The 461,373-nt window shown below is 54.6% G+C and carries 441 protein-coding genes, 6 tRNA genes and 1 other RNA gene (2 of these 448 running past the window's edge); 257 read left to right on the forward strand and 191 right to left on the reverse strand.

Annotation, left to right across the window (positions count from 1 at the left end; translation table 11 throughout):
- The 3 genes in view from LF95_RS02680 to LF95_RS02690 are tightly spaced (at most 4 nt apart) and all read right to left on the reverse strand, a layout consistent with a single transcriptional unit that may run on beyond the window.
- Nucleotides 1-175, reverse strand: the beginning of a protein-coding gene (locus LF95_RS02680; protein WP_073953565.1) for a hypothetical protein. The gene continues 287 nt to the left of window position 1, outside the view; 175 of the gene's 462 nt are visible here — the first part of the coding sequence; the start codon lies at nt 173-175; the stop codon falls past the left edge of the window.
- Between the two features lie 4 nt (nt 176-179).
- Nucleotides 180-527 carry a rod-binding protein gene (locus LF95_RS02685; RefSeq protein WP_073953566.1) on the reverse strand — a complete coding sequence of 116 codons (348 nt, stop codon included), beginning with the start codon at nt 525-527 and terminating at the stop codon, nt 180-182.
- Entirely contained in the window at nt 527-1,669 is a 1,143-nt protein-coding gene (locus tag LF95_RS02690; RefSeq protein WP_073953567.1) for a flagellar basal body P-ring protein FlgI, read from the reverse strand. Before LF95_RS02690 ends, LF95_RS02685 begins: the two co-directional genes overlap by 1 nt.
- A gap of 362 nt (nt 1,670-2,031) precedes the next feature.
- Here LF95_RS02690 and LF95_RS02695 point away from each other — a divergent pair, with 362 nt between their 5' ends.
- Nucleotides 2,032-2,478 carry a flagellar assembly protein FliX gene (locus LF95_RS02695; protein WP_073953568.1) on the forward strand — a complete coding sequence of 149 codons (447 nt, stop codon included), beginning with the start codon at nt 2,032-2,034 and terminating at the stop codon, nt 2,476-2,478.
- A gap of 148 nt (nt 2,479-2,626) precedes the next feature.
- Entirely contained in the window at nt 2,627-3,043 is a 417-nt protein-coding gene (gene dksA, locus LF95_RS02700) for an RNA polymerase-binding protein DksA (protein WP_073953569.1), read from the forward strand.
- Nucleotides 3,044-3,494: 451 nt separating this feature from the next.
- Here the strand turns inward: dksA and flgH are convergent, their stop codons facing one another.
- The 4 genes from flgH to flgF form a co-directional block, all read right to left on the reverse strand.
- Nucleotides 3,495-4,292, reverse strand: coding sequence for a flagellar basal body L-ring protein FlgH (gene flgH, locus LF95_RS02705; RefSeq protein ID WP_083607473.1), 798 nt, complete (start codon nt 4,290-4,292; stop codon nt 3,495-3,497).
- Between the two features lie 150 nt (nt 4,293-4,442).
- The gene (flgA, locus tag LF95_RS02710; protein WP_252509635.1) at nt 4,443-5,399 is read right to left on the reverse strand and encodes a flagellar basal body P-ring formation chaperone FlgA; all 957 of its coding nucleotides are present in this window, start codon (nt 5,397-5,399) and stop codon (nt 4,443-4,445) included.
- A gap of 109 nt (nt 5,400-5,508) precedes the next feature.
- On the reverse strand, nt 5,509-6,294 hold the full coding sequence (flgG, locus tag LF95_RS02715) for a flagellar basal-body rod protein FlgG (protein ID WP_073953570.1): 786 nt from the start codon (nt 6,292-6,294) through the stop codon (nt 5,509-5,511).
- 79 nt (nt 6,295-6,373) lie between these two features.
- Nucleotides 6,374-7,114, reverse strand: a complete 741-nt coding sequence (gene flgF, locus LF95_RS02720; RefSeq protein ID WP_073953571.1) for a flagellar basal-body rod protein FlgF — start codon at nt 7,112-7,114, stop codon at nt 6,374-6,376.
- A gap of 570 nt (nt 7,115-7,684) precedes the next feature.
- Between flgF and LF95_RS02725 the strand changes: the two genes are divergently transcribed.
- The 10 genes from LF95_RS02725 (at nt 7,685) to LF95_RS02770 (ending at nt 19,289) form a co-directional block, all read left to right on the forward strand.
- Nucleotides 7,685-8,224, forward strand: coding sequence for a flagellar basal body-associated FliL family protein (locus LF95_RS02725; protein WP_073953572.1), 540 nt, complete (start codon nt 7,685-7,687; stop codon nt 8,222-8,224).
- 46 nt (nt 8,225-8,270) lie between these two features.
- Nucleotides 8,271-9,395 (forward strand): flagellar motor switch protein FliM, encoded by a 1,125-nt coding sequence (gene fliM, locus LF95_RS02730; RefSeq protein ID WP_073953573.1) that lies wholly within the window; start codon nt 8,271-8,273, stop codon nt 9,393-9,395.
- Nucleotides 9,395-10,057: a DUF6468 domain-containing protein gene (locus LF95_RS02735; protein WP_073953574.1), complete on the forward strand. Its 663-nt coding sequence runs from the start codon at nt 9,395-9,397 to the stop codon at nt 10,055-10,057. Before fliM ends, LF95_RS02735 begins: the two co-directional genes overlap by 1 nt.
- Nucleotides 10,058-10,322: 265 nt before the next feature.
- Nucleotides 10,323-11,054: a MotE family protein gene (locus tag LF95_RS02740; protein ID WP_073953575.1), complete on the forward strand. Its 732-nt coding sequence runs from the start codon at nt 10,323-10,325 to the stop codon at nt 11,052-11,054.
- 244 nt (nt 11,055-11,298) lie between these two features.
- Complete coding sequence (locus LF95_RS02745) at nt 11,299-11,685, forward strand: response regulator (RefSeq protein ID WP_073953576.1); 387 nt, start codon at nt 11,299-11,301, stop codon at nt 11,683-11,685.
- A gap of 24 nt (nt 11,686-11,709) precedes the next feature.
- Nucleotides 11,710-12,372 (forward strand): protein phosphatase CheZ, encoded by a 663-nt coding sequence (locus LF95_RS02750; RefSeq protein WP_073953577.1) that lies wholly within the window; start codon nt 11,710-11,712, stop codon nt 12,370-12,372.
- Between the two features lie 26 nt (nt 12,373-12,398).
- Complete coding sequence (locus LF95_RS02755; protein WP_073953578.1) at nt 12,399-13,256, forward strand: hypothetical protein; 858 nt, start codon at nt 12,399-12,401, stop codon at nt 13,254-13,256.
- On the forward strand, nt 13,253-13,975 hold the full coding sequence (locus LF95_RS02760; protein ID WP_252509636.1) for an OmpA/MotB family protein: 723 nt from the start codon (nt 13,253-13,255) through the stop codon (nt 13,973-13,975). The genes LF95_RS02755 and LF95_RS02760 overlap by 4 nt, the downstream gene beginning before the upstream one ends.
- Nucleotides 13,976-13,977: 2 nt before the next feature.
- On the forward strand, nt 13,978-17,679 hold the full coding sequence (locus LF95_RS02765) for a tetratricopeptide repeat protein (RefSeq protein WP_073953579.1): 3,702 nt from the start codon (nt 13,978-13,980) through the stop codon (nt 17,677-17,679).
- A 323-nt stretch (nt 17,680-18,002) separates the two neighbouring features.
- The gene (locus LF95_RS02770) at nt 18,003-19,289 is read left to right on the forward strand and encodes a tetratricopeptide repeat protein (protein ID WP_073953580.1); all 1,287 of its coding nucleotides are present in this window, start codon (nt 18,003-18,005) and stop codon (nt 19,287-19,289) included.
- Here the strand turns inward: LF95_RS02770 and LF95_RS22715 are convergent.
- The 6 genes from LF95_RS22715 to csrA form a co-directional block, all read right to left on the reverse strand.
- Complete coding sequence (locus tag LF95_RS22715; protein ID WP_143181918.1) at nt 19,272-19,700, reverse strand: hypothetical protein; 429 nt, start codon at nt 19,698-19,700, stop codon at nt 19,272-19,274. The genes LF95_RS02770 and LF95_RS22715 overlap by 18 nt on opposite strands.
- A gap of 390 nt (nt 19,701-20,090) precedes the next feature.
- Nucleotides 20,091-20,843, reverse strand: coding sequence for a flagellar type III secretion system pore protein FliP (fliP, locus tag LF95_RS02775; RefSeq protein WP_073954789.1), 753 nt, complete (start codon nt 20,841-20,843; stop codon nt 20,091-20,093).
- 116 nt (nt 20,844-20,959) lie between these two features.
- On the reverse strand, nt 20,960-21,352 hold the full coding sequence (locus LF95_RS02780) for a FliO/MopB family protein (protein ID WP_252509637.1): 393 nt from the start codon (nt 21,350-21,352) through the stop codon (nt 20,960-20,962).
- A 234-nt stretch (nt 21,353-21,586) separates the two neighbouring features.
- Nucleotides 21,587-21,907, reverse strand: coding sequence for a hypothetical protein (locus LF95_RS02785; RefSeq protein WP_073953582.1), 321 nt, complete (start codon nt 21,905-21,907; stop codon nt 21,587-21,589).
- Nucleotides 21,897-22,322 carry an EscU/YscU/HrcU family type III secretion system export apparatus switch protein gene (locus LF95_RS02790; protein ID WP_073954790.1) on the reverse strand — a complete coding sequence of 142 codons (426 nt, stop codon included), beginning with the start codon at nt 22,320-22,322 and terminating at the stop codon, nt 21,897-21,899. Before LF95_RS02790 ends, LF95_RS02785 begins: the two co-directional genes overlap by 11 nt.
- A 364-nt stretch (nt 22,323-22,686) precedes the next feature.
- The gene (gene csrA, locus LF95_RS02795; RefSeq protein ID WP_073953583.1) at nt 22,687-22,929 is read right to left on the reverse strand and encodes a carbon storage regulator CsrA; all 243 of its coding nucleotides are present in this window, start codon (nt 22,927-22,929) and stop codon (nt 22,687-22,689) included.
- 271 nt (nt 22,930-23,200) lie between these two features.
- On the opposite strand from csrA, the gene flgB reads away from it, so the two are divergent.
- From flgB to LF95_RS02835, 8 genes are all read left to right on the forward strand, one after another.
- Nucleotides 23,201-23,602: a flagellar basal body rod protein FlgB gene (flgB, locus tag LF95_RS02800; RefSeq protein WP_073953584.1), complete on the forward strand. Its 402-nt coding sequence runs from the start codon at nt 23,201-23,203 to the stop codon at nt 23,600-23,602.
- Between the two features lie 29 nt (nt 23,603-23,631).
- Nucleotides 23,632-24,039, forward strand: coding sequence for a flagellar basal body rod protein FlgC (gene flgC / locus LF95_RS02805; RefSeq protein WP_073953585.1), 408 nt, complete (start codon nt 23,632-23,634; stop codon nt 24,037-24,039).
- A gap of 31 nt (nt 24,040-24,070) precedes the next feature.
- Nucleotides 24,071-24,397, forward strand: a complete 327-nt coding sequence (fliE, locus tag LF95_RS02810; protein WP_073953586.1) for a flagellar hook-basal body complex protein FliE — start codon at nt 24,071-24,073, stop codon at nt 24,395-24,397.
- Nucleotides 24,398-24,640: 243 nt separating this feature from the next.
- On the forward strand, nt 24,641-24,910 hold the full coding sequence (gene fliQ / locus LF95_RS02815; protein WP_073953587.1) for a flagellar biosynthesis protein FliQ: 270 nt from the start codon (nt 24,641-24,643) through the stop codon (nt 24,908-24,910).
- A 97-nt stretch (nt 24,911-25,007) separates the two neighbouring features.
- Nucleotides 25,008-25,775 (forward strand): flagellar biosynthetic protein FliR, encoded by a 768-nt coding sequence (gene fliR, locus LF95_RS02820; protein WP_073953588.1) that lies wholly within the window; start codon nt 25,008-25,010, stop codon nt 25,773-25,775.
- Between the two features lie 73 nt (nt 25,776-25,848).
- Nucleotides 25,849-26,922 carry a flagellar biosynthesis protein FlhB gene (gene flhB, locus LF95_RS02825; protein ID WP_073953589.1) on the forward strand — a complete coding sequence of 358 codons (1,074 nt, stop codon included), beginning with the start codon at nt 25,849-25,851 and terminating at the stop codon, nt 26,920-26,922.
- A gap of 230 nt (nt 26,923-27,152) precedes the next feature.
- Nucleotides 27,153-29,879 (forward strand): hybrid sensor histidine kinase/response regulator, encoded by a 2,727-nt coding sequence (locus LF95_RS02830; protein WP_073953590.1) that lies wholly within the window; start codon nt 27,153-27,155, stop codon nt 29,877-29,879.
- Between the two features lie 2 nt (nt 29,880-29,881).
- The gene (locus LF95_RS02835; protein WP_073953591.1) at nt 29,882-30,388 is read left to right on the forward strand and encodes a 2-thiouracil desulfurase family protein; all 507 of its coding nucleotides are present in this window, start codon (nt 29,882-29,884) and stop codon (nt 30,386-30,388) included.
- Here LF95_RS02835 and LF95_RS02840 read toward each other — a convergent pair.
- Entirely contained in the window at nt 30,385-31,155 is a 771-nt protein-coding gene (locus LF95_RS02840; protein WP_073953592.1) for a PH domain-containing protein, read from the reverse strand. The two genes, LF95_RS02835 and LF95_RS02840, sit on opposite strands and share 4 nt — an antisense overlap.
- Before the next feature lie 96 nt (nt 31,156-31,251).
- Nucleotides 31,252-32,064: a class D beta-lactamase gene (gene blaOXA / locus LF95_RS02845; RefSeq protein WP_073953593.1), complete on the reverse strand. Its 813-nt coding sequence runs from the start codon at nt 32,062-32,064 to the stop codon at nt 31,252-31,254.
- Between the two features lie 464 nt (nt 32,065-32,528).
- Between blaOXA and LF95_RS02850 the strand changes: the two genes are divergently transcribed.
- The gene (locus tag LF95_RS02850) at nt 32,529-32,972 is read left to right on the forward strand and encodes a hypothetical protein (protein ID WP_073953594.1); all 444 of its coding nucleotides are present in this window, start codon (nt 32,529-32,531) and stop codon (nt 32,970-32,972) included.
- 60 nt (nt 32,973-33,032) lie between these two features.
- Nucleotides 33,033-33,383 carry a hypothetical protein gene (locus LF95_RS02855; RefSeq protein WP_073953595.1) on the forward strand — a complete coding sequence of 117 codons (351 nt, stop codon included), beginning with the start codon at nt 33,033-33,035 and terminating at the stop codon, nt 33,381-33,383.
- A gap of 66 nt (nt 33,384-33,449) precedes the next feature.
- Here LF95_RS02855 and goxB read toward each other — a convergent pair whose 3' ends face one another.
- Both goxB and goxA read right to left on the reverse strand, forming a co-directional pair.
- Nucleotides 33,450-34,571: a glycine oxidase maturase GoxB gene (goxB, locus tag LF95_RS02860; protein WP_073953596.1), complete on the reverse strand. Its 1,122-nt coding sequence runs from the start codon at nt 34,569-34,571 to the stop codon at nt 33,450-33,452.
- Nucleotides 34,568-36,673 (reverse strand): CTQ-dependent glycine oxidase GoxA, encoded by a 2,106-nt coding sequence (gene goxA / locus LF95_RS02865; RefSeq protein WP_168173646.1) that lies wholly within the window; start codon nt 36,671-36,673, stop codon nt 34,568-34,570. The genes goxB and goxA overlap by 4 nt, the downstream gene beginning before the upstream one ends.
- A 319-nt stretch (nt 36,674-36,992) precedes the next feature.
- Here goxA and LF95_RS02870 point away from each other — a divergent pair, with 319 nt between their 5' ends.
- The 3 genes from LF95_RS02870 to recA all read left to right on the forward strand — a co-directional run bounded on the left by LF95_RS02870 (nt 36,993) and on the right by recA (nt 40,211).
- Nucleotides 36,993-37,892, forward strand: a complete 900-nt coding sequence (locus LF95_RS02870; RefSeq protein ID WP_073953597.1) for a DMT family transporter — start codon at nt 36,993-36,995, stop codon at nt 37,890-37,892.
- A gap of 375 nt (nt 37,893-38,267) precedes the next feature.
- The gene (nikR, locus tag LF95_RS02875) at nt 38,268-38,744 is read left to right on the forward strand and encodes a nickel-responsive transcriptional regulator NikR (RefSeq protein ID WP_073953598.1); all 477 of its coding nucleotides are present in this window, start codon (nt 38,268-38,270) and stop codon (nt 38,742-38,744) included.
- A 393-nt stretch (nt 38,745-39,137) separates the two neighbouring features.
- On the forward strand, nt 39,138-40,211 hold the full coding sequence (gene recA, locus LF95_RS02880; protein ID WP_073953599.1) for a recombinase RecA: 1,074 nt from the start codon (nt 39,138-39,140) through the stop codon (nt 40,209-40,211).
- Nucleotides 40,212-40,361: 150 nt separating this feature from the next.
- On the opposite strand, the gene LF95_RS02885 is transcribed toward recA, so the two are convergent.
- The gene (locus tag LF95_RS02885; RefSeq protein ID WP_073953600.1) at nt 40,362-40,880 is read right to left on the reverse strand and encodes a superoxide dismutase family protein; all 519 of its coding nucleotides are present in this window, start codon (nt 40,878-40,880) and stop codon (nt 40,362-40,364) included.
- A 441-nt stretch (nt 40,881-41,321) separates the two neighbouring features.
- Nucleotides 41,322-42,008: a DUF5610 domain-containing protein gene (locus tag LF95_RS02895; RefSeq protein WP_073953602.1), complete on the reverse strand. Its 687-nt coding sequence runs from the start codon at nt 42,006-42,008 to the stop codon at nt 41,322-41,324.
- Between the two features lie 310 nt (nt 42,009-42,318).
- Here LF95_RS02895 and leuS point away from each other — a divergent pair, with 310 nt between their 5' ends.
- The 3 genes from leuS (at nt 42,319) to LF95_RS02910 (ending at nt 48,455) form a co-directional block, all read left to right on the forward strand.
- Nucleotides 42,319-45,336 (forward strand): leucine--tRNA ligase, encoded by a 3,018-nt coding sequence (gene leuS, locus LF95_RS02900; RefSeq protein ID WP_252509638.1) that lies wholly within the window; start codon nt 42,319-42,321, stop codon nt 45,334-45,336.
- Nucleotides 45,337-45,607: 271 nt separating this feature from the next.
- Nucleotides 45,608-47,068 carry a TrkH family potassium uptake protein gene (locus tag LF95_RS02905; protein WP_073953603.1) on the forward strand — a complete coding sequence of 487 codons (1,461 nt, stop codon included), beginning with the start codon at nt 45,608-45,610 and terminating at the stop codon, nt 47,066-47,068.
- Between the two features lie 97 nt (nt 47,069-47,165).
- A complete protein-coding gene (locus tag LF95_RS02910; RefSeq protein ID WP_073953604.1) occupies nt 47,166-48,455 on the forward strand; it encodes a nucleotide sugar dehydrogenase in 1,290 nt (429 codons plus the stop codon).
- On the opposite strand, the gene LF95_RS02915 is transcribed toward LF95_RS02910, so the two are convergent.
- The 6 genes from LF95_RS02915 to LF95_RS02940 all read right to left on the reverse strand — a co-directional run bounded on the left by LF95_RS02915 (nt 48,433) and on the right by LF95_RS02940 (nt 56,274).
- Entirely contained in the window at nt 48,433-50,382 is a 1,950-nt protein-coding gene (locus tag LF95_RS02915; protein ID WP_073953605.1) for a glycosyltransferase, read from the reverse strand. The two genes, LF95_RS02910 and LF95_RS02915, sit on opposite strands and share 23 nt — an antisense overlap.
- A complete protein-coding gene (locus LF95_RS02920) occupies nt 50,379-51,938 on the reverse strand; it encodes a hypothetical protein (protein WP_073953606.1) in 1,560 nt (519 codons plus the stop codon). The genes LF95_RS02915 and LF95_RS02920 overlap by 4 nt, the downstream gene beginning before the upstream one ends.
- A complete protein-coding gene (locus LF95_RS02925) occupies nt 51,923-52,666 on the reverse strand; it encodes a hypothetical protein (RefSeq protein WP_073953607.1) in 744 nt (247 codons plus the stop codon). Before LF95_RS02925 ends, LF95_RS02920 begins: the two co-directional genes overlap by 16 nt.
- Nucleotides 52,654-53,817 carry a hypothetical protein gene (locus LF95_RS02930; RefSeq protein ID WP_073953608.1) on the reverse strand — a complete coding sequence of 388 codons (1,164 nt, stop codon included), beginning with the start codon at nt 53,815-53,817 and terminating at the stop codon, nt 52,654-52,656. Before LF95_RS02930 ends, LF95_RS02925 begins: the two co-directional genes overlap by 13 nt.
- Nucleotides 53,810-55,003 carry a glycosyltransferase family 4 protein gene (locus LF95_RS02935; RefSeq protein ID WP_073953609.1) on the reverse strand — a complete coding sequence of 398 codons (1,194 nt, stop codon included), beginning with the start codon at nt 55,001-55,003 and terminating at the stop codon, nt 53,810-53,812. The genes LF95_RS02930 and LF95_RS02935 overlap by 8 nt, the downstream gene beginning before the upstream one ends.
- A 143-nt stretch (nt 55,004-55,146) precedes the next feature.
- On the reverse strand, nt 55,147-56,274 hold the full coding sequence (locus LF95_RS02940) for a glycosyltransferase family 4 protein (protein ID WP_073953610.1): 1,128 nt from the start codon (nt 56,272-56,274) through the stop codon (nt 55,147-55,149).
- Nucleotides 56,275-56,362: 88 nt separating this feature from the next.
- Here LF95_RS02940 and LF95_RS02945 point away from each other — a divergent pair, with 88 nt between their 5' ends.
- From LF95_RS02945 to LF95_RS02955, 3 genes are all read left to right on the forward strand, one after another.
- Nucleotides 56,363-58,003, forward strand: coding sequence for a WecB/TagA/CpsF family glycosyltransferase (locus tag LF95_RS02945; RefSeq protein WP_168173647.1), 1,641 nt, complete (start codon nt 56,363-56,365; stop codon nt 58,001-58,003).
- Between the two features lie 113 nt (nt 58,004-58,116).
- Complete coding sequence (locus LF95_RS02950) at nt 58,117-60,375, forward strand: GumC family protein (RefSeq protein WP_083607475.1); 2,259 nt, start codon at nt 58,117-58,119, stop codon at nt 60,373-60,375.
- A complete protein-coding gene (locus tag LF95_RS02955; RefSeq protein WP_073953613.1) occupies nt 60,372-60,836 on the forward strand; it encodes a hypothetical protein in 465 nt (154 codons plus the stop codon). Before LF95_RS02950 ends, LF95_RS02955 begins: the two co-directional genes overlap by 4 nt.
- Here the strand turns inward: LF95_RS02955 and LF95_RS02960 are convergent.
- Nucleotides 60,814-62,148 (reverse strand): O-antigen ligase family protein, encoded by a 1,335-nt coding sequence (locus LF95_RS02960; protein WP_073953614.1) that lies wholly within the window; start codon nt 62,146-62,148, stop codon nt 60,814-60,816. The genes LF95_RS02955 and LF95_RS02960 overlap by 23 nt on opposite strands.
- A 91-nt stretch (nt 62,149-62,239) precedes the next feature.
- Between LF95_RS02960 and LF95_RS02965 the strand changes: the two genes are divergently transcribed.
- From LF95_RS02965 to LF95_RS02985, 5 genes are all read left to right on the forward strand, one after another.
- The gene (locus LF95_RS02965) at nt 62,240-63,409 is read left to right on the forward strand and encodes an O-antigen ligase family protein (protein ID WP_083607476.1); all 1,170 of its coding nucleotides are present in this window, start codon (nt 62,240-62,242) and stop codon (nt 63,407-63,409) included.
- Nucleotides 63,402-64,586 carry a prenyltransferase/squalene oxidase repeat-containing protein gene (locus LF95_RS02970; protein ID WP_073953615.1) on the forward strand — a complete coding sequence of 395 codons (1,185 nt, stop codon included), beginning with the start codon at nt 63,402-63,404 and terminating at the stop codon, nt 64,584-64,586. Before LF95_RS02965 ends, LF95_RS02970 begins: the two co-directional genes overlap by 8 nt.
- A complete protein-coding gene (locus tag LF95_RS23510) occupies nt 64,586-64,819 on the forward strand; it encodes a hypothetical protein (RefSeq protein WP_252509639.1) in 234 nt (77 codons plus the stop codon). The genes LF95_RS02970 and LF95_RS23510 overlap by 1 nt, the downstream gene beginning before the upstream one ends.
- Nucleotides 64,820-64,908: 89 nt before the next feature.
- Nucleotides 64,909-67,422, forward strand: a complete 2,514-nt coding sequence (gene hrpB, locus LF95_RS02980; RefSeq protein ID WP_073953617.1) for an ATP-dependent helicase HrpB — start codon at nt 64,909-64,911, stop codon at nt 67,420-67,422.
- Nucleotides 67,423-67,529: 107 nt separating this feature from the next.
- A complete protein-coding gene (locus LF95_RS02985) occupies nt 67,530-68,228 on the forward strand; it encodes a VIT1/CCC1 transporter family protein (RefSeq protein ID WP_073953618.1) in 699 nt (232 codons plus the stop codon).
- Nucleotides 68,229-68,238: 10 nt separating this feature from the next.
- Here the strand turns inward: LF95_RS02985 and LF95_RS02990 are convergent, their stop codons facing one another.
- Both LF95_RS02990 and LF95_RS02995 read right to left on the reverse strand, forming a co-directional pair.
- Nucleotides 68,239-68,838, reverse strand: coding sequence for a hypothetical protein (locus tag LF95_RS02990; protein WP_073953619.1), 600 nt, complete (start codon nt 68,836-68,838; stop codon nt 68,239-68,241).
- Nucleotides 68,838-69,017 (reverse strand): hypothetical protein, encoded by a 180-nt coding sequence (locus tag LF95_RS02995; protein ID WP_073953620.1) that lies wholly within the window; start codon nt 69,015-69,017, stop codon nt 68,838-68,840. Before LF95_RS02995 ends, LF95_RS02990 begins: the two co-directional genes overlap by 1 nt.
- Nucleotides 69,018-69,172: 155 nt before the next feature.
- On the opposite strand from LF95_RS02995, the gene LF95_RS03000 reads away from it, so the two are divergent.
- Nucleotides 69,173-69,610, forward strand: a complete 438-nt coding sequence (locus tag LF95_RS03000; protein WP_143181919.1) for a VOC family protein — start codon at nt 69,173-69,175, stop codon at nt 69,608-69,610.
- Between the two features lie 34 nt (nt 69,611-69,644).
- Here LF95_RS03000 and greB read toward each other — a convergent pair whose 3' ends face one another.
- The 8 genes from greB to LF95_RS03040 form a co-directional block, all read right to left on the reverse strand.
- Nucleotides 69,645-70,121 carry a transcription elongation factor GreB gene (gene greB, locus LF95_RS03005; protein ID WP_073953622.1) on the reverse strand — a complete coding sequence of 159 codons (477 nt, stop codon included), beginning with the start codon at nt 70,119-70,121 and terminating at the stop codon, nt 69,645-69,647.
- Nucleotides 70,122-70,221: 100 nt separating this feature from the next.
- Nucleotides 70,222-71,670, reverse strand: a complete 1,449-nt coding sequence (locus tag LF95_RS03010) for a PI-PLC domain-containing protein (RefSeq protein ID WP_073953623.1) — start codon at nt 71,668-71,670, stop codon at nt 70,222-70,224.
- Between the two features lie 297 nt (nt 71,671-71,967).
- Nucleotides 71,968-73,212: an MFS transporter gene (locus tag LF95_RS03015; protein ID WP_073953624.1), complete on the reverse strand. Its 1,245-nt coding sequence runs from the start codon at nt 73,210-73,212 to the stop codon at nt 71,968-71,970.
- Nucleotides 73,213-73,292: 80 nt separating this feature from the next.
- Nucleotides 73,293-74,231, reverse strand: coding sequence for a LysR family transcriptional regulator (locus tag LF95_RS03020; RefSeq protein WP_073953625.1), 939 nt, complete (start codon nt 74,229-74,231; stop codon nt 73,293-73,295).
- Nucleotides 74,232-74,332: 101 nt separating this feature from the next.
- Complete coding sequence (locus tag LF95_RS03025) at nt 74,333-75,502, reverse strand: DUF3095 domain-containing protein (protein WP_073953626.1); 1,170 nt, start codon at nt 75,500-75,502, stop codon at nt 74,333-74,335.
- A 52-nt stretch (nt 75,503-75,554) separates the two neighbouring features.
- Entirely contained in the window at nt 75,555-75,773 is a 219-nt protein-coding gene (locus LF95_RS03030) for a SlyX family protein (RefSeq protein WP_073953627.1), read from the reverse strand.
- A 137-nt stretch (nt 75,774-75,910) separates the two neighbouring features.
- Entirely contained in the window at nt 75,911-76,831 is a 921-nt protein-coding gene (locus LF95_RS03035; RefSeq protein ID WP_371440804.1) for an NAD(P)-dependent oxidoreductase, read from the reverse strand.
- Nucleotides 76,832-77,004: 173 nt separating this feature from the next.
- A complete protein-coding gene (locus tag LF95_RS03040; RefSeq protein ID WP_073953629.1) occupies nt 77,005-77,418 on the reverse strand; it encodes a tellurite resistance TerB family protein in 414 nt (137 codons plus the stop codon).
- 375 nt (nt 77,419-77,793) lie between these two features.
- Between LF95_RS03040 and LF95_RS03045 the strand changes: the two genes are divergently transcribed.
- Nucleotides 77,794-80,901: a sensor domain-containing protein gene (locus tag LF95_RS03045; protein WP_073953630.1), complete on the forward strand. Its 3,108-nt coding sequence runs from the start codon at nt 77,794-77,796 to the stop codon at nt 80,899-80,901.
- A gap of 27 nt (nt 80,902-80,928) precedes the next feature.
- Here LF95_RS03045 and LF95_RS03050 read toward each other — a convergent pair whose 3' ends face one another.
- Nucleotides 80,929-81,678, reverse strand: coding sequence for a response regulator transcription factor (locus LF95_RS03050; RefSeq protein ID WP_073953631.1), 750 nt, complete (start codon nt 81,676-81,678; stop codon nt 80,929-80,931).
- Nucleotides 81,659-82,864: a GAF domain-containing sensor histidine kinase gene (locus tag LF95_RS03055; RefSeq protein ID WP_073953632.1), complete on the reverse strand. Its 1,206-nt coding sequence runs from the start codon at nt 82,862-82,864 to the stop codon at nt 81,659-81,661. Before LF95_RS03055 ends, LF95_RS03050 begins: the two co-directional genes overlap by 20 nt.
- Before the next feature lie 240 nt (nt 82,865-83,104).
- Between LF95_RS03055 and LF95_RS03060 the strand changes: the two genes are divergently transcribed.
- Genes LF95_RS03060 through LF95_RS03080 form a run of 5 tightly spaced genes read left to right on the forward strand, consistent with a single transcriptional unit; the run spans nt 83,105 to nt 88,432 of the window.
- Nucleotides 83,105-84,118: an ABC transporter substrate-binding protein gene (locus LF95_RS03060; protein WP_083607477.1), complete on the forward strand. Its 1,014-nt coding sequence runs from the start codon at nt 83,105-83,107 to the stop codon at nt 84,116-84,118.
- A gap of 12 nt (nt 84,119-84,130) precedes the next feature.
- A complete protein-coding gene (locus tag LF95_RS03065; RefSeq protein ID WP_215905642.1) occupies nt 84,131-85,618 on the forward strand; it encodes a sugar ABC transporter ATP-binding protein in 1,488 nt (495 codons plus the stop codon).
- Nucleotides 85,615-86,541: an ABC transporter permease gene (locus LF95_RS03070; RefSeq protein WP_073953633.1), complete on the forward strand. Its 927-nt coding sequence runs from the start codon at nt 85,615-85,617 to the stop codon at nt 86,539-86,541. Before LF95_RS03065 ends, LF95_RS03070 begins: the two co-directional genes overlap by 4 nt.
- Entirely contained in the window at nt 86,538-87,536 is a 999-nt protein-coding gene (locus LF95_RS03075; protein ID WP_143181920.1) for an ABC transporter permease, read from the forward strand. Before LF95_RS03070 ends, LF95_RS03075 begins: the two co-directional genes overlap by 4 nt.
- Nucleotides 87,533-88,432 (forward strand): SMP-30/gluconolactonase/LRE family protein, encoded by a 900-nt coding sequence (locus LF95_RS03080; protein WP_073953634.1) that lies wholly within the window; start codon nt 87,533-87,535, stop codon nt 88,430-88,432. Before LF95_RS03075 ends, LF95_RS03080 begins: the two co-directional genes overlap by 4 nt.
- Nucleotides 88,433-88,524: 92 nt before the next feature.
- Here the strand turns inward: LF95_RS03080 and LF95_RS03085 are convergent, their stop codons facing one another.
- From LF95_RS03085 to LF95_RS03105, 5 genes are all read right to left on the reverse strand, one after another.
- Entirely contained in the window at nt 88,525-89,193 is a 669-nt protein-coding gene (locus tag LF95_RS03085; RefSeq protein WP_073953635.1) for a Crp/Fnr family transcriptional regulator, read from the reverse strand.
- Between the two features lie 70 nt (nt 89,194-89,263).
- Nucleotides 89,264-90,646 (reverse strand): PepSY-associated TM helix domain-containing protein, encoded by a 1,383-nt coding sequence (locus LF95_RS03090; RefSeq protein WP_073953636.1) that lies wholly within the window; start codon nt 90,644-90,646, stop codon nt 89,264-89,266.
- 403 nt (nt 90,647-91,049) lie between these two features.
- Complete coding sequence (locus LF95_RS03095) at nt 91,050-91,493, reverse strand: DUF2946 family protein (RefSeq protein ID WP_073953637.1); 444 nt, start codon at nt 91,491-91,493, stop codon at nt 91,050-91,052.
- Nucleotides 91,494-91,737: 244 nt separating this feature from the next.
- Nucleotides 91,738-92,976 carry a hypothetical protein gene (locus LF95_RS03100; RefSeq protein ID WP_073953638.1) on the reverse strand — a complete coding sequence of 413 codons (1,239 nt, stop codon included), beginning with the start codon at nt 92,974-92,976 and terminating at the stop codon, nt 91,738-91,740.
- Nucleotides 92,977-93,113: 137 nt separating this feature from the next.
- Nucleotides 93,114-95,918, reverse strand: coding sequence for an ATP-dependent DNA helicase (locus tag LF95_RS03105; protein ID WP_073953639.1), 2,805 nt, complete (start codon nt 95,916-95,918; stop codon nt 93,114-93,116).
- 408 nt (nt 95,919-96,326) lie between these two features.
- On the opposite strand from LF95_RS03105, the gene LF95_RS03115 reads away from it, so the two are divergent.
- Both LF95_RS03115 and LF95_RS03120 read left to right on the forward strand, forming a co-directional pair.
- Nucleotides 96,327-97,703, forward strand: coding sequence for an MATE family efflux transporter (locus LF95_RS03115; protein WP_073953641.1), 1,377 nt, complete (start codon nt 96,327-96,329; stop codon nt 97,701-97,703).
- A gap of 192 nt (nt 97,704-97,895) precedes the next feature.
- Nucleotides 97,896-98,786: an AraC family transcriptional regulator gene (locus LF95_RS03120; protein WP_252509640.1), complete on the forward strand. Its 891-nt coding sequence runs from the start codon at nt 97,896-97,898 to the stop codon at nt 98,784-98,786.
- Between the two features lie 64 nt (nt 98,787-98,850).
- Here LF95_RS03120 and LF95_RS03125 read toward each other — a convergent pair whose 3' ends face one another.
- The 5 genes from LF95_RS03125 to LF95_RS03145 form a co-directional block, all read right to left on the reverse strand.
- Nucleotides 98,851-99,450 (reverse strand): LysE family translocator, encoded by a 600-nt coding sequence (locus LF95_RS03125; protein ID WP_215905643.1) that lies wholly within the window; start codon nt 99,448-99,450, stop codon nt 98,851-98,853.
- A gap of 330 nt (nt 99,451-99,780) precedes the next feature.
- Nucleotides 99,781-100,146 (reverse strand): hypothetical protein, encoded by a 366-nt coding sequence (locus LF95_RS03130; protein WP_083607478.1) that lies wholly within the window; start codon nt 100,144-100,146, stop codon nt 99,781-99,783.
- Between the two features lie 184 nt (nt 100,147-100,330).
- Nucleotides 100,331-100,783, reverse strand: coding sequence for a YqaA family protein (locus LF95_RS03135; protein ID WP_371440805.1), 453 nt, complete (start codon nt 100,781-100,783; stop codon nt 100,331-100,333).
- Nucleotides 100,784-100,848: 65 nt separating this feature from the next.
- Entirely contained in the window at nt 100,849-101,598 is a 750-nt protein-coding gene (locus tag LF95_RS03140; protein ID WP_073953643.1) for a Fic family protein, read from the reverse strand.
- Between the two features lie 204 nt (nt 101,599-101,802).
- Nucleotides 101,803-102,228, reverse strand: coding sequence for an organic hydroperoxide resistance protein (locus tag LF95_RS03145; RefSeq protein WP_073953644.1), 426 nt, complete (start codon nt 102,226-102,228; stop codon nt 101,803-101,805).
- Between the two features lie 338 nt (nt 102,229-102,566).
- On the opposite strand from LF95_RS03145, the gene LF95_RS03150 reads away from it, so the two are divergent.
- A complete protein-coding gene (locus LF95_RS03150) occupies nt 102,567-103,010 on the forward strand; it encodes a MarR family winged helix-turn-helix transcriptional regulator (protein ID WP_073953645.1) in 444 nt (147 codons plus the stop codon).
- Between the two features lie 83 nt (nt 103,011-103,093).
- Here LF95_RS03150 and LF95_RS03155 read toward each other — a convergent pair whose 3' ends face one another.
- The 4 genes from LF95_RS03155 to LF95_RS03170 all read right to left on the reverse strand — a co-directional run bounded on the left by LF95_RS03155 (nt 103,094) and on the right by LF95_RS03170 (nt 109,419).
- Nucleotides 103,094-103,480, reverse strand: coding sequence for an MAPEG family protein (locus LF95_RS03155; protein WP_073953646.1), 387 nt, complete (start codon nt 103,478-103,480; stop codon nt 103,094-103,096).
- A 150-nt stretch (nt 103,481-103,630) separates the two neighbouring features.
- The gene (locus tag LF95_RS03160) at nt 103,631-105,706 is read right to left on the reverse strand and encodes a methyl-accepting chemotaxis protein (RefSeq protein ID WP_073953647.1); all 2,076 of its coding nucleotides are present in this window, start codon (nt 105,704-105,706) and stop codon (nt 103,631-103,633) included.
- Between the two features lie 189 nt (nt 105,707-105,895).
- A complete protein-coding gene (locus LF95_RS03165) occupies nt 105,896-108,355 on the reverse strand; it encodes a two-component system response regulator (RefSeq protein ID WP_083607479.1) in 2,460 nt (819 codons plus the stop codon).
- On the reverse strand, nt 108,352-109,419 hold the full coding sequence (locus LF95_RS03170) for a sensor histidine kinase (RefSeq protein WP_073953648.1): 1,068 nt from the start codon (nt 109,417-109,419) through the stop codon (nt 108,352-108,354). Before LF95_RS03170 ends, LF95_RS03165 begins: the two co-directional genes overlap by 4 nt.
- Before the next feature lie 493 nt (nt 109,420-109,912).
- Here LF95_RS03170 and LF95_RS03175 point away from each other — a divergent pair, with 493 nt between their 5' ends.
- The 4 genes from LF95_RS03175 to LF95_RS03190 all read left to right on the forward strand — a co-directional run bounded on the left by LF95_RS03175 (nt 109,913) and on the right by LF95_RS03190 (nt 117,431).
- A complete protein-coding gene (locus LF95_RS03175) occupies nt 109,913-112,504 on the forward strand; it encodes a methyl-accepting chemotaxis protein (RefSeq protein WP_073953649.1) in 2,592 nt (863 codons plus the stop codon).
- 177 nt (nt 112,505-112,681) lie between these two features.
- On the forward strand, nt 112,682-114,277 hold the full coding sequence (locus LF95_RS03180) for a lysine--tRNA ligase (RefSeq protein WP_073953650.1): 1,596 nt from the start codon (nt 112,682-112,684) through the stop codon (nt 114,275-114,277).
- Nucleotides 114,278-114,454: 177 nt separating this feature from the next.
- Complete coding sequence (locus LF95_RS03185) at nt 114,455-115,060, forward strand: DUF4136 domain-containing protein (RefSeq protein ID WP_073954801.1); 606 nt, start codon at nt 114,455-114,457, stop codon at nt 115,058-115,060.
- A gap of 196 nt (nt 115,061-115,256) precedes the next feature.
- On the forward strand, nt 115,257-117,431 hold the full coding sequence (locus LF95_RS03190; protein ID WP_073953651.1) for a WG repeat-containing protein: 2,175 nt from the start codon (nt 115,257-115,259) through the stop codon (nt 117,429-117,431).
- Nucleotides 117,432-117,442: 11 nt separating this feature from the next.
- On the opposite strand, the gene LF95_RS03195 is transcribed toward LF95_RS03190, so the two are convergent.
- Both LF95_RS03195 and LF95_RS03200 read right to left on the reverse strand, forming a co-directional pair.
- Nucleotides 117,443-118,021 carry a YgjV family protein gene (locus LF95_RS03195; RefSeq protein WP_215905644.1) on the reverse strand — a complete coding sequence of 193 codons (579 nt, stop codon included), beginning with the start codon at nt 118,019-118,021 and terminating at the stop codon, nt 117,443-117,445.
- 78 nt (nt 118,022-118,099) lie between these two features.
- On the reverse strand, nt 118,100-118,960 hold the full coding sequence (locus LF95_RS03200; protein WP_073953653.1) for a branched-chain amino acid aminotransferase: 861 nt from the start codon (nt 118,958-118,960) through the stop codon (nt 118,100-118,102).
- 295 nt (nt 118,961-119,255) lie between these two features.
- Here LF95_RS03200 and LF95_RS03205 point away from each other — a divergent pair, with 295 nt between their 5' ends.
- The 5 genes from LF95_RS03205 to LF95_RS03225 all read left to right on the forward strand — a co-directional run bounded on the left by LF95_RS03205 (nt 119,256) and on the right by LF95_RS03225 (nt 126,013).
- The gene (locus LF95_RS03205; protein ID WP_083607481.1) at nt 119,256-120,305 is read left to right on the forward strand and encodes a LacI family DNA-binding transcriptional regulator; all 1,050 of its coding nucleotides are present in this window, start codon (nt 119,256-119,258) and stop codon (nt 120,303-120,305) included.
- A gap of 402 nt (nt 120,306-120,707) precedes the next feature.
- Complete coding sequence (locus LF95_RS03210; protein ID WP_143181923.1) at nt 120,708-121,739, forward strand: ABC transporter substrate-binding protein; 1,032 nt, start codon at nt 120,708-120,710, stop codon at nt 121,737-121,739.
- Nucleotides 121,740-121,842: 103 nt separating this feature from the next.
- A complete protein-coding gene (locus LF95_RS03215; protein ID WP_073953654.1) occupies nt 121,843-124,080 on the forward strand; it encodes an ABC transporter permease in 2,238 nt (745 codons plus the stop codon).
- A complete protein-coding gene (locus LF95_RS03220) occupies nt 124,077-125,159 on the forward strand; it encodes an ABC transporter ATP-binding protein (protein ID WP_073953655.1) in 1,083 nt (360 codons plus the stop codon). Before LF95_RS03215 ends, LF95_RS03220 begins: the two co-directional genes overlap by 4 nt.
- Before the next feature lie 26 nt (nt 125,160-125,185).
- Nucleotides 125,186-126,013, forward strand: coding sequence for an inositol monophosphatase family protein (locus LF95_RS03225; RefSeq protein WP_073953656.1), 828 nt, complete (start codon nt 125,186-125,188; stop codon nt 126,011-126,013).
- A 271-nt stretch (nt 126,014-126,284) separates the two neighbouring features.
- Here the strand turns inward: LF95_RS03225 and LF95_RS03230 are convergent, their stop codons facing one another.
- Nucleotides 126,285-126,905, reverse strand: coding sequence for a S24 family peptidase (locus tag LF95_RS03230; protein ID WP_073953657.1), 621 nt, complete (start codon nt 126,903-126,905; stop codon nt 126,285-126,287).
- A 423-nt stretch (nt 126,906-127,328) separates the two neighbouring features.
- Between LF95_RS03230 and LF95_RS03235 the strand changes: the two genes are divergently transcribed.
- The 5 genes from LF95_RS03235 (at nt 127,329) to LF95_RS03255 (ending at nt 131,463) form a co-directional block, all read left to right on the forward strand.
- The gene (locus LF95_RS03235) at nt 127,329-127,781 is read left to right on the forward strand and encodes a hypothetical protein (protein WP_073953658.1); all 453 of its coding nucleotides are present in this window, start codon (nt 127,329-127,331) and stop codon (nt 127,779-127,781) included.
- Nucleotides 127,769-128,386, forward strand: coding sequence for a hypothetical protein (locus LF95_RS03240; RefSeq protein WP_143181924.1), 618 nt, complete (start codon nt 127,769-127,771; stop codon nt 128,384-128,386). The genes LF95_RS03235 and LF95_RS03240 overlap by 13 nt, the downstream gene beginning before the upstream one ends.
- A 175-nt stretch (nt 128,387-128,561) precedes the next feature.
- Entirely contained in the window at nt 128,562-130,238 is a 1,677-nt protein-coding gene (locus tag LF95_RS03245; protein ID WP_073953660.1) for a portal protein, read from the forward strand.
- 27 nt (nt 130,239-130,265) lie between these two features.
- Nucleotides 130,266-130,685, forward strand: coding sequence for a Bbp19 family protein (locus LF95_RS03250; protein ID WP_073953661.1), 420 nt, complete (start codon nt 130,266-130,268; stop codon nt 130,683-130,685).
- Between the two features lie 43 nt (nt 130,686-130,728).
- Nucleotides 130,729-131,463 (forward strand): capsid assembly protein, encoded by a 735-nt coding sequence (locus LF95_RS03255; protein WP_073953662.1) that lies wholly within the window; start codon nt 130,729-130,731, stop codon nt 131,461-131,463.
- Nucleotides 131,464-131,587: 124 nt separating this feature from the next.
- Here LF95_RS03255 and LF95_RS03260 read toward each other — a convergent pair whose 3' ends face one another.
- Entirely contained in the window at nt 131,588-132,349 is a 762-nt protein-coding gene (locus LF95_RS03260) for a hypothetical protein (RefSeq protein WP_073953663.1), read from the reverse strand.
- 216 nt (nt 132,350-132,565) lie between these two features.
- Between LF95_RS03260 and LF95_RS03265 the strand changes: the two genes are divergently transcribed.
- The 14 genes from LF95_RS03265 (at nt 132,566) to LF95_RS03325 (ending at nt 143,937) form a co-directional block, all read left to right on the forward strand.
- Nucleotides 132,566-133,381 carry a phage capsid protein gene (locus LF95_RS03265; protein WP_073953664.1) on the forward strand — a complete coding sequence of 272 codons (816 nt, stop codon included), beginning with the start codon at nt 132,566-132,568 and terminating at the stop codon, nt 133,379-133,381.
- Between the two features lie 127 nt (nt 133,382-133,508).
- A complete protein-coding gene (locus LF95_RS03270) occupies nt 133,509-133,784 on the forward strand; it encodes a hypothetical protein (protein WP_073953665.1) in 276 nt (91 codons plus the stop codon).
- Between the two features lie 91 nt (nt 133,785-133,875).
- Nucleotides 133,876-134,457: a phage connector family protein gene (locus LF95_RS03275; RefSeq protein WP_073953666.1), complete on the forward strand. Its 582-nt coding sequence runs from the start codon at nt 133,876-133,878 to the stop codon at nt 134,455-134,457.
- The gene (locus tag LF95_RS03280) at nt 134,457-136,361 is read left to right on the forward strand and encodes a phage tail protein (RefSeq protein WP_073953667.1); all 1,905 of its coding nucleotides are present in this window, start codon (nt 134,457-134,459) and stop codon (nt 136,359-136,361) included. The genes LF95_RS03275 and LF95_RS03280 overlap by 1 nt, the downstream gene beginning before the upstream one ends.
- A complete protein-coding gene (locus LF95_RS03285) occupies nt 136,361-136,810 on the forward strand; it encodes a hypothetical protein (protein WP_073953668.1) in 450 nt (149 codons plus the stop codon). The genes LF95_RS03280 and LF95_RS03285 overlap by 1 nt, the downstream gene beginning before the upstream one ends.
- Nucleotides 136,811-136,812: 2 nt before the next feature.
- Entirely contained in the window at nt 136,813-138,264 is a 1,452-nt protein-coding gene (locus tag LF95_RS03290; protein WP_073953669.1) for a hypothetical protein, read from the forward strand.
- A gap of 91 nt (nt 138,265-138,355) precedes the next feature.
- Nucleotides 138,356-139,465, forward strand: a complete 1,110-nt coding sequence (locus LF95_RS03295; protein WP_073953670.1) for a phage head spike fiber domain-containing protein — start codon at nt 138,356-138,358, stop codon at nt 139,463-139,465.
- Nucleotides 139,466-139,477: 12 nt separating this feature from the next.
- Nucleotides 139,478-139,885: a hypothetical protein gene (locus LF95_RS03300; RefSeq protein WP_073953671.1), complete on the forward strand. Its 408-nt coding sequence runs from the start codon at nt 139,478-139,480 to the stop codon at nt 139,883-139,885.
- A gap of 24 nt (nt 139,886-139,909) precedes the next feature.
- The gene (gene terL / locus LF95_RS03305; RefSeq protein WP_073953672.1) at nt 139,910-141,397 is read left to right on the forward strand and encodes a phage terminase large subunit; all 1,488 of its coding nucleotides are present in this window, start codon (nt 139,910-139,912) and stop codon (nt 141,395-141,397) included.
- Nucleotides 141,398-141,541: 144 nt separating this feature from the next.
- Nucleotides 141,542-141,709 (forward strand): hypothetical protein, encoded by a 168-nt coding sequence (locus LF95_RS22900; protein WP_168173648.1) that lies wholly within the window; start codon nt 141,542-141,544, stop codon nt 141,707-141,709.
- A gap of 156 nt (nt 141,710-141,865) precedes the next feature.
- Nucleotides 141,866-142,159 carry a hypothetical protein gene (locus LF95_RS03310; protein ID WP_073954804.1) on the forward strand — a complete coding sequence of 98 codons (294 nt, stop codon included), beginning with the start codon at nt 141,866-141,868 and terminating at the stop codon, nt 142,157-142,159.
- 27 nt (nt 142,160-142,186) lie between these two features.
- Nucleotides 142,187-142,648: a cell wall hydrolase gene (locus tag LF95_RS03315; protein WP_073953673.1), complete on the forward strand. Its 462-nt coding sequence runs from the start codon at nt 142,187-142,189 to the stop codon at nt 142,646-142,648.
- 78 nt (nt 142,649-142,726) lie between these two features.
- Nucleotides 142,727-143,218, forward strand: coding sequence for a 3TM-type holin (locus tag LF95_RS03320; RefSeq protein WP_073953674.1), 492 nt, complete (start codon nt 142,727-142,729; stop codon nt 143,216-143,218).
- A 95-nt stretch (nt 143,219-143,313) separates the two neighbouring features.
- A complete protein-coding gene (locus tag LF95_RS03325; protein WP_168173649.1) occupies nt 143,314-143,937 on the forward strand; it encodes an exopolysaccharide biosynthesis protein in 624 nt (207 codons plus the stop codon).
- Between the two features lie 62 nt (nt 143,938-143,999).
- Here the strand turns inward: LF95_RS03325 and LF95_RS03330 are convergent, their stop codons facing one another.
- Complete coding sequence (locus LF95_RS03330; protein ID WP_073953676.1) at nt 144,000-144,701, reverse strand: glutathione binding-like protein; 702 nt, start codon at nt 144,699-144,701, stop codon at nt 144,000-144,002.
- 180 nt (nt 144,702-144,881) lie between these two features.
- Between LF95_RS03330 and LF95_RS03335 the strand changes: the two genes are divergently transcribed.
- The 3 genes from LF95_RS03335 (at nt 144,882) to LF95_RS03345 (ending at nt 146,436) form a co-directional block, all read left to right on the forward strand.
- A complete protein-coding gene (locus LF95_RS03335; protein ID WP_073953677.1) occupies nt 144,882-145,580 on the forward strand; it encodes a glutathione S-transferase family protein in 699 nt (232 codons plus the stop codon).
- A gap of 153 nt (nt 145,581-145,733) precedes the next feature.
- Nucleotides 145,734-146,036, forward strand: coding sequence for a type II toxin-antitoxin system HigB family toxin (locus LF95_RS03340; protein ID WP_073953678.1), 303 nt, complete (start codon nt 145,734-145,736; stop codon nt 146,034-146,036).
- 28 nt (nt 146,037-146,064) lie between these two features.
- The gene (locus LF95_RS03345; protein ID WP_073953679.1) at nt 146,065-146,436 is read left to right on the forward strand and encodes a helix-turn-helix domain-containing protein; all 372 of its coding nucleotides are present in this window, start codon (nt 146,065-146,067) and stop codon (nt 146,434-146,436) included.
- A gap of 63 nt (nt 146,437-146,499) precedes the next feature.
- Here LF95_RS03345 and LF95_RS03350 read toward each other — a convergent pair whose 3' ends face one another.
- Nucleotides 146,500-146,832, reverse strand: coding sequence for a hypothetical protein (locus LF95_RS03350; protein WP_073953680.1), 333 nt, complete (start codon nt 146,830-146,832; stop codon nt 146,500-146,502).
- 245 nt (nt 146,833-147,077) lie between these two features.
- Here LF95_RS03350 and LF95_RS03355 point away from each other — a divergent pair, with 245 nt between their 5' ends.
- Nucleotides 147,078-147,428 carry a DUF952 domain-containing protein gene (locus LF95_RS03355; RefSeq protein ID WP_073953681.1) on the forward strand — a complete coding sequence of 117 codons (351 nt, stop codon included), beginning with the start codon at nt 147,078-147,080 and terminating at the stop codon, nt 147,426-147,428.
- A gap of 20 nt (nt 147,429-147,448) precedes the next feature.
- Here the strand turns inward: LF95_RS03355 and LF95_RS03360 are convergent, their stop codons facing one another.
- Nucleotides 147,449-147,682: a DUF1413 domain-containing protein gene (locus LF95_RS03360; RefSeq protein WP_073953682.1), complete on the reverse strand. Its 234-nt coding sequence runs from the start codon at nt 147,680-147,682 to the stop codon at nt 147,449-147,451.
- A 109-nt stretch (nt 147,683-147,791) separates the two neighbouring features.
- Entirely contained in the window at nt 147,792-148,904 is a 1,113-nt protein-coding gene (locus LF95_RS03365) for an NADH:flavin oxidoreductase (RefSeq protein ID WP_073953683.1), read from the reverse strand.
- 312 nt (nt 148,905-149,216) lie between these two features.
- On the opposite strand from LF95_RS03365, the gene LF95_RS03370 reads away from it, so the two are divergent.
- Entirely contained in the window at nt 149,217-150,395 is a 1,179-nt protein-coding gene (locus LF95_RS03370; RefSeq protein ID WP_073953684.1) for a quinone-dependent dihydroorotate dehydrogenase, read from the forward strand.
- 73 nt (nt 150,396-150,468) lie between these two features.
- Nucleotides 150,469-151,350: a TIGR01459 family HAD-type hydrolase gene (locus LF95_RS03375; RefSeq protein ID WP_073953685.1), complete on the forward strand. Its 882-nt coding sequence runs from the start codon at nt 150,469-150,471 to the stop codon at nt 151,348-151,350.
- 78 nt (nt 151,351-151,428) lie between these two features.
- Here the strand turns inward: LF95_RS03375 and LF95_RS03380 are convergent, their stop codons facing one another.
- The 10 genes from LF95_RS03380 to LF95_RS03430 all read right to left on the reverse strand — a co-directional run bounded on the left by LF95_RS03380 (nt 151,429) and on the right by LF95_RS03430 (nt 162,485).
- Nucleotides 151,429-152,286: a D-amino-acid transaminase gene (locus tag LF95_RS03380; RefSeq protein WP_073953686.1), complete on the reverse strand. Its 858-nt coding sequence runs from the start codon at nt 152,284-152,286 to the stop codon at nt 151,429-151,431.
- Between the two features lie 277 nt (nt 152,287-152,563).
- The gene (locus LF95_RS03385; protein ID WP_252509641.1) at nt 152,564-153,331 is read right to left on the reverse strand and encodes a substrate-binding periplasmic protein; all 768 of its coding nucleotides are present in this window, start codon (nt 153,329-153,331) and stop codon (nt 152,564-152,566) included.
- Nucleotides 153,332-153,554: 223 nt separating this feature from the next.
- On the reverse strand, nt 153,555-154,667 hold the full coding sequence (locus LF95_RS03390; RefSeq protein ID WP_073953687.1) for an ABC transporter ATP-binding protein: 1,113 nt from the start codon (nt 154,665-154,667) through the stop codon (nt 153,555-153,557).
- 11 nt (nt 154,668-154,678) lie between these two features.
- On the reverse strand, nt 154,679-155,530 hold the full coding sequence (locus LF95_RS03395; RefSeq protein ID WP_073953688.1) for a carbohydrate ABC transporter permease: 852 nt from the start codon (nt 155,528-155,530) through the stop codon (nt 154,679-154,681).
- Nucleotides 155,531-155,548: 18 nt separating this feature from the next.
- Entirely contained in the window at nt 155,549-156,481 is a 933-nt protein-coding gene (locus LF95_RS03400; RefSeq protein ID WP_073954806.1) for a carbohydrate ABC transporter permease, read from the reverse strand.
- A gap of 5 nt (nt 156,482-156,486) precedes the next feature.
- Nucleotides 156,487-157,755 carry an ABC transporter substrate-binding protein gene (locus LF95_RS03405; RefSeq protein WP_073953689.1) on the reverse strand — a complete coding sequence of 423 codons (1,269 nt, stop codon included), beginning with the start codon at nt 157,753-157,755 and terminating at the stop codon, nt 156,487-156,489.
- Between the two features lie 32 nt (nt 157,756-157,787).
- On the reverse strand, nt 157,788-158,960 hold the full coding sequence (locus LF95_RS03410) for a PLP-dependent transferase (RefSeq protein ID WP_073953690.1): 1,173 nt from the start codon (nt 158,958-158,960) through the stop codon (nt 157,788-157,790).
- Nucleotides 158,947-159,666, reverse strand: coding sequence for a FadR/GntR family transcriptional regulator (locus tag LF95_RS03415; RefSeq protein ID WP_073954807.1), 720 nt, complete (start codon nt 159,664-159,666; stop codon nt 158,947-158,949). The genes LF95_RS03410 and LF95_RS03415 overlap by 14 nt, the downstream gene beginning before the upstream one ends.
- A 483-nt stretch (nt 159,667-160,149) precedes the next feature.
- Complete coding sequence (locus LF95_RS03420) at nt 160,150-161,340, reverse strand: hypothetical protein (RefSeq protein ID WP_073953691.1); 1,191 nt, start codon at nt 161,338-161,340, stop codon at nt 160,150-160,152.
- 500 nt (nt 161,341-161,840) lie between these two features.
- Nucleotides 161,841-162,485, reverse strand: a complete 645-nt coding sequence (locus LF95_RS03430; protein WP_073953693.1) for a TetR/AcrR family transcriptional regulator — start codon at nt 162,483-162,485, stop codon at nt 161,841-161,843.
- 135 nt (nt 162,486-162,620) lie between these two features.
- Here LF95_RS03430 and LF95_RS03435 point away from each other — a divergent pair, with 135 nt between their 5' ends.
- From LF95_RS03435 to LF95_RS03450, 4 genes are all read left to right on the forward strand, one after another.
- Nucleotides 162,621-163,808 (forward strand): efflux RND transporter periplasmic adaptor subunit, encoded by a 1,188-nt coding sequence (locus LF95_RS03435; protein ID WP_252509642.1) that lies wholly within the window; start codon nt 162,621-162,623, stop codon nt 163,806-163,808.
- Nucleotides 163,809-163,820: 12 nt separating this feature from the next.
- Nucleotides 163,821-166,967, forward strand: coding sequence for an efflux RND transporter permease subunit (locus LF95_RS03440; RefSeq protein ID WP_073953695.1), 3,147 nt, complete (start codon nt 163,821-163,823; stop codon nt 166,965-166,967).
- Nucleotides 166,968-167,486: 519 nt separating this feature from the next.
- The gene (locus tag LF95_RS03445) at nt 167,487-169,217 is read left to right on the forward strand and encodes a thiamine pyrophosphate-dependent enzyme (protein ID WP_073953696.1); all 1,731 of its coding nucleotides are present in this window, start codon (nt 167,487-167,489) and stop codon (nt 169,215-169,217) included.
- Nucleotides 169,218-169,372: 155 nt separating this feature from the next.
- Nucleotides 169,373-171,049 (forward strand): FMN-binding glutamate synthase family protein, encoded by a 1,677-nt coding sequence (locus LF95_RS03450; protein WP_073953697.1) that lies wholly within the window; start codon nt 169,373-169,375, stop codon nt 171,047-171,049.
- Between the two features lie 22 nt (nt 171,050-171,071).
- Here the strand turns inward: LF95_RS03450 and LF95_RS03455 are convergent, their stop codons facing one another.
- From LF95_RS03455 to LF95_RS03465, 3 genes are all read right to left on the reverse strand, one after another.
- Nucleotides 171,072-172,403, reverse strand: coding sequence for a KAP family P-loop NTPase fold protein (locus LF95_RS03455; RefSeq protein ID WP_073953698.1), 1,332 nt, complete (start codon nt 172,401-172,403; stop codon nt 171,072-171,074).
- A 116-nt stretch (nt 172,404-172,519) separates the two neighbouring features.
- Nucleotides 172,520-173,689, reverse strand: a complete 1,170-nt coding sequence (gene argE / locus LF95_RS03460) for an acetylornithine deacetylase (RefSeq protein ID WP_073953699.1) — start codon at nt 173,687-173,689, stop codon at nt 172,520-172,522.
- Nucleotides 173,686-174,453 carry an NAD kinase gene (locus LF95_RS03465; RefSeq protein ID WP_073953700.1) on the reverse strand — a complete coding sequence of 256 codons (768 nt, stop codon included), beginning with the start codon at nt 174,451-174,453 and terminating at the stop codon, nt 173,686-173,688. Before LF95_RS03465 ends, argE begins: the two co-directional genes overlap by 4 nt.
- A gap of 260 nt (nt 174,454-174,713) precedes the next feature.
- Here LF95_RS03465 and LF95_RS03470 point away from each other — a divergent pair, with 260 nt between their 5' ends.
- The 7 genes from LF95_RS03470 (at nt 174,714) to LF95_RS03500 (ending at nt 181,837) form a co-directional block, all read left to right on the forward strand.
- Nucleotides 174,714-175,421, forward strand: a complete 708-nt coding sequence (locus tag LF95_RS03470; RefSeq protein WP_073953701.1) for a TetR/AcrR family transcriptional regulator — start codon at nt 174,714-174,716, stop codon at nt 175,419-175,421.
- A gap of 206 nt (nt 175,422-175,627) precedes the next feature.
- Nucleotides 175,628-176,551 (forward strand): sulfurtransferase, encoded by a 924-nt coding sequence (locus LF95_RS03475; RefSeq protein ID WP_073953702.1) that lies wholly within the window; start codon nt 175,628-175,630, stop codon nt 176,549-176,551.
- A 264-nt stretch (nt 176,552-176,815) separates the two neighbouring features.
- Nucleotides 176,816-178,042: a YeeE/YedE family protein gene (locus LF95_RS03480; protein ID WP_073953703.1), complete on the forward strand. Its 1,227-nt coding sequence runs from the start codon at nt 176,816-176,818 to the stop codon at nt 178,040-178,042.
- Nucleotides 178,039-178,560: a hypothetical protein gene (locus tag LF95_RS23040; protein WP_174560991.1), complete on the forward strand. Its 522-nt coding sequence runs from the start codon at nt 178,039-178,041 to the stop codon at nt 178,558-178,560. The genes LF95_RS03480 and LF95_RS23040 overlap by 4 nt, the downstream gene beginning before the upstream one ends.
- A gap of 88 nt (nt 178,561-178,648) precedes the next feature.
- Nucleotides 178,649-179,455 carry an HNH endonuclease gene (locus LF95_RS03490; RefSeq protein ID WP_073953704.1) on the forward strand — a complete coding sequence of 269 codons (807 nt, stop codon included), beginning with the start codon at nt 178,649-178,651 and terminating at the stop codon, nt 179,453-179,455.
- A gap of 385 nt (nt 179,456-179,840) precedes the next feature.
- On the forward strand, nt 179,841-181,544 hold the full coding sequence (locus LF95_RS03495) for a DEAD/DEAH box helicase (RefSeq protein ID WP_252509643.1): 1,704 nt from the start codon (nt 179,841-179,843) through the stop codon (nt 181,542-181,544).
- Nucleotides 181,545-181,627: 83 nt separating this feature from the next.
- Nucleotides 181,628-181,837, forward strand: coding sequence for a cold-shock protein (locus LF95_RS03500; protein WP_073953706.1), 210 nt, complete (start codon nt 181,628-181,630; stop codon nt 181,835-181,837).
- 116 nt (nt 181,838-181,953) lie between these two features.
- On the opposite strand, the gene LF95_RS03505 is transcribed toward LF95_RS03500, so the two are convergent.
- Nucleotides 181,954-182,634 carry a FadR/GntR family transcriptional regulator gene (locus LF95_RS03505; RefSeq protein ID WP_073953707.1) on the reverse strand — a complete coding sequence of 227 codons (681 nt, stop codon included), beginning with the start codon at nt 182,632-182,634 and terminating at the stop codon, nt 181,954-181,956.
- A gap of 195 nt (nt 182,635-182,829) precedes the next feature.
- On the opposite strand from LF95_RS03505, the gene LF95_RS03510 reads away from it, so the two are divergent.
- The 6 genes from LF95_RS03510 (at nt 182,830) to LF95_RS03535 (ending at nt 187,589) form a co-directional block, all read left to right on the forward strand.
- Nucleotides 182,830-183,615, forward strand: a complete 786-nt coding sequence (locus tag LF95_RS03510) for a transporter substrate-binding domain-containing protein (RefSeq protein ID WP_073953708.1) — start codon at nt 182,830-182,832, stop codon at nt 183,613-183,615.
- Nucleotides 183,616-183,662: 47 nt separating this feature from the next.
- The gene (locus tag LF95_RS03515) at nt 183,663-184,334 is read left to right on the forward strand and encodes an amino acid ABC transporter permease (protein WP_073953709.1); all 672 of its coding nucleotides are present in this window, start codon (nt 183,663-183,665) and stop codon (nt 184,332-184,334) included.
- Nucleotides 184,327-184,980: an amino acid ABC transporter permease gene (locus tag LF95_RS03520; protein WP_073953710.1), complete on the forward strand. Its 654-nt coding sequence runs from the start codon at nt 184,327-184,329 to the stop codon at nt 184,978-184,980. Before LF95_RS03515 ends, LF95_RS03520 begins: the two co-directional genes overlap by 8 nt.
- Nucleotides 184,967-185,698 carry an amino acid ABC transporter ATP-binding protein gene (locus LF95_RS03525; protein WP_073953711.1) on the forward strand — a complete coding sequence of 244 codons (732 nt, stop codon included), beginning with the start codon at nt 184,967-184,969 and terminating at the stop codon, nt 185,696-185,698. Before LF95_RS03520 ends, LF95_RS03525 begins: the two co-directional genes overlap by 14 nt.
- Before the next feature lie 130 nt (nt 185,699-185,828).
- Nucleotides 185,829-187,076 carry an MFS transporter gene (locus tag LF95_RS03530; protein ID WP_073953712.1) on the forward strand — a complete coding sequence of 416 codons (1,248 nt, stop codon included), beginning with the start codon at nt 185,829-185,831 and terminating at the stop codon, nt 187,074-187,076.
- Nucleotides 187,077-187,106: 30 nt separating this feature from the next.
- The gene (locus LF95_RS03535) at nt 187,107-187,589 is read left to right on the forward strand and encodes a YaiI/YqxD family protein (protein WP_073953713.1); all 483 of its coding nucleotides are present in this window, start codon (nt 187,107-187,109) and stop codon (nt 187,587-187,589) included.
- An 88-nt stretch (nt 187,590-187,677) separates the two neighbouring features.
- On the opposite strand, the gene LF95_RS03540 is transcribed toward LF95_RS03535, so the two are convergent.
- Nucleotides 187,678-189,132, reverse strand: coding sequence for an aldehyde dehydrogenase (locus LF95_RS03540; RefSeq protein ID WP_073953714.1), 1,455 nt, complete (start codon nt 189,130-189,132; stop codon nt 187,678-187,680).
- 228 nt (nt 189,133-189,360) lie between these two features.
- Between LF95_RS03540 and LF95_RS03545 the strand changes: the two genes are divergently transcribed.
- Nucleotides 189,361-190,323: a helix-turn-helix domain-containing protein gene (locus LF95_RS03545; RefSeq protein WP_073953715.1), complete on the forward strand. Its 963-nt coding sequence runs from the start codon at nt 189,361-189,363 to the stop codon at nt 190,321-190,323.
- A 162-nt stretch (nt 190,324-190,485) separates the two neighbouring features.
- Complete coding sequence (locus LF95_RS03550) at nt 190,486-191,268, forward strand: DUF3750 domain-containing protein (protein ID WP_252509644.1); 783 nt, start codon at nt 190,486-190,488, stop codon at nt 191,266-191,268.
- Between the two features lie 89 nt (nt 191,269-191,357).
- Here the strand turns inward: LF95_RS03550 and LF95_RS03555 are convergent, their stop codons facing one another.
- The 4 genes from LF95_RS03555 to zigA all read right to left on the reverse strand — a co-directional run bounded on the left by LF95_RS03555 (nt 191,358) and on the right by zigA (nt 195,055).
- Nucleotides 191,358-192,398 (reverse strand): NADP-dependent oxidoreductase, encoded by a 1,041-nt coding sequence (locus LF95_RS03555; RefSeq protein ID WP_073953717.1) that lies wholly within the window; start codon nt 192,396-192,398, stop codon nt 191,358-191,360.
- A gap of 130 nt (nt 192,399-192,528) precedes the next feature.
- Nucleotides 192,529-193,038, reverse strand: coding sequence for a TspO/MBR family protein (locus tag LF95_RS03560; RefSeq protein WP_073954809.1), 510 nt, complete (start codon nt 193,036-193,038; stop codon nt 192,529-192,531).
- Between the two features lie 174 nt (nt 193,039-193,212).
- Nucleotides 193,213-193,641 carry a nuclear transport factor 2 family protein gene (locus tag LF95_RS03565; RefSeq protein WP_073953718.1) on the reverse strand — a complete coding sequence of 143 codons (429 nt, stop codon included), beginning with the start codon at nt 193,639-193,641 and terminating at the stop codon, nt 193,213-193,215.
- 163 nt (nt 193,642-193,804) lie between these two features.
- Entirely contained in the window at nt 193,805-195,055 is a 1,251-nt protein-coding gene (gene zigA / locus LF95_RS03570) for a zinc metallochaperone GTPase ZigA (protein ID WP_073953719.1), read from the reverse strand.
- 423 nt (nt 195,056-195,478) lie between these two features.
- Here zigA and LF95_RS23610 point away from each other — a divergent pair, with 423 nt between their 5' ends.
- Nucleotides 195,479-195,607: a hypothetical protein gene (locus tag LF95_RS23610; RefSeq protein WP_256359935.1), complete on the forward strand. Its 129-nt coding sequence runs from the start codon at nt 195,479-195,481 to the stop codon at nt 195,605-195,607.
- A gap of 112 nt (nt 195,608-195,719) precedes the next feature.
- Nucleotides 195,720-196,025: a hypothetical protein gene (locus LF95_RS03575; protein ID WP_073953720.1), complete on the forward strand. Its 306-nt coding sequence runs from the start codon at nt 195,720-195,722 to the stop codon at nt 196,023-196,025.
- 96 nt (nt 196,026-196,121) lie between these two features.
- Here LF95_RS03575 and LF95_RS03580 read toward each other — a convergent pair whose 3' ends face one another.
- From LF95_RS03580 to LF95_RS03590, 3 genes are all read right to left on the reverse strand, one after another.
- Nucleotides 196,122-196,703, reverse strand: coding sequence for a TetR/AcrR family transcriptional regulator (locus LF95_RS03580; protein WP_073953721.1), 582 nt, complete (start codon nt 196,701-196,703; stop codon nt 196,122-196,124).
- Nucleotides 196,704-196,801: 98 nt separating this feature from the next.
- A complete protein-coding gene (locus LF95_RS03585) occupies nt 196,802-197,326 on the reverse strand; it encodes a dihydrofolate reductase (RefSeq protein WP_073953722.1) in 525 nt (174 codons plus the stop codon).
- Nucleotides 197,326-198,120, reverse strand: coding sequence for a thymidylate synthase (locus LF95_RS03590; protein ID WP_073953723.1), 795 nt, complete (start codon nt 198,118-198,120; stop codon nt 197,326-197,328). The genes LF95_RS03585 and LF95_RS03590 overlap by 1 nt, the downstream gene beginning before the upstream one ends.
- A 143-nt stretch (nt 198,121-198,263) precedes the next feature.
- Here LF95_RS03590 and ssrA point away from each other — a divergent pair.
- Together ssrA and LF95_RS03600 are read left to right on the forward strand one after the other, a co-directional pair.
- Nucleotides 198,264-198,630, forward strand: a transfer-messenger RNA (tmRNA) gene (ssrA, locus tag LF95_RS03595).
- A 157-nt stretch (nt 198,631-198,787) separates the two neighbouring features.
- Entirely contained in the window at nt 198,788-199,288 is a 501-nt protein-coding gene (locus LF95_RS03600; RefSeq protein WP_073953724.1) for an SspB family protein, read from the forward strand.
- A 64-nt stretch (nt 199,289-199,352) separates the two neighbouring features.
- Here the strand turns inward: LF95_RS03600 and LF95_RS23655 are convergent, their stop codons facing one another.
- Nucleotides 199,353-200,402 carry a methyl-accepting chemotaxis protein gene (locus LF95_RS23655; protein WP_305790978.1) on the reverse strand — a complete coding sequence of 350 codons (1,050 nt, stop codon included), beginning with the start codon at nt 200,400-200,402 and terminating at the stop codon, nt 199,353-199,355.
- A 547-nt stretch (nt 200,403-200,949) separates the two neighbouring features.
- Between LF95_RS23655 and LF95_RS03610 the strand changes: the two genes are divergently transcribed.
- Both LF95_RS03610 and LF95_RS03615 read left to right on the forward strand, forming a co-directional pair.
- Nucleotides 200,950-202,566, forward strand: a complete 1,617-nt coding sequence (locus LF95_RS03610; protein WP_073953726.1) for a fumarate hydratase — start codon at nt 200,950-200,952, stop codon at nt 202,564-202,566.
- Nucleotides 202,567-202,748: 182 nt separating this feature from the next.
- The gene (locus tag LF95_RS03615) at nt 202,749-203,675 is read left to right on the forward strand and encodes a DMT family transporter (protein WP_073953727.1); all 927 of its coding nucleotides are present in this window, start codon (nt 202,749-202,751) and stop codon (nt 203,673-203,675) included.
- A gap of 74 nt (nt 203,676-203,749) precedes the next feature.
- Here LF95_RS03615 and LF95_RS03620 read toward each other — a convergent pair whose 3' ends face one another.
- Both LF95_RS03620 and LF95_RS03625 read right to left on the reverse strand, forming a co-directional pair.
- Nucleotides 203,750-204,940, reverse strand: coding sequence for an AbrB family transcriptional regulator (locus LF95_RS03620; protein ID WP_252509645.1), 1,191 nt, complete (start codon nt 204,938-204,940; stop codon nt 203,750-203,752).
- A 311-nt stretch (nt 204,941-205,251) separates the two neighbouring features.
- The gene (locus tag LF95_RS03625) at nt 205,252-205,650 is read right to left on the reverse strand and encodes a VOC family protein (protein ID WP_073953728.1); all 399 of its coding nucleotides are present in this window, start codon (nt 205,648-205,650) and stop codon (nt 205,252-205,254) included.
- A gap of 116 nt (nt 205,651-205,766) precedes the next feature.
- Here LF95_RS03625 and LF95_RS03630 point away from each other — a divergent pair, with 116 nt between their 5' ends.
- The 4 genes from LF95_RS03630 (at nt 205,767) to LF95_RS03645 (ending at nt 210,162) form a co-directional block, all read left to right on the forward strand.
- Nucleotides 205,767-206,471, forward strand: a complete 705-nt coding sequence (locus tag LF95_RS03630) for a helix-turn-helix transcriptional regulator (RefSeq protein ID WP_073953729.1) — start codon at nt 205,767-205,769, stop codon at nt 206,469-206,471.
- Entirely contained in the window at nt 206,455-206,847 is a 393-nt protein-coding gene (locus LF95_RS03635) for a TfoX/Sxy family protein (protein WP_073953730.1), read from the forward strand. The genes LF95_RS03630 and LF95_RS03635 overlap by 17 nt, the downstream gene beginning before the upstream one ends.
- A 341-nt stretch (nt 206,848-207,188) precedes the next feature.
- Nucleotides 207,189-209,186, forward strand: coding sequence for a putative bifunctional diguanylate cyclase/phosphodiesterase (locus LF95_RS03640; RefSeq protein ID WP_073953731.1), 1,998 nt, complete (start codon nt 207,189-207,191; stop codon nt 209,184-209,186).
- Nucleotides 209,187-209,475: 289 nt separating this feature from the next.
- The gene (locus tag LF95_RS03645) at nt 209,476-210,162 is read left to right on the forward strand and encodes a tetratricopeptide repeat protein (protein ID WP_073953732.1); all 687 of its coding nucleotides are present in this window, start codon (nt 209,476-209,478) and stop codon (nt 210,160-210,162) included.
- 48 nt (nt 210,163-210,210) lie between these two features.
- Here the strand turns inward: LF95_RS03645 and LF95_RS22580 are convergent, their stop codons facing one another.
- Both LF95_RS22580 and LF95_RS03660 read right to left on the reverse strand, forming a co-directional pair.
- Nucleotides 210,211-212,403, reverse strand: coding sequence for a SpoIIE family protein phosphatase (locus tag LF95_RS22580; RefSeq protein ID WP_252509646.1), 2,193 nt, complete (start codon nt 212,401-212,403; stop codon nt 210,211-210,213).
- A gap of 2 nt (nt 212,404-212,405) precedes the next feature.
- Nucleotides 212,406-212,711 (reverse strand): STAS domain-containing protein, encoded by a 306-nt coding sequence (locus LF95_RS03660; RefSeq protein WP_073954811.1) that lies wholly within the window; start codon nt 212,709-212,711, stop codon nt 212,406-212,408.
- Between the two features lie 267 nt (nt 212,712-212,978).
- On the opposite strand from LF95_RS03660, the gene LF95_RS03665 reads away from it, so the two are divergent.
- Nucleotides 212,979-214,583 (forward strand): sigma-54-dependent transcriptional regulator, encoded by a 1,605-nt coding sequence (locus LF95_RS03665; protein WP_073953733.1) that lies wholly within the window; start codon nt 212,979-212,981, stop codon nt 214,581-214,583.
- A 40-nt stretch (nt 214,584-214,623) separates the two neighbouring features.
- Here LF95_RS03665 and cobD read toward each other — a convergent pair whose 3' ends face one another.
- Complete coding sequence (gene cobD / locus LF95_RS03670; protein WP_073953734.1) at nt 214,624-215,775, reverse strand: threonine-phosphate decarboxylase CobD; 1,152 nt, start codon at nt 215,773-215,775, stop codon at nt 214,624-214,626.
- Between the two features lie 243 nt (nt 215,776-216,018).
- On the opposite strand from cobD, the gene LF95_RS03675 reads away from it, so the two are divergent.
- Both LF95_RS03675 and LF95_RS03680 read left to right on the forward strand, forming a co-directional pair.
- On the forward strand, nt 216,019-216,945 hold the full coding sequence (locus tag LF95_RS03675; protein ID WP_083607486.1) for a phytanoyl-CoA dioxygenase family protein: 927 nt from the start codon (nt 216,019-216,021) through the stop codon (nt 216,943-216,945).
- A 127-nt stretch (nt 216,946-217,072) separates the two neighbouring features.
- Nucleotides 217,073-219,802 (forward strand): hybrid sensor histidine kinase/response regulator, encoded by a 2,730-nt coding sequence (locus LF95_RS03680; RefSeq protein WP_073953735.1) that lies wholly within the window; start codon nt 217,073-217,075, stop codon nt 219,800-219,802.
- 196 nt (nt 219,803-219,998) lie between these two features.
- Here the strand turns inward: LF95_RS03680 and LF95_RS03685 are convergent, their stop codons facing one another.
- Complete coding sequence (locus LF95_RS03685; protein ID WP_073953736.1) at nt 219,999-221,150, reverse strand: M24 family metallopeptidase; 1,152 nt, start codon at nt 221,148-221,150, stop codon at nt 219,999-220,001.
- Between the two features lie 197 nt (nt 221,151-221,347).
- Between LF95_RS03685 and LF95_RS03690 the strand changes: the two genes are divergently transcribed.
- The 5 genes from LF95_RS03690 to LF95_RS03710 all read left to right on the forward strand — a co-directional run bounded on the left by LF95_RS03690 (nt 221,348) and on the right by LF95_RS03710 (nt 226,723).
- The gene (locus LF95_RS03690; RefSeq protein ID WP_215905645.1) at nt 221,348-221,611 is read left to right on the forward strand and encodes a DUF7218 family protein; all 264 of its coding nucleotides are present in this window, start codon (nt 221,348-221,350) and stop codon (nt 221,609-221,611) included.
- Between the two features lie 225 nt (nt 221,612-221,836).
- A complete protein-coding gene (locus LF95_RS03695; protein WP_073953737.1) occupies nt 221,837-222,019 on the forward strand; it encodes a hypothetical protein in 183 nt (60 codons plus the stop codon).
- A 507-nt stretch (nt 222,020-222,526) separates the two neighbouring features.
- Nucleotides 222,527-223,627 carry an ABC transporter substrate-binding protein gene (locus LF95_RS03700; RefSeq protein ID WP_256359947.1) on the forward strand — a complete coding sequence of 367 codons (1,101 nt, stop codon included), beginning with the start codon at nt 222,527-222,529 and terminating at the stop codon, nt 223,625-223,627.
- A gap of 23 nt (nt 223,628-223,650) precedes the next feature.
- Nucleotides 223,651-225,105 (forward strand): GGDEF domain-containing protein, encoded by a 1,455-nt coding sequence (locus LF95_RS03705; protein ID WP_073953739.1) that lies wholly within the window; start codon nt 223,651-223,653, stop codon nt 225,103-225,105.
- Between the two features lie 202 nt (nt 225,106-225,307).
- Nucleotides 225,308-226,723: a nicotinate phosphoribosyltransferase gene (locus LF95_RS03710; RefSeq protein ID WP_143181925.1), complete on the forward strand. Its 1,416-nt coding sequence runs from the start codon at nt 225,308-225,310 to the stop codon at nt 226,721-226,723.
- Between the two features lie 295 nt (nt 226,724-227,018).
- Here the strand turns inward: LF95_RS03710 and LF95_RS03715 are convergent, their stop codons facing one another.
- On the reverse strand, nt 227,019-227,378 hold the full coding sequence (locus LF95_RS03715) for a hypothetical protein (protein ID WP_143181926.1): 360 nt from the start codon (nt 227,376-227,378) through the stop codon (nt 227,019-227,021).
- A 318-nt stretch (nt 227,379-227,696) separates the two neighbouring features.
- On the opposite strand from LF95_RS03715, the gene LF95_RS03720 reads away from it, so the two are divergent.
- Nucleotides 227,697-228,566, forward strand: coding sequence for an SDH family Clp fold serine proteinase (locus tag LF95_RS03720; protein ID WP_073953741.1), 870 nt, complete (start codon nt 227,697-227,699; stop codon nt 228,564-228,566).
- 301 nt (nt 228,567-228,867) lie between these two features.
- Here the strand turns inward: LF95_RS03720 and LF95_RS03725 are convergent, their stop codons facing one another.
- From LF95_RS03725 to LF95_RS03790, 14 genes are all read right to left on the reverse strand, one after another.
- Entirely contained in the window at nt 228,868-229,332 is a 465-nt protein-coding gene (locus LF95_RS03725) for a holin family protein (RefSeq protein WP_073953742.1), read from the reverse strand.
- A gap of 1 nt (nt 229,333) precedes the next feature.
- Nucleotides 229,334-229,717 (reverse strand): D-Ala-D-Ala carboxypeptidase family metallohydrolase, encoded by a 384-nt coding sequence (locus tag LF95_RS03730; RefSeq protein ID WP_083607488.1) that lies wholly within the window; start codon nt 229,715-229,717, stop codon nt 229,334-229,336.
- Nucleotides 229,714-229,992, reverse strand: a complete 279-nt coding sequence (locus tag LF95_RS03735) for a hypothetical protein (protein ID WP_073953743.1) — start codon at nt 229,990-229,992, stop codon at nt 229,714-229,716. Before LF95_RS03735 ends, LF95_RS03730 begins: the two co-directional genes overlap by 4 nt.
- A gap of 90 nt (nt 229,993-230,082) precedes the next feature.
- Entirely contained in the window at nt 230,083-232,413 is a 2,331-nt protein-coding gene (locus LF95_RS03740) for a host specificity factor TipJ family phage tail protein (protein ID WP_083607489.1), read from the reverse strand.
- Between the two features lie 4 nt (nt 232,414-232,417).
- Nucleotides 232,418-232,828 carry an NlpC/P60 family protein gene (locus tag LF95_RS03745; protein WP_073953744.1) on the reverse strand — a complete coding sequence of 137 codons (411 nt, stop codon included), beginning with the start codon at nt 232,826-232,828 and terminating at the stop codon, nt 232,418-232,420.
- Complete coding sequence (locus tag LF95_RS03750) at nt 232,825-233,433, reverse strand: DUF1833 family protein (protein ID WP_073953745.1); 609 nt, start codon at nt 233,431-233,433, stop codon at nt 232,825-232,827. Before LF95_RS03750 ends, LF95_RS03745 begins: the two co-directional genes overlap by 4 nt.
- Before the next feature lie 18 nt (nt 233,434-233,451).
- A complete protein-coding gene (pgp3, locus tag LF95_RS03755; protein WP_073953746.1) occupies nt 233,452-234,537 on the reverse strand; it encodes a virulence factor Pgp3 in 1,086 nt (361 codons plus the stop codon).
- Between the two features lie 6 nt (nt 234,538-234,543).
- The gene (locus LF95_RS03760; protein WP_073953747.1) at nt 234,544-235,077 is read right to left on the reverse strand and encodes a hypothetical protein; all 534 of its coding nucleotides are present in this window, start codon (nt 235,075-235,077) and stop codon (nt 234,544-234,546) included.
- A gap of 4 nt (nt 235,078-235,081) precedes the next feature.
- Nucleotides 235,082-237,484: a phage tail tape measure C-terminal domain-containing protein gene (locus tag LF95_RS03765; protein ID WP_073953748.1), complete on the reverse strand. Its 2,403-nt coding sequence runs from the start codon at nt 237,482-237,484 to the stop codon at nt 235,082-235,084.
- On the reverse strand, nt 237,474-237,620 hold the full coding sequence (locus LF95_RS22905; protein WP_168173650.1) for a DUF7697 family protein: 147 nt from the start codon (nt 237,618-237,620) through the stop codon (nt 237,474-237,476). The genes LF95_RS03765 and LF95_RS22905 overlap by 11 nt, the downstream gene beginning before the upstream one ends.
- A gap of 125 nt (nt 237,621-237,745) precedes the next feature.
- Nucleotides 237,746-238,255, reverse strand: coding sequence for a hypothetical protein (locus LF95_RS03775; RefSeq protein WP_073953750.1), 510 nt, complete (start codon nt 238,253-238,255; stop codon nt 237,746-237,748).
- Nucleotides 238,256-238,398: 143 nt separating this feature from the next.
- Entirely contained in the window at nt 238,399-239,367 is a 969-nt protein-coding gene (locus LF95_RS03780) for a phage tail tube protein (protein ID WP_073953751.1), read from the reverse strand.
- 17 nt (nt 239,368-239,384) lie between these two features.
- Nucleotides 239,385-239,819, reverse strand: coding sequence for a hypothetical protein (locus tag LF95_RS03785; RefSeq protein ID WP_073953752.1), 435 nt, complete (start codon nt 239,817-239,819; stop codon nt 239,385-239,387).
- Nucleotides 239,809-240,501 carry a DUF6441 family protein gene (locus LF95_RS03790; protein ID WP_073953753.1) on the reverse strand — a complete coding sequence of 231 codons (693 nt, stop codon included), beginning with the start codon at nt 240,499-240,501 and terminating at the stop codon, nt 239,809-239,811. Before LF95_RS03790 ends, LF95_RS03785 begins: the two co-directional genes overlap by 11 nt.
- A gap of 94 nt (nt 240,502-240,595) precedes the next feature.
- On the opposite strand from LF95_RS03790, the gene LF95_RS03795 reads away from it, so the two are divergent.
- The gene (locus tag LF95_RS03795; protein WP_073953754.1) at nt 240,596-241,237 is read left to right on the forward strand and encodes a helix-turn-helix domain-containing protein; all 642 of its coding nucleotides are present in this window, start codon (nt 240,596-240,598) and stop codon (nt 241,235-241,237) included.
- On the opposite strand, the gene LF95_RS22725 is transcribed toward LF95_RS03795, so the two are convergent.
- The 14 genes from LF95_RS22725 to LF95_RS03865 form a co-directional block, all read right to left on the reverse strand.
- On the reverse strand, nt 241,173-241,484 hold the full coding sequence (locus LF95_RS22725) for a head-tail joining protein (RefSeq protein WP_143181927.1): 312 nt from the start codon (nt 241,482-241,484) through the stop codon (nt 241,173-241,175). The two genes, LF95_RS03795 and LF95_RS22725, sit on opposite strands and share 65 nt — an antisense overlap.
- Before the next feature lie 2 nt (nt 241,485-241,486).
- A complete protein-coding gene (locus tag LF95_RS03800) occupies nt 241,487-241,678 on the reverse strand; it encodes a hypothetical protein (protein WP_073953755.1) in 192 nt (63 codons plus the stop codon).
- Nucleotides 241,679-241,765: 87 nt separating this feature from the next.
- Nucleotides 241,766-243,661: a phage major capsid protein gene (locus LF95_RS03805; protein ID WP_073953756.1), complete on the reverse strand. Its 1,896-nt coding sequence runs from the start codon at nt 243,659-243,661 to the stop codon at nt 241,766-241,768.
- A complete protein-coding gene (locus tag LF95_RS03810) occupies nt 243,645-245,156 on the reverse strand; it encodes a phage portal protein (protein WP_083607490.1) in 1,512 nt (503 codons plus the stop codon). Before LF95_RS03810 ends, LF95_RS03805 begins: the two co-directional genes overlap by 17 nt.
- Nucleotide 245,157: 1 nt before the next feature.
- Nucleotides 245,158-245,703, reverse strand: coding sequence for a hypothetical protein (locus LF95_RS03815; protein ID WP_073953757.1), 546 nt, complete (start codon nt 245,701-245,703; stop codon nt 245,158-245,160).
- A gap of 1 nt (nt 245,704) precedes the next feature.
- Nucleotides 245,705-247,717: a phage terminase large subunit family protein gene (locus LF95_RS03820; RefSeq protein WP_073953758.1), complete on the reverse strand. Its 2,013-nt coding sequence runs from the start codon at nt 247,715-247,717 to the stop codon at nt 245,705-245,707.
- Complete coding sequence (locus LF95_RS03825; protein WP_073953759.1) at nt 247,698-248,273, reverse strand: hypothetical protein; 576 nt, start codon at nt 248,271-248,273, stop codon at nt 247,698-247,700. Before LF95_RS03825 ends, LF95_RS03820 begins: the two co-directional genes overlap by 20 nt.
- A gap of 270 nt (nt 248,274-248,543) precedes the next feature.
- Nucleotides 248,544-249,194, reverse strand: a complete 651-nt coding sequence (locus tag LF95_RS03830) for a hypothetical protein (protein WP_143181928.1) — start codon at nt 249,192-249,194, stop codon at nt 248,544-248,546.
- Between the two features lie 177 nt (nt 249,195-249,371).
- Complete coding sequence (locus LF95_RS03835; RefSeq protein WP_073953761.1) at nt 249,372-250,919, reverse strand: DNA primase family protein; 1,548 nt, start codon at nt 250,917-250,919, stop codon at nt 249,372-249,374.
- 17 nt (nt 250,920-250,936) lie between these two features.
- The gene (locus tag LF95_RS22730) at nt 250,937-251,350 is read right to left on the reverse strand and encodes a hypothetical protein (RefSeq protein WP_143181929.1); all 414 of its coding nucleotides are present in this window, start codon (nt 251,348-251,350) and stop codon (nt 250,937-250,939) included.
- Nucleotides 251,351-251,989: a hypothetical protein gene (locus LF95_RS22735; RefSeq protein ID WP_143181930.1), complete on the reverse strand. Its 639-nt coding sequence runs from the start codon at nt 251,987-251,989 to the stop codon at nt 251,351-251,353.
- Complete coding sequence (locus LF95_RS03850) at nt 251,989-252,972, reverse strand: CHC2 zinc finger domain-containing protein (RefSeq protein ID WP_073953764.1); 984 nt, start codon at nt 252,970-252,972, stop codon at nt 251,989-251,991. Before LF95_RS03850 ends, LF95_RS22735 begins: the two co-directional genes overlap by 1 nt.
- Nucleotides 252,969-253,469 (reverse strand): hypothetical protein, encoded by a 501-nt coding sequence (locus LF95_RS03855; protein WP_073953765.1) that lies wholly within the window; start codon nt 253,467-253,469, stop codon nt 252,969-252,971. The genes LF95_RS03850 and LF95_RS03855 overlap by 4 nt, the downstream gene beginning before the upstream one ends.
- 224 nt (nt 253,470-253,693) lie before the next feature.
- Nucleotides 253,694-253,879, reverse strand: a complete 186-nt coding sequence (locus tag LF95_RS03865; protein WP_073953767.1) for a helix-turn-helix domain-containing protein — start codon at nt 253,877-253,879, stop codon at nt 253,694-253,696.
- A gap of 45 nt (nt 253,880-253,924) precedes the next feature.
- On the opposite strand from LF95_RS03865, the gene LF95_RS03870 reads away from it, so the two are divergent.
- Nucleotides 253,925-254,725 (forward strand): LexA family protein, encoded by an 801-nt coding sequence (locus tag LF95_RS03870; RefSeq protein WP_073953768.1) that lies wholly within the window; start codon nt 253,925-253,927, stop codon nt 254,723-254,725.
- A gap of 31 nt (nt 254,726-254,756) precedes the next feature.
- The gene (locus tag LF95_RS03875) at nt 254,757-255,356 is read left to right on the forward strand and encodes a hypothetical protein (protein WP_073953769.1); all 600 of its coding nucleotides are present in this window, start codon (nt 254,757-254,759) and stop codon (nt 255,354-255,356) included.
- Between the two features lie 27 nt (nt 255,357-255,383).
- Here LF95_RS03875 and LF95_RS03880 read toward each other — a convergent pair whose 3' ends face one another.
- Complete coding sequence (locus LF95_RS03880; protein ID WP_073953770.1) at nt 255,384-256,004, reverse strand: type VI secretion system-associated protein TagO; 621 nt, start codon at nt 256,002-256,004, stop codon at nt 255,384-255,386.
- 166 nt (nt 256,005-256,170) lie between these two features.
- Between LF95_RS03880 and LF95_RS03885 the strand changes: the two genes are divergently transcribed.
- The 13 genes from LF95_RS03885 (at nt 256,171) to LF95_RS03940 (ending at nt 262,582) form a co-directional block, all read left to right on the forward strand.
- The gene (locus LF95_RS03885; protein ID WP_073953771.1) at nt 256,171-256,377 is read left to right on the forward strand and encodes a hypothetical protein; all 207 of its coding nucleotides are present in this window, start codon (nt 256,171-256,173) and stop codon (nt 256,375-256,377) included.
- A gap of 128 nt (nt 256,378-256,505) precedes the next feature.
- A complete protein-coding gene (locus LF95_RS03890; RefSeq protein WP_143181931.1) occupies nt 256,506-256,898 on the forward strand; it encodes a hypothetical protein in 393 nt (130 codons plus the stop codon).
- Between the two features lie 33 nt (nt 256,899-256,931).
- Nucleotides 256,932-257,903, forward strand: a complete 972-nt coding sequence (locus LF95_RS03895) for a DUF2303 family protein (RefSeq protein WP_073953773.1) — start codon at nt 256,932-256,934, stop codon at nt 257,901-257,903.
- 5 nt (nt 257,904-257,908) lie between these two features.
- Nucleotides 257,909-258,085, forward strand: a complete 177-nt coding sequence (locus LF95_RS22910; protein WP_168173651.1) for a hypothetical protein — start codon at nt 257,909-257,911, stop codon at nt 258,083-258,085.
- Nucleotides 258,086-258,191: 106 nt separating this feature from the next.
- Nucleotides 258,192-258,800: a hypothetical protein gene (locus LF95_RS03900; protein ID WP_143181932.1), complete on the forward strand. Its 609-nt coding sequence runs from the start codon at nt 258,192-258,194 to the stop codon at nt 258,798-258,800.
- A complete protein-coding gene (gene ssb / locus LF95_RS03905; RefSeq protein WP_073953775.1) occupies nt 258,784-259,242 on the forward strand; it encodes a single-stranded DNA-binding protein in 459 nt (152 codons plus the stop codon). The genes LF95_RS03900 and ssb overlap by 17 nt, the downstream gene beginning before the upstream one ends.
- 18 nt (nt 259,243-259,260) lie before the next feature.
- Complete coding sequence (locus LF95_RS03910) at nt 259,261-259,953, forward strand: hypothetical protein (RefSeq protein WP_073953776.1); 693 nt, start codon at nt 259,261-259,263, stop codon at nt 259,951-259,953.
- A 151-nt stretch (nt 259,954-260,104) separates the two neighbouring features.
- Nucleotides 260,105-260,434 carry a hypothetical protein gene (locus LF95_RS03915; protein ID WP_073953777.1) on the forward strand — a complete coding sequence of 110 codons (330 nt, stop codon included), beginning with the start codon at nt 260,105-260,107 and terminating at the stop codon, nt 260,432-260,434.
- Nucleotides 260,434-260,757: a hypothetical protein gene (locus LF95_RS03920; protein ID WP_073953778.1), complete on the forward strand. Its 324-nt coding sequence runs from the start codon at nt 260,434-260,436 to the stop codon at nt 260,755-260,757. The genes LF95_RS03915 and LF95_RS03920 overlap by 1 nt, the downstream gene beginning before the upstream one ends.
- Complete coding sequence (locus tag LF95_RS03925) at nt 260,741-260,986, forward strand: hypothetical protein (RefSeq protein WP_073953779.1); 246 nt, start codon at nt 260,741-260,743, stop codon at nt 260,984-260,986. The genes LF95_RS03920 and LF95_RS03925 overlap by 17 nt, the downstream gene beginning before the upstream one ends.
- The gene (locus LF95_RS03930) at nt 260,983-261,237 is read left to right on the forward strand and encodes a hypothetical protein (protein WP_073953780.1); all 255 of its coding nucleotides are present in this window, start codon (nt 260,983-260,985) and stop codon (nt 261,235-261,237) included. The genes LF95_RS03925 and LF95_RS03930 overlap by 4 nt, the downstream gene beginning before the upstream one ends.
- Before the next feature lie 48 nt (nt 261,238-261,285).
- Nucleotides 261,286-261,555 (forward strand): helix-turn-helix transcriptional regulator, encoded by a 270-nt coding sequence (locus LF95_RS03935; protein WP_143181933.1) that lies wholly within the window; start codon nt 261,286-261,288, stop codon nt 261,553-261,555.
- Between the two features lie 286 nt (nt 261,556-261,841).
- Complete coding sequence (locus LF95_RS03940) at nt 261,842-262,582, forward strand: tyrosine-type recombinase/integrase (protein WP_143181934.1); 741 nt, start codon at nt 261,842-261,844, stop codon at nt 262,580-262,582.
- A gap of 107 nt (nt 262,583-262,689) precedes the next feature.
- Here LF95_RS03940 and LF95_RS03945 read toward each other — a convergent pair.
- From LF95_RS03945 to LF95_RS03980, 7 genes are all read right to left on the reverse strand, one after another.
- Nucleotides 262,690-262,765: transfer RNA gene (locus LF95_RS03945), tRNA-Lys, on the reverse strand.
- A 121-nt stretch (nt 262,766-262,886) separates the two neighbouring features.
- On the reverse strand, nt 262,887-264,047 hold the full coding sequence (gene rodA, locus LF95_RS03950) for a rod shape-determining protein RodA (RefSeq protein WP_073953783.1): 1,161 nt from the start codon (nt 264,045-264,047) through the stop codon (nt 262,887-262,889).
- Nucleotides 264,048-265,925, reverse strand: a complete 1,878-nt coding sequence (gene mrdA / locus LF95_RS03955; protein WP_143181935.1) for a penicillin-binding protein 2 — start codon at nt 265,923-265,925, stop codon at nt 264,048-264,050.
- Nucleotides 265,926-266,199: 274 nt separating this feature from the next.
- Entirely contained in the window at nt 266,200-266,715 is a 516-nt protein-coding gene (mreD, locus tag LF95_RS03960) for a rod shape-determining protein MreD (RefSeq protein ID WP_073953785.1), read from the reverse strand.
- Nucleotides 266,712-267,725: a rod shape-determining protein MreC gene (mreC, locus tag LF95_RS03965; RefSeq protein WP_083607493.1), complete on the reverse strand. Its 1,014-nt coding sequence runs from the start codon at nt 267,723-267,725 to the stop codon at nt 266,712-266,714. The genes mreD and mreC overlap by 4 nt, the downstream gene beginning before the upstream one ends.
- Nucleotides 267,726-267,845: 120 nt before the next feature.
- On the reverse strand, nt 267,846-268,886 hold the full coding sequence (locus tag LF95_RS03970) for a rod shape-determining protein (protein WP_073953786.1): 1,041 nt from the start codon (nt 268,884-268,886) through the stop codon (nt 267,846-267,848).
- 1,019 nt (nt 268,887-269,905) lie between these two features.
- A complete protein-coding gene (locus LF95_RS03980; protein ID WP_073953788.1) occupies nt 269,906-271,459 on the reverse strand; it encodes a 2-isopropylmalate synthase in 1,554 nt (517 codons plus the stop codon).
- Between the two features lie 623 nt (nt 271,460-272,082).
- Between LF95_RS03980 and LF95_RS03985 the strand changes: the two genes are divergently transcribed.
- Together LF95_RS03985 and LF95_RS03990 are read left to right on the forward strand one after the other, a co-directional pair.
- The gene (locus tag LF95_RS03985; RefSeq protein ID WP_073953789.1) at nt 272,083-272,715 is read left to right on the forward strand and encodes a LysE family translocator; all 633 of its coding nucleotides are present in this window, start codon (nt 272,083-272,085) and stop codon (nt 272,713-272,715) included.
- A 297-nt stretch (nt 272,716-273,012) separates the two neighbouring features.
- Entirely contained in the window at nt 273,013-273,369 is a 357-nt protein-coding gene (locus LF95_RS03990; RefSeq protein WP_252509647.1) for a hypothetical protein, read from the forward strand.
- Between the two features lie 118 nt (nt 273,370-273,487).
- Here LF95_RS03990 and LF95_RS03995 read toward each other — a convergent pair whose 3' ends face one another.
- From LF95_RS03995 to LF95_RS04005, 3 genes are all read right to left on the reverse strand, one after another.
- On the reverse strand, nt 273,488-274,522 hold the full coding sequence (locus LF95_RS03995; protein ID WP_073953790.1) for a hypothetical protein: 1,035 nt from the start codon (nt 274,520-274,522) through the stop codon (nt 273,488-273,490).
- Between the two features lie 17 nt (nt 274,523-274,539).
- Entirely contained in the window at nt 274,540-274,734 is a 195-nt protein-coding gene (locus LF95_RS04000; protein ID WP_073953791.1) for a hypothetical protein, read from the reverse strand.
- Nucleotides 274,735-274,894: 160 nt separating this feature from the next.
- Nucleotides 274,895-275,923 (reverse strand): GGDEF domain-containing protein, encoded by a 1,029-nt coding sequence (locus LF95_RS04005; protein WP_073953792.1) that lies wholly within the window; start codon nt 275,921-275,923, stop codon nt 274,895-274,897.
- 540 nt (nt 275,924-276,463) lie between these two features.
- Between LF95_RS04005 and LF95_RS04015 the strand changes: the two genes are divergently transcribed.
- On the forward strand, nt 276,464-276,670 hold the full coding sequence (locus tag LF95_RS04015; RefSeq protein WP_073953794.1) for a cold-shock protein: 207 nt from the start codon (nt 276,464-276,466) through the stop codon (nt 276,668-276,670).
- A gap of 130 nt (nt 276,671-276,800) precedes the next feature.
- Nucleotides 276,801-277,520 carry a 5-formyltetrahydrofolate cyclo-ligase gene (locus LF95_RS04020; protein ID WP_252509648.1) on the forward strand — a complete coding sequence of 240 codons (720 nt, stop codon included), beginning with the start codon at nt 276,801-276,803 and terminating at the stop codon, nt 277,518-277,520.
- 109 nt (nt 277,521-277,629) lie between these two features.
- Here the strand turns inward: LF95_RS04020 and thpD are convergent, their stop codons facing one another.
- Entirely contained in the window at nt 277,630-278,553 is a 924-nt protein-coding gene (gene thpD, locus LF95_RS04025) for an ectoine hydroxylase (RefSeq protein ID WP_073953795.1), read from the reverse strand.
- A 252-nt stretch (nt 278,554-278,805) separates the two neighbouring features.
- A tRNA-Gln gene (locus LF95_RS04030) sits at nt 278,806-278,879 on the reverse strand.
- Nucleotides 278,880-279,108: 229 nt separating this feature from the next.
- Between LF95_RS04030 and LF95_RS04035 the strand changes: the two genes are divergently transcribed.
- Together LF95_RS04035 and LF95_RS04040 are read left to right on the forward strand one after the other, a co-directional pair.
- The gene (locus LF95_RS04035) at nt 279,109-279,789 is read left to right on the forward strand and encodes a metallophosphoesterase family protein (RefSeq protein ID WP_073953796.1); all 681 of its coding nucleotides are present in this window, start codon (nt 279,109-279,111) and stop codon (nt 279,787-279,789) included.
- Between the two features lie 33 nt (nt 279,790-279,822).
- The gene (locus tag LF95_RS04040; protein ID WP_073953797.1) at nt 279,823-280,725 is read left to right on the forward strand and encodes a DMT family transporter; all 903 of its coding nucleotides are present in this window, start codon (nt 279,823-279,825) and stop codon (nt 280,723-280,725) included.
- Between the two features lie 83 nt (nt 280,726-280,808).
- Here LF95_RS04040 and LF95_RS04045 read toward each other — a convergent pair.
- Nucleotides 280,809-280,882: transfer RNA gene (locus LF95_RS04045), tRNA-Gln, on the reverse strand.
- Between the two features lie 382 nt (nt 280,883-281,264).
- On the opposite strand from LF95_RS04045, the gene LF95_RS04050 reads away from it, so the two are divergent.
- From LF95_RS04050 to LF95_RS04070, 5 genes are all read left to right on the forward strand, one after another.
- The gene (locus LF95_RS04050) at nt 281,265-282,422 is read left to right on the forward strand and encodes a Ppx/GppA phosphatase family protein (protein ID WP_252509649.1); all 1,158 of its coding nucleotides are present in this window, start codon (nt 281,265-281,267) and stop codon (nt 282,420-282,422) included.
- Between the two features lie 73 nt (nt 282,423-282,495).
- Nucleotides 282,496-283,299 (forward strand): RlmE family RNA methyltransferase, encoded by an 804-nt coding sequence (locus LF95_RS04055; RefSeq protein ID WP_073953798.1) that lies wholly within the window; start codon nt 282,496-282,498, stop codon nt 283,297-283,299.
- A gap of 342 nt (nt 283,300-283,641) precedes the next feature.
- A complete protein-coding gene (locus tag LF95_RS04060; RefSeq protein ID WP_073954820.1) occupies nt 283,642-284,166 on the forward strand; it encodes a PAS domain-containing protein in 525 nt (174 codons plus the stop codon).
- Nucleotides 284,167-284,432: 266 nt separating this feature from the next.
- Nucleotides 284,433-285,899, forward strand: coding sequence for an IMP dehydrogenase (gene guaB / locus LF95_RS04065; RefSeq protein ID WP_073953799.1), 1,467 nt, complete (start codon nt 284,433-284,435; stop codon nt 285,897-285,899).
- Nucleotides 285,900-286,130: 231 nt separating this feature from the next.
- Nucleotides 286,131-287,468, forward strand: coding sequence for an RsmB/NOP family class I SAM-dependent RNA methyltransferase (locus tag LF95_RS04070; protein WP_073954821.1), 1,338 nt, complete (start codon nt 286,131-286,133; stop codon nt 287,466-287,468).
- 206 nt (nt 287,469-287,674) lie between these two features.
- On the opposite strand, the gene LF95_RS04075 is transcribed toward LF95_RS04070, so the two are convergent.
- Nucleotides 287,675-288,043 (reverse strand): hypothetical protein, encoded by a 369-nt coding sequence (locus LF95_RS04075; protein WP_073953800.1) that lies wholly within the window; start codon nt 288,041-288,043, stop codon nt 287,675-287,677.
- 344 nt (nt 288,044-288,387) lie between these two features.
- On the opposite strand from LF95_RS04075, the gene guaA reads away from it, so the two are divergent.
- The gene (gene guaA, locus LF95_RS04085) at nt 288,388-289,941 is read left to right on the forward strand and encodes a glutamine-hydrolyzing GMP synthase (protein ID WP_073953802.1); all 1,554 of its coding nucleotides are present in this window, start codon (nt 288,388-288,390) and stop codon (nt 289,939-289,941) included.
- 261 nt (nt 289,942-290,202) lie between these two features.
- On the forward strand, nt 290,203-292,512 hold the full coding sequence (locus LF95_RS04090) for an nSTAND3 domain-containing NTPase (RefSeq protein ID WP_073953803.1): 2,310 nt from the start codon (nt 290,203-290,205) through the stop codon (nt 292,510-292,512).
- A gap of 398 nt (nt 292,513-292,910) precedes the next feature.
- On the opposite strand, the gene LF95_RS04095 is transcribed toward LF95_RS04090, so the two are convergent.
- Nucleotides 292,911-293,309 carry a VOC family protein gene (locus LF95_RS04095; RefSeq protein ID WP_073953804.1) on the reverse strand — a complete coding sequence of 133 codons (399 nt, stop codon included), beginning with the start codon at nt 293,307-293,309 and terminating at the stop codon, nt 292,911-292,913.
- Between the two features lie 199 nt (nt 293,310-293,508).
- Nucleotides 293,509-293,988, reverse strand: a complete 480-nt coding sequence (locus tag LF95_RS04100) for a GNAT family N-acetyltransferase (protein WP_073953805.1) — start codon at nt 293,986-293,988, stop codon at nt 293,509-293,511.
- A 252-nt stretch (nt 293,989-294,240) separates the two neighbouring features.
- Between LF95_RS04100 and LF95_RS22915 the strand changes: the two genes are divergently transcribed.
- Complete coding sequence (locus LF95_RS22915) at nt 294,241-294,399, forward strand: hypothetical protein (protein ID WP_168173652.1); 159 nt, start codon at nt 294,241-294,243, stop codon at nt 294,397-294,399.
- A gap of 152 nt (nt 294,400-294,551) precedes the next feature.
- Nucleotides 294,552-297,950 (forward strand): acyl-[ACP]--phospholipid O-acyltransferase, encoded by a 3,399-nt coding sequence (locus LF95_RS04105; protein ID WP_073953806.1) that lies wholly within the window; start codon nt 294,552-294,554, stop codon nt 297,948-297,950.
- 103 nt (nt 297,951-298,053) lie between these two features.
- Here the strand turns inward: LF95_RS04105 and msrB are convergent, their stop codons facing one another.
- From msrB to LF95_RS04120, 3 genes are all read right to left on the reverse strand, one after another.
- Nucleotides 298,054-298,503: a peptide-methionine (R)-S-oxide reductase MsrB gene (gene msrB / locus LF95_RS04110; protein ID WP_073953807.1), complete on the reverse strand. Its 450-nt coding sequence runs from the start codon at nt 298,501-298,503 to the stop codon at nt 298,054-298,056.
- A gap of 107 nt (nt 298,504-298,610) precedes the next feature.
- On the reverse strand, nt 298,611-299,015 hold the full coding sequence (locus tag LF95_RS04115; RefSeq protein WP_073953808.1) for an MAPEG family protein: 405 nt from the start codon (nt 299,013-299,015) through the stop codon (nt 298,611-298,613).
- Between the two features lie 215 nt (nt 299,016-299,230).
- Entirely contained in the window at nt 299,231-299,500 is a 270-nt protein-coding gene (locus LF95_RS04120) for a hypothetical protein (protein ID WP_143181936.1), read from the reverse strand.
- A gap of 393 nt (nt 299,501-299,893) precedes the next feature.
- Here LF95_RS04120 and LF95_RS04125 point away from each other — a divergent pair, with 393 nt between their 5' ends.
- The 3 genes from LF95_RS04125 (at nt 299,894) to LF95_RS04140 (ending at nt 304,658) form a co-directional block, all read left to right on the forward strand.
- On the forward strand, nt 299,894-301,156 hold the full coding sequence (locus LF95_RS04125) for an MFS transporter (RefSeq protein ID WP_252509650.1): 1,263 nt from the start codon (nt 299,894-299,896) through the stop codon (nt 301,154-301,156).
- 359 nt (nt 301,157-301,515) lie between these two features.
- Nucleotides 301,516-302,016, forward strand: coding sequence for an ArsR/SmtB family transcription factor (locus LF95_RS04135; RefSeq protein WP_252509651.1), 501 nt, complete (start codon nt 301,516-301,518; stop codon nt 302,014-302,016).
- Nucleotides 302,017-302,177: 161 nt separating this feature from the next.
- Complete coding sequence (locus LF95_RS04140; protein WP_083607495.1) at nt 302,178-304,658, forward strand: heavy metal translocating P-type ATPase; 2,481 nt, start codon at nt 302,178-302,180, stop codon at nt 304,656-304,658.
- 80 nt (nt 304,659-304,738) lie between these two features.
- Here LF95_RS04140 and LF95_RS04145 read toward each other — a convergent pair whose 3' ends face one another.
- The 3 genes from LF95_RS04145 to LF95_RS04155 form a co-directional block, all read right to left on the reverse strand.
- Nucleotides 304,739-305,662, reverse strand: a complete 924-nt coding sequence (locus LF95_RS04145) for an ABC transporter permease (RefSeq protein ID WP_073953811.1) — start codon at nt 305,660-305,662, stop codon at nt 304,739-304,741.
- Nucleotides 305,655-306,668: an ABC transporter permease gene (locus LF95_RS04150; protein ID WP_073953812.1), complete on the reverse strand. Its 1,014-nt coding sequence runs from the start codon at nt 306,666-306,668 to the stop codon at nt 305,655-305,657. Before LF95_RS04150 ends, LF95_RS04145 begins: the two co-directional genes overlap by 8 nt.
- A gap of 74 nt (nt 306,669-306,742) precedes the next feature.
- The gene (locus LF95_RS04155; RefSeq protein WP_073953813.1) at nt 306,743-308,452 is read right to left on the reverse strand and encodes a peptide ABC transporter substrate-binding protein; all 1,710 of its coding nucleotides are present in this window, start codon (nt 308,450-308,452) and stop codon (nt 306,743-306,745) included.
- A gap of 321 nt (nt 308,453-308,773) precedes the next feature.
- Between LF95_RS04155 and LF95_RS04160 the strand changes: the two genes are divergently transcribed.
- Entirely contained in the window at nt 308,774-309,937 is a 1,164-nt protein-coding gene (locus tag LF95_RS04160; protein WP_073953814.1) for a M20 aminoacylase family protein, read from the forward strand.
- 100 nt (nt 309,938-310,037) lie between these two features.
- Nucleotides 310,038-311,882, forward strand: coding sequence for an ABC transporter ATP-binding protein (locus LF95_RS04165; protein WP_073953815.1), 1,845 nt, complete (start codon nt 310,038-310,040; stop codon nt 311,880-311,882).
- A gap of 469 nt (nt 311,883-312,351) precedes the next feature.
- On the opposite strand, the gene LF95_RS04170 is transcribed toward LF95_RS04165, so the two are convergent.
- The 4 genes from LF95_RS04170 to LF95_RS04185 form a co-directional block, all read right to left on the reverse strand.
- Nucleotides 312,352-313,518, reverse strand: a complete 1,167-nt coding sequence (locus LF95_RS04170; protein ID WP_073953816.1) for a DUF1513 domain-containing protein — start codon at nt 313,516-313,518, stop codon at nt 312,352-312,354.
- Nucleotides 313,499-314,635 carry an imelysin family protein gene (locus LF95_RS04175; RefSeq protein ID WP_073953817.1) on the reverse strand — a complete coding sequence of 379 codons (1,137 nt, stop codon included), beginning with the start codon at nt 314,633-314,635 and terminating at the stop codon, nt 313,499-313,501. Before LF95_RS04175 ends, LF95_RS04170 begins: the two co-directional genes overlap by 20 nt.
- A gap of 8 nt (nt 314,636-314,643) precedes the next feature.
- Entirely contained in the window at nt 314,644-316,146 is a 1,503-nt protein-coding gene (locus LF95_RS04180) for a di-heme oxidoreductase family protein (protein ID WP_252509652.1), read from the reverse strand.
- 170 nt (nt 316,147-316,316) lie between these two features.
- Nucleotides 316,317-317,588 carry an imelysin family protein gene (locus LF95_RS04185; protein WP_073953818.1) on the reverse strand — a complete coding sequence of 424 codons (1,272 nt, stop codon included), beginning with the start codon at nt 317,586-317,588 and terminating at the stop codon, nt 316,317-316,319.
- A gap of 289 nt (nt 317,589-317,877) precedes the next feature.
- Between LF95_RS04185 and LF95_RS04190 the strand changes: the two genes are divergently transcribed.
- Complete coding sequence (locus LF95_RS04190) at nt 317,878-318,582, forward strand: cytochrome b/b6 domain-containing protein (protein ID WP_073953819.1); 705 nt, start codon at nt 317,878-317,880, stop codon at nt 318,580-318,582.
- Between the two features lie 158 nt (nt 318,583-318,740).
- Here LF95_RS04190 and LF95_RS04195 read toward each other — a convergent pair whose 3' ends face one another.
- Nucleotides 318,741-319,202 carry a c-type cytochrome gene (locus tag LF95_RS04195; RefSeq protein WP_073953820.1) on the reverse strand — a complete coding sequence of 154 codons (462 nt, stop codon included), beginning with the start codon at nt 319,200-319,202 and terminating at the stop codon, nt 318,741-318,743.
- A 167-nt stretch (nt 319,203-319,369) separates the two neighbouring features.
- Here LF95_RS04195 and LF95_RS04200 point away from each other — a divergent pair, with 167 nt between their 5' ends.
- The 4 genes from LF95_RS04200 to LF95_RS04210 all read left to right on the forward strand — a co-directional run bounded on the left by LF95_RS04200 (nt 319,370) and on the right by LF95_RS04210 (nt 323,099).
- Nucleotides 319,370-320,887, forward strand: a complete 1,518-nt coding sequence (locus LF95_RS04200; RefSeq protein ID WP_083607496.1) for an NAD-dependent succinate-semialdehyde dehydrogenase — start codon at nt 319,370-319,372, stop codon at nt 320,885-320,887.
- 447 nt (nt 320,888-321,334) lie between these two features.
- Nucleotides 321,335-321,496, forward strand: a complete 162-nt coding sequence (locus LF95_RS22920) for an RSP_7527 family protein (protein ID WP_168173653.1) — start codon at nt 321,335-321,337, stop codon at nt 321,494-321,496.
- A 165-nt stretch (nt 321,497-321,661) separates the two neighbouring features.
- Nucleotides 321,662-322,447: an alpha/beta fold hydrolase gene (locus LF95_RS04205; RefSeq protein WP_073954827.1), complete on the forward strand. Its 786-nt coding sequence runs from the start codon at nt 321,662-321,664 to the stop codon at nt 322,445-322,447.
- A 25-nt stretch (nt 322,448-322,472) separates the two neighbouring features.
- Nucleotides 322,473-323,099 (forward strand): NUDIX domain-containing protein, encoded by a 627-nt coding sequence (locus LF95_RS04210; RefSeq protein WP_073953821.1) that lies wholly within the window; start codon nt 322,473-322,475, stop codon nt 323,097-323,099.
- Between the two features lie 12 nt (nt 323,100-323,111).
- On the opposite strand, the gene LF95_RS04215 is transcribed toward LF95_RS04210, so the two are convergent.
- Nucleotides 323,112-323,870, reverse strand: a complete 759-nt coding sequence (locus LF95_RS04215; RefSeq protein ID WP_083607497.1) for an SDR family NAD(P)-dependent oxidoreductase — start codon at nt 323,868-323,870, stop codon at nt 323,112-323,114.
- Nucleotides 323,871-324,026: 156 nt separating this feature from the next.
- On the opposite strand from LF95_RS04215, the gene LF95_RS04220 reads away from it, so the two are divergent.
- Nucleotides 324,027-324,416: a hypothetical protein gene (locus tag LF95_RS04220; RefSeq protein ID WP_073953822.1), complete on the forward strand. Its 390-nt coding sequence runs from the start codon at nt 324,027-324,029 to the stop codon at nt 324,414-324,416.
- 65 nt (nt 324,417-324,481) lie between these two features.
- Here LF95_RS04220 and LF95_RS04225 read toward each other — a convergent pair whose 3' ends face one another.
- The 3 genes from LF95_RS04225 to LF95_RS04230 form a co-directional block, all read right to left on the reverse strand.
- On the reverse strand, nt 324,482-325,771 hold the full coding sequence (locus tag LF95_RS04225; RefSeq protein ID WP_073953823.1) for a polyhydroxyalkanoate depolymerase: 1,290 nt from the start codon (nt 325,769-325,771) through the stop codon (nt 324,482-324,484).
- Nucleotides 325,772-326,357: 586 nt separating this feature from the next.
- Nucleotides 326,358-326,489: a hypothetical protein gene (locus LF95_RS23615; RefSeq protein WP_256359936.1), complete on the reverse strand. Its 132-nt coding sequence runs from the start codon at nt 326,487-326,489 to the stop codon at nt 326,358-326,360.
- A 292-nt stretch (nt 326,490-326,781) separates the two neighbouring features.
- Complete coding sequence (locus LF95_RS04230) at nt 326,782-328,038, reverse strand: TCR/Tet family MFS transporter (protein WP_083607498.1); 1,257 nt, start codon at nt 328,036-328,038, stop codon at nt 326,782-326,784.
- A gap of 252 nt (nt 328,039-328,290) precedes the next feature.
- Between LF95_RS04230 and LF95_RS04235 the strand changes: the two genes are divergently transcribed.
- Complete coding sequence (locus LF95_RS04235) at nt 328,291-328,962, forward strand: TetR/AcrR family transcriptional regulator (RefSeq protein ID WP_073953824.1); 672 nt, start codon at nt 328,291-328,293, stop codon at nt 328,960-328,962.
- A 40-nt stretch (nt 328,963-329,002) separates the two neighbouring features.
- Here the strand turns inward: LF95_RS04235 and LF95_RS04240 are convergent, their stop codons facing one another.
- The gene (locus tag LF95_RS04240; RefSeq protein ID WP_215905646.1) at nt 329,003-329,446 is read right to left on the reverse strand and encodes a GNAT family N-acetyltransferase; all 444 of its coding nucleotides are present in this window, start codon (nt 329,444-329,446) and stop codon (nt 329,003-329,005) included.
- A 52-nt stretch (nt 329,447-329,498) separates the two neighbouring features.
- A complete protein-coding gene (locus tag LF95_RS04245) occupies nt 329,499-330,491 on the reverse strand; it encodes a helix-turn-helix transcriptional regulator (protein ID WP_073953825.1) in 993 nt (330 codons plus the stop codon).
- Nucleotides 330,492-330,734: 243 nt separating this feature from the next.
- Here LF95_RS04245 and LF95_RS04250 point away from each other — a divergent pair, with 243 nt between their 5' ends.
- The 10 genes from LF95_RS04250 to LF95_RS04295 all read left to right on the forward strand — a co-directional run bounded on the left by LF95_RS04250 (nt 330,735) and on the right by LF95_RS04295 (nt 342,729).
- Nucleotides 330,735-332,009: an ABC transporter substrate-binding protein gene (locus LF95_RS04250; protein ID WP_215905647.1), complete on the forward strand. Its 1,275-nt coding sequence runs from the start codon at nt 330,735-330,737 to the stop codon at nt 332,007-332,009.
- 166 nt (nt 332,010-332,175) lie between these two features.
- Nucleotides 332,176-333,099, forward strand: coding sequence for a carbohydrate ABC transporter permease (locus tag LF95_RS04255; RefSeq protein ID WP_073953826.1), 924 nt, complete (start codon nt 332,176-332,178; stop codon nt 333,097-333,099).
- Nucleotide 333,100: 1 nt separating this feature from the next.
- On the forward strand, nt 333,101-333,940 hold the full coding sequence (locus LF95_RS04260) for a carbohydrate ABC transporter permease (protein WP_073953827.1): 840 nt from the start codon (nt 333,101-333,103) through the stop codon (nt 333,938-333,940).
- Nucleotides 333,941-334,061: 121 nt separating this feature from the next.
- Nucleotides 334,062-335,693: an alpha-glucosidase gene (locus tag LF95_RS04265; RefSeq protein ID WP_073953828.1), complete on the forward strand. Its 1,632-nt coding sequence runs from the start codon at nt 334,062-334,064 to the stop codon at nt 335,691-335,693.
- 32 nt (nt 335,694-335,725) lie between these two features.
- Entirely contained in the window at nt 335,726-336,856 is a 1,131-nt protein-coding gene (locus tag LF95_RS04270; RefSeq protein ID WP_073953829.1) for an ABC transporter ATP-binding protein, read from the forward strand.
- Between the two features lie 138 nt (nt 336,857-336,994).
- Complete coding sequence (gene zwf / locus LF95_RS04275; protein WP_073953830.1) at nt 336,995-338,485, forward strand: glucose-6-phosphate dehydrogenase; 1,491 nt, start codon at nt 336,995-336,997, stop codon at nt 338,483-338,485.
- A 74-nt stretch (nt 338,486-338,559) separates the two neighbouring features.
- Entirely contained in the window at nt 338,560-339,279 is a 720-nt protein-coding gene (gene pgl / locus LF95_RS04280; protein WP_073954832.1) for a 6-phosphogluconolactonase, read from the forward strand.
- Nucleotides 339,280-339,284: 5 nt separating this feature from the next.
- Nucleotides 339,285-341,111 carry a phosphogluconate dehydratase gene (gene edd, locus LF95_RS04285; RefSeq protein ID WP_073953831.1) on the forward strand — a complete coding sequence of 609 codons (1,827 nt, stop codon included), beginning with the start codon at nt 339,285-339,287 and terminating at the stop codon, nt 341,109-341,111.
- Nucleotides 341,111-342,049, forward strand: coding sequence for a glucokinase (gene glk, locus LF95_RS04290; protein WP_073953832.1), 939 nt, complete (start codon nt 341,111-341,113; stop codon nt 342,047-342,049). Before edd ends, glk begins: the two co-directional genes overlap by 1 nt.
- A 23-nt stretch (nt 342,050-342,072) precedes the next feature.
- Nucleotides 342,073-342,729 (forward strand): bifunctional 4-hydroxy-2-oxoglutarate aldolase/2-dehydro-3-deoxy-phosphogluconate aldolase, encoded by a 657-nt coding sequence (locus tag LF95_RS04295; RefSeq protein WP_073953833.1) that lies wholly within the window; start codon nt 342,073-342,075, stop codon nt 342,727-342,729.
- Between the two features lie 104 nt (nt 342,730-342,833).
- On the opposite strand, the gene LF95_RS04300 is transcribed toward LF95_RS04295, so the two are convergent.
- Complete coding sequence (locus LF95_RS04300; protein ID WP_143181937.1) at nt 342,834-343,091, reverse strand: DUF4246 domain-containing protein; 258 nt, start codon at nt 343,089-343,091, stop codon at nt 342,834-342,836.
- A 353-nt stretch (nt 343,092-343,444) separates the two neighbouring features.
- On the opposite strand from LF95_RS04300, the gene LF95_RS04305 reads away from it, so the two are divergent.
- Nucleotides 343,445-343,987, forward strand: coding sequence for a P-loop nucleotide/nucleoside kinase family protein (locus LF95_RS04305; protein ID WP_083607499.1), 543 nt, complete (start codon nt 343,445-343,447; stop codon nt 343,985-343,987).
- Between the two features lie 125 nt (nt 343,988-344,112).
- Here LF95_RS04305 and LF95_RS04310 read toward each other — a convergent pair whose 3' ends face one another.
- Nucleotides 344,113-344,385, reverse strand: a complete 273-nt coding sequence (locus tag LF95_RS04310; RefSeq protein WP_073953835.1) for a hypothetical protein — start codon at nt 344,383-344,385, stop codon at nt 344,113-344,115.
- Between the two features lie 144 nt (nt 344,386-344,529).
- Here LF95_RS04310 and LF95_RS04315 point away from each other — a divergent pair, with 144 nt between their 5' ends.
- The 8 genes from LF95_RS04315 (at nt 344,530) to pstB (ending at nt 352,642) form a co-directional block, all read left to right on the forward strand.
- The gene (locus LF95_RS04315) at nt 344,530-345,399 is read left to right on the forward strand and encodes a LysR family transcriptional regulator (protein ID WP_083607500.1); all 870 of its coding nucleotides are present in this window, start codon (nt 344,530-344,532) and stop codon (nt 345,397-345,399) included.
- Nucleotides 345,400-345,533: 134 nt separating this feature from the next.
- Nucleotides 345,534-346,421 (forward strand): ubiquinone anaerobic biosynthesis accessory factor UbiT, encoded by an 888-nt coding sequence (locus LF95_RS04320; RefSeq protein ID WP_073953837.1) that lies wholly within the window; start codon nt 345,534-345,536, stop codon nt 346,419-346,421.
- On the forward strand, nt 346,421-347,398 hold the full coding sequence (locus tag LF95_RS04325; RefSeq protein WP_073953838.1) for a ubiquinone anaerobic biosynthesis protein UbiU: 978 nt from the start codon (nt 346,421-346,423) through the stop codon (nt 347,396-347,398). Before LF95_RS04320 ends, LF95_RS04325 begins: the two co-directional genes overlap by 1 nt.
- Nucleotides 347,395-348,360, forward strand: coding sequence for a ubiquinone anaerobic biosynthesis protein UbiV (locus LF95_RS04330; RefSeq protein WP_252509653.1), 966 nt, complete (start codon nt 347,395-347,397; stop codon nt 348,358-348,360). The genes LF95_RS04325 and LF95_RS04330 overlap by 4 nt, the downstream gene beginning before the upstream one ends.
- 444 nt (nt 348,361-348,804) lie before the next feature.
- A complete protein-coding gene (gene pstS, locus LF95_RS04335; protein WP_143181938.1) occupies nt 348,805-349,854 on the forward strand; it encodes a phosphate ABC transporter substrate-binding protein PstS in 1,050 nt (349 codons plus the stop codon).
- 107 nt (nt 349,855-349,961) lie between these two features.
- Nucleotides 349,962-350,900, forward strand: coding sequence for a phosphate ABC transporter permease subunit PstC (gene pstC, locus LF95_RS04340; protein ID WP_256359938.1), 939 nt, complete (start codon nt 349,962-349,964; stop codon nt 350,898-350,900).
- An 84-nt stretch (nt 350,901-350,984) separates the two neighbouring features.
- Nucleotides 350,985-351,824: a phosphate ABC transporter permease PstA gene (gene pstA, locus LF95_RS04345; RefSeq protein WP_073954836.1), complete on the forward strand. Its 840-nt coding sequence runs from the start codon at nt 350,985-350,987 to the stop codon at nt 351,822-351,824.
- Nucleotides 351,825-351,832: 8 nt separating this feature from the next.
- Nucleotides 351,833-352,642: a phosphate ABC transporter ATP-binding protein PstB gene (gene pstB / locus LF95_RS04350; RefSeq protein WP_073954837.1), complete on the forward strand. Its 810-nt coding sequence runs from the start codon at nt 351,833-351,835 to the stop codon at nt 352,640-352,642.
- Nucleotides 352,643-352,724: 82 nt separating this feature from the next.
- Here pstB and LF95_RS04355 read toward each other — a convergent pair whose 3' ends face one another.
- Nucleotides 352,725-354,233 (reverse strand): carnitine 3-dehydrogenase, encoded by a 1,509-nt coding sequence (locus LF95_RS04355; RefSeq protein WP_073953840.1) that lies wholly within the window; start codon nt 354,231-354,233, stop codon nt 352,725-352,727.
- Nucleotides 354,233-355,144 (reverse strand): 3-dehydrocarnitine:acetyl-CoA trimethylamine transferase BcoG, encoded by a 912-nt coding sequence (locus LF95_RS04360; protein WP_073953841.1) that lies wholly within the window; start codon nt 355,142-355,144, stop codon nt 354,233-354,235. The genes LF95_RS04355 and LF95_RS04360 overlap by 1 nt, the downstream gene beginning before the upstream one ends.
- 102 nt (nt 355,145-355,246) lie before the next feature.
- On the opposite strand from LF95_RS04360, the gene LF95_RS04365 reads away from it, so the two are divergent.
- Nucleotides 355,247-356,203 carry a GlxA family transcriptional regulator gene (locus LF95_RS04365; protein ID WP_168173655.1) on the forward strand — a complete coding sequence of 319 codons (957 nt, stop codon included), beginning with the start codon at nt 355,247-355,249 and terminating at the stop codon, nt 356,201-356,203.
- 39 nt (nt 356,204-356,242) lie between these two features.
- Here LF95_RS04365 and LF95_RS04370 read toward each other — a convergent pair whose 3' ends face one another.
- The 6 genes from LF95_RS04370 to LF95_RS04395 all read right to left on the reverse strand — a co-directional run bounded on the left by LF95_RS04370 (nt 356,243) and on the right by LF95_RS04395 (nt 364,466).
- Complete coding sequence (locus LF95_RS04370) at nt 356,243-357,325, reverse strand: nickel/cobalt transporter (protein WP_252509654.1); 1,083 nt, start codon at nt 357,323-357,325, stop codon at nt 356,243-356,245.
- Nucleotides 357,282-357,890: a DUF1007 family protein gene (locus LF95_RS04375; protein WP_073953843.1), complete on the reverse strand. Its 609-nt coding sequence runs from the start codon at nt 357,888-357,890 to the stop codon at nt 357,282-357,284. Before LF95_RS04375 ends, LF95_RS04370 begins: the two co-directional genes overlap by 44 nt.
- Nucleotides 357,891-357,945: 55 nt before the next feature.
- On the reverse strand, nt 357,946-359,013 hold the full coding sequence (locus tag LF95_RS04380; protein ID WP_073953844.1) for a zinc ABC transporter substrate-binding protein: 1,068 nt from the start codon (nt 359,011-359,013) through the stop codon (nt 357,946-357,948).
- Nucleotides 359,014-359,509: 496 nt separating this feature from the next.
- Nucleotides 359,510-361,078 (reverse strand): SpoVR family protein, encoded by a 1,569-nt coding sequence (locus tag LF95_RS04385; RefSeq protein ID WP_073953845.1) that lies wholly within the window; start codon nt 361,076-361,078, stop codon nt 359,510-359,512.
- The gene (locus LF95_RS04390) at nt 361,075-362,415 is read right to left on the reverse strand and encodes a YeaH/YhbH family protein (RefSeq protein WP_073953846.1); all 1,341 of its coding nucleotides are present in this window, start codon (nt 362,413-362,415) and stop codon (nt 361,075-361,077) included. Before LF95_RS04390 ends, LF95_RS04385 begins: the two co-directional genes overlap by 4 nt.
- A gap of 104 nt (nt 362,416-362,519) precedes the next feature.
- Nucleotides 362,520-364,466: a PrkA family serine protein kinase gene (locus LF95_RS04395; protein WP_073953847.1), complete on the reverse strand. Its 1,947-nt coding sequence runs from the start codon at nt 364,464-364,466 to the stop codon at nt 362,520-362,522.
- A gap of 144 nt (nt 364,467-364,610) precedes the next feature.
- Between LF95_RS04395 and LF95_RS22745 the strand changes: the two genes are divergently transcribed.
- Entirely contained in the window at nt 364,611-364,796 is a 186-nt protein-coding gene (locus LF95_RS22745) for a hypothetical protein (RefSeq protein ID WP_143181939.1), read from the forward strand.
- 244 nt (nt 364,797-365,040) lie between these two features.
- Nucleotides 365,041-365,373, forward strand: coding sequence for a rhodanese-like domain-containing protein (locus tag LF95_RS04400; RefSeq protein WP_073953848.1), 333 nt, complete (start codon nt 365,041-365,043; stop codon nt 365,371-365,373).
- Between the two features lie 84 nt (nt 365,374-365,457).
- Here the strand turns inward: LF95_RS04400 and LF95_RS04405 are convergent.
- Both LF95_RS04405 and rlmB read right to left on the reverse strand, forming a co-directional pair.
- Nucleotides 365,458-365,534, reverse strand: a tRNA-Thr gene (locus tag LF95_RS04405).
- A gap of 127 nt (nt 365,535-365,661) precedes the next feature.
- Nucleotides 365,662-366,480 (reverse strand): 23S rRNA (guanosine(2251)-2'-O)-methyltransferase RlmB, encoded by an 819-nt coding sequence (gene rlmB / locus LF95_RS04410; RefSeq protein ID WP_252509655.1) that lies wholly within the window; start codon nt 366,478-366,480, stop codon nt 365,662-365,664.
- A gap of 253 nt (nt 366,481-366,733) precedes the next feature.
- Between rlmB and LF95_RS04415 the strand changes: the two genes are divergently transcribed.
- From LF95_RS04415 to LF95_RS04590, 36 genes are all read left to right on the forward strand, one after another.
- Nucleotides 366,734-366,818: transfer RNA gene (locus tag LF95_RS04415), tRNA-Tyr, on the forward strand.
- Between the two features lie 36 nt (nt 366,819-366,854).
- Nucleotides 366,855-366,928: transfer RNA gene (locus LF95_RS04420), tRNA-Gly, on the forward strand.
- A 74-nt stretch (nt 366,929-367,002) separates the two neighbouring features.
- On the forward strand, nt 367,003-368,193 hold the full coding sequence (gene tuf, locus LF95_RS04425) for an elongation factor Tu (protein ID WP_073953849.1): 1,191 nt from the start codon (nt 367,003-367,005) through the stop codon (nt 368,191-368,193).
- A gap of 120 nt (nt 368,194-368,313) precedes the next feature.
- Nucleotides 368,314-368,622 (forward strand): 30S ribosomal protein S10, encoded by a 309-nt coding sequence (gene rpsJ / locus LF95_RS04430; RefSeq protein ID WP_007091508.1) that lies wholly within the window; start codon nt 368,314-368,316, stop codon nt 368,620-368,622.
- Nucleotides 368,623-368,638: 16 nt separating this feature from the next.
- Nucleotides 368,639-369,352, forward strand: coding sequence for a 50S ribosomal protein L3 (rplC, locus tag LF95_RS04435; RefSeq protein WP_073953850.1), 714 nt, complete (start codon nt 368,639-368,641; stop codon nt 369,350-369,352).
- Nucleotides 369,353-369,357: 5 nt separating this feature from the next.
- Nucleotides 369,358-369,978, forward strand: coding sequence for a 50S ribosomal protein L4 (rplD, locus tag LF95_RS04440; protein WP_073953851.1), 621 nt, complete (start codon nt 369,358-369,360; stop codon nt 369,976-369,978).
- Entirely contained in the window at nt 369,975-370,277 is a 303-nt protein-coding gene (locus LF95_RS04445) for a 50S ribosomal protein L23 (protein ID WP_073953852.1), read from the forward strand. Before rplD ends, LF95_RS04445 begins: the two co-directional genes overlap by 4 nt.
- A gap of 4 nt (nt 370,278-370,281) precedes the next feature.
- The gene (gene rplB / locus LF95_RS04450; RefSeq protein WP_073953853.1) at nt 370,282-371,109 is read left to right on the forward strand and encodes a 50S ribosomal protein L2; all 828 of its coding nucleotides are present in this window, start codon (nt 370,282-370,284) and stop codon (nt 371,107-371,109) included.
- Nucleotides 371,110-371,125: 16 nt separating this feature from the next.
- Complete coding sequence (gene rpsS / locus LF95_RS04455; RefSeq protein ID WP_008892178.1) at nt 371,126-371,404, forward strand: 30S ribosomal protein S19; 279 nt, start codon at nt 371,126-371,128, stop codon at nt 371,402-371,404.
- Nucleotides 371,405-371,406: 2 nt separating this feature from the next.
- On the forward strand, nt 371,407-371,787 hold the full coding sequence (rplV, locus tag LF95_RS04460; RefSeq protein ID WP_073953854.1) for a 50S ribosomal protein L22: 381 nt from the start codon (nt 371,407-371,409) through the stop codon (nt 371,785-371,787).
- A complete protein-coding gene (gene rpsC / locus LF95_RS04465; RefSeq protein ID WP_073953855.1) occupies nt 371,787-372,473 on the forward strand; it encodes a 30S ribosomal protein S3 in 687 nt (228 codons plus the stop codon). The genes rplV and rpsC overlap by 1 nt, the downstream gene beginning before the upstream one ends.
- Nucleotides 372,474-372,485: 12 nt before the next feature.
- A complete protein-coding gene (gene rplP, locus LF95_RS04470; protein WP_073953856.1) occupies nt 372,486-372,905 on the forward strand; it encodes a 50S ribosomal protein L16 in 420 nt (139 codons plus the stop codon).
- A gap of 6 nt (nt 372,906-372,911) precedes the next feature.
- On the forward strand, nt 372,912-373,112 hold the full coding sequence (gene rpmC, locus LF95_RS04475; protein ID WP_073953857.1) for a 50S ribosomal protein L29: 201 nt from the start codon (nt 372,912-372,914) through the stop codon (nt 373,110-373,112).
- A 26-nt stretch (nt 373,113-373,138) separates the two neighbouring features.
- Nucleotides 373,139-373,372 (forward strand): 30S ribosomal protein S17, encoded by a 234-nt coding sequence (rpsQ, locus tag LF95_RS04480; RefSeq protein ID WP_007091498.1) that lies wholly within the window; start codon nt 373,139-373,141, stop codon nt 373,370-373,372.
- A 34-nt stretch (nt 373,373-373,406) separates the two neighbouring features.
- Nucleotides 373,407-373,775, forward strand: a complete 369-nt coding sequence (rplN, locus tag LF95_RS04485; protein ID WP_073953858.1) for a 50S ribosomal protein L14 — start codon at nt 373,407-373,409, stop codon at nt 373,773-373,775.
- Nucleotides 373,775-374,092: a 50S ribosomal protein L24 gene (gene rplX / locus LF95_RS04490; RefSeq protein WP_073953859.1), complete on the forward strand. Its 318-nt coding sequence runs from the start codon at nt 373,775-373,777 to the stop codon at nt 374,090-374,092. Before rplN ends, rplX begins: the two co-directional genes overlap by 1 nt.
- 11 nt (nt 374,093-374,103) lie before the next feature.
- Nucleotides 374,104-374,643: a 50S ribosomal protein L5 gene (gene rplE, locus LF95_RS04495; RefSeq protein WP_073953860.1), complete on the forward strand. Its 540-nt coding sequence runs from the start codon at nt 374,104-374,106 to the stop codon at nt 374,641-374,643.
- 13 nt (nt 374,644-374,656) lie between these two features.
- On the forward strand, nt 374,657-374,962 hold the full coding sequence (rpsN, locus tag LF95_RS04500) for a 30S ribosomal protein S14 (RefSeq protein WP_073953861.1): 306 nt from the start codon (nt 374,657-374,659) through the stop codon (nt 374,960-374,962).
- 12 nt (nt 374,963-374,974) lie between these two features.
- On the forward strand, nt 374,975-375,373 hold the full coding sequence (rpsH, locus tag LF95_RS04505) for a 30S ribosomal protein S8 (protein WP_073953862.1): 399 nt from the start codon (nt 374,975-374,977) through the stop codon (nt 375,371-375,373).
- 14 nt (nt 375,374-375,387) lie between these two features.
- On the forward strand, nt 375,388-375,921 hold the full coding sequence (gene rplF / locus LF95_RS04510) for a 50S ribosomal protein L6 (RefSeq protein ID WP_073953863.1): 534 nt from the start codon (nt 375,388-375,390) through the stop codon (nt 375,919-375,921).
- A gap of 11 nt (nt 375,922-375,932) precedes the next feature.
- Nucleotides 375,933-376,280, forward strand: coding sequence for a 50S ribosomal protein L18 (gene rplR, locus LF95_RS04515; protein ID WP_073953864.1), 348 nt, complete (start codon nt 375,933-375,935; stop codon nt 376,278-376,280).
- Nucleotides 376,281-376,291: 11 nt separating this feature from the next.
- The gene (rpsE, locus tag LF95_RS04520; protein WP_073953865.1) at nt 376,292-376,879 is read left to right on the forward strand and encodes a 30S ribosomal protein S5; all 588 of its coding nucleotides are present in this window, start codon (nt 376,292-376,294) and stop codon (nt 376,877-376,879) included.
- A 6-nt stretch (nt 376,880-376,885) separates the two neighbouring features.
- Nucleotides 376,886-377,080 (forward strand): 50S ribosomal protein L30, encoded by a 195-nt coding sequence (rpmD, locus tag LF95_RS04525; protein ID WP_073953866.1) that lies wholly within the window; start codon nt 376,886-376,888, stop codon nt 377,078-377,080.
- Nucleotides 377,081-377,108: 28 nt separating this feature from the next.
- Nucleotides 377,109-377,597 (forward strand): 50S ribosomal protein L15, encoded by a 489-nt coding sequence (rplO, locus tag LF95_RS04530; protein WP_073953867.1) that lies wholly within the window; start codon nt 377,109-377,111, stop codon nt 377,595-377,597.
- 81 nt (nt 377,598-377,678) lie between these two features.
- A complete protein-coding gene (secY, locus tag LF95_RS04535; protein ID WP_073953868.1) occupies nt 377,679-379,025 on the forward strand; it encodes a preprotein translocase subunit SecY in 1,347 nt (448 codons plus the stop codon).
- 32 nt (nt 379,026-379,057) lie between these two features.
- Nucleotides 379,058-379,702: an adenylate kinase gene (locus tag LF95_RS04540; protein ID WP_073953869.1), complete on the forward strand. Its 645-nt coding sequence runs from the start codon at nt 379,058-379,060 to the stop codon at nt 379,700-379,702.
- Between the two features lie 120 nt (nt 379,703-379,822).
- Complete coding sequence (gene rpsM, locus LF95_RS04545) at nt 379,823-380,191, forward strand: 30S ribosomal protein S13 (RefSeq protein ID WP_073953870.1); 369 nt, start codon at nt 379,823-379,825, stop codon at nt 380,189-380,191.
- Between the two features lie 15 nt (nt 380,192-380,206).
- Nucleotides 380,207-380,599, forward strand: coding sequence for a 30S ribosomal protein S11 (gene rpsK / locus LF95_RS04550; RefSeq protein ID WP_073953871.1), 393 nt, complete (start codon nt 380,207-380,209; stop codon nt 380,597-380,599).
- A 118-nt stretch (nt 380,600-380,717) separates the two neighbouring features.
- On the forward strand, nt 380,718-381,734 hold the full coding sequence (locus LF95_RS04555; protein ID WP_073953872.1) for a DNA-directed RNA polymerase subunit alpha: 1,017 nt from the start codon (nt 380,718-380,720) through the stop codon (nt 381,732-381,734).
- A 173-nt stretch (nt 381,735-381,907) separates the two neighbouring features.
- Nucleotides 381,908-382,336 (forward strand): 50S ribosomal protein L17, encoded by a 429-nt coding sequence (rplQ, locus tag LF95_RS04560; protein ID WP_073953873.1) that lies wholly within the window; start codon nt 381,908-381,910, stop codon nt 382,334-382,336.
- A 391-nt stretch (nt 382,337-382,727) separates the two neighbouring features.
- Entirely contained in the window at nt 382,728-384,170 is a 1,443-nt protein-coding gene (locus tag LF95_RS04565; RefSeq protein ID WP_252509656.1) for a DegQ family serine endoprotease, read from the forward strand.
- Between the two features lie 96 nt (nt 384,171-384,266).
- Nucleotides 384,267-385,577, forward strand: a complete 1,311-nt coding sequence (locus LF95_RS04570; protein WP_073953875.1) for a replication-associated recombination protein A — start codon at nt 384,267-384,269, stop codon at nt 385,575-385,577.
- A gap of 106 nt (nt 385,578-385,683) precedes the next feature.
- The gene (locus tag LF95_RS04575) at nt 385,684-386,289 is read left to right on the forward strand and encodes an FMN-dependent NADH-azoreductase (protein WP_073953876.1); all 606 of its coding nucleotides are present in this window, start codon (nt 385,684-385,686) and stop codon (nt 386,287-386,289) included.
- Nucleotides 386,290-386,477: 188 nt separating this feature from the next.
- Nucleotides 386,478-387,002, forward strand: coding sequence for a DUF1499 domain-containing protein (locus LF95_RS04580; RefSeq protein ID WP_168173656.1), 525 nt, complete (start codon nt 386,478-386,480; stop codon nt 387,000-387,002).
- 318 nt (nt 387,003-387,320) lie between these two features.
- A complete protein-coding gene (crcB, locus tag LF95_RS04585; protein WP_073953878.1) occupies nt 387,321-387,713 on the forward strand; it encodes a fluoride efflux transporter CrcB in 393 nt (130 codons plus the stop codon).
- On the forward strand, nt 387,710-388,780 hold the full coding sequence (locus LF95_RS04590) for an RluA family pseudouridine synthase (RefSeq protein WP_073953879.1): 1,071 nt from the start codon (nt 387,710-387,712) through the stop codon (nt 388,778-388,780). Before crcB ends, LF95_RS04590 begins: the two co-directional genes overlap by 4 nt.
- A gap of 85 nt (nt 388,781-388,865) precedes the next feature.
- On the opposite strand, the gene LF95_RS04595 is transcribed toward LF95_RS04590, so the two are convergent.
- Nucleotides 388,866-389,123 (reverse strand): hypothetical protein, encoded by a 258-nt coding sequence (locus tag LF95_RS04595; RefSeq protein ID WP_073953880.1) that lies wholly within the window; start codon nt 389,121-389,123, stop codon nt 388,866-388,868.
- 258 nt (nt 389,124-389,381) lie between these two features.
- Here LF95_RS04595 and LF95_RS04600 point away from each other — a divergent pair, with 258 nt between their 5' ends.
- Both LF95_RS04600 and LF95_RS04605 read left to right on the forward strand, forming a co-directional pair.
- The gene (locus LF95_RS04600; RefSeq protein WP_073953881.1) at nt 389,382-390,080 is read left to right on the forward strand and encodes an HAD-IA family hydrolase; all 699 of its coding nucleotides are present in this window, start codon (nt 389,382-389,384) and stop codon (nt 390,078-390,080) included.
- A gap of 11 nt (nt 390,081-390,091) precedes the next feature.
- Nucleotides 390,092-390,592 carry an SRPBCC family protein gene (locus LF95_RS04605; RefSeq protein WP_073953882.1) on the forward strand — a complete coding sequence of 167 codons (501 nt, stop codon included), beginning with the start codon at nt 390,092-390,094 and terminating at the stop codon, nt 390,590-390,592.
- Between the two features lie 98 nt (nt 390,593-390,690).
- Here LF95_RS04605 and LF95_RS04610 read toward each other — a convergent pair whose 3' ends face one another.
- A complete protein-coding gene (locus LF95_RS04610; protein ID WP_083607504.1) occupies nt 390,691-391,305 on the reverse strand; it encodes an HAD family hydrolase in 615 nt (204 codons plus the stop codon).
- A gap of 345 nt (nt 391,306-391,650) precedes the next feature.
- On the opposite strand from LF95_RS04610, the gene LF95_RS04615 reads away from it, so the two are divergent.
- A complete protein-coding gene (locus LF95_RS04615) occupies nt 391,651-392,475 on the forward strand; it encodes a dienelactone hydrolase family protein (RefSeq protein ID WP_073953883.1) in 825 nt (274 codons plus the stop codon).
- A 68-nt stretch (nt 392,476-392,543) separates the two neighbouring features.
- Here the strand turns inward: LF95_RS04615 and LF95_RS04620 are convergent, their stop codons facing one another.
- Genes LF95_RS04620 through LF95_RS04630 form a run of 3 tightly spaced genes read right to left on the reverse strand, consistent with a single transcriptional unit; the run spans nt 392,544 to nt 395,181 of the window.
- Entirely contained in the window at nt 392,544-393,314 is a 771-nt protein-coding gene (locus LF95_RS04620) for an ABC transporter permease (RefSeq protein WP_073953884.1), read from the reverse strand.
- 17 nt (nt 393,315-393,331) lie between these two features.
- Nucleotides 393,332-394,117 carry an ABC transporter ATP-binding protein gene (locus LF95_RS04625; protein WP_073953885.1) on the reverse strand — a complete coding sequence of 262 codons (786 nt, stop codon included), beginning with the start codon at nt 394,115-394,117 and terminating at the stop codon, nt 393,332-393,334.
- A 41-nt stretch (nt 394,118-394,158) separates the two neighbouring features.
- Nucleotides 394,159-395,181, reverse strand: a complete 1,023-nt coding sequence (locus LF95_RS04630; RefSeq protein WP_073953886.1) for an ABC transporter substrate-binding protein — start codon at nt 395,179-395,181, stop codon at nt 394,159-394,161.
- 177 nt (nt 395,182-395,358) lie between these two features.
- Between LF95_RS04630 and LF95_RS04635 the strand changes: the two genes are divergently transcribed.
- From LF95_RS04635 to LF95_RS04655, 5 genes are all read left to right on the forward strand, one after another.
- Complete coding sequence (locus tag LF95_RS04635) at nt 395,359-396,180, forward strand: ATP12 family chaperone protein (RefSeq protein ID WP_215905648.1); 822 nt, start codon at nt 395,359-395,361, stop codon at nt 396,178-396,180.
- Nucleotides 396,181-396,529: 349 nt separating this feature from the next.
- Nucleotides 396,530-398,692, forward strand: a complete 2,163-nt coding sequence (locus tag LF95_RS04640) for a diguanylate cyclase domain-containing protein (protein ID WP_073953887.1) — start codon at nt 396,530-396,532, stop codon at nt 398,690-398,692.
- A gap of 265 nt (nt 398,693-398,957) precedes the next feature.
- Entirely contained in the window at nt 398,958-400,490 is a 1,533-nt protein-coding gene (locus tag LF95_RS04645; protein WP_073953888.1) for an acyl-CoA carboxylase subunit beta, read from the forward strand.
- A 17-nt stretch (nt 400,491-400,507) separates the two neighbouring features.
- Nucleotides 400,508-402,508 carry an acetyl-CoA carboxylase biotin carboxylase subunit gene (gene accC / locus LF95_RS04650; RefSeq protein WP_073953889.1) on the forward strand — a complete coding sequence of 667 codons (2,001 nt, stop codon included), beginning with the start codon at nt 400,508-400,510 and terminating at the stop codon, nt 402,506-402,508.
- A gap of 505 nt (nt 402,509-403,013) precedes the next feature.
- Complete coding sequence (locus tag LF95_RS04655; RefSeq protein ID WP_143181940.1) at nt 403,014-405,134, forward strand: methyl-accepting chemotaxis protein; 2,121 nt, start codon at nt 403,014-403,016, stop codon at nt 405,132-405,134.
- A gap of 166 nt (nt 405,135-405,300) precedes the next feature.
- Here LF95_RS04655 and LF95_RS04660 read toward each other — a convergent pair whose 3' ends face one another.
- On the reverse strand, nt 405,301-406,035 hold the full coding sequence (locus tag LF95_RS04660) for an SDR family oxidoreductase (protein ID WP_073953891.1): 735 nt from the start codon (nt 406,033-406,035) through the stop codon (nt 405,301-405,303).
- A 331-nt stretch (nt 406,036-406,366) separates the two neighbouring features.
- On the opposite strand from LF95_RS04660, the gene LF95_RS04665 reads away from it, so the two are divergent.
- The 4 genes from LF95_RS04665 (at nt 406,367) to LF95_RS04680 (ending at nt 408,903) form a co-directional block, all read left to right on the forward strand.
- Nucleotides 406,367-407,101 carry an HAD family hydrolase gene (locus tag LF95_RS04665; RefSeq protein ID WP_073953892.1) on the forward strand — a complete coding sequence of 245 codons (735 nt, stop codon included), beginning with the start codon at nt 406,367-406,369 and terminating at the stop codon, nt 407,099-407,101.
- 58 nt (nt 407,102-407,159) lie between these two features.
- Nucleotides 407,160-407,477: a DUF1244 domain-containing protein gene (locus LF95_RS04670; RefSeq protein ID WP_371440814.1), complete on the forward strand. Its 318-nt coding sequence runs from the start codon at nt 407,160-407,162 to the stop codon at nt 407,475-407,477.
- Nucleotides 407,478-407,523: 46 nt separating this feature from the next.
- Nucleotides 407,524-407,841: an acylphosphatase gene (locus tag LF95_RS04675; protein ID WP_073953894.1), complete on the forward strand. Its 318-nt coding sequence runs from the start codon at nt 407,524-407,526 to the stop codon at nt 407,839-407,841.
- 219 nt (nt 407,842-408,060) lie between these two features.
- Nucleotides 408,061-408,903, forward strand: coding sequence for a 5'-nucleotidase, lipoprotein e(P4) family (locus LF95_RS04680; RefSeq protein WP_073953895.1), 843 nt, complete (start codon nt 408,061-408,063; stop codon nt 408,901-408,903).
- Nucleotides 408,904-408,995: 92 nt separating this feature from the next.
- Here LF95_RS04680 and LF95_RS04685 read toward each other — a convergent pair whose 3' ends face one another.
- The 3 genes from LF95_RS04685 to LF95_RS04695 form a co-directional block, all read right to left on the reverse strand.
- Nucleotides 408,996-409,739, reverse strand: coding sequence for a DUF4336 domain-containing protein (locus LF95_RS04685; RefSeq protein WP_073953896.1), 744 nt, complete (start codon nt 409,737-409,739; stop codon nt 408,996-408,998).
- A 33-nt stretch (nt 409,740-409,772) separates the two neighbouring features.
- Nucleotides 409,773-411,230 carry an FAD-binding oxidoreductase gene (locus tag LF95_RS04690; RefSeq protein WP_073953897.1) on the reverse strand — a complete coding sequence of 486 codons (1,458 nt, stop codon included), beginning with the start codon at nt 411,228-411,230 and terminating at the stop codon, nt 409,773-409,775.
- Nucleotides 411,231-411,309: 79 nt separating this feature from the next.
- Nucleotides 411,310-412,302, reverse strand: coding sequence for an L-threonylcarbamoyladenylate synthase (locus LF95_RS04695; protein WP_073953898.1), 993 nt, complete (start codon nt 412,300-412,302; stop codon nt 411,310-411,312).
- A 492-nt stretch (nt 412,303-412,794) separates the two neighbouring features.
- Between LF95_RS04695 and LF95_RS04700 the strand changes: the two genes are divergently transcribed.
- Nucleotides 412,795-413,985 (forward strand): MFS transporter, encoded by a 1,191-nt coding sequence (locus LF95_RS04700; protein ID WP_073953899.1) that lies wholly within the window; start codon nt 412,795-412,797, stop codon nt 413,983-413,985.
- Between the two features lie 341 nt (nt 413,986-414,326).
- Here the strand turns inward: LF95_RS04700 and LF95_RS04705 are convergent, their stop codons facing one another.
- Nucleotides 414,327-414,833, reverse strand: coding sequence for a DMT family transporter (locus LF95_RS04705; RefSeq protein WP_073953900.1), 507 nt, complete (start codon nt 414,831-414,833; stop codon nt 414,327-414,329).
- A gap of 97 nt (nt 414,834-414,930) precedes the next feature.
- Here LF95_RS04705 and LF95_RS04710 point away from each other — a divergent pair, with 97 nt between their 5' ends.
- Nucleotides 414,931-415,839, forward strand: a complete 909-nt coding sequence (locus LF95_RS04710; protein WP_073953901.1) for a LysR substrate-binding domain-containing protein — start codon at nt 414,931-414,933, stop codon at nt 415,837-415,839.
- A gap of 77 nt (nt 415,840-415,916) precedes the next feature.
- On the opposite strand, the gene cysQ is transcribed toward LF95_RS04710, so the two are convergent.
- Nucleotides 415,917-416,732, reverse strand: coding sequence for a 3'(2'),5'-bisphosphate nucleotidase CysQ (cysQ, locus tag LF95_RS04715; protein WP_073953902.1), 816 nt, complete (start codon nt 416,730-416,732; stop codon nt 415,917-415,919).
- Nucleotides 416,733-416,822: 90 nt separating this feature from the next.
- The gene (amrB, locus tag LF95_RS04720) at nt 416,823-418,307 is read right to left on the reverse strand and encodes an AmmeMemoRadiSam system protein B (RefSeq protein ID WP_073953903.1); all 1,485 of its coding nucleotides are present in this window, start codon (nt 418,305-418,307) and stop codon (nt 416,823-416,825) included.
- 128 nt (nt 418,308-418,435) lie between these two features.
- Between amrB and amrS the strand changes: the two genes are divergently transcribed.
- Both amrS and LF95_RS04730 read left to right on the forward strand, forming a co-directional pair.
- On the forward strand, nt 418,436-419,548 hold the full coding sequence (gene amrS, locus LF95_RS04725; RefSeq protein ID WP_073954842.1) for an AmmeMemoRadiSam system radical SAM enzyme: 1,113 nt from the start codon (nt 418,436-418,438) through the stop codon (nt 419,546-419,548).
- Between the two features lie 107 nt (nt 419,549-419,655).
- Nucleotides 419,656-420,144 (forward strand): GNAT family N-acetyltransferase, encoded by a 489-nt coding sequence (locus tag LF95_RS04730; protein ID WP_168173657.1) that lies wholly within the window; start codon nt 419,656-419,658, stop codon nt 420,142-420,144.
- Between the two features lie 31 nt (nt 420,145-420,175).
- Here the strand turns inward: LF95_RS04730 and LF95_RS04735 are convergent, their stop codons facing one another.
- A complete protein-coding gene (locus LF95_RS04735) occupies nt 420,176-421,411 on the reverse strand; it encodes an NnrS family protein (protein ID WP_073953904.1) in 1,236 nt (411 codons plus the stop codon).
- A gap of 298 nt (nt 421,412-421,709) precedes the next feature.
- On the opposite strand from LF95_RS04735, the gene LF95_RS04740 reads away from it, so the two are divergent.
- The 6 genes from LF95_RS04740 (at nt 421,710) to LF95_RS04765 (ending at nt 428,392) form a co-directional block, all read left to right on the forward strand.
- Nucleotides 421,710-423,179 carry a leucyl aminopeptidase gene (locus LF95_RS04740; RefSeq protein ID WP_073954844.1) on the forward strand — a complete coding sequence of 490 codons (1,470 nt, stop codon included), beginning with the start codon at nt 421,710-421,712 and terminating at the stop codon, nt 423,177-423,179.
- Nucleotides 423,180-423,263: 84 nt separating this feature from the next.
- The gene (locus LF95_RS04745) at nt 423,264-423,719 is read left to right on the forward strand and encodes a DNA polymerase III subunit chi (protein WP_073953905.1); all 456 of its coding nucleotides are present in this window, start codon (nt 423,264-423,266) and stop codon (nt 423,717-423,719) included.
- A gap of 282 nt (nt 423,720-424,001) precedes the next feature.
- Nucleotides 424,002-425,693, forward strand: coding sequence for a methyl-accepting chemotaxis protein (locus LF95_RS04750; RefSeq protein ID WP_073953906.1), 1,692 nt, complete (start codon nt 424,002-424,004; stop codon nt 425,691-425,693).
- A 335-nt stretch (nt 425,694-426,028) separates the two neighbouring features.
- Nucleotides 426,029-426,886, forward strand: a complete 858-nt coding sequence (locus LF95_RS04755) for a methionine ABC transporter ATP-binding protein (protein WP_371440806.1) — start codon at nt 426,029-426,031, stop codon at nt 426,884-426,886.
- 3 nt (nt 426,887-426,889) lie between these two features.
- A complete protein-coding gene (locus tag LF95_RS04760; RefSeq protein WP_073953908.1) occupies nt 426,890-427,549 on the forward strand; it encodes a methionine ABC transporter permease in 660 nt (219 codons plus the stop codon).
- Between the two features lie 54 nt (nt 427,550-427,603).
- The gene (locus tag LF95_RS04765; RefSeq protein ID WP_073953909.1) at nt 427,604-428,392 is read left to right on the forward strand and encodes a MetQ/NlpA family ABC transporter substrate-binding protein; all 789 of its coding nucleotides are present in this window, start codon (nt 427,604-427,606) and stop codon (nt 428,390-428,392) included.
- 81 nt (nt 428,393-428,473) lie between these two features.
- Here the strand turns inward: LF95_RS04765 and LF95_RS04770 are convergent, their stop codons facing one another.
- Nucleotides 428,474-429,484: a carbon-nitrogen hydrolase family protein gene (locus LF95_RS04770; RefSeq protein WP_083607507.1), complete on the reverse strand. Its 1,011-nt coding sequence runs from the start codon at nt 429,482-429,484 to the stop codon at nt 428,474-428,476.
- Here LF95_RS04770 and LF95_RS04775 point away from each other — a divergent pair.
- The gene (locus LF95_RS04775) at nt 429,451-430,506 is read left to right on the forward strand and encodes a LysR family transcriptional regulator (protein ID WP_252509657.1); all 1,056 of its coding nucleotides are present in this window, start codon (nt 429,451-429,453) and stop codon (nt 430,504-430,506) included. The genes LF95_RS04770 and LF95_RS04775 overlap by 34 nt on opposite strands.
- A 5-nt stretch (nt 430,507-430,511) precedes the next feature.
- Here LF95_RS04775 and LF95_RS04780 read toward each other — a convergent pair whose 3' ends face one another.
- Together LF95_RS04780 and LF95_RS04785 are read right to left on the reverse strand one after the other, a co-directional pair.
- The gene (locus LF95_RS04780; protein WP_073953910.1) at nt 430,512-431,129 is read right to left on the reverse strand and encodes a GNAT family N-acetyltransferase; all 618 of its coding nucleotides are present in this window, start codon (nt 431,127-431,129) and stop codon (nt 430,512-430,514) included.
- An 88-nt stretch (nt 431,130-431,217) separates the two neighbouring features.
- Nucleotides 431,218-433,107: an ABC-F family ATP-binding cassette domain-containing protein gene (locus tag LF95_RS04785; protein WP_073953911.1), complete on the reverse strand. Its 1,890-nt coding sequence runs from the start codon at nt 433,105-433,107 to the stop codon at nt 431,218-431,220.
- A gap of 306 nt (nt 433,108-433,413) precedes the next feature.
- Between LF95_RS04785 and ndk the strand changes: the two genes are divergently transcribed.
- Entirely contained in the window at nt 433,414-433,836 is a 423-nt protein-coding gene (gene ndk, locus LF95_RS04790; RefSeq protein ID WP_073953912.1) for a nucleoside-diphosphate kinase, read from the forward strand.
- A 102-nt stretch (nt 433,837-433,938) separates the two neighbouring features.
- Here the strand turns inward: ndk and LF95_RS04795 are convergent, their stop codons facing one another.
- The 4 genes from LF95_RS04795 to purM all read right to left on the reverse strand — a co-directional run bounded on the left by LF95_RS04795 (nt 433,939) and on the right by purM (nt 438,411).
- The gene (locus LF95_RS04795) at nt 433,939-435,645 is read right to left on the reverse strand and encodes a methyl-accepting chemotaxis protein (protein ID WP_073953913.1); all 1,707 of its coding nucleotides are present in this window, start codon (nt 435,643-435,645) and stop codon (nt 433,939-433,941) included.
- A 623-nt stretch (nt 435,646-436,268) separates the two neighbouring features.
- Complete coding sequence (locus tag LF95_RS22585; protein WP_168173658.1) at nt 436,269-436,397, reverse strand: aa3-type cytochrome c oxidase subunit IV; 129 nt, start codon at nt 436,395-436,397, stop codon at nt 436,269-436,271.
- A gap of 278 nt (nt 436,398-436,675) precedes the next feature.
- Nucleotides 436,676-437,350, reverse strand: a complete 675-nt coding sequence (purN, locus tag LF95_RS04805; RefSeq protein ID WP_073953914.1) for a phosphoribosylglycinamide formyltransferase — start codon at nt 437,348-437,350, stop codon at nt 436,676-436,678.
- Complete coding sequence (purM, locus tag LF95_RS04810) at nt 437,338-438,411, reverse strand: phosphoribosylformylglycinamidine cyclo-ligase (RefSeq protein WP_073953915.1); 1,074 nt, start codon at nt 438,409-438,411, stop codon at nt 437,338-437,340. Before purM ends, purN begins: the two co-directional genes overlap by 13 nt.
- Nucleotides 438,412-438,705: 294 nt before the next feature.
- On the opposite strand from purM, the gene LF95_RS04815 reads away from it, so the two are divergent.
- The 7 genes from LF95_RS04815 (at nt 438,706) to rnd (ending at nt 446,041) form a co-directional block, all read left to right on the forward strand.
- Entirely contained in the window at nt 438,706-439,830 is a 1,125-nt protein-coding gene (locus LF95_RS04815; RefSeq protein ID WP_252509658.1) for a DUF2066 domain-containing protein, read from the forward strand.
- Nucleotides 439,831-440,044: 214 nt separating this feature from the next.
- On the forward strand, nt 440,045-441,220 hold the full coding sequence (locus LF95_RS04820) for an AI-2E family transporter (RefSeq protein WP_083607509.1): 1,176 nt from the start codon (nt 440,045-440,047) through the stop codon (nt 441,218-441,220).
- A gap of 19 nt (nt 441,221-441,239) precedes the next feature.
- Complete coding sequence (locus LF95_RS04825) at nt 441,240-441,932, forward strand: HdaA/DnaA family protein (protein WP_073954848.1); 693 nt, start codon at nt 441,240-441,242, stop codon at nt 441,930-441,932.
- 278 nt (nt 441,933-442,210) lie between these two features.
- Nucleotides 442,211-442,738 carry an ATP-dependent zinc protease family protein gene (locus LF95_RS04830; RefSeq protein WP_252509659.1) on the forward strand — a complete coding sequence of 176 codons (528 nt, stop codon included), beginning with the start codon at nt 442,211-442,213 and terminating at the stop codon, nt 442,736-442,738.
- Nucleotides 442,739-442,810: 72 nt separating this feature from the next.
- Nucleotides 442,811-443,716: a 30S ribosomal protein S6--L-glutamate ligase gene (rimK, locus tag LF95_RS04835; protein ID WP_073953916.1), complete on the forward strand. Its 906-nt coding sequence runs from the start codon at nt 442,811-442,813 to the stop codon at nt 443,714-443,716.
- A 4-nt stretch (nt 443,717-443,720) separates the two neighbouring features.
- Nucleotides 443,721-444,797 carry a succinylglutamate desuccinylase/aspartoacylase family protein gene (locus tag LF95_RS04840; protein ID WP_215905650.1) on the forward strand — a complete coding sequence of 359 codons (1,077 nt, stop codon included), beginning with the start codon at nt 443,721-443,723 and terminating at the stop codon, nt 444,795-444,797.
- 74 nt (nt 444,798-444,871) lie between these two features.
- Nucleotides 444,872-446,041: a ribonuclease D gene (gene rnd / locus LF95_RS04845; RefSeq protein ID WP_073953917.1), complete on the forward strand. Its 1,170-nt coding sequence runs from the start codon at nt 444,872-444,874 to the stop codon at nt 446,039-446,041.
- Nucleotides 446,042-446,119: 78 nt separating this feature from the next.
- Here rnd and LF95_RS04850 read toward each other — a convergent pair whose 3' ends face one another.
- Entirely contained in the window at nt 446,120-446,926 is an 807-nt protein-coding gene (locus LF95_RS04850) for an SDR family oxidoreductase (protein ID WP_073953918.1), read from the reverse strand.
- Nucleotides 446,923-447,288 (reverse strand): nuclear transport factor 2-like protein, encoded by a 366-nt coding sequence (locus LF95_RS04855; RefSeq protein ID WP_073953919.1) that lies wholly within the window; start codon nt 447,286-447,288, stop codon nt 446,923-446,925. The genes LF95_RS04850 and LF95_RS04855 overlap by 4 nt, the downstream gene beginning before the upstream one ends.
- A 117-nt stretch (nt 447,289-447,405) precedes the next feature.
- Between LF95_RS04855 and LF95_RS04860 the strand changes: the two genes are divergently transcribed.
- Nucleotides 447,406-447,759 (forward strand): winged helix-turn-helix transcriptional regulator, encoded by a 354-nt coding sequence (locus LF95_RS04860; protein ID WP_073953920.1) that lies wholly within the window; start codon nt 447,406-447,408, stop codon nt 447,757-447,759.
- A gap of 130 nt (nt 447,760-447,889) precedes the next feature.
- Here LF95_RS04860 and LF95_RS04865 read toward each other — a convergent pair whose 3' ends face one another.
- Nucleotides 447,890-448,759, reverse strand: coding sequence for an SDR family oxidoreductase (locus tag LF95_RS04865; RefSeq protein WP_073953921.1), 870 nt, complete (start codon nt 448,757-448,759; stop codon nt 447,890-447,892).
- A gap of 99 nt (nt 448,760-448,858) precedes the next feature.
- Between LF95_RS04865 and LF95_RS04870 the strand changes: the two genes are divergently transcribed.
- Complete coding sequence (locus LF95_RS04870; protein WP_073953922.1) at nt 448,859-449,809, forward strand: LysR family transcriptional regulator; 951 nt, start codon at nt 448,859-448,861, stop codon at nt 449,807-449,809.
- 20 nt (nt 449,810-449,829) lie between these two features.
- Here LF95_RS04870 and LF95_RS04875 read toward each other — a convergent pair whose 3' ends face one another.
- From LF95_RS04875 to LF95_RS04885, 3 genes are all read right to left on the reverse strand, one after another.
- The gene (locus LF95_RS04875; RefSeq protein WP_073953923.1) at nt 449,830-451,119 is read right to left on the reverse strand and encodes a DUF1835 domain-containing protein; all 1,290 of its coding nucleotides are present in this window, start codon (nt 451,117-451,119) and stop codon (nt 449,830-449,832) included.
- A gap of 105 nt (nt 451,120-451,224) precedes the next feature.
- On the reverse strand, nt 451,225-452,712 hold the full coding sequence (locus LF95_RS04880) for a Ppx/GppA family phosphatase (protein WP_073953924.1): 1,488 nt from the start codon (nt 452,710-452,712) through the stop codon (nt 451,225-451,227).
- A 22-nt stretch (nt 452,713-452,734) separates the two neighbouring features.
- Entirely contained in the window at nt 452,735-454,885 is a 2,151-nt protein-coding gene (locus LF95_RS04885; protein WP_073953925.1) for an RNA degradosome polyphosphate kinase, read from the reverse strand.
- A gap of 278 nt (nt 454,886-455,163) precedes the next feature.
- On the opposite strand from LF95_RS04885, the gene LF95_RS04890 reads away from it, so the two are divergent.
- The 4 genes from LF95_RS04890 (at nt 455,164) to LF95_RS04905 (ending at nt 459,840) form a co-directional block, all read left to right on the forward strand.
- Nucleotides 455,164-455,742, forward strand: coding sequence for a SixA phosphatase family protein (locus LF95_RS04890; protein WP_073953926.1), 579 nt, complete (start codon nt 455,164-455,166; stop codon nt 455,740-455,742).
- Between the two features lie 207 nt (nt 455,743-455,949).
- On the forward strand, nt 455,950-457,737 hold the full coding sequence (gene aspS, locus LF95_RS04895) for an aspartate--tRNA ligase (RefSeq protein WP_073953927.1): 1,788 nt from the start codon (nt 455,950-455,952) through the stop codon (nt 457,735-457,737).
- A gap of 154 nt (nt 457,738-457,891) precedes the next feature.
- Nucleotides 457,892-458,992, forward strand: a complete 1,101-nt coding sequence (locus LF95_RS04900) for an SPOR domain-containing protein (protein WP_073953928.1) — start codon at nt 457,892-457,894, stop codon at nt 458,990-458,992.
- 2 nt (nt 458,993-458,994) lie between these two features.
- Complete coding sequence (locus LF95_RS04905; RefSeq protein WP_073953929.1) at nt 458,995-459,840, forward strand: EipB family protein; 846 nt, start codon at nt 458,995-458,997, stop codon at nt 459,838-459,840.
- A 228-nt stretch (nt 459,841-460,068) separates the two neighbouring features.
- Here the strand turns inward: LF95_RS04905 and LF95_RS04910 are convergent, their stop codons facing one another.
- Nucleotides 460,069-460,386, reverse strand: a complete 318-nt coding sequence (locus LF95_RS04910) for an ArsR/SmtB family transcription factor (RefSeq protein WP_073954851.1) — start codon at nt 460,384-460,386, stop codon at nt 460,069-460,071.
- 474 nt (nt 460,387-460,860) lie between these two features.
- On the opposite strand from LF95_RS04910, the gene LF95_RS04915 reads away from it, so the two are divergent.
- Nucleotides 460,861-461,373: the 5' portion of a histone deacetylase family protein gene (locus LF95_RS04915; RefSeq protein WP_073953930.1), read on the forward strand. Its footprint extends 417 nt past the window's final position; 513 of the gene's 930 nt are visible here — the first part of the coding sequence; it begins with the start codon at nt 460,861-460,863; the stop codon falls past the right edge of the window.

Genomic DNA, 461,373 nt, shown 5'->3' on the forward strand with positions numbered 1-461,373 from the left:
AGCGCAGTTGTTGGGTCAGCTGTTCATACTGCATCGACAGGGCAGATTTTTCCGATACGAACCGGTCATATTCGGCCGTGTCCAGGGTGCGCATGCCGTCGGTTTCACGCTCCAGCAGCGAAATCAGGTCATAAGTGACGCTTTTTAGCTCAATGACCATTTCTTCGGTTGTCATGATATCAGGCTCCCTGCGTCTTGAGGATTTCGCGTGTCACAGCATCTGCAATTCCCAGGCCACCGGCATTGGTCATTTTCTCGGCGTATTGATCCACCATCATGGAGCGGAACATTGTTTCACCATGACCGCCGCCAAAATTGGGATCAGTTTGAATCCCGGCAAACATGTGGCCCAGCATCTGCGAGAGAAACATGCTTTCAAATTTTTTGCCGGCTTCGCGTGCGGCTTCGACACTTTTGGTTTTGCCCGCGCCGAGCGCACTGACTTCCGAAGCGATAGAAGATGCCTTGCCCGACTGGGCACTGATCTGAGCCTGCGCCATCAGGGCGCTTGAACCATCAATCATCATTACATCACCTCGATTTCGGCCTGAAGGGCACCGGATGCCTTGATGGCCTGCAAAATTGTAATCATGTCGCGCGGGCCAACGCCCAGGCTGTTGAGGCCGCTGACCAGTTCCTGAAGCGTCACACCGGTATCGAGAATGCCCAGTTTTTTGTCGGCACCCTCATCGACCTGCACGTCAGTACGCGGAACGGTGGTGGTGGTCCCCCCCTGCGAGAAGGGCGAGGGTTGCGAGACTTGCGGGGTTTCCGTAACCCGGATTGTCAGATTGCCCTGGGCAATGGCAACGCGGTTGATGCGCACATTCTCGCCCATCACGATGGTGCCGGTGGATTCATCAATCACCACCTTGGCAATCTGGTCGGGTTCAACGCGCAGCTGTTCAATATCGGTCAGCAGGGCAACGACATTTTTCTGGTAGCGATCCGGCACGCTCAGGCGCACGGTGCCCGGGTCGCTGGGGCGGGCGGCGACTTCGCCCAAATAGGCGTTGACCGCGTTGGAAATGCGGCGGGCCGTGGTGAAATCCGGGTTGCGCAGAACAATCGTCATATTGTTCATCGCATTCAGATTAAAGTCGATTTCGCGTTCAATAATCGCCCCATTGGCGATGCGCGCGGCGGTCGGTACGCCCTTGACCACGGTTTGGGCGTTGCCCTGCGCGCTAAAGCCGCCGACAGCAACCGGGCCCTGGGCCACGGCATAAACCTCGCCATCGGCACCGACCAGGGGGGTCACCAAAAGGGTTCCGCCTTGCAGACTGTCGGCAGTGCCAATGGCACTGATATTAACGTCAATCTTGGAACCCTGGCGGGAAAAGGGCGGCAGGGTGCTTGTCACCATCACTGCGGCAATGTTGTCTGATTTGATATTTTCAATCTGATCGCGAACGTTGATGCCCAGCCGTTCGAGCATGGCAACCATGCTCTGGCGGGTAAACTCCGCGTCCTTCATATCGTCGCCCGTCCCATTCAGGCCCACAACCAAACCATAACCGACCAGCATGTTGTCACGCACGCCTTCAAAATCGGCGATATCCTTGATGCGTGACTGCGCTTGCGCGCTGGATAGCGGGGCCAGGGCGAAAATGCCCAGTGCCGCGACAATCGCTGCCTGAAATGCAAATTTGCCAAGACGCTTGATCATGGTTGAGTGTTCCGCTGTGTCTGGGGCGACAAAAATCGCCGGTTAACTGGTGGTGCATCCGCAATTGGATGCCCGCGTCAGGAAATAAGCGAAAAACGTGCCAATCGAGCATTTGCGGGGGCTGTGTGAAGGTATTTTAGACTTTTTCCAGTAAATGCAGGTCTTTACCGGGCTGAAAAGGTGTGGGCTGGCCGGGCTTCACGATGACCCGGCATTTTTTTCCGGTTGCCCCGGCGGCTTGTTTCAGGAAGACTCGACAAATTCCCGATTTGACGCCAGATAGGGGATGTAAACACATATTGGTCAGCATTCCTTGTTGGCATATGGATTGGCGCAGGACGCATAGCAAGGCAGTAAGCATCATGAAGGTAAGCGGATCAAAAGGCACGACATCGGGTGCAGCGACACGCAAGACCACAGGCGCCGGTGGTTCAGGAGAGGGATTTGCCAATGTCATGCGCTCCAGCGGGCAGGGTGCCGAACGTGCGGCAGGTGCCGGTGGGCTTCATGCGCCGTCATCGGTTAGCGCCCTTGATGCTTTGCTGGCCCTGCAACAAAGTGGCGATGCGCTGGATTCTCCGCGCAAACGCTCGGTTGCCCGTGCCAAAACCCTGCTAGATCAGCTTGAGCGTGTGCGCAATGCTCTTTTGGGTGGGGGGCTTCCCGCATCACAATTGGCGCAACTCGTTGATGTGGTGGGAAAACAGCGCGAAGAAATTGATGATCCCGCCCTGTCAGAGGTTCTTGACGAGATCGAGTTGCGCGCCCGGGTTGAATTGGCAAAACTGGATGTTGCCGGTTTGCGTTAGGCGTGGCAAAAGGTCCTATGTGACTGAATTTAAGTCATTTTCTTGGGATGTCTCGATTAATTTGGCGAAATTGTTCAATCAGCTTGCACCTATAGGCTGCTACCTCTATATTCCCGCGCGATCGGTGAGTCCTGTATAGAGGGCATACATGACTATCACGTTACCACCTGACTATCGTCCCGCCGAGGACGAAGAGTTTATGAACCCGCGTCAGCGGGAATATTTCCGCCAGAAGCTGTTGGCCTGGCGGGCAGAACTTTTGCACGAATCTTCAGAAACACTGGCAAATCTTCAGGACGGAGGATTGCAAGAACCCGATCTTACTGACCGCGCTTCTGCGGAGACCGAGCGGGCACTTGAATTGCGGACGCGTGATCGTGCGCGCAAGCTGATTTCCAAGATTGACGCCGCTCTGCGCCGTATTGAAGACGGATCCTATGGTTACTGCGAAGAAACTGACGAACCGATCAGCCTGAAACGTTTGGAAGCCCGTCCGATTGCGACCCTGAGCATCGAAGCCCAGGAACGTCATGAACGGATGGAGCGGACCCGCCGCGACGATTGAGTCTTGCGGTCAAAAATACGGCAAAAACGGGAACTTAAAATCAATACCGTTGCCGGATAAGACATGTTTCTTGTGGGAGAAACGCTTTGACGGGGATACCCCAAAACGGGATCGGCCTAAAATGGGCCGGTCCCTTTTTTATCTGATCTTTATTAAAGCATTTTGCCCTTGATCAGGCGCATTGTTCGGGCGGACACCGCCAATATCGGTATGTTGTCAAACGGTGTAATGTCGCGAAACGTCGTCGAAAAAAAAACTTTGAACTTAGCCCCGTTATGTTCTCGGCCCCTTCCTCGCCAGACAGAAGGTTTTCTCCGGCAGAATGTCGCAAATTAAAGACAAATCGCTTGAGCTTCTGCACAAATAAAAACCGGCCGGCACCAGGGTGCCAGCCGGTATTCGGGGCGGGCGACAGTGCCCGTGCGGAACCCCGAAGCCTTTAAAAGACGGATCAGAACGGCAGCAGAATATCCATGATCTCGCTGCCATAGCGGGGCTGCTGGACATCCGAAATCGTACCACGACCACCATAGGAAATGCGGGCTTCTGCGATTTTGTCGTAAGAAACCGTATTGGTGGATGTGATATCCGCAGCACGGATCACGCCAGCCACCTGAACCTCGCGCACTTCCGAGTTAACGCGAATTTCCTGGCGTCCATGAATGACATAGTTGCCGTTGGGTAAAATCTGTACAATGATCGCCGCGACCTTCAGATCGATTGATTCAGTGCGGTCCAGCGTGCCGCCGCCTGAATTTGATGTATTGCTGTTGATACTAAACAGATTGGCCGGGTTAACCGTTTCGGGCAGAACTTTGGTGATCTGGCTTTCCAGACCCAAAAGTGACGGCGCTCCCATACCTTCGGTATTTTTTCGGGTGCGGGCGGTGGTGTTGGCCAGTTTCGCCTTGTCATCAATTGCGATGCTGACGGTTAGAATATCCCCCACCTGGCTGGCGCGCTGATCCTTGAAAAAGGATCGTGCGCCCGTGCGCCACAGCGAATTGGGGTTGTTTTCGGCAACCTGTGGGGCGGGCATGGGCATGCTGACCGGGCGGTAGCCCGGTGATTGTGTCGGGTTATTGATGCCCGACAGTTTCGGGGCTTCCCCAACTTCCGAAAGCCGTCGCATGGTATTGCAGCCTGACAACAGGGCTGTGGCACAAATCAGTGAAACGGCAACCGCCATTTTGGGAAAGCGGTTACTGCGCCGGGTCGGCACTGTTTGCTGTGATATGAAGTCGGTCATTTTATCCTCCTGGGTTCCGCACCTAAATAACTAGCAACCGGCGTGCCAGTTATGGAGCCAAAGACAGGGCAAAGCTTGCCGGGCTCGGTTTACATCACTGTGCAAAACCGGTTGGTGGCGATTGGCGGAGGATGGGATTGTTTGTCGCGGTTACTGACTCATGGCGGGAATGGCGCGGACATCGTTTTCCGCGGTGACTTCAACCTGAATGGTTTTGTTGCTTTGCAAATTCATCACCCGGATAACATCGCCCAATGACCCGTCTTCCAGAGACTTGCCCCGCGCGGTGAGCGACATATTGGCGGTTTCCAGCCGGATCGTGACAATTGCGCCGCGTTTTACCAAAATTGGCGCGGTGAAATCGCGATTCAGCAGGGGGTCGCCAGGGCCGATGCTGCGGCGGACTTCTTTGCCGATCACATCGGACGGGTCGCGCACCACATTTGATTGCAGCCGGTCAGCGCGAAATTCGCGCATTTCCACCTGATCGGGGCGGATGATGTCGCCGCGCCTAACAGAGTCAACCAGAACGGGCACCTGTTCGATCTGGAAATAACGACCATTCATGCGATAGGTGCGTTGGGCACTGGTGCCGCGCCCGGTGGTCACATCGGCGACAAAACGTCCGGTGCGGCGATTGACATTCAGGCCGGTTACTTCAAGCTGGGCAGGCGCATCAACAGGTAGATGAATGCGAAATGTTTCCCCTCCCAGATCAACGGAAAAGGGCCCGGAGATGCCGTAATCCTGCAGGGCGGCGTGGATGCTATTGGAAATTTCGTCAATGCCGATGGTCTGGCTGTCGCGGGTGACAATAATCTGGTCGCCCGTGGTGCGGGGGCGCCAGCTGACTTTGTATCGCTGGGCAATTCCTGCCAGCCAGCGATAATCCAGTACCGCCTGCTGGCCCGGTTGCGGGGCATGGGCCACGGCAACTTTTTCCTGCTCGGGCGTAAGGCCGCTAAAGATATCCCCCAGGGTGATATAGGTTCCCTCGATACGTGCCTGCGGACGCAGAAAAATATCTGCATCCTGCGCCTGGCCATAGCCGGGCAGCAGGAGCGAAAAAACCATCACTAGGGCGGCAAGAATGTTTCGTGTCATCATGCCCGCGATGTTAGCACCAAAACACCAATGACCGGTAAATCAAATCGCAAAATTGCAAAAGCCGACAAAGTTTGCCTGCAAAGGCGCATTGTCACATTAAGCGGTGGAATTACCGGAGATTGCTGATTGCGCCAAGCATGTCGTTTGTTGTCGAAATGGATTTGGAATTCATTTCATAGGCACGCTGGGCCTTGATCAGGTTGGTGACTTCCTGAACCACATTGACGTTCGAGGATTCAAGATACCCCTGAAGAAGCTTGCCAAAACCGACAGAACCGGCCGTCCCCGTGTTGGGCGTGCCCGAAGCATCGGTTTCAAGAAACAGGTTGTCGCCAAGTGCGCTCATCCCGGCCGGGTTGATGAAGGTGGCAAGCTGGATTTGACCAAGATTTTGCGGGGCCACCTGGCCGTCAATTTCGGCAAAAACTTCACCCGACCCGTTGATGGTCACGGATTTGGCGTTGTTGGGTACGGTGATGCCGGGCTGAATGGCATAGCCATCCTTGGTCACGATCTGGCCATTGCCATCGAGCTTAAAGGTTCCGTCGCGGGTATAGGCTGTTTCGCCGCTGGGCAGGTTGACCTGGAAAAAGCCGCGTCCCTGCAGGGCAACGTCCAGTTCGTTTTCGGTAAGGGTTGGGCTGCCCTGGCCCATATAGCGGCCAATGGCGGCGGTTTTAACACCCATACCAACCTGCACGCCGACCGGCACAATGGTACCCGTGTCCGACGACGGTGAACCGGCGCGGCGCAAATCCTGATATAACAGGTCCTGGAACTCGGCGCGCTGTCGTTTATAGCCCGTGGTGGTCATATTGGCGATGTTGTTCGATGTCACATCCACATTAGTGGATTGTGCCATCATGCCCAGGGCTCCAATATCGAGTGACCGCATTTTTGTCTCCTCATGTCGCGCAAATTGCGCCGTCTTTGCTTGTGGCTCTGCTTTAGGCAGGGCAAATGGGATAGATCAGTTACGCGCGGACATCGCCAAGTTTGTTGATCATGTCGCGCTGACGCTGGTTTTCGTTTTCAATGGTTCGGGTAACCGACTGATAGGTTCGCAGAACATCAATCATATCAACCATCGCCTTGATGGGATTGACGTTGGATTTCTCAAGCGAGCCCTGGACCACACCGGGATTTTCAACCGCTTGGGGTTGCTGATCGGTGTTATAAAGCGATGATCCTTCGGGTTTAAGCTGTTGTGCGTTGTCAAAGGTGGAAACCGCCAGCTTGCCGATCTGGCCAATGTCGGTTGATACCGTGCCATCCCCGGCAATTGTTACCCGCGTGTCCGCCTGGCTGAAAAACAGCGGCTGTCCGGCATCGCTCAGGACCGGGTATCCGTCGGAATTGACAAGCTGACCACCGGGATCAAGCGAGAAATTACCATTGCGCGTGTAGCGCACACCATTAGGTGTATCGATGGAAAAATACATGTCCGGTTTGGTCAGTGCGATGTCAAAATCACGTTCGGTACGCTCGATATTGCCAACCCTCGTGTCGCGGTACTGGCCAATATCCTGGACCAGCGCAATTTTGCGTTCACCGCGAAAGGGGGCGTCCTTGTTGGCCGCCATCCAGTCGGTGAACATCATGTTCTGCTGTTTGTAGCCGTTGGTATCCATGTTCGCCAGGTTCTGCGTGATGGTGTCCATCTTGCTGCGCAGAACACGCTGGCGCGACAGGGCAATATAGGATGTATTTTCCATCTGGCTCTTATCCCGGTTACAGGCAAAAATTTCTGCCAGCTATAATGCGAATGCCGTGCCAGTCTTTTTAAAGATATGAAAATAAAAGAAAAATCACGATGTGGTAAAACTTGCCGTGTCGGTTTTTTCCGGTCATGCGGCAAGAAACGCCCCGGTCCATGACGAATTTTGCAGGGGAGGCGGCAGGGGGCTGGTAAGGAGTTTGGCCCAGGCCCTTTGAGTGCCATAATATTAAGTGCGCTTGTTAAGGGTTGTGATTTGGGCGGTAACCAAGGGGCAGGGGGCTGGTTTGGCAGTCTTTTTGCATTGGCTTGGGTAAATTGCTGGTATTGCGCAATTTTGATCCCAAATGGTAAAGGGACAGGAGATGCCGCTGTTGGTCATGGCTTGCGGATAAGGTGGATGTCACACAGGGTGGGCAGGTGTTGTCGATTGGTGGCGCAGCCCTTATGATGGGCAACGGAATCTTAAGGTTGCCGGGATAATTCTGTCAGGCTGGTGCGCATTTTAAAAGCAAAGTGGCCAGACGGATACGGATCAAGGGCTGTATAAGGCAGACAGGACAGGCTGATGGGTGACGACGTCGACGAAGTAGAAGGTGAAGAAGGTGGCGGCAAGCGCGGCAGTAAAAAGCTGCTGATTGTGATCGTTCTGCTGGTTCTGCTGTTAATTGGCGGGGCCGCAGCGGCCTATTTCACGGGTCTTTTGCAGCCTGTGATCGATATGGTAACAGGTGGCAGCAGCCAGACCACCGAGGAAACGGCATCGGACAAGTCGATCGAGCAGGCACCGGGTGTGCCCGAAAATGTCGGCTTTGTTGATTTGCCGGAAATTCTGGTCAACCTGAATGCCGGGAGTGGCAAGCAGAGTTACCTTAAAATTCGCGTTAGCCTTGAAGTGGCCGATCAGACGATGGTGCCGGAAGTTGAACAGATGATGCCGCGCATTGTGGATAATTTTCAGGTTTATCTGCGCGAATTGCGCCCGGAAGATCTTGCCGGGTCCGAGGGCATGTTCCGTCTGCGCGAAGAATTGCTGATCAGGGTCAGTGCTGCGGCAAAACCCGCGAAAATTAACGACGTCCTGTTTAAGGAAATGCTGGTACAATAGGTTTGTAGCAGTTGATGTGCCGAGAGTGAGCCTGGGATAAACGCCAATGGCCGATGAAGACGATGATGATGCACTCGCCGCCGAATGGGAAGCGATGGCTGGCGGTGGCGAGGATGGAGACGGCGGCGATGATATGGCCGCCGAATGGGAATCCATGCTGGGCGAAGATGGCGGCGAGGAAGAAGACCTTGTCGGCCCCGGTTCCGCGCGTGTGCTCAATCAGGATGAAATCGACAGCCTGCTAGGCTTTGACGATGGCAGTGGTTCGGGCGACCAGTCCGGTATTCAGGCCATTATCAATTCCTCGATGGTGGCGTATGAACGTTTGCCGATGCTCGAAGTGGTCTTTGACCGCCTTGTGCGTATGATGTCCACCTCGCTGCGTAACTTTACCTCGGACAACGTCGAAGTCTCGCTTGATAACATTCTGTCGCTGCGCTTTGGTGACTATCTCAACTCCATTCCCTTGCCAGCCATGCTGGGTGTTTTCAAGGCGGAGGAATGGGATAACTATGGCCTGCTAACGGTTGATTCCGCCCTGATCTATTCGATCGTGGACGTGTTGCTGGGCGGGCGCCGTGGTACGGCGGCCATGCGTATTGAAGGCCGCCCCTATACCACGATTGAACGTAACCTGGTTGAGCGCATGATCCATGTGGTTCTGGGCGATCTTTCCGCCGCGTTTGATCCGCTAAGCCCGGTCAATTTCCGCTTTGAACGCCTGGAAACCAACCCGCGCTTTGCCACCATTGCCCGTCATGCCAATGCTGCCATTGTCGCCAAGCTGCGTATCGATATGGAAGACCGTGGCGGACGGCTGGAACTTTTGATCCCCTATGCCACGCTGGAGCCGGTACGCGAACTGTTGCTCCAGATGTTTATGGGGGAAAAGTTTGGCCGGGACTCGATTTGGGAAAACCACCTTGCCAACGAGTTGTGGCAGACGCATGTTAATTTGCTGGCCGTGCTGGATGAACAGGTCATGTCTTTGGGGGATGTGATCAACCTTGAGGTTGGCAACCGGATGTTGCTCAATACCGGGCCGACATCGCCGGTGGAAGTCCGGTGTGGGGATGTTGCGCTGTTTCGTGGCCTGATGGGGCGAAAAGGGGACCGAATCGCCATTCAGGTGCGTGAACGGGCGCGCAAAAACAAGGAGGAAACCAGCTGATGGATTTCGAGTTTTATCTCGATCTCCTGATGATTGTGCTTTTGGTAGCGACAATCATCTATGCGCTGATGCTTAATCGCAGGCTTGCTGCCTTTCGTCGCAATCGCGAGGAAATGGAGCAGTTCCTCTCGGCATTTCATGCCGCGACCGAACGGGCCGAAATCCTGATTCAGTCTTTGAAGGATATGGCCTCGCAAAGCGGGGATGCGTTGCGCGAGGATATCGAGCGGGCCAGTGGCCTGCATGAGGATCTGTCCTTTATGGTGGACCGGGGCGATGCCATTGCCAATCGCCTGGAAAAAGCAGCCAGCAGTGCCAATGCGGCCCGCAAGGGCTCCGTTGCACCCGAGGCGGGCTACGGAGCGGGTGCGTCCGCTGGTGGGGCAAAAGCCGCGCAAGATGACCGCAATGACCGTGTTGGCATTGAAACCCGGGCAGAAGAACTGGCCGCCCGTATGGTGCGTGATGCGGAAATGAAAAATGGCCGTAATGCCTATGATGGGGAAAATGGCCGAAATTCCGGCCGTGATGAACGGGGTGGGGCACTGTCATCACGTGAGGATCGACGGGCCAATATTCTTGATGATGATGATGCCGACGAAGATGCCGGGCGTTCCGAAGCCGAGCGGGAATTGCTCGCGGCCTTGCGCTCCGTCAGATAAAATGGGGTGATGCCGGCAGGGGAATATCATGCCGGGTATCGTTTTGGGGACTTGAGTGGGGATTTGCGATACTGCCATACCATATTTACCGGGCTCGTTTGACCATTCGGGCTTGTTCCGGTGCCGGTTATGACCCATGTCTAACACTATGGGGCTGTCTTTTTGCGGGCAGTGTGAAAAAGTGGTAGTCAGATTGTACCGTTTATCGCGCCGTCTATCGTGTCGATCACGGTGCATATAATACTGTTGTCGGGTGAGTGATTGAATGTCTTCTTTGCGTATTTTGCCATTGCTGATTTTGGTATCAGGGGTCGTGCTGTCCGTTAAAGTCGCGGATGTCGTGTCGATCTGGCGCGATGGCGGGGATGTGAAAGAAGCGGCTGTCAGCATGGTGCAGGCCGCACGCGCCCAGGATAACACGGGTGATGCGGCGGCAAATGCCGGTGAGCCGGGCCTTGATACCCCGGCGGGGGGCGAGGATGCGGCTGCTGCCAGCAACGAGGAACCGCCTGCTGGTGCGGGCCTTGAAACCCCGGAAGCCCCGCCCAGCTTTGGCGGTGATCCGACGCTGTTTACCCAGGAAGAAATTGATCTTTTGCAAAATCTGTCGGCGCGCCGGGCGGAGCTGGACCGTCGTGAACAGCGCCTGGATGAACGTGAAAGCCTGATTGCCGCTGCCGAAGCCCGAATTGACAGCAAAATTTCCGAAATGAAGCGTTTGCAGGATTCAATTTCGCAATTGGTGGAAAAGAAAGATAAAAAAGATGAAGACCGCATCAAAAAGCTGATTACGGTTTATGAAAAAATGAAACCGAAGGATGCGGCGCGGATCTGGAATGAACTGGACATGAATATTCTGCTGCAGGTTGCCCAGGGGATGCGCGAAGCCAACACCGCTGCCGTGCTGGCCGAAATGACGCCGGACCGCGCCCGGGCCCTGACGACAGAGCTTGCCTATAAGCGCGATTTAAGTACCCTGCCATTGACAAACCAGTAGAATAAAGTCCCTTATTTGTATGGGTGTATTTTGTCGGCCTGTTTCTTTTCACCTTTATGAAACAGGAAAAAAGTGGAAAATAAGCATCCTGATTTTGTGGCGGTTCTTGATTCCAAAGGTCGTAGCGCCCAATTTAACGAAGTGAAAAGCCTTGATTAACCTTAATTAAATAGGTAAATCACAAATATAATGTTCCCTACCAAAGCTGGGTATTTTCCAGATTGACAGCATCATGGAGTGGTAAATGACCGTCGATCCCAATATGCCAATTCTGATTGTCGATGATTACAAAACCATGTTGCGTATCATCCGTAATCTTCTGCGTCAGTTGAACTTCACCAATATCGAAGAAGCAACCGACGGCAGCATGGCGCTGCGTAAACTGCGTGAAAAGCCGTTCAGTCTGGTGATTTCCGACTGGAACATGGAGCCGATGACCGGGCTGCAGCTGCTTAAGGAAGTTCGCGCCGATGCGAAACTGAAGGACCTGCCCTTCATCATGATCACGGCCGAAGCCAAGACCGAAAACGTTGTCATGGCGAAAAAGGCCGGTGTATCAAATTACATCGTCAAACCGTTCAACGCCGAAACCCTCAAGGGTAAGCTGACCACGGTTCTTGGTGATTTCTAAGTCAGAAAAGGGGCACGGGGCATTTTGTCCCGTGATACCGCCGTGGATGATAGCCAGTTACGTGATCTGCTAACGCAGCTCAAAAAGCGTCTCGAAAAAGGCGACCTCAAGATCGAGGAAGTTTCCGGGCTTGTTGAAAGCCTCGCGAAATACCTTCCGGCTGACACTAAAACCGACAATCAGGATGAAAAACGCCTGTTTGGCGAACTTGACGAGCTTTCCAATATCATCCGCAAGATGAAATCGGAAATTGCGTCTTTGCGTCCGGATGACATCAAGGCCGAATATATCCCCAATGCCACCGACGAGCTTGATGCCATTGTCGATGCGACAGCCGGGGCAACCCATGAAATTCTTGATGCGATGGACTCGCTTGAGGAATTTGCCACGACCCTGCCGCCCGAGCAGGCCGAAATTGTGACAAATGCCACCATGCGCGTGTATGAAGCCTGTAATTTCCAGGACATTACCGGGCAGCGCACGACCAAGGTGATCAAGGCGCTCAAGGCCATTGAAGAACGGGTCGAGGGGCTTGTGACCGCATTTGGTGCGGAAATCGCCCGCTATGCCGAGGCCCATCCGCGCAAGTCAAAGGACGAGCGCAAGGGGGATGAAGCCCTGCTTAATGGTCCGCAGCTTGAAGGCAAGGGTGTGTCGCAGGCCGATATCGATGCGATGTTTAATTGACCCTTTGGGCGAAATGATGAACGGGTATGGCAGAAGCAGAAGATGACGCCCCTCAACGCGCAAGTGACTCCGGCGGTGGTACGACATCGTTGTTCTTGTCGCTGTATCTGCTGCTGCTGGCTTTTTTCATCCTGTTAAACACCATCTCGACTTATGAAGAGGTCAAAGCCCGGAAGGTGCAGCAAAGCCTGTCTTCCGCCTTTGCCTCCATTCTGCCGCCCACCACCAGCCTGGATACGGTGACATCGGTGGATGGTCCGCGCATTGCCGCCGAGGAAACCCAGCAAAAACTTGGTGATCTGTTCAAGTCCCCGCTCAATATTGCGCGGGTAGAGGTGCTTCAGCCGGGCAAGCTGCTTGAGGTGATGATGCACACCGACCAGCTTTTTGAGCCGGGAAAAGACACCATTCGCGAACGCCAGCGCGGTTTTGTCGCCAATCTGGCAGCTGCCCTTGCCAATACCAGCGGCGGGGCGCAGTATGAAATGGAAATGATGCTGGGCAGCAATTTGGGCAAACATGGTACTGTGCCGGTTGAAGGCAGCCTGGAAATTTCCCGTGCTGGTGCCTTTGCCCGCGCGGTCATTGCCGCTGGCGCGCCCGCCCGTACCATTGATGTGGGCATTGACCCCAGTGCCGATCCGTTTGTTGTTACCTTCCGTTTTTTCTGGGATCAGACGGCGGCCGCAAAGGCCGCCGCCGTCCGCGCGGCGGAAGCCAAACGTGCCATGCAAATGACGGTTCCGTTGCCTGCCCTGCCCAAAAACAATGTTGGTGGGCCTACCGTGACCATTCCGCTGCCTATGGCATCGCCGGGCGTTGCCTCTGGCGCATCCTCTAACCCGGCATCTGCGCCGGCCACAGCCGGAGGAGGGGGCGGATGATGGACGAACCCAAAAAGGAAGAACGAACCGGCCCACCGGTCTGGATGTTAAGTCTCGCGGATCTGATTTCGCTGTTGCTGACCTTTTTTGTCATGCTGTTCGCGATGTCGAGTGTCAAAGTGGATCGCTGGGACGAAGTGGTGGATAGTCTGTCGCAATCCATCCGTCCGGACCCGGTTGATCCGACGGACGAACCGACCTCGCAAATGAATATTCCGCGGGTTTACCGCAAACCGGCCATGAATCTTGATTATCTAAGTTCGGTGATCGAGGGGGCCATTCGCAAGGATCCGATCCTGCAACAGGCCCGTCTCAAGCATAGTGCCGACAAACTGGTCATTTCCTTGCCTGGGGATGTGATGTTTGTACCTGGCAGTGAAAAACTGGCCGAACCGGCCCGCCAGGCACTGTTTTTGCTCGGTGGTGTGTTGGCCAATATTGGCAATCGTGTGGGGGTGCAGGGCCATACCGACCCACGCCCGGTAAGTGGTGCGGGCCGCTATGCCTCGAACTGGGAACTTTCTCTGGCCCGTGCCGCCGAAGTCGCAAACGAATTAAAAAACTCCGGTTATCTGGATTACATAAATATTTACGGATTTGCGGCATCAAGATACGACGACCTGCCGCGGACCGATGATCAAACCAAGCGCTATGAAATGGCGCGTCGTGTAGACATTGTCATTGAACCCCACGGCGGGAGTGGTGTCGGAGGTTCATAGGGATGCGATTTGGGTTAACGCGACTGTTGCTGGCTGTTGCCGTCGCGACTGCCGGTATGGTGGTCGCGGTGCAAACGGTGCCGGTTGCCTATGCCCAATCTGCCAGCCCGGTCATCATCCGGTCTGGTAATCATGACGGTTACGGACGGATCGTTGTTCAGTGGGACCGTAAAACTGACTATACCGCCGAAATTATCGGCAATCAGCTGGTGGTCCGGTTTAACCAGCCGCTGGTTGCTTCGTTAAGCGGTGTGGTTGATCCAATCAGCGATTACGTTTCCGACGCTTTTTTTGACCCCGATGGCCGCACCGTTGCCTTTGTCCTGCGCGATGATTTTGACGTTCGCGCCTTTAATGTCGGCAATAATGTGGTGCTCGATATCCTTGATAAAAAGGACCCGGAACCGGCACCTCAACCCGCTGCCAATCCGGCACCAACACCAACAAATCCAGCCCCTGCCGAAAGCCCGACGGCCAATACTCCGCCTGCACCGGCAGGTAATCGGGCCGGGGCGACAGGCGGCAATTTGCCAACCCCGGTTCCTAAACCGTCCCAGCCCGCGCAATCTTCTCAACCGGTGCAAACTACCCCTGCAACGCCTGCGCAACCGGCACCCCAGCCCGCACAATCGGCACCTGCACCGGCCACACCGGATGCCAGCGGGCAAAATGTGCCCGGGCTGGAAATTCGTGTCGGGCGGCATCCGACATTTTACCGTCTGGTGTTTGACTGGCCGAAAAACGTGAATTACTCGGTTTCCGGAACTGACGGGCAAAATAACATCGTGTTTGACAGCCCGGCAAAAATTGACGATGTGGCAACATCGCGCCGGTTGCCCCGTGGTGTGACTCTGACGCAAACCGGCACAACACCGCTTTCTGTGCAAATTGCAACCGACCCGGCGCGCAGCCTGCGGCATTTCCGTTCGGGCACCAAGGTCGTGGTCGATATTATGGGGGTCAATGGCTCCCCCCAGGGCGATGAAACCCCGCCTTCTGCACGGCGGGCCCCATCTGCTGGCAATAATACGACCTCTCAGCCCATTACGCCGCCCAATGCACCGCCTGCCGGTTCTGCGTCGGCCACATCCTCTGCCGGGACATCAAAACCGGCTGAAAACGGGGCGGATGGCAGTGCCGCAGCCAATAGCAACACAAATGAACCGCGTAAACTCGGCCCGTCTGCCAGCGGCACGGCGACATCCGGGGCGCCTGAGAGTGCCAGCGCCGAAGGGCAGGCCCCCGCTGTTGAAAGTATTGGTAAAATTCAGGTCGGGGTGACGCAGGATGCGGCCAAGCTGGAACTGACCTTTCCCTTTGGTCGGCCTACCGGGGCAGCGATTTGGGATCGGGCCGGGTTTTTGTGGCTGGCCTTTGATACCCGGGCCGAATTGGATCTGAGCCGCGTTCGCCGCGAAGCCAACGCGGTGATTGGCGTTATTGAACAGCTTGATAGTCCGCAAGGCACGCTGGTGCGCATGACCATCCCCGAAGGTGTTGGGCTGATTACCCGCCAGGACGAATTGGGCGGCTGGGTTGTCACGATGGAAGCCGGGCAGTTACAGCCGGTTGAACGCCTGGGCCCGACCATCGAGCTTGATAACGATACCAAGGCCCGGTTGGCGGTGCCCCTGACCGGCATTCACGGTACCATGACCGTACAGGACCCAGAAGTGGGCGATACCCTGCGTGTCGTGCCCACAACCCAGCCTGGTTATGGCATTGAAAGTGCCCTGCATTACCCGGAATTTGATGTGCTGCCGTCTTTTCAGGGGGTGGTGGTCGCCCCGGTCAATAACCGGGTTCAGGTTTCGCACCGGGCGGGGACAGCCAATCAGGGGCAAATTAACGATCCCTCGGCCCCAGCCACACGCGGCGAGGCGGTGGTGGTTACGGCTGATGACGGGCTGAATATTTCGCCCGAAGGCGCACGGCTGCTGGCATCGGCAACCGGGGTGCGCGCGCGGACCGGTGACGCCGATGAAGGCCGCATTTTCGACCTTGATAAGTGGCGTCGTGGCGGGCTGGATAATTATAATCAGGCCTTGCCCGCCCTGTTGCGCGAAGTGGTCAATAGCGGTGACGAACATCGCAATAAGGCCCGCCTTGATATTGCCCGTTATTATGTTGCCAATGGCCTGGGCCCCGAAGCCAATGCCATGATCGAAATGATGGAACATGACGATCCGCTGATTGGTCAAAAGTCGGAATTTCGCGCCCTGAAAGGCGCGGCCAAGTTCCTCAATGGACAATATGAAGAGGCAGACCGCCTTTTGAATGATCCGCGTTTTGGCGATTTGACAGAAGTTAAATTGTGGCGTGCGGTGAATAACGCGGCGCGCGGCCGCCCCAATGAAGGGGCACGCGACCTGATGGACTCCATTCATCTGCTGGATAAATATCCGCCAGAGCTTTTGATGCGTTTGGGGCCGATTGCTGCTGAACAGGCCCTGCTTGTCCGTAATCCCAAGGCCGGGATGGAGGTCATTCGCAAGGTTCTCGAAACCCCGGAAGCCCCGAAAAACAAGATCCTGGATGTCGAATATCTTAAGGGGTTGTTTGAGCAGGAAGCCGGCCAGTTTGACGAAGCGATTGCAACCTGGGACAAAGTGGCCAATGGCGATAACCGCAAGGCCCGTGCACACGCCATTTTTGACCGCACCGAATTGCTGATGAAATTAAAGCGGCTGACGGTCGAAGATGCCATCGCTCAGCTTGAAAAGCTGCGCTTTGCCTGGCGCGGCGATGATTTTGAACTGGCCGTGTTGCGCCGGTTGGGCAATTTGCAAATCGAAGCCAAGCATTACCGCGATGGACTGAAAACCCTGCGTCAGGCGGCTATTTTCTTCCCCGATAGCCCGTCTACCCCGTCGATAACCGAGAAAATGCACAAAACGTTCGAGGATCTTTATCTCGGCGACGATATTAACAATATTTCGGCCATCAAGGCGGTTGCCCTGTATGACGAATTCCGCGAACTGACCCCGGCAGGCGATAAGGGCGATGAACTGATCCGCCGTCTGGCAGACCGCATGGTGAGCGTGGAGCTGTTTGGCCGGGCCGAGGATCTGTTGCTTCATCAAATCGATTTCCGCCTGACTGGCCATGAAAAGGCGCGGGTGGCGGCACGTTTGGCCCTTGTTTATCTACTCGATAACAAACCCAAACAGGCACTTGATGTGCTGGATTCCAGTGACAGCCCCGAGCTTGGCGATGATCTGGTGCGCCAGCGCCTTCATTTGCGTGCCCGTGCCCTGCTCGATACCGATCAGGGCGAGGAAGCCATGAAGCTTCTGGCTGACGATATGTCGGACGAGGCGGAATTTTTGCGAATCGAATATTACAGAAAACAGAAAAATTACGGTGCAATGGCCGATAGCTTCCAGCGTCTGGTCGGAAGTGACCCGGCGAATATCGTTGACGGCTTTAGCGACCAGCGTGCGCAATATGTGTTGAATTGGGCAATCAACCTGGCAATGGCCGGGCGCGAACGCGAGCTTGATATGGTCAAGCGTCGTTATGGCGGGTTGATGTCGCAGGGACCATACGCCAAGGGCTTTGATCTGATCACATCGGCGCCAACACGGGGCTTGATTGATTATCGTTCGATCGGCAACGAGATCAAGGAAGTCGAGGATTTCAAGGGATTCCTTGGTAACTACCGGGACCAATTGGAAAAAACCCAGCTGAGTGCCATCAATTAGCCTCTCTTTTCTTTAGATTGACGCTGTTGGCCATTTTTGTACCGACATAAAAACGATCGGCTGTGTCGGTCGTCACAGGTCTCTGTGATGGGGATGCTGTATAAGGTCGATGATCAGGGGTCTTGCTGGACAACCGGTATTTGGCTGATAGACAGCCGGGGTGGACGAGTTGCCGCAGACCTATGAGAGAGTGATACGAAAGATTGGTTTTGTTAACGCGAAGTTACTAAAACGTATTATGCGTAAGAATAGTATGTTGCGTTTTGCAAATATCTGTCTATTCTTTTTCGGGGTAACTTCTGGTGTGTGAGGACTAAGGGCAGATGGATCGCGCACTTAAAATGGTCTATTATGACGAACAGGATGTCGAACACGACATCTTTGCGCAGTTGAATCTTGCCCTGAAAAATTTCCGTGGCATCGGTATGCCGCGTGATGAATCTGCCACCCGCCGCATCCTTGATCAAATCCACCGTCAAAGCCGGGCATTTGCCGCTGTCTGTTATGGTTTCATGCGCAGCAAGGGCATCGGTGTCAGCCGTGACTCCGGCGAAGGCCAGCAATGGTATCGCGAGGCGGCTTACTGGTTCCGCGAAGAAGCCGAAGCAGGCGAGGGGACATCGGCCAATAACCTTGGTTATCTTTATGCCAAGGGCTTGGGCGTGCCCGAAAATCCCGATATGGCGGCCGACTGGTTCCGGGATGCAGCTGACCGTGGTTCTCCTGTTGCGACCTATAATCTTGGTGTTTGCTATTTGAATGGCTGGGGCGTTGAACGCGACGACAGCAAAGCGGTCGAGCTTCTTCAGTCGGCCTGCGACAAAAATGATGTCGCGGCGGCCAGTGTTCTCGCCTATCTCTATCTTGAAGGGCGCGGTGTTAAACGCGACCCCGCCAAATCCTTTGAATTCAATTTGCAGGCAGCCCGTGCCGGTAGTGTCGAGGCGGCATCTGCCCTGGGTTATGCCTTTGGCGTTGGCCTGGGCGCGGAACGCGATATTGATGCCTCGATCAGCTGGTTTGAACTTGCCGCAAGCGAGGGTGATGCCTACGCCCAGGCAAATCTTGCCATGTATTTCTGCCACAGCCCGGAACTGAAACTGTTTAACCGTGGCTGGCAAATGCTGACGATGGCCTGTGACCAGGGCGACGTTTCGGCCAAATATCAGATGACGCAAATTCTTATTTTTGGCGTCAAACATCGCGAACCTGATTACAGCAAGGCGCTGGATCTGGCGATGGACCTGGCCGAGCTTAGCCATCCGGGTGGTTATCACCTGATTGGGGTGATGTATGAACATGGCCTTGGCGTGCCGGTAGACATGAAACGTGCCGCAAGCTGGTATGAACGTGCCGCCCGCAAGGGATCAGCCAATGGTCAGTCGGCTTTGGGGCGTCTGTATGCCATTGGCAATGGTGTCGATCAGGATAATATTCAGGCCTATTACTGGCTTAAAATGGCGGCTCCGGCGGTGAATACCCATGCTTATCGCGAATTCGAGGCCGTCCGCGCCCGCATGAGCAAGGATGAAATTCAGCGCGCCGATCAGCTTTTTGTCAAAGATCCGGTCCCGCGCCGCGCCCAGGTTGGTTTACGCACCATAAATTGATGGCGGCCTGAAGCCTGGCTGATTTTGTGGTTTTGAAAAACGTGTCCACTCTATGTGCCCTTGCCGGTAACGCCGTGCAGGGGCCTTTGTCTGTTCGGGCAAAGATGTCAACCGACATGCGCGATATTTCAGGATACGCTTTATCAGCGTTTTTTTGATCGGTGATAAAGGAAATGCGCGCCATAATAGAGGCAGCAGCGATAGCACCACCTCGATTGCAAGACGCACATAGACAACACTGGATAGCCGATCTTCATTGTCCGGAATGGTCCACTGGGCCAGTGAGCTGGAAAAGAACATGATTTGGAGTACGTGAAAATCCACGATACCCAATATTACGGCGATCAACGCTGTGGTCTTTGGCGGACAAAGCGGTTTGCGAAGCAGCAGGTTTGCCAGGGCAAATATCAAAACCGGAATCGCCAGGGCAATGCCGGGGAACGTGGGTAAAGCATTTTGCCCTTAATCAGGTGTATTTTGTTTTATTTCGGCGTGTTTTCTGGCAAGGCACGTCGCGTAACGCGATGCGGTGCATCGGGCAAGCGATGTAACACTGCCAGAAGCCGCCGAAAGGAAACCCTCCGGGCCCATGTCATTTGTCGCCCTGCTACGTCGAAATCCTTGTCCGTAAAACCATTACGTCCAGCGGACGTCTCCTTGCCGGGCAACAAATGACATGGGCAAAATACGCCTGATTAAGGGCAAAATGCTTTATCGCCCACATCATCATAAAACGGTCTGAAATTCCTATCGCGATATCCGAAATGCTTCGTTCCTTTCGCGCCTTTTCCAGTTTGGGCTCTACCCGCCGCCGAAACTTTGTACCAGCGACCCGGAAATAAGATACCAGCCATCCACCAGGACGAAAAAGATCAGCTTGAACGGCAGCGAGATCACGACAGGCGGCAGCATCATCATGCCCATCGACATCAGGATACTGGCAACCACCATGTCGATGATCAGGAACGGAATGAACAGCAAAAAGCCGATTTCAAAGGCGCGGCGCAATTCGCTGATCATGAAAGCCGGGACCAGGGCGCGCAGCGGGATGTCATCAGGATTGCTGACGGTGACTTTTGCCATATTGACGAAAAGTTCCAAATCGCGGTCGCGCACCTGCGTCATCATGAAGTCATGTACCGGTTTGATGGCCCGGTTCATGCCTTCAAATTCGTCAATATCGCCATTGATCATGGGTTGAAGGCCTTCATCCCATGACCGTTCCATTGTTGGCATCATAATGAACAATGTTAAAAACAGTGCCAGGCTGACCATAACCTGGTTGGGCGGGGATTGCTGAATGCCAAGGGCGGTACGCAACAGGCCCAGAACTACAATGATGCGGGTAAAGGATGTCACCATTACCAGAATGGCCGGGGCCAGGCTCAGAACCGTAATCAGTCCGATCAGCTGGATCATCCGCCCGGTCGAGGTCACGCCGGGCCCGTCGCCGAGGTCCAGATTAAAGGACTGGGCATGGGCCACATCCCCGCCTGCCAGCACGGCAATGAGCGGCAAAAGCGACCATAAGGCCAGCTTTTTAAGGGTCGTCATCGTAAACAGATGTGACGTGACACCATCTTGTGCCGTGTTGCCGGGGGCCTTGCTTTGCGGGTTGTTGGTCAAGGGGCGGTTTGGTGCAGGGGCATGCGGCGGGACGGAGGAAAACTTCATGGCATCATGTTCCGGTCATTACGGTCTGTCCGGGGGGCGTCATCAGGGGTGTCATCACGGGCGTCATCAGCTTCAGCTTCGCCCTTAATAATGGCGGGGCCCGAAGCCTGATCGCCTAACAATTGGTCAAAGGTGGTGCCGATATTGCGTTCCACCACCACATCGCCATTGGGCGATAGCACGATCAGATGCTCGGTATCGTCCCGCCGCACCAGCACAAGGCGCCTTTTGGCATCGAGCGGTAAAACCTCGATCAGGGCCAGGCGGCGTTTTTTACCACGATTAACCGTGCGGGCCCCCGGTATCAGGCGGCGGGCCAGCAGGGCGATAACGCCAATCAGGCCCAGCACAAAGACCAGTGCGGCAACAAATCGAAAATACGACCCCATATCCATCGCTGGCTGATTGTCCCCTGTTTTTCAAACTGGCAGTACCGGACGAAGGCACCGATTATCCTTGTGGATTATCCCACAGATGGCAAGGGCGCAAGCAACAACCCGCATTGGGGCAGGGCGTATCTTTGCCCAATCGGGCCAAAGCCAACACGATCGACTGACGCCAGGCCGGGCCGCTATCCTCTACAGCCAGGCCCGTTAAAGCAGGCAAAGTCTGACCAGATCCGCTTAGCGGTTGCGTGCCGCCTGGGAATAGGCGTTTACGGCCTGGTTGGAATTATTCAGCCCCTTAAGCTGGCGTTGAAGGCTGGCATGTTCGTTGCGCATTCCTTCTTCAAGCTGGTCAAGGTCGCCTTTAAGCGCGATCAGAAACGGGGCTGCTTTTTCCCGGTCTTCAGGTGTAAGGGATTTGGCATTGTTGCATAAATCGGCAATGCGCGTTTCCAGCGATCCCAGTTCCACCACCTTGCCTTCCTCCAGAAAACGCTGGCTGGTGGCAACAAGGGACAAAACCCGCTGTAATTCATGTTTGAACTGTTCAAGCGTCATGCGGCGGTTCCTGCAGTTTTTCGTCGGTCATCAACCGCGAAATCGTATCATTTTCGGTGGGCGCAGTACGGTTTTGTGTCCCGTAAATCTGGTTGATGCGATAAATATAATTCAAAATCTCGGCCACTGCGGCAAAGGCTTCCAGCGGAATTTCGCTATCCACATCGACCGCCATCAGAATTTCGGCAAGGTCACTGTCCTGGCGCACGCGGATGCCTTTGGCAAAGGCCATTTGCAAAATCTGTTCCGCCACACCGCCCTGGCCCTTGGCGGCCAGAATGGGGGCGTCATCCCTGCCCTGCTGATAGCGCAGGGCAACAGCCACCTGGTCCTTGCGCCCCGGTGCGGCAAGTTTTTCCCCGTCTGGCCCATTGCGTTCCGCCAGCAGGTCAATGCTGCTTTTTTTGCCGGTCATCTCTGCCCATTCTCTGCTTTGGTGCGCGGTAATATCATCCGTGCCCGTGCAAACAGCGTCGATCATAGAAGCGTGTTGGTCAATAAATCCTTGCCAGCATCGTGTAAGAGCAAATTTTCGGCCTGGCTGACGGATTGCCGGTTTCGGGCAGGCGCTCTTGCGGCGTTACTCTTTCCGCCTGAGCTGGCCCAAGCTGGCTCAAGTTGGCCCGGGTTTGATCAACAAAACAAAGCTACAGGGCGCGGTGCACGTCGCCTTTATAGAAAAGGAGGCTTATTGCCTGATCTGCGCTGTTTCTGGCGCGGCTGCCCCGTTTTAAATCGGCCTATATCGTTTTGCATATTTGTGTGTTGCAGGTGGATTTTTACGTGTCATCGCCATTGGCGTCGTCGTCACGGCTATTGAAAATGCGCGCCAGGTCAACACTGGCCGTTGCCGAACGGTTTTCATCCTGGATGCGGTCATACAATTCCCGGCGCAGAACCTGGGTGTTTTCCGGAAAGGTAAAACCAAGTTTTACCGTTTTCCCGCGAACCTCGACCACGGTGACTTCAATATTGTCATCAATGATAACGGAGTCGCCGACTTTTCGGGTCAGATAGAGCATGTTTGGTCCTGGTTCTTTTCATCCGGGGCAGTACCGTTGCCCGTTTGGCGCGTGCTGCATGACTATGCCTACTTTCATCGGGTTGGTCCAGCAGACATCCAGCATATCGTAATCCCAGTCTTTTTAGAAAATTGGCACGGAACATGCAAGGAAATGCTTGCCGGGTGAAAGTGGTTTTGACCGTTACAATCACGGCACGGAAAAAGGCCCTGTTAACACAGGCTTTACCACCTCCCCCGATACTGGGCTGGAACGAGAAAGGGTAGAGATCATGGATATCGGCAAACTGAGCATGTTCGCCAACATGAAGGAAAAGATGGACTGGCTGAACCAGCGTCAGCAGGTTATTGCCCGGAACATCGCCAATTCCGATACCCCCGGCTACCGCCCTGAAGACCTTAAGGAATTTAACCCGGCAAAGGTTGGCGGTGATCGCCAGTTTATCCTGGCAATGGCCAAAACCGCACCGGGCCATAGTACCGGCCTTCACAAGCCGCAGAATTTCAAGGCGGAAGAAGTTCGCAAGAACTACGAAGTTTCACCGGACAAAAACGCCGTGATCCTGGAAGAACAACTGGTCAAGATGAACGAAAACCGTGTCGATTATCAGACCATGACCCGCCTTTATGCCAAGCAAAGCGAAATGATGAAAACGGCCATTGGCCGCTCCTAAGTTTTTGCATTCATTAGGAATTGACTGATATGGAACTTTATCGCGCATTTCAGATTTCAGCTGCGGGCATGAAGGCACAGGGAACCCGGTTGCGTGTTGCTGCCGAAAATATGGCCAACGCCGACAGCCTGCCAACCGGCCCGGGGCAGGAACCCTATCGTCGTAAAATTCTGACCTTTAAAAATGTCATGGACCGTGAAGCCGGTGTGGATCTGGTCAAGGTCAACAAGGTGTATGACGATAAATCGCCCTTCGGCATGAAATATGAACCGTCGCACCCGGCAGCAAATGCCCAGGGATATGTGCAGACTCCGAATGTCTCGACGATGATCGAGATGATGGATTTGCGCGAAGCCCAGCGCAGTTATGAAGCCAATCTCAATGTGATACAGTCATCGCGCAGCATGCTGTTGCAAACCCTGGACATTATCCGTTAAGATTAATGCTTGAGGATAGGGAGCCCGCACCATGATCAATAACAGCTTTGCCAATGCAATTTCTGCCTACCGCAATGCGGCTGATGGTAAAACGGATACGGTTGCGGACCGCGTCAATAACGGTACTGCGATTGATCCGGGGCAAAGCTTTTCCGATATGGTGCGCGATGCCGCCATTGATGCGCGCGATACCATGATGAACAGCGAAACCATGACCCAAAAGGCCATTGTCGGCAAAGCCGAACTGCACGAGGTGGTTACGGCGGTATCTGCTGCCGAAGTCACGCTGCGCACGGTGGTTTCCGTTCGTGACAAGGCGCTTCAGGCCTATCAGGAAATTCTGCGCATGCCGATCTGATCGGCTTTCATTTTTGCAATCGGCAAAATTTGCACCCTGTGGTGCCGCTTTTCTTGCGACAGGCCGGAAAATGCGGCATTTTCTTTGGGTGCATTCCTTTCTTTTCGTGTTCAGCCATGCCACAACAAATTGATGGCGGCAGGGCACCCCCATCCTGTATGAAGACATAAGGGCAACGGGTTGCAATAACTGTTTGTCTTTGCCATCGTCAGACGGCGTAACAGCGACGGAGACGCTTTTTCGATGAATCAGGCCGAAATCATGGATGTGGCCTATGACGCGGTATGGACCCTGATCAAGGTTTCCGGCCCGCTCATGCTGATTGCGCTCGGCGTTGGCCTGATCATTGCCCTGTTCCAGGCGCTGACACAAATCCAGGAAATGACGCTGACTTTCGTTCCGAAAATTCTGGTGATGTTTCTTGCCATGCTGGCTTTGCTGCCTTTCATGATGACGGAAATGATTGAATTTACCAATCGCATGGTCGATCATTTTATCGGTCTGCCCAATTAGCTGGCGGGCATCCCATTCGTCGTTTCAGCCTGGCAACAAAGCTGCCGGTCTGTGTGATCCACCCCCAACCCGGCTGTACGCCTGACAGGTCAGTGTCATGTCGTCCCTTCAGGACCTTCTTGTTCTTGACCTTTATGTGGTCCTGATGACCTTTGCCAGGGTCGGGGCGGCGTTTGCCTTTATGCCGGGTTATGGCTCGTCAATGGTGCCAACACGGGTGCGTCTGCTGCTGGCCCTGTGGGTGGCGGTGGTGATTTCACCGCTGACATCGCCCCTTATTCCCCAACAGCCCGGCGATGCGCCAACCCTGTTTCTTTACCTGGCCTTTGAAATCACCATCGGGCTGTTTTTTGGCATGTTCGGGCAAATTTTGATGGGGGCGCTGCAAACGGCAGGCACGATCATTGCCTATTCATCCTCGATGGCGAACGCCTTTATCAATGATCCGGTGGCCGGTCAGCAAAGTGCGGTAACGGGCCGTCTGCTCACCCAGGTGGGGTTGGTGCTTTTATTTGCAACGGGGATGGATCATTTGCTGATTCAGGCCATGTTTGAAACCTATACCCTGTTTCCGCCGGGCGGCAAATTGCCGGTCGGTGACATGAGCGCCTTTGTCTCGCATGCGATCAATGACAGTTTCACCATCGCCATGAAAATATCTGCGCCGTTTTTGGTGGTCTCCGTGGTGCTCCAGGCGGCACTGGGGATGTTAAACAAGCTGATGCCGCAATTGCCGGTGTTTTTTGTCGCCATGCCGGTTCAGATTGCGGTGGCTTTTTTCTTGTTGCTTGTTGCCTTGCCCGCCATGATGATGGTGTTTACAGGGTATTTTGAAAACGGGCTGGAAAACTTTACCGCCCCTTGAGACTTCTGTGAAACCTCTGCTTTAAAAGGTCCGCCGGTAATGCCGCCGGGTTGGGGCCTGCCAGGATGTGAACATGGCCGAAGGCGAAGACGACAGCCAAAAAACAGAAGAGCCTTCCCAAAAAAAGCTCGATGATGCGCGCGAAAAGGGTCAGGTGCCGGTTTCCAAGGAAGTCGGCAATTTCATGCTGCTGTTTGGCGGGGCTTTGGTCATCATGATGATGGCACCGGGCATGGCCGATAGTGTGCGGGATTATTCCCTGCAGTTTATCACGCACCCAAATTCTTTCAGCTTTAATCAGGATGGTGTGCGCGCTTTGTGGCTCGATATGATTATCGGCTTTTTCAAGATCATGGGTGTGCCGTTTTTGCTGTTGATGTTTTTCGCCGCAGCGGGCCATCTGGTGCAAAACGGGCTTGTCATTTCATCGGAGCGGATCAAGGTCGATATTACCAAGCTCAGTCCGCTCAAGGGGCTCAAGAACCTGTTTTCGATGAAAACGATGGTCGAGTTCGTCAAGAATATCCTGAAAATCATTCTGGTAGGCTCGGTCCTGGCGGTGGTGATCATTCCCAAAATCGACGATATCGGTATTTACCCGCTGATGTCGCTGCCGGAGATTCTCGATAATTTATATCAGTTGATCATTATTTTGATGATTGCGGCTGTGTCGTTAACCGCGGTGATTGCCGGGGCGGACTTTGCCTATCAGCGGTATGAATTCAACAAATCCATGCGCATGTCCAAGCAGGAAATAAAGGACGAATACAAACAGACCGAAGGCAGCCCGGAAATCAAGGCCAAGGTCCGCCAGATCCGCATGGAACGCGCGCAAAAACGCATGATGCAAAATGTGCCCAGTGCTGACGTTGTCATCACCAACCCGACGCATTATGCCGTGGCCCTGAAATATGATATGGACGCCATGCAGGCCCCGCGCTGTGTGGCCAAGGGGCAGGACAATGTCGCCCTGCGCATTCGCGAGGTTGCCAAGGAAAACGACGTAACCGTGCTGGAAAACCCGCCGGTGGCCCGTGCCCTTTTTGCGACTGTCGAGGTCGATCAGGAAATTCCGCCCGAACATTACAAGGCGGTTGCGGAAATCATTTCCTATGTCTTTCGCCTGCGAGGCAAGAAATTTGGTTAAACCGTTTTCCTTTTTCCTTGCCTTGATGTTAACAGGCTGTTCTTTGTGTGGGCTGGCAGTCAGTCGGGGACTAGGATTTTTTTCCCTGGTGCCATGACGTTGCCGTGTTTGCATTTTTCTATAGGTACGCCTTGGGGAACTGGTGATAAAACTTGCTGGTAGCCAGTGGGCGCAATTGCAGCTAAAACTATAGGCTGTCGTAATAAGCTGTTGGTAATAAAGGCGGTGACGTGCTGTTACGGGGGTTAATCCTTGCAGTAAGTGTGGCGTTTGTCGGTTTCATCTATGTCATGATGCAGATCATGGCAAAGGCCGGCATCGATACGCGCTTGATGTGGATCATTGGCGCAATGGTTACAGGCGTTGCCGTGTTGGCGGTTGGGGCCCTGTCCATCACAGCGCGACGCAAAACCGGCGAACAGGATCTGGCGCCGCTCCTGTCGGGCTTTTCGGCATCCGACATTGGCCTCGCCCTGATCGATGCCTATGGTCGTACGCTTTATGCCAACCCGTCCTTTTCCCGCAAACTGGGCATTATGCCCGGCGAGGATATGCTTGCCGCGCTGGAAGGCCGCTTGAGCGCGCTTAATCTTGATACATCCGAACTGACCGACCTACGGGCCCGCGCCATGCGCGGCGAAACCGGCGAGATTTACCTTGATCTTGCCCCGGATGGCACGCTGGCCGCTCCGGCGGATGAGGTTTCTGCCGATCTTTCGCCAAACGGCCATACCGCGATAGACCCGAATGCCGAAGACCCTGCCGTTGCCTCCTATCTGGTATCCCAGGGGGACGGGCAGGGCGATGATGCCGCCAATGCCACCGCCACCCAAGCGGCGGGCGCATTGGCAACAACATCTGCAACAGCAACCGGGCGCGCCGCACAGCCCCGGCGCACGCTCCGCCTTGCCGTGACTCCCGCCGATGCAAGGCGGGGTAAAATGCTTTGGACGGTCGATGGTGTGGATGCCGCCAGCCGTACCGCCATGATAGTGGAACAGGGCCGCCAGCTTGCCCTGCAGGATGCCGGGAACATTGCCGCCAGTCTGTCGCCCGATATGTCTGACCAGGTTGGTGGTGTTGCCTCGCATCTTCCGGCAGGCACACAGGGCTTTGAACATGCCGATCAAATGATCGAACGCCTGCCGGTCGGGGTGTTTGGCCTGGATGGCGAGGGGCGCATTCTGTATGTCAATCAGCGTCTGGCAACCTGGCTGGGGGGCAAGCCCGAAGATTATCGCGACGGAACCATCGAACTGGCCGACCTGATTGGCGGGGATGGCATGAATGGCGAAGTGCGCCTGAAGGTGCGCGGGGGCGAGCCGATCAAATGCTTTATGACCCATTCGATCAATGCGCCCAATACCGGGCCGATTCGCAGCCAGGCCGTTGTTTTCCCCGACCCGATGCCCGCCCATGAATGGGAACATGCTCTGGCCGAAACCGAACGCCGGGTGCGCTGGTTCTTTGATGAAAGCCCGTTATCGATTGTTCTGGCCGACCTGAGCGGCACCGTCACCGATGCCAACCGCGCCTTTATCGAAACCGCCGGGCAGCGGCGTGAACGGGTGATTGGCCGTTCGATTTTGGAATTGATTTTGCCTGAAGACCGCGACGATGTGGCGCGGTATCTGTCCAAGGCGGTGACGGGAATGGGCAAGGGCGGCCAGATCGAGGCCCGCCTGCAAGGCTCGCGCGGGGTGGCGGTGCATATTTACCTGCAACGTGTGGCCGGGCGCTCGGGCGAAAGCGGCGCTTTGTTGCTGAACTTCCTCGATACGACCGAGCAGAAAAACCTCGAAGAACAGTTTGCACAGTCGCAAAAAATGCAGGCGGTGGGCCAGCTTGCCGGCGGCGTTGCGCACGATTTCAATAACCTTTTGACAGCGATGATCGGGTTCTGTGATTTGTTGCTGTCGCGCCACGGGCCGGGCGACCCCAGCTTTGCCGACATCATGCAAATCAAGCAGAATGCCAATCGTGCGGCCAATCTGGTACGCCAGCTTTTGGCCTTTTCGCGCCGCCAAACGTTGCAGCCCAAGGTGATTAACATCACCGATGCCCTGGCCGAAATGTCCAACCTGCTGCGCCGCCTGATTGGCGAGAAAATCGATCTCAAGGTTGCGCATGGCCGCGATATTGGCCTGGTCAAGGTGGATCCGGGCCAGTTGGACCAGGTGATTATCAATCTGGTGGTCAATGCCCGTGATGCCATGTCGGCCGAGGGTGGTGTTCTGTCGATCAAGACCGGCAACGAAATTGTTGACGAATCCAGGCATGATGGCGCGGAAATCATCCCGGCGGGGGATTATGTCCGGATCGAGGTGCGCGATACCGGCATTGGCATCCCCAAGGATAATTTAACTCGCATTTTTGAACCCTTCTTCTCGACCAAGCAGCGCGGCGAAGGCACGGGCCTTGGGCTTTCCACCGTTTATGGTATCGTCAAACAGACCGGCGGTTTCATTTCGGTCGATAGTGAAATGGGCGTTGGCACTACCTTCACCATTTACCTGCCACGCTATGAAATCACGGCCGAGGAACTGGCTGCAAGCCAGGCCGTAAGCGAAGAAGCCCCGTCACGCGACTTGACGGGCAGTGGGGCCATTTTGCTGGTCGAGGATGAAGATGCGGTGCGCACCTTTGGCGCACGTGCCCTGCGTGGCAAGGGCTATGATGTGCTTGAAGCCAGCAATGGTGAAAATGCGCTGGAAGTACTGGAAAAAACCGACAAGACAATTGATCTGGTAATTTCCGATGTCGTCATGCCCGGTATGGATGGCCCGACCCTGATCCGCCAGTTGCGCGACGCGCGGCCGGACCTGAAGGTTATTTTCATTTCCGGTTACGCCGAAGATACCTATCGCGATGAACTGGACGAGGAAAACGGCGTGCATTTCCTGCCCAAGCCTTTCTCGCTTAAGGAACTGGCAACCAAGGTCAAGGAAGTGTTGTAAGGGTGCGTGCCCGTATCCTGGTCAGTTCCTGCCTGCTGGGTGCACCGGTGCGCTATAATGGTTCGGCCAAAACCCTGTTTCATGCGGCGATGGATCGCTGGCAACAGGAAGAACGTTTGGTGCCTGTGTGCCCGGAAGTTGCCGCAGGCCTGCTGATACCACGCCCGCCCGCCGAAATTGAACCGGGACATGACGGCGCCGATGTGGTGAATAACACCGCCCGTATTTATGAAAATACCGGCGGCGATGTGACCGATGCCTTTTTATCAGGGGCACATATCGCGCTTGATATTGCCCGTGCCCATCAATGCCGCTTTGCCCTGCTAACCGATTGCAGCCCGTCTTGCGGCAGCAGCTTTATTTATGATGGTTACTTTAACGGCACGCGCCATGCTGGCATTGGCGCAACGGTGGCCTTACTTCACCAAAACGGCATTACCGTCTTTGCCAATAGCGAACAGGGCATCACCCGGCTGCAACAGGCGCTCGATCAGGCGGACAGGGCCTAAAATGTCTCGCTTTCCGGCGGTAGGTTGCGGTTTTGGTCTTGCGCCTCGATCACGGTTTCGCGCGACCGCCCGGTAATGTTGACCGGCTGGCTGGCCTGGTGGGATGTCACCCGACCAAAGAAATCGGATAGTTCCTTTGCCACCTTTTCCGGCGATGTGACCTGGCGCAGGGTAAAGCTATAGCCCAGCCGGTCGGTAATGCGCAGGTCGCCAAAATCAAAGATATTGCCAATCACGCTTTTATAAATCTGCGTCGCCTTGATGGCTTCAAACCCGGTATCGTCCTGATCCTTGATGAAAACGCCACTGCGCGTAACGATGCGGTTATTGGTAATCACACGTTCAAAGAAAAACAGGTCACGAATGGCGGTAATGGGCAGCAAAATGCTGTCGCGCGCCGCAGCGGTGGACAGACCAAGGGCCCGGCGGAAAATCCGCCAGATAATCGAAATCGCCGCGATAATCAGACCAAACAGGGCAATCGAAAATACAAACTCGTAGTTGTCCCACAGCCGGTTTAGGGCGGCAAAGGCATCCGGCCCGGTTACGGCGGATTTAAGGTAGGGACGCAGAAAGTCGTAAATCTCGGCATAGTGATAGGCGGCATAAATCAGCACCGCCAGCCAGATGATCTTGATAATGCCCGGCACCAGAACCGATGTGGGCGATAACGGCAAATTCATGATTACGACTTCACCGTCATGCAAATGGCGGCGAATCCCCTTAAAGGGCTTGGTTTGCGCGTTTTCGTGGGGCTTCTGGCTCATCGGGGCGATCCTGTTGCGGCTTTTGCCCCACCATACTGTGTATGGGATATTTCGCAAGCAGGCAGCTTGTGTTGCTAACCGGGTAAGTTGCGGCTTTCAAAATTGCCCGTCTTTGGCGAATAAATCCGCCAGAACGGCCTTGCGTGCAGTTAAACCCGCTGGCCGTGCCGGGCGAGTGGTATCGCGGGTCAGGCGGGCAAAAACCACTTTGCGGTCGCCTTTTTCGGCCCAGCCCACAAACCAGCCCACCGGCTGCCCCTTGATCACACTGCCATCGGGTTTCTGTGATGGCGCGCTACCGGTTTTGCCATAAACATGCCAGCCGCTGGGTTGCAGGCCGATATCAAACAGTTTGGGGGCCATTTTATAGGCGGTGGGCGAAACTGGTAACTCCTGGCGCAGCAATTTTTGCAAGAAGGCCACCTCTTCGGCGGGCGATATCTGCAGGCTGGAACTTAACCACGCACCCGTCAGGCCGTTATCTTTGCCCGCATCGCCCGAAACATCGCCATTGCCATAATCAAATGCGCGCACATAATTTTCATAGCGTTCAACGCCCAGCCGTTGCGTAATCTGCTGCGAATACCAAACGACAGAATATTTGATCCAGCGTGCCGGGTCGGTATCCTGTTGCCATTCCTTGCGCCAGTCGGGATAGCCCTGTTTGAACGGCCAGACCGGGTGATGGGTGTCCTTTAATATTCCGGCATCATATCCCATCAGGCTGATGGCGATTTTAAAGGTCGAAGCCGCACTGGCACGCTGCTGGCAGTCACCCTGCGAGATCAGGGTTTCACCTGTTTTGGCATCGGCCAGCAGGGTACAAACGGTTATTGTCTTTGCCTGGCTGGCCTGCGGCAAAAACACTGTTCCTGCGACAATCGCCAAAATAACCGCGCCAATTTTCATGGTTAGCTCTGCCCCATTTTTATCACCAGGCAGCAGTCTGGGCGCAAAACTTGAATTTAGTCTGAATAAATGGTTTTTCCGTTGTCGGTTCTCTGTCGTGGCGACGCTATCAGCAGATGGAATCGGCAAAGCGCGTTTCTTGCCGGTATATTTTTAGCTGTCGAAATAAAAATTCTCCCACATCTTTTGAGTCGCCGCGTTATAGACTAACACGGGGTTATAACTTACTTGAGTCGCCTGGAAAGTGGATTCGCTGGTTTGATATGAAAAACATTTTCTTGTTCATTTTTTTTTTTTTTTTTTACTTCAAGAGATAAAGTTTTCCCCGATAGGATCTGTCTTGTGATCAGGTGGTGGTACTGGTGTCGTAAGTTTAATAAGATTTTTTTTGGGGGTATTTTCTGGAAAAATACTTTAGTTAACTCGTCTTTGAGGATCATCGCATAGTTGCAAAATTTTGATATTTGACGAAGGATGAAACGACATCTGGTCGCCGACTGCAGCAATACATAGATAATCTTGCCATCGTCACGGCCAAAGAAGCGATACAGAAGGAAATGGAGCGCGTTATGGCAATATCTCTTGATGGTTTGATCGGCCTACTTGAACGCTGGAGTCGGTGGAAAAAACTGAACGCCACACCGGAGCGTGTCGATCACTTGGAAAGCGAAATAAAGATGATAAAACAAAGGATTGACAGTATTGGAGACGGTAAACTTTTATGTTCAGAGTGCGGAAAAGGCCCGGTTAGCATCAAAGCTGTAACCGAGCCTTTTGGTAAAAACGGGCAACAACAGATAATTTATCGAACGTGCTCGGAATGTGGCAGTATCGGCAAAATCAACGGTGCAATTTTAAAACGACCGGACGCTGACAAGTCGATAAATCTCCCTTATGAGCCTTTATGATAGGGGCGTGTCCAAAGAAAAAATAGGTTTTTAGGTCTCAAGTTTTTAGGGATATAAACAATGAATATTCCGGCGTCTCTAATTGTAAGTTATTCAATATTCAGTATTTTCCTGTTCTATCAACAGCTTCACGTTAAGAAATTTAATGGTTCCAGTCATCTGATGGGCGCAGTACTCGGAATATCAGGTCTTACTGGTACGATATTTGGTATCGTGTTTTTACTCTTCTGGGGCTATGAGGTTAGTTGGTATCAGGCTGTCGCGTTGTTTGGAATCGCATTTTTGATCCAATCGATATGGTTTTTGATCGAAGCAAAATTTGGAATAAGAAACCTGTATGGGGTATTCAGTCTTGTCGGCCTTGTTGTACTGCCTGTATCAGGATACTTTATGTGGTCAGAGTTGCCATAAATTCGATGGTCAAAAATTAGGTGGATAGTTCGCCGCCGGATAAGGATTAGTCTTTTATATCTCTCACTACGGTAAGTTATCGATTTTGCAGTTCGGGCGATCATCTTTCTGGCGGCGCAGCCAAAAGGGCGTATCGACAAAGCGTGTTTCCTGCCGGTATATTTTCTGGCGCTGGGTCAAAAATTCTCGCACACCTTTTTGAACGGCAGCATTATAGGCAATAAGGGCATCGCCACTGCCCTTATGTGCCTGGAAAATGGCCTCGCTGGCCTGGCGGGCCATCCAAAGGGCTGTGGTCATGCCATGTGAGGATAGCGGGTCAAATGCCGCTGCGGCATCACCAACAGCCGCCCAGTTTGGCCCGGAAGCTGGTGTCATCCAGGTGGTGCCCGCACTGGCCAATATCGGTAAATGATCACCCAGCGAAAACCCGGCGCTATCGATCCAGCGGGAAATATGCCGGGTTTGCGCAACAAGCCCGGCCCATACGCCATGATCACGGCTGACGCCTGCTGGCAGTAAATCAGGGTCAGAAAAATAGCTGATCACCATATCCCCGCTGGGCAGCAGGGCGGCATACCACCAGCCATCCTCCACCGTTTCAATCAGGGTCGCCGGGGTGGGGGCCACATCGAGGTCGGTTTGCTGTAAAAAACAATGTGCGGCCACCAATTGGTCCGCCCGCTTGCGTGTGCCCTGGGTCGCGGCAAGGCTGCTGGCCCGCCCGGTGCAATCCAGGACAAAGCGAAAAACACCTTCCTCGCCATTGGCAAAACCGAGATGCCATTTATCATTTTCCAACCGGGCATGTTGCACGGTCGTTTCGATGTGCCGGGGGCTGGTCTTAAGTGCTGTTGCAAACAGGTCGGCTTCAAACCCGGCGCGGTCCAGCACCGTGCCGGGCCCTTCCAGATGCACAATGGCGTTACGTTCGCGCAATTGCCCGCTGCCCCAGGCGGAAAAGCTGGTATTGGCCGGGCGGTGGATGGGCCGGGTGATCAGATCGGCCAGCCCCAGATCGACCAAAATGGTGTTGGCGGCGGGCGACAGGGTTTCACCAATGCGTGCGCGGTCCTTGGCGGGCGGGGCTGCGACCCAAACCGGGCGCACCCCGCGTTGTGCCAATGCAACGCAGGATGCCGCCCCGGCAATGCCGCCGCCAATCACGGCGATGTCAGCAGGTTTCATTTTGGCAATTCGCCGTCTTGCGGTGTCCAGATGTAATTCATTTCCATGTCGCTGCGTTCGACTTCAACAAACATTTCGGCCGGAATGTTTTTGGGTTTTCCGGCATCGGTCGGGCCGGGTTTACGCACCACAAATCCCATACGTTGCCACAGCGTGATCATGTTGGTAATGCCATCCCAGTAACTGGCATTGGCATGATAGCCAATGCCCGCCACCCCGCGCGACCACGGCACCCGGTTCTGGAAAAACTTTTCGCGTTCATCGGGTGATAGGTCGGTGCGCATCATTTCGTCGTAATAGCGTTCCGGTAGCACATCGATCGGCAGCAGGGCGGGCCACCACACGGCGGTGGGGAAGTCTGACTGCATTAAAACCTGCTGGCAGCTAAAGGCATCACATTGCCAGGGCAGACCCATCCAGCGCGTCAAATCGCCGGGCATTTGCGGGCCGATGGGTGGCGGGGCGCCATTGCCGCCGTTAAAGGCCTTTTCCGGGGTCAAAAGCCGACCGATATTCTGGATCAGGCTGGGCCGGTCGCCATGTGCGATGCGGAAGGGTTCGGCATTGTTATTGCGGGCGCGTTCATACATCGGGGCTAGGCGCAGATAATAGGTCAGCTCCACCCCCGGATGAAACGCCCCGCCCGAACAGGGCTCAAGGGCAGCTTCCGTCAGGGCATGGGGGCGCAGGGCCACATCCATGTCATCCAGTTCGGTAATGGCATCGGCATTGGCGTCGTCAAAATCATTGATAAAGTCACCGGCAGCCCAGGCCTTGAGGTGGGAATATTGCAGCTTGGGAAACTGAAACCATTGCAGTGGGCTGCCATCGTAATTCACCCCGTCGCCCAGCATATAGGGCATTTTAAGCTGTTCTTCCTTATAGGCATCCGGCCCGACATTTTCCGGGTTACGGAATTTGTCAAACACCTCCATACGAAATGCTTTGTTATCGGGTGACGGGTCGGCCAGTTTGGCGATATAGGCGGGGTCGGAAAAATCCCCCACCTTCAGCCAGCCTTCACGCAAATTCGCCGCATTGGTCAGCCACTCCATTAATGCCAGGCGGCGAAAAGTCGGGTAAATATATTTGCGAAACGATATTTTGCCGCTGGGTGCGCTGGACCATTTCTGCGCAACGTTCAAATCCTCGATCACATCATAAAGGGTCGAAACTGGCGGAATTTCCGGCGCAAAATTGGGGCCAACACAGGCGACCCACGCACCATCGGCCACCATTTCGGTGCCATCCCCCAGGGTGACTTTGGCCGTGACTGGCCCATCGCACCAGTCATCATGCCAGCCATCATTATCGGCAAAGCTGGTAATACCCGCATTGATCGGGCTGGATGATTTGCCATCGGGCGGGAAAACCAGCAAACGCCCGGCGTCATCGGTGCGGATTTCGCCCAGCCCCACCGGGTTGTCACCGTAGAAATGGCCGCCCATTGCATAGTCATCCAGGCCACCATCTTTGTTGGTGTTTTTGCCGCTAATGGTGGTGGCGCCCCCGTCAATCACCAGCATATCTTCGCGTTTTTTATCGGACACAAAAAACTGGTTGCGCAACTGTCCGGGCATGCCCGGTGCCAGCTCGCCATTATCCAGCGGGTTGTTAAACCCGTACCAGGCGGCCTTGGTATTGGCGACATGGACCTGCCAGTTAATGGTGGCATCATTGCCGGTAATTTCGCCGATCACGCGGTTCTGGTCGTCAAAGGCATAGATGCGAAACCGTTGCACCTGCTTTTTGATCAATTGTTTGCCGTCTTTGAACCCGCCTTCGGGGCGGGGCGGCAGGCCTGGAACCTCGGGGGCCAGAAACCATTTCGGGCTGCCGCCGACACGCGAAATGCCAATGGCGGGGTAAATCCCCAGCCGGGCAATTTTGGCTCCGCGCGGGGCGGCCTTGGGAATATCGGTGCTGGCAATGGCGGATTTGGCAATCATGGGAAAGGCCATCATCATCGCCCCGGTGCCAATTCCTGCGCCAATTCCGGCCAGAAAATCGCGTCGTTTAAGGCCGGATTTATGGGTTTTGCCTGCTTTGTCAGCCTTGCCCGCGTTGGCAGTGTTACCCCTGCCGCCAGAATGCGCTTTCATGTCGAAATCTCCCCTGTTTTTACAACCCAGAAAAGTATTCCGCAGATCAAGACACGTATCAATGAAACAATTTCAACTATAAGATGATTTTTGAAGTTTTTTAATGTCACAAAATGGATACTCCAGCGTCCGGCCATCCATGTCCAAAGGGGTTTTTGGTCTGGATTTGACCGAAAAAAGACAGAGCCATAGGCGGGGAACTGTTTGATTAAAAACCGTTTTTGTCAGGTTGCGAACATCCGGAAAGTGTGAGTAAGATATTTTTACCATTTTTCCTAAGCTTCTGTGCCCATCTTCCCTGTGTTTGGATAATCTCTCTATGATCCCTTTTTTCGGCGAAGCTGCCGCCATGACAGCGGCCCTGACCTGGGCCACGTCGAGTATGATTTTCTCCAATATTGGCGGTAAGATCGGGGCGCAAAGTGTCAATCGTGGCCGACTTTTATGGTCGATTACTTTTCTCACACTGCTTCACTGGATCATCGAGGGGCAACCCTGGCCGCACAGCACCACGCCCGAACAGGTCGGCTGGCTCGCCCTTTCCTCGGTTCTCGGGCTCGTCATTGGCGATGCCATGCTGTTTCAGGCCTTTGTTATTCTGGGTGCCCGCCTGTCGATGCTGATGATGTCATCGGTGCCGATTATGGGCACGGTGCTGGCCTGGTTCCTGTTTGACGAGGTTTTGGCACCGGTGCAAATCGCGGGTATTGCCCTTGGGGTTGGTGGTATTTTAACCGTGATCATGATGCGCAAGGGACGCCCGGCCAATCTGGAAGGCCGACAATATCTGATTGGTATATTGTGTGGGCTCGGTGGTGCTGTGGGCCAGGTTGCCAACCTGATTACGGCGAAATACGCCTTGATTGGCGGTTATTCTGCCCTGTCTGCCGCCTGGATACGCACACTGATTGCGGTGATATTGATTTGGGCGATTGCCGCCCTGATGGGGCGGGTGCGACGCACGATTGTTTCCTGTTTTGCACCCGATGTGCGCGGTTGGCTGATGCTGGGTGCTTTTATTGGCCCGGCAATGGGCATTTGGCTGTCCATGCTGGCGGTGCAAAATGCCAATGTCGGCATTGCCAGCACCCTGATGGCAACCCCGCCGGTTTTGCTGATTGTGTATGAAGGTGTGGTTTTGCGGCGACCGCTTGGGCTTCAGGCCATTATCGGTACCTTAATGGCCTTTGCCGGTGTGGCGCTATTGTTCCTGGTTTAGGGGGAGCCTTAAATGCCGGATTGCATTGGGGCAAAAAAAACAGCCATACGGGGAAGTATGGCTGTAGTTAAATGCAGAATATTAACAAAAATATCTGCGGGACACGAGCAAACGCCAAAGGTCCGGGAAGGGGACAAGGGAGCCTTTCATCCCGGTTTGGCAGCAAGAGTATGAATCCTATACAAATGAGTGTCACCTATCGGTTGGGGATTGTTAGAATTTGTCAGGATTGGGGTGGAGGAGCACCCGGTTCGCGCAGGGCTGGCTCTGTTCGGATGCGATTTTTGCGGAATTTCGGGTGAAGTTTGATTGAAACCGGGGGCCGCTTCTGTGAAATTGTGGCATAACCCGTATGAAACGTGAAAGGACTCCGGGATGACGCGTGTTACCGTCTCGATCGAAGATGATTTGATGTCGGCTTTCGACGACTTTCTTGACGGGCGCGGCTACACCAACCGGTCCGAGGGGTTTCGCGACCTGATTCGCGAAAAGCTTCAGCAACAGCAACTTGCCCAGGACCCCAGTGGCAGTGGTATTGCGGTGCTCAATTATGTGTATGATCATGAAGAACGCATGCTTGCCAGCCGTCTGATGTCGGCCCAGCATGAACATCATGACCTCACGGTTTCCACCGTGCATTTCCATATCGATCACGATACCTGCCTGGAAATCGTTACCCTGAAAGGCAAATTAAGCGACATCCGCAAATTTGCCGACCAGATCCTCGCCCAGCCCGGTGTGCGCCACGGGCAGCTTTATACCGTACCGGGCGAACTGCATGTCGAAAGCCATCATCATGGCGAGGGGCACGGCCATCCGCACCGGCACGAACATCTCAAAATCAACACCTGACTAAGGGCAAAGTGCTGTCGCAGTCGGTACCTGATCAGGTTCTTTGTGTTGTATCGTATCGCCAACGGGAGCCGGTAACGGCGGCCTGTTTCTGGCATTATTCAGTCCCCCATGTCCTGTCCTGCCTTTCCCCCCCCCTGTGCCCGCTTTACGGCATGTCGCGGCGCGCAAATGAGCATACCGAAAATTATGTGCCACAAATGAGAACAAACTTGCAACATCCATGAAACTGTGTAAGTGTTCGCATTATGTTCTCAATGTCTCTGTGTCGAGGATCCGGGGTTGCTCCCTTTCTTCCGTGCAGGGTACCCAGCGGTGGCGTTCCGCATTTAGGTCCGGGGAACCGCCTGCGTTGCATCTGACCCGGCCCTGTGGAATAAGAGAGTTCGAGCAATGATTCAAACCGCGCTGAATTTGGTGGATAAGGATACAATGGACAAGCAAAAGGCACTCGAAGCCGCCCTTGGACAGATTGAACGGGCATTTGGCAAAGGTTCAATCATGAAGCTGGGCCAGCGCGAAAATGCCGTTGATATTTCTGCAATTTCAACCGGCTCGCTGGGCCTGGATATTGCGTTGGGCATTGGTGGCCTGCCGCGTGGCCGTATTGTTGAAATTTATGGTCCGGAAAGCTCGGGTAAAACCACCCTTGCCCTGCACACCATCGCCGAAGCGCAAAAAGCCGGTGGCACCTGCGCCTTTGTCGATGCGGAACATGCGCTGGACCCGTCCTATGCCCGCAAGCTGGGCGTGAATATCGACGAACTTCTGATTTCGCAGCCCGATGCCGGCGAACAGGCCCTTGAAATTGCCGATACGCTGGTGCGTTCCGGTGCAATTGATGTTCTGGTCGTGGACTCGGTTGCCGCCCTGGTGCCGCGTGCCGAACTTGAAGGCGAAATGGGGGATACCCATGTCGGCCTGCAGGCCCGCCTGATGAGCCAGGCGCTGCGGAAATTGACCAGCTCGGTCTCGCGTTCCAACTGCATGGTCATCTTCATCAACCAGATCCGTATGAAGATTGGTGTGATGTTTGGCAGCCCGGAAACCACCACGGGTGGTAACGCGCTGAAATTCTATGCCTCGGTCCGTCTTGATATTCGCCGCATCGGCCAGATCAAGGACCGCGACGAAGTGGTTGGTAACCAGACGCGGGTCAAGGTGGTCAAAAACAAAATGGCCCCGCCCTTCAAACAGGTTGAGTTCGACATCATGTATGGCGAAGGCGTTTCCAAGATGGGCGAAATCCTTGATCTTGGGGTTAAGGCCGGCATTGTCGAAAAATCGGGTTCGTGGTTCTCGTATAATTCCACCCGTGTTGGGCAGGGGCGTGAAAATGCCAAGAACTTCCTGCGCGAAAACACCGAAATGACCCAGGAAATCGAACGGGCCATTCGCGAAAGTGCCGGGCTGATTGCCGAAGCCATGACCAATACCAGCGAAGACGATTACAGCAACGACGACTGACAGGGTTGTCAAAGGCTAAATGCAACAAAGGCGGATGCTGCGGCATCCGCCTTTTGTGTCTGTCCTGTCCGAGTGTTACCCGATCCGTCTTTAAAGACAAATCGCTGTAACGGGCAGCATCATCGCCGACCTTGAAAAGACCGCAGCACCTTATTTGATGATTGCGCAGGCAATCCTGCTTCCGGCATCACCGGAAGGCTGGGACATATAGTCATCGGCCCCTTCATGAATGACGATGGCCTTGCCACGAATCCCCGTGCTGTCATCATCAAGTTTGACATTGGTGTTGATGACCTGGGTAAATAGTTCACCCTGTTCATTGACATACTGGTTGGGCATGTCCCCGGCGTGGGGGCCGTTCTTGGACAAAAAGCCGTGGGTTTTATCGGTCGGGTTGAAATGCCCGCCTGCGGTTTTAAAGTTGCTTGCGGCCTCGCAGGTGCCGTTTTCATGGATATGAAACGCAACCCAGTGGCTTGGGGGCAGTTGGTCAATTTCCGCTTTGATTACAACACCACCTTCTGTCGCCGTCAGCTTGGCCGTACCGATTTCCTTGCTGTCGGCATTTTTAAAGGTGGCGGTGGCATCGGTTTGGGCGAAGGCAGGAAAGGCAACAAGCGAAACAGCGCCGGCAAATAGCGCGATCAGGGGCACAATTATGGCTCGCATCGGTGTCCTCCTTATTGGATTGCTCCCCCCTGAACAATCTTGACCCACCCTTTGTTCCCAGCCGCATTAAAATTGTTAAAATATTCCCGGGTTCCCGCATGGGTTTTATCGTCCTGGATTTTACCTGGCTTTGTCGCTGGGGGATTTATGGCGCGTAACGTGCGGCGTGAGGTTGGTCGGCTGGCCGCTGGGCGACGTGTCCGGTGCAGGCGTTGACGTGTTCAACATGCAGGACGCGGCGATATATACGAAAACCGGCCTGGCGGGGGATGCCAGGCCGGTTTTTCTTCTTGCTGCTCGCTCGGTCTTATCCTGGATAGCGATATTGGCATCATCGCCGGTATTTCAAGAACCAAATCGCGACCCGCTGTTAAAATAATCAACCTGCGGGCAAAATTCCGGGGCAGATTGCTGCGCGGGTGCGCATTTATGTCGGTTTTATCAGGCGCGAAGGCCAAATTGGGGCCGGTTACGGTCCTGCATGGTGGCCGATTGTGCCGAATACTGGCTGGCCTGTGCGGTCTGGGTAATTTGTGTTTGCACCACCTGCTCATCCCCCTGCGGGTTGGCGGCAGCAAGTGCGTCATCCTTTTTCGGGCCAAAAAGTTCGGTTATGCGGGCATCAAGTGATTTCAGGCCATCATCCAGACGCTGCTGGGTATCATTGATGCTGGCATTGACCGTTTCATTCAACGCGCCCAAGCCTTCCAGAATATCGCGGGCCTGATCAATGCCCTTGGCAATCCCGCGCGAGGCATCCGCCAGAATTTGGCGGGCTTCATCGCCATCATCCGCCCGCGCCGTAATCAGGTTTGAAACCTGGTTTAAAATCCGGTCGGCGACAGCTTCCGGGGTGTAGTCATCCGGGTTGACACCCTGAATTGATAGACCCGAGCCAGAAAGATTTTCATTGATGGCCGCAACGATCTGATCCGTGCTCAGGGCCTGAACCGAACTTCCCGAAAGCGAGATTTTGGTGGCATCACCAAATACATTGCGTGCCGAGTCTCCGGCATTTGCATTTGCGCCATTGCCCGATACAGCATTGCCGCCCGGCAGATAGGCCTGGGCGGAACGTGTTGATATTCGGTTATCTTGAACAGTCTGGCCGCCAATAAGGAGGTCCATTTCCCTAGCTCCTGCGATCATGCGCGGGAATTTCCACTACATCTTGACTAAAAATCATCGCATATTTTTGCGCAAAAATCCAGCATCCAGTTAACCGCACGGTTGATAGGGCGGGGTTTCGGCACACCCGGTTGAAGATGTCGCTGTATAATGCACCGCAATCCGGGCTATTTAACGCCGATATATGCGATGGGGGATTGCACCTTGGGCCAAGCCCGATTATTGAACAGGGTTTAACCCATTTTACCCGGTCAGGGCGTGTCGAAACTCTCCACGGTTTGACCTGACCAGATGCAGGAGCAGTTTGACAGTGGCAAACCATACAGTGGCAAACTATCAGGAAAGCGCGCAGTCGTTTGAAAAACGCTGGCAGGAATACTGGCGGGAAAACGATACCTATCGCACCCCCAATCCTGGTGATGCGGATTTTGATCCGTCCAAAAAGAAAAGCGTGATCCTCGACATGTTCCCTTATCCCAGCGGGGTGGGGCTGCATATTGGTCATCCGCTGGGCTATATCGCAACCGATGTGAAGGCGCGTTACAAACGCATGAGCGGCTTTAACGTGCTGCATTCGATGGGTTTTGATGCTTTTGGCCTGCCCGCCGAACAGTTTGCCATCCAAACCGGCCAGCATCCGCGCATCACCACCGAAGCCAATATCGACAATATGCTGCGTCAGTTTGAGGTCATTGGCCTCGGCCATGACCCGCACCGTCGTTTTGCCTCGACCGACCCGGAATATTATAAATGGACGCAGTGGATATTCCTGCAACTGTTTAACAGCTTCTATGACCCGCTGATGGAATGGACCGGCCCGGATGGCAATGTTGTCATCGGTCGTGCCCGCCCGATCGCCGAACTGCGCCCGCTGCTGGAAGCTGGTGAATGGCTGCTCGATGAAGATGGCGTTGCCCAGCCTGCCAGCACCCTTGGCGATGGCGTAAAGGCCGAAGGCGATGCCATTGGTGCGGCAATTGACCGTGCCCGTCTGGCCTATGTCGATGAAGTGCCGGTCAACTGGTGCCCGATGCTGGGCACGGTGTTGTCAAACGAGGAAGTCACCAACGAAGGCAAGTCCGAACGGGGTGATTATCCGGTTTACAAACGCCCGCTCAAACAGTGGATGCTGCGCATTACCGATTATGCCGACCGTCTGGTGTCCGACCTTGCCGGTCTGAACTGGCCGAACGGCGTTGTTGAAATGCAAAAAAGCTGGATCGGTCGTTCGGTTGGCGCGCGGGTTAATTTCCCGGTTGCCACTACGTCGGGCGTGGACAGCAAAATTGCCGTTTACACCACCCGCCCGGACACTATTTTTGGCGCAACTTATATGGTGCTGGCCCCGGAACATCCGCTGGTCGATGAGCTTGTCGCCGAAGATGCGAAAGCCGCCGTGAGCGCCTATCGCCAGCAGGCTGCCGAGGTCAAGGCCGTTTCGGCCAAGGATGATGCCGAACGCGAAAAAACCGGTGTGTTTATTGGCGCCTATGCCACCAACCCGGTGACGGGTGATAAAATCCCGGTCTGGATTGCCGATTATGTCCTGATGGGCTATGGCACTGGCGCTATTATGGCGGTGCCCTCGGGCGACCAGCGCGATTTTGAATTTGCCCAAAAATTCAACCTGCCGATCAGGGCCACCACCCGCCCGACCGAAAGCTGGCTAAAGGATAACGCCCCGGCCGCGCTTGCCGGTCTGGAAGGCGATGACCTGCTGGCAAAATATGTTGAAGCCCCCGAAAGCTTTGCTGCGGCCTATACCGAAACCGGCGAAACCATCAATTCCGCCAATGACAGTGTTTCGCTGAACGGCCTTGCAACACCCGATGCCAAAACCCGCATGATTGCGTGGCTTGAGGAAAACGGTATTGGCCGAGGACGCACGCAATATAAACTGCGTGACTGGCTGTTTTCGCGTCAGCGTTATTGGGGCGAGCCGTTCCCGGTTCTGTTCGACATCGAAACCGGCCAGGTGCATGGTGTGGCCGAAACCGCCTTGCCGGTGCTGTTGCCCGATATGACGGATTTCCGCCCGCAATCCAACGAAGACCCCAATTCCGAACCCGAACCGCCGCTGGCCCGCGCCAAGGAATGGATGGAAGTTGCCGGGATTGTTCTTGATGATGGGGCGGTTCTGCCGGTGGATGCCAAGGCGGGCGAGACCTTTGTTCACAACGGTGTGGAATATGCTGTACGCGCGTTTAAGCGCGATGCCAACTCCATGCCCAACTGGGCCGGGTCGTGCTGGTATTTCCTGCGCTATTTCGATGCCCATAACGACGATGCCTTTGTCGCACCCGAAGCCGCTGATTACTGGTCCAAAACCCTGGATGATAACGGCAAGCCGTTGCCGGGTGCGGTCGACCTTTATGTCGGTGGTGCGGAACATGCGGTGCTGCATCTGCTCTATTCACGCTTCTGGCACAAGGTGCTGTATGATCTGGGCCATGTGCAAACGCCCGAACCGTTCCAGCAGCTGTTTAACCAGGGCATGATCACGGCGGACGCCTATACCGACGCGCGTGGTGTGTATGTTGACATTCACGATGTTGAAATGCGTGATGTTGATGGCAAAAAACAGCCCTTTAACAGCAAAACGGGCGAAGCCCTGATCACCGTTCCGGGCAAGATGGGCAAACGCTATAAAAACGGTATCCCGCCCGAGGAAGTGTGCGATCAATATACGATCGATACTTTCCGCGCCTATGAAATGTATATGGGCCCGCTCGATAGTTCCAAACCCTGGCAATCCGATGCCATTGTCGGCATGTTGCGCTTTTTGGGCAATGTCTGGAAACTGGCAACCCAGGCGGAACGCACCGACGTGATGGATGCGAAAATCGACAGTCTGGTGCACAAGACCATCGAAAAGGTTGGCAGTGACATTGACAATCTGCGCCTCAATACCGCCCTTGCAGCCCTGATCGAACTGACCAATGCGCTGGGCAAGCAGAAGGCCGTGCATGAAGACCATATTCGTGCGCTTTACCTGATGGTGTCGCCCTTTGCCCCGCATCTGGGCGAGGAACTGGCCAGCACCCTGGCCCCGGACGAATTCGCCCGCCGCAAATCGGTCATCAAATTTGACTGGCCGGTGTTTGATGCGGAAAAAGCCAAGGATGACGAATTTGAAGTGCCCGTCCAGGTCAATGGTAAAAAACGCGGTGCCATCATGGTTGCCGCCGATGCCGACCAGGCCACGGTCGAGGCCCTTGCCAAGGCCGAAGAAAATGTGGCCCGCCACATTGAAGGCAAGGAAATCGTCAAGCTGATTTATGTCGCCAAGCCGACCCCGAAACTGGTCAATATCGTGGTTAAAGGGTAAGCCCGGCAAGGGATTTTAAAAATGGCGCGTCATGCCGGTTGGCTCCGGGACGCGCCATTTTTGTCTGTGCAGGTTATGCCGCGTTATGCGCTGTTTTCGATTAATTTGCTTCTAATATGCGGTAATATGGCCTATTAGGCTTTTTGCAGTGCAAAATACCCCGGCTGGCTGTTCTGGCGGGCCGCTCCTATTCTAGATGTGCGATGGCCAAATTTGAAAAAGGCGGGCCCGTGGGGCCGCGTGTGTCGCATGTCGCAACCCCGGAGAATTCATGACACCGTCTGGCAGTGCCTTGCGTTTTGTCCTGTTTGTCAATGGATTGCTTCTCATCATTCTGGCCTGCGCAATGGTGGTGCCGATGATGGTTGATCTTGGACTTGCCAATTCCGATTGGTGGGCCTTCGCCGGGTCATCCGGGATGTGTTGTTTCGTTGGGGCGTCGCTCGCCCTGTCCTGCCGGGGGTTGTCAGACCGGCTTAATGCCCGGGCGGGTTATTTGCTGACGGTATCGACCTGGGTCTCGGTCAGCCTGTTTGGGGCGTTGCCGCTTTATTTTTCCAGTCTCGGTCTTAGCTTCACCGATGCCTATTTTGAAACCATGTCTGCCCTGACCACAACGGGGTCAACGGTGTTAAGCGGCCTTGATACGATGGCGCCGGGGTTGCTGTTGTGGCGTTCTCTCATGCAATGGATTGGCGGGGTCGGTATTGTTGTGATGGCGATGATGCTGCTGCCGATGTTGCGTGTTGGCGGGATGCAGCTTTTTCGCACCGAATCATCTGATATTTCCGGCAAGCCGGTGGCGCGTGTTGTGCATATGGCCGCCTTGACTGTGGCGGTTTATGTCGGCCTGTCGGTTCTGTGCGCCATTGGTTATGACCTGGCCGGGATGGGGGCGTTTGATGCCATCAATCATGCCATGGCGACCATTGCCACAGGCGGCTATTCGACCAAGGATGCCTCAATTGGCTATTTTAATTCCGTCGGAATCGAAATGGTCGGTATTGTTTTTATGGCCGCCGGGGCCCTGCCGCTGATTTTTTATGCCCATTTGTTCACCAAGGGCAGCCGGGCCTTTTTTCAGGAACGCCAGGTTCTGGTTTTTCTGTGCATCCTGATGACCGCCATTTTGATGATGACGGCCTGGAATGTCACCAACAACCACATGCCGGTTTGGCATGCCTTGCGGGTTTCGGCCTTTAACGTCACATCGGTTCTGACCGATACCGGCTTTGCCACCAGCGATTTTGGCGCCTGGGGCAGCTTTGCCATTGGTCTGATGTTTATGCTGATGCTGATTGGCGGCTGTGCCGGGTCTACGGCGGGGGGCATCAAGATTTTCCGCTGGCAAATTCTGGCGGCGGGGCTTTTGCGCCAATTGCGCCAGATGGTGCGGCCCAATCAGATATTGCTCACCCGTTATGCCGGGCGGGCGGTGGATGAACCGACCATCCTGGGGGTGCGCAATTTCTTTTTCATCTATATGATGACACTGCTCATCCTCTCGCTGGCGGTTATGGCAACCGGGCCGGATTTTTTGTCTGCCATATCGCTTGTGGCGCAAGGCATGGCCAATGCCGGGCCGGGGCTGGGTGTTTTGGGCGGGCCATCGGGCAATTTTGAAGCCCTGTCCGACCCCACCAAATGGATCCTTATTCTCGCGATGTTGCTGGGCCGGTTGGAATTGATGACGGTGTATGTCCTCTTTATTGCCGATTACTGGCGTGACTGAGCGAAAAGAGCCAGATCAAAGCCCATCGCGCATTGACGCTGTATTTTGCTGTCGATAGAAGTACAGCCACATTTTTGAATATCGGAAAGTCAGTTTCATGAGCCACGGACGCAAGGTTTCGGTTATCGGTTTGGGCTATGTCGGTTTGCCTGTTGCGGTTGCCTTTGGTGCTTTGGGCGATGAAACCATTGCGTTTGACATCAACAAGGCCCGTATCGCGCAATTGCGTGCCGGGCAGGATGCCACCGGCGAGGTGGATGCACCGGAACTGGCGGCCGCCAACCTGCTGTTGACCGATAATGCCCAGGACCTTGCCAGGGCCGATTTTCACATCGTCACGGTGCCGACCCCGATTGACCAGGCCAACCTGCCGGATTTGTCACCCTTGCGGTCGGCCTCCAAAACGGTCGGGGCGATCCTGAAAAAGGGCGACATCGTTGTTTATGAAAGCACGGTTTACCCCGGTGCGACCGAAGATGTCTGCGTGCCGATCCTTGAAGCCCAATCGGGCCTGAAGGCAGGCACCGATTTTACGGTGGGTTATTCGCCGGAACGCATCAATCCCGGTGATCGTGAACACCGTTTCACCACCATTACCAAGGTTGTTTCGGGCCAGACGCCGGAAACCCTTGAAATTGTGGCCGCTGTTTATGGCAGTGTCGTTACCGCCGGTATTCACAGGGCCCCGACGATCAAGGCAGCCGAGGCGGCAAAGGTGATTGAAAACACCCAGCGCGACCTGAACATTGCGCTGATGAATGAATTGTCGCTGATTTTTGATCGTGCCGGTATTGATACAAGCGACGTTCTGGCCGCCGCAGGCACCAAATGGAACTTCCTGCGTTTTACCCCCGGTCTGGTGGGTGGGCACTGCATTGGGGTGGACCCCTATTACCTGACGCATAAGGCCGAAGAACTGGGCTATTATCCGCAGGTTATTCTGGCCGGTCGCCGTATTAATGATGGCATGGGCGAGGTTGTTGCCAACAAGGTGATCCGCGCCCTGATGCGCAAGGGCGGCATGAACAAGCCGACCGTTACGGTGCTGGGCCTGACCTTTAAGGAAAATGTGCCCGATATTCGCAATACCCGCGTGATTGATATTATCGATGAATTGCGCGATGCGGGCATTACGGTTCAAGTCCATGACCCCAAGGCCGATGCAGCCGAAGTCGCCCATGAATTTGATGGGTTGCAGCTTGTGGCAATGGATGACCTGAAACCGGCCGATGCGGTTGTGATGGCGGTTTCGCATCAGGAATATGTCAGGGGCGGCTGGGATCTGGTCACGCGCCTTTTGGCCGGTGGTCAGGGATTTGTTGCCGATGTGCGTGCCATGCTGCCGCGCGATGACTGCCCGGATGCTATCGAGCTTTGGCGTTTGTAATCGCGCGCTTATCCAGCCGCTCAAACAGCGCGGTTAACCTGCTTTCAAAAATATTCGCATCAAAGGCCGCCCTGAAGGTTTCGTGGGCGGCCTTTGCCATTTTTAGCCGCAGCTCCGGGCTGTTGTGCAGTTTTAAAATCAATCCGGCCAGTTCGTTTGCATCATTGGCATTGCGCAGAATATAGCCGTTTTGACCATCGGTAATTACATCGCTCAGTGTTCCCGCATCGCTGCAAATAACCGGCAGGGCATGGGCCAGGGCTTCCAGCACCACGAGTGGCTGCGCCTCGTTGGCGTAACGGCTGGGAAAGACAAACAGGTCACAGGTTTGAAACAGCCTTGTTTTTTCATCGTACCCTACAGGCCCGTGACAGGTGCTATTTGTCTCAAGCCCGGCCTGTTTGCACAGGGTGATTACATCCGCTGCCGACAGGTCCGCTTCGGCCCCGGCAATATCCAAATACAAGTCGGGCTGGCTTTGCCGGGCGATGCCAACGGCTTTAATGACCGTTTCAACGCCTTTGCTGCGGATCAGGTTGGACAGATAGAGGATGCGCAATGGGCTTTGCGATGGGGTGTGCGCAAAATCGCGGGGTGTTTCCGGTGTGTCGGCACAATTGGCAATCACGGCAGGCTGGCAGCCAAGCCCGTCAATTTCGGGCATCAAAGCGGGGCCAAGAATGATCGCGGTTTGATCTTTGAATACCCGTTTTTGCACAAACCCGGCCAGCCAGGATTTATCGCGCAGGGTTTTCAGGCCGCGACCATGCAGGTGAAACACAATCGGCAGGCGTATTGCGCGCAGCATCAGGGCATAAAAACTGTCGCGCCAAAAGGCCGGGCCGCTGGGGGCGAAGCTGGCATAAACAAGGTCCGGCCGCTGGGTCAGGATGCGCCAGAATAGGGCCACGCCATACCTCACCGCCCGTCCATATTTTGCGAGGCTGGATCGGCCAATGGCGGCAATGTCGTGCGAAAAGCGCAATTCATGCACCGAAACCCGGTAATGTTTTGCCAGCACGTTGATCGCCCGCTGGTTCATGATGGCGGCGCCATGCAGGGGTGGCGGCAAATGCACCATGGCGAGGATGTGTTTTTTGTGCTGCTGGCGTGTTTGGCGTGTTTTGCGGTTTTGTGTCCGCCATGCCTGCCATGCCCGCCCGTAATGGCGCAGATCATAGGCCCGCATCCAGAGCGGCGGTTTCAGACAGGTGCGGTAACGATTGCGTACCATCAGCGCCGTGCGATGATAGTTTTGTGCCAAAATGGCCTGATAGTGCCGGTCATCACCTTTATGCCGCACAATCAGGGGCCGTTCGTAAAAAATAAGGGATTGATGCGCCGATTGCGCCAGCACCCGCAGGTAAAAATCAAGATCAAGGCAGCATGAAAGGGTTTCGTCATATCCCCCGGCATCGCGCCAGAGCCGTTTGTTAAGGGCCAGGGCGGAATGATGCAGCGGATTGCCGCGATAAAGCCGTGTTGCCTTGAGGGTAAGGACCTCTTTGTTATCAGCCCCGTTGGCCCCTTTGACCCAGGACGCAGGCAGGGCCGCGCAAAATACCAGATGACCGGGATAGCGCGAAAGCAGGTCACGCATGGCGGGCAGGCGGGCGGGCAGGCTTTGATCATCCACATCCTGAATGGCAATCAACGCGCTTGGTGCTGCCGCAATTGCTTTGTTTAACGCGGCCCCCCGGCCAATTCTGCCTGGGCTTAAAAGGGTAATGCGCGCATCATGCGCCAGAGTTTGCGGCAAACACACTGCCGGGGTGGAGCCATCATCGATGATCACCGCATGGTCATCCTGGCCCAAAATTTCCGCCAGATTGGCAAAATAGCCCGGCCAGTGCGCCTGACCGTTATGGATGGTGGTGACGAGTGTGATGCCATCACCTGATAATGATACGTTGCCGGGGGATGTCATGGCTGATCCTGCCGCCATGTCAGGGTGAGGTCTGCGCGGCATCCGGTTTCCGGGCAAAGCAATAGCTGGCAAAACAGCACCTGCACCCGGCCCAGGGCGGAAAAATGATTGGATCGGGTTAAATGCAGCGGGGCCGTGCCAGTAATTTCCAATCCGACGGCGGGAAAATAAAAGTGGTTTTCTGCCATTCGGTGCCTGTATAAACCGCGTGGGATAAACAGGCGAAACAGGCGGGCCGATGCCGGGGCGTGGCTTTCTGTCGCCGGGTCTTGCGGAAAAATCTGGTCGGTCCAGGAAATCTCGCGTTCGGTAAAACGAATTTCCCGCTGTCCGCGCCACGGGCCAAGCACAAAGGGCAGCACATATGTATCATTCTGATATGTTGCGGTATCGGGCTGTGCAAATATCGTGGTGCCGGGTAAACCGGGCAGGGGCAGGCTGGCGGTGGTATAGGGGCTGATAAAATCCTGCTCGCCCCCACAGGGCGGCAGGATGATGGTGCCGTCTGGCGATGTAATAACCGGCATCGGCGTGGTGTCATAGGGGCTTTTGCCTGCAAGGGTCATTTGTGCGCAATAGGCCGGGCTTTGATAAAGCTGGAAAATTTGGCAATTTGCCGTCGTATTTTGGGGTTTGTAAGGTGTTGGCACAGCCCTGTTTTCCGGCACTTTACCGGCGCATAGCAGGAAAAAACCGGCAAAGGCCAGATAGTCATAATACCGGTTATAGCTATACCAGCCGGGTTTGGTTTGCGCGGTTTCTCCGTCCTGATCCGCCAGCAGGTTCAGCGGCATTGTCTGATGCAAAAGCAGGCTTTGTTCAATCCGGTCGAGCAATATCTGTGCTGTGCGATCCTTGCCTGCTTTGAGCAGGGCGTAAATGGCACTGACCATGCCAAAACTTTGCCCGGCCCCGCGCCCGACGATATTGGCATGGCCACTGTGCCGGGTGATATGATCGATCAGTTCCGTTGCTGCGATGGCTGCCTGTTGGCAGGCCGGTTGCTGGCTGAAACCCAGCAGGGCGGAGCAAAAGGCATGATATTGGGCGGAAAAACATCCGCGCCGGTCCAGAAACGCCGGGCCATCGCGAAAGTGCCGGTCAATGATGCGCCACAATAGCCGGGCAGTAAGGCGTGCAAGGAATGATCCCTTTTCAAGGCACAAGATACGCAAAATCAGCCAGTTGCCAACCCGCGCATTTTGCCAGGGCTTGCCTTTCAGGATGTTGCGGCGTTGTCGGGCTGTCAGGGCCGATGTTTGGGACAGGGCAAATGCGATAAATTCACGATGATATTGGGCCCCGTCATCCTGCTGTTGCAGGGCATCAAACGCGCGGGTGATGGCGGTGTGATATTTGGCGGCGTTAAGGTTATGCCAAAGCGCAAGGGCAAAGGCCGTGGCGTAAAAACCATGCTGGGGGAAATCGCCGGTTGTGGTTTGATCTCGCGCCAGAATATCCGCCACCAGCACGGCCAGCCGATGGGCCCGCCTTTGCGCTGAAGGATGGCTGTCATTCGCGGCAATGGCGTTAAAGCGCCCTAGTGAAAATGACATGTCACCTCCAGCATCAGGCTTTGGCCTGCTGGCACAATATTAAGCGGCACCGCCTGAATTTCCGGCGCGTGTCGCCCCCATTTTTCGCGCAACCGCCAAAACAGTGCCTTGCCGCCCGGTATATGCCAGATCCCGCGGGCCAGGGCATGGGGGCAGGACAGGGTGAAAAACCGGTTGGCCCAGCGCAGCCAGATGTCATCTATCGGTGCGGTGGGGAGCAGGCGGGCATGAATAATCCAGTGATCATCACGATCGCGCAGATACATGAAGGGGGCAAAACGCCCCGCCCCATCGGCGTGATCCAGCGTCACGGTGATGCGGTTTTCAGCGGCCTGTAATTGTACCTTCCGCACCGGACGCAGGCGGTATTTGTCGCTGTTTTTGTGGGTAAAAGTCTTTCCGGCGATGATGCCGTGATCAATCGCCGATTTATCAAAAACCAGCCGGATCACAGCATCCTGAAGCGGGCTGTCGGTCAGTGCTGTGAAACGGGCGCGGATATGAATGGTTTTTGCCGCCGCATCCAAACGGGTCTGATAATCCAGCCGCCAGCACCCATTGGCAAAGTGATAATCCTGCCCGCTTTGGCGGATGTGGCGGCTGTTATCATCAAGCGTTAAAAAGGAGCGCCGGTCCGATGCCTCGAACCCCCACGGGCCAAGCGTAATCGCGCCATAATGCCCGGAAATCAGGCGGTTATCTTTGAATGTTGCGCTTAATTCTGGCATGGGGCCCCCTGCAAGATGGGGTGAAATCGCCCGGCGTAATAAAGGGTGATTGCCAGCACCGCCAGCTTGATATTCATCACCAGAATGATGGCCGTTGCATTTTCGCATTGTGGGATTACCGCCGCTCCGGCCAAAATGACAAAGCCAGCCAAACAGGCGGTAACAAAATGGCCGGATTGTTCCTGTAAGACCAGAAACTGGCGCGAAACAAGGGCAAGCAGCAGCGGCCAAAAGGCGGCCATGCGCAAGAGTGCGGTTTCAGCCTCCCCGCTATGGCCGAAGAGCAGGTTCAAGGCGACATGCGGGAATAGTATGAAGCCCAAACTCATGCCCAGTGCGGGCAGGAGCAACCAAATGTCGCGGATTTTATCCTGCCTGTTTTGGGCAAACAGCACGCCAGAAATAGCCGTAATCAGCGCCGCACCAAGCAGCAATAACCGATGTACCAGCAATAGGGCATCGTGTTCCGCTTGTGGCAATGTGGCGGGCAGCAGGGCCATGTCGATATTGGGCAGCAGGCCCGCCAGCAGGGTAAAGCCAATCAGTTGCGGCCAGATATTGGCCGGCAAGTGGCTGGTTGGCGGGGGCGCAGGGCGGTTTGGTTTGTCAAAGGCAAAAAAGAAGGATGCGAGGCTGCTGGTCAAACTGATGGCAGGTGCGGTGGCATAAAGCCAGAAGGGCGCTGTGGCAAAGCTCGTGGCATAAAGCGCAACCACAATGCCTGTTGCCTGCCCCAGCGCACCGATGATCAGGATTTTATGAAACTGCAAACGTGCCGTCACCAGCCAGTCTGGCGACAGGGATGCGGCCAGCGGCATGATCAAAACTGGCCAGGCGACGGGCGGAAGGTTTGGCGCCATCAGGGTGATGGCAATGCCCGCGATGATGAGCCGGAGCATCACGATCAGACCGACAGATCGCCATTGCCGATTTTGCGCCAAACGCACCAATAATGGTCCGCATCCGGCCTGGGTGATGCTGACGGCGACAGCAATCGCTATCAGGGCAGCGAAATAGTGCGCCAGCAGATTGGCTGCGAAACCGTGGCCGAGAATAAGCAGAATTATCAACCCGCCCGCCCGGTTCAGCACGGTGCTGGCAATGAGCCACAGCGGAGCGTGTCGGTTATCACGGGCCAAGCCATTATCCATGCGCTGATAATACCCTGTCATAGGCGGTACAAACCCGGTTGCCATAGCCTTCCGTGAGTTGGCGGGCAATTGTGGCGCGGGCGACCATGCCCAGGGTATCGCGCAAGGCTGTATCGTGCATCAACCGGTTAATCGCGGCGCATAAAGCGCCCGTATCGCGGGGCGGAATGATCAGCCCGTTTTGACCATCCGTAATCGCACTTCCGGCATCATGGGTGGTAATCACGGGCAGGGATGCGGCCATTGCCTCCTGCACGGCCAGGCTGGACCCCTCTGACAGGCTGGGAAAAACAAAAATATCGGCTGCATTCAGGGCCTTTGGAATGTCGCTGGCGGGAATAGGCCCGTGCCAAATCACCCCTTCTGGCAGGGTGGCGGTTAAGCTGGCGGCACAGGTTCGGGCCTTGCCAATCAGGGTCAGGGTGATGGCGTCACCATATTGGGCGCGCAGTGCCTTGAACACCTGCAATAGGGCGGAAATGCCCTTCGCCAGGGATAATTCGCCAATATAAAGCAGGCGTAACGGGTTTTCTGTTTTGGGGGGCCGCTGTAATAAAAGGCATTGTCGGGCCAGGGGGGCATCAAACGGAATAATATGAATGCGGTTTTCTTTAATGCCGCAGTCAAGCAATCCCTCGGCCACGGTATCGGACGGGGCAAAAACGGCGCTGGCAAACCGGGCCTCGGCAATGCGGCGGCGGGCGAGGAAGCCTGAAATCTCGCGCCATTTTTGTCCATGTGCCTGATATTCCGCCGCGAGTTGTTTTGCACGGATCGGGGCCAATTGCCCGGTCACATCGTTGATGGTTGGAATTTTGTGCCGGTGGGCCTTTTGCAGTGCGGGAAGGCTGTAATTGCCCTGCCCGTGCAACAGGCGCACGCCCGGCGGCATGTGGCGTGCGGCAAGCCAGGATAAAGGCAGGTCGGATGCCAGGTTATGGGCGGGCAGGCGCAGTAATCGGGCGGATTTCCCCAACAGGTCCGGCATGATATGACGGCCGGGAATGGCGGCAAGGCTGGCATCGACCCGTCGCGACGGGCGGCTCAGCAAGGTGCACGGATTTTCATCAGGGGCGGAATACCGCCAAAAACTGTCCCAACGCGCGAGACGACCCTGCCCGGCCAGATGGGCGGCCAGCAGGGCAAACTGGTCCACCCGGCCAATCATCCAGACATCGCCGGTCATTCAGGCGTCTTTCCGGGGTGGCAAAATGCCACCTTAAACAGGCACCCCCATTGCATGCTGATCCCCCCCCGTTTCAGCTTTTTGCGATTTGCAAACCTTAGCCGACAATTCCGGGTTGTGGCAAAGCAAACCGAACGGAGATTTCATCGCTGCGTCGCAAGAACCTGTTGGCAGATACACAATGTTTGCGCGGCAATGGTGTCGGCAGTGTTGTTGGCAATGGCGGCCTGCTGTTGTGCCAGATGACGGGTGCGAAATGCCGGATTTGTCAGCAGGTGTGTTGATATCTCGATCCAGCGATTAAGTTGACTGGAGGATGTTGGCAGGGGCAGCATGGTTTCGCCATTGACCAAAACATCATGGGCGCATCCGGTTTGGTCCGAGGCGATTGCCAGTGTGCCACACGCAATCGCCTCGATCACGGCAACGCCATAGGCATCGCTGTATGAGGGCAGAACAAACAATTTGGCGCTGCCATAAATCGGGGCAAGCGCGCCGGGCGATACGGCGGTGAGGATGGTTGTGAGGGCCGCAATTTCCGCCTGATTGATTTTGGCCTGCACGGCGGCGTGGTCTTTGGGGGCGATTCCGGCAATGGCAATGCTTGTGACCGTGCTGTTTTGTGCAAGTTGTGCTGCCAGTTTTAGAAACAGGTCAAACCCCTTTGCCGCCGTCGGACGGCCACACCACAGCAGGTCGTAAGGGCGGTGCTGCCAGACAGGCAGGTCTGTTGCAGTCGGTGGCGTAAAGGACGGCGCAATTTGAGTGATGGTAATTTGATCGGCCTTCAGGCCCTTGGTGGTAAACCAGTTGGCCCCCTGTGTGCTGGCGGCCATGCCTGCATGGGCATGGGTCAGAATATCTTGGCGCATTTTTTGCCGGATCGGATTTTTAAAAACCGCATCGGAGCCCGCCCAGCCATCAAACCGGACGATATAGGGAATATCATGCTGGCGGCACCATTTATGGGCCTGCCACATGGCACTGCCAAACCCGGCAAGGATCACAATATCCGGGCCAAAATTTGCAAGTGACGGCGCGGGCGATGCGTTGAGTGCCAGGCTGCGGTTTTCGCCCAGCGGCACATGGATGCCCGGCAGGATGACTTGCGAAAACAGGCCGGAGGGATCTGCCCAGTTGCGTTGGGGTTCGGATTTATGGGTGCGAAAAATGCGAAATGCACCGCCATCGGCTGCCACCCGTTTGGCAAGTATTTGATGAGAATTATACCTGTAAGGCGGGATCAGATTGCTGATCAGTACAATTTTCACGCTCGTCTTTCAATATAAGGATGTTTTTTTGACAAGTTATGCCATCCTTGGTTTGCGGAGAACAGCAAACTGAATGGGGGCAGGTTGCTTGGTAAAGACGATAACCTTTTTTGATTTGCATCTGGACCGGCGGGGGCCCGACCAGCTGCGCGATGATATTTTGGCCGATCTAAAGGCCGGGCGGCGTATTCGGCATATTTCATTAAATGCGATCAAGCTGGTGGCGGCGCGAAAGGACCCGTTATTGTGGCGCGCCCTGCAAGAGTGCGACTGCCTGAGTGCCGATGGCATGGGGATTGTCTGGGCGGCAAAAATGCTGGGCTATCCGCTGGCCGGGCGCGTGACCGGCATTGATTTGATGATCAATCTGATGCCCGGTCTGGCGCGAGCGGGTCATTCGGTTTTTTTATTGGGGGCCCGGCCCGATATCGTGGCGCGCACCGCCCGCCAGTTGACCCGGGATTATCCCGGTTTGAACATTGTTGGCTTTTGTGATGGCTATGGCAAAAGCGATGGCGAAATGGCCGCCCGGGTGCGCCAAAGCGGGGCAGATGTGGTGTTTGTTGCCCTGCCCAGCCCGCGCAAGGAATGCTTTGTCACGGACTATGCCGATGCGTTTGGTGCCCGCCTGTTGATTGGGGTGGGCGGGGCATTTGATGTGATTTCAGGGGCGGTGAAACGCGCGCCTTTGGGCTGGCAAAGGGCCGGGCTGGAATGGTTTTGGCGGGTTTTGCAGGCCCCGCGCAGTATGACCGGGCGTTATATGCGCGGGTTGGGGCAGTTTGGCTTTTTGGTTGTGCGCCGTTGGTGTGCCATGCAATTTGCGGCAAAATGGCCGATGGCGCGGGGGCGACCCTCGGGGCGGCGTCTGGTAAGTATAGTGACCCTGATCATGCTGATCGGCAGCATTTTTGGGGCGGGCACGGCCCTGGGTCAAAGCCCGAATGTAACAACGCATTTTGCGCAGCAACCTTCTTTGCCAGTCGCGCAAATCGCGGTCATTAACCGCAACGGTGCGGCCCTGGCGGATGCGCTGGCGGAGCTTGAGCATGATGAAAACCGGGCGGATTCCCTCAATCCAAATGATAACAGCCTGACAGCCGATGCCGCTGTGGTGGTGGCGGGTTTTCTGGAAGGGTTGGTGAATGTTACCCATCCCGGATTGTTACCCGCAATGGATGGGGCGACTTTAACATCCGTTCTTGCCGCGTTTTTTGCCCGTCAGCCAGACGACACCCAAAATGCAGCAACAGGGAATGATGCACCCTCTGTCAAAGGGGCACTATCGGGATCATCACCTGTTTTGCGGCGCATCCTGTCAACGCTAGAGCAGGTTTTCGCCAGCCTGCTGGTGCAAAAGTTTATTCCGGCGACATTGATGGGTGGGATTCAGGGCCTGCTGGCCAATGCGTTGCTGGTGGCCATTTTGCGCTATGGCGATGGCGGCGGGGACCCGGCCCGGCTGGCCTATCATTATGCGCCGGGTCTGTCGGCGGCGGCCTTTGGCAATGTCGGCGACGGGTTTGATCGTTATATGCCGGTTGTGCCGGAAACGAACAGGCCCGCCGCCCCTGCCATTTTGGCCCGCCCCGGTGTGGTCGCACAGGTTTTTGCCGCCCCCGAGCCCGGCGACCGCGACATGCCTGCCCCTTTTGACCCGGAAAAGCCGGTTGTGCAAAATCCCGACGGAAATGATGACTGGTGGCCCGATGATGCCAGCCCGCGTTAACGATAAACCGGATGGTTCTGGCAGCAGGGTTCTTTGCATTTTCTACTTTTGTGCCATCTGTTTCAAATAGCAGACACTTTCGTGCCCATGATGTTGAGTTTTGATTGGATACCATGACGCAGCGTTCCCCCAAAAACAGGGCAGGCGGGCCGCCGGTAACGCTCGCGGATATGGTGCCGGTGATCTGGCGGCGACGTGGCGTGGTGTTGCTGGTTTTTGCCCTGCTTTTGTTGCTGGTGGCGGCCTTGGTGCCGTTATGGCAGCCCGATTATCAGGCGCGGGCGCAAATTGGCTTTTTGCCCGCTACACCCGCCCCCCTGGCGCAACGCGATAACGGCACCTCGCCCTCTGCGATTTTCCAGATTTCCGATCTTGATACCGAAATGGCAGTTTTGCGCAGCACAGCGGTATTATCGGCTGCGCGGTCGGTTTTGCTGGGCGATGGGCTGAATTTTGATCCGCAACCGTCAAAACTGGCAAAATGGCTGGGTATGGCGCAGGGGCCGCAACAGCATATTTTGGCCGGTGAAAGCCGTGAAGCCGTGCGCGAAGCCCGCGATATTACCATTTTGCGCGGCAAGATCAAAACCGCACAACTTGATAATGCCCGCGTGATCGAGGTTTTCCTGTTTGATCCTGATCCGGCACGGGCGCGTCAGATGCTGGATGCGGTGATTAACAGTTATGTCTGGAAACGGCAGAATGATTTGCGCGGTAAATTGGCCGATCAATATGACGAAACCCTGCGCCAGCGTGATGCCGCCCTGACACGACAGCAACAGCAACAACAGGCTCTGCTGGACTGGCAGGATGCCCATCCGCTTGCCTTGGGGGCGCTGCAGGGGGCCTTTCAGGGAGGTGCGGGGCAGAACAGGGCGGATGACAGCGCGTCACGCAGCCTTGAAACCCTGCGCCAGCAACGTGAGGCGGCACAGATTGACCTTGTGACCCTGCAATCGCGCCAGCAGGCGACAGATCAGGCCAATGGTGATGTTGCCAGCCTTCTGCGCCTGCCGGAAATTTCCAATAGTGATGCGGTGCGCGAGCTGAATTTGCGTCTGGCGCAATTGCGTGGCACCGCGGCGGATCTGGCACGCCGATATGGCGACCGTCACCCGCTGGTGCAGGCCAACCGGGCGCAAATTGCCCAGGCAGAAGGGGATTTGCAAACCGCAATATCGGCACAAATCGCCGCCATTAACCGCGATGCGCAAATTGCGGCCACCCGCCTTGCCCGCTATGACGCGGAATATCGCCGCATCATGGCGGAAATGACTGCGAATAACCGGGACTGGCTGGGGTTTGTGCAATTGCAGCGTGCGCTGGATGATGCGGGAAACGAAGTTGCCATCCTGTCGGACCGGGCGCGGTTGATGCAGTCGCAACTGGCGGCCATGCGCCCGGATGTGGAAATTTTGCAGGCCCCGGAAATTCCCGGCAAACCGGTTTTTCCATCGCGCCGTCATCTTGCCGTCCTTGGCGGTGCTGCCGCAATATTGCTGGCTATGGCCGCGGCCATTTTGCGCGATTATTTTGACCGTGCCCTTCACCGGGCCCATGATGCCGAAACCCTGACCGGATTACCGATATTTGCCGTTTTGCCACGTATGACAAAACGCGACCCGCAAGGCCGTGCCGCCGACGAGGAAAACGAGGCGATTGGCCATTTGCAAACCATTATTCGCCTGCGATGCGATCGTCGGGCGCAAAGACAGCAACAGGCAGCAACAGTGCAGGATGATGTAGGCACGCCGGGCCGGGTGATTTGTGTAACATCGCCCATGCCTGGCGATGGCAAAAGCCGGCTTGCACGTAAAATTGCTACCCGGTTTGCCCGCAATAGTCCGCGTGTTTTACTGCTGGATGGCGATTTGCGCCGCCCGGCCCGCCTGATGGATGAGGGCTTTGCAAGTCTGCAGGCAAATCACCCCGCCGTGCTAGATTTACAAGGAGTGTTGCAGGGAGATTGTGCACCGGAGGGTGCGGTTTTAAGGCTGCGTGACGGGGATTTTGCGGGGGATGAACCCGTGCCGGAATATGACTTTCTGGGCGCGGAAAACGCCGTTGCATCCGCCCTGGCCGGGCAATTGATGGCGGAAAAACTCGCCCCGCTAATGGCACATTTAAAAACACGATATGATTTTATCATCATTGATGCGCCGCCGGTGCTGTCGGTTGCCGATGCCATTTGGCTGATGCGCGTGGCCGATGACAGATTACTGTTGTTGCGGGCGGGCAAAAGCCACCGCGATGATATTATCGATGCGGCGAACCGCCTGGCACAGGCGGGATGCCCGGCAGATGGCATTGTTTTTAGCGGTGTGTCGCGGCGCGGGGCCTATTATGGCAGCAAGAAAAGGCGCAAAGCATGATGAAGGTGTGTCTTCCATTGCGCAGGCGGGCCTGTATCGGATTGCTTTTGGGTTTCATACTGGCCCTGTTGGGCCTGTCCGGGGCGCGGTTATGGCAGGATGCACAAGCCTTTATGAATGCCCCAAACCGGCAAGCCGCGCTGAAGGCGGGCGACGGGATTGTGCCGGAAACCTTGCGGCAAAAAATCAATTTCGCCCTGGCCCGGCAGGATTATGTGAGCGCAAACGAAGCGATGGCGAAGTTACAGCAGATTTACCCCAACGATGTTTCCGTGCAGTTACAGGCGATTCATGGGCGGGTGATGCAATTGCGCGCCAATGGCGGGCTGAATGCCGACAAACGGGCGGAGATCGCCCGCGACATTCGCCAGGCGATGGGCCATGCGGGGGATAATCCCAAGTTATCAGACCGGGCAGAAAGGATGCTGGCCCTGCTGATCAGTGCTGCTGCGGCGCAGTAGATTTTACCTTTGCCCGCTTTTGACGGGCAGTTGCCGCTCCGGGAAGGGCCGCCAAACAGCCAGCAATCATCAGCAAAGGCAAAATGACGGCAGGTTGGCCAGTTACACCATCAAAACAGGACTGCACCAGAAAGGCGGTTAAAAAGGCCAGAAACAAGCCCTGTTTTGGTGGGGATGCCTGTGCCGATGCACGACGGATCAGGCCCGCACCCCCCGTGATCAAAAGCATCATTACGATGATAAAAACCGGCAATCCCAGCGTCAGGGCCATATCAAGCCATAAATTATGACTGCTGACCCAGCGCACGGTATCATTCATACCGGGTGTCGCGGCAAATTGCAGGGCCGGGGCAATACCATTGGGGCCATACCCGGTTAAGGGCCGCTGTATGATTGCGGCAAGAGCGCTTTGCCACACATCATCACGTTGCAGCCAGTCGGGCCGGGCCAGTTCGACAAAGCGGGTCAGCATGTCGGGGGCCAGCAGCAGGGATGCCAGCATGGGCAGCAGAATGCCCGTCGCCAGCAGGTAACGGCGGCACGGGTCGGTATCATCCGGCTTTTTTGCGGCAGCCAGCATAAAGATAAATGTGCCCGCCATCAGTGCGACAATACCGGCCCGCGAATGGCTGCCAAGGGCGGTGGCAAACAGTACAATCGCAATGGCAAGCCAGCCGCCATAACGGTCTATTTTTTCGCCGATATTGCCGGGGGGATGCTGCCATAAATAAAGGCAGGCGAAAAAGCCGGTTGTGACAAAGGCGCAAAAGGCATTGCGATTGGCAAAGGTGCCAGTGAAATCACCCATATGCGCGGTTTTGATAAACCAAAGGGTCGTTGGTATGCCGGTCAAGGCCGTGATATGGGCAATCATTGCCTGCAAAACTGCACTTGCCACCAGTGCCTTGCAAAACGGGGTGATGTTGGCGATCGGGTCCTGTTGCCAGGCGCATAAAAGCGGAATGCCCGCTAGCCACAACAGATAAAGCAGCGTATCGGGCAGATGTGCCGGGGCAAGCGCGATGCCGTCGCCATCAAAGGGCGCTGTGATGATTTTCGGCCAGACCGGCAGGGATTGGAAGACGAGCCAACCCGCTGCCACAATAAAGGCGAGTGCGAAAGGACGCAGGGCATGAAACGGAACAGGGGATACATCATGGCCGTTCTTTAAGGCCTGGATCATGTGCACCAGCAGGGCAATTGCCACGGGAATTGCCAGCAACGCCAGCGCCCAGGGCCGGGCCCCACCCAAAAGAAAAGGGGCGGCAAAGACCTCGAATATCAGGCTCCAGCGGGCGATGGTGGCAATCATGACAGGATTTGACCCCCTGCGGATAGATGCTTAAGTCTAGGGCTCGCCAAACTTTCTGTCATGGTTTTTATCGCGTATAGGCTGCAACTGAATGCCTTCTTCTTCCGGTTCTGATCTCCCGCCCGAAAATGCGCCACAACAGAAAAATCATGCCGATATCACCCCAGTTGTGCGTAGCGGAGAAATGCTGCCCTTTCTGGCGCAAATTGCAGGTATGGGGATGATTGCCGTTTCGCTGTGGGCTTTGCCGTTGGGCGGTACGCTGAGCAAGGGGCTGCTGGTGATATGGGCGGTATTGAGTATTTTGCCGCTGCTGGGGCGCAGCGGATTTTTGATGGATGTGGCGCTGGCGGTTTTGCTGTGGCTGGCCCTGACGATATGGGTGCTGATGGCCGGGCATGGCGGAAGTGCGGCGTGGCGGCTGGCGGGGAATTTAGCCTTGTTGCCGTTGGGGCTGGTGCTGGGGTCCCTGCGGGGGCGGGCGGTTTTGGGGCCCTTGATGCTGCCCGTGCTGGTGTATGTGGGGCTTGATAGCCATTTCATGCTGACCAGCGAGGGTTGGCGGCTGAATAATCCGTTTTTGTTTTTAGCGTTATTTGTGCTGGCCCTGACGGCATGGGATGTACGCCGTCCGGTATTTCGCGCAGGGGGATTGCTTTCGTCATTGTGGCCGGGCCTGTTGGCGGGTGTTGGCATGATCGGTGTTTTTGCCAGCCAGACCCGAATTGCCATTCTGGCGATGGCGGTGGTTCTGATCACCCGTATTCGTTTGCATCATGCGCGAACATGGCTATGGGGCCTGCCTTTGGCGGGGGCGGGGCTGTGGTTTGTTGTCGATTATTTGCCGCGCATTTTATTCACCCATGCCAGCGGCAGGCTGGCCTATTGGCAGATGTTCTGGCAGCAATGGCAGGAAGGCAGTGCCAGCCAGCACTGGCTGGGGTTTGGTGTCGGCGCGATTGAAAGCCAGCTTCAAAAACTGCAATCGGCGTCATCCTTTGGCGCGTTGCATAATGACCATTTTCATATGCTCTATGAAACCGGGTTGCTCGGCGCCGGGTTATGGGTTGCGGGTTGGGGCATGATGATGTGGCTGGTGCGCCCCTCCGCGCTGGCGGTGGGAATATTGCTGGCGGTGATGGTGACGATGGTAACGGATAATACTCTGTCTTACGGGCATTATCTGCTGGCAAGCGGGGTTGCTGCCGGGGTTGCCTGGAACAGCCGAAATGCGGAAATCGAGGCGTCGGATCATGTTTGATGCTGTGATGTTCAGCCCGGCGGAATATCGCGCGCTGTGTGATATGCGTGATTGGGTATGGTGCCATATGGCACAGCAGGATTATGCCGGGGCGGACCCGTTTGACGGGCTGGAAAGCCGGTATTTTGCTGCAAGCCCGTTTGCATCCTCGCGTTTGGCACGGCTAGTCTGGTTGCAGGCGATGAAACATGCGCCGCAGATGGTGCGCAACCGGGCGGGCATTCCTCCCCTGCTTAATCCCAAAACGCTGGCCCTGTTGTTGGGTGCGGGTTCGGGCGTGCCGGTGGGTAACTGGCAAACGGAATTTGCGGGGTTTGATGGCGATGCGCTGGCGAGGGATATCACCCGGCTGCTTTTGACCCTGCAAAATGAAGATGGCGGCTGGGGGTACCCCTTTGCCTGGCAGGCGCGTGCCTTTTATGCCGGGCGGGGGCAATCGAACGCCATTGTCACCTGCTTTGTTGCCGATGGTTTATTGCAAGGTGGCAAATTGCCACCCGGTCATCCGGCCTTGCAGGCCGCCGCAACGTTTTTACGGCGGGATCTTTGGCGCGGGCCGGGTGAGGCAACGGATGGGGGCTATTTTGCCTATATCGCGCAAAGTGATGCGGAAATTCACAATGTTAGTCTGTGGTGTGCCTGGATTTTGCAAGTGTTGTGTCCGGGCAATCGATTGAGTCCGGTGGCGTTGCACCGGGTACTTGACAAGCAGCAGGAAGATGGCCGTTGGGCCTATGGCGTGCGTCCTCACCATCGTTTTGTCGATGGCTTTCATACCGGCTATATTCTGGATTTGCTGCATCGGTTTAAGGGTGCTGGTACCTGCCCGGTTGACGTGACATTGGCGATGGATCGGGGCTGGCAATTTTACCGGCGATCCTGTTTTGATGATGATGGCATTCCGCGCAGTTTTGCGGGCAAGGGTGGCTATCTGGATAGCCATGCAGTGGCACAGGCGATGGCGACGTTGTATCGTTTTGGCGATAAGGCCGGGGCGGCTCATGTGGCGCGATTTGCCATGCGCGAATTATTCGATGCCAAGCGCGGTGTTTTTTATGCCGGTATTGGACGCAGGGGCCGGGATAAACGGGTTTTCATGCGCTGGACGCAGGCATGGATGGTGTGGGCCTTTTCGATGATGCTTGCTGATGTGCCGCAGGGTGGTGAAAGGGTGTGATGATGGATTTGGATGTTTTGAGTTTTGCCCATCCTGACGCAGACCGGGCCGACAAGGAGGCGATGCTGCGCGATTTGCCGCAGCAGGACTTTATCCGCCTTTATCAAACCACCCGTCAGGCGGCGCGCCTTGCCCGGCAAAACGGGGATATGGAACGGCTTTATGGCCTGACACGCGGGTTAAAAACTCTGCAGCGCATCAGTGGCGAACGCGGCTTCCGGCTTGGTGCCTGATGCGAATATAATCGTTAGCGGGCTTGTCATGCAGCGTTGAATAAACAATAACGCACGCAGCCTGATTTACCGGTATGTCACGGGGTTTTATGCGTTCCGATTTTCCCACTTTGCCGATCAATGCGGTTTTGGCCGATGTAAAAGCCGCGCTTAACGGCGGCACTAATGCGGTTTTGCAGGCCCCGCCCGGGGCGGGTAAAACCACGATGGTGCCCTTGGCCCTGCTGGATGAAAACTGGCTGGCAGGCCGCAAGATCGTGATGCTGGAACCGCGCCGCCTGGCCGCACGGGCCAGTGCCCGGCGCATGGCGCACTTGCTGGGCGAAAAGGTGGGCGAAACCGTGGGCTATCGCGTGCGGTTTGAAAACCGTATCTCGGCCCAAACCCGGATCGAGGTGGTGACAGAAGGTATTCTGGTGCGCCAGATCCAGGATGACCCGGAATTAACCGGCATTGCCGCGCTGATATTTGACGAATTTCATGAACGATCCCTGGATGCCGATTTGGGCCTGGCCCTGGCGCTGGAAAGCCAGGCGGCCTTGCGCGATGATTTGCGCATTCTGGTGATGTCGGCCACCCTGGATGGCGGGCCGATTGCCGGGCTGATGGGCGATTGCCCGGTGATTACCAGCGAAGGCCGCGCCTACCCGGTTGAAACCACCTATATGCCCCCCAAACCGCAGGAACGGATTGAGCCGGCAATGGTGGCCGCGATACGCGATGCGCTGGCAAACCAGAAGGGCTCAATTCTGGCCTTTTTGCCGGGGCAGGGCGAAATCACGCGGGTGGAAGGATTGCTGAAAGCCGCAATATCGGCAGAGGATCGCGTTATAATCGCCCCGCTTTATGGCGCGATGGATGCCAAGGCGCAGGACCTTGCCATTCAACCCGCCCCCGATGGTTTTCGCAAGGTGGTGCTGGCAACAGCAATTGCCGAAACCAGCCTGACAATTGATGGCATTCGCGTGGTGGTGGATTGTGGCTTGCAACGCTTACCCCGGTTTGACCCGGCATCGGGCATGACGCGGCTGGTGACGGTAAAATCATCGCAGGCCAGCGCCGAACAGCGCCATGGCCGTGCCGGGCGACTGGAACCGGGAATATGTTACCGCCTGTGGGGCGAGGCCGAACACCGTGCCCGTCCGCAATTTAGCACGCCTGAAATTGCCGAGGCCGATTTGGCCCCGCTAACGCTGGAACTGGCGCGTTGGGGTGTGGCGGATGTAACCAGCCTGCCGTGGCTTGATGTGCCCGATAGCGCCAAAATTGACCAGGCGCGTGATGTGTTGCGCAGGCTGGAGGCATTGGATGATAACGGGCGCATCACGGCGATGGGGCAGGCGATGGCCAGCCTGCCGGTGCATCCGCGTTTGGCACATATGATGGTGCGCGGGCAGGAATTGGGGCTGGCCGATGCTGCCTGTGCGCTAGCGGCCCTGTTGTCGGACCGGGATTTTATGCGCAATGCCGGGGCGGATCTGCGCCAGCGGTTGGAGGCAATGGAACGCGGCCGTGCGCCCGGCATGATGATGGAGGCCAAACGCCAGCTTTCACGACGTTTGGCCCAAGCGGCAAAGGAATTGTCCCTTGGGAAAGGTGGCAATGAAAGCTGCAAACAGCCCGATTTTGCCGATCAGGCCGGGTTGCTGGTCGCCTTTGCCTACCCGGACCGCATTGGCGAACGCCGACGCGGCGGCGAGGCCCGTTATCGCCTGTCGGGTGGGCGGGGTGGTTTTTTGCCGCGTGAAGACCGGCTGGCAAATGAACAATGGCTGGCAGTGGCGGAGCTGGACGGGCAATCGCGCGAGGCAAAGATTTATCTGGCAGCCCCCCTGTCGCAGGCCACGCTTGAGGAATTTTTCGCCAGTCAGATCACCACCGGGACCGAGGTTTTTTGGGACACCCAGAACGATATGGTGGTGGCACGCTTCCAACGGCGCATCGGGGCTCTGGTGCTGGAAGAAAAGCCGGTCCATGATGCGGTTGCACCCGATAAACTGATGCAGGCCATGAGCGATGGTGTGCGAAAAATGGGGCTGTCCTGCCTGCCCTGGGAGAGGGAAAGCGAACATCTGCGGGCCCGGTTGGCCTTTTTGCACGGGCTGGAACCGGAAACCTGGCCGGATATGAGCGATGCCGGGTTGCTTGATACGCTGGAAGACTGGTTGATGCCGTATTTAAGCGGCATTGTGCGCAAAGCCCAGTTGCGGCAGGTAAATTTAAGCGAGGCCCTGGTTTCCACCATCGACTGGAACCAGCAACAGCAAATTGCTAAACTGGCGCCGAGTCATTGGACGGTGCCGACGGGTTCCCACATCCGCATTGATTACCGGCCCGAAGGCCCCGCCTTGCCAGTGCGCTTGCAGGAAATGTTTGGCGCAACCGAAACCCCGAAAATCGCCAATGGCAAAGTGGCGGTGACGCTGCATCTGCTCTCCCCCGCCCAGCGCCCCTTGCAGGTAACGTCCGATCTGGTCGGGTTCTGGCAGGGGTCCTATGCGCAGGTAAAGGCGGAGATGAAGGGCCGCTACCCCAAGCATTACTGGCCTGACGACCCTTTGCAGGCTGAACCCACAAGGCGGGTGAAGCGGCCACATAATTAGAAAAATTTGACCTTGCGCAGATGTTGGCGGGCAAAGATGGGTTAAGCTGGCTGTCAGGCAGGGATGTTTGACTGATACATCTCCGATAACAGCTTTGGCAGGTCGTGATGACGCAGCAGCGTGTAAAAGAAAAACATCTGGTGGAGCGGGTGGGCTGGTTGCGCGCGGCGATCATGGGGGCCAATGACGGGATTGTCTCGATTGCCAGTTTGATTGTCGGTGTGGCGGCGGCCAACCCGGTGCGGGCCGATGTTTTGCTGGCGGGCATTGCCGGGCTGGTGGCCGGGGCCATGTCGATGGCGGCGGGGGAATATGTTTCGGTCAGTTCGCAGTCTGACACCGAAAAGGCTGATCTGGCCCGTGAACGCCACGAACACGAAATTGACCCCGAAGGCGAATTGATCGAGCTGGCGGCCATTTATCAAAGCCGCGGACTGGATGCCAAACTGGCGATGAATGTGGCCCGGCAAATGATGGATGGCGATGGCATTGCCGCCCATGCCCGTGATGAATTGGGTCTCTCGCCGGTGAATATTGCCCGCCCCTTGCAGGCGGCGGCAACATCGGCGCTGATGTTTGCCGTGGGCGCGGCCCTGCCGCTTTTCGCGGTGTTATGGGCGCCGGTACCGGCGATGATTCCGGCGGTGGGCGGGGCAGCCCTGCTGGCCCTGGCAATTCTGGGCGGCTTTGGCGCGCATATTGGCGGAGCACCCAAAATACGGGCGATTATGCGCGTGGTATTTTGGGGCACGGTGGCGATGGTGGCAACGGCGGCAATTGGGCGGCTGGTGGGCACGGTGGTATAAAAGGGCGTTTTCAGGACTTATTGCTTTTGCTTCTGGGTAAAAAGATGCCCTTGATGCAATCGGGATTTATGATTGCCAGCTGGATATGGTTTTCCGAATGAAATTTTGCCCCGTCATATAAAGGGGGGCCTTCGATGAAAGCGGCGCGAACAGAATCAAAGGGTTGCCCGGCATTTTTTGCCAACGCACAGGCATATCGGATCACGGCGCAATCAAGCTCGCGCTTTTTGAAATCAAAGTCTGATGATCCGAATGTGCCGTTTACAGGCAGATTCTTGCCTTCGGCCCGCATGTCATGTCTGAACTGGGAATAGGATTGTTTCAGGAAGTTATTGTATTTTTGATCGAGCAAATCCAGACAGTTGCCCAGTTCAATGACCGCACCTAAAACAAACGGGGTTTTAACGGTGCTTCCGGGGCGCTTGCTATCCAACCGGGCATATTCCCTGGCCCGATCAAGGTTGTTTTCCCAAAAATAAACGCCATTGCCCAGCCAGTCATAGCGATTGTTGCTGTGGCGGAATTCCTGTTTCTGATTCAGAATATTAAGCCCGACTGTTTTATCCAGACCGTGGAAGCCATAAACAATAGCCGGTTTTGATGAATACATCAGGCCATATCGGAGAGGGCGTGATCATGGCGAAGATTTTCTTCCAAGCGGAAGAAATTCCGGTCCAGTCGCCCATCCTGATCTAAAATTCTGGCATCGCGAAGCAGGCGGAGACGCTCTTCATGCGTTCTGCTTTTTGCCTGTGCTTCGATCTTTTGGGTCAGTTCGTCAATTGACATGGGTTGATCTGCCTAAGATTTGCCAGCTTTTATAAGCCTACAATTGCGATATATTATTAAAAATGTTGACGATATTGTCAATGTGAAAGCGGGTGTTTCGATTTTTTGATTATTTAAAACAATGGCTTGTTGTTTTTGAAGGGCAGGTGAAATCAGTGTTTTGTGCTGCAACCCCGTTGTTAAATGTTGCCAATGTGAAACGCAGCATGGCGTTTTATCGCTGCCTTGGCTTTGAGGTGGTGGCGCAGACCCTTGATGATTTTAGCGACGAGCCGGTTTGGGCGATGTTGGAGAGTGTTCCCGATGACACCGGCGCGGCGGATGGGGCGCAGCGGGAGCCTGTGCGCCTGATGCTGGCGGTACATGGCGGGGTGTCGCATGAGGAACGCAAAATGCGCCCGTCTTTTAGCGGCATGGTGTGGTTTTTGGAATGTGAAGATGTGGGTGCGCTTTATGATGCGCTGGCCGGGCAGGGATATGGGCCGGAACCGGTCATGATGCCAGAAGAGGGGATGGGGCAGTTTTTTGTGCGGGACCCGGATGGTTATGAAATTGGCATTACCGGGCCGGATTTCAGAAAACGGAAAGCATAAAGCCTGGAACTTTTTCAGGTGCTAGGAAAGCGCGTTAGGGATAGCGGATAGCGAGGACTTCGAGTTCATCTTCGCCGGCCGGGGTTTTAAGCGTGATGACATCACCGACCTGGCATTTCATCAGGCCGCGTGCCACGGGCGAGACCCAGCTTATTTTGCCGTTCAGGCTTTCAGCCTCGTCCTCGCCAACGATGCGGATGGTTTTTTCCTCGTCCCGGGCATTTACATAGGTGACTTCGGCGCCAAAAAACACCCGGGAATGGTCGGGCTGGTCTTCGGAGCGGACAACCACGGCATCCTCGATCCGTTTGCGCAAATAACGCACCCGGCGGTCAATTTCGCGCAGGCGTTTTTTGCCGTAAATATAATCGCCATTTTCACTGCGATCGCCATTGCCTGCCGCCCATGACACAACGGCAACCGTTTCGGGCCGTTCCTTTTTCCAAAGGTGGTCCAACTCGTTGCGCAGGGCCTCAAGGCCTTCGGGGGTGATGTATATCGGTTTGTCCATGCCCGGTTTTTATCGCAAACAGGGGGCCAGGAAAAGGGGGATTTGCGGATAGGACAGGGCAGCTTTCAAAAGCGAAAGCGGCCCTGAAAGACAAATCGTTTTAGAGTTGGCCCGCGCGAAGAAGGGTTGCATCTTCGGCGATATGCGACATGTGCGGATCGACAAAATCGTTCAGGATGACAACCGGATATTTACTGTCGAACGAGGCCAGATTCTGCTCGGCCCAGGGATAGGTTGTGCAGTCAAAATAGGCCTTGGTCATCAGAAGCGGCGAGGTGGCATCGCTGGTGCAGGTGGCAAGTTTGGGCCAGAGCGCGCTAACTGCGCTGGCCGTGCCCTGCAATTGCAGCACGGTATAAGCAGCACCGCTTTCCGGCTTGTGCTGCATGTGTTTGAGCTGGTTGAGGATGGGATCGGGTGTCAGGGTTGCATAGGCACCGTCGCTATAGGAATCGTATTTGGACGCATCATTGAACCCGACGCCGTTATTAAGGAATAACAGGCGTTTATTGGCCTTGATCAGGTCATTATAGCTGGTGGATGTATCGGACGGACCGCCATAGGTGATGCCTGATCCGGCCAGGGCGCTGTTGATGGCCTGTTTGAGTGTATCGGCAGTCGGCTTCATGGCGTTGTCATAGAAACCGGCAAAGCCCAGGCTGACCACAACGATTTCACCGGGATGGGCCTTGAGCCAGGCGACCGTTTCATGGAGGAAATCGTTAAAGGCCATGCCGGGGATCATGTTGTGCTGATGGTAAAGGCCATCGCCGGAGGCAACGGAAATCCCCTCGATTTTGGCATTGTAACCGGGCCGGAAATCAAAATACCGCGTGCCGAGATTGAGCATGTTGGTGATGGTGTCTTTTTGCGTGATCGAAAGGTTGATGATCACCCGTTCAATCAGCGAGCTTGCCGCGACACTGAGCACGGCAATGACCGCCCCGACAGCCACGCCCAGCATCAGGGCCAGAGACCCGAACAGGGCGGAGGCGATGACGCTGAATTTTTTGATGTTGCTGACCAGTTCGGAAATGTTCTGGCTGGTATTCATGCCGGCATCATGGGCCCCAGGCAGAACAAAGGTACTGAAGGGTTTGGTGCCCGCATTTGTATTATTTGCTACCATCTTTGCCATCCAGTCGGGCCGGTTGGTATCACCGATGCAGGCGTAATTCTGGTGGTGGCTGGTATAGCTGACATCGTCGTAACCCGACCCGGCATCATAAAAGCCATAGCTGACAACGGCATTGCCGCTGATCTGGGCCTGCTGGTTTCCCAGCATGTTGTTCATGTTGGAATTGGAAATATTGCCGGTAAAGCCGTTGACCTCGCAACTGCGATTTACCCCTGCCGCAGACATCGCGTAATCCCCGCTGACGTGAAAGGGCAGGTCGGTATTGACTTCGATGTGACGGGTGAAAATTGTACCGGGCGTTGTGTCGTTAATTGTCGTGGTATGTGAGGAACCGGGCTGTTTTATGCCAAAAGAAACCGGAAGCGCTGTTTCAGGTGTAAAACCATAAAGATCCATTCCCTTGCTGGGCATTATTCATACTCCGTGCTGATTGAAATCGGGTTATCTGCACGGGTATGGTTCGTTTATATTGGGCAGCATTGAAGGAGTTTATTTTAGATTAATTTTTCACATTTCCTGTTTTATTTCATGTCATTATGTTTCCTGATTTAATTTTGTGACAGGTCTTGGTGTTTATTTTTGTATCGCATATTCGAGGCATTTTTTTCTGTTATTTAACCCGCGTGTAACGGGAATCGGGGCGGCACATACGGGGTAAAACAAAAGCGGTTTTCGCATTGAAAACCGCTTTTGGCAGGCGTGCCTGTTTTAGGCCTTGCCGGTTGATGGCTGTTCACGGCGCAGGGCGGTATCATCAATGGGCATATGTACCAGGGCGGCGAAAATGCCAAGGGCGATGGAGAGGATCCAGATGGCGTCAAAGCTGCCGGTCATGTCATAGAACAGGCCGCCCAGCCAGGCCCCGAAAAACGCCCCGATTTGATGGCTGAGCATGACCAGACCAAACAGGGTTGCCATATAGCGCGGGCCAAAAACCTGGGCGACGATGCCACTGGTAAGCGGCACGGTCGACAGCCAAAGCGCGCCCATCAGCGCGGAAAACAGCCAGATGGTTTCGGCGGTTTTGGGCGAAATCAGGAAAACGAAAATCACCAGCGCCCGGGTGCCGTAAATCAGCGACAGCCCCCATTTTTTGCGCCAGCGTCCGCCAAACCAGCCTGCCGTGACGGTGCCGACAATGTTAAACAGGCCAATAATGGCAAGGCCATTGGAGGCGACAGAGGGCGGCAACCCGCAAAGCTGGGTGAAGGTTGGTAGATGGGTGGCAATGACGGCAATGTGAAAACCACAGACAAAGAACCCGGCATTGAGCAGCAGGAAGCCGCGATGCTTGCGGGCCTCGTGAAAGGCGTCGATCAGGCTGGTTGGGCCAAGGTCGGTTGCGGCGGTGGCGCTGCCGGGGCTGTGGTCGGCGCGGCCGGTCAGGGCGAAGGCGGCGGGCATGATGACAAGGCTGATGAGCGCGATCATGGTCAGCGCGCCAACATAGCCCAGCCCGGAATTAAGCGCCTGGGTGGTGGGGGCCATAATGAACTGGCCGATGGAGCCGCCCGCACTGGCAAGGCCAAGAATAAAACTACGGCGATGGGGCGGGAAAACCCGGCTGATGGCGGCCAGAACCACGGCAAAGCTGGAGGCCCCGACACCAATGCCGATCATGAGGCCTGCGGTGGCATAAAGCGCGGTCGGCGAGCTTGATTGCCCCATCAGATACAGGCCCGCAGCATAAAACAGTGATGCGCCGATCAGCGTGCGGGTGGTGCCAAAACGGTCCGCCAGTGCGCCGGCAATGGGGGCAGAGATGCCCCATAACAGGTTTTGGATGGCAAAGGCGAGGCCGAAGACCGATGCACTCCAGCCTGTAGCGGTCAGCATGTCGGGGATGAAAAGCCCCAGAGATGGGCGAATGCCAAGATTGGCAGCCAGAACCAGCCCGCCACTAAACAGGACCAGCCAGGGGAACCATTTGGCGGTTTTGAGGGAAGGGGACATGGGCAGCCTCGCAAACGGAAATGAACAGGATTTGGCTGATACTATGCCGGGCGATTTTTAATGCGTCCAATTCATTGGGTTTATGTATTTAATAAAATTTGTGCATCATTCGGGCCAGCAGCCTCGCAGATGATGTTGATCAGGCTGTCGAGCACCCGGTTAATATCCGGGCTGACGGTTCGGCGCAGCATGACAACCCGCATGGGCCAGCAGGCCCCGGGGATGGACAGGATTGCCAGACTGGATGCACAGCGGCTGAGCCGGGCGTATCGTTCGGCGGTGATGCCGTATCCGACACCGGCAGCAACCATTTCAATTTGCAAATCAAGTGCCGAGACTTCAAGCACGGATGAGAAAGACAGTCCGTGCCGGTGCGCCAGCAGATTGCCAAGTGCCCTAAAGGTGCATCCTTCAGGCAGCAGCACCATCGGACGCCCGGCCAGATCGTTGATACTGACAGGCGGTGTGGGGTCATTGGCAGGGCCGATGGGCATGATCCGGTCGTCAAGCAGGGTATCAATCTGGATGGATTTGGGGAAATCGCTGTTGGCAATGCCGCCGATTCCGGTTTGGGGTTCATCAAGGGCAAGTAGCGCATCGAGTTCGCCCCGGCGTAACAGGGGCAGCATTTCGCCGGCCCAGCCGGTACGCAGGCTCAACTGGTTTTCGGGGAAGTCCTGATGCACGTGACGAATGGTTCTTGCCGTGACCAGCGGGGCCACACCATAGGAAACGCCGATTTTAAGGGGTTCTTGGGCAGACGTGCCGGTTTTGACCATTTCGGTGAAACCGGCCAGGCGGCGCAGCAGGTCGCGGGCTTCGGCCAGGGCGCGCTGCCCGGCCGGGGTGGGGCGCAGGGGTTTGACTGTGCGGTCAAACAGGTCACAGCCGGTGTGGTTTTCAAGACGCTGAATGCGGCGGGTCACGGCGGGCTGGGTGAGACCCAGGCGGTTGGCCGCACCGTGAAAGGATTTTTCTTCAGCAACGGCGATCAGGGTTTGCAATTCGCGGGTATCCATCACGTCCTCCGTTCCGCGTAAAACTGGCGGTGACGGTTTGATGATGCGGCAAAGTGATCGATTTTGGCAAGTTGATTAGTTTTTGTAATGAATGCGGCTTCTCAGGAGGCGGAAACCTGGGTGGTCTGTGCGGCCCTTTTGGCCTTATAGGCCGCTGAGGCCGCGCTATAGCCGCCCTCGCCCCCATCGAGAAAATGAAAATGGTCGTCCTGCACAACAGAGGGGACAATGCAGGTCATGATGGCGGTTTTTTGCTGATGCAGGCCAAAGCCGATATGACCGGCATCTTCACCCTCGGTCAGGATTTTTTGCAGGCTTTCAAGCTGGTCGGCGGAGCAATTGACTGTCATGAACAGGGCATCGCCAAATTTGCGGTAATCGGTATTCAGGGCTGTATAGCGGCGATAATGGGCCGGGTCGAACTTGCCGAGTTTCCAGCCGGTTTTATCGAGGATGAAGGCCAGGGCCGCGGTGAGAAAAACTTTGGTTTTGGCGGCCAGAAGCGATCCATTAACCGTCCGGTTGGCCCGTGCCTCCAGTGACAGGCCCGCAGGTGGAAAGCGAAAAAGGGGGCCTTTGGGGCTAACCGGATGGGCGCTGTTGGGGGTTTGCTCAAGCAGGGCGAGGATTTTGCCGACGACAGCATCAAAGTTCGCGCGATCCCCGGCAGGATGCACAATGAGAGAAATGATGGAGCCATCCTGTGATGCGGCAATTGGCGACCAGCGGCAGGACAGGCCGGTCAGGTCCGGCCGTGTGCCGGGCGGGGCGGGGGCAATGTGATGGTCATTGCGGGTTTTCATGTGCGTTTCGGCCCATTGCAGACCCTGGCCGTTAAACATGGCGTAACTGAGCGCATCGGAGACCGCGTAGCGTGCCACCCGCACATCGCGCCCGGCGGCGCGGATTTCGGCGATGTCAAACAGGGCAACCCGCAGTTCCAGACCCAGATCATCGGCAACCCAGCGCCGGGTGGCAGCCAACGCCTCGCGAATATCGTCGATATGGTCTGGGGCGCAGGCAAAACCCGCCCCGTCGCCGCCAAACATGAACGGATAGGCCGAATGCCCCAATATGTTGCTGATTGCGGCAATGACCGCGGCCCCGGCCATGTTGACATCCTTGTAGCGGCCTTTGGCAATGGCCTCGGTCGAGGCGACAATATCGGCAACGCCGACATACCAGTCATCGGGCAAGGGGTGATAGCTTGCCGGGTCCAGGATACGGGCAAAGTCGTGAAAGGTGGGAATGGCAAGATATGAATTGGGCACGGTTTGCTCGTCTCAGCGAAAACGGGTTGCAGTGTCGTCCTTGTGCCCGGGATTAGTAATGAGGGGGCGGAACGTCATCTTCGGGCGCTGTATTCATATAGGAATTCATGCGTTTCATGTCCTCGCTCAGCAGATGATTGCGCCGTTCGAGGATATCAATGCGGTCCCATTGCTGTTTGATCATCATCGACATGTCATTCATCGCAATATCAAGATGGGAGATGCGGGTTTCAAGTTCGATGATGCGGGCTTCGAGGTCTGACTGTGACATGGTTTGCGTCATCCTGATGGGCTGGGGTGGGTAGATAGGGTGAAATGAAAACCGGTTTGCAACATGGTGATCAGGGCAAAAGCAAACCCCCGGTTCGGACCGGGGGCGCAGAATGCAGGAAGGCAAATATATGATTTTCAGTCTTCTTCATAGACCTTGATCAGGGCGGAATGATCAAGATCGCCACCCCCCATATCGATCAGTTCGTCAAACAGTTCCATTGTCAGGCGGGTCATGGGCAGTTCCAGGCCCAGGTCGCTTTCGGAAAATTCCAGCGCCTGATAGAGGTCCTTGCGCTGGGTTCTGGCCTTGCCGCCCGGTTCAAAATTGCGTTCGATCATGCGCTTGCCATGCTGCTGCAAAATGGTGGAATCGGCAAAGCCGCCGGTCAGTGCCTCGCGCAGGCTGGCAATATCCACTCCGGCTTCTTCTGCCATGGAAAAGGATTCCGCGACGGCAGCAATGGTAATGCCGACAATCATTTGATTGGCCGCCTTGGCGATTTGCCCGGCCCCAGCCTGCCCGACATGGGTAACACGGTTGCCCATCACCCTGAAAATGCGTTCAACACGCTGGAAAATATCGGCTTCACCGCCCACCATGATCGACAGGGTACCATTTTGCGCCCCGGTGGTGCCGCCCGAAACCGGCGCATCCAGCCATTCGCCCCCGGCATCCTCGATGGCATCGGCAAAGCGGCGGGTGGCATCCACCCCGGTGGTGCCCATATCGATGACGATGGTGTCTTCTTCCAGACCATCGAGCACGCCGTCTTCGCCCATTAGGACGTTTTCCACCGCATCGGTATCGGCCACACAAATAATGACGATATCGGCATTGGCTGCCGCGTCCGCCGGTGTGGGGGCGGTTTCAATGCCGAGATCCTCGAACATATTGAGGGTTTCGGGGTTGCGGGTGGTCACGGTCAGCTTGGCACCCGCCTTTTCCAGATTTAGTGCCATCGGGCGCCCCATAAGCCCCAGTCCGATAAAGGCTATGTTCTCACCTGCCAGTGCAGTCATGACGGTTGGTTCCCTTTGTCGTGCAAGCGTTAGCAATGACGGTGTGCCGTATCAGATACGACACATGAAAATCGTGGCGGCCCGGCGCAAAGAAACCGGACCCGCAACCGGGCCCGGTAAAAGCGATGGGATTATGTCATGCCAGATTACGGTTTAATGTGGCAAATCAGCGTCGAAATCGGTGGTTTCCCGCGGCAATGAGATTGCCGTCACACATCGGCGGGGCGCAGATAACGGGCGGCCATTGCCCGTTCAATAGCAGCGCCAACCAGACGATCAATATCCAGACGGTGACGGATCAGTTCGAGAATGCGCAGTTCCTCCTGGCTGATTTCGCCATCGGAAAGCACAATTTCGCAGGCACAGACATAAGCTGTTTCGCGCAATTTTTTGGGAAGTGCATCGCGGATGAGAATAAGGGTGTTGTCCAGGCCGTCTTCTTCGCCCAGCCTTGCCGCGCAATCGCGCGTGACTTCGGTCAGACGTTCGCTGTCGAAACCGGCGAAAATCGGAAGATAACGCACACGTCGCCCCATTGCGGAAAGTTCGGCGTCGGTGATGTTGTTATCTGCCGCCGAGACCATAACCATCGTGTAGATTAAAGCGTCCTGATGGGAAATCACTGTTATTCTCCTCGATCGTCGGAGTTCGCGCCGGGGATGACAGGGCGTGCCAGTAGCACGATCTGATGCCGGATCAACTCGTAAAGGGTAGAGCGCAAGCCCGTCGCCCGCAACTGTTTAAGGGGATAGGATAGAGAAAATTTTGTAAATAATGGGTTTTTTCGGGTTTCTGAGCGATGCCCTACGCGCGACGATGGGCAAAAGAGAGGCAGATGCGGACAGATCGCCCGATCCGTGTTAAAACCGGCACGCGGCAACACGGGAAATACGGTGCCATATGGAAAGCCGGGAGTGGCGAAAAAGGCCTTTGCAGCGGGTTTGCGAAAAGTTATGGTCGCGCAGCAATAACAAAAACAGATGAAAATAGCCGGGTAAATGGGAGCTATCATTTCACTTGATGTCGCCACAAATGTTGCTGCCCTGATTGCCTGCGACAAAGTACCGGCAGCCGTTATTGCGCCAGACCGGCATGAAATGCAGGTAAATTCGGCGTGGATAGGGACTTTTGGCGCGCCCGGCACTAAAAGTGCCCTGTGGCAGCCCTTTGGTGATTGTCATTATATTTCCGTGATTATTGACAAGGCGTCAGGCTGTGAGGACCGGGCTGAACCGCAAGGTGATGTTTTTGTCTTGCCGGTGGCGGGCATGGATCACTGTTATTTTCTGGGTTGGTGGTTGCCTGCGGATGGGGGAAATCTCATCCGTGTGATGATGCTGGGGCAGCAGGACCGGCTGGTTTCATCGGGGTTGATGATTTCGCCGCTGCCGGTTTTGCTGTTAACCGCGCAAGGTGATTTTCATCACGGCAATGCCGCTGCAGAACTGATTGCACTGGAAGTGGGCCTGCCCAATGTGGCCGCCCTGGCAACGCCGAATGGGCAGCGCCCCCTGACCGGGCTGCCGGAAGAAGGCGACTATTTGCGATCCGTGCATTATGGCCAGCGCATTTTTCAATGGCGCCGCACGGAATTGCTGGATCATCGCGGTATTGCGCTGTTTGGGCGTGATTGCACCCGCGAAGAAAGCTATCGCCGGGCGCTGGAACATGCGGTGCAGGGCATTGTTGATCTGACACCGGACGGGCGGGTGACATCGGTAAGTGATGCGGTGGCCCCGTTATTTGGTTATGACAGCACAGCCGAGGTTAAACGGGCCTATCTTCTTAATCCTGAACGGTTTTATGCCAGTGATGATGACATGGCCGACCTGCGCCAGCAATTATCGCGCGGTAACGGTTTTACCGGTCGTGAAATTGAAATGCGCCGCCAGGATGGCAGCCAGATATGGATGCGGGTGAATGCCACCGTTATTTACGGTGAAGGCGGTATTTTACTGGGTTACAGCGTTACGCTGATTGATGTGACCAAAAGCCGCCAGGCCGAACATGATTTGCGCCGCCGGCAGGAACGGTATCGCGCGCTGGTGCAAACGGCGGGCAGCGTGATCATGTTTCTGGATACCGAAGGCCGTATTCTGGAATATAACCGTGAAAGCGAATGGACATTTGGCTATTCGTGGATGGAGGCGGCGGGGCGCAACTTTTTTGATTTGCTGGTGGTGGAGCGTGAAAGGCGGTCTGTTGCCTTGCGCATCAACCGTATGATTGCCGGGGAAATCATTAAGGATGAAGTGATTTCGATTTGCCGCAAGGATGGTGAAATCCGGTTGCTGCAATGGAATGCGCGCGCCCATTTTGCCGAAAACGGCACGGTTGCCGGGGTGATTTGCATTGGCCAGGATGTGACCGAGAAGAATGCGGTCGAACGGGCCTTGCGCCTGGCAGAGGAAAAATATCGCGGCATTTTTGAAAATTCGGCCGAGGGGCTTTATCAGGCAAAGCCGTTAGGGCAGCTTTTATCGGCCAATCCGGCCTTTGTTTCGATTTTGGGGTATCTTAACGAGCAGGACCTTATTGCGGACGAAAAAATGGTTCGCGATGGTTTTTACCTGCAGGCGGGAATGCGGTTTCGATTTACCGGCCGGTTGCTGCGTGATGGTTATGTGCAGGGGTTTGAAGCTGAATTGCGCCGGGCGGATGGCAAGATTATCTGGATTGAGGAAAATGCCCGCCTGGTGCGAGACGAGCGTGGTCTGCCGGTTTTGATCGAGGGGTCGATTACCGATATTACCGATCGTAAACGCTCGGAAGCGCGCATCCAGTTTTTGGCCCATCATGACGGGTTAACCGGGCTTCCCAACCGGACCCTGTTTCAGGAACGTATGGTCGATGCGGTGGAACGGTGCAAACGGGAAAATTGTACCTTTGCCCTGATGTTGTTTGATTTGGATAATTTCAAGGACATTAACGACACGCTGGGCCACCCGATTGGCGATTTGTTGTTGCAGGGCGTTGGCGAACGAATGCGCGTGGGTTTGCGCAGCGATGATGTTGTTGCCCGTTTGGGCGGGGATGAATTTGCCGTTCTGATTTATAACCCGGCGTCGCCTGCGGCAATTGCGGCTGTTGCGCAGCAATTGATCGAACGGATTAGCGAACGCTTCATGCTGGAAGGCAATGAAGTGATGGTGTCGACATCGGTGGGGATTTGCCTGTATCCCAAGGATGGCAAAGACGAAAAAGACCTGCTGCGGAATGTGGATCTGGCGCTTTATTGTTCCAAGGCAGAAGGGCGAAACCGTTATCAGTTTTTTGAAACCCGCATGCAGCTTGAAGTGCAGGAACGCAAGGCCCTGGAACGTGACCTGTCAGGGGCGATTGCCAAAGGCGAATTCGAGGTGTTTTACCAGCCGATTGTCGATGTGAGGGATCATCGCATTGTGGGGATGGAGGCGCTGGTACGCTGGTTCCACCCAACCCGTGGGCTGGTGAGCCCGGTTGAGTTTATTTCCGTTGCCGAACGGATGGGGATCATTGCCGAGGTTGGCAAATGGGTTTTGAATACCGCCTGTTTGCAAACCCGCAAATGGCGTGATGCGGGATTGGGCACGTTGCTGATTTCGGTCAATCTTTCGCCCATAGAACTGGCCCGGCACGAAGATTTACTGGAAAGTGTGGGAAATGTTCTGGCAGAAACCGGGCTTGATCCGCGCCAGTTGCAGCTTGAGGTGACGGAAGGGGCGATGATGGATAACCCGCGTGAGGCGGCCATCACGCTGGGCATGTTGCGCAATCAGGGCATTCGCATTGCCATTGATGATTTTGGCACCGGTTATTCGTCGCTGGCCTATCTGAAGCGTTTTCCCGTTGATAAGCTGAAAATTGATCGGTCCTTTGTGATTGACCTGAACGAGGAAGACGGTAATTCGGCCATTGTGCGGGCGGTGGTGTTTATGGCGCGGTCTTTTGGCATGTCGATCAATGCCGAGGGGATTGAAACCCAAAAGCAGCTTGAGCGAATCAGTGACGAGGGGGTGGACGAGTTGCAGGGATTTTATTTCAGCAAGCCCCTTCCCGCCGCAGAGATGGAAGCCCTGTTACAGGCCCAGAAAACGCGAGAGAAGAAGGCTGGCCTGGTACATTAGGTACATTAGAGTTAGGCGGATTGCGCGTTAGAGGGGATGGGACGACGGATTTTTGGCCCCATTACGGTTTAACCAGGCACGGAGTTCCTTTTCAGCGGAAGAAAGCCCTTCGCGATTGATGATTTTACGCGCGATGGCATTGGAAACTGCCCGGGTCCGTTTGTTAAGCACAATGCCCAGCTCGTTTTGGTCAAGCGCGCCAACATCCAGTTTGTCATAAAGCGATAACAGGCGGTTTTGCACGGTGCGCAGCGATAATTTGCGCCGTGTGGCGATGGCCTTGTCGGGCAGGCCCAGCGCAATATCAAGCAGGATGGTGTATTCAAATTCGGTCAGGGCACTGCGTGATCGCATTTGCCGGTTCTGGATTTGATGGACTTCGCGATCCACAACGATTTGGGCTTCGATCAAGACGGCCCGCAGGGCCAGGCGCAGTCTTTCCTCGGTTGCGGTTTTAAGGACATAGCCATAGGTGGCCTCGCCCGGCACAATATTGGCAATGCCACGCAAATAGGCCTCGTCGGAATAGTTTGACCAGAACAGAATGCGCGTTTCCGGGCAGCGTGCCCAAATGGTGCGCGCAGCCTCGATGCCGTTTTGCTCTTTCATGCGCAAATCCATGACGATGGTCGTAATTTTGTGCGCGCGTGCGAGTTCTTCGCCTTCTTTGCCATCCCGGGCTAGCAGGATTTCGTTACATTCGGGCAGGGCATTTTCGACAATTTCGCGCAGGAAATCGGCGTGCATTTTATCGTCTTCAACCAGCAGTATTTTCATCGCCTGACTTTCTGGTGTTCTGGTCTGCATTGGGCAGTTTGAGGGTGATTTGCGTCCCGTTTTCGGTGCGGATGTGATAGTCCGCGCCGATTAACCGGGCCCGGGTTTTGATATGTGCCAGCCCGCCGCCGGGTTTGCGACGGGCGGTATTGAAAGTGCCGTTATCGGCGATGGTGATTGTAAGGTTATGCTGATCATCGGTGTTAACGCCAACGCCAATATGGTGCGCCCCTGAATGCAGCACGGCATTGTTAATTGCCTCCTGGCAAATGCGGAAAATGGCAATGCGGATGGTTTCGGGCAGGGCATCGACGGCACCATTTGTGAGGTCATCAACACTGAATCGTACGGGGCTTTCCGGGCTGATGGCGCGTTCAAGATGGGTGACAATCGCGTGGTGAAACCCGAATAGTTCAAGGATGGAGGGGATGGAGGTATCAATAATCCCGCGTAAATCCTGGATCATATTCTGGATTTGTTGTTGTAAGTTATGATGCTGGGCATCGGTCAGGCCGGGGCGAATATCGCGTGCAATGCGGGTCAGATCGGCCAGGGTCTGGTCGTGTAAATCCATGCCAATACGCTGGCGTTCGGCCTCGAGCGCGTCGGTCAGGCTAAGCGCGCCGAGGCGCAAACCTTCCTCGCGGGCGAGGATTTCGGCGCGAAAAATGGCTTCCTTTTGCGCCTTTTCATTGGCGCGCAGGGCATAGAAATAGGGGGCCAGAATATCGGCGAGAATGCGGACCTGTTCGACATGGCTTTCGTCATAGAAATTTTCTTTTTTCGACGAACAGTTGAGCGAGCCGATAACTTCGCCCAGAACTTTCATCGCCACATTAACCCGGCTGCGAAATTCGTGATGAAGGATGGGGGCACTGACGGCATCGGGAAAGATATAGCGCGGGTCTTTCAAGGCATTGCCGGTCAGAAGATGGTCGGTTTTGCCATAGAGAATATCGCGGACCGGCGAGAGCCTTACGGCAGAACGCGAGGTACTCCAGCTTGTTTGCAGACCGATTTCATATGAGGTGTTCCAGGTTTTATCCTCGTCGATCAGGCACACATCGAGGTGATCAAACTCGATGATTTTCTCGATTTCCGATTTGACCGAGTGCAAGGCAGAACTGATATCGAGATTGCCGGCCAGCAAATTGGAAATGCGCAGATAGTGGGCAAGCTCCGACATGAATTTTTCCTCCTGCGCGGATCATAGGCGGGCCGGAAAAAATTGTCTTGCGGGTTTCCGCAAGAGGGTTGCGGGTTCCCGCAAAGGGGGTGCGGTGTGCGCTCTTTACGATTTTATCGTGATCCCGCTTAATCGCCATCCTGAAAATAAAAACAAGATACTGCCGTGCCCGAACAGGCGCGGACAAGGTGATATAACCAGTATTGACCAAGACGTGCGCCGTCACGTCAGGGAGGAAAAATGAAATTCAAGACGATGCTTCTGGGCATGATTGCCGGAACGACAATTTTGGCATCCAGCCATGCAATGGCGGATACAGCCGATAAACGCATTGCTTTTTCAAACAATTATGCCGGTAATTCCTGGCGCCAGGCCATGCTGCAAAGCTGGGACAAGGTCACGGGTGAAGCGGTAAAAACCGGCGTTGTTGCCGCAGCCGATGCCTTTACCACATCGGAAAACCAGGCAACGGAACAGGCCGCGCAAATTCAGAACATGATTTTGCAGGGCTATGACGCGATTGTGGTCGATGCCGCATCGCCAACCGCGATTAACGGGGCCGTGCGCGAAGCCTGTGATGCCGGGATTACCGTTGTCTCCTTTGACGGGATTGTGACCGAGCCCTGCGCCTGGCGCATTGCGGTTGATTTCCGCCAGATGGGCCGTGAACAGGTTAAATATCTGGAAAAACGCTATCCCGATGGCGGCAACCTTCTGGAAATTCGCGGTCTTGCCGGGGTTTTCGTCGATGACGAAATCAGTGCGGGTATTCATGAAGCGGCCAAAGACAGCAAGTTCAAGATTGTGGGTTCTGTCCACGGGGATTGGGCCCAGGATGTGGCGCAAAAGGCCGTTGCCGGTATTTTGCCCAGCCTGCCCGACATTACCGCCGTTGTGACCCAGGGCGGGGACGGTTACGGGGCCGCGCGGGCCTTTGCGGCCACCGATCGTCCGATGCCGACCATCATTATGGGCAACCGCCAGGATGAATTAAAATGGTGGTCTGACGAGCATGCCAAAAATGGCTATGAAACCACTTCGCTCTCGATTGCCCCGGGGGTCAGCACCCTGGCATTCTGGGTGGCACAGCAGGTTCTGGATGGCAAGGAAGTTGCCAAGGATCTGACCGTGCCGTTCTTGCGGGTGGATCAGGATAACCTTGCCGACATGCTGGCAACGACACCGGAAGGGTCGGTCGCCAATGTCGAATATTCCCTTGAAGATGCACAGAACCTGATCAAGTCAGCGAAGTAAGGTGACAGGATTATGGCGGTAAACCGCAAGGAGATGGGCGGGATCGGCACCGGGGAGGTGCCGATCATTTCCCTGGCCGGGGTTGGTGTGTCTTTTGGGCCGGTCCGGGCGTTAAGTGATGTGGCTCTGGACATTATACCCGGCGAATGTGTGGGGGTTGTCGGCCATAATGGTGCGGGCAAATCCACCCTGGTGAATGTGATTAATGGCCGTTTGTCGCCGACAACGGGCGAGGCCCGCTATGACGGGGCCGAAAGCAAGGCCGATTTTCGCAATGGGCTGCGGGCGCGGCAGGCAGGCATTCGCAGTGTGTTTCAGGAATTATCACTGTGCCCGAATTTGACCGTGCTGGAAAATATGCGCATTCCCTACCGCAATATGCCGTGGCGCAATTGGCGGGGCAATGCGGCAACGGCTGTTCGGGCCGCACTGGACGCGGTTTTTCCCGGTCACGGTATTGATCCTTATTGTGTGGTGGGTGACCTGTCGATTGCCGAACGGCAGATGGTGGAAATTGCCATTGCCTTTTCCCGGCGCGACATTGATGCCCGGCTGGTGATTTTGGACGAGCCGACATCCTCACTGGATGGTTCGATTGCCGACCAGTTGCTGGCCTATATTAAAAAGTTCTGTGCTGCTGGCGGGGCGGTCATTTTTATTTCCCACATGCTGGGCGAGATTTTTGATGTCGCCACCCGCATGGTGGTGATGAAAGACGGGCGCATTATTGCCAATGATGATGCGAAAAACTTTACCCGCGACAGCCTGGTGGATGCGATGGGCCATGTTGTGCCTGATGGGGCCGAGAGTGGCGAAGGGCGCAAACAGCGCGAATTGGGCGATGAAGTTTTGCGCATGAAAAATGGCCTGACGGCACGCAAGGGCGAAATTGTCGGTTTGGCGGGCCTTGCCGGGCACGGCCAGGCCGAGGCGCTGGCACAGTGTTATCTGGAACGCTCATCGGACTGGCGGGCAAACCGCGCCCCGGCGGTGGTGTTTGTCGCCGGGGACCGCGCACGCGATGGCGTGATGCCGCTATGGTCGATCCTGCGGAATTTGAGTTTGCAGACCCTGGTGGAATTTAGCCGGTCGTTTTTGGTGGATCGCAAGGCCGAGAAAAAGCTGGCGCAGGACTGGCACCGGAAAATCAAAATCAAGACCGATGACCTTGATCGTTCGATTTTGTCGCTGTCGGGCGGCAACCAGCAAAAGGTGCTGTTTTCCCGTGCGCTGGCATCTTCGGCCCCGATTGTGGTGATGGATGACCCGATGCGCGGTGTGGATGTGGGCACGAAAAAGGAAGTTTACCGGATGGTTCGCGATGAAGCCGAAAAGGGCCGCACCTTCCTGTGGTATTCGACGGAAACCGACGAAATTCTGGAATGTGACCGGGTATTCGTGTTTCGCGATAGTGAAATTGCTGCCGAACTGACCGGGGATGCCATTACCGAGGAAAACATGCTGCGTGCTTCGTTCGAGATGGAGGAGGCTGCATCATGAACCGTGATCATTTGCGCATTTTGCTGCCGGTTTTGTCGCTGGGCCTGTTGCTGGCAGCCGTGTTTTACCTGCAACCCCGCGCCATGAGCTATTTCGGGTTAAACCTGCTGTTTAATCTGGCGGTGCCTGTTGCCTTGGCAACCGTTGCCCAGATGATGATTTTGATGGTCAATGACATTGATTTGTCGATTGGCACGTTCGTTAGTTTTTGTGCCTGCGTGACGGCCACCTTTGTGCAAAGCGACCCGTTTGTGGGCTATGCCATGCTGCTGGGTGCGATTGCCGTTTATGCCGCAATGGGGGCGATTATCCATGCCCGGGGGCTGCCTGCGATTGTGGTGACGCTGGGCATGTCGTTTTTTTGGTCGGGCATGGCGATTTTGATTTTGCCCTCGCCCGGCGGGTCGGCCCCGGCATGGCTGAATGCGATGATGAAGGCCAAGCCACCCCTGGTGCCGGTGGCGATTATTGCGCCCATCGTGATCGGGCTGATCATGCACTATTTCATCAAACGGTCTTCGCTGGGTGTGTTGTTGCGCGGTGTGGGCGGCAACAGCCAGGCCATTGACCGGTCGGGATGGTCCGTTTTGGGCCTGAAGGCCACGGCCTATGGCATTGCCGGGCTGTTCGGGGTTTTATCGGGCATGGCGCTGGTGGGGTTAACTACTTCGGCGGATGCCAATATTGCCCTGCGCTATACCCTGCTGTCGATTGCCGGGGTGATTTTGGGCGGTGGTGAATTTACCGGCGGGCGGGTGTCGCCCATCGGGGCGGTGATTGGGGCGATGACCCTGACGCTGGCGGCCAGTTTCCTGTCCTTTTTGCATTTGTCATCGGACTGGCAGATTGGCGCACAGGGGGCGATTTTGATTTTGGTTCTGGCGGTGCGCCTTGTCTTTACCCGTCGGGAGGCCCTGGCATGAGTGTTGAAAATAACGTGCAAAATGCCGCGCCGCGCGGTGCGACGGCCCTGTTGGGCCTGGTATCGCGCAAGGCATGGATTTGGGCCTATCTGGCCGCCGGGGCGACATTTATTGCCGCGATGATGGCCGGATCGGGCGGCGGGGCCGAGGCCGGATCGCTGTTATATGCCGCATTTACCTTTGCCGCCTTTACCGTGATTGTCGGGATCGGCCAGATGTTTGTTGTAACATTGGGGCCGGGCAATGTGGACCTTTCCATTCCCGCGACCATGACATTGGCAGGGACGGTGGCCCTGAAATTTATGGCAAGCGACGGCGCGCTGGTGGTGCCGGGGCTGTTGATTGCCATTGGTGTGGGCCTGGGTTGCGGGCTGTTTAATTTTGGCCTGATTTTGCTGATGCGCATTCCGCCGATCATTGCCACCCTGGCCTCGTCCTTTTTGTTTCAGTCGGTAGCGATTTGGTCCAACCGGGGCTTGCGCATCAAACCGCCCGAAGGCCTGGCCGATTTTGCCACGGGCGGGACGCTGGGTATTCCCAATGTGGCGCTTGTCGCACTGGGTGTATCGGTCCTGGCGTGGATTGTGCTGGAACGTGCGATTATCGGCCGCTGGATTTTGGCAAGCGGGCAGAACAAACGGGCCGCCCGCCTGGGGGGTGTGCCGGTCACGGCGGTGCATTTTGGCGTGTATGTTGGCTGTGCGGTGCTGGCCGGGTTTACCGGCTTTTTGCTGGCGAGTTTTTCGGGCGGTGCAAACCTGAATATGGGCACCGAATATATGCTGATGTCGATTGCGGTGGTTGTGATTGGCGGGTCTTCGATTGCCGGGGGGAATTCAAATGTGCCCGGGATATGGGCGGCGGCCCTGTTCATGTTCTTGCTGGTATCGATGTTGAATTCCTATGGCCTTGGCGCCGGTGTGCGCCTGATTTTGACCGGACTGATCATTGTGTCGGTGGTGGTGCTGGCCAGTAAAAAAGGAGGCAGGGTATGAACGGCCCCTATGAAATTTATGACAATCGGTTTCGTGATCTGGTGTTGTTGAATGTCAGCCTGCGCAAACTTTCGGGCGGGCATTTATGGACCGAAGGCCCGGTGTGGTTCCCGGCCCATCAGTGCCTGTTATTTTCCGATATTCCCAACCAGAAAATATATCGCTGGATGTGTGATGGCACGGTCAATGTGTTTCGGGAAAATTCCAATTTTGCCAATGGCAATACCCGTGATGCACAGGGCCGGCTGGTCAGTTGCCAGCATGGCACACGCTCTGTTACCCGGACGGAGCATGATGGCACGATTACCGTGCTGGCCGACGAATTTGAGGGCAAGCGCCTGAATTCACCCAATGATGTGGTGGTGAAGTCTGATGGCTCCGTGTGGTTTACCGACCCGACATATGGCATTTTATCGGATTATGAAGGGTATAAATCCGACCCGGAACAAAGCCGTCATAATGTGTTTCGCATCGACCCGGTTACGGGGGAACTTGCCAGTGTGGCGCATGATTTCTCCCAGCCTAACGGGCTGGCCTTTTCGCGCGATGAAAAGCGGCTTTATGTCGCGGAATCTGGTCGCAGCCATGATGACAGCGTGCCGTCGGTTATTCGCGTTTATGATGTTGTTTCGGGCAACAAACTGGAAAATGGCCGGGATTTTGCGTCTATTAATCCGGGCCTGCCGGATGGCTTCCGGGTGGATTGCCATGACAATGTCTGGACATCGGCGGCGGATGGCGTGCATTGCTTCGATGCCAGCGGGGTGTTGCTGGGCAAAATTTTGGTACCCGAAACCGTATCGAACCTGACATTTGGCGGGCCGCGCGGCAATGAATTGCTGATTACGGCAACAACCAGCGTTTATGCCATTCATGTCAACACGGCGGCATCATAGGGCCAGGGGGCGTAAGCGGGATTATTGATCCTGACCCTGATTTGACGACAAGGCTGGCATTATTTGTCTTACAGCGGGGGCGCGGCCTGTTATCAGGCCGCGCGATTGTCCCAGAATTCGCCCGCGTGATGGAGCAATTCCTGGCGGTTGATGCGCATTTCGATCCCCCGGGGTGTTTCATCGGGGGTCAGGCACCCCTGTCGGCGCAGGCTGGCGATGGTGCGGCTGGCGGTTTCGGTTGTGACCGAAACGATGCTACCCAGTTTTTCGCGGGGCGGCACAATGCAATGATCGCGCCTTGAGGCCCATAACAGGAACCGGCAAATGCGGCGAATGGCCGTGCCAGTCCCGATATTGATTTTCCAGTAATGGCTGGCAATGACTTCGCGGCACAGCAAATGCGAAATGCCGTGGGCCACAGCCAGATTGATGGCCTGTTCCTGACGCAGGCGATGCAGCGGAATGCGCATGAAGCAGCTGTTTGTGACTGTTTCGGTTGTCAGGGGCGGATTGCCCTGGGCTGTTTCGTTTTCAACGGGTTCAACGGCTTCGAGGCCGATAATGTCGCCAGCGCGATAGACACGGCAGATTTCGCGTTCGCCATTGCTGTTGTAAAATCCCTGAATAACCAGCCCGTCTGTGAGCAGCCAGACATGGTTAAGGGCACCGTGTGCTGTTTCCAGAACATGGCCGGCAGGGACGAGGTGGTTTTTTTCCTCGGCATGGGGAAGGATCTGGCGCAGGGCTTCATCTGTGTTCATGACCGGACCTTTTTGTTTGCGGGAAAGACGCACGGCACAATAATTGGCCGTGCGCCCAAACAGGCGGTGATCAGGCGTTGCGAAGCTGCAAACGCGGGCGGACAACAAAAAGAAGATCAAGCACAAGAATGATGATCATGGACAGGCCGACCAGCGGAAAGATGATGCCGCCAATCGCCAGAATGGCCGTGACGCCATAAACCTTGTGCATGTCGCGGGGCAAAGGGGGCACCCCCATTTGACCGCTGGGGCGGCGTTTCCACCACATGACACCAGCGGAGACAGCCATAAAAATCAGCGCGACACACACTGAGAGCATCACGAACTGGTTTGCCAGGCCATATTGCTGCCCCATATGGACATTGACCGCCCATTCAAGTCCCCGGCCCAGCGGGCCATAATCGGCATAGGACATGTCGATCAGCGGTTTGCCGGAATATTGGTCCAGGTGAATGACGCGTTGCAGTGACAGGTCGTTGGGATAGATCGAGGCGCTGTAAACCCCGCGATCGCCGACAGGCAAGCTGACGGCATAGCCCGGTGTCATGCCCAGGTCATTCAGAATGCGTGTGGCTTCATCAATGCCAATGGCGTGCGGTGCGGTATCCACCGATTGGGGCAGCGGAGCGTTTTCGGTGGTCCAGCCGGTATTGCCGAAAGCATCGATCATGGGGATGGTGGAAAGCGGCACATTCACCCGCACCCCGGACGGATAGCCCGTTGGCGTACCATTGGCGAACTGGTTGGCATATTTGCCCCAGAACACCGACCAGGGCATGCCTGTTGTTGCCAGAAAAAGAATGAAAAAACCGGCAAAAAGCCCAATCACGGCGTGGCTGTCGCGCCACCAGCGGCGATTGCCCGGTTTGCCGCGAATGGCCAGGCGGGATGATCCATCCTTTGGTTTTGGCCACCACAGGTAAATGCCGGTCAGAACCAGAAGAATGGTCCAGCCACCGACAATTTCGATCAGGGCGTTGGGAAAGGTGCCAAATTCGACCAGGCTGTGAATATGGCGGATCGTCCACATGATGGTGCCCCGATCCATGAGTTCGCCTAAAACCTGACCATTATAGGGGTTAACATAAACCGCGTGGCGCACACCGCTGGCATCGGCAATGGTGACTTCGGTGCTGCCGGTTGGTGAGTTGGGCGTTGTCAGTTTGACGGCTTTGCCATTCTGATGGGCCAGGGCATCGGCAATTTGGGTGCTGTAGGGCAGGGGGGCGGCCGGCGAGGCGGGGACCTGTTTCAGATCAGAATAAACGTAATTATCAATTTCGTGGTGAAACAGAAAGGCCCCGCCGGTGAGCGCCATTAAAATGATAAAAGGCAGCACAAACAACCCGGCATAAAAATGCCAGCGCCAGACAGCGCGATAAAACCCGTTGGTGCCATTTGCCCCGTTTTTTCCGCCTGTGTTGCGGGGGGATATTAAAGAAGATGTTGGCATTGTTGTCCCCTATGCCATTGGTATTCCAACCATAAGTGATCCTGCAACGGGCGCTGACGGAACCTGGTCTGACCGGTATGGCATGTCGACTGGACAGCGCACCGTGCCATTGGGCAGCAGCGTTGCAGGAGAAAGCAGGCAGGGCGGCAGAACGGAGCGAGGGTTGCATAGGTGCGAGGATGCAGGGCATGCCTGAACGCATAGGAAAACAACGCTTGGCAGCGTGATTTCACATGTTTGTCAAGCATGGCCCGGACCTTTGACACGGCCGGATCAAGATACCGATATGCAACGATTGAACCAAAGGGCAGGAAGCAGACATCCGGGAACACTCAGCCAGATTGGCCTGTTGTGGGGCCGGTTGACATGCCGGAGGTGCACAACCCTGTTGGTTAATGCCCGTTTATGCCGCAGGGGACAGGGGCGGGGCGCGCGGAGAGCCCGACCGGGGATAAAAATCCGGTGCGTGGGCGGTAATGTGAAGGGCCGTAACCGCATTTGACAGCAGGATGCGGTGAATTGCGGGAATTTCCGGCGAGGTGCCTGGCGTAATGGCATGAAGCCCAATGCCGCATAGGGCGCATTGATAGGCTTCGTAACTGTCATATTGGCCTGATGTTGTTGGCGGTGCCTTGTCATCAAAGGCATTGCCAGGCAGGCGGATGGCCTGAATACCGTGGGAGGTGCAGATCAGGATGGGGATATAGTTATTTTGCCCCTGGGTCTGTGCGGCCAGCGGGGCGTGCATAAAACCAAACAGAACCGTATTGATCAACAGAACACAGGCCACCAGCGATGTGATGGTCTCCCGCAGAGTTCCAGCTGATGAAGCCCGGTTGGTGCGCACGGCAAATATCCAGATCCACGACACTATATGAGTGCAATATAATGTTTTTTGGAGAGTGTCAAACTTGCGAGACGTTATTTTGGAATGGCAATCCGTCTTTCTCCCGCCTTGCCCTGTTTCGGTGATGTGTTTCGGTATTTTTGGGGCAGCTTGGTAATTTGTGAATACAGTTTGCCATTAAAAAAGGTGTTCCCGAGAAAAATTTCGGGAAACACCCATTTTGCAGCAACGAGACGGGTAGGAACTAGTCTTTTTCCTGGTAGTCGATTTTGTTGTCTTTGTACTGGATGCCGGATTTTTTGATGGTGGCATCAATGCCGCTGCTTTTATTGACCAGCAGGCCGATATTGCGGCTGTTTTCAATCCAGCTGTCGCTGATATCAAGATAGCCGCCAACATAGACACTGGTTTTAAAACTGCCCCCATCCCCGCCATCGGCAACGCGGACATATTTCCAGACATTTTGGTCGCTTTTGCTTTCGATATAAATGCCGTCCCAGGATCCGGGGACCGAGCTGACACCGTGAATGACAATCGGTTTTTCGGCGGTGCCAATCGCCTTGAGCGAGCCATTGTGATTGATGCTCATGCGGGCTTCGGTCCCCATCCGGATTTCAACACCGGGCTGAAGTTCCAGATTGGCGGCAATGGTGGTCATGTGGTTCCAGATATAGGGAATGCCGGGATCAACCCAGCTTGCATCCTTGTTCAGTGCGCCAAGACCGACAAGGTCGATCCGGTTTTTGGCGTTGTCGGTAAAGGTGCTGTTTTCATCGATCATGCCGACAGTATCGGGGATCAGACGGGCGGGAACATCGGTATGGTCAATTTTATTGTTTTTAAAATCCTGAAGCGCGCCCAGCACTTCAATGCCATATCCCTTGGCGTGGCTGATATGGGTGTTTTCAAGGCGCAAGGATGCCCCTTCATGGACCATGACGGCCCGGGTGGCGGGGTTGGAATCCCCTATTGCGCGTTTCATGGGCGAGCCGCTGCCTTTCTGGTCGCCACCGGCATAGGTGATGGTGCTGTGAACAAGGCGGTTTTTGCTGCTGTTTGAGTCAAAATACAGCCCGTACCAGTAACCCGGCATTTCGTCATCGGCGGTAAAAGTGACCGGTTTGTCTGCCGTGCCCGACGCATCCAGGGAACCACCTGAATGAATGTTTAGTCCGGCATTTTCCTTGAATTTAAGCGTGGTGCCCGGTTCGATTGTAATGGGCGCATAAATATCGGTTTTATCGAGAACGGTATGGCAGCCCGACCATGTGGCGGGTTCCCGAATGTCGCGCCCGGAATTTTGCAGCAATTTCAGCCGCTCCATATCTGTCATGTCCGGGTCGGTCATGATTTTTTGCATATCAACCGGCGGAATCAGCGGCGGGCAGGGATCTTCTTCAGCACGGGCGGAAACCGTTGCCGCGAGGATAAAGGGGAGCGACAGGGCGCAGCGCGTCAGGTTCCGGCGCGATGCAGATTTCATGGTTGTTCCTCCATATTTTGGTTGCTCGTGGGGACAAGGGCCCAACCTTTGCGAGCAATATGGCGAAAATTTGACTGAAATCTATTTGGGGTTGAGATGATGTCGCTGCGATGGCAGGCGTGATCAAGACGGATACTTTAAAACGGTAATTCGTCGTCAAACCCGTCCGGCTCGCCGGTCTGATCAGGGTTCAGGAACAGGCGGGTTTGGGTGATGGCTTCTTTCAGGCCGACGCGCTGGACCGTAACGTCCTCGGGGAAGGCACCGAGCAGGCGCGAGGGCATGCGGTTATCGAGCAAAACGAAAACCCCGCGATCTTCGGCGCGGCGGACCAGGCGGCCAAAGGCCTGTTTCATGCGCAGGCGCGTGATCATGTCGTCGTATCTTGCACCATGAAAGGCGGCCTTGCGCGCCCGGTGCAAAATATCGGGCCGGGGCCAGGGCACGCGGTCAAACACAATTAAACGCAGGCTGTCGCCGGGCACATCAACCCCGTCGCGAATGGCATCGGTGCCCAAAAGGCAGGCATCGCGCTCCACCCGGAAAATATCGATCAGGGTGGAAACATCCATGCCATCAATATGCTGGGCAAGAAGCTGCAAGCCGGCTTCATCCAGCGGGCCGGTCAGGCGTTCGTAAACCGCACGCAGGCGGGTAATGGCGGTAAACAGGCCCAGCGCCCCACCGTTGGAGGCCAAAAACAGTTCGCGATAGGCGCTTGCTATTTGGTCGGCATTGTCGCGTGCAAGGTCATTGACGATGAAAACGCGGGTTTGTTCGCGGTAGTTATAGGGGCTTTTGAGTGCGGCACGCACCGCAGGCATCGGCATGTGGGATGCGCCGGTGCGGTCCTCGGCTACGGCCCAGTCAAACATCTCGTCCCCGGTGCCATCGCGTAACGTGGCCGATGTCACCACCATGCCATGCGTGGTGGGGGCCAGGGCGGCGGTAAGCGGCAGGGTCGGGTCGATATAATGGCGGTGCATGCCAATATCAAAATCGCGGCCAAACTGGCGTTCGATGGCGAACCAGTCGACAAATTCTGCCGGCGTGGCATCGACCAATGATTCCAGCATGCCGCGCCAGGCGGCCACCTGCATGATGGCGCGCCGCTCCAATGATCGGATAGCGGCATCGAGGCGCTGGCGTTCGGCGGAATCCAGCTCGTCGGCTTTTTCATCAAGCATATGGGCGATGATTTTGATCAGCGCCTTGGCCGGTTTTTCAAGCGCGGCCAGCGCACGGTCGAGGTCGGCAGCAGAGGCCAGGACTTCGGTTACGGCCGGTTTGCAATCGGTTTCGATGGAATAGCCCCGGTCCTTTTCCGCCGCGCGCGCCATGACCTGTGCCTTGACGTGCGCCAGGAAAATTTCCGCCGGGCCGCTGGCATGTTCCACACCATCCTGCAATCGCATCAGCCAGCCCTGATCGGGCAGGCATTGGGCGGCAACGATCACGGCATTAACCGCATCGCGCAGTTCCTCGCGGTCGTGGATCAGGCTTTCGAGGCGCTGTTTGAGGCCGCGTGCCCGCGAACTGCCCTTGTTTTCCGCGCCCAAAAGCCAGCGGCGCAATTCCGCCCCTTCCTGCCCGGTGAGGTGCGCGGAAAAGGCCTTGTCGGCGGCATCAAACAGATGGTGCCCCTCGTCAAAGACATAACGCGTGGGCATGAGGGTATCATCCAGCCCGCCAAGGGCGGCCTGCACCATGACCAAGGCATGGTTGGCAACCACGATTTCGGCCGATCGCGCCCGACGCACGGTTTTTTCGACAAAGCAGCGCGAATAATGCGGGCAGGCGGCGTAAATACATTCGCCGCGTTGATCGGCCAGGGCAGAGGTAAAGCGGGTGCCAATCAGCTCTGTCAGCCAGGCGGGGAAATCGCCGCCGACCATATCGCCATCGCGGGTCGCCGCCGCCCAGCGTGCCATCAGGCCCAGCGGAATCGCCTGGCGCGGTTGCTGGGCCAGGGGGCGTTGGGCTTCCTCGAAATTCAGCAGGCACAGGTAGTTTTCCCGGCCTTTGCGCACCACGGCCTTGCGGCGTTTGTCACGCGGGTCGGGATACAGGCGGTTAAGCTCGCTGTCGATCTGGCGTTGCAGGTTGCGGGTATAGGTGGAAATCCAGACCGCGCCTTCGTTTTTTTCCGCCCAGACCGATGCCGGGGCGACATAACCCAGTGTTTTGCCCGTGCCGGTCCCGGCCTCCGCCAATACGATATTGGGGGTGCCGTCCGCCATGCGCGGGGCAAAGGCGGAACATACAGCCGATGAATAATCGGCCTGTTGTGGGCGTTCCTCCGCCCCGTCGCCCAAAAGTTTGATCAGGCGTTCACGGGCTTCGGTTGGTTCAACCGGGTTGTTGCCCGGCGGGGGTGGCGGCGCATGTTCAGACCATTCGCCCAGCTTTTTCCAGATTTTAAGGCCTTCATAGACAGCAAAGCGATGTGGACCATCGCCATCCGCGCCCAGGGCAGCCAAAACCGGCACCCCCCACGGCCATTGGCCGCGTGCCATCGGCCAGGCGATGGAAAGCGCACGGGCGCGTTTTTCGGCGGGTAGAACGGCAAGTTCCTGAAGCAGGCGTTTCATGGCTTCGGCCAGGGCCTCTGCCTGGCCGATCAAATCATCAGCCGCGCGCTGGCCGGTGGCAAGGGCAATGCCGCGCGGGGTGGGCACACAAAATTGCGCCGGGCGGACAAAGGCAAACAGTTCCAAAAGGTCGTGGGCGTACAAACCATCCAGCCGCAGGCGTTTGGCCGTGGCGGGCATATGCACGACGATGGGCCGTTCATCGCGTGCCCGGCGGGCGGCAGCGGCCAGGGGCATTTCGTCAATTTCGCCATCGGGCGTCAAAAAGACAGCGTGACGCAAACCGGCAACCATGACCGGTGCGTTGGGGGGCAAAAAACGGGGCCTTGTATCGGAACGATCATCGAACATTTGGGGGACTATAGGGATTCCCGTGCGGGGACGCTACTGTCGAAAACAGGTTTTTGTCGGTGTTTTGAAAATTGCTGTCAGACACCTTGGCCGGGCCGGTTTTAACAGGGACCTTTGTGGTTGGGATCGCGGGTGAAGCTGTATCTTGATCTGCCGATTGACCACCAACCGGCGGATGGGTATATAAAACATCGGTTCCCGGCACCTGCCGTTCGCATGACCTTGTGATCCTGTCATCAGGTCAATGGTAAAGCCCGGGTGATTTCCTGAAACGGACCCTGTTTTCATACTGTTTTCACCCTGCATTCCGCGCAGGTGGCAATGCGAGCATCCATTTTACCCGGCACATTTAACCCGATTGGGAGACGTGCCAGGCCCAGGCGGGATGCCGAAAGGCAGGAGAACGGGATGTCGATACAGGATGTTTCCCAAAGTTCCTTTGTAAACGGGCCGCTTGGCAAGGTATTTGCCAAAACGGCGCTGCCCATCATTTTTGTGATGGGCATGAATGGCACGCTGGCGATTGTTGATGCCGTGTTTTTGGGGATGTATGCCGGGGCCGATGCGGTGGCGGCCGTGACCCTGATATTTCCTTTTTTCATGGTGATGAATGCCCTGGCTGCGCTGGTGGGAAGTGGTATGTCGAGTGTATTGGCACGCCATTTGGGGGCCAGGAATATGGTGCAGGCCCGTGCGGTTTTTGCCGGGGCACATGGATTTTCCCTGATGATGGCGGTGGGGTTGATGGGGATATTTGCCCTGTTGGGTCCCGCTTTGACGATGCTGTTGGCAGATGGGAATGCCCTGCTGGCAGGGCTTGGGTATCGGTATCTGGCGGTGCTGGTGGCGGGGGTGCCGGTGATGTTTTTGCTGGCCGTGAATGGCGATGCGCTGCGTAATGAAGGGCGCGCGGGCCTGATGGCGGGGTTGAGCCTGTTGGTCAGCATCGGGAATATGGGCCTGAATTATATTCTGATCGCGCAAATGGGGTTGGGGGTGACAGGGTCGGCACTGGCGACGGTGGTGGCACAGATGGCCGCCCTTTTGATGGTTGTGGCCTATCGTCGAGGCCCCCGGGCAACCTTGCGGTTTGAGCAAACAATGCTGCGCGATTTTGGCTGTGCCTGGCGGGAAATTGTGGTGCTGGGTGTGCCGCAATGCCTGGGCATGCTTGGAATTGCGCTGGGGGCCGGGGCGGTGATTGCCGCCTTGCAACTGACGGGAATGGCTGAAACGCACTATGCCGTGACCATTGGCGCCTTTGGTATTGTTACGCGGGTTACAAGTTTTGTGTTTTTGCCGATTTTGGGGTTGGCGCAGGCGTTGCAATCGGTTGCCGGGCATAATTATGGAGCCGGGCACACGCGCCGTGTGCTTGGCAGCCTGAAACTGGCGATGCTGGTGGCGTTGGCATATTGCGCCTTGATGGAACTGGCATTGGGCGGATTTGCCGGGGTGCTGGGGCGGGCCTTTGTGCCTGATGTGCAGGTGCAGGGCGAAGTGGCCCGCATTTTACCCATTGTGATGATGGCATTTTTTACCGTTGGCCCGATGATGATGGTGGCAACATTTTTTCAGGCAATTGGCGATGCGGCGTTAGCGGCATTGCTGGGGCTGGCAAAACCGTATTTATTTGCCTTGCCCGCAACATTTTTGCTGCCCCTGTGGTTGGGGCAAGGTGGCATTTGGCTGGCCCGGCCCGTGGCAGATATGTTGTTGCTGTTTCTAACCCTTTTGGTTGTGCTGCATCATTGTCGGCGGTTAGGGGGCTTTGGCCGGGTTTAAAGGCCGGGATGATTGACAGGGATGATTTGCCGGGTGGATTTACCTGGCCAATTGACCCGGAAGAATACCGCCTGCCGGGAGGGCAGCGTGATCGTGGTTTACGGGTGTGTGATTGCGCTGCCGGGTGGGCCTTGATATGGTTATTACTGAGGCTTTGATTTGGCTGTTTCGACAGGATATGGACAGGATCAGATGATGGCGAAACCGCAGGGACGTGGCCATAACCAGTTCTTTTGGCACGATACGGATATGCCGTTTATCGAGGCGCGTTTTGTGCGCGAGGGGCGGAATATCCGGTCGGATCGGCATACGCATGATACCTTTTCCATTGGCGCGATTTTGCGCGGGGCGAGTACCTGCAAAATGCGCCGGGCCAAACATGAGCTGACCACCGGGACGGTCATTTTCATTAATCCGGAAGATGTGCATGATTGCCACCCGCTGGTTGAGCAGGGCTGGTCGTTTCAGATGTTATATGTTGATACGGCCTGGCTGCGTGATGTGCAGGCGGAAGATGATGCCGATGACGGGGGCAAGTTTGCCGCCTTCGACCCGGTTTTAAGCCAGGATCCGATGATTTTTGCCGAACTTACCCGGCTGGGCCGGGTGCTGGCGGACCCGGATGTGCCGGTTTTGGGCAAGGAAACGGCGGCAACCAGCTTTTTTAGCCTGCTATCGACGCGGGCGGGGCGTGGGCGGCATCGCGGGCAGACCCAACGCAAGGAGATCGCGGGCGGTGGTGTCGGTGGTGCGGGGCAGACGGAGGGCCGGAAGCTGGCCCGGGTGGCGGACTATATTCGCAGCCGTTGCGAGGAACCCTTAAGGCTGGCGGATCTTTGCCAGCAGGCGGATATGACGCCATCGGCCCTGGTGCGGGCCTTTGGCCAGCAATATGGTATTACACCGCACGCCTATTTGACCAATTGCCGCATCCAGCGGGCCCGCCATGCCCTTAAACGCGGGGAACGGATTGTGGATGTGGCACTGGAATGCGGTTTTGCCGATCAGGCGCATTTTCAACGGGTTTTCAAACGCCAGATGACGGCAACTCCCCGGCAATATGCGCAGGTTTTGTGCGCCTGATGGACCTTTCGGCCCGATGCCGGGGAATTGCCGGGGGGAGGGCTTTCTTTGGCGGCGATCATACTCAGTGCAAAAGCAGGTAAATCGCGCAGGCGAGTAACAGGGCGGCCATGCAGCGGTTGAAATTACGTACCAGAACCTCGTTGTGGAGATAGTGCCGTAAAAAGGACCCCGCGACGGCCCAGCAGGCAACCGATGAAAAACAGACAACGAAATAAAGAATAACAAACTGCCAGAGCAGAACACGGTCGCCATCGGCAATGAATACCCCTGTCCCGGCGACAGATGCCATCCAGGCCTTGGGATTAAGCCATTGTACGGCAGCCCCGGCCAGGACAGAGGGGGATTTGTTGGCCCGGTCGGTGTTTATTTTGCCGTTATCGGTCGCCAGTTTCCACGATAGCCAGCCTAGAAAGGCGACCCCGGCCCATTTGATGAACAGGGTGATTTCGGGCACCTGGATGATCAGTTGATGCAGGCCAAAGCCAACAATAAGTAACAGCAGGCAGAACCCGGCCGTTGCCCCGAAAACCGGGCGCAGGGCGGGCTGAAAACCGTATTTCACCGATGACCCGAGAACCAGAATTGTGACTGGCCCCGGCGTGATGGATGAAACCAGGGCAAAGGTTGCCATTGAAAGATAAAGACTGAGACTGCCAGACATAGCGTTTCCTGTGTCGCGATGGTTTTTGTTTCTGACAGGTAAGCTGATTGCGAACGTAAATTATTGAAGAAAATTGTCCGGGATGCCGATTTGGGCAAAAATTTTGGCTGGGCCTGAATCGCCGCAAATGGGGGCAGGATTTTTCCGGCACTGGATTGTTAACCGGCCCGGCGAATGAGGCTTGCTATGTGAGGTGTCTGTGGGGCGAGGCAGTATGCCGGTGATTGCAGGCAATGTTGTGGTGTTAAGCCGGGGCATTGGGCACAAAAAAGGGCAGACGGGGTGGTCCCGGCTGCCCTTTTGCGGCGGTAGCTATATCTGCTTGATCGTTTATTCGACCATTTTCATTAATTCATCGGCACAGGAATCGGCGATTTCCTTTGTCGGGGTGTCGCTGCCGGGCATGGTGGCCCAGCCCTGATCGACGACAAAATCATCGCGTTTATACGAGCTTTCCTTTTCCAGGGCGGCAAGCTGTGCGGTTTGATTTGTTGGTGTTTGGGCCTTGAATTGTGCAACACAGATGGGGGTGAGCGCCGCAATGACGGCCGTGTCACCCTGATCAGTGGCCATTTCGGCCGCTGTGCTGTTGGAAACGACCCAGTTGGCACTAAAGCCGACAATGGAGATGGCAATTGCGCCAATGATGCCGCCAACAATACCAGGTTTTACCCATTCCGGAATTTTCATATCCATTAACTATTCTCCCATTTTATTTGTGAAATTTATAATAATATTTTTGATTTTGTTGATTTTATTAGATCATTAATTTCAAAATTTCGCAAATTACTTATATTTTATTTTTAAATTATTGGTGTTGTGTTTTCGATTATTTGCGCGTTTTGGTGTTTTTACCGGGTTTTATTGGGCGTTTTTTTGGCTATTGAAACAGGCCTGTGACCCAGCCCGCAGCACCGGCAATCATGGCATAGCGGGCGGCCTTGCCCAGGGTGACCAGGATGATGAAGGGTACAAACCGCACGCGCATCGCCCCGGCGACAAGGGTGATGGGGTCGCCAATAACGGGAAGCCAGGCAAATAGCAGTACCCAAAGGCCAAAGCGGGAAAACCAGTTGCAGGCGCGGAGATAATCGCGTTCGGAAACGGGAAACCAGCGGGCGTGGCGAAACCGTTCAATCGCCAGACCCAGCAGCCAGTTGATGAGCGACCCGGTAACATTGCCCAGGGTAGCGACCAGTACAAGCAGGCGCGGATCATGGTTGCCTGCGGCAATCAAAGCGGCAAGCACTGCCTCGGACGAGCCGGGCAGCAGGGTGGCAGATGTGAAGGCGGATAAAAACAGCCCGCCATAAACCAGGAGTGCTGACATCATGAACAGGGAGATACCGCGCGCATCATGCCGGGTCTATGGGAATGTTTAAAAAAGGTCAGCCTGATTTATGGTTCGGCAGACGGTGATGATGATGAAGATGATGATGACGATGAAAGTGCCGGGTCAGAAGGGGCGAGCAGGGCCAGCATTGTGTGAAGGGTGCGCAGGGTGGCCTTGGCAATCAGAATGGCAAGCGCATCGCAGGAGGATGTAGCGGCCTGTTTGAGGGCGGTAGTGTATTGCGGTTTTTCCGTGCACAGAATGATGGCTGCAGGATAACCAGCCTGGAACAGATCATAATTTAACAGCAGCCGGGCAAGGCGGCCATTGTCACCGGGAAATGGGGCGTGCTGGATAAAAAGCGCATGCCATTGTGCGGCCAGAATAAGGGGATGTATGGCAGGAAGTGTCGCCCGATGTGCCAGCAGATCCCGGATTTTTTCGGAAGCGGCGACGCGGGTAGGTGCATTTTCATGAACGGTTTGCAGGATGTGATGAAGATCGAGGATGACCTGGCTGTTTAAGGCCGCATTCTTTGTGGCCCTGTTTTCAATATAATGAATGGCATCGCGGTGGCGAATGACACCGAGATGATCGGCAATTGTTTTGCCACTCACGGTAATGCCTTCGAGAATAACTTTGGTTTCGCGCAGGGCAAGTCTGTTTCCGGCCAGCGCATTGGAATGATAGATCCAGTCCAGATTAAGTTTTTCGCGCAGCGAGGATGCCGTGTAGCGCGGCAGTGGCAATTTGGCAGTGAGCCGGGATTTGGCGCTGTCGGTTTGGGCAAGCAGGGTGGCGAGGCTGGGCGTCATTGCGGTGTTTTCCGCCAAAGGTGGCATGGTGCAGATGATGGATGAAACCAGCTTGGGCGGTTTTTGTTAAGGGTGTTTATTGCTGACGCAGGTGGTTTTGCCGGGTTTTGCAAAAAAGAAGCCCGACACATGGGAGATGTGTCGGGCGGGAGATGGGCGGATCAGTTCTGGGGGAGTGACCCGCCATAAAGATGACGTTTCACATCAGGCAATGTGAAGACGAACATCGACATTGCCACGCAGCGAATTGGAATAGGGGCAGATTTTGTCCGCTTCTTCGATGAGTTTTTCGGCATCGGCACGGTCCAGCCCCGGCAGGGAGATGTGCAGGTCAATGTCAAGGCCAAAGCCGCCTGCATCACGCGGGCCAATGCCAACGGTTGCCTTGACCGAGGCGTCTTTGGGGGTTTTGGGGGCACCCTGAGAGGAAGCGGCCTTCATCGCACCGATGAAACAGGCAGAATAGCCCATAGCGAAAAGCTGTTCGGGGTTGTTGCCTTCACCGCCGGCACCGCCGAGTTCTTTGGGTGTGGTCAGTTTGACTTCGATCGAGCCATCTTCGGTTTTGGCATGACCATCACGGCCGCCGGTTGCAGAACCAGAAGTACGGTACAGAACTTTAACAGACATTTTCATCATCCTTGGTTTTCAGTGTTTCAAGATCGATGCGCAATGATGTGCATGGGATAGGGCGCATCATCGTAGTTGCAACCCAGTTGCACGTTGTTGGGGCGACGTAACGATCAATTTTAGTGTGTATCGATAACGTTTTTACCCCCTGTGGCGTTCCAGACTGATTTTGCTGCCATGCTCCTTGCAGCGGAACCAGGCAGCTTCTGATATTTTTATACCGCACGATTTAATCGCGTACGATTTAATTTTCAGAATAGCTGTGATGCGATAAAGTCGCTTGATATTTAATCGTGCACGATTTAAATTTTTGGGTTGTACTTATTTGGGAGATAAAAATGGCAGATAAGCAGACGCTGACGCTCGATCAGCTATTGTGTTTTTCGGTCTATTCAACCGGGCATGCTTTTAACCGTATTTACAAGCCATTACTGGACCGGATTGGGCTGACATATCCACAATATCTGGTGATGGTGGTGCTGTGGCAGGAAGACGGTCAGACCGTGCGCGGCATTGGCAGCAAGCTGTTTTTGGAAAGCAACACGCTGACGCCTCTTCTCAAAAGGCTGGAAAGTGCGGGGTTGTTAAAACGCGAGCGGGACCGGGATGATGAACGCCAGGTGCGGGTAATGGTCACACAAAAGGGCCGCGAGCTGCAGCACGAGGCGCAAGACGTGCCCGATTGTGTGTTTGAAGCCTGTGGCCTTGATATGGAAGCGTTAAGCGACCTTAATCAGAAGCTGATTACATTGCGTAATTCGCTGGAGAAAACGGCAGGGTGAGTGCTTCTGTGGCGCAGGCGCACCGGATTGCAAATGGCGGAGGCGATGGTTACGACAGCAAGATACGGTTGGGGGAAAACGGTCTAGAGCAGCCCGACAAGCAGCATGACGGCACCGACAATCATGGTGATGTGTTGTAAAACCATACCGATGGGCTGGGAACCGCCCGGCAGGTGCAGGACACCGAGGGCATGAAACAGACGGGCGATGATAAAGGCGGCCACAAGCCCCCATATTACCGGGGATGTGGCATAGCCGGTAATTTCCAGTGCGGCGCACAACAGCACCATCATCGGGGCATATTCGATAAAATTGCCATGTGCGCGCATACGGCGGCGCAAAATGCTGTCATCGGCATCGCCCAGGGCCACCCTGAGTTCTCGCCGCCTGAGCGAAACATTCAGGCTGAGAATCACCAGCATCAGGGCGAAAATGCCGGTCAGAAAGGTGGTTGCCGGAATGTACAGCATGGATGGCCTCCTGAATGCCAAAGTGTTGCTCGCCAGAGAGTAGAGCGAAAAAAGATTTTCGCAAACAGCTATAAACATCCGCCCAAGCAGCAAAAACGGCGATGAAGGATCATCGCCGTTAATGGGAAGGTGCGTTACGGGCAACGGGGTTCAGATATTGCGCAACTGATTGAGGAAGTTTTTGACTTCCTGATCGAGATTGCGCGCCTGTTTTGCCAGTTCGGTTGCATCGGTCTGGACGTTTGAGGCGGCCTCGCCGGTTTCTCCGGCCGTGTTACGCACGATGCCGATGGAGGAGGATACCTCGTTGGTGCCTGCCGCAGCCTGCTGGACATTGCCGGAAATTTCGGCAGTTGCAGCCCCCTGTTCCTCGACAGCAGCAGCAATGGCCGAGGTGATTTCGTTAATGCCGGAGATGGTTTGTGTCACCTTCTCAATCGCGCCAACGGTGTTTTGGGTTTCTGATTGGATGGAGCCGATTTGCTGGGCGATTTCGTCGGTTGCCTTGGCGGTTTGGTTGGCAAGGTTTTTCACCTCCTGGGCGACAACGGCAAAACCCTTGCCGGCTTCGCCCGCGCGGGCGGCCTCAATGGTGGCATTCAGCGCCAGAAGGTTGGTCTGTGCCGCGATGTCATTGATCAGGCTGACAACTTCGCCTATCCGTTCGGCCGCCTGGGCAAGGCCAGTGACCATTGTATTGGCCCGCGAGGCTTCATCCACCGCGTTGCCTGCGATTTGGGCTGAGCGGGAGACCTGCTCGCTGATTTCCTGGATCGAGGCGGAGAGTTCCTCGCTGGCAGACGCAACAGTTTGTACATTGGTGCTGGCCTCGGTGGCAGCAGCGGCGACAACGGCGGCTTGTCGCGAGCTTTCATCGGCTGCATTGCGCATCCGGTGCGAGACTTTTTCCATGTTTTCAGCACTGCCCGTAACGTGGACCACGATGGACCCGACCGACTTCTCGAAATGATCGGCCATTTGCATGCGGGTGCGGTTGCGGGTTTCGCTGGCGTGCTGTTCGGCCTCGCGTTTTTCGCGTTCGGCCTTTTGCATCCCCTCGGAGGCTTCCTTGAAAGCTTCAAGCGCCTTGGCAATGGCCCCGATTTCGTCAGAGCGGTCCAGATAGGGGATGGCAATATTGAAATTGCCCTGTTGCAAATGGGAAATCACCCCGGCAACGCGGGTCATGGGGCGAGTGACCAGACGGCTGGTCGAAATCAGAATGACGCCGATAACCACCAGTAGCAGAACCGTTCCGCCGATCAGCGTTGCATTGCGCAGGGCATTGGCCGGGTCATAAACTGTGGCGCGGGGCACATTGACCACAACACCCCACTGATTGGGGTATCCCTGAATGGCAATGGGCACAACAATGCGCATGAAGCTGTCATCCTCAAGTTGCGTGGGCTTGTCAGATTTCATGGCGGCAAGAATGGCGGCCTGGGTTTTGTCGGATGGGTCCAGTTTTGTGCCGCGTATCGCCGGGTCCTTATGCGCAACCCATGTGCCCTGGGCCGAAACCAGATCGACGGTGCCGGTTCCGAAAGGGGCAAGTTTGGCAAAACGTTCTGACAGGGCATTCAGTTCGAGGTCCGCCCCCAGAACACCCAGGAATTTGCCGTTTTGGTCCTGAACCGGAACGACAAAGGATGTGAGAACAACGTTACGCCCCTGAATGTCATAGGTTATGGCATCGGTGACATAGGGTTTATTGGTGCGTTTGGGTTCAGTGTAATATTCATTGACTTCGGTGTTATCAAGACCCGTCAGGTGATAGGGGGTAACACCGCTACCGAAGTTGTAATAATAGGTGATGTACTGGCCACTACCATCCCCGAACGGTTCACCTTCGTTTTTATAGTCGGCGTCCCGGCCATCGAGCGCGTTTGGCTCGAACCCTGCCCAGGTTCCGGCAAGCTGGGGATTTTCCATCAGCGTGCGATTGAGGATTTCGTTATAGGCTTTGCGGTCAGTGACACCCTGTTCGCGCGTGGCGCGAAAGGTGCCGGCAAGGTTTTTGGCGATCAGCATGCCAGTATTGAGGAAACGCCCGGCCTGGGAGGCCTGGTGCTGTGCGACAGCTTCGGCTTCACCAAGGGTCAATTTCTCGGTTGTGGCATTTGTCTGTGCGGTTTGGAGAAAAATACCCACAATCAGACAGCCGGCAATTGCCAGGGCGCTGACGCAGGTCAGTTTGGTGCCAAGTGACAGATTGGAAAATCGCATCCCAGTTTTCCTGATAAGGAGCCTATACTTTAGGTAAAGGCGTCAGAGCGTTGCAGGAGAAGGAACCCTTGAGTAGGTATGTGCTGTTCCGATTATTGGTATTGAATATGCTAACCTTTAGTATTGTGCTGGTTGCGCGATATTGCAATATCAATGTGCAATTTATGGTGATCGGAATGCGATTTCTGGTTAGTCGAAAATATGTGCGGCCGGGACGGGCCTGGAAAAATAAAATCCCTGAAAATCGGTGCATTCGAGATTGTTGATAAAATCGAGCTGTGGTTTTTCCTCAATTCCTTCAACCGTGACAGCCAGGCCAAGCTTGGCAGCCAGCGCGATGATGGCTTCGGTCAGGGCGGTATTGTCCTGATCATCGGGGATGCCACGGACAAAGGATTGATCAATTTTGATGCGCTCTATGGGCAGGCTTTTGATGGAACCCAGGCACGAAAAGCCAGTGCCGAAATCGTCGATGGCAAGGGATATGCCAAGACGGCGCAATTCATGCAGCCTTGAGATGATGCGGACATCGTTTTGAATGGTGCTTTCGGTGATTTCCAGTTCGAGCTGGCTTGGCGAAATTTCCGTCATGGCCAGAGCGCGCTGCACGATATGGACGAAATCATCGGAGCGAAGCTGTCGCACGGATACATTAACGGCAATTTTGAGCGCAGGGTGCCCCTGATCGCGCCAGCGCATGGCCTGGGCGCAGGCCTCCTCGACAACCCACTGGCCGATTTCGTTGATCAGGCCGCTTTGCTCGGCAACCGGGATGATTTCGCCAGGCCCCAATAGCCCTTCGGTGGGATGATTCCAGCGAATAAGAGCTTCCATACCCGACATTGTGCCGGTTTTGCGCGAATATTGCGGTTGGTAATACAGGACCAGTTCACCCCGTTCCAGGCCACGTCGCAATTGCTGATTGCGGGTCATGAAATGGGTGGCATCGTCGGTCATGACGGATTGGTAAAAGGCAAAACCGTTCCGGCCGCTGTTTTTTGCCGCATACATGGCTGTGTCGGCCTGGCGCACCAGGTCCTGCGCGTTTTGGGCACCGTCGGGGAAGATGCTGATGCCGATACTGGCAGAAATGCTGATATCGCGATCGGCGATATTCACAGGAATGCGCAATCCCTTGATCAGGCGACTGGCAAGGTCGGCGGCGGCATGCTGGTCTTTGATGTCTTCGGTGGTCAGCAGGAATTCGTCGCCGCCCAACCGCGCGATGGTATCGGTGGAGCTGACAAGAGATTTCAAACGGCGCGAGACCACAATAAGCAACTGGTCGCCCGCACCGTGGCCCATTGTATCATTGATGGTTTTGAAATTGTCGATATCGATAAACATGCAGGCGAGGCGCCCACCTTGGGCGCTGGCACGTTCCAGGGCACGTTCCAGCCGGTCGGTGGCAAGCATGCGGTTGGGCAGCCCCGTTAACCCGTCATAATGGGCCAGATATTGCAGTTCTTCTTCGGCACGGCGAATGGCGGTTCGGTCGGAGATGATGGCAACATAATGGGAAATGCTGCCGTCATCGCAATCAACTGCGATGATTTGCGCCATCAGGGTGATGTGATCGCCATTGGCATTTTGGGTGTTGATTTCGCGATGCCAGTGTTTGCGGCTTTCCAGGGATTTGAACATTTCGCGGTAAAAAGACAGCGGAAATGTTGTGCGCGTAAGAATATGCGGACGTTGCCCCAGTGAATCCTCGATTGAAACGCCGGTGATGTTGGCATAGCTGCGGTTAGCGCTGGTAATGCGCAATTCCGTATCGAGGATAAGAATGCCATCCTGGGAGGTTTCGTAAACTGTCGAGGCCTGGCGCAGCCGGGTGCTTGCGATTTGTTGATCGGTCACATCCTGGATGATACCGATGATACGGCGCGGGTTTTGCGCGGTTTCGGCGAATGTTTTGCCTTGTGCCCGATACCAGCAGATCGAGTCCTCTGGGTCTTTTGCGCGAAAAACAACATCAAAAAAATCGCCATTGGCAATGGCCTCGTCAAAGGCATTTTTGACGGCGGTGTGGTCTTCTGAAACGACACGTTCGAGAAATGTATCAAGATCAATGGCAATGCCGCTGCAATTGCCATCGGGATACAGGATGCCGGTGGGGCCGGTGGTTTCAATTTGGCGGGTATGCAGGTCGATTTCCCAGCAGGTCATATTGGCCGCCTTCATGGCCAGATAGAGGCGTTCCTCGCTGCGTTTCAGGGCAAACTCGACCTTGCGACGCTGCAGCGCCATCTGAATGGTGGCATGCAGTTCGCGTTCGGCAAACGGTTTGATCAGATAACCATAGGGGTGGGTGCGCTTGGCCCGCTCCAGGGTTTGATCTTCGGAATAGGCGGACAGATAAATGACCGGAATATGCAGGCAGCGTGGAATGCCAGCAGCGGTTTCGATCCCGTCAATATCGCCATCAATGTGAATATCCATCAGGATCAGGTCGGGGGTGTCAGCCATGATGGCGGCCAGGGCGGAGGCGCCGGAACTGAAAACCGTGACGCGCTCGTAACCCAGGCGGGTTAGTTGTTGCCGCAGATGAAGGGCGACAATGCGTTCATCCTCGACAATCATGATATGCGTGCCGGGTTTTGCGGAAGGCGAGGGCGAGGTGCCGGTTTTGAGGGGCGTATCGCTCATGATGCCTCCGCCAGCGGGAATTCGATCGAGAGTGAGGTTGGGTTGGTGCGGCTGATGTCCAGTTTGCCGTGAAGCTGGTCCACCAGCATATAGACCAACTGCAAACCCAGACTGGCCGAGTTTTCAATATCGAGATTTTCGGGAAGACCGACACCGTCATCGCTGACAGTAATTTTCACGGTATTGTCGCCGGTTTTACCCACATAAATGTCAATTTTGCCTTCTCGTCCGTCGGGAAAGGCATGTTTGAGGGCATTGGAGAGAAGCTCGTTGGCAATCAGCCCGCTGGGCACGGCACTGCTGATGGGCAGGAAAACCTGGGAGATGTTGGTGTTGATGGCAATGCGATTGCTATCAACCACATAAGACGCATAAAGCGATTTGAGAAGATCATCGAAGAAATGTCCGAGATCGACCTGTGAGACATCTTCGCTTTGATAAAGGGTTTGATGGATTTGCGCCATTGAACGGACCCTGTTGCAACTGTCGCGCAGCATGTCGCGAATGGCCTGATCGTCGATTTGCGCACTTTGCATGTCGAGTAGGCTATAAACGATTTGCAGGTTGTTCTTTACGCGATGATGGACTTCGGCGAGCAGAAGTTCTTTCTCGCGCAGGGAGCGTTCAAGATGTTCCTGCCGTGTTTTGCGGTCGGAAATATCGACAATGGCAGCCAGAATGTGCATCTGATCGCCCATTGGAATGGGATTAAGGCCGATTTCAACCGCGAATTCGCTGCCGTCTTTGCGCAGGGCATACAGATCACGCCCCGGTCCCATCGGGCGCGGACCCGGATTTTGAATGAAACTGTCGCGCAGGCCGGAATGATGATGGCGGAACCGTTGTGGTACCAGCATTTCGATGGCCTGGCCCAGCAATTCTTCGCGCAGATAACCAAAAACCTTTTCGGTTTCAGCATTGACCATTGTGATCGTGCCGTGCGGGTCGGTGAGGATCATGGCATTGGGGGCATGTTCGACAACGCGACCAAAGCGGTCATTTTCCTCGCTAGGAAAGAGCACCGGCGGTGTCGATGGTTGGATTGTTTGATCCGCTTCAGTCATGATATCCCCCGATATTCAACCCTGTTGTGGATACAACAGCTGCATTCCGGACCTGTTGGATATATCAGCTGTCTGTACGCTCGATTTAAGCCCTCTCTTTCGTATAGTTATCATAAAAAGCGCGTTTAGTATTTGATTTTTCAGTCACTATTATAATCGCGCGATTGCATTTTATGCACTTGATTGTCATGCCGAAAATAAAGGCATGTCAACCTTTGGGTTTAATTCTTTAATAAAATTCCTGTTTTAGGTGTTTTTTGCGAAAATGAGGGGCTGTCAGGTGACTCCAAATGTGACGCAAATCACATTTGTGATTTATGCAATGGTGTGTGCCGATGGTTGAAATCGAGTCCTAATGAACGGAGGTGGGGCTTTAATGTTTTGATTTTAAAAGATTTATTGGGTCACTAAAACTTAACTGAAGGGTTGCTGCGTTTTTGTCTGTCCGGGACTAGTTTCGTGCCGATCATGCACTTCATAAGGATAGGTGAAAATGCGGTCCACACCGGGCAAAAGCAAAACGGGGATCAAGGCCAAGATGTTACTGGCATTCGGGGTGATCGCGCTGGTTCCCTGTATTGCCGCGTCGATCGGCTGGCTTTCCTATCGGGCGGTGCGCGGCCATGTGACCGATATTACCCAGTCCCAGGTGCCGTTGCTTGAAACCGCGCACGGGCTGGCAACGACGGCGGCGGGTATTTTGGCGCTGGGGCCGCGTATTGATGCCGCCAATGATGCTTTAGAACTGGCAACACTGAAAAAAGAAAGTGCGACCGAACAGAAATTGATGACGCAGGCGGTTGACCGGTTGTCACAGAACCATCTGGATGATGTTACGGCGCAGGATATGGCGCAAAAGGTAACAGCCCTGAATGCCAGCCTGAGCCGACTGGTGCAGGCGACAGGTACGCGACTGGCGCAAAAGGACCAGCGTGTGGCCCGGCTTGGCGAAATGGAACAGCAGCACGATGCCCTGCTGGCACAGTTGAAACCGGCAATGGAAAAATCGCAACGGGCGCTGGCAACCAGTATTGAAGGATTAACGGCGGCAACCACAACGGCATCGAGTTCGATCAGTGATGATTTGTCGCAGCGTATTGTGCCGATGTTCCAGTTGCGCGGGGCGACGGCGGCCCTGACCAAATCACTTTTGCTGGGGGCCTATGAAACAGACCCCTCAAAGGTGATGTCACGATCCACCGATTTTGATTCGGCTCTGGCCAATATTCAGGGGGCCTTGCGCCCACTGGCAAAGGACCCGGCGGCCAAAATGGTGCTGGGCGCGATTGACAAACTGGCGGCCTTTGGTGGGGATGATAAAAATATTTACATGCTGCGCATCAACCAGCTTCGCGCCGAGCCGGGATCGGAAAAGCAGGCGGAGCTGGCAAGCCAGTTGGCACAATATGTTGATGAGATTGTCGCGCTGGATGGCGATATTAGCAATTTTCTGTTACCGATGATGTTGAATTTTCGCACCCATATTGCCGGGGCGGGCCAGCAGATTGCGGAGCAGACCCAGGAACTGGCCGGGGTGCAGGTGCCCGATGCCCAGAAAAGTTATATCCGCCTGAGCACGTTGCTGGCGGATGTCAATTTGCTGGTGGGGCGTTTGGCCGAAGCCGGTAACGCCACGAGTGCCGAGCAGCTCGAGAAATTGCGCCAGAGCCTGCAACAGGTTGCCAGCCAGATTGGCACTGAAGCCGGGCAGCTTGGCGCGGATGACAAAACCATTTCCGGCCTGATTGACAAATTGCTGGCAACCGGATTTGGCAATGACGGTATTTTGGACCTGCGCGGGCAGGAGCTTGAGACACTGGCGGCCAATGATGCCCTGATGCAGGAAAACCGCAAGGCGGCAACACAACTGGCCGATGATGTGGCAACGATTGTGACGGCCGCAGAACAGTCCGCTGCGGCCGGGGCCGGGGAAACCCAGGAAGCCCTGGACCAGACCAATGTTTTGCAGATTTCGCTGGCCGCTGCCGGGGTGGTGTTTTCGATTTTGGTGGTGTGGCTGTATGTGGGGCGGCGGATTGTCAAACGGCTGGAAACCCTGGCCCAGGCCATGCGCCGGGCGGCAGATGGCGACCGGCAGGTGGCCCTGCGCAATGATGGCAGCGATGAAATCAGTGAAATGGTCACGGCGCTGGAGGTGTTTATCGGCAATGCGCGGGCAATGGATGAAGCGCGCGAACAGATGGAAATTTCGCGCCGGGAAGCATCCGAACAGCGCAAGCTGGGCCGGATTGCCGTTGCCGAACAGTTTGAACGTGATGTGTTGAGCATTGTGCAGGCGCTGGTTGGCGCGGCACAGACGATGACGGAACGTGCCCGGGCCCTAAATAACATTGCCGATCAGGTGAGTGTGCGGGCCAACGCGGCACTGGAGGTTTCAACGCAAATGGCGGCGGGTATTCAGCAGGTGGCGACAGCGGCCAGTGAAATTTCGACATCGATTTCGGACATTAACCAGCGTACCGGCGAAACCGCCAAGGTGATTGGCGATACCGCCGCCGGCGCCGAACAGGTGAAAACCACCATTGCCGGGCTGGCGCAGGCGACCACGGAAATTGGCACCGTTGTGGGCCTGATTGAAGGGCTGGCCGGGCAAACCAACCTGTTGGCCCTGAACGCCCATATCGAGGCCAGCCGGGCCGGGGATGCCGGCAAGGGCTTTGCGGTGGTGGCAAATGAAGTGAAACATCTTGCCGGGGAAACGGCACGTTCAACCGGCGATATTTCACGCCAGATTGCCGCAACACAGGATGCCTCGCGCGAGACGGCATCGGTGGTGGCGCTGATGACGGACGGTGTGCAGAAAATCCAGGGTAATTCATCGGCGATTGCCGCTGCGGTGGGCGAACAGGCGCGCCTGACGCAATCGATTGTGGATCGGTCCCAGGAAGTGGCAATTGGCACCCAGCGGGCCAATGAAGATGTTCAGGTGCTGTCGGAAGCCGCCGCGACCGTGCGCCAGGATGTGGGCGATGTGTTGCATATTGCCGAAGGATTGCTGCGCGAGGCCGCCAGCCTGGGGGATGCGGTGAATGGCTTTTTGCAGGAAATTCGCCAGGCGTCGTAAGTGTTGTTGCCGGTTTGCGCGGCAATTTCAGCCATGTCGGGGTAAGCATGGGGCTATGTGCGCTCTATGCTTGATCTTGGGCGCAAGCGAGGCTAGCTTCTGGCGGCGCCGAATCATGATAAACTGTTCGGCGCAAAATCCGATTTTTCTGTAAAACACTTGTTCAAGGTTTCAAAAATGACAGCCGATCTTCGTGATGCCGCGTTAAACAGCAATGTCTGGGCTTTTGCCGAAGCCCAAAAGCTGGTGCAGCGTTACAAAGACAAGAAACCGGAAAAAGGCTATGTCCTGTTTGAAACCGGTTATGGCCCGTCGGGCCTGCCGCATATCGGCACCTTTGGCGAAGTTGCGCGCACAACCTATGTCCGCCGCGCCTTTGAAACCATGTCCGATATTCCGACCAAGCTGTTTTGCTTTTCCGACGATATGGATGGCCTGCGCAAGGTGCCTGATAATATTCCCAACCGGGATATGGTGGCAGAGCATTTGGGCAAGGCCCTGACCAGTGTGCCAGACCCGTTTGGCAAGTTTGAAAGCTTTGCCCACCACAACAATGCCCGCCTGCGCGAGTTTTTGGACAGCTTTGGCTTTGAATATGAATTCAAGTCATCGACCGATTGTTACCGCTCGGGCATGTTTGATGCGGCATTGCTGCGGGTTTTGGAAGTTTACGACAAGATCCAGAAAATCATGCTGCCGACCCTGGGCGAAGAACGTCGCGCGACCTATAGCCCGTTTATGCCTGTTGAGCAGGACACACAAAAAGTTCTGATGGCCAAGATTGTGGAAATCAAGGCCGCCGAAGGCACGATTGTTTATGAACACCCGGAAACTGGCAAGCTGGTGGAAACCCCGGTAACGGGCGGGCATTGCAAATTGCAGTGGAAGCCGGATTGGGCGATGCGCTGGTATGCGCTGGGTGTGGATTATGAAATGGCGGGTAAGGATTTGATCCCGTCGGTCGAGCTTGGCAACAAGATTGTGAAAGCGATGGGCGGCACCCCGCCGGAAGGCTTTAACTACGAACTGTTTCTGGATGAAAACGGCCAGAAAATTTCCAAATCCAAGGGCAATGGCCTGTCGGTGGAAGAATGGCTGACCTATGCGCCGGAAGACAGCCTGTCGCTGTTCATGTTCCAGAAACCGAAGGCCGCAAAGCGTTTGTATTTTGATGTCATCCCGAAAACGGTGGATGAATATCTGACCTTTGCCGAAAAGCTGAAAACCGAAACCGACCCGGTGAAGCTGCTTCAGAACCCGGCCTGGCATATTCATGCCGGTACGGCCCCGAACCGCGATATTCCGATTTCGTTTGGTATTTTGCTCAACCTGGTGTCGGTCTGTAATACCGAAGACAAGGATGTTCTGTGGGGCTTTATTTCGCGTTATGCCAATGGCGCGACGCCGGAAAATGCGCCTTACCTGGACAAGCTGGTGGGCTATGCGGTGAATTATTACCGCGATTTCGTTAAACCGACGAAAAAATACCGCGAAGCCAGTGAAGCAGAACGCGCTGCCCTTGTGGAACTGCGCGATATGCTGGTGGGGCTGGATAAAGCCACCAGCGGCAGCGAGATCCAGAATGCGGTTTATGAAATTGGCAAAAACCACGAATGCTTTGCCGATCTGCGGGCCTGGTTCAAGGCGCTTTATGAAATTCTGCTGGGCCAGGAACAGGGTCCGCGCATGGGATCGTTCATTGCGCTGTATGGCATTGACGAAAGTGTTGCCCTGATTGACCGTGCATTGGCAGGCGAAGATTTGGGCGCGTAAGGCAGCGGATTTTTCCCCAAGGCATGATAAACGGGAAGGCCCGCCGGAACATGGCGGGTCTTTTTTTGTTTCAAATATGCGGGCAAATCCGAATGGCAAAAAAATGCCGTAGTTTCATGATTATGTCAGGCGGTGCTGGCAGTTTTGGTCCAGGAAAACAAAACGGAAAGTAACGAGATGGCATTTAAACGCCCTAAATGGCTGGTTGTTGTTGCCGGTTTGATGATGGCAGGCTGTGCAAGCGGGCCGCTTGTGCATGTGGACCAGAACCCGGCAACCGATTTTGGCGATTATCACTCTTATGCGTTTGTTGAAACGGCGGGCAAGGACAAGGATGGGCAATATACCACCCTGACCGGCCAGCGCATGGAAGACCGGATTGCCGCCCAGATGCAGGCACATGGCTATGAGCTTGATATTCACCACCCGGACCTGCTGGTGGATTATCGCATTGATACCCGCGACCAACAGGTGGTGCGCCCAGGGCCGACCTATGGCGGATATTACGGGTCTCGCGGGCGGGGCGGCATTGGTGTTGGCGTACCGTTATTTGGCGATACCGGCGAGGTGGAAACCTATGTCCGGGGGGAAGTCGTGATTGACCTGATCGATCGCCGCACCAATAAAACCGTGTGGGAAGGCAAAACTGGCAACTGGCTGGGCAGGGACGGGGATTATTATCCTGATTCCGCCATTTCCGAGGCTATCGCTGCGATTTTTGCCAAATATCCTTACCGGGCCGGACAAAGTGCGCCGATGATGCCTGCCGATACGGGGCAATAGAGCCTTTTTATGAATAAATGAAATAGCGCCACATTACTTGCGTATAGGATTCTTAAAGCCAGTTGATGAGACTGGCTTTTTTTAATGTTCATTTTCCGGCTGTAGGTTTTCGATTTGACAATTTAAGGTTGATGCTGGGTGGGGTGGTTGATAGCTTGTTGTTTCATAAAATTAAAAATAGATGATGGTTGAGATAATGAAGCATAACGTGCGGGCCGGTATTATCGGCGTGGCTCTTTTTGCGTGCCTATTTTTGGTTTTTATTGTGTTTCGGGGCATCGCACCGGGGTATTATTTCGAGAAAGATTTCGATCCGGATGGCGAAAAGCAGGGCTGGATTGAGGCTTATTCTTTTCTGCCAATCCTGGCTTCGCACTGGGAAAATGGCGGGGGGCCGGTTTATTATCTTGATGTCCCGTTCGTGCATTATCTTTATCCATTTTCTGCACTTCTTCCCGGGGCGCGTTATACGGTGCAGGATGACGCTTTTGTTTTTTCCCCTTACCGGCAGACGAAAAAGAGAATTCGGTTTTCTTCTCTTTCGAGGGACGAAGAACCCGATATGTATGCACAAAAAACCTATGTGTTTTCAGGCGATCCCGGGTTTTATGAGCCGCTTGTTGCGAAATGGCGCGCAAAGCAGCAGGGAGCAGGGCAGGATTTTGCCGAACTGGAAGCGGTAAAGCCCATGACGGGTGGCTGGACGAGAAACGTTTTTTATAACCGTTTCTCGCTGAACGTACCGATGACCTATTTCTCCTCTGAATATCTGCTTCGGGCTGTGTCAAAGGAAGACAGACCTTCGGGGAGAATCAGGTTTTCTGAAATCCGGCTATCGGGCGAAGAAGAGATTTATGCTGAATTTTATGACGACTATAAAAATTACCGGGATGTCGGAGGCGGCATTCTTGTCGGGAGTAAGCCCGATGGCGGTTTTAAGATTATCAAAACCCTGAAAGATAACCGGGGGAGATATTATATTTCCGGGGATGCGGTTGACCTGGCAGAGGCGCGCGATTTTGTTGCCATTATAAAATCAACAACGCCGGACTATGAGGCGAGCGACATTTCGGTGGAGGATTATTTCACCTCACCACTTCCGGATATGTTTGCCGATGCGCAGTCCCGGTTTGACCAGATGCTCCGCGAGCGGGTGGAGCATGTTTTGCAGCCTGGTGTCTTTATGGCAAAGGGTGGCGACGCGTGGCGTTTTGATTTGGGGGGTAAGAATGCGCCAGAATTGCAGGGTTATGTCGAGATTCTTGATGAAAAGCGGTTGAAAGAAGCGCAGGTCCGGCTTGATCAGGCCTGGAGGGAATATAAAGATGTTACCGTTTCCAGGGATAGGGGACGCTTTCAGATTATCGAGTTTTCCATCGGATCAGATGACCGTTTTGAGGGCAACTGCGTTGTCAATTATTTGTTGAAGGCTCAAAAACCCTATCAGGGCGAGGATGTATATCTGAATATATCGGGCGGATCGGAAAGCGCGAGCTTTTGCATGGCGATTGCGACACTGCTTGATCAGGCCGATATCTCGTCAGTCCAGAATGTTTTTGATACCTTCGTTGATCAGCAAGGCTGGTACCCCTTAAGGGCTTATTACGAAACGGAGGCCAACGCGCAGGGAACCTGGATCCTGAAGGCGCGCAAGCAAATCAGGGTTGTTTCCAAGACGGGGGAGGAGCTTTTGTCGCTTGATCAGTCCGGCGGAATCTTTTTTGACGATAACGGGCGGATCATTGTGTTTGAGAGGGATGGCGACGGCGACAAAGCCGGAATGTATGATGCAAACATGAACCAGCTTATTCCGCCTGTCTATGACGAGGTGGTGCCCTGGTATAATGGCCGCGACCTGAAGCATCGGGATTTTGCCCGGATCAAGCAAGATGGCAGGGTTGGTTTGTTTGATCTTGATGCCGGAAAGGTTTTTATCGAACCCGGATATGATGAAATATTTTATTGGGAGGACTGGGCTTATTATCGCGCGCAACGCGGTAATAACAGTACTTTCTTCGACGAGGAGGGGGCCGAGGTGATCCCGGGTGGGGGAACCGACTATGTCGCGGCGCAGATGATGCGGGGCGGAAAGTATGACAATGATTTCATTGCCGTAAAGCGTGTGTCAGATGGAAACTGGGTGTTTCTGACCCGTGTGAAACAGCCGTTGCTTGAGGGGACATTTAAAAAAGTCAAACTCGTTTATAATATGGGGGATCAGATTTATGAATTGATCCGCACGAATGGCGAGAAGCTATATGTCAAAGTTAGCGGCCGGGATGACGGGTTGCACCAATTTTCGTTGAAGGATGCTGATCCCTGTCTCAGAGATCGTATTTTGAAGGTCAGAAATGCAGGGTGTGGCTGGTAAAGGCCGTCACTTTACAAGGAAAGGTGCTGTCGGGCATCTTTCCTTAACCGCCAGATTGTGACCAGATTCATGATCATCACCAGGGCTTCGGCGATTATGCCGCCAATGGCCCCGGCGACAAGGTTGCTGAGCACCCAGAAAAAGGCCGCTGTAAACAGCCACCAGCGCAGCACAATGCCGTGAAAAAGGAACATGGCAATGGTGCCCAGCAGCCCGGCGATCAGGGCGGGGGCGTCGCCGAAGCCTTGCCAGGTGAAAAAAGCGGCGATGATGGTCAGCACCAGAAGGCTGATCATGACCGGGTAATTGCCGTGATAATGGCGTGCCAGCAGGATGCGCAAAATGACAATGCCGGTCATGGTGCTGGCAACCCAGCTTCCCAGCAGGGCGAATTGTGCGACAACAGCGGTATTTGCCGCAATCAGAATAAGCAACAATTTGCGGTCATCCTTGCTGGCGAAACCGGCAATGAACAGGCCCAGGGCGATGAAACTGGCAATTTGCCCCATAAGCCAGCGCGGGGTTGCGTCGTGAAGCAGGGTTTCAAGCATGGATGATCCGAATGGTGTGGCGTGGTGTGGTGTTGGCATATCCATCCCCAAAAAGCAAAAGCCGACGCGATGGTGTCGGCTTTTGCGGGTGGAATATGAAACGGTGTTTTGACCGGGTTAGCTGGCTTCGCTAAAGGCCCAGTAAAGTTCCTGGGCGCGTTTGGTGAGCGGGCCGGGCTGGAGGTTGCGGTCGTCGAGCTTTACACAGGGGGCGACCTTGTAGAAATTGCCGGTGCCAAAGATTTCGTCGGCATTTTCAAGTTCGCTGTATTTCACCGCTTTTTCGACAACGGGAACGCCATCATCCTTGAGAAGCTGGATCACGCGCTGGCGGGTGAGGCCATTGAGGAAGGTGCCGTTGATTGCCGGAGTGTAAACGGTGCCATCCTTGGCGAAAAACAGGTTGGCATAGGAAAATTCGGCAACATGGCCCATCGGGTCCAGCATAACGCCGGTATCAAAACCGCTTTGTTTGGCTTCGTTCACCGCACGGCCGACATTGGGATAGAGGCAGGAGGCCTTGGCCTCCGTCGGGGCGGTTTCCGGGGAGGGGCGGCGGAAGCTGGATTTACGCGCGGTAAAGCCGGTTTTAATCGCATCGGGCAGCGCGCTTTCATTGATGCACAGCACAAACTGGGCGCTGTCGGCATCCGGTGCCAAAAAGCCGGTTTCGCCGTATATGATCGGTTTGATGTAAAGCGCGACATCGGGATCAAATTTCGTCAGCCCCTCGGCAACCAGGGCGAGGATTTCATCGACGGTGATGGTCGGTTCCAGCCCCATAAGACGGGCGGATTGAAGAACGCGGGCACAATGGGGTTTGAGGTCCGGTGTTTTGCCATTGATGCGGCGCGCACCGTCAAACACGGTGGAAGACATCCACATGCCATGCGTTGCCGGGCCGATAATGGCCGGATTGCCTTCATGCCAGGTACCTTCATGCCAGGTCCAGGTTTTGGAAGGGGTGGCGTTACCCATCTTGTTGTCTCCTGATTTCTTTATTGTCGGGCAGGTCAAACTGCGCGCCGGTGGGGCGATGAATATGAGAAAAGCAGCATAGATTTTTTAACCGGTTGTGGTCAAAGAAAACTGACCGTTTGCGGTGCAGCCTTTGGATGTGACGGGAAAACGCGATGCGCGCACACGTGTGCGCTTGTGCGTGAACAGATAAAGTCATACAAATTGGGCTGGCATGGGGCCTGAATGCGCCAGCCCCTATGACTGGCTTATATGCCGGGCGATGAGCGGATGATCAAGCGCGGGAGTTTAGGGCGTGGGTGAAGAGCAAGAGCCAAATAAAATAAACCTCAACCCGGATAACCGCGGGGTTACATCGGCCGATGTAGCACGTGAGGCGGGGGTGGCACGGTCGACGGTGTCGCGCTGTCTTTCGGGGGATGGGCGGATTTCCGAGGAAACGCGCCAGCGGGTTTTGGAGACGGCCGAGCGGTTGGGCTACCAGATTAACCAGATTGCCCGGTCGATGAACCGGCGCAAAAGCGACCTTGTCGGGCTGGTGACATCGGGCCTGGAAGACCCGTTTCGGGTGCAGTTTTTGCATCATCTGATTAGGGCTATTCAGAAAATTGGTTATCGGCCGCTGGTGATTGATGTGTCCGAGCCCGAGCATATGTCGCGATCCATGCTGCATTTGTTGCAATATCAGGTGGCCGGGGTGGTTGTGACATCGGGTAGCCCGTCGCCGGAAATTGGGCAGCATTTTATTCGCCGCAATGTGCCCGTGGTGCTGGTGAACCGGGCCGGGTTGCTGGAAGGGGCGGATGTGGTGAATTGCGACAACGAAGCCGGTGGGCGCATGGCCGCCGAAGCATTGCTGGCAGCAGGCAAACGCCATTTGGGTTTTTTGAATATGAGTGGTGGCACCTATAGTGGCAATGCGCGTGGGGAGGCCTTTGTTGCTGCCATTGCGCCGCGTCTTGCCAGTGGGGAGGTCCGGTTTACGCCGCTGGGGTGCAAGAGTGCGGATTATGACGGCGGGTTTCAGGCCGGGTTGGAGATTTTGGGCCGCCCCGGCGCGCCAGATGGCATTTTTTGCGGCAAGGATCATATCGCGCTGGGTCTGATGGATGCGGCGCGGTTTGAATTGGGTCTGAAAATTCCGCAGGATCTGGCGGTGGTGGGATTTGACGACATTACCGCGAGCAGCCAGCGCGCCTATGACTTAACGACCATTCGGCAAAGTGCGGAAGATTTGGCCGAATTAACGGTTTCGCGGCTGGCGCGGCATATTGCAGGCCCGGAGGGTGGAGCATTGGGACGTGCGGTTTTGCCTGTAGAGCTGGTCCGCCGAACAAGTGCCTGACAGGTAGCGGTTGATTGTCGGCCTAGTTGATGAGGGCCGCATGACAGGGCTGGCAGGGATTTTCTTGGCATCAATATCGCGCCATTTGCGATGAAACCGGCGCAATGGCAGTGACTCGTTGGTTTGTGGTGTTCTTTGTTGCGTTTGAGCACACGTGTGCGCGAATGATGCCGCGATTGAATGCGGTTTTGATGCCAAAGGTTGGTTGTGGCCTGCAAGTTCAAAAATGAATTGATAATGAAAAACAATGTCTTATCATTTTTGTTACATTTTTATGACAGAAAAATAGAATTTATCTGTTAATCAACGGCAGGATTGGGTTATCTATTCCAATGTGGAAGCGCAAACGAGTAGCGCACACGTGTGCATTCAACGAAATGCGACTGAATCGGGAGGATTCCAATGAAACTGAAGACAATTTTGCTGGGTAGCGCCTTTGCGGCCGGTGCTTTGACTTTTAGCGTGTCAGCCGAGGCGGCGGGCCGTTTGAATGTTGTGTGTTCGGCCGATAATACCTGGTGCGAACTGATGGAAGCCGAGTTCGAGAAGAAATACGACATTGATGTTTCGATGGTGCGTAAAAGCTCTGGCGAGGCCTATGCCCAGGTGCGTGCCGAAGCCCGTAACCCGAAGCTTGATATTTGGTGGGCGGGTACAGGCGACCCGCATCTGCAGGCTGCTGCCGAAGGCCTGACGATGGAATATAAATCGCCCTCGCTGGATAATTTGCAGGATTGGGCAAAACGCCAGGCCGAGAATGCCAATTACCGCACTGTGGGCGTTTATGCCGGGGCGCTTGGCATTGGCTATAATACCGACCTTTTGAAAAGCAAGGGCCTGCCGGCCCCGAAATGCTGGAAGGACCTGGCAAACCCGGCCTATAAGGGTGAAATCCAGGTGGCAAACCCCAATTCATCGGGCACGTCCTATACTGCGCTGGCAACCCTGGTGCAGTTGTTTGGCGAGGAAGACGCCTTTAAATTCCTCAAGGACATGCACAAGAATGTGAACCAGTATACCAAGTCCGGTTCTGCCCCGATCAAGGCGGCCGCGATTGGTGAAACCACCATCGCCATTACCTTCATGCACGACATGGTGACGCAAAAAGAACAGGGCGCACCGATTGACATTGTTTCGCCCTGCGAGGGGACGGGCTATGAGGTGGGCTCGATGAGCATCATAAAGGGGGCACGCAACCTTGAGAATGCCAAGATCTGGTATGAATATGCGTTAAGTGCCGAAGCACAATCGATGGCGGAAAAGGCCGGGTCCTATCAGGTGCCGTCCAACAAAAATGCCACGGTGCCGGAAAATGCCCCGCGCCTGACCGATATCAAGCTGATCGATTATGATTTTGCCAAATATGGGTCGGCCGATACCCGCCGTCATTTGCTGTCGCGCTGGGATGAAGAAGTGAAAACAGCACCGCAATAAGCAGGTTGCACCTTCTGTTTTGGGCGCGGAAAGGAGGGTTTGCCTGCCTTTCCGCCTGCCTGAATATTTTCTCGATATATGGTTTTGAACAGGAGACTGCCCCGTGCGCCGACTGTTGTGGTTCTGGCTGGCGATCGGCTGGATCGGATTTGTCATATTGCCGTGGTACCAGCAGGAATATGGTTTTTGGACGCTGGAATGGCTGACGGATGGCTATCCGTTTTATGGCGACTATGCCCCGGCGATTTTGCAGGGTTTTATGTATGACAGGCCGTGGCTGTTGCCGCTGGTGGCCTGTTTGATTGCGCCGCTGGCGGTGATTGGGCGACCGCGCCAGGACCCGGGTTTTGGCAGGGTCTTGATTGCATCGGGCGGGCTTGGCCTTGGTTATATGCTGGCGCAGGGCTTTGCCATTGGTGTTTTTGGGTTCAATTACGCTTGGCTGACCAGCCTGTTTGGTGACATTGACGTTCGCCAGTATGGCCTGGGATATGGCGCATTGTTTTGTGCCGCGAGCTTTGTGGTGATGTTTTGCGCCGGGCTGGCGGCGCGCAGCACCATGCGCGGGGATGTGTTTGTCACAACCGCGATTGGCACGATCATTGTGCTGGTGGCGACCTTTGTGTTTTTCCCGGTTTCCCGCATTCTCATGAGCGCCTTTGTCGATATGGACGGTGCGCTTTCGGGTGCGGCCTTTATGCGCAATTTTGTCTCGCCCACGGTGTGGGGGCTGGGATGTTTTGCCGGGGGTGTGTGCGGGGTGGCGTGGAATACGGCCATTCTGGCGATATTGACGGCAAGTTCGACAACGTTATTGGGGCTGGCCTTTGCGCTGGTGGTGACACGAACAGGGTTTCGCTGGAAAAAATCGCTGCGCGTTTTAACCGTGCTGCCGATTATTACCCCGCCTTTCGTGATTGGTTTGGCCCTTATCCTTCTTTTTGGCAGATCGGGAACCGTAACGCAGTTTATTGCTGATCTGCTCGGGGTGGAGGCAGGCCGGTGGTTATATGGCCTCCCTGGAATATGGCTTGCCCAGACCTTGTCCTTCACCCCGATTTCTTTTCTGGTTTTGATTGGCGTTGTCGAGGGTGTCAGCCCGTCGATGGAGGAAGCATCGCAAACCCTGCGGGCGGACCGGTGGCAGACATTTGTCAATGTATCGCTGCCCCTGATGCGGCCGGGCCTTGCCAATGCGTTTTTGCTGGCCTTTATCGAAAGCATGGCCGATTTCGGCAACCCGATGGTTTTGGGTGGCAATTACGAGGTTTTATCGACCGATATTTTCTTTGCTATTGTTGGTGCACAAAATGACCAGGGCCGGGCGGCGGTGCTGGCGATTATTTTGCTGGTCTTTACGCTTTCGGCCTTTGCCGCACAGCGTTTCTGGCTGGGCAAAAAATCCTATGCCACGGTTTCGGGCAAGGCCGATAATGGTGCGCATGTGGGCTTAAGCACCGGTTTGCGTCGGGTATGTTATGGCACGGCCATTCCCTGGGCGCTGTTTACCATTGTCATTTACGGCATGATTTTCTTTGGTGCCTTTGTCAAACGCTGGGGTTTTGATAACAGCCTGACGCTGGATAACTATGTCGAAGCCTTCGGCATTGGCTGGAGCGACCACGGCATTGTTTGGGCCGGGGCGGCGTGGGATTCATTCTGGACGACGTTGAATATTTCGATCATTGCCGCCCCGCTGACCGCAGCGGTGGGCCTGACAACAGCCTATTTGCTGGTGCGGCAAAATTTCAGGGGCAAAAATGCCTTTGAATTTGGCACGATGCTGAGCTTTGCCATCCCCGGCACGGTGATTGGGGTGAGCTATATTCTGGCCTTTAACGTACCGCCGCTGGAATTGACCGGTACGGGTGTGATTCTGGTGATCTGCTTTGTATTTCGCAATATGCCCGTCGGTGTACGCGGCGGGATTGCAGCGATGAGCCAGCTTGACAAAAGCCTGGATGAGGCCTCGTTAACGCTGGGGGCCAACAGCTTTACAACCTTTCGCAAGGTGATTTTGCCGCTGTTGCGCCCGGCCATTGTGGCGGCACTGGTTTACAGCTTTGTGCGGGCGATTACGTCGGTCAGTGCCGTGATCTTTCTGGTCAGCGCGGACCATAATATGGCGACATCTTACATTATCGGGCTGGTGGAAAACGGGCGTTATGGCGTGGCGATTGCCTATTGCAGCGTGCTGATTTTGGTGATGCTGACGGTGATTGTTGTGGTGCAGGGTTTGATTGGCAAACGCAAGCTGCGCCGCGAAGACCGGGTTGCGAGCGATACAACGACAACAGGCGGGAAAACTGCCCTGAATGGCTTACGGGAGAAACATTCATGACACTGAAAACACGGGCCGGGTCGGTTATTTTTGAAAATGTGACCAAGACCTATGGCAAAGGGGCGGTGACAGCGATTGATGATGTGTCGTTTGATATTCAGCCCGGCGAGCTTGTGACCCTGCTGGGGCCAAGCGGCTGTGGCAAGACAACGACATTGCGCATGATTGCCGGTCTGGAACACCCGACCAGCGGGCGGATCTTGATTGGGGGCAAGGATGTGACGCATCTGCCTGCTACCGACCGCGATGTCAGCATGGTGTTTCAGTCCTATGCGCTGTTTCCGCATATGAGTGTGGTGGAAAATGTGGCCTATGGCCTGACGGTGAGCGGGCAGAAAAAGAACGAAGCCCATGACCGTGCCCGTGAGGGGCTGAACCTTGTGGGACTGGCGGATTATGGCGACCGGCTGCCATCCGAGCTTTCGGGCGGGCAGCAGCAGCGTGTGGCGGTGGCCCGTGCGCTGGTGCTGGAGCCAGAGGTGTTGCTGCTTGATGAGCCTTTGTCAAACCTGGATGCAAAACTGCGCCGCCATGTGCGCACCGAAATTCGTGATTTGCAGCAAAAGCTGGGTTTAACGGCGGTTTATGTGACCCATGACCAGGAAGAGGCCCTGGCGGTTTCGGACCGGATTATCGTGATGAACCGGTCTGTCATTGCCCAGCAGGGCACCCCGCGCCAGCTTTATGAAGAACCGGCATCGGCCTTTATTGCCGATTTCATTGGCGATGCGAACCTTGTAACGGGCGAGGTTTATGCCCTGAACGGGGATATGGCGGATGTGGATATTGGCGGGGAGCGGGTGACGCTGCGCCAACGGGGACATGGCCTTGGGGCTGTGGAAGTTGCCGTTCGGCCCGATGCGGTGCGCCTGAGCGATGGCGCGGAAGGGGCGCAAATGTCGTTAAAGGGTAACGTGACGCATGCGACATATCTTGGTAGCGCCATTCATTACACCGTGCAGTGTGATGTGGGTGAATTGTTTGTGATTGATGGACGGATCGATGCGCCGATCCGGGCGGGTAGCGAGGTTGGGATCGGCTTTGCGTCACGGGGTCTTGCGCTTGTGTCGGGTCAGTGACCTGTAAATAGAAAAGGAAAAAGAACATGGCAGAAGTTGCGGATGCGTTAAAGGCGGCCAGTGGCGACGGTGATATTGCGGCGCGTTTTGAACATGCCATCGCGGTGGTACGCGAAGCAGGCCGGGTGGCGATGGATTATTATCGCCGGGTGGATGAACTGGTTATTGAAAGCAAGGCCAACCCGCTCGATGTGGTCAGCATTGCCGATAAAGAGGTTGAAGCTGTTATCCGTCGCGAGATTGCGGCGAAGTTTCCCGATGATGGGTATCTCGGCGAGGAAATGGGCATTGATCGCGGCAAGAATGACTGCCTGTGGGTGATTGATCCGATTGATGGCACCGCGTGCTTTGTCAATAAAATGCCGACCTGGGTGATCTCAGTCGCCCTGATGGTGGGCAATGAGGCCGTGATTGGCCTGATTTACGAACCCAATGGCGACGAGCTGTTTGCCGCCTGCATCGGCCAGGGGGCGACGGTCAATGGCAAGCCGATTGCGGCAAGCCAGGTCGATAATGTCAATGCCGGTGTGATGGGTGTTGGTATGTCGCACCGGGTGGAAAGTGCCGCCCTGGTGCCGTTTATTGCCGACCTTCTGGACCGCGAGGGGATGTTTATTCGCAATGGCTCCTGCGCACTGATGATGGCCTATGCGGCATCGGGCCGGTTGATTGGCTATTTTGAACCGCATATCAACCCGTGGGACTGCATGGCGGGCATTGTTTTGATGCGCGAAGCGGGGGGCTGGTGCAATAGCTTCCTTGCGGCGCCCGACGTGCTGGAAAAGGGGGCACCGATTTTGGTGGCCGGGCCGAAGGTGGCGGACGTGCTTTCGGAGATGACCGGGGTTAAGTAACGGCTTTCGCCATTCTGTTTTGTTGAAAACCGGCATGAAAATTGCCGGTTTTTGACGTTCAAAAATGCGTCAGTTTTGCAAAAATTCGGCTGATTTTGCGATGGAATCGCCGTTTTTTGAACCAAAAAAATCCCGCAGCATACTGAATATGCTGCGGGATTCGGTGTTCCTATTGTAGCAGGTTCGATTTTAGAGGGTAGCTACAACCGTATTGTCGATTGGAATTTGCGCAGTGCAATTGTAGCAGGTTCGATTTTAGAGGGGCAGGGTTTTACTGGCTGCACCATAAAATCCGGGCGATCCAGTCGAGATTTTGGGCTTCGATATAGCGGTCTTCGTAATCCGGGTTGAGGGATTTAAGCTCGATCCCCATAGCGCCGCGCCGGACCAGTTCCTTGGCCATCACTTCGCCTTCGCGGGTTTTGACCACGACGCGGTCGCGCGGGCGGATGTTCGATGCCGGGGAGACGATGATCAGATCACCATCGCGAAAGACGGGCGACATCGAGTCCCCGGAAATGCGCAGCCCATAGGCGGTGGGGTCGTGCAGGGCGGGGAAGGTGATGTCTTCCCAGGCGCCGCCCACGGGATAACCTGCATCGTCAAAAAAGCCGCGATTGCCCGCCTGGGCAAAGCCGATGACCGGCACGCGCCCGGCGGCATTGCCATCCATTAATTCGGAAAATTCCCGGAAGGTGACATTTGCCGCCGAGAGCACCTTGGCGATGCTTTCAGTCGAGGGCCAGCGCGGTTTGCCCGCAACGGTGTTGCGTTTGGAGCGGTTGAATGTGGTCGGGTCAAGCTGGGCCAGCCGGGCCAGGCCGGAGGGCGAGAGGCCCTTTTCCTCGGCAATTTTGTCGAGGGCGGCCCAGATGAGGTCATGTTTGATCATAGTTTCAGTTTAACAGGGTTGAGAAGGCGCAGGACAGGGAATTTATTCCTTTCCCGGCAATGAGAACAAAATAGGAAAATAGTCCTTTACAATGAGAACAAAAAGGGATTAAAAGCTGAGTGTCAGCGGGAGATTTGCATCCGGGGGTAAGTGCCCGGCGGTGTAAGATGACGGCCCGTGATGTGTGGCTCCTTTTTCATCAATGTTCATGCCCGAGTTTACCAAGACGCGGCACCTGTGGTGCGGTGATGGCCCTGGTGCATTTAAAGGGCGTTTGCAGGGTAAATCCCTAGTTTCGGTCAATGTGCTTAAGGGTGCGGGAACTTGGCGGCAGGACAGTGGCGGCAAAGGGGCAAGGGGTTGGCAGGGATCGGCCAGGGTCGGTCCTGCCTGAAGCGGTAAAAATGTGATCAGGAGGGCGAAATGACACAGCAAAGACTTTTCCCCAAACCGTTGGGCTGCGGGGAAGTGACCCTGTTTGCCAGCGCGGCGCAGGCGTGGTTCTGGTTTGTGCGCTGCCAGGCAGCACGGATAGAAGGGGCGCGGGTTGTGGCCGATGCCGGCGAGGTGACGCGGCCCTGTGACCCGGATGATGTTTATAATGCGGTGATGCGTCTGTGGCGCGGCGGTGTGATTGGTCAGGCGCATTTGCAGGTGCTGGAATATTACGGACTGGTGGAAAGATTGCCGGACCGCCGGGTGGTAGCCGAAAGCCACAAAGCCGATTTATGGCAAGAGGCGATGCAGGCCTTGCGTGATGTGCTGGTCAAGCGCGGCATTGTGGACCCGGAGGGGGCGGATGATGACCCGGAATTTGATGAGTCGGGAGAGTGGAATTACGAGATGCAGGGGGATGTGTCGCCATGCGATTTGTAGGGAATCACGCGCTTTGGGGCGTTCAATCCGGGCAGGACAGGGATGTGGCGGAGCGATGGAAAGCCTGGCAGTTGGCCCGCAACAGGCAGCAAGATGGCGGGCACCAAGATGAGCTGGGCCAGGACTGGATAATGCCGGAAAATGACGATTATGCCACGGCGGCCGTCGTGGCGGACAAGGTGGCGGCGACGGAGTTGCAGGCGGTAGACAAATGCGGGCGGCGGGTGCTGATTGTGTTTGCCGATGCGCCGGAAAAATGGCTGTTGCGATGGTTGCCAAAGGCGTTTCGCCATTGTTTTGCCGTGCTGGAAACGAGCGAGGCCGGATGCTGGATTTACCTGAACCCGGCCAGTCATCGACTGGAGTGCACGTTATGGCGGTTTTCATCGCTGTTTGACCCGGCGGCGCATTATCGGGCGCGCGGGCATAAGTGCCTGTGGGTGACCGTGCCGTCAGACAATCTGCCGCGCCTTCGGCTGGGGCTGGCAAGCTGTGTGGGGGTGATGAAACATCTGCTGGGTATTTCGGCCTGGTGGGTGGTAACACCGCGCGGGCTTCATCGTTATCTTATGAGCAGATCAAAAATTTATCAAAAAAGTTCTTGATTTGTTCTTTTTTCTGGGTTATCAAACCTAAATCAACACCAGAAATGCGCCCGCTGCCGGAAACGGCGGCGGGTTTTTTGTTATGGGCTTGGGTTTGGGCTTGGGCTTGGGTTCAGGGTCGGTCCTTGGCTCTGGCTCTGGGTGAACGGCAAACGGGGAAAAGGGGAGGGTTGTGATGGCCGAACGGGCGGGACAGGATGAAATAGAGCCTGCGACATTGCGCAAGCGGTTTCGGGCCGCCATGCAACGGCGTGCACATTGGCAGCGCCACTGGCAGGAATGTTATGAATTTGCCCTGCCCCAGCGCCAGGATAACGGCACCGGGACAGGTGGGGGGAGTGGGGGCAATGGCGGTGCTGGCGGGCAGGGCGGCACGGCCCATATTGGCAAGAAGCAGTTTGACCGGGTGTTTGATGCCACCGCGCCCGATGCGGTTGAGCAACTGGCGGCCAGTTTGTTAGGCGAGGTAACGCCGCCATCGGGCGGATGGTTTGAAATGGTGCCGGGTGATGCGGTGGCAGATACAGCACATGCGGATTTGGCCGAGAAACTTTCGCGGGTTGTGCGCATTGTGCAGGGGCATTTTGAACGGTCCAACTTTGCGGTGGAAATTCATCAGGCTTACCTGGACCTCGTGACAGTCGGCACGGCCTGTTTGCGCCTGGAGGAAGCGGGACATGATGCGCCGTCGAGGTTTCGCTTTGCTGCTGTGCCGGTGCGTGAACTGGCCTTTGAAGAACGGGTGGATGGCCGGCTGGATGCCGTGTTCCGCCAGCTTTGGCTGGGGATTGATGACATTTTGGAAAAATGGCCCGACGCCAAAATTCCGGCCCGGCTGCGCGAGCATGACCAAAAGGTTTTGGAAAAATATGCGGTGATCGAGGCGGTGTTGCCGGGCCGAAACGGGCAGGGTGGTTATGATTACGTGGTGTTTTTTGCCAGTGACCCGGCAGGCATGGGGGGTGGCGGCACGGCTGACGAAGTGATTGCCAGTGGGCGCTTTGCGGTATCGCCCTATATTGCGTTTCGCTGGTTAAAGGCACCAGGCGAAATTTATGGCCGGTCCCCGGTGATGAAGGCCCTGCCCGATATTAAAACCGCCAACAAGGTGGTGGAACTGGTGTTGAAAAATGCCTCGATCGCGGTGACGGGCATTTGGCAGGCCGATGATGATGGCATTTTAAACCCGGCCACCGTGCGGCTGGTACCGGGTAGCATTATTCCCAAGGCGGTGGGGTCGGCGGGGTTAACGCCGTTGGATGCGCCCGGAAGGTTTGATGTGTCCGACGTGGTGCTGGCTGATTTGCGCGAACGTATTCGCCGCTGTTTGCTAACCGACCGTTTGGGCCAGGTCGATGCCCCGCGCATGACCGCAACCGAGGTTTTGGAACGCGCATCGGAAAATGCGCGCCTGCTGGCGGCGACTTATAGCCGGTTGCAGGCGGAGCTGATTTTTCCCCTGATGCGGCGCGCCCTGCATGTGCTGGCGCGCAGTGGGGAGCTTCCCGATATTGCCCTGGATGGCAATGAGGTGTGTTTGCACCACAGCGCCCCCATGGCGCGGATTGGCCAAAAGGCCGAGGCGGGGCAGGTGCTGGACTGGCTGGAACGGCTAACCAAACTGGGGCCGGAGGCGACCCATAGCGTTGATATTGATCGCACGGTGCGCTGGCTGGCGGACCGGTTTGGCGTGCCGCCTGATTTGTTGCAACCGCGATTGGGGCCACTGGAACTGGCCGGTATGGTGGCGGATTTGGCCGAGGCTGGTGCCGGGCAGGACGCAACTGGAAAAGGCGCAGGAGGGCCGGAGCCAATGGCCCTGTCGTCTGAAAGGCAGGTGGGTCTTGGTTAAAGGAATGAAAAGAGTGGGGGATTTGGGGTGAACAGCAATGAAACCGGCCTGGAAGGCCGTAAGAAAGATGTCAATCCCCAAGATGACAGCCGGATGTACAATGGGGCGGGATGGGCCTGGTTTGAGGGCGTGTCGTTTCCGGGATTGGGGACTGTCGGGGCTGAATTTGATGTGGAAACGGAAGTGGATGACGCGCCGGATTTGTCGCATTCGGGGATTGTAACACCGGCGGAAGGCAAGGTGTGCTGCGATGTGGTGTGGCAGCGGGTGCTGGGCGTGGCAGGTGGTGCGGACGGGGCGGAGATTTGTGCGCAATTGCGTGCCATGACGCTGGAACGGGCCCTGGGACCGAATGCCGGGATGCAGGCGATTTGGATGCTGGAGGGGCAGCGAGCCCTGGTGTTGCAGATATTGCGCCGGGCGGGTGTAGCCGTGCCGGGCCGATAAAGACGTGCAGGGTGTGACAGGGCGCGTGAGAGGGAGTGTGTTGATGACAAAAACAGGCGATACCGGGCCACAGATAACGGATGCAGCAGATGGCCTGCCTGCCGAAGGAGACGCAGGGCCGGTTGATATGCCCGGTGGCGTGAGCCCGGATGTGCGGGTAACGGCGGGGCAGGACGCCGAAATGACCGATCGCCCGCCGACATGGGTCGTGCCGGGGGAGGATGGCAGTGCGGAAGACTGGCAGGCCTTTTACCGCGCGCTGGGGGTGCCGGAAAGTGCGGAAGAGTATGTGATTGAGGGGGCGGATGCGTTGGGGGGTGTTAACGCGCAGGTCAATGCCCGCCTGCATGAGGCGGGCTTTACGCCCCAGCAGGCACAACTGGTTTATGATTTGGCCGGGGAAATTTTAACGCCGATGGCAGCGGAGCTGGAAAGCGGGGCGAAAGCGGCCCTGATGCAGGCTAAACTTGCCGCCGAATTTGGCGGCGAGGCCCAATGGGCGCAATTGGCGCCGCGCCTGGCAAGCTGGGGGCAAAAGAATTTGCCCGATGCCTATGAGGCGATGGCGCAAAGCCCCGACGGGGTGCGCGCCCTGTATAAGTTAATGCACGAGGCCGGCGAACCGGGGCTGGCAGCGACGGGAAGCGGGAATGCCCGCGAAACGCCACAGGTGGAAATAGACCGCCTGATGAATGACCCGCGTTACTGGCGGGACAGGAACCCGGTGATTGTGGCGCAGGTGCAGGCAGCCTTTGACCGCCTGCACCGCAATGAGTGAGCCTGCATGGGTCAGATGCAGGCCCGGCCGTGATGGAGACGGCCTGAAAACCAGTTGTTGGCACGCCCTGTTTAAGCCCCCTGTTTAAAAAACAGGGGTTACGACGGGGTTAAAGGCAAAGGTCTTAATTTGCCGGGTCAACCTGATAGCGCCCGTCGGATTTGTGCACTTCGGGCGGGATGCGGGTGCGTTCAAAGGCGGCATAAGCATCATACAGGCCCGGGGCGGGGGTATTGCCGGTGGCATCTTCGGTCAGGGTCTGGCTGTCATCCATTGCGGCCGGTTTTTCAAAAATATGCACCGGAACCGATTGCTGACCGGCGCGTAAGGCCGCATCGACGAGAAGATAGATCTGTTCGATGTCCTCGTTTTTAAGGGCAATACCGGGGCCGTCGGCGCAATTGCCATGCAGGCTGTAGGTGATGGTTGCCCTGGTAGGCGAGGGGGCATCCTCATCGGGCAGCGGGGTAAGGGACAGTTCGACATTTTTCGGGCTGTTGGGGGCCAGATTATCGCGCGAGATGGTGTAAACGCCCGGTGGCGGTGTCTGGAAGGTGGCATTGCCGGTTTCGGCATCCTGGCAGAAGGTGGCATCCTGGATTTCGCTGTAGCGATGATCACCGCGTAACCAGACTTCGATTTCATGATCGGCGGTGAAGGCGCGCAGATAAACCGGGGCGCCAACGGCAATGTTGGCATCCTTCAGGCGTTTTTCCATATCGGGCAGAACGCGGCTGCGGATGCGGTCGGCGCCAAAGCCGGTTAAGGCGGAAACACGCGCCGTAAAGGCCGAGACATAACCGGGAATAGGGGTGTAGGGCAGGGCGAAATAGCCTGCCGCGCCCAAAGCGACAACAGTGAAAATTGCGTAAGTACGTGCGCGCACCTGGAAGGCTCCGACGGGTTGACGTTGTTATAAATCGGGGTCGTCCGGCGACCATGAAACAGCCGATTTTTCTGGCCTGCTTGCCAGAATCCGGAATTTGAAATCAAGCATCAAAGCATGACCAGAAAATGACACTTAACGCAGGAATTAAGGCGGTTGTTGCCTTGTTTCCGGCGCGGGCTGGCGTTTGGGCGTTTTTAGCAAAAAGGGGATGAGATGAGTATTTCGATTGATAAAAGCTTCATCGAGCATTTTCAGGCCGATGTGCACCAGGCCTATCAGCGCATGGGATCGAAACTGCGCAATACGGTGCGGGTGAAAAATGGGGTGAAAGGGGCGACAACCACGTTTCAAAGGGTGGGCAAAGGGGTTGCCACCACCAAGGCCCGGCATGGTTATGTGCCGGTGATGAATGTGAACCATGACCCGGTGCGCTGTGATTTGCAGGATTATTACGCTGGCGACTGGGTGGATGCGCTAGACGAGCTTAAGATCAACCATGATGAAAAAATGGTGCTGGCCAATGCCGGGGCCTATGCGCTGGGCCGCAAGACCGACGAGCTGATCATCAAAGCAATGGAAACCGCAGCAACCAAAATCAGCCATGACGACAGGGGACTGGTTTTGGAAAAGATTTTACGGGCGTTTGAGCAGTTGGGGACAGATGATGTACCTGATGACGGCCAGCGTTATGCCATTGTTGGCTGGAAACAATGGTCGGAGCTTTTGACGATAAGGGAATTTGCCTCGTCGGATTATGTGGGCAATGAGGATTTGCCCTGGAAGGGCACACAGGCCAAACGCTGGCTGGGCACCCTTTGGATGCCGCATTCGGGCCTGCCGGAGGTGGACGGGGGACGGGCCTGTTTCTGGTATCACCGCACGGCGATTGGTCATGGCGTGGGGGCGGATGTGCAGACCGACATTACCTGGCATGGCGACCGGGCGGCGCATTTTATCAGCAATTCCATGAGCCAGGGCGCCACCCTGATTGACGGGGCCGGGGTGGTGTGCCTGCTGGCAAAGGAATAGTAGCGGTACGCAGATTTACGGCAGGCAGGGGAAGGTCGCGACGGAATGTTGCGGCCTTTTTTGTGCCTGCCATGTCCCCGGCGGGTGGCCGGGATGATGATTTTGGCAAAATTCAGGAGCAGTAAAGATGGCGGAAGGTTTTAAGGCCCGGAACCTGAGTGTTCTGGCATATGCCAATGGTTTTACCCTGTGGCATTACATTACCCCGGATGTGGCAACGGATGTGGACACGGCCAATTATTTTGCCGGGGCACGTGACATGCTACGCCCCGGCGACATCATGTTTGCCAATACCAACCGTGATGGTGGTGTTTCGGGCGGGATGTTTCTGGTGGTGCAGGCCGATGCCAACGGGGTTGATGTGCGCGACATGACGGCGATTGGCACGACCAATACCGATTGATTGAAGTTGGCCTGATGATGCGCAGGTCAACGGGAATATCGCCCGGTTCAATAGTGAGCCGGGCTTTTTTCGTGGGTGAAGGAAGGGAAAAATGGCGCTGAGCGATGTGGCATTGTGTGCACGGGCACTGGTGATGATTGGTGTGAACCCGATTGCCTCCTTTGCCGAAGAAACGGTGGAGGCGGAGGTGGCGGGCATGCTGTACCCCGCCCTGCGTGACGGGATGCTGGCGGCTTATCCTTGGCGGTTTGCCGCGCGTGGCACATGGCTGTCGCGCCGGGCGGGGCAGGATGGGGCGGAGGATAACCCGCCTGACGGATTGGCAGAATTTGCCCTGCCCGGTGATTTTATCAGGTTGCTGGCGCTGGAAACAGAAGGGGGCGCATTGCCGGAATTTGAACTGCGCAAGGGCGTTGTCGCCTGTGCCAGCAGGCGTGCCTATTTGCGCTATGTCGGCCGGATGGCGGAGGCATCGTTTCCGGTTTGGTTTGACATGGCCCTGATTTCCCGGCTGGCGGCGGAATTTTGCCTGCCCTTAACCGAAAGTACAAGTCGGGCGGAATATTTGCACAAGCGGGCGGATGATTTGTTTCATCAGGCACGCCTGGCCGATGCCCAGCAATCAACACCGCGCCGGATAGAGGACTTTCCCCTGTTGGAGGCGCGGGGGTAATGGCACGCAGCATTTTGGAAAAAACGACCTTCAGTGCCGGGGAACTGGCACCGGAATTGTGGGGGCGCGGCGATATTGCCGCCTATCGCAACGGCGCGGCAAAGCTGCGCAATGTGTTTGTGCAGCCATCGGGCGGGGTGTGCCGACGGCCCGGCGTGCGCCTGATTGACGAGGTTTCGGGGCCCGTGCGGCTGGTGCCGTTTGAATATAATGTTGATCAGCCGTTTTTGCTGGTGTTCTGGCATTTGCGGGCCACGGTTTATGCCGGTGATGTGGTGGTGCAGGAATTGACTACACCGTTTGAGGCCAAACATTTGCCGCAAATAAGCTGGACGCAAAGTGCGGATACATTGCTGGTGGTGCACCCTGATGTGATGCCGATCCGCATTGTGCCAAAGGCGGATGCGGACTGGCTGGTGACAAGCTGGGTATGGGGGGAAACGAACGTTAGCCGCCAGCAACCCTATTATAAGTTTGCCGAACCCTATGTGTCGATAAAACCATCGGGCACCGGCGGGACCATATCGCTGGTGGCAAGCGAGGATGTGTTTGTGGCGGGCCATGTCGGCCTGCAATGGCGCATTCGCGGGGTGGAAGGCAAAATTGATAGTGTGAGTGATGGCAAACACGCCAAAATGACCTTGCGTGCCAACCTGCCCGACGCCGGGGAAACACAGGATTTTGCCGAACCGGCCTTTTCGGCGGTGCGGGGCTGGCCGCGCAGTGTGACATTTCATCAGGACCGGATGGTGATTGGCGGATCGCGCGATTTGCCCAACCGGTTGTGGCTGTCGCATTCGGGGGATTTGTTCAATTTTGAACTGGGCGAAGGGCTGGATGACGAGGCGATTGAATTTGCCCTGTTGGCCGATCAGGTCAGTGCGATTTCGGCGGTGTTTTCGGGCCGTGATTTGCAGGTTTTTACCAGTGGGGCGGAATGGATGGTGAGCGGAACACCGCTTACCCCGCAAAATATTCAGGTCACACGGCAAACGCGCATTGGCAGTGCGCCAGATCGCAATGTGCCGCCGGTTAATATTGACGGGGCAACGGTCTTTGCCGCACGCAATGGCGGCGAAATGCGGGAGTTTTTATTTACCGATCTGGAGCAGGCCTATGGGTCGGCAGATTTGGCGTTGCTGTCGGGCCATTTGATCCATTCACCTGTTGATCAGGCCTATGATGCCAACCGGCGGCTTTTGCATGTGGTGATGGGCGATGGCAGCCTTGCCACCCTGACACTTTATCGTAGCGAGGGGGTAACGGCCTGGAGCAGGCAGGAAACCGACGGATATTTTCGCAATGTCGCGGTGAGTGGCAGTGACGTTTACCTGGCGATTGAACGCGACGGGCGGTTTTTTCTGGGCCGGTTTGATGATGGGCTGGGCTTTGACCTGGCAATTGCCGGGAGTGCGGCTGTGTCACAGGAACGCTGGGGCCAGTTTGGGCTGCTGGATGGCATGAAGGTGGCGGTGTGGGCCGATGGGCAGCTTTACCGGGATGTGATGGTGGAGGGCGGGAATATCGGCCTTGCCAGCCCGGCGCGCACGATTGTTGCCGGGCTGCCCTTTCGCCATGAAATTGCTGCCTTGCCGCCGGTGGGCGGGGATGGATCGCGCCCCTATGGCGGGGCGTGTTTGCGGCTGGTTAGTGCCACCTTTCGGTTGCATGACAGTGCAGGGCTGGCGGTGGATGTGGGGCGCGGAATGCGCGCCATTCCCCTGCACAAACCGGCAGCGGGGCGGGTGCTGGATCAGGCAGCGGGATTGTTTCGCGGCGATATTACGGTGCGCGCAATGGGGTGGAAACGCGGCGGGCAGAACGGCCTTTGGCGCATAGAAGGGGATGTGCCGGGGCCGTTTGTGTTGCTGGGGGTCAGCAGTGAAGTGGGGGTGAATGACTGATGGGCGGATTTTCAAACTGGGCCCCGGTGATTGCCGGGGCCGTGCAAAGTGGGGCCGAAATTGCCAACAGCCGGGATCAAAGCCGCAAAGCAGAAAAGCGGATTAATGCCGAGCGGGAAAGCCAGCAACAGGCATTAACGGCGGAAAAGGCGGCAGATGATGCCAAACGCGCCCGCCAATTGCGCGCCCGGCAGGCCAGTCTCAGGGCGCGGCAGGGGGCCTCGGGGATTGCTGCCGGGGCTACCGGGTCTGCCGAGGCGGTGTTAAGCGGGGCGGCGCGCAGTTTGCTCGATGTGCAGGATGCGGCCAATGGTGCCTATGCAAGGCAACGCAGTGTGATTGACCGGAACGCGCACTATCGGCGGCAAAGCCTGCTTGATACGTCGCGCTATAATACGCTGTCGCAAATTTCATCGTGGTTTGCACGGCGTGATAATTGGGGGAGCTAGGAATGGGGGCGATTTTTGCAGATGGCGCCGTTGCCAGCGTGCGCTTTGCCGGGGATGGTGAAACCCGCGAATTTCCGTTTGAATTTGGCGTTTTTGCACCGGGCGATGTGACGGTTACGGTTAATGGCCGGATGATAGCCGAAAATATTGACATTACTTTACATAAGGCCCCGGGACACAGCAGCGGAGATGGCGGCCAGGCAACCCAGGCGGCCACGGGCGGGCGGGTGACATTTGCCATAGCCCCCGATGACGGGGCGGATATTGTGATTGCGCGCCGTTTGGGCCTGCGGCGGCTAAGCCATTATGACAGCGGCAGCAGCCTGCGGGCCGATGTGTTAAATGCCGATTTTGATTATGTGCTGGCCGCGTTGGGCGATGTTGAAGCCGGTTTTGCCAGTACATTGCGCCTGCCCGAAGGCGGGTTAAACGGGGCGGGGGCTCCGGTGGCCGCGCAATTGCCCCCACCCCAGGCCAACCGGGCGATTATGTGGGATGCAACTGCCCGGCAACTGGTGAATGGACCTGATAGTGCCGCCATTATTGAAGCGGCAAAGGCCGGTGAAACGGCATTGCGCGCGGCGAACCAGGCCGATAGCGCGGCAGAACTGGCGCGTCAGTCCCTTGCCGGGTTTGTCAGCCAGAGCGCAACGGCGTTGTTGCAGCTGGATTGCCGGGGACGGCAGGCGCTGGCCTATCAGGATGAAAGGCGCAGCCCCATGATTGATGCACCGGGCAACCGGGTGCTGGATGTGGGGCAAAGCGGGGCGGTGGTGCGGGTTTCCAATGGCGGGCGGATTACCCTGCCGGCCTGTGCACCGCCGCGAAATGGGGTGACGTTTCGCATTTTCAATGGTGATGGCACGGCAACCGATATTGCGGCTGCGGCGGGGGATGTGTTGCATCCGGTGGATGGCGGTGTTGATACGGGTATTTTTGCCCTGCCACTGCGCGGTGATGCGGTGGATGTTTTTTGTGACGGCACACGCTGGCAGGTGCAGACCATTCGCAGTGGCGGGCCATTGGTGAAAATGCTGCGCACCCAAAAACAGGCGATCCCGGCGGGTGGCGAATTTGTGGTGGAATGGGACAGCATCATTGAAGACAGCCACGGGCTTTATGATGCGGGAACCGATGGCATCCATGATGTGCCGCCGGGATTTTACCATTTTGACATCGGCATTTGCATGGAGCTGGCGGATCAGTCCGTGCAGGGCATGGTGTTTGTCGAACGGTTGGGGGCGGGCGGCTGGAACATGCACCTGCAAGGGGTGGATACCCTGCCCAACGGTGCCGATGGCCGCAAGATTTTGCGCTGTAGCGGCATCGCACGCGCCGGAATAGGCACGGATAATGCCTTTCGGGTGCGGGTGGCACATGGGGCGAGTGATACCCGCCATATTGTGGCAACCAGCCTGGCAAGCTGGTTTCATGCGGTGCGGCTTAGTGCCTAGCGATACGTGATGATTTTGTCAAATCGGCCCCGTCTATTTTCGTGCAGGCGGGGTTTTTGTTTGCAGCCCATTTGAAAACGGGACCAGTGATATGGCGATGCGGTTTTTGCCGTTAACGGATTATTTGCAGGTGACACGCGCCAGCGACACTATGGCACGCAACGAAAATGGCGTGATTGCAAGTGTTGCGGCCCACCAGCCGGTTTTTGAATTTGATGGCGAAGGCCGGGCCCTTGGCCTGCGGATTGAGGGGGCATCGGCCAATTTGCTGCGCCATTCCACCGATTTTACCAACGCGATGTGGGAAAAAAGCAGCGGTGTGACGGTGCAGCCAAATGCGGGCACAGCGCCGGACGGCAGCAACACTGCCACGCAAATTGATTTTGCCGATGGTACGGCCAACCTTTATCAGCGGGTCGATAACCTTGCCGTCGGCACGGTTCATGCCTTTGCCATCTGGATGCGGGCGGTTTCGGGCACGGCGGATATGACGCTGGGCGGGGTGAATGGACCATCGCAACATGCGGTAACGCTGGGCGAGAAATGGCAGCGGGTGGGCTTTGCCGAGGCTGCATCGGCCAGCAGTCGTTACCCGAAAATCAGCACGGCGTTAAGCGGGGCAGGCGCATCGGTTTTGGTGTGGAATGCGCAACTGGAGGCCGCCCCTGTTGCCAGCAGCGACATGATCAGCAATGGTATCCCGGCCGCGCGCAATGGCGATGATGTGATGCTGGATTTAACAACCGGCTGGTTTAAGCCCGGCGGTGGAACCCTGTTTTTTGATGTGTCCCTGCCTGCCGCCTGGCAGGGGATTTGGCGGGTGATGCAGCTTTATTCCGCCAGCCTGAATGATGATCATCTTGATTTGGGATATGACAGTGCGGCCAATCAGTTGCGCATCAGCCTGCGCAAGGGCGGGCAGCAGATCGTGACGCAATCGCTGTATGGGGCGCTGAATCCCGGTACCGGCAACAGGTTGGCCATTGCCTTTGAGGATGATGAAATTGCCGTTGCCACCATCAATGGCGTGTTGACATCGCCGGGCGGCTTTGCCCTGCCGCGCAATTTTCGCCATTTGCGCATTGGGTCCTATGGCGGGGCGTCCGGGTTTTTAAACGGTTATGTGCGCGGGCTGTCCTATTGGCCGGGGCGGTTGAATGATGCGCGGCTGCTGGATTTATGTGCGGGTGGTGCGGCGTAAGGGGGGCTGGGTATGATCAAAACGGAAGGGGCGGGGAATGGCGCGGGGCAGGACCTGGACGAACGCAACAATGTGCATGATTTCCGGCTGGCGCGGTTGCGCGATGAATTGTTGCGCAGCCTGCCAACCGACATTCGCCGGGCGCGCAAGGCGTATCACCGGGTGGCCGACGAAGCCGCCGGGGTGATGGATGCCAAGGGGTTTGTCAATTATCAGGCTGCGTGCAAGGCCGCCCTGGCCCATTTGGAAAGCCTGATCAAGCTGTTGCGCGGGGTGCGCGACGGGGACCTGGCCGGGACCGCGCCAAATGGTGCAACCGGCATAGGGAGCGGGCAAAAACAGAACGATGATAACAGCGATGACATTTCCTGCCTGATTGCGGATGCCCGCAAGGCACTGCAACGGGAAGCAGAAGGTTAAAGGCAAAGACAAGGGGGCAAAAGCGTGAGTGTTGAGCGGGCCAGCCTTGCCGAATTTGTCTGGATATGGAACCGGGCGCTGGGCCTGGAAACACCTGCCCATCATCAGAAAATGGCGCAATGGTTGCAGCACCATCATGATCATGGCCCCAAAGACCTGTTGCTGATGGCATTTCGCAATAGTGGCAAATCGACAATGGTGGGGCTGTTTTGCGCCTGGCTGCTTTATGGCAACCCGGATTTGCGCATTTTGGTGCTGGCGGCGGATTTGGATTTGGCAAAAAAGATGGTGCGCAATGTGAAACGCATTGTGGAGCGCCATCCGCTGCTAAAACCCGCCATTCCGGCGCGGTTGAGTGACTGGGGGGCGGAACGTTTTACCATTAACCGGCCCGGTGAATTGCGCGACCCGTCAATGCAGGCGGCGGGCATTGGCGGCAATATTACCGGGTCGCGCGCCGATGTGGTGATTTGTGATGATGTGGAGGTGCCCAAGACCTGTGACACCGCGCATAAACGGGCCGAACTGCGCGAAAAACTGGGCGAGATTTCCTATGTCCTTAGCCCCGGTGGGATGCAGGTTTTTATTGGCACGCCGCATAGTTATTATTCGATCTATGCCGATGAAACCCGGCCGGAAACCGGCGAGGATGCGCCATTTTTGGCGGGGTTTGCGCGGTTTTGTCTGCCGATTATCGATGCCAGCGGGCAATCGGCGTGGCCGGAACGGTTTTCGCTGGCAAAAATTGCGCAAATTCGCGCCCGGACGGCGGCGGGCAAATTTGCCAGCCAGATGATGCTGGAAATGGTGCCGCCTGACCAGGGTGCGTTGGACCCGGCACGTTTGCACCCTTATGACGAGGATGCCGAATTTGAAAGTGCCAATGGCGAATTTCGCTTGCGCATTGGGGCGCGGCGCATGGTGGCGGCAAGCTGCCATTTTGATCCGTCTTTTGGTGGCAAGGGGCAGGATGGCGCGGTAATTGCGGCGGTTTATATCTGCGATCAGGGGGAATACTGGCTGCATGATGTGGCCTATCTTAAAACCAGCCCCGCCCTTTTGGACCAGGAAGATGAAGCCAGCCAGTTATGCAGGCAGGTGGCGGCATTTGTGAAACGGCATCATTTGCCGGTGGTACGAGTGGAAACCAACGGCATTGGCCGGTTTTTGCCCAATATTTTGCGCCGTTGCCTGAAACAGGGGGGCTGCGTGGCATCGGTGGTGGAATTTCATGAAACGCGCAACAAGGAAGCCCGGATTGGCGATGCTTTTGGCGCGGTGCTGGCTGCCGGGCTGTTGCATGGGTATCGCGCCATCTGGCACGGGCCTTTTATTCGGGAAATGCGCGAATGGCGACCGGGCGGCGGCAACCGCGACGATGGGCTGGATGCGGTGGCGGGATGTATTTTGGCTGAACCGGTGCGTCTGCCGCGGGTGACCCGTGCGGCTTTTGGCCGGGATTGGCGACCGGCGGGCGATGTCATTTGTGTCGAACAGGAATTTTCGCCGTAAAATGAATGGTGAATCAAAGCGTTGTAAGAATATGGCGAAAAATATCGCCTAAAAGTTGCGTCGGCTATTGTTTTCGCTTAACGCCATTCTAATCTATATTAAAGAATAGGTTTTGAGAGAGTTGCTATCCTAAAGGGTTGTTTTTTGCGACATGGTGTTCGGGATGGAATATGCCGCGATGCCGCCCCGCCGTTCTGCGATGATCGCAGCGCGGTGCAAAAAAGCCTGAGCAATAAATATTCAGACCTGCCGGTTGCGATGGGTGTCGCATGGCAGGAAATTTCCTTTGCCGTGCTGGGGCCCGAGGCCTGAGCAGCACGGATGAGCGCGCGGTGTGGCGCAGAAAAATTGATGCGATCCGTGTAGCGATGACGCGAGCTTACGAATAGGGGGACGTTTCTTAATGGTGAGAAACTCCTGAACTGGCCCGCCGGGGTTTTCCGGCGGGTCTTTTTTATGGGGAAAATCATGATCACGGAACCGGTGGATCTGGGCTGGTGGCTGACGATGGTGGAACTGCCGGTGCTGGCGGGGCTGTTTTGGCTGATTTGGCGCAGCCGGGCCGAATTTCAACGCGATCTGGATCGTTTGTCGGCCAGGGGACAGCGCGACATTCAGGACACCCGGGAGGCATTGGCGGGGTTTAAGCTGGATGTGGCACGGAACTATGTTTCAATCCCTTATTTGAAGGATGTGGAACGGCGACTGACCGCGCATTTGCTGCGCATTGAAGCCAAGCTGGAAAGCCGGGACCCGGGCTGAATATTGTTTGGAAAACAGGAAATTGCGATGAGCCCTTATGTGAAGCAGAAAGACGAGACGGTTGCCGCGCTGGCCGATTTACAGCCGGTCGATATTTTAGCCCGTACCCTTTATGGCGAAGCCCGTGGCGAGGAACTGGCCGGGATCGAGGCAGTGGCGGCGGTGATTGTGAACCGGGTGGCCTTTGCCAAGGCACGCGGGGGGTATTGGTGGGGTAACGATATTGTCAGTGTGTGTTTGAAAAAGGGGCAATTTTCCTGCTGGAACGCGGGCGACCCGAACCGGGAAAAGTTGCTGCGGGTCAATGACCGCGACCCGGCCTTTCGCCTGTGTCGCCGGGTGGCGCGGCGGGCGTTAGAGGGCCGTTTGCCCGACCTGGTGCAAGGTGCAACCCACTATCACACTGCGCAATCTGACCCATGGTGGGCGCGCGGGCATGTGCCGCTTTGTGACATTGGCAATCATGTTTTTTATGCGGGGATTGGTTAGGCGACGCCGGGATATTGGCAAAGATGCAGGCGGTATCGGTTTGGTGATGCCGCTGTTTTTATGTGTAAGGAGGACGTGATGATACCGGCAATTCTGGCACAAATTGGTTTGCCCTTGTTGATTAAGGCGGTGGGGGCGGGGCTGGAGGCGATTGACAATCCGGTTGCCAAAAGTACTGCCAAGGGCCTGCGGGATATGCAGGATCTGGTCGGGCAGGGGGATGTGAAGGCTGCCCAAATTGCGGAAGCCAACCGCCATGCCGAAGCCCTGATGCGCGCTGAATTAAAGCACGATAGCGCGGTGATCAAGGCGGTGAACAAGACCATTCAGGCGGAAATATCCTCTGCCGATGCCTATGTGCGGCGCTGGCGGCCCAGTTTTGGCTATGCCGTGGCCCTGACCTGGATTTTGATGATGGGGGCCATTGCGGCGGCCATCGTGCTGACGCCAACCGAGGCCCCGGCGATTATTGCCGCCCTGGTTAATACCAGCCCGATCTGGGGTGTGGCGCTGGCCGTGCTGGGCATTTCGGTGGTCAAACGCAGTAGCGACAAGCGGATGGAGAGTTAGTTCGGATTGTGAGAGCCGACAGGGAAGGTCGGGTTGCAAAACCATATTTTGGAACCCGCACGCCTGTTTGACGTTGGCAGATTATGAATTATTCCATGTCTGATCGCGGAAATGAGAATTCGCGCCCAAAAGACACCGGCAAAAATCGTAATCCCGTCACCGGTATTATTGATCGGCTGATTGATATTGGCCGGAGCCGGGGAAAGGTATCGGTCGGTGAAATGACCCATGCGCTGAACTATCGCAGTTATGGGCCGTTTTTTCTGATACCGGGTTTGGTTGGTATGTCGCCCCTGGGTGCGTTCCCCGGAATGCCGACGGTGTTGGCCATTATTGTTGCCCTGTTTGCCGGGCAAATTGTGCTGGGGCGTCGGCATATCTGGCTGCCTGATATATTGGAACGGCAAAAAGTGGAGGGCGACCGGCTGGAACGGGCGATGAAAAAAATGGATCCGGTTGCCCACTGGCTGGATCGCCATTTTCACGAACGTTTGCAAATGCTGTTTACGCAGCGCACGGTGCGCATTGCCGCCGGGATTTGTTTGTTATTGGTGTTGCCCACACCGTTACTGGAAGTTTTCCCATTTGCCGCCGCCCTGCCGATGCTTGTTGTGACAGGCTTTGGCCTGGCAATGATTTTGCGTGACGGGGCAGTGATGATTGCCTCGGGTATTCTGGTGATTGTCGGCCTGATTGCCAGCCTGTTTGTTGTTGGTTGAGCAAGAAGTAAAACCCGCCCTGCCGTTTTTGGCAGGGCGGGTCTTTTTTGCGTTTGGGCAAATCAGTTTTGGCCGGTTTTGGAATTCTGGCCAAACAGGATTTTTTTGCTTTCTTCGGTCACTGTCGGCGTGAAATGGTCCGCCTTGCCTTTGGCATAGGCATCAATCGTGCCTTTGCGTTCGCCAATGGCATTAAACCAGCGTTTCAGGTTGGGAAAATCATCCAGGTTCTGCTGCTGGCGTTCATGGGGTACGATCCAGGGGTAGCAGGCCATATCGGCAATGGAATAGCCGGTATCGGCAATGAAATCGCGGCCTTCAAGGCGCTTGTTGAGCACCCCGTAAAGGCGGTTGGTTTCATTGACATAACGATTGATGGCATAAGGGATTTTTTCCGGCGCATAGGTGCCAAAATGGTGGTTTTGGCCCAGCATCGGCCCAAGGCCGCCCATCTGCCAAAACAGCCATTCCATCACGGTTTTGCGGCCACGCACATCGGTTGGCAGGAATTTGCCGGTTTTTTCGGCCAGATATTGCAAAATTGCACCGGATTCAAAAACCGAAATCGGATCACCGCCATCGGCCGGGACACGGTCGATAATCGCGGGCATGCGGTTATTGGGCGAAAAGGCGAGGAATTCGGGCTTGAACTGGTCTCCGGCACTGATATTCACCGGGTGAATTTCATAATCCAGTCCTGCCTCTTCGAGAAACATCGTGATCTTGTGGCCGTTGGGTGTGGGCCAGTAATAAAGTTCAATCATCGGACATCCTTGTGAATTGCCACGCCGACGCCTGCATGAAACAGGCACTGTCATTTCCCTGACAGATTTCTGATTTATCGGCAAGGCTTGCGTTTGACTCTGTATGATGTCATTATGGAATGATCGTTTTAAAAATCAAGTCATTCGCCAGCCCTTTGTTGGCAAAAGGAGACATTTTCAATGATCCGTTTCTATTTCCACCCCACACCAAACCCGGCCAAAGTCGCGCTTTTCCTTGAAGAAGCAGGCCTTGAATATGAGGCTGTGCCGGTTGACACCAAGAAGGGGGAGCAGCACAGCGAGGCCTTTTTAAAGATCAATCCCAATGGCAAGGTTCCCGCCATTGTGGATACGGATGGGCCGGGCGGCACGGAGGTGCGCGTGTTCGACAGTTCGGCGATATTGCTGTATCTGGCGGAAAAAACCGGCAAATTCCTGGGTAAAGATGAAGACCGGGGCGAATTGCTGTCCTGGCTGTTTTTCATTGCCAGTGGTGTTGGGCCGTTTTCCGGCCAGGCGGTGCATTTTCAACACGCCGCCCCGCAACCCAATGACTATGCCATCAACCGCTACCGCCGCGAGATTGAACGGCATTATGGTGTGCTAAATACGCATCTTGCCGGGCGGGATCATCTGGTGGGCAATGATTACACCATTGCCGACATGTCGCTGTGGGGCTGGGTGGACCGTGCGCCCTATATCATGAAGGGCGAAAGCATCCCGCTTGAAAGTTTCCCGCATCTGGCACGCTGGTTTGATTTCATCAATTCGCGCCAGGCGGTGGAACGTGTTCGCAATTTGATGGCTTCACACAATTTCAAAACCGAAATGGATGAGGCTGCCAAACGGGCGCTGTTTCCGTCGAACTTCGCAAGCTAATCGCGTAGTGAAATAGTCAAATCTATTTATGATCTGACAAGGGAATGTTCCATTTTTTGGAACATTCCCTTGCTGTTTGTGTTCAGCCATGCTATTGACAATATGTGACAGGCGTTTGTTTCCATTCTGTCTGTCCTTTGCCGGAGACACTTATTGCGTATTATCAAGCGAAGCAGTCTGATTGGCTTTTGGGAGAAGCATCCTGAAACGGAACAACCGCTTCGAGCATGGTTTGACCGGGCAAGAAAGGCGGACTGGAAGACAACGCAAGATGTGCTGAATGATTTTTCAACCGCGAAGGTTCTTAATGGCGAGCGGGTCCGGTTTAAAATTCACGGTAATGATTATCGACTGATTGTCAGTTTCAAGTTTAGTGCGGGAATTGCCTGGATAAAATTTATTGGCACGCATGCTGAATATGACAAGATTGACGCCACCTCGATTGACCAGTTTTAGATTGGGTACATGGTTGCAGGAGCAACAGATGCCAAATATCAAGCCGATCCATACCGACGCTGATTATGAGAACGCCCTGGAATTGATGGGCGAGCTGTGGGACGCCCAGGAAGGGACGGAAGCTCACGATCAACTTGAATTGCTGGGGATTCTTGTTGATAAATACGAAGAGCAGCGTTTCCCGATAGCCGCACCCGACCCGGTTGAAGCCGTGCTGTTTTATATGGAACAGAACGGCATTGAGAGGGCGGAACTGGGCCGGGTTTTGGGCAGTCGGTCGCGGGCATCGGAATTTATCAATCGCAAGGCCGGGCTCTCGCTGAGGCAAATCCGTATTTTGCATGCAAACTGGAATATTCCGGCGGATATTTTAATTCAGCCGGTTGAGCAGACAGGGTGATGGTTCATGGGGCTGTTTCGCCCTTGCACCCCGGTTCGTTTGATTTTCGTTTTCCGGTTGGGTTTATGGGAGAGGAGATTTGTTGTTTCCCCGTTCCTGAATGAGGCGATACATGATCCTTAAAATCGAACCATAAATAACAACCGTCAGAACGAGTATGGCGAGAACTTCGTTTTGGGTCGTAAGGTCCCAGTTTTCATAGAGTTCAGACGAGACGCCCACCGTCACGGATATGGCGGTATTCAACATGATGAGAATGACGACAAGCCGGGGCAGAATGTGTTTATCAAACGCATAATCAAAAACCGCCAACACAATTAAGAAGTTGGTGATTACGGCATAACCGTTTTCCCAGATGCTGCCCTGGAAAAAGTCCTGACGCAGGGCGGGAGACAATTGGGTGGCAAATGTCCCGAGAAAAATAGTCAGCAGGATAAAGAAAAAATACGGGCGTAACGTTTGTTCATTTTAATACCAACTATCAGGTGGCAAATTGCCTTTGCTTTTTGTCACTATTTGTAAGTTGGAATATTTAGAATATCTTTTTGTGCAGATGTTATGGCAGCATGAAAATATTGTGAAAACGGGTTTTGATATGAGATTTCATTGCCCGGATGTTGCAGTTGCCCTAATGTGCAGCCATGAACGATCAAATCATTTACCGTGTACTTGGCAGCGACGAATGGGCGAAAGCCGTTGCGCTTGGCGAGTATAAAGGGGCGCCGCATGATATTGCGGATGGCTTTATCCATTTTTCCACCCGAGAGACACTGGCGGCAACACTGGCGCTGCATTATGCCGGGCGCGATCATTTGAAATTGTTGCATGTGCCTGTGGCCCCGCTGGAAGCGCATATCAAATGGGAACCGGCACGGGGCGGCACCCTGTTTCCGCATTTATATGCCACGCTGAAAGTTCAGGACGTGTTTCGTGTCGATGATGTGCGCCTGGATCAGGATGGCGTTCATATTTTGCCAGATGACGTTGGTTAGGCGGGGTATGACCCTGCCTTTCATAGGCTGTCGGTTTTTTGATAGACCCGGCCACCGTCTTTTTTGGTGCCGGTATCGGCCACACCGGGGAATTTTCCGGCCCTGACGGCATCGAGAAACTGATGCCCCAGTTTAACCTTGTCGCCGATATACAGGTCATCCCACCCGTTGCCGTAAATTTCAGGGAAATGAAATGTCTGTGCCGGGTGACGGGCGATGTTTTGGCGCAGGCGGCGAATGTCGTCTTCCGTCATGACAGGCTCCTGTGCGTTTTAGGGCAGACAACCTGAAACTACCCTGACAATGTGACAGGAAAATAGCCGGTAACAGAGTTTATGTCCGTTACCGGCCCGTTTTGCCGGATCAGACCAGTTCGGCCAGTGCGGCAGGGGTGAAGGTTTTTACCTTGTCGCCATTGCCCTGCTGCACTTTTTGTACCCAGTTAGGGTCACTGAGCAGGGCACGCCCCACGGCAACCAGGTCAAATTCGTTGCGTTCCATGCGGGTCAGCAGTTTTTCGATGCCGGCATTGCTGACTTCCTGGCCCGAGAACGAGCCGATGAAATCGCCCGAAAGCCCGACTGAGCCGACACTGATGGTGGCCGCCCCGGTAATTTTCTTGGCCCAACCGGCAAAGTTAAGGCCATCCTCGCCATCAATTTCGGGAAATTCCGATTCCCAAAAACGGCGTTGCGAACAATGGAAAATATCGACACCGGCATTGGCCAGCGGTGCCAGCCAGCTTTCCATTTCTGCCGGGCTGGTGGCAAGGCGGGCGGCGTAATCCTGCTGTTTCCACTGCGACAGACGAAGTATGATCGGGAAGTCGGGGCCAACGGCCTTGCGCACGGCGGCAACAACTTCAACAGCAAAGCGCGAACGCTCGGCAATGGTTTTGCCGCCATATTGATCATCACGGTGATTGGTGCCGTCCCAGAAGAACTGGTCAATCAGATAGCCATGTGCGCCGTGAATTTCCGCCACGTCAAAGCCCAGGCGTTTGGCATCGGCCGCGGCACGGGCAAAGGCGGCGATGGTATCGGCGATGTCTTCCGCGCTCATGGCCTGGCCGCGCGGTTTGTCCGGGGCGACAAGGCCGGACGGGCTTTCAACCGGGCTTTCAGGTTCCCAGCCGGACATCCCGGCCACTGACCCGGTATGCCAGATCTGCGGGCCCATTTTACCGCCTGCTTCATGCACGCCATCAATCACCTTTTTCCAGCCAGCCAGGGCCGCATCGCCATGAAAGAACGGAATGCCGGCTTCATTGCGCGATGCCGGACGGCTCACCACCGTACCTTCCGACAGGATAAGCCCGACCTTGCCTTCGGCACGGCGTTTGTAATAGGCGGCATTGGCATCGCCGGGAATGCCCGCCGGCGCCTTGGAGCGGGTCATGGGTGCCATGACGATGCGGTTGGCAAGCTCCAGTGATTTGATTTTAAAGGGTTTGAAGAGAATATCGGTCGAGGTCATCTGGTATCCTTTGGTAAAGATGTTTCTGCTTAGATATAAATTTTATACTTAAAGTCAATCTGGCGAATGTTGCTTTTGTGGGGCGTGCCGATCAGTTGATGTAGCTACCAGATTGTTGAGGATGGCAAAGCATCGTCTTTTTCGCTTGAGCTGCCTACTAAAATACCTGTGAAAACAACGGTAAAAATAGCGGTGAAAATGCCGGTATAAGGCGTTTTGGGATCACACATTACTTGCCCCCGCCGGTTCGTGCGCGTAAGAACAGGGGCAGGAACAAACACCAGAAATAAACACAGAGACGGAGCCAGACGGGTGGGGTGGTATCAATCTTTTGTTTTGCCGGTAATACGCTGGACGGACCCGGAATGGGCGCATGGTCTGGCGCTTTGGGCGTTAAAGCATAATCTGGTGCCCAAACCCGACGGGGCAAATGATGCCAGCCCGCTTTTACAATGCGAGGTGTTTGGGCGCAAATTCCCTAACCCGGTGGGACTTGCTGCCGGGTTTGATAAAAATGCCGAGGTTCCCAACCGGATGCTCGATCAGGGCTTTGGCTTTGTTGAAATCGGGTCCGTGACCCCCGAACCCCAGCCCGGCAACCGCAAACCCCGCCTGTTTCGCCTGTATTCCGACCGGGCGGTGATTAACCGCATGGGCTTTAACAATGAGGGGGCGGCGATTGTTGCCACCCGCCTGCGCAAACGCGCCCGGCGCGGCATTTTGGGGGCCAATCTGGGCAAAAACAAATATGCCGCCGATGCCACCGAAGATTACGTCAAAGGTGTTCGGGCCCTTGGCCCGTATTGCGATTATCTGGTGGTCAATGTGTCCTCGCCCAATACGCCGGGTCTGCGGGCCTTGCAGGGGCGTGATCCGCTGGTGGCTCTGTTGCGTGCGGTGATGGCTGAACGCGACGCGGCAGCACCGGGTATCCCGGTTTTATTAAAGGTCGCCCCGGACCTGACGGACGAGGACAAGGCCGATATTGCCAGTGTTGTCCTGGATTTGAAAATTGATGGCATGATTGTCTCTAATACCACCATTGATCGCCCGGTGGGCTTGAACAGCTATGACCAGTCCGAAACCGGTGGGCTTTCCGGCCCGCCCCTGATGGCCCCATCGACCAAGGTTCTGGCGGATTTTTACCAGCTAACCAAGGGGCAGGTGCCGTTAATTGGTGTGGGCGGAATTGCATCGGGCAAGGATGCCTATGAAAAGATTTTGAACGGTGCATCTTTGGTGCAGCTTTATACGGCACTGATTTACAAAGGACCGGGCCTGGCAGCGGAAATATGCGACGATCTGGAAAAACGCCTGCGCCAGGATGGTTTTGCCTCGGTCGCCGATGCGGTGGGGGCGGCTTTCCCGGAAATCAGTGGCAAGCATGCCGCGATTGATGAAGTGCAGGCTGCCAAACAATCTGTGGCGCAACCTGAGCAAAAAACGGAAGCTGCAATGCCTGAGGCTGTAACGCCCGACACTGCAAAATAAACCGCAACATCGGAAACAGCCCGGCAGGACTGAGCCGTTGGTATTACCATCTCAAATTTCCAGGAGAAAACCGATGCCGCAAACGCCCTATCAGATGATTAATGGCCTGTCCGAGGTGATTGGAAATTATGATGCGGTGATTCTGGATTTGTGGGGCGTTGTCCATGATGGCGTAACACCCTATCCCAATTCGATCTCGGCGATGAAGGCCCTGAAAGATGCCGGTATTCCGGTGGCGTTGCTGTCCAATGCGCCGCGCCGGTCCAGCGTGGTGATTGCCCGGATGGAAGAAATGGGTATTGACCGGGATTTGTATGGTCCGGCGGTGGCATCGGGCGAAATTGCCTATCACCAATTACGTGACCGGGTGGATGCCTGGTATGCCAAACTGGGGCGCAAGGTGTTTCGGGTGGGGCCGGTGCGCGATCATTCGATGTTTGAAGACCAGGATGTCGAGGTGGTGGACACGCTTGAAGAGGCCGACTGGATGCTTGTTACCGGCCCGGATGACGACCATGATCCGGTGTCAAAATATGAAGACATGCTGCATTTGGCCCTGTCGCGGGATTTGCCCATGCTGTGCCCGAACCCGGACCGTGAAGTGATCCGCGGGGGCGAGCGCATTATTTGCGCCGGGGCCATAGCCGGGCGGTATGAGGAACTGGGCGGTAATGTGTGCTGGGAAGGCAAGCCGCTGGCGAGTGCCTATGATTTCTGCCTTCAGGCCTTTGATATGGGGCCCGATGCCCGATTGCTGGTGGTGGGAGATTCCCTGTCGACCGATGTGGCTGGGTCCAATGCAGCGGGGTTGGATATCGCCTTTGTCACCGGTGGTATCCATGCCGAGGAACTGGACGCCCCGCGCGGTACCCTGCCGGAAAAGGCACGGCTGGACCAGTTACTGGAAGTGACCGGCCGCCATGTGACCTATGCAATGGGCGATTTTTGCTGGTAGTGTTTGCAAGAATATTGATCAAAAAAAACGCCGTCTGATTGATCGTCAGACGGCGTTTTTTGTTATGTGTATCGGGCCTTAGATGGCGGCCGCGCGATTGGCTTCGATATAGATTTCGCGCAGGCGTTTGGCAATCGGTCCGGGGACACCATCGCCGATTTTTGCGCCGTCAATTTCAATGACCGGATAGACGAAGGATGACGCCGAAGTAATGAAGGCTTCTTTTGCCTTTTGTGCTTCGGCAATGGTGAAGGCGCGTTCTTCAACCTTCAGGTCAAGTTCGGCAGCACACTGCAAAATTGCCTTGCGGGTAATGCCATGCAAAATGTCGTTGGACAGTTCGCGGGTGATGATGGTGTTGTTTTCATCAACAATATAGGCATTGTTCGATGAGCCTTCGGTCACTTTGCCATCGAGCACCAGCCAGGCATCGTCGGCCCCTTTTTTCGCGGCTTCGTTTTTGACCAGCGAAGAATAGAGCAACTGAACAGTTTTGATATCGCAGCGGCGCCAGCGCTGATCGGGGAAGCTGGCAACTTTCAGGCCGCGTTCGGCAGCGGCACTTTTGATCAGCGATTTGCTTTGCGTAAACAGAACAACAGTCGGTTTCACATCGGCGGACGGGAACATGAAATCGCGGTCGGCGGCGGCACCGCGCGAAACCTGAAGGTAGATCATGCCTTCATTGACATCGTTCTTGCGGATCAGTTCGCGATGAATTTCCAGCATGGCATCTTTATCGACCGGATAATTGATGCCCAGTTCCTTAAGCGACCGTTCCAGGCGGGCAATGTGCCCGTGATAGTCGATCAGTTTGCCATCCAGCACGGAGGTGACTTCATAAACACCGTCCGCAAACAGAAAGGCGCGGTCAAAGATTGAAACGGATGCTTCGTTTTCCGGCACGTAATTGCCGTTTACATAAACAGTACGCATTTTTAATTCCCTGTCGGTTCAGATCGGCGGTGGATCCCGAAAAGAAGTGGGCGTTTCCCGCGATGTGTGCCTGTCAATTCTGTTGTCATTCAGGCAGTGCAATTCTGCATATCAGATAGCACACCGCCGCCTCGATTGTCGCGAAGCGCATGAATTGTTGCGTGAAAAAGGTGGAATGTTGCTCTGTTGGTCCGCCGCTTGGCGTCAGGGTGGAGGATGAACGCGTTTTTTTAAGGAAATATCGCAGAATATTCCAATTTTCTGCCGCAGGGCGATTTTAATAGGTCATGATCAGGCCGTGCTTGTGAACCAACCGGGTGTATGTACCATCGGTTTTGATTTCGTGCAGGCCACGATTGAATTTTTCAAGCAGTATGCGGGTTTGCGGATAATTCTTTGACGTCATCAAAAACAACCCTTCGCCTGCGACCAGCGGTTTGTCCAGAGTGTAGAATTTGGCGACTTCTTCGGGGGGAAAAAGGTTTTCGATCACATACCAGCCCATCGTGGTTGCCGTTGTAAACAGATCAATACGGCCCCGTTGCAAAAGCTGGAAATTCTGCTCTTCTGAATGGGAATATTGAACATCCAGCCCGGCATTTTCAAACCACGGTTCGTAATAATAGCCCTGAATGCCGCCAATACGATAGGGACGCAAGTCTGTCAGGTCATTGAATGTGATGGGGGGCTTGGTGCCATCGGCGCTATAGGCAAAAAAATGCGAGTCTGCGAGATAAAGGGCATCGGAAAACAGGAATTTTTTTTCGCGGGATTCTGACTTGCGATAAGGGATCGTGCCCCAGGCTTTGCCCTCGGCAACCGCTTGTTCTCCGCGTTTCCAGGGATAAAACTGAAATTCAAAATCAATGCCGATACGCGCGCCAATTTCATGGAAAAGGTCGCCCAGAAAAGAGCTGTTTCTGTCGGCGGTGATGTAAGGCGGGTAGTTGTTGGTCACAATAGTAAGAGACTGACGCGCCTGTGATGCGGCGGTCATTAGAAAAAGGCTGATGGCAAAAAGCAGGATTTTGCCAGACATTCCCATGATATTGCTTCCGGTACTGTGTATTGCCGTGACGAAGAAACCGTCTTTTGGGGCGCTCCTGATTTTTATGTGGTGACGTGCATGAGAAGTGTGAAGAGGCTGACCTGCCCAAAGGCAAGAAAGGATAGCCTATCACATTTCCTTTTATTCTTTATGTTGGAAATTTGAAGAGATTGCCCCTTACAGCAGGGTAGCTGTTAACAAAGGCAATCTCATTCCATGTTTAAGCCTGTTGCGCGTCAACCGGTTCGGTTAGCGGGCGCAGACGCAGTTCGCTTTGGCGATCAAAGATATGGGTTTTGTTCATGTTAAAGGCGATTTGCACCTGACTGCCAATGGCAAGATCGGGCCGGGCCAGGGTGAAAATTTTAACCGGCTTGCCCGCCAGGGTGACATGCACCAGCGTTGACAGACCCATTGGTTCGATCAGTTCGACCGTTGAATTGACCGACGGGCTGGAGCCATCTTCGACAATGTCGATATGTTCGGGCCGTGCGCCAAGCGTGATATGCTTGCCGTTTTCGGCCTGGCCGGATGGCAAAACGGGAATGATGGTGCCATCATCAAGGGTAATGGCAGCACTGTCCCCCTCGGCCTGATAGAGGCCTTCCAGGAAATTCATCGCGGGCGAGCCAATGAAGGACGCAACAAAGATGTTGGCGGGCCGGTCATAAATCTCAAGCGGGGTGCCAACCTGTTGCACAATGCCGCTATACATGGCGACAATGCGGTCCGCCATTGTCATGGCTTCGATCTGGTCGTGGGTGACATAAACCGATGTGGCCCCCAGGCGACGGTGCAGTTTGCGGATTTCGGTGCGCATCTGTTCGCGCAGGCGGGCATCCAGGTTTGACAGCGGTTCGTCAAACAAAAAGGCCTGGGGCTGGCGAACAATGGCACGGCCCATTGCCACACGCTGGCGCTGCCCGCCCGACAGGGCCTTGGGGCGACGCTCCAACAGGGCATTCAGGCCCAGAATGCCAGCCACATTTTCAATGGCGCTGGCGACTTTTTCCTTTGCCGTTTTACGCAGGGTCAGGGCGTAGCTCATATTTTCGGCAACGGTCATGTGCGGGTACAGCGCATAGGACTGAAACACCATCGCAATGTCGCGGTCCTTGGGTTGCAGATCGTTAATAACAGTGCCGTCGATGCTGATGTCGCCCGAGGTGATTTCCTCCAGCCCGGCAATCATGCGCAAAAGGGTGGATTTGCCACAGCCCGACGGGCCAACCAGAACGATGAATTCGCCGTCCTGAATATCGAGATTGATGCCATGCAGCACATCGACGGCGCCATAGCTTTTGCGGGCATTGGTAATTTCAATTGAAGCCATTTTGTCCTCTTTTATCCTTTGACAGCACCAGCCGTCAGCCCCTGGACCAGATAACGCTGGATCAGCAGGAAGAAGGCACAGGCAGGGATCAGGGCCAGCACGCCGGCGGCCATCATTTGTCCGAAATCGACACCGAATTTTGAAACAAAACTGAGCAAGCCAACCGGGAAGGTAGAGGCCGATTCACTGCTGACCAGCATCAGGGCGAATAACAGTTCCGACCATGCCGCGGTAAAGACAAAGCCAAGGGTGGCGGCAATGCCAGGCAGGGTGAGGGGCAGGATGATGCGGCGGAAGGCCTCAAACCGGGTGTTGCCGTCTATCATGGCGGCTTCTTCCAGATCCTTGGGGATGCCATCAAAGAAGGATTGCATCAGAAAGGTGGCGAAGGGCACGTTAAAGGCGGTGTAAACAATGATCAGCCCGGTCAGGCTGTCGGTCAGACCCAGCGGGGCCAGAATGCGGAAAATTGGCGCGATCAGCATCACCAGCGGAAACATCTGCGTGATCAGCATCAGGGCAACGATGATGATTTTGCCGTTAAAGCGAAAACGCGAAAACGCATAGCCCGTGATGGCGGCAATGATGCAGGTAAACAGGGCGGTGCAGCCCGAAACAATCACTGAATTCATGAAGTAATGGGGGAAATGGCTTTGCGTCAGGACAAAGGTGTAATTGTCCCACGTCGTGCGTGACGGCCACATCCGCACCCCTTCGGTATACAGGATGTCGTTGGGTGTTACCGATACCTTCAAAAGCCAGTAAAGTGGAAAGAGCGCAAAAACGACAAAGGCGGCAATCATCAGGTAATGGGTGCCCCAGTAAACCGTTTTGCGAAGCACGGAGTTTCCCGGCGTTGACATGTCCGAATTCCTTTGGGGTTAACTATCAGCGTGGGTCATGGCACGGCGCAGCGCAATCACACCCAGCGCATAGGCCAGCAACAGCACAAGCAATACGGCCGCAATGGCCGAGGCATAACCAAAGTCCAGGCGGCGAAACGCCTGGGTGAAAATGTAGCTGGCAACGATCTGGGTTGAATCGGCCGGGCCACCTTTGGTCATCACCACAATCAAATCGGCGAAATTGGCAATCCATATGGTACGCAGCATCAACGTGATCGCGATGGTGGGCGCGAGGAAGGGAATGGTGATGCTGAAAAACTGCTGGCGGGTATTGGCCCCGTCGATGGATGCGGCCTCGTACAGCTCGCCGGGGATGGATTGCAGGGCGGCGAGCAGGGTAATGGCAAAAAACGGAATGCCAAACCAGATATTGGCAACAATCGGCCCCCACATCGCAAGGTCCGGGTCGGACAGGATGTTAAACGGTGTTTCCATAATGCCCAGGCTGACCATCCAGTGGGGCAGCGGGCCCACCACCGGGTTAAACATCCAGGCCCAGTTCAAACCTGAAAGGAATGTGGGTACCGCCCAAGGCAAAAATACCAGCGCCTGGACCAGACGACGGCCAACAAAATGGCGGTTCAGCAGCAAGGCCAATACCAGTCCCAGTGTAAATTGGAAAAACAGCGAGCCAAAAGTCCACCAGGCGGTATTGATCAGCGCGCCCAAAAAGGCGCTGTCGTGCATCAGGGTCTGGAAATGGGCCAAGCCCACAAACCCGCCACTAAACGGGTTGAGAATGCGGATATCGCGAAACGCATAGCTAAGGCCGAGGATAAGCGGCATCAGCATCACGGCAATAATCAGAACCAGGGCCGGCGAAACGTAATAATAGGGTTCGAGAATGCCGGAAACCCTGCGGGAAAAGACGCCCCGCCTTGCGGCGGGACGATTTCCGACATCAGTCATGGTATTCACGGCTTGCTCGCCATCCATTTCTGCTGGGCCGGGGTCAGGTAATCGGCCCACTGTTTACCCAGTTCTTCTGGCGTGATGCGGCCCAGAAGGGCTTCCTGACTGGTACGAATGACCAGGGAATCCTTAAAGAAGGCGAATTCTTCAAGATGGGTTGGCATCACGGTCGGATGAACATCGGGGTCGGACAGTTCGTCAAACCAGCCCTTGAACTGGTCAGAGGCAAAGAACGGATCTGATTCAGCGCCTTTGTAAATCGGCAGTGCGCCGATGCGCTTGTTCCAGGTCAGGTTGGAGCCCTTGCTTTCCAGATGCGCAATCAGTTTCCAGGCTTCATCTTTATGTTCACTGGAACTGAACATGGACCACCCGGCATAGCCAATGGTGGGAAATGCCTTGCCAGAGGGGCCTTTGGGCATGGTGGTGACACCAAAATCATCGGCTTTCATGCGGCTGGCAATCGCGATCAGAGCATCGGGGTCCTGATCAAGCATCGCACAGGTACCCGAATAGAAACCGGCGACAATTTCGTTAAAGCCCCAGTTCAGGCTGTCTTTGGGGGCCAGGCCGTCCTTGTAAAGATCGACGACAAATTTAAGGCCCTTGACCCAGCCATCGGAATCAAAGGTGCTTTCGCCGTCTTTGGTGAAAAATTCGTTGGAACCGGCCGCCGTTGCGCCGAACATCACCCAGCCATTCAACCCGCCGGGGCCACCGCGCAGGCAATAGCCATATTTGCCTGGCAGTGCCGAAACCTTTTTGGCCGCATCGCGAAAATCATCCAGCGTTTTGGGAACTTCAGTAACACCGGCTTCCTTGAACAGTTTTTTGTTATAAAACAGGGCGCGCAGATAAAAACCGTAGGGCAGCATATAGGCGGTATCGCCCGCAGCACGGCCAAATTCCAGGGTGCGTGAATTCAGGTTTTCGGTCGCGTCCCAGTCCTTGAGGTAGGGCTCCAGGCTTTCAAGCGCACCGTTATTGGCATAAAGGGTCAGCCAGGTATCGGGCATTTCAACCACATCGGGCGTTTGGCCGGCTGAAACCATTGTGGCGAATTTTTCAAATGCCTGCCCCCAAGGCAGTGACGTGATTTCCACAGTCACACCCGGATTGGCATCCTCATATTCCTTGACCAGGTTTTTAAGGGTCGCGGTGCGTTCCGGGCTGGTGATGACCTCTACCAGTTTTAGGGTGGTATCGGCGTAGGCATGGCTGGCGAGTGCAAGCGATGCTGCCCCTGCCAGGATTGTTGCTTTCCAGTTCATGTGAAGTTCCCTGATATGTGACGTTTTGTTATTTAAAGGGCGGCATCAATGGCGGCAGACAGGTCCGACCACAGATCGTCTGCATCCTCGAGGCCGACATGAAGGCGGACCAGGTTTTCCGGCACATTAAAACGCAGTGCCGAATTTGGACCGCCGATTTGGGCCCGCGTGATCAGGGCGGGCACCATCAGGCTTTCATGGCCGCCCCAACTGACCCCGATTTTAAAAAGGCCCGGGGCATCGCAAAAAAGCGGGATGTTGACGCGGGATGAAAATTCAAAAGAAAACAGGCCCGAAGCACCGGTTAACCCGTCGGGCATGTTGCGGCCTAGTGTTGGATGATGCACGGCGGTGACTTCGGGATGTTCGGCAAGCTTTTGCGCAATCGCCAGCCCGGAACGCTGATGTTCGCGCATGCGGGCGGGCAGGGTGCGCAACCCCCGCAATAACAGCCAGGCATCAAAGGCTGACAGCTTGCCGCCAAGGTAAGGCAAAATCTGACCGCGCAGGCGGCCAATGAAGTCAGCACTGCCAGCAACCACACCGGCCACCACATCGCTGTGACCGCCCAGATATTTTGAGGCCGAATGAATCACAACATCGCAGCCCAGTGTTGCGGGTTGCTGAAAAATTGGCGAGGCCCAGCTATTGTCGATCATGGAAACCGCGCCATTCTCGCGTGCGATGGCACACAGTTTGGCAATATCGTGAACATGGAAGGTCCAGGAGGTCGGGCTTTCAAGATAAAGCAGCTTTGCGCCCGGCATGGCCTTTGCCACGGCATCGGTATCGCGGCCATCGACGTAATCGACGCTGACATTCATGTCTTTGAGCATCATTTCAAAGAAACGATAGGCGTCGGGGTAAATATGGTCGACGGCGACAATCCGGTCGCCTGGTTTGACAACCGATAAAACCGACGAGGAAATGGCCGCCATGCCGCTGGCAAAGCCAAGGGCATCGTCGGTTTTTTCCAGCTTGGCGATTTTTTCCTCAAAGGCACGCACCGTGGGGTTCAGGCCACGGCTATAGACGGGGCGCACCTTTTTACCCGAATAGGTTGCTTCCATGTCGGCAAAGGATTCAAAGGTGAAAAGCGAGTTCTGGAAAATCGGTGGCACCACGGCATTGGCGAAATGGTGCTCGTCATGGGCTACGGTCGTCGATGGCGATGATGCGGTCATGGGGGACTTAGTGGTGTTCATTGGACATTCTCACGATGTCGTTCTCGACGACTTCAAGGATGGCGAGGGTATGCTTGCGCGCGCTTTCAGGGTCGCGCCGTTCGATGGCTTCAAACAGCATGCGGTGAAATTCAAAGGAATCCCGGGCAAAATCGGGTCGGTTAAACGGGGTACTGAAAAAGGAGACAAAGGCTTCGCGCATCTGGCTGAGCAACTGTTCAAATAACGGATTGCCCGATGCCTTGTAGATCGACAGGTGGAACACAAGGTCGGCCTCACCGGCTGTTCCCTCGCGCAGATGAACCGCTTCCATATGATCAAGGGCGGTGCGCATTGCCTCGATGTCTTCCGGGGTGGCGCGTTTGGCAGCCAAAACACTGGCTTCGCATTCCAGCCCGCGGCGGACTTCCAGGGTTTGTAATAACCCGTCGCGCTGGCTGGCAATGGCAAGGGGCATGTAAACGGTTTTTTCCGTAACCGCCCGTTTAAGGTAAGTGCCCGATCCGCGACGGATTTCCACAATCCCCAGGGCCTGCATATGGCCAATCGCCTCGCGGATGCTGGAGCGGCCAACCTGTAAACCGGCCATCAATTCGCGTTCCGGCGGCAGGCGGTCGCCCGGTTTAAGGCCCGCTTCGACAATAAAGCTGGTCAATGCTTCCAGAATGGCGTCCCGGCGCCCTGACGACGCAATCGGTGTAAAGCCGGTTTCTGATGTGATTGTCACACTGAAATCCCTGATCTGTGTTTGTGTGCCTTTTTCGCACATTCTGGTATGTCGTCTGACATCAGACGTCAGACCAATTTTGAGATATGGTGACCCTCTGTCAAGTTTTTATGAAATCTCAAAGGTGTTTTGGCTGTCTTTACGACAGAAAATTACCCAAGCAGGCGGTGGCGGATGGTGGCGTTAACCATCGGCGGTCTTTTGTCTTTAGCGGGGTGCGGCAGAATTTTGCTTAAAAATTCGCACGATGGGGGCGTCGCGGTGAAGTTCGTGCAGGTGTTTGGTGGTGCTGCTGGATCACTGATAAAAGGTCCGACTCCGGCTGGCCTTTTTGTGGCAATCCCAAAGGCGCAGGCGGTTCATCTGAAGGAACTTGAACGTAAAAACCGCAAGCCGGTAACTGCCAGCTTGCGGTTTGTTATGGGGGATTGTGCCAGTTTATGGGGCTGTTGCGTGTTGTGCGGGTATGATGCCGCGAAAGGTTTAACTGCCCGGACCGGTCATCACCGTTCGGCCATTTACGATAATGCGGCCATCTGCCCGCAATTGCAGTTTGTACTTGTCGGTTCCCTGTTTGCCAGGTGTGCCGGCGGCAAGGCCATCGACGGCGGGCGGGAACAACGCGCCCAAAATGGTCGGCTTTTTGGGGGTGCCCAGCAGTGTTTCCAACTGGTCGCGGCCAACAAGGTTTAAATCCAGCATGCCGCGAAAGCCGTAGGTGGCATTTTGCTGCGGGATAAATTCGCCGGTTCCAGCGGCTTCCAGATTGCGGCTTTCGACATAAAGGTCTTCAACCTCAATCGGTTTGCCAGTTTTAAGGGCCTCGTGCCAGAAGGCATTGGCAATCGTGTTGCGCACCTGTTCCGGGTTTTCACCCGCCAGCAGGCGGGTCAGGCCATCTTGCAGGAGGGGCCGGGTGTGCGACCATTTCACCCCGGTTGCATGGCCTTTCAGCCGGACAGTGCGGGGCTGAAACAGGCCGGGCATCCATAGGCCGTCATGGGAATAATCCAGCCGGGTGGTACCGTCGCGGTCGGGATAAAGCGACAGGCTGGCAGCCTTCATCGCGCCCTGTTTTTCCCGGTTGGGGCCGGTCCATTCGGCATTGTGCCAGTTAATATCGATTTTTTGTTTTAGCCATGTCACGGCAAGGCCGTTTAAGAACCAGTGCTGGCGCGAAACCGGTTCGTCTGCGCCGACAAAGGCGGCAAGGCCGGTAAAACCGTCCGGGCTGGATGTTTTGGTGTTCCAGCGCAGGGTGCCGTGCGCATCGTGCAGGGTCAGGTTGCGTTGATCGATGGTTTCCCTGGCATCAATCCGCCCCTGTTCTGGCAGGGCAATGTCAATGATCGCCAATTGCGGCGTGTCTGGGTCCTCTTTGACATCGATTTTCACATTGCTCATCACCAGGTCGCGATAACCATCATATGTGCCAAGTGGCACATGCACATCGTCAAACCGGAACTGCGCCACGCCATTCTGGCCGGTTGCGGTTTTTTCGGTGGCGGTAATGTCATGGCGGGCCATGACCTTTTGCACAATTGCACGGGCCTGTGCCACGTCCATTGCCTGGGCGGCATGGGGCAGGGCAAACAGCCCCGCACCCAGCCCGGCAAGGACGGTCAGGCGCGATATAAAGGTTCCGGGACGGGAGATGCGGGCGGCCAAGCTCATTTAATATGGTCTCGCTGGTCGTGAAGTGAGCATGCCAATTTAACGGATGATTTTGGTGAAGATGGGGCAGAAACGCGATTTCCATTAAAGGCTGTTTCAATGCCTTGATATGGGAGCGCGATATATGGGGGGGGGTGATCACAGGGGAACATTTTGTGTTTTTTTTGCAATGCAGCGTGACTTTGCCCGCCATGACGGGCGACCTGGCAGGTACGGATGCGCAATCGTACCTGCTGGCGCGACCGGATTTGCCCGAACGGACGCCATGCGGGACCGCGCCATATATGTCATGGTTTTGCTGCTGCCCACAAAACTGCCAGTGAACTGTGTGTTGACGGCGATAATAAGGACTCATGCGCAGGTGATGGATGGATGGCCCGAAACGATGAGAGCGGGAATGGTTGATGAGACGGTCATAAAGATAATCAAGTTTTGCATTGCAAAACAATCGCGGGTGATAGACCCTTAAAGTTGCAAGGCGTGATGATTGTATCTGGGGGTTATGCGGTGCGGGGTAAGACACCGTTCAACACAAGATCGACCAGCTGCTTTGCCCGTTGTGCGATTTCCTCTTGCGTGGGTTTATAGGGCGGCATGGTTTCGACCAGGATGTCGCGCCATTGTCCGTGAATCATGGTAAGAAGCATGCGGGCGGTAAAATCCGGGTCAACGACATTCAGCGTACCATTTTCAGTATGATTTGCGAAAAAATCGGTGACGCGTTGGGTGATGATATCAGGGCCGTTTTTCAAGAAGGTTTCTCGAATTTCGGGAAACTGTTGCATTTCGATTTGAAGGAAATTCATGATCCGTAAGGATTCGTCATCCATGCCTTTTTCGGTCATGATAATTGTGAAATTCAGCAGGGCCTCATGCGCGGGTCGATCTGACCGCAGCGAGGTTTGCAGTGTTTCACAAAACTCCTGACACTTTTCTGTCAGGACGGATGCGATAAGACCGTCTTTGCCACCAAACGCCTCGTAAAGAGTCGTGCGGGATCCACCGGAACGGGAGATAACATCATTGAGCGTTACTGCCGCAAAACCCTTCTCCGAAAGGATTTGCCAGGTGGCGTCAAGCATCGCTCGCCTGCGGGCTTCACCACGGGAGTTGTGTTTCGACACAGGCTGTTGGGGCTCGTTCATGTTTTTTCCAAGGCTTCGGGTTTTTGGGGCTTGCTTCGGCGCTGCACAATATGTACTGTACAGTACAGTATCATTAAAAGCAATGGCAAGACCGCAGTAATGGTTTTGTTTTTCGGGACTGGAAGGAAGAAAATTTTGTCCGTTCGTTCGTGTCTGAAGGCTGCCAGTCTGGCGGCACTGGTGGTTTTTGTTGCCGGTTGCGATTCGCAGAAAGACGGCGACAATGCCGCTGCACAGCAACAGCAGGCACCCGCCACCCAAGTTGATTTTGTCGAGGTTCAGCCGCAAACCATTGGTTTGGTGGCCGAATTGCCAGGACGTACCGTTGCGTTCCGCCGGGCGGATGTGCGCCCGCAGGTCGATGGTATTATCAAGGAGCGCAACTTCACCGAAGGGGCGACCGTCAAGGCAGGCCAGCAGCTTTATCAAATTGACCAGAGCGTTTACCTGGCCAATCTTGATGCCGCCCAGGCCGAGCTGGCCCGTGCGCGTGCCACCCTGGACCAGGCGACCAAAACCCGTGCCCGCTATGACAAGCTGATTAAAACCCAGGCGGTCAGCGAGCAGACCCGCGATGATGCCATTGCTGCCGAGGCCCAGGCCAAAGCCAGTGTTGCCGCCGCCCGTGCCCAGGTAGATAGCGCGCGCATCAATTTGCAATATACCACCGTGACGGCCCCGATTCCCGGTAAAATCGGGGCCTCGACGGTAACGGAAGGTGCATTGGTAACCGCCAATCAGGAAAACGCACTGGCGACCATTACCCAGCTTGACCCGATCTATGTTGACGTGACCCAGGCGGGTGGCCGTCTGATGCGCATCAAACAGGGGATTGATTCTGGCAAGATCAAAGGGGCTGCCGATGGTGACGGGGTTGATGTTCGCCTGATGATCGATTCTACCAGCGACCAGTATTCCCATGTTGGCAAATTGCAGTTTTCCGATGTCACGGTGAACGAAACCACCGGCACCGTGCGCCTGCGTGCGGTGTTTGATAACCCCGACCAGGTTTTGCTGCCGGGCATGTTCGTGCGCGCATTTGTCAATCAGGGTGAGGTTGAAAACGCCTATCTCGTTCCGCAGCGCGCCGTGATGCGCCGTCAGGATGGATCGGCCTATGTTTATACCGTCTCGTCTGACAATAAAGTTGAATCCAAGGAGCTGACCATCGAACAGTCGAAGGGTGAAGACTGGATTGTGACCAAGGGTCTGAACCCCGGAGATCGCATTATTGTCGATGGCCTGCAGCTTGTTGGCCCGGGTAAACCGGTATCGCCGGTTGCCGCAAAGGGTAACGACGACGCAAAGCCGGCATCCCGATAAGGATAGTATCTGATGGCAAAGTTTTTCATTGATCGCCCGGTATTTGCCTGGGTGATTGCCCTCGTAATCATGTTGGCGGGGGGGCTGTCGATTCTGCAATTGCCGATCGAACAGTATCCGTCGATTGCGCCGCCGTCGGTGCAGATATCGGCAAACTATCCGGGTGCGTCGGCCCAAACCGTTGAAAATACCGTTACCCAGGTGATCGAGCAGCAGATGAACGGCCTCGATAATCTGCGTTACATGTCTTCGACCAGTGACTCGACCGGTAGTGCCGAAGTAACTCTTACCTTCAATTCCGGGACCAACCCGGACATTGCCCAGGTTCAGGTGCAGAACAAATTGCAGGCGGCAATGTCCATTCTGCCCAGCCAGGTGCAGCAGCAGGGCATTAACGTCACCAAATCCAGCGGGTCTTTCCTGATGGTGGTGGGTTTCGTGTCCTCGGACGGGAATATCGGTGCCCACGACCTGGCCGACTTTATTGCCAATACCATCAAAGACCCGATTTCACGGGTCAACGGTGTGGGCAGTGTGCAGGTTTTTGGTGCACAGCACGCCATGCGCGTGTGGCTGGACCCGTTCAAGCTGATCAGCTATGGCCTGACGGTTTCCGATGTTCGCAGCGCCATCGAGGCCCAGAATACCGAAGTTTCCGCTGGTCAGATTGGCGGGGCACCGTCGGTTGACGGCCAGCAGATCAATGCGACCATCACCGCGCAAAGCCGCCTTCAGACCCCTGAAGAGTTCTCCAACATTCTTTTGCGGGTGAATACCGATGGCTCCCAGGTGCGCCTGGGCGATGTGGCGCGTGTTGAAATCGGTGCAGAAAGCTACAACATCGTTGCCCGCTATAATGGCAAGGATTCCGTTGGTATCGGGATTAACCTGGCAACAGGTGCGAACGCACTTGATACCGCCGAAGCCGTTAAAAACCGGGTAAACGAACTTAAGGCCTATATGCCGGCCGGTGTCGAAATCGTTTATCCTTACGATACGACCCCGTTTGTGAAAATCTCGATCGAGGAAGTGGTTCATACGCTGGTTGAAGCGGTTGTTCTGGTGTTCCTCGTGATGTTCCTGTTCTTGCAAAACTGGCGCGCCACCCTGATCCCGACCATCGCCGTGCCGGTGGTGTTGCTGGGGACATTTGGCGTGCTGGCCGCATTTGGCTTTTCCATTAACACCCTGACCATGTTTGGCATGGTGCTGGCGATCGGCCTTCTGGTGGACGACGCCATCGTGGTGGTGGAAAACGTCGAACGTGTGATGTTTGAAGACGGTCTGTCCCCGCGTGATGCGACACGCAAGTCAATGGAACAGATCACCGGGGCGCTGATCGGTATTGCCCTTGTGCTCTCCGCGGTGTTTATCCCGATGGCCTTTTTCTCCGGCTCGACCGGGGCAATTTACCGCCAGTTCTCGATCACCATCGTATCTGCGATGATTTTGTCGGTGGTTGTCGCCATCGTGCTGACACCTGCCCTTTGTGCGACATTGCTGAAAAACTCCCATCACGACCCTTACACCCGCAAAGGTTTCTTTGGGCTGTTTAACCGGGGTTTTGATAAAACCAACTCGTTTTATCAGGGCAGTGTCGGCCATGTGGTACAGCGTAAATGGCGGTATCTGGCCGTGTATGTTGTGCTGGTGGGCGGTCTTGCCTTTTTGTTCACCCGGCTTCCGTCATCCTTTTTGCCTGACGAAGACCAGGGCATCCTGTTTTCGATGGTCCAGCTGCCAGCCGGGTCATCGCAGGAACGCACGGTTAACGTTCTTAAAAAGGTCGAAGGCCACTTCCTTAATGACGAAAAAGACAATGTGAATGGCATCTTTACCGTTGCGGGCTTCAGTTTCGCCGGTAGCGGCCAGAATGCCGGTATTGCCTTTGTCAGCCTGAAAGACTGGTCAAAACGTTCCGAACCCCAGCAGTCGGTTCAGGCGATTGTCGGCCGTGCCTATGGCTTCTTTGCGACAATCAAGGAAGCAATGGCCTTTGCCTTTACCCCGCCTGCCATTGTGGAACTGGGGACGGCAAACGGTTTTGACATGCAGTTGGTTGACCGTGGTGCATTGGGCCACGAGGCCCTGATTGCAGCCCGGAACCAGTTGCTGGGCATGGCATCCCAAAGCCCTGCCGTCCAGGGTGTCCGCCCGAACGGCCTGAATGATATGCCGCAGTTTGAGGTGAATATCGATCAGGAAAAAGCCAAGGCGCTGGGTGTTTCGATTGCGGATGTCAATGACACGCTGTCAACCGCCTGGGGGTCGAGCTATGTAAACGACTTCATGGAAAATGGCCGGGTTAAAAAGGTCTATGTCCAGGCGGATGCCAAATTCCGCATGATGCCCAAGGATATGGAAAACTGGTATGTCCGTAACAACCAGGGCCAAATGGTGCCGATTTCGGCCTTTGCCACGATGTCCTGGGGGTATGGTTCGCCGCGTCTGGAACGCTTTAGCGGTTTGCCTTCTGTCAATATTCAGGGGCAGGCAGCACCGGGTGTCAGTTCGGGTGATGCCATGAATGCAATGGCGGAAATGGTTTCCAAGCTGCCCAAGGGCATTGGTCTGGAATGGACGGGCCTGTCCTACGAAGAACGCGCTGCGGGCGATCAGGCTCCGGCCCTGTATGGTCTGTCGGTGATCGTGGTGTTCCTGTGCCTCGCCGCCCTTTACGAAAGCTGGTCGATCCCGGTTTCCGTGATGCTGGTGGTGCCACTGGGCGTTTTGGGGGCGGTTGCGGCGGCATTGCTGCGCGGCCTGCCTGACGACGTTTACTTCCAGGTCGCCCTGCTCACCACGATTGGTCTGTCGGCAAAGAACGCCATCCTGATTGTCGAGTTCGCCCGCGATCTTTACGAAGACGGGATGGGGCTGCTTGAGGCAACACTCGAGGCAGCACGGCAGCGTCTGCGACCGATCATCATGACCTCGATGGCCTTTACCCTTGGTGTTCTGCCCCTTGCGATCAGTACCGGTGCAGGTGCGGCAGCGCGTATTGCTGTGGGTACCGGTGTGATGGGCGGTATGATTGCGGCAACGGTTCTGGCGATTTTCTTCGTCCCGCTGTTCTTTATGGTGATCGTCGGTACCTTTGGCCGCAAGACCGCCAAGAACAAGGAAAAGCCGGTCGTCGATGACAGCCCGTCGCTGTAACAACGATCTCGGGGCAGGCGGATAACCGCCTGCTCCCATAACAAAAGCCGGTCCGTGACCGGACCGGCTTTGTTCCCGCGCTCTCGACGGTCTGCAGAGCAATCTGCAAGTCCCCCGACCCCGCCGTCGGATGCGCGTGACAGGGAGCCGGTGCAAAAGCACCGGCTCTTTTGTTTTGAGCCAAATGTGGGGGAGGCGTCAAGTTCCGATATACCTCATGCGACCGTATAGGATGATTTTCCCGTTCGATAAGGTGGACGCAGTGCGGAAAAACATCCTTTTGCTGGTTGACCGCCCAAGGGGTGGAACCGGCGGACTTGTGCGGCGTTATAATGGCAAATGGCCGGTTTCGCACCGCACACGGTTTTGTGTGCAATGGCAGGGCGTTTTCTTATCCTATTGTCGCTGACCGAACTGGCAGGACGACACTTTCCGACACATATCCTTTGGGGACGCGCTGACCTGCACTGCCGAAACCGCGCCCGGAACGTTATTTTTTTGCCTGTCAAAGGAGACGTCATGTCGCGCACCATTGCAGAAACCATTGTCGATATGCTGGCCGATGCCGGGGTCAAGCGCCTTTATGCCGTAACGGGTGACAGCCTTAATCTTCTCAATGATGCCATTCGCCGTGACGGGCGAATTGACTGGATCCATGTGCGCCACGAAGAAGCCGGGGCCTATGCGGCAATGGCCGAAGGGGTACTGGGCGGGCTTGGCTGTTGCGCTGGAAGCTCCGGCCCGGGTCATGTTCATTTGATCAACGGCCTTTATGATGCGCACCGCTGGGGCGCGCCGGTGATTGCCCTGCCATCCACCATTGATCGTGCTGATTATGGCATGGAATCGTTTCAGGAAACCGATCTTGGCATGTTCGATGGCTGTAGCTGGTATAATGAACTGGCGCAAATCCCTGAACAGGCCCCCAGAATGCTGCAACAGGCGCTGCAAAACGCCATTACCCGCAAGGGGGTGGGCGTGTTTGGCTATAGTGGCGATATTCTGCCGCTGGATCTGCCTGAAACCGCCATTGCCTCCCCGGTTTATCGTCCGGGCACTGTGCTGCGCCCCGATGATGGGGCGCTGGATGATCTGGCAAAAATGCTGACCGGGGCCAAGCGCCCGTTCATTTATGGCGGTATGGGGTGTGATGCGGCGCGCGATCAGGTCCGTGAACTTGCCCGTCGTTTGAATGCGCCGGTCGGCTGGACGCTCAAGGGGAAAATGGCGCTGGAACATGACAATCCCAATGGGGTGGGCATGACCGGCTTTATTGGTGGCAAGGCCTGTGCCGATGCGATTGCCAGGGCCGATGTGGTGTTGCTGCTGGGAACGGATTTTCCGTGGAAGGATTTCCTGCAAACCGATGCCCGCATTGCCCAGGTGTTAACGCATGGTGAACGGTTGGGCCGTCGCACCCATGTGAAAATGGGGCTGGTGGGCGATGTTCGCGCAACGCTGGATGCCCTGTTGCCCCGCCTTGAAACCCGCGCGGATGACAGCTTCCTGCAGGACCGGTTGAAGGCGGTAAAATCCGACCGGGACAATATGGTCCATCATGCGCAAAAACCGGGCAAAAAAGGCGAGATCAGCCCGGAATATCTGACCACCGCGATTAGCCGCCTGGCCGATGACGATGCCATTTTCACCGCCGATACCGGTATGACGACCGTATGGGCGGCACGCTATATTGAAAGCACCGGCAAGCGCAGTTTTATGGGCTCTTTCTCGCATGGCTCGATGGCCAATGCCATGCCCCAGGCCATCGGCGCTGCGTTGGCCGGAAATGGCCGCCAGACCATTGCGCTATGTGGCGATGGTGGCATTTCCATGTTGCTGGGCGACTTGGCAACCATCGGGCAATATCAGTTGCCGGTGAAAATGGTGGTCTATAACAATTCCAGCCTCGGCATGGTGGAAATTGAAATGCAGCTGGCCGGGATTCCCAATTTCCAGACGGAAATGGTCAACCCGGATTTCGCCGCCATTGCCGAGGCCTGTGGTATTCGCGGTGTGCAGGTTGAAGACCCGGAAAAACTGGATGATGCCCTGGAAATGGCGATGAACCATGAAGGCCCGGTGTTACTGGATGTGAAAACCGACCGTTATGCCGTTGCCATGCCGCCCCATACCAGCCCCGAACAGCTTGGCAAATATGCGTTAAGCGAGGCCAAAATGGTGCTGAACGGACGTGGCACCGAAGTGATCGAGCAGTTGAAAACCAACTTTAAATATCTGCGCGATCTTTAATGTCTTTCGCGCACCGGGGCAGGGCCGTTTGCTGTGTTCCGGTGCGGTTTGTTCTCTCCCTGCTTTGCCTTTTGCGCCCCCTTCGGTATTGGTGTTTTTTTCTTTATCCCGTGCTTTTCCCGCGACATGTTTTGCTGACCAGAACTGGAACCCCGATGACTAAAAAAGAAACGGTATTTTCCGCCTTTACTGGTGCGAATGGTCTGGTGCGGGCGATTTTGCCTTTGCTGGCGATTGCGGGGACGGTTTTTTGTCTGATTGCGGCGTTTTTTGCCGCGTCATGGCTGTGGGGGCTGGTGATTTGTCTGCCCATTCTCGCACTGGCGATCCATGATGTCTCCCAGCGCGATTATGCCATTTTGCGCAATTACCCGGTTCTGGGCTGGGCACGGTATCTGTTTCAGGATCTACGGCCTTACCTGCGGTCTTACATTGTCGAGGGTGATCTCGAAGGCCGCCCCTTTAACCAGGATCAGCGCCGCCTGGTCTATGAACGCGCACGGGATGAAGAGGATAATCACCCCTTCGGGACCGAGCTTGATGTTTACGCCCACGAATATCGCTGGATCAGCCATTCCATCGCTGCGACCGATGTGCCCGATACGGACCCGCGTATTACCATTGGCGGCCCGCAATGCAGCAAGCCCTATAATGCCTCGATCCTTAATATCTCCGCCATGAGCTTTGGCTCCCTTTCTGCCCGCGCGATCGAGGCACTGAATACCGGGGCGAAAATGGGTAATTTCGCCCATGATACCGGCGAAGGCTCGATCAGCCCTTATCACCGCAAGGGCGGTGGAGATTTGATCTGGGAGCTTGGCTCGGGCTATTTTGGCTGCCGGACGGAGGATGGCAATTTTGACGAAGACCTGTTTGTCAAAGCCGCCTGCACCGATCAGGTCAAGATGATTGAAATAAAACTCAGCCAGGGGGCAAAGCCCGGTCATGGCGGGGTGTTGCCTGCGGCCAAGGTCTCGCCGGAAATTGCCGAAACCCGCAAGGTGCCGCAGGGGCAGGATTGCGTTTCCCCCGCCGCGCACAAGGCCTTTTCCACCCCGCGCCAAATGCTGGAATTTGCTGCCCGCCTGCGCGACCTTTCCGGTGGCAAGCCTGTCGGCATCAAGCTGTGCGTGGGGCACCCGCACGAACCCTTTGCCATCGCCAAGGCAATGCTGGAAACCGGGATATATCTGGATTTTATCGTTGTGGACGGGGCCGAAGGCGGCACCGGGGCCGCCCCGATAGAGCTTTCAAACCATGTCGGCCAGCCGCTTTATGACGGGCTGGTGATCATGCGCAATGCGCTGGTGGGAACCGGCCTTAAAAAACATGTCCGCCTGGGTGCGAGTGGCAAGGTTCATTCCGGCAGCGGCATTGCGCACGCCATTGCGCTGGGCGCGGACTGGGTCAATGCCGCCCGCGCCTTTATGTTTTCGATTGGCTGTATTCAGTCAATGAATTGTCATAAGGGCAACTGCCCGGTGGGTGTTGCCACCCAGGACCCGCACCGCCAGCGCGGCCTTGTGGTCGAAGACAAAGCCGAACAGGTCGAACGCTTCCACCGCAAAACCGTGCGCGCCGCCCTGCAAATCTCCTGCGCAGCGGGCCTTGAAAGCATCCACGACCTCGAACCCCACCACCTCTTCCACCGCATCAGCCCCACCGAAGCCCGCACAGCCGACCAGATTTACCCGTTTGTCGCGGAGAACCAGTTGATCGAGGCCCCGGAGGATACGCCGTATGATCTTTGGTGGAAAGCAGCGTCAGCGGATAGCTTCAATGTCGCCAAACAAGTGGGAGAGGAGCATAAGGCGAAGTCGATGTGTGGATAAAAAGCAAGATTTTATGATGCTGTCATCGTTCAATCTTTTGCAGCCACGATAATATTCTAATTAATGTGCTTCCTGGGTTGTTATTGAAATAGAGTTGATGAAAATCACCTCTTTGTACCATTGCGCTCTTTTCGTGTTCGCTGGCGAGGTCAAATTTCACTAAAGAAATCATGTATTCTAATGTTGAAGATTTTTGTTTTTTCGTTATTTTGTCGATTCCGATTGATGTAATTATATCTCCAGTTTCTATTTTGCTTGTGTCTTTTATTGTTTCATGTTTGCAAGCCTTGATGTAGCAAGCTATTGCTGAAAGTAGTTGATAATCTTCGTCTAATCCACGCTCATCGCTCATGTTGTTTATGATTGCGTAGTATGCTAATATTCTTTCTATCTCACGATAAGATGGCTGGTTTATTTTGATGATTTCTGTTAATGCGGCTATGGTTGTCGGGTAGGCTATCTTTTCATTTTCCTCCGTCATCATATTAACGGCGTAATTTATAAAATTTTCTCCATCGTCTTTATTGTCATCGCTGCGTGTTCTTGGAAGAGATAACCAGATGTTTACAAATTTGTGTAAATAATTTTTTGCATTAATGTTTGGTCCGTACCTGAATCTTATTGACTCCTCTAATTGCTCGCGATTTGTTATCAAAATGAATATAATGCCATTTGCAGAAAACAAATGCTTTGTTTGTTCTAATAGGTCTAGCGCAAAATCTGGTCTGCATCTATCAAGTTCATCGATTATAAATATAATAGGCGCACCATTTCCTTCGTCTTCTGAAAATTTTTCAAGTTCTTTTTTGAAATCAGAAATTGCTTTTTTGTCGCTTTTGATGTTTTTAAGTTTTTCGCCAACGATTTCATCAACCTGATCTGATAGCAGGTTGGAGATACCATCCTCTGCTTTATCGATCATTGATCCACTAATTATTCCGGAAGTGGCAAGTTGAACGCCAAGCTTTATCGATCCTCTAGTTAGCGATTTTGCTGTTTTTGAAGCAATTCTTAAAAATTCCTTCTTTCTCTCCACGTTCTCACCAGATATTTTTGCATAAATCTCAGACGTAACGGCTAAAAAAGCATCTTTTTGATGGTCATTTTCAAATGCGTCAAAATAGATTGATTTTAATTTCTTTTCTCTTTGGTGTTCAATGTAGCCTCTCCACATTTTGATGAAGGTACTTTTTCCTTCACCCCAAGCGGAATCGATGGCAATGACCGGGCTGTCTGTAGCATTCTCAACAAGGTTTGCCAGTCTTTCGCCGAAACTCTTTCTTTTGAATATATCTAAATCTGGGTCAAATCCCATTTTTTCTGAGATTTCGATTTCTGGTATTTTGATTTTCATTTTGAAAAATTCTCTGCTGCGGTGCTTATTCAGTCGTCAGTATAGTTTCCTTTTTTAAAAAGAAAAAGCCGCCAAATTAAAAGTTGGCGGCTTGGTGTTATGGTATTGCCATTTGTTTATGCTGAAATAACCCTAACCAACTTATCCAAAAACACCTCACACCTTACCAACTGATCGAGTGCGATAAACTCGTCGGGTTTATGCGCCTGCTCGATGCTGCCGGGGCCGCAGACGACGGTGGGGATGTCGCCCAGTTCGGCGAAGATGCCGGCTTCGGTGCCGAAGCTGACTTTGCCGGTGGTGTTGGCCCCGGTCAGTTCCATGACAAGGCGGGTGACGTCATCGTCATCGCCGGTGGCAAGGCCGGCCACATCTGACATGGTTTCAATTTCGATGCCAACATCATCGTAGGTTTCGCGCATTTCCGGGTGCAGGACAGTGTCGATATAGTCCTGAATGGTCTGGCGGATTTCAGCACGGTCATGCAGGGGCAGGTTGCGATATTCAAAATCGAACCAGCAATTTTGCGGAATGATATTAAGCTGCGTACCGCCCTGGATCAGCCCGGTATGGACGGTGGTGTGGTTGGGGACAAAATCATTGTCGTGCGGGCCTTCGGTGCGGAATTTTTTGCCAAGCTGTTTTAAAAACACAATCAGCTCGGCCGCATATTCAATGGCATTGACCCCTTCGCCCGGCAGGGACGAATGGCCCGAACGGCCCGTCACATGGGCGCGGCCGGAAAACTTGCCTTTATGCTGGGTAATCACCTGCATGCTGGTCGGTTCGCCAACAATGCACATGGCCGGTTTACAATTCAGATCATTGATCATTTCCACCAGGCGCGGCGCACCGATGCAGCCCACTTCCTCGTCATAGGTAAAGGCGATATGGATGGGAACACGCAGATTTGCCTTGGCAAAATCCTCTGCCCGGCCCATCAGGCAGGCCAAAAAACCCTTCATGTCGCATGATCCGCGGCCATAAAGTTTGTCGCCGCGAATTTCGGTGGTGAAAGGGTCACTTTGCCAGACCTGGCCTTCCACCGGTACCACATCGCTATGCCCTGAAAGGATCACGCCGCCGGGCACATCGGGGCCGATGGAAGCATAAAGGTTGGCTTTGCCGTGATCATCGTCAAACACGGTGTGGCACCGATAGCCCAGACCTTTAAGGAAGTCCTGCGCCTGGTTGATCAGGGCAAGGTTGGAATCAAGGCTGGTGGTTTTGTGCGCAATCAGTTTCGCCAGCCAGTCCAGGGTCTTTTCGCTTGGTTGGGTGCTCATTCGACAAACTGTTCCTTCAGGATGCGTTCTTCAAGATTGTGTTCCGGGTCAAACAACAGGCGGATATCCATGCTGGAATCCTCGCGGATGATGACCTTGGAGACATCGCGAACTTCGGTATAATCGGCCACGGCGGAAACCGGGCGTTTTTCGGGTTCGAGAACTTCAAATATCACCTGTGCCTTTTCAGGCAGCAGTGCGCCACGCCAGCGGCGCGGGCGAAACGGGCTGATCGGGGTGAGGGCCAAAAGGCCGCTTCCCATTGGCAGGATCGGCCCGTGCGCCGAAAGGTTATAGGCGGTGCTGCCCGCCGGTGTGCAGACCAGAGCGCCATCGCACACCAGTTCGGGCAGGCGCTCCACGCCATCAATTTTAATGCGCAGTTTGGCCGCCTGGCGGGTTTCACGCAAAAGAGAGACCTCGTTAATCGCAAGCGCACACATGGAGCCGCCATCCTTGGTATGGGCTTCCATTTGCAAGGGATGAAGCTTGACGGTCTGGGCCTCCTGAATGCGCTCAGGCAGGTCGATTTCGCGAAATTCGTTCATCAAAAAGCCGACAGTGCCGCGATTCATGCCGTAAATCGGCACCTTGCGGCCCATATAACGGTGCAGGGTTTCCAGCATGAAACCATCCCCGCCAAGGGCGACAATGACTTCGGCCTTGTCGGGCGAAACATGGCCATAACGGTGCTTGAGCCGATACATGGCATCCTGGGCGATTTTTGTTTCGGCGGCGACAAAGGCAATTGAATGAATGTACATTTTTTATCCGTCGGGGCGAGGATGGCCACACGCACCTGACATGATCATTTCACTCTCATCGTCAGGCCCGTGCAATGCGCCTGCAAATAGAGCCCGATTGACAATGAATTGCAAGGGGCAGGGCGAAAAACAGCACTTGCAGCAGTGTCGGGAATAATTTGCGGCGGATTGAAGGTAAAAGTCTTTAGGTCGTATTGACGTGCGCGGTAAAAGAGGTAACGCTTTGCCCGGTTTGAGGAAGATATGGCGCATCAAATACCATGAATGATAGCAAAGACCTCGCTCCGCTGGTTTTGGGCGATGAAGACGAAAGCGGTGAAGGCTGGCGTCGTGATGCAAAACGGGGGACCGGGCGCGAGGTTCGGGCGCGCTTGACGCGCGATCCGAATGGCACCCGCCAGAAATTGCTCGATGCCGGTTTTGCCGAAATCCGCCGTGCCGGGATCGAGGCGGCCTCGATTGCCAATATCATTGATCTGGCCGGGGTGACAAAAGGCGCGCTGTATCATCATTTCCGCAGCAAATCGCAGCTTGCCAACGCCGTGATCGAGGAATGCCTGCCCGCCTATGTCGATGATATCTGGCTGGACCCCTTGGCCTTTGAAGAGGACGTTTTACCCGCCCTGATGGCGCAGGTGGACCGGCTGGGCACCGATGATACCCCGGAAATTTTGGCGCATGGCTGCCCGCTGGCGCGCCTGGCATCAAGTGCGGATGACATGGATGATGCAACCCGTAAGCGTATTGACGGGGTGTATCGGTATTGGCGGCGTGGCCTGGCCGGGCATATCAGCCGGTCGCAATTTGCCAAATATGTGCGCACCGATGTGCAGGCTTCGGCCGTGGCGGAATTTATCATGGCGACCCTGCATGGCTATCTGAGCCGCCCGCCGGTTTTGCGCGGGGCGGAAGTACACGCCGCCTTTGCCGGGGAATATGCCCGCTATTTAAGCGGTTTGCGTCCCTGAAGGTTATTGCCTTTAAAAAGATTCCCGTTTTTTCGGATAGATGCCGTGTGCCGGGGCAGGGCGGGTTGCGCGGAACGATGTGTTGTCCTTAATTTTTGCCACCATTAACAACATTAATTTTGTGTTGTTGTAAATTATTTGACGAAAGGATGTTGGGAAATATATAAGAACTACAAATTCGCATATTCTTTTGGAGGGTGCAAACAATGCGTTCCCGTATTTTGGCAGGAATTGCTGCCGTCGTGATGATGATGGGGGCCGGTGCGGCCCAGGCCGAACGCCTGACGGAAAAGCCGCTGGTGGATGCCGGTTGGCTGGCGGATAATCTTGGCAATGATTCTTTGGTGGTTGTTGACATTCGTTCGCCGGGCAAATCGGGCAATCCCTATGATGCCGGGCATATCCCCGGTGCGGTTGATGCGCCTTATGGCAAGTTTGGCTGGCGCGCCAAGGTTGGCGATGTTGTCGGCATGCTGCCGCCGGTGGATGTGATTGCACAGCGTATCGGCAGCCTGGGCATTGATAATGACAAACAGGTCGTCATCGTGCCGGCCGGGGAAAATTCCAGCGACTTTGGCGCTGCCACCCGTGTTTATTGGACGTTTAAAGTGCTGGGCCATGATGCCGTCACCATCTTGGATGGCGGGCAGCGGGCCTGGGTCGCTGCAAAGGGTGACATTTCAACAGAGGCAGTCAAGCCCGAGCAGGTGGCCTTTACCGCCCATTTCCGCCCCGAGCTGATTGCGACAGCCGACGAGGTTGCCGCAGCAAAATCAAAGGGCGTCGCCCTGATTGATGCCCGCCCTGAAGCGCAGTTTGCCGGGCAGAGCAAAAGCCCGGTTGTGGCCCGTTTTGGGGCCATTCCTGGTGCTGTGAATATTTCGCAGTCGCAATTCTATGACGCCAAAGACGGTAAGTTTGTTGCGGCCGACGTGATTGAACAGCTTGCCGGGAAGGCGGGTGTGTCGGAAAACAGCAAGGAAATTACCTATTGCAACACCGGCCATTGGGCCTCTGTGGCGTGGTTTGGCCTGTCCGAAGTGATGGGTAACAAAAACACCAAAATGTATGATGGTTCGATGGCCGAATGGGCCGCTGATCCGTCGCGCGATGTGGTGAAAACCCGGTAATCTGCCGCTTGGCAGGTTTATATGGAATTGGAAATGCCCCGGCCTGGCCGAATGCGGGTTTTGCCGGGGCTGATTTCCACCGGATTTGATAACGACGTGGTGAATCACTGCGCCTTGCCGGGACCAAGTCAGACGGGCAACGACGGAAAAGTTGCCCCAACGGTCGGCGCAATCCGGCCGGTTTGTTGTTGGTCTTATGCCTCGGCGGCTCATCCGGGTTGCTCATAACGGCCTTTGGCCGATAACGAAGTTTCAGGATCACTCATGGCTGATACAAGCGGGGCAAGCGCGCGTGCACAGGCTGCACCCATGCTTCCCTTTACCTTTGATCGTGGACCGGCTGCCATTTGCGCCGTCATTTTTGCGGCGGTGGCACTGGTCATTGCCCAGGCTGTCAGCCTGCATCAGATGATTGTTTATCTGATTGGCGGGGTGTTGGGCCTGGCCCTTTATCACGCATCGTTTGGCTTTACCGGCGGCTGGCGTCGCATGGTGGTGGAACGGCGCGGGCGGGCCATGCGCGCCCAGCTTTTGATGGTCGGTGTTGCCGCCATTGCCTTCATTCCGTTGCTGGCCTTTGGCTCCCCCTTTGGCGGATCGCTTGTCGGGGCGCTGGCACCGGTTGGGGTATCGGTTCTGGTCGGCGCGCTGATCTTTGGTTTTGGCATGCAGCTTGGCGGCGGCTGTGGCTCCGGCACGTTGTTTACCGCTGGTGGCGGATCGGCCCGGATGCTGGTGACGCTGGCGTTTTTTGTGGTCGGCGCGTTGCTGGGTACGGCGCATTTGCCCATGTGGCTAACTTTACCATCCTTGCCGCCCGTTGGGCTGGGCAGTGTTTTTGGTCCGGTTGGCGGTATCGTTGTCACATTGGTCGCCCTTGCAGGTGTGGCTTTGCTTACGGTGATTGTTGAACGCCGCGCACATGGTGCGCTTGAGCAGGTGTCGCCCCCGTCGCGTCACGGCATCGCGCGGTTTTTGCATGGGCCGTGGCCGTTGGTCGGCACGGGCTTGCTGCTGGCGCTGATGAATGTCCTGACCCTTCTGGTCACGGGGCATCCGTGGTCGATCACATTCGGCTTTGGTGTGTGGGGGGCGAAAATCGCCCAGGTGTTCGGCGTGGGGGTTGAAAACTGGGCCTTTTGGAACTGGCCCGGCCCGGCCCGCGCACTTCATAACTCCGTGCTGGCCGATGATACCTCGGTCATGAATTTTGGCATTCTGATTGGGGCGGCGCTGGCATCGGCGCTGGCTGGCAAATTTGCCCCGCGTGTGCGCGTGCCGCTGGCATCGCTTGTCGCGGCTGCGATTGGCGGGGTTTTGATGGGCTATGGGGCGCGGCTGGCCTTTGGCTGCAATATCGGTGCGCTTTTTAGCGGCATTGCCTCGGGCAGTTTGCATGGCTGGTTGTGGTTTGCGGCCGCCTTTGTGGGCAGTGCGCTGGGTATTGCCGTTCGTCCGGTTTTTGGTCTCGATGGATTTAAAAAGAAATGACCGATCGTAATTATCTGCTTTATGGCGCGGTTTTTCTGGCCGCCACGGGTGCCATTGCCGCGGACCATTTCAGTCATGCGGGGGCGAATCCCCCTGCTATGTCCCGCCCGGCGACTCCGGCGGCTGCATCTGGATCATCTTCTGGCGGGAACCCGTGTGCCGCGGCCAACCCCTGTGCCGCTGCCAGCCCGTGCATGGCAAACCCGTGCGGCGCTGCGGGCGTGGATGGCAACCCGTGCGCCGGGTTTAACCCCTGTGCGGCAGAAAACCCGTGCGCGGCTTATAACCCTTGTGCAGCGGGCAATCCGTGTGCAGTGGCGAATCCCTGTGCAGCCATGAATCCCTGTGCCGCGATGAACCCCTGTGCTGCCGGGGCAAATCCTTGTGGGGCCTATAACCCTTGCGGCGCGGGTAATCCCTGCGCGCCCGCCGTGGCTAATCCGTGTGCTGCGGTTAATCCCTGTGCTGCAAGCAACCCGTGTGCGGCATATAATCCCTGTGGTGCGATGGGGCAGTGATCTGCCTAAGCTAATGTAAATAAATACCTTTCAAAGTTTGTAGGTTTTGGTTGTAATATCAAAATCGATGGCGAAGGGGTGGTGCTAAATGGCTGGGCGGCGATGGAGCGAATCGGAACTTTTGGTTGCTCTTAATATCTATTTTGAATTGGAGTTTGGCCAATTCCATCAATATCAACCGCGGATCATTGAGATTGCAAAGCTTTTGGATCGAACGGCAAGCTCGCTGGCGATGAAGCTTTGCAATTTTGCAAGCCTTGACCCTGCTATGAATGGAAAGGGCCTCTCTGGTGCCAGTAAGGCAGATCGCGAAATCATGCGATCGTTTATTGATGATACAGAAAATACAATTGCGCGCGCTCAAATCGCTCTAGAAGACTTGATGGCTCATCACGATAGTGATGTTACCGTCAATCAAGATAGAGTTCGGCGAGATCAATTCAGTGAAGGAGCGATGTCATTTTCAGGCCAAGTGCCTAGAATGACTGAATCTGTTGCGATGCGGAAAACGCGCATTGGACAGCCCTTTTTTCGCACTGCTGTATTGGCGGGTTATCGACATCGTTGCGGTGTTTGTGCGCTCAATATTCCTGAGTTGCTTGTTGCTTCGCACATTATTCCGTGGAGTCAGGTGCCTCATTTGCGTTTGCGACCGGACAACGGTATTTCATTATGTTCAATTCACGATAAAGCATTTGATCTTGGTTTTTGGTCGCTTGACCATCAGTTGCGTATCGTGCTCAGTCGTCGTTTGGTGCAATTAGGTGGTGAGGCTGAGGCCTTGTTTTTTGGTAAATTTGAAGGGAAAGGGTTGATTTTGCCGGATCGTTTTGTGCCCAAAATAGAATTTATCGAGTGGCACAGGAGCAATGTCTTTTTAGACGGAAAACTCTAAGTTTGGCGGCTTTATGACGAAGGCTTTGAGAGATAACGAAAATATCCTGTTTGACAATCGCTTCAAACTCTGCGCATCTTACCTGCGTCATTTGATTGCTCCAGTAGCGTAGAGGGAACGTTAACCTGTTCCAGCCTGTAGAGTGGTTACGGAAGAACAGCATGGAACTGCCCTGCTACGCGGGTAATTCGGAAGAGATGCAAGGCGCAGACCTGTATAAGAAACATATCAAGGGCCGATTCCCTTTGTCTGCTGCCGCAAACCTAAGAGAACTATTTATTTGACCCAGTTTTCGGATCTCGGCTTGGCCGAGCCCGTACTTCGAGCTTTAACGCACGAAGGTTACGCTACGCCGACGCCGATCCAGGCACAGGCGATTCCTTCCTTGTTGGAAGGGAAAGATCTTCTGGGTATTGCCCAGACCGGTACCGGCAAGACTGCTGCTTTTGCATTGCCTACCCTTGACCGTCTTTCCAAATCCGATAAACGGACCGCACCGCGCCATTGTCGTGTATTGGTGTTGGCCCCCACGCGAGAACTTGCCGCCCAGATCGGCGAGAGCTTCCGCGCCTATGGCCGCTTTACCAAAACCAGCGTTGCCGTTGTTGTTGGTGGTGTGGCCCACGGACCGCAGATCAAGGCGTTGACCCCGGGTGTGGATGTGCTGGTGGCAACGCCAGGCCGTCTGCTTGATCATGTTGATGCGGGCAAGGTCAATCTTTCCCAGGTTGAAGTTGTTGTGCTTGACGAGGCCGATCATATGCTGGATCTCGGCTTTTTGCCGCCGATCCGTCGTATCGTCAAAATGCTGCCGAAGAAGCGTCAGAACCTGTTTTTCTCGGCCACCATGCCGACCCAGATTGGTCAGCTTGCTGGTGACATGCTTCATGATCCGATCAAGGTTTCTGTCACCCCGGTTGCCACGACGGCAGAACGGGTTGATCAGTCGGTTTATCTGATCGAGGCCTCGCGCAAGCGTGCGCTTCTGGCAGAATTGCTTGATAATCCCGCCTTTGTCCGTACCCTGGTTTTCACCCGCACCAAACGCGGAGCAGACCGGGTGGCAAAGCATCTGGAAGCCAATAAAATCAGCGCATCCGCCATTCACGGCAATAAAAGCCAGAATCAGCGCGAACGTGCCCTGGCCGCCTTTAAGGATGGACAGGTGCAGGTGCTGGTCGCAACCGATATTGCCGCACGCGGCATTGACGTTGATGGCGTTTCCCATGTCGTGAATTTTGAATTGCCCAACGTGCCGGAAAGCTATGTGCATCGCATTGGCCGGACCGCGCGTGGCGGTGCCGCTGGCAAGGCAATTGCCTTTTGTGCCGATGATGAGCGCGGGCTTCTGCGTGATATCGAACGCACCACCCGTCAATCCATTCCCGTTATTGATCGTCGCGATGCCGAGGCCGCTGCAAAAAGCGAAGCCGAGGCAGCCGCCAATCGTCCGGCGCAAGGGGCGCGTCGCGGTTCGCGCGGTGCTTCTGCCGGGAATGGTGGAAATGCCGGTCGTTCCGGTTCGGGTCGGGGGCGGGCGGATGCCGGAGGCCGTCGTGCTGCGGGCAATCGCAATGATCGTTCTGGCAATAATTCACCCGAGGCGGCAAAGCCCGGTCAGGGGCGCTATAAAGGGGGCCGTAAACCGGCTTCCGATGCGCAGGGCCGTGATGAGGGCGCTGTTTCTTATGCCGCAAATGGCGGTGAAGACCGTGCCAGCCAGCCAGTAAAGACCGGTTTTGTTGCCCGCGACAGCCGCGAAGGTGCGCCAGCGCGCGCACGACGCGACGGTGGTGCAGGTGGCAATGGTGGGGCTGTGCGTGGCAATGCGCAGCGGAACAATCGCAATAATGGCAATGGCCGTTCGGCTGGCGAGAGTGCCGACCAGAACCGTATTGCCTCAAGTGTTGCGTTTTTGGGCAAATCAGCATCTGAAAAATCTGGCGCGACGGGTCATAGCGGCGCGAAAGCAGATGCAGGACGCCCCAATCGCAATTCAAAGAATTCCGGTCCGGCAAAAGGGGCGCGTCGTGTCCCTGATCAAGGCCGGTCAAAAACAGGAAATCGCCCGCGGCGCTCGGTCGCCTAGGTGATTTCCGGGAAGATGGACGGAACCCACGCGGGGTTCTGTCTGACAGTTTGTGCCAACATATACTCATAGGAGAGACTAAAATGGCAACTGGTACCGTTAAATGGTTCAACGCAACCAAAGGCTTTGGCTTCATTCAGCCGGACGAAGGCGGAAATGACGTATTCCTGCACATCAGCGCTGTTGAACGTGCTGGCCTGCGTCACCCGCAGGAAGGCGACAAGATCAACTACGAACTGCGTACCGACTCACGTTCGGGCCGCGTTTCGGCTGACGATCTGACCGCTGCCTAATTCGGCTTGCCCTCCTCTGGGATGGCGCTGAAATGACAATCCCCGCATGGGCAACCGTGCGGGGATTGTTTTGTTTGAATATGTGCCTTCCTGCAACTTTCAAGGGCTCAAATGGCCTATGGGCGCAGAAAGGCGATATTGGCCCGTGTCGCCGCGCTAAGCACATGAAAGTGCATGGCATCGCGGGCGCGGGATGGGTTTCGGTCGCGTACAAACTGCAATACCTGTTCATGCTCTTGTAACGGGGCCTGGATGGCGGCGGCATTGGCAAAAGGCAGCATCTGGTTTTCATGAATGCTTTGCGCCGTAGGGTGCATTGCCTTGGCAAAAAGCGGGTTATCTGTTGCCTGAAGCAGAATGTTATGAAATTCGGTGTCGGCCTTTGCCGCGTGAAGCAGGTTATCTTCCAGCAGGGATTGGCGCATTTCTTCAATGCTGTTTTGTAGGGCCGTTAAATGCGCATTGGTGCGCGCCTGTGCCGCCAATCCGGCAACATAAGGTTCAATCGCCAGGCGAAATTGATAAACCTGCGCTGCGTGGCGTGTTGATTGCGCATCTCGTGGCGTGTTCCCGTGTGGATCGGTAACATACACCCCTTTTCCGGCCGCGATTCTGATCAGCCCAATGGCCTCGAGTGTGGCCAGGGCCTCGCGCAGGCTGGCGCGGCTGATATTAAGCTCTTCGGCGAGAATGCGTTGTGACGGCAACGAGTCTCCGGTTTGCAATTGTCTGGTTTTGATCAGTTTTCTGATGTCCTGTACGGCACGTTCGGGAGCGCGTTGGTGTCTTATCATCATTTTTCCCGTGTCTGGTCTGACCAGTTGGTATCTTCAGTTAGGTCAATTTCCCGTTGTTTTTCAATTGATTTTGCAAAACTTGCAGAAAAAATTATGTGTGTTTCAAAATTTTGCATAGACATTAGCATAAAAAATATGCACGAATTAATCATGATTAAAAAATGAACTTTCACCAAATAAAAATCGGAGAGGCAGATGAAAAAGTTCCTGAAAGTCACCATTGCCGCGATGGCGATGATGGCAGCCCCCCTGGCTGGGGCATCGGCAAAGGGTGCGCTTGAGGCAATCAAGGAAGCGGGTGTGATCAAAATTGCCGTGCCGCAGGATTTTCCGCCGTTTGGCACGGTTGGGACGGATATGCAGCCGCAGGGCTATGATATTGATATGGCAAAACTGATTGCCCATGATTTGGGCGTGAAGCTGGAAATGGTGCCGGTCACGACCAATAACCGCATTCCGTATCTGACCACCGGCAAGGTTGACCTGGTGATTTCCACCCTGGGCAAAAACCCGGACCGTGAAAAAGTCATCGATTTTACCGACCCGTATGCTCCGTTTTATAATGGCGTTTTTGGTCCGGCTGACATCACCATCAAAGGTCCGGCGGATTTGAGCGGCCATACACTGGGGGTTACGCGCGCCACCATCGAAGATATGGAATTGCAGAAAATCGCGCCCAAGGACGTGGACATCAAACGGTATGAAGACAATAACGCCACCATTTCCGCGTTTTTGTCAGGCCAGGTGGAAGTGATTGCCACGGGTAACGTCACGGCAGCGGCCATCATCAAACGTAACCCGCCGCGTAAACCGGAACCGAAATTCCTGATCAAAAATTCACCCTGCTATGTCGGCCTGAACAAAGACGAGCCGGAACTGAAAGCCAAGGTCAATGAGATCATTGCAGCCTCGCTCAAGGATGGCCGTTTGAATGCCATTTCCGAACAGTGGCTGGGCAATCCGTTGCCGGAAAAATTCTAAGCTATTTTGATCTGATATGAGACTGACAACCAGGTGACTGCGTTTTAATGGCTTATCAATTTGATTTTGGCGCAATTCTTCCGCACTGGAAATTGCTGCTGGACGGGGTGATCCTGACCACCGAACTGGCAGCCATTGGCGCAGTGGCCGGGGTTGGACTGGGCATTTTGGGGGCGTGGGCGCGAACCGCCCGCACCCCGTTTATCAGCCAGCTTGTCGGGGTATATGTTGAACTGATCCGCAATACCCCCTTTCTGGTGCAGTTGTTTTTCATCTTTTTCGGCTTGCCTGCACTGGGCGTGAAACTGACCGAATTTCAGGCCGCCGCGCTGGCGATGATTGTCAATCTGGGTGCCTATTCAACCGAAATTGTCCGGGCAGGTATTCAGGCGATCCCGGCAGGGCAGATCGAGGCGGCCCAAAGCCTGGCGATGAACCGGGTGCAGATTTTCCGCTACATCATCATTCGCCCGGCCCTGAAAAAAATCTGGCCCGCACTTTCAAGCCAGGTGGTGATTGTGATGCTGGGTTCATCGGTGTGCTCGCAAATCGCGGCCGAGGAATTGACCTTTGCCGCCAATTACATCCAGGGCATGAATTTCCGCGCATTCGAGGTCTATTTCGTCACCACGGGCCTTTATCTCGTGATGTCGATCCTGCTGCGCCAGATCCTCAAAGTCTTTGGCAACTTCCTGTTTGAACGGCGGAACCATGCCTGAATTTACCTTATGGGACATTGTCCATAATCTGCTGCTGGCCGCACGCTGGACGGTTCTTCTCTCAATCGTTGCCTTTGTGCTGGGCAGTATTGTCGGTTTGGTGCTGCTTTTGGTGCGGACAGCAGGCAATCGCTGGGCGGTGCGTTTTGTGCGCTGTTATGTCGAACTGTTTCAGGGCACACCGCTTTTGATGCAGCTTTTTATTGTTTTCTTTGGCTTGCCGCTGCTTGGCGTGGATGTGTCGCCCTGGATCGCGGCGACATTCGGGTTAACGCTGTTTACCAGCGCGTTTTTAACCGAAATCTGGCGCGGCTGTGTTGAATCGGTCGCCAAGGGGCAGTGGGAAGCCTCGAACGCGCTGGGTATGAATTTCACTCAACAGATGCGCTATGTCATCCTGCCCCAGGCGCTGCGCATTGCCGTGCCGCCCACGGTTGGTTTTTCCGTGCAGGTGGTCAAGGGCACGGCTGTCACCTCGATCATTGGTTTTATCGAACTGACCAAGGCCGGCACCATGATTACCAACGCCACCTATGCACCCTTCACGGTTTATGGCTGTGTCGCCGTTTTATATTTTTTGATCTGCTATCCCCTGTCGCTTTATGCCCGCTACCTGGAAGGAAAGTTCCGCCATGTCACTCGTTGAGCTTCATGCCATTCATAAAAGTTTTGGCGCGTTACAGGTTCTCAAGGGCATTGATCTGAAAATTGACGAAGGGCAGGTGATTGCCCTGATCGGCAAAAGCGGGTCGGGCAAAAGCACCCTGTTGCGCACGATTAACGGCCTTGAAACCATTGATGACGGCACCATCATGGTGGCAGGCAAAAAGGTGGGCGATCATGATACCGATCTTTTGCAGCTTCGCCTTAATGTCGGCATGGTGTTTCAGCAGTTCAACCTGTTTCCGCATTATACTGCGTTGGAAAATGTCATGCTTTCGCCCCAGGTGGTGAAAAAGCAATCCAAGGCCGAAGCCCGCGAAATTGCCGAGGAAATGCTGGCAAAGGTCGGCCTGTCGGACAAGATGATGCACTATCCTGACCAGCTTTCGGGCGGGCAGCAACAGCGCGTTGCCATTGCCCGCGCCCTGGCGATGAAACCACGGGTGTTGCTGTGTGACGAGGTGACATCCGCCCTTGACCCCGAATTGGTCAACGAGGTTTTGGCTGTTGTGCGCCAGCTTGCCGAAGAAGGCATGACGCTGGTGATGGTGACGCACGAAATGCGCTTTGCCCGCGAAGTCTGCGATAGTCTGGTTTTCATGCATCAGGGCCGCATTCATGAAAGTGGCAATCCCGAACATGTTTTTGCCAGCCCCAAAACCCCTGAACTGGCAAGTTTTGTCGGTGGCTTGGCAGGGTAAACATCCCAGGCGTTATCATTGCCAAAATGTGACAATTCCCGTTTCGGGTGTTTTGCCAGTATCCCAAAGCCCCCTTTGTTTCTAAGACTGATTGCACCGTTTGATCAGGCAGAAGCAGGGGCGGGATACGGTGGCACCACAAACAGATGCAGCGTCAAAACCGGTCCTGTCAGGGGCGATGGCCTTTCTGGACCGGTATCCCTTTCTGGTGCTGGGTGTTGTGTTGCTTGGTGCCTTTTCATCCTCGACCTCGGCCCCGTTGGGCGGGTTGTTTGTTGTCGATGGTTTGGGCGAAGCCCCCTGGAAAATCAGCCTGGCGGCGATTATCAAGGTGGTCGTAACACTTCTGACCAACCGTTATTACGGCCATGCCATTGATCGTGGTGTGCCTGTACGCTGGCTTTTACTCTCCAGTATCGTCTGCTTTGTGGCAGGCATGGTCGTGATCGGCACGTTTCAGGTTTATTGGGTGTATGCGCTTATTGGCTCGGTCCTGATCGGGGTGGGGTCCGGGGCGCTATCGGTTGTGTATTCCTTTGGTCGCCTGTTTGCCGAACAGACGGGCCGGAATGTCAAAAAATTCAATTCGCTGTTACGGATGCAAACCTCGCTGGGCTGGATGGTGGGGCCTGCGGTGTCGCTATCGGCTTATGACGCGTTTGGCTTTACCTTCATTTATTTTGCCATCGCCATTTTGGGTGCAGTCTGGCTGGTATTCTGTTTGTTGGTGGTGCCGACACATTTTAAAACCCACCATGCAGGCACGCATACCGGCGAGATGATCCCGAAAATGAACCGGGCGCTGCTGGTGGCCTGTATTCCGGTCTTTTTGATCTCCACTGGGCATGTGGTGTTTTTAACCGTGATGCCGCTTTATTTTACCGCATCGCTCGGCCTGGCCCCGTCTGCGGCGGGGTTCGAGCTAACGATGAAATGCTTTGTCGAGGTGGGGGCGATTTATGCCTCGGTCGGGATCATTCAGCGGATCGGCGAACGCCGGGGGCTGATGATCGCAGCCTTTTGTGGCGTCCTGTTTTATGGCCTGATTTATCAGGCGCAATATTTGTGGCATGTGCTGGTATTGGGCGCGCTGGACGGGCTTTATTATGGGTTGTTTGCCGCCATTGGCATGACCTTTGTGCAAAACTTTGCCCGCAACCGCCCCGGCATGGCAACCAGCTATTATGTCAGCACGCTTTTTGTTGGTGGTTTATGTGGCAATTTGCTGATGGGGCTGGTGGCGAATTACTTTTCCTATCACACCACGGTGGCGGTTTCGGCCCTGTTTGTTGCTTTGGGTGGTTTAACCCTGCTTCTGATTGCTGATGCCCCGCCGGAAGAAGAAAGTATGGTTGCCAAGCCTGTATCCTCTGCTTGACTTTGGCGCGTCGCACGCGATGATCACGGCATGACAGAAGAACAGTTAAACCCGCAAAAACAACCGCCCCGCCTGTTTGTCGATGCCGATGCCTGCCCGGTAAAGGCCGAATGTGAACGGGTGGCCGAACGCCACCAGATGCAAATGTTTCTGGTTTCAAACGGGGGTATTCGCCCGTCGCGCAACCCGTTGATCAAGTCCATTTTTGTCCCGCCTGAACCTGATGCCGCCGATAACTGGATTGCCGAAAACGCGCAGGCCAATGACATTATCATCACGGCCGACATTCCGCTGGCGTCACGCGGGCTGGAAATTGGCGCGCATGTCTTAGGCCCAACCGGCAAGGCCTTTACCGAGGCCAATATTGCCAATGCCCTTGCCGGGCGTGAAATTGCCGCGCATATGCGCGAAGTCACCGGCGAGCAGGGCCGCAATGCCGGTTTCACGCAAAAGGACCGCTCGCGTTTTTCCAGTGCGCTGGAAGTCGTGGTGCAAGCCGCACGCCGGTCATGACATTGAACTTTTCCTGAAAAACAGCAACGGCCCGCAGGAATAAATCTGCAGGCCGTTGTGTCAAATTCCTATATGTGAAGTCTGATTTTTAAAATGGATAGTGGCGCTTGCCATGCTGGATCGTGATCCAGCGGGTTTCGGTGAATGCGTCAATCGCGGCCTTGCTGCCAAACCGGCCATAGCCACTGGATTTGACACCGCCAAACGGCATTTGCGCTTCGTCATGCACGGTTGGACCATTAATGTGGCAAATACCACTTTCGATCTGGCGGGCGACATCCATTGCCCGGGTGATGTTTTGCGAGAATACGGCGGATGACAGGCCATATTCGCTGTCATTGGCGATGCGGATGGCTTCATCGTCATCCTGGGCCCGGATGATGCACACCACCGGACCAAAACTTTCCTCGCGGTAAATCCGCATCGATGATGTGACATGATCGAGCAGGGTGGCATCCATCAATGCCCCATTGGCCGTGCCCGATCCTGCAATCAGCTTGGCTCCCTTGGCAACGGCATCCTCGACCAGTTCCTCGATACGGTGGGTTGCCTCGGCCGTCACAACGCCGCCTAACACATGTTTGCCTTCTGCCGGATCGCCTGCCGTCAGGGTTTTGGCCTTGGCGGCCAGTTTGGCGGCAAAATCATCGCCGACGGCATTATCAACGATCAGGCGTTCCGTTGACATGCAAATTTGCCCCTGATTCATATAGGCGCCAAAGGCGGCGGCGTTGACGGCTTCGTCCAGATCGGCGTCATCGAGCACCAAAAACGGGGCCTTGCCGCCCAGTTCCAGCAAAACCGGTTTCAGGTGGCGGGCGGCCAGCTCGGCAATGATGCGGCCGACACGGGTGGAGCCAGTGAAATTGATGCGGCGAATGGCGGGGTGTGCAATCAGGGCTTCGACAATTTCCGGGGCATCTTCAGGCGCGTTGGTAATGACATTGACCACACCTTCGGGCGCACCGGCCTCGCGCAGGCATTCACCAATCAAACGATGGATGGCGGGGCAAAGCTCGGATGCCTTTAAAATTACCGTGTTTCCGCAGGCAAGCGGCATGGCAATGGCGCGGGTGCCCAAAATCACCGGTGCATTCCACGGCGCAATGCCCAACACCACGCCGGCAGGCTGGCGGATGCCCATCGCAAAGCTGCCTGGCACGTCAGACGGAATCACATCACCGGTGATTTGGGTGGTCATGGCGGCCGCCTCGCGCAGCATATTGGCCGCCAGATGGGCGTTAAAGCCACCCCACATGGCAGTGCTGCCGGTTTCGGCCAGCACGCGGCGGCCAAATTCCTCGCCCTTGCTTTCCATGATTTCGGCAGCCTTTTGCAAAATCGCCCGGCGCGCCCCCGGCCCGGTTTTTGACCATGCCGGAAAGGCGTTGGCGGCGGCGTCGGCGGCGCGAATGGCATCTTCCTTGCTGGCCGCGGCGGCCTTTGTCGCAATCTCGCCCGTGATCGGGTTTTTACGCGCAAAGGTGCGGTTTTGGCTGGCGGGGCTGTCGGTGTTATTGATCAATAGGTTGATGTCATACATGGAAACGTGATCCTCACTGTTGCAGGCGGGGCCTGATGGTTGTGGTTATCGCAATCTGATGTTGCGTTTTCTGTTATCAGTAAGCCGTCGATTAGGGGGAATGTAAAGACAAGTGGATTGACCTTTTTAAACAAAAAATTGCATAATTTTACCCATTCCAAATGGTTATATTTAAGGGCGAAAAAGGCATGTTTCGCGCGGGATTAGCCAGAAAAAAACGGCGGAAAAATGGGCAGAAAATCCGGTCCTGAAGCCAGTGCGATCCCCGATGGGGTGGCGGGTAAAATCCATGCCCGCATTGACCGTTTTGAACCAGCCCTGTCACCGCGCAAATGGGGGCTGGAGGGCGTGGTGCAAAATGCGTGCTGCCATGCCGTGTTGCTGGAAAATGGCGATGCGCATATCAGCCTGCGGCATGGTGTCATCGGGCTTGCCGGGCCCGCCCTGATCTGGCTGCCAGCAGGCGAAGGGCGCGTGTGCGACATTGAGGCCGGGGCACGGGGATATGTGATGTCCGTTCCCGATGATGTGGTGGCACGCAGCCTGAGCGGGCATTTTCCGCCCGATCAGGCCAGGCAGGGTGCCGGGCATTTTCGGGGGCTTCGGTTTGTTGCCGATACAGTGCATGGTAGTCATCTGACGGATCATAAACAGGATTTTGAACAGACCCGTTTGATCTTTGCCGTGATGGCGAGCGAGATTTGGGCCAACCGCCATATGGGTGAAACCGTTTTTAGCGCACAATTGATCGCCCTGTTGGCCATTCTGGCCCGCCTTGCCGAGGACTGGATGACACAGGGTTTGCAAGAGGGCACCGGGTCCGGCGTCGGCTCTGTCACGCTGCACCGGTTTTTACAGGTGCTGGAAATTCATTTTCGTGATCATTGGAATGTCGGTGATTATGCCCGTGCGCTGGGTACGAGCGAAAGGCGGCTGGCGCTGGCAACCGTGCGGGCCACCGGCAAACCGCCCTTGCAATTGATCCATGACCGGGTGTTGCACGAGGCTTGCCTGCGTCTTGAACAATCGCCCCAGGCGGTGGCACAGGTGGCTTATGGCTTGGGGTTTCGCGACCCGGCCTATTTTAACCGCTTTTTTAAACGCTATTTGGGGGTGGCGCCCGGGGCATGGCGGCGGCAAAAACGCGCCGGGCAGATCCGCGATGATACCAGCTTTGCCGCCTGGCCGTGATTTCGCGTGGTCTGATTGGCATATATTCGCCGTATAATAGCAATAGTGTGAAGTTGATTATTGCCATAACCGGCCAATGACCGTTCTTTGATGGCATTGCGCGGTAGGCTATTGCATGCAGGGCCTTTGGTACGGGCCCATTCATAAACAGGGACGAGTTATTTGAAACGCAGAACAACGGTGATGCTGGGCTTGATCCTGGTGTTGGTCTTACCCTTCGGGATCAGCCTGGCCGAAAATCCGCCGGGCGAGAAGCCCAATGAAACCTGGCGCACGGCGCCGCGCCATTCCGCCGGGATTGCACCCGATCCGGCTGCCAATGCAGATACGGCCATTGTGCAGGTTTATGCAGCCTCCACCTATAGCTGGCGGGGCTATTTTGCCGTGCATACCTGGATTATTGTCAAGCATAGCGGCGAGACGGCCTTTACCCGTTATGACGTGGTGGGCTGGGGTGGTGGCAATGTCGTGCGCACCAACTATGCCGTGCCCGATGGTTTGTGGTTTGGGGCGGAACCGGAAATTCTGCTCGATTTGCGCGGCGAGGGTGTGGATGCCATTATTGACGATGTGCAAAAGGCGGTAAAAACCTACCCCTACCCGCAGGAATATCGCAGCTATCCCGGCCCCAACAGCAATACCTTTATCGCCCATATTGGCCGCGAGGTGCCGGCCCTGGATCTTGATATGCCCGCCAATGCAATTGGCAAGGATTACCGGCCCATTACCAACCCGGTCGGCCTGTCACCGTCGGGGACCGGGGTGCAGGCCAATCTTTATGGCATGCTTGGCTTTACCGCCGGGCTGGAAGAGGGGCTGGAGCTTAATCTTCTCGGCCTGAATTTCGGTATCGATTTTAACCGCCCTGCCATTCGTGTGCCCTCCATCGGTCGTTTGGGGTTACCCAATACTGGCTCGTTAGCCGCAGAGGAAAGCAAGCTCTGATGGTGTGATTGGCGAAGGTGCCTTGATAAAAAACAGCCAAAGCGGGCGTGCTTTGGCTGTTTTGTGCTGTTATTCGGGGTTCTTGGTGTTTAGGCGGTTAGTTTGACCAGCATTTTGCCGGTATTTTTGCCGTCAAACAGGCCAATAAAGGCATCAGGGGCTTTATCCAGGCCCTCAAACACGGTTTCCTGCCATGTTAGCGACCCGGCGCGGACCAGATCAATGCCTTCGCGGACAAAGTCGGGATAGGATGTCCAGTGGTCGGAAACAATGAAACCTTCCATCCGCGCGCGCTGGGTGGTCAGGCGAAACAGGTTGGACGGCCCTGGTGTTTTGCTGCGGTCATTATACATTGAAATCATGCCGCATACGGCAATGCGGCCATTGACGTTAATGTGGTCCAGTGCAGCCTCAAGGTGGGCGCCGCCGACATTTTCGTAATAAACATCAATGCCTTGCGGGGCTGCCTCGCCCAGGCTTGCCGAAAGATCATCGGTGTCGCGATAATTGATGACCGCGTCCACACCCAGTTTTTCCTTAAGCCAGCGTGCCTTGTCCGGGCTGCCGGTGCTGCCGATAACGCGGCAGTTTTTGGCTTTTGCCAACTGACATACGACCGATCCCACGGCCCCGGCGGCAGCCGAAACAAACACCGTTTCGCCGGGCTGGCACTGCGCGATTTTGTTAAGGCCAACCCAGGCCGTCATGCCGGGCATGCCCAATGGCCCCAAAAAGGCCTGTTCTGGAATATCAGGCGCATCGGGCAGCGGGTGGACATAATCGCGTTCAAGCAAGGCATGGCTGCGCCAGCCCGTCATGGAGGTCACAAGGTCGCCTTCGACAAAGCGATTGTCGCGCGAGGCAATAACGCGGCCCACCGCGTGGCCCTCCAGCGGGGCATTCAGGGCAAAAGGCGGGACATAGCTTTTGCGCTGGGTCATGCGACCGCGCATATAAGGGTCAACCGACATCCAGGTGTTTTCGACCAGCACTTCACCGTCAAGCGGCTTGAGAACAGGCACATCGACAATCGCGAAATCGTCGCGCTTGGGCATCCCGTCGGGATAGCGCAGCAGATGGACTTCCTGGGCAGTCTCGGGAATTTTATGGAGTGGAGTGGTGTCGGTCATGGGGCCTCGGCAATTGTGCACGGTTTGACGGGGGCCGAACGTGAACCGTCATTCGACCTGCCCCGGACCTAGGAAATTTGCCACCGATGTGCAACCGTTTTCGGGCCGATTTTTGGGGGAAAAGCAGGTTTTATCCGTTCATCCACCAGATTGCGGCATTGAGCAGGGTGGCATACCCAACCCACACGGCATAAGGCACCATCATCCATGACGCAATGCGATCCACCCTGGCAAAAACCACAATATTGGCGATGATCAGGGCCAGAAGCGGCACAATGTCGATCAGCCCGGCCAGGGGCGATTCCGCGCCAAAAAACAGAAAAGACCAGAACAGATTAAGGGTGAGTTGCGCACCATAAATGATGAATATGCGCCGACCGCCGGTTTGAGGCAGCAACCCGGTTTTGCACCAGACGCGCCAGCCGGAAATCGCGATCAGGGCGTAAATGATGCTCCAGGCCGGGCCAAACAGCCAGTTGGGTGGGGTAAAAAACGGCTTTGCCAATGTTGGGTACCAGTCCGTGACACTGGTTGACGTGACAGCGGCCGAGGCCGTTGAAATGATCACGCACAGCACCAGAAAGGCAATCAGGGCAAAAAACCGGGTGCGATGATTGGGCGAAAACGTGTCTGGTTGCATGGTCGTATTTGCCTTGCCATTGGGGGCCGTGGCCGGTTTTGTTTCTGTTCGCACATATGCAAACAGCGACCCGAAATATTCCGGGTCGCTGTTGATTATAGGACAAAATTCTGCTGTCGGATCAGAAATTTATCGGGTTTTGTCACCGGCAATGCCAGTGAAGCGGTGGGCGCGTTATGCGACCGCCTGTTTGGGGGCATCTTCCATCAGGTCAAAGGCGACGATGGCCGCCATGATGTCTTCATACATGTGCAAATGACGGATGGCGCCATTTTCGATGACCAGATGAAAGGCAACATCGTGAATTTTGCGTTTGGATGTCGCGGTTGGTTTTTCACTGATCTGACCAAACAGGGCGACCTGACGGTCGCTGATCATAAGGCGGGTTCCCATTGCCCGACTTTCGGCCGGTGAATTTTTGGGCCATAGATGGCTAAACAGTGCAGAACGGGCAATATCCCTATTGGTCGGTTCTTTATGGTCATAGCTGTTGTCGCCGGGCAGGTTCCACTGCATGTCAGCCGCAAAAAGGTCTGCGACGGTGGTGTCATGGGCGGCAAGCCGGTCAAAAAATGTTTCAGCAATTTGCTTCGCGTTCAACATGGCAGCCTCTTGACGCATTAAAAATTGTGACAGTCGTTTTATGCACTCTAATCATGGAGAAAAGATGGTGATAGCGGGCAATATCATGACAAAGCGTTCCACGCGTGGAACGCTTTGAACATCTTAAGGTTTCATCATGAATTTTCTGGCCTCGCGGGGATGGTCAGGCAGCATTACCCCATTTGGGAAACGGATCGGGCAGAGCGGCAAAGGGCCGTGCATTGAAGCGGTCGCCATAAGGGTCATCAGGATCGTTTGTCGGGTGGACTGCAGTTCCAATGTCGTCATCGTCAATCAGGCAGGCATCAAGGCGTGCGCGGATATCTGCTTCGTTCATGTTCGTGCCGATAAACACGATTTCCTGGCGGCGGTCGCCAAAAACCGGATGCCATATTTTACGCAACATGCTTTCCCATTCCGGCCCCGAGGGCCAGCGATCCTGCGGGACCGACACCCACCAGTTGCCCAGTGCCTCGTGCTGAACAGCGGCACCGGCCTGGCTAAGCTCGCCCACCCAATTGGGGCGGGTGGCAATCCAGAAATGGCCTTTGGCACGAATGACGCCGGGCCATTCGGAATGGAGAAAATCGTAAAAACGTTGCGGATGAAACGGTAACGCACAGCGATAGGTAAAGCTGGTAATGCCATATTCCTCGGTTTCGGGGATATGGTCGGTGAAACCATACAGTTCCTTGGCCCATAGCGGGTGTTCATGGGCGCGGTCAAAATTGAACAGGCCGGTCGCCAGAATTTTATCTGGTGAAATTTGCCCCCGGGTGGTTTGGATGATTTCGGCATCCAGGTTCAGAGCGCGGATGATATGGCGCACGGTTTCAAGTTCGGACGGGCTGACAAGATCGGTTTTGTTGAGGATGATGACATCGGCAAACTCGATCTGATCGACGAGCAGGTTAACAATGGTGCGTTCATCCTCTTTGCCGAGTGATTCCCCGCGATCCCGCAGAAAATCCTGCGAACTGTAATCGCTGATCAGGCGGGCGGCATCCACCACGGTTGCCATTGTATCAAGGCGGGCAACATCGCTTAGGGATTCACCGTAAGCATCGCGGAAATCAAAGGTGGCGGCAACGGGCAGGGGCTCGGCAATGCCCGTTGATTCAATCAGCAAATAGTCAAACCGCTTTTCATCGGCCAGCTTGCGCACCTCGGCCAGCAGGTCATCGCGCAATGTGCAGCAAATGCAACCATTGCTCATTTCCACCAGCTTTTCATCTAGCCGGGACAGGCCCGCCCCGCCATTGCGTACCAGGTCAGCATCAATATTGACCTCGCTCATGTCATTGACAATCACGGCCACCCGCAGGCCATCGCGGTTGTTTAGTACATGATTCAAAACCGTGGTTTTGCCAGCCCCAAGAAAGCCGGACAGGACGGTAACAGGCAGCTTGTTCATGGTGGAGGACTCTTGTGGTTATGTAATGTTATAACATAACAATATCGGGAAGTGTTCATTATGGCAAGGGGCGAGCTGAGACAGCAAAAACACAAATTTGTATCAAAATGTTGTTCGATGATTGCGATTGACCCGCTAGCCTGCGCGCACGTTGAATAATCATTCAATGTGCTTAACCCGAGATGACCTGGTTCGTCAGATATGGAAAGATCATCGTGATGAAGGGCAACGAAACGATAACAGGCGCATGAAGGCCAGCATAGAGGATGAAACACACAAATCTAACTGGCTGTTTGAAAAAGCCTTTGATCAATTGGGCGGGGGACGACCTTTGTTGTTATTGCGACAACATCATTATTTGAACAGGAATGGTGTATCTGTGATGCTCCGGGATGGGGAACTAACCTGCACACGGAAACAACGATGCCCGAGGATGTGCTTAAAGGTATTAATGACAGCATTGAACCGGTTCGGCGCGAAATTGACTGGTTTAATGGGTTATCGCCACTCGATCAGGTTCGGGTGTTGCAGCGCGCTTTCGGAGGGCCGTAGGTGAATGAAAACAATACTGCCGCGTGTCTTGCGATGGACCCTCTATATCATAGGCGCCATTTTAGGTGCTGCAATCATACTGCTGTATTCTCTGTCTGTCTGGAGAAATTCTATGACACCTGATGATCTGCGGCTTTTCCCCGAACCCAGCTTGTCTTCATTTATTACGGGTGGGTATGAGTTTGACGCGCAGGCAACGGTTGATCATTATAATCATTTGTTTGCTGGGCAAAGTGCGACGGAAATTGTGCATTTTCTTGAAGAAAACAATTATCATGTCTTTTTGGATGCGCCCGATGAGATAAGTTTTATTGTTTCCAAAAACGTTATGGTTTTTGAATATAGCGCAACAATAATACTAAAATTCAACAATGGAATTTTCCGTGAATCAGATGTAACAGCATGGGGGGTAAAGTAGGAAGATTTCCGTTTTTCGGTTCAAATGGTGAACTGCGGAGCGATGTTTCGCTGCGATGCAAATGCTGGTTTGCAGGCTTCTGACGGCTTTTTTTGATCAGTCGAGTGTTGACAGGGTTACATCAACAAAATCGCGCATGGTGGCTTCGTCGGCGGCGCGTCGTGCCATGAGTTGCAGGCCCTGAGCCGACCCGGCGAGAAAGCGGGCCAGTGCGCGGGTGTTTTTGCCTTCACTAATGTTTTTTTGCGCCTGGGCACGCACCAGGGCATCAACGAATAAAAGCTCAATGCGTTTAAAGGATTGGCGGGCAAGGGTGGCGGTGTCCGCATCGTGCGGGGCTAGTTCCATGCCGGAATTGACCATCAGGCAGCCCTTGTTGCGCCCGTCGGTCAGGCCGCTTTTGATCATATCGTGAAAGGTTTCGCAAATTGCCTGGCGCCCATCGGGCATTTCGATCAGCTTGGCAAAGCGCACGGCAGAAATTTTCAGGGTGTAATGGTCCAGAACCCGTAGAAACAATGCTTTTTTATCGCCAAAACTGGCATACATGCTGGCCCGGTTCAGCCCGGTTTCATCGACCAGATCCTGAACCGAGGTTCCTTCAAACCCCTTGTGCCAGAATACGTTCATTGCGTTATCAAGAACGCTTTCTTCGTCAAAGGCGCGGGGACGTGCCATTTAGCAATGCTCACATTCACGGGTTATTGTGATTAAGAACACACCTTAGATAGCCATCAGAAAGGGATCAAGTTTTCGGAACCGATTCCAGGACCTGATCACGCGATTTTGTCCAAGGTGACAAAGCTGAACGCCGGACCGTTTTCAGTATTTTGATGATTTTCACGCCAAACTTCCTGCCATTCGGCTTTCGGCAGGGGAGGTAAAAACGTATCTGCCTCGACGGTGGCATGAACTTCGGTAATTTCATAGCGTGTGGTATAGGGCAGGGCGAGGCGATATATTTGTGCACCGCCAGCGATGATAACGTCGTTCACACCGTCACGCCGGGCAATGCCGTCGGCCACCTTGATGGCGCTTTCCATATCGTGGCAGACAATGACGCGCTTATGATCAAACGTCCAATCCCTGTCGCGTGTCACCACAATCGAGGTGCGACCGGGGAGTGGTTTGCCAATCGATTCAAATGTAACGCGGCCCATGATCATGGGCTTGCCCGATGTCAGCGCCTTGAAGCGTTTCAGGTCTTGGGGGATATCCCAAGGCATCCAGCCATCGCGGCCAATGGCGTGGTTCTCCGAAATGGCAACAACAGCAGTTCGTGTTATCTTCTGGTCGGGCATCAGACAGCGACCTTGGCGGCAATATGCGGGTGCGGGTCATAGCCCGTTAAGGTGAAGTCGTCATATTTGAAATCAAAAATCGACGTCATATCGGGGTTGATCTGCATGTGCGGCAGCGGGCGCGGATCGCGCGCAAGCTGCGTTTCCACTTGGTCAAGGTGGTTGGTGTAAAGATGCGCATCGCCCAGCGTATGAACAAAATCACCCGGTTTAAGGTCGCATACCTGGGCAACCATCAGGGTTAACAAGGCATAGGATGCGATATTGAACGGTACGCCCAGGAAAATATCGGCACTGCGCTGGTAAAGCTGGCAGGACAGTTTGCCATCGGCGACATAAAACTGGAACAGGCAGTGGCAGGGCGGCAGGGCCATATGGGGTACATCGGCGACATTCCAGGCCGACACCATCAGACGGCGGGAATCGGGCGTGGTTTTGATCTGGTCAATAACGGTGCTGATCTGGTCAATCGTTTCGCCATTTGCCCCGCGCCAGGACCGCCACTGGCCGCCATAAACCGGGCCAAGATCGCCATTTTCATCGGCCCATTCATTCCAGATACGGACACCATTATCCTGCAGATATTTGACATTGGTGTCACCCGACAAAAACCACAGCAATTCGTGAATGATGGATTTCAGGTGCAGTTTCTTGGTTGTGACCATCGGAAAACCTTCGGCCAGGTCAAAGCGCATCTGATGGCCGAAAATCGAAATCGTGCCCGTGCCGGTGCGGTCTTCCTTGCGGGTGCCGGTGTCGCGCACCAGACGCATCAGATCAAGATATTGCTGCATGCCGTGTTCGTCCTGGGAATCTGAATTTGGGGAATCTGTTTTGCCGCAGGATAGACAGGTGCGGCGTTGCACGCAACGACTGATCGGAACTTGCCTTTGGGGGAATTGTTCCCGTGATGTTGCAAAAAGATTTCCCTTAAACCCCCTTGTGAAACAGGGGGGAATTCCCCTATATAGGGACTGCCGGGGTAACCCGGTTATGGCACTAAACTGCGTGGCAGAATAGGCTTTACGGACCCGGGGGCGGTACCCGGCGGCTCCACCATATCCACACATCGTTTAACTCGGGCGATGATCGTGGGGCCGAAATAGGATCGACGTGAGTAGTAAAAGCCAATGTGGGTGCTCGGCATGGTACCACCGATATCGGGCCAATGTTTGTAAACGCAAACGACAACAATGCTCCGGTTGCTGTTGCCGCCTAAGCGGTACTAGCACCAAAGCGAAATTCCGGTTGCCGGGAGCGGTAATCGGTGGGGGGTGAGGCACCTAGCAACAGAACGCCTCATTATTCCCCGTTAAAATCCGGTTACAGAATGCGACGAAGTGATGGTCGCACTCTTGTAATTCTCTCACGCTTGTTTATGAATAGAAACTGACAAATGCGCCATTGGGGATAGTGGCGTATAGGAGTGACGGGTTCCGCCCGCCAGATACAGGATTTTCGATGCACGAACCGGAAGAATTCCGATACGATCTGATGGTCGATCAGGCGCTGCGCGGCGTGGTAAAGCAAATTTTGACTCGCGTGGCCAAAGAGGGCCTTTTCGGCGAGCATCATTACTATGTCACGTTTCAAACCAACCATCCCGGCGTTGAGTTGCCCGATGCGCAGCGCAAGGCACATCCCGATAATATCACGGTTGTGGTGCAGCACCGCTTTTGGGACATGAAGGTCACGGACGAGTATTTCTCGGTCGGTATGAGCTTTGACAATATGCCGACAACGGTTGTGGTTCCGTTTGATGCCATGCTGGCCTTTGTCGATCCGTCCGCCAACTTCATGCTGACTTTCAGTGTTGAAGAAGAAATGGATGACGACGATTTTGAGGATGAAGACGTAGAACCGGCCCAGCTGACGACCGATCCCGCGTCGCGGGCCAAACCGGCGGCCGAGTCTGGTGAAGGGGGCGAAGTGATCGCCCTGGATGCCTTCCGCAAAAAATGATTGATGGCATATTGCCAGGTAAAATGAAAACGGACGGTATATTGGGTACCGTCCGTTTTGCTGTTTAAAGGGCTTCTTCAATGAAACCTTTGACTTCGTCATAAAGGCCTTCGGAATGCCCCGATAGATTTTCGGAATATTCCGATAGGAGGGTTCCTTGTTCGGCGGTTTTTTCGGCCAGCCCGTCTAGTCGGGCGAGATCGGTTGTAATCGTGTTAATGCCATTGGCCACGGCCAGGATATTATCGGCAATATCGCGCGAGGCCGCGTGTTGCTGTTCGACGACCGTCCCAAGATTCTCGGCAATTTCCTCGTTGGTTTCGATCACTTTGCGTGTATCGGTTAGTTCAGTCACCACGCGTACCGTGTTTTCGCGAATGGCGGAGATCCTGTCGGTAATGTCCTTGGTGGATTTCGCCGTTTGTGTCGCCAGGGATTTGACTTCACCGGCCACAACGGCAAATCCCTTGCCAGCTTCACCTGCACGGGCGGCTTCGATGGTGGCATTTAGCGCCAAAAGATTGGTCTGCGAGGCAATGTCCTGAATGATTTTGACGACGGTGCCAATTTCTTCTACTGCTTCTGACAGGTTGTTCATTACCTCGCCGGTATCGTTCATTTCCGCGACGGCCCGGTTGGCCACTTCGGTCAGGCGCTCGATCTGCGATGAAATCTCGCTAATTGACTGGGTCATTTGTTCGGCGGTGCTGGAAACATGGTTGGCCTGTTGGGCGGTGGTGTCGCCAGCCTCGCGGATTTTGCCCGCCAGGTCCGATCCTTCGGTCGAATTTTCCGAAAGGTCATTTGACAGGGTATTAAGTTTGTCTGCTGCTTCCTGCACCTTTTGCGACAGATTGACACAGGTGCGCCCCATCTTGACCTGGTCGGTGATAATTTCCCCGCTCATGATAAAACCGGTTTCCGTCCCTGTTTCGTCCCGCAGGGGAGTAACGGTGATCATCAGGGTTTGATCGTCCAGCCGAACGCGCTGGTAAATCGGCATTTCCGCAAGCCTGCTGCCAAGGTTATGGAACTGCTTACGGTCAAAGATTTTGTTCAGCTGGGCGATGGGCAGGTCAATCAACTTGGAAAAATCGATATTGTCTGTCTGCAAGAGAGTTTGCGCGAACTCTCGGGAAATAAAGCGAATTTTTCCCGATAAATCACATGTCACAATATTGTATGGAATGGAATTAATTACATCTTTATAAAATGAATTCAGTCGGGAGAATTCGCGGTCGGATTGTAAATCTGACTTTATTTTCTGGTTGTCCCGTGTCGATTTACGTTTGAATATTTGCATGATCTGTTACCCCAAATAAAGATCTTATGGTTGAGATCGGGGATATCAGGTTACGACTTGAGTCGATTCAAGGTAAATATTCACTATTGGTTCCTTTTTTGAAATATATTCAGCGATCATCTAGTATCTTTATACAACTGAATATTGTATAAATGTTGCTATTGTATACGCCAGCATAAGCAGGCGATGTGATCTGATACTGGTCCTTGTCATTTATTGGGCGAATCGGCCTCGATGGTGGGAAGTGGTCAATGGTCTTTCTTTAAAGGCGTGGTATTTTGCGGCGTCTGGCGTTATGTTCCCGTCAAGCAAAGCCAAGAAACACCCCACCTTGTTTTGAGAGAGACGGAAGCCTTCCATGAGTGATTTTGTCTATAAAGCCATGTTCGAGCAGGGCAAGGATGCCACGCCATATCGCAAGATTGGTGACGAAGGTATCGAAACCATTGAAGTTAATGGTGAAACCTTTTTGAAGGTTGCGCCTGAAGCCATCGAAAAACTGACCCTTCAGGCGTTTTTCGACTGCTCGCATTTGTTGCGTCCCGGCCATCTGGAACAGTTGCGCAAAATCCTGGATGACCCGGAAGCAACGGCGAATGACAAATTTGTCGCGATGGACCTTTTGAAAAACGCCAATATCGCTTCGGGCGGTGTGCTGCCGATGTGCCAGGATACGGGCACGGCGATTGTCATGGGCAAGCGCGGTGGCCGTGTGATTACCGATGGCAGCGACGAAGAAGCCGTTTCCAAGGGCATCTGGCGCGCCTATCAGGAATATAACCTGCGTTATTCGCAGGTTTCCCCGCTCAATATGTTTGAAGAAAAAAACACAGGGTCCAACTTGCCTGCCCAGATTGATCTGTATGCAACGCCGGGTTCCGAATACAAATTCATGTTCATGGCAAAGGGCGGTGGGTCGGCGAACAAAACCTTCCTGTTCCAGCAGACCAAGGCGCTGTTGAACCCTGAAAGCCTGCGCAAGTTTCTGGATGAAAAGATCCGCACGCTGGGCACGTCGGCCTGCCCGCCTTATCATCTTGCCATCGTTATTGGCGGGACTTCGGCGGAAGCTACGCTGAAAACCGTTAAAATGGCCTCGGCGCGGTATTACGATAACCTGCCGACCGAAGGTGGTGATCATGGACAGGCCTACCGTGACCTTGAATGGGAACAGAAGGTTTTGGAAATGACTCGCGAAATGGGCATTGGTGCGCAGTTTGGCGGCAAATATTTCTGTCATGACGTGCGTGTCATTCGCCTGCCGCGCCACGGTGCAAGCTGCCCGGTGGGTATTGGGGTGTCATGCTCGGCGGACCGTCAGGTGTTGGGTAAAATTACCAAGGACGGCATCTTTATCGAGGATCTGGAACATAACCCGGCGAAATACCTGCCGGAGGTTTCCGATGAGCATCTGGATGATGAAGTCGTCAAGGTTGACCTGAACCAGCCGATGGATGACATCCGCAGGCAATTGTCGCAATATCCGGTCAAAACCCGCCTGGCCCTGACGGGCAAGGTGATTGTGGCCCGTGACATTGCACATGCCAAAATCAAGGAACGCCTTGATGCGGGTGAAGGCATGCCCGAATACATGAAAAATCATCCGGTTTATTATGCGGGCCCGGCAAAAACGCCGGATGGCATGGCATCGGGGTCGTTTGGGCCGACGACGGCGGGTCGTATGGACGCCTATGTGGAGCAATTCCAGGCCGCCGGCGGCTCGTTTGTCATGCTGGCAAAGGGCAACCGTTCCAAACAGGTCAAGGATGCGTGCCAGAAATATGGTGGTTTCTATCTTGGTTCCATCGGCGGGCCGGCCGCCCGTTTGGCGCAGGATTGCATCAAGAAGGTCGAGGTTCTGGAATATCCCGAACTGGGCATGGAAGCCGTCTGGCAGATCGATGTTGAAGATTTCCCGGCTTTCATCGTGATTGATGACAAGGGTAACGACTTCTTTGCCGAATTTGGCATCTGATCGTTCCTGATCATATATATCGTTTTAAACGGGGCAGAAGCATTTTCTGCCCCGTTTTGTTTTGGTATTTCGTGCTGGTGAATCGGCAGCAAAAGAATAGTCAGAGCCTTGATGGCAAACCTTGATTTGGGCGATGCAGCATGGTCTTTTGGCGTCTGATTTTCATCGTCAGGATATGATTAATGTCGCGCCCCTCCGCCTCCTCGTCTTCCGCAAATTTGGTTGAAAATCGCCTTTTGGGCACATTATGTGCCGTTTTGACCGTGACCATCTGGGCATCATGGATCATTGCGACCCGCTATGCGGTAACAACGCGGTTTAATGCGGTGGATCTCGGCTTGATCCGTTTTGTGGTGCCGTTTGTCCTGCTCTCGCCAATTTGGTGGAAACGCGGTATCTGGCCGCGCGGCCTGCCGGTTGGTTTGGGATTGATGATTGTCGTTGGCTCGGGTGTGGCCTATTCGCTGGTTGTGGCAACGGCCCTTAAATTTGCCCCCGCATCGCATGTTGGCACCCTGTTGCCGGGGGTAATGTCGATTTGGGCGGTATTGATTGGTGTTGCCGTGTTTGGCGAAAGGCCCAACGTGATCCGCTGGGTGGGCTATGGGGTGATTGCCGTCGGCATTATTATTTTGACCGCCTTGCAACCCGACCAGGCCGACGGGGATACGGTGATTGTTGGGTATGCCCTGCTGTTCTGTGCAGCTTTAATGTGGGCCAGTTATACGCATGCCCTGCGTCGGTCGGGGCTTCAGGCCATTGACGCCGCAGCCTTCACGGGTTTTTGGTCCTTTGTCAGCTTTGCCGTGATTGCCCTGTTTGTTGGGACCAATATTGTTGATGCACCGCTCAATGATGTGCTGGTTCAGTTATTGTTTCAGGGGCTTTTGTCCGGGGTGATTGCGGTTGTGACTTATGGCATTGCCGTTCGCAATATCGGGTCAACCGGGGCGGCGGCTTTTGGGGCGTTAACACCGGCCTTTTCCGCCCTTGGGGGGGTGTTTTTGCTGGGGGAAGCGGGCAGCATCAGCCTGATATTGGCGGTCGCACTGGTAATTATTGGTGTGATGATTGCATCGGGTGCGGCGGCTAAACTTTTACGCCGATAAGCTGCTGGTCTTTACGTGACATGGCGGGCATCACGGCCCGCCATGTGATAACGGGGTCGGTTGATATACCCTTGTTAACTTTGCGGCGTAAAACGGGCCACGGCCTTTGCCAGGGGTGGGCCGATCAGCAATACCATAAAAAACCGGGCCGATTGCATGACCAGGATGAAGGGCAAATCGACATGGGTGCTGGCCGCGATAATGGCAACGGAATCAAGCCCGCCGGGGCTGGTTGCCAGATAGGCGGTTAACGGGTCCACATCCAGGAAATGGACCAGCAAAACCGAAATACCGGCACAAAAGCCAATCAGCACGACAATGGAGAGTAGTATTTTGGGCAGAGCACTTGCCGCATGATGCAACACGGCAGGGGTAAATTTAAGGCCGATGGTCCAGCCAATAATGGCGTAGGTCAGGCCCAAAAACCATTCCGGCAGTTCCACATCCAGCCAGCCATTAATGTGAAGCACCATCACCGTGATGATGGGCAATAGCAGTGCGCCGGACGGGATGCGCAGCGCGACTCCCAGCACGGCCGATGCCCCGGCAACCAGCAGGGTGAGGCCAAAATTGGTAAGGTCAAAGGCGGGAAACCAGTCTTGCACCGGTATTTCGGTGCCAGCGGGCAGGGTGCTGGAAACCCAGAAATTTGCTACCAGTGATGCGACTGTGACCACACAAACCACCCGTACATATTGCATGAAGGCCACCAGCCGTGCATCGGCGCCAAACGCTTCTGCCATGATAACCATTGCCGAGGCGGCACCGGGCGAAGACCCCCAAATGCCCACTGTGCCGGGCAAGACCCGGCGAATGCACAAAAGCCAGCCTAAAAAGCTGCTGGCGAGAAGCGTGATAAAGGTGATGCCAATCACCAGAGGCCAGTCATTGACAAAGGATGTAATGATGGCTGCTGTCATCGACCCGCCGATCATGGCCCCCAAAACCGATTGGGCCGCGACAAAGCCAACACGGGGAATGCGAATGGAGGCGCTGTTGGTGCCCATGACAATGCCGACAATCATGGGGCCGAGCAGCAATGCAGCGGGAACATTAAAATGATGCAGCACGATCCCCAGCAGGACAGAACTGCCAAGCAACAGGGCCCATTGCAGCAATTCGGGCAGGTTTCCCAACCGGCGCGCGGGGGAGATGTCGGCGAATGGAGGTGTGTTTTGTAAAGGGGGAGAGCCATCTGCCGGGATGCTGGCATTGGCCTGAGGGGGGACGGCGGGACGGTCTGGTTTTGTGGGCGTGTGGGGCAACGTCATGTTCCGTTTTGGTGCGTTTGGCGTGGTCGCACTTTTTGGGGGTTGTGGCGTATAGAATAGGTGGCTGGCATATCGACACGGATGCCGTAACCCTGATTATAACGGCATTGGCTTGGTGGCGCGCTTTGCCATTACAAGAGGGGGGCGTTGCCGATTTTGGTTTCGCACTGCAAAATTATTATAAGATAAAGAACAAAAAGGAGAAAGCGGGTTGCCAGGGTTTTGGCTGAGGGGGCGTGAAATTTCTCCTTGCCGGATCAAACGGATGGCCCGGCAAGGGCACATGTTGATATTAGGTTTGGCCCTTAAGCGACCGGGCTGTGACAGACCGTCTCGATATTGTTGCCATCGGGGTCAATGACGAAGGCCCCATAATAGTTTTCGTGATAATGCGGGCGCAGGCCGGGCGCGCCATTATCCCTGGCACCCGCAGCAAGGGCCGCGTTGTAAAACGCATCGACAAGGTCGCGCGTGGTGGCGGTAAAGGCAATGTGGATGCCGGGCGGTGGCGTGGTGCCTTTATCGCATTCGGAAATCCAGAAAAATGGTTTGCCATGATTGCCAAAGCCGGTATGGGCCTTGTCTCCGGTTTGCTCTGCGGTGACTTCCATAACGATGGAAATATCAAGCGGGGCAAGTGCTGTACAATAAAAATCGCGGGCTTTGGTGTGGTCGGTAACAGGAATGCCCAAATGGTCGATCATGATTTCCTCCGGTTCTGTTCAGGTGCTACATGACGATATACCATACCCCTCCTGACAGGAGCTTGTCAGGAGGGGTATGGTAGCATGCCTGGAGTTGAAAAAACCGGAAAAGCGATATGAGACGTGCTGACAGACTGTTCCGCCTGGTCCAGATTTTGCGCCGCCGCAAACTGAGTCGAGCCCGTGAACTGGCCGAGGAACTGGAAGTTTCCGAACGGACAATCTATCGTGATATTCGCGATCTGGCAGCGTCGGGCGTTCCGGTCGAAGGCGAAGCCGGAGTGGGCTATATCCTGCGCGATGGATATGATCTGCCGCCGTTAATGTTTGATGCCGAGGAAATCGAGGCGCTGGTGGTGGGCGCGCGCATGGTTCAAAGCTGGACCGATCCGCAAATGGCACGGGCCGCCAGTGATGCGTTATCGAAAATCGAGGCGGTGGTGCCCGAACGGTTGCGCGGCCTGATTGGCGGTATTCCCATTGCCGTGGCTGATATTGCCCAGGAACCGATTGTCGTTTCGATGCCGGATTTGCGCCAGGCCATTCGGGACCGCAGTATTTTGAACCTGGATTATACCGATGTGAACGGGGTGCGCACGCAGCGCCGGGTGTGGCCGTTAGGCATGCTGTTTTTCGGGGCGGTGTGGTTGTTGGCGGGATGGTGCGAATTGCGCAATGCCTTTCGCGTTTTTCGGGCGGACCGTATTGTGACGATGGAGGTTTTGGGCGAACGGTATCGTCCTACGCCGGGGCGTTCGATGCGCGATTACATGATTTCCGAAGGGGTAGAGGGGGAAATTTTAAATGGCCTTGGGCGTTAGCGGGCAGCAGGCCGCGCATAAACGGAACGAATTTGTCGTCATGCTGACAGATCTGTTTGCCCCGATGGGGCATATTACCGCACGGCGGATGTTTGGCGGCTGGGGGATTTATTGTGACGGTACGGTTTTTGGCCTGGTTGCCCAGGATGTTCTGTTTTTAAAAGCCGACGATGCCTGCCGCGACGTTTTTGAGGCCCGCGATCTTGATATGTTTTACCCGTATGGGCCGGATGGCATTTGTATTTCCTATTATGAAATCCCCGGCGACTGGCTGGAGGGTGAAGATGATATTTTACCTTATTCCCGGATTGCTCTTGAAGCCGGATTGCGCGCCAGCAGAAACAAAAAAACAAAAAAGAAAAAACCGACGCGTTAAAAATACTCCCTGCTTGTTGTCTTGATGATACGCCATGTCCCATTATCAGGCATGGGGCGAGGTTTTTTGACTAAAAATTTATTATTTTCAGTGGTTTGATGTGGATGGGGTTGCTCGGAGGTTTCCGTCTGTTCGTTACCCTATCCTGTGCGGATAGGGTAATATTACCGTCTGAAGGTATAATCCTTTGCCGGGGTTATCTTTAATCTTTATATTGTGAATATATCAAAGATTAAGAACCTTCTATCGGTGCCTGGCCAGACAATTGGCGCCCCGATTAGGAATGAGCAACCCCCGCAGAAAAGCGCCCCGCTGTCTGCTATCTGATCGAGAGTTAATTTGTGTTTTTAACGAAGCAGTTTGAGAGCTTTGTTGATCTGTTCCGGTTGCATTACGAGCGCCCGGAACTGATGCGTGCGCAGGTTGAAGGCCTGACGCGGCAAATACCCATGATGTATTTGTTGTTGACCATCAATTCTCTGGGCCTGAGCTATACGCATTATGATCAGGCACCAATTCTTTTGACGGTGCTTTTTCCCGGATGTTTGACGGTATTTTGCCTTTTTCGGTCACTTGTCTGGATCAGGACAAAGTCGGTTCTGGACGATATCGCGACGGTTTTGCATATGCTCAGGCATATTCGCGTTATGTCGGTGTTCGTCAGTGTTTTATTTACGGGGTGGGTGATTGCACTTTATTTTTATGGTGACGAACTGCACCGCGTACATGTGGCCTATTTTATCTCGGTTACGGTCGTAGGGTGCGTTTTTTGCCTGTTCCAGTTTCCGGCAGTGGCGATTTCGGTTGTTACTGTGGTTTTTGGCGGTTGTATTGTCGCGTTCTCCTTTAACGGGACGCCGATTTTTCACGCTATTTTATTCAATATGCTGACGGTATTTTTGGTCGTCATCTATTTCATCCGTAACTATTACCTGTCGTTTGCCGACCTGTTGCAGTCACGAAAGGTATTACAGGAAAAGCATCAGCAGACTCTGGAACTTAGCGCACAAAATGAAAAGCTGGCCTATTGTGACGCGCTGACCGGTCTTGCCAATCGCCGTGACTATTTCAACATCCTGAATGCCAAGATTGCCCATGCCCTGCAACATGGTTCGGACGGAAGTCGCATTGCTCCAAGTGAACAATTCGCTGTTATTTTGGTCGATCTGGACGGATTTAAACCGGTTAATGACGTTTACGGGCATTTGGCCGGTGACGAAATACTGATTAGTGCCGGTAAACGTATTTGTGATGTTGTCGGCGAAGAGGGGTATGTTGCCCGATTGGGCGGGGATGAATTTGCTGCCATTGTGGATGAGTATAATACTGTCATACTTGACGAGATCTCCGAGAAAATTTGTGTCGTTCTGAAACAGCCATTTGAGTGCGCTGGTGGATCTGTGCAGTTATCGGCAACGGTGGGGATCGCGATTTTTCCGTTTGCCGCACGAACAGCGATTGGTTTATTCGAGCGGGCTGACTTTGCGCTTTATCACGCCAAACGTAATGATCGCGGTACAACCATGCTGTTTGCCGCCTGTCATGAAACCATCATTCGCCAGGAATCACGGATCGCGCAGAGCTTGCGGCAGGCCGATCTGGCGCAGGAATTGTCGCTGGTGTTTCAGCCGGTTTATGATCTCAATACTGGAAAAATCTATTCGGTCGAGGCCTTGGCTCGCTGGTATAATCCGGAGCTGGGGCCCGTTGCGCCCGATGTGTTTTTTCCAATGGCTGAAAAAACCAACCGGGTGAATGATTTGACCCGGACCCTGTTTAACAAGTTATTGTACGAAGTCGAAAACTGGCCGGCCGATATCAGGTTTTCATTTAATCTTTCGGCGCGTGATCTCGTTGTTTTGGAAATGACGGACTGGTTGATTGCGCGGATTGAACAGTCAAATATTGAACCGCGCCGCATTACGTTTGAAGTTACCGAAACCGCAATCCTGCGTGATTTTGATGCAGCCCGCGATCATATCGAACGGTTACGCGGTTGCGGCGCGCGCGTGGCTCTGGATGATTTTGGTATTGGCTTTTCCAGCCTGCGCTACGTCCACGAGCTCGAAATCGATTGTCTTAAAATTGATCGCAGTTTCGTCACGCCGATTGTCAGCAATCCGCGCAGTCAGCGGATCGTCAAAACCGTTTTTGATATGTGCGAGAATTTTGGCATTGATTGTGTGGTCGAGGGTGTTGAAACCGCCGAACAATGCACAATGCTACGGTATTTGGGGGGGCGTTATGCCCAGGGATATTTGCTCGGCCGCCCGGCAGAGACTGTTTCATTTGAGCCGTTGACCTCTGTTCCTTGTACATCTGCCATAACCGGGGACTGACCCGTTGCGATGTTACGAGGGCTGGTAAATGGCCTTTGGGCAAAAGGTGGCAAAGCCGTGTTGGTAGATGAAGTTGTCTTGTTTGATAATGTATTGAATTTAAAAGTAAATTTTAATTAATCCGATTTTTGCCCGATAAATTTTCCGCGTCGTTTCGGCTTTGGCCCGTGTGCAGTCGATGACCGCACTGTAAGTCATTGATGCGACTCGCAAAATTTTTCATCATTGCCTGATTCTTGCCGAGTCGCTACCATCGCCCAACTTTATTCGCACGCAGGGTGCTGGCACAATGGCGCAACCGCAGCCGGTTATTTACATGGCATCATCGCCAAACGGGGAAAAGACGGAACTGGCCCCCGAAACGCGCGTGCGATTGCGCCAGTTGATAGACTGTCTTCCCGATATCCCGGCCCGCCTGCGGGTGATGGGGCATGGCCTGCTGGATTTGGGGCTGGCTGATCTGGCGCTGGAATGTTTTGGGCGTGCCTTGCTGGCCGATGATCTGGATGATGCGACCCATTTGGGGCTGGTTCGGACGTACTTACAAAAGGGTAATCGTCATCAGGCAGTGGCGCATTTGGAAATTGCCATCAGCCTGCGCCCTGAAATGCGCGATTTGCGCGTTATTTTGGCCGATCTTTTATGTAACAGTCAGCATTTGCGCGGGGCTCTTGATCAATTGGCCCAGGTTTTGGCGGACGAGCCATCGCATGCCGGGGCCCGGCGCGGGCTTGCCAATATTTTGCAGGTTTTTGTTGCCCGATCTGCTTCACACCCCGATGTGAACGTTACGCAAACTGCGCCTGTTACGGCACCCCCGATGTCTCTTGTCCCGGTAGAGGCCGAACCGATACCCAAGGGCGGCATAATGGTGTGGCAAAATCATCCCGCCAGCCAGGTCGAGGTGAAAAGGAACAACAGCCCCGCCCATGCCTGGTATTGGAGCGAACCGGACCATCCGGCCATTCGATCCTGAATGCAGGGGCAGGCGGGGGCTGCCTGTTTATGGTCGGGGCGGGCTTGCTTATGTTTGCGCTTGTGGCTGCAGGGTGATCAGGGTGAAATCGTCGCTTAGGTCGCGGGGGGTATGGTCGTAAAAATAGTCCGTGACCTGGGACGCAAGGTCGCTGCCACCACCGGGCCGGTGCATGATATGGTACAAAACATCGTGCAGGCGTTCCGGGTCGAGCATATTGCCGTTAGTAAGCGGTGTTTCGATCAGGGCGTCGCTATAGAGCATCAGGAAAGAATCATCGCCAAACGGGGTTTCGCGGGTTTCGTATCGGGCATCATTGGTGATACCCAGCGGCACGCCCGACCCGTCAAGAAAACGGATATCCCGACCGTTGTTTTTACCAATGATCGGCGATGTTGATGCCGCACAGGCATATTTGAACTGGGCCTTTTTGCGGTCGATGATGCCATAAAGCATGGTGGCATATTGCCCCACCGGCAACAGTCGTTTGAGCTGCAGATTAAGAGATTCGAGGTAACGGCCCGGATCATGCAAATCCTCGCCCTCTGACCACATCAGTGAATGCAAACGAAAGGTGTTAAGGGCTGCACCAATACCGTGGCCGGCGAAATCGACCAGATAAATCGCCAGTCTGTCGCTATCAAGTGGTGCCAGCCCCCATATGTCGCCGCCAAGTTCGGAAGACATTTGGAAGGTGGCACTGATGGACAGCCCGTAATCGCGCCCGACAATACGGTAATAGTCCGGTCGCGGCACCAGCATGGCCTGCATATCATGCGCGAGCACCAGTTCGGACTGGGTTCTGTCGCGATAGGCGCGCAATTGCTTGACCAGAATGCGGTGTTCCAGATGGATGCGAACCCGTGCCAACAGTTCCGATTTGTTGAGCGGTTTGAGAATAAGGTCGGTTGCGCCATCCTCGAAAATGCGGGTGCGGCCTTCATTTTCCTCAAGGGCGGTTTGCGCAATGATCGGCACTTCAAAATAGTCGGGATCGGCACGGATTTGTTTGCAGACATCATAGCCATCCATACCGGGCATAATGATGTCCAGAATGATCAGGTCGGGCTGGTTTTGTCGCACCTGTTCAAGGGCATCGTTGCCGTCACGCGCAAAAACCAGATTGGTGAACCCTTCGGCCCGCAAATAGGAGGCGACAATCTCGCGCGAGATCAGGGTGTCATCGGCAATCAGGATGCAGGCCTGATAAAGCTCGGATGGGTTTTGTTCTTCGCCGGTAAAGCTGTGTTGTGACGGGACATGCCCTGCAGTGCCGTCGGGATGGGGCAGGTTTTTGGGGGTTGATGGCCCGGCTGGGAACCGGCTGCGTTGTCTGGATTGTGGAGCTGTGGCGAAAAGACGGGATGCAGAAGGGGCAATGTTTGCCAAATCCGCTTTGCCGGTACCATCTTCGGTGATCGGCTGGCTGGAAAATCGCATGCGGATTGTCCGGCCATCCCGGTCAAAATTCAAATTGCTGCACAGTGTTTTGATCAGTGACAGGCCGCGGCCAAATGTGGATTCACTGCCTGGCATGGCGCGAAGATCGCTATTTTGCGGCGGAGCAAAGCCACGCCCCTGATCATGAATGAAAATTTCAACGCCTTGTGTTTCGACCAGTTGCCGTGCAGCCAGAATAATGGCGCGATGGCCAAATTCGGGATCGGCAAGGCGCTCGCGCGTGGTTTGTTCCAGTGCATTGAACTTTTCCATCGATAGATGGCCGGTGGTGTCAATTTCCATGTTGCCATGCAAAAGCGAGTTGGAAAACGCTTCCTGGACGGCAATTTCAAGGGTTGGCGCAATTTTATCATGCAACACGCCACGTCGGCGCAGGGCGGTCACAAATTTGCGGGCAATCGGTAAATGATAGGCACTTTGGGTGGAAAGGCAGACCAGCAGGTCCCATTGAGGGCCGGGAAACGGGCGGCGCAGCGGGCTTAGATCGCCAAGCTGCAGCCCTTCATAGGCTTCGATAAAGTAATTGCAGTTTAGCCGCGGTAGCGCGCCGAGCCAGTCCGGTGTGACCAGATTGGGCAAAAAACACACCTGAAACCGGGTTTCCCGGGGAAAATCTTCAATGCCGCTGCCGTGAAAAAAGCGGGTATCGGACACATCTGCGGCAACAAAAAGATCCTCCTTGAAAATCAGCCGATTGGCTGTTTCAAGGCTCGCATTTCCGGCGATGGCGACACGATGTGTCATCGGGGCGATAGTCGGCTGATCGCTGCCAGCAGACATTGTTAGTCTTCCATCTGGAAAAGCGTATCGAAACGGGCAACCTCCAGCATGCGCTTTACCTGGCCTTTTGCTCCGCGCAGAATAATGGTGGCCTGGTTTTTTTCGGCTTCATCGCGGGCAAGTAGCAGCATGCCCAAGCCAGCTGAATCAATAAATTCGATACCGGAGAGGTCAAAGATCCGGGTTAAAGAATTCAGGCCTGAAAGTTCGTCGATCAGTTTGCGGAATACGGTATGGTCGCTAAATGTAAAGCGTTCGGACATTTCTATGATAACTGCTGTATCATTTTGCTGCGTTTTGTAAATCACGCTGTCTTCCTCCTGGTCGACGGGGCCGCCATTCAAAAATATTTCAATTGTCAGGATATATTTTAGCCGAAATTTTCATCTTCGCCTATATTCACTCGTGTGACGTTTTGCGCACAGCCAATTCGATAGCATAGCCCGGATTGCCAGACGACAGGATATCCATATATATGATTTCTAACACTGTTTGCGCTAAAAACCTCTGGCAAAATTCCGGCAGGTGACAATGCCGTTGATGCCCTTGTCAGACGAAGGATGTAGTTGACCAGCATGGCCGTTTCCGACGCCCGTATTCTGATTATTGAAGATACCCTGTCGCTGGCACGGGTTTATCAGGATTACTTGCGCGTTGATGGGTATTACATCGCCCATGTTGGGCTCGGGCGCGAGGCGATCAGCCTGTTGCGGGAAAGCCGGTTTGATGTGGTGGTGCTGGATTTGCTGTTGCCCGATATGGACGGGCGCGATGTGTTGCGCATGGCCCACGAGGTTTCACCCGCAACCCAGATTATCGTGATTACGGCACATGGGTCGGTCAATGTTGCGGTCGAGGCGATGCGCGACGGGGCTTATGATTTTTTGTTAAAACCTTTTACGGCTGAAAAATTGCGCGCGACCGTTTCGGCAGCCCTTGCAGGCAAAGCGCAGCGCGAGGAGGCCAAATTGTCCGTCCCCTTTCAGGCAAGGGCTGACGGTGCCGAAAGAAAAGATCAGGATGTTGCCGTCGCCGAAGAGGATAAATATTTCGATTTTATCGGTGCGTCCGATACGATGCGCAGTATTTACCGCATCATTGATTCCGCTGCACCCAGCCGGGCGACAGTATTTATTACTGGCGAAAGTGGGACAGGCAAGGAACTGGCGGCAGAAGCCATTCATCGCCGGAGCGAGCGCTCAAACGCTCCCTTCATTCCCCTGAACTGCGGTGCGATCCCCAAGGATTTGATGGAAAGCGAGATTTTCGGTCATGTCAAAGGGGCCTTTACCGGTGCGGTGGTGGACCGCGAGGGGGCGGCACATCGGGCGGCGAATGGGACGCTGTTTCTTGATGAAATTTGTGAAATGGACCTGGAACTGCAAACCAAGCTTTTGCGCTTTATTCAGACAGGGACCTTTCAGAAAGTTGGCGGCAGTTCGCTTGAAACGGTGGATGTGCGGTTTGTCTGTGCGACCAACCGGGATCCGCTTGAAGAAGTCCGCGCCGGGCGCTTTCGCGAGGATTTGTATTATCGCCTGCATGTCATTCCGTTGCATATGCCGCCTTTGCGGGATCGCGGGCATGACGTATTACGCATCGCCAATTTTTACCTGCAGCGGTTTTCCCAGGAAGAGGGGCGGGATTTCAAACACTTTTCGCCTGATGTGGCGGACCTGTTTTCGCGCTATTCCTGGCCGGGAAATATTCGCCAGTTGCAAAATATTATTCGCAATATTGTGGTGTTGAATAACGGGCCTGCGGTTGAAATGTCGATGGTGCCGCGTCCGGTCAGCAATTTTGGTCTTGAAGGCTCGCTGGTAAATGGCTCGATCGAGGCACCGCCGCCGCATCCTGTTGTGTCACCCAATCGGGGTGAAGATGGTCGCATGTGGATGGATGACCATGAAGCCCTGGCCTTTTTATCGGGCACCCCGTCGCATCCGGTACCAAGTAGTGGTTTGGGTATTTTTGCCGCCCGGCCGGTGCATGCGCGCAAGAAAAATGACGATGCCACACAGGGAATAGAGGCGATCCGCCCGTTATGGATGGTGGAAAAAGACGCCATCGAAGATGCGATTAACCGGTGTGACGGCTCCATTCCGCGTGCAGCCGAGGCATTGGGGGTTAGTCCCTCGACCATTTATCGCAAAAAACAGGCCTGGGAAGAAATCGGTTAGGCTTGATTGGTGTCGCTCGGGCTGTCTGTTGTTGAGAATGTTATGATGCGGCTTGCTTGCCAAAGCCAGACAGGGCGGCAGACAGGCGATCCATATTGGCGGGGGTGCCGGGCAAACCCAATCTTAGCCAGGTTGGTGCACTGGCAAACCCGCGCACCCAAATGCCCTGTTTTGCCAGATGATCCTGCAGGGCGGGCAAATTTTCACCTTCATACAGACGCATCAGGTTGGTTCCTCCAATGCACTTGCTTCCCGTGGCATTGATAATTTGCTCATCCAGCCAGCCTGCCTGTTGATGCAGGGTTTTGCGGGTATGTTGATGCCAGGTTTTGTCGGTCAGTGCCTGGGTGGCAATATGCAGGGCCGGGCCCGGCACGGACCAGGGGCCAAGGCGGTCTGATAATTGGGTGACTATATCGGGTGTGGCGAGGGCAAAGCCAACGCGCACCCCGGCGAGGCCAAAGAACTTGCCAAAGGATCGCAGGATGACCGTATTTTCAAGGCCGTCGATCTGGCGGCACAGCGAGGTTTCCGGGCTGGTATCTGCAAAGGCCTCGTCGATGATCAGATATTTGCCATGTGCGCCAAGATAACGGGCAAAGTCGCCTAGTGTGGTGGCGTCGATCACGCCTCCATCGGGGTTGTTGGGATTGACGATGACAAAAACATCATGTTCCGCGACCAGGCGGGAAAAATCGATATCATCCTGCTTGCCGCGCCAGCCTGTGGCATGAAGGTTGGCAGATAGGGTGCATGATGGTGGTGCGCCAAATTTGTGTGACAGGATGTGCCGGCGGTCCGTGGCAGTTGTCTGGATTTCGGTTGTATCGACCCCGGCACGTTTCCATGCCGGGGCATGTTCGCCATAGGTTGGGCCCAGAACAGCAACTTTTTTGATGGGTGACTTTTGTGCCAGAACAAAGGGCAACAGCTGGATCAGGGCCTGTGTGCCTGGCGCGCACACAAGATGGCCGGGGACGGGAACGTTATAATATTCTTCTGCGGCTTTGATCAGCCGGGCCAAATCGTGGGCCAAAGGCAGCCTGTGCCAGTATTGCAGGGGAATATCCCCAACACGATAGGGAAGCGGGTTGATCCCGGTTGAAAGGTCCAGCCATTGATCAAGGGGGATGCCATATCGCTGTGCTGCCAAATCAATCGCGCCACCATGATGGAAAATGTCATCCTTCATTTTATCGGCAGCTCCATTGTCGGGCAGTTGGGAGGGCAGGGTGTGTTTGCTTGTTCCTGCCTAGCGTGCCTTGATCATCAAGGCAAGAGTGGTGCGGCGAAGGTATGAAGATAAGGCGTAATGATTGCTGTCGATCGTGTGGTGTTTTGCGTATGGCAGACACGCCCGTCCGGGGCTTGCGCGGGTAGGAAAACGGCCATATCGTCTGGCGCGATTTTGGCGGCAAGATAGGGTGTTTTATAAATGATAACGATAAAACAGGCACAAAACGCCAGTTACTGGCGCGACTTGAACCCTGGCTTGCATATTTGCGGTTTGGCCAGGGCAAATGATGCTATGTTGCCTGAAAGTACCGATGACGTCAGTAACATATATCATCCCCAGTGCAGGCAAGGCGGTGAAAAGGATGACTTGTTTGCCGGGTTTGATTTTTCGGCCCTGTCGGATCGATTTTGGGATGAAGGGTATTTCCTGCTGCATGATCTTTTGCCCCGCGACCTGCTGGCAGGGCTGCGCGATGCGATAGAACGACTTGTTGCCAAAGGCCTGCCGCCAGCGATGATTTATTTATATGACGAGGCCTGGCAGGTTTTTGCTGTCCTGCGCCCGTTATTGACCCATTTTTTGGGCGATAAGATTGCGCTTTTACCCCATTTTTGGGCCTGGCATGTCGATCCGCGAGATCAGGGCCGGGGCTGGCCACCGCACCGGGATTATCAGGGGGAAAGCGCAATTGGCGATGACATGCTGATCAGCCTTTCGTTGTGGGTGCCACTGTCGGATGCAACGCCCGAGAATGGCTGTATGTATGTATTGCCGCGCAGTTTTGAGAGGTGGTATGATTTCCCCGTTATTAAACCGCAGGACGTTGAACTACAGGATGTAAGGGCCTTGCCAGCCGGGCCGGGTGCAGTGATGGGATGGCGTCAGGATGTGTATCACTGGGGGAGCCGGGCATCGCGGCACGCATCTTTCCCGCGGATCAGCCTGTCGCTGGAATTTCAGAATGCAGCCTTTGACCCGTTGGGGGATCCGCTTCTTGATCTCGAAACGCCCCCATCCTTTCACGATAGGCTTTTGCTGATTGCCCGGCAGTTTGAAAAATACCGGCATATGCAAAAGATGAATGATGACATACTGGCCTTGAGCCGCGCTATCCTTGCGGATTGATGCTGTTATGGTACCGCGCAAGGATGGGCTCTGCACCTGTGCGGGCAGCGCAAATGGAACTTCTGCTGGCGGATAGAAATAAACAGTATGAAAACAGTATGAAGCGGGTGGGGAGACCGGGGGATCAATGCTTCTATTAGCGGCCATTTGTTTGGTGGTGTTTTCCTTTATTGCGGCTATTTATTTCACGGTTCCCGTTTTTATCGGGGCACCGGGCAGGGAACTGCTATTTGCCATTGCCTTTGTTGTGGAGTTTATGGCGCTGTTTTCGGTTGCGATTGGCCTTGTCATTTATGACACTACCGGCCGACGACAACTGCTTTATGTCGCACTGGGCATGGTGGCGCAATTTGTTGGTGACGGGGTGAACCTGGTCGCCCCGGTTATATTGGCGCATTTAGAGCCAGGCTGGTTATGGGCTTTGTTTTCGGATGTGTCGTGGCTTGTCCTGTCCAGCCGTGTTGTCGCCAATATTTTTTTTCTGATCAGTGTGCTGCGTGCCAATGCTAGCGACAATATCTGTCGCAGCGAACAACTGTGGACCGGCATACCCGTGATTTTGGTGTGCGTGGTTGCGGTGCAACTGGTGCTTTCGTTGCTCTCTCCGAATTTTGCTTATGATGCGTCGCATATTATTTCGCATATTCTGATCTTACCACTGCTGGTGAGCACCGTGTTGGCCATGATGGTGCTGTCAGGATATTTGATGCGGGTGGTTCGTCGGCCATCGGCCTTCGAGGTTCTGTTTACGATCTTCCTGATGAATTCGATGTATCATCATATGGCGTTTATTCTGTTTGATGATACCGGGCGCGATCTGACCGCTGCTTATTTAATGCCTTCGCGCCTGTTTAGTTATGGTTTCGTGCTTGTTGCGATGGTGGCAGCATTGCGCGATCTTTATCGCAGTGCGTCGCAGGCCAGTTCGGCAAAAAGCGCCTTCCTCGCCACCATGAGCCATGAAATTCGCACCCCGCTTAATGGTGTTCTGGGCATGGCGCAGCTGTTGCGCCAGACAAATTTGAACCAGATCCAGCGCGAGAGAGTGAATGCCATTTTGTCATCCGGTCGGGCCTTGATGTCCCTGCTGAATGATATTTTGGATATGAGCAAGATCGAGGCTGGTCATGCCGATATCGAGATACGACCGTTTCGCCCTTATGATGTAACCTGTGATTTATCCAGTGCGATCCTTGCCTTGACACAGGAAAAAAACCTGAAGCTGGTTTGGGATGACAAAATATTGCGCAACCGTATTTTCATGGGCGATGAAGTGCGGTTTCGCCAGGTGTTGTGGAACCTGCTATCTAATGCGGTGAAATTTACCCAAAAGGGCACCATACAACTGGTTGTCGAATATGATCCCAGTCGTGCGGGCGGGCGCATTCAGGGCAGCCTGCCGAGCGAGGTTTATCGTTTTTCAGTCAGTGATACCGGTATTGGTATTGCCCCGGAGCGTCAGGAAAGGATTTTTCAGGCATTTACCCAGGGGGATAGTTCAACCATGCGCCAGTTTGGCGGGACCGGGCTGGGATTATCCATTTCGCAAAATCTGATTCGGATGATGGGCGGGCATATCGGTTTACACAGTGTACCGGGCCAGGGCACACGGTTTGACTGTTGGTTGCCCTTTGATGTGCATAATGTCGCCCAGGATGAGGCAGAGCACAGTAAAACCGGTGTTGAGGAAAACCCGATTGCCCTTTTGGCCGACAAGCGCATTTTGGTGGCCGAGGATAACGAAATTAATGCCAATGTGATGGCGGCCTTTTTGGAACGTATGGGTCTTAAGGTCGATATTGCCGGGAATGGTCGCCTGGCAGTACAGGCCTTTCAGAAAAACAAATATGATGCCATTTTGATGGATGCGCATATGCCGGTTCTCGATGGCGAGGGGGCAGCCCGACATATTCGCGAAATAGAGCGGGAAATTGGCGGCGGGCGCATTCCGATAATTGGTGTCACGGCCGATGTTTTTGCTGACCGACAGCGGGATTTTCTTGCGGCCGGGATGGATGAAGTTCTGACCAAACCGATCGAGGAACGGCGTCTTTATGCCAGTCTGATCCATCATCTGCGTGGGCGTGGTGATTTGTTGGACCTCGCCGAGATTGGCTCTTTGATGACGGCTGGTAGGGTCGAGACAAATCCGGTTCGGTTGGCCGATATTCCCTGGCAGACTCTTGCCGAAATTCGTGCTGCCGCACGTTTGACGACGTCCCCGGAGATTGTCAGCGAAGATGTGGTAAAGGAAAATGCCAAGGCAGCCCGGTGGCCCGAAACGGTGATCAGCCAGGATTTGCCGCCCAAGCAGGATTTACCCCCGCCAGCCCAGCAATATTCCGCACGCCGGATAGTGCGCGATCCGGATGATTTATTGCAAAAGGGTATTGCAACGTCAGATCCGGCTGAAGCCGAGGAGATGGTTGCCATAGAAGAGGTTGCGTCTGTGAAGGATCAGCCAGAGACAGCGGGTACATCAGATAAAGACCGCATGGATGACCCCGATACGGAAAACGAGGTTGTTCTGGTTAATCGGGGCCGTATGCAGGAAATGCTCGATGCTCTGGGCCGTGATCAGATGATCACGCTGATCAATATGTTGCCTGAAGCCTTTCATGAGGAATGCGAGCGCATGACCGGCGCGATTGCGACGAACGATAGGGTGACGTTCCAACGGGCCGCACATTCAATCAAAGGAATGGCGGGCAATCTTGCCGCCGATGAAGTTGCCCGCCGCGCGCGTGACCTTGAATATTACGATGGGCCTTTAGATCAGATACCGTCCATGATCGATGATTTGGAAGGTATTTTGCAGGAAACCATGCAAAAGCTGCTGGATGTGACGGAAGAATAACCCGTTTTTATGGGCTTTTTGTAATGTGGGCAAAGTTTTGCCAGCAGATGTCCGCTAGGCGGTATTCAGGGATAAAGCAGAAAAACGCCGCTTTGTTTCTTCCAGTCTTTTAAAGACAAATCTAGGGCGGGGGCCTTGTTGCCCGCAATCGATATGCAACGGGCAACAAGGCGGGTGATGCGTACCATCTTGATTTTTAGCGGGTCACAAGTTCCAGTGAATGGCGCGATACCGGGTCATTTCCCTTATCGGTGACAATAACGGAATGGCCGGGGCACATGGCAAAACCGCTGTCGCTATCCATCAGGATCATATGCAGGAAAAACACCATGCCCGGTTCCGCGATGACCGGGTTGGCATGATAAAACATTGGCCAGTCCATCCAGTTCGGGGCAAAGGTCGTGCCCATTGAATAGCCACAGGCATTCAGGCGGTGGGGTTTCATGCCGTGTTGGTCGCAGATGCGCGCATAGGCATCAAAAACATTGCCAATCGGTTCGCCCGGTTTCAGGGCTTCACGGCAGGCTTCCATTGCCGCGCAGGCAACCTTGTGCATTTCAACATGGCGCGGATGGGCCGAGCCAACCGGGACAGTGCGCATCATCGCGGCGTGATAGCGGCGGTAAGCCCCTGCCCATTCCAGTGTGATCTGGTCGGTTTCGGCCAGATGTTTGCGCCCGGAAAAATAGCGACACAACAAAGCATCCTGGCCCGCACCAATGATAAATTCATTGCCGGGATAATCACCACCCCCCGCAAAAACCGCCCCCTGCATGGCTGCCAGAATATCGCCTTCAAAGGCACCCGCACGCACATTTGTCAGGGCGGCGTCCCAGGCATCATCGGCCAGTTCGCCAGCACGGCGGATATAGGCGAGTTCTGCCGGGCTTTTGACCACCCGCAATTCCGATACCAGCCGGGAAGCATCGCTAAGGGTGCAAAACCCCTCAAGGGCAGCGTCGAGTTTTTTGCCATTTGCTGCCGTTAAACCATAGGCGTCATATTCAACACCCAGTTTTTTGCCCGCAGCGCCAAACTCGGCCAGCATGTCGCGCAATTGCAGGGCCGGGTTGATATCGGGGCCATCAACCCAGATGCGGATATCTTCGATATCCGATGTGTGGCGAGCCTGGCGCAGGTCTGGTGCACGGGTGATCAAGGCGACCCGGCCATCACAGCCCAGATAAAGGCATTGGAAAAACACGTAACCAAAGGTGTCATAACCAGTCAGGTAAAACATGCTTTCCTGGCGAAACATCAAAAGACCGTCAAGACCGGCTTGTTCGAGTTTTTTGATGGTTGCAGCACGGCGTTGGGCAAGTTCGCTACGGTCGAAATGCAAGGCCATTGTGATATTCCCGTTGGCAATTGATGGCGTTAGGCTATTAGAACGCTATCAATTTTCGATACAAGAGGCACAGGATATTTTGCAACCCTGTTGCAATAAGGGCGGTCAGCGAGGGGCCTGTAAGGTCATGGCGGTTTTAAACGTCTTTTAAGGAACCGATCACGGGGCAGTTCGTTAAATTGATACGACAATAATTGATGGAGGCTATCTTGGTGAAGGATCACGGGCCATCGATCAAGGATGACGAAACCTATCAGCGTTTGCGTGACGAGGGGGCAAGCAAGGAAAAAGCCGCCCGCATCGCCAATGCCGGTGCCGCGGCCAGCAAAAAGGGCGGTAAACATCCGCCTTACGAGGAATGGAACCGCGATGACCTTTATGCTCAGGCCCAAAAGGTTGGTATTGAGGGCCGTTCGCAGATGACCAAGGATGAATTGATCCAGGCTCTACGCAATCATTAGGGTGTGTTAAGGCCCTAAGATGCTGTTTTTATATAATATAATTAAGCAATTGCGTCTGCGGCATGGCTGTCAGGCGCATTTTCCTGTTGATTGATCCGGCCCGATGGGGTGGAATTTTGCAGATATGTTATTACGTAAATAATTCAGTCCTGTGAACCGGGGATCACAGGCTGTTTTTTTTATTGCCTGAATTTGATATCCACAACGCTTGACAGGAGCAGGAAAATGGCTAGCTACACCAATCTCAAGGGCAATTCAGTGTCCCCCAATGATGGTAAAAGAACCGGTCCGCGATATGAAAAATGGAATCGTGATGATCTGTATCATCTGGCCAAAATGCGCGGCATCGAAGAACGTGCCCAGATGTCGACCGACGAACTGATCCAGGCTCTGCGCATGCAGCCGTAACGGGTCTGTTTGCTTTTTCACAGGCAAGACAAAAATTCTCAGACGGTTTGTGCCCTGACGGTGCTCAGGGTTAATCCTGGCAAGGCAGGCAAGCGGCTATAAGGCCCTTTTATTGCCTGCTGCCGGGCTTTTTTTTGGGGATTTTCGTTATTTTTCAATTGGTCCAACTGTGGCTTGAACCGCACGAAAGGGTACGGAAAGGTCGCTTTGGTGAATAATTTGGATTTATTAAATTCTGGATGATGGCGATATGCCAAGCTTTTCAGCCATATAATAAAATATGTCAGAATTATTCAAGAGCTATGGGGATGAAAATCGGCAAAAGTGATTTTTGTATAACGTACAACAGGATAGTACAAAAAGAACTGCTGATATATTTACCCTGGAGATTGACTTGATTATGGTCTTGAGCGCGGTTTATTAGGGTAACTTAATTTTCCGGATATGCCGGACTTTAAAGGCGGGGCCGTAAAGTTGAAAGTAATGCACATATTTGGGTCACTGGCGATGGGGGGGCTCGTTTCGTTCAGCGGATTATCTGCGTGGGCTGGCGCATCCGAGACGCCGCGCGTTGCTTTCATTAATCCCGGTTATGGCGATAGGGGCTTCTGGAAAGATGTCAGTGATGTCATGCATGTTGCGGCACATCAGTTCGGACTGGAGATCGTCGAGTTCGACAGTAATCGGCAGTGGCCGTTGATGGCAGAAAATGCGAGCCGCGTTTTTGCAATGGACCCGCCGCCAGATTTTATTGTTGCCTCGAACGAACATCAGCAGGGAGGGCGCATTATCCTGGAGGCCAATGCCCGGAAAATTCCGCTTTTTATGATTCTCAATGATTTGACCGATGCGCAGAAAAGCCGTTTGGGACATGCTGGAAAAAAACTGCCCTATTGGATTGCGACCCTGATACCTGATAATCGTAAGGCGGGGTACGAGATCGCCCAATCCCTGGTCCTGGCGGATCAAAAACAGCACGCCGATGAAGCGCAGCACGATATTTGCCTTCTGTCGCTGGCAGGAGACTGGAACACGCCAGCATCGTTGGCACGGCTTGACGGGTTGGACCGGGCTTTGGCGGAATTTCCGCACCTTAAGGAAAAACGCCGGCTATATGCCAACTGGTCCTATGAGGAGGGGTATAACCGTACCGCTGACTGGCTTCCCGAGGGATGTCTGGATGCGGTTTGGGCGGCAAATGATGATATTGCCCGAGGCGCAATTGCTGCGGTAGAGGATGCAGGCCGGGTTCCCGGTAAAGATGTTGTGGTTGGGGGCTTGAACTGGTCGACGGACGGCCTGAAATTGGTAAAGGCGGGCAAAATGACCATGACACATGGTGGTCATTTCCTGGCTGGCGCGTGGGTTATGGTAATGGTGAATGATTACCGGCACGGTATTGACATACAGAAGATGGGGCCGGACTTTTTCTTTCCCATGCAGGCAATTACGCGTGACAATGTTGATATGTTTGAAGAAAAATTTGCCAACCGCGACTGGAATATCGTCGACTTTTCATCATTTTCGCTTTCTGGAAAGGACGGCGAGGATACATCCTATCATTTTGATCTCGCACATCTTCTCGGCGCGATAAAAACTGACCACTGAGAAAGACAAAAGGATAGTCTTTTTTGCGAGCATCATCTGACCGAAGCGATACGGACGATTTGAAAAAACTGAAACCGGGCAGTTCCATTTTTGCACGCCAATTGCGGTGCGGGCTGCTTGTGGCTTCTTTGTTGGGTGTTCTGATTATTTTGTATCAGGGTATCGCCGATTATTTATCCCTGCGCGAGGATTATGAGTCAACCAATGCGCGCGTGATCAACGAGATTCGCGCCGTGTCAAAGACGATGCTTGTTGAAAAGAATGCGGAACTTGCCAGGACGGTTGCCAATAGCGCGATGTTCGAGCGGTCCGTAATGTCGGTTCGGTTGATTGATCTTGATGGCAACGTGATTGCCGCGCAGCACCGCGACGAGACGATTTTATCACAAAGCATATGGTCGGAACTGCTGTTTGATGGTGTCGTCAGCCATAGTTTACCGATTTATGCACCTGCTGTTGGCATGACCAAGGGACCCATTGTTGGGCAGCTGCAAATCTCGTTTTCGCCGCAGGTTTATATTTCCCTGCTTTATGACCGGATTAAAGCATCCTTTATCGGTGTTTTGATCTTTGCGGTCGCAATGACGTTTGCCGCCGTCGGCGTTACATATTTCATTGTCACCAAGCCCCTGCTGGAATTGATCACCTATATGGTGCGCGTTAACCCGGCAGATGCCAGCAAACCCCTGCCGCTACCTCCTCCGCACCGGCATGATGATGAAATTCAGATGCTCGGCTCCTCGCTGATTGGCCTGCTTGCCCTGATCCGCAGCAAGGTACACCGGATCGCCAATGTTACCGAGGAACTCAAAGCCGCCAACCTGACCCTGGAAACCCGTGTCGAGCAACGTACCCGGGAACTCAATAGCGCGATTGAGAAGCTCGAACGTCTGGCCGCCACGGACCCGCTAACGGGCATTGCCAACCGGCGTACTCTTATGGGGCGGTTGAAAAATGCCATCGCGGTTTGGAAACGTCGTGGCACGCGTGTTGGGTTGATCATTGTGGATCTCGACCATTTCAAGGTTTTGAACGACACTTACGGTCATCAGATCGGCGATACGGTTTTAAAGTCTATCACAGCGGTATTTAACCGCGTTTTACGCGAGACGGACCTGGTGGCCCGGCTTGGCGGCGAGGAATTTGCCGTTCTGCTCAGCGACGAGGACGAAAAAGGTGCTCTGGTTGTTGCTGAACGCCTGCGCGCGGAAATCTCCCGGGACGTCGTTCATGTAGACGACATGACGATTAGCTACACCGCCAGCCTTGGGATCGCCTGCCTGCCCGCGCGGGATGATTTTGACAAGGGGGATGGCGAGGGCATGGAAGGGGTTTTGCGCCAGGCGCGCGAAGTTGAAAACATTATTGACGCCCTGTATTCCCTGGCGGACAAGGCTTTGTATCAGGCCAAGGAAAAAGGCAGAAACCGTTGTGAGTTGATGGTTCCCTCGGCCGACTTTCTGCACGGAACCGATTAGGGCCTTAGGGCCGGATATCCGCTGATCGGCAAAAATCGCAGTATTTTCGATTATTCTTAAGCGAAAAAATCAGTTTGGAACAGTTCCTGTTTACAGAGCGTGTCTGCATGCTTCAAAACAAACAAAGTTTTGCGTTGCAACAGCGTTTTGCCGCAAAGACCCGTTTGAAGCCAGTGCGATGCGGCAAAGAGGATATGTTACGATGACCAATATCAGCTCTGATAAGGGCGTGTCTGATCCTTTGCGGAATATTCTGCTGAATGTTGATAGTTACAAGGCCAGTCACCCCTATCAGTACCCGCCCGACACCACCCATATTTATAGCTATATCGAAAGTCGGGGTGGTAAGTGGGATAGCGCGGTGTTCTTTGGTTTGCAGATGTTTTTAAAGGAATATCTGACCCGGCCGATTACGCAGGCGATGATCGATGAAGCGGAAAGTTTCTGGCAGGGGCATGGGGAACCATTTTACCGCGAGGGCTGGCAGCATATCCTGGATGCCCATGATGGTTATTTGCCGGTTAAAATCTGTGCGGTGCCGGAAGGCAGCATTATCCCCAATCACAATGTGCTGTTAAGCATCATTAATACTGACCCCAAATGCTTTTGGCTGACCTCGGCCCTGGAAACGGCATTGTTGCGGGCGGTGTGGTATCCGACCACGGTGGCAACCAATTCCTGGCACTGCAAACAGGTGATTTTGAAATATTTGCACCAGACATCCGAAGATGTCGGGCAGATCGGCTTCAAGCTGCATGATTTTGGTGCACGCGGTGTTTCCAGCCTGGAAAGTGCTGCCATCGGCGGTGTCGCCCATTTGGTGAACTTCCTTGGTACCGACACGGTTAGCGGCGTTCTGGCGGCGCGTAAATATTATAACGAGGATATGGCTGGTTTTTCCATTCCTGCGGCTGAGCATTCGACCATGACCGCCTGGGAACGCGACCACGAAGTGGATGCCTATCGCAATATGATCCGCCAGTTTGGCGGGGCGGGCAAGCTGGTGGCCGTGGTGTCGGACAGTTATGATCTGTATCACGCGGTTGATCATATCTGGGGCGAGGCCTTGCGCCAGGAAGTAATCGATAGCGGAGCGACCATTGTGGTCCGGCCCGATTCCGGCGATCCGACGACGGTACCGGTCGATTGTGTCATCCGCCTGGGCGAGAAATTTGGCTATAGCGTGAATGCCAAGGGCTACAAGGTGCTGGCACCGTGTGTGCGGGTCATTCAGGGCGACGGCATTAATATCAACTCAATAGAGGCGATTTTGCAAAACCTGGCCGATCAGGGCTGGGCGGCAGATAACATCGCCTTTGGCATGGGCGGTGGTCTGCTCCAGCAGCTTAATCGCGATACGCTGAAATTCGCCATGAAATGCTCTGCCGCACAGATTGGCGGGCGCTGGATTGACGTTTACAAGGACCCGGTCACAGACCACGGCAAACACAGCAAACGGGGTCGTCTGGCTCTTGTGCGGCGCGATGGCGCCTATCAAACCGTTCCGGAAGACGAAGCCGGAAATGACAATTTGCTGGAGCCGGTATTTTGTGACGGGAAATTGCTGCGAGATTGCAGCTTTGCCGACATTCGTGCGCGTGCTGACGGGGTGAAATAGGCCCAACAGGGATTTGCGTTTTATAAGGGCAGGCTGAGGCTTGCCCTTTTTGCTTCTGAATGACATCGGAAAAAACAAAACCCCGGAAAACGCGAACGTTTTCAGGGGTTTGATTGGTGGGCGCACGGGGACTCGAACCCAGGACCCGCTGATTAAGAGTTACCGATAAACTGTGTGTTTTCAAAGGTGTTTGGCAAATTTTGGCAGATTTGACCCCTAGGGTAACTGCCGCATCCCAAACACAGTGCCAAACATTTTCCTTCGGATTTTTTTGCTATTTTGGGTGGTGTCAATATTATTCTTGCTCGTTTAAAGCGGTGATGCCACACCATAGCGAGGGACCTTGAATGGTTTCCCTGTTTGCCGCATGGACCGAACCGCGCAACAAATTCCATTTTGCCAATAGGTTTTTGCGCACCTTCCTCTGTTTAGGCGTCAACTTTTGATAGCCGTTAAGCAGTATCAGAATAGCGTTACCGACCAAAAATAGCGGTTGGCCGGGGGCCGTGCCAAAGTTTCCAGCCCAAACAGCACCAGCATTATTGCGGTAGTCAGACACCGCTTTTTCGTGCGGTCCGTATGGCGGAAAATCTGCCACATAAGGATCGAATGATTCCTGGAATTCAAGAAATTGATCTGACCACCGAAACCCCATTTCAGCCTCCACAACATGAGGAAAGGAGGGTTTATACCGCAATTAGCCCTTTTGTTCAATTTATGTTCTTTATGAAGGAATAAAATCCTGTTTCATGTTGATTTTTTAGGTCAATGTGCTATACAGATGATATCAAATTTCTTTGGAACCTTTCTTTGTGATTGTTTCGATGTCGTGCTGTTGAACGTTTTTAAATAACAGAATAGTAATTTCCATCTTCTGGTGGTGGGTTTAAGGCATCCAATTTTCTTGAACACAGCTAAAAATAATGTCACCTTAATAGTTGCGTTTAACCGTGGCTGTTAAGGGGGGATGTGAATGACACCAGATTTATTCGAGCGGTCTATCTTTGATCTAATAAATGAAAAAGCTCGCGCTTTAGAGGATTGTCTGATGTCGGATGTCATCTTCTATCATGGAAGTATTTATCCTAACTATTTCAGAACGTTCCGTGATTTTGTTGAGGAAGTAGCCCTAAGGTCGGAGCGAGAAGAAAAAACTATTTCTGTTGTGCTTCGTACTGGTGGTGGTTCGGCTGACACGACCGAAAAAATGGTGAACGTTCTCCGTAATCACTACGAAAAAGTGTATTTCGTTGTCCCAGATATGGCAATGTCGGCAGGAACGATATTTTGTATGTCCGGGGACAAAATATTTATGGATTATGCCTCCAGTTTGGGGCCAATTGACCCACAAGTTCCAACGCCTGATACTGGCGATTATGTTCCAGCACTTGGATATCTGGATAAGGTCACAGAAATAACAAAAAAAGGACAATTGGAGCAGGCAGACGTTGTTCTGCTGAAGTCACTCGATCTAGCCAAGTTGGCTCTTTTTGAACAAGCTAGAGATTTATCAATCGACCTACTCACTGACTGGCTGGTCAACTACAAGTTCAGGGATTGGACGGTACATCGAACTACAAATCCTGGGCAGCCAGTGACACCGGACGAAAAGGCTACGCGAGCAAAGCAGATAGCGAGTGATTTGGCGGATCACAAACGTTGGCGTTCACATGGACGTAATTTGGACGTCGGTAAGTTGAAGGATTTGAGAATCGAGATTGACGACTATACCAATGATTTGAACATGCGGTCGGCAATTCGTGATTATAATGATCCTCTTACAGGATATGTTGACAGAACCCGAATAGAATTTTATCTACACCATCACCAAGTTCAGTCCTAAGGGAGAATGATGATGTCACTATCTAATGCAGTTCGAGAAAAGTTGAACGCGCTGCCTGAACATGGAAATCATACTTTGTCTCAAAATTTGCTTGATGCTGAACGACTTGCGGACCAATTCAGCGAAATTAAGCCAGTTCCGTATATCGTCCCTATCGAAATGGCGATTGGAACGCACTATTCTTCAAACTGATATTTCGTAAAGAGAATCAAGGCGGCGCTTTAGCCGCCTTTTTTTTGTGTTGCGTGTGCCTTCGTTCTGTGAGGCTGAGAGCTGTGTACTATACAAGCTTATGGCTTGGCTAGTTTTCGTGTCGTTTTTGTAATCGACTTTGCCGCTTCTCGAAGGTCCTTAGTCCGCCCAAACCAAGCATACCGATCAGAACAGGGGATAGGTCCTGCCAACCAAGATCAGGCAGAAATTCCAATGGGAACAGCTTCGCCCCCGTGAAATGAGCCGTGATCTGAACCGCAGACACGATCAACGGGTTCAAAATGAAGGTGTAGGCCATCGCCGCAGCACAAACCCAACCGACGGCAGGACGCCAGCCGCCCTTGAACAAACCACCATGTTCGGCTTCAATCTTGTTGGTTTCAATCTGCCCCATCAGAACCTGAATTTGCGCGTCAAGTTCCTTGAAATCGCCTTCCTGTTGCAGCTTGGCAAGTTCCATTTGCGCCTTTGCCTGATCTTCAGGATTCGGCCAGACGCGCTTGATAACCGTATTGGCGATATCAAAGACCGCCGAGAATGGATCGAATGCCATTTCAGTAGCTCCAAAATGCGGGAGACGGAAATCCGTTTGGTTCACCCATGTCGAGATGCAAAAACCGACCTGATCCCTTTTGAGACACCCCAATACGACGAATGCCATACTTGCGAGCGACTACAATCAGACACATGGCATCTTCACCAGCAACGGCAATGTCAGCAGCGCAGCCATAAGTATGCGCACCGGGAGACGCCTTCTTTGCCTCGATAGGGTGGGTGCGATCCCGGTAGCCAGACGTGATAATCATGGGCTTATCAATTTCAAGCCGCACCGCATATAAAACGTCCATAAACCGCTTTTGCATATGGTTCTCGCCGGTATGTTTACAGTCAAATTCCGACTTCACAAACAGCGGCTCATAATCGGTCCAATTGATCATCTTCTATGCTCCAATTGAGTGAGTGCAGCGGTAATCGCCGCTGTAATGCGGGTTTCCATTTCCCGCAGGTCCTGTTTGGTAGCCATGCCCTCAAGCATTCTGCGTTCAAGGTCATGAAGGTCGTCGCGCAGTCTGTTAATGGCGTCCCATTGTTTTGCGCGGCTTAGGGCGGCATCCGCTGCCTGGTCTGACTGTCGTTTGAACAGAAAGCCGATCAGCCCCAAAATCACACTGACAGCGCCGCCTAGCAGCCACCGGATCGTGTCGCTATCCACGTATTTCCCCCTTACGGCACAGCCATAAAAAAAAGCCCGACCAAATGGCCGGGCAAGCGTTAAACGGGCGGTGTTTGACTGTTCCCTGTGTCAGTTCACATGCGCCCTGACATCATCAACCACAGCAGTTATTTCAATTTGTGATCCCCCGTTTCTAGGGCGGGCTGTTCGCATAAGGCAAAATTTCGCCCAGGTGTCGCCGGGGCCAAAGCTGAAATAGGTTCTCTCCATTTCGCTGCCGGTATAGGGCGTGAAGCCCAGATCATCGCTTACAACGATCTGTTTTGGGTTTGGGCCCGGCAATGCCTGCCAGCTACCGGCGAAGGACCCGTCGCGGTCCCGCAAAGCAATGTAATGCGTTAGGCCGTCTTCAAAAGTTACCGGTTCTGAAAGTGTGAGCGTGCCAGTTACCGGGTCCCATTCTTCAATTTCGCCGCCTTGCCCCCATCGCGGCATGTTGTGCGTCACGGCCAGTAAATCGCCCCGGCTGGGAATCATACCGTCAAGTTCGGTTCGGAAAGTGACAATCACCCTCCGATAGCGATTGTCTGCCGCCATTGCTTCGGCTTCGCGAAGGGCGTGTGCGCGGCCCGTGATACCAAACAAACTAACCGTTGCAGGTTTGTCACCTGTCGAATCCGGTAGCTTTCCGATAACGGTTGCCGGTTTCCATGTTCGTTCGTTAAAGAATTCAGCCTTTACGGCATCCGCCGTATCATCGGACGGCATGACGTATTTCAGACTGAAGGACCCTTTAATGATGTTTCTTGGCCCAAACATCGCCACAGGCAGGTTTTGCGGGGTATCGCGAACAATCTGAAGAATGCCGCCTTGCAGAAAAGGCACAGCCCTGCCGCATCTTGCAGTGCGTGTTAACGCATCCCAAACGGTTGTCTTGCTGTCAAAAACACCGTCGAAATGATCCCCGCGGGCTTCAAGTTGCGCATCCAGTGCGGCGAGTTTTTCAAGAATCAACCGGCTGTCAGGCAATTGCGCACCGTAATCAGCCCTCGCAATATCGCACATGGCCCACACGATTGAACGTGTGGGCTGTTCATCACTCCATCCAGTGGTCGGCGACCAGACCGGCAGTTTCCGCGTCTGAATCACATTGATTTGTCGGCTGGTTCGTTGGCTAAGGTTGTTGGTCGCCTTCATGCGCACCATCAAAAGCGATACGTCATCAAAATGATCGGGGCCATCAACAAAGGCTTTCAATCCTGCCCACAAAATGCTGTTTCCGGCGCGGCTCGACAGATCCTTTGCATTGGTCCGCCGCAGCCGCACTTCATAACGCCCCGGTGACGGTAGGGCGTATTTATAGGAAATCCGCAATACGTCATTGGTCGCGGCCGTTTTGGTTTCCTGACCCAAAACAACCCAGTCGCCGTCCGGTTCGTCATCTTCGTTAATCGCGCGGCATTGCACATCCCATGTGACGGTGCGACTGGCAAAACTACCATTGTCATTGGCGAAATAAAGGCCACGATCGAACACCACATCAATACCGACCTGATTGGCAACGCTATCAACCGGGTTTAGCACAAACGGCCCGCACCACGCTTCGCTTTCAACCTCATTGGTACCAGGCAGTTCCTGACCCGAAACTTCATCGCGCGTAATGACATTGATATCAAACAGGGTGATGTTTTCGCCCGGTTCAACAATCTCGTGCGTGATTTCATCAAAATTGCTGATGTCGGTATCGGCGATTTTGATTTTTTCAACGTCATACCGGCCCAGGCCAAGGCAAAGCGGCATGTGAATATATTGATCATTTTCAACATATTCGGACCACGCTGTTGAAATGATCATGTCAGGAAAGCGTTTGTGCCGACCATATTGAGCCGGAATCACACTGCCAAGCCGCGCACTGTTTGCCTGTCCCTGTAGGCTATAGGTCGGGCTGGGCGCTTGATAGCTACCCGATGAATAAGAGGCGACAGAAGGCTTCGGCGGCGGAATGATGGCATTTACCAGCGCCGTTCCGGCTGCCGTAACAGCAAGGCCGACTGCCGCAGACACCGCCATGTAACCGGCTGTACCTTGCGCAAAACCAAGCGCACCGGCAGCAAGGCCGCCGGTGTAAACCGCAGCCACCATAATCGCGACGGTCAAAACGATTTGCAGCGGATTTGAACCGCCACCACCTCCGCCGCCACCATGTGGCAAAGCCCAGAATTGGCAGATATCGCCCGGTTTAATGACGGTCGTCGCCCACGCATCGCGCAAAACAGGCTGGTCATTATGAATGCAAACAGTCGGCACCGGGAATTCGGAAATCCCCTGATTGTCCAGCCATTGACGAATGGTAACAGGTCGGTCCAGGCAAAAAACTTCGCGCCCCTGCGATGGTTCAATAAAGTTGTGAACCCGCACAACGATACCGGTCTGCAAACCCTCATTTGTTTGCAATTGCATGTTTCTAACCCTTGAACTGGTAAATTCCGCTAATGCGGTATCCATGCACGGAAAGTTGATCGATCGGCTGAAAAACAACACCCAGTCGCTCAATACAATGCAGCACCCCGCCACCTGTCGCGGTTTCCACCCACATGCCGATATGGCCGGGGCGACGACCCTGCCGTAAAACCACACAGGCCCCCTCGCAAGGAGCTTGCAGTTTTTGCCAGCGGGACCCTGCAAGTTCATCGCGAATGGCCTGCATTTGACCGAGCGCGTTTTTCGGCACATCAATTTCAGGTAGAGGGCGACTAAATTGCTTTTCGCTGACATAACGAACAAGGGCCCAACAGTGAAAACTGTCGGGCCCTTCGCCTTCGGGATGATACGGCAGGCCGATATATTCCGCCGCCCAATGCAGTGTGTCGGTCATGTCACCAACCCCGGAAATATTTCGGGGTCGTATGTTTTTCCCGGAAAAGCCTTGTTCCCAACATCAAGCATCCGAATGCTGCCGCGCACCACCAGCGGGTCGGCATCAACATCGGCAAGTGTCAGGGTTAAGGGTGGGTCCCATTGCGGCCCCTGAATGTCATTGGAATTGTAGGGCCGGTAAGTCACTTCGATCTTGTTCTGACTGTTTGCGGCAAGTGCCAGCGCATCCGACATTTCGCGCCCGACATTATCAATCTGCAACCGCGCTTCAGGCACGGCAATCGTGTCGATATCCGGCAATTGCAACTCAAATGCCAGGGCAATAAAGGCCACCATCTGCCCACCATCAAGCGGCGCATCATCTTCTAGTCGCGCCACCAAACCCACCTGCTTGCGGTCTTCATATTCCATCGCGTCAAGTATGGGGGCCACATCCGGGTCCCCGGCAGCGAGCCACGTTTGATCATCCGGGTAGTTGCGCACCACGCGGATCGGGGCTTCAAAATCGGGGTGCCGAATTTCAAGGGTGTGGAGTGTCAAGATATCAGCCGGGGCCGAAGCATAGGCTTCGCGCAAAGCCGCGCTCATTTGTTCGTTTGGCATAATATTGATCTCTGATTTTTATTGCAAAACCTCTCGCACCCTTAGACTTGAGATACCAGCCCCACCCAATAACCGCCCACCATCGCGTCCATTAACCGTCGCGACATAAGGACCATGCGGACCTAACCGCAAAGATATTTCTATAGGCGACAATGATGACGTTGTGATAATGCACCTCAAATGGATATTAAACCCAGCCCCGCCTTGAGACACGAAATCCGCACCAGACGCGATTGCATTTGCGCTACTGTCTTGAAAGATGGCAGCAACTACCCAGTCGTTGTTATTTTGTGAGCCCCAGCAGCGAGCTTCTATCTCAATTTTTGATCCAATTGCTCGCGGTGTAATCGTTGTATTCAGGATTTCGGTGCCCTCAGAGATTTGCGGAACCGAATCATCCAAAATTATACGTTCAGCGCATGTGACAGCATCCCCGCGCTCTGACCAAACCTCTTGTGGCGTGGTCGCATCTAGCTGTCTTTTCGTGACCGGCTGCATCGGTGAAGCAGCATCGCCAGCAAGATCGATAGACGGAAACTTTGCGTCTGTATCAAGAATAGGAATTTGCCCTGCCCCGGTCCCGACGTTCTGCGCCGCTGCCGTTCCCAATTCGTCGAGTGTAAGGGTCGTTGTTACCCAAACCGCCGCACCAACGGCAGAATCTATGCACTTGAAGGCTTCCTTTGAACTGACATTCAACCAGTTCGATCCGGCAGCAAAACCCGCATTTGCATCGTCATTAACCCCAGGATCGCGGGTGGCATCGAACTTGTTGGTCGGCAGTTGCGATGCTGCGACTTTAGCCTTTTGGGCATAATGCCGTGCAGAATAGCCGGTGTGCCCGGCACTGTCGGTATAGCCACTGTCAGGGGCGCGATTGGCCCAGTTAAACGCATCATTGTTATTGGTCTGACTGATCGCGATCACATCATCGGCAGCATAAGCGGCTTCCAGATCATAAATAGCTTTTGCCAGCGATTTCACCGGGCCGCCTTCGGTATTGACGACGGTTTGCCAATTCGCATGAACGATCTGGTGCATAATGTCGCTATCGGTATTCAGTTTCGATACCGATGCTTCAAGCTGTTCCTGCAAGGTTGCCATTGTTTGTTAACTCCAGGTTGCCGGTCCCGGCATCGTCGTGTGAATGAGGGAATGAACATCGTTGATGGCTGCGATCAGCCCCGGCACATCTTCCTGCAAGGCAATATCAAGGGCTTCATCGCTAAGGATGGCGCGTTCGCGAACTTCAAGGGTTGAACTGACAATCCATGTCACGCCTTGACGGTAGTCAGGATTTCCAGCCTTGCCGCCGCGTAAGACCTCGACGGTATAGGACCCGCTGCCTTTACCAATAAACCGGGCTTCGTGATCCACCATGCCAAGCCCGCCAAGCAGGGTGATGTTGAAATAGGCTGCCCCTTCGCGTGCCTTGTGTTTCCACCATGATTCAAACAGGGCGAATTGCCACATGGTAAAACGCCAACGCACAGCAATGCGCGTTGGCGTCTGGGTGAATTGGGCGCGTTGTCGGGCAGCGCCGCTTTCCATTTCAGTGCGCAGAATTGAATCGGTCGGTTCAATGTTATAACCCTGAAATGTTGGCAGCGGTAACTGGTCCGGCCAGTCCACATTTGCCGTCATTATGCTACCTCCGTGCGCCTGCGGCAGGGTCAAGGCCATAGCGGTTTTCAATCACATCCGCCAAACCTTGACCGCGCGCGATGTTGTTTGACATCCGCCCTTCGATTTCTTCGACAAACACATCAATTGTTAGACCACCACTGCCGTCTTTGCGTGCCGAAGCCGATGCTTCGGCCACCCGCCCGGCATTGTTGTTGACATTCAGTTGAACGGTTAAGGGCTGGTCGCGGCCCGCTACCATTTGTGCAAGTGCTGTCAGGCTTTGCGCCGTGTTTTGCTGTTGGGCCTGTGTCAACACACGTTCATTATCAAGCGCGATAATCGGCCTTTCATTGTGCGCCAAGGCCACCGAACCACCACCATGCAGGCGTGGCGCGCCGTCAAACAGCGATAAATCAACCTGCCGCGATCGCGCGCGGCTGCCAATTTGCCCGCCATCGTGATAGATGCCTGCCGTGTAGCTGGTCCCAAATGTTGCGCCAGACCCCGCAGCCGTTGCGGTTGCGGTGCTGCCACCAAACAGGTTTGAAAACCAGCCACCCGCACTTTGCGCAAGCGGGCCGGTGATATTCTGCCGAATCATAAGCCTGCTAAAATCGGCAAGCATGCTTGTCACCATGTCAGACACGGCCTGACTGGCAGTTTTTGTATGTGTTGCAATCCCGACAAGGCTGTTTTCAAGCGCGCCAAAACCGCCTGTGACAAGGCGCTCGCTGTTTGCGGCAGCATCGGTTGCGCTCTTGGTATAATCAGCCAGCCCCCGAATAACGCCATCCGTCCATTCGCGGGAGGCTTCCAGCCGGTCGCGCTGATCTGCCTCATAATCACGGGTGATTTCGGCGCGGCGACGGTTTGCCGTTTCTTCGGTGATCATGCCCGCTTTTAAAAGCCGGTTGATTTCCTCAATGGCCTTTGCCCGCTTTTCTTCGGCAGTCATGACGCTTTTGGTCATGTCTGCCCCTTCGCGGCGGGCTTCGGTTGCGTCCTTTTCTGCCTGTTGCTGATCGCGCAGCTTCAGGACCAGATCGGCAATTTGCCGGGCTTCCCTGGTACCACCTTCGATCCCGGCACGCTGAAGTTGCTGGTACACCTCCCGCCCGTAGGCGGTGCGGTTAAGCTGGTCAAGCTGGAATTTCAGAGCGTCAGTAACAGCCTTGATCCTGTCAGCCTGTTTTTGATCACCACTGGTTCCAATCGATACCGCTGGTATTGGTGGCGATGCCGATTTGGTCGAATTTCGTTGTGCCAGTTCAGCCTGCAAGGACATCAACTGTTCTTGTGCGGCCTTCGCCTCCTTGCGCAGGAGGCGAACTTTTGTTTCGGCATTCAGAATATCGTTGTCCGCAAATCCAAAAGGGTTTTGGTTCGATTGCGCTTGCGCAAGTTCCGCTTCGGCAGCGCGCAGGGTTTCCATTTTTTGCTGAAAGGCGGCGTCCGCCTCATTGACGCGGTTAATCAGCCCGCGCATCGAAACCTTGTCAATTTCGCGAAAGGCATCCACCGTCTCGGAAACAAAGCGTGCCAGACCGGCAAATGTGGTTGCCAGCGTCGAGGCCACCGGTGCCAGGTCAACCAGCGCAGTATTAAGCTGAATGCTGATCATTTTTTGCAGGGAATCGAGCTTGTCCCGTGCTTCATCGGCACGTTCGATCATCGCTTCGTCAATGACATAACCCAGATCACGGGCCTGTTTCATCATGTCCGAAATAGCTTCATTGCCTGCATTGATCATGCGAACAAATTGTTCACCACCGGTACCACCGAAAATTTCATCAGCAACCCGCAGGCGTGCAGCCTCGCTTTCAAGCCCTTTGATGCGCGAAACCACTTCAAGAAACATCTTGCCAGTATCGCCAAGCTGCCCCTGCAACTGCTTTTGTGTAAAGCCCAGGCGCATGAAGGACTCTGCCGCCGGACCGGACCCGGTTCTGATCCATTCATCGGCGCGAAGGTTCAGTTCCTTCAAACCGTCCGTCAGTGCGCTTTGCGAAACCGAATATTGTTCAGCCGCATATTGCAGCGCCTGATAGGTTTCAACCGCAGTGCCCGCCTGTTCGGCTTCATCCTTGATCGCGCCAAGTTCGCGCGCTGCCTGGACCGACGCCCGCACAAGCGCGGTAAACGAAACGACGGCAACCGAAATACCCGCCGCAACAGCAACACCAGCGGGGCCAAGCGCGCGAAGGGCGGTACCGGCAATCCCCAGCTGGTCGGCCATGCCTTCAATGTTGTCTTGCAGTTCCTGTGAGACCTCGCTGACCGTAAGTAACCCTTTACTGGCAGGCTCCGATTGCTGTTCAATTTTTTCAAGGGCGGCCTTTCCGTCATCGCCAATGGTTGCTAGCCCGCGACGCACAGCTTCGCCGTCCTTTAAGGACAGCCGAACCGTAATGTCCTTATTCGTCATTTTGTTCGGTCCGATCTTTGTTTAGCGCGGTAATCAGTCCGGCTTCGGCCATTGGCAACAAATGCGAAATGGCGCGCTTGTCGTAATTCAGGTTTTCGGCAAGCTGCAAGGCGGCAACCAGATCGATTCCGGTCACGGTGCCAATTCCGCCAAACCTGATTTGCCCCTGCAATCGCAACATCAAATCCCAGGTTTGAAGTCCTTCGATCGACAGGGGCGCGTTTTTATCATAGGGGCATTCCCCATTGCCGCTATCAGCGGTTACTCCGCCGCAGGCGCAGGGGGCGTCGTCGGCGCGGCATCCGGCGCAATATTCGGGCCCGCCGCCGAAATGCCATTCGGTGCGAGCCCTGATCCGTTTCCCTCCGCAAGAACATCGTGATGCGGTTTGGTGTATTTGCGCAAAAATTCGTCGGCAATCGACGGGATACGCATCAGCATGGCAACGCTGGTTTCGTTGACCGGGCAGGGCGCGTTTTTGTCATCCAGCACGCCTTCCCACGTCATGATCGCAAGTGTTGCCAATGCCTGGGTGAACAGGAATTGCGACAAGCCGTTAATGGCGTCCGGGTCGTTCAGGTCCGGCAGTTCGCCAACCGTGCCCCCGGCGAGCGTGATTTCGGCATGATCCGAAATCAGCCGTTGCGCCAGCCGTGCGCCTTTGTGACGTGCCGCTTCATACAGGCTGGTATCAAGCGGGCGAACCTGCAACCGAACGTCATGGGGCAAATCAAGCCAGTAGGGTTCCTTTGGTAGTGACAGCCTGATCATGCGGTACTCCTTTTTCAATCCCGTCAGGCAATTAAGCAACCGGGGATCGAAGATGTCTAATAGAGCTTGAATGGAAAAAATGGACGGAACCTTGGGGGCTATTTTTTCAATAGAACCTTGTTCACAAACCTTTTTTCGCGCAACTAATACGCGGCAACGTCATTGATCAGGGTCACGGTCATGATCGCCGCATCGGCCCCCGCCGCCTGCCAGTCAAATTTTGCCGAAATGCCGCCCGGACCGGAAATTTCCCGTTTCGGCTTGGGTAAAAACACGCGCGGGATGGTGAAAATAATCGCGTAAGACGTGTCAGGGATCAGATAGCGATATTCCATTGTCAGCGGCGTTTCGCTGTTGATGGCATCTTCCAGCGTGGTATCGGTTGAAAACCGTACCGTGATCGAACCACTGACCGACGCGGTTGTTTCATCCGCTCCGTCGATTTTTCCGTCTTCCCGCAGGGTTTCAACCAGATCAAGATTGTTCGAGAATGACAGACTTCCCGCCGTGACGTTACCAAGGCGTGTGCCACCAACGCTGATTGATCCTTTGCCCTGGTTAAACCGCACAAGTGCGAATTCGTCGGGTGTGGCGTCTGCCGGGGTTTGGGTTTTCGGTTCTTCGCCCTGTGCCACCACCGAAACCGTGGCACGCGCGGCACCGGTGCGTGCCATGTCAAAGGCGATGGTATTGACTTTGACACCGGCAAATTTGTTGTAACGCGGTGTCGATAACTGGGTATGACCGATTTCAAGGGTCAGGCTGGGAACATCACCGCCCGCTGTAAAGGTATGGTCAAAGGTGCCATCCCCGTTATCAACCGTGTTTGGTGCGCCAAGTGCCGCTTTCAACCACACACCAAAGGCGCGCAAATCAATCGGTACAACAATGTCGCCGTCGGTCGATGACGCATCGTAAAACGGGTCAAGTGTGGCACGCCCCAAACCCAGCAAAGGATCTTCGCCAAGGGCGCGGGACTCGCTTAGACCGGAGCTTGCAAACAGCATTTTGCTATATACACCGCCGCCCGAACCATCGGGAATAACGCCGTAACTGGTTTCAAATGCCGCCAAAAGTTGGGTATCCGCCCCTGATGCGCGTGTTTTAGCCATAACAAAATCCTTTCTGCTTACCCCAGCGGGGTTGTCGTTGTGTATTCAAGAAGAACCGGCAACCGGATCGCCTTGATTGTTGCCGCCCCTTCAACCGCTTCTGTAATGATTTCAGGGGCTCCCAGTCGGGCCAGATCAACCGCGCCGCCAAGGGTGCAATCGGCATCAATCGCGATGTCGATCGCTTGCAAAATCACATCCATGTCGCGATCACGGGTGCGGGCATCAACATGCTGTTTTTGCACCATGATTTCTGCAACGTGCTGCCATTCATAGGTCAGGGGCGATAACAGCATTTCCGGTTCACCGGGGTCGCCATCCCGAAGCGACACAAGCCCGCCCGACGGAATTGTCTCTGTTTCCGGTTCGTTGCGTTCAGCACGAACGCCATCAATGGTTTCAAGCAGCGCCAAAAGGGCGTTTAATGCTTTCTCGCGGGTGCTATCTGGCATTTGTGCTGTTCCAGTGCTTAACGATCAGTGCGGGCAAACGCCATTGCCAGCGCGTGACCAGTGCGTCGATATTTGTGCGTTTGGAAACGCGCACCTGCGGCACGAGAATGAACATCGGTACCGCTCCATATTTCAGAATTTCCCGTGTGCGCTTTACCCGGCCAGACCCCAGCAATTGGCTGTTCACATAGGCCCGGTCCTGAACCCTGCCGGTCTTTGCGCTTTTGACCTGGGCACGACCAACCCGCGAAAACAGCAAAAGGTGCCCTTCGCGGGTTTTCTGCACAAACGTGTCATGAAGCTGGTTGATCTGGTAAAGAACCTTGCCGCCCCGTTTGCCGCCCTTGCGGTTGAAGTTGGTCGGGATCGTCAAATAACGCGCATTTCTTGCGCGAATGGTGGTGCCGGTATCCAGCGCCCAGATCGCCCCGCGCGTGCGCTCCCCACCTTTTGGGTACACAAAAGCAAAGGAATCCGCAGGGCCTTTTCGGCCCTGATACACCCGCACCTTCCATACTTTGGAAAGCTTGCCCAATCCGGCCAGTTGCGCATCGCGCTTCAGGTCTGCCTGCAAACCCTTGCCACCCTCGCGTAATCCAGCCCTGATCGCACGGCCTGCCGTGCGCCATTCATCGGCGATCTGCTTGCGCAAATCACCCTTGATCGCTGCGGATAATCGCATGTCGAATACCTGAAAGTTTCTCGCTAAAGTCGTGCGGAAAAGATGTGCATAATGGTTGCGCATACGCACGCATATTAGTATTCAAGGAGTTTTCATGAGTGAAAACAATGACTTTTCCGTTCGCCTAAGGCGCGTTTGTGATCAGGGGAACTGGTCGCAAGCGGCCCTTGCAGCCGAACTTGGCATCAGTCAAAGCACGATTTCTCGCGCTTTAAATAGCCGGAATAAAAGCAATCCACCCGACGTCTTGGTGGAATGGGTTCTTGTTCAGGAAGTTGAAGAACATCTTAAACGAGATGAGGGCGAGATTGTCCGTAATTATAGGAAAGGTTTCAAATTTTCGGCGTTGGGGTTGGTGCTTGGCCTCTTGATCGGAATCGCGATTGGAATGTCCGGTACCAGGACATTCATTTATTTTTTCACTGATGTTTCTTCTGACTACAACCCGTCGGAAAGTATTGTGAAAGCAACATTTGCCAAATTTGAACGTTATAAACACCACATGAGGGGAATGGACCCGGTTTATTTCAGTTGTGCCGATATTTACACAATCTCTAAATATCTCATGGTCGATAGCGAAAAACTGATAAATGATTACAAATTGCCCATAAAATACGGGCTCCCGTGCCAACATTTCTCCCCCGTCGTCGAGTACGATCCTGTTGACAATCTTAATGGCCCTCCACCGAAAATAGACTTCCAGTCTGGTCTAACGAGGGAACCCCTTGAACAGTGAGGATTTCCCCGTTGATCTCTAAGGTATCACCCGCCTTTAAGTTAGGGACATTGGCTTTTGGGATCAAAAACCGGTTGCGGCGCGATGACGTTTTCCGATCAAAGATCGACACGGTTTCATCCGGGCGTGACGGGATAACCGCGAGGGGAACACCGTCCCCGGTACCCCCTTCGCGGTAAATCGCGATCACGGCAAAACCGTCATCAGAATCGAAGAAACCGGCAATATCTTCGGCATCTTCAAACATTTTTATTCCTTTGGCTGGTCGGAACCTGCGTCGGACGATGCCTTTGCGCTGCCGCGCGTTGAGGGCTTGGCCTTTTTCATCGTGATCAGTTCCTTGGCCGTTTCGGCATCAAGCGAAACGGAACTGCCAGCGGAAAGCAGCTTGCCTGCCACAAAGGTATTGCGCAGGACGTCGATTTTAATTTTGTCAGCCATTGCCAGAATTCCTGTGTTAAATGCCGTGTCAAACGCGAAAGGACCGCCGAAGCAGTCCTTTTCGCGTCATAACATTTGGCTGGTTTGTTAAGCCGTAAGAGCGTCAAGCATCGCGGCAAAGCTCTCCGCGTGACGCACCGCAATATCAATATCCTGAAAGGCGCGAACAATTGTGCCCCCGCTATCGCCAGAACTGTACGGGTCCACCTGAAGATCAAGCACGCCCCATTCACCGATCAGAAGGTCAGACCAGTTGCCGAAAATGATACCGGAGCAAACGCTATCGGCACTGCCTTTGGTAAGATTACCCGGCACCTGGTTGCTTGCGCCCGCACGATAGCCGTTAACCATGCCAAAGCCGGGTTCGGTGCTGTCACCCCAAACGAACTGCCCTGTATTCGCGGCCTTTTCCGTGCTTTTCAGCTTGCCGCGCACCTTGGTGTTGGTCAGATAGGCAAGGCTGCCAACATCGGCATTATCCTGTGCAACTTCGGTTTCAAGGTCGATCATGTTTTGCCAGGTCGGTGCCGCACCGTTGGCACCACCAACGACAGCGCCGATACCAACCGTATTGATAATACCCGTTGGCTGGTTGCCGCTGCCCGAACCCGCAATCGACGCAAGGTCGATACCCAGGGCCAGAACCTTGTTCAGATCATCGCGAACAACGTTTTCAACGTCGGGGCTTGATTGCATCATCAAACGACGGGTGAAACTGGTTTTTGCCGAAATGGTTTTTGGCGTCAAAGGTACGGTGCCAAAAGCCTGATCCGACCCCGACGTCTTATCACCCTCACCCAGCCAATAGGCGGTTGCCCCCCCGTTCAGCTTCGGAATGTCAAGGTTCCCCACCAGACCAGACATCATTTGCGCGCCAAGCTGTGTCACCATCATGCGGTTGCGCAAGAGGTCAATGAATGACCCGGCCATATGCGTGGTACCAACCAGATTACCCCCGCTTGTCGGGGTGCCAGCGGTCAGCTCACGTTTGAGAACGTCATAGGGCACAAAGAAACCACGTGCCTCGCGGTTCAGCTTGTCGGCGATGGCTTCTGATGCTTCGCGTTCAAGCCCTGCCTTGCGCCAGTCGTTCTTGGCCGCTGCATTGATCGCCCGCAACAGGCTGTAATTGCGCTGATCATTTTCACCCATACCGATCTCGGTATCCGGTGTGCCGGCCCTTTGCAGTTTCTTTTCCTGTTCAGCCAGTACCATCTTGCGAAATTCGTCAACCGGCATGCCTTCGGATGCGGCCTTGGTGGCGGCATCAAGCATCCCGAACCGCTGGCCGATGGAATAGATTTCCGCAACGGAATCACGCCCCGCCTTTTCGGCCTGTGCGCGAATGGCGCTGGCATCGACTTCAGTTGCTTTCGGCTGGGCCGGGGCGGGGACGGTGGTATTGGGGTTTTCGGCAGGCATTGGCTTCTCCTTTATGCCTAAAATCGGAACATCATGTGCATCGTTTTCACCCTCCCGACCGACGCCCACGGTAGTATCGGCAGGAATGGAAACAATGCTTATTTCAAGCGGCTTCCACGACGTGACGCGATAGGTCGCCACATCGTTCTTTTCTTCAATCAGCCGCAATTCATGGATTTCATAGCCGACGGAAATCGACCGCCGGATATCGTCAAGCACGTCGCGAAAGATTTCTTCGGCCCGCGCGCTTTTCCCAAAGCGCACAACCGCCCGCCCCTTGCGGTCGGCCCCGATTTCGGCTTTCTCGATAACCCCGATCTGATCACGTATATTGTGATCCATCAAAAGCGCGGCCTGCCCGGTGTCCAGCCAGGACAAATCAACCTCGCCCTTGTCGTGACCAAGGATTTCTTTACCCCACCAACGCAGGTAGGGTTCTTCGGAAGAAAACGACAATTCGACCTTGCGGGTTTCCTCCGAATCTTCCATCCGCACCAGACGCGCGGTGCGGTGTTGTCGACCAATCCGAAGCTTCGGGTCGGCATCAATTTCCGCTGGCATTGTCGCCCTCCGTGTCAACTGTGTTGTCTGTTTGCTTCAGAGGATCGCCAAGCCGAACCCCCATTTCATCAGCCAGTTTTTGCTCGGCGGCCAACTCTTCAAATACATCGCGAACATCACGGCCCTGATCGGCGGCAACCCGCGTGCGGCTGGTCACGCCCAGATTGATATCGCGTTCTGCCGCCTTGCTGTCCTTGTCGGGATCAACCCATTTCCAGCGACGCGGGAACCAGAACGGTGCGTTAAATTTATCGAATTTTCGCACCGGCAACGGGATGATCCCGGTCAGAAGCGATTGTTCCAGAAAGTCAGGAAAAACCCGTCCCAAAAGGTTCTCAATCAACCACGCCTGCAAGATCATCCATTCGTCGCGTTCTTCCTGCACACCGCCGCGCATGGATGAAAAGTTGACCCCTTCAAGGTCATTAGCGAGCCCGTTATAGGAAACGCCAAGGCCGGATGATGCGCCCCGCAAAACCGACTTCATAAAATAGGGCATTTCGCCATTGGGATAGGCCGGGTCATATTCACGAAATTCATAACCAGCGGGCACAATGTCGAAATGGCCGGGAACCGCTTCGTCGATAAAGTTACCATCCTCGTCCTGTTCGTCTGTTCCGGGGGCAAATCCTGCCCCTTCCTCACGTTGCTGGTAAAACCCCATCTTCGACGCACCGGCGCGTGCGGCAACCAGTGCGGCTTCCTCGTACCCGCCAAGCATGCCAAGGCGACGCACTGCGGTATGCGCCCAAGGCAGACCGCGAACCTGGTCAACATCTTCAGGCACGAACAAATGAATGATTTCGGATGCCGGAACCCGTTCATGCCTGACAGCACGCCGGTCGCTTGGTTTGACCTTCAAATGATAGGCAACCGGCTTTAGCCATTTGTCGCGTTCGACCCCCATCAGAATGTCTGAACCGTTGGCAAGGCCAGTTGTTAACCGGTGGTCCAGCGCATCAGCCGGGATCAGTTGCAAGGCATAACCGAACTTGTTAGGGAACCCACGAACCTCACGCAATAGCACTTCACCATCGCGCGGCAGGTTCAAGGCAACGGCGCAAAGAACGTCGAACCAGCTATATTTGCCGCAGACGGTACAAACGCCTTTTTTACCCCAGTCAGACCATGCGTTTTCAATAACCTCGTTGGCAAAAATATCCAGTTTTCCGTTTGCGTCGCGACACCGGTTTTGAAGCTTGATACCGCTCGGACCGACAACATTGCGTCGAACCATGCGCAGGAACTGCTTGAAATAGTCGTTATTCATCGCCAACCGGCGCGAATTGGACCGGAGTTTTACAAGGTCGTTTTTCAGATTGTCATTCAATGGGCCGATCTCGCCCACCCAGTCCGACATCAAACGGTCGGCCCGCGCGCCAGAAAAGCTGCGACGCGATACACGGTGCAGGGTCGGCGTGCGTCGCACAGGTTCGGGGGCATCCCCGAACATGCGTTCGATGCCTTTGCCGACAAATTTGAAAGGATTGACCATGCTAACCTCTGAACCGTGTCACAACCTTGCGACCGATCTTTTTTCCGCGTGCGGCCAAATCGGCCCGAGCTTCGTTATCGACTTCGCGTTTGTAGCGGTCACGTAACAACAACAGGTCCGCGATTGCCGTGCGTTTAAGGCTTCGACCGTCGATCTGGTATTCTTCCTGATCCTTGGTTGCTCGACGCTCTATAACGGCTTCAATCGCCGTTAAAACCCGCCGCGCGTGACTGGTTGCGTCAAGCGTCGCAACCGATGCGAAATCCGCCAGAACTTCAAGTGTGCCGGTTCCAACGCGATACCGGTCGCCATTCTTTGATACCGATGCTTCAAAGCGGTATGTGCCCGCCGCATATACTGCCGTGTCTGATGCCGCCTGATAGATTTTGAACCCGTCGCCATCCGCAACGGCATCAAACGTGATTTTCGCTGTTGCGTTGATCAGGGTGTATTTCAGTATCCAGCCTTCACCGGCAGGATAGGCGGCAAGATCATCCCGTCGCCAATTCCAGCTATCACCCGCGACCAGTTTTTGCGGTTCTGCCATATTAACTCCATCCACCAACAAAACCGCCGCCCCGGCGTTTGGGTCGGCGTTTCTGATTTGGTTTTGCCTTTGGGGCTGTTGTTTCATCAGGCGAAGCCAGATCTTCGAGCATCGCCGCAGGCGCGCCGTTCATCCCGGCCAAAAGATCACCCTGTTGCGATAACGGGGCGCGGCATCTTACCGCTTCCCATTTTGCCCAGTCATTGTCTGTCATGACGCCGACGCCTTTGTGAACCGCTAGCGCCGCGTTATAGATCGAACAGTCGTGATAATGGTTAGGCCCGGTCGCGACCCATTCCTTGACCGTGCGGCCCTTGACTTCGCGGCTTTTGATATGCTCCGCCGTCAACTGCTTGAAGAACCGTTCATCGTGCAGGGCTTCGGTGTAGTGCATGAAACCGGGCGGGTCGAATTCGGCCCCGTCGCGCATGCCATCCTTGCGCAGGTTGGCATACATTTCGGCTTTTAATCCCCAAGTGCCGATATGCCACAATTCCACACCGCGCCGTAGCCGCTTGCCGCGAATGCTGATATCGACCTTTGTGGGCGTCGATGAAATCGCCGCTTTGTGCCAGCCATCCTCACCCTTTAATGCCATCGCCTTCGGGCGCGCCCGGCACCACTGATAGACAGTGTTCGAGTTAAAACCCGAATCAACACCGAAAGCGTCAACCTGCCAAGTGTTGCCATAGGCATCGGGGTAACGGCGGTCATAAACCTGATCAAGCTTGCCCCAAACCGGGTTGGCCGGATCGGCGGTGTCGCCTTCGAGAAAACCGATATCGATTGACCACGATTGTTTATCTCGCCCCCATGTCTTGACCTCGTAATAGATACCATCGGCCTGAACGTCGGCAGCCCCTGTCAGGATGATGCCACCGGGCGGGATCGTGCGCCCGCCATAGGTTTCACGCCGGACATAAAGGCGATCCCATTCAGGCGCATCCCCGCGTTCTTCCCATGCTTCCCCAAGCCACAAATTAACGAATGTCTTTAGCTCGTTCGGGTCGTCTTTCACCGCTAGAAACTCTTCGGCGATGTTGTCCCAAGTCGTGATATTTGAAGACAATGCGTCAATATGAAAACTTGGATGTCGGCCAGGTTCGGGGAAGGTTGCGATAAATTCGCCTGCCGCCAGCATTTCCTTTTTTTGGTAGTGTTCGATTTCACCGCCACAATGCTTGCAGATATAGTGCGCATTATAGGGCCATGTGTCGTTAAATTTCAGGCCGTAATCAATTTCCTCGCTACCGAAAACAAGCCGTTGTTTTTCACCGCAATGCGGGCAGGGGCACATCCAAAATCGCTGATCACCCTCTTCAAACGCATTATCAATGCGAGATATTCCTTTTATCGTCGGTGTGCTGGTTTCAAATTTTTTATAGTCACCTGTGGCATGAAATGCGATCTGCCGGGCATTTGCCATCTTCATAGGGTCGCCCTGACCATCAAGGCTAAGGGGCCATTGATCGACTTCATCACAGAATAAATATTTGATGGTCTTGGACCGAAGTTCCGAAGGACTGTTAGCCCCAGTCAAAAGCATGGAACCACCCGGAAACCGCTTTTTCCGTGCTGTCGATGCTTTTGCTGAACGACTGCGATGCTGATTTACTTTCCTGTTCAAGACAGGTGTTTGCTCAATTGCGGGGGTCAGCTTTTCGCTATTGAAATCCTTCGCAAGTGAAATGGTTGGAAAGATCACCATGATAGTCCCGGGCGTCTTGTCAACGATCGAACCAATCCAGGCAACACCAACGACGGTCAAGCCAACTTGAGCAGACTTGCGAACGCTCACCCGTGTGTGAGGGCTTTCAGCAGCAAGACAGTCGAGAATAGGCGCGGCATATGGTGTTAGGTCTGAAGACCACTTACTTCCGGCATGCGGGCCATCACCAACGATCAGATTTTCAATAGCCCATGCCGACGGTTTAATAACCGGGTCCGGGGCGATCCCGAGAGCCAAAGCCCCAGTGATCAGCGCCAGCGTCGTTTCACCCTTGTTCGTCATCATCGGTGATACTCAAGCTTTCCGCGATCATGGTTTGCAGATCGCGTGTCTTTTGCTTCAGGACCGTGCGGACAGCATCGGAGCCGCCATTACGTGCGGCAGCGTCAATTTCTTCAGCCCAGCCGATCATGCTATCTAGACCCTGCCGGATGCGTCGCCCGGATGCCACCATCGCGTCGAGGATTTCCTGCTTTGGTAGCAGGTTCCCCATTTTTTGCTCATAGTCCAGCCGTGCGAGCTTTGCCGCATACTGTTCGCGTTCGGTGCGTGCATCGGTGTATGTCGGGTTTGACCTTGCGTCTGGTTGTTTGCTCGTGTCCCGTTCTTCGCCAAGATCAAACAATGACGCATCGTTGTCTGATCTGTTTTCGACAGGCTCGTTCGTTGAGTGAGATGGTGCGCGTGCCGGGTCCCCATTTGCCCGGCGGGCAAAATCGGCATCGGCAAAATCGATCCGGCCATCATCGCGAACCGGGATTTTCCCGGTCTTGACCATCTTTGTGACGGCAGCCGGACTAACGCCCAAATGCCGCGCATATTCCGATTTGCTGCCAATCATGCGTGACCTCACACGGTGCGATTTCACCGCATGGTTTTAACCATCGGGATTGCGGGATTTAACCGCTTTAACCGCCTTTAACCTTGTTTGAAAAACCAAAAACTGGCGAAATCCCGCGCCCGCGCCACCCGCATACGTTTTTGCCTGGGAAGGACCCAAAAAGGCAGCGCGGTCGATCTGATTGCTGATCCGATAGGGAAAGGAATGCCAAATAAAAAGGGCCCGCGCCGGTATTCCGGTGCAGGCCCAATTTAGGATGGCTGATTGTTGTCAAGTTTTGCCCCGACTGTCAACAGGGTTTTTAATCCAGGGCTTTTCAGGCGCGTTCGGTCCGACGATCTCGTAGCTGGTCATATCATCGATGAGCAACGCAAGGTCCGCTAGCGCCGCCCACCAGGCGGTATACATTTCACGAACGAATGCGACGTGATCAATGTCAGGTTCATAATCCACAAAACAGTAAAGCGGCTTGCGGCACGTCTTGGGGTCCGCATATTCCATGACCGGCCTGCCGCGATAAAGCAACGCCACCGGGCGCGGTTCTTCCCCCTCGAACCATTCAGGACGATCCCCGGCCTTGGCATGCTGAATGATCAGACCGATCTGAATGGGCGAGAGCTTGCGCACCGCATCATGCACGGTTTCAGCATCGGGGTTGATTTCGTTGTTGCTGTTTGCGATCGAACCCGCGCAATCAATGCGAATGCCAAGAAGTGCTGTCTGTTCAAGGGATAAAAGGTTGCTGCGGCCCTCGCTTGGAAAGACCAGCCTTTCCGCGCGACGGGTGACTTCATCGGCCCGCTGATCCTGATAAGTCCAGCGCACCAGTTCTTCAATATCTACCCGTTTGCGAGGGTTGCGAGAGTTCGCGATAGTTTCTTGCGATAGTTCAAAGTATTTTTTATCTAATGTTTTCAACATATTACTAACTCTCTGCGATAGTTGCGATAGTTGCGATAGTTATGTAAGGTCAACGCGACTGTATGCGCGCCCACACAGCCGAGACGGCTGGGAAAACCCTCGCAACCCTCGCAACCCTCGCAAGTTATTGATAATGCTTGCTGTATTCGGTGCGATAGTTTGCGAGGGTTGCGAGGGTTAGACATAATCCCCCGGATTGTCGGCGGGCGGCGGCTCGCTATTATCGGCGTTCCCATCAGGCACATTGACCAGCTCGACATTCAGATATTCTCGAATACGCCCGTCGGATTTCTGATAGCCACGTTCCGGCAGAACCTTGCCAAATGCCGTCATTGACCACGGACGTTCCGCATTGGCGTTGCACCACGATTTGTATGCGTCATACATGGCCGCTGCCTGGACAGCGCAATACTTGCTTGGCTTGACGCATTCATTCAGGAACCGACCTATCGGGTCGCTATCAGCGCGGTATTCATTGGTCGCGGCAAGCACGGCATCAGGGACGAATAACCCGCGTTCCAGCCATATCCGCACACCGTCAAGCAACCAGTTCAACACGCCTGATCGCTCCGCCCACAACTTGGCAGGCAGATCCTTATCCTGCTTTTCTTCGGGAACATTCACTTCCCACGGAACCAGGAGAAAACGCCGCCAAATCCCGCGATCTTGCCCGCGAATAGCAGGCTTGTGGTTGCCTGAAAGGGTAAGTTTGAATTGCGGAACGAAGTCGAAAAAACCGTAATTCAGGTGCCGAACTGTGATTTCTTCACCGCCGGTAATCGCCTTGATGGTTGCTTCGGCAAATCGCGATCCCTTTTCCGGCTCCGATGCCCGCACAAGCCGCGCACCAGGCAACCGCGCAAGGTCCGGTGTTGCCTCTGATCCGCGCTTGCGATCATCGCGCAATAACGATGCAAAGGGCAGCGAGAGAGAGTAGGGGCCCATCATCTTTGCAATCAGGTCGATAAATACCGACTTGCCGTTGCCACCCTCACCATAGTTGAAAACCAGTTTTTGTTCGCTTGTAATCCCGGTCAGGCAATAACCAGACCAGATTTGCAAGAACAGCCGAATTTCTTCATCGGGTTGAACCTCGGACAGAAATTTGTTGAATGTCGGACAGGTTGCATCCGGGTCGTATTCGACATTCATGATCTTTGCCAACCGGTCGCCACGATCATGATCCCGAAGTTCGTCACATGCGCCCTGCATGCGAATGGTCCCGTTTTGCACATTTAACAAATACGGATCAAAATCCATCATTTCCGGTGCGACCGAAATATAGGGTTCTGCTTCACCCACCATCGCATGCAGCTTTTGCCGGTTCCCCGATGAAATTGACCATTTCATCAAATCGGCAAGCTTCTGGTTCCAGTCTCCAACCGAAATATAGCCCGGCTCGTCTTTTTCGACGTCCGGCCTGCCCTGTTTTTGCAGGGCGGCAACCTCTTCCATGATCGACCGGGCCGTTTCATGGGCCTTTTGCTTTACCGCTTCATCGGAACCATCCGGGGCCCAATGCGTTCCGTTCCAGCAATGCCAGCCGACCTCACGCACATACAGCAAATCCTGACCATGCCGCGCAAGAAACCGTTCGGCATTTCCAATATCGTTGCGTTCTTTTTCGGCCAGCAACAGATTGACATCTTCACCCCCGCCACCGGGAAAACTAAGAATGTCCGCCCCGCCAATTGCGGCGCGAATGGCATTTGCCCCACTTGCCATTGTTCCTCCTGTTGCCATTAAAATAACCTCCCCTGACCGCGTGAATCAGCCCGACGCGGTTGTTTGGTCTTTTGCTGCTTTGATGATTGTGCGCGGGATCGTTCGGCCTGCCCGTCAGCTTCAAGCTGTCGTCTATGTTTTCCGCAATACCAGCGGCCAAGATGTTTTTCGGGATGGGGCAGACCACGCGCGACCGTGATCTGAAAAGCGCGCATATCGACGCCGATGCCAAATACCCCCCACGCATCACAGCCCTGGACTTCGCACATGTGAATAAAATGCCCGTTGGCATCGTAATGCGGGCCTGTTCGTGAAGCGTTCAAACGGCTGCCGTTAAATAGATCAGAAGGAACATTAGGTTTGTTCCCGGCTACAGCCGGTGCCAAACGGTCCTGATCGCGCTCATAGGCCGATTTCTTTGCAAATCCCATTTACGCCACCATCGCGGGCTGTGGCATAGGATTGAAAGGGTGTGAATTGTTGAAACTGGCTAAAGACTGCGCTTTGATTGTTTTGAATACTGATATTAATCTTGCAATAGTGACGTATAAATTCTTAATTGCTCTTTCAGGTTGTAAAGCAGGTGCCAAATGTTTGGAAAAATTGATCGGATGCCAGTCGATCGCAGTATGATTATGCAAGCATGCGTCGCGGTTCAGGCAACTATTTTCGTCATTGCGTTCGGGACTACCTTGAACGGCTCCAATAGTTCGGGAATAGTCGGTGCTTATCTTTGTTCTGGGGCGATATTTTATTCTGCAATTACGTTTTATGTTTTGGCGTATGGCATCGCCATCGCTCACAAGAAGCAATTGTATTTTACCAAATGGCGATCTCTCGTCATCATGGGTTTGACATTGATGCTTGTAATAAATGCAGAAATTGCTGGCGACTTTAATGCGCGTGCATCGCTTCAAAGTAAAAGAACAGACACAATTAACAAATGCGTCGCTGATATAATCACGATGCGTAGCCCCGGCTTGCTCACCATTGGCGAGACTTTCGTCTTTCCGGGATATTTGTTTCTCGAATTCAGGAACAAGTGCCTTTAGTAACGAAAAATGTGTCATCACACCCCCCGCAAAACGTCGTTGAAGTCTTTGCCTGCGGGCGGACGGGCAACGCTCACGCGAATACCGCGTGATCCATGAAATGCCTTTGCTTTTTGCAGCATGTCATTCATGGCAACCGGGTCGCTGTCGGCATCGATGCAAAGAACCAGATCACGCACAATGCCCGGCAGGTGTAGCGCCGCCATGTTACCCATTGATCCCGCCGCCCAGGTCGGCACCTTTGCCGCCAGCATCACCGATGCCGCCGTTTCAATGCCTTCAGCCACGGCAAGGCGTGATTGCGCAGCACACAGCCTGATCGCACCATGCCAGCATGACCCGGCCATCAATTTCGGCTTGAAAACCGCCGCTTTGCCGCGACCGTCTGCTTGCAGGAAAGTGCGATGAATGCCGGTAATCTTGCCCGACTGGTCCTGTACGCACGCGACCATCGCCGGAAAATGCTGTTCGCTATAGGCATGAAACAGTCGCGGATGAAACCGAATGGTTGGGGCAAGGCCCCCTTTATAGGCATCAGCCCAAATGCCGCGTGACCGCAAATAGGTTTCAACAATCGTGCCAGCCGCAGGTTGGCTTTGTGAAAAAATACCCCGCGCCCAGGCAATGGTTTCGGCCTTGTCGCGCTTGATGCCGTCGGCTTTTGGGCGTGCAACCGGCTTTGCCTTGGGTCGTGTTTGACCCTCACGGTCTGGCTGCAACCCGGCCTGTATCGCCAGTTCTTCAACCGCCTCAACAAAGCCAAGTCCGAACCGTTCCTGAACCCAGTCAAAAACATCGCCATGCGCACCGCAACCAAAGCAGTGATAAAACTCTTTGGCTTCGCTCACGGTGAAGGATGGCGACTTTTCCGAATGGAAAGGGCACAGGCCGGTATATTCGCGCCCGGCCCGATGCAATTTCACGTCCCGCGCAACCAGATCAACAATGCTGGTTCTTGCGCGAACGTCGTCTATGAACCACTGATCAAATCCGCCGCTCATTCCCCGGCTTCCTCAATCTGCAACAAGGCTTTGTCGATGCGCGCCAGCACTTCCATTGCCTCACGCACTTCCTCACGCAAATTCATGTCACGCACTTCATCAGCGGTAATTTTGCCATCATCCGCCAGGGCCTCGGAAAGCCGTGCAATCGCTTCACCCGCCTCTTTCCCAAGCGCCCCCAAATGCGCCACCCATGCGGGGTCAGCATCCGCCGGGGGCAGGGGAATCAGGATGTGCCCCTGCAATCCCGCAAGAATACGGGTCACAATCGGGTTGCCTGCATCGGCTTCCAGATCGGCAATCACGTCAACAGGCGGAAACATACCCTCATGGGCACGGCCATAACGGCCAATACGCTGATAATCCACACGGGTAATGCTGGCGGCGCTCTCCTGTCCACCGACTGCTTTGGTCAACCGCCGAAACCCGGCTTTGATCGACAAATAGGCAGATGACGAAAAGGCACGACCCAGGCGTTGATGCTGTTCGTGTGTCATGCGTAATCTCCCTGCACTTGCGCAATGCCTTGCGCACCGGATCGGCGCATGCTTGGGCTATGGAAAATCATGAAAAAACACTGAAAACACTTGCGGCCATCTGTGAACAAAAGCTGATGACCGACCCGCACAACCCGCGACGCAAACGGCTTGAATGCGATCTTGCGCGTTACAGGAGCGCGTTGCAGAAGGGTGAGAAGGTGAAAAGTCATGATGAACCTCGCTTAGACAGGAAGTGACTTTTCAGCCTCGACAATTTTGTTCCACATACGGAGCGACGGCATTTTGCCGCGCTTCCAACGACACCAGGTTGTCGGATGAACACCCGCCTTTCCGCAGAAACGTTCAACTGTGATCTTTTTCGCTTCTAACCGGGCTTCGATCCGGTCAATCTCTTTCTGAATTTCCATAACCGCCCTCATTTAGCATTTTTGCTAAATATACGGTTAGCACTTTTGCAAAATGACGGCAAGGGGGATGATGTGCAAAATTGCTATATGGAAAAATCGCAACCACAAAACACAGTGCAGGATCGGGCGCGCAAGCGTCTTGAAACCGCGCTTAAAATCACAGGATGGTCGCCAGCACACCTTGCGAAAGAGGCAGGTGTTGCCGCGAGTACGATCAGCCGGTTTCTGAATTTTCCGGTCAAGCATACAGTCAGCTTGAAAACGATGGAAAAAGTTGATGAAGCCGTACGCCGCTATATTATGTCAGTACCTGATGCACAGGAATCGATCCGTCTAACGCTTCTCTATGATGGCCCCGGTACGGTCGAGGCAACACCAAGCAATACCATCAACATACATGTGCGCGGTGCTGTTCAGGCTGGGTATTTCACCGAGGCAGCAGAATGGCCGCGCGATGACTGGGAAAACATCTCCTTGCCGCGCCCTGATGGTCACAAGTCGTATTTCGGGTTACGGGTCAAAGGCCCGTCAATGAACCTGATCTATCCCGAAGGTACGATCCTTGTTTGCGTACCGATGTACGACTATCACGACATGCTTGAAAACGGTGATCATGTGATCGTGCAGCGATGGGATGCCGGTATGGTTGAAGCAACGGTTAAGGAGCTGAAACGCGCCGAAGATGGCAGCACATGGCTTTGGCCGCGATCGGACCATCCAGAATATCAAATGCCTATCGCATTACCGGCAAATAATGGCGATCACTCTGATTACATGGGGACAAACGACATTCGAGTTGTCGCGGTTGTTGTTGCAGATTATCGGGTGCGCCGCCGGAGAGGGTAGGGCCTATTTCGGTACAAAAATTGGGGGAATTATGAATATTTTCAAAGCAATACCTGTCTTAATGCTTGTCGCAGTCTTGTCTGCTTGTGCGACCGCACCACAACAAAGCCTTACTGATATCAGAGAGCTTCAGACGAAACGTCAACAGGCAGCGACGCGCACCTTCAACAAAACACCAGATCAGATATATGATGCAGCCCAGACCGTGTTTAACGCGATGGATGGCGGGGACTTCATCTACGATCTGAAAGAGGATCGCTTACTTGCGTCGCGTTGGTGGACATTTTATGCAGTTTTTGCAACCGGGTTTGGACGACAATATTTTGAGGTTGTTACAAAGCCCAATGATGCGGCAACTGTGGTCACTCTCGGAGAGGACGAAGACGCTCATACAGGCATGTTTTCAACACCTGTTTCCACGCAATTCAAAGACCACCTGTCGGTTGGAGGAAACAGTAGAATAGGCGCAACCATTGGCGACTATAATCTGTTTTTTGACCGCCTTGATTATGTTTTGGGACTATCTGATTCTTGGCCTTCCTGCGAGAATGCGCAAACTTACCGCAATATGGAAACGAGTAAACGCCTGGTATTTTGTGATCTTGTCGGTATTGACGATAAAACCCCTTAAGTTGTCATAATTTGCGCGCCATTTAGACTACCAATGACAGGCTTCCCGCAATTCTTTCACTGCATCTTTGGTATTTGATATATCAAAGGTCGCAGTGAAAGGGCTTTCACTGTATGGCGTCATCCGCGCAACCATCGTTGATTTATCATACATCTGTTTAATGAACGGGATAGCGGTTCCACCAGACCACAAGCCTAAAGCGCGGTTGTTGGTCGAATTATCCATAGAGACCGTTTTTGCTTTGTTGTCGTCCAGCCGATAGGTAACGTCACCGTAATCATTGTACTCGCTTGATGTCATGTGGCATTCAGTTCTGAAATAAACTGCTGTCGTGTTTTCCATGCAGCGCAGCACCAAAGTAACCTTGCTGCCACGTCCGAATGAACAGTTTACGGTTTCATTTGAATCAACCGATACAAAGACGTTTTTGTCATCCGTCAATTTCGATGTCGTCGAGTACGCTTCCCAGCTACCCTTTGATTTTTCCACCTTTATCTGTGGTGTTCTGCCACTCGCTTCATCATAACAGGCGAGGCGGTCGAGATCGTTTGATATCTTGATGCAGTCCGACGCATTTTTTGCATGTGACACGGTGCTGAATGAAAAAACCGACAAGGCAACAGCCGGTACCATCACAATTTTAAGCATAACGATCCCCCTGAATTTACTACCGATATTAACTTAAAACCTCCGAAGACAAACTTCCATGTCTGAATGTTTAGCAAAAATGCTATTGACGGTTTGCAAAAATGCAAATACCGTTTGTTGCGTTAAACGGTTCCGGGGTTCCCGGACGCTTCACTAAGGAGGTTGCATGTTGAATTCCTCTTTCAACAAACAAGCGGGCGCAAACAGTCATCGGGTCCGCGAACTTGCACAGGCCATGATCGAAATTGCCCGCACCAATGGTGCTGTCACAGACCGGGATTTGATCAACAGGGGGTTTAGCCAAAGCGAACTGAATGCGTTAGGGGCCGACGCCGGATCAATCGCGGGCAGTCGGCTGTCTGGCGAGTTTTAGCCAATGACGATCCCCAAAAGCGTGATTGATCGCCTTCGTGCCGATGCCAGGCAGATCACGATCAATCCATCCAGCACAACCAGCCTGCGACTACTCGCATGGCGATTTTTAAAGCAGTGGGGCGCATCATGACCACCATACCAACTGCGGCAGATGGCAAGGGCCTGCCGACAGCAAAATCATTCAGCCAGTTTATCCAACTTATGGAAGACGGCGAATTCCACGCCGATCTGTCGAACGCCTTGCAGACGATCAATGCAGCATTGAACCAGCATCTGATTGACCACGGCGGCAAACCGAAAGGCAAATTGTCGATCGACATCAACTTTCGCCTTGAAGACGGTGTTTTTGAAATCACCGGCGGCATTGACATTAAGGTGCCCAAAACGCCGCGTGGAAAAACCATTGCCTGGTCTACACCGGATAATCAGTTCACGCCGCAAAACCCGCGCCAGATGCAGCTTTTTGGCGTGCGTGACGTTTCCGCAGGTCACGACGCTAAAGAAGTTCGTTGCGTCTGATCGGTTTAACAGCCCTCAAAAATGAGAATAGACATGGAACAGAAATTTGAGACGGTCGAACCGTCCGCCCAGGTTATTGCGTCGATTATAAAAGATCATTTCAAACCGCAGATCATTTCGGTCGAAGGTCAGCAAGGCCGACCTGCAACTGAAATCCTGATTTTGCCGGATGGAAAGGGACTGAAAGCACAGTCTGTCAAAGCGTTTGGCGATGAATACCGGGATCGCCCCGAACGCCGTGAAGGCACCGCACATTTCACTGATCTGAAAAGCTTTGTCGCCCATGTGGTTCGTTTCAAAGATGACGGATCAGCCTTGTTTGCCGACGATAACCGGGACAAACCTTCGATCACGGCGGTTCTTGACTATCATAAGATCGGGGCGGAAGCAGATCCGCGCTTTGGAAGTCACAAGTCGTTTTACAGCTTCCCGCTGTCCGAAGAATGGAAAAAATGGCGCGAAGTCGATGATTGCGAACTGGGTCAGATTGAATTTGCCGAATTCATCGAGGACCGCATTACCGATGTGATGATGCCGCCGGACAGCCTTATCAGTGGCATCCGTGAAGATGAACTGGCAGACGGCACCGGGGACAATGATCAAGCCTTGTTTGATCTGGTTCAGAAAATCGGAGGGCGGGTTTGCGGGCCTTCAAAGCTAATGGAACTTTCCAAAGGAATGAAGGTGCATGACCAGCAAAAGGTAAAGCAGGTCATCAATACCAGCACAGGCGAAAGTCAGATTCAGTTTGAAACCGAACATCTGGACGCCGACGGCGCACCAATGAAAGTCCCGAACCTGTTTTTGCTGGCTATTCCGGTGTTTCACAATGGCCCGCTTTACCGGGTTCCCGTCCGGCTTCGCTATCGCGTGCGGTCTGGAAGCATCAAATGGAAAGTCCAGATGCACCGGCCTGACATGTCGCTTGACCATGCTTTTTCCGAAGCCTGCCATAAAGCTGAAGCAGATACCAGTTTGCCGCTGTTCTTCGGTAAGCCGGAATAAACCGCATGCCCGAAACCACCGACGATAACCGCCTGTATCCCGAAGAACGGGCCTTGATGCGGGCAATTCGTCGATGGTTTCGCTACCGAACACCCCGCAATTTGCAACACGTCATTCTCGCAAGCCGCGACTGGTTACGCGCAGAACACCAGCGAGAGGATGAAAGGACCACCCGCAAATGAAACTTCGTCACCTGCGCCGTATGCGCAATCAATTGACACCGACCGGCTGGGTTCTGTCTGTCATCGCTTTGGTGACTGCCGCAGCCGCTATCATCGCACGGGGACTATGATGCAGGAAACCATGAAGCCGTGGCGACAAATGCCATCGGGCCGGGTTTGGCCGCTACTCAACCCGACACCAAAGGATGTTTATTGGCCGGACCTCGCCGAAGCCCTGTCAAAAACAAACCGTTGGGGCGGTTCGACAACCGTTCTTTACAGCGTCGCGCAGCATTGCTGCATCGTGCATGATGTGCTGCCTGTCCAATACCGGCTTGCCGGTCTTTTGCACGACGCCGAAGAAGCCGCCTTGGGCTTCGATATGCCGCGTCCGGTCAAGGATATGTTCGACCTTTTAGGGGCAGGGGATGCCATCAAACGCGCCGCATCGATCCAGAAAACGGCGATATTTGCCGCCGCCGGGCTTCCTTATCCCTTCCCGGATGACATGCAAAAGGCAGTAAAAAACGCCGATATGTGCGCCCTTGCCACCGAACGCCGCGACGTAAACCGCCCCTGCAATGTTGCCTGGGCTTCCCCATTGCCGCCGCCCTTACCGGATCGTATCCGCCCCTGGCCTTGGCCGAAGGCGATGGAAGAATTTCTAAAGCGGCTTAATCGCCTGCTTGCGGTTGCACCTGTTGTGGGAGGAAAGCGAAATGTCTGGATCGGTTAATAAAGTCATCCTGATCGGGCATTTGGGCCGTGATCCTGAAATCCGCTTTTCGCAGGCAAGTAAAAAGATCGCCAATTTCTCGATCGCAACATCCGATCAGTGGAACGACCGGCAAAGCGGCGAACGCCGCGAACGCACGGAATGGCATCGAATCGTTGTGTTCAACGAAGGTTTGGCCGCGATCTGTGAAAGCTATTTGAAGAAAGGATCAAAGGTCTATCTGGAAGGCGCGCTTCGTACCCGCAAATGGCAGGGCCAGGACGGCAGGGACAATTACACCACCGAAGTCGTTCTTGAAGCATTTAACGCCAGCCTAACCATGCTTGATGCACGTCGCGACGGTCCGCCCCCGGCAGATGATCCGGCAGGATATGGCAATGCTTCCACCGGCCAGAACCGGCCTTCAACTGATCTCGATCTTGATGATGATATTCCGTTTTAAGTAGGGCAGGAGGACGCCATGCCAAAGTCATTGCGGGTTCTGATCGGCTGCGAATTTACCGGCATCATGCGTCGTGCCTTCGCCATTCGTGGGCATGATGCTTGGTCATGCGATCTATTACCGGCAGAAGACCGCTCAAACAAACACTTCATCGGTGATGTGCGCGATCATCTGGCGGATGGCTGGGATTTGCTGATTATTTGTCACCCACCATGCACCCGGCTTTGTCGCGCAGGACGGCGTTGGTTATCAGGGCCCGGTTATATGACGCCGCCGAAATCACTACCCAGGGGGCGCACCTGGCAAAGTATGAAAGATGAATTTGAACAGGCGGTTTCACTCTTTACCGATTGTTGGCGTGCGCCCGTCGATCGGATCGCAATCGAAAATCCGGTGATGCACGATATTGCAAAATCTCGAATGCCCGATGATTTGCCCGCACCGCAAATTGTGCAGCCCCATTGGTTCGGTCATCGACAATATAAGGCGACGGGTTGGTTTTTAAAAAGCCTGCCTGAATTATCTCCTACGCATAAGCTTTCTGAGCCAGCCAGACACACCGATGAATGGAAGGCATGGAACCGGGTTTGGCGAATGCCACCAGGCAAGGATCGCGGAAAAGAAAGGTCGCGTTTCTTTTCCGGTATGGCGGAAGCATGCGCAGATCAGTGGGGCGCAGCGGCAGTCAGTCAAATGACGATAGCAGCATGAAAGAGCAGGCAACCTGCCCCGCATGTGAAGGCGCGGGAATGCTTTGGATATGGCCGTGCAAAAACTGTCGCGGGACAGGGCAGGCGACCGAAACCGGCAAAACAAGTCCTTCAAGCGCGGACCATTCGTCTAAAAACGCGGAGCGTCAAGAATGACCAAAGCAATCAAACCAAAGGGAACACCACCACGCGGCGTCTGTTTTTGCCGTGAATGCGGACATCCGTTTTATCCGCGCCGCGAAGATCAGGAATTTTGCGCCTATCAGTGCCGCACTGCCTATCACAAACGTCGTTACGAACGCGGCGCGCAACTGTACGACTTTGCAATGAAGTGGCGCGGAAAACGCCTGAAGGGCGGCTTCACCCAGCTTTGCCAGATCATTGATGACTGGCTTCGCGATCAGCGCGAACGACACAAGGCGCATAAGGAAATCAAAGTCGAGTTTGAGCGCCAGCAAAAAATCGGGAAGGGGGCAGCTTAATGCAGAAATTTGCGATTGTACCGGTTGGCCGCAGTGGTGAAATCAAGACTGACAACATTGAAATCGCCAATGGCTGCGGATTTGGCTACAGCGCGTTTGTAAATATCGGTTGCGGTAAAATCAGTCGTGGTCAGATTAGGGAAATGGCGAGAGCACGCCACGATTCCATGCGCGAAAACATCAAGGGGATTTTCGGACCGTGCTTTAGTCAAGCATGGAACGAACTGGACAATGACACGATAAAACTGAACATCAAAGACATGACCGCTGCGGTTAAAGCCATCGGCCTTGATGTGGAGGATAACGATGAAGAAACGGTATGACGGCACTCTTTGCATGAATTGCCGAATCACAAGCAGCGATCATGACACGATCAAAGGGCATAGCTATCGGCATCAATCAGGCCCTGTCAGTGACGAGGTAATGATGGTGCTTGATATCGGACCTGTCTGCATTCAGCACCCCGACCCGCAATATTTTCGCGACCTGATCACCCAAGCGCAAAACGCCTTGAAGGCTACGGGCTATGACCCGATGGAGGAAAGGGTATGAGCAAAAGTAATTTGCCCCTTAAGTCCTTCATCGAGGCTATGGCGCGCCAGCTATGCCTAAGACGCAGGCAGGCATTTTACGGCATGTCACGACACAAAGCGCAAGCAGATGCTTTTGGTATTTTAGATATGCTTTCTGAAAACGGGACGCCCTTTGGTCATCCATCCATGAGCTGGAACAAACAAGCCGCCACAGAAACAGCGAACGCTTATCTGGACGGCGAATTCACCGGCGGAGAGCCGTTGCCATGAACTTCAATCACTTTCTACGGGATTTAAAAAATGTATCGGAGGATGATCATGTCACGCATTAAACCAGCGTTCATTCCTACGCCCCGTGTCGTGACCAGTCCGGTTCAGGTTGCGACGTTTCTTGGTCGCAGCGAAGAATGGTTTCGCCAGCGCCGGGAACGACTGGAAGCCGACGGATTTCCGCGCAAGGACAGGCTTTTGGATGGTTGGGACCTGGACGCGATTAACGCATGGCTCGACAAACGTGCAGGTTTGGGGCAACACTTGTCGCCGGAGTCAACGATAAATCCGTGCGACGAGGTATTCGGAATTGGGTAAAGTGGATATACCCTACGTAGCGAAAATCAGGGCCAGAGGGCGGGATTATTATTATTATCGCCGCGACGGTCAGCGCATTCGCCTGCATGATGCACCGGGCAGCGAGGCATTTAACGCCCGATATAACGAGGTTCATCAGTCCTTTGAGAACCCCCAAAATCACGCAAGTGAAAGTAGGGTTGTTCCCGGTTCGTTGGCGGCCCTGATTATCGCCTATAAAAAAAGCCCTGACTTTAATCAGCTTGCCGAGAAAACCCGCAGGGATTACCGGCGTTATCTTGACCGCATGGCAGAAGATATCGGCAAAGCCACCGTGCGACATATCGAACGTAAGCACGTCCTGTCGTACCGCGACCGCTTTGCCAGTACACCGCGCACCGCAAATTATTATATGCAGGTTATGCGCCTGTTATTCACGTTCGGGATCGATCATGGCTGGATGAAGCAAAATCCTGCTTTGCGACCCAAACAGTTGAAAACAGGCGAAGGGCACCGGCCTTGGGAAGAATGGGAAATTGATGCTTATCGCAAGACTTGGCCCGTTGATACGGTCGAGCGGGTTGCTTTTGAGTTGCTGATCAATACCGGCCAGCGTGGCGGTGATGTCGCAAAAATGACACGACAGCAAGCCTACAAAGGTGAAATCTCCGTTGCCCAGGACAAAACCAAAGAACGACTGTGGATTCCGCAATCAAATGATTTGCGCGCGGTTTTAACACCTTGGCTGGCATCGCACGATCATATGGTGATTTTAACGACCGAAACCGGACGCCCCTTCAAGATCGACTATTTCCGGCGCGTCATGCGCGAAGCCAGGGCAAAGGCAGAACTGCCAAAAGATTTAAGCAGTCACGGCTTGCGCTATACCGCAGCGCGAATTTTAAAAGAGTTGGGCTGCGATACGGAAACGATCCAGTCCATCACAGGGCATCGAACCGAGCAAATGGCGCGCAAATATTCTGACAAAAAAAGACGATCAAAGGTTGCAATTGATCGCTTGAACCAAGCCCGTTTGGAGACGAAATAACATGGTTCGTCAGACAGGAGTGTAAAACACGCACTGACAAAAGTGTAAAACATTGAAGATGAAAAAAACAAAACCCCGGAAAACGCGAACGTTTTCAGGGGTTTGATTGGTGGGCGCACGGGGACTCGAACCCAGGACCCGCTGATTAAGAGTCAGCTGCTCTACCAACTGAGCTATGCGCCCATCGTAAGATGGTAACATCTGACCGATTAAGGTGTCGATCAAGTGCGGAGCGGGTTATAGCCTTCCGGCGGCGGGCTTGTCCAGATCAATTTTGATCCGAGCCGGATTTTTTGCATTTTTGTTAATGGCGTCCGTCATCATTGCCCTGGCGCGAGATGCGCACATCGCGGTGGATGCTGATGCTCATCAGCAGGCCAAAACTGACCAGGATGGTCATCATCACCGTGCCGCCATAGGACACCAGCGGCAATGGAACCCCCACCACGGGGATAAGCCCCATCACCATCGCGATATTGATGAAGACATACAGAAAGAATGTGGTGGTGATGCCAATGGCCACCAGGCGGCCAAACTGGTTGGCGCAGCGCAGGGCAATGACATAGCCATAAACGATCACCAGGGTATAAAGCAGCAACAGGGCAATGCCGCCCACCAGGCCAAATTCCTCGCCCAGCATGGTGAAGATAAAGTCGGTCTGTTTTTCCGGCAGGAAATTAAGGTGGCTTTGCGAGCCCAGCATGAAACCCTTGCCAAACAAGCCACCAGATCCCAGGGCGATTTTGGACTGGGTAATATGATAGCCCGCGCCGAGTGGGTCATTTTCCGGGTTGAGGAAGGTGAGAACCCGGTTTTTTTGATAGTCGCGCAGGAATTGCCAGCCAATGGGAATGGCGGCCAGCGCCCCGCCCAGAATAACGCCGAATTTCCACATGCGGACTCCGGCCAGCCAGAAAATAACGCCCCCCCCGGCAATCAGCAACAGCGCGGTGCCAAGGTCCGGCTGGCGCAACACCAGGGCGGCAGGTGCCATAACCATCAAAAGCGGCGGAATAAGCAGCGGAATGCGCCCGGTTTCCTCAATCGTCAGGCCGTGAAAATAGCGCGCCAGTGCCAGAACCAGCGAGATTTTCATCAGTTCGGAGGGCTGTAACTGGAAAAAACCCAGATTGATCCAGCGTTGTGCCCCCATGCCAATATCGCCCTTGATCTCAACGGCGACCAACAGAATCAGGGAAACGACATAGGCGGCATAGGACATTTTAAGCCAGATGCGCACATCGGTCAGCGCAATCAGGATCATAAAAACCAGCCCGGCGACAAACCGCATCATTTGTCGTTCCGCCCAGGGTTGAAGGGACCCGTTGGCCGCCGAATAGAGCATGGCAAAACCGATGCAGGACAGGATGGTCAGCAAAAGCACCAGCGTCCAGTTCATTAATAACAAACGACGCCCCAAAGGCACATAATCGGGGTCCTGGCCAATGCGATAGCGCGATGCCATTTAGCTTTCCTGTTTTTTGCTGGAGGTTCGCAAAATTTGTGACGCCGACTGGATGTTTACGGCAGAAACACCGGGGCGACTGGATTTGAGCTCCTGTGCGCGGGTAAGAAGATCACGCGCAATCGGTGCGGCCACGCCAGAGCCCGACCCGCCATGCTCTACCACAACAGCACAGGCATAGCGCGGGTTTTCAACCGGGGCAAAGGCGATGAACAGCGCATGGTCACGGTATTTCCACGGCAATTCTTCATTCTTGAGAACGCCGGTCTGGCGTTCGTGCATGGAAATGCGACGCACCTGGCTGGTGCCGGTTTTACCGGCCATTTCCAGCCCCTTTATTCTAATGCGCGAGCGATAGGCCGTGCCGCGCAATTCGTTGGTCACGCCATTCATGCCGTCGCGAACGTAATTCAAATGCTGGCGCGGGATGCCCAGATCGGGGAATTCGGCATCGCTGCGCGCGGTAATATCATCTGGCGCGACATGATCGCGGGTGAGATGCGGGGTGACCGCCTTGCCCGATGCCAGACGGGCCGTCATGGTTGCCAGTTGCAGCGGTGTGGCAAGCACATAGCCCTGACCGATGGAGCAAATCAGCGTTTCACCGCCCTGCCAGCGTTTGCCAAGCTGGGTTTCTTTCCATTCCCGTGTCGGCATCAGCCCGCCCCGTTCAGAGGGCAGGTCGATACCGGTTGGGTCGCCAAGGCCCATGCGCTTTGCCATTGCGGCAATTTTGTCGATGCCCAGCTTCTGCGAGACCTCGTAATAATAAACGTCGCAGGAATGCTTTAGGGAGTCGTGCAGATTAACCCAGCCATGCCCGCCGCGTTTCCAGCAATGAAACCGTGCATTGCCCAGATCAAGATGCCCGGGGCAGAAAAAACGCTGTTCCGGCGTGATAACTCCGGCCTCAAGGGCGGCCAGGGCGACACAGGTTTTGAAGGTGGAACCGGGCGCATAGGTGCCGTTAACCGCCTTGTTTGATAGCGGCGCATATTCGTTATTGATCAGGCTGTCCCACAATTTGTGGGAAATACCGTTGGTAAAGCTGTTGGGGTCGTATGTGGGGTGGGAGGACATGGCAAGCACATCGCCATTGTAAACATCCATCACCACAGCAGCGGCACTTTCATATTCCGAAAGGCGCTGATTGGCATATCGCTGTAATTCGATATCGAGTGTCAGAACAACGGTTTCGCCGCTTTCGCCTTCCTCGCGGTCAAGTTCGCGAATGACGCGGCCCAGCGCATTGACTTCCACCTGGCTGGTGCCAGCCTTGCCACGCAAGGACATATCATAGGTTTTTTCAATGCCGCTTTTGCCAATGCGAAATCCCGGTAGTTCCAGAAGCGGATCGCCGGTCAAATCCCTTTCGGCCACGGCCGCAACGTAACCCAGTGTGTGGGCCAAATGCGGGCCTTCGGGGTAATCACGGGACCGCCCGGCATCAATGATGATGCCCGGCAGGTCGGGGGCGTTTACGCCAACCCGGGCGACTTCATCCCAGGTCAGGTTATCGCGCACTGTAACAGGGACAAAAGACCGGCGACGTTTTACATCTTCTTCAACGCGGTCAATTGTTTCAGGGGCTATTTCAATGACCTGGGATAGGATTGTCAGTGTTTTGCGCACATCCGGGCTTTGTTCGCGCACGATCAGGATATGATAGTTTTGGCGGTTAACCGCCAGCGGTGCGCCAAACCGGTCGGTGACGATGCCGCGCGGGGGTGGTAGCAGGCGGTGCGAAATGCGGTTGTCATCGGCCAGGGTGGCGTAGCGGTCACGCTCCATGACTTGCAGATAATACATGCGGGCGGCAAGGCCGGTCAGCAACACGCCCTGTCCCGCGCCCAGCATAATGGCACGGCGGGTAAACATGCGGTATCTGTCTGAATCTCGGTGCCACATTGGTAGGTCGGTATCCGTGTTCGGCTGCTATGTTGCGAAGCACAGCAGGCAAAGGCAATGTTATTTTACCGCTGGCGGGCGGATATGAAAACCATCTTGTCAGCATTGAGGCCGGTTTTACGGCTAAATGCAGGCAGTGCAACAAAACAATAATGGCCGGTCACTGGCGGATGATCCCGACTGTTGAAACAGCGTGGAATCCGTCAAATTTGCGGTTGGTCCGAATGCTGGTGCCGGTCCCTGATTACAGATTGCGCAACAGCCCGTTCTGAATGCGCACCAAAATCCAGGCCACCAGCGGAAACATGCCAGCGGTGATCAGGTAACTAATCATCAATGGCTGAAAAGGCAACAGCGCCCCGCTTAACGCCGAACTAAATAACCATTGCAGCAAAAATGCCGGACCGGCGACAATGGCAAACCCCCACCACATGACGGTAAAGGCCTTGTTGTGAAAGAACCGCCCCTGATTGGCGCTGGCCGCCTGTACCAGAAGAAACACCAGCGAGCTAACGCCTAGCGGCAACCCGGTTAACAAATCCTGGATCAGGCCCAGCATGAAGGCGGCAAAGCCGGTCATTAAATCCGGGCGGTTCACGGCCCAAAAAAACACGGCCATCAGGGTCAGGGCAGGGGTGACATCCGCCAGTTCTGGGACGCTATAGGGCAAAAGCCCGATCAAAAGCAGGACAAAAACGCTAAATGCCGGAACCGTCGATCTTGCGATGACGTCAAGGCGTTGCCATACGCCGGGTTTCACGGCCGGGTGCCTGCGTTACCTGATGGCGGGCTGGTGAAGGGTGCTTGGTCATCTGGCATACCATCATCGGGCAGCGGGGCCACACCTACACCGGTCGCAAGGTTTATGCCGTTAACGGTCTGGTTTTCCTGTTCAAGATGCGGCATGGAATGCAGGGCATCCGGGTCCTTTAGGATACCGGCCAGCCCATAATTGACCACACGCAGATATTCCACCTGGTGACGGCGAAACAGCGGGGCAACCCGCACGGCATTTTCCGATACCGACGAAACGATGCCCACCGGAATGCCTGGGGGAAAGGCGCCACCGTGACCCGATGTCAAAACCCGGTCGCCCGGTGCAATCGAGGCATCGGCGGTCAGGAAGGTCAGGATCGGCCGGTCGGTATTGTCACCTGATAGAAAGGCACGGTCGCGGCTGTTTTCGATCATGACCGGGATGCGCGAATTGATGTCGGTAATCAACAGAACACGCGATGCCTGATAACCGGCATCGGCAATCCGGCCAATCAACCCCTCGTCAGATAAAACGGCCTGACCTTTGTTTACGCCATCGCGGGTGCCTGCACTGATCATCATGCTTTGGGCAAAGGCACCGCCCATATCGGCAATGACGCGCGCGCTGACTTCGTGCTGAGCAGGCGGATTGGCAAAATGGGTCAGTTCGCGCAGGCGTTTGTTTTCGTAGTTCAGGTTCCGCGCAATCTGCTGCCAGGCCAGTAATTCGCGGTTTTCTTCGCGCAGGCGCAGGTTTTCCTCGTACAGATTGGCAAAACTTTCAATACGGCTGGTCACATCATCAATGCTGGCCGCCGGACGGGAGGCAAGACTCATGATGGGTGATACCAGATCAACGGCTGCCCCGCGAATACGTTCGATCAATACTGTGTCCGCCTTGCCCAGCAACATCAGGGCAAAACATGAAACAATCAGCAGAATGAACGCAAACCGGTGAAGTGCCGTACGGATCGGCGAAAAAATGCGCTGTTGTGGACCACTATGTTGAGCCACGTTTTTCCCCGTATTCCCCGCGTGTCGTCGAAAAACTATTCGTCGCAACTAATGATAATAAAAACGCCGAGTCGCGTCCAGTCAAGGATGCGGCCCGGCGTAGATTTTCTCACACAAACCTTAATAGGCGGTGTGCAACACGTTCCGCAGCATTTTCTTTTCTTCCAGAGCGCGGCCGGTACCCAGCGCAACACAGGAAAGCGGATCGTCGGCAATCGAAACCGGCAGGCCGGTTGCGTGGCGCAGCACGTAATCCAGGTTGCCCAGCATCGCACCACCACCGGTCAGAACAATGCCTTTATCAACGATATCGGCAGCCAGTTCCGGCGGGGTCTGTTCCAGCGCGACCTTGACGGCCTCGATAATGGCCGAAACCGGCTCGGCAAGGCTTTCGGCGATCTGACGTTCGGAAATCAGAAGTTCCTTTGGTACGCCATTCATCAGGTCGCGACCCCGAATTTCCATCGTGGCACCATCGCCATCGTCAGGCGCACAGGCAGAACCAATTTCCTTTTTGACCCGTTCGGCGGTGCTTTCACCGACCAGCAGGTTATGGGTGCGACGGATATAGGCAATGATGGCCTCATCCATTTTGTCGCCACCAACACGCACGGAGCGGGCATAAACGATACCGCCCAATGACAGAACGGCGACCTCGGTGGTGCCGCCGCCAATATCAACAACCATTGAGCCCGTCGGTTCGGTAACGGGCAGGCCAGCACCAATTGCTGCGGCCATCGGTTCGTCAATCAGCCAGACTTTGCGCGCACCGGCACTTTCGGCACTTTCCTGAATGGCGCGGCGTTCAACCGCCGTGGAGCCCGACGGCACACAAATAATGACTTCCGGGCTGGCAAAATTGCGCCGGTTATGCACCTTGCGAATGAAATGCTTGATCATTTCTTCGGCAATGTGGAACTCGGCGATGACGCCATCACGCAACGGGCGGATCGCCTGAATATATCCAGGGGTACGGCCCAACATCAGCTTGGCTTCTTCACCAACCGCGAGAACCTGTTTTTTGCCTTTCTCGTCGGTGATTGCAACGACCGAAGGTTCGTTAAGGACAATTCCGCGTCCCTTTACGTAAACCAACGTGTTGGCGGTGCCAAGATCGACCGCCATGTCGGAGGATAATATCCCAAGCAGTTTGGAAAACATTCCTGCCCTATGCCCCGGTAATAGAAAACTCTTAAACGCGAATGTATCGCTCTAGATAGCGCAGCGAGAGCGCCTATGCACGAATAAACTGCAACGGATTGCGGAATAGTTAAGGCCGCCCCTGCCTTTGCCGTGCTTAACGTGAATTTGCCCTTTTTGACCAGCAGAAAGGTTGATATCAGATCGCGCCGGCATATGTGTTCAATTTATAATTGTAGTTTTAAGGGGCGCGACAGGGCCGGTCTTTGGAAAGGTCAAAAGGACTCGATAAATCCGGTAAAATGGTAGTGCGGCCATGATCAGCAAGATGTCCCCGCGCGGTGTTTCAGGCATGCCAACAGCATTTTTCCGCTGCCTTCCAGACCAAAAATCAACAATTCACGCGGGTTTCGTCGGGGGAGCCTGATCCCCGGGTGGTTTGCCAGTGATCGACAGTCATTCTGTCCTCATATATCGGCATTGCACCTGGCTATGCTGGCGCGGTGGGGATGCGTTGCTTGTCCCGGCTCTGTTTTGGGTGTTGCTGTGCCTTCGAATATTTTGTGCCGGTTTGCGATCATTTCAACTTATGGTCGTTGTTTTGGTGCAAAAGCAAAAACAGGATCAATTTGTCTGTGTAATGTTGATGAATGCAAAATAACGCCAACTTTTTACCGTATCTCACAGACTTGCGGCGGATCGTGGATATGATTGGCGGCAGGGTGGCGGCGCTAAAAATGTAAATCGGCAGAAACCCTGAGAGGGTGTGGTGCAGAAAATTTACGCCAGTTGCTGCAAAAAACGGGCGCATATCGCGATGAAGACACAGCAATGCCGACCGTGCGGAATGCGATATTTGGCCAGGATGGGGTAAAATTTCCGTTTAAGTTGAATTTTGACGCCAATTGGTCGTCTATATCGCATCAGGGACAGCGAATCGGCGGTAGTTGGCCTTTGTAATGCAAAGCGGGCGGCCAAATTGACCGCCCGTTGATAAAATATAGGATGCGGGCTGATCGTTTTAGCCCTGTTTTGCCTGGTTATGAGGCAATGGCGTCAGGTGCTGTTTTCTCGCTTTTGAGGATCAGCTTGTTGACCGCCGTCACATAGGCCATGCAGGAGGCAACAACCGTATCTGTGCTGGAGGCGTTGCCAATCACGGTACGGCCGTCACCTTCGAGTTTCACCGTCACCTGTGCCTGGGCATCGGTGCCCTCGGTTACGGCATGCACCTGATAGAGCTTCAATTGCCATTCATTATGCGGGTAAATTTCCTGAATAGCGTTAAAGGTGGCGTCAATCGGGCCGTCGCCGGTGGTTTTGGCGGTTTTGGTCTCGCCATTGACCGTCAGTTCCAGTTCGGCAACCTGCGGGCCCTTGGAGCCACAAACAACGCCCAAGGACACAAACTTAATGTGTTCGTTATCGCGCAGGCCGTCATCAACCAGGGCGACGATATCATCGTCATAAACTTCTTTTTTCTTGTCGGCGAGTTCCTTGAAACGGTCAAACGCATCCTGAATGGCGTTGTCGCCCATTTCGCCAAAGCCCAGTTCCTTGAGCTTTTCCTTAAACGCATGGCGACCGGAATGCTTGCCCATCACCAGGCTGGACTTGTTCAGCCCAATGCTTTCCGGTTTCATGATTTCATAGGTTTCGGCATGTTTCAGGTAGCCGTCCTGATGGATGCCACTTTCATGGGCAAAGGCATTGGCACCAACAATGGCCTTGTTGGGCTGCACGACAAAGCCCGAAACCGCCGAAACCAGGCGCGAGGCATTCATGATTTTGGTGGAATCCAGCCCGGTGGAATAAGGCATGACGTCGTTGCGGGTTTGCAGCGCCATCAGGATTTCTTCGAGTGCGGCATTCCCCGCACGTTCGCCCAAACCATTAATGGTGCATTCGATCTGGCGGGCACCAGCCTGAACAGCGGCCAGCGAGTTGGCAACCGCCAGCCCCAAATCGTTGTGGCAATGGACCGACAGGATCGCCTTGTCGATATTGGGCACGCGATTAAACAGCATGGTCATGGTCGCGGCATATTCGCTGGGCGTGGTGTAACCAACCGTATCGGGGATGTTGATGGTGGTGGCACCGGCGTCAATCGCGGCTTCTACGCAGCGGCACAGAAAGTCGTGGTCGGTGCGCGAGCCGTCTTCGGCGGACCATTCGACATCGTCGGTAAAGCGACGGGCAAAGGCGACGCTTTCGCTGACCTTTTCCAGCACGCGTTCCGGCTCCATCTGCAATTTGTATTTCATATGCAGCGGGCTGGTGGAAATGAACGTATGAATACGTTTCTGTTCCGCCGGGACGAGGGCTTCGCCGGCACGTTCAATGTCGCCTTTGGTGGCACGGGCCAATGAACAAATGGTCGGGCCTTTGATCTGTTTGGCGATTTCATTGACGGAACGGAAGTCGCCGTTCGATGCAATGGCAAAACCGGCCTCGATGACATCGACTTTCAGTTCGGCCAGCGCCTGGGCAACACGCAGTTTTTCATCGAGCGACATTGATGCGCCGGGGGATTGTTCCCCATCACGCAGGGTGGTGTCAAAAATGACGACGCGGTTGTCTTGCGAACTTGCCATGACTTCGTTTCCTGTTCTTGGTCGGGCCAGAATGCCCTGTAATCATATGAAAATATTCGGAAATTCAATGCGGGCCTGAAATGCGGCGCGGCTGGTTCCCCTGAGCTGCGAGGCGACGTCTCATACCGCTATGTCGGGTATGGTGGCCTCGGGTGGAACGCTCAGGGGCGGGTAAGTCGTAGCGACCCGCGAGCGGCACAACCTAGAAGACCCGATAGTAGAAGCGCATCAGACATAATCGCCCGCCCGTTTGCCAAAACGGCAACGGCGCATGTGGCGCGATTAATGTGAATGGTCTGTTCTGCGAACATCGGTCTTCTGATCAGGTAAAATCACAGTTGGTTGATGAGTTAATGTCAACGTCATGGACGATCAGGTCAAGTAATTTTTGTACTCTTCTAGCGTATTTTTTGCGCGTTTTTGCCAATGCGGGCGGTCGCGCCCGGCCAGCAGATTTTGTGATGCCCCTTTTTTTGGGGTGTTGGCAAATTTGCTTTGTTCAGGAACGGGCTGGTTTGGGTGTGAAAAAGTTTATATGTTCCCATCGTGCAGACCGTTGGCGAAAAGCCCGACATGGTATATGCCGGAAGATGCAGGCCGACTTTTTAAACTGGATGTAAAAAATGAATCTGTCACTTTTGGCAGCCTTTATTCCAACAGCCTTTTTTGTCTCGATCACACCGGGGATGTGCATGACCCTGGCGCTGACGATGGGGATGACCATTGGAGTGCGCCGAACCTTCTGGATGATGGCGGGTGAATTGGTTGGAGTGGCCATTGTTGCGCTGTCAGCGGCATTGGGGGTCGCGGCGGTCATGCTGGAATATCCGGCGGTTTTTGCCGTGTTCAAATATGTTGGTGGTGCGTATCTGGCCTATTTGGGCATTCAGATGTGGCGGTCACGCGGGCGCATGGCCCTGTCGCTTGATGCAACCGCCGGTATGGCGGCGGGCAAACCGGCAAAGGCGGCGGCATTGGCAAGCCAGGGGTTCGTTACCGCCATTGCCAACCCCAAAGGCTGGGCTTTTATGGTGTCATTGTTGCCGCCCTTTATTCATGTTGATCAGCCCATAATGCCGCAGCTTTCACTTTTGGTGACAATTTTGCTGATCACCGAGCTGGGCTGCCTGATCCTGTATGCAACGGGCGGTAAATCGCTGCGACATTTTCTGGAAAAAAGCGGGAATGTTCGCATTCTCAACCGCATTGCCGGTACCTTGATGATCGGGGTCGGGATCTGGTTGGCATCAAGCTGACTTTACAGCGGGGCGCAGTAACACATCGCAAACACCAGCCTTAAATAAGCTGTTTGACAGATAGCAGAGCGAGCCTGTTTGTAAGGATAGGAAGACCGAAAAGGCAAGGTTTTCAGTCTCTTTAGTCTATTCCCCGCCCCTTAAAATGGACTAGAATTTAGGGATAAATTATCTGCTTCGGGAGTGCCGGGATTATCAAAGTATCAAAAGCATCGTGCCGTTATTACTGGCATGGCGATGTTTGCGGGTTTGATTGTGGCGAAACGGGGCGCAGGAAAGAGTGATGGAGGGTCCGCGATGCCCAGCGGCCCGCCCAATAGCCGGGAAAAGCAACGGATGCGTGAATTACGCTGTATCATTTTTGAAAATATTGAAGTCATCAAGGCCATTACCGGACATCGCCGCCGTATTGGAAAGCCGTTGCCTGCCGGTCAGATCGGTAAGCTCAAAATCACCACCAGCCCGGAAATTGTCGTGACGCTGGAGCTGGTTCCTGATGACGGGCATTCTTTGTTCATTCCTTCATCAGGGGCGGAGCTTGCTGCGGCCCTGATTGCTTTTTGCATCGAGCAACGTGTACCGATGCCAGTTTCCGCCAAGAAGGCGCTAACGGTTCTTGAGGGAAATATCGCGATTAAAATTACCAAAAATTAGGAGGCGTTGTTTTAGTGATCGTGCCGGCCAAGCCGGCGCAACCAAAGCTACGCGCAATGCCGGATATAGGGGCAAAAACCGTTATACTGCAAGGGTTCTGGTCGGTCGCTGACCGGGTTTACCACTGCATCATTTTGCCCTTCAGGGCATTCATGCGTTCTTTTTCATCTTTGAAATTTTGCCCGGCGGTAATGCCATCCTGCACCTTGGTGATCATCAGCCATTCCTTGACCTTCATGAAACGCGGGGCCAGGAATTGATAGGTATCGCGCACCAGACGGACGGTTTCCGGCCCGCGTTCGGGCGTGAATTCCACCCAGCGATCAAATAGCGGTTCCCAGGCACGCAGGCGGCGAAACAGATCATCGCGTTTTGTGCGGATATATTGGCGCTGGGTGGTGAAATTGCGCAGAACCGACATGATTTCACCGGTATTGGCATCAATTTCGTCAAAAGATGTTTCAAACTGCTTCATGGCATCGTCGATCAGGCGAATGACCTGGGTGACGGTTTCAAGCACCCCTTTTTCATGGGCATAAATACGGCGTAATTCCTGCAGTTTGGAATTGACCATTTTGACCAGGCGATATTTCTCACGCAGGGTTTCAATATAGGCCAGTTCATCGGCGACCTGGTGCACCAGGTTGATCACTTCCTCGCGGTTTTCCCGGCCCATGCCCAGCTTGTCGGCGACTTCGTCAAAGGCATCATTGATTTTGCGTTTGGTGGCCGGGTCTTCGGCAATCTGCATCAGTTTTTCGGGGTCGGTGATCAGTTCTTCGCTGCCCGACATCCATGTCACAAGCTGCATGGTGACGCGGTTATAGGCGATTTGCTGGTGGTTGGTGTCAACCTTCCATGATGCTTCGCCTGTCAGAACTTCAAGCGGCAAATCGTCGCCCGGGCGCAGGACATTGATAAAATCCAGGGCCTTGTCGACAAGGCCGATCAATTCACCATCGTTGGATTCTTCGTCAATGCCAAATTCGCGGCAGACCGCACGCAAAGGCAGGGATACGGTAGAACCTTCGCTCATTTTCAGGACAAACAGCGATTCATGCGAGATGTCTGATTTCTGGAAATGGCATTCCTCGAACGTTCGGAAAATTTTGTGCTGAAGGTCAAGTTTGCGTTCGCGTATCTGCTTGTTCATCTTGCTGGTTCCGCCCGTTAAAGGCCTGTCTTTGCAGACGCTTGTTTGATTTTTGTTGTCGACAGGATGTGTTTTCCTGCGCATGCCAGACTGCTCGTAACGCCTTGCAACAGCAAAAATACCTTGTTCCCGTCACGTTTTGCAATCGCCATATTTGCCTTTTGACCGTTTTCCGGCCTTTGGGCGCACAACATTGCAAGATCGGCAACCATGACGTTTTTTTGTGAAATTCCAATGCTGTCGCGGCTTTATGGCCTTCATGTCATATTGGGACCGGAAGCATATGCGGCATGCTTAAGGGCATGCTAGTGTAACATGGTTCACCAATTATGGGAAAAAGGCCGAAAAACCGGGCAGGGGAACAGACCCGGATCAGTCGAGACGGATGCAGGTATTGCGACCAGCCTGTTTGGCGCGATAAAGGGCCTCGTCCGCCCGGTCGATGAATTCAAGAATATTCTCGCCGAGCTTCAGGCCGCTAAGCCCGATCGAAACTGTCAATTGGCCGAAATCTTTGCCGGTTTTTTTGTTGCGAATGCGCCGCGAGGATACATTCTGCCGCAGTTTTTCAGCCAGCTTTTCGGCGTTTTCCGGGGTTGTATCAGGCAGGATGATGGCGAATTCCTCGCCGCCATACCGGGCGACGGTATCGGCCCCTTTGGTGGAATTCACCAGCACGCGCGCCACTTCCTTAAGCACGCCATCACCGGCACGGTGGCCATAGGTGTCGTTAAAATGTTTGAAGCGGTCAATATCGATCATCAGCAGGGTCAACGGGTTGCCCGTTTCCATGCTGTTGGTCACAGCTTCACGCAAAGAGGCGTCAAACATTTTACGGTTGGCAATGCCGGTTAATGTGTCTGTCAGGGCGTCGCGTCGAACCAGTTCTAGCTCGTTGCGCACGCGGCGGACTTCGCCATGATAATGTTCAAGCGAGCCCTGAAATTCAACACAGCGCTGGCGGGTGTTGTTGGTGGTATCGGCAAGCCCGGTTGTAATGTCACGGACTTCATCAATGGTGATGTTGTTGTCGCTAAAGCGGCTGGCGGCATCGTCAAGATGCGAACAAAAACCTTCCGTTTCGCGCAAGACTTCGTCAACCGCATCCTCTACCCATTCAACGGCGGCCTGCAAGCCGGCCACACCGGCAGTCAGTTGCTTGTCAACGGCGCCAACGCCCAGATATTTGTGATACAGTCGGTAAACGGTTTCTTCGTTCAAATCCTGCGTATTGCGCACCAAAACCCGAATGATCTGGCTCAGTTCCGAAATTTCGTCGGCAAGATAGGCGTAGAAAACATGGTAAACCTGCGGGGTTGGTTGCAGGTTAAGGTCCGTAATCATTGCCATCGCGTTTTGGGCGATGTCTCGCGGGTTGGATATTTTTGTCGCAGCGGTCACTTGATGCTTATCCGATCCGGTATCCTAAAAAGGTTGGCTCTAAATCCCGCAGCGTTTGCTCTGTTTATATGATGGGCCGGTTTTCGTGCCATCGGACTTTTTGTCTTTACAGCCCCGATCACCAGACGTGTCAAATTTGTTTATTAATCTTAATGCACCCTTCTTGGTCCTAATGCAATTGTCTATCGCCGGTATGATCAGGAGTTTTGTCGTTTAGAGAATAATGGACGATACTTTTGGGTGTGATGTGTAATTCGTAAGAATAGTTATTGCCGGAAATGGCGTAAAAAGAACAGGTGCGCAGCGCTTTGAGAGCCATTTTGAAAAGGTCCAAAAGAAAACATTTCTTAATATATGATTTCGTTGCACCCCGGATATTTTTCGCGTTATTATCGAAACAATGCAGTGTTTCAGGGGTCACTCTGGTTGCCTTCCGGTTGAAAGGGGATTTGGGCTTGATCATTGGAAGACAGCAGGACTTGCACTGGTGTCCTTCCCGTGTGAAGGACATGCATATCAAACTTAAGGACGACTACTGATATGGCTACCGGAACGGTTAAGTGGTTCAACGCGACCAAGGGTTATGGTTTTATTACCCCCGATGAAGGCGGAAAAGATGCTTTTGTGCATATTACCGCGGTTCAGCGCGCTGGACTCCAGGGTCTTGATGAAGGCCAGAAGATTCAGTTCGAGCTGATTGAAGGTCGCAACGGCCGCATGTCGGCGGAAGATCTTGCTCTCCTCTAATATCGATTTGGATTGCAGCATTGCTGACAAACCGTTAACGCGCCGGTCACCGGCGCGTTAGTCGTTTATGGTGCCTGTTTGGGTCGCGGGCTTTGGGCTTTGGTTCCCGCCCATGCCGGGAGGACGGAACATGAAAAATTCCGATAAAACAGACGGGCGTCCCACGCCTGATGCCAATCGTCCCGGTTCGCCTTTATCCACCGGGTTCGCCATGCCCCCCGATTTTTCAGAACTGGTAAAATCGCCACCTGCTGATGCCCGCCATGTTGCGGACTGGCGCAAACAGGTGCGACAGGCCCTTCTTGCGGTTCGCCAGGATATGTCGGAAACGGCGCGTTCTGCCGCACAGGCCGAAATTTGCCGTAAGCTGGATGCGGTTTTGATCTCGCGCATTGTGCCTAAAAAGGCATGTGTTGGCTTTTATTGGCCGGTGCAGGGCGAAATTGATGTGCGTGATGTGATTGCCGATCATGTTAGGCGCGGTGGTGGGGCGGCTTTGCCGGTTGTAATCGCACGTCATCAGCCAATGGTTTTTTGCCGCTGGGCGCCGGGTTGCGAAATGACGACCGGTTTTGCCGGTATCGACATTCCCGCCAAGTTGGAGCAGGTTGTGCCCGACGTGATTTTGGCCCCCTTGGTGGGGTTTGATCAGCAGGGATACCGTCTGGGATATGGGGGTGGTTTTTTTGATCGTACCCTGGCAGCCCTTAAGACAAAGCCTGTCGTGATCGGTATTGGCTTAGCTCATGCCGGCCTGCCCAGTATTTTCCCTCACCCGTTTGATGTGCCGATGGATATCCTGATTACGGAAGAGGCCGTGCGGCATTTTTCATCATTCCCGCCGTCCTGAACTCGCCAGGTTGTAATAATGCCTTTAGCCTCGACATAAAATGGGACAGGTCCATGTTTTGAAGGGTACCTGTCCCGTGTATGTTGTTTGATCTTATGGTGCCTGCTGGTCATTCAGCCGCATGCAAATAATGGGCAACTGGCTGCGGGCGTTCCCGGATGGGCCGAATATTCTGGCGTTTTGCCAGGAAATCCGGGCGCGGGGAAGATGCCGCGAACGGCGCAACAACGCGGTTTTTCATGCTGTTATAAACGAAAAACGCATTGGAACGCGGAAACGGGGTGATGTTGTTGCCTGACCCATGCAGGGTGTTGCAGTCAAATATCAGCACAGACCCTGCGGGTCCGGTGGGGGCAACAAGACCATGCTTCCTTATCATTTCCGTCAGGTTTTGTTCGTCCGGCGTGCCGATTTTTTGCGCCTTGAGGGAGCTTTTGTAATTGTCATCCGGTGTTGCCCCGACACAGGAAATGAACGTCTTGTGTGAACCGGGTACGAGCATCAGCGGGCCGTTATAGGGCGTGTTTTCCGACAGTGTGATCGACATTGAAAGGGCACGCATGCGCGGCATGCCATCCTCGGTGTGCCAGGTTTCAAAGTCCGAATGCCAGTAAAATTCCTTGCCCTTGAAGGCCGGTTTGAAATTGACGCGCGACTGGTGAATGTAAACGTCATCATTCAAAATATGTTCGGCAATGGCGGCCAGCCGGTTATCTGCCATCAGGTCCAGATAGGTCCGGTTCTTTTCATGAATGCGAAACACGCTGCGCACGGCGTTGCTAGCGGGTTCGCGAATGACATCCTCTTCGCTTGCGCCGTTTTTGCGCAGGGTTTCGGCTTCCCGGCGAAGGGTGGCAATTTCATCGGCGCTAAAAACATTTTCGATGAACAAAAAGCCATTTTGCTCATAAAAATCTTCCTGCGCGCGGCTTAGAACCGTGCTGCTGCCCTTTCGGGACCAGATCACGGGGTCTTTACGGTCATAGATACGGGGTTCTTGGTCTTTGCGAGATCGATACATATCTTCAAGCATCTCATGCTCCTTTGCTTGCGCACTATCTGCATGCGTTGCATTGTAAAATGTCGCCCACACTTAACGACGTGCTCTGCCATCTGTTCCAGATATTTTCGGGAAAGTTCTGTTGCGTTTTTCAAATCCCGAACGCGGCGATATTCTGTTTTTGAATGGCAGATTTTTTGCGCCGACAACGATCCTTTTCAGGACCGGGTACGGAAGCCTGCATAATGCCTGTTTGGCCGATATGGAAGGGCAGGTAAGGAAAATTGGCTGGGGAACCTGGATTCGAACCAGGACTAACGGAGTCAGAGTCCGTGGGTCTACCGTTAACCTATTCCCCAGCAGTACCCGGTATGCAGCCATGATTGCTGCGCGGATGAGTGGTTAACCGAGGCGGCGTTGCTTGTCAATAGAGGGCGGGGAAAAAACGTTTCTTTGGGTGTTGTTTTCAAATTCCGCCTTGGGCTTTGGTCCCGCAATGGTATGACTGTTCTGTGATGTCTGTCATTATGGTCATGCCCGATATCCAGCCCTGACTGCTGTTAAGAAGACAAGAGATAAGAGCCCGCAATGCCCGTGCTGTTTTATGGTGATCCGCACCGCAATTTTGATCCCCTGGTCGAGGCTGTTCAACAGCACCGCCCTGAACATGTTGTTATTGTGGGCGATCTTGATTTGCAGCGTCCCTTTCGCGAGGTGTTGGCGCCGGTGATTGATCGGGGTGTTCAATGCTGGTGGATTTTGGGCAATCATGACTGCACCGATGCCGCCCAATATGACTTTCTGTTCGAGGATTATCCCGAGGGGAATTTGGGTAATCGTGCGGTGACGATGGCGTGCCGGGATGGTGATATTACCGTTGCCGGTTTGGGCGGGATTTATCGTGGGCGCGTTTGGTACCCTATTGGACATAAAAGCCCGGTTTTCCAAACGCGAGAGGATATGATTGCCGTTACACGGCACCATGCGCGCTGGCGCAAGGGTATTCCGCTGCGCCAGCGTGATACGATCTTCCCCGAGGATCACGAAATTCTATCCGCGCTGTCCTGCGATGTGTTGGTCAGCCACGAGGCACCTTCCTGCCATGAATATGGTACACTGGAAATTGACCGATTGGGCCTGAAAATGGGGGCCAAATTGTTTGTGCACGGGCATATGCACCACAGTTACATTGGCAAAACGGCCTATGGTACGCCGGTGCGCGGCCTGGACGGGGCTGAGGTATTTTTGCTGTCCGCTGAGGATTTGTAAGCAAGTTTTTATTATACTGTAAAAAGGCTTCAGATGCCCAAAACATCCTCCGCCAGTACCCTGAAAGCTGTCTTGGCGATTGTGGTTTCCGTTTTGGCGCTTTCGCTGGGCGATGCCATTATCAAGGCGGCAAACCTGTCCTTGCCGTTGTGGCAGATGTTTATTCTGCGCTCTGCACTGACGATTTTGCCTTTGATGTTGCTTGTCTGGCATCGGGGGGCGGGGTTTCGTGTTTCGCGCTGGGCTGTGCTGCGAAGTGTTTTATTGGTGGTGATGTGGCTGAGTTACTATGTCAGTTTGCCACGGGTGCCGTTGTCCTTGGCTGCTGCGGCGTATTACACCAGCCCCATTTTCATTTTGATAATTGTAGCCGTTCTGTCGCGTAAAATTCCATCCGTTCGTGCGCTTCTGGCAATCGTTCTGGGTTTTGTCGGGGTGTTGTTTGTTATTCGCCCCGATATGGCCGGGTTTGACGGGGCCGCATTGTTACCTGTCTTGGCTGCAATTTTGTATGCCTGCGCGATGGTGCTGACATCGACGAAATGTCAACGTGACGACCCGTTTGTTCTGGCCGTTGTTCTGAATGTGGCCTTTATTTTGTCTGGCCTCCTGCTAGGAATGTTTTCCGGTGTTAAGGGATCGTTCCTGGTGGGGCCGTGGCAGCCCGTTAACGTCGATTTGATGCTGATGGTCGCAGCGTTGGCGGTGTTGATTTTGATTGGCAGTGTCGGGGCAGCTGTTGCTTATCAAATCGGGCCGCCTGCGGTGGTCGCGGCGTTTGATTACAGTTATCTGGTATTTAGCGTGATCTGGGGAATGGTCTGGTTTGGCGAGATGCCGGACTTTTGGGGATTTGCGGGCATTGTGCTTATTGCATCGGCCGGATTGGTGGCCGCGCAAAGAGAGAAGGTCAAAGCGGCAATGTCGCGCGATTGATGCCTGTCCGGTAAGGGGATTTAAGAAATACCCATCCGACATCATGACTGTCGCGTTTTGAAAGTATATCTGTAAGGAGATATTGGCTGGGGGACCTGGATTCGAACCAGGACTGACGGAGTCAGAGTCCGTAGTTCTACCGTTAAACTATCCCCCAGCAGAACTTTTATGTCACGCCGTTTGGCGTGGAGCGGTGTTTATAAAAACGCCTGGGGTTTGGCAAGCGTTTTTTTGAAAATTTGTCATTTTCTGATGCGAAAACGACGGATCGCCCCTATATGAAACTTTATAAATTGTCCTGACGGTTTTGTGACCGGCCCCATTGATTTAACCACAAAGTAAATGGGGGATTTGCGTTATTTTGCATTCTCGGTACACTTATGTGACAGATTCGGCGTTTTCGTGGTCACACTGTTTCCAATTCGCCATGTTGTCTCGTGGCAGGGGGGATGTTATCGCGGAAATGACGGTTTACGTTGACACTCGGCAAGAGAGGCCCAAATGGAGGCCCTCGGTAACAGGCAAAGGATAATGTGAAGGTGGCACACGGTTTTCCCCATAACGCATCCGGCGGGTCGGTCAGGCTCGATTCCGGGAATGTTGTGCCCGGGGATCGCGCGTTGAAGGCACCTTTGCAGGGTCAAGCCGGTTCTACGGCTGGGCATGCCCGTCATCTCAGCAGTCATCCTCCGCTTTTTGGTGCCATTGACCTTGGCAGTTCTAATTGCCGGTTGCTGGTGGCGCGCCCGTGCAATAGCGGCTTTAAGGTCGTAGATGCCTTTTCGCGCGTTGTACGCCTGGGCGAAGGTGTGCGCGAAAAGGGGTATTTGTGCCAGGGGGCGATGGACCGGGCGATTGAGGCATTGCGGATTTGTGCCAAAAAACTGCGCAAGCATCCCGGTATTAAATTGCGCGCGGTGGCGACCGAAGCCTGCCGTTCCGCCGATAATCGCGACGAATTTATCCGCCAGGTCGAGGCGGAAACTGGCATTACCCTTGATATTATCAACCCCGAAGAAGAAAGCCGCCTGGCCCTGCAGGCCTGTTCGGCGCTGCTTGATGAACGGCCTTATGGCATTGTATTTGATATTGGCGGCGGCAGCACCGAAATTTGCTGGATCAAGGTGGCCAAAACCGGGGAAACCAGCTGCATTGAAACCCTGTCCATGCCGTGCGGCGTGTTGTGTCTGACCGAACGGTATGCCGGTGTTGAAAATCGCCGGGACCGGTTTGAGGCCATGCGCAGCGAAATTCGCGAACGGTTGGAGGATTTTGCCCAGCGCAATTGCTGTTCGGATATTCTCGATGACAACAAGGTCCAGATGATTGGCACATCGGGCACCGTGACCACCTTTTGTGGCATAGCCCTTGGCCTTGAACGCTATGAGCGCCATAAGGTTGATGGGTCTGATTTGCGGTTTGACGATGCCGAACGTGTAACCGAGCTTTTGTTGCGCATGGAAGCGGACAAACGCAAGGGCCATCCGTGTATTGGCAACCAGCGGGCCGAACTGATGGATGCCGGGGCCGCCATTTTTGCCGCCATTCGTGATATTTGGCCGTTGGCGACGTTAAAGGTGGCCGATCGCGGTTTGCGCGAGGGCATTTTGGTCGATTTGATGCGCGCGGACGGCCACGCTATTGACCCGTGCGAAGCGCGCCGTCATACAGGGGACCGGATACCGGTTTCTGTCTGACCGCTTTTGGCGGTTCGCGGCATCTTTGCCGGTCGCCCTTTTCATTTAGACATTTTAATTTCAGGATTTTCTTATGACCGATCAACGCAGCGGAAAAGGTGGCGGACGCCGCCGCAAGGGCTCGGCCATTGCCGCGATTGATACCGGCGCGCGTCGCGGGCTGCGCACGCGCGTTAAAAGTGCCAAGGGGCGCAAAATTTCCTCGACACGCTGGCTCGACCGGCAATTGAACGACCCTTACGTTCAGGAAGCCCGCCGTTTGGGCTATCGTTCCCGTGCGGCGTTCAAGCTGATTGAAATCAACAACCAGTTCGACATTCTCAAGCCCGGCATGCGGGTGGTGGATCTTGGCGCGGCACCGGGCGGCTGGACGCAGGTGGCGGTTGATATGGTTGGCTCCAAGCAGGGGCGCGGCCAGGTTGTCGGGCTTGATATTCTGGAATGGGAAGGGGTGCCGGGCGCTACCTGCCTGCAGGCCGATTTCCTGGACTCTGCCGCACCGGACATGATCAAACATGCCCTGCAAGGGCCGGTGGATGCCGTGATCTCCGATATGTCGCCCGAAACCACCGGCCATCGCCAGACGGACCACATCCGCATTATTGATCTGGTAGAGCATGCCCTGTTATTTGCCGAGGAAGTCTTGGCCCCGAATGGCATTTTCATTGCCAAGGTGTTTAAGGGCGGTACGGAAACCGAGCTTTTGAACCGCATCAAGCAGCATTTCCGTGTCTCCAAGCATGCCAAGCCGCCGGCATCGCGCGCCGAAAGCCCGGAAACCTATTTGATTGCCACGGGTTTTCGCGGGCAAAACAATGCCGAAACCGATATTGCCTCGGCTGAATTGCCCGAAGACCGGGACTGGTCGCCGCTGTGACCCTGCGGCTTTAAGCTCTTCTATTTGGAACTGTGTTTTATGTGGCCCGCTTTGAGGTCGCACAGGCAACGTGCCGGAATAAGTTTCCGGCGCGTTTTTTGTTGTGTGCCAAGAGGCATTGATTTTGGGATTGGCAAAATTCAAAGGGGCGAATGCTTTTTTGCGTTAGGTCAAACACGCTATGCAAAAGGAGGGTTATAGATTTAGGGCGCTTTTCCGGGAGAGGGGTTTGGAGACGTGCGGGAATTGGAGCGGGGATTCCCTGGCAATTTCGGGAATGCGCGCGGGGCTGACATGGTTGTGGGTTGAAAACCCTGCATGTCAGAAATTTGGGGGTTTCTGATGAAGCAGGAAAATTTGCGCCTGACCGGGGTCGAGCGCCATTTTGACGAAAATGAAATCATCGTGAGCAAGACCGACCTGAAAGGGCGGATCACTTATGCCAATGATGTGTTTTTACGCATATCGGGCTATCGCGAGGATGACCTTTTGGGCCAGCCCCACAGCATTATCCGGCATCCTGATATGCCCAGATGTGTTTTTTCGCTGATGTGGGAGACCCTTGCCAAAGGGCGCGAGATTTTTGCCTATGTGATTAACCGGTCAGTCAATGGCGACCATTATTGGGTGCTGGCCAATGTAACACCCAGTTTTGGTGCCGATGGCATTATTCGCGGCTATCATTCCTATCGGCGTAAACCCCGGCGCGATGCGGTGACGGCCGCAGCAGGGCTTTACCGGCAGCTTTGCGCGGCAGAGCAGGCGTTGCAAAACCGGCGTGATGGCATGGCGCAGGGTACGGCGACCCTGACGGCATTTTTACAATCCCAGAGGATGGATTATGATCAGTTCGTTTTCGCTTTGTAAATTGTGTGTTGCCTGTTCGGTGGCCGCGTTTTTTCCGTTTGCGTTAACGATCATGCTGATCATGCTCGACCGATAACATTGCCGGGGGGCTGGCAGACACAAAAAAGGGGCTGTGCCAAACAGCAGCCCCATCGACCAGTATCTAACGGAAACGGAAAAACAATGCAGCAATAAAATTTCAGGGCTGCATTGTGTGGCTATCCCTTGGCATGGGAGCCATAACGTGTATAAGTTCCGCGCCAACTCAGATTAACGAGGTGGTATAGATGTCCCGTATCGAAGAAGCCCTGACTTTCGACGATGTCCTGATCAAGCCCGCGGCCAGTTCGGTCCTGCCGGCACAGGTACAAACCAATACCCGTCTTACCCGTGAAATCGAATTGCGTGTACCGCTGCTGTCTTCGGCAATGGATACCGTAACCGAAAGCCCGATGGCAATTGTCATGGCGCAGAACGGCGGTATGGGCGTTATCCATAAAAACCTTGATATTGCCCAGCAGGCCGAAGAAGTGCGCCGGGTAAAGAAGTTTGAATCCGGCATGGTCGTCAACCCGATCACCATTCACCCGGACCAGACATTGGCCGATGCCCTTGGCCTGATGGATGCCAACCATATTTCCGGTATTCCGGTTGTGGAACGCAACACCAAAAAGCTGGTTGGCATTCTGACCAACCGTGATGTGCGCTTTGCCTCCAACCGGGCACAGCCGGTTTCCGAACTGATGACCTATGAAAACCTGGTGACGGTGACGGAAAACGTTAATACCGACGAGGCCAAGAAGCTCTTGCACCAGCACCGCATTGAAAAGCTGCTGGTGGTGGATAATGACTATCGTTGTACCGGCCTGATCACGGTCAAGGACATCGAAAAAGCCAAATTGCACCCCAATGCCTGTAAGGATGCCAGTGGCCGCCTGCGCGTTGCTGCCGCCACCGGTGTTGGCGAAGAAGGTTTCCGCCGCTCGATGGCGCTGATCGAGGCCGAAGTTGATGTGCTGGTGATTGATACCGCCCATGGCCACAGTGCCGGCGTTATTGCCGCGGTCGAGCAGGTGAAGGCCCGTGCAGGCAAAACCCAGATCATTGCCGGTAACGTTGCGACCCCCGAAGCCGTTCGCGCCCTGATCGAAGCCGGTGCGGATGCCGTTAAGGTCGGTATCGGTCCGGGGTCGATTTGTACCACCCGCATTGTTGCCGGTGTCGGTGTGCCGCAGCTGACCGCCATTCTGGAATGTGCCGCCGAAGGCAATAAGCATGATGTGCCGATCATTGCCGATGGCGGCATCAAATTCTCCGGTGATATTGCCAAGGCAATGGCCGCCGGGGCCAGCACCTGCATGGTGGGTTCGCTTCTGGCCGGGACGGACGAAGCCCCGGGTGAGGTAATCCTGTATCAGGGCCGTTCCTATAAATCCTATCGCGGGATGGGCTCGGTCGGCGCGATGGCCCGTGGCTCCGCAGACCGTTATTTCCAGGAAGACGTCAAAGACAACCTGAAACTGGTCCCCGAAGGCATTGAAGGCCGCGTGCCGTATAAAGGCCCGGCAAGCCAGATCGTGCACCAGTTGGTAGGTGGTTTGAAGGCGGCAATGGGCTATACTGGTTCGGCAACGCTTAAGGACTTTACTGAGCGGGCAACCTTTGTGCGCATCACCAATGCAGGCCTGCGCGAAAGCCACGCCCATGATGTGACCATCACCCGCGAAGCGCCGAACTATCGCCCGGGTGCCTGAGCCTGGTGCTCTGGCGCGTAAGTAAGCGGTGTTAAGTGGCCCTGATAGAACTGCTGGCCTGCCTTGCATGCGAAACGGTTGGCGTTGGCAGGCTGGCATGATATTAGCGGCCAGGATTGTGGATGGCGGCGGATGTATTTTCTGCCGTCATCGTCTTTTTATCGATATTGGCAAGCGCCCCTGCAGAGCTGGATCCGCGAACGCCAATTTAACCAGGTCTGGAAGTACGTTTTGAAACCCGGAGCACGCATAGCTGCCGTTATTGAGCTTTATGATGGCTGGACACATACCCGCGATGACGCCGACCGCGTTATTTCGGGCTATTTTGGCACCCGTCGCTATATTGGCGGTGGCGACCGTCGGGAAATTGGCGAACGCTTCTATGACCTGATCCGCCATCAGGCCCGTTTGGGCTGGTGGCTGGCAGAGGCCGGTTATGAACATCAGGATGGCCGTGCGCGCATGATTGCGGCACTGGTGCTTAAAGATGGCCGCGCGCTTGATGATATTGACGATATGTTCAATGGCGACCAGTTTTGCCCGGCCCCGTTGCATCCGGTAGAAAAACACCTGATCAACAAGCTGTCCGGTCAGGCGCTGGACCACGATGCCCAGCCCGGTGCGGTGAAAACCGAACTGCCAAAATGGCTGTATGCGGAACTTTTAAAGCTGCATCATGAACATCTGCCCGCCGAAATGGCGGCCTATAACCAGCCGGCCAAGCTGGATTTGCGCGTTAATACGCTGCGCGGCAGTGTCGATAGTGCCATTCGCTCGCTTGAACAGGATGGCATCAAGGGCATTGAACGTACCAGCTATGCGCCCAATGGCCTGCGGTTGCCCTTGGGCCTGAATATGCTGGTCACGGCGGCCTATAAGGACGGCCTGATTGAAATTCAGGACGAAGCCTCGCAAATTTGTGTGAAGCTGGTGGATGCCCAGCCGGGCATGAAGATTTTGGATCTGTGCGCCGGGGGCGGGGGCAAAACCCTTGGTCTGGCGGCCGATATGCGCGGGCGCGGCCGTATTCTGGCCTGTGATACGCATGGAGCGCGCCTTGATAATGCCCGCAAACGCGCCAAACGGGCCGGGGCAGGCGATTGTATTCAGCTGCGCAGCATTGCCGATGAACGCGATAGCTGGCTGCGCAATAAATCGGGCTTTTTTGACCGTGTGTTGCTTGATGTGCCCTGCTCGGGCTTGGGCACGCTGCGCCGGAACCCGGCGCTCCGCTGGCGGATCGGACAGCGCGATATTCGCGCACTCACGCTTCAGCAAAGCAAAATCCTTAAGGCCGGTGCGGCGCGTGTGACTAAGGGCGGACGCCTGATTTACGCCACCTGTTCGATTTTGCCCGAGGAAAACGAACGCCTGATTGAAACCTTCATGCGGGATCGCAAGGATTTCAAGGCCGTGCCGATCAACGAAGTCTGGCCGGATGCCCCGGCATCGGTGCCGGTTCCGGGCGGCAAGGACAAGCCGTGGCTGCGCCTGTCGCCCAATATGCACGGAACCGATGGTTTCTTTGTTGCGGTGTTTGAACGCACCGCCAAGGGGAACAAGGGTTGATGCGCGGGCGGGGCTTGGTGCTGGCATCTGCCGGGGCCCATCGCGCCTGCCTGCTTTCTCGCGTTCCAAATGTGTTTGCACAGAAAAACGCCCTGTCCCATTGCGGGACAGGGCGCCGTTTTTCAGGTCATGGACGTGACCTGGCGGGGGCGACGCCCCGCGCAGTTTGCTCTGGCGGTGTTTTCACCTGCCATGTGTCCCTGTTGTTATTCCTTGTTCATCAAGGTGCTGTCGTTTTTGCTCTCGCTATTATCCTGCGGCGTCATCTGAACCGGGGCGCTGCCGTCATTGCTTTGGGTGTCCTCGGTGCCAGCCGGGCTGTTGCTCATGCCGTTCGACATGGTGTCATCCGTTGTCGGGGCATTGGGTGCGGTGGGTGCACTCGGGGCTTCGCCCATTTCAGCCGACGGGGTGTCACCGATGGTGGCCGGGCTTTGCTCGGCCGAGCTGTTGGTCAGCGGCGTCATGGTGCTGTCGGCTTTGTCCCGGGTCATGGCGATGGCAGTTGCGGCGCCGGCAATCAAAAGAAGGCCCGCAACGGCAAGGGCGATTTTACTGCCTTTATTATCATTCATAGCTTTTGGTCCCTTTTTGGTTTGCTCGCCGGGCGCGGTTTGTTCTGCGCTCCGTCAGTTTTCAATCTAAAAGCCCATTGCGCACAAAAAAGGGACCAAATGTGCGAATTTGGCGATCAAATACGGCTAAATTGGCCGATTTGCGACCTTGATGGGGCTGCTGCGCCCCTGCGGGCATTGCGTGATCAAGCGGCTTTCCCGGCCTTGCGGCGGGCGGGCGGTTTGATCACGCAATGTTCAAAGCGCAGCATTTTGACCGTTGGGCAGCCGTTGCGCCGGGTTGCCGAAACGGCTGGTTTCGCGTATGTACGGCGCATCCCCTTGAGCGATGGAGAAACGGCCCGATGACAGATCGCGTGCTGATTATTGATTTCGGATCGCAGGTAACCCAGCTTATTGCGCGACGTGTGCGCGAAAGCGGCGTTTACTGCGAAATTCACCCCTTTAACAACATCTCGGATGCCTTCCTGGATGAATTTGCCCCCAAGGCCATCATCCTTTCGGGCGGCCCGGCCTCCGTGCATTGGGAAAAATCGCCAGCAGCCCCGGTGCGGGTGTTTGACATGGGCATTCCGGTGCTGGGCATTTGTTATGGCCAGCAAACGATGGTCAAGCAGCTTGGTGGCAAGGTCGAAACCTCGGAACATCGCGAATTTGGCCGCGCCTTTGTGGACGTGATCGAGGATTGCGCCCTGTTTTCCGGCATTTGGGCCGTGGGCGCACGCGAACAGGTCTGGATGAGCCACGGCGACCGGGTTGATGCCCTGCCCGATGGCTTCCGCGTGGTTGGCAAGTCTGACGGCGCACCCTTTGCCGCCATCGCCAATGACGAAAAGAAGTTTTATGCCGTGCAGTTCCACCCCGAAGTGGTCCATACCCCGCATGGCGCGCAGCTTCTGCGCAACTTCACCCATGATGTGGCCGGTTGTGTGGGCGACTGGACGATGGATGCCTATAAGGACGATGCCATTGCCAAAATCCGCAAGCAGGTGGGCGATGGCAAGGTCATTTGTGGCCTTTCCGGCGGTGTTGACAGCTCGGTTACGGCGGTTCTGATCCACGAAGCGATTGGCGACCAGCTGACCTGCGTGTTTGTGGATCATGGCTTCATGCGGGCGGGCGAGGCCGATCAGGTGGTGAACCTGTTCCGCGACCATTATAATATTCCGCTGGTTCATGTGGATGCCTCCGCGACCTTTATTGGCGCAATCGAAGGCGAAACCGACCCGGAAATCAAACGCAAAACCATTGGCCGCCTCTTCATCGAAGTATTCGAGGAAGAGGCCAAAAAAATCGGTGGCGCAGACTTCCTGGCCCAGGGCACGCTTTACCCGGATGTGATTGAAAGCGTTTCTTTCACTGGCGGCCCTTCTGTCACCATTAAATCGCACCACAATGTCGGTGGTCTGCCCGAACGCATGAATATGCAACTGGTCGAACCGCTGCGTGAATTGTTCAAGGACGAAGTCCGTGACCTGGGCCGCGAACTGGGCCTGCCCGACAGCTTTGTCGGCCGCCACCCGTTCCCCGGACCGGGCCTTGCCATCCGCATCCCCGGCCAGCCGATCACGCGCGAAAAGCTCGACATCCTGCGCAAGGCCGATGCGATCTATCTCGAAGAAATCCGCAATGCCGGGCTGTATGACGCCATCTGGCAGGCCTTCGCCGTGCTGCTGCCGGTCCGCACCGTCGGCGTGATGGGCGATGGCCGCACCTATGACTATGCCTGCGCGCTGCGCGCTGTCACCTCGACAGACGGCATGACGGCCGACTACTTTGCCTTCCCACCCGAAATCCTCGGCCGTATCGCCAACCGGATCATCAACGAGGTCAACGGCATCAACCGCGTCACCTACGACTACACCTCAAAACCACCGGGAACGATTGAGTGGGAATAACCCGCTTTCGGCATTGCCCGGAATTTTGAGCATCGGAATACGATTAAGCCCGCAGAAATGCGGGCTTTTTTGTTGGTGCGCTCGGCATGGGCGCACTCTTGTGTGCTATGGGCGCTTAGTCTGCTCAAGCAGACTTTCTATCCTTTATCGTCAGTGAGTACCGTTTGATGATAATCTTTAGCTGAGAAGATAAATGAGTTTACAATTGAATCTGTGTACGATCCAAATTCAGTTACGATTAAGGAGCGGATAGAAAACTTTATGGCTGAGCAATATGATTTTGGTAATCTTTCACCCATTGAATTTGAAGCTTTAGTCGCTGACCTTATGAGTGCGGAACTTGGAGTACGGTTCGAAACTTTCTCGGAAGGCGTGGATGGCGGTATCGATGCACGACACAGTAGTGCGACTGGAAATGTAATTCTTCAAGCTAAACACTACAAAAACAGTACATGGGCAGACTTAGAGGCCTCAGCAAAAAAAGAGTCTCCCAAAATCCATAATTTAAATCCAAGCGAATATTATTTTCTGACATCACAAAGTTTGACTCCTGTTAGAAAATTTTCTCTTAAAAATCACCTAAACCACCCTTCCGTGACAGTGTCGAACATTCTCGGCCGGACTGAGATAAATGCTCTTCTAAGAAAGCATGAGAATGTCGAAAAAAGTAACATTAAGCTTTGGTTATCAAGCGCAGCAGTACTTCAGCGTTTGCTCACTAACGACATATCCGTTTTCACCGAAGCAACTAAAGAAGGCATTGAACGTATACTTAAAGTGTTTGTTGCTAATCCAAGCCTACCGAAAGCTGCTGAAATATTGAAGAAGCAACACTGCGTGATAGTTTCTGGTCCGCCTGGCGTAGGAAAGACGACGCTCGCGCAGGTTCTGGCGACAGAATATTGCGAAGACGAGTGGGAGCTCGTTGCGATAAGTAGCATCGAAGAAGGCTATGAAGCTTTTCATCCAGAAAACAAGCAGGTCTTTGTCTTTGACGACTTCCTCGGCAAAATCAAACTCGATGTGAAATCATTGGCGAAAGATGACACAAAGATCGCTGATTTTATGAAGCTCGTCTCGGGAAGGAGCGCAAAGCGGTTCATCCTAACGACACGTAAATACATCTTGGAAACAGCGCGAACAACGTCTGAAGCACTAGATGATGATCGAGTAGAACTAACGGAGATGATCCTTGATCTCGGTGTTTACACCAGAGAGATTAAAGCTCGAATTTTGTATAACCATCTATATCATTCAGGTCTTGAAGAAAGTGCTATTGCGGCGCTTTTAGTCGGGGATACCGTCTCTCGTATTATTGATCACCCGCACTATATGCCCCGTATCGTGCAGTGGATGACCGACCATGTTCGGTTTGGAGATACCGACCCTGAACATTACCCTAGTTTGTTCATGCAATCACTCGACAACCCTTCAAAGGTTTGGGAAAAGCCATTTAGGCAACACATTAGCGGTGAAGCGCGTGTAATGCTGTACTGTATGCACTTTTCGAGACAAGAAACCTTCTTTACAGAGTATAGATACGAACGTGGCATACGTGCATTAAAATTGCGCTGTTTTTTTGAAAGAGCGCTTTCTGCTTTTTCTATTGAGAGCGACAAGAGTATACCGGAGCGTCGCTTTGAGGATACATTACGAGAAATCAAGTCATCATTCATTGTGCTTCAAGGAGGGATGGTAAATTTCATAAATCCTTCAGTTCAGGATTTTCTGGCACGTCAGGTGAATGATGCAAAAATTTTGGAGCGACTAGCACGTTCAATATCGACATTTGATAATGCAATAGACTTGTGGAAAGCATCGTGTGAATTTTTCGAAGAAAAACCTAGTAATATTTCTCAAATTTCAGGAGTAATTTTGTCCGAAATCCAGTCAGGTGCGGTGAAAGGGCGAATGCCTCTTGAAGATTTGGCTCCTTTCGTTGGTGACTTAATTTCCAAATCCGAAAAGTCTGACTTCGTCCAATTTTTGCGCAAAGGCGGATTGTCGGCCAGCTCTTGGATCAATGAGGTAGAGCTGCCCAAACTCATAGATGATCTGATGTTTGGGAAATATAGTGAGTTGCAGTATGCACGGGTATTTGGCAGGTGGCTTCGGATTCAACTATTTAAATACTTGTCGCAGAGAGAAGAAATTTTAGAAATTGAAGAATTGGGCAAGTTAGCTAATAATCTATACATGTATTTAGGGAATGTGCCAGAAGTTTTACTGGAGCAGTTCGAGGAGTCCGCCATTGAAAGCATCGAGAGTTTGGAAATATCTAGTATTGACTCCAATGACGACCGTGAGGCGGTGATTGGTATTTGGTTGGAAGAAATGGATAAAATTGAGATTTGTCTTGGGCGACCTGTCGATATATGGAAGAGAAGAGACTTTGAAGAGGAAATGTGGAATATACAACAACTAAACGATCAGAAGATGCAGGAACTTAAAGACAGTGGGGGCATCAGGCGGTCTTTTGTGAGTTCGGGTAAATCTTCGAACTCATCATCTACTGCAAGTGGCTTCTCCAACACAGAGTTAAGCAACATGTTTTTATCTCTCAAAAGGTGATTTCTGAATTAGGTGGGTAAATAAAATACTTAAAATTCGCCAAATTAGTATTGGTGCTTGCCTATTCACTAGCGATTACGCTGTTTGTACTTACATATCTATAATAATATTCGTTAAGTGCAGGTTTTCAGATTGTCTCTAAACTGCATTTAGTAGACTGGTTTGGCGACCAATGCTTGTGATCTCCTGATCAAATTGGGCCATATCGACCCGCATGACAGCTATCGTCTGGTTTATGAAATCAACGGCGATACTGTGTGGATTTTGGCGTTGGTGCATACATCGCGCCAGTAGCCGTTCATTGGGGATTGATCGGAGCAGAGTCACAAACAGCGCATATTGATAACGCGCTGTTTGTGAGGGCGGAAAAGTTCAGTCGTTGCTGGTTTTAACCTGGCTCACCGGTTCCCAAATCGCTCAATCGCTGCTTCCGAAACAGGTTTAAACAGCGCAACAATCGTGCCTTCCGGGTCGCGGATCATGGCGGCCTGGTTGCCCCAGGGCATCATTTTCGGTTCGTGGACGATGGTGACGCTGTCTTTGAGTTGATCAAACAGGGCATCCACATCATCCACCATCAGTTCGATGATGGCGGTGCGGTTGGCGGCGGGTTCGCAGCTGCCGGGCTGGAAGATGGCGACGGTTTCGACGCTGCCGATGGCAAGGGTGGCTGCCGGGGTGACGATTTCGGCGAATTGCGGGGCGAGCCAGTCGGCCTTTTGGCCTATCACCCTTTCATAAAAGGCGACCATCGCTTTGATGTCCCGGGCGATCAGGCGGGTGGAGGCAAATTTCATGTTTGTTTCTCGTGCTGGGCCGTTGGGGATATTGGGGATTGGGCCGGGGATGAGGCCCGTCCGTCATCCCTCTTTTCGCAGAGTACTACTGACAGCCTTGTGACAGCAGTGATGAGCGGGGCGGCACGAGAAGAGTTTTCGTGTGTGTCGATAAAGGGTGGTTTTGACAGGGGCGGGGCTGGCGTGGCGTTGCCTCGCCTTACCGCTGATATTTGATAAACGGCGTCAGCGTGCCGATGCGGTCATAGAGCTGGCGGGCGGTTTTGTTGAATTCCTGGGTCATCCAGTAAACCGACGGGCAACCGGCATCGTCTGCCAGTTTATAGGTCGCCTCGATCAGCGCACGGCCCAGCCCCAGCCCGCGCGCCTCGGGCGAGACGAAAAGATCCTGCAAATAGCACATATCCTCGATCCGCCAGTTATGGGCATGGAAAATGATATGCACGAGGCCCAACAGTTCGCCATCGCGTTCAGCGACAAGGGCCTGTTGTTGGGTGCGGGCCGGGTCGCACAGGCGGGCAAAGGTGGTGTCGTAAATTTCGGGGCTGACGGAGGATTCGTAAAATTCCAGATAGCCGGTCCAAAGCGCACGCCACTGGCTTTCATCTTCTGCACGGAGCGGGCGGATGGTGGTGTTGGATGCGGGGGCGGTTTGGGGCGTGGATGTGTGGTCGGTCATGTCGGGCCTCGGACAAAATAAAGCAGGTTTTGTGTGATAGGCGGCTGGTGGTTTGCGCCCAAGACCCATTTTGAAAGATATGACCGGACCAATTGGGACGGCGGTGTTTTCGGGCCTTTCGGCGGCGTTTCCACGTTATGTGCATCCTGCATCTGGTGAGTAAATAAACGCTGTTCAAAAATAATTATTGAACGGTGTTTATTTTTGCGCTATGCCTGTTATTGAACAACGTTCATAAACGGAGCGGAAAAAATGTTGAAGCTGATCAGAACCCTTGTTTGTAGCGGCATGCAGGATGCACAGCAGGCTTTTGCCGGGCTTTATGCACAAACGATGTGGGCCCAGCACGGCCACGCGGCCTTATGGGATGCGGAAGGCGCAGTTTATGCGCCCAATGTGCCGGGAAACTGACGCCATCCCCCAACAATTGAGCCCGGCATCGCGTGCGAGAGAAAATCCTAACCTTTTGCTGGCACGGTGCTGATCATGACAACTTTAACAAGAAAGTGCCGCGGCTTTTAAAGGCTTTAACGCGGCCTTCTCGCCCGACAGGGAGACATCTTATGCAAAATAATCTGATGCGCTCGCGACAATTTGCGCCGTTATTCTGGACGCAGTTTTTGTCGGCCTTTAACGACAACTTTCTGAAAAACACGCTGGTGTTTCTCATTTTGTTCAATATGGCCGCATCCGAGGCGGGCGCGATGGTCACACTGGCCGGGGCCATTTTTATGGCACCGTTCCTGTTGCTGTCCGCCCTGGGTGGCGAGATGGCCGACAAGTTTGACAAGGCCGTGATGGCCGAAAAACTCAAAAAGGCCGAGGTCGGTGCCGCCTGCGTTGCGGTTGCCGGTTTTATCCTGTCGTCCGTTGCGGTTTTGATGGTGGCGCTGTTTTTGTTTGGCGTGATCTCGGCTTTGTTCGGGCCGGTGAAATACGGCATTTTGCCCGATCATTTGCCAGCCCGTGATCTGCCGCGCGCCAATGCCTGGGTTGAGGGCGGTACCTTTATCGCCATTCTGGGCGGCACCATCTGTGCCGGTATTGCCGCAACCGATGGCATTAATCCGTGGCTGTTTGGCCCGGCCATGATCGCCCTTGCGGTGGTGTGCTGGTTTATCAGCCGTTTTATCCCCAAAGGCGGGGCGAAGGCGCCGAGCCTGCAGATTGATCGCAATATCCTGCGTTCCACCTGGCGGCTGGTCGCCGAATTGCGCAAGGATACCCGCATTTGGCGCACCGCGATGATGAGTGCCTGGTTCTGGCTGGTCGGCGCGATTATCCTGTCGCTATTGCCGCCGATGGTGAAAAACCTGATGGGCGGGCCGGAAATTGTTGTCACTGCCTATCTGGCCGTTTTTGCCGTTGCCGTGGGCGTGGGTTCCGCCATTGCGGCCTGGATGTCGGCCGGGCGGATTGTGCTGCTGCCCGCCCCGGTGGGTACGGTCCTTATGGCGGCTTTTGGCCTCGACCTGGCCTGGAGCGTGGCCGGGGCCAGCACCAACCCGGAAACCGCCACCCTGCTGGCCTTCTTTGCCGAAGATTATACCATCCGTATTGCCATTGATCTGGCCGGGCTTGCCATTGCCGGGGCGTTTTTGGTGGTGCCGACATTTGCTGGTTTGCAGGCCTGGGCGCATGAAGACCACCGTGCCCGTGTGATTGCCGCGGCCAATGTGTTGGGGGCTGGTTTCATGACGGTTGGTGGTGGTCTGGTTGCCGCCCTTCAGGCGGCGGGCACGTCGATCCCGGTTTTACTGCTGGGTCTTGCCATCCTGAATGCCGTTGCCGCCTGGGTGATGCTGAAAACCCTGCCGACCAATGCCTTTCGCGATTTTATTTCCATCCTGTTCCGGGCCTTTTTGCGTCTGGAAGTGAGCGGGCTGGAAAATATTAAAAAGGCGGGTCCTGCGCCCATTATTGCGCTGAACCATGTATCGTTCCTCGATGGCGCGGTGGCCCTGGCCTTGAGCGATGAAGAACCGATTTTTGCCGTTGATTACACGATTGCCCAGGCATGGTGGGCCAAGCCGTTTTTGAAACTCTGCAATTTTTTGCCGCTGGACCCGTCCAAGCCGATGGCAACGCGGACCCTGATCAAGGCGGTGGATCAAGGCGATCCGCTGGTGATTTTCCCCGAAGGTCGTATCACCGTGACCGGTGGTTTGATGAAGGTGTATGACGGGGCGGCAATGGTGGCCGATAAAACCGGTTCCAAGGTGGTGCCGGTACGCATTGACGGGCTGGAAAAAAGCTATTTTTCCCGGTTGAGTTCCAAACATGTGCGCCGTCGCCTGTTTCCCAAGGTCAAAGTCACCATTCTGGAGCCGGTTTCCCTGCCGGTGGCCGACGAGCTGAAGGGCCGCAAGCGCCGCCTGGCGGCTGGGGCAGCACTTTATCAGGTGATGTCGATGATGCTGTTTCGCACAACCGATACATCGTGCACGGTGCTGGAAAAGATCATTGAAACCGCAAATGACCGTGGCTTTGGCGAACTTGCCACCCAGGACCCCGTGACCGGCGATTTTTCCTATCGCAAATTGTTAACCGGTGTTGCCGTGCTGGCCGATAAGTTCAAAACCCGGTTTCCTGACGAGGAAAATCTGGGCCTGTTATTGCCGAATGCCAATGGCTCGGTCGCGACCATTCTTGGCGTGATGTCGGCGGGCAAGGTTCCGGCGATGCTGAATTTCACGGCGGGCTCGGCCAATATTATCTCGGCCTGCAAGGCGGCAGAAATTCGCACCGTGCTGACCTCGCGCCAGTTTGTTGAACAGGCAAAGCTGGAGCCAGTGCTCGACGAACTGGCAAAACAGGTCAATATCGTCTGGCTGGATGATCTGCGTGAAACGGTTACATCCTTTGACAAGATCAGGGGCTTTGTGCGCAAGGCAAAACCGCTGGTAAAGCGCAAGGCGGATGATCCGGCGGTGATCCTGTTTACCTCCGGCTCCGAAGGAACACCGAAGGGCGTTGTGTTAACGCACCAGAATGTGTTGTCCAATGTGGCGCAGGCGGCCTCGCGCATTGATTTCAACTCGCAGGACAAGGTGTTTAACATTCTGCCGGTGTTTCATTCCTTCGGGCTGACGGCAGGTACCATTTTGCCGCTGACATCGGGTGTGCCGGTTTATTTCTATCCCTCGCCGTTGCACTACCGTGTTGTGCCGGAGCTGGTTTATGGCTCCAACGCGACGATCATTTTTGGCACCGATACGTTCCTGAACGGCTATGCCCGCACCGCACATCCCTATGATTTCCGGTCCATCCGCTATTGTTTTGCCGGGGCGGAACCGGTGAAACCCACCACGCGAGCGGCCTATATGGAAAAATTCGGGGTGCGTATTCTTGAAGGCTATGGCGTGACCGAAGCTGCGCCTGTGATTGCGCTCAACACGCCGATGTTTAACAGGGCCGGTTCGGTGGGCAAAATCATGCCGGGCATGGAATATCGTCTGGAAGAGGTGCCCGGTGTGGATGAAGGTGGCCGCCTTTATGTGCGCGGGGCCAATGTGATGGCCGGTTATTTGCGCGCCGAAAACCCCGGCCAGCTTGAAACCCTGCCCGACGGCTGGCACGACACCGGCGACGTTGTGAAGGTTGATGAGGAGGGTTTTGTCACCATTCTCGGCCGTGCCAAACGGTTTGCCAAAATTGGCGGCGAAATGGTGTCGCTGGCGGCTGTGGAATCCCTTGCTGGCGAGCTGTGGCCGTCCAACCTGTCGGTGGTGGTTTCCATCCCGGACGAGCGCAAGGGCGAACGCCTGATCATGTTGACCGATGCCGAACAGGCCAGCCGCAAGGATTTCATGACCTTTGCCAAGAAAAAGGGGGCAATGGAAATTATGGTGCCTGCGGAAGTCCGGGTTGGCAAGGTCCCGGTTTTGGGCAGCGGCAAGGTTGATTTTGTCGCAGCCAAGCAAGTGATCGAAAAGGGCGAGGAAAGCGCCTCGGCTGCGTAAACAGCCATTTAAACATTACAACAAATGGGGCCGCCCGGTTGGTTATCGGGCGGCCCTTTTGTTGTGCGGGTGTTTTGTCAGTTCGTGTTGTACGCGGGTGGCTTTATGCCGGTGTTTCCACCTGTGGCAAATAGTCGCCGTACCCTTCGGCCTCCATATCGTCGCGATGGACAAAACGAAGCGAGGCGGAATTGATGCAATAGCGCAAACCACCCCGGTCATGCGGGCCATCGGGGAAGACATGGCCCAAATGGCTGTCACCGTGGGCGGAGCGGACTTCGGTGCGGATCATGCCATGTGACACGTCGCGCAATTCACTGACATGGACCGGGTCAATCGGCTTGGTAAAGCTGGGCCAGCCGCAATGGCTGTCGAACTTGTCGCTGGAGGCAAAAAGCGGCTCGCCCGAAACAATATCCACATAAATGCCCGGTTCGCGATGATCGAGATATTTGCCGGTTCCCGGGCGTTCGGTGCCGTTTTCCTGGGTGACGTAATATTCCTCGGGGCTCAGGCTGGCGATGGCATCCGGGTCTTTGCGATAGCGGGTCATGGCTTTTCCTGTGTTGTGTTCGCTCGTAGCCGCAATATAGGCGGCGGTTCCGGTTTTTCCATCCCCGCCCGGGTGCAGCCATTGGCCGCCGGGTAGGGGAAAGGGGCTTAAGCCAGGAAATGCAGCAATTGGGATGCCACGCACAAAATGCCAACCAACCCAACAAAATAGGCAATCGGGCGAATACCCGCCACCGAAATGCCCGCGCAATAGGTGATGGAATGGGTCAACCTGCCGATCAGAAACAGCATGGCCCCCAGCTCGGTGACAAAATTTGACATCCCGGCAATGCGTGCCACCAGAATGACGATGGCAAAGGGCAACAGATTTTCAAGATGGTTTTGATGGGCGCGCAGGCCGCGTGCGGCAGCACCCCGGCGTTCGGGCAGGCCGTCACGGTTGCCAGCCAGGGCCTTGCCGCCCACCTGCTGGCCATAATGCCAGTTATAAAAGAACGGGAAAAACAGGCCGAGAACGGTGCAAATCACCAAAATCCATAATTCCAGGGTCACGGTAAATCCTTTCTGGCAAGATGCCAATTGTTCGGGGCGACCAAGACTGTTTGATGCGCATGCCTGATAACTGATACGCAAAAAGCCGCACATCCGATGATATAACGTTTCGTGACGGCGGAAGTTTTATTGTGGCAGCATAAAATAAACGGCGCTGATCCCCTCAACGCCGTTTACATGCCAAAACAAAGAATAACGGTTTACGCGGCAGATTATTACTGGGGTGATTGTTGGGTCATGGCGTCCCATGCCTTTTGCAGGCGGTCATTGGCCTTGCGAAAGCGTTGGCGTTTTTCTTCGCTGATCTCGCCCTGGCTGTCCTTGATGTCATTCCAGGCGGCATTCATATCGTCCCATGCTTGGACAACTTCGCTGGGCAGGGTATCGATCCCGGTGTCGTTGTCGGTGCAGTAGCCGGTCAGGCCAAATTCCCAATCCTGGAATTCGCGCTGGATTTTTGCATGTTCAGGAAGATGTTTCATCATTTCATACTCCTTGGCATTGCGGTTATTATGCCCGGACCCAAAAAAGAAAGGCGCCCTTGGGGGAAGGGCGCCAATCATCTGCGTGGGGGACGCAGGGGGATCAGTTTCTGGACATCCGGGCTTTACGGTTTTTATCATTTCGCCCAGGCCTTCTGCAGTCGCTCAAATGCGCTGCTTTTTTGTATTTATTGCTCGTGATCTGAATGCAGAACGCAGGCTGATAAAAGTGGTTCCCACGAAAATCGCAATTATTTTAAAAAAACTTTCAGCCCACTTGAAGCCTGCGGGAGACAGAGTATTTTACGCCGATTGGCGCAAATGCGTTCATGTTCCTTTTGGCACCCTTTTTCGCCACCGGCGTGCCGCCATTTTTCAGAGAACCGGAGCCTTGCAATGTCTCACCCGTCTGCCCCGCGGGGAAATGCCCCTGATGTGTCGTCACGCATGACGGCCCTGCCAGAAGCAAAACCAGTTTCAAGCTGGCTGATTTTGTTTCTGGCAACGGCGTGTGGGCTGATTGTGGCCAATTTGTATTATTCCCAGCCCCTGGTTGGGCCGATCAGTGCGGATTTGGGGCTGTCAAAACAGGCCGCCGGGCTGATTGTGACCATGACACAGGTTGGGTACGGGATTGGTCTGTTATTGATTGTGCCGTTGGGCGACCTGTTTGAAAACCGCCGCCTGATTATGACCGTGATTGCCCTGGGCGGGGTAGCAATGCTGGCATCGGGGCTGGCAACCTCGCCAGGTATGTTTTTGGCATCCGCCCTTCTCATCGGCATTGGCTCGGTTGCCGTGCAAATACTCGTACCTCTGGCGGCTCATCTTGCCAGTGATGCCAATCGGGGCCGGGTGGTTGGCAATGTCATGAGCGGGCTTATGTGTGGCATTATGCTGTCACGCCCGGTGGCCAGTTTTATAACCGAGCTGACAAGCTGGCATGTGGTGTTTTTTGCATCCAGTCTGCTGATGGTTGTGTTGATTGTCGCCGTCCGGCTGGTGTTGCCGGTTCGACGTCCGACGGTGCGCCCGCATTATTTTGAATTGTTGGGCAGCATGGCACGGTTGATGGTTTCAAGCCGCATTTTACGTCGTCGGGCTTTATATCAGGCCTCGCTTTTTGCCGCTTTCAGCTTGTTTTGGACCACCGTGCCCCTGTTGCTGGCCGGGTCGGATTTTAAAATGTCGCAGGCGGGCATTGCCCTTTTTGCCCTGGCCGGGGCCGCCGGGGCCGTTGCCGCACCCATTGGCGGGCGTATGGCCGATCGCGGCTGGATCCGTCCGGCAACGGCGATTGCGATGGCGGCGGTGCCCGGGGCCCTGATGCTGACGCATCTTGGGACGATGGGCAGCACATTTTCCCTTGTCGTGCTGGTGGCCGGGGCGGTTGTGCTGGATTTTGGTATTACCTGTAATATGGTTTTGGGCCAGCGGGCGATTTTCTCGCTTGGTGCGGCCTATCGCAACCGTATTAACGGGGTGTATATGGCAACCTTTTTTGTTGCCGGGGCGGTGGGCTCGGCCGTTGGGGGCTGGGCCTATGCGCATGGTGGCTGGATGTGGGCAACAGCCATCGGGATGGTGTTTCCGGCTCTGGGGCTGCTCTATTACCTGACGGAATATATTCGCCCGCTTGAGATGCCCAGGGCGGATTAAGGCCTACCTAATTTCTAATCGGCCTCTGGAATGCCGTTTGTTCCGCAGTGGCGCGATGCCTCGCAGGCATTTGACAGGGTCTGTTTAATGCTGGCTTGCCAGTCAATACCGCTACAGCCCGCCAGCATTGGGGGGAGGGCCGTTATCAGCAACAATATGCAGGCAAACTTGGCAATGCGGTGGAGCAAGTTCAGCATCCTTTGAAACAGGCGGCTTATGTATCATATATATCTTGTCAGGTTTGGTCCGCCAAAACCGTGGCTGTGGGGCATTGGCGATGATCACGTTATCGCGACGGTGGAAAAGCGAATTTTATAACATGCCTTGTTTTGCGGCGTCATACGTGGAAAATAAGGGCTATGGCAAACAGCAAAAATGCACACAGGCATATGACCGCACAGTTACAGGATGATGCCGGGCGCGAAGACCGCCCCGAGGGTGATGCACAGTCCCCGGGCAGCCAAAGGCATTCTCATCCCCATGCCGATGACCCCGATGTGGCAAAGCGTTTGGGCCTGAGCCCGTCGCAGGGCGAGGCGGTGCTGCGCGATGCCTCCAGTGTGATTGGTCAAAAACTGTCATTGCCCGATATTGAGGCGGCGGCGCGTATTTTTGCCCTGTTGGGGGATGCAGGCCGCCTGCAACTGGTGTTGCGCTGTATGGAACGCCCGCAAACCGTTAGCGAGCTGGCCGAGGCGGCGGGCATGTCACAGTCGCTGACCAGTCATCACTTGCGGCATTTGCGCGACCAGCGCATTCTGGCCTCCGAACGGCACGGACGGCATATTTTTTACACCATTGATGATGACCATATTTCCGGTGTTGTGCAGGACGTCTTTGCCCACGTCACCCACGATTAAACCGGTCTTTCTGTCCTGATACCCGGCCTTATGTAAAATCAAAATATCCGTGGTTTGATCAAACATTCAAATGGTCGTTTGAATGTGACTTGACTCCAACATATGAATTGTTATTTGTATATTACATATGAACAGTAATTTGAATGTTTGCGAGGCCCCAAATGTCCCTGACCATCAATTGGCGCGACTATGCTGAGCTGGAGGCGTGCTCCCGCTGCCGTGATTTTGTGGTGCAGGGATTGCGCAAGGACCTTGCCGACCATGAAATTGAGGCCAGCGAAGGTGAACTGCATATTGCCGGTGAAACGGGTGCGGGGGTGCGCGAACAGGTTGAAAACAGCCTGCGTGCCCGCAATGCCGCCATTCATCATCATCACTGGTCGGTTGCCGGGATGGATTGTGGCTCCTGCGTTGCCAAAATCGAAAAGGCCTTGCAACGCCGTGATGAAGTGGATTGCGTTGATGTTTCGATGATGCGCGAAACCGTCACGCTTGGCTTGCAGGATGACCGGCCGCAAACCCGCGAGGATATTTCCAAAACGCTGGGGAAACTGGGCTATCGCGCGACCGAACGTGACGGACGCGGTGCGGCACAGGGCAAGTCCGCTTGTTGTGGTGGGTGTGGTGATGCGGATGCTACTGCATCGGACCATGATGATGTCGCCCATGACCATGACCATGCTTCTCATGACCATGCCTCCCACGATCATGCACATGGTCTGCCGCACAGTCACGGTGGAGGCCTGCCGCTGATGCGCCGTTTTGCCCCCTGGCCGCAGGCCGGGGACGAAATTGCCTGGGCTGCTTTGTGTTTGCTGGTGGGCTGGGCGGTTGGGGCCTTTGTGCCAGTTGCCGAGCCCTATGCCCTGTCGGCAGGGGCGATATTGGCCGCCTTGCCGGTGATGAAACGCGCCTTGCAACTGGCGTTGAATGGGGCGCTGTTTTCGATTGAATTTTTAATGTCGGTTGCCGTGATCGGGGCCGTTGCCATTGGTGACCCGCTGGAGGCGGGCATGGTGGTGCTGCTGTTTGCCATTGGCGAAAGCCTGGAAGGGGTGGCCGCCGGGCAGGCCCGCAACGGGGTCAAATCGCTGTTAAAATTATCGCCGGAAAAAGCGCGTCGGGTTGCGTCGGATGGTACGCGCCAGGAGGTGCATCCTTCGGCATTGGCGGTGGATGATATTGTCGAGGTCCGGCCCGGAGAGCGCATCCCCGCCGATGGTGTGCTGTCACGGGGGCAGGCCGATATTGATAACAGTCATCTAACCGGTGAATCCGTGCCCGTGGCATGTGAGGAAGGCAGCGAGGTTTTTGCCGGGGCCATTGTCACCGACCGCCCGATTGAGGTGAAAGTTACCCGTGCAGCGGGGCAAACCATGCTGGACCGGGTTATTCAACTGGTCGAGGAAAGTGAAAAACACAAAGCCCCGGTGGAGCGTTTTGTCGCCCGTTTTGCCCGCATCTATACGCCCATCATTATGGGCATGGCGGTATTAACGGTTCTTGTGCCGCCATTACTGTTTGGGCAGGCCTGGCAGGAATGGATTTACCGTGGCCTTGCCCTGCTGTTAATTGGTTGCCCCTGTGCGCTGGTTATTTCCACCCCGGCGGCAGTCACATCGGCGCTGGCGCGGGCTGCGCGCATTGGCCTGTTGGTCAAGGGTGGGGCGGCGCTGGAAGCCATTGGCGCGGTACGCACAATCGCCTTTGATAAAACCGGCACCCTGACGGCGGGCAAACCCGCCCTGGTGGGTATCGCCACCTTTGGCGCGCAAACGGAAGACGAGGTTTTGGCGATTGCCGCAGCACTGGAAAACGTCACCTCGCATCCGCTGGCGCGTGCCGTGGTGAGTGCTGCGGAGGATCGTAATTTGGCACTGCCAGAGCTTGCCGATGGCCGCACCATTGCCGGGGCCGGCGTGGAAGGCCGGGTTAAGGGTGCACATTATCAGGTGGGGGCGCCCAAACGGCTGAAAATTGACTGTGACGATGCCGTAACCGACTGGATGAACCGCGAGGAGGACGAGGGCAGCACTGCCATTGCCGTAATACGCGATGGTGAGGTGATTGGCGCGTTGTCCCTGCGTGATGTGCCACGCGAAGATGCCCGCGAGGGGCTTGAAATGCTGAAAAAACTGGGTGTGGACCCGGTGATGCTGACGGGCGATGCAAAACGGGTGGCAAAACGGCTGGCTGCCGATCTTGGCATGTCCTATCGCGCAGAATTGCTTCCGGAAGACAAATTGAACGCCCTAAAGGAGCTTGGCACGGAGGGGCAGGCAGATGACCAGCGTGTAACCGTGGCAATGGTGGGTGATGGCATTAATGATGCTCCGGCCTTGAAAGCGGCCGATGTTGGCATCGCCATTGGCGGCGGCACCGATATTGCCCTTGAGGCTGCCGATGCGGTGATCGTCAAATCCCGCCTGACCGATGTTGCCGTTCTGGTCAAACTTTCGCGTCAGGCGCGGCGTGTGATCCGCGAAAATATCGGCCTGGCCCTGGGCCTGAAGGGGATATTCCTGATCACCAGTATTTTGGGCGTGACCGGCTTGTGGGTCGCCGTTTTGGCCGATACCGGGGCCACCGTGCTGGTAACGCTGAATTCCTTGCGCCTGTTATGGGGGCGTAAAAATAGCTGATAGCACGCCTATCGAAATAAAAAGGCCGCCGGTGCAATGATCCGGCGGCCTTTTGTTTTGGCGGGGCTGTTATGGTGCCCTTAATGTTTGACCTTGTGCGGGTCCAGGGCATCGCGGAAGGCATCGCCCATATAGTTTACACTTAATACGGTCAGCGAAATGGCAAGGCCGGGCCACAAAACCCGCGACGGCGTAATTTGCAGGAAATTCGCCCCGTCATAAAGCAAACGCCCCCAGGTCGGGAAGTCGGACGGGAAGCCAAGCCCAAGGAAACTAAGGGCGGATTCCGTGATGATGGCGGTGGCAATGCCAAGGGTTGCCGAAACCATGATCGAGCTCATGACATTGGGCAGAAGATGACGCAGGACGATGTTGAATTCCCGCGTGCCGCCACTTTTTGCTGCCAGAATGAATTCCTGGTTTTTAATCGCCAGCACATCGCCGCGTACAATGCGGGCAGTGTGCATCCAGCTGGTAATGCCAATCACGAAAACAATCAGGATAAATATCCCGGTTTCAGGGCCGAATATGGCCCTCAGACTTTCGCGAAACAGCATGATAATGACCAGTAGCAACGGCAAAAGTGGCAAGGCCAGGAAAAGGTCGGTCAGCCGCATCAGCGGGCCGTCCAGCCATTTGACATAGCCTGATAAAAGCCCGACCACAGTGCCTAAAAACAGCGACAGGGCCATTGCCACCATACCAACCGACAGCGATAAACGCCCGCCCGCCAGCACCTGGGCTAGCATATCCCGGCCAAGGTTATCGGTGCCAAAGGGATGAACCAGGCTGGGTCCCTGATTTTTCGACCGGATGTCGAGAAATTGCGGGTCGATGGTGTGGATGTAGGGGCCGATGGTGACGGCAAGAATGATGATCAGAAAAACGACAGCCCCGATGATGCCGCCTTTATGATCGCGAAAACGCCCCCATAACTGCATGGCGCGCGACCGTTCCTGCGGCAGGGCATCTTGTCCGATCTCGGGTTGCGTGGCTTCAGTCATAGCGAATCCTCGGATCTAGAATACCGTACAGCACGTCGGCGATCAGATTGAACAGCACAATCAGAACCGCGAAAATGAAAGTCAGGGTTTGCACAACCGGAATATCGCCGCCCTGAATGGACGTAATCAGCAATTGCCCCAGTCCGTTCACGCGAAAAATCTGTTCGGTGATGATCGCGCCGGAAAATACGGTGGGCACACCCAAGGCAATCACGGTGACAACCGGGATCAGGCTGTTGCGCAAGACATGTACCAGTAGGACGGTACGTTCCTTAACCCCTTTGGCGCGTGCGGTGCGGACATAATCCTGGTTGAGGTTTTCCAGCATGGAGGCACGGACAAAGCGGCTGATCTGCGAGGTGTTATACAGTGCCAAAACCGTGACGGGCAGGAACATCTGTTTGATTTGAAACAGGAAACTTGGCCAGTCCGTGACCTCGTGATTGGTATCATAGATCGATGGAAACCAGTGCAGATTGGCACTGAAAACCACAATCAGCAGAACACCGGTAAAGAAGGTCGGAACCGAAAAACCAACCATCGATATGAATGTGCCAAGCTGGTCAAAGATTGAATATTGCTTGTAGGCGGAAATGATCCCGATCGGAATGGCGATCAGAATGCCGACTATATAGGACATGCCCACAACCCACAGGGTTTGCGGCATGCGTTGCACAATCAGGTCCACCACTGGGCTGCGGGTTGCCCAGGAACGAATGCGCAGGCGGTCGGCAGATTCAAAAATCTCCGCCCCGGTAATTTGCGAAAGGATATTAAGCGGTTCATTGACAAAGAACTGATGCAGCCATTTGAGATAGCGAACCAGAAAAGGATCGCCCAGGCCAAGCGACTGGCGAATTTGTTCGCGGACTTCGGGCGGGATGGTCAGGGGGAGGTTGCCCGTCGGATCATTCGGGGCAAGGTCCAGCAGGGCAAAGATGATGAAGCTGATCACCAACAGGGTGGGGATCGCAAACATCAGCCTGCGTAAGGTATAATTCAGCATGGAGGCGCTCCAGACTGGAGGAAAGACAGAAAGCAGCGCGGGCCTGTATTGCTACAGGCCCGGCCAGTCTGGATTTATTTTTTCCGCGACCAGGAAGCGACGTTCCACAGTTGCGAATCCCAGGAGTTCATGCGAACGCCTTCAATGGATGCCGCGCGGGCGGACACATCACCGCGATGGATCAGCGGAATCATGGTGCCGGATTCAATGAGCATATCGTTCATTTTTTTGGCGATTTCGGCACGATCAGCAAGCTTGCCTGTTTCGGCCAGCTTGGCGGCCAGCTTGTCATAGGCCGGGTCGCAATAGCGCGAAATGTTTTCGCCAAGCCAGCCATTTTCCGGGCTGGGAATTTTGTTGCACATACGACCGGCAAGGTATTTCTCCGGGTCGGTGCCGTCAAAATTGTTGGTGTACATTTCAATGTCGGAATAAAATTTCTGGAAGGTATCCGGGCTTGCCGGGTCGCCCCCAAAGAAGACCGACGGGTCGGTGTTGCGCAGTTCGGTTTCAACGCCGATTTGCTGCCACATCTGTTTGACCAGTGCCTGTGTCCCTTGTCGGACAGAGTTGGTCGAGGTTTGGTAAATCAGCGACAGGCGGGCACCATCCTTGGTTCGCACCCCGTCTGAACCCATTTTCCAGCCGGCATCATCAAGCAGTTTGTTGGCACCGGGAATGTCCTGCTTAAGGCACCAGTCATTGGCGGTGGAGGCATAGATTTCAGGGGCCGGGACAAAATTACAGGTTGGGCGGCCTGCTTCGCCGTACCCGGCTTCAACCAGCAGGTCACGGTCAATGGCCATCGACAGGGCACGACGGACAGCCGGATCCGACAGGGCGGGGTTGGGGGCCGCCTGTTTTGTGGAGCGTGCGTCACCGGCCGAAGCACTGGCATTATACGGGTTGACTTCAAGGCGTTCAACCTGGGTGCCAAACGAAGAAATGATCACACCTTTGCCAGCCTGTGCCATCTGGGCCAGGATTTCCGGTTCAACCTGCAGGTTCCAGGCATAGTCATATTCGCCGGTTTCCAGAACGGCGCGGGCGGCTGATGCGGCATCACCGCCGCCTTTCAGGACAGCCGTGGCAAAATGCGGTTCGTCAGCAACGCGGTAATACGGATTGGCTTCAAACGACACAACGTCATTTGGTTTGAATTCCGTAACCCGGAACGGGCCGGTGCCATGCGGATGAAAGTTGGCGTCGGTGCATTCGGGGGCCTTGGGGCCCATGCAATCCTTGAATTGTGCCTTTTGAATGATCGGCGACTGGCTGCCAACAAACGGGCCATAAGGGAAGGGTTTGGGCACGCCAAATGTAATTTTGACCGTCAGCGGATCAATGGCTTCTACCTTGGTGACGTCGGAAAAATAGGCGCGCTGCTGGCAGCCGCCGTCAGGTGCGAGGCAATAATCCGCGGTAAAAACAACGTCGTCGGCGGTAAAATCGGTGCCGTCAGACCATTTGAGGTCTTTGCTGAGTTTCCAGGTAATGGATTTCAGGTCTTTGGAAACGCCACCATTTTCGATGGTCGGGATTTCGTCAACCAGTTCGGGAACCATATTGCCCTTTTCGTCGTAACGGGCCAAAGGTTCGATTACCATCGAGGAGCCGTGCAGGTCCTTGGTGCCGCCTGAAAGATAGGGGTTCAGGATTGAAACAGCCTGCCAGTAAAGGATCTTGAGTTCCCCATCGGATCCCCTTGCGGCTTGGGCGCTTGCGGCTGAGCCAAGTGTTAAAGCAACTGCCGAAGCTGTCAGCATAAGGCGTAATTTGGTCATTTATTTAAATCCCTGATTGAACGCGGCCAGTTTATCCGGCTCGGTATTTGTCTTCTCAATCGCTGAAAAGCAGGGTTCTTTTGCCGTGTGTTCCTATTTTGATAGCAAAAGGAAAACCCCCCAACGATTATTCTGGCGTTGGTCTTTGTTTGTCGTCCTTTTTTGATTGAAATGCTGCATTAGCAAACAGATGAAATCATAAGCCTATTTTTTATTCAAGAAAGAAACATTTCTTCTTGATGATCGAAGTTTGTGATGCGTACCATTGTGGGGTCACGAAAAAAAATCACACAACATTTAAAATCAGTGAGGCCACCACCTATGCCTGTTTTAAATCAGTCTAATGAAATCTATGCGGAGGTTGCTGCATGGAGACGTTACCTGCATGAGCATCCCGAATTGCTGTTTGATGTTTTTGAAACGTCGAAATTTGTCGAGGCCAAGTTAAAAGAGTTTGGCTGCGATAGCGTAGATTACGGATTGGGAAAAACCGGTGTTGTCGGCATTATCAAGGGCAAGGGCGGGGATGGCCCCGTTATTGGCTTGCGTGCGGACATGGACGCCCTGCCGATCCTGGAGGCCGGCCCGGTTGAATGGGCCTCGAAAACACCCGGTAAAATGCACGCCTGTGGCCATGATGGTCATACCGCAATGTTGCTGGGGGCAGCCAAATACCTGGCGCAGACCCGAAATTTTAAAGGTTCTGTTGCGTTGATCTTCCAGCCGGCGGAAGAAGGTGGCGGGGGCGGCCTGGCTATGGTCCAGGATGGTTTGATGGAAAAATTTGCCATCGAGGAAGTTTATGGCATGCACAACTCGCCGGGCTTGCCGGTGGGGCATTTTGCCATTCGCAAAGGGCCGGTTATGGCTGCCGCAGATCATTTTGAAGTCACCGTTACCGGCAAGGGCGGCCACGCATCAACCCCGCATCTGGGCGTTGACCCAGTGTTGATTGCCGCACAAATTATTACATCGGTGCAAAATATCGTGGCGCGTGAAACCGACCCGCTGGAATCGCTGGTGGTATCGATTACCGCCATTCATGGCGGCGAGGCCCACAATGTGATCCCGGCCGATGTGACGATGAAGGGCACGGTAAGAACCCTGCTCCCGGAAATTCGCGATATGGCGGAAAAACGCTTTATTGAGATTGTCGAGGGCACCGCCAGGATTATGGGCGGTTCGGCCAAGGTCGATTATCACCGTGGGTATCCGATTACCCGTAACCATGATGATCAAACCGATTTTGTCACCTCGGTTGCACAGTCGGTTTCGGGGCAGGACGCGGTTAATACCAACCCGCCGCCGGTGATGGGGGCTGAGGATTTTTCCTATATGCTGGAAGCCCGCCCGGGTGCGTTTGTGTTCGTTGGTAATGGCGATAGCGCCAACCTGCATCATCCAGAATATGACTTTAACGACGATGTTTTGCCGTTTGGCATCAGCTATTGGGTGTCGCTGGTTGAAGGCAAACTGGCCGCCTGATTTTATAATGGGCCCTTTGGGGCCCATTTTGCCTTTATGATTAAAATGACCCGCAAAATGTGGGCAATAATATTTAATATACCACATCAGGGGGTATTCCATGCCGACAGTTACTGCCGCGCCGGACGTTGCCAGCGGTTTGTTGGGACCAGTTCTGAGTGTTGAAAATCTTTCAACCTCATTTCGTGTTGGACACGAATGGAAAAAAGTCATCCGAAATATCAATTTTGATATTTCACCGGGTGAAACCGTTGCCATTGTCGGTGAATCCGGGTCGGGTAAAAGTGTGACGTCGCTATCGATTATGGGGCTGTTACACAAGCATAATGCCAAAACCGAAGGTCAGATTATGTTTGGCGGGCAGAATTTGTTGTCCCTGCCCCCCGAACCCATGCGCCATATTCGCGGCAATGAAATATCGATGATTTTTCAGGAGCCGATGACCAGCCTGAATCCGATTTTTCCCATCGGCAAACAAATTGCCGAAGCCATGCTGTGTCATCGCGACATTTCGGCCAAGGAGGCGCGTGCTGAAACCATTCGTCTTTTGGAAAAAGTCCGAATTCCCAATGCGGCAGCGCGGTTTGACGAATATCCGCACCAGTTTTCGGGCGGAATGCGCCAGCGCGTGATGATTGCGATGGCACTGGCAGGCAAGCCAAAATTGCTGATTGCCGATGAACCGACAACGGCACTGGATGTGACCATTCAGGGGCAGATCCTGGATCTGATCAAATCCCTTCAGGAAGAAGAAGGGATGGCCGTTTTGTTTATTACCCATGATATGGGCGTTGTCGCCGAAATTTCGGATCGTACCATTGTCATGTTCCGCGGGGATGTAGTTGAAACCGGCAAAACGGCGGATATTTTTCATCATGGGCAGCATCCTTATACCCGCGCCCTGTTGGCCGCCGTGCCGGCATTGGGGTCGATGAAGGGCAGTCAGCTGCCCCGGCGATTTGCCATTGTCGATACCAAAACTGGTGTAGCATCGGGGGATACCCAAATTGATGATACCGTTGATCATCATATGACGCCGGTCCTTTCGGTTAAAAACCTGACGACACGGTTTGATATTACCTCGGGCCTGTTTGGCCGCAAAACCGGGGCTGTTCACGCGGTTGAAAATGTCTCGTTTGATTTGTTTCAGGGCGAAACATTGTCGCTGGTTGGGGAATCGGGCTGTGGCAAATCCACGACCGGGCGGTCTATTTCCCGTTTGGTCGAACCTACCAGCGGTGAAATTACGCTCGATGGATATGATGTCATGAATTTGCGGGCCCCGGGCCTGCGGCAAATGCGGCGCAGCATCCAGATGGTGTTTCAGGACCCGTTCGCCAGCCTTAATCCACGCATGAATATCGGTTCTGCTGTGGCGGAGCCGTTTGTCGAAAACGGTTTGGGCACACGCAAACAGGCACGGGACAAGGCCGCAGACCTGCTGGACCGTGTCGGTCTGGGCGCGGATATGATGAAACGCCTGCCGCACGAATTTTCCGGCGGGCAACGCCAGCGCATTTGTATTGCCCGGGCCCTGATGCTGGACCCGAAGGTGATTGTTGCCGATGAATCGGTTTCGGCGCTGGATGTGTCGATCAAGGCGCAGGTGTGTAATTTGCTGATGGATTTACAGCAAAGCATGAATTTGGCGTATCTGTTTATCTCGCATGATATGGCGGTGGTGGAGCGGGTCAGCCATCGGGTTGCGGTGATGTATTTGGGTGAAATTGTTGAAATTGGCCCGCGGGAGGCTGTTTTTGACAATCCGCAGCATGACTATACCAAAAAGCTGATGGCCGCCGTGCCCGTCCCGGACCCGGCGCGCCGTGACATGAAACGCAATGTTGCGGTCGATGAAATCAAAAGCCCGGTTCGCAGGCTGGATTATGTGCCGCCGGTGCGGGAATATCGCGAAGTCAGCAAAGGCCACTTTGTACAGCTTTAATTTCTGTCCATTGAGCCGTGTCACGGCCAGGCGATTGTAAACAGGCAGCAGGCATCTGTTCGGGCAGGTGCCTGTTTTGTTTTGCCGTGATCTGATGAAGAGAGAATAGGGCTAAAAACGGAAGTGACGGTAACCGTTTCCCGCATCGGTTACCGTCACTATTCCACCTTGAGAGGCCTGCGAGGAGAGAGGACCCGCAGGACAGGACAAGCCTTTTTGGGGACAAATGCGAATGGGTTTCATTCGCGGGCTGTGTCTGGAGTGTTTATACGGAAGCCTGTTTCCGAACGCAAGTGAAAATCGTTATCAATTGCAGAAAAAATTGAGATTGTTTCGTTTCCTGCCGTGGTGTTGTCGATCTGGTTGCACTCATGGCGGGTTAACGAATTGATATAAATGTATTTTATGGAAAAATAAAAGGCCGCAATTTTCGTTGCGGCCTTTTTGCATGATAGCGTTTTTTTACGGGTTAGGTGGCAACACGCTGCAAATGATTGTCCCATTTAAGCGATTTAAGCGAATCGTCGGGCAGCTCTTCGCGTTTGCGGTTCAGGGCATCCATGCGCCAGCCATCGCCCAGCCCACTGGTGCCGACAAATTCGCCCTTGCGGTTGGTCGCCGCCAGGCCGCAACCATCGGGGGCGGCAATGTTGGTCAGGAATGTGTGGTTTTGTGCATCCCAAAAGGTGATCACACCGCCGCGCGGACAGGAAATTGCAAAGACCGAGCCTGAGGCATCAAAGCGCACACTGCCGCAATATTGGCGCATGCGGTATTGTACCGTATTGGGGGCTTCCAGGGCGTGAAGGTCGGTTTTGCCGGGTTTCCAGATACCAACCAGCGGCACTTCGTCATTTAACCCGCCATGATATTGAAAGCCCGTGGCAATGGTGCCGTCGCGGGCGACATCGATATGGCGGATGGACAGTTTGTGCCAGTCGTCTTTTAGCCGGGTTTGATAGAGCTTTTCACCGGTTTGGCGGTTAATCACCGTCAGGTTCGGGGCCATTGTGTCGATATTAAGCGGCGTTCTGCCATCAAAATCGGGATGGGTTTTAAGGCCGCCATTGGCAATGGCGATGCTTTCGCCGTCGGGCAGCAAATGCAGTTCGTGCGGGCCCATGCCAAAACTGTCAAATTCGGCAACCCGTTTGTACCCGTTTTGCGCATCCCACACCGAAATCACCCCACGGGCATTTTCAAAATCATTTTCGGTGATATACAGGTAACGCCCGTCATTTGAATAGATCGAGTGACCGTAAAAACGCCGGTCTTCCGGGCTTTTTAAGGTGGCGCGTACCTCGCCTGTATGGCGGTTGAGGATCAGGGCATAAAGGCCCGGGCGGCGTTCAACCGCGGCAACATCGACATGGTTGGGACGCAGGCCAATATCATGCCCCCGGCCCGGCAGTGGCTGTTCATACAGAATTTTGCCCTGGGCATTAAAGGCACTGACATAAAAATCGTCATGATTGCCAGCACTGGCACTGATATAAACCGCGCGGTCTTCGGGGGCGGTGACATTGGTAGCGGCACGGGCAAACCCGGCGGGCAGGAAGGTAATGGCCCCGCCAAGGCCGATCAGGCGCAAAACATCGCGGCGCTTGGAATTGAAATCAGTCTCCGTCAAGGGCATTGAAACCTCCTCCCAGTTCGGTGTGACCGCCAATGTCATTTTCCACCAGCATCACGCCGTAGGCGACCTGGTTTTCCAGATCCTGAATTTTCTCATACCCGTCGGGCTTTGCCAAAACCTGCACCATTGAATCGGGCAGGGCGTCGCTGGCGTCGCGAATTTGCTGCCAGTTCAGACGGAAGGATTTATCCAATAGGCTATCCGCCCCGATCAGGGCCACCATGCCCTTGCCGCTTTCGCCAGCCCCATTCAGTTTGCCGTCATAAATGGCAAATAACGATTTCAGGTTATGGGAAATATTGCGCAGCGACCGTTCCGAGCGCCAGCTTTCAGCCCGCTTGGCATTGGCATCATCGGGCCCTTCGCCCAGCGGGCGCGCCAGTTTTTGGCTGATAATAATCAGCATGCCTTCATGCAGGGCACGGTACAGGTCGGTCGCGGCAAATTTGGCTGTCGGGTAATCCATGCTGTCGGGCCCGGCATTCATCATGGCATCGGCAAAGGCGGGCCATTCGGCCACCAACTCGCCGGTCAGTTTTTCAAGGTTGGCTGAAATTGCCATGCCATACTGGCACAAATAGGCCCCGTCTTTGTCGGCAGCCACAATTTCGTCAGCCAGTTTCGGGTTGAACAAAACTTCCTCCAGGGCGGGGAAACCCTGAAGTGCGGCACTGGCTTCGCCGATTTTGGCCGGGTTGGTATAAAGCGGCGGCTTGTTGCGCAGCAACAGGCGAAACTGGCGGGCCGCTGTGCCGTGTTTGTCGGGCCAATATTCAATCAACTGGTCGCGGCCTTCGGCCATCATCGGGCCCATGCGCCACGGTTGGACTTCCTGCCAGCGATCCATCGCGGCATGAAAGCCCTTGCGCATTTCATCCAGGCCGTTTTGGTTCGGTTTTTTGCAAAATTCCGGCATGTCGGATGCAAGTGACGAGGTTGCCTTGTGAAGGGCATCAAGCTGCGGTGGCATCACGTTGGAGAGCAGATGCACGATAACATCGTGATACTGTTCATCGGGCAGGTCAGCTTGTGCGGGTGGTGCGGCCAGAAACCCGGTGGTGATGGTCACGATCATCCCGGCGAGCATCCGGCGTGGGCCGGTTTTGAGAAGCGGCATGATACCCCCTAAAGCGATTTCAAAAATGCGATCAGTTTGTTGCGGTCGGTTTGCGGCAAGGCAATGACGGCATCGCGCGCGGTTTGCGCTTCGCCCCCATGCCACAAAACGGCTTCCAGAATGGTGTTGGCCCGTCCGTCATGCAGGAAACTGGCGCGGGAATCAATTTCCTTTGTCCGTCCCAGGCCCCATAAGGGCGGTGTACGCCATTCCGAACCGGTTGCCAGGGCTTCGGGCCGGTGGTCGGCCAGGCCATCGCCCATATCATGTAACAATAGGTCGCTATAAGGCCAGATCAACTGCCCGGACAGCTCTGGCTGCTGGTCATTGACCGGTAGCTGATAGCTGGGGCGATGGCAGCTTGCACAGCCAATGTCTTTAAAGATCTGCTTGCCTGCCAGAACATCGGGGTCGGCGGCATTGGGCCGCATCGGCGGGGCAAGATTGCGGGTGTAATACAGGATCAGGTCGGTAATCGTGCCGTGTGCTTCGAGGTTGTCATATTGGGGGCTATTGCCATTGGGGGCCGCGCGGCACAGGGTTTGTGCCGGGGTGCAATCGCCCGCACCATCAGGATACAGGGTATTGGACAGGCCAACATCGAACTGCATGGCATTCTGGTTTTGCTGGTCCAGGGTGGGCATGCCCGCCTTCCAGCCAAACCGGCCCAGACCGATCTTTTGTGTTGCAATATCCCAAACCCGGTTTGCCTTGCCCGAAATGCCATCGCCATTGGCATCATCAGGGTCTGCCTGCGCGATAATCATATCCTCGGGAATGGCTTCAAGCAGGCCAAGACCGATCACTTGCGGCGCGATGCGGGGGGAAATCATCAGCCCGTCATGGGTGGGGCCATAGGCGAGTTCGTCCAGCTGGTAATCGGGTTTGTGCAAGGTAACAGTTTCGCCGTTCGCCAATGTAATGGTCTGGTCCTGATATGTTACCAGAACGCGCCCCTCCGCCGGGATGCCGGGCACAGAGAGTTCCTGAAACTGGTTGCCATATACCGGGTCGGGAATGGCATTGACCCTGCCACTGGCAAGAAGGGCACGGTCGGTTTCATTTTGTGGTGGAATGGACAGCCGCAGCAGCATGGCAACAGCCGCGCGATCCGTATCGTTTTGCGGATCAAGCGCGTGGCCGCGTCCATTGCGCACATGGCAGCCAATGCAGGAGCGTGAATTGTAAAGCGGTCCCAGCCCGTCGGTTGTGTGGGTTTTGGTTGGGGCCGCCACCCACATGCGCTGAAAAAGCGCCTCGCCCAGTTTGAAATCCATCCTTTTGTCAAAGGCCATATTGGCCGATGGATGGGTAAAGGCGGAACGGCCTGTTTCTTTTAGCCAGGTTGTTGTGCCACCGGGATAGGCATCGTCGGGCAACGCACCGGGCTGTGAGGGAGAATTTGCAAAGGCGGGCAGGTTTAACCCCAGGCCACAGCCCAGAACCATAAGCGAAAAACAGGATGCGCGAAAAGACCGGCGGCGAAAGGCAGAAAGGTGGGGCAGGGACATTGCGGGAAACTTTATGCAATGAAAGACCAAACCGGCCTGTTAATGCGGGCAGGGGCCGCGTTGACGACAATACCCGAACGACAGGGCCGGAAACGGAGAACGCGGCGAAGGAAAAACCTTCGCCGCGCGGCAGATCAGACAATCTGTTGCGTTAATCAGAAAAAGCCTGATCAGTTAACCGCAGAAGGATTGTCAAGGCTGTCTGATCCTTCAAAGCTGATGCTTTCAAGGCCGATGGCCGGCACGATCTGTTCGATCGATTTGGTCTGGTCAACCAGGGCATCGACAAATTTCTGAACGGCAGCATTGCCTTCATCATTGCCTGCGGCAATCATCTGGTCGAAATGTTCGCCGTTATTGGCACGATCAACCATTGCCTGACCGGCTGCAACCGAGGCCGCCAGCTTGGCTTTGATTTCCTTGTCGAGGTCGGCATTGTTGGCCGCAACCAGGTCCGACAGCGACGGACCTTCGACAACACTGCCATCGGTGCGGGTGTATTTGCCAAGATAGACATTCTGGATACCCAGCGCATCGTAATAATGCGAATTGTGGGTATTGTCCGAGAAGCAGTCATGGCTTTCTTCCGGATCATGCAACAGCAGACCAAGTTTGGTGCGCTCGCCACCCAGTTCGCCATAGGAAAGCGATCCCATGCCGGTGATTTCGGCAGTCAACCCGACCGAGCCATTGCCATCCATGACATGTTCGCGGGCTTCGCCCCCGTCATCCCACTGTTCGGTCATCCAGGCCAGGTCCGACACCAGCAGTTCGGTGGCGGCTTTAAGGAATTCACCGCGACGGTCGCAATTGCCATGTGTGCAGGCATCACCCTTGGCATAGTCGGTCCAGGGGCGGTCGCCGGCACCGGGGCCGGTTCCATTCAAATCCTGCCCCCACAGCAGAAATTCAATGGCGTGATAGCCGGTGGCGACGTTGGCTTCAACACCGTCAAGTTCATGCAGTTTCTGCAGAAGATCGGCATCGATGGTGGACGCATCAATGGTTTCACTGCCAATTTTCAATTCCTTGTTGGCAATGACATTGGCGGTATAAGCCGGGTTTTCTTCGTTTTCGCTGCCATAAAGGTCGCCATCGACATAATCGATCAGCCCTTCATCAAGCGGCCAGGCATTTACCTTGCCTTCCCAGTCATCCACAATCGGGTTGCCGAAACGGTAAACTTCGGTCTGCTGATAGGACGGACGTGAGGCAATCCAGGCTGCGCGTGCCTTTTTAAGGGTCTCTTCCGACGGATTGGCAATCAGGTCGTTTACAGCGGCCTCAAGCGTTTTGGCCGTTGATTCCGCATCGGCATAGCCTGCATGTGCGATGTCAGCATAATTTTTCATGATGGCTTCGGCATCCGGGGCGGCATGGGCCAACGGTGCCCCAAGCACCCCCATGACGGCCGCGGTACCAAGGATTTTTGAAAATTTCATAGGAATATCTGTCCGTCCCTGTTTGTAGATCAAGCATCTCACCGTCATATTGATACTGCTTGTGAGAATGATTTTCAACAAATCAATTGCATATGAAAATCACAATCGTCTGCAATTGATGTCATTTGGCGGCAGTAACCAAATGCAGTAACCAAATTGTGTGCAGCGCAATAAGGTTGATTGCGGCAAAATGGCATGATGGGGTATCGGGGAATGTGGGCCGGGTTTTGGCCTGATAAACCGTTGTTCCCCATCCGTAAGACCCGAATTAAATTTAACGAGGCACGGCATGCACGGCGAGAACGCACAAAAGATCAAGATCAGGCAATGGGATTTTCCGGTGCGCCTGTTTCATTGGGCGCTGGTGATAGCCATTGTAACGGCCTGGTGGACCAACCAGGAAGCCATTATCAATATCCATGAACTGGCCGGTTACACGGTTTTGACGCTGGTTCTGTTCCGTATTGTGTGGGGCATTGTTGGCAGTTCAAATGCGCGTTTTGTCTCTTTTGTCAAAGGGCCGTTTGCGGCCCTGTCCTATTTGCGCAAACTTCCCAAAGGCAGCGAGGAAGAACTGGCCTATGCCGGGCATAACCCTGCGGGCGGGTTGATGGTGGTTGTGCTGCTGATCCTGGTGGCCGTTCAGGCCTTTACCGGGCTGTTTGCCAGCGAAAACACCTTTTTGTTTTTTGACGGGCCGCTGGTCAAATATGTACCGTCCGATTTTGCCAATACCATGAACTATATTCACCATGTGAATATCAATCTGATTTACATCGCGGTTGGCCTGCACGTGACGGCGGCAATTGGTTATCTGTTTCTGAAAAATGAAAACCTGATTGGCCCGATGATTACAGGATCGCGCAAAGTGCCCGCCAGCATTGCCGGGCGGTTTGCCGCGATCAAATTCAAATCGGCATGGTTGGGATTGCTGATTTTGCTGATCTGTGCGGGAATTGTTGCCGCCATTATTACGGTTGCACGCGCCGGATAAGATGGCGTCCGATTTGGTGATTGGACTTTAAAATCCGCAATGACAAAAATTTTGTGCGATTGCCGGATGACGATACTGAAAAGGCGGGGTGAAATGGCACCCCGCCTTTTGCCTGATATTTTGCCCGTTCGTTAACCTGGAGACGGGACATAGAAGGCTTATTTATTGCGGTAATCGTCGTGGCAGCCTTTGCAGGACTTGCCCATTTCCGCCATGATAGGCCCCATTGCAGCTTTGTCGCCAGCAACTTCGGCCAGTTTCAGGGCGTTTTCTTCAAGTTTCGGGAAATGAGATGAAAAATCATCCCAGTTGGTCCAGATATCGGCCTTGGCGGTGGTTTCTACCGTAGCGGCGGGTGTTTCCGGTTTAAAAACAGCCGGACCGGTTGAGGCTGAATAGGCAATACCCTCGGCCAGAAGGTGAACCACGCCTTTTGGCAGGTCACATGCGCCCTTCATGTAGCAGCCCAGCGTGCCCATTGCCCCGCCGATACCCGCCATCATGTGCTGGCGCGTTTGCACGGCAGCATTGTCGCTGGCTTCATCGGCCTGTGCCGGCACGGCAGCGGCGGATACACCAAGCGTCGCGGTCAGAAGGGCGATTTTGACAAAGCGTTTCATTATTCTCAATCTCTCTTGCGGAACTGTGAAAAGTTAATGCGTATTTATGGAGTGTTGCCTGAACGTCCCCTGAGGGCTTAGTGTCCCAGCAGCGGGCAAAATAATGGAATCACAACACCGTGAGGACATCCGCATTGTTCTAAATTTGGCGATAAGGAAACGCCTATATGTCGTCCACCGGCTTACATACTGCGACTGTCCGGGGAAATGCCCCACATCTTTTCGGACTTGACCGTGCCCGCGCCCTGATACGTGACTGGGAGTTGCACAAGGCCTATATCAATGGTGAATGGCGTCGCGCCGATTCTGGCGAAACGATAGAGGTTTACGACCCGGCCACGGGCAAGCTGCTTGCGGATGTCGCATTCATGCGCACCAGCGAAGCGCGCCGGGCGATTGATGCCGCATCCGATGCTTTTCCGGCCTGGGCAGGCGAACTGGCGAAAACGCGTGCGACGATTTTGCGGCGCTGGCGCGATCTGATGGAAGAATATCTTGAGGATCTGGCCTGTCTGATCACCGCAGAGCAGGGCAAACCCATTGATCAGGCCCGGCGCGAGGTGATTGGCGCCATTGCCTATGCCGAATGGTATGGCGAGGAAGCCAGGCGCGCCTATGGGCAGACCATGCCCGGAACCCAGGCCGACCGGCGTGTTGTCATTCAAAAGCAGCCGGTGGGCGTGGTGGCGGCGATTACACCGTGGAATTTTCCCTTAACAATGGTGGTACGCAAATGCGCCCCGGCCCTGGCTGCCGGGTGCAGTGTGGTTGTCAAACCGGCCGAAGACACCCCGCTTTGTGCCCTGGCGGTTGCCAAGCTGGCGGAAATGGCCGGTTTCCCCAAAGGCGTGTTTAATGTGGTCACGGGTAATCCGGTGCCCATTGCCCAGGCGCTGACCGATGATTTCCGGGTCAGGATGCTGTCCTTTACCGGCTCGACCGCTGTGGGCAAGCGCCTGATTGTGCAATGTGCCGATACCGTCAAGAAAACCGCGATGGAACTGGGTGGCAATGCGCCCTTTATTGTGATGGACGATGCCCGGCTGGAGGATGCGGTGGCCGGTGCGATGATTTCCAAATACCGCAATAGCGGGCAAACCTGCGTTTGTGCCAACCGCATTTTTGTGCAAAGCAGTGTGTATGACGCCTTTGTGGAAAAGTTTATCGCTGCCACCCGCGCCTTGCCGGTGGGCAACGGGTTTGATGCCACAAGCGAGATTGGCCCGCTGATCAATAGCCGGGCCGTGGCAAAAGTCGAACGCCTGTTAAAGGATGCGAAAGAACGGGGCGGCGTGTTTCACGAAGGGGCCGATATCCCGGAGGAGGGATATTTTGTTCGGCCGATGGTTATTACTGACCTTCCGATTGATGCAAATTGCTTCGAGGAAGAGCTGTTTGCCCCCATCGCGCCAATATATCGTTTTGAGACCGAGGCCGAAGCCGTTTCGCTTGCCAACCGTGTGAAAGGCGGTTTGTCGTCCTATCTTTACAGCCGGGATATTGGTCGCATTCATCGTATTGCCGAACATCTGCAAACCGGTGTGGTTGGCATCAATGATGGTACGACATCCCATGAAGGGGCCCCTTTCGGGGGTGTGAAGGAAAGTGGGCATGGCCGGGAAGGTGGGCATTGGGGGCTGGATGAATATCTTGAGGTGAAATACCTCAATATTGCCCTTACCTAGGGTCTTTATAGCCATGCAAAATTAAACAGGGTCGCATCGCCGGCCCTGTTTTTGCGATTCGTGATCAATTTATATGCAGGTTGCGTAAAAAATAGCCTTGTTTCCCTCAAAAAAGTCGACTGCGAGCGGTAAACTCCATTGTGCTGTATCCCTTTTGTGACAACGGATACAGCCAGTTTGCCTTAATCGTTTGGCGCTGGCTTTTGCAGGGGGCTTTGAGCCCGGGAAAATATTGAACAAGATGAGCATCTTATTTGTCATGAGACAAAATCGGGGGATTTGCATGACGAAATTGTGTTTGAGCTATGTCAACCTATGCAGGAAATACATGGGTGGGCTGAGAAAACTGATCTCGTTGTCGGACGCTTTCTCAACTACATGGAGTTCAGAAGATAAACGACATTGCAATCGGGGCACTTTCGCCCCTGTCTTAGAAAGGATAAAGCCATGCGTCGTAACGAAGGATATGATCTCGTCGCGTTGCACCGTGAAGCCGAAAAACTGCGCGCTCAGACCATGCGCAAGGGCTTCCTGGCACTGGTGCGCATGATTGCCAATCTGTTTGGCAACAAGGGCGTTCCGCATGGTGGACATCACGCTGGCGCATAATATGGCACAGCCCCCCAGACGACGAAACGACCTGACGACTGATTTGTAAACACCCTTGTATCATATGATGCAGGGGTGTTTTGCTTTTGGGACTTCCCTGCTTGCCTTTGCCGAAAGGGCACGCCATTCTGCGCCAAATTCATGCTTTTGATCCCGGGAGGTCCGATGAAACTGGCGCATTACGCCTTTGGCGAAGAAAACCGCGATAATGGGACGCTGGTAATATTGCATGGCCTGTTTGGTCAGGCCCGCAACTGGACGGCCATTGCCCGGCGTCTGGCGGAAAAATACCATGTTGTCACGGCGGATTTGCGCAATCACGGGCGGTCTGGCTGGGATACGGATATGACATATTCGGCAATGGCAGCTGATATTGCCGAACTGATCCGCGATATTGATAACGGTGCCGTGCACTTGATTGGCCATTCGATGGGGGGCAAGGCATCGATGACGCTGGCCCTGTCGGATGATGCCGGTTTGATTGCCGATCTGGTGGTGGTGGATATTGCCCCTTTGCCCTATCAGCATGACTATAACGGTTATATTAGCGCCATGCGCGCGGTGGATTTTGACGCCATTTCCCGGCGGGCCGAGGTGGAAGAGGCCCTGGCAAGCGGGGTTTCCGAAAAGGGCATTCGCCAGTTTTTGGCGCAAAATGTGGTGACGGATAAAGACAGCGGCAAAATGTCCTGGCAGGTCAATATCGATGCGATGGCCGAGCATCTGGATGATATTACCGGCTGGCACAATGCCGACGGCGCGCAATATCAGGGCGATACCCTGTTTATTGCCGGGGCGAATTCGTCTTATGTCGATATGGACCGCCGCGACGATATCAAGGCGCTGTTTCCCAAGGCGTCCTTTACCAGCATCAAAAATGCCGGGCACTGGGTGCATGCCGAAAAACCCGATGCCGTCTTGATGACTTTGTCGGCCTTTTTAAACCGGTAAAACCTTCTGATCACATAGGCCTGTCATGACTGATTTTCCCACCAACTGGACCCGGTTTGAGGCCGATCATATCCGCCTTGATGGCATCGATTGCCTGTCGGACAACTGGTATCATCTTTATCGGGTGCGCTTTGCCTTAAAACGCCGCGATGGCGAATGGCAGGAACAGACGCGCGAGGCCTATGAGCGCGGTAATGGTGCGGGCATCCTGCTGTATAACCGGCGCACGCGCAGCATTATCCTGACCCGGCAGTTCCGGATGCCAACCTTTGTGAATGGCAATGAAACCGGCATGTTGATCGAGGTGCCCGCCGGTGTGTTGGACGACCGGGCCCCGAATGCTGCCATTATTGCCGAGGTCGAGGAAGAAACCGGCTATAAAATTGGCAAACCCCGCGAAGTTTTTGACGTGTTCATGAGCCCCGGATCGGTCACCGAAAGGCTGCACCTGTTTGTCGCCGAGATCACGAGCGATCATTTGCAGGGCGAAGGGGGCGGCAAATATGACGAGGGCGAAGATATCAGCGTGCTGGAAACGCCCTTTGAGGAGGTGATTGCCATGATTGCCGATGGCCGCATTCGCGATGCCAAAACCATCATGCTGATCCAGTATGCCCAGATTCAGGGTCTGTTGGATCAGTCAGGCGTGTGAAACCGGATCTATTTACCAGTCAATTTGACTGCCGTCATAGGCATAAAAGCCGCCACTTTGATCGCTCGATAGTGTGTTGATCACGTTGAGCATATTGGCCGTGGCCTGTTTTGGTGTTTGCACCGGCAGGCCGCTTTTGGCAAAGGGGGCCGACAGCCCGGTGTCCACCGTGCCGGGGTGCAGGGCAAGGCACAGGGCATCGCGTTTTTTGCGTGCCAGCTCCACCGACATGGTTTTGACGATCTGGTTTAGGGCGGCCTTGGCCGCGCGATAGCCATACCAGCCGCCAATATGATTATCGCCAATGCTGCCCACCCGTGCCGACAGGGTGACAAAGGCCGCTTTGCCCTCTTTGGGCAGCAGGGGCAGGAAATGCTTCATCAACAATGCCGGACCAATGGCATTAATGGCGAAGTTTTGCGCCATATGGGCCGGGTCAATATGGCGCCAGCTTTTTTCCGGTTGAAAGTTTTCGTCATGCAAAAAGCCGGTGGCATCAATGATCAGGCGGATATCGCCTTTCATTTGCGAAAGGCTGTTAGCACAGTTTTCAATGCTGGTTTCATCAAGCAAATCAAGGGGCGGGGTACCGCTGCGCGACAGCGAAATAATCTGCGAGAAATGGTTGGCATTGGTCAGGTGGTGCACAAACGCCCGACCAATACCGCCGCTGGCACCGACCACCACGGCAATGGACCCAGGCGCGAAACTGTCCAGTGTGATGGGCGTGGCTGTTTCGGCATTTGGGGCTTTTGTCACGGGGGTGGGCATGGGGCCTCCTGCCAATTATTGCGGGTCTGTTTTGCATCGTGATAAAAAATATACGGTGCAAATCCCCGTTTGGTTCCTTTGACCTTTTTGGCAGGCGTACCTTTGTCGCTGGCGCTCAGCAATGCGATTTAACCCGGAACATAAAAGGTTGCGACAATGGCATATATCTTTACCGAGGCAGACGACCCCACCCAAATTGCTGAACGCCAATGGGGGCAGGCAGATCCGATCATGTTTACCACATTCACATCCTGCATCGGCATTATGGGGATCAAGGATGATCAGGTGATTGGTGTTCACCTGGCCCTGATGGGGACCGCGGATGAACTGGTGACAAACGCCAATATCGATCAGGCAATTGCGTTGCTTGATGGGGCGGCGAACCCCGTCATCATCGGGCAGATTGAAATTTGGGAAGACGCCGTGCCCGCTGTTTATCAGCATCTGGTCAGTACATTACACCCGGTTGCGATTTATCCGCGCGATGACGGTACCTATGGGGGCCGTAATAATCAGGGCAATGTTCAGCCGCTAGAAGCTCCATAAGCCGCCTATATGATGAAAAAAGCCGCCCGGATGAAGGGGCGGCTTTTTGCTGTGATGCGGTAATTTTATTCGGCAGCGTCGATGGCGACTTTGGCCGGGGCACTGTTGACCCCTTTGCCTTCATGGTCGTGACGACGGATGAATTCCTTGACGCGCGGGCTGATCTGTTCGCGCCAGCGCCGCCCGTTAAACACACCATAATGGCCCACACCGGGCTGTAAGTGGTGCATGCGCATGTTATCAGGCAGGTTGCTGCACAGTTTGTGTGCCGCGCGGGTTTGGCCCATGCCGGTAATATCGTCGCGTTCGCCCTCAACGGTTAACAGCGCGGTTTTGGTAATGGCCGATGGATCAACCGGGATGCCCTGCCAGCGCATGGTGCCAGCGGGCAATTGATGTTCCAGGAACACCACCTTCAGGGTTTGAAGGTAGAATTCCGCGCTCATATCCATCACGGCAAGATATTCCTGATAGAAATTGCGCTTGGCATCGGCACTTTCACCATCCCCTTCGACCAGATGGGTGAACATGTCGTGATGGGCGGCGAGGTGGCGGTCCCAGTTCATGCTCATGAAACCGGCAAGCTGCATGAAACCAGGATAAACCCGGCGCATCACCCCGGCATGGGGCAGGGGTACATGCGAAATGACATGGCGTTCAAACCATTCCAGTTCGTGCTGTTTGGCAAAATTGTTGACTTCGGTAGGGTGTTCACGCGTATCAACCGGCCCACCCATCAATGTCATCGAGGCAGGCTGGCACGGTTCATCACCCGCCGCCATCAGTGAAACAGCCGCCATCACCGGCACCGAAGGCTGGCAGACGGCAATGATATGGGTGTTGGGGCCAAGATGGCGCAAAAACCGCATCAGATAATCGACATAACTATCCAGGTCGAAATGGCCCATATGCACCGGCACGTTACGTGCATCCACCCAGTCGGTGATATAGACATCATGGTCCGGCAGCATCGTTTCGACCGTGCCGCGCAACAGTGTTGAAAAATGGCCCGACAAGGGGGCGACGATCAAAACCTTGGGATCATCAGGTTGCTCGGACAGATGCGCCGTTTCGCGCTTGAAATGCAAAAGATTGCAGAACGGTTCGCTATAGACAAATTCCTCGGTGATGGGCACCTCTTCACCCGCAATCAGGGTGGTATCAAGGCCAAATTCCGGTTTGCCATAACGGTTGGTGATATGGGTAAAGACATCAAATGCAGCTGCCGTGGCACGCCCGGGCTGGGTATAGGCCCACGGGTTGACCGGATTGCGCATCCATTTTTTGCCCATGTCGGCGGCAACGCGCCAGGGACTTATGGTTGCATGTTGCAATTCATAAAAATTATAGAGCATTCGATCTCACTCCCCGGCCAGGGTGTTATTAAAATTTCGGGAAATCCCGGCCGTTCAATCCCTGTATGTCAGTTGTGGTTTTGCCAGCCACAATTCAATTGTTTTGTTTCGGATTGGTGTCATTCAAAACGTTATTGCTCATAACGTATGACGAATTTACGACTGTTGTCACTGATTCAAACGAATATTCACGCTAATGTCGAGTGAAATTTTGCAGTGCAGTGTAAGTTGTTGCGATGCAACATAAGTTTTAATCCGCTTTTTTCCGGTTTGTCTCTCTTTGCTTCTGGCGGCGTTAAAATTGTGACTCGGCCCGATTATATGCAGCGCGTTTTTCAGCAGGGTGATTGGAAATTCAATGCGCTGATTTTATGTTAACGCTGCAAACACAGAAAGGTGCACGGTGCGTGCGAGAGAAATGGCATAAAAAAAACACCGCTGCCGTGGGGACGGACAGCGGTGCCAGTTGCGCGGTTGTATGGATTTGAACGGGACGGGCGGAACGACAAGGGACGGGGACAGGGTGCGGGGTTGTCCATTGCCGGGTATGGGAAGCCGTCCCGTTCAAAACTTGAAGAAGGTCAAGTCAGATCAGACCACGAAGGGTTTGGGCCATGCCCAGTGCAATAACGAAAAGGAAAAACCCGGTGCTGCCGACAACGGCGACAGTGCTGCAAACATCGTTAAGGCGACGGGGATTCTGAAGCAATTTCATCATGGCTGTGACCTCCTTGATCTGTCTGAAGTCACTTTATTGTTCTAATTTTGTTCCATCAAGAACAAAATCGGAACAAAAATGATGTTTTCTTCTATCTTGTTGTTTTAAAGCAATTTTTGTTGATATGTTTTTGGTTTGTTCCCCCTTCTTTTGTTCTGAAAAGAACGGAATTCTTAAAAGACTCGGCAATTTTGACCCTGAAAACCGGTGCGGGACTGATCCGGGAAAGTCCCGTTAGGGACGTTCATGCCTTCTGATATAGGCCACTGCTTGGGGAGGGCGGGGCTTTTGCTCATGCTGTTTCAGTTTTTGTGCGTGCAGGGGGCTTGCGGGTGCTGAAAACAACCAGCGGGATCGCAAGGACATAAAGTGCTACTACGCTAAACCAGATGGCACCGGGCCACGTCTTTTGCACCAGCATATAAAAAGCCGAAAAAGCCAGTGGCCCGATAATGGTTGCGAGGCTAACAGCAGATGTCAGCACGCCTTGCAATTGTCCTTGCCGGGCGGCATCGACCTTGCGGGTGGCAAGGGCCTGAAAGGCCGGGATGCCGATGCCGGCGAGGGCAAATATCGGCATGATGGTAAAAATGATCCATCCTTGCCGGGCAAAGGCCATGATGACAAGGGCCAGACAGGCACAAAAAATGCCCGCAATAACCGCACCACGCTCGCCGAGAAAACGGGTGGTCGGGGCGGGCAAAAAAGCCTGTACCAATGTCTGGAAAATGCCAAACATACCTAGCGATAACCCAATCCACAGGCCATTCCACTGAAATGTATCCGCCCCCCAAAGCGCCCAGCAGGTGCCATAGGCTTCGCCGGTGCCACTTAGCAGGAAAAACACCAGCACAATGGGCAATAATCCGCTCATGGAAAACATCCAGCGTAGCGGTGCAATGGGGTTTAGTGTGGAAAACGCGATTTTCAGCCCGGTTTTCTGGTGCGTCTCGGGCAGGATGAAAAAGGCCAACAGGAAAATATACCCGTTGAGCACGGCAGCGGCGATAAAGGGCAGGCGGACCCAGTAATCCCCCAAAACGCCGCCCAAAATTGGCCCTACGATAAAGCCCGCGCCAAACATGGCATTCATCAGGCCAAAACGGCGTGCGCGGATATTTTCGGCGGAAATATCGGTGATATAGGCTGAGGCAACTGCGGCATTGGCACTGGTCAGTCCAGCAATCAGCCGTCCCAGAAGCAACATCCATAAATGTGGGGCAAAGGCCATGATGGCATAATTGATGGTGGCCCCGGCAAGGGAAACCAGCAATACCGGCCTGCGACCCAGATTATCGCTAAGCGCCCCCAGAACAGGGGCGAAAATGAACTGCATGACGGCATAAAGCGACGTCATGATCCCGATGTAAAAGGCAACATTTCCACCCTGTGTCACCTCGGCCAGCAGGTCGGGTAAAATCGGGAAAACAAGGCTGATTCCCACAGCGTCCAGACACAGGGCAAAGTAAATAACAATCAGTGGACGTTTGGAATGGGAGATGCCGGCTTTGACGGCCTGAACGGTGGGCAGATCGGATGATGGTTTCATGATGGGGCTTTCGGACAGGCGGGCTTGTCTATGCGCCGCGCTGTTAAGAAGGATGGGGGATAGTAAATTTATGTACTTGATCAATAAGTATACTAAGTACATTTAATGCACCAGGGCAGGAGGAGAGTCAATATTAAATATGTACTCGGTACAGAAACCGGTTTATCACTGCGTCATTGCTGTTCGCTTTTGCACACAGGCAAAATCCAGGTGATCAGCGCCGTTTGACCCGCAAAACATTCCGGATCGCCCATGTCACAAGCATCATCCCCACCGCAGGATCGCCGTTCGCGCAAGCGTCTCGCAACACGTCGCACCATTTCGCAGGTTGCAGATCGATTATTTCGTGAACGGGGTTTCGAAAATGTGACGGTGGATGAAATTGCCACGGCGGCCGATGTTGGCCGGATGACGGTTTTCAATCATTTCCCGCGCAAGGAAGACATGTTCTTTGACCGGGATGAGGAAGCACGCGAAGATCTGCGCGACGCCCTAAATCGCTGTCCGCCGGATTTTTCGCCGACCGAAGCCTTGCGGCAATTGGCTCATCAACTGGTTGGCGAGGGCAAGCCTTATGTGCAGTTCTCTGCCCGCAGCCAGCCCTTTATTGAAGCCATTGAACGCAGTGAAACCTTAAAGGCCCGCGCACGGACCATTCGCAGCGAACTGGAACACGAGGTGGCAGCCATCATGGCGGCAAAGGTGGGGCGCCCGGTATCGGATAAAGATGCCCATCTGGCGGCAGGCCTGTTGCTGGCGGGGTGGTCGGTTGCCTTTATGGCAGGGCACCGGGCCTTTCGCGAACATAACGACAGTGCAAAGGCCGCAGCGTTATTCTTGCAAATTATTGACCAAACAGCTGTCGGCATAAAGGCGGCGCTGGCAGGGACGCCCTATGTGATGCCAGGAGCAACCGATAGCTGATCAAACTGTTTTCCGTTGGGGGGGGAGATAGGCGGCGCAATCATGGATGCCAAATATAATGGGTATCCAGATCGTCCGTGCCGGTGATTTGAAAGCCGCAAGCCTGATAGAACCGGTTTGCCGGGCTACCGTTGAGCGCCACGAGCCGGACGGGGAATTGACGTGCCTGGGCATCTGCCTTGATCTGCTCCAGGAGGCTTTTTCCTATCCCGGTTCCCTGAAATTTGGGGTCAACATACAGATGATCAAGATAAAGGTGGTCTTTGTGTTGTCGAACCACAAAAAAACCGGCCCGTTCTTCACCGCGATAAACGATCTTTGTATCAGCGGCGACAAAGGTGCTTAAAAATCTCTCTCGCGCCCGTATCGGGTCAAATCGGCCCACGGCTTCCAGGCTGGGCCGCATAGCCAGAACGCGCAATTCTGCCAAATCAGCGGCATCTTTTATTTCGGCGGGTACAAGATGAAAGGGGCTTTCTAGCACGCAAGTGTCCTTTGAGGGTGATCAGGCGACACGGGTTTTTGGGGTTAGAGGCTCAAATGACCTCGGCAGGTATGCCCTTTAGCCCCACACAGCGTCCAGTAGAAACACCGTCGGTTTCGCTGGGCAGCGGGCGGGCGGGAACGGCACCGATGCGGGCATCGGGCATGGGCGGATAATCGGGGAACTGGCCATGAATGCGAATATTGTCGCGATAATCGCGGGCCGATTTGCCGCGATACTGGCGAAAACGGCGGTTGAAATTGGACAGGTTGCTAAAGCCGTTAAATTCGGCAATGCGATAGATCGGCCAGTCGGTGCGCGACAGTTGCACGCAGGCGCGTGAAATGCGGTATTCGTTGAGATATTCAACCACGCTGCGCCCGGTATAGCGTTTAAACAGTCGGTAAAAGCTGCTTTCGCTGACCCCGGCAACATTGGCAAGGGTGGAAACCCGCAGCGGTTCGGCGTGATGAGCATGAATAAAGGCAATGGCACGATCAACGCGCAGGGAGTCACTATTGCCTTGCGTATCATTGCCAAAGGATGCCGATGCCAGCGGTCCGTCAATGCCATTGAGCAGAATTTCAAGAATTTCGATAATCAGCATAAAGCGTTTGCGCGGGGCGGCATCGTCCAGTTCCGGCGCAATCTCCAGCACTTTTTGCACGGCCTCGGGGGTGAAGGAAAGGCCGCGCCTTGCCTGCTCGAACAGGGCATAAAGGTCGGCAAATTCAACGAAATCGCGGGTCAGGTTTTCAACCCATTCCTGAGAGAGCCATAAAACGTAAACCTCGATCTGTTTTTCCGCCGAGATGCGCTGGCATTCCCATAAATGGGGCAGGTTCGGACCGACCATTGCAAAATCCACCCCGTCAAAGGACTGGCGATGATCGCCAATCAGGCGACTGCCTTTGGCATTCAGCGTTAAGGTCAGTTCGTATTCCGGGTGTTGGTGCCAGTTGCAGCGAAAATCATCCCAGACATAGTGGAAATATCCCCATGAATATCCTTCCGGATTGGTGATGCGTTCCTGGATGATGCGCATGTCTGACTCCCGATTCAGGCTGATCTTTTGCAGAATAGTATCATCCTTTAAAGGATATGACACTTTGAAAAGGTGGGAAGGGGCGTATCCTTTTTTGCATCGGGTGTTGCTGGAAACACATATTCCCCGCCTGGCGGAAACACCTTGAACCGGTTTGCGCAAAAATATCCGGATCAATAAGGGCAAAGCCGACAACAGGCAATCTGCCCGGGAAAACCCAGAACCATCAATAGGGAGGATTGAATGACCCTGATCCAGAAGTTGCTTGCAGGTGCCAGTGTGGCAGGTGCTGTTTTTGTTATGGCTGTTCCGGCACAGGCCGCCAAGCTGGCCATTTCGTGCGGTGCGGTTGGCCAGGAACTGACCCTGTGCAAGGAAGGTGTCGATGCGTGGGCCAAAAAGACTGGCAACGAAGTTGACGTGATTTCCACGCCCAATTCCTCGACCGAACGGCTGGCCGTTTATCAGCAGATGCTGGCCGCGGGGTCGTCGGATGTGGATATTTTCCAGATCGATGTGATTTGGCCGGGTATTTTGGGCAATCATTTCATCGATTTGAATAAATATATGGGCGAGGAAGCCAAGGAACATTTCCAGCCTATTATCGCCAACAACACGGTAGATGGCCGCCTGGTGGCGATGCCCTGGTTTACCGATGCCGGTGTTTTGTATTACCGCAAGGATTTGCTGGAAAAATATGGTGAAAAAGTTCCCGCAACCTGGGCTGAACTGACCAAAACCGCGCAAAAGATCGAAGAAGGCGAACGCAAGGACGGCAACGACAAGATGTGGGGCTATGTGTTTCAGGGCCGGGCTTATGAAGGGCTGACCTGTAATGCGCTGGAATGGGTCGCCTCCTTTGGCGGTGGCACCGTTGTTGAGCCGAATGGCGATATTTCGATTGATAATGACAAGGCCAAAGAAGCCCTGGCAATGGCGTCGGGCTGGATTGGCACCATCGCGCCGGATGGCGTGCTGGGCTATGACGAGGAAGGGGCCCGGGGCGTTTTCCAATCGGGCAATTCGGTTTTTATGCGCAACTGGCCTTATGCCTGGTCGCTGGCAAATTCCGCCGACAGTCCGGTTAAGGGCAAAGTTGGTGTCGCTTCGCTGCCCAAGGGCGGTGAAGATGGTCAATCCGCCGCCACCCTGGGTGGCTGGCAGCTTTCGGTGTCGAAATATTCCAAAAACCCGGAACTGGCGGCCGATCTGGTCAAATATCTGACCTCGTATGAAGAACAGAAACGCCGGGCGATCAAAGGGGCCTATAACCCGACGATTGCCGCCCTTTACAAGGACAAGGATGTGTTGGCAGCCAATCCGTTCTTTGGCGATCTCTATGAAACATTCACCCATGCGGTGCCGCGTCCGTCAACGGCAACGGGGACCAAATACAACAAGGTTTCCAGCGATTTCTGGGAGGCGGTGCATACTACCCTGTCAGGTACGCAGACCGCAGACCAGGCGGTTTCCAGTCTGGAACACCAGCTTAAACGGACCAAGCGTTCCGGCTGGTAACAGGCTTGGGTTTTGTCATGTTGCGTGATGCGCGCAAGGTGCGGCGCAACATGACCCTCAAAGCCTATTGCCGTTTTAGTATGTGATCACGGGCCACTTCTGTGGTGATGGCACATCAAAGGCAGCCCTGCCGGGCAGGGCGCCTTTTTAACCAAGAGCATTTGTCATGGCGCAAGCTTCGTCTTTGACGCGAGCCAGACGGCGTTCCGCGTGGATTTTTCTCGCCCCGATGCTGGTTATTCTGGCGGCGGTGGCGGGTTGGCCGCTGCTTCGCACGTTTTATTTCGGGTTTACCGATGCCAACCTGTCGGACCTTTCCTCCTATCATTTCATTGGCATTGAAAATTTCTATGCCGTTTATGATGGCGAGACATATGGCCTGCTAACGGATCCAGACTGGTGGCAGGCGGTGTGGAATACCCTGTTTTTCAGCGTGATTTCGGTGTCGCTGGAAACGGCACTGGGCATGATTGTCGCCCTGGTTTTAAACCAGAACTTCCGGGGCCGTGCGCTGGTGCGTGCCGCCGTGCTTATTCCCTGGGCCATTCCCACCATTGTGTCGGCGCGGATGTGGAACTGGATGCTGCATGACCAGTTTGGCATTATCAACGATATGCTGATGAAGTTGGGTATTATCTCCGCCCCTATCGCCTGGACGGCGAGCCCCGAATGGGCCATGAGTGCGGTGATCCTGGTGGATGTCTGGAAAACCACGCCGTTTATGGCCCTGCTGATTTTGGCCGCCCTGCAAATGCTGCCCGGCGATTGTTATGAGGCAGCACGGGTGGATGGTATTCATCCGGTGCGGGTGTTTTTCAAGGTGACACTGCCCCTGATCAAACCGGCCGTGATGGTGGCGGTGATTTTCCGTGCCCTTGATGCCCTGCGTGTGTTTGACGTGATTTACGTGTTAACGCCCAACAACCCGCAAACCACCACCATGTCGGTCTATGCCCGGCAGCAATTGGTGGATTTTCAGGAAGTCGGTTATGGCTCGGCGGCATCAACCCTTTTGTTTATCGTGATCGCCTTTTGCATCATGGCCTATATCATGATCGGGCGTGTCCGCCTGGACGAGGGAGGGCATTAAGATGAACAATAAATTCCGCAAGCTTTTGGGGAAGGCCGGGTTCTGGCTTTTGGTAACGGTCATTGTTCTGTTTGCCGTCTTCCCGTTTTACTACGCCATTCTCACATCGTTTGAAACCGGGTCGGGCCTGTTTCAGGTCAATTACCTGCCTGAAAGTGTCACGCTGGCCAATTATGTCTCGGTGTTTAAGGGGCAGCCCTTTGGACACAATATTTTCAACTCGGTCTTTGTCAGCTTCATGGTGGTTGCCCTGTCACTGCTGTTAGGTGTCACGGCTTCCTATGCGCTGGCACGGGTGAAATTTGCCGGACGGGGCCTGCTGTTACTGACCATTTTGTCGGTATCGATGTTTCCGCAGGTGGCGGTTTTGTCGGGCATGTTCGAGCTGATCCGGGGTGTTGGGCTTTATAACAACATGTTTGGCCTGGCGATATCCTACATGATGTTAACCCTGCCATTTACCGTGTGGGTGTTAACAGCCTTTATGCGCGAATTGCCCCGCGAGCTGGAAGAAGCTGCCGTGATGGACGGTGCCTCGCCCTGGATTATTATTCGCCGGGTGTTTTTGCCCGTGATGTGGCCGGCAATGGTCACAACGGGGCTTTTGGCCTTTATCGCGGCGTGGAATGAATTCCTGTTTGCCCTGACCTTTACCCTGACCGATGACAAACGCACCGTGCCGGTTGCCATTGCCCTGATTTCCGGGGCCAGCCAGCATGAAATGCCTTGGGGCAATATCATGGCGGCATCGGTGATTGTGACTTTGCCGCTGATTGTGCTGGTGCTGATTTTCCAGCGCCGCATCGTTTCGGGGCTGACGGCGGGGGCCGTGAAAGGCTAGGCCGCGGGCGTCAAAAAGATGCCTTTTTACCCATGATGATCATATCCGGTCGGAAAACAGGACAGGTTCCGGTGTTTTTCGACCGGCAATCGACGACACATAAATTTCAGGATGTTCTAAAATGGCATTAGATGGCGATCTCGACTGGTGGCGTGGTGGTGTTCTTTACCAGGTTTATCCGCGCAGCTTTTTTGATTCCAATGGGGATGGCATCGGCGATTTACCCGGGATTACCCAGAAACTGGACTATATCGCCGACCTTGGCGTAGACGGGATCTGGCTGTCGCCGTTTTTTACCTCGCCGATGAAAGACTTTGGCTATGACGTGTCCAATTACCGCGATGTTGATCCGATGTTTGGCACGCTCGATGATTTTGATCATCTGCTGGAAAAGGCCCATGCGTTGGGCCTGCGGGTGACAATTGACCAGGTGCTGTCGCACAGTTCGGATGCACATCCGTGGTTTCGCGAAAGCCGTTCCTCGCGCGATAATCCGAAAGCGGACTGGTATGTCTGGGCCGATCCCAAGCCCGATGGCACCCCGCCCAATAACTGGCTGTCGATTTTTGGCGGGTCTGCCTGGAAATTCGATACCACCCGCCAGCAATATTACATGCACAATTTTCTGGTCAGCCAGCCGGATTTGAACTTCCATAACCCCGATGTTCAGCAGCAATTGCTTGAAGACGTGGAATTCTGGTTGCGGCGCGGGGTGGATGGCTTCCGGCTTGATACCGCCAATTTTTATGTCCATGACAAACAATTGCGCGATAATCCGCCCTGGGTGCCCGGCACGCACCGCCCCGAAGGCGCGCCCAAGGAAAATCCTTATACCCGCCAGATGCACGTTTACGACAAAACCCGGCCGGAAAACCTGGCTTTTTTGAAAAAGCTGCGTGCGGTGCTGGATAAATATCCTGGCAGTACGACGGTGGGTGAAATCGGGTCGGATAATTCGCTGGCGACAATGGCGGAATATACCGCCGGTGGCGACAAACTGCATATGGCCTATACCATCAACCTTTTGGAAAGCCCGCTGGAAGCTGGCCTGGTGCGTGGCATGCTGGTGGATGTGTTTCGCGAACTGGGCGATGGCTGGCCGTGCTGGGCGGTCAGCAACCACGATTTCGTGCGGGTTGCCTCGCGCTGGGGCAAGGATAAAGGCGGCGATAACGATGCCCGCCTGCGCATGATTCCGGCGCTTTATACCTCGCTTCGTGGAACACCGTGCATTTATCAGGGCGAGGAACTGGGCCTGGAAGAAGCCATTGTGCCCTATGAATTGCTTCAGGACCCGTATGGCATTGAAATGTGGCCGGAATTCAAGGGACGCGATGGCTGCCGCACCCCGATGCCGTGGCATAATGCCAATGTGGCACATGGCGGTTTTACCACGTCTGATCAGCCCTGGTTGCCGGTCCCGCAGGAACATAGTGCGCTGTCGGTGGCAAGCCAGGTCGAAGACCCTGCTTCCCTGCGTAATTTTTATAAAAACCTGCTGGCGTGGCGCAAAACCCACCCGGAAATCGTGCAGGGTGACATCGAAATGCAGGAGCATATCAATGATGCAGTCATCGCCTTTACCCGCCTGGCCGGCATTGTGCGCACAATATGTGTTTTCAATGTTACGCCCGATCCGGTGACGATTAGCCTGCCTGGGCCCTCGCAGGGGAATTGCCCGCTTAATACCGGTTCGGTTTCGGGTGACCGCGTGTCCCTCCCGGGCTGGGGTTTTTATTTCGGAACGATCTGACGGTCCTGACAACAAAAGTGGGAGGAAGACCAATGGCAAATGTGGTTCTAAAGCAGGTCCGTAAGCGTTTTGGGCCGGTTGAAACCATTCACGGGGTCGATCTTGATATTCGGGATGGCGAATTTTGCGTGTTTGTCGGCCCGTCGGGCTGTGGCAAGTCAACGCTTTTGCGGCTGATTGCCGGGCTGGAAGACATCACCGACGGCGAGCTGTCGATTGGCGGAGATGTGGTTAATGACGTCGCGCCCAAGGAACGCGGTGTCGCGATGGTGTTTCAGTCCTATGCGCTGTATCCGCATATGAGTGTGTTTGAAAATATGGCCTTTGGCCTGGATTTGGCAAAACACAGCAAGGATGAACAAAAGGCACGGGTGATGGCGGCGGCCAAAACCCTGCAATTGGAAAACCTGCTGGACCGCAAGCCCAAGGAACTTTCGGGTGGGCAGCGCCAGCGCGTGGCGATTGGCCGGGCGATTGTGCGCAAGCCGCGCGTGTTTTTGTTTGATGAACCCCTGTCAAACCTGGATGCCGCCCTGCGTGTGCAGATGCGCATTGAATTGGCGAAACTTCATGAAAAATTGAACACCACCATGATCTATGTGACGCATGATCAGGTGGAGGCCATGACAATGGCCGATAAAATTGTGGTATTGCGCGATGGCAGGGTAGAGCAGGTGGGCACCCCGCTGGAGTTGTATCACTACCCGGCAAATCTGTTTGTCGCCGGTTTCATCGGTTCGCCAAAAATGAACTTTATTTCGGCTAATGTTGCTCAGTTTTCGCAACATTCTGTTACGGTTAAACTGGAATCCGGTAAAGAAGTGTCGTTACCCGTTGATGGCAGTGGTCTTGCCCCGGCAGATCGTGTAACAGTGGGCATTCGACCGGAACATTGCAGCATTGCCGATCAGGACACGGCGCTGTTTACCGGAACGGTCGAAGTGGTCGAACATCTGGGCGAAGCAGGCCTGGTTTATGTTCGCACCGGATCGGACGACCTGTTTGTTGTCAGGGTTGCGGGGGATACCGCGATCCAGAATGGCGAAACCGTTGGTGTCGCGGCAGCAGAACAGGATTGTTACGTGTTTGACGGTGCGGATATGGCCAAACGGCGGCTGGCGGTGGATAATGCACCGTTAAAAGCGCAGATGACACTGAATTAACAGGGCCTGACATGCCCTGCGCACGGAAACTTTCGTGCAACCGCATGCCGGCCGGAACCGCAAAACGGTTCCGGGTCCCACCTTGGCAGCGGGGAGGATAACGAGTGAGAGCAGTTCGCTTGGAAGGCGCAAGTCAACATGAAGAAACAAAGGCTTAAACATCGCATAGCCGATATTGTGATTTTCGGTGGGACCGGAGATTTGGCGCTACGCAAATTATTTCCCGCTTTGTACGAAATGGAGCGGACGGGGCGCTTTGACGATGAAACCCGTATTTTTGGTGCATCACGCAGCCCGCATAGCGACGATGATTTTCGCGCTAAATTGCTTGAAGCAGGCAAAAAATACATTCCCGAAGGCGAATTTGACCAGAAAACCTGGGATAAATTTGCCAGCCGTGTTGCCTATTTGCAGGTTTCTGCCGGTGATGCGGAAGGGTTTAAAAACCTGTATGACCGCCTGAGCGACGCACCGGACCGTGACCGGGTTTATTATTTTTCCACCAGCCCCAGCCTGTTTGCCGATATGGCCTTTAATTTGCAAAAGGCCGGGCTTGTTACGCCCAATTCGCGTGTTGTGCTGGAAAAGCCGCTGGGACACGACCTTGAAAGCTGTCGTGAAATTAACGGCCAGATCGGTGACGTGTTCGAGGAATACCAGATTTTCCGTATCGACCATTATCTTGGCAAGGAAACGGTGCAGAACCTTTTGATCCTGCGCTTTGCCAATGCGATGTTTGAACCGCTCTGGAGTAGTGCGCATATTGACCACGTCCAGATCACGGTGGGCGAGGAAGTCGGTGTGGAAGGGCGCTGGTCCTATTATGACGATGCCGGTGCGATGCGCGACATGGTGCAGAACCATATGTTGCAGCTTTTGTGCCTGGTGGCGATGGAACCGCCCTATGTGCTTGACCAGGACGCGGTGCGTGACGAGAAGGTCAAGGTTCTCAAGGCGCTAAAGCCGATCAATGATACCAACATTGATCAGAACACAGTTCGCGGCCAGTATCGCGCCGGGGCTGTGGGCGGCAAGGAAGTGCCAGGTTACCTTGAGGAAGAAGGTGCCAATGTGGACAGCACCACGGAAACCTTTGTTGCTCTGCGTTGCGAGATTAATAACTGGCGCTGGGCCGGGGTGCCGTTTTATCTGCGCACCGGCAAACGCCTGCCCAAGCGCCATTCGGAAATTGTCATCCAGTTCCGCGATGTACCGCACCAGATGTTCCCGCTGGCAAAATCCATGACCAATTACCAGGCCAATCGTCTGGTGCTGCGTTTGCAACCCGATGATGGCATTCATCTGGTTTTGAACAACAAAAACCCGGGCCCAGGCCTTGTCCGCCTGCGTCCGACCGCGCTGAACCTTTCCTTTGCCGAGGCCTTTGGCGCCCGCAGCCCGGATGCCTATGAACGTTTGCTGCTGGATGCGATTGATGGCAACAACACCCTGTTTGTCCGCCGTGATGAACAGGATATTGCCTGGCAGTGGGTGGATGCCATTCAGGAAGCCTGGGAAAACAACCATATCGCGCCCAAGGGCTATACGTCGGGCACCTGGGGGCCGTCGGCTGCCATTGCCCTGATCGAACGTGACGGCCGCACCTGGAATGAAGAAGCGGTCTTCTGATCAGCCATGCCGGGGGCTCAGGTTCCCGGCAATTGCTTCATTTGATCCGGTTTCCCATTTCTATGGACGATAACATGACAGACGAACGCACCTTTAAAAGTGGCGACGAGATGCTGGCCAGCATGGTTGCGCAAACCGTGGAACGGCTGGAATTTGCCATTGCCGAGCGGGGCCGGGCAACCATTGCCGTGGCCGGTGGCCGGTTCCCCAAACCGTTTTTTCAGGTTTTGTCACTGGCAAAACTGGACTGGTCCAAAGTTACCATCACCCTGGGCGATGATCGCTGGGTGGGGATTGATGATGACCAGTCGAATGAAAAACTGGTCAAGGACAATTTGTTGATCAACGAAGCCGCCAGCGCGACCTTTGTGTCGCTAAACACGGCCGATAAAAACCCGGAAGACGCCATTGCCACCGTGACGGAACGTTTGAAAAACGAGCTGTCCTGGCCGATGGATATTGTCTATCTGGGCATGGGCGATGACGGGCATACGGCATCGCTGTTTCCCTCCTCGACACCCGAGGATTTGAAGCGCGGGCTTTATCCCGAAAATGGCGAACTGGTGGCTGCCGCACGGCCAACCGTTTCGCCGGTTCCGCGCATCAGCATGACGTTACCGGCCCTGTTGAATGCCCGTTATATCGGCATTCACATTACCGGTTCCGATAAATGGTCGACCTTTGAAGCCGCGAAAAATGGCACAGTGATTGAAGAAATGCCGGTTCGCGGGATTTTGCACCAGACTGACGTTCCCGTCGATCTGTGGTGGAGCGCCGAGAACCCGAAAGGCTGAACCCCATGAAACGTGAAATAGAAATCGTTACCCAGCGGATTGTTGAACGCTCGAAACCGACGCGCGAAGCCTATCTGGCGCGCATCGAAGCTGCCGCAAGTGACCGTCCGCACCGTTCCAAACTGTCTTGTGGCAATCTGGCCCATGCCTCGGCCGGGTGCCTTGGTACGGAAAAGGATCGCATTAATCACGAAAATGCCGCCAATCTGGGCATTGTCACGGCCTACAACGACATGCTTTCGGCGCATCAGCCGTTGGGCACATACCCGGATCGCATTAAAAAAGCCGCCTTTGACGCCGGTGCAACCGCACAGGTTGCCGGTGGTGTGCCCGCCATGTGTGACGGTGTTACCCAGGGCCGTCCGGGCATGGAGCTGTCGCTGTTTTCACGCGATGTGATTGCCATGTCCACAGCGGTGTCGCTGTCGCATGACACGTTTGATGCCGCCCTTTATTTGGGTGTGTGCGATAAAATCGTCCCCGGTCTGGTGATGGGCGCGCTGACATACGGGCATATTCCGGCGGTATTCGTGCCCGCTGGTCCCATGCCATCGGGCCTGCCGAATGATGAAAAGGCGCGTGTCCGCCAGCTTTATGCCCAGGGCAAGGTTGGTCGCAAGGAATTGCTGGAAGCCGAGGTGGCCTCCTATCACAGCCCGGGTACCTGTACGTTCTATGGCACGGCCAATTCCAACCAGATGTTGATGGAAATTATGGGGCTGCATTTGCCCGGTGCGGCATTTGTTAATCCGGGTACGGATTTGCGCGATGCCCTGACCGAGGAATCGGCCCGTCGTGCCCTGCAAATTACCCGCCTTGGCAACGATTACCGGCCGATTGGCAAAATCCTGGATGAAAAGGCCTTTGTGAACGGCATTATTGGCCTGTTGGCAACGGGTGGTTCTACCAACCACACCCTGCATTTGCCCGCAATGGCCCGTGCCGCCGGGATCGAACTGCGCTGGGAAGATTTTGACGATCTGTCGCGCATCATCCCGCTTCTCTGCCGGGTTTATCCGAATGGTCAGGCTGACGTGAACCATTTCCACGCCGCTGGCGGCATGGGCTTTGTGATTAGCAACCTTTTGGCACATGGCCTGTTGCATCATGAAGTTGAAACCATTGTTTCGGGCGGTATGGCGGCCTTTGGCACCGAACCGCACCTTGAAGAAGGCAAGCTGGTTTGGCGCGATGCCCCGAAAGACAGCCATGACGAGGAAATTTTGCGTCCGGCAGAAAAGGCATTCAGTGCCGATGGTGGCCTGCGGATGCTCAAGGGTAATATTGGCCGTGCCGTGATCAAGGTGTCGGCGGTAAAACCCGCCAACCGCGTGATCGAAGCCCCGGCAGCGGTCTTCACCTCGCAGGATGACATGATGCAGGCCTTCAAGGATGGCAAACTGCATCGCGATGTCGTGTGTGTTGTGCGCTTCCAGGGGCCGCGCGCCAATGGCATGCCCGAACTGCACAAACTGACCCCGCCTTTGGGGGTTCTGCAGGATCTGGGGTATAAGGTCGCATTGGTGACGGATGGTCGTATGTCTGGTGCATCGGGCAAGGTGCCTGCCGCCATTCACGTTACGCCCGAAGGCATGATGAACGGCATGATCGCCAAGGTGCAGGATGGCGATATGGTGCGTCTGGATGCCGAAACTGGCGAATTGCAATTGCTGGTATCCGACGAGGAACTGGCAAAACGCGACTTCGCCCTGTTTACCAACAAGGCCGATCATCAAACCGGCTTTGGCCGCGAAATGTTTGGTGTGTTCCGCGATAATGTGGGGCTGGCCGAAATGGGGGCCAGTGCGGTTCTGCCCGGAGGGAACGAATAATGCGGCTGGTCGGGGATATTGGCGGGACAAACGCCCGTTTTGCCTGGCTGGATGACAATGGTAATCCGCACGCACCGTTAACATTGGCCGTGCGCGATTATCCCGATATCGGCAGTGCCATTCGTGATTTTGTCGCCCGGACCGATGGGCCCGCACCGCGCGAATTTGCCGTGGCGGTGGCCTGCCCGGCAATGGCGGACCAAATCAAATTTACCAACAACCCCTGGGTTTTCTCGAAAACGGCCTTAACGGCGGAATTTGGGCTGGACCGGCTGGTGGTGGTCAATGACTTTACCGGTCTTGCCATGTCGGTGCCGTTTCTGGGCAGCGATGATTTGATCACGCTGTTTGACGGACCGGGGCGGCCGGGGCAACCCCTTGCCGTGATCGGGGCGGGCACCGGGCTTGGTGTTTCGGGCCTTCTGCCCCATGACGGGCACTGGATACCCGTGCAGGGCGAAGGCGGGCATGTGTCGCTTCCGGCAGTGGATGACCTGGATTTTGAAATTGTCAAATTCCTGACTGCTGAACTTGGCCGTGTTTCGGCGGAACGTATTTTATCAGGCATGGGGATTGAAAACCTCTATCGTGCGCTGGGCGCGATTAACGGGCAGGATGTGACCCCCAAAACCGCCGCCGAAGTCGTAGAGGGTGCGCTGGTGGGCAAAGATCCATTATGCCTTTCGGTGCTGGATCGTTTTTGCCTGTTTTTGGGCGGTGTTGCCGGGGACCTGGTGTTAACGCTCGGTGCGTTTGATGGTGTTTTTATTGGCGGGGGCATTGGCCCGCGTATTGCCGACTTTATGAAGCAAAGTGGTCTGAAAGAACGCATGATCGCCAAGGGGCGGTTCCGCGAATTAATGAATGATGTGCCGGTGCGCCTGATGACGGCGCAATATCCGGCTCTGCTGGGTTGTGCCAAGATTTTAAGTGCTTAACCGGCAAACAGGAGAAACGAAAAATGGCCTTGTCTTCACGCGAAATTCTCTCTCAGGCCCCGGTTGTTCCGGTGCTGGTTATCGAAGATGCCAATGATGCCGTGCCGCTGGCAAAGGCACTGGTGGCCGGTGGTCTGAAGGTTCTGGAAATCACCCTGCGTTCCGCCGCGGCGGAAGAAAGCATTCAGCGTATTATTGCCGAAGTGCCCGATGCCATTACCGGTGCTGGTACCGTGATTAATGCCAAGCAGATGGAACGCATGGCTGAAATTAACTGCGCCTTTGCCGTTTCGCCGGGCCATAGCGCGGGGTTGCTTGCGGCAGCCAAGGATAGCGATGTTCCGCTTTTGCCCGGTGCTGGTACGCCGTCGGAAGTGATGAACCTGCTGGATCATGGTTATGACATTTTGAAATTCTTCCCGGCTGAACAGCAGGGTGGTGTTTCGATGCTCAAAGCACTGGGCGGGCCGCTGTCGCAGGTGAAATTCTGCCCGACGGGCGGTGTGTCGCTGGCTAATCTGGCCGATTATATTGCGTTGCCCAATATTATTACCGTTGGTGGGTCCTGGGTCGCGCCCAAGGATGCTGTCAAGGCGGGCGACTGGGCGAAAATCACCAAATTGGCGCAGGAAGCCACCGATAAGGTTGCTGCCTTGCGCTCTGGTGTGATGCAGGCCTGATTGGGGTTTTTGCACCATGCTCTGCGCTGGTGTTACAGATATAAAAACGGCCCCGAACAGTGGTGTTTCGGGGCCGTTTTAGCATCGCTTGCGTGATGGTAACATTAACGACGACCTTGTGTCGTTTCAGAACCGATCATTTGAAGTTTCCAGTTTTTGCCATCAAAAACACGTTCCAGGCCAACATCGTACAGCTGGGCATCGCCAAGTTGATCGACCAGTTGACGCTGGCTGCGTGCCAGACGGGCGCGGACCATGCGGTTGACAAAAAGCTGACGCATCTTTTTAATCATCGCTCCGTGCGGCACGGGCGTTGTGTTCATGACGATGCGGTCAAGATGGGTGACTGGCAGTGTGGACATTTTGCCCTCCATGAGTTCATCGTTGCGATGCCCGGAATGTGCCATATGCAAAATAGCCCGGAAATTGGCAGTTTTTGCAAATTTGATGTTTATTTTTGCACAGGTCTTTTGGCGTTATCATTTTGCATGAAAGATGCCTGTTTGTTTTGTCATGATGGGGATGGGCAGTGTTTTCTGGTGTTGCTATTTTTTGAACATGAAACATAAATCGCACGTTTTTACCGGTCTCATTATTACCGCCATTTCACGAATGGCGGGGTAGGATCGGTATTTGTTGTGCCCAAACCCGCCGGTGAGGCGGGTTTTGTCATTCTGTCTCCCGGTGTTCCTTTCACCTGATACGGAGACCTTTTATGACTTCCTCGAAAAATTCCCATCAGCATCCATTGGTAACAGAAACACCCTCATCAACCGGGCCAACCCTGCATATGCTGTGTGGCAAGATCGCGTCGGGCAAATCGACATTGGCCGCAACATTATCGCAAAACCCGTCGACAATTTTGATCAGTGAAGATTTTTGGCTGGCAGGATTATTCGGGGCGGAAATGGCATCCGTTGCCGATTATGTGCGTTATTCGCATCGGTTGCGCGACGTCATGGCGCCGCATGTTGCCGGGCTGTTGAAACAGGGATTATCGGTTGTTCTGGATTTTCCCGCCAACACGCCGGAATTGCGCCACTGGATGCGCGAGATTTTTACCTGTGCCGAGGCGGCGCATGTTTTGCATTTTTTGGATGTCGCAGATGAAAGCTGCAAGCAACGCCTGCGGTTACGCAATCAGGCGCAAAGTCATGAATTTTCGGCATCCGATGCGCAGTTTGAGCAAATCACGGCCTATTTCGTGCCGCCGCAGCCCGATGAAAATTTCCATGTCGTGCGTTATGGGCCGGATTAACCGTATCGATCGTGCCGCAGATGTCTGGGGGTTCTTATCATAATCCTGCTTTGTTATGACCTTCCGGTGATTACAGGCATCACCGGAAGGCCATAGGACAGGCGATTTTGGAATCGCGTACGATTTTAAGACCGCGACGCACGCCCCAGGAAATGGCCGGTTTCGGGCAGGCGGCGGTGAATAACGCCGTGCATGCCATTATGGTCCCGTTCCAGTCCACCATCGCGCAGCAAATGGTCGCTGAGATCGGCCATTAAAACCTGGCCCTGATACCAGCGCAGGACGGTTGTGGCCAGTTGTTGTACCCGTGTACCAAGATCGCGCAGGCGCGCCAAAATGCGCAGCGGTGCAGGTTTGATAAAGCCGGGCTCAAGTGTGGGGCTGTTGAAATGTGCCATATGAAGCCTCTTGCGGCATAAGCGGTGGGTGGAATAACCAATCGAATCGGACGCATACTGGCATATGCAAAATCACCCGGAAATTTGTATGTTTTGCATAGTTCATGTGCAAAAATGCACACCGAAATGTCAGGAGGACGTGTTGTGAACTGGGACGATTTGAGGTTTTTTCTGGTTTTGGCCCAGGAAGGAACCCTGTCGGGGGCGGCCCGGCGTTTACGCAAGGAGCACACAACCGTTGCCCGCCGGGTCGAAGCCCTGGAACAGGCTGTCGGAACCAAACTGTTTGACCGGATGCCGGCAGGTTGGCGGCTGACACCGGATGGGCAGCAGCTTGTGCCTCTGGCCGAACGGGTTGAAGAAGATGCCCTGGCCTTTGAACGTATGGCAAATAGCAGTGAGATCGCCAGGGGTGTTGTGCGTATTTCCGTGCCGCCGGTGGCGGGGCGCATTTTGTTTGCCCCGCGTTTGGCCGCGTTGCTGGCTGAACATCAGGGCCTGGAATTTGAATTGATCGGGTCCTCTCATGTGGCAAACCTTGCCCGGCGCGAGGCCGATATTGCGGTACGCATGGTTACGCCCACCGAACCGGGGTTGATTGCCCAAAAATTGGCAGAGGTTGGCGTGGGCCTGTATGGCGCACACGATTATGTTGCCAATATTCCCGAGGAATCGTGGGAATTATGCGGTTATGACGATACATCTTACGGTCTGGCAAAGGCAGATTGGGTCAGGCGGCTTTTGGGACGTGATGTGTTATGTCGTTTGCGTGCCAACGATACGGCATCGGTTCAGGCATTTGTAGCTGCCGGGCTGGGGGTTGGGGTGTTGCCACGCTATTTGGGGGATAGTGATCGTCGCCTGACCCTGATCCGTGAAGACGAAAAAGGCGAAAGCCGCGAACCGATCTGGTTGGTGGTTCATCCGGATATGCGACGCTCCCCACGAGTGCGTCTGGTGATGAATGCCCTGATCGAGGCGGCGCGCGAGATTGCTGAAGAATTCCAGCTTTGATGTCAATTCTGCAAGATGCGGCTTTAATTAAAATAATAAAAAATCATATTTTTCAATGATTTGATGGAAGTCAACGCATTGGGCAGGTGCGGATTTACGATGTGCCGGTTCTCATCTTAACCGGAGAAAATCCGTTGTCTGTTGCGCGTCCGGCTTTTACGCCGTTTCTGTTGTTAGGCCCGGTCGTCGCGGCGGTGCCCGGCTGGCTGATCGACCGTGTTTTGGCCCATGCGATTGCCACCATGCAGTCGCGCCATGTTGCCGTGTTTGACCGTTTTGGCCCCGCCACGCAAAAGGGCGGACGGAATGATGCGCCTGTAAAAGACAGGGGCGAGGCGACGGTTTCGCAACAGGATGCCCATGAGGCGGGCATTGGCATTGTGGTTTCGCCGCTGGATTTGGGCATGGACCTTTATTTGCGTCTTGATCCGGTGAAATCGGTGTTGCGTCGGGCCACTGTGGCGGATCGCAAGGCGGCCCAGGCCACCATCATTGGTCCGTTGCCCGCGCTTTTGCAGTTGCTGGAAGGCACATCGGACGGGGATGCGCTGTTTTTTTCCCGCACATTGAAAATCGAGGGCCGTACCGACATTGTCGTTGCCCTGCGCAATGCGCTGGATGGCGAAAATATTGATATACGCCAGGCGGTTGTTGAAAGTTTTGGCATGTTGGGGCCGGTGGCCCGCCGTGCCCTGAAGGTGGCGGAGCGCGGCTATCATCGCCTGGATCGCGATATGGCACGCTTTACCGATGCCTTTGCGGGCACATCCGATAAAAAACAGGCCGGACTTGCCGACAGGGTTGAGGACCTTTCGCTGCGCCTTGCCAGTGCCGAATCGCAAATACGTCGTCGTCAACCCGCGCGTGCACGGGGGCCTGTAACACCCGATGCGGGTAACGCATCCGTTGGCGCGGTCGCCGAAGGAAAAACGTTCCGGGCGGCTGATTATGCCAATTCCACCAAAGATGATTTTTCCCTGCCCGAAACGGATACCCCTCAAAAGAGCGGAGGAGCCTTATAATGGAACTTGTTTGTCCGGCGGGTACGCCAGCCAGTTTCCGTGCTGCCGTAGAGGCCGGGGCCGATGTGGTTTATTGCGGTTTTCGTGACGAAACCAATGCCCGGAACTTTCCCGGCCTGAATTTTTCCCGTGCCGAACTTGCGACCGAAACCGAATTTGCCCATGCGCGGGGCACACATGTTTATCTGGCGTGCAATACCTATCCGACGGCGGGTAAAGAAGCCTTGTGGCACAAGGCGGTGGATGATGCGGTTGCAATTGGGGTGGATGCCATCATTTTGGCCGATATCGGCCTGTTGCGTTATACCCGTGACCGTCACCCGAATGCGCGGTTGCATCTGTCGGTGCAGGCATCAGCCTCGAATGTCGAGGCAATCCGTTTTTATCATCGGGAATTTGGCGTGCGACGTGTGGTGTTGCCGCGTGTTTTGTCGCTCGATGAAATCGCCAATCTGAATCGGCAAATTGGTGTTGAAACCGAGGTCTTTGCCTTTGGCGGCATGTGCGTCATGGCCGAAGGGCGGTGTTCGCTGTCGTCTTATGCCACAGGGGAGAGCCCGAATATGAACGGGGTGTGTTCTCCGGCCCATCATGTGCATTACGAAGAACGCGGTGATGCGACTGTTTCCCGGTTGGGCGATTTTACCATCAATGTTTATGGGGCCTCGGAAACGGTGGGCTATCCCACCTTGTGCAAGGGGCGTTTTCGCGCAATGGGCAAGGCGGGATATCTTTTCGAGGAACCCACCAGCCTGGATGTTACCAGCATGTTGCCCGAACTTGAGGCCGCCGGTGTGACCGCCCTTAAAATTGAAGGCCGCCAGCGTGGCAAGGCCTATATCTCGCAGGTTGTGGGCAGTTTTCGGCGTGCGTTAGACCAGATTGCTGCAGGGCACGGCGCAACCACCAGCCGGCTTTCCCATATGACCGAAGGCCAAAGCGACACCACCGGGGCCTATCGGAGGAACTGGCAATGAGCATGTCTGTCAACAAAATGCCGTCATCCGTTTCCGACGCCCCATCTGCTGCACGGCTGGTGATGGGGCCGGTTCTGTTTCACTGGCAGGCCGACTATCTGCGCGATTTTTATGCCCGCATCGCGGATGAAGCCGATGTCGATGTGGTGCATGTTGGCGAAGTTGTATGTGCCAAACGCATGCCGTTTTTCGACCGCGAATGGCCCGATGTGATTGAAAGGCTGCAACGGGCAGGCAAGCAGGTGGTTTATTCCACACTGGCCCTGGTGATGGGCGACCGCGAGGTCGGTATTATTCGGGATCTGGCGGAAATGCCCGATATGCTGATCGAGGCCAACGATTTTTCCGCCATTGGTGTGCTGGCTGGGCGGCCGCATATGGTTGGGCCTTATGTGAATATTTATAATGAAGGGACGCTTCGTTATATGATCGAACGCGGGGCAACCCGCATTTCCCTGCCGTGGGAATTGCCCGAATCCTCGATTGCCAGCCTGTGTGCCGCTGCGCGCGATGTTGAAATGGAAATGCAGGTTTTTGGCCGGGTGCCGCTGGCGATTTCAGCACGGTGTTATTCGGCGCGCGCCAATGGCCTGCATAAGGATGGCTGCCGTTATGTGTGTGGTGATACACCCGATGGCATGAATGTCGATACCCTGGATGGTGCGCCTTTCCTGGCGGTTAACGGCCTGCAAACCCTGTCGGGGACCTATCTGGAATTGTCTGCCGAAATGGCGGATTTGCGCCAGGCTGGCATTAACCTGTTCCGCCTGTCACCCCATCGCTGCGATATGGTGGCGATTGCCACGGTTTATCGCCAGTTGTTGGGCGGGCATATCGGGCCAGAGGAGGCCCGCGAGGCCGTTTTGGATATTGCCGGGGATATTACCCTTGCCAACGGGTTTTTGCATGCCATCCCGGGGGCCGATCTGTATCGGATTCCGGGGCAGCCTCAGCCCGAATAAGTCTGTCTTTCGTGTAAATGGCCTGAAATACGTATTTCCGACCTTAAAATTTTACAAAACACAACCCGCTACAACCCGTCATTGTGATCTGTTTCACATTGACGGGTTTTCTTTTGGCGAAAATGCCGATTGTTGCGCAAAGGCTCGTAACTATTTGTTTTTAAAATTTTTTATATCTTGGTTGGTCAGTTTTTCATCTCTGGTGGCGATGTGGGGCCGACCTGTTACGGGTTGTGTTTCACATAAAAGGTTCCCCGTAGTGTGAACGATTTCACAAAACTGTAGGAAAAAATCGAAAAATCCGGGTGTAGGTTCTGCGCCATCGCAACGGTTTACAGCGAGCCGGGGCGAAAATTCATTTCAGAAGTTTGGTGGCGGTATTCTGCCGACAGTCAAATTTCACTGATTTTTTGATTTTGCCGCTATGGTGATTGGGAGAACCTCATGCTGACGACTTTTAAGAAAGGCATCCTGGGTGGTGCTGCTCTTTTGATGGCTGCCGGTGTATTTGCTTCGGCGCAGGCCACCGAAATTTCCGGTGCCGGTGCTACCTTCCCTTATCCGGTTTATGCAAAATGGGCCGAAGCCTATGAAGCAAAAACCGGTGTCAAGATGAACTACCAGTCGATCGGCTCGGGCGGCGGGATCAAGCAGATTAAAGCTAAAACCGTTGATTTCGGTGCATCTGACGCACCGCTGACCAAAGAAGAACTCGACAAGGCAGGCCTGGTTCAGTGGCCGATGATCATGGGCGGTGTTGTTCCTGTCGTGAACATCAAAGGCATCAAGGGCGGCGATGTTAAGCTGACCGGCCCGGTTCTTGCCGACATCTATCTTGGCAAAATCACCAAGTGGGACGACAAGCAGATCACCGATCTTAACCCGGACCTGAAACTGCCGTCAGAAGCCATTTCGGTTGTTGAGCGTTCGGATGGTTCAGGCACCACCTTTAACTTCACCAACTACCTGGCTGCTGTCAGCCCGGAATGGAAGAAAAACATTGGTGTCAACAAATCGGTTCAGTGGCCGGTCGGTGTTGGTGGCAAGGGCAACGAAGGTGTTGCTTCCTACACCAAACAGATCGACGGTTCGATCGGTTATGTTGAATATGCCTACGCCCTGCAAAACAACCTTGCCTACACCCAGATGAAAAACAAGGATGGCGAGTTCGTTTCTCCGACCGCTGCCTCGTTTGCTGCTGCCGCTGCCAATGCAGACTGGGCCCATGCGCCGGGTTACTACCTGATCCTTGGCAACCAGCCGGGTGCCAAAAGCTGGCCGATCACCGCGGCTTCTTTCATCCTGGTTCACAAATCCCAGGAAAAGCCGGAAACCGCCAAAGAAGTCCTGAATTTCTTTGACTGGTCCTTCAAAAACGGTGGCGAAATTGCCGACAAGCTTGACTATGTCGCCATGCCGGAAAACGTCGTCGATATGGTTGAAAAAACCTGGTCTGCCGACGTCAAAGGCAGCAATGGCAAAAAGATCTGGTAAGTTTGCTGCATAACTTACCTGACCAACCCGCCGCCGAACGATCTCGGCGGCGGGCTTTGGTGTTTTAAAGGTCGTTATATTTTTCCCTAGAAAACAGGTTTATTGCGGTGTCCGTAAAACAGTTCAGACCGGCATTTGATCGTGGTTTCCATAATCTGACATTCGGACTGTCAATGTTCGTACTGCTCTTGCTGGTCGCCATTCTGGCCTTTCTGGTGATGGGCAGTATCCCGGTTTTGCAAAATCAGGGATTGTCGTTTTTCATCAGTTCCGACTGGAACCCGGTCACGGATGTCTATGGCGCGCTTCCGGCCATCATCCAGACATTGATCACGGCCATCATCGCCCTTTTGATCGGCGTTCCGGTAAGTTTTGGCATTGCGATTTTTCTGACCGAACTTTCACCGGCCTGGATCGCGCGGCCGGTTGGAATGGCGATTGAGTTGCTCGCCGCCATTCCCAGTATCATTTACGGGATGTGGGGGCTGTTTGTTTTTGCCCCGACTTTTGGTGCCGCCCTGCAACGCTGGACGATGGCCAACCTGGCGCCAATTCCCGTGATTGGCCCGCTTTTTGCCAGCCCGCCAATGGGCATTGGTATTTTTACCGCCAGCATCATTCTGGCCATCATGATCGTTCCGTTCATCAGTGCGATGATGCGCGATGTCTTTACCACGGTTCCCGCCGTGCTTAAGGAATCGGCCTATGGGCTGGGTTGCACGCGCTGGGAAGTCGTGTATCGCATTGTGCTGCCTTATTGCCGTGCGGGCACGGTGGGGGCGGTCATGCTGGGGCTGGGCCGTGCGCTGGGCGAAACGATGGCGGTGACCTTTGTGATCGGTAATTCGCACCGGCTTTCGGCCTCCATCATGGGGCCGGGGGCGACCATTTCATCCTCGATTGCCAATGAATTTGTCGAAGCGGATTCCAAGCTGCACACATCGGCACTGGTGACACTGGGGCTGACCCTGTTTGTCATTACCTTCATCGTGCTGGCAGTTGCGCGGCTGTTTTTGCTGCGTTTGAAAAAACAGGCAGGCCACTAGGCCGGGAAAGGACAGGATATGTCAGTTCAAATACCGGTCAAACCAACGACCGAACGTCAGGTTTCCACCCCTTATCAGCGCCGCATGTATATGCGCCGTCGCCTTGTTTCGATGTTCCATATGACAATGGCGCATCTGGTCACGGCATTGGGCGTTGCCATGCTGGCCTGGATTTTATGGTCCCTGTTTGGCGAAGGGTTTTCCGCGGTTTCGCTAAAACTTTTTACCGAAATGACTCCGCCGCCCGGATCAGACGGCGGGTTGTTAAATGCCATTGTCGGGTCTTTGATGATGGTTGGCATTGCGACCCTTTTGGGCATTCCTGTTGGTCTGTTCGTCGGGACCTATCTGGCGGAATATGGCCGCTATGCAAAAATATCGGCTTTGGTGCGTTTCATTAACGACATTTTGCTCTCGGCTCCCTCCATTCTGATTGGTCTGTTCGTTTATGAACTGGTTGTTGTGCCGATGGGGCATTTTTCGGGCTATGCCGGGGCCATTGCCCTGGCGGTTATCGCGCTGCCGGTTGTGGTGCGAACCTCCGAAGACATGTTGCTGCTGGTGCCCGACAGTTTGCGTGAAGCCGCAGCTGCCTTGGGCATTCCGCGCTGGCGGGTCATTTTGCAGGTTTCTTACCGTGCGGCCGGGCCGGGTTTGTTGACCGGTGCCTTGCTGGCGGTGGCGCGTATTAGCGGCGAAACGGCACCGTTGCTGTTTACCTCGCTCAATAACCAGTTCTGGAGCGCGAATATGAATCAACCAATGGCAAACCTGCCGGTGGTGATTTTCAACTTCGCCATGAGCCCCTATGACGACTGGCGGTCGCTCGCCTGGGCGGGGGCATTGCTTATTACTCTTGCCGTGTTGGGCCTTACCATTGCCGCACGGACTTTGCTGGCCGCCAAAAGCCGGATGAAAGGTTAATCATGAGCATGTTTCAGGCTCTTTCCGATGATATTGTTGCCCACGCACCGATTGCCGAACCAACCCCGATCAAGCTGAGTGTCCGCGATCTTGATTTTTACTATGGCAAGAACAAGACACTGAATTCGATCTCGCTGGATTTCCATGATCGCAGTGTCACCGCGCTGATTGGCCCGTCCGGCTGTGGCAAATCGACGCTTTTGCGCACGTTAAACCGCATTTATTCACTTTATCCCAACCAGACGGCAACCGGCGAAATCCTGCTTGATGGGGAAAACATTCTGGCATCGGGCAAGGATTTGAACAATCTGCGCGCCCGTGTTGGCATGGTTTTCCAAAAACCGACACCATTCCCGATGTCGATTTACGAAAACATCGCCTTTGCCGTGCGGATGTATGAAAAACTCAGCAAATCCGAAATGGATGAACGGGTGGAATGGGGGCTGCGCAAGGTGGCCCTGTGGGATGAAGTCAAAGACAAACTTCATGCCAGTGGTAACGGGCTTTCCGGTGGGCAGCAGCAGCGTTTGTGCATTGCCCGTTCGGTGGTGCTGAACCCCGAAGTTTTGTTGCTTGATGAACCGGCATCGGCGCTGGACCCGATTTCAACGATGAAAATTGAGGAGCTGATTTCGGAACTGCGGTCTGATTACACCATCATCATTGTCACCCACAATATGCAGCAGGCGGCCCGGACGTCGGACTATACCGCATTCATGTATCTGGGGGATCTGGTTGAAATCAGCCCGACGCGCGAATTGTTTACCAACCCGCGTGAAACCCGCACCCGCGATTATATTACCGGTCGTTTTGGCTGATGTTTCTGGCCGTCGTGCCTAAATATGATACAGGCCCGAAACCGTTGTTTCGGGCCTGTTTTTTTGGGGGAGGAACTGGTTTTTAAGCCGGTTTCTGCCCAACATGGCGACCCGCCCCATTGGGGGGTGGCAGGGTGGCATGCTGTTGGGCAAATTCGGCCAGTTTTGTTGCTACATCCTGCTCGGGCTGGCAGGCACGCCGGGTGGTTAAATCCACATGGATCAGCAGGGTTTCACAGGTGGCAATCAGGCTATTGTCCGGCCCGTACATGCTGTGAAACAGCTGCATTTTTTTGCCTTCACCCATCAGGACCTGGCTTGTGATGGTAATGTGATCCCCTTCTTTAGCCTCGGCAATGTGGCGCAGGTGGGTTTCGGCGGTAAAGAAACTTTTGCCTGTGGCGATATAGGCTTCATCCGCGCCAATCAACGCCATGAAGGTGTCGCTGGCCTGGGCAAAGGCCTCCAGATAATGGGCCTCGTTCATATGGCCGTTATAATCCGTCCAGCTTTGCGGGACAGCGCGAGACACGGTTTGCGGCAGGTCTGTTATCGGGGATGTTGTTGCAAATGACGGGCGCAAGGCCTGTTCGTGATCATTGATCGTGCCGCCCGCACCGCTGCCCGATTTTTTAAGCGCACGCATCATGCCCACAAGGTTGTCATCGCGCAGGCGTTCCAGCTCGCGGATGGATAAATGTCCCGATTGCGCATCGGACTGATCAGCGATTTTGGTAATCAGTTCCGGGGTTAAATCCGGCACATTCATTAATTTGGTCCAGGGCCATTTCAGGGCCGGGCCAAACTGGGCGATAAAGTGGCTCATGCCCGCCTCACCGCCAGCGATGCGGTAGGTTTCAAACAGGCCCATTTGTGCCCAGCGCAGGCCGAACCCGAAACGAATGGCATCATCAATTTCTTCGGTGGTGGCAATGCCATCATTGACCAGCCACAGCCCTTCGCGCCAAACCGCTTCAAGCAGGCGGTCCGCAATATGGGCGTCAATTTCCTTGCCAATCACGAGGGGCTTTAAGCCCACATCGCGTAAAACTTCGCAGGCATGGCGGACAAAGTCGGGCTCGGATTTATCGGATGCCACGATTTCGATTAATGGTAGCAGATAAACCGGGTTAAACGGATGTGCGACCACGATTTGACCGGGGTTAAGGACCTGTTCCTGCAATTGGGATGGTTTGAAGCCCGATGTTGACGAACCAATGACCGCATCCTTGGGGGAAAATTGCTGAATTTCAGCCAAAATACGATGTTTGATTGCCAGTTGTTCGGGCGCGCTTTCCTGAACCCAGGTGGCATTGGCAACCGCATCGGCAAGGCTGCTGCTAAATTCCAGTTTGCCTTCGGCGGGCAGGGAGACGTCATACAGGGCAGGCAGGCTGCGCCGCGCATTTGCCAGAACCAGGTTGATTTTACGTTCGGCTTCCGGGTCCGGGTCGTAAACCGAAACATCCCAGCCATTTAACAAAAACCGGGCCACCCAGCCGCCGCCAATGACGCCGCCGCCAATAATCGCGGCCTTGCGGTTCGGGCTGTGGGGCGCGGCTGCTTTCTTGTCAAATTTGGTAGGGGTCATTATTTTGGCTCCCGCTTGGTCAGGCCCAGCATTTTGCGCACTTCTTCCGGCCCCATCAGGGACGCACCCATGCCTTCAATAATGCCGGCTGCGCGTTCAACCAACTGGGCATTGGTTGCCAAAACGCCCTTTTTCAAAAACAGGTTGTCTTCCAGGCCCACACGCACATTGCCCCCGGCCAGCACCGATGCGGCAACATAGGGCATCTGGTCACGGCCCAGCGAAAAGGCCGACCAGGTCCAGTCCGCAGGCACATTATTGACCATCGCCATAAAGGTGTTCAGGTCATTGGGCGCGCCCCAGGGGATACCCATGCACAGTTGCACCAGTGCCGGACTGGTTAAAATGCCTTCCGCCACCAATTGTTTGGCGAACCATAAATGGCCGGTATCAAAGGCTTCAATTTCCGGTTTGACGCCAAGATCCGTCATCATTTGTCCCATGGCACGCAGCATGCCGGGCGTATTGGTCATGACATAGTCGGCCTCGGCAAAGTTCATGGTGCCGCAATCCAGGGTGCAAATTTCCGGCAGGCAATCGGCAATATGGGCCAAACGTTCGCTGGCCCCAACCATGTCGGTTGACGTGGCGTTTAACGGTAACGGGGATTCGGTGGAGCCAAAAACAATGTCGCCACCCATGCCTGCCGTCAGGTTTAAAACCACATCAGTATGTGACGCGCGGATGCGTTCGGTGACTTCGCGGTAATAGCGGCCCGCGCGTGATGGGGTACCTGTTTCCGGGTCGCGCACATGGCAATGCACCACTGCGGCCCCGGCCCTGGCGGCCTCAATGGCGGCATTGGCAATTTCCTCGGGCGAGCGCGGTACATGCGGGGATTTATCCTGTGTTGCGCCGGACCCGGTAATGGCAGCCGTGATAAACACATTGCGATTCATCGTAAGTGGCATGGTGCATGTCCTGTTTCTTTTGACCTGCCTGTAGCCTAACGCGGAAAATGCGATTGTTATTTGCCTAAACTGTCAGTTAGTTTGCGTATCATGCCAAATGAAATGTCTTTTCGCTTTTTGCTGTTTGACGGCTTTTCCAACATGGTGCTTGCCAGTGCGCTGGAACCCTTGCGCGCGGTGCGTAATTTGCCGCAGGGACCCAATATTGGCTGGCACATTTGCACCCCGGAAAACGAAATCGCGCGCAGTTCCAGCAATATTCAAATCCAGCCCGATTGCACCCTCGACGGCCCGGAATCCTATGATTATCTGGTGGTGATTGCCGGGTATGACATGCGCGGGCATGTATCGGTGCGCAACCGCGCGCTTTTATGCCAGCTTGCCGGGCGGGCGCGGTTTGTCGTCGGGCTCGATACCGGGGCGTGGTTGCTGGCGTCGGCCGGGTTGCTGGATGGTGCGACCGCCACCATTCACTGGCAGGAATTTGCCGATTTTGCCGAAACTTTCCCCCATGTCACGGTGTCGCGTGACCGTTTTGTCTTTGCCGATAAATATATCACCAGCGGTGGGGCTTCGACGGTGCTGGACCTGATGCTGCATTTGCTGGGGCAAAATTTTGGGCCCGCAATGGCCTTTGATGCCGCCAATCTGTTTGTTTATGACGCCGAACGCCAGCATCGCGGCAATCGAGGGGCGAATATCCTTAAACATCGGTCTGATGCGCCGGGTTTTCTGAACGCCATTGATGTGATGATGGACCATATTGAAAATCCGGTTTCGCTGGATTTTATAGCCGGGCAGGCATCATTGTCGCTGCGCTCGCTTGACCGACTGTTTCAGCGCGAGCTTTCCATGTCGCCGGGGAAGTATTACCAGCTTTTGCGTTTGGGCCGTGCGCGTGATCTTGCGACCCAAACCGGGCTTTCGGTCGCGCAAATTGCCCTGCAAACCGGCTTTTCTTCGCCCGCGACGCTTGGCCGTGCCTTTCGTGCCCAATATGGCATCGCAATCAGCACCCTGCGCGCACACCGCAAGGGCAAGCCCGGTTCTGGCGACTAGGCAGGCAGGGGCGTGTGAAAGGACGGGAAGGTGGCGTTGTTACATCCAGCCCATTTGATGACTGGCCGATAAAAACAGGATGACACCAAACAGGGTAATCATCGCGGCCCCGCCGAAGCCAACAATACGCCGGATCCAGTCGGACCATTTGGGCGGCAGGGAAAACAGCCTTTGGCTGCCAAAACGAATGCCAATGGCAGCAAGACCAATGGCGCTGACGGTCAGGGCGACGCCAAACGCCATTGCAAAGGCCGCAAGGATACCAACCAGAAAAAGGCCGTTTGCCAGGGTAAACAGCAACATCAGGATCGAGCCGGTACAGGGCCGCAAGCCGACAATGATGGCGCTGGTAATGGCATTGTAACGGCCAGATTGTGGTGTTTTGTCTGCCGTGCTGGCCGCATCATGTGCGTGGTGATGATGACCGTGATCATGATGATCGTGGTGATGGTCGTGAGCATGATCGCAGCAATCATCCTTGCCCTGAAGGATGCGCAGGCACATATAGCCGCCCATCACCACGATCAGGGCATAAGATGCCAGTTCCAGCATTAATCCGTTTCGGGTGATTTCGGCGGGTCCAAGATTGAGGACAAGGCCCAATATCCCGACCAGAACAATGGCGCTGACGGCCTGGGTTGTGGCGATCAGCGCGCCCATTGCCACCCCCTGTTTCCATCCGGCATCTCGCGACAGGAAATAGGTGCTTGTCACCATTTTGCCATGCCCGGGCCCGGCGGCATGAAACACGCCATAGGCAAATGACAGGGCAATGATGCTCAGTGCCGGCCACCAGCTATTGCCCTGTTTTGCCGCCCGAAGGGTGGTTGTCATATTGCGGTTGAGTTGGGTCTGGATTTTCATTGCGCCGCCAACAATACCGGCCAGCCAGTCCGGCATTTTAAAGGTGGAGGCCGGGTTTTCCGTTTCCGTCGGGGCACTGCGCCGTCCCAGTAATTCTGCCGATTGGGCATGGGCGGTGGTCGGCATGATCAGGGCAAAAAGGGCCAGCATCAGGACCGCCAGTACGGCCAGCATCCTGGCGGGTTGACTGTGGTTGTTACCGCCAAAGCTGGCATTATTTGCAGGTAATGTCCGCCCGCTGTGGTGAGACCATGTCATAATAGATGCGGTGTTTGTCATCTTCGCCCATTTTGTAGCTACAGGTCAGGTCGTTATTGCCGGAAAACAGGACCGGGTCCTTTTGGGCAAAGGCGACATCAATATAGAATTCCGAATCATAAACCGACAGGCCGATCTGGTCGGCAACCGGGTCTACCGGCTCGGCCAGATCCAGCGTGAAGCTGTATTTAACCCGGCCCTGGTCGGTAATATCGGCGACAAAATCATGAAATCCGGCAACTTTGACGACTTCTTCGTTGCGGCGCAGATAGGTCATAAACCCGATATCGGCCAGCGCGACAAAGGCATTGTCACGCACCTCGTCATTTTCCTGATCAAAAAAGCGACGGTCATGATTGTGATCAAACTGGTCCATCAGCGTCAGGCTGAACATATCGTCAAACACCCAGACCATGTGAATGCCGGTAATTTTGTTTTTGTCAAAAACCATTGTCGCCTGGCTGTCGATCCAGACATGAGGGTGCGCTGTTGCCGCCGGGATATAACCCCCGATGGCAACGATTATGGTCAGGGCGACGATGGTGTTTTTTGTGCCCAAACGCAAAAAGCGCGCACCCCGAAAAACGGAGTGCGACGCCCTTTGCCAAAAGGTTAGGGGTTTAACCTTTGAGGCAACTCGCCAGAGAGCTGATATTTTGTGACAAAATCTCGATATAGGCATTCGGTCCGGCGTCAATATTCGCTCCTAGCGGGTCGAGTGTCCCTGTGCGTGCGCCGGTATCGGCAACAACTGACTGCACAATGGCGGGTTTGAATTGCGGTTCAGCAAACACGCAGGCGGCCCCGCTGGACTTGATCTTGTCTTCAATATCATGAAGGCGCTTTGCGCCCGGTTTACGATCCGGTGAAATCGTGATGGACCCGACTGCTTGCAGGCCAAAGCTGTGTTCCAGATACTGATAGGCATCATGGAAAACGATGAAGGGTTTGTCTTTGACCGGCGCAATCTGGCTGGCAAGATCATCCTTTGTTGCATCGATTTTGCCAAGCAGACTTTTCAGGTTTGCGCGATAAAAATCGGCATGGGCCGGGTCTATTTCCGCCAGTTCTTGGGTAATGTCGGTGGCAATGGCTTTGCCGTTTTCCGGGCTCATCCAGATATGCGGGTCGCCTTCGTCATGGTGATGTTCATGTTCATGTGCGTCGGCATGGTCGGCATCGGCATGGTCGTGGTCTGTATGATCGTGCGCGTCAGCGTGATCATGGTCATGATCGTGGTCATGATCCCCATCATGGTGGTCATGGTCATCATGATCATCGTCATGTGCATCACCATGATGATGCGGCTCAAACGCGCCGCCTTCGCGCATTTCCAGGGTTTCGACCCCTTTGGCCTCGGCCAGTTCCATCACCTTCGCATTCGAGGACAGTGATTTTAACGGCTTGTCGAGAAACGATTCCAGATCGGGGGAAACATAAATCACCAGATCAGCATTTTGCAGGGCGCGGGCTTCGCTGGGGCGCAGTGAATAGGTATGTGGCGATGCCGCGCCATTAACCAGTAATTCGGGTTTGCCAACACCCTGCATGATGGCGGCAACAATGGAATGGATGGGCTTGATCGAGGCAACAACTTTGGGTGCGTCCGCCGCCCATGACACCGCCGGAGCAGCAAATTGGGCAGCAGCAAAAAAAGCACCGGCAAATAACAAACGTGACTTTGGCATCGGATTTCCATTTTGGCAGGGTGAGCGTGATTTGAATTTGTTATGTTATAACGTATCTTGTTTGTCAAAGGGAAATCGCGTTTCTGTGCCAGAGTATTTGGGGTGGGGCGCCAAAGTTAAGGTCTGTTCATACCCGTCTTGTTTATTTTGGGGCGTTGGCGGGGCGTGGGCGCTCTGGCAGGAAGGTATTTGCGGTTTGCGCAAATGGCGATTGTCTGTCTGACGGGCGACAACCTTAAACGTGAGCGAAAAAGACAATATTTCCAAATCAAGAGAGGCAATTTTACTTAATCAAGATCTTTTGTTTGATCCTGAAATGATCATTTTTAAATCGAAATGATAAAACTGCATGTGCAGATGTGCTCTGTCGGGTGGGTGGAGCGTTTTGATATCGTTATGAAGTGCTGTTTGCGCGTTGCGGATGGTGCAGGGTATGCAAGCATGGCAAAGGCTGCAATCGCTTGCAGCCTTCAGGGTAAGTGCTAGGGGCGGCGGGTTAATTCGAAACGAGGTCTTCGGGTGTGTAGTGCATTTCCGTCAGGATTTCGCCGCTATCGTTATCTAGGGCTTGCAGGGTTACGCCATATCCCCACAACTGCCCGATATAGCCCAGTGTTAATTCGGCTTCGGATTTATCAAGACGAATACCGTCATGCTGGGTATGCGCGATATAAAGCTGGCGATTGCCGCGCAAATCGACATCGACCACTTGCAGGTCCGGTTCGCGCACCGACAGGTCGTGCATGCGGGCCAGGGCGCGGCGCACATTGCGATAGCCGTTGTCATCATGGATGGCGCCGACCTGAAGATACGGGGCGGAGGCCTGGTCATTGATCATGAACATGCGCATGTCGCGCATTACCTTGGGCGAGAGGAATTGCAGAATGAAGCTTTCATCGCGGTAATGCGCCCAGGCTTCGCGGAGCGTGGCAAAGGGCTGGTTGTTTCCGGCAATGTCGGGGAACCATTTATGGTCTTCCTCGGTGGGCTCAGTGCAGATGCGGTGAATATCCTGCATCATGGCAAAACCCAGCGCATAGGGATTAAAGCCGGAATAGCGCGGATCGTCATATTCGGGTTGAAACACGACCTTGGAATGCGAATCGATAAATTCCATGATCGCGCCTTCGGAAATCAGCCCCTTGTCATACAGGCGGTTCATGATGTGGTAATGCACGTAGCAGGCACAGCCCTCATTCATGACCTTGGTTTGTTTTTGCGGGTAAAAATACTGGCCGATATTGCGCACAATGCGCAAAATCTCGCGCTCCCATGATTGCAAACCCGGCGCATTTTTTTCCAGGAAATAAAGCAGGTTTTCCTCGGGCAGGCCAAATTGTGCCCGGCGTTGTTCCTGGCGCAGGCGGCGGTTCTGGTCGTCAAGGTCTTCGGGGTCGTCATCATGCTGGGGCAGGGTGCGCCACAAATCGTTATAGGTTTCGTCTTCGTATTTGGCGCGTTCGCGTTCGCGCTGCAGTTCGACTGCCAGATTGGGTTTTTCCGGGTGGGAATACCGGTTGACCCCGTGATCCATCAGGGCATGGGCAGCATCAAGAATGCGTTCAACCGCGTCAAAACCAAACCGGTCCTCGCATTTGGCGATATAGCGTTTGGCAAATTGCAGATAATCCAGAATGCCTTCGGCGTCGGTCCATTGTTTGAACAGATAATTGTTTTTGAAAAAATGGTTATGACCAAAGGCCGCATGCGCCATCACCAGGGCCTGCATGCCAATGGTGTTTTCTTCCATCACATAGGAAATACAGGGATTGGAGTTAATGACGATTTCATAGGCGAGGCCCTGATAGCCCTTGCGATACATGGCATCGTCGCGCACGAAGCGTTTGCCAAACGACCAGTGATGGTACATCAAGGGCATGCCAATTGATGAATAGGCATCCAGCATTTGTTCGGATGTGATCACCTCGATCTGGTTGGGATAAACATCAAGGCCCATTTCATTCAGCGCAATATCTTCGATGGCGTCATAAGTGGCTTTGAGGCTGTCAAAGTCCCAGTCAGCGCCATCAAACAGCAGGCTGGATTTTGGTTTACGGGCTGTCATATCCGTGCCTCCGCCTTGTTTTTGGCAAACAGTTCGCGAAATACCGGGAAAATATCGGCGGCCTTCTTTACCCGTTTCAGGGCAAAGCGGCCATTTTGGCTATGCGCTAGCGGGGCATAGGCCTTCCAAAGCGCGGTTTCTCCCTCGGCGGAGGAGAATATCTCGGCCTCGCGCTCGTCGGTAATTTCGATATAGGCGTAATACTGGCATTTCGGCAAAAGGTCCTCGGCCAGAAGGGCGGTGCATTTCGCCCCGTCATTGGAATAGTTATCGCCATCCGATGCCTGGGCGGCATAAATGTTCCACTGATCGACCGGGTAGCGTTCGGCAAGGATTCGCTTCATTTCCTCAAGCGCGGTGGAAACAATGGTGCCGCCGGTTTCGCGTGAATAGAAAAATGTTTCCTCGTCCACCTCGGATGCACGCGATGTATGGCGAATGAACACCACTTCGACATGTTCGTAGCGACGATGCAGGAACATGTGCAGCAGCATGAAAAACCGCTTTGCCAGCTCTTTCATCTGTTCGGACATCGAGCCCGAAACATCCATCAGGCAAAACATCACGGCCTGGGTATTGGGATCGGGAATTTGCCGGAACTGGTTATAGCGGGTGTCGATCGGGTCGATAAAGGCAATCGTCTTGCTGCGACGTATTGCCTCGTCCAGTTCGTCCTGCAACAGCTTCAGCGTTGCCTCATTGGCCTGCTTTTGCGTTTGCGAAATATCGCCCGCATTTTCAGCCGTCAGGGCGGCAATTTTTTCTTCCAGTTCGCGAATCTTACTGCTTTTGGGGCGGCGCAGGCCAATGCGCCGGGCCAGCGAGTTGCGCATGGTGCGCACCAAATTCAGGTTGGCCGGGCTGCCCTCCACCGAATAGCCCGCCCGCGCGGTGCGAAAGGCGGTGGTTTGTTTCAGGCTTTTTTTCAAAAGATCGGGAAGCTCCAGATCTTCGAAAAAAATGTCGAGAAATTCATCGCGCGTCAGCACGAACTGGAATTCATCTTCGCCGTCACCATCGGGGCTTGCTTGCGCGCCACCCGCACCGCCATCGCCGCCCTGGGGCCGGGCAATCCGGTCGCCGGGGACGAATTTTTTATTGCCGGGCAGCACATAATTGCGGTCGCCGCCCCGGCCCGCATGGTGAAAGCCCGGTTCGCGCAGGGTTTTGCCGGGAATGGTGATCTGGTCGCCATTGTCAATATCGGTAATGCCGCGTGTCTTGATGGTGTCTTCGACTGCCTTTTTGATCTGCGCCTTGGCACGGCGCATGAAACGCTGGCGGTTGCCAATGCTTTTGCCTTTTGGGTTTTTGCGGCGATCGATGATGTGAAACATGGGCAGTCTATCCTTGAAACGCAGGAGCCAGGGTTCAAACCCTTAAACCCGGCACCGGGCGGCGAAAGGGGAACATCGCCACCCGGCGGGGTATAGGGGGCTGGTTAGCCCGCCTTGTTGACGCGCATGTACCATTCAACCAGGCGGCGGGTCTGGCGTTCGGTATAGCCACGGTCGATCATGCGTTTGACGAATTCGTTATGTTTCTTTTCGGTATCGCCATCCTTTTTCGATCCGAACGAAATCACCGGCAACAGATCCTCGACCTGGCTGAACATACGTTTTTCAATTACGTCGCGCAGTTTTTCATACGATGTCCAGGACGGGTTCTTGCCCTTGTTATTGGCGCGTGCGCGCAGGGCAAATTTGACAACTTCGTTGCGGAAGTCCTTCGGATTGGCAATGCCTGCCGGTTTTTCGACCTTTGAAAGCTCCTGATCGATAATTTTGCGATCCAGAAGCTGCCCGGTATCGGGATCTTTGAAGTCCTGGTCTTCAATCCAGGCATCGGCATAGGCGACATAACGGTCAAACAGGTTCTGACCATAGTCGGAATAGCTTTCAAGATAGGCCTTCTGGATTTCCGCCCCGATAAACTCGGCATAGCGCGGGGCCAGTTCGGCCTTGATGAACTCCATATATTCCTTTTCGCGTTCTTCCGGGTACTGTTCGCGGCGAATGGCCTGCTCAAGCACATACATCAAATGCACCGGGTCGGCGGCCACCTCGTGGGTATCGTGGTTGAAGGTTTCTGACAGAACCTTAAAGGCAAAGCGGGTTGAAATGCCGTCCATGCCTTCGTCCACACTGGCCGAATCGCGATATTCCTGCATCGAACGCGCTTTGGGGTCGACATCCTTGAGCGTTTCGCCGTCATAAACGCGCATTTTGGAAAACAGGTTGGAATTTTCATGTTCCTGCAGGCGCGACAGAATCGAGAATTGTGCCAGCATTTTAAGGGTGCCCGGCGCGCAGGAGCCCTGCTCCAGTTCGGAGCCTTGCAGCAATTTGTCGTAAATGCTGGTTTCTTCGGTGACGCGCAGGCAATAGGGCACCTTGATCACGCTGATCCGGTCGATAAAGGCTTCGTTGTTTTTATTGGCCTTGAAACTTTGCCACTCTGCCTCGTTGGAATGGGCCAGGATCATGCCCTGAAACGGGATGGAGCCCAGGTTCTCCGTGCCGATATAGTTGCCTTCCTGGGTTGCCGTCAGCAACGGATGCAGCATCTTGATCGGCGCCTTGAACATTTCGACAAATTCAAGCATGCCCTGGTTGGCACGGTTAAGCCCGCCAGAATAGGAATAGGCGTCGGGGTCGTTCTGGCTGTAATATTCCAGCTTGCGAATATCGACCTTGCCGACAAGCGATGAAATATCCTGGTTGTTCTCATCACCCGGCTCGGTTTTGGCAATGGCAATTTGCCGCAGGCGCGATGGCAGCAGTTTCACCACCGAAAACTTGGAAAGATCGCCTTCAAATTCATCAAGACGTTTGACCGCCCAGGGCGACATCAGGCCGGTCAGCCTGCGTTTGGGAATGCCGTATTTATCCTGGATGGCATCACCCATTTTTGCCGGGTTAAACAGGCCCAGCGGGCTTTCAAAAACCGGGCTTATATCGTTGCCAGCCTTCAGAACATAAATCGGTTCATGTTCCATCAGTTCCTTGAGCCGTTCCGCAAGCGAGCTTTTACCCCCGCCAACCGGCCCCAGCAGATAAAGAACCTGTTTGCGTTCTTCCAGCCCCTGGGCGGCATATTTAAAGAAACCAACAATGCGTTCGATGGTTTCTTCCATGCCGAAAAAGTCGCTAAAGGCCGGATACCGCTTGATCGTGCGGTTTAGAAAGACCCGGCCAAGGCGGGAATCAGTCGAGGTATCGATCAGTTCCGGTTCTCCGATGGCCTTGATCATGCGTTCGGCCGCCGACGAATAGGCCGATGGATCATCGCGACATAAATTGAGATAATCGCGTATGGTCAGTTCGGTTTCCCGTTTTCCGTCATAGCCTTCCGCATATAGCTCGAAGATATCCTGGTCTTCAGCCATGGCGCGGTCTCCTTTCCAAAATTATCGCACGTCTTTTCTCTCGTCATGGTCCGGTCTTGAGGCAACTCTCCCGGTCGAATCATTGATCTTTTGGGCACGGCACCGGGCCGCACCAGTTGTTTTAAGTTCCGACAAAGATGTGGCGTGGACATTTCTGCGGAACGTTTTTTGAAAAAAGGCGTAGCTCGGGTGTCAATGCACGGCAAATTTTCTAAAATTGGCGTCGATAAGACCCGGGAAACAGGCTGCAAAAGTGCCCGCCTGTCGAAATTTTCATCCCTGATGTCCGCGGTCGGCTTGCCGGGCGACGGAAAGAAATTTTTCCGTTAAATATTGTGCCCCTGTGCAAGGCCAGGGCGACAGGATGGAAGTATAACGCGACTACTATAGAACGTGGTTACTGCATTGCGGCTACGCAATATGTTCTTTAAAAATTTCAGTAAGTTCCAGCCGGTTTTATCCCAATATCCGTTCACAAGTTGGTGACGGGATGCCGACATGTTGATACGACATCATCAATGATCTTTCACTACCAGACAGTGTGCCTGATACGCGCAGGTCATGAAAGGAAACAATGTCAGAAAATTCTGTATATTTTATTGACAGTGAAGCCCTGAACCGGATTTTGCAGGAGAAAAGCGCACTGCTGGTTGATGTTCGTCAGCCCGACGAATTTTCCGCTGGTACGGTGCCAGGGGCCATTAACATCCCGCTTGGCGACCTCGATATGTCCGCCTTGATCGATCAGACCGACGAAATGGAGTGCGATATCGTTTTTATCTGTGCGGTGGGGCAGCGGTCCTTTGGGGCAGCCAGTGCCGCGTTGCCACATCTGGATTGCAAGGTCATGACGCTGAAGGGCGGTGTGCAGTCCTGGGCACGGGATGGTTTTGCTGTTCAGAAATAGGTTCGATAGCTTCGCCGCGTTTGGGCTGTTTTAGACCAAAAGAAAACCCCGCAACCTGTGAAGGTGTGCGGGGTTTTCTTTTGATGGTGCCGGCAGAGAGACTCGAACTCCCAACCTTCGGATTACAAATCCGCTGCTCTACCAATTAAAGCTATGCCGGCGTGAGCGGCGAGAACATAGTCCGGCTTGATCAGGATTGCAAGCCCCTGATTCATCCGGTTTTTCGCCGCCGGTCATTTTGCGATAAATCCTTTTGTTTCAAGCGATTCGCGCAAAAGGAAATCCGGTTTATCCCTGGGCGCGAAACAGCTCATAAAGGGCAACGGCCGCCGCATTGGAAACATTGAGGCTTTCAATGCGGTCCGTCATCGGCAGTTTGACCAGAAAATCGCAATTATCGCGGGTCAGACGGCGCAGGCCATCGCCTTCAGATCCCATGACGATTCCCACCTTGCCGGTCAGTTTGGCGTCGGCCAGGGTTTGTTGGGCTTCGCCATCCATGCCTGCGAGCCAGAAATTCGCCCCCTTAAGGGCTTCAAGCGCACGGGCGAGATTGCCAGCATGGATATAGGGCACAACTTCCAGTGCCCCGCTGGCAGATTTGGCAAGGACACCCGATTCTTGCGGTGCGTTGCGGTCGGGGACGATGACGGCACTGGCACCAAAAGCAGCAGCACTGCGCAGAATCGCCCCCACATTGTGCGGGTCCGTTACCTGGTCAAGAATCAGCACCGTTGCCGAATCCTGATCGCGAAATTCGGCAACCAGATCCTCGACACCGGGTTGGGGCAGGGGGGCACAGTGCATGGCCATGCCCTGATGCACGGCACCGGGGGGCAGCATTTGGTCAATATCGACACGCCCGGCATTATCGACGGGGATGTCTGTGCGACCGGCTTCCTGCAAGGCATAATTGATTTCTTCGCGGGCATTTTCAGTGGCCCAGATGCGATGAATCGTGCGTTGCGGGTTTTCAATGGCCATCATGACCGGGTGGCGACCAAAAAGAATCAGGCGCGACGAATCACGCCCGGCACCTGAATCCCGGCCGCGTCCGCGACCTCGACGGGAATTGCTGTCATTGTTTTCCGCCTCTTGCGGGGGCATGGCCCCATCCGGAGAAGCGGCGGGGCGGGAAAACGAACGGTTTTTGCTGCGGCGCGCCATTGTGGCGGAAACCTCCAACTCATAAGAACTTGAATGCACTTTGTTTCGCCCGGTTTGCCGGGTGAAATGAGCATATAGGAAAGGAAATGCGAATTCGTGCTTTTTTTGCTGTTGACAAGAAGGGCACCTGCAACGTATTCCCTCCCTCGCCGAAACGAGGCGGGCATCACAGCCAACAGCGTTTCAGCCCCGTGGAGGGGTGGCAGAGCGGTCAAATGCAGCGGACTGTAAATCCGCCGACTTAGTCTACGCAGGTTCGAATCCTGCCCCCTCCACCAATCTCTCGCCCTCGCGAGAGCTCGCAATATAAATATGCGGGTGTAGCTCAATGGTAGAGCAGAAGCCTTCCAAGCTTACGACGAGGGTTCGATTCCCTTCACCCGCTCCAGAATTTTAGTTACCCGTCGGCTAGTGCGGTGGGTTCTTACGTGTTTTTTTGGTTCGGATTAGGATCTGAGGGCAATGGCCAAGGAAAAGTTTGCGCGTACAAAGCCGCACGTCAACGTTGGCACCGTCGGCCACGTTGACCACGGTAAAACCACGCTGACCGCAGCGATCACCAAAGTTCTTGCAGAGAGCGGCGGGGCATCGTTCCAGGACTACAGCATGATCGACAAGGCACCGGAAGAGAAAGCTCGTGGTATCACGATCTCGACCGCGCACGTCGAATATGAAACCGAAAACCGCCACTATGCGCACGTCGATTGCCCGGGCCACGCTGACTATGTGAAAAACATGATCACCGGTGCAGCCCAGATGGACGGTGGTATTCTGGTTGTTTCGGCAGCTGACGGCCCCATGCCGCAGACCCGTGAACACATCCTGCTTGCACGCCAGGTTGGCGTTCCTGCACTTGTCGTGTTCATGAACAAGGTTGACCAGGTTGACGACGAAGAGCTTCTCGAACTCGTCGAAATGGAAATCCGTGAGCTTCTGTCGTCCTACGACTTCCCGGGCGACGATATTCCGATCATCAAGGGCTCGGCTCTTGCTGCTCTGGAAGGTCGCGACGATGAAATCGGCAAGAACGCGATTCTTGAGCTGATGAAAGCGGTTGACGATTACATCCCGGCGCCGGACCGTCCGAAAGACAAGCCGTTCCTGATGCCGATCGAAGACGTGTTCTCGATCTCGGGTCGTGGTACGGTTGTGACCGGTCGTGTTGAAACCGGTATCGTCAAGGTTGGTGAAGAAGTCGAAATCGTCGGCATCAAAGCCACCGTTAAAACCACCGTTACCGGCGTTGAAATGTTCCGCAAGCTGCTCGACCAGGGCGAAGCTGGCGACAACATTGGCGCGCTGCTGCGTGGTACCAAGCGTGAAGATGTCGAACGTGGCCAGGTTCTGGCACATGTCGGCTCGATCAACCCGCACACCAAGTTCCAGGCAGAAGCCTACATCCTGACGAAGGATGAAGGTGGCCGTCACACGCCGTTCTTCTCGAACTACCGTCCGCAGTTCTACTTCCGTACCACGGACGTTACCGGTTCGATCGAACTGCCGGAAGGCACCGAAATGGTGATGCCGGGCGACAACGTTCAGATGACCGCCACGCTGATCGCACCGATCGCGATGGACGAAGGTCTGCGTTTCGCAATCCGTGAAGGCGGTCGTACCGTCGGCGCGGGCGTCGTTGCCAAGATCATCGAATAATATTTTCCTTGATCTTTGTGTCGCGGGCGGCTACATAAGCCGCCCGCGATACTTTTTGCGGCAATCGTCAACTCCAGTTGAGGGGCCGGTGTCCTTTTGAGGGCTCCGGTACATAATTACATGGATAGTCAGAACATTCGCATTCGCCTGAAGGCGTTTGACCATCGCGTGCTGGACCAGTCCACGCGCGAGATCGTCAATACGGCGAAGCGCACTGGCGCAGAGGTCCGCGGCCCGATTCCGCTGCCGACCCGCATTGAGAAATACACTGTTCTGCGGTCACCGCACATTGACAAAAAGTCACGTGAACAGTTCGAAATCCGTACGCACAAGCGTCTTCTCGACATTGTCGACCCGACTCCGCAAACCGTTGATGCTCTGATGAAGCTCGACCTTGCGGCCGGTGTTGACGTCGAGATCAAGCTTTAATCGGGAGTAAGCCGCAATGCGTAGTGGACTTATTACCCAGAAAGTCGGCATGACCCGAATCTTCACTGATGAGGGTGTGCATATTCCTGTGACCGTTCTGAAGGTTGATAATCTTCAGGTCGTCGCAAACCGTACCAATGATGTCGACGGTTACGTCGCCGTACAGCTGGGTTACGGCAAGGCAAAAGTGAAAAACGTATCGAAGCCGATGCGCGGTCACTTCGCCAAAGCAAAAGTTGAACCGAAAGCCAAGCTTGTCGAGTTCCGTGTTAGCGAAGACGGTCTGATCGAAGTTGGTGCTGAACTTTCAGCTGCCCACTTTGTTGAAGGTCAGTATGTCGACGTTATCGGTACCTCTATCGGTAAGGGCTTTGCCGGTGCGATGAAGCGTCACAACTTCGGTGGTCTGCGTGCGTCGCACGGTGTGTCTGTTTCGCACCGTTCGCATGGTTCCACTGGTCAGTGCCAGGATCCGGGTCGTGTCTTCAAAGGCAAGAAAATGGCCGGTCATATGGGTGCTGCCCGCGTTACCGTTCAGAGCCTGAAGGTCGTTTCGACCGATGCAGACAAAGGTCTGGTTCTGGTTCACGGTGCTGTTCCGGGTCACCAGGGCGCCTATGTCCTTGTCAAGGATGCCGTGAAGCGTGCTGCACCGGAAGGTCTGCCGTTCCCGGCCGCGCTTAAGGGTGCTGCCCCGGTTGCTGAAGCTGCCGCCGAGGATAAGGAATAAGCATCATGAAGCTCGACATATTGAAACTGGACGCTTCCAGCGCCGGCAACATTGATCTTGCAGAAGAGATCTTCGGTCTGGAAGTTCGTCGTGACATTCTTCACCGTATGGTGACCTGGCAGTTGGCAAAACGCCGTGCCGGTACCCATAAGGTTAAAGAAAAAAGCGAAATCTCTGCGACCACGAAAAAGTTCGTTCGCCAGAAGGGCAGTGGCGGTGCACGTCACGGTTCCCGCAAGGCCGTTCAGTTCCGTGGTGGTGGTGTAGCGCATGGTCCGCGCGTTCGTGACCATTCGCATGATCTGACCAAGAAATTCCGCAAACTTGCGCTGAAGACCGCTCTGTCGGCCAAAGCGAAAGACGGCAAGCTTGTCGTTCTCGATAGCGCGGATTTCTCGGAATCGAAAACCAAGGCTCTGGCTGTTGCTTTTGACAAGCTCGGCTGGAAATCGGCACTCATCATCGACGGTGCTTCGGTCAACGAGGGTTTTGCCCGCGCAGCGCGCAACATCCCGCAGATCGACGTTCTGCCGCAGGTTGGTGCCAACGTCTATGACATCCTGCGCCGTGACACCCTGGTGCTGACCAAGGGTGCGGTCGAAGCGTTGGAGGCACGTCTCAAATGACGATCATCAGCAAAGAGCGGATGTACGAAGTCATCCGCGCCCCGCATATTACTGAAAAGTCGACGCTGATTTCTGAACACAACGCCGTTGCGTTCAAAGTCGCAATCGACGCCACCAAGCCAGAGATCAAGGCTGCTGTGGAAGGTCTGTTCGGGGTGAAGGTCAAGGCGGTTAACACCTCAGTGGTGAAAGGCAAGACCAAGCGTTTTCGTGGTACTGCCGGCCGTCGGAGTGATTTCAAGAAAGCGATGGTTACCCTCGAAGAGGGTCAATCCATCGATGTGACGACGGGAATCTAAGACAATGGCTTTGAAGAAGTTTAAACCAACATCTCCTGGTCGCCGTCAGCTGGTTCTTGTCGATCGCTCCGATCTCCACAAGGGCAAGCCGATCAAGGCGCTGACCGAAGGTCTGCGCAAGAAAGGCGGCCGTAACAACGCTGGTCGTATCACCGCACGTCGTATCGGTGGTGGTCACAAGCGTCGTTACCGTATTATCGACTTCAAACGTAACAAGTTTGATGTTGTCGGTACGGTCGAACGTCTGGAATACGATCCGAACCGTACGGCGTTTATCGCCCTGGTTCGTTATTCCGACGACGAACTGGCCTACATCCTCGCACCGCAGCGTCTCGCAGTCGGCGACAAAATTGTTGCTTCCGACCGCGTAGACATCAAGCCGGGTAACGCCGCACCGCTGAAGAATATTCCGGTCGGTACCATTGTCCATAACGTCGAACTGAAAGCCGGTAAAGGTGGTCAGGTCGCACGGTCGGCAGGCGCCTATGTGCAGCTCGTCGGTAAGGACCAGGGTTACGCCCAGCTGAAGCTGTCCTCTGGTGAAGTGCGTTTGGTTCGTGGTGAATGCATGGCAACGATTGGTGCCGTGTCCAACCAGGACCAGCAAAATACGAATCTTGGTAAGGCTGGCCGTAATCGCTGGCTTGGTAAGCGTCCGTCGGTTCGTGGTGTTGCCATGAACCCGATCGATCACCCGCATGGTGGTGGTGAAGGCCGTACTTCGGGTGGTCGTCACCCGGTTACGCCTTGGGGCAAGCCGACCAAGGGTAAACGCACCCGCTCGAACAAAAAGACTGACGCGCTCATCATGCGCCGTCGTCACAAGAGCTAACGGAGGAGGCTAGACAATGGCGCGTTCCGTTTGGAAGGGCCCGTTTGTAGACGGATACCTTCTTAAGAAAGCCGATACAGTCCGTGCCTCTGGCCGGAATGAGGTAATTAAGACCTGGTCACGGCGGTCGACGATTCTGCCGCAGTTTGTGGGCCTCACTTTTGGGGTTTACAATGGCCAGAAGTTTCTTCCGGTACTCGTGACCGAAGACATGATTGGTCACAAGTTCGGTGAATTCTCGCCGACCCGGACCTATTATGGTCATGCGGCCGACAAAAAGGCGAAGAGGAAGTAACGATGGGTAAGAAAGCTGACATCCGTCGGCTGGCGGATAACGAGGCTGCGGCTTCGCTCCGGGCAGTACGCATTTCCCCGCGTAAGCTCAACCTCGTCGCCGAGTCGATTCGTGGCAAGAAGGCCGAAACTGCTTTGGCAGAACTGACCTTCTCCAACAAGCGTATTTCGAATGACGTCAAGAAGTTGTTGGAGTCGGCGATTGCTAACGCCGAAAACAACCATCAGCTTGACGTTGACCGTCTGTACGTCAAGGAAGCGACTGTTGGTAAGGCATTTGTGATGAAACGCTGGCGTGCCCGTGCGCGTGGCCGCGTTGGCAAGATCATTAAGCCGTTCTCCAACATCCGCATCGTTGTTTGCGAACGTGAGGGGGCCGAATAATGGGTCAGAAAGTTAATCCGATCGGCCTGCGCGTTGGCATCAACCGTACCTGGGATTCCCGCTGGTACGCCAACAAGGCTGATTTTGCCGGTCTTCTTCACGAAGACCTGGCAATCCGCAAATTCATCATGGAGCGCCTGAAACAAGCAGGTGTTGCCAAGGTGGTTATCGAACGTCCTGCGAAGAAAGCCCGTATTTCGATCCACAGCGCCCGTCCGGGTGTTGTGATCGGCAAGAAGGGCCAGGACATCGAGAAGCTCAAGAATGACCTGCAGAAGCTGGCAAATGCCGAAGTGCAGGTTAACATCATCGAAATCCGCAAGCCGGAAATCGATGCCAAGCTGGTCGCTGACAATATTGCCCAGCAGCTTGAGCGCCGCGTTTCCTTCCGTCGCGCGATGAAGCGGTCGGTTCAGAATGCCATGCGCCTTGGCGCGGGTGGGGTTCGGATCAACGCTGCAGGGCGCCTCGGTGGGGCTGAAATTGCTCGTACCGAATGGTATCGTGAAGGTCGGGTTCCGCTGCACACTCTGCGTGCGGATATCGATTACGGCACTGCAGAAGCACACACCACCTATGGTGTTTGCGGTCTGAAGGTCTGGATCTTCAAAGGCGAAATCATGGCTCATGATCCGTTGGCTTCCGAGCGTCGTGCGCTCGAGTCGGCTGGTTCGGGCCGTAAGTAAGGAGATAGAAAGATGCTTTCTCCGAAACGCACAAAGTTCCGTAAAGCCCACAAGGGACGCCTTAAAGGTGAAGCAAAAGGCGGTACGGATCTTAATTTCGGCGCTTATGGCTTGAAAGCGTTGGAACCGGAGCGTATAACGGCGCGTCAGATCGAAGCGGCACGCCGCGCGATCACCCGTCACATCCGCCGTCAAGGTCGGGTGTGGATCCGCGTTTTTCCGGATCTACCGGTTTCGCAAAAGCCTGCTGAGGTTCGTCAGGGTAAAGGTAAGGGTTCTGTCGAATATTGGGCAGCCCGCGTCAAACCCGGCCGGATTATGTTTGAACTTGACGGTGTTCCGCTGGATCTTGCGCGTCGGGCTTTCGAGCTCGCTTCGGCTAAGCTGCCGATCAAGACCAAGTTTGTCACGCGTCTTGGTGAAGGGGAGTAATTGGTGATGAAAGTTGCTGATCTCCGCGCTAAAAGCGCCGATGAGCTTAAGGAAATGCTGCTCGACCTGCGTAAGGAGTCGTTTAACATGCGGTTCCAGCAGGCGACCGGGCAGTTCGAAAATACTGCGCGGGTCCGTCAGGTCCGTCGTGATATTGCCCGCATCAAAACCCTTCTCGGAAACGAGAAGGGTGCGAGCGCGGCCTAACAGGACACGCATAGGAGTTAAGACACATGCCGAGGCGTGTATTGCAGGGGACAGTCGTTTCGACCAAAAACGACAAGACTGTGGTGGTCCGTGTGGAACGCCAGGTCATGCACCCGCTGTATAAAAAGTACGTGCGCAAGTCGAAGAAATTCCACGCGCATGATGAAGAGAACCGCTTCAAGACGGGTGACGTCGTTCGTATTCGCGAATGCCGGCCGATCTCGAAACTGAAGTCTTGGGAAGTAGTGGTCGAGGAGTGAGTCCTCAGCCCAATTATAGTCAAGGGGTAAACCCATGATCCAGATGCAGTCCAATCTGGACGTCGCCGACAACAGCGGCGCTCGCCGTGTCCAGTGCATCAAGGTGCTGGGCGGCTCGAAGCGTAAAACCGCCAATGTTGGTGATGTTATCGTGGTTTCCGTCAAGGAAGCCATCCCGCGCGGTCGTGTTAAGAAGGGTGCAGTTCACAAGGCTGTTATCGTTCGGACCGCAAAGGAAATTCGCCGCTCTGACGGGTCTGCGATCCGTTTCGACCGTAACGCTGCCGTGTTGATCAACAACAATGGCGAGCCGATCGGTACACGTATTTTCGGCCCGGTAACCCGTGAACTTCGTTCTAAAGGTTACATGAAGATCATTTCGCTCGCTCCGGAGGTGCTGTAATGGCTGCCAAAATTAAAAAGGGTGATCGCGTTATTGTTCTGACGGGCAAAGACAAGGGTAAAACCGGCGATGTTATCGCCGCTTTCCCTGCCGAAAATAAGGTTCTGGTTCAGGGCGTAAACATGGTGAAACGTCACCAGCGTGCGTCTGGCGCCGAAACCGGTGGCATCGTCGAGAAGGAAGCGAAAATCAACGTTTCCAACGTCGCGATTGTTGATCCTAAGGAAAACAAGCCGACCCGCGTCGGTTTCAAGACCCTCGATGATGGTCGCAAGGTTCGCGTTGCGAAGCTCAGCGGCGAAGTCATCGACAACTGAGGGACGGAAAAATGACGCGCCTGCGCGAACATTATAACTCAGTGGTGCGTGATGCACTCCAGAAAGAATTCTCTTACGAGAATGTTATGGAGATTCCGCGCCTCGAAAAAATCGTGATCAATATGGGTGTCGGTGACGCCACCCAGGATCGCAAAAAGCTGGAAGGTGCAGCTGCGGACCTCGCAGCCATCACCGGTCAGAAGCCTGTTTTCACCAAGGCGAAAAAGTCCGTTGCGGCTTTCAAGCTGCGTGAAGGCATGAACATCGGTTGTAAAGTGACCCTGCGTCGCGACCGCATGTTTGAATTTTTGGATCGTCTGGTGACGATCGCGCTGCCGCGCGTTCGTGACTTCCGCGGTCTGAACAAGAAATCCTTCGACGGTCGTGGCAACTTTGCCATGGGCCTCAAGGAGCAGTTTGTTTTTCCTGAAGTCGAATATGACAAAGTCGATTCGGTCCGCGGGATGGACATTATCATTTGTACCACGGCTAAGTCCGACAACGAAGCTCTGGCCCTTCTCAAGGGTTTTGATCTTCCGTTCGGAAACTAACGGAGGTTGGCCAATGGCCAAGAAAAGTGCTGTTCAGCGCGAACTTAAACGTGAGCGTCTGGCAAAGCAGTATGCCAAAAAGCGTGCTGCCCTGAAATCGATCATCGCCGATCGCGAGACTTCTTTTGAAGATCGTGTTGTAGCTGTGATGAAACTTGCCCAGCTGCCGCGCAATTCGGCACGGAACCGTCAGCGTATTCGCTGCGCGGTTTCCGGTCGCCCGCGTGGGGTCTATCGTAAATTCCGCCTGTCCCGTATCGCCCTGCGTGAACTTGCTTCGCGTGGTCAGATTCCGGGCATGGTGAAGTCCAGCTGGTAAGGAGGACATCACATGTCTATGACTGATCCCGTAGGCGATATGCTCACGCGTATCCGTAACGGTCAGCGCGTTGGCAAGTCCAGCGTTGTCTCGCCGGCTTCCAAGCTGCGTCTTGGCGTTCTGGACGTGCTCCAGCGCGAAGGTTTTATTCGTGGCTATTCTGTCAGTGAAATTCGCAAGGGCGTCAGCGAGATTGCCATTGAACTCAAATATTTTGAGGGCACTGGCGTAATCAAGCAGATCGACCGCGTCTCGACCCCGGGCCGTCGTGTATATTCGAAGATCAAAGATCTTCCGAAGGTATATAACGGACTCGGTATCGCAGTTCTTTCTACTCCGAAGGGTGTTCTTTCGGATCAGGAAGCTCGCGAGCAAAATGTCGGCGGCGAAATCCTCTGCAAGGTATTCTAAGGAGAGGGCCAACGATGTCGCGAGTAGGAAAAAATCCGGTGGCCGTGCCTAACGGCGTGTCCATCAACCTGACCGAAGCAGCAATCAGTGCAAAGGGCAAGCTCGGTGAGCTTAGCCTGAACCTGACCTCGGACGTAACCGTTACCCAGGAAGATAACCAGATCTGGGTAAAACCGAACAATGACAGCAAGCGCGCTCGCGCGCTTTGGGGAACCACCCGTGCCAACATCGCCAATCTGGTGGCTGGTGTTTCGGAAGGTTTCACCAAGAAGCTCGAAATCACCGGTGTTGGTTACCGTGCCCAGGTCCAGGGAAATAAACTGGTTCTGCAGCTTGGTTTTTCACATGACGTAGAAATGGACATTCCGTCCGGTCTTTCCGTCGTTGCTGAAAAGCCGACCCTTATCGCCATTTCTGGCGCAGATAAACAGCTCGTTGGTCAGTTTGCGGCAAATGCCCGCGGCTGGCGCGGTCCGGAGCCTTACAAAGGCAAGGGTGTCCGTTACGAAGGCGAGTATATCTTGCGCAAAGAAGGCAAGAAGAAGTAAGGACTGGCACGATGAACAACGCGAGAAAACTTTTCGAACGTCGCAAACGCCGCGTTCGTTTTGCGATCCGCCAGAAAGCGGCCGGTCGCCCGCGCCTCAGCGTGCACCGTTCCAACGCACATATCTATGCTCAGATCATCGACGATCTCGCTGGCAAAACCATTGCCTCGGCTTCGTCGGCAGAGAATGGTGCGAAGGGCGGTAACGCCGAAGCTGCTGCGCTTGTCGGTAAAGCCATTGCCGAACGTGCTGTTGCCGCTGGTGTAAAAACGGTCGTTTTCGATCGTGGCGGGTATTTGTTCCATGGCCGGGTGAAAGCTCTGGCCGATGCCGCCCGTGAGGGCGGTCTGGACTTCTAAGGAGCACGACCATGGCACGTAATCAAAATCAGCCGCAGCAGGCGCCGAAAAACCGTGAAGAGACCGAACTCGTCGACAAGCTGGTTGGTATCAACCGCGTCGCGAAAGTGGTCAAAGGCGGTCGTCGCTTTGCTTTCTCCGCAATGGTTGTTGTTGGTGATCAGCGCGGTCGCGTCGGTTACGGCACGGGTAAAGCCCGTGAAGTTCCCGAAGCAATCCGCAAGGCCACCGAAGCAGCCAAGCGCAACATGATCCGCGTTCCGTTGCGCGAAGGTCGTACCCTGCATCATGACATCAATGGTCATTTCGGTGCAGGTCGCGTTCTCCTTCGTTCGGCTCCGGCCGGTACCGGTATTATTGCCGGTGGTGCAATGCGCGCAGTGTTTGAAACGATGGGTGTTCAGGACGTGGTTGCCAAGTGCACCGGGTCCAACAACCCGCACAACGTCATCCGTGCAACCCTCGACGCTCTGGTCAATGGCGCTTCCCCGCGTCAGGTAGCGGCCAAGCGCGGTCTGAAGGTTGGCGATATCGTTGCCCGTCGCGACAGCGGTTCTGCAGCAGCTAACGCTGCTTCTGCCGCCCTCGAAAAGGAGTAATTCGATATGGCTGCTAGCAAAAAAGCGACCGTTCGTGTTACCCAGACCGGGTCGCCGATTGGACGTCCGGCAGACCAGCGTGCAACGCTGGTCGGTCTTGGTCTCAACAAGATGCACCGGACTCGTGAGCTGGAAGATACTCCGGCTGTTCGCGGAATGATCGCCAAGGTCAAGCACCTCGTCCGTGTGGACGAGGCCTGATTGGCCCAGATCGAAAAGGTGTTGATTGATGAAACTCAACGAACTTGCTGATAACCCGGGTGCCCGCAAAGCGCGTACCCGTGTTGGTCGCGGCATTGGTTCGGGCAAAGGCAAAACTTCTGGCGCAGGTCAGAAGGGTCAGAAGTCCCGTTCCGGCGTAGCGATTTACGGTTTTGAAGGCGGGCAGATGCCGATTTATCGCCGCCTTCCTAAGCGTGGCTTTAAAAACCCGTTCCGCAAGGAATATGGCGTTGTGAACCTGGGTACCCTTCAGACTGCCGTTGATAACGGTGTTCTTGAAGAAGGTGCAAATGTCACCATCGCTCTCCTGGTGGAAAAAGGCCTGGCCCGTCCTCAGAAAGACGGTCTGCGTCTGCTCGCTAAGGGCGAACTCAAGGCGAAACTCGCCATCGAAATCACCGGTGCTTCCAAGTCGGCTATTGAAGCCGTCGAGAAAGCCGGTGGCTCGGTAACGGTTCTGGCTCCGGCTGCGGCCGAAGCAGAAACCGCAGAGTAAGCCTCTGTAACGACGTGAGGGTCCGGTTCCATCTTGCATGGGCCCGGACCCTCCGGTTTTAGTGTATTGGGAGATGAGTGCATGGCATCGGCCGCCGAGCAGCTTGCCGCGAACCTGAACTGGTCGTCTTTTTCCAAGGCGACTGAGCTTAAAAAGCGTATCTGGTTCACTTTGGGGGCGCTTATTGTTTATCGTCTGGGAACCTATATTCCCGTTCCTGGCGTGGATCCGTCCATTCTTGCGGATATTTTCCGGCAGAATGCGGGTGGTGTCCTTGGCATGTTCGACATGTTCGCAGGTGGCGCATTAAGCCGCATGACGATCTTTGCTCTGAACATCATGCCCTACATCTCGGCTTCAATTATTATTCAGTTGATGACCACCGTTTCGCCCACTCTTGAGCAGTATAAAAAAGAGGGCGAGCAGGGTCGTAAAAAGATTAATCAATATACCCGCTATCTGACGGTTGTGATTGCAACGGTTCAGGCCTGGGGCATTGCCGTTGGCCTTGAAAGCATGTCAGGCTCGATGGGAGCTGCGGTTCATGAACCGGGTATGTTCTTCCGTCTGATCGCTGTCGTGACGCTGGTTGGCGGTACCATGTTTCTGATGTGGCTGGGCGAGCAAGTCACCCAGCGCGGTATCGGTAACGGTATTTCCCTGATCATCTTCACCGGTATTGTTGCCAACCTGCCGCGTGCCATTGCCGGCACGCTGGAACTGGGCCGTACCGGCGCGCTTTCCGCCCTGGTGATCGTTGCCATCATTGTCATGGCGGTTGCAGTGATTGCCTTTATCGTCTTCATGGAACGCGCACAGCGCCGGGTGCTTATTCAGTATCCGAAACGCCAGGTCGGCATGAAGGTGATGGAAGGGCAGAGCTCTCATCTGCCGCTCAAGATCAACACTGCCGGTGTGATCCCGCCGATCTTTGCCAGCTCTTTGTTGCTGATGCCGCTGTCTGTCGCGCAGTTTACGGCAGGGACGGATGCCCCTGCATGGCTGACGAGTGTGACGGCTGTTCTGGGGCGTGGTCAGCCGCTTTACATCGCGCTGTATATCGCCCTGATCGTGTTTTTCTCGTTCTTCTATACGGCTGTTGTCTTTAACCCGGATGACACTGCGGACAATCTGAAGAAGCATGGCGGCTTTATTCCCGGCATTCGGCCCGGCAAGAATACCGCTGCGCATCTTGACTTTATTCTGACCCGCCTGACGGTTTTGGGTGCCGCGTATCTGGCTTTTGTGTGTATTCTGCCAGAATTGTTGATCGCGGAATGGTCGGTGCCATTCTACTTTGGTGGGACTAGCCTGCTGATCGTTGTCACGGTAACGATGGATACTGTTGCACAGATTCAGTCACACATGCTGGCCCATCAGTATGAAGGCCTGATCAAGAAATCGAAACTGCGCGGACGCCGCCGTTAAGACAGGTGCCGCGCGACTATCAGGGGGTAACGATGAACATTATCCTTCTTGGCCCGCCCGGTGCCGGCAAAGGGACCCAGGCCAAGCGGCTTGAAACGGGTCGCGGGATGATACAGCTTTCTACCGGCGACATGCTGCGTGCCGCAGTTGCCGCCGGGACCGAACTTGGAAAGCAGGCCCAGAAAGTCATGGATGCGGGAAATCTCGTCTCTGACGATCTGATGATTGGTCTGATTTCCGAACGTCTCGACCAGGATGATACCAAGGGTGGTTTTATCCTGGACGGTTTTCCACGCACCACGGCCCAGGCACAAGCCCTGGACGAGATGCTGGAACAAAAAGGCCTTGTTCTGGATTACGTGATTGAATTGCGTGTTGATGATGCCGCCCTTGTGCGCCGTATTGTTGGCCGTTATACCTGTGCCAGATGCGGACAGGGATATCACGACGAATTCCAGAAGCCCAAGGTTGAAGGTGTTTGTGACGCATGTGGCAGCACCGAATTTAAGCGTCGCGCAGACGACAACGCCGAAACGGTTACGTCGCGACTGGAGGCCTATCACAGGCAGACAGCACCTATCATTCCTTACTATGAGAAGGAAGGTAAGCTGAAAACAGTTGACGGCATGGCTGAAATCGACGAAGTTACGCGCGAGATTGAAGCCATCCTGGGGTAATTTCCCGGGCTGGTCGTGTTTTGCTTTGCGGGTTAGCTCTTGCTGGCCCGCTTTGCATCTGCGATTGGTCCCAAAGGATCTGCCGTAGGGTTTGTTAACAGGAAACAGGAGTCTCACACAGTGGCTCGTATTGCTGGCGTAAATATCCCGACCGCGAAGCGCGTCGAGATTGCGCTTACCTACATCACCGGTATTGGTCCGGCGAAAGCTAAAGAAATTTGCTCGAAAGTTGGTATCGAAGCGCAGACTCGCGTTCACCAGCTGAGTGACGATCAGGTTCTTCGTGTTCGCGAAGTCATCGACGCCGATTACGTCGTTGAAGGTGACCTGCGTCGTGAAACCGCAATGAACATCAAACGTCTGATGGATCTGGGCTGCTACCGTGGCCTGCGTCATCGTCGTGGTCTCCCGGTGCGCGGTCAGCGTACCCACACCAATGCCCGCACCCGTAAGGGCCCGGCTAAGCCGATTGCTGGCAAGAAGAAGTAAGGTAGGGGAACGACAATGGCAAAAGCACCTCAGACTCGTGTGCGTCGCCGCGAGCGTAAGAATATTACGAACGGCATTGCGCATGTGAATGCAACGTTCAACAACACCATGATCACCATCACCGACGTTCAGGGCAATACCATTGCCTGGTCGACCGCTGGTGGCATGGGTTTCCGTGGTTCGCGTAAATCCACGCCTTATGCAGCACAGATTGCTGCAGAAGATGCGGGGAAGAAAGCTGCTGAACACGGCATGAAAACGCTTGAAGTCGAAGTCAAGGGCCCGGGTTCAGGGCGCGAATCGGCTTTGCGCGCCTTGCAGGCAGTCGGTTTCACCGTTACGTCGATCAAAGACGTAACGCCGATTCCGCACAATGGTTGCCGTCCGCGCAAGCGTCGTCGCGTCTAATCGCGCCGATCTGCGGACGACCCGCGTATAGGCCCGGGAGACCGGGCCTGTTCGCGTTTCTCGTTGGGGTGTATCTCACCCCACATTACCCTAGGCTCCAGTTGCGAAGGTGGGTCTCGTGATTCAGAAGAACTGGCAGGAACTGATTAAGCCGACGAAGCTTGATGTTACCCCGGGTACAGACGCCAGCCGCGTCGGTACGATCGTGGCTGAACCGCTGGAGCGCGGTTTTGGTCAGACCCTGGGCAACGCGCTGCGTCGCATTCTGCTGTCGTCACTCCAGGGTTCGGCAGTGACTGCAATCCAGATCGATGGCGTTTTACACGAATTCTCGTCGATTCCCGGGGTCCGGGAAGATGTTACCGACATCATCCTGAACATCAAGACCCTGGGTGTGCGTATGCACGCCGAAGGTCCGAAGAAAATGACCCTGAAGGCGACTGGCCCCGGTGCCGTCACCGCAGGTCAGATCGAAACCGGTGCGGATATCGAAATCCTCAATCCGGGTCTTGAGCTGTGCCACCTTGATGATGGCGCGACGCTCAATATCGAATTCACCGTTGAAAACGGCAAGGGCTATGTTGCTGCGACTGCGCACCGCTCTGCCGATGCGCCGATTGGCCTTATTCCGATCGATGCGATTTTCAGCCCGATCCGCAAGGTCGCTTACAAGGTTGAAAATACCCGTGTTGGCCAGGATACCGATTTTGACAAACTGTCGATTACCGTTGAAACCAACGGTTCGGTAACGCCGGAAGACTCGGTTGCCCTTGCTGCGCGCATTCTGCAGGACCAGTTGTCGCTGTTCGTGAACTTCGAAGAACCTGAAGCGGTTGTCGAAGAGAAGAAAGAAGACGAACTGCCGTTCAACAAAAACCTGCTGCGTAAGGTTGATGAACTTGAACTGTCTGTTCGTTCGGCAAACTGCCTGAAGAACGACAACATCATTTATATCGGTGATCTGGTTCAGAAGTCCGAGGCAGAAATGCTTCGTACGCCGAACTTCGGCCGTAAATCGCTCAACGAAATCAAGGATGTTCTGGCTCAGATGGGTCTGCATCTCGGGATGGAAGTTGGCGGTTGGCCGCCCGAAAATATCGAAGATCTGGCACGCAAGTTCGAAGACCCGTTCTAAGACGGGGCTTCGGCCTGCGGGTCGATATGGAACGCGTTCTGCGGTCCAGCACAGGGTGAATAACCCTACCGGGCAGAGTTGCCCACACCGTACGTGCATGACCTGTTTTCAGGGTGGCGTTACGGTTTCACAATCGGTTTCGCGCGCGAAGCCAAGCCAGAAGGAGAGTACCCATGCGTCACGGTATGCAAGGCCGTAAACTCAATCGGACGAAGTCCCATCGTAAGGCAATGTTTGCCAACATGGCTGTTTCGTTGATCACTCACGAACAGATCAAGACGACTCTTCCGAAGGCCAAAGATCTTCGCCCGTATGTCGAAAAACTGATTACGCTGGGCAAGCGGGGCGACCTGCATGCACGCCGTCAGGCTCTTTCGACCCTGCGTGACGAAGCGGCTGTTGCCAAGCTGTTCGGCGCTGTTGCTGAACGCTACAAGGAACGCAATGGTGGTTACACCCGCGTTCTTAAAGCTGGCTTCCGTTACGGCGATGCTGCTCCGGTTGCACTGATCGAACTCGTCGATCGTGACCCGGAAGCAAAAGGTGCGGCTGACCGCGCCCGCCTCGAAGCAGAGGGCGAAGCTGAAGGTTCGGACGAATAAGTCCAACGCCTTGGCCAAAGAAACGAGCGGGTGGTGCCTTGGCACCGCCCGTTTTTTTATGGCTTCTGCCGGGATAGCGGGGCAGAGGGCCGTGCGCCGTGCTTTGTGCGATGCGCTCGCAGGCACAGGCTTGTTCTGTTCTTCTTTACCACCCGGTTGGTGAATAACAGACAGGACAATGGTTGCAGGGGCGGGCATTTGGTCCTAAATCTGAAGGGTCCCAGGGGTTTTCATCATCCGTTCCCGCCTTTCCGGTTCTGTCGTTCGCACCCTACCTGTTTTGCATGTGTGACGTCTCGGCCAACAAACATGCTGTCTTGCAGTGCATTTAACCGGTAAAATCGGCATCGCGGGGTGAAACCCACCCATCTCAAGCATGGAAGAGAGAAACGTGCAGGCAAAAAAGATCGGAATGTTCTTACTGGCACTGTCAATGGGGATGACGGTGCTGGTTGGGGGGCTTCATCATCAGGCATCTGCATCAGAGCGCCGATTACCCACCAGCGATGCCGAAATAAAGATGTCGTTTTCACCCTTGGTCAAGCAAACAGCACCATCGGTGGTTAATATCTATACCAAAAAGGTTGTGACGTCGCGTCCGGCCAACCCTTTCATGAATGATCCGTTTTTCAACCAGTTCTTTGGCAACCGGTTTGGCGGTGCCTTTGGTGCGCCGCGCCAGCGGGTGGAACGGTCGCTGGGCTCCGGGGTGATTGTTTCGTCCGACGGCACAATTGTTACCAATCGGCATGTCATTGATGGTGCCAGCGAAATTCGTGTGGTGCTGCATGACCGGCGCGAGTTTGATGCCAAGTTGGTCGGCGCGGATGAACGCACTGACCTTGCGGTTCTGAAGTTGCAGGATGTTCACGATGCTTTGCCAACCCTGAAACTGGGCAATTCTGATGATGTTGAGGTTGGGGATCTGGTGCTGGCCATCGGAAACCCGTTTGGCGTGGGCCAAACCGTGACCAGCGGCATTGTTTCCGCCCTGGCGCGTGCCGGTGTGACCGGGCAGGATTATCAGTCTTTCATTCAAACCGATGCGGCCATTAACCCGGGAAATTCCGGTGGCGCCCTGATTGACATGAATGGCGATCTGATTGGCGTAAATTCTGCGATTTTTACCAAATCGGGCGGGTCGAACGGTATTGGTTTTGCCATTCCGGTTAATATGGTCAAGGTGGTGATGCGCGGGCTGATCAGTGGTGATTTGCGTCGCCCGTGGCTTGGTGCGTCGGGGCAAACCGTTACCGCCGATTTGGCGCGTTCGCTGGAGCTTGAGCGCCCGGGCGGCGTGTTGATCAATGCGATTCATCCAAACAGTCCGGCCCGCCGCGCCGGGTTGAAGGCGGGCGATGTTGTGGTTGCGGTCAACGGGCTGGAGGTTGACGACCCCAATAGCCTGCGCTTCCGTGTTGCCACGCTGGAACCAAAGGGTCAGGCGGTGCTGACGATTATCCGGGCTGGCCGCAAGCAGGATGTTTCGGTTCCGCTTGAAGTCGCCCCGGAAGTTCCGGCGCGTGATGAAACCACGATCAAGACCCGCAGCCCCTTTGCCGGAGCCAAGGTCGCCAATGTTAACCCGGCACTGGCCGACGAACTGGGCATTGACACGTTGACAACCGGGGTGATCGTTCTGGATGTTGCGTCCAATAGCTTGGCGCGCCAGGCCAATTTGAAGCCGGGTGATCTGATCACCGAGGTCAATAAAACCCGCATTGGCAGTGTGGCCGATTTGAACGCTGTCTTGCGCAAGGGGGAAAAGGGCCGGAACTGGTCCGTTGCGGTAAAACGGGATGGTAAAATCCTGACCGCGGATTATACCCTCTGATGAAACAATGCGGGTATTCCGGCATTGTTATGTGTCGGAATATCCGCTTGTCTGCTGGAATTGCAGAAAACGGGTGCGAAAGGGTATAAGGCAGGCATGGTATCTTTATTTGAAAGTCAGGTTGCCCGCCCGCTGGCAGATCGTTTGCGCCCGCGCAAACTGACAGAGATTGTCGGGCAGGATCATCTTTTTGGCGATGACGGACCCTTGACCCGGATGACGCAAACCGCGCGTGTCCCCTCGGTTATTTTGTGGGGCCCACCGGGATGTGGCAAAACCACGCTGGCCCGCTTGATGGCCGATATTGCCGATATGGCGTTCGAGCCGCTCTCTGCCATTTTTTCCGGCGTGGCGGATTTGCGCAAGGTGTTCGAGCGGGCGCGCGGCCGGCGTGTCACTGGGGCCAGCACCCTGCTTTTTGTGGATGAAATCCATCGTTTCAACAAGGCCCAACAGGACAGTTTCCTGCCTTATGTTGAAGATGGCACCATCACCCTGATCGGGGCAACCACCGAAAACCCGTCATTCGAGCTAAATGCCGCCCTTTTGTCGCGCTGTCAGGTGCTGGTACTCAAACGCCTGGATGATCCGGCGCTAGAAGAGCTTTTAAAGCGTAGCGAAAGCGAAATGGGGTTTGATCTACCGGTAACGGCCGAGGCCCGCACGACCCTTCGAGCCATGGCCGATGGCGATGGGCGCTATTTGCTGAATATGGCCGAAGAGTTGTTTATGCTGCCCGCCAGCGATGACGGCCCGCTGGGTGTGGCAGAGCTTTCGCGCGTGATTCAGAAACGCATGCCGATTTACGACAAGGGCAATGACAGCCATTATAATCTGATCAGCGCACTTCATAAATCGGTTCGTGGATCGGACCCGGATGCGGCACTTTACTGGTATAACCGGATGCTGATGGGCGGCGAAGACCCCAAATATGTTGCGCGTCGTTTGTTGCGCATGGCGATCGAGGATATTGGCCTGGCTGACCCGCAGGCGCAGCAAATTTGCCTGGGTGCCTGGCAAAGTTACGAACGGCTGGGTAGCCCGGAGGGTGAACTGGCCCTGGCCCAGGCGGTGATTTATCTGGCGTTGGCCCCCAAATCCAATGCCGGGTATAATGCCTATAATCATTCTGCCCGTATTGCGCGGGATACCGGGTCGCTTACGCCACCGGCCCATATTCTGAATGCGCCTACAAAACTGATGAAGGAAATTGGCTATGGGCAGGGATATGCCTATGACCATGACCAGAAAGACGGTTTTTCCGGCCAGAACTATTTTCCTGACGGGATGCGCCGCCAGCAGTTTTATGATCCGGTCGAGCGCGGCTTTGAGCGCGATTTGCGCAAGCGGGTGGATTATTTCGCCAAACTGCGCCGGGAACGGCAAAAACGCGCTACGGATGATTGATTAGGCAATTTCTGGAAACAAACATGTGCACTATCAATGGATAGTCCCAAGTCCGGAAATTGATATGGTGCGGACATATCAATTTACCCTGACTGGAGACTCTTTCATGAGCACCATTTTGCACATCGATCCGTCCGTAAACGGTGAAAATTCCAAAAGCCGCCAGCTTGCCCTGAAACTGATCGAGCGTATGAAAGCAGCTGATCCGTCGGCGACAGTGACCTCGCGCGTGCTCGATGCGAATGTTGCACCGGCCATCAATGGCGATGTTGTGGGGGCTTATTACACGCCGGCCGACAGCCGCAGCGATGCTCAGAAGGCCCTTTTGGCAACATCCGACGCGCTGGTTGCCGAATTGCAGGCCGCTGACGCCGTGGTTATCGGTGTTCCGATGTACAACTTTGCCGTGCCGTCCACGCTGAAGGCTTGGAACGACATGGTTGCCCGCGTTGGCGTGACCTTTAATTATACCGAAAACGGTCCGGTTGGTGCCCTTGGCGGCAAAAAGGCCTATTTGGTTGTTTCCACCGGCGGCGTTCCGGTTAACAGCCCGGCAGACTTTGCGACCCCTTACATGAAGCAGTTCCTGGCGTTCCTCGGCATTACCGATGTTACCGTGATCGAAGCCGCTGGTTTTGCCGTTGATGCCGATAAGGCAATGGCAACAGGTTTGGCTGCTGTTGAAGCTGCTGAATTGCCCAAAGCAGCCTGATTGCTTTGACTATAATATCTCGGCGCTAATGTTTTTTAGCGCTGAATGACATAAAAGACCGGTATGCGCCTGCATGCCGGTCTTTTGTTTTTGCAATTACAGTCGTTTAATATTCTATGTATATATTTGGCGAACTGGCAGTGTGTCATCATCAAGGTGACATCGTAAGATGGAATAAGGGGAAATATGTGTCGCGGTGTGTGATGCTGATCATGTGGCTGATTGCGGTTGCAGGCCTGACATTTGCAGGGGTGCGATTTAGCGGGCTGCTTGACTCGATGCTGCCCGCAGGTGAGCCCGAAGTCACCCGTTTTTCCCCGGAAATGCCACTGCCAGCACAGCCCAATTTTTATCTGGTATGCGGGGGCGGACATTGCCCGCCCGCCATTCGTAAAATTGAAAGCCCGGTTTTTCCTGTCAGTGCCTCCCAGCTTTTTAGCCGGATCGAGGAACTGGTGCCGTCAATGCACGGCAAGGTCACATATCGTAATGGCGAAACCCTGCATATTCGCTTTGTCGTTCGCAGTTCCATTTTTCGCTTTCCCGACTGGGTTGATTTGCAGGCATCTCCGGTTGAAGACAATAGCAGCGAACTTTTGGCTTATAGCCGCTCGGTATATGGGGCCGACGATTTGGGAGCCAATCAAAAGCGCCTTGAGAAGCTGGTCTCCCAGCTTTCTGCGCTGACCCGTGGTGTGCCTGTCAGCCAATAAATACGGTTTGTTCATCAACCTTGCTTAAAGACCAAGGGGTTTGGCTGTCTTTTATTCTGTTTATCAAGATGGTCTAAACTCCCTTATTCTTTAGATTGAAAGGGAGTCACGAGGGAGTGACAGACGACAATATTGCCTGAAAGCCTGTCCTCTGTTACATCCGGAGCCAGCCTTTTTTCTGATGCCGTCTTTGCTGCCAGAATGAATTGCAGCATGGTCGTGATGGCAATTTCATTTCAATTGATCCGTGCGAAGGCGCGTATCGCCCGTGCGGTTTTCGCATGTGACATTTGAACACTGAAGGACTAGCTTCCCGCCATGCAATTTTCACCGATCATTTTTGCCTGTGTCGCCCTGGGCGGGGCGTTGGGCGCCATGTCGCGCTATGTCGTTTCCGACTGGATGAATTCGCTGATGGGGCATGGGTTCCCGTGGGGCACTTTCACCGTCAATATCGTCGGATCGTTCATTATGGGCCTGGTCATTGAGCTGGGTGCCCTTAAATTTTCCATCGGCCCGGAAATTCGCGCCATTATCGTTACCGGGTTCTTGGGGGCGTTTACGACTTTTTCCACTTTTTCCCTCGATGTAGCGACCCTATATGAACGGGGTAATTTTGCGCTGGCGGCCCTTTATGTCACAGTTTCGGTGTTTGTCGGTATTTCGGCCCTGTTTGGGGCAATGGCATTGGTACGAGGAGCTTTCCAATGAGCGGTGTTACCCTGCGTCGGGTTAAGGCGGACGAGGCGGAAACACGCCTGGATCGCTGGTTTAAGCGTAATTGCCCGGAATTTACGTTTGGTCAGGTGCAAAAATTTCTGCGTGGCGGCCAGATCCGCGTGGATGGCAAACGCGCCAAGGCCAATCAGCGCCTGGAGCCTGGGCAGGAAATTCGCGTGCCGCCGGTGCCTGTTATGTCGGGTGGCGGCGAAATGCCGTGGCAGGATGGCAATTACGAACCGAAGGCGAAAACCGGCCCGTCGCGTGTCGATGCCAGCGAGGAAGACTTGCAGGCCCTGCGCGATTCCGTGCTGTTTTATGATGAAGTTGTTCTGGCAATCAACAAACCTGCCGGTTTGGCCGTGCAAGGGGGGACCAATACCGCCCTGCATATTGATGGCATGCTTGATGCGCTAAAGCTTGATAGCAAGGAACGCCCGAAACTGGTCCATCGTTTGGACAAGGATACCAGCGGTGTGTTGCTGCTGGCCCGTTCGGCATCGGCCGCCGCGGCGCTAACGCGCGCTTTCAAGGATAAAACCACCCGCAAACTTTATTGGGCGCTGGTTGCCGGTGCGCCCGCAGAACGTGAAGGTTTGATCGACGCCCCCCTGGCCAAACAGGGCGGTAAGGGCGGCGAGAAAATGGTGATTGATGAAAAGCAGGGCAAAACCGCGCAAACCGTGTATCGCCAGCTTGCCCGTGCGGGGCAGAAGGCGGCCTGGCTGGCCCTGTCACCGCTGACCGGGCGTACCCATCAGCTTCGCGCCCATACCGAGGCGATAGGCTGCCCGATTATTGGTGATGGTAAATATGGCGGGGCCAAGGCCTTTCGCGATGGTTTGGCAAATCAGATGCACCTTCATGCCCGTGCGATCGATTTCCCGCATCCTGTTACCGGCTATCGTGTGGTGATCGAGGCCCCGGTGCCGCCGCATTTTGCCGACAGCCTGAAAACCCTTAATTTCGATGCGAAAACACCAACCAAGTTTTTGACGCCCGAAATTCATCGTGAAAAAGAAAAGAAACCGGCACGTCGTGCTACGTCCCGGCGCTAATGCCGTTTGTGTGTGGCGTTAAAACAGACCCACCGGCAGGGCCGATTATGCTGCCTTGCCGGTGAATTTTGTTTACCCGAAAAGCTTAAGTCGGGAACCGGGCAATAAACGCCTTGTGAATGCAGCGCAGATGGCCTGCGTGAACCTCCATACCCGACAGTTCACATTCCTGGGCGCGCCTCAGCAGCATCGTGGCGATCTGCTGGCGTCCATGTGTGCTATGAATCAGGTTTTCACCTTCTTCCAGCGCACTGATGATTGGAATGTGTTCACATTCGGCAATCGCGCAGATTTCGTCTTCATTCAGGTCGCTAAAGTCAAAGCAGTCCTTCAGGGTTAGCATGGTTTCCTCCCCTTGTTAGCGGGGCGATGCTTAAGTGTATTATATATTTCTAATTATTTACAGTCCGGTGAATTTCCGTTTAGGTTGAAAGACTTGCGCGCGGCTCGGGCGGGCCGTGCCTTTTGGGATGAAGACTCGGGGCCAAATCCGCTTTTGGCTGGACCAAACCGGGCAGGCAGGCTACCTCTACGGGGCACGAGGAACGTGATGACCAAGCGTCATGTATCGGCATGGCGGCCCATAAAACAGGTTTTCTGAATGACGACGGATTTGCTGCGACTTGTGATCTTTGATTGTGATGGCACGCTGGTAGACAGTCAGCACGCCATCGCCCATTGCATGGATCATGCCTTTGCCGAACACGGCCTGGAATGCCCGGGCCTGGAAAAAACCCGCACCATTATTGGCCTGAGCCTGCCCGAGGCCATTGCCCGGCTGGCCCGGCCCGCGGTGCTGGAGGCGTCCCTGATCCAGGCTGTGACCAACAGTTACAAGTCCGCCTTTTTTACCCTGCGCCAAAGCCCTGATTTTTTTGAACCCCTTTTTCCGGGTGTTCTTGAAGTGATCGAATCCCTGGATCAGCGCGGCTGGCTTTCCGGGGTGGCAACCGGCAAGGCACGGCGCGGCCTTGATGCGGTGCTGGAGCGTAATAACCTTTCGCGTCGTTTTGTCACGCTTCAGACTTGCGATAACCATCCGTCAAAGCCACATCCCTCGATGCTGGAAGCCGCGATGAGCGAAACCGGCACGGATCCGCGCAATTGCGCGATGATTGGCGATACCACCTTTGATATCGAAATGGGCCGGGCAGCGGGGATGCTGTCGATTGGTGTGGCCTGGGGATATCATGAACGTGAAACACTGGAAAAAGCCGGGGCGCATGCGGTGATTGATCATTTTGATCAACTTCCCGATATGCTGGAAGCGTTATGGAAAACTGCCGGACAAACGGCCTGAGGCACAGATAGATGGCTGATGATAATTTGACCCTTGATAACGGGCGTGACATGGCTCTGCTTGATCCTGTAACCGTTGAAATTACCGTCCCACGTGACCCGGATGCGGCCTTTATTGCCTTTACCGAAGGTTTTGGCGACTGGTGGCCACGCGCCACACATACGATTGCCCGCGAAGACTGCACCGGTATTAGGATGCACCCGGGGTTGGGCGGCGAAATTATCGAAACCGCAAAGGGCCGGACACCGCAAATATGGGGTAAAATCGAAATCTGGCTGCCCGGCGAGCAGGTGGCATTTACCTGGCATCCGGGGTGGGATTCTGGTGATTATACCCGTGTCAGTGTCAGCTTTGATCAAAATGCCTTTGGGCATTGTGTGATCAAGCTGGTGCATTGGGAATGGGAAAATCTGGGTGAAATCGCGACTGCCGTGCGCGATGGTTATATTACCGGCTGGCAGCAGGTCTTTGGCGAGGTTTTTGCCACCTATTTGCGCCAGAACAACAAATAAGCCCATTATACGATTTCATAACAACAACAGGCCGGTAGATGGACTCTACTGGCCTGTTTTTTGTTTGGGCTTTGGTTGCGGCAAGTGTGGGAATTACCCTACAGCACGCCACGTTCCATCAAATCCTTGCGCAGGCGGATCGGGTCACGGAACCAGTGGGTGGCAAAGCCCATTTCGCGGGCTTGCTGGATGTTCTTTTCGGAATCATCAATAAACAGCGTGGTTTTGGGATCAAGGCCAAACCGGCTGGCGGTCAGCTCGAAAATGCGCGGGTCGGGTTTCGCCAGTTTTTCCTGTCCGGAAACCAGGATGCCCTCAAAATTTTTCAGGAACGCAAATTTCTCCTGGGCATGGGGCCATGTCTGGTGCGACCAGTTGGTCAGCGCATAAAGGCGTACGGTGTTTTTGCCCTTTAACTCCTCAAGCAGGCGTTCGGTACCCATAATCGAACCTGCCATCATTTCGGGCCAGCGATCCCGCCAGGCGGCAATTTGGTCATGATATTTCGGGTGGCGATGTTGCTGCTCGGGAATGGAGGTTTCAAATTCCAGGGCCGCCTTGTCATGCAGGAAATTCCAGTGCGGATGGCAGACTTCGCTCAGGAAATATTCCATTTCGGCGGTATCGGTAAAAATCTTGCGATACAGGTGGCGCGGGTCCCAATCCACCAGCACGCCACCCAGATCAAATAGTACGGTTTCTATTTCCTGCATTTTTTCCTGCGTTTGGTTTTTAAAGTTGCCAGTTCATGACGGGGCATGTTTGCCGCCTTCGTACCATTATTTTGGCGGCGCATTGTGACGGCGTGGGTGAAAATGTTCACATCCCCATTGTGCTCTTGAGAATGTGTTTTTCGCATGATTCTATTTTTTTCAAAAGGTTATCGTGTGATGTCCTGCCGGGCTAGTGCTCTCTGACAGGAGTTTGACTTGCCATTTGACGAAGGCTCGTAAAGGATTTTAACTGAAGGTAAATTTACCGGGCAGGTTGTAACGGGGACGGTGGCATTTTGCCACCATCGCCCTTTAATGTAAAAATCGGGAAATCAGGAGGCGAGGATGTGCACACTGGACGGATGTGGATCAAACGATCATTTGGGGCCGCCGCCCAAGGCAACGGATCAGGAACGACGTCTGTTTTTAAAAGGCCTTGCTGTTTTGCCGCTGGCTGTGGTTCTGGCCGATCCGATTTTGGCGCATGCCGCCGCCGAAACCCTGAAAAAGGTCACGATCACCGCGCCAACCGGTGAAACAATGGTCGCCGAGGTGATTTTGCCTGCCGCATTGCCTGCACCGGCTGTTTTGCTGATCCATGAATGGTGGGGCCTGAATGACCAAATTCGTGCAACTGCGGCGGAGTATGCCAATCAGGGTTTTATCGCGCTGGCGGTTGATTTATATGGCAAACCGGCGGCCACCACACCTGCTGGCGCAAAATCGCTGATGTCAGAGGTGGACCCGGTTGCGGCGACGTCGAAACTTAAGGCATCGGTTGCCTATCTGAAGGATCATAAGGATTGTACCGGCAAAGTGGGCGTTGTGGGTTGGTGCTTTGGCGGCGGCTGGTCGCTGAATACCGCCCTTGCCACCACTGTTGATGCCTGTGTGATTTATTATGGCAATGTTGCCAAAACCCCTGAACAACTGGCAACCCTGAATGCCCCATTGATGGGGCATTTTGGTACTCTGGATCAGAATATCAACAAGGCGATGGTGGACGGGTTTGAAAAATCGCTGAAAGCAGCTGGCAAAACCGATTACCAGATTTTCTGGTACGAGGCCAACCATGCCTTCGCCAACCCGACCGGCGGGCGTTATGACGCCGCGGACGCAAAGCTGGCCTGGGAACGCACGCTTGGCTTTTTCAAAGAACACCTTGCCTGAGCAAAGGCGAATGTGATGTGGGCCTGCACTAAACGCGTGCAGGCCCTTTTTTATTGGTATGGGGGGCGTCAGCCGGTGGGATTGGCGCGGTTGGCCCAGCGGGTGGAGCGGCGCTCTACAATGTTGAAAAACTCATACATGATGATGCCCATCGCCGCGATCACCAAAAGGCCGGCAAAAACCAGCGGCATGTTGAATTTCGACGAGGCCGACAGCATCAGATACCCAACCCCGACATTGGACGCCACCGTTTCGGAAATGACCGATCCAACAAAGGCCAGCGTGATGGCAACCTTAAGGGAGGCAAAGAAATAGGGCAGGGCGCGGGGAAAGCCGACCTTGATCAGAATATCGGTGCGGGTCGCGCCCAGGGATCGCAACACATCGCGCAATTCGGGTTCCAGCGTGGCAAGGCCGGTGGCCACATTGACCACGATCGGGAAAAACGAAATGATGAAGGCGGTAATCACGGCAGGCACCGTGCCAATGCCAAACCACATCACCAAAACCGGTACCAGGGCCACCTTGGGCACCGAATTGAAACCAACCAAAAGCGGGTTGGCGGCCGTATAAATCGCCCGGCTGGACCCCACCAGTGCACCCAGAAAAACGCCAAAAACAACAGCAATGGCAAAGCCGAACAGCGTTGTATAAAGCGTTTGTGCCGCGTGCATCCAGATCGCACTGCGGAATTTCCACGCCGCTTCAAGGCTGGCCGAGGGTGTTGGGAGAACATAATCCGGGATGTGAAACAGCCGCACAATGCCTTCCCATAACAGGAAAAGAACAATCGCGCTGATCCAGGGGCTTGCCCGGTTTTGAAGGGATCGTTTGGTCATTTTATCGGCCCTTTCGTCTAGGCTGCCCGCACATCGCGGATATGGCTGCGCAATTCATGAACCAGATCGATAAAGGGCTGGGTAAAGGTGGTTTCCTGGTCACGCGGGCGGGGCAGGGTGTTTTCACGCGCTACCAGTATTTTGCCCGGTCGCTTGGACATCACATAAACCGTATCGGCCAGATAGGCCGCCTCGCGCAGATCATGCGTGACCAGAATCACGGTAAAGGGCCGTTTCATCCAAAGGTTTTGCAAAATGTCCCACAATTCCTCGCGGGTAAACGCATCCAGCGCGCCAAAGGGCTCGTCGAGCATCAGAAGGTCGGGTTCGTGGATCAGGGAGCGACACAGCGAAGCGCGTTGCTGCATCCCGCCTGAAAGCTCCCACGGGTATTTGTTTTCGTGCCCGGCCAGGCCGACCGTTGCCAAAAGGTCTTTGGCGCGTTCGATATATTCCTGCTTGTGTTTGCGCAGGCGGTTGCGGTGTGGCTTTACGATTTCCAAAGGCAGCAACACATTATCCAGTGTCGTCCGCCACGGCAGCAGGGTGGGGTTTTGAAAGGCCATGCCGACAATTTTTAACGGTCCGGCGACTTCCTTGGCATCGACAATCACCGTGCCATCGCTGGGCGGCATCAACCCTGACACCAGTTTCAGCAGGGAGGATTTGCCGCATCCTGAAGGGCCGACAACGGCAATGAATTCACCCTTTTGGATCTTCATGTCCGTTGTATCAAGTGCCAGGTCATCCCCCTCGCTATAACGCAGCGTGACTTTGTTTAGCTCGACAAAACTGCTCGACACAGCCTTCTTCTCCCTGCCTGTTTCGCTGTTTTGTGTGGCTATTATTTGATTTTGCGGTCTGCTTCGCCAGGCATGTAAATGCTGGTGAAAATATCGGCGACCTTGGGCGGGTTTTGCAGGCCAAAGGCCAGGCTGACCTGTTCGATGGCTTTTGCCATGCGCTCGGTCGAAATCGGGCCCATGCCATGTGCCAGCACTTCGTCGGTAATGACGTTATCCTCGATCACCATGTTCAGGCGTTCGGTTTCAAGGTCGGTATCGATCAGCGGGTCCACTTCTTTCAGGGCGGCAATCGCCTCGTCCGGGTTGGCAATCGCATCGCGCCAGCCCTTGACCACGGCCCGCAGGAAACCGCGCAATTGGTCGCCATGATTTTCCATCATGTCCTTGGAGGCCAGCATCCCGTTGCCATAAAAATCCAGGCCGTAATCGGCATATTTGAAGACAACCATGTCGTCTTTTTTGATGCCCTGGTTTTCAAGGTTCAGAACCGAGGTGAAATAATGGCCGGAAATGGCATCGACATCACCGCGTACCAGCATCGGTTCGCGCAGCGGCGGGTCCATGCTTTCCCATTTTACATCATCCATCGATAGGCCGGTGGCCTTGGCAAAGGCGGGAAACAGCTTGCGCGAGGCATCAAAAACCGGCGCACCAAGCGTCTTGCCCTTCAGGTCTTCGGGTTTGGTGATGCCGCTTTTTTTCAGCATGAACAGCGAAAAGGGCGGGCGGTCATAGACCATGAAAATCGACTTCATCGCCTGGTCCGGGTGGGCGGCGTTGAATTCAACCAGCGAATTGATATCGGCAAAGGAAATGTCATAGGCGCCACTGGCAACCCGCGTGATTGCCCCGACCGAGCCATTGCCCGAATCAATCGTGACATCCAGCCCCTCATCGGCGAAATAGCCCTTTTTCTTGGCCAGAATATAAGGTGCGGTATGGCCCTCAAATTTCCAGTCAAGCGAAAATTTGATTGGTGTATCTGCTTTTGCTGCATGGCCCGCCACCAGTGCCGCTGTGCCAAGCGCGATTGCCGCGATCCGTAAACCCAATTTACCCATCTGTCGAAGTCTCCCGATTGCATCGCGTTTGCGCGATATGTTTCATTGCCTCAGGCCTAGAAACCCGCAAAATATCAGCAAGCCTCATGCCATTTTTCCGCCCTCTATGCTGGCAGCGGGTTTGAGCAGTGTCCTGGAATGTCTAAAATATAAGCTGCGTAAATTTTTGTTTAAAAAATGTGCATATTTTTTCTGCAAAAGGCGATCAGTGCCACTTTTGGCATCAAACCCCTTGCGTCTTTTGACGGATTTGGGCATATCGCCTTTATGGTAAATTCATCGATCAAACGGTTTTATAAAAACGTGGCGGCAGTTCCCGACCCAGGCGGAGCGGGCTGGCGCGTGCATCTGGACGGGCGGGCTGTCAAAACCCCGGCCAAGGCAGAGTTTTTGCTGCCGGTTCAACCTCTTGCCGAAAAGATTGCCGCCGAATGGGATGCGCAGGACGAGCATATTGTTCCGGCAACCATGCCGCATATGCAGCTGGCGGCAACCGCGATTGACCGCGTTGCCCCCAACCGGACTGCCGTCATTGCCGAGCTTGTCGGTTATGGACGGAGTGATTTGTTGTGTTATCGGGCGCAATATCCCGATGATTTGGTCACACGTCAGAACGAACACTGGCAGCCCCTGCTTGACTGGGCCGAAAGCGAATTTTCAATTGCGCTAAAGGTGACACAGGGTGTGATGCCGGTATCGCAGGAAGATACCGCTCTTCTTGCCATCCAGGACGTGATCGAACCGCTGGATGACCATCAATTGGCCGCCCTGCACACCCTGATCACGGTTTCCGGTTCTGTTGTGATTGGTCTGGCGGTTTTTCATGGTCGCCTGGATGCGCAAGGGGCCTTTGACATTTCCCAGATCGATGAAAGCTATTCCATCGAAAACTGGGGCGAGGATGCCGAGGCCACCGTGCGCCGGGAACGCCTGCGGCACGAGATTTTGGCTGCTGGGGAGTTTTTGGCACTGCTGCGCAGCAACGGATCGGCCCTGTAATCAAACCCCTAATTGCTTCCACGTTCTGCGACATATTATGTGTTGTGGAGAAGGATAGGCGACCGGCAGGCACCTTTTGCGAAGGGTGCCTGTTTTTTTGTCGGTCATCCAATACGCAATGATAGCTGTGTTCCTGGTTTGTTGGCCTTTTCCGGCGAATGAACTTAAAAAATATCAGATATTTACAGTTTTTCTTTATTTTCTTGCCTCAATTGCAGATTTATATTGCAAAGGTTATATACATACGTATTAGATGGGTGGTTATATTAGAAGAAGGTATTTTTGCCTTCCCGATCGTCGCGCAGGGAATTTGGGGGTGCGCAGGGTGCGGGTGATGCGGAGGCAGCGTATGACGACCGAGAGTAAAACAGGTGGGTATCTTGAAAACGTTCTCGACCGTCTCAACGGTTTGACGGTATCAGGCGTGTCTTGTGAACATGATGCGCCACCGTCAGACACAGACAGCCTGCTTTATTTCATTGATCTTGCCTGCCCGGAAAAAAGCAGTTTTAGTGCCAATCTCAAACAAATGCTGGGTTATGATATCTCCGATCTGGGCGTGCCTGGTGCGGATTGGTGTTTGTCACTGGCGCACCCTGATGACATTGGCAGGTTAACATCGCTTGCCACGCTGCCACCTGAAATGTGTGGCAAAACGCTGACCCGGCGTTTCCGTATTCGTCACCGCAATGGCGAATGGCTTGATGTGATTGATCAGGCAATGAAAATTCCTGGTGCTGACCCGCAAGGCGGGACCATTGTCGGTATGTTGCGTAACCCGTCATTATACCGGAAAATCTCGGTGGCCTTGCAGGAAAGCAACCGTCGCTACCAGCATTTGCTGGAAACCATTCCCGATGGCGTCATGGTCTATGATGCGCGCGGCACTATTGTAAAAAGCAATTTGGCCGCGCAAAAAATGCTGGGATTAAGTGCCAGCGCGCTTTTGGGTCTTAAGGCTGCCGATAATTGCTGGCAGGCTGTTGATCAGCACGGGCATCCTTTCTGCCCCGATGATTTCCCCGTTGTGCGCGCCCTGCAAAGGCAGGAGCCGGTTTATGGCGTGATTATGGGCATACAATGTGCCGCTGATCGCCGGATCTGGGTGCGCATCAATGCCCAGCCGCTTTTTGATGCCGAAACTGGCCAAACCGAAGGGGCGGTGGTTTCCTTTGCCGATGTCAGCGATTTGAAAAATGCCGAAACCGCGATTGCCGAACGCGAAAGCCTGTATCGCCAGATGTTTGATCGTAACCCGGCGGTTAAATTGCTGATTGACCCGTTAACTGGCAAGATTGTGGATGCCAACAAGGCGGCCTGTGATTTTTACGGCTATGATCATGCCACATTGCGCAGCATGGTGATTGGTCAGATCAATGTGGAGAATGGCGATGTTATCGCCAGCTCGGTGCAAAAGATCGTTGATAACGGTGCTGCCAGTTTTTCCTTCCGGCATCGGCTTGCTGATGGTGCCATTCGCGATGTGCGGGTCAATTCCGGGCGCATCATGTTAAATGGCTCCGAATATATTAACTCCATTGTCTTTGATGTGACAGAACGAAACGAATATGAGCGCCGCCTGATCAAGGCCAACCGTCAGCTTCAGCTGGAACGCCAGCGTTTGGATGAAATTGTTCGGGCCACCAATGCGGGCACCTGGGAATGGAATGTGCAGACGGGCGAGATCCGGCTTAATGAACGCTGGGCGGAAATCGGGGGATATACCCTGGAAGAACTGATGCCGTGCAATGTGGATCGTTGGATCGATCTTTGTCATCCTGACGACGTCGAAACCATCACTGGTCTGTTAAATCGCCATTTTGACGATGAAATTGATCAGTTTGACTGTGAATACCGCCTGAAACACAAAAACGGAAGCTGGGTTTGGGTGCTGGATCGGGGCAAGGTATTTGAATGGTCGGAGGACGGGAAGCCACTGCGTCTGTCAGGTACGCATAGTGACATCACCCTTTCCAAGGAAATTGAACAGCGCATACGCCATATGGCCCTGTCTGATCCGCTTACCGGCCTTGGCAACCGTCGCCAGTTTGAAGACCAGTTGGCCGGCGCCCTTGCAAAATGCAGGGCCGGAGGGCGGCATGTTGTTTTACTGTTGCTCGATCTGGATAACTTCAAAATGGTCAATGACACCTTCGGGCACCCGGTGGGGGATGCGCTGCTGGTTGATGTGGCCGAACGCATTAGAAAGCAATTTCGCGAAAGTGATTTTATCGCCCGTTTGGGTGGTGATGAATTTGCGGTTTTGCTGACCAATGTGGAAGACATCGCCATTGCCAAGAAGGCGGCCTTGCGTGTGATTGACCATGTCAGCCATCCTAGCCATATCGAGGGGCACGACATCAAGGTCGGTGTCAGCATTGGCATAAGTGCCGGTTGTGAGGGGATTTTGCCCAAAACCCTATATTGGCAGGCGGATCGCGCCCTTTATCAGGCCAAGGAAGCCGGGCGAAATACTTTTCGGGTTCATCAGGCGCGGCCTTCCGTCATTTAAGCAATATATGCGACAGTCGCCTTTGTTTTCACGCCGTATCGGGCGAATAATCTTATTCCATCATATCCTAGACTTTAGTTCTGTTCGATCTGGTATTTTCCTTTGACGCTAGGGAATTCAGGCATTTGCCCGGTTGCGGTATTGAATGTTGCTGTGTAAAAATAATTGGCATTCCAGTACCGAATAATGGTATTTCAGTTTTGCACCCGTATTTTGCGGGACGCTGTTTTTATTCCGGCCGGGCCACAAACAAGGATCAGCCAGCATGCAGGAAATCATCACCAGACTCGAAGAAATGCGCGCCAATGCCGCAATGGGCGGCGGGCAGACGCGCATCGACAAACAGCACGCCAAAGGCAAACTTACCGCACGCGAACGCCTTGATGTGCTGCTTGACGAAGGCAGTTTCGAGGAATGGGACATGTTTGTCGAACATGATTGCGTTGATTTCGGCATGACCGAAAACCGCATTCCCGGGGATGGTGTTGTAACCGGTCACGGCACGATCAATGGCCGACTGGTATTTGTCTTCAGCCAGGATTTCACGGTTTTTGGCGGTGCGCTTTCCGGCGCGCATGCCCGTAAAATTTGCAAAATCATGGATCAGGCCATGAAGGTCGGCGCGCCTGTAATTGGCCTTAATGATTCCGGCGGGGCGCGTATTCAGGAAGGGGTCGAAAGCCTGGCGGGCTATGCCGATGTGTTCCAGCGCAATGTCGAGGCATCGGGTGTTATTCCGCAAATCTCGCTGATCATGGGGCCATGTGCGGGCGGGGCCGTTTACAGCCCGGCGATGACGGACTTTATTTTCATGGTCAAGGACAGCTCCTACATGTTCGTGACCGGGCCTGATGTGGTGAAAACCGTGACCCATGAGGAAGTCACTCACGAGGAACTGGGCGGGGCGATGACACACACCGCTGTTTCCGGTGTGGCGGATCTGGCCTTTGAAAACGATGTGGATTTGCTGCTGCAAACCCGCCGCTTTATAGATTTTCTGCCGCTGTCCAACAAGGAACAGCCGCCGGCGCGCACATGCGAGGACCCGGTGGATCGCGATGATTATTCGCTCGATACCCTGGTGCCCGAAAACCCCAACATGCCTTACGACATGAAGGAACTGATCCTTAAAACCGTCGATGAAGGTGATTTTTACGAAATCCAGCCCGATTATGCCAAAAACATCATTATCGGCATGGCGCGTATGGATGGCCGTGCGGTGGGCATCGTCGCCAACCAGCCAATGGTGCTGGCAGGCTGCCTGGATATTGCCAGCTCTAAAAAGGCGGCGCGTTTTGTGCGCTTTTGCGATGCCTATAACATTCCCATCGTTACCTTTGTCGATGTGCCGGGTTTTATGCCGGGCACGGCCCAGGAACTGGGCGGCATCATCAAGCACGGTGCCAAACTGCTTTATGCCTATGCCGAGGCAACGGTGCCCAAGGTAACCGTCATTACCCGCAAGGCCTATGGCGGCGCTTATGACGTGATGGCGTCCAAACATTTGCGCGGCGATGTCAACTATGCCTGGCCCAGTGCCGAAATTGCGGTGATGGGGCCCAAAGGGGCGGTGGAAATCATTTTTCGGGCTGATATGAACGACCCCGCGAAAATCGAGGCCCGCACCGAAGAATACCGCCAGAAATTTGCCAACCCGTTTGTCGCGGGGCGCAAGGGCTTTATCGATGATGTCATCATGCCGCATGGCACCCGGCGTCGGGTGTGCAAATCGCTTGCGATGTTGCGCAACAAGGACGTCAAAAACCCTGCCAAAAAACACGGCAATATCCCGTTATAAGCCCGGAGCATCCAGAAATGTTTAAGAAAATCCTGATTGCCAACCGCGGCGAAATTGCCTGCCGTGTGATTAAATCCGCCCGCAAAATGGGCATCGCCACCGTGGCGGTGTATTCGGATGCCGATAAAAACGCCCTGCATGTGCAAATGGCCGATGAAGCCGTGCATATCGGTGCTGCACCATCTAACCAGTCCTATCTGCTGATTGATAAAATCATCGCGGCATGCAAACAGACCGGGGCCGAGGCCGTGCATCCCGGATACGGTTTCCTGTCGGAAAATCAGAATTTTGCCAAGGCCCTGGCCGAAGCCGAAATTGAATTTATCGGCCCGCCGACCGGTGCCATTGGCGCGATGGGCGATAAAATCACCTCGAAAAAAATTGCCGCCGATGCCGGTGTTTCCACCGTGCCGGGCTATATGGGCGTGATCAAGGATACCGACGAGGCCGTTAAAATTGCCAACGAAGTTGGTTATCCGGTGATGCTTAAGGCATCGGCCGGCGGGGGCGGCAAGGGCATGCGGATTGCCCATAATGATGCCGAATGCCGCGAAGGGTTTGAACGTGCCACCTCCGAAGCTGCCTCCAGCTTTGGCGATGATCGTGTCTTTATTGAAAAGTTTGTCGAACAACCGCGCCATATTGAAATTCAGGTGCTGGCCGATAAACACGGCAATGCCATTTACCTTGGCGAACGCGAATGTTCCATTCAGCGTCGCCACCAAAAGGTAGTGGAAGAAGCCCCATCCCCCTTTATCGACCCTGAAACTCGCAAGGCCATGGGCGAACAGGCCGTGGCACTGGCGCGCGCGGTCGATTATTGCTCCGCCGGGACGGTGGAATTCATTGTCGATAAAGACAAAAACTTCTACTTCCTGGAAATGAATACCCGCCTGCAGGTCGAACATCCGGTGACGGAACTGGTGACCAAGCAGGATCTGGTTGAATGGATGATCCGCATTGCATATGGCGAAGAACTGACCCTGCATCAGGAGGACGTCACCCTGACCGGTTGGGCGATGGAAACCCGCATCTATGCCGAGGACCCGTTTCGCGAATTTCTGCCCTCCACCGGTCGCCTTGTCCATTACCAGCCGCCCGTTGAAACAGATAATGTCCGGGTTGATACCGGCGTGTTCGAGGGCGGTGAAATTTCCATGTTCTACGACCCGATGGTGGCAAAGCTGGTCAGCTATGGTGCTGACCGGGACGAGGCCATCCATCATATGCGACGTGCACTGGATGCCTATTTTATTCGTGGCATTTCGCACAATATTCCGTTTCTGGCGGCGGTGATGGCCAATAAGCGCTTCCAGGATGGCAATATCACCACCAACTTCATTGCCGAAGAATACCCGCATGGGTTCTCGGCCGATGATCTGCCCAATGATGACCCGCAAACCCTGATCACGGTGGCGGCCTATATCAATCAGCGCATGGCCGAACGCAATGGCGGCATTAGCGGCCAGTTCCGCGACAATGCCGCCCCGGTGCATGAAAGCTGGGTTGCCGTCACCGGTGATGATCATACCCCGTTTGACATCGAAATTGATGGCGTTAACGGTGATTACATTGTCGCCATTGGCGATCGCAGCTTTGGTGTGGTGTCGGACTGGAAAATTGGCGATAGCCTGTTTTTCGGCGAAATTGATGGCGTGCCGCTATGTGTGCAGGTCGATATCGATGGGACTGGCTATCGCCTGGCAACCAATGGCGTACAAAAAAACATCAAGGTTTTGCGCCCGCGTATCGCCGAACTGCAAAAATTGATGCCGTTCAAGGCCCCGCCAGACATGTCCAACTTCCTGCTTTCCCCGATGCCGGGCCTTTTGGTCAAGGTCTCGGTCGAGGAAGGGCAAACCGTCCAGCCGGGTCAGGAATTGTGCATTCTCGAAGCCATGAAAATGGAAAACGTGCTGAAAGCCGAAAGCAAGGGCGTGATCAAAACCATCCACGCCAAGCAGGGTGCGAACCTGTCGGTCGATGCCATTATCATCGAGTTTGAAAAAGACGTATAACAGACAGATATTTCTCGCGGTGTGACACGGTTTGATCAGTGCGAGAATGTGTTTTGATGAAAATGGGCCAACGGCAGAGAGAGCCGTTGGCCCATTTTTTAATTTAAAGTTGAATTCTGGTGGCGCGTGTCAAGGGATAGTGATGCCAGGTGTTTGTTCTTTAGTATTATGCTTTTAGGTAGGTTTTTCTTTGCATGTGCGTATGAAGAATTAGACGTGTTGGCTTGTCGAAAAAATATTGTTTAGATATCGATAGTTTGCTGCTTTTTTTAAGTAATTAAATTTTTGGCCTCGCTGCATCAGCAGAATTCGGCATCTTGGTGATTATACCACCCTTGACTTAAGTCATATTTTCAATACTCAAAAGTATATATAAACCATACCAAAGTGTATGTTTTATGATGGCTGGATATGACGGGGAGAGGGAGTCAGGATGTCAGTTTTCACTTTGTCGCGTATAAAATCAATTCAACTCAAGATTGCTTTGGTGTCAGGGACCTGCCTGTTGGTAACAGTTGCGGCTTTGGTCGGGTACAATCTCGTTTCTACTCGTGTCAGCAATGATCAGACAACAGCCGAAGTTATGGGAATTGTCGACAGTCAGGTAAAAGAAATACTGTTAAATCGTGCCCGTCTTGAGGCGAAAAAAATTCAGTCGGAGCTTGATACGGCGTTTGATGTCGCCCGTAATATGGCACATGTATTTTCGGTGCTGGCAGATAGCGGAAATGCCGGGACAGCCGATGCTGAACGGCGTCGCCAGTTCAACGCTCTTTTGAAAAAGGTCTTGCAGGAAAACGGTGCGTTTAACGGTACATATTCTGCGTGGGAGCCAAACGCCCTTGATGGCAATGATGCGCTTTTTAAAGGCAATCGGGAACTGGGATCGGATGAATCCGGGCGGTTTTTGCCATATTGGACACGCAATACCAATGGTGACATCGCCATTCAGCCACTTGTTGAATATGACAGCAGCGAAAAACATGCCAATGGGTTGATAAAGGGGGATTGGTATATTTCGCCTGCCAATACCGGCAAGGAAAATATATTGGGTCCGCTTCCCTATATTGTACAGGGAAAGTCGGTGTTTTTGGCGACCATGTCGGTGCCGATCATGATCAACGGTAAATTTTCCGGGGTCGCCGGGGCCGATTATAATCTTGATTTTGTTCAAAAGCTTGCCGTTTCCGTCGATGCCTCGATTTATGAAGGACGGGGGAATGTCGTGATCATGGGCAATGATGGGTTGATTGTCGCCAATAGCAAAAATCCCGGTTCAATCGGGCAAAGTACGGCATCTGTTGGTGCGGAATGGCGTGCGGGATTTGATGCGGTGCAGTCAGGCACCGGCATTGTCGAGGACGACGCATCATCCCCGGATATTGAAGTTTATGCGCCAGTAAAAATGGGGATTGACCAACATCCTTGGGCCATTCTGATTTCTGTCCCGCGTGAAGTGGTTCAAGCTACTGTTAACCAGTTGGAAGCCGATATTCACATCCGGACATCGAACAGTATTTTCTGGTCGGTGATGGTGGGGCTGGTCATTGCGGTTGCGGCTATTGCGTTAATTGTGCTGGCTGCACGCAGCATTGCCAAACCCATTCGCAGTTGTGCCGATTTTGCTAACGGTATTGCACGCAACGATTTTGACCAAACCCTGCATATTGAACAGCAGGACGAAGTTGGCGTGCTGGCCCAGGCTCTGCGCAAGATGCTGGAGGATTTAAAGCGCAACATCGCCCAGCGTGCCGAAGACCAGGCCCGGGCCGAGGAAGAACGACGCCAGGCCCTGAATGCAATGGCCGACGAATTTGAATCATCGGTTGGCGGGCTGGTATCTGGTGTGACGATGGCGGCAACGGAATTGCAGGCAACGGCAAAGTCCATGTCGCAAACGGCCAATACCACCAGCGAACGGGCGGTCGTTGTGGCGGCCGCCTCCGAACAGACGGCCAAAAATGTACAAACCGTTGCCTCCGCCACCGAGGAACTTTCGGCATCCTTTGTCGAGATTGGCGCACGTGTTGAGGAATCGACCGAAATTATTGCATCCGCTGTGCGTCAGGCCCTTGATACCAACGCAAAGGTGCGCGGGCTGAATGACGCCGCCCAGAAAATCGACGAGGTTGTTTTGCTGATCAATGATATTGCCGGTAAAACCAACCTGCTGGCGCTGAATGCCACAATCGAGGCTGCCCGCGCGGGGGATGCAGGCAAGGGATTTGCCGTTGTGGCCTCTGAAGTTAAAACACTTGCCACCCAGACCGCCCGCGCCACCGACGAGATTGCCGGGCAAATCCGGGCCATTCAGGAGGCAACCGGCAGTTCCGCCATTGCGATCAAGGAGATTTCCGACACCATTAGCAGTGTGAATGATATTTCGACGGGCATTGCATCTGCCATTCAGGAGCAAACGGCGGCCACACAGGAAATTTCGCGCAATATCTCGCAGGCGGCGTCGGGCACGGCGGATGTGTCCTCCAACATCGACGATGTCACCCGTGCTGCTGGCGAAACCGGCGGGGCTGCCGACGAGGTGCTAACAGCCGCCGCCGAGCTTGGCAAAAACGGGACCTCGCTTATGGACCAGGTTGAAATCTTTCTTAAGACGGTCCGGCGTTAAGCAGGGACGAAATGCAGGGGCCAGAAGGGCTGTTGTATTGGCTTTGGGCACCTTCGCCAATTCGCGAAGGTGCCTTTTTTTATTTTGTCGGCTTTATTTTGTCCGCGTAGGACGGGTAAAAACGCAAAGCTGCCAGGGCATTCCCGGCGGCTTTGCCGTTTTGGTTTTAGAACGCGCTGACAGTCGGGCGGATGATCAGTTCGTTGATATCCACGTCTTTGGGCTGTTCGATGGCGTAGGCGACGCCGCGCGCGATGGCGTCAGGGCTGAGGCTGGTTTTACGGAATTCCTTCAGCGCATTTTTCGATGTTTCTTCGGTAATGTCATTGCCCAGTTCGGTTTCAACAACGCCCGGGCAAATGGTGGTGACGCGCGTGGTTTGGGATTCCTGGCGCAGGCCTTCGGAAATGGCCCAAACGGCATATTTGGTTGCACAATAAACCGCCCCCGTTGGCACCACCATGTGCGCCCCGATCGAGGCGGTATTGATGAAATGCCCGGATCCCTGCTTTTCAAAAACCGGCAGGGCGGCATTGATGCCATTCAGAACACCGCGAATATTAACATCAATCATGCGGTTCCATTCATCGGTTTTGCGCGATGCCAGCATGGAAAGCGGCATGATCCCGGCGTTGGAGAACAGCACGTCCAGTTTGCCAAAATGCTCTATCGCGTAATCGACAAAGTCCTGCATGTTTTGCGCATCGGTAACATCAAGCCTGGCGAAGGCCGCTTTGCCCCCATTGGCATTGATTTCATTTGCCAGGACTTCAAGGCGTTCGGTGCGTCTTGCACCCAAAAGAATGCAGGCACCTTTTTGTGCCAACAGGCGTGCTGTTGCCGCGCCAATACCGCTGCTCGCACCGGTGATGGCAACGACCTTGTTTTTAATTTCGGACATCAAAGTCTCCATTTCTTATTGGGGAATCAGGTTTTGTGTGTTTGCGATCTGCTGATGGACAAAACCTAAGTTGGAGACAGGATTTTCAAAAGACACACTCTGCCTGAATGATTGCACAAAACGACAACGCGCCACATTGGCGGTATTCGCGCAAAAGTGATCCGTCAGGTTAAATTGGGGCCTTCGATGCCTAGTAACGGTTTTAAAACGCATTAACTATAAACAATGCAGGACTTTACCAGGTGTTTGCTCTGGCTTATGGTCGGCGGTCCTGTCGCAAGCGGCCCCAAAGGGGCGGCAGGTTTATAAAAAACGAAACAAGAGAGTGTGAATGTTCAAGCTGGTTGCCTTTGATGGCGATGATACGCTTTGGCACAATGAACCGTTATTCCGCGACGCCCATGTGCGTTTGCGCGCCATGCTGGAAAACTACGGCGATAGCAAGACCGTGGATGAGCGGCTTTACAAGGCGGAACTCGAAAATCTGTCGATTTACGGTTACGGAATCACCGGGTTCACCCTGTCGATGATTGAAACCGCCATCGAGATTTCCGACAAGCAAATCACGGCGGCGGAAATTCACGAGCTGGCCGAAATCGGCAAATCCATGCTGCGCGCGCCCACCCGGCTGATTGACGGGGCCACCACCGTGCTGGAGCATTTCGCCCGCACGCCCGATTGCAAACTGGTCTTGATCACCAAGGGGGATTTGATCGCCCAGCAGCTTAAAATCGAACGCTCCGGGCTGGAAAAGCTGTTTGACGGGGTCGAGATCGTTTCGGAAAAAGACCCGCTGACCTATCGCAACATTTTTGGGCGTTATGGTGTGGAGCCTTATGAGGCCGTGATGATTGGCAATTCGATGAAGTCCGATATTTTGCCGGTTCTCGAATGCGGTGGGGCGGCCATTCATATCCCCTATGAAATTACCTGGGTGCATGAAATGGTTGGTCAGATCGAAATTGAAAATGACCTGTTTTGTGAGGCCGCCGACATTGCGCAGGTGCCCGAACTGATTACATCTTTAAGCAAAGAGCTTGACTGTGAGAGGATGGAAAATGTCTGATTGTGCCGGATCAACCCTGAGCAACGAAGCTGCCACCGGCAATGGTGTTGCCGCCGAACTGGATGCCCAGACCCGGTTGGAACTGGAAGCAGCCGCCTTTCGCGGTTTGGTCGGCCATTTGCAAAACCGCAAGGATGTGCAGAATATCGACCTTATGAACCTGGCGGGGTTTTGCCGCAACTGCCTGGCGAAATGGTATTTGGCCGCCGCCCGCGAGCATGATGTGGCAATGGATTATGACCAGGCCCGCGAGGTGGTCTATGGCATGACCTATGATCAGTGGAAAGACAATTATCAGGCACCGGCCAGTGAAGAGCAAAAGCGTCTGTTTAAGGAAAACGCCCATTTGCATGCGGTGATTCCGGGCGCGAAATAACACAGTTATTTGCGCAGAACGGCGCAACCGGAAAGGAAGGTGTGATATGGCACAGACCGATCCCGACCCGCAAACCGGCAATGGTGATATTGCTGTTCTGGTACGTATCGAAGGCCGGGTTCAGGGCGTTTGGTTTCGCGCCTGGACCGTAGAGCAGGCCCGGAAACGCGGATTAACCGGTTGGGTGCGAAACCGTCAGGATGGTACTGTCGAGGCGGTATTTTGCGGTGCGCCATCGGCGGTGCAATCCATGTTGGGGGCTGCGCGCCAGGGCCCGGAAGCCGCACGGGTAGACCGCCTTCATGAAGAGGCGATTCCCATTGTCGAAGAATTTACCGGCTTTGAGAAACGCACCACGCTTTAGCAGATGGCACACTCGGCATGACCCTGAATTTTCTGTCGGCGTGATTTGCATAATCGCGCCGTTTTTGTTTTGGTGCCTGACGGTATGACCGGTGGCCGATACGGGGCTTTCTTTAATTTGTGATAAAAAAGGGGTTTTCAACGGCGTACAACGTGGCATCCTGCCTGTGATCCTGACCGTGCGGTCAACCGCCCGTCAGATAACAGGGAGCATGAAAAGATGAACGCATTTATGAAAATGGCGGGTGTCACCGCACTTGCCACTCTGGTTTCTTTTGCAGCCCAGGCACAGGACGCAAAACCGAATGACGGCCTGAATGCCACCTTGTGGTACCAGACCTCGGTTGAATTCAAAACCACGGCAAGGTCGGTTTATGCCGGGGCAGAGCGCCTGCTGGGTGCCGCGATTGGTGATCATAGCTGGTCTGCCGCCCTGGAGCAGGGCGAAAATTACATGTCCAAACAGCCCGCGATTGTTTTGGATGTTGATGAAACCGTGCTCGATAACTCGGCTTATCAGGCCTGGGTGGTGACGAAAGATACGTCTTATAGCTCCAAAACCTGGGCAGAGTTCGTAAATGCTGAAATTTCCACGCCGATACCCGGTGCGCTGGAACTGACCAAGGCCGCCGCGGAAAAGGGTGTGGCAGTTTATTACGTTACCAACCGGAAAGCCCCTGAAGAAGCAGCCACCATTGCCAACCTGAAAAAATATGGCTTCCCTTATGCCGATGCTGACCATGTGATGGTCCGTGGGGAAAAGAAAGAGTGGACATCTGAAAAGGGGACACGTCGGGAGGCCGTTGCTGCCAATCACCGTATCATCATGATGTTTGGCGATAACTTTGGCGATTTTGTCGATGATATGGGCGGCGATATAAAAGGCCGCCTGGCCAAGATGGACGAATATTCGACCTATTGGGGCGAACGCTGGTTCATGCTGCCCAACCCGACCTACGGATCATGGGAATCGGCTGCCTTTGGCGATAACTGGAAGCTCTCGCCCGAAGAACGCCGCCAGATGAAATATGATGCTCTGAATGACTGGAACGGCCCGAAATAATCCGTCGGGATTTTTCAGGCCCGGTATTTAAAAGGGGCCGGGCGTTGTGTCCGGCCCCATCTCTATTCTGCCAAAAATCGCGTGGGATTATTTTACACCCAGGCAAAGGCGCGTTTTAATTCGGCAACGGCATTTTTGTCATACCAGCGGCCATGCGCCAGAATGATGCGTTCCGGGTTCCAGGCAATCATCTGGTCCACCGCCTTGCGCAGGGCGGGTTTATGGCCCATGAAGGTGGCGCGCATGTCACGCGGGGCCGCACCATGCGGGTCCATTGTGCCAAACAGGCGCACCAAAAACCGCCAGATCGGGCTTTTGATTTTGTGGGCCTCAAAATTTTCGATCAGATCGGTCAGGATCAGGGTGCGTGATGCGCGATGAAAAAATACCGCCTCGGTCAAATAACTGCCACTTACCACCACCTGGTCAAGCTCGCCCGACCAGCCCGGATCGGCGACATCGTCCAATATATGATCAAGGCGAATGTTAATCCCGTTATCTTTGGCGCGTTTGGCAATGCCCGCCACGCCAAAACTTTCTGCCGCCGGATAGGCCTGCATCCATTCCGGGATGCTGGCATAATGGATGGTATTGGGCGCAATCAGATAGCGCACCGGGCCCAGTTCATCAATCTGTGCCTTTAGCTCCGGCGAGATTTTAACCGGCGAATGCAGCCATATATCGCCGTTATTTTGGCGAATAACCGTCATTCGGGTGGGAAAAGGCAGGCTTACGCCCATATAGCGAAAACCGATTACCGGGCCATCTACCAGCCAGATATTGTCATCGATTGGCTTTAAGACATTCAGGGGCTGATAGGTTTCAATTTTAAACATGTATACCCGGCAAACATTAGTGAAACTACATATTTACTTATGGGCGACAACCTTGCCGGGATTCAAGATATTTTCCGGGTCAATTGCCTGTTTAAGAGTTTTTAACAGGCGAATTTTCGTCGGGTCCGCATAATGTTCCAGTTCATCCACCTTCAGGCGACCAATGCCGTGTTCCGCGCTGATTGATCCACCCAGCTCGGCCACGATGTCATGGATGTCGCGGTTAAGCGCATCCCAATGGGTCAGAAAGTCGGCCTTGGGCATGTTTTCGGGCTGGCTGAAATTGAAATGGATATTGCCATCGCCGACATGACCAAACGGACAGGGACGAATGCCGGGAATGCGCTTTTGCGCCTGTTCAATGCCGCGTTCAATCAGGGCGGGAACGGCGGAAACCGGTACGGATACATCATGTTTGATGCTGCCGCCCTCGCGCGTTTGGGCTTCTGGTATGCCTTCGCGGATGGCCCATAAATTGGCGCGCTGTTTTTCGGACTGGGCAAGGGTCCCATCGAGAATAAAATCGCTCTCAAGGGCGCGTTCCAGCACCCCTTCCAACACCGATGCCAGATCATCCCTGGGGCGGGATGATGTGATTTCAATCATCGCATACCAAAGGGCATGGGTTTGAAGCGGGGCGATGCAATTTGGCAAATGGCGAATAGCTAAATCCTGTGCAAACTGGCTCATCAGTTCGAAGGCGGCAATGGCATCGCCGGTTTCGCGCCGTGCCAGGGCCAAAAGATCCAGCGCGGCCTCGACATGGGGCAGGGCCACCCAGGCGGTGGCAAGATGGCGCGGGCGCGGAAACAGTTTTAAGGTACACGCCGTGATAATGCCCAGTGTGCCCTCAGCCCCGATAAACAGGTCGCGCAAATCATAGCCGGTATTATCCTTGCGCAGCTTTGAAAGCCCGTTCCAGATGGTGCCATCGGCCAGCACAACCTCCAGCCCCAGCACCAGATCGCGGGTATTGCCATAGCGAATAACATTCAGCCCGCCAGCATTGGTGGCAATATTACCGCCAATCTGGCAGGTGCCCTGCGCACCCAGGCTCAGCGGGAATAACAAATCATGGTCTTCTGCCGCCTGCTGGATGTTTTGCAGGATGGCACCAGATTGTACCGTCATGGTGAAGTCGCGGGCATCGGTTTGCAGGATTTTATCCATCCGCGCCAGATTGATCAGGATTTGTCCCTTATCGGCAACCGCGCCGCCACAACGCCCGGTATTGCCGCCCTGCGGCACAATGGCAATGCCTGCTTCGTGGCACAGTTTTACACATTCCGCGACCTCAAGGGTGCTGGCGGGATACAGCACAAGTTCTGCCTGCCCGGTAAATTTATTGCGCGCTTCGCTGTTATGCTTTTCCAGCACATCGGGGGCCATGCTCCAGCCGCGCGGACCAACAACGGCCTGCAACTGTTCAACAAGTGCGGCGGGCAGGAAACTGGCAGTATGGGAACCCTTTGGCGGAACCGAAGATGGCATGAAAAGCCCCGTGATCGTGGAATATGTGTTTGGACATGCGCAATCAGTAATGGACGGCTATATACCAAGTGCCAGATAATTAGCCCTGTGCTGGTGTGCGCGGGGCGGCAGCGCGTTTCATGCGGTCATTAATGGCAATGCCCAGCCCGTGATCGGGGATGGGGGCCACGGCAATGCCCTTGACCCGGCTTTGATCCGCCTGATGCAGCAGGGCAAACAGGTTGGCCGCCGCCTCGCGGTCATCCCCGGTTTTGGACAGCCATAATATTTTGGCAAAGCCGCGCGTGGCGCAGTCCGGGCCAAAGGCCAGCAAAACCTCATCGCCAATAACGGCATCGGGCTCCGTCGCATTCAGGCGTACCGGCAGGCCCGGCGCATAATGGCTGGTCATCATGCCCGGCGATTTGGGGGCATTGTCGTCGGTTTCGGCCATCACAACATCACAATCCAGCACGGCCTTGATCTGTTCGGCGGTAATGCCGCCGGGGCGCAGCATGACAACACGGTCGGTTGTCAGGTCAATTACCGTGCTTTCAAGGCCAACGCCACATGGCCCGCCATCCAGAATCATAGAAACCGCATCTCCAAGCGATGCGGCAACATGCCCGGCAGTGGTGGGGCTGATGCGCCCGGATCGGTTGGCCGAGGGCGCGGCAATGGGCCGCCCGGCAGCGCGCAAAAGGGCGCGCGCCATATCATGGGCGGGCACACGCACGGCGATGCTGGGCAGGCCAGCGGTGGTGAGTTCGCAAATCGTGCTGTCCTCGCGCTTGGGCAATACCAGCGACAGGGCACCGGGCCAGAAGGCCGCCGCCAGTTTATCGGCCCGTTCATCAAATACCGCATGGTTTGCTGCGGCATCGCGGTCCGGGAAATGGCTGATCAGCGGGTTAAAGGACGGGCGCTGCTTGGCGGCAAAAATACCGGCGACGGCATCCTTGTTGGTGGCATCAGCACCCAGCCCGTAAACCGTTTCGGTGGGAAAAGCCACCAGATCCCCCGCGCGCAATTTGCCCGCAGCCTGCGCCAGGGCACCTTCGGAATAGGGACGTATGGTCAGGGCGGGGGACATGGCACCACCATCAATGAAATTGCAATATGCTGAAATACCTAGCGATGATGGCCCGAAATGACAAGCTGGAACGAATGTCAATTACAAAATGAGCAGACTTTTTCACAAGAATTTACAGAAGTTTGTAGGTAGCCTCTCGGATAACAGAATGTGTTTCATCTGAAGAGCGTCAAATGCAGTATTTTGATTTGTTTTTAAAAACACTAGCGGTGAGCATGGCGGTTGCATTGCCGACTTTTGTATTTGATGTGATCCGTATGATGATGGAGTGGGTTTTAGGTGGTTAATTGTATGTTTTAAAACAAGAAACTCATTCAAAAGATTGAAGCCTTAAAATTGTCACGTTATATTTTCTTGATACAGGAAGAACCATTTGGTTGATCATGGTTCGCGCGTGGTGCGTGTGAAGGCCTGTATCGCTTGTCTTTTCGGCCTGTTGCAAACACCCGCTCAGGTCCTCAAACGGTGTAAACCATCGCAAGGAGGGCCGTTATGCCTTTGCGCAAGCCTGTATTTTCGCGGTTTTCAGCTCTTTTGGGTCCGGTTGCTATGCCATTGGCGCTGGTGAACCTGGCGTCGTTTGTGTCGCAAATCATTCAGATTGGCGTGATTGATACGCTGTTGCCGCTGGCGCTGACCAATGCCGGGCTGGGCGAGCGGCATGGCGGTATGATGTTATCGCTTTACTGGCTGGCCGATTTGATCGGCGGCTTTTTTGTTGCGGCGATTTTGCGCAAAACCCACCCGGTTATTCCGCTTTTGATCAGCGGTGTGTCGTTTTTTACCCTGATCGTGGTGGTGATGGTTGCGCCGCAATCGTTTTGGGTGCTTCCGGCAACGCTGTTTGCCGGACTGGGCTTGATATTGCGCTGGGTGGTGTGTGATGGCCTGATCGTACAATTGGCCCCGGCCAATAAAGTCGGCCGGGTGGTGGGTTTTCATGAAACCCTGATGGGCCTTGGCATTGTTTTGGGGCCGATCCTGATCGGCTGGTTGGGCGATGATGCCCGGATGATGTCGGGTCTGGCGCTGGCGGCAGCGATCATTGCGCTTTTATGCGGTTTTGCCTTCCCGCGCCTTGAAATGGCGTCAACAAAAAAGGGGGCCGGGGCGACCTTGCGGCGCTGGATCGATCATTGGGATCTGGTTTTAATCGCCTTTGTTGCAGGCTTTGTCGAGATCTGCTTTTTGTCCGTCCTGCCCCTGCAGGCGCAGCGCGACACCGGCCTTGCCGATGCCGGACTGTGGTTGGCGGCAATTTTTGTCTTTGGGGGAACCATCTGCCAGCCTGTTATTGGTTATCTGTCTGACAAAGGCGGCCCTGTGAAACTGGCATGGCTGTGTTTTGCATTGCTGCTGGCGGGAGCAGTGCCTCTGGCCCTTTCGGGATATGGTGTTTTTGCCGGAATGGTACAGTTTGCCATCGGCATGGCGGTGGCGGGCCTTTATACCGCTGCGGTGCTGATCGCGGCCAGCGGGCGTGGGGAGCAGGGCTATCAGGTCGGTGTTTTGGTGCTGGTCTCGCAAAGCTATACGCTGGGCGCGATTGTCGGCCCGTCGGCGGGAACAGCACTTTTGGTGATGATCGGCGGCTGGGCCTTGCCGGTGCTGGTTTTGACGGCAGGTAGCCTGTCGGTATTGCTGCTGTCGATACGGCACATGACAGAACGGGTAAAAATGTGACCCAAACAGCGCAGAGCCGCCCCTAAAGGACGGCTCTTTTTACGCTCTAGTTCGGTATCGCTCCGCGGTAGTGATCCGAACCGCGTCGCCGTGATTCCGGCGGCTATTTACGTCACCTACAACAATGTGTGGCGATGAAAATATGATGCGTCATATTTGCCGAAAAGTCAAGTTTTCTGCGGGTTTTTGGTGGTTTTTGCCCTGCCCGTTTCATGCTGCATCGCCAATGCGATAGGGGGATGATTGTGATGCAAAATTTTGGTTTTTCGCGGCGATGCAACATACCCTGTCCGGGGTTGGGTATAAATTTTTTGGAGCGCGTGGCAGATTTCGCGGCACTTTTATTGCGAGAGCATCGATTTTGAGGGCGGGGAGGATAGGCGGGACGGCTGTGTCGCCCATTGTGTGATCGCGAGCCCCAGCAAAATCATCACAACACCGGAAATACGTGCCAGATTGACCGGCTTTACCGGCAGGCCAACCAGACCGAAATGGTCAATCAGCAGGGACGCAATCATTTGCCCGGCAATGACGGCAATAATGAAGTTGGTAGCGCCCAGTTTCGGGGCCAGCAGCAAGGCAGCCGTGATGTAAATGACGCCTGCCGCACCGCCCAGCCATATCCACCACGGGCCTTTGAAGGTGCCGGAAAATGCGGGGGCGGATACCTTAAAGGCCATCATCACCGGAATAATGATGGCAATGCTCACCGCAAGCGACACCAGTGTCGCCCACAGGGGATGGCCCAGCATACGGCCCAAGGTCGCATTGGCCCCTGCCTGAAACGGCACAACAGCCCCGGCCAAAAGGGCAAATCCCAACAAAAGAACGGACGAGATATTTTGCATGATGATAACTCCCGAAGGTGAAATGCCGATGCGGGATGTTATTCATCATTCAAATGATGAATGGAAATTCGTATTTCAAACCTATAATATATGATTTATGAATAATCTTTCCGCGATTGACCTTAATCTTCTGGTGGTGCTGGATGCGCTTTTGGCGGAACAGCATGTTTCGCGCGCGGCCCTGCGCCTGAATAAAAGCCAGCCTGCCGTCAGCCACGCGCTGGGCCGGTTACGGTTGTTGCTCGATGATCCGTTGCTGGTGCGGCGCGGTGGAAAGCTGGTGGCCACCCCCTTTGCCCGCAGCCTGGCACCGGAACTGGCCGCGATCTTGGGCCAGCTCCAGGAATTGTTGAAAACACCGGGTTTTGATCCGGCCACAGCGCGCCGGACCTTTCGGCTTGCCATGTCCGATTATGGGGCGGCGCTTTTATTGCCGGGCCTGATCAGGGTGATGCGCACAGAAGCCCCGCTTTGTGATCTTGTTATCAGCCAGGCGGGGCGGGAGGTCATGCAGTCGCAGGTGATAGAAGGTGAAATTGACCTCGCCCTGGGGGTGTTTCCCGAACGGCGGGCGGATATATGTGACCAGGTGCTGTTTCGCGAGGAATTTATTTGTGTGGCGGACAAGGAGCATTTTCACCACAGGGCGGGCTTGAGCCTGGAGCGGTATGTGGCAAGTGCGCATATTCTGGTGTCCCTGCACGCCGATAGCGCCAGTGCTAACGAAATTGAAGTCGCGCTAGGCCAATTGGGCGTGTTCCGCCGCAATGTGATGATTGTGCCGCATTGGAGCATCGCGGTGGATCTGGTGCGCGGAACCGATTTGATATTAACCGTGGCGCGCAGCATTGTACCAGCCCCGGATCATCTGGACGGGCTTTTCGTTTTTGCGCCGCCCTTTGATATTCCCAGCTTCGCCTTCCGCCAGATTTGGCATCAAAGGCGCGATAGCGACCCGGCCCATCTATGGTTGCGCCAAAACGTCACCCGGCTGCTGCGCGATTGATGCCTGTGTCATGAACGGCAATGGCCGTTATTTGGCGGGGCGGTGAATGCTCCGCCAAATAACGGGAAATATCGGGTTTAGTCCTGATATTTTACGGGGACAGACGGGCTTCGCGCGATGAAAAACGGGTTGGCGAAACCATCCTTGCCATAGACAAACGGGCTGCCATCAAGGTTTTCAACCACGCCACCGGCTGCGGCCAGCACGGCATGACCGGCGCCAATATCCCATTCCATCGTGCGGCCAAGGCGCGGGTAAAGGTCCGCTTCGCCCTGGGCGACCAGACATAGCTTCAGCGAGCTTCCGGCCGGGCGCATTTCCTGAACCTTCAGATCGCCGAGGAACGCCTTCATCGCTTCCGGGTCGCCGTGCGAGCGCGATCCAACCACGACAACCCCGGCATCGGGCATGTTGCGCACGGAAATGTCGGTGGTTTTCGGTTCAAGGTCATCTTCAATCAGCCTGGCCCCATCCGGCCCGCCAAAATAAAGTTTTTCGATTGCCGGGGCATAGACCACGCCCATCACCGGCACACCCTGGGCAATCAGCGCGATATTGACGGTAAATTCGCCATTGCGCTTGATAAATTCCTTGGTGCCATCCAGTGGGTCCACCAGCCAGAAAAAATCGGTATGGGCAGAAACATCGGGCACATTGCCTGCGGCAACACTTTCTTCGGATACGATTTTAACATCGGGTGTCAGGGCACGCAGACCGGGCAGAATAACGGCTTCGGCGGCGTCATCGGCCTCTGTCACCGGGGAAGCATCGTCCTTGGCGCGGACTTCAAATTCGGTTTTATAGATTTCCATGATAGCGGCACCGGCGCGCCGGGCAATTTCGATCAGGCCGTTTTCAAGGGCGCGGGCATCGGCGGGCAGGCCGTGGGTCATGGGGAATCCTTTGTCTGACATGCGGTTTGGTAGCTATCTTTGCGGATATATAAGGATGACCTAGGCAATTTTCAGGCAAAAAGCCAGCCCCTATTCCAGCCCGGTTTGTGCCCACAGGCTGTCGCCGGGGAAAATATCGCTGCTTTCAATGCCGCGTGTGACAAAACGCTGGGCGCGTAAACTATCGGACCAGTAATCGCTCGAAAGCCCGGCTTTGCGTTTTAACTGGCGCAAAAAGTCGCGCGGGTCCGGCAATTGGTCCCACACTTGCGGTAAAAACAGGCCGCGGCGAGTGCCATCGCTTAATATAATACCATCCTCAAACGGGGTTAACCGCGCAATAAAATCCGCCTCATCTTTAAACGCAAAGGGCTTGGGCGCAGACAGCACGGAAATCGACAGGGCAAGATCGCCCGTCAGCTCCGCTGCGCTGATTTTGGCAAAGCGCGGATCAGCAAAGGCCGCCTTGAAAGCGTTTTCACAAATATCCTGCCCCAGGGGCCGATGGGCGATGATGGAGCCAATGCAGCCGCGTAAATTGCCATTTTGCTTGAGGGTAACAAAACACGCCCCGGCTTCACGCAACGCGGGCGGCAGCGTGGTCATATCCGGTGCCAGTGACGCGTTGTGGGTAAGGCCATGCTGAATGGAGGCACTGGCAAGGCGCAGCATGTCACGCCCGTGATGTTGGATGATGGCCTCCGTCCCCTGGGCGAAATCTGTTTCGGCGGCATCTTCCTGACTGTCTTTTGGAGCAGCGCCAGCTTTGCCGTCAAAAAACGCCCAGGCACCATAGCCCACCACGCGGGACGTATCGCCGCTGGTGGCGCTGGAATTTTGCATTGAAAGCGTTTTCACTTTCATCGCCCGTTTGCGGGCCACGCGCAACAAACCGACAATCGGCAGGCAACCACAGGCATCGTCAAAGCCCAGTTCTTCGGCGGTGAAACTCTCAATCAATTGCCGTGTGCGGTCATCCATTTTGCGGGCGGTCGCGTCATCATGGAAATGCGACAGGTCGGACGAAATCACGATCAGCGTCTCCGACCCGGCCCACAATTTTTCAACCACTTCTTCCACCTGATGCGCGGCACAGCGGCTGACCAGCAGGGGCACGATGGTGACATCGGGCTGGTTGGTAAAAACATGCTGGATAAAGGGCAATTCAATTTCCAGCCCGTGTTCCTGCACATGGGCGGCGTTTAGCCGTTGCACCTGTGGCAGGGCTAGCAGGGTATTAATCGCATCCTCATCCACCGGCACATTCCCCAGCGGGGTGGCAAAGGCCGTGGCATCGGCAACGGCAATGCCCTGAAACGCCATGCGGTGCGCCGGGCCGATAATCACGATGCGGCGAATGGTATTTGCCGCAGGCAGGAGGGTGGCAAAGCCATCGGCCGCAATGGCGCCAGAATAAACCAGCCCGGCATGAGGCACGATAATCGCCTTGGGGCTGGCGGCATCCGCACCCGGCTGTCCGGCCTGTGCCATCAGGCTGGCAATGGTGCTTCGCAGGGTTTCGGCATCGGCGGGGTAAAATGTTCCGGCGATGGCGGCAGGGCGAATGATAGTCATGACGCCTCCTTGTAACCGGGATGACCCTTATGGGGTGGTGATCCTTTGCAAAAGATAACGCGGCGGGATAGATTTTGAAAGGAGGCTGCATTTTCACAACGGGCTGAAATTTCGCCATGACGTCAATCATGACAAGCGAGCAAGGTGCCAGCGATGTGGTGCCGGGGCGCTATTGGCACCATCTAGCGGATGGTCGCATTCAGTGCGATGTCTGCCCGCGTTATTGCAAGCTGGGCGAGGGGCAGCGCGGGCTTTGTTTTGTCCGTGCGCGGCAGAATGACCAGGTGGTATTGACAACCTGGGGGCGGTCATCGGGGTTTTGTATTGATCCGGTCGAGAAAAAGCCGCTGAACCATTTTTTGCCCGGAAGCCCGGTTTTGTCCTTTGGCACGGCGGGCTGCAATCTGACCTGCAAATTTTGCCAGAACCACGAAATTTCCAAGGCACGGCAAATGGATGCGGTGGGCAGCCTGGCAACCCCCGATATGATTGTGCAAACCGCAAAACAGTGGGGCTGTTCGGCCGTCGCCTTTACCTATAATGACCCGGTGATTTTTCTGGAATATGCTGTGGATGTGGCCAAGGCCTGCCGGGCGGCGGGGATTAAAACCATTGCGGTGACGGCGGGTTATATTGGCCGTGAAGCACGGGTTGAGTTTTTTCGCCATATGGATGCGGCGAATGTCGATTTGAAAGGCTTTACCGAGGCGTTTTATCACAAACTGTGTTCGGCCCATCTGGAGGATGTGCTGGAAACGCTGGTTTATTTAAAACGCGAAACCGGGGTGTGGTTTGAACTGACCAATCTGGTCATTCCCGGTGAAAATGATGGGGATGATGAATTTGATGCCATGACCCGCTGGATCATGGACCATCTTGGCCCCGATGTGCCGCTGCATTTCAGCGCCTTTCACCCCGACTGGAAAATGATGGACACACCTCGCACCCCGGCCACCACCCTGACAAGGGCGCGCGACATCGCCCGGCAAAATGGGCTGCGATATGTCTATGTTGGCAATGTGCATGACCATGCGGCATCCAGCACCTATTGCCATAACTGCCATACCCGCCTGATTGGCCGGGACTGGTATGAGCTTTCGGACTGGAAGCTGGATGCACAGGGAAATTGCAGCGCATGCGGAACCGCCTGTGCCGGTGTGTTTGCTCCGCAGCCGGGGCAGTGGGGCCGCAAACGCCAGCCGGTGCGCTTGCGAGCACCGCAAAGCGCGGCGGGAAATTAGCGTTAGGGAAGGGTGTATCGCAAAGAAATTTGGTTTGGGCGCATGCAGGCTGCTATAGCCTTTTGCGAGGGCAGGCGCAGGGCCGCCCGGTTTGCAGGATGGTGCGATTGAACATACGACCGGCAATAAAAAGCGATGTAGATGCCGTTTTTGCCATTCGCCTGAAGGTGCGGGAAAATGCGCTGAGCCTGGCGGAGCTGACGGCGCGGGGCATTACCCGGGGGGCGTGGCATGGCTGGTTTAATGAAGGTTATGGCATTTGGGTGGCGCAAATCGGCGATGATATTGCCGGTTTTGCCATTGCCGTGCCCAAAGAAGCAACACTTTGGGCACTGTTTGTGGACCCGGATTTTGAAGGGCGCGGTGTGGGATCGGCCCTGTTGAAAGTGGCGGAGGATTGGCTGTTTGACCAGGGCTGCCAGGAAATATCGCTGACCACCGATGCCAACCCGAATGTGCGGGCACACGGATTTTATGAACGGCATGGCTGGACCCTGACCGGCGATGCCGATGACGGGCAGGTGGAATATATCAAGGGCCGTGTCGATGGTGCGGATGGTTTCTGGAGTGACGAGATGCTGGACCGCCCGGTCTGACATCCCGTCACATCCATGACGCTTTATTCAATCAGGCCTTTTTAAGCGGCGCACCGATCAGAACCGGGGCATACCGCAGTAAAAACAGTAACCAGCCACCAACCCAGCACAGGGTTGCTGCCGCCAGAAGCGTAATATAGCTGCCGCCAAAAACCGGGGCGAGCAGGCGCAATGCCGTTGCCAGCCAGATTAGCGCGAAGGCGGTGGTAAAGATTTTACCCGCCACCAATGCGCGCCCGGTATGACCCAGGGCCGCGCGCCCGCCAACCGCCATGATCATGCAGGCCATTGCCCCGGCCCCGCCTGCGTGAACGGCATCATTGATCGCATAAAGGTCGGGTCGCAGCATGGAAAAGCCAATCAGCAGCAAACTGAGCGGCAGCCAGAAATAGGCGGCATGCAGCATGATCACCAGCGGGTCGGCAAAGGTGTGAATACCGCGCCAGCGCGACAGACGGGTGAAATGCAAAAGACCGCTTGCCATCAGCATCACGGCAGCCCCCTGATGCCACGGGGTAAAGGCAAGTGCGATGGAGGTGACCAGCGACCCCATGCACATCGCATCAAAGCGGTTAAACGAAACCGGTTCGGCAATGGCGGGCAGTTTGCCATTGCGCATCAGCCAGTTGCGGGTAAAGCCGGGAATAATGCGCCCGCCAATAAGGGCGATCAGCAGCAGAAAAATGAAAATACCGGCACGCGGGAAAATCTCGGCATCCAGCGGGATGGCATCGGACGCTGCCAGAACAAACACCGCATCAATCACCGCAAGAAGCCCGATGATGGCGAGGATTTTAAGGTTGCGGCGATTGTTTCCGGCAATCAGCTCGCGTGCGGCAAGGCCGAGCAGGGCGAGGTAATAGGCAAGCTCCAGTATCAGTAATAATGCAACGCTGATTTGGGCGGCAAAAACCATTGCGATCCGGCCTGCCAGCCACAAAACGGTCAGGGCGATGATCGGTGTGCCTTTAAGGGCTGGTCGCCCGGTCCAGTTGGCAATGGCGGTGAGCAAAAAGCCACCAAGGGCTGCCCCGCCAAAGGCAAAAATCATTTCATGGGCATGCCACAGCGATGTGGTGCCCAATTGCGGTGCCCAAAGCCCGTGGATCATCGCACTGAGCCACCAGACAACCCCGATAATCGCCTGCAAACCGGCAAAGAGAAAAAGCGGGCGAAAGGCCCCGCGCCAGAACGGCAGGGGTTGGGACCGGGATGAAGTTGTATCGACCGGTTCGGTCGGCAGAATGGGGATCGGGCGCGAAACCATGATGTCACCTTGCAGAACCCGGGATGTTTCCGGGTGTTTTTGACGCAATTTTTGAATGTGCAGCGGACATCGTGCACCGATGAAAAATCGCTGCCTTGATATTTCGCAATTTTTGCAGGGTCCCGGTCGCATGGCAGGAATGATTTTTTTGTTTCTTTGCCGGATAACCCTTTCTTTCGGCTGGCATCACGTTAAATTGGAGAGATCGGGTTTTGACCCGGACGGGATATGTCCGCAAAACGGGTGGCGGGCCGAAACCAATTCACAGACCCAGAAATTTTCAGGAGTCCTTTCCGATATGAAGATCACTTTTTCCGATCTCGCAGTTCCGGCTTCCGGCGCGGTTGTGGCCTTTGCCACCGAGGGCGGCGATCTGATGCCAAGTGCCGTTGCGCTCGATGAGGCAGCTGGCGGTGCCATTGTTCGCGCGATCAAGGCATCGACCTTCAAGGGCAAGTTCGGGCAAAACCTGCAGGTTCTTTCACCCGCAAATGTTGAGCTGTCGCGCATTATTGTTGTCGGCATTGGCAGCGAAGCCGAATTTGACGTGGTTGCCGCACAGAAACTGGGCGGGCAGGTCACGGTTGCCGCACAGGGTACCGGTGAAAAGGAAGTGACCGTCCTGTTTGACATGGACGACCTTGCCAGCGATTTTGCCACCGGTGCCGCCCTGCGCGATTACCGGTTTGACAAATACCGCACCACCGAAACCAAGGATGACAAGCCCGCACTTAAATCCGTTACGGTGGCGACCAAAGAACCGAAAGACGCCAAAAAGCAGTATGAAAACGCCAAGAAAGTGATCGACGGCGTGTTCTTTACCCGCGATCTGGTTTCCGAGCCGTCCAACATTCTGTATCCGGCAAGCTTTGTTGACGAAGTCAAGGCGCTGGAAAAGCTTGGCGTCGAGATTGACGTGCTTGACGAAAAGGAAATGAAGAAGCTGGGCATGGGTGCGCTTCTGGGCGTGGCACAGGGCTCGGCACAGAAGCCGTATCTGGTGGTGATGCGCTGGAATGGCGGCAAGAAAAAAGACGCCCCGATTGCCTTTGTCGGCAAGGGTGTGACCTTTGATACCGGCGGTATTTCGCTGAAACCCGCTGCCGGCATGGAAGACATGAAGTTTGACATGGGTGGTGCCGGTGTTGTTTCGGGCCTGATGAAGGCCCTGGCGGGCCGAAATGCCAAATCAAACGTGATTGGCGTGATTGGCCTGGTGGAAAACATGCCGTCCAGCACCGCGCAGCGCCCGGGCGACGTGGTCACATCCATGTCAGGTCAGACGATCGAAGTCATCAATACCGATGCCGAAGGCCGTTTGGTTCTGTGTGATGCGCTGACTTATGTGCAGGAAAAATATGATCCGAGCCTGATTGTCGATCTGGCAACCCTGACCGGGGCAATCATTATTGCGCTCGGCCATGAACATGCCGGTCTGTTTTCCAATAATGACGAACTTTCCAGCCAGATCACCAATGCGGGCCTGGCGGTGAATGAACCTGTCTGGCGTTTGCCGCTGGGCAAGGCCTATGACGACCAGTTGAAATCCGACATTGCCGATATGAAAAATGTTGGCGGTCGTCCGGCCGGGTCGATCACGGCGGCACAGTTCCTCAAACGCTTTATCACCAAGGATCGCCCGTGGGTGCATCTGGATATTGCGGCGATGGCCTGGGCCACCAAGGACAGTGAAGTGACGCCGAAAGGGGCCACCGGTTTCGGTGTGCGCCTGCTGGACCGTTTTGTGGCCGATAACCACGAAGCCTGATTTTAGCGGGATCAACCGGGGCAGGGGCGACCTTGCCCCGGTTTTCCTTTGTAACGATACCCACAGCCGATTTACGATTGCGTCATGAGCGACATCTGGTTTTACCACCTGACCAACACCCCGCTGGAGCGGGCCTTGCCGACCCTGTTGTTAAAAACAATGGAGCGGGAAAAGCGTGCCGTGGTGATGACCAGCAATGACGCACGGCTGGAGGCGATTAATACCCTGCTTTGGACCTATGATAAAAGCAGCTGGCTGCCGCATGGCAGTGCGCAGGATGGTGATGCGGATTTGCAGCCCGTCTGGTTAACCGTTGGGGATGAAAACCCCAATGGCGCGCAGTTCCTGTTTTTGACCGACCGGGCCAATAGCGAAAAACTGGCCGATTATGAACGCGTGATCATGCTGTTTGATGACCGCGACCACGACGCCGTGGCCGAGGCCCGCACCCGCTGGAAAGCCTGGAAGGATGCCGGGCACAAGCTTTCTTACTGGCAGCAAACCCCAGGCGGTTCCTGGGAAAAGAAGGCCGAAAGTTAGGCCTTTAATAATCCGGTTATGGGACCGGGCATAAAGACTCCTCCTTTTAGGATCGCATTTTGTTTTGTGTCGTCGGATCGTTTGATGCGAGGCAGGAAGAAAAATTGTATCAATTGCGATTCTTTCGCCCTCTGGAAGTATTGAATTTCTATCCCCACGTATAAGTTAAGGCGACATGAAATGCGCGGCAAAAGCCGTGTCCGAAATGCGCGCGGGGATTTGCGAATTGATACAAAGCCGGGCGCATCATGCGTTCCGGGCGGAAAATAGAGGGATGCGGGAATGCCAAGTCTGAGTTCGGTCAAGATCGCTCGGCGATTGCTGCTGATCGTGGGAGGGGCCGTTTTGGCGGCCATACTGGTGGGTGCATTTGGCCTGTCCGAGATGCGGACCCAGATGATGGAGGACCGCAAGGACAAGACGCGGGCGCTGGTAAATACGACGGTTTCCCTAATCGATCATTATTACAAGCAGGCGCAATCGGGCCAGATGACGGAAGAACAGGCAAAAGAAGCCGCAAACAAGGCCGTCGGAGCATTGCGGTATGATGAAACCAACTACTTTTTTGTTTTTGATGATCAGCCGGTTGTGCTGATTCATACGGTCAAACCCGAACTCGTCGGGAAGAATTTGTCGCAATCGGTGGATGGTTCGGGTAAGCGCCACTATCAGGCATTTGTCGATATGGTGAAAGATCATGGCGCAGGTTTTGTTGATTACACCTATGTCACGCCTGATAAATCGAGAATGCGGCCCAAAATATCCTATGTGAAAATGTTCAAGCCCTGGGGCTGGATCGCGGCGACCGGGATTTACGTTGACGATGTGGACGCGATATTTCAGAAAAACCTGCTGACGATGGTGCTGGTGGTTGTGGTGATTGCCGGGGCCGTTGTGCTGGTTTCGCTGATGATTGGTCGTGGGATTACTCGGCCGCTGCAAAATATTTCCGATAATATGCTGCGTCTGGCCGATGGGGATCATGCGATCAAGGTCGATTATACCGATCATCGCAGCGAAATTGGCGATCTGGCGCGCGCGATGGATATATTCAAATCGAAAACCATTGAAATGGAAAACTTGCGCCGCCAGCGGGAAGAGGATGAAAAGCGCGTTGAACAGGAAAAACGGGATGCGCTGTTGGCAATGGCAACCCGTTTTGAAGCCAATGTTGGACATGTGGTTGACTATGTGACCAAGGCCGCAGGAAAAATGCAAAATGCGGCACGGTCCATGAATGTTGCGGCCCGTGTGGCGGGCGAAAAATCAACCATCGTTTCATCGGCCTCGCAGGAAATGTCGACCAATATTGATACTGTGGCCGCCGCCGCCGAGGAACTTTCTGCATCAATTGCCGAAATCAGCACCCAGGTTGCGCAATCCTCGCAGGTGGCAAATGGTGCCGTGACCCGGTCGGAGGATACCCATAAGAAAATTGAACTGCTTGCCGATGCGGCAAACAAGATTGGTGAAGTTGTTTCGCTGATTTCCGATATTGCCGCACAGACCAATCTTTTGGCCCTGAATGCCACGATCGAGGCGGCGCGCGCCGGTGATGCCGGCAAGGGGTTTGCCGTTGTCGCGAACGAAGTAAAAACCCTTGCCAGCCAGACGGCCAAGGCGACCGAGGATATCCGTACCCAGGTTGGGGGTATTCAAAGCGCAACGGAAATCGCCGTGTCCGCCATTGGCGAAATTGCCGAAACCATTCGCCAGCTTGATGGATCGACCGGGGCGATTGCCGCAGCGGTAGAAGAGCAGGGGGCCGCGACCCACGAAATTGCCCGAAATGTGGACGAGGCAGCCTACGGTGCACGCGATGTCACACAGAATATCGGTGATGTTTCCGGCGCCGTTAGCGAGACCGAAACCGTGGCGGGTGAAGTCAAGGCCCTGTCTGATGAATTGGGCCATCAGGCCGAACAGTTGAAAACGGCAGTTTCGGCATTTCTGGCAGAAATTCGGCACAAATAAATAGCCTGTTTCTGCAAAGTAAAACATCAATCGGGATAATACAGGCGTGGCGCGGGCTGCGCCTGTATTTTGCATTTGGAATTAATGCTGTGAACAGGGTAATTATTGTACGGGTTAAACATTATTTTGATGTGGTTTATTCTAATACATACAAGCCATGCGTAAAACGCATGCTGTGGGGCGTTGAATTACATGAGCAGGCATGTTTATATCATTGTCATCCAACGCGCCGATTTGCTCCTCAGCTTGCGGGCGCGATAAAAATGCGGCTAAAGCGAGAGGGCGTGCACGCTCCGGATGTACGACCGCCTCGGAAATGCCGCGGCGGTTTTTTTATGTTCGGAAAGGTTGGGACCATGATCAGGCTCTCGAACGTCCACAAGACTTATCCTGCCCGTCGGGGCAGCCCGGAACATGTTGCCTTGCGCGGTATCGACCTTGATATTGCAGCAGGCGAGATTGTCGGCGTTATTGGCCGCTCGGGCGCGGGGAAGTCCACCCTTATCCGCTGTATCAATTTGCTGGAACGGCCGACATCGGGCAGCGTCATTGTTGATGGTACCGATGTGACGACGCTGTCCAAGCGCGATTTGCCGCTGTTTCGCCGTCAGCTTGGCATGGTGTTTCAGCATTTCAATCTGCTCTCGTCACGCACGGTGTATGACAATATTGCCCTGCCGCTGGAACTGGCGGGGGCAAGCAAGGCGGAAATTGCCGCCGCGATTGACCCGTTATTGCCGCTGGTTGGCCTGGAAGACAAGCGTGATCGTTACCCCGCCGAACTTTCGGGCGGGCAGAAACAGCGTGTCGGTATTGCGCGTGCCCTTTCCAGCAACCCCAAGGTTGTTTTGTGTGACGAGGTGACATCGGCCCTGGACCCGGAAACCACCCGGCAGATCCTGTCATTGCTGCGTGATATTAACAAACGCCTGGGCCTGACGATGGTTGTGATCACCCACGAAATGGCCGTGGTCAAACAATTGTGTGACCGGGTGGCGGTGATGGATAGCGGCGTGATTGTCGAACAGGGCGCGGTGGATGGCATTTTTGCCGACCCGCAACATCCGACGACACAATCCCTGCTGGCCGATGAATTTCTTGATTTCAAGCCGGCGCATCCGGCAGGTGTTTCCGCTTCCCCGGTTTCGTCGGGGCCGGTGGTGCAAACGCTTTCTAACGGAACGGAGGGGTAAGCCATGTGGTCAACACTTCTTCCCATTTTGGGGCAGGCGACACTGGAAACCCTTTATATGGTGTTCGCCTCCCTTGCCATTGGCACGGCGGTTGGTTTGCCTTTAGGGGTGTTGCTGGCAACATCGGGCCGGGGCGAGCTTTTTGAGGCACCGGTGTTCCAAAAAACCATCGGGCCGATTGTCAATGCGACGCGCTCTGTGCCGTTTATCATTCTGGCCGTCGCGATCATTCCCTTTACCCGCTTGCTGGTTGGCACTTCAATCGGTACGTCGGCGGCAATTGTGCCGTTAACCGTGGCGGCGATCCCGTTTATTGCCCGCATCATCGAAGGGGCTGTCCGCGAGGTTGACAGCGGCCTGACCGAAGCCGCCCATGCAATGGGCGCGCGCCCGCTTCAGGTGGTGATCAAGGTGTTATTGCCCGAAGCCCTGCCGGGCATCATTCACGGACTGACTTTGACCGCTGTGACCCTGATTGGTTATTCGGCGATGGTGGGGGCTGTTGGGGCTGGTGGCCTGGGCGACCTTGGCATTCGTTATGGCTATCAGCGTTTCCGCCCCGATGTGATGGCCGCCGTTGTGATCACCCTGATTGTGGTGGTGCAGGCGGTGCAAATGCTGGGCGACCATTTGGCGCGCCGTGCCGATAAACGCAATATCTGACGATTTTAAAATTTCCCGCATTTTCCGTTTAAATGCAGCTAAAAGGAGCTATCCATGCGGATTCTTAAATCCCTGAGTGCCGCGATTATTTTGACGGCCAGCCTTGCCATTCCGGCCTTTGCGCAAGACGAAATCAAGATCGGTGTGACCGCCGGTGAACATGAAGAAATCATGGAACAGGTCGCCAAGGTTGCCGCCGAGAAGGGCCTGAAGCTCGACATCATTACCTTCACCGATTACGTGCTGCCCAACCAGGCGCTTGATGATGGCGATCTTGATGCCAACAGCTTCCAGCATGTGCCCTACCTTGATAACCAGATCAAGGATCGCGGCTACAAGCTTTCGGTTGTCGGGTATAACTTTGTCACCCCGATGGGCATTTATTCCGACAAATATAAAAGCCTGAATGACCTGCCCGACGGGGCAAAAATTTCGATCCCGAACGATCCGACCAATGGTGGCCGTGCGCTGCTTCTGCTGCAGGCAAAAGGCCTGATCAAGGTGGACCCGGAAGCCGGCCTCGTTGTCAGCCCGCTGGACGTGACCGAAAACCCCAAGGGTTTTGATTTCATCGAACTGGATGCCGCACAGCTTCCGCGTTCGCTGGCCGATGTTGATGCCGCAGCCATCAACACCAACTATGCCATCGAAGCAGGTTTGAACCCGACCCGGGATTCGATTGCGATTGAAAGCAAAGACAGCCCCTATGCCAACGTCATCGTGACGCGCACCGAAGACAAGGACAAACCCTGGGTCAAAACCCTGGTTGAATCTTATAACTCGGACACCATCCGCGATTTCATCAACAAGAAATATGACGGTGCCGTTGTTCCGGTATTCTAAGATAGCGGTCTGATAAGTGGCCAAACCATTTAGCCCCGGCATTGATGTGCCGGGGCTGTTTGTTTTTTGGGGGAGGCAGTTTTAGGGCGCAGGATCGCCTTCCACCGGATTTTGCAGTGAATCTGGCTCCGGTACTGGTGTGGGCGATTGTGACGGAAAAGCCGTTTCATTAACCCGCAGCGAAAAAACATCGGGGCGGGCATAGTGGCCCGCAACATCCAGGTCATAACGGCCACGAATGGTCTGGTCGGTGTCGATATCGGCCCAGATCACGGCTTCGCGGTCATAGACCGGTTCGGTCAGGCAGGTGCCCATCGGGTCGATAATTACGCTGCCCCCCCGGATCAGGGTAGTTTGCGGGTCATTGCCCTGCAGGCAGTCATAATCCTCTGGCGCGTTGGCGCGCGTCATATATTGGCAGGCGCTGAGAACAAAGGTGCGGCCTTCATAGGCGATATGGCGCATGGATGTTTGCCAGATTTCCCGTTCATCAACGGTGGGCGCACACCAGATATTGATGCCCCTGTTATAATAGGTTTGACGCAAGGTTGGCAGGTAATTTTCCCAGCAAATGGCGGCACCGATATTACCGACCGGGGTTTTGAAAACCGGCAGGGTGGAGCCATCGCCCTGTCCCCAGATCAGCCTTTCGCTGGCGGTGGGCATCAATTTTCGGCGTTTACCCAGAAGGCTGCCATCCGGGCCAAAAAACAGAACCGCGCAATAAAGTGTGCCTTTGTCGCGCTCGATAACGCCGGTGACAAGATGCGCCTTCATTTTGGCGGCAAAGCTGCCAATCGTGCGGCATTCCGGGCCGGGCACCTCGATGGCGGATTTCCAGTAACGCAAATAATCGTCGCGCCCGGCTTCGCTCCGCGTGCCAACACGCGCGCCAAAATCCAGCCCCTTGGGATACCCACCCACATAAGCCTCGGGAAAAACGGCCAGTTCAACACTGTTTTGCCGGGCTTCCTCGCATAGGGCGGACATGCGTTCAAGCGTGCGCGGGGTATCAAAAAGCGATGTTCCGGCCTGAATGACAGCAACACGATGTTGCGATGAAGAATGGGAGTTTACGGGCGATTGCGACATGGAAAACCTGCTGGTTGCTATGCGGTAATACGGTGGTGCCGGTTATCTTGACGGGGGTATTTTTATCAGTCAAATTGCTGTTTATGGTTCAAACTATTAGTTTAAATGATATTTCGCGCTTTGACTTTAACCTTGCCATTGCCTTTATGGCGATCTGGCAGGAACGCAGTGTGTCCAAGGCGGCGGACCGGTTATCCTTAAGCCAGTCGGCGATCAGTGCGGCATTGGCCCGGTTGCGCGACGCGGCAGGGGACCCGCTTTTTGTGCGTACACGCGGAGCTATGCAGCCGACCCCACGCGCCATTGAAATGGCAAAAAGCATTGAACAGGGTGCGTTGCTTATTCGGGGTGCCTTTGACCGCGGGCAGGAATTTGACCCGGCACAGGCGGTGCATCATTTCTCGCTGGGCATGTCGGATGATTTTCAGTTGGCGGTGGGCCCGGCTGTTTCCCGGCGGCTGTTGGAAGATGCGCCGAATGTTTCGGTCTCCTTCCATCAAAGCAACCGCCATACCGTGGAAAAAATGCTCGAAACTGGGGAATTGGACCTGGCGATGATTGCCCGCCCGCCGGAACGGTCCTGGCTGATGGCCGAACAGGTGGCACAATCGGGTTATGCCTGTCTGTTTGATGCTGCCGCATGTGGCTGTGAATTGCCCTTATCGCTGGATGATTATCTGGCCCTGCCGCATATCCTGATTTCCTATTCCGGGCGCGAAGGCATTGTTGATGAAAAATTGCGCCCGCTGGGACGCAGCCGCAAAATCCAGACTGGCCTAACCCAGTTTGCCGCCGTGCCTTCGTTTTTGCGTGGGGTGGCGGCAGTTTCGACAATCCCGACCCATGCGGCACAGGCGCTGGCGCGCATTAGCGGTTTGCAAACATGCCCGCCGCCGCTGGATTTGGGGCAATATCCCGTTTCGCTGGTGTGGCGGCGAGAAATGCAGGACGATCCGGCTGTGGCCTGGATGCGCGGGCTGGTTCGTGCAGCCGTTCGGACCCATGTGGTTGGAGCTCTTTAGACAAGCTAACTTGCGCCTGGTCTGTGCTTTATGCCGGTTTGTTTCGCATTCTTTTTTGCCAGCCATTCCTCACGGGTCAGCGACCAGTCCACCTCGTGCCAGCCTTTTTGGGTCATCCAGTCCGGGCCGGGGCGGCTTTGCGTCAGGGTGGCACCAAACCAGGTGGCAAGACGGGTGATGCGGCGGTTGCCATTGCCCGTGGAGCCAGTAATGGCTGTAAGGCCCAGTTGGTTAAATCCGTAATCCAGCATCAAATTGATGGCATCCAGCGCCAGCCGGTACCGTCCCCAGCAGGTTGGGGCCAGTTCCAGGCCCATAATCGCGACATGGGCAGGCATGTCCTGCTGGCGCAGGCCGATGCAGCCCAGAATGTCGCCGGTTTTGGCATCAAAAATCCCGATCTGGAAATTCTGGCGCGGTGTCTCGGCCTGCCAGCCCAAAAAACGCTGGAAAAGGGCGGTGCTGGTGGCACGGGTTTCGGGGCTATCGGGCTGGTTATAAAGGGCGCGATAGCGGGCATCCATCTGATAGGCGACAAAACCGTCGCCATCGGCAGGTGTGAAATCACGCAGGGTAATGCGGTGGTGCTTTATCAGAACCGGGCTGGTTGCAACATGTGGCATTGAAGACTCGCAAAGCAAAATACCCGCCCTATGCGGGGCGGGTATTTTTGCGGCGTGTTTTGTGATCAGACAAGCCTTTATCGGTGTATCAGGCCGTCATTTCCTCGTATTCCTGCTGTTTTTCAAGCCAGACATTTTCGATCTCGGCAAGGTCGGATTTGACCTTTGCCATATCGATTTGCAGCTTGTTCAGACGCTCGCTATTGCCCGATGTGTAAAGGCTTTCGTCGGCCAGTTCGGCTTCGATGGCGGCAATTTTGGTGGTGCATTGCGCCATTTGTTTTTCCAGCTTTTCGACTTCCTTGCGCAAGGGGGCAGCGATTTTGCGTTTTTCGGCCGCAGCCTGGCGTTCGGCCTTGCGGTCGCGCTTTTGTTCGGGCGTTTGGGTGGCATCCTTGCCTGCCTTGCGGTCCGCCCGGGCACGGTCCAGAAGGTATTGGCGATATTCGTTCACATCGCCATCAAAGTTTGTCACCGTGCCATCGGCGACCAGAATGAGGCGGTCCGCACAGGCCTCGATCAAATAGGGATCGTGGCTGATGATGATCACCGCCCCTTCGTAATTATTCAGCGCATGGTTCAGCGCATCGCGGGCATCAATATCAAGGTGGTTGGTCGGTTCGTCGAGGATGAGCATATGCGGGGCATCCAGCGTCATCAGGGCAAACAGCAACCGTGCCTTTTCCCCACCCGACAGGCTTTTGACCTTGGTATTGCCCTTATCGCCTTCAAAGGCGAAACGGCCAAGCTGGGCACGCACCTTGCTTTCAATTGCATCGGGCATCAGGGCGGCAAGGTGATCATAGGGGGTGTTTTCCAGGATCAGCTCGTCGGTTTGATGCTGGGCAAAATAGCCAATGCGCAGTTTGCTCGATGCTTTCTTTTCGCCCGCCATCAGTTCCAGTTTATCGGACAGAAGCTTCGCCAGTGTCGATTTACCGTTCCCATTGGCGCCCAAAAGGGCGATGCGGTCATCCATATCAATGCGCAAATTAAGGTTGCGCAGCACCGCCTTGCCGTTATAGCCAACCTCGCCATGATCAATGGTGATCAGGGGCGGGGGCAGTTCCTGCGGGCTGGGAAAATCAAAGCTGATCGATTTGTCTTCAACAACTGCAATGGCCGGGCCCATTTTTTCCAGCATCTTGATACGGCTTTGCGCCTGTTTGGCCTTGCTGGCCTTGGCGCGAAAACGGTCGATGAAGGATTGCAGGTGTTTTTGCTGCGCGATCTGTTTGTCGTACTGCTTGGAGGCAAGCTCCATTTGCTCGCGCCGGGTTTTGGCGAATTTGTCGTAATTGCCGCCATAAAGCGTCAGTTGCGCATTATGCAAATGCACAATTTGCTTTGCCACCCGGTTCAAAAGGTCGCGGTCATGGCTGACCAGGATGATCGTGCCGGGATAGCTGATCAAATACTGTTCCAGCCAGATGGTAGCTTCAAGGTCCAGGTGGTTGGTTGGTTCGTCGAGCAGCAACAGGTCGGGCTGCAGGAACAGGGTAGCCGCCAGGGCGACACGCATGCGCCAGCCACCAGAGAAATCATCACAGGGGCGCTGCTGGGCTTCGCCATCAAATCCAAGACCGGAAAGGATGGAGGCGGCACGCGCCTCGGCGGTGTGGGCATCAATATCGGCCAGGCGGGTATGAATTTCGGCGATGCGGTGGCCGTCGGTTGCGGTTTCGGCTTCGGCCAGCAGGTTTGCGCGTTCGGTATCGGCGGCCAGCACCGTATCAATCAGGGAGCGCGACCCGGCGGGGGCCTCCTGTGACACCATACCCATGCGGACCCGGGCATTGAGTGTAATGTCGCCGCCATCCAGGGCAAGCTGGCCCGCAATCAGCTTGAGAAGGGTTGATTTCCCCGCGCCATTGCTGCCGATCAGGCCAACCTTGTGGCCGGCCGGGATGGTAAGGCTGGTTTGATCCAGGATCACCCGGCCGCCAATGCGGTAGGTGACGTTCGATATATTCAGCATAACGGCGCCTGTCTTAGGGAATCTGTTGTTTCGTCTGACCTTCAATAGGGCAGGGCAGGCCGTTAGGCAAGGATTCTTCAAATTGTAACGAAGGTGCGTGGGGATCGGCGCCGTTGCTGTAAGGGCCCGGAAAAGCTGGCATTTATGCGGGGCAGGAAACCGCAGGGCTGATTATGTGCCGTTGCGTGAAACGCAGGGCTGTGATGCGAAAGGTTAACTATGTGTTGCGTTGGCCGATCAGGACGTTTATATAGCGCCAACCTGTCTTGGGGGTAATGAAATTTTACAAGTAGCTAGGTGAAACCAATGGCTATCGAACTTACTTTTTCCATCATTAAGCCTGACGCAACCCGTCGCAACCTGACCGGCAAGATCAATTCCGTGATCGAAGAAGCTGGTCTGCGCATTGTTGCTCAGAAGCGTGTCCGTCTCACCCGTGAACAGGCAGAAGGTTTTTATGCCGTTCACAAAGAACGTTCGTTCTTTGGCGAACTGGTGGACTTCATGGTTTCCGGCCCCGTCGTCGTCCAGGTCTTGGAAGGCGAAAATGCCGTTGCCAAATATCGCGAAGTCATGGGCGCAACCAACCCGGCAAATGCCGAGGAAGGCACCATTCGCAAGCTGTTTGCAGAATCCATCGAAGCCAACTCGGTTCATGGTTCTGACTCGCTTGAAAATGCAGCTATCGAAGTTGCTTACTTCTTTGCCCAGACCGACATCGTCGGTTAATTCGGGCCTGCCGCATTAAGGTGTGGCGCAGAAGTAAAAAACACCCCGCATCGAAAAAAAGATGCGGGGTGTTTTGTTTTACCGGGGCGGTATTGTTTGCGCCTATTCGCGAACCTGGCGGAAAAAACCATCGACTGACTGGCGCAGGGAATTGGCACTGGCAGTAAGCTGCTGGGCGGCGGCGGCCAGGTCGGTTGCCGAAAGCTGGCTTTCATTGGCGACCTCGCGGATCGAATGGGCCTTTTGCGATGCCTGATAGGTGCCATCTGATGCCGATTGCACATTCTGGGCAATGTCGCGCGTGGCTTCGGCCTGCTGGGACATGGCTTCGGCAATGGCAGCGGCGATTTCGTCCATTTGGGCGATGATGTGCGAAATTTCCTGAATGGCTGTGACCGATTCCCGTGTGGCGGACTGAATATCGTTGATCTGACTGCTGATTTCATCCGTCGCGCGCGATGTTTGCGTGGCAAGGTTTTTGACTTCGGATGCGACAACGGCAAAGCCTTTGCCTGCATCACCGGCTCGGGCAGCCTCGATGGTGGCATTCAGGGCCAAAAGGTTGGTCTGGTTGGCAATATCCGCGATCAGCCCCAAGACTTCCCCGATATGATCGGCCGAATTCGCCAGCCCCTCAACCAGTTCATTGGTGTGCTGGGCGTGGGTGACGGCACGCCGGGCAATTTCGGACGAATTGTTGGCCTGTTGAGTGATGCCCCGGATCGACTGGGTCAATTCTTCGGCAGCGGTGGCAACGGTTTGAACACTTCTGTTCGCCTGTGTGGAGGTATTTGCAACATCCTCGGACGTTGTGACGCTGGTTTGGGCATTTCGTGTCAGGCTGTTGGAGGTCTGAGAGACTTTGCCTGCTGCCTGGGTTACGTTTGACACCACGGTTGCAATTTCGCGGTCAAAGCCCGTAATCGCGGTGTTGCGTTTTTCATTGGCAAGCGAAAGGCTTTTTTGCTGGCGTTCGCGCTCGACTGTCAGGGCTTTGGCCTGGTCCATTGCCTGCTGGAAGACTTTTACCGAACGTGCCATTTCACCAATTTCATCGGCATCTTCAAGATAGGTGATTTCAGTGGTTGCATGGCCCGATGAAAGGTCTTTCATATTGTGTGACAGACGGGTAATGCGCTGCGATATGTTTTTGCGCGCATAGACGATGAATATTGCTGCCACGATGAAGCCCAGAACGGTAATCACCGCCATTGTCAGGACTGAGGTTTTGACATTGCTGCGCATCTCGGCAACGCCGATATCCATTTGATCATGGATCAGTTCTTCGGCCTCATCGGCAAGGGAGATGAATTTATCAAATGAGTCGTCGAATTTGGCATCTGCGGCAGAGCCTGCCTTCAGGTCTGATCCGGAACCACCGGACAGAAGAGAATCGTAGCGTTGGTGGGCCGTTGTGATGAATTCGCCAATCGCGACAACGACTTTCTTCGTTTTTTCCTGAATGTCGGCGTTTTTACTGGCGACAAATGTGCCTTCGTCATTCTCTCCCCCCTTGAGAATGGCATTGGCATACCAGGCACTTTCATCGAGCAGGTCCCATACTTCCTGTATGTTTTCGCTGCTGTCACCCGACATGATTTCTTCAAAAATCAGATGCGCCTTGGTGGCCGAAAGTTTGATTTCCATTGCGGCATCGCCCAGCGGCGCAAGTTCTACCGCAACCTTGTCGCCTTCCTGGCCGGTACTGACGGTAAAGTAGACGCCAGCGATACCAATGGTGGCGACAATCACAGCCATAACCGCGAATGCCATAAAAAGTCGCTGGCTGACATTTTGCATGAGTGACATTTATTTCCCCACAAACATTTGATGTTGCACTTTGTGCTTTATGGGGACTTTTTCAATGTCTATGTCGTGTTTCCGCTTAACATTAGAACCTTTGCAGGAAGGTTTTTGTTTTTATGATTTTATAATGTTAAAACAGCAACTTATGGCTATGCCGGTGATGCGTCCAAACTCATGGCGCTAAACGGGTTTTAGAGAAAAAAGATCATTAGAAGCAGCAATGTCGCCGCTGCCGCCAGAACATTGGTAAACAGGAACCAGGCAAGTTTTTGCCATGATTTCTGAGGTTGCCGGACGAGGTCCGGGTCATATCCGCTGCCTTGCATGTCATCCTCCGCAAAGATTGGTGTGGCAGTGGGTCATTGTTGGTGTGACCCTTTTGTGATCAGATCATTAAGCAACACCACAAAGGTGAATTTGCGCCGGGAATGTAACAATTTAATGGCGAGCGCCGTAAAGAATTTAGCGCAAAAATCAAACTAATTCAGATGGATAGCTGGTGAAAATCTGGAAGGGATTGACGCCTGAAAAAGGCAAAAAAAAGCCGCCTGCATGCTGCAGGCGGTTTCATTTTGCCGGGCAAAATTTTGTACCGGCGAAAATTTCAAAGGGGCATATCGCTGTTATTACAGCAGAAAAAGCGCCATCAGAACGACAATCGCAATCACGCCGCCGGTCGTATATTTTACAAAACGGGTATAGCCAGCATAGATATCTTTGTGGGTGCTGGTCAGGTCGTAATCATTTCCCTGCATTTGGGCCCTCCATCCGATAAAAGAGTCCAGCCAGAACCACATGGCACCAAAAAACCATAATGTTTGCCTGATGACCTGTCGTTTTTAGGTGGGCGAGCAGGCCAGAACAGACTGTTCTGGAGTCATTCTTGTTATATAACGGCGGGTATCATCGCGTGCAAGACGGGTTTTGACAACCCAATTCAACCATTTGCATCGAACGCCGGGGTTGAAGGGGTGTTTTGGCTGCTGCGCGCCTAGGGATAAAGCTGGCGCCATAAGTGGCGCCAGCGGTGCTTTCATCCGTTTGCGGATACCGGATTGATCTGTGCGAAGTCCGGGCTTTGCGAATCGCGCACGCTAACACGCCCGTCATCGCCAACCGAAACCCTGTCCTCGGCAATCCAGCGGATCACTTGCGGATAGATTTGGTGTTCCTGGCGCAAAATGCGCTGACCCAGGCTGTGGGCGTCATCATTTGCCAAAACCGGAACCACGGCTTGGGCAATGATCGGCCCGGCATCCATTTCGGGTACGACAAAATGCACCGTACAGCCGGAATATTTAACCCCTGCGGCAATGGTTTGCTCGTGGGCATGCAGGCCTTTGAACGATGGCAGCAGGGACGGATGAATATTGATCAGCCGTCCTTCCCAGCGTTTGACGAAACTTTCGCTGACCAGGCGCAAATAACCAGCCAGAACCACAAGGTCGGCCCCGCTTTGCGCGATCAGTTCGCTGACAGCATGGTCATAGGCTTCGCGCCCGCCAGGATAGCCTTTATGCGCAAGGCTTTTTGCCTCGATCCCGGCTTTGCGGGCGCGGTCCAGGCCTTGGGCATCGGGCTGGTTGGAAAAAACCAGAACGATTTCGGCGGGGTAATCGGCGCTATTGCAGGCATCAATGATGGCCTGCAAATTGCTGCCGCTGCCTGAAACCAGAACTGCTAGCTTCAACCGGTTTACTTTTCCCATGCCCGGCCCATGTTTTTAATGATCACCTGGGGGCCATCGCCCGCGCGCGGGCCGATCGTGCCGATCTGGCTGACGGTTTCGCCATGTTCGCGCAAAAGGGCTTCGGCCACGTCGGCTTTGTCCGCCGGGACGATCACGCACATGCCGATACCGCAGTTAAAGGTACGGGCCATTTCGGTGGCCGGAATGCCGCCTTCTTTGGCCAGCCATTTGAAAATCGGCAGGTAGTCCCAGCAATCGGCGTCAAAAACGGCAGTGGCGTTTTCCGGCAGAATGCGCGGGACATTTTCCGTCAGACCGCCGCCGGTGATATGTGCCAACGCCTTGACAAAACCGGCCTTATGGGCGGCAAGGCAGCTTTTGACATAGATTTTGGTGGGCTCCAGCAGGGCTTCGCCCACTTTTTTGCCCGGCGCAAACGGGGCATCATCGTCATAGGCAAGGCCCGCTGTTTCAACAACCTTGCGCACCAGCGAATAGCCGTTGGAATGCACACCGCTTGAGGCCAGACCCAAAATAACGTCGCCTTCGGCAACATTGCTGCCATCAAGCAGTTCGCCGCGTTCGGCCGCACCCACGGCAAAACCGGCCAGGTCATATTCTCCATCGGCATACATGCCGGGCATTTCGGCGGTTTCGCCGCCGATCAATGCACAACCGGCCTGTTTGCAGCCCTCGGCGATACCGGCAACAACATCGGTTGCCTTATCCACGGCCAGCTTGCCGGTGGCGAAGTAATCAAGGAACAATAACGGCTCTGCGCCCTGAACAACCAGGTCATTCACGCTCATGGCGACAAGGTCGATGCCGACGGTGTCGTGTTTGTCGGCCAAAAAGGCGACTTTCAGCTTGGTACCAACGCCGTCGGTGCAGGAAACCAGCACCGGATCGTTGTAACCGGCGGCTTTCAGGTCAAAAAGTGCGCCGAATCCACCCAGTCCGCCGGAAACACCGGAACGACTGGTGGCCTTGGCCAGGGGTTTAATTGCATCGACAAGGGCGTTACCGGCATCAATATCAACACCGGAGTCCTTATAGGTGAGGCCGTTGCGGGCGGTCATGGGCGATCCTCGCACTCACTGGATTTGAAAGGAAAAGCGGGAAAGCCCGCGTTTATCATCGTTACCCGCGACAGGGTATAATGGTAGCGATGATAAACGCGGACTTGATAATTTCCGCTGGCCCGAAAATACTCAAACCCGTGATGAATGCAATGATCTGCTGTGCATGGGAGACTTTTCTTTCCGTCATGCGTTAGCTATGCAACAAGGTCTTTGTATCGCCGCGCTGCCAGAAGGCGCAGGCAAACCAATTTCAGGGGCCTGAACCATGATGAAACGGGCAAAGAGGCAAACGTGCTGGATCGATTAAAACCAATTCACCTGCTGGCCGGAATGATCACCGGTATTTTTGTGCTGGTTTCCGGCGGTGTGGCGACATCCGCTGCGGCGCAGGATTTATTTACCGTCAGCGGCGTCCATGTTGATAGAAGCGCCGCCAGTGCCACCAAGGCCCGTGATGCGGCCCTGGCAAGTGGGCAGCAAATTGCCTTTTCCCGCCTGATTAGCCGGTTGACCCTGATGGGGCCGGGGGCAGCGTCGGGTATGGCGGATCAAAACACCATCACCAATATGGTGCGTGATTTTGGTGTTACCAATGAAAAAACCTCGTCGGTGCGCTATATCGCCGATATGAGCGTGCGGTTCAAAGCCGACCAGGTGCGCCAGTTCCTGAAAACCCGCAACATCCCCTTTGCCGAGACCGAAGCGCGCAAGATTTTGATTTTGCCGGTTTATTCCAGCCAGGGGTATACCAGCCTGTGGGATGATCCCAATCCGTGGCGTGACGCCTGGAGCCGGGTTGCAGGGGCAAGCGGCCTTGTGCCAGTGACCTTGCCGGTTGGCGACCTGGACGATATTGGCACCGTTTCGGTTGAACAGGCGCAATCTGGTGATCAGTCTGCGCTTGATAAAATCGGCGATCGCTATGGTGCTAATGTGGCCGTGGTTGACGCCACCATGAGCGGCGATGCTGTTGATATTTCGGTAACGCGCTATGATGCGTCGGGGACACCGCAGGTTTTTGGCGTACATGAAAGCATGGCGTCGGGCGAGTCGGTTGGTGATGTGTTGCAGCGCGCGGCTACCGATGTGCGGGCCCAGCTGGAAAACAGCTGGAAACAGACCAACATGATCGATTATGGCGCAGGCGGCGAATTGATGCTGTTTATTCCCATCACCGGCATGGATGACTGGGCCAGCATTGAAAACCGGCTGGAGAAGATGCCGGTGATCAAGCTGTTGCGGGTTGTTGCCATGTCGCGCCGCGAAGTGCAGGTTGATGTAGAATTTGCCGGTACCAACGACCAGTTCCGCGTTGCCCTGGCTCAACAGAACCTGAATTTAAAGCAAATTGACCAGTTGTGGTTCGTTGAACCATCGGGCAGCGACCGGCTGGAAAAGCTGATGGGGCATCCTTAAACCGGGAAATTGCCTTTCGCCGCGATAGGGCGGTGCCATAAGGCGTTAATTGGTGATACAAAGTGACGGGCGCACGAACAGGGGACGTGTGCCCGTAATTTTGCTTTTGATGTCATCACGGGTTGATCTTGATGATATTGCGCGTTATTCGCCGCTGCTCCGGGGATGGGGTGGTATTTGCCATTGAACGTCGCATGGGAAACGGGAAACCAACATGACGATCCGCGATCAGGTGCGTTTCTGGCTTTTGGCCTGTGGCGCGTTCTTTTTTCTGGTATGGCTGTTTTCGGGCATTTTGCTGCCTTTCGTGGCGGGCATGGCGATTGCGTATTTTCTTGACCCGCTGGCCGATAAACTTGAGGCACGGGGCCTGAGCCGCACCATTGCGACCACCATTATTACCGCCCTGTTTTTCCTGATCCTGATTTTTGTCCTGGTGCTGATCGTGCCGTTGATCGGCAGCCAGTTGGCCGGTTTTCTGGAGCGTTTCCCCGGTTATCTCAGTGATCTTCGTGCCCAGGCGGCCCCCTATATCCAGCATATTACCGATAAAATTGCCCCCGAAACGCTCAATAGCGTTGGCGAATCGATCAAGGGACAAACGGCCAATGCCATTAAATGGGCCGGTAATATTGCGGGCAACCTTTTAACCGGCAGCCTGGCGTTTCTTAATTTCCTCAGTCTGGTTTTCATTACGCCGGTAGTGTCGTTTTACCTGCTGCGCGATTGGGACAAGATTGTCGCCAAGATTGACAGTTGGCTACCGCGCTGGCTGGCCGACGACGTTCGTTCCTGCGCCCGCGACATTGACCGGACACTGGCCGGGTTTGTGCGCGGTCAATCGATGGTGTGTATGCTGCTGGGGCTGTTTTACGGCCTGGGCCTGACGCTGGTGGGGTTGGAGTTCGGCTTTTTGATCGGCCTTATGACCGGCATTTTGTCCTTTGTGCCCTATTTTGGCATGCTGGTGGGCTTTGCCGTGGGTGTTGGCGTTGCCGTTGCGCAGTTCGGCCTGGGTCTGGATGTTGTCTTTGTAATTGGCGTGTTTTTGCTGGGTCAGTTAATGGAAGGTAATTTCCTGACACCAAAACTGGTGGGCGACAAGGTGGGCCTGCATGCCGTGTGGGTGATGTTTGCCCTGTTGGCAGGCGGTGCGTTGTTTGGCTTTTTGGGGGTTATGCTGGCCGTGCCGGTGGCAGCGGCCATTGGGGTTTTGGTCCGCTATGCGCTGGCGCAATATCTCGATAGTCGCCTGTATGATCATGCGCCATCCGAACTGGCCAAAATCGCACACGAGGAAGACCAGGATGTGACCGACAGCGATAATGCCCAAAAGACATCCGGTGCCGGGGGGCACAAACCCGATGCGTCGGCCGATGCGCCTGCATGATGAATGTGACAGCAAGATAATGACCGCACCAACCATGGAAACCCTGATCCCGCAACAATTGCCGCTGGCGCTGGAAATGCGCCCGGCCTTGGCGCGTGCCGATTTCATGGTGGCAAATTGCAACCGCGAAGCGGTTACCTGGATTGACCGTTGGCCCGACTGGCCAGTGCCCGCCCTGTGCCTGTATGGTCCGGCAGGGTCGGGTAAAAGCCATTTGGCCGAGGTGTGGCGTGCGCGATCAGGTGCTGCGAGTGTTTCTGGCAGTGATTTGATTGGCGCGGACCCCGATCACCTTTTGGGGGATGATACGGGGCTTGTGATCGAAGATGCCGATATGGCACTGGATGAAACCGTGTGCTTTCATCTTTACAATATGCTGAAAGAACGTAACGGCCATTTGCTTTTGACCGCCCAGCAGCCGCCGTCGCGCTGGAAGGTCAAGCTGGCGGATTTGCGGTCTCGTCTGGGGGCGGCCCTGGTGTGTGAAATATCCCCGCCCGATGATGATTTGCTGGTCGGCTTGCTGATCAAGTTGTTTGCGGATCGGCAAATTGCGCCATCGCCGCAAATTGTGGCGTATATCGTTCCCCGGATTGAGCGGTCCTTTGCGGCCCTAACGCAACTGGTTGCCGCAATTGACCGCCGGGCCCTGGCCGAGAAACGGGCCGTGACCCTGCCGCTGGTGCGCGCGGTGATGGAGGAACACCTGTAAAGCCGCCGCTATGTTATCGCTTTATCATGCCGGTGATCATCAAGACCAATTTGGCGCTTGCGGGGGCACTAACAGGGCTGGCCTTGAATTTTCCTGCCGTGCATGTTAGCGCCGCAGACGGCTTTAGGTAGGTTGGCAGGAAAATACCGGCAATCTGTAAGGCAAGGCTGATGCGGCTTTGCTTGCAATGCGTTCAGATCGTGCCAAAGTTAAAAAGTCCTGTGTTTTGCAAAAGTTGCGCTATACAGGGCGTTCCATTAACAGGCGGGATCAGGTGAGTGATCGAAAAACGCAATTTGGCTAAAAACTCTCTTAAAATGCAGACCGATGCCCTGGTGGCGCGGGGGCATGTTTTGGGGTGGCGCGAATGGATCGGGTTGCCCGATTTTGGCGTGCCCTTGATCAAGGCGAAGGTGGATACCGGGGCAAGAACCTCGTCCATTCATGCGACGCAGATTGAGCTGGTTGAAATTGATCATAAAAAATTCGTCAAATTTGTCTTGCCCCATTATCGCGGGGATGGGCATGGTCCGGTAAATTGCACGGCACCGCTGGTCGCCATACGCGGTATTCGCAGTTCCAATGGCGAGCAGGACGAACGCTATATTATTTCAAGCCATATCGCGGTGGGGCATCACCGGGTGAAGGTGGAAATATCGCTGGCAAACCGGTCATTGATGGGATTTCCCATGTTGCTGGGGCGTACGGCGATCAAGGCCGGAAGATTTTTGGTTCAACCGGCAAAATCTTATCTGGCGGGAAAGCCGGAACACGTTTATATGGCCGATCTACCGGCCAGTGAATAAAGCCTGTCTGGTGGTTTGTTGGCCGGTATCTTGGGTGTGCCACCCAGTCATGTTTTAACGGGAGTCCATTTTATGAAAATCGCGATGCTTGCGCGGAACGCCAATCTGTATTCCCATAAACGGCTGGTGGAGGCCGCCCAGGCGCGTGGTCATGAAATTGATGTTATCAATACGTTGCGTGTGACCATGAACATCACCTCGCTCAAGCCGGAAGTTTATTATGGCGGCCAGAAACTGAGCGGCTATGACGCGATTATTCCGCGTATTGGTGTGTCGGTAACATTTTTTGGCCTCGCTGTTTTACGCCAGTTTGAAATGATGGGCGTTTATCCGCTTAATGAATCGGTCGCTATTGGCCGTTCGCGTGACAAGCTGCGATCCCTGCAGATTTTGGCGCGTCGTGGTATTGGCCTGCCTGTCACCGCCTTTGCCCATGATCCGCGCAAAACAGACGAGGTTTTGTCCATTGTGGGCGGTGCGCCCGTGGTGATCAAACTTCTGGAAGGGACCCAGGGGATTGGCGTGGTTTTGGGCGAAACCGAAAAATCGGCCAAATCCGTGATCGAGGCCTTCCGGGGGGCGAATGTTGACATCATGGTGCAGGAATTCATCAAGGAAGCGGGCAATAGCGACATTCGCTGCTTTGTGGTGGGCGGCAAGGTGGTTGCCAGCATGGAGCGGACAGGCGCACCGGGGGATTTTCGATCCAATATCCATCGCGGTGGTGCGGCACGTCCCGTACGTATTACCCCGCAGGAACGATCAACGGCCGTTGAAGCTGCCAAGGCAATGGGGCTAAATGTTTGTGGTGTTGATATTTTGCGTTCCAACCACGGGCCGGTTGTGATGGAAGTGAATTCCTCGCCCGGGCTTGAGGGCATTGAAGGGGCGACTGGCAAGGATATTGCCACCATGATTATCGAATTCATGGAACGCGATTATCGCCCCGGTAAGGTAAAGACCAAAGGCAAAGGATAAAACATTGAAGGGATATGACGAAGCGGTCGCGCGAAAGCGTGTGAAAAATCCTGATTTCAAACTGGGAAACAGGATTGTGGCCCCCGGCGCCAGCCAGCTCGTTGATATCCCGATTTCGCTTTTATCCAATCACACGCCGGTTAACCTGACGGTGAATGTGGTGCATGGCAAACGGCCGGGGCCAACATTATTTGTCAGTGCGGCGGTGCATGGCGATGAAATTGTCGGTGTGGAAATTATCCGCCGGGTTTTGAAATCGCCGATATTACGCCATTTGCGCGGCACATTGCTGGCCGTGCCGGTGGTGAATACCTTCGGTTTTTTAAACCATACCCGCTATCTGCCCGACCGGCGCGATTTGAACCGCTGTTTTCCCGGTAGCGCGCACGGGTCGCTTGCGGCCCAGCTGGCGCATCTGTTTTTGCATGAAATTGTCGAGCGGTCCGATTTTGGCATCGATCTTCATACCGCTGCGGCAAACCGGGTGAATTTGCCGCAGGTCCGGGTTAATGAAGGCGACGATCACATCATGAAATATGCCGAATGTTTCGGTGCGCCGATTATTCTGACATCGCCCTTGCGTGAAGGATCGTTGCGCCAGGCTGGCAAGGATGTTGGTGTGCCGATTCTGCTTTATGAAGCAGGCGAGGGACTGCGCTTTGACGAAATGGCCATTCGTGCCGGGGTCTCCGGTGTTTTGCGGGTGATGCGTGAACTGGGGATGGTAGCTGAAAAATCAGTACGTGCCCCGCGGTTGCCGTCGTTTAAATCCTCGGCCAGCCAGTGGTTGCGCGCACCTGTGGGCGGCATGTTGCGCACCTTCAAGCTGGCGGGGGATTTTGTGCGTGTGGGGGATGTTGTGGCGGCGGTGTCCGACCCGTTTGGACAAAGTGATACCGAAGTGCTGGCAAAGCAGGACGGATTGATTATTGGCCGGACCAACCTGCCGATTGTCAATCAGGGCGATGCGCTGTTTCATGTGGCTTCAATCAAGCGTCCGGCGGAATTGCAGGAACGGATGGATGCCATCGAAACGCATCTTCAGTCCGATCCGCTGCTTGATGAAGACGAAATCATTTAAACCGTGTGCCCAAATCCGTATGATAACGGGCAAGTCACTGGCGCGTTGCGCCGGGCAATGTTATAGCAGGGTTCATGGAAACAATTACAAAAACAGAAGAACTTCGCATTTTGTGCGAAAAGCTGCGGCAATATGATTATGTGACCGTTGATACCGAATTCATGCGCGATTCGACCTATTGGCCGCAATTATGCCTGGTCCAGCTTTGCAGCCCCGAGGCTGCCGATACGGGCGCGGCGGTTGACCCGCTGGCCGAAGGGATTGACCTGACTCCGCTTTTCGAGCTGATGCAGGATGAAAGCGTGATCAAGGTGTTTCACGCGGCCCGTCAGGATATTGAGATATTTGTCCATTTGAATGGCAAGGTGCCCCATCCGGTATTTGATACCCAGGTTGCGGCTATGGTCCTTGGGTTTGGTGACCAGGTTGGCTATGAAACGCTGGTCAACAAGGTGGCGCGCAAAAGCATTGATAAATCAATGCGCTTTACCGACTGGTCCCGTCGCCCGCTTTCATCCAAGCAATTGAGCTACGCCCTGTCGGATGTCACGCATCTGCGCACGATATACGAGGATTTCCACGAAAGGCTGGCGGCCAATGACCGTGCCCCCTGGCTGTTCGAGGAAATGGAACGTTTGACCGATCCGGGTATTTATACCGTTGACCCGGCCGAGGCCTGGTTGCGGCTTAAAACCCGGTCAAACAGCCCCAAATTCCTGGCGGTGGCAAAGGCGCTTGGTGAATGGCGCGAAATTGAAGCACAGCGCAAGAACTTGCCGCGTAACCGTGTTTTACGCGATGATACGTTGCTTGATATTGCCGCGCGTCAGCCGCAAAATGAAGCGGATCTGGATAAAACCCGGGGTGTGGGCCGCAATTTTGGTGCCAGTAAGCCGGGGCAGGCCATTATCGAGGCCATCAAAAATGCTTTGGCGCAACCACAGGATACCTGGCCGCAGCCCAAGGTGCGCACGGACCTTCCGGCTGGTATCGGTCCGACGGTGGAACTTCTTAAGGTGCTGCTAAAGCTGTGCAGCGAGGAAAAGGGTGTGGCCCAGCGTCTGGTAGCATCCAGTGATGATTTGCAAAACATTGCTGCGGACGATAATGCCGATGTTGCCGCCCTGCATGGCTGGCGTCGTGAACTTTTTGGGCAATATGCCCTGCGCTTAAAGCACGGGCAGATTGCCCTTAAACTTGAGAATGGTGAAGTGGCTTTGGTGGAGCTGGAACAGGCTTCCTGACACTGTATATACCATCAACTGACTAAAACCCCGCCAGTCTGAACGGACTTCGGCGGGGTTTTGTGTTTTGCAGAGGCGTCACACGGTTGGTACGGTTCCGCCATCAATGGTGTAATTCGCCCCATGAATGGACATGGCCCGATTTGAAACCAGAAATGCTGCCAGTTCGGCGACTTCGTTGGGGCGGCCCGGCCGGCCAATTGGGATACCGCCCAGCGATTGCATCAGTTTTTCCCGTGCGGTATCTGCGCTGCAACCTTCCTGCGTGGCAAGGCGGTGGATCAGGTTGCTTGCCGCTGTGGTTTCGATAAAACCGGGTGACAGTGTATTGATACGAATGCCTTTGGGCCCCATTTCCTTTGCCAGTCCTTTGCTATAGGTGCCAAGTGCGGCCTTGGCGCTGGCATAGGCAAGAGTGGCCTCATAAAGGGGAAGGCGGCTCTGTATCGAGGAAATATGCAGAATAACACCGTTTTTGCGTTCGATCATGCCGGGAAGAAAACCACGATCAAGGCGAACAGCGGCCATGAGATTGGTGTTTAGGGTATAGGCCCAGTCCTCATCAGACAGGCCCAGTGCCCCGCCGCCTGGTGCCACGGAACCGCCGGCATTATTGATCAGGATGTCGATGCCGCCCAGCTCGCTTAGCACGGTCGCAATGATATGCGTGGTGCCGTCTGGTGTTGATATGTCGGCGGGAATAAATAGGCCAGGATGCGTATTTGGCGTGTCTGGTGCCGAGCGTGCGGTGCTGGCAACTATGGCCCCGGCGGCGTGTAGGCGGTGCAAGATGGCATAGCCCATGCCTTTGGTTCCGCCGGTCACCAACACGCGATGTCCCTTGAATTCGGTTTTATCAATGTTAAAGGCGGGGTTTTTCATCATGCAATCTCCAGCCTGGAAATAAGGCCGTCTTGCAGGATGAAAATGTAATCCAGGATGACGGGGGACCCTTTGAAACTGCCTGATACCGTTGCGGAAACGGAAATACGGCCCTCTGTCATTGCCTGAAGATCGACGGGCGGGTTATCTGTTTCGGTAGCGGATGCGCTGATTAATTCGTGAAGGGCATCGGTGCTTCCGATGGCATGCGATATCCATTTTTCGATTGCGGCATGTCCGTCGATATTTTGCTTTTCATCATAAACATGCGCATTGCGGGTAAAACAGTGGGTGGCGGCAGGCCAGTCCCGTTGGTTGCTATGGTCAAAAAAGCCCTGAATGGAGGGCGGGAGTTGGATTGTCATATTTTTATGCCCTGTGCTGTTACGACGCGCATCAGCCTCGCCGTTATTGTTGTTAGGGCACGCTGCCGTTAAGATGACAAAAGAGCAAGAACCGACAAAAAAGTAAGGTACTTACCCATGAGTAAGAAATGGGGTTTTGGGGCCGATACGCCCGCTGCCGGTGTTGAAGAAATTTTGAAAATGCTGGAAGGCCGCTGGAAATTGGTGATTTTGTTTCACCTTTTTGGCGGGCAGGTAAAGCGATTCTCGGAACTGGAACGGGCGATTGACGGCATTTCGCAAAAAATGCTGATCCAGCAGCTTCGCCAGATGGAAGCGGACGGCATTGTGCATCGTATTGTGTATCATCAGGTGCCGCCCAAGGTGGAATATTGCCTGACCGATTGGGGGCAATCCCTGTGCCCGGCGCTGGATGCCTTGCTGAAATGGGCCGATTTAAGGCCTTTGCCCGCGGATGTTGATAAAACATAAGGCGATTAACAGGATAATTTCGGGGTGATCCAAGGACCTGATGGTGCAGCATGGTGGTATCAAACAAAAGGCAGGTGCCCGGTTGGTGCTCCTGCCTTTTTGTTATTGGGACGAATGATGGATGATGGCGTTATTTTTGCGCTAGCGCTTCGGTCAGGAAATCCTCTACCGTTTGGGGCTGGCGGCCCAGAAGCGCGGTCGCATCGGGGCTGACTTTATCGTAATCGCCGTTTTTGGCACCGATATAGAGCCCTGAAATGGCGATAACCCCGTGTTCGGGCAGGCCGATATTGCGCAAAATGCCCTGATAGACCTCGTCTGGAAGGTCGGCAAAGCTGATGTCTTTGCCGGTGGCCTTGCTGATGATGGCGGCGATTTCGCTGTGTGTGATGGCTTTTGTGCCGGTCAGTTCATAGGTTTTGTTTACGTGCTGTTCCGGGTTTGCCAGCACAATGGCCGCAATTTCAGCCAGATTGTTCCGCGAAATAAAGGTAATGCCCGCATCACCGGCCGGTGCGGCATATTGCCCGGTTTCCAGGGCATGGGGCACACCGCCTAACAGCAGGTCGGCATAAAAGCTGTTGCGCAGAATGGTATAATTCAGGCCGCTTTGGTGAATGAAGGCCTCGGTATCGGCGTGGATGGCGGAATAGGTGAAGGCACTATCGGCACGCGGGTCAATAACGCTGGTATAGATCACATGTTTGACCCCGGCATTTTTCGCCGCTGTAATGGCATTGCGATGCTGGCGGATGCGGGTTTCATTATCGGCTTCGGCAGAAATGATCAACGCCGTGTCAATATCGGCAAAGGCCTGTTCCATCAGCCCCTGATCATCAAAGTCGCCCTTGCGAATCTCAACACCTTTGGTGGCAATTGCTTCTGCCTTTTCCGGGCTGCGGGTGCTGACAGCAAGGTCATTTGGGGTAAGGCGGTGCAGGGCGTGGTCCAGGGCCAGGGCTCCAAAATTTCCTGATGCACCGGTGATCAGCTTTTTCATCAATTTTCTCCGAATTTGTGCGCAATGATATGCGATTGGCGATGATCCTGCCGTGAAAATGGCATATGATCAATTCGATGAAATGAATGGAATTCATGTATGAAATTAGATGAGTCTGATTTGGATTTTCGGCTGCTGCATCTGTTCATCACGATCTATGACCAGGGATCGGTGACAGCGGCGGCTTCGGTTCTGGGGGTGGGGCAGCCTACGGTTAGTCACGGGTTGGAAAGGCTGCGCAAAATTATGGGTGATCCGCTGTTTGTGCGGGCCGGACGTGGCATTATTCCGACCGCCCATGCAAGTGAAATGGCCCCGCGCATCCGCCAGATGATGGAGGAAATGCGCAGTCTGACACGCCTGAATGCCTTTGATCCGCATAATTCGGAACACAGCCTTCATTGCGTGATTGGCGCAAATGATTATGATGTGACGGTCGTTTTGTCGCAGCTTTTTCAGCGCTTGCAGAGCTATCGGGCGGATGTGTCGCTCAGAATTCGTCCGGTGCGCAGTTATCAGGAGCAGGTTGCCAAATTGCGCGACGGATCGTTTGATCTGACCATTGCCGCCGATTATCGCGGTGATGCGGGCGACATCATCCAGCGGGCCTTATTCGATGAAGATATCAAATGCTATTATGATCCGGCGTTTCATCCGCGGCCGCCCGACACGCTGGACCGGTATTGCGCGGCATCCCATGCACGTATTGTTTTTGGTGATGATGAAAGTGCCCCGATAGACGAGGCCCTGGCGCAAATGGGGCGGAGCCGGCGCACGGTTTTGCAGGTTTCATCTTTTCATATGATCCCGCGCCTGATTGCCGGGACTGCTGTTATGGCAACCTTGCCCTCGCGTTTGGCCGACACGGTGATGGCCGGTTTTGCCTCCTGCCGTTGCCCGCTGGAATTGCCATCGGTTCAGTTTTATCAAAGCTGGCATGTGCGCAATGCGGCCTCAGCCGGGCATCGCTGGTTGCGCGACCAGATTTTTCAGATCGCGCGATCCGTTGCCAATAGCGGCGGTAAGCAGGAGGACGGGCCGCGTGTTTGAGCCGCGCGTCAGGCGATATGTCAGACGAGGGCCTTGCGCGCCACATCCCAATGCGGGCATTTGCCATCAGCCGAGATTTTGACACCGCCGACCCACCGGGTACCGCAATAGATGTCAAAAAATCGCTTGTTGCCCTTCATGATGGCGCGGCCGGTTTCGGTCAGCGTCAGGGTGCGTTCCGGCCAGGGCAGGGAAGTATCATCCATGTCAAACAGGCCTTCGCTGCCTGCCGACAGGGTCGTCATGTCATCCAGGACATGCCTCAGATCGCCGAGGAAAGGCAGGGGTTCCTTATCCCGTATCAGGCGGCCAAATACGCGACCGGCGGTTAACGGCCCGGCTTCATCGAGAATTTCCAATACCAGTTGCTGGGTCAGGGACAAATCATTGTCGCTGGCGGGCAGTTCGGCAAGGTGGCGTTGCAACGCCTTTGCCATCAGGCCGATCGGGCGGGTGGCAGAGGATGATTTGGCAAAAGTTGCGAGTTCCGCCGGGTCAGTAGCCCGCACGGCTTTCCATACCTTGCGGCCCAGCTCATAATGCGAATCACCCACCAGGGTGCGGGTGTTTTCCCACGCCCAGCGCAATTGATCCGGGCTTAGTTGACCCAGGCCGGTAAATTTTTCAATATCGGGCACCGAATTGATGCAAATCAGTTCGACCCTGGCAGACAGGCGCAGGGCCCCAAAAAAATCCAGTAGAAAGGCAAGAATCAGCTGGTCGTAGCTGTCATGTTCAAACCACAAAACGATATGCCGATAGTCCCCTGCGGCCATCAGGGCGCTATATTCGGCATGCTGGCGTGCCCGGGTTTCTTCCACATCCAGATCATAGGCACTGGCGATAAAATCAGCCCGGGTCTGCATCAGCACCGGCAGGGGAAGGTCGGGTACCGGCCCCTGACAGAAGGGGTCGGAAAATTCCTGAAAATGGCCGCGAAAACCGGCAAGTTCCAGCGTGTTGCGAATGTCCGACCCACAGCGGATATGCAATGTGCCGGGGGTATCGGGCGTTGTCAGCCAGCCAGTGGCAAGCTGCTGTTCGGTCAGCACCATCTGGTCAATATGGGTTTTCATTTCCGGCCAGCTGATAAAGCCGTTTTCGCGGGCAAGAATTTGCTGGGCATCGGAAACCTTGAAGTCTTCCGGCTTGCGGTGCGCCCCTTTGGGATGGTGCTCAAGCAGGCGTTTACGGGCATCGGCTTCGTTGGCGCGCAACGATTTCAGCAGCGTGCGGGACTGCTTTTTAAGCACATCGATATTCAGGACACCGCGCACAATGTCTTCATTTACCGTTTTTGTGCCACTCATTTCGTTGCGATCCTATTGTTGCGCGTTATCACCCAATGATTCACGGTCAGGTCGGGCCCAAATCCCGCCTTTTTTATCGCGAATCAAATTGTGAAGACTCCCATATCAGGTTGCATCAACAATTTCTATTTTGCTGTCACATTCCATTAATTTTGCCAGTTTGGACAGGCGCTGATCGACGACTTCGCCATTAAGGTCGCCAATTTTGCGGTCCAGGCGCAGGATCAGGGTTTTGTCGTCCAGGATCAGTTCGCTATGTGGCAGGATGCCCTCGACACCGCCCGAAAGGGTATGACCCAGGCGAATGGCATGGCCAAACAGGCGGCCGGTTTTGCGGGTGTCTTCATCCAGCAGGCGGTCGCAGGCGGCATCGCCCCTGAAATTGCCGGTATAGCGCGAACCGATGGTATAGGCGAGAAACACACGGTCAATGTGGCTGAGATCAAGATAGGGGTGTCGGACGACGCGGTTGTAACTTTGTTCGGCACGGTAATCGGGGTGATCGTTCCAGCCGATATCGCCAATGATGCAGGCCGCAAGGCGCAGGCGGCGCAAATTGGCGGGTTGGTCCCGAAAGATCGGGTCGGTCCAGCGGTATAGTTCCTCGCCATGCTGGTGGAAACGTTCGCTATCTTCGGCAAAGCTCAGGCAGGTTTCAAGCAGGGGGTCGCGGTCGCGAACGTCTTGCGGCAGGGCCTCGAACATCCAGCCCTCGCGCAGGCCATGACCCGAGAAGATGACGTTTTTTGCCTTCATGCGGTTGATCAGATGGTGCATGACCAGGGCGGCGTGCGGCAGGCTGTCGGTCCGGCGTTTGGAAACCCCGCCGATTTTTTCCAGCGAGGCCCGGCTTTGCTGCGAAATGATGCGTGTTAAATCGGCAATTTCCCCAAACGGCATGGTCATATTATGCACAACCGAAATGGGATAGTTTTCCTGGGCGATATAGAGTTTGGCAATCGACCGCCACGATCCGCCAACGGCAAAAAGCGGCAGTTTCTGGTGTTCGGTCAGCCAGGGAACGCTGTCAAAATGCTGGTTAACCTCGTCTTCAAGCGCCTTGCGATTGCTGCCAAACACAGTATGCAGGCGCATCGCCCCCAGTGGCAGGCTGACACGTTTCTGGATCTGCCCCTGATCCAGCAGCACCAGTTCAAGCGAGCCGCCGCCAATATCGCCCATGATGCCGGTGGCGTGCGGATCGCCCGAGATGATGCCGAGGCCGGAAAGCCGGGCTTCTTCAAGGCCATCAATGATTTTAATGGTCAGGCCGGTTTCATCAAACACGCGACGGCAGAAATAATCGCCGTCGCTGGCGGCACGCACGGCTGCGGTTGCCAGAACATCGACGCGGGAAATTTTCATCGCGCGTAACAGGGTGGCAAAACGGCGCAGAGCACCGATTGCCATTTCAACCCCTTCAGGATTCAGTTTGCCCGATCCATCCGGGTCACGGCCCAAACCGCACATGACCTTTTCGTTGAAAATGGGGGCAGGCGCGCGCGTTTGACCATCAAAGACGACAAGCCGGACAGAGTTTGACCCGACATCAATGATGGCAATACGCTTTGAGACCCGGTGATCGGTAAGCATGTGGCTGAAAATACCTGGTTATTTATTCGTCGAGGACCAGCACCGGAACAGAAGACATATTGTCTTCGTCAAGGGCGCTGCCCCGGCCTGAAAGGGACGGGTTGGTCATGAAATAGTTGTGGGCCGAAAACGCATCCTTTTCCGCATCACAGCGTTCATAAGACCCGTCTGGCTGGAGATACCAGCTTTGGGCGGTGTCTTTCAAATTCGCAATCATGATTTGTTCGATGATCTGGCGGTGGCAAGTGGGGTTTTCGATGGGAACCAGACATTCGACCCGGCGGTTAAGGTTGCGCGGCATCCAGTCGGCCGAGGAAATGAACGCCTTGGCCTTGCGCGAGGGCAGCTTTGCGCCATTGGCAAAGACCACGATACGGGAATGTTCCAGGAACCGACCAACAATGGATTTAACACGAATATTTTCCGAAAGCCCCGGAACACCCGGACGCAAACAGCAAATCCCGCGAACCACAAGATCTACCGGCACGCCCGCCTGAGAGGCGCGATACAGCGCATCAATCACAACCGGGTCGACAAGGCTGTTCATTTTGGCCCAAACGCCACAGGGTTTTCCAGCTTCGGCGTTTTCGATTTCTTTTTCAATATTGGCCACCAGGCTGGGCCGCAGGGTGTGCGGTGCAATGGCGATTTTTTCCAGTGAACGCGGCGTGGCATAGCCGGTCATGAAATTGAAAATGCTGCCCGCGTCGCGGCCCAGGGCCGGGTCACACGAAAAGAAGGAAATGTCGGTATAGAATTTGGCCGTGATCGGGTGATAGTTGCCGGTACCAAAATGGCAATAGGTACGAAGGCCGTGGGTTTCGCGGCGTACCACCAGGGAAATTTTGGCATGTGTCTTCCATTCCAGGAAGCCATAGACCACCTGACACCCGGCACGTTCAAGGTCTGCCGCCCAGCGCAGGTTGGCTTCTTCGTCAAAGCGGGCCTTAAGTTCGACCATTGCCGTGACCGATTTGCCAGCTTCAGCAGCGGCAATCAGGGCTTTCACAATCGGGCTGTTTTCCGATGTGCGATACAGCGTTTGTTTAATGGCAACCACTTCGGGGTCGCGTGCGGCCTGCAACAGGAACTGTACCACCACGTCGAAATCCTCAAACGGGTGATGAACCACCAGGTCCTTTTTGCTGATCGCGGCAAAACAGTCCCCGCCAAAGTCGCGCACCCGTTCGGGGTAACGCGCGGCATAGGGCGGAAACAGAAGATCGTGATGCAAATCGGAATCGATCAGCTGTTTGACATCGACGACACCCAGAAGCCCATCAACTTTGACCACCTGTTCAGGCGCAACATTGAGTTCGTCGATCACGAAATTCAACAGATCTTCCGGGATCGAGGCATTGACCTTAAGCCGGATGATGCTGCCACGGCGGCGGCGTTTCAGCGCGGTTTTAAACACGCGCACCAGGTCTTCGGCCTCTTCCTCGATTTCCACGTCAGAGTCGCGAATAACACGAAACAGGCCATGTTCGATCAGATCGAACCCGGGGAACAGTTTGCCCAGATACATCAGAACCGCATGTTCCAGCGGCAGATAGCGTTCAGTGCGGCCCGGCAGGCGCAGGAAACGGCCAATTTTCGGCGGCATCGGGATCAGCCCGCGCATATTGTGCCCGTCAGACGGGTCAAACAACTGCATGACAATGGCAAATCCCAGGTTCGGGATGAACGGGAAAGGATGGGACGGGTCAATGGCAAGCGGGGTGAGGGTGGGGAAAATTTCCCGCATGAAATAGCCGTCAAGCCATTTGCGGTCGGTTTGGGTCAAATCGTCGGGCGAGATGACGGCAATGCCTTTTTGCTGCATATCGCCGCGCAATTGCTGCCAGATGCGCTGCTGATCCTGCAAAAGCTGGTTGGCATCATAGGTAATGGCCCGCAACTGTTCGGACGGGCTGAGGCCATCCTGGCTGATATTGGTCATGCCCGCGCGAACCTGGCCGACCAGGCCGGCGACGCGCACCATATAAAATTCGTCAAGATTGCTGGCCGAAATGGACAGAAAACGCAGCCGTTCAAGCAGCGGGTGGTTCTGATTCTGCGCTTCTTCAAGAACGCGGCCATTAAAGGCAAGCCAGGAAAGTTCGCGATTGATAAAGCGTTTTTCCGAATCAATAGTTATTGCACTTGATTGAATTGCCGCAGCGTGTTTCACGCAAAGCCTCCTGCCATGAGCCATATGGTGTTGGAATTAAAACGCCACCATCTCTCTTGCCTGCGAGTATACGATAACTGTTTGTTAAACTGCAATTTGTAACCCGGAAAAAGCAATTGCGCCAATGATGGTCAGATAGATTCGACGCGGCAGAATAGTCAATAAAATGGTCCTGAAATCCTACAATTATGTGTCAGTTTTTTACGTGGTACCGAAGCCCACCTTATGGCATGTCTGTGCCGGAAAACATTGATCCATCATAAACGGGCCACATGTTCATGAAGACTTTGTTGTTGTTGCGGCATGCCAAATCCAGCTGGGATGATCCCGCCCGGGCGGATCATGACCGCGAACTGAACCCGCGCGGTGAAAAGGCTGCGCCGGTTATGGGCCGGTTTTTAGTGCGCGAAGGCCTGATGCCTGACCTGGTATGGTGTTCGACCGCAGCGCGCGCGGTGCAAACATTGGGGCTTTTGGGGCGACAATTTGCCGAGACTGACCGGGTGATTTACGCCGAAGACCTGTATATGGCCCGCGAAACCGCCCTTTTAAAATGCCTGCAACAAACCCATGATGACGCCGATACCGTGATGATGGTTGGCCATAACCCCGGCATGGAAAGTTTTGCCCTGGAGCTGATTGGTCACGACAGCAACGGGTTTCGTCCTGACATGGAACGCAAATTTCCCACCTGCGCCTTATGCCAGTTCACGTTCGAGATTGATGATTGGGCCGACGTGAAATGGCGTTCGGGCCAGTTGCAGCGGTTTATCAAGGTCAAGCAATTGCAGGGCGAGGTGCCGGCGGATTCCGATGCGGCGGGGATTGGGGCAAGTGATGCGTCTGCCAATACTTGACGCGGGCAGGCGAGAAGCGTTTTATACGTGAAAATTCGGATGCTGACAGGCGCGTCAGATAATGACGTTTTCGCAAATAGGCCCGGCTGGCTGCCATTTCGGTACAAAGCACGGCAGATTTGCGCGTTTTTTGTTTGACAGCGCCGGTCAGCCATGCACCTTTGCGGCCCAATCGCGGCCCAAAATATAACGCAACCTGGAAAGACCATGCACCCTTATCGCTCTCATAATTGCAATGCACTTCGCGTTTCCGATGCCGACGCCCAAGTCCGCCTGTCTGGCTGGATTCACCGCAAACGCGACCACGGCAACCTTCTGTTTGTCGATTTGCGCGATCATTATGGTATCACCCAGGTCGTGATCGACATTTCCAGCCCGCTGTTCGAGGTTCTGGACAAATCGCGCGCCGAAAGCGTGATCACGGTTGACGGTAAGGTGGTTAAACGCACCCCCGAAACCATCAACCCGAACCTGCCGACCGGTGAAATCGAAGTTTACGCGTCGAACATCGAAGTGCAGTCCTCGGCCGATGTGCTGCCGATGCCGGTTTTTGGTGATGTCGAATATGGCGAAGAAGTTCGCCTGCGCCACCGTTACCTCGATCTGCGTCGCGAAAGCGTTCATAAAAACATCGTTCTGCGTTCGCAGGTCATTTCGGCTATGCGCCAAAAAATGACGGCACAGGGTTTCCTTGAAATTCAGACGCCGATTCTGACCGCATCCTCGCCGGAAGGTGCGCGTGACTTCCTGGTGCCGTCGCGCACCCATCCGGGCAAATTCTATGCCCTGCCGCAGGCTCCCCAGCAGTTCAAACAGTTGCTGATGGTTTCAGGGTTCGATCGTTACTTCCAGATCGCACCGTGCTTCCGCGACGAAGATGCCCGCGCTGACCGGTCGCCGGGCGAGTTTTATCAGCTCGACTTTGAAATGGCCTTTGCCACCCAGGACGACGTTTTCGCCGCGATCGAGCCGGTCCTGCACGAGATTTTCGTTGAATTTGGTGGTGGTCGCGAAGTAACCGATTATCCGTTCCCGCGTATTCCGTTTGATGAATCGATGGCGAAATACGGTTCGGACAAACCGGACCTGCGTAACCCGCTGGTGATTTCGGATGTGACCGAAGCGTTCCGCGGCTCGAATTTCGGTATTTTTGCCAGCAACATCGAAAAAGGTTCGGTGGTGCGTGCCATTCCGGCACCGGGGGCTGCCAATCGTCCGCGCAGCTTCTTTGACAAGCTGAATGCCTGGGCCCGTGAAGAGGGTGCTGCTGGTCTTGGTTACATCGTTTATGATGAAAACGGCGAAGCCAAAGGCCCGATTGCCAAGAACCTGGATGCCGAGCGCATTGCATCGATCAAGGAAACCACCGGTGTTGCCAATGGCGATGCGGTGTTCTTTGCCTGTGACAAGCCGCTGCCCGCGGCCAAGTTTGCCGGTAAGTCGCGTGAAAAGATTTGCGACGATCTTGGCTTGCGCGAAGAAGGCAAGTTCAAGTTCTGCTGGATTGTTGATTTCCCGATGTTCGAGGAAGACGACGACGGCAAGATCGAATTCAGCCACAACCCGTTCTCGATGCCGCAGGGTGGGCTTGAAGCCCTTGAAAACATGAACCCGCTGGATATTAAAGCCTGGCAGTATGACATCGTTTGTAACGGTATCGAGCTGTCGTCGGGTGCCATTCGTAACCATCGCCCGGATATCATGTACAAGGCGTTTGAAATTGCCGGTTATGGCAAGGAAGTTGTCGAAGACCGCTTTGGCGGCATGTTGAACGCATTCAAATTCGGCGCGCCGCCGCACGGTGGTTCGGCCCCGGGTGTTGACCGTATCGTCATGCTGCTGGCCGATGAACCGAACATTCGCGAGGTCATTGCCTTCCCGCTGAACCAGCAGGCACAGGACCTGATGATGAATGCGCCGTCGGTTGTTGATGACCGCCAGCTGAAAGAACTGCATTTGCGGGTTCAGTTGCCGCCGAAGGCGAAAAAAGACTGATCACGGCATTTGCCCGTGACGGAAATGCGCGAAAAGAGCGATTGGCAAGGCTGATCGCTCTTTTTTGTTGCGAATTTGCAACTGGCGTTACCCTTATATTAAGGTGCTGTCCGTCAGAATTGGATAAGGACGTTTTTTCGATGGGAGACGGGCCGTGAAAAAGTTTCTGATAGCAGCAGCCCCCCTTTTCCTGACGGCATGTGGTGGATCGGGGGATGATACGACGTTATCCAGATTGGCCGATGACGTGATCAGCTATGTAACGACAGGGCGCACCGTTGCCGAAAACCAGCGCGCACTTGTCGCGGGGCAGGGGTGTGGGACGGATGCGTCATTGTTTGGTAATGGCGATTGCAAGGTGGATTCCGGGGCGGTGATGGGGTTTGTTGATCGCAATGGGTCATCGGCAATTGCGCCGCTTTCGGGGGCACGTTCCACTGTTTATGCGGTTAACGCGCCGGTCGAGGATTGGGGCAAACCCGGCCACAGGCGATTACACCCGCTTGGCAATTCAGCCGATGTCATGATCGTTGATCTGCCACCTGCCGCCAGCCAGCTTGATCAGCCCGGGCGAGGGGATGGGCCTGTTGCCTCCCGCAAGGATGAGGCGGCAAAGACGGGCAATCGGCATAATGGGGATACGGATACCCCGCCCGTTGTGGCGCAAAAGGATATGGCTTCCCTGCCAGACGATGCCCCGCGCACGGAAACGGCAGCCCTGCCTGATGCGAAACCGGCCAGCAACAATAAAGACCGATCCGCACAGGAAACTGCGGGAACCGATAATGTGAATGGACCGCAGGCCAGCGTTGCACCGGATGCCATGCAAGCGGATGCGCCAGGCAAAATGCCGGATGTTGAACCGGGTCACGTATCTAAATCCAAATTGCCGCCCGCACCAGCGGGGGCCAAAGCGGTAAATAAAACCTCGTTAAAAGGGGGTGTTGTCGGGCCGGATGCCCATAAGCAGGCATCGGGTCAGGATGCCTTTGAAACATCGGCACGGGATGCGGTCAGTGCGGGGAAATATGTTGTGCTGGGCAGTTTTAACAGCCAGAAGCGCGCCCGCATCGCCCTGGATCAGTTTTCGCAATATCATCCGCAATTGATTCCTGCGACGGTAGAGGGTACCCCTTATCTTAGAATTGCAGTAGGTCCAATGAATATGGCGCGGGCAAATGACTTGCGCCTTGTTACTGCCAAAAATGGCGTTAAGGATTCGTGGATTTTAAATATCGTCGGCAGCGGAGAATAGATTTGCCAAAAATAGTGCGAAATGCGGTCGGCCGCTATGCAACGCTTGCGGTCGCAGTGACCTTTGGTGCCGCATTGGGCGGATGTAGTGCACAGGCTGGGCCGTCGTCTCCTGCCGCGAATGGTCTGGTGTCACATGTCGCCGAATATAAGCTGCGGCTGGTTTCGACCAGTGCCAATAGCTCTGTTGTTGCTGCGCGGGGGGCCTTTGGTTTTCGGTTTGAAAAGGTGTGTGACGGCTGGATTTCCGAATATCGCAATTCGCTGATTTTGCAGGGCCCTCAGGGTGGTGCGATTAATTCATCCTATAGCATGACGCAGTGGGAAGATTTTGCGGCAAAACATTATCGGTTTCGCGTGCGCGACTTTCAGGACGGTTATTTGACTGACGAAGTAAACGGCGATGCCGAACGCCTGGATGACAAGGTTGTGGTGCATTACGAAAAGCCGGTTGAAGTCACCGAGGACCTGCCTGTTGATACCCTGTTTCCGACCCAGCATTCGATCAAGCTTATGCAGCATGCGATGGATGGCGAGGGATATAGCAATGACCGGGTGTTTGACGGCGCGGGTGATACACCGGTTTATCGTATTTCCGCAGTGATTTCTGGTGCGAAAAAGGCTGAAAACGCCGCACGCGATGAAGACCATATCGTCGATAAGCCATTTCATCGTATTAGCATGGCCTTTTTCCCGATGGATGATGACGCAGAACAGCCTGCTTACGAAATGTCGGTTGATTATGGCCAGAACGGGATTACCCAGGGACTGGTACAAAACTTTGGCGATTTCAAACTGCGGGGCGATTTGATCAAGGTACGTGAATTGCCGCCGCCGCAATGTGATTAAAGACAAACCGCTTTAAGGGCGGGTTTGGCCTTCCATATGAAACCATATGAAATGAAAAATGACCTGTCGCCTGTGGAGGGCGGCGGGTCATTTTTTTATGAACAGGGTTTGGGGCCGTATGTTGACGTCATATGCCGTGATACCGGCGTAAAGGAACCCGCCGTTTTGCCAACATGAAACAAAACGGATATTGCCAACTTGGAAATGTTGCCGCCCGGATGTGCGGAATTATGCGACGATGGAGCCCCGGCTGTCGCAACAATAAAGGTCGTACAGTGTTTTGATGATGCGGACGGCTTCTTCGCCATTGAGGGAATAATAGATTGTCTGTGCTTCGCGCCGCGTCTTGACCAACTGGTCCCGCCGCAATCTCGCAAGATGCTGGGACAGGGCAGACTGGCTTAACCCGATGATCTTTTCAAGTTCGCCGACAGATCGTTCGCCATTGTGTAACTGGCATAAGATCATCAATCGACTTTGGTTGCTCATGGCCTTGAGGAGGGCGCTGGCCCTTCCGGCTTGTTGTTCTAATTCTTTTATTTCCATGTGCCTCATTTCATTCCGGTCGTGATCCCGGTTGTGAATGCGTGATAATTTACCCCGTTATCACAGATGGAACGTTGTCCATCTTTTCACAACTGTGGCTCATTTGTAGGCTGATCGCGGGCAGGCATAAGTGTGATGCCATCCGCATTCCTGTTCAAAAGTATTATATTTGTCTATTCGAGCAGTCGCAAAGTCTGATTTGTAAATTGACGGAAAACTTTAAGATTACTTCGCAAAAACGGGCCAAATTGGACTTTGGTCGGGTTTATTTGAAGATGTATGTGATTTATGCCAAGGCAGGTTGCGCCCAAATATGCAAAGAAGAATTAAATTGCAATTGTTTCTTGGTTGCGTCAACCCAAGCGTTACATATTGTTACAACAAGCCGGGCATATGATCATTTAGAGGCGGCAGGGCCGCTTTGGGTGATAATGCAAAACAAACCGGCATATAAACGGGAGGCAGCAGACGGGTATGGCAACATTGTTTGTTTCGCATCGTGCCTGCATTGAGCATGATCCTGGCCACGGCCACCCGGAGCAACCGGACCGCCTGCGGGTTATTCAACGGGTTCTTGAAGCCGAAGAATTCATGTTTTTGCATCGTGAAGAGGCGCGGCGGGCCGATATCGACCTGATCAAACGGGTGCATGACCCGGTCTATGTGGATCGCATCTTTGCCAAAATTCCCGAAAAGGGCGAAATATCGCTGGATGGCGATACCTATGTATCACCCGCCTCGGGCGAGGCGGCATTGCGGGCGGTTGGCGGGTCCTGTGTTGCGGTGGATGCGGTGATGCAGGGGCATGAACGCAATGCCTTTGTCGGGGTGCGCCCACCGGGGCATCATGCCGAATATGAACGCGCAATGGGCTTTTGCCTGTTTAACAATGCAGCGGTTGCCGCGCGCTATGCGCGGGAAACTTATGGCATCAAGCGGGTTGCGGTGATGGATTTCGATGTGCATCACGGCAATGGTACGCAGGAT

Origin of the sequence: Thalassospira sp. TSL5-1, assembly GCF_001907695.1 — a bacterium.
Taxonomy (GTDB): Bacteria; Pseudomonadota; Alphaproteobacteria; order Rhodospirillales; family Thalassospiraceae; genus Thalassospira.

Excerpts from the sequence above, each read along its gene's own strand:
- LF95_RS02685 (WP_073953566.1), bottom strand. The coding sequence starts at position 527 with ATGATGATTGATGGTTCAAGCGCCCTGATGGCGCAGGCTCAGATCAGT.
- LF95_RS02690 (WP_073953567.1), bottom strand. The coding sequence starts at position 1,669 with ATGATCAAGCGTCTTGGCAAATTTGCATTTCAGGCAGCGATTGTCGCG.
- LF95_RS02695 (WP_073953568.1), top strand. The coding sequence starts at position 2,032 with ATGAAGGTAAGCGGATCAAAAGGCACGACATCGGGTGCAGCGACACGC.
- dksA (WP_073953569.1), top strand. The coding sequence starts at position 2,627 with ATGACTATCACGTTACCACCTGACTATCGTCCCGCCGAGGACGAAGAG.
- flgH (WP_083607473.1), bottom strand. The coding sequence starts at position 4,292 with ATGACCGACTTCATATCACAGCAAACAGTGCCGACCCGGCGCAGTAAC.
- flgA (WP_252509635.1), bottom strand. The coding sequence starts at position 5,399 with ATGATGACACGAAACATTCTTGCCGCCCTAGTGATGGTTTTTTCGCTC.
- flgG (WP_073953570.1), bottom strand. The coding sequence starts at position 6,294 with ATGCGGTCACTCGATATTGGAGCCCTGGGCATGATGGCACAATCCACT.
- flgF (WP_073953571.1), bottom strand. The coding sequence starts at position 7,114 with ATGGAAAATACATCCTATATTGCCCTGTCGCGCCAGCGTGTTCTGCGC.
- LF95_RS02725 (WP_073953572.1), top strand. The coding sequence starts at position 7,685 with ATGGGTGACGACGTCGACGAAGTAGAAGGTGAAGAAGGTGGCGGCAAG.
- fliM (WP_073953573.1), top strand. The coding sequence starts at position 8,271 with ATGGCCGATGAAGACGATGATGATGCACTCGCCGCCGAATGGGAAGCG.
- LF95_RS02735 (WP_073953574.1), top strand. The coding sequence starts at position 9,395 with ATGGATTTCGAGTTTTATCTCGATCTCCTGATGATTGTGCTTTTGGTA.
- LF95_RS02740 (WP_073953575.1), top strand. The coding sequence starts at position 10,323 with ATGTCTTCTTTGCGTATTTTGCCATTGCTGATTTTGGTATCAGGGGTC.
- LF95_RS02745 (WP_073953576.1), top strand. The coding sequence starts at position 11,299 with ATGACCGTCGATCCCAATATGCCAATTCTGATTGTCGATGATTACAAA.
- LF95_RS02755 (WP_073953578.1), top strand. The coding sequence starts at position 12,399 with ATGGCAGAAGCAGAAGATGACGCCCCTCAACGCGCAAGTGACTCCGGC.
- LF95_RS02760 (WP_252509636.1), top strand. The coding sequence starts at position 13,253 with ATGATGGACGAACCCAAAAAGGAAGAACGAACCGGCCCACCGGTCTGG.
- LF95_RS02765 (WP_073953579.1), top strand. The coding sequence starts at position 13,978 with ATGCGATTTGGGTTAACGCGACTGTTGCTGGCTGTTGCCGTCGCGACT.
- LF95_RS02770 (WP_073953580.1), top strand. The coding sequence starts at position 18,003 with ATGGATCGCGCACTTAAAATGGTCTATTATGACGAACAGGATGTCGAA.
- fliP (WP_073954789.1), bottom strand. The coding sequence starts at position 20,843 with ATGACGACCCTTAAAAAGCTGGCCTTATGGTCGCTTTTGCCGCTCATT.
- LF95_RS02780 (WP_252509637.1), bottom strand. The coding sequence starts at position 21,352 with ATGGGGTCGTATTTTCGATTTGTTGCCGCACTGGTCTTTGTGCTGGGC.
- LF95_RS02785 (WP_073953582.1), bottom strand. The coding sequence starts at position 21,907 with ATGACGCTTGAACAGTTCAAACATGAATTACAGCGGGTTTTGTCCCTT.
- LF95_RS02790 (WP_073954790.1), bottom strand. The coding sequence starts at position 22,322 with ATGACCGGCAAAAAAAGCAGCATTGACCTGCTGGCGGAACGCAATGGG.
- csrA (WP_073953583.1), bottom strand. The coding sequence starts at position 22,929 with ATGCTCTATCTGACCCGAAAAGTCGGCGACTCCGTTATCATTGATGAC.
- flgB (WP_073953584.1), top strand. The coding sequence starts at position 23,201 with ATGGATATCGGCAAACTGAGCATGTTCGCCAACATGAAGGAAAAGATG.
- flgC (WP_073953585.1), top strand. The coding sequence starts at position 23,632 with ATGGAACTTTATCGCGCATTTCAGATTTCAGCTGCGGGCATGAAGGCA.
- fliE (WP_073953586.1), top strand. The coding sequence starts at position 24,071 with ATGATCAATAACAGCTTTGCCAATGCAATTTCTGCCTACCGCAATGCG.
- fliQ (WP_073953587.1), top strand. The coding sequence starts at position 24,641 with ATGAATCAGGCCGAAATCATGGATGTGGCCTATGACGCGGTATGGACC.
- fliR (WP_073953588.1), top strand. The coding sequence starts at position 25,008 with ATGTCGTCCCTTCAGGACCTTCTTGTTCTTGACCTTTATGTGGTCCTG.
- flhB (WP_073953589.1), top strand. The coding sequence starts at position 25,849 with ATGGCCGAAGGCGAAGACGACAGCCAAAAAACAGAAGAGCCTTCCCAA.
- LF95_RS02840 (WP_073953592.1), bottom strand. The coding sequence starts at position 31,155 with ATGAGCCAGAAGCCCCACGAAAACGCGCAAACCAAGCCCTTTAAGGGG.
- blaOXA (WP_073953593.1), bottom strand. The coding sequence starts at position 32,064 with ATGAAAATTGGCGCGGTTATTTTGGCGATTGTCGCAGGAACAGTGTTT.
- LF95_RS02855 (WP_073953595.1), top strand. The coding sequence starts at position 33,033 with ATGAATATTCCGGCGTCTCTAATTGTAAGTTATTCAATATTCAGTATT.
- goxB (WP_073953596.1), bottom strand. The coding sequence starts at position 34,571 with ATGAAACCTGCTGACATCGCCGTGATTGGCGGCGGCATTGCCGGGGCG.
- goxA (WP_168173646.1), bottom strand. The coding sequence starts at position 36,673 with ATGAAAGCGCATTCTGGCGGCAGGGGTAACACTGCCAACGCGGGCAAG.
- LF95_RS02870 (WP_073953597.1), top strand. The coding sequence starts at position 36,993 with ATGATCCCTTTTTTCGGCGAAGCTGCCGCCATGACAGCGGCCCTGACC.
- nikR (WP_073953598.1), top strand. The coding sequence starts at position 38,268 with ATGACGCGTGTTACCGTCTCGATCGAAGATGATTTGATGTCGGCTTTC.
- recA (WP_073953599.1), top strand. The coding sequence starts at position 39,138 with ATGATTCAAACCGCGCTGAATTTGGTGGATAAGGATACAATGGACAAG.
- LF95_RS02885 (WP_073953600.1), bottom strand. The coding sequence starts at position 40,880 with ATGCGAGCCATAATTGTGCCCCTGATCGCGCTATTTGCCGGCGCTGTT.
- LF95_RS02895 (WP_073953602.1), bottom strand. The coding sequence starts at position 42,008 with ATGGACCTCCTTATTGGCGGCCAGACTGTTCAAGATAACCGAATATCA.
- LF95_RS02905 (WP_073953603.1), top strand. The coding sequence starts at position 45,608 with ATGACACCGTCTGGCAGTGCCTTGCGTTTTGTCCTGTTTGTCAATGGA.
- LF95_RS02910 (WP_073953604.1), top strand. The coding sequence starts at position 47,166 with ATGAGCCACGGACGCAAGGTTTCGGTTATCGGTTTGGGCTATGTCGGT.
- LF95_RS02915 (WP_073953605.1), bottom strand. The coding sequence starts at position 50,382 with ATGACATCCCCCGGCAACGTATCATTATCAGGTGATGGCATCACACTC.
- LF95_RS02920 (WP_073953606.1), bottom strand. The coding sequence starts at position 51,938 with ATGTCATTTTCACTAGGGCGCTTTAACGCCATTGCCGCGAATGACAGC.
- LF95_RS02925 (WP_073953607.1), bottom strand. The coding sequence starts at position 52,666 with ATGCCAGAATTAAGCGCAACATTCAAAGATAACCGCCTGATTTCCGGG.
- LF95_RS02930 (WP_073953608.1), bottom strand. The coding sequence starts at position 53,817 with ATGGATAATGGCTTGGCCCGTGATAACCGACACGCTCCGCTGTGGCTC.
- LF95_RS02935 (WP_073953609.1), bottom strand. The coding sequence starts at position 55,003 with ATGACCGGCGATGTCTGGATGATTGGCCGGGTGGACCAGTTTGCCCTG.
- LF95_RS02950 (WP_083607475.1), top strand. The coding sequence starts at position 58,117 with ATGACGCAGCGTTCCCCCAAAAACAGGGCAGGCGGGCCGCCGGTAACG.
- LF95_RS02955 (WP_073953613.1), top strand. The coding sequence starts at position 60,372 with ATGATGAAGGTGTGTCTTCCATTGCGCAGGCGGGCCTGTATCGGATTG.
- LF95_RS02960 (WP_073953614.1), bottom strand. The coding sequence starts at position 62,148 with ATGATTGCCACCATCGCCCGCTGGAGCCTGATATTCGAGGTCTTTGCC.
- LF95_RS02965 (WP_083607476.1), top strand. The coding sequence starts at position 62,240 with ATGCCTTCTTCTTCCGGTTCTGATCTCCCGCCCGAAAATGCGCCACAA.
- LF95_RS02970 (WP_073953615.1), top strand. The coding sequence starts at position 63,402 with ATGTTTGATGCTGTGATGTTCAGCCCGGCGGAATATCGCGCGCTGTGT.
- LF95_RS23510 (WP_252509639.1), top strand. The coding sequence starts at position 64,586 with ATGATGGATTTGGATGTTTTGAGTTTTGCCCATCCTGACGCAGACCGG.
- hrpB (WP_073953617.1), top strand. The coding sequence starts at position 64,909 with ATGCGTTCCGATTTTCCCACTTTGCCGATCAATGCGGTTTTGGCCGAT.
- LF95_RS02985 (WP_073953618.1), top strand. The coding sequence starts at position 67,530 with ATGACGCAGCAGCGTGTAAAAGAAAAACATCTGGTGGAGCGGGTGGGC.
- LF95_RS02990 (WP_073953619.1), bottom strand. The coding sequence starts at position 68,838 with ATGTATTCATCAAAACCGGCTATTGTTTATGGCTTCCACGGTCTGGAT.
- LF95_RS02995 (WP_073953620.1), bottom strand. The coding sequence starts at position 69,017 with ATGTCAATTGACGAACTGACCCAAAAGATCGAAGCACAGGCAAAAAGC.
- greB (WP_073953622.1), bottom strand. The coding sequence starts at position 70,121 with ATGGACAAACCGATATACATCACCCCCGAAGGCCTTGAGGCCCTGCGC.
- LF95_RS03010 (WP_073953623.1), bottom strand. The coding sequence starts at position 71,670 with ATGCCCAGCAAGGGAATGGATCTTTATGGTTTTACACCTGAAACAGCG.
- LF95_RS03015 (WP_073953624.1), bottom strand. The coding sequence starts at position 73,212 with ATGTCCCCTTCCCTCAAAACCGCCAAATGGTTCCCCTGGCTGGTCCTG.
- LF95_RS03020 (WP_073953625.1), bottom strand. The coding sequence starts at position 74,231 with ATGGATACCCGCGAATTGCAAACCCTGATCGCCGTTGCTGAAGAAAAA.
- LF95_RS03030 (WP_073953627.1), bottom strand. The coding sequence starts at position 75,773 with ATGTCACAGTCAGACCTCGAAGCCCGCATCATCGAACTTGAAACCCGC.
- LF95_RS03045 (WP_073953630.1), top strand. The coding sequence starts at position 77,794 with ATGGGAGCTATCATTTCACTTGATGTCGCCACAAATGTTGCTGCCCTG.
- LF95_RS03050 (WP_073953631.1), bottom strand. The coding sequence starts at position 81,678 with ATGAAAATACTGCTGGTTGAAGACGATAAAATGCACGCCGATTTCCTG.
- LF95_RS03055 (WP_073953632.1), bottom strand. The coding sequence starts at position 82,864 with ATGTCGGAGCTTGCCCACTATCTGCGCATTTCCAATTTGCTGGCCGGC.
- LF95_RS03060 (WP_083607477.1), top strand. The coding sequence starts at position 83,105 with ATGAAATTCAAGACGATGCTTCTGGGCATGATTGCCGGAACGACAATT.
- LF95_RS03065 (WP_215905642.1), top strand. The coding sequence starts at position 84,131 with ATGGCGGTAAACCGCAAGGAGATGGGCGGGATCGGCACCGGGGAGGTG.
- LF95_RS03070 (WP_073953633.1), top strand. The coding sequence starts at position 85,615 with ATGAACCGTGATCATTTGCGCATTTTGCTGCCGGTTTTGTCGCTGGGC.
- LF95_RS03075 (WP_143181920.1), top strand. The coding sequence starts at position 86,538 with ATGAGTGTTGAAAATAACGTGCAAAATGCCGCGCCGCGCGGTGCGACG.
- LF95_RS03080 (WP_073953634.1), top strand. The coding sequence starts at position 87,533 with ATGAACGGCCCCTATGAAATTTATGACAATCGGTTTCGTGATCTGGTG.
- LF95_RS03085 (WP_073953635.1), bottom strand. The coding sequence starts at position 89,193 with ATGAACACAGATGAAGCCCTGCGCCAGATCCTTCCCCATGCCGAGGAA.
- LF95_RS03090 (WP_073953636.1), bottom strand. The coding sequence starts at position 90,646 with ATGCCAACATCTTCTTTAATATCCCCCCGCAACACAGGCGGAAAAAAC.
- LF95_RS03100 (WP_073953638.1), bottom strand. The coding sequence starts at position 92,976 with ATGAAATCTGCATCGCGCCGGAACCTGACGCGCTGCGCCCTGTCGCTC.
- LF95_RS03105 (WP_073953639.1), bottom strand. The coding sequence starts at position 95,918 with ATGTTCGATGATCGTTCCGATACAAGGCCCCGTTTTTTGCCCCCCAAC.
- LF95_RS03115 (WP_073953641.1), top strand. The coding sequence starts at position 96,327 with ATGTCGATACAGGATGTTTCCCAAAGTTCCTTTGTAAACGGGCCGCTT.
- LF95_RS03120 (WP_252509640.1), top strand. The coding sequence starts at position 97,896 with ATGATGGCGAAACCGCAGGGACGTGGCCATAACCAGTTCTTTTGGCAC.
- LF95_RS03125 (WP_215905643.1), bottom strand. The coding sequence starts at position 99,450 with ATGTCTGGCAGTCTCAGTCTTTATCTTTCAATGGCAACCTTTGCCCTG.
- LF95_RS03130 (WP_083607478.1), bottom strand. The coding sequence starts at position 100,146 with ATGGATATGAAAATTCCGGAATGGGTAAAACCTGGTATTGTTGGCGGC.
- LF95_RS03135 (WP_371440805.1), bottom strand. The coding sequence starts at position 100,783 with ATGATGTCAGCACTCCTGGTTTATGGCGGGCTGTTTTTATCCGCCTTC.
- LF95_RS03140 (WP_073953643.1), bottom strand. The coding sequence starts at position 101,598 with ATGACGCCCAGCCTCGCCACCCTGCTTGCCCAAACCGACAGCGCCAAA.
- LF95_RS03145 (WP_073953644.1), bottom strand. The coding sequence starts at position 102,228 with ATGTCTGTTAAAGTTCTGTACCGTACTTCTGGTTCTGCAACCGGCGGC.
- LF95_RS03150 (WP_073953645.1), top strand. The coding sequence starts at position 102,567 with ATGGCAGATAAGCAGACGCTGACGCTCGATCAGCTATTGTGTTTTTCG.
- LF95_RS03155 (WP_073953646.1), bottom strand. The coding sequence starts at position 103,480 with ATGCTGTACATTCCGGCAACCACCTTTCTGACCGGCATTTTCGCCCTG.
- LF95_RS03160 (WP_073953647.1), bottom strand. The coding sequence starts at position 105,706 with ATGCGATTTTCCAATCTGTCACTTGGCACCAAACTGACCTGCGTCAGC.
- LF95_RS03165 (WP_083607479.1), bottom strand. The coding sequence starts at position 108,355 with ATGAGCGATACGCCCCTCAAAACCGGCACCTCGCCCTCGCCTTCCGCA.
- LF95_RS03170 (WP_073953648.1), bottom strand. The coding sequence starts at position 109,419 with ATGACTGAAGCGGATCAAACAATCCAACCATCGACACCGCCGGTGCTC.
- LF95_RS03175 (WP_073953649.1), top strand. The coding sequence starts at position 109,913 with ATGCGGTCCACACCGGGCAAAAGCAAAACGGGGATCAAGGCCAAGATG.
- LF95_RS03180 (WP_073953650.1), top strand. The coding sequence starts at position 112,682 with ATGACAGCCGATCTTCGTGATGCCGCGTTAAACAGCAATGTCTGGGCT.
- LF95_RS03185 (WP_073954801.1), top strand. The coding sequence starts at position 114,455 with ATGGCATTTAAACGCCCTAAATGGCTGGTTGTTGTTGCCGGTTTGATG.
- LF95_RS03190 (WP_073953651.1), top strand. The coding sequence starts at position 115,257 with ATGAAGCATAACGTGCGGGCCGGTATTATCGGCGTGGCTCTTTTTGCG.
- LF95_RS03195 (WP_215905644.1), bottom strand. The coding sequence starts at position 118,021 with ATGCCAACACCACACCACGCCACACCATTCGGATCATCCATGCTTGAA.
- LF95_RS03200 (WP_073953653.1), bottom strand. The coding sequence starts at position 118,960 with ATGGGTAACGCCACCCCTTCCAAAACCTGGACCTGGCATGAAGGTACC.
- LF95_RS03210 (WP_143181923.1), top strand. The coding sequence starts at position 120,708 with ATGAAACTGAAGACAATTTTGCTGGGTAGCGCCTTTGCGGCCGGTGCT.
- LF95_RS03220 (WP_073953655.1), top strand. The coding sequence starts at position 124,077 with ATGACACTGAAAACACGGGCCGGGTCGGTTATTTTTGAAAATGTGACC.
- LF95_RS03225 (WP_073953656.1), top strand. The coding sequence starts at position 125,186 with ATGGCAGAAGTTGCGGATGCGTTAAAGGCGGCCAGTGGCGACGGTGAT.
- LF95_RS03230 (WP_073953657.1), bottom strand. The coding sequence starts at position 126,905 with ATGATCAAACATGACCTCATCTGGGCCGCCCTCGACAAAATTGCCGAG.
- LF95_RS03235 (WP_073953658.1), top strand. The coding sequence starts at position 127,329 with ATGACACAGCAAAGACTTTTCCCCAAACCGTTGGGCTGCGGGGAAGTG.
- LF95_RS03240 (WP_143181924.1), top strand. The coding sequence starts at position 127,769 with ATGCGATTTGTAGGGAATCACGCGCTTTGGGGCGTTCAATCCGGGCAG.
- LF95_RS03245 (WP_073953660.1), top strand. The coding sequence starts at position 128,562 with ATGGCCGAACGGGCGGGACAGGATGAAATAGAGCCTGCGACATTGCGC.
- LF95_RS03255 (WP_073953662.1), top strand. The coding sequence starts at position 130,729 with ATGACAAAAACAGGCGATACCGGGCCACAGATAACGGATGCAGCAGAT.
- LF95_RS03265 (WP_073953664.1), top strand. The coding sequence starts at position 132,566 with ATGAGTATTTCGATTGATAAAAGCTTCATCGAGCATTTTCAGGCCGAT.
- LF95_RS03270 (WP_073953665.1), top strand. The coding sequence starts at position 133,509 with ATGGCGGAAGGTTTTAAGGCCCGGAACCTGAGTGTTCTGGCATATGCC.
- LF95_RS03275 (WP_073953666.1), top strand. The coding sequence starts at position 133,876 with ATGGCGCTGAGCGATGTGGCATTGTGTGCACGGGCACTGGTGATGATT.
- LF95_RS03280 (WP_073953667.1), top strand. The coding sequence starts at position 134,457 with ATGGCACGCAGCATTTTGGAAAAAACGACCTTCAGTGCCGGGGAACTG.
- LF95_RS03285 (WP_073953668.1), top strand. The coding sequence starts at position 136,361 with ATGGGCGGATTTTCAAACTGGGCCCCGGTGATTGCCGGGGCCGTGCAA.
- LF95_RS03290 (WP_073953669.1), top strand. The coding sequence starts at position 136,813 with ATGGGGGCGATTTTTGCAGATGGCGCCGTTGCCAGCGTGCGCTTTGCC.
- LF95_RS03295 (WP_073953670.1), top strand. The coding sequence starts at position 138,356 with ATGGCGATGCGGTTTTTGCCGTTAACGGATTATTTGCAGGTGACACGC.
- LF95_RS03300 (WP_073953671.1), top strand. The coding sequence starts at position 139,478 with ATGATCAAAACGGAAGGGGCGGGGAATGGCGCGGGGCAGGACCTGGAC.
- LF95_RS03310 (WP_073954804.1), top strand. The coding sequence starts at position 141,866 with ATGATCACGGAACCGGTGGATCTGGGCTGGTGGCTGACGATGGTGGAA.
- LF95_RS03315 (WP_073953673.1), top strand. The coding sequence starts at position 142,187 with ATGAGCCCTTATGTGAAGCAGAAAGACGAGACGGTTGCCGCGCTGGCC.
- LF95_RS03320 (WP_073953674.1), top strand. The coding sequence starts at position 142,727 with ATGATACCGGCAATTCTGGCACAAATTGGTTTGCCCTTGTTGATTAAG.
- LF95_RS03325 (WP_168173649.1), top strand. The coding sequence starts at position 143,314 with ATGTCTGATCGCGGAAATGAGAATTCGCGCCCAAAAGACACCGGCAAA.
- LF95_RS03330 (WP_073953676.1), bottom strand. The coding sequence starts at position 144,701 with ATGATTGAACTTTATTACTGGCCCACACCCAACGGCCACAAGATCACG.
- LF95_RS03335 (WP_073953677.1), top strand. The coding sequence starts at position 144,882 with ATGATCCGTTTCTATTTCCACCCCACACCAAACCCGGCCAAAGTCGCG.
- LF95_RS03345 (WP_073953679.1), top strand. The coding sequence starts at position 146,065 with ATGCCAAATATCAAGCCGATCCATACCGACGCTGATTATGAGAACGCC.
- LF95_RS03355 (WP_073953681.1), top strand. The coding sequence starts at position 147,078 with ATGAACGATCAAATCATTTACCGTGTACTTGGCAGCGACGAATGGGCG.
- LF95_RS03360 (WP_073953682.1), bottom strand. The coding sequence starts at position 147,682 with ATGACGGAAGACGACATTCGCCGCCTGCGCCAAAACATCGCCCGTCAC.
- LF95_RS03365 (WP_073953683.1), bottom strand. The coding sequence starts at position 148,904 with ATGACCTCGACCGATATTCTCTTCAAACCCTTTAAAATCAAATCACTG.
- LF95_RS03375 (WP_073953685.1), top strand. The coding sequence starts at position 150,469 with ATGCCGCAAACGCCCTATCAGATGATTAATGGCCTGTCCGAGGTGATT.
- LF95_RS03380 (WP_073953686.1), bottom strand. The coding sequence starts at position 152,286 with ATGCGTACTGTTTATGTAAACGGCAATTACGTGCCGGAAAACGAAGCA.
- LF95_RS03385 (WP_252509641.1), bottom strand. The coding sequence starts at position 153,331 with ATGGGAATGTCTGGCAAAATCCTGCTTTTTGCCATCAGCCTTTTTCTA.
- LF95_RS03390 (WP_073953687.1), bottom strand. The coding sequence starts at position 154,667 with ATGGCTTCAATTGAAATTACCAATGCCCGCAAAAGCTATGGCGCCGTC.
- LF95_RS03395 (WP_073953688.1), bottom strand. The coding sequence starts at position 155,530 with ATGTCAACGCCGGGAAACTCCGTGCTTCGCAAAACGGTTTACTGGGGC.
- LF95_RS03400 (WP_073954806.1), bottom strand. The coding sequence starts at position 156,481 with ATGACTGATGTCGGAAATCGTCCCGCCGCAAGGCGGGGCGTCTTTTCC.
- LF95_RS03405 (WP_073953689.1), bottom strand. The coding sequence starts at position 157,755 with ATGAACTGGAAAGCAACAATCCTGGCAGGGGCAGCATCGCTTGCACTC.
- LF95_RS03410 (WP_073953690.1), bottom strand. The coding sequence starts at position 158,960 with ATGAACACCACTAAGTCCCCCATGACCGCATCATCGCCATCGACGACC.
- LF95_RS03420 (WP_073953691.1), bottom strand. The coding sequence starts at position 161,340 with ATGAGCTTGGCCGCCCGCATCTCCCGTCCCGGAACCTTTATATCGCGC.
- LF95_RS03430 (WP_073953693.1), bottom strand. The coding sequence starts at position 162,485 with ATGAACGAGCCCCAACAGCCTGTGTCGAAACACAACTCCCGTGGTGAA.
- LF95_RS03440 (WP_073953695.1), top strand. The coding sequence starts at position 163,821 with ATGGCAAAGTTTTTCATTGATCGCCCGGTATTTGCCTGGGTGATTGCC.
- LF95_RS03445 (WP_073953696.1), top strand. The coding sequence starts at position 167,487 with ATGTCGCGCACCATTGCAGAAACCATTGTCGATATGCTGGCCGATGCC.
- LF95_RS03450 (WP_073953697.1), top strand. The coding sequence starts at position 169,373 with ATGACTAAAAAAGAAACGGTATTTTCCGCCTTTACTGGTGCGAATGGT.
- LF95_RS03455 (WP_073953698.1), bottom strand. The coding sequence starts at position 172,403 with ATGAAAATCAAAATACCAGAAATCGAAATCTCAGAAAAAATGGGATTT.
- argE (WP_073953699.1), bottom strand. The coding sequence starts at position 173,689 with ATGAGCACCCAACCAAGCGAAAAGACCCTGGACTGGCTGGCGAAACTG.
- LF95_RS03465 (WP_073953700.1), bottom strand. The coding sequence starts at position 174,453 with ATGTACATTCATTCAATTGCCTTTGTCGCCGCCGAAACAAAAATCGCC.
- LF95_RS03470 (WP_073953701.1), top strand. The coding sequence starts at position 174,714 with ATGAATGATAGCAAAGACCTCGCTCCGCTGGTTTTGGGCGATGAAGAC.
- LF95_RS03475 (WP_073953702.1), top strand. The coding sequence starts at position 175,628 with ATGCGTTCCCGTATTTTGGCAGGAATTGCTGCCGTCGTGATGATGATG.
- LF95_RS03480 (WP_073953703.1), top strand. The coding sequence starts at position 176,816 with ATGGCTGATACAAGCGGGGCAAGCGCGCGTGCACAGGCTGCACCCATG.
- LF95_RS23040 (WP_174560991.1), top strand. The coding sequence starts at position 178,039 with ATGACCGATCGTAATTATCTGCTTTATGGCGCGGTTTTTCTGGCCGCC.
- LF95_RS03490 (WP_073953704.1), top strand. The coding sequence starts at position 178,649 with ATGGCTGGGCGGCGATGGAGCGAATCGGAACTTTTGGTTGCTCTTAAT.
- LF95_RS03500 (WP_073953706.1), top strand. The coding sequence starts at position 181,628 with ATGGCAACTGGTACCGTTAAATGGTTCAACGCAACCAAAGGCTTTGGC.
- LF95_RS03505 (WP_073953707.1), bottom strand. The coding sequence starts at position 182,634 with ATGATGATAAGACACCAACGCGCTCCCGAACGTGCCGTACAGGACATC.
- LF95_RS03510 (WP_073953708.1), top strand. The coding sequence starts at position 182,830 with ATGAAAAAGTTCCTGAAAGTCACCATTGCCGCGATGGCGATGATGGCA.
- LF95_RS03515 (WP_073953709.1), top strand. The coding sequence starts at position 183,663 with ATGGCTTATCAATTTGATTTTGGCGCAATTCTTCCGCACTGGAAATTG.
- LF95_RS03520 (WP_073953710.1), top strand. The coding sequence starts at position 184,327 with ATGCCTGAATTTACCTTATGGGACATTGTCCATAATCTGCTGCTGGCC.
- LF95_RS03525 (WP_073953711.1), top strand. The coding sequence starts at position 184,967 with ATGTCACTCGTTGAGCTTCATGCCATTCATAAAAGTTTTGGCGCGTTA.
- LF95_RS03535 (WP_073953713.1), top strand. The coding sequence starts at position 187,107 with ATGACAGAAGAACAGTTAAACCCGCAAAAACAACCGCCCCGCCTGTTT.
- LF95_RS03540 (WP_073953714.1), bottom strand. The coding sequence starts at position 189,132 with ATGTATGACATCAACCTATTGATCAATAACACCGACAGCCCCGCCAGC.
- LF95_RS03545 (WP_073953715.1), top strand. The coding sequence starts at position 189,361 with ATGGGCAGAAAATCCGGTCCTGAAGCCAGTGCGATCCCCGATGGGGTG.
- LF95_RS03555 (WP_073953717.1), bottom strand. The coding sequence starts at position 192,398 with ATGACCGACACCACTCCACTCCATAAAATTCCCGAGACTGCCCAGGAA.
- LF95_RS03560 (WP_073954809.1), bottom strand. The coding sequence starts at position 193,038 with ATGCAACCAGACACGTTTTCGCCCAATCATCGCACCCGGTTTTTTGCC.
- LF95_RS03565 (WP_073953718.1), bottom strand. The coding sequence starts at position 193,641 with ATGTTGAACGCGAAGCAAATTGCTGAAACATTTTTTGACCGGCTTGCC.
- zigA (WP_073953719.1), bottom strand. The coding sequence starts at position 195,055 with ATGAACAAGCTGCCTGTTACCGTCCTGTCCGGCTTTCTTGGGGCTGGC.
- LF95_RS23610 (WP_256359935.1), top strand. The coding sequence starts at position 195,479 with ATGCCCGAGGATGTGCTTAAAGGTATTAATGACAGCATTGAACCGGTT.
- LF95_RS03575 (WP_073953720.1), top strand. The coding sequence starts at position 195,720 with ATGACACCTGATGATCTGCGGCTTTTCCCCGAACCCAGCTTGTCTTCA.
- LF95_RS03580 (WP_073953721.1), bottom strand. The coding sequence starts at position 196,703 with ATGGCACGTCCCCGCGCCTTTGACGAAGAAAGCGTTCTTGATAACGCA.
- LF95_RS03585 (WP_073953722.1), bottom strand. The coding sequence starts at position 197,326 with ATGCCCGACCAGAAGATAACACGAACTGCTGTTGTTGCCATTTCGGAG.
- LF95_RS03590 (WP_073953723.1), bottom strand. The coding sequence starts at position 198,120 with ATGCAGCAATATCTTGATCTGATGCGTCTGGTGCGCGACACCGGCACC.
- LF95_RS03600 (WP_073953724.1), top strand. The coding sequence starts at position 198,788 with ATGCACGAACCGGAAGAATTCCGATACGATCTGATGGTCGATCAGGCG.
- LF95_RS03610 (WP_073953726.1), top strand. The coding sequence starts at position 200,950 with ATGAGTGATTTTGTCTATAAAGCCATGTTCGAGCAGGGCAAGGATGCC.
- LF95_RS03615 (WP_073953727.1), top strand. The coding sequence starts at position 202,749 with ATGTCGCGCCCCTCCGCCTCCTCGTCTTCCGCAAATTTGGTTGAAAAT.
- LF95_RS03625 (WP_073953728.1), bottom strand. The coding sequence starts at position 205,650 with ATGATCGACCATTTGGGCATTCCTGTTACCGACCACACCAAAGCCCGC.
- LF95_RS03630 (WP_073953729.1), top strand. The coding sequence starts at position 205,767 with ATGAGACGTGCTGACAGACTGTTCCGCCTGGTCCAGATTTTGCGCCGC.
- LF95_RS03635 (WP_073953730.1), top strand. The coding sequence starts at position 206,455 with ATGGCCTTGGGCGTTAGCGGGCAGCAGGCCGCGCATAAACGGAACGAA.
- LF95_RS03645 (WP_073953732.1), top strand. The coding sequence starts at position 209,476 with ATGGCGCAACCGCAGCCGGTTATTTACATGGCATCATCGCCAAACGGG.
- LF95_RS22580 (WP_252509646.1), bottom strand. The coding sequence starts at position 212,403 with ATGTCTGCTGGCAGCGATCAGCCGACTATCGCCCCGATGACACATCGT.
- LF95_RS03665 (WP_073953733.1), top strand. The coding sequence starts at position 212,979 with ATGGCCGTTTCCGACGCCCGTATTCTGATTATTGAAGATACCCTGTCG.
- cobD (WP_073953734.1), bottom strand. The coding sequence starts at position 215,775 with ATGAAGGATGACATTTTCCATCATGGTGGCGCGATTGATTTGGCAGCA.
- LF95_RS03675 (WP_083607486.1), top strand. The coding sequence starts at position 216,019 with ATGATAACGATAAAACAGGCACAAAACGCCAGTTACTGGCGCGACTTG.
- LF95_RS03680 (WP_073953735.1), top strand. The coding sequence starts at position 217,073 with ATGCTTCTATTAGCGGCCATTTGTTTGGTGGTGTTTTCCTTTATTGCG.
- LF95_RS03685 (WP_073953736.1), bottom strand. The coding sequence starts at position 221,150 with ATGGCCTTGCATTTCGACCGTAGCGAACTTGCCCAACGCCGTGCTGCA.
- LF95_RS03690 (WP_215905645.1), top strand. The coding sequence starts at position 221,348 with ATGGAGGCTATCTTGGTGAAGGATCACGGGCCATCGATCAAGGATGAC.
- LF95_RS03695 (WP_073953737.1), top strand. The coding sequence starts at position 221,837 with ATGGCTAGCTACACCAATCTCAAGGGCAATTCAGTGTCCCCCAATGAT.
- LF95_RS03700 (WP_256359947.1), top strand. The coding sequence starts at position 222,527 with ATGGGGGGGCTCGTTTCGTTCAGCGGATTATCTGCGTGGGCTGGCGCA.
- LF95_RS03710 (WP_143181925.1), top strand. The coding sequence starts at position 225,308 with ATGACCAATATCAGCTCTGATAAGGGCGTGTCTGATCCTTTGCGGAAT.
- LF95_RS03715 (WP_143181926.1), bottom strand. The coding sequence starts at position 227,378 with ATGGGGTTTCGGTGGTCAGATCAATTTCTTGAATTCCAGGAATCATTC.
- LF95_RS03720 (WP_073953741.1), top strand. The coding sequence starts at position 227,697 with ATGACACCAGATTTATTCGAGCGGTCTATCTTTGATCTAATAAATGAA.
- LF95_RS03725 (WP_073953742.1), bottom strand. The coding sequence starts at position 229,332 with ATGGCATTCGATCCATTCTCGGCGGTCTTTGATATCGCCAATACGGTT.
- LF95_RS03730 (WP_083607488.1), bottom strand. The coding sequence starts at position 229,717 with ATGATCAATTGGACCGATTATGAGCCGCTGTTTGTGAAGTCGGAATTT.
- LF95_RS03740 (WP_083607489.1), bottom strand. The coding sequence starts at position 232,413 with ATGCAATTGCAAACAAATGAGGGTTTGCAGACCGGTATCGTTGTGCGG.
- LF95_RS03745 (WP_073953744.1), bottom strand. The coding sequence starts at position 232,828 with ATGACCGACACACTGCATTGGGCGGCGGAATATATCGGCCTGCCGTAT.
- LF95_RS03750 (WP_073953745.1), bottom strand. The coding sequence starts at position 233,433 with ATGCCAAACGAACAAATGAGCGCGGCTTTGCGCGAAGCCTATGCTTCG.
- pgp3 (WP_073953746.1), bottom strand. The coding sequence starts at position 234,537 with ATGGCAACCTTGCAGGAACAGCTTGAAGCATCGGTATCGAAACTGAAT.
- LF95_RS03760 (WP_073953747.1), bottom strand. The coding sequence starts at position 235,077 with ATGACGGCAAATGTGGACTGGCCGGACCAGTTACCGCTGCCAACATTT.
- LF95_RS03765 (WP_073953748.1), bottom strand. The coding sequence starts at position 237,484 with ATGACGAATAAGGACATTACGGTTCGGCTGTCCTTAAAGGACGGCGAA.
- LF95_RS03775 (WP_073953750.1), bottom strand. The coding sequence starts at position 238,255 with ATGATCAGGCTGTCACTACCAAAGGAACCCTACTGGCTTGATTTGCCC.
- LF95_RS03780 (WP_073953751.1), bottom strand. The coding sequence starts at position 239,367 with ATGGCTAAAACACGCGCATCAGGGGCGGATACCCAACTTTTGGCGGCA.
- LF95_RS03785 (WP_073953752.1), bottom strand. The coding sequence starts at position 239,819 with ATGCCAGATAGCACCCGCGAGAAAGCATTAAACGCCCTTTTGGCGCTG.
- LF95_RS03790 (WP_073953753.1), bottom strand. The coding sequence starts at position 240,501 with ATGCGATTATCCGCAGCGATCAAGGGTGATTTGCGCAAGCAGATCGCC.
- LF95_RS03795 (WP_073953754.1), top strand. The coding sequence starts at position 240,596 with ATGAGTGAAAACAATGACTTTTCCGTTCGCCTAAGGCGCGTTTGTGAT.
- LF95_RS22725 (WP_143181927.1), bottom strand. The coding sequence starts at position 241,484 with ATGTTTGAAGATGCCGAAGATATTGCCGGTTTCTTCGATTCTGATGAC.
- LF95_RS03800 (WP_073953755.1), bottom strand. The coding sequence starts at position 241,678 with ATGGCTGACAAAATTAAAATCGACGTCCTGCGCAATACCTTTGTGGCA.
- LF95_RS03805 (WP_073953756.1), bottom strand. The coding sequence starts at position 243,661 with ATGCCAGCGGAAATTGATGCCGACCCGAAGCTTCGGATTGGTCGACAA.
- LF95_RS03810 (WP_083607490.1), bottom strand. The coding sequence starts at position 245,156 with ATGGTCAATCCTTTCAAATTTGTCGGCAAAGGCATCGAACGCATGTTC.
- LF95_RS03815 (WP_073953757.1), bottom strand. The coding sequence starts at position 245,703 with ATGGCAGAACCGCAAAAACTGGTCGCGGGTGATAGCTGGAATTGGCGA.
- LF95_RS03820 (WP_073953758.1), bottom strand. The coding sequence starts at position 247,717 with ATGATGACGAACAAGGGTGAAACGACGCTGGCGCTGATCACTGGGGCT.
- LF95_RS03825 (WP_073953759.1), bottom strand. The coding sequence starts at position 248,273 with ATGATTGGCAGCAAATCGGAATATGCGCGGCATTTGGGCGTTAGTCCG.
- LF95_RS03830 (WP_143181928.1), bottom strand. The coding sequence starts at position 249,194 with ATGTTGAAAACATTAGATAAAAAATACTTTGAACTATCGCAAGAAACT.
- LF95_RS03835 (WP_073953761.1), bottom strand. The coding sequence starts at position 250,919 with ATGGCAAGTGGGGCAAATGCCATTCGCGCCGCAATTGGCGGGGCGGAC.
- LF95_RS22730 (WP_143181929.1), bottom strand. The coding sequence starts at position 251,350 with ATGGGATTTGCAAAGAAATCGGCCTATGAGCGCGATCAGGACCGTTTG.
- LF95_RS22735 (WP_143181930.1), bottom strand. The coding sequence starts at position 251,989 with ATGACACATTTTTCGTTACTAAAGGCACTTGTTCCTGAATTCGAGAAA.
- LF95_RS03850 (WP_073953764.1), bottom strand. The coding sequence starts at position 252,972 with ATGAGCGGCGGATTTGATCAGTGGTTCATAGACGACGTTCGCGCAAGA.
- LF95_RS03855 (WP_073953765.1), bottom strand. The coding sequence starts at position 253,469 with ATGACACACGAACAGCATCAACGCCTGGGTCGTGCCTTTTCGTCATCT.
- LF95_RS03865 (WP_073953767.1), bottom strand. The coding sequence starts at position 253,879 with ATGGAAATTCAGAAAGAGATTGACCGGATCGAAGCCCGGTTAGAAGCG.
- LF95_RS03875 (WP_073953769.1), top strand. The coding sequence starts at position 254,757 with ATGAATATTTTCAAAGCAATACCTGTCTTAATGCTTGTCGCAGTCTTG.
- LF95_RS03880 (WP_073953770.1), bottom strand. The coding sequence starts at position 256,004 with ATGCTTAAAATTGTGATGGTACCGGCTGTTGCCTTGTCGGTTTTTTCA.
- LF95_RS03885 (WP_073953771.1), top strand. The coding sequence starts at position 256,171 with ATGTTGAATTCCTCTTTCAACAAACAAGCGGGCGCAAACAGTCATCGG.
- LF95_RS03890 (WP_143181931.1), top strand. The coding sequence starts at position 256,506 with ATGACCACCATACCAACTGCGGCAGATGGCAAGGGCCTGCCGACAGCA.
- LF95_RS03895 (WP_073953773.1), top strand. The coding sequence starts at position 256,932 with ATGGAACAGAAATTTGAGACGGTCGAACCGTCCGCCCAGGTTATTGCG.
- LF95_RS22910 (WP_168173651.1), top strand. The coding sequence starts at position 257,909 with ATGCCCGAAACCACCGACGATAACCGCCTGTATCCCGAAGAACGGGCC.
- LF95_RS03900 (WP_143181932.1), top strand. The coding sequence starts at position 258,192 with ATGATGCAGGAAACCATGAAGCCGTGGCGACAAATGCCATCGGGCCGG.
- ssb (WP_073953775.1), top strand. The coding sequence starts at position 258,784 with ATGTCTGGATCGGTTAATAAAGTCATCCTGATCGGGCATTTGGGCCGT.
- LF95_RS03910 (WP_073953776.1), top strand. The coding sequence starts at position 259,261 with ATGCCAAAGTCATTGCGGGTTCTGATCGGCTGCGAATTTACCGGCATC.
- LF95_RS03915 (WP_073953777.1), top strand. The coding sequence starts at position 260,105 with ATGACCAAAGCAATCAAACCAAAGGGAACACCACCACGCGGCGTCTGT.
- LF95_RS03920 (WP_073953778.1), top strand. The coding sequence starts at position 260,434 with ATGCAGAAATTTGCGATTGTACCGGTTGGCCGCAGTGGTGAAATCAAG.
- LF95_RS03925 (WP_073953779.1), top strand. The coding sequence starts at position 260,741 with ATGAAGAAACGGTATGACGGCACTCTTTGCATGAATTGCCGAATCACA.
- LF95_RS03930 (WP_073953780.1), top strand. The coding sequence starts at position 260,983 with ATGAGCAAAAGTAATTTGCCCCTTAAGTCCTTCATCGAGGCTATGGCG.
- LF95_RS03935 (WP_143181933.1), top strand. The coding sequence starts at position 261,286 with ATGTCACGCATTAAACCAGCGTTCATTCCTACGCCCCGTGTCGTGACC.
- LF95_RS03940 (WP_143181934.1), top strand. The coding sequence starts at position 261,842 with ATGGCAGAAGATATCGGCAAAGCCACCGTGCGACATATCGAACGTAAG.
- rodA (WP_073953783.1), bottom strand. The coding sequence starts at position 264,047 with ATGGCATCGCGCTATCGCATTGGCCAGGACCCCGATTATGTGCCTTTG.
- mrdA (WP_143181935.1), bottom strand. The coding sequence starts at position 265,925 with ATGTTTACCCGCCGTGCCATTATGCTGGGCGCGGGACAGGGCGTGTTG.
- LF95_RS03970 (WP_073953786.1), bottom strand. The coding sequence starts at position 268,886 with ATGTTTTCCAAACTGCTTGGGATATTATCCTCCGACATGGCGGTCGAT.
- LF95_RS03980 (WP_073953788.1), bottom strand. The coding sequence starts at position 271,459 with ATGGCAAGTTCGCAAGACAACCGCGTCGTCATTTTTGACACCACCCTG.
- LF95_RS03985 (WP_073953789.1), top strand. The coding sequence starts at position 272,083 with ATGAATCTGTCACTTTTGGCAGCCTTTATTCCAACAGCCTTTTTTGTC.
- LF95_RS03990 (WP_252509647.1), top strand. The coding sequence starts at position 273,013 with ATGCCCAGCGGCCCGCCCAATAGCCGGGAAAAGCAACGGATGCGTGAA.
- LF95_RS03995 (WP_073953790.1), bottom strand. The coding sequence starts at position 274,522 with ATGAACAAGCAGATACGCGAACGCAAACTTGACCTTCAGCACAAAATT.
- LF95_RS04000 (WP_073953791.1), bottom strand. The coding sequence starts at position 274,734 with ATGGTTGCCGATCTTGCAATGTTGTGCGCCCAAAGGCCGGAAAACGGT.
- LF95_RS04015 (WP_073953794.1), top strand. The coding sequence starts at position 276,464 with ATGGCTACCGGAACGGTTAAGTGGTTCAACGCGACCAAGGGTTATGGT.
- LF95_RS04020 (WP_252509648.1), top strand. The coding sequence starts at position 276,801 with ATGAAAAATTCCGATAAAACAGACGGGCGTCCCACGCCTGATGCCAAT.
- thpD (WP_073953795.1), bottom strand. The coding sequence starts at position 278,553 with ATGCTTGAAGATATGTATCGATCTCGCAAAGACCAAGAACCCCGTATC.
- LF95_RS04035 (WP_073953796.1), top strand. The coding sequence starts at position 279,109 with ATGCCCGTGCTGTTTTATGGTGATCCGCACCGCAATTTTGATCCCCTG.
- LF95_RS04040 (WP_073953797.1), top strand. The coding sequence starts at position 279,823 with ATGCCCAAAACATCCTCCGCCAGTACCCTGAAAGCTGTCTTGGCGATT.
- LF95_RS04055 (WP_073953798.1), top strand. The coding sequence starts at position 282,496 with ATGACCGATCAACGCAGCGGAAAAGGTGGCGGACGCCGCCGCAAGGGC.
- LF95_RS04060 (WP_073954820.1), top strand. The coding sequence starts at position 283,642 with ATGAAGCAGGAAAATTTGCGCCTGACCGGGGTCGAGCGCCATTTTGAC.
- guaB (WP_073953799.1), top strand. The coding sequence starts at position 284,433 with ATGTCCCGTATCGAAGAAGCCCTGACTTTCGACGATGTCCTGATCAAG.
- LF95_RS04075 (WP_073953800.1), bottom strand. The coding sequence starts at position 288,043 with ATGAATGATAATAAAGGCAGTAAAATCGCCCTTGCCGTTGCGGGCCTT.
- guaA (WP_073953802.1), top strand. The coding sequence starts at position 288,388 with ATGACAGATCGCGTGCTGATTATTGATTTCGGATCGCAGGTAACCCAG.
- LF95_RS04090 (WP_073953803.1), top strand. The coding sequence starts at position 290,203 with ATGGCTGAGCAATATGATTTTGGTAATCTTTCACCCATTGAATTTGAA.
- LF95_RS04095 (WP_073953804.1), bottom strand. The coding sequence starts at position 293,309 with ATGAAATTTGCCTCCACCCGCCTGATCGCCCGGGACATCAAAGCGATG.
- LF95_RS04100 (WP_073953805.1), bottom strand. The coding sequence starts at position 293,988 with ATGACCGACCACACATCCACGCCCCAAACCGCCCCCGCATCCAACACC.
- LF95_RS22915 (WP_168173652.1), top strand. The coding sequence starts at position 294,241 with ATGTTGAAGCTGATCAGAACCCTTGTTTGTAGCGGCATGCAGGATGCA.
- LF95_RS04105 (WP_073953806.1), top strand. The coding sequence starts at position 294,552 with ATGCAAAATAATCTGATGCGCTCGCGACAATTTGCGCCGTTATTCTGG.
- msrB (WP_073953807.1), bottom strand. The coding sequence starts at position 298,503 with ATGACCCGCTATCGCAAAGACCCGGATGCCATCGCCAGCCTGAGCCCC.
- LF95_RS04120 (WP_143181936.1), bottom strand. The coding sequence starts at position 299,500 with ATGATGAAACATCTTCCTGAACATGCAAAAATCCAGCGCGAATTCCAG.
- LF95_RS04125 (WP_252509650.1), top strand. The coding sequence starts at position 299,894 with ATGTCTCACCCGTCTGCCCCGCGGGGAAATGCCCCTGATGTGTCGTCA.
- LF95_RS04135 (WP_252509651.1), top strand. The coding sequence starts at position 301,516 with ATGGCAAACAGCAAAAATGCACACAGGCATATGACCGCACAGTTACAG.
- LF95_RS04140 (WP_083607495.1), top strand. The coding sequence starts at position 302,178 with ATGTCCCTGACCATCAATTGGCGCGACTATGCTGAGCTGGAGGCGTGC.
- LF95_RS04145 (WP_073953811.1), bottom strand. The coding sequence starts at position 305,662 with ATGACTGAAGCCACGCAACCCGAGATCGGACAAGATGCCCTGCCGCAG.
- LF95_RS04150 (WP_073953812.1), bottom strand. The coding sequence starts at position 306,668 with ATGCTGAATTATACCTTACGCAGGCTGATGTTTGCGATCCCCACCCTG.
- LF95_RS04155 (WP_073953813.1), bottom strand. The coding sequence starts at position 308,452 with ATGACCAAATTACGCCTTATGCTGACAGCTTCGGCAGTTGCTTTAACA.
- LF95_RS04160 (WP_073953814.1), top strand. The coding sequence starts at position 308,774 with ATGCCTGTTTTAAATCAGTCTAATGAAATCTATGCGGAGGTTGCTGCA.
- LF95_RS04165 (WP_073953815.1), top strand. The coding sequence starts at position 310,038 with ATGCCGACAGTTACTGCCGCGCCGGACGTTGCCAGCGGTTTGTTGGGA.
- LF95_RS04170 (WP_073953816.1), bottom strand. The coding sequence starts at position 313,518 with ATGCCCTTGACGGAGACTGATTTCAATTCCAAGCGCCGCGATGTTTTG.
- LF95_RS04175 (WP_073953817.1), bottom strand. The coding sequence starts at position 314,635 with ATGCCGCTTCTCAAAACCGGCCCACGCCGGATGCTCGCCGGGATGATC.
- LF95_RS04180 (WP_252509652.1), bottom strand. The coding sequence starts at position 316,146 with ATGTCCCTGCCCCACCTTTCTGCCTTTCGCCGCCGGTCTTTTCGCGCA.
- LF95_RS04185 (WP_073953818.1), bottom strand. The coding sequence starts at position 317,588 with ATGAAATTTTCAAAAATCCTTGGTACCGCGGCCGTCATGGGGGTGCTT.
- LF95_RS04190 (WP_073953819.1), top strand. The coding sequence starts at position 317,878 with ATGCACGGCGAGAACGCACAAAAGATCAAGATCAGGCAATGGGATTTT.
- LF95_RS04195 (WP_073953820.1), bottom strand. The coding sequence starts at position 319,202 with ATGAAACGCTTTGTCAAAATCGCCCTTCTGACCGCGACGCTTGGTGTA.
- LF95_RS04200 (WP_083607496.1), top strand. The coding sequence starts at position 319,370 with ATGTCGTCCACCGGCTTACATACTGCGACTGTCCGGGGAAATGCCCCA.
- LF95_RS22920 (WP_168173653.1), top strand. The coding sequence starts at position 321,335 with ATGCGTCGTAACGAAGGATATGATCTCGTCGCGTTGCACCGTGAAGCC.
- LF95_RS04205 (WP_073954827.1), top strand. The coding sequence starts at position 321,662 with ATGAAACTGGCGCATTACGCCTTTGGCGAAGAAAACCGCGATAATGGG.
- LF95_RS04210 (WP_073953821.1), top strand. The coding sequence starts at position 322,473 with ATGACTGATTTTCCCACCAACTGGACCCGGTTTGAGGCCGATCATATC.
- LF95_RS04215 (WP_083607497.1), bottom strand. The coding sequence starts at position 323,870 with ATGCCCACCCCCGTGACAAAAGCCCCAAATGCCGAAACAGCCACGCCC.
- LF95_RS04220 (WP_073953822.1), top strand. The coding sequence starts at position 324,027 with ATGGCATATATCTTTACCGAGGCAGACGACCCCACCCAAATTGCTGAA.
- LF95_RS04225 (WP_073953823.1), bottom strand. The coding sequence starts at position 325,771 with ATGCTCTATAATTTTTATGAATTGCAACATGCAACCATAAGTCCCTGG.
- LF95_RS23615 (WP_256359936.1), bottom strand. The coding sequence starts at position 326,489 with ATGATGAAATTGCTTCAGAATCCCCGTCGCCTTAACGATGTTTGCAGC.
- LF95_RS04230 (WP_083607498.1), bottom strand. The coding sequence starts at position 328,038 with ATGAAACCATCATCCGATCTGCCCACCGTTCAGGCCGTCAAAGCCGGC.
- LF95_RS04235 (WP_073953824.1), top strand. The coding sequence starts at position 328,291 with ATGTCACAAGCATCATCCCCACCGCAGGATCGCCGTTCGCGCAAGCGT.
- LF95_RS04245 (WP_073953825.1), bottom strand. The coding sequence starts at position 330,491 with ATGCGCATCATCCAGGAACGCATCACCAATCCGGAAGGATATTCATGG.
- LF95_RS04250 (WP_215905647.1), top strand. The coding sequence starts at position 330,735 with ATGACCCTGATCCAGAAGTTGCTTGCAGGTGCCAGTGTGGCAGGTGCT.
- LF95_RS04255 (WP_073953826.1), top strand. The coding sequence starts at position 332,176 with ATGGCGCAAGCTTCGTCTTTGACGCGAGCCAGACGGCGTTCCGCGTGG.
- LF95_RS04260 (WP_073953827.1), top strand. The coding sequence starts at position 333,101 with ATGAACAATAAATTCCGCAAGCTTTTGGGGAAGGCCGGGTTCTGGCTT.
- LF95_RS04265 (WP_073953828.1), top strand. The coding sequence starts at position 334,062 with ATGGCATTAGATGGCGATCTCGACTGGTGGCGTGGTGGTGTTCTTTAC.
- LF95_RS04270 (WP_073953829.1), top strand. The coding sequence starts at position 335,726 with ATGGCAAATGTGGTTCTAAAGCAGGTCCGTAAGCGTTTTGGGCCGGTT.
- zwf (WP_073953830.1), top strand. The coding sequence starts at position 336,995 with ATGAAGAAACAAAGGCTTAAACATCGCATAGCCGATATTGTGATTTTC.
- pgl (WP_073954832.1), top strand. The coding sequence starts at position 338,560 with ATGACAGACGAACGCACCTTTAAAAGTGGCGACGAGATGCTGGCCAGC.
- edd (WP_073953831.1), top strand. The coding sequence starts at position 339,285 with ATGAAACGTGAAATAGAAATCGTTACCCAGCGGATTGTTGAACGCTCG.
- glk (WP_073953832.1), top strand. The coding sequence starts at position 341,111 with ATGCGGCTGGTCGGGGATATTGGCGGGACAAACGCCCGTTTTGCCTGG.
- LF95_RS04295 (WP_073953833.1), top strand. The coding sequence starts at position 342,073 with ATGGCCTTGTCTTCACGCGAAATTCTCTCTCAGGCCCCGGTTGTTCCG.
- LF95_RS04300 (WP_143181937.1), bottom strand. The coding sequence starts at position 343,091 with ATGTCCACACTGCCAGTCACCCATCTTGACCGCATCGTCATGAACACA.
- LF95_RS04305 (WP_083607499.1), top strand. The coding sequence starts at position 343,445 with ATGACTTCCTCGAAAAATTCCCATCAGCATCCATTGGTAACAGAAACA.
- LF95_RS04310 (WP_073953835.1), bottom strand. The coding sequence starts at position 344,385 with ATGGCACATTTCAACAGCCCCACACTTGAGCCCGGCTTTATCAAACCT.
- LF95_RS04325 (WP_073953838.1), top strand. The coding sequence starts at position 346,421 with ATGGAACTTGTTTGTCCGGCGGGTACGCCAGCCAGTTTCCGTGCTGCC.
- LF95_RS04330 (WP_252509653.1), top strand. The coding sequence starts at position 347,395 with ATGAGCATGTCTGTCAACAAAATGCCGTCATCCGTTTCCGACGCCCCA.
- pstS (WP_143181938.1), top strand. The coding sequence starts at position 348,805 with ATGCTGACGACTTTTAAGAAAGGCATCCTGGGTGGTGCTGCTCTTTTG.
- pstA (WP_073954836.1), top strand. The coding sequence starts at position 350,985 with ATGTATATGCGCCGTCGCCTTGTTTCGATGTTCCATATGACAATGGCG.
- pstB (WP_073954837.1), top strand. The coding sequence starts at position 351,833 with ATGTTTCAGGCTCTTTCCGATGATATTGTTGCCCACGCACCGATTGCC.
- LF95_RS04355 (WP_073953840.1), bottom strand. The coding sequence starts at position 354,233 with ATGACCCCTACCAAATTTGACAAGAAAGCAGCCGCGCCCCACAGCCCG.
- LF95_RS04360 (WP_073953841.1), bottom strand. The coding sequence starts at position 355,144 with ATGCCACTTACGATGAATCGCAATGTGTTTATCACGGCTGCCATTACC.
- LF95_RS04365 (WP_168173655.1), top strand. The coding sequence starts at position 355,247 with ATGTCTTTTCGCTTTTTGCTGTTTGACGGCTTTTCCAACATGGTGCTT.
- LF95_RS04370 (WP_252509654.1), bottom strand. The coding sequence starts at position 357,325 with ATGACATGGTCTCACCACAGCGGGCGGACATTACCTGCAAATAATGCC.
- LF95_RS04380 (WP_073953844.1), bottom strand. The coding sequence starts at position 359,013 with ATGCCAAAGTCACGTTTGTTATTTGCCGGTGCTTTTTTTGCTGCTGCC.
- LF95_RS04385 (WP_073953845.1), bottom strand. The coding sequence starts at position 361,078 with ATGACAGCCCGTAAACCAAAATCCAGCCTGCTGTTTGATGGCGCTGAC.
- LF95_RS04390 (WP_073953846.1), bottom strand. The coding sequence starts at position 362,415 with ATGTTTCACATCATCGATCGCCGCAAAAACCCAAAAGGCAAAAGCATT.
- LF95_RS04395 (WP_073953847.1), bottom strand. The coding sequence starts at position 364,466 with ATGGCTGAAGACCAGGATATCTTCGAGCTATATGCGGAAGGCTATGAC.
- LF95_RS04400 (WP_073953848.1), top strand. The coding sequence starts at position 365,041 with ATGTCAGAAAATTCTGTATATTTTATTGACAGTGAAGCCCTGAACCGG.
- rlmB (WP_252509655.1), bottom strand. The coding sequence starts at position 366,480 with ATGCCCCCGCAAGAGGCGGAAAACAATGACAGCAATTCCCGTCGAGGT.
- tuf (WP_073953849.1), top strand. The coding sequence starts at position 367,003 with ATGGCCAAGGAAAAGTTTGCGCGTACAAAGCCGCACGTCAACGTTGGC.
- rpsJ (WP_007091508.1), top strand. The coding sequence starts at position 368,314 with ATGGATAGTCAGAACATTCGCATTCGCCTGAAGGCGTTTGACCATCGC.
- rplC (WP_073953850.1), top strand. The coding sequence starts at position 368,639 with ATGCGTAGTGGACTTATTACCCAGAAAGTCGGCATGACCCGAATCTTC.
- rplD (WP_073953851.1), top strand. The coding sequence starts at position 369,358 with ATGAAGCTCGACATATTGAAACTGGACGCTTCCAGCGCCGGCAACATT.
- LF95_RS04445 (WP_073953852.1), top strand. The coding sequence starts at position 369,975 with ATGACGATCATCAGCAAAGAGCGGATGTACGAAGTCATCCGCGCCCCG.
- rplB (WP_073953853.1), top strand. The coding sequence starts at position 370,282 with ATGGCTTTGAAGAAGTTTAAACCAACATCTCCTGGTCGCCGTCAGCTG.
- rpsS (WP_008892178.1), top strand. The coding sequence starts at position 371,126 with ATGGCGCGTTCCGTTTGGAAGGGCCCGTTTGTAGACGGATACCTTCTT.
- rplV (WP_073953854.1), top strand. The coding sequence starts at position 371,407 with ATGGGTAAGAAAGCTGACATCCGTCGGCTGGCGGATAACGAGGCTGCG.
- rpsC (WP_073953855.1), top strand. The coding sequence starts at position 371,787 with ATGGGTCAGAAAGTTAATCCGATCGGCCTGCGCGTTGGCATCAACCGT.
- rplP (WP_073953856.1), top strand. The coding sequence starts at position 372,486 with ATGCTTTCTCCGAAACGCACAAAGTTCCGTAAAGCCCACAAGGGACGC.
- rpmC (WP_073953857.1), top strand. The coding sequence starts at position 372,912 with ATGAAAGTTGCTGATCTCCGCGCTAAAAGCGCCGATGAGCTTAAGGAA.
- rpsQ (WP_007091498.1), top strand. The coding sequence starts at position 373,139 with ATGCCGAGGCGTGTATTGCAGGGGACAGTCGTTTCGACCAAAAACGAC.
- rplN (WP_073953858.1), top strand. The coding sequence starts at position 373,407 with ATGATCCAGATGCAGTCCAATCTGGACGTCGCCGACAACAGCGGCGCT.
- rplX (WP_073953859.1), top strand. The coding sequence starts at position 373,775 with ATGGCTGCCAAAATTAAAAAGGGTGATCGCGTTATTGTTCTGACGGGC.
- rplE (WP_073953860.1), top strand. The coding sequence starts at position 374,104 with ATGACGCGCCTGCGCGAACATTATAACTCAGTGGTGCGTGATGCACTC.
- rpsN (WP_073953861.1), top strand. The coding sequence starts at position 374,657 with ATGGCCAAGAAAAGTGCTGTTCAGCGCGAACTTAAACGTGAGCGTCTG.
- rpsH (WP_073953862.1), top strand. The coding sequence starts at position 374,975 with ATGTCTATGACTGATCCCGTAGGCGATATGCTCACGCGTATCCGTAAC.
- rplF (WP_073953863.1), top strand. The coding sequence starts at position 375,388 with ATGTCGCGAGTAGGAAAAAATCCGGTGGCCGTGCCTAACGGCGTGTCC.
- rplR (WP_073953864.1), top strand. The coding sequence starts at position 375,933 with ATGAACAACGCGAGAAAACTTTTCGAACGTCGCAAACGCCGCGTTCGT.
- rpsE (WP_073953865.1), top strand. The coding sequence starts at position 376,292 with ATGGCACGTAATCAAAATCAGCCGCAGCAGGCGCCGAAAAACCGTGAA.
- rpmD (WP_073953866.1), top strand. The coding sequence starts at position 376,886 with ATGGCTGCTAGCAAAAAAGCGACCGTTCGTGTTACCCAGACCGGGTCG.
- rplO (WP_073953867.1), top strand. The coding sequence starts at position 377,109 with ATGAAACTCAACGAACTTGCTGATAACCCGGGTGCCCGCAAAGCGCGT.
- secY (WP_073953868.1), top strand. The coding sequence starts at position 377,679 with ATGGCATCGGCCGCCGAGCAGCTTGCCGCGAACCTGAACTGGTCGTCT.
- LF95_RS04540 (WP_073953869.1), top strand. The coding sequence starts at position 379,058 with ATGAACATTATCCTTCTTGGCCCGCCCGGTGCCGGCAAAGGGACCCAG.
- rpsK (WP_073953871.1), top strand. The coding sequence starts at position 380,207 with ATGGCAAAAGCACCTCAGACTCGTGTGCGTCGCCGCGAGCGTAAGAAT.
- rplQ (WP_073953873.1), top strand. The coding sequence starts at position 381,908 with ATGCGTCACGGTATGCAAGGCCGTAAACTCAATCGGACGAAGTCCCAT.
- LF95_RS04570 (WP_073953875.1), top strand. The coding sequence starts at position 384,267 with ATGGTATCTTTATTTGAAAGTCAGGTTGCCCGCCCGCTGGCAGATCGT.
- LF95_RS04575 (WP_073953876.1), top strand. The coding sequence starts at position 385,684 with ATGAGCACCATTTTGCACATCGATCCGTCCGTAAACGGTGAAAATTCC.
- crcB (WP_073953878.1), top strand. The coding sequence starts at position 387,321 with ATGCAATTTTCACCGATCATTTTTGCCTGTGTCGCCCTGGGCGGGGCG.
- LF95_RS04590 (WP_073953879.1), top strand. The coding sequence starts at position 387,710 with ATGAGCGGTGTTACCCTGCGTCGGGTTAAGGCGGACGAGGCGGAAACA.
- LF95_RS04595 (WP_073953880.1), bottom strand. The coding sequence starts at position 389,123 with ATGCTAACCCTGAAGGACTGCTTTGACTTTAGCGACCTGAATGAAGAC.
- LF95_RS04600 (WP_073953881.1), top strand. The coding sequence starts at position 389,382 with ATGACGACGGATTTGCTGCGACTTGTGATCTTTGATTGTGATGGCACG.
- LF95_RS04605 (WP_073953882.1), top strand. The coding sequence starts at position 390,092 with ATGGCTGATGATAATTTGACCCTTGATAACGGGCGTGACATGGCTCTG.
- LF95_RS04610 (WP_083607504.1), bottom strand. The coding sequence starts at position 391,305 with ATGCAGGAAATAGAAACCGTACTATTTGATCTGGGTGGCGTGCTGGTG.
- LF95_RS04615 (WP_073953883.1), top strand. The coding sequence starts at position 391,651 with ATGTGCACACTGGACGGATGTGGATCAAACGATCATTTGGGGCCGCCG.
- LF95_RS04620 (WP_073953884.1), bottom strand. The coding sequence starts at position 393,314 with ATGACCAAACGATCCCTTCAAAACCGGGCAAGCCCCTGGATCAGCGCG.
- LF95_RS04630 (WP_073953886.1), bottom strand. The coding sequence starts at position 395,181 with ATGGGTAAATTGGGTTTACGGATCGCGGCAATCGCGCTTGGCACAGCG.
- LF95_RS04635 (WP_215905648.1), top strand. The coding sequence starts at position 395,359 with ATGTGCATATTTTTTCTGCAAAAGGCGATCAGTGCCACTTTTGGCATC.
- LF95_RS04640 (WP_073953887.1), top strand. The coding sequence starts at position 396,530 with ATGACGACCGAGAGTAAAACAGGTGGGTATCTTGAAAACGTTCTCGAC.
- LF95_RS04645 (WP_073953888.1), top strand. The coding sequence starts at position 398,958 with ATGCAGGAAATCATCACCAGACTCGAAGAAATGCGCGCCAATGCCGCA.
- accC (WP_073953889.1), top strand. The coding sequence starts at position 400,508 with ATGTTTAAGAAAATCCTGATTGCCAACCGCGGCGAAATTGCCTGCCGT.
- LF95_RS04660 (WP_073953891.1), bottom strand. The coding sequence starts at position 406,035 with ATGTCCGAAATTAAAAACAAGGTCGTTGCCATCACCGGTGCGAGCAGC.
- LF95_RS04665 (WP_073953892.1), top strand. The coding sequence starts at position 406,367 with ATGTTCAAGCTGGTTGCCTTTGATGGCGATGATACGCTTTGGCACAAT.
- LF95_RS04675 (WP_073953894.1), top strand. The coding sequence starts at position 407,524 with ATGGCACAGACCGATCCCGACCCGCAAACCGGCAATGGTGATATTGCT.
- LF95_RS04680 (WP_073953895.1), top strand. The coding sequence starts at position 408,061 with ATGAACGCATTTATGAAAATGGCGGGTGTCACCGCACTTGCCACTCTG.
- LF95_RS04685 (WP_073953896.1), bottom strand. The coding sequence starts at position 409,739 with ATGTTTAAAATTGAAACCTATCAGCCCCTGAATGTCTTAAAGCCAATC.
- LF95_RS04690 (WP_073953897.1), bottom strand. The coding sequence starts at position 411,230 with ATGCCATCTTCGGTTCCGCCAAAGGGTTCCCATACTGCCAGTTTCCTG.
- LF95_RS04695 (WP_073953898.1), bottom strand. The coding sequence starts at position 412,302 with ATGTCCCCCGCCCTGACCATACGTCCCTATTCCGAAGGTGCCCTGGCG.
- LF95_RS04700 (WP_073953899.1), top strand. The coding sequence starts at position 412,795 with ATGCCTTTGCGCAAGCCTGTATTTTCGCGGTTTTCAGCTCTTTTGGGT.
- LF95_RS04705 (WP_073953900.1), bottom strand. The coding sequence starts at position 414,833 with ATGCAAAATATCTCGTCCGTTCTTTTGTTGGGATTTGCCCTTTTGGCC.
- LF95_RS04710 (WP_073953901.1), top strand. The coding sequence starts at position 414,931 with ATGAATAATCTTTCCGCGATTGACCTTAATCTTCTGGTGGTGCTGGAT.
- cysQ (WP_073953902.1), bottom strand. The coding sequence starts at position 416,732 with ATGACCCACGGCCTGCCCGCCGATGCCCGCGCCCTTGAAAACGGCCTG.
- amrB (WP_073953903.1), bottom strand. The coding sequence starts at position 418,307 with ATGACTATCATTCGCCCTGCCGCCATCGCCGGAACATTTTACCCCGCC.
- amrS (WP_073954842.1), top strand. The coding sequence starts at position 418,436 with ATGACAAGCGAGCAAGGTGCCAGCGATGTGGTGCCGGGGCGCTATTGG.
- LF95_RS04735 (WP_073953904.1), bottom strand. The coding sequence starts at position 421,411 with ATGGTTTCGCGCCCGATCCCCATTCTGCCGACCGAACCGGTCGATACA.
- LF95_RS04740 (WP_073954844.1), top strand. The coding sequence starts at position 421,710 with ATGAAGATCACTTTTTCCGATCTCGCAGTTCCGGCTTCCGGCGCGGTT.
- LF95_RS04745 (WP_073953905.1), top strand. The coding sequence starts at position 423,264 with ATGAGCGACATCTGGTTTTACCACCTGACCAACACCCCGCTGGAGCGG.
- LF95_RS04750 (WP_073953906.1), top strand. The coding sequence starts at position 424,002 with ATGCCAAGTCTGAGTTCGGTCAAGATCGCTCGGCGATTGCTGCTGATC.
- LF95_RS04755 (WP_371440806.1), top strand. The coding sequence starts at position 426,029 with ATGTTCGGAAAGGTTGGGACCATGATCAGGCTCTCGAACGTCCACAAG.
- LF95_RS04760 (WP_073953908.1), top strand. The coding sequence starts at position 426,890 with ATGTGGTCAACACTTCTTCCCATTTTGGGGCAGGCGACACTGGAAACC.
- LF95_RS04765 (WP_073953909.1), top strand. The coding sequence starts at position 427,604 with ATGCGGATTCTTAAATCCCTGAGTGCCGCGATTATTTTGACGGCCAGC.
- LF95_RS04775 (WP_252509657.1), top strand. The coding sequence starts at position 429,451 with ATGAAGAATGGGAGTTTACGGGCGATTGCGACATGGAAAACCTGCTGG.
- LF95_RS04770 (WP_083607507.1), bottom strand. The coding sequence starts at position 429,484 with ATGTCGCAATCGCCCGTAAACTCCCATTCTTCATCGCAACATCGTGTT.
- LF95_RS04780 (WP_073953910.1), bottom strand. The coding sequence starts at position 431,129 with ATGCCACATGTTGCAACCAGCCCGGTTCTGATAAAGCACCACCGCATT.
- LF95_RS04785 (WP_073953911.1), bottom strand. The coding sequence starts at position 433,107 with ATGCTGAATATATCGAACGTCACCTACCGCATTGGCGGCCGGGTGATC.
- ndk (WP_073953912.1), top strand. The coding sequence starts at position 433,414 with ATGGCTATCGAACTTACTTTTTCCATCATTAAGCCTGACGCAACCCGT.
- LF95_RS04795 (WP_073953913.1), bottom strand. The coding sequence starts at position 435,645 with ATGTCACTCATGCAAAATGTCAGCCAGCGACTTTTTATGGCATTCGCG.
- LF95_RS22585 (WP_168173658.1), bottom strand. The coding sequence starts at position 436,397 with ATGCAGGGAAATGATTACGACCTGACCAGCACCCACAAAGATATCTAT.
- purN (WP_073953914.1), bottom strand. The coding sequence starts at position 437,350 with ATGGGAAAAGTAAACCGGTTGAAGCTAGCAGTTCTGGTTTCAGGCAGC.
- purM (WP_073953915.1), bottom strand. The coding sequence starts at position 438,411 with ATGACCGCCCGCAACGGCCTCACCTATAAGGACTCCGGTGTTGATATT.
- LF95_RS04820 (WP_083607509.1), top strand. The coding sequence starts at position 440,045 with ATGACGATCCGCGATCAGGTGCGTTTCTGGCTTTTGGCCTGTGGCGCG.
- LF95_RS04825 (WP_073954848.1), top strand. The coding sequence starts at position 441,240 with ATGACCGCACCAACCATGGAAACCCTGATCCCGCAACAATTGCCGCTG.
- rimK (WP_073953916.1), top strand. The coding sequence starts at position 442,811 with ATGAAAATCGCGATGCTTGCGCGGAACGCCAATCTGTATTCCCATAAA.
- rnd (WP_073953917.1), top strand. The coding sequence starts at position 444,872 with ATGGAAACAATTACAAAAACAGAAGAACTTCGCATTTTGTGCGAAAAG.
- LF95_RS04850 (WP_073953918.1), bottom strand. The coding sequence starts at position 446,926 with ATGATGAAAAACCCCGCCTTTAACATTGATAAAACCGAATTCAAGGGA.
- LF95_RS04855 (WP_073953919.1), bottom strand. The coding sequence starts at position 447,288 with ATGACAATCCAACTCCCGCCCTCCATTCAGGGCTTTTTTGACCATAGC.
- LF95_RS04860 (WP_073953920.1), top strand. The coding sequence starts at position 447,406 with ATGAGTAAGAAATGGGGTTTTGGGGCCGATACGCCCGCTGCCGGTGTT.
- LF95_RS04865 (WP_073953921.1), bottom strand. The coding sequence starts at position 448,759 with ATGAAAAAGCTGATCACCGGTGCATCAGGAAATTTTGGAGCCCTGGCC.
- LF95_RS04870 (WP_073953922.1), top strand. The coding sequence starts at position 448,859 with ATGAAATTAGATGAGTCTGATTTGGATTTTCGGCTGCTGCATCTGTTC.
- LF95_RS04875 (WP_073953923.1), bottom strand. The coding sequence starts at position 451,119 with ATGAGTGGCACAAAAACGGTAAATGAAGACATTGTGCGCGGTGTCCTG.
- LF95_RS04880 (WP_073953924.1), bottom strand. The coding sequence starts at position 452,712 with ATGCTTACCGATCACCGGGTCTCAAAGCGTATTGCCATCATTGATGTC.
- LF95_RS04890 (WP_073953926.1), top strand. The coding sequence starts at position 455,164 with ATGAAGACTTTGTTGTTGTTGCGGCATGCCAAATCCAGCTGGGATGAT.
- aspS (WP_073953927.1), top strand. The coding sequence starts at position 455,950 with ATGCACCCTTATCGCTCTCATAATTGCAATGCACTTCGCGTTTCCGAT.
- LF95_RS04910 (WP_073954851.1), bottom strand. The coding sequence starts at position 460,386 with ATGGAAATAAAAGAATTAGAACAACAAGCCGGAAGGGCCAGCGCCCTC.